The following is a 455,103-nucleotide window of genomic DNA, read 5'->3' on the forward strand; positions in this document are numbered from 1 at the left end:
TTCGCATAAATTTCGTCATGCAGACGATCGTTACTGATCGCCGTCAGCATGACGTTGTCCGCACTTAAGGCCAGCGCGGGCAGGCTGGGGCGTTCGGTTTCAAAGCGGTTGATCATGCTGGCGGCAAAGTGCTGAGCATTGGCGGATGACGCACCATTACCACAGCTCAGTATTTTGTTACCGTTGAGAAGTGACTGCACCATTGTCATTGCTGCACGCGAAATGGCATCGGGTAACGCCTCTGCAGCAGCGATTTGAGTTTGAATACTTTCGGTAAAACACGCTTTAATTCTTTCCTGCACACGACCACCTGGTTCTAAACGTCTGCATTAAAGGCATTCGGCAACCATTCAAGCGCCGTGCCGGTAATGGCAATGATGTCGAAACGGCAATTCACTGTTTCAAAACTGCCGCCGCGTTGCGCCAGCCACAGAGAGGCGGCACGCAGCAGCTTGTGTTGTTTCTGTCGGGTAATACTGGCCAGACTGCCGCCGAAGCGTGCGTTACGCCGGTAACGCACTTCGACGAACACCCAACACTGGTTGTCTCGCATTATCAGGTCTAGTTCCCCTGCGCGATAGTAAACATTGCTGGCGACCCATGTTAACCCCGCCCGCTCAAGATAGCGGCGGGCGAGTTGTTCGTGCTCGGCACCCGTACGGCGGCGGTTTAGCTGGCCGGTACGATGTTGCCCTGGCGATACTGGTTCCATGTCAACTTCCTGTTGATCACACAATCAGCGGTGGCGCTCAGCTTGCCGGTATTGCCGTCGAGCGAGAAGCCCGGCACCTGACGCATCTGGTTAAAGTGGTTAGCCAGCGTCCACGCATCAATCCCCATTGCGTACAGACGCACCAGCGAGTAATCGTTATTGAACGACTTCGCGGCCTGCTGCATCAACGCCGGATTTGCGCCGGAAAGCAGGGGGATATCGCTGAACTGCAGCCCTTCCATTTCCAGACGGAAATCCGGCCCTGCGCCCGCCTGCGCGCTGCGCGAACTGGCGTAGAGCGCAACGTTGCTGCGGCTACCGGTGCGCATGCTGATCATCGGTTTGATCAGTTGCAGTTCATCCTGAGTCGAGACGATATAAGCGGCATCAATGGCTCCGCCACTGCTGGCGGCCGGGGCGCTGGTTTGCGGTGCCGGAATGTTCAGGCCCGCAACGGAAACGCTTTGCGGCTGAGAAGACGAGGGCATAACCACGGGCGTACCGCTCATGCTGATGCCTGCACCGCTATTGATGCCCTGCTTGAGTTCTGAAACAGAACCAAAGCGCTGCTGGAGCACGGTGCCGCCGCCCAGTGACTGCCACTCTTTCGTAAAGGCCGCCGTTACGCGATCGCCCAAGCCGTTGCGAGGTACTAACAGCAGCGGCTGGCGTTTGCCCTGGTCCCAGATATGATGCGCCGCATCGCGCGCTTCATCTTCAGGCGACAGCGCAAAATAGCACATATTCGGATGGTTCTGGATTTGCTCTGGCTCGTTCAGCGCCAGGACATTCAGCGGTGTCTGGCTGTTCGCGACCGTTTCAACGTTGTTTTTCAACAGCGGTCCAACAACGAGCGTGGCACCATCCTGTTGGGCCTGCTGCATCACCTGCGCGATGGGTTGACTGCTGGTGTCGTACACCTTCACCTGCGCATTGCTAGCGGGTTCGGCGGCCGGCTGTTGCTGAGGCTGCTGTTGCGTCGTTGCCGGTTGCTGCGCCGTGCCGCTCTGCTGCGCAGCCGCCGGGTTAGCTGACGGGCTGACGACCGCATTCGCATCCGCAGGCTGCTGCTGATTTATCGCGATAGGATCCTGGGCGCTGCCCGGCATCGCCTGAGGCGCGGTAGCGAGGGTGCCGTTCTTCGCGTCGTTAAAGCCTTTCTGGATAGCGCTGGCGAACATCTGAGCCTGACCGTTCAGCGGCAGCAGCAGCGCGATAGTGCTGGTGGACGCTTTGGTAAAGTTTTGCACCTGGCTCAACTGGGTCGGTAAGGTTTTTGCAGCAGGGTTATCGGGATAGCGCGTCTGCCAGTCTTTAATGGCTGACTTCAGCATGTTGGCATCCTGCGCGTTGGCATGCCACGCCGTGAGCAGATCCAGCCAGCCCTGCAGAATGTTTTCGTCGGCATTGATCACCAGCGAATTCATATCCTGCTGCGACAGCTGGGTCAGCGCCTGCCAGGTGGCATCGATATTCTGCTGGCGTTCATCGCCTTTCAGCAACGGCTCCTGAGCAATATAGGCGCGGAGCAGGGCCAGCGAAGTTTTACCCTGTGCGCTGGCAATCTGTAAACCGTAGTAGCGCGCCAGCTGATCCTGAGACAGCTCGCTGGTTTTCACCTGACTCAATATCGGTTGGGCATCGGCAATCTTTTGCTGAGCAACCAGAGACTGGGCTTTCAGCAGCAGTAATTCTTGCTGCTGTTTATCAGAAAGCTGATTAGGCAGTTCGCCGATCGCCTGAGCAGCCTGCGGATATTTTCCTTCTTTCAACAGGGCGCGGATTGCGAGTAATTGCCAGTCGGTCTTGCTATCATCGCTGCTTTGCTGCACCTGCTGCAGATAGTAGGCGGAATTATTAGTAACGGGTGCCTGGATGTCTACGGACTGGCTTTTCGGGCCCTGGCCACTACACGCGGCTAAAATCAGACCAGCAAGAAGGACAGGCACAAAGCGTCCTGCTTTATGACGAACGATTTTTGAAGGAAGCATACTGTATCCAGTGATGTTTTTTTCAAGATGCTCAATATTAAATCGGCAATTCGGATGAAACAATGAAACAACTCGATCGGGCAGACATTTCCGCCAGCACGCTCTACATCGTGCCAACCCCAATAGGTAATTTGGCTGACATTACCCAGCGGGCGCTAGCGGTACTTTCCAGCGTCGATCTGGTCGCAGCGGAAGATACACGTCATACCGGACTGTTGCTACAACATTTCGCCATCAATGCGCGACTCTTCGCACTTCATGACCACAACGAACAGCAGAAAGCAGAAATCCTGCTAACCAGGCTGCAACAGGGAGAAAGCATAGCTCTGGTTTCTGATGCTGGCACGCCATTGATCAACGATCCGGGTTATCACCTGGTTCGCCGCTGCCGTGAGGCCGGTATTCGCATCGTTCCTTTACCGGGTGCCTGCGCAGCGATAACAGCATTAAGCGCAGCGGGATTGCCGTCTGATCGTTTCTGTTACGAAGGATTTCTACCCGCCAAAACAAAGGCGCGGTGTGATGCGCTTCGGGCGCTGGCCGAGGAGCCGCGTACCTTAATCTTTTACGAATCCACGCACCGTTTGCTGGACAGCCTGCAGGATATGGTCACGGAGCTGGGGGCTGGCCGTTACGTCGTGCTGGCGCGCGAATTAACCAAAACCTGGGAAAACCTGAATGGCGCACCGGTGGGGGAACTCCTGGCCTGGGTGAAAGAGGATGAAAATCGCCGTAAAGGTGAGATGGTGCTCATCGTTGAAGGCCATCATCCTGACGAAGAGGCATTACCCGCAGATGCACTGCGCACGCTGGCGTTGTTGCAGCAGGAACTGCCGTTGAAAAAGGCGGCGGCGCTCACGGCTGAGATACACGGTGTGAAAAAGAATGCGCTCTATAAACATGCGCTTGAGCAGCAGGCCTGAGCCTGTTGAGTTGCCTGCGCGCCGGGCGTGACAGCGCGGGCTAAACCCTCTATAATGCGCGCCGAAGCTGACCAGACAGTCGCCGCTTCGTCGTCGTCCTTCTCTGAAGGAGACGGGCGGAGGGGAGGAAAGTCCGGGCTCCATAGGGCAGGGTGCCAGGTAACGCCTGGGGGGGAAACCCACGACCAGTGCAACAGAGAGCAAACCGCCGATGGCCCAGTAATGGGATCAGGTAAGGGTGAAAGGGTGCGGTAAGAGCGCACCGCGCGGCTGGTAACAGTCCGTGGCACGGTAAACTCCACCCGGAGCAAGGCCAAATAGGGGTTCACATGGTACGGCCCGTACTGAACCCGGGTAGGCTGCTTGAGCCAGTGAGCGATTGCTGGCCTAGATGAATGACTGTCCACGACAGAACCCGGCTTATCGGTCAGTTTCGACTTCTTAATGCAAACCCCGCGCAAGCGGGGTTTTTGCTTTATGGCGCGGCAAAGCAGGCGTCGCTGCCGCCACCAGACGCGGGGGATATCGGCAAGCAGGCCACGGCTCCTTGCTGACGCGGGCTGACCAGCGCGATGAAGGGCGTTGCCCGATACCGTTGTAAAACAATGTGGCGTTAGCCGGTCAGGGCGCTTCTGCGCTGGCGACCCTGAGAGGAAACGCGATTCACTCTCCTGATCTGGCAAGAAAAATGGGCCGCGTTGCCAGAGGCTTTGTTTCTCAGGCAAATCCCATCCATTTTCTTTCCAATGCAATATAGGCTCATCCGATGTGTCAGATGATGGCTTGCCATCTGTTTGGGAGGCAACGGTTTCTCTCGTCTATAGTTGAAGGCAGCTTGCCACACGTCATTATTTTACGTTTTGCCCAATTGGGCGCGAATTCATTGAATGAAGATTAAAAAAACAGGTGGATCATGGTTACAAGAAGGACTTTACTGACTTATTCCGGGGCGTTTGCTGCCTTATCTGCATTAGGCATTTCTCCCGGCGCTATCGCAGCAGGCGTTCTCAAGTTAGGTAACAGCGAAGCATTTAACTTTGAAACCTTGATTGCCCAGGCCAAAGCCCTGGCAGCCAAACCCTATGAAAAACCCACCTCATTCGACCCGTCATTGTTATCCAACATAACCTATGACGCCTACATGAAAACCGTCTACAAGCCGGACTATGCGCTGTTTAAAAATGCCGGACGGTTTCCTGTTACCTTTTTCATGGTAAACGGTTTACACCGTATGCCGGTGAAAATGCACGTCGTGGAAAATAACGCCGCGCGTGAAATTATTCAAAATATTGACTACTTCACCACGACGGATAAAAACGTTACGTTGCCGGCGCTGAAAGGTAACGTATTCTCAGGTTTCAGAGTGCTGGCCAGCCAGGACACGCTAAAAACCAATCCACAAAATGACTGGATATCTTTTATGGGCGCGTCTTATTTCCGCGCCATCGGCGAGCTGGGTCAGTTTGGTTTATCCGCGCGCGGTATTGCGCTGAATACCGTTCAGCCGGGTGTCGATGAAGAGTTCCCTGACTTTACGGATTTCTGGTTTGAAGCGCCGAAAGACGACAGCAAACATCTCACGGTCTATGCGCTACTCAACGGGCCGAGTATCACGGGCGCCTACAAATTTATCCTGAAGCGCGGCAAAGGGGTTATACAGGATGTCGAATGTACGCTTTTCCTGCGTAAGGACATTCAGCGTTTCGGTATCGCGCCTCTGACCTCCATGTACTGGTTCTCAAAAACGGTTAAAGGAGCGGCGACAGACTGGCGCCCGGAAGTGCATGACTCCGATGGTCTGGCGATGTGGACCGGCAGCGGCGAACATATCTGGCGGCCGTTGAACAACCCATTACGCGTGGTCACATCCAGTTTTCATGATGAGAACCCACGCGGCTTTGGTTTACTGCAGAAAGATCGGGATTTCGACAGCTATCTGGACGCTGCGCACTACGAGAAACGTCCCGATCTGTGGGTGGAACCGCGAGGGGAATGGGGCAAAGGCTCAGTTCAACTGATGGAAATCCCGACTGACGATGAAATCTACGACAATATCGTCGCCATGTGGGTACCGGATGCGCCAGCGAAAGCGGGCGATCAGCATCATTTCCATTATCGTCTGCACTGGCTGGCCGATGAGCCCTATCCTTCTCCTCTGGCGCGTTGCGGGGCAACACGACTGGGGCGGGGCGGTGTGCCGGGTTCCGATCGTCCGCATGACAGCCGTAAGTTTGCCGTCGAGTTCCGTGGCGATGTGCTTAATCATCTGCCGTCAGGCGTTTCCCCCGAAGCCGTGCTTTCTGCATCGCGTGGTACTTTTGAGAACGTGCTCGTGTCTAAATTGCCGGACGATTCAGGCAACTGGCTGGCGCAGTTTGATTTGGTCGCCGGCGAAGGCGATCCGGTAGAGCTTAAGCTCTATTTGAAAGCACAAGACAAGTTGGTGTCGGAAACCTGGTGCTACCAGTACCATCCGTTCAACTCCCCTGCGAAGCCCTGGCCCGTCGCGTGCGAAACGAAATAATTTTTAAATAACGCCCATTGAACAGATGGGCGTTAATCTTTTAACGCGACTCATCGGCAAACGTCGCGCATTGAAATGTTATTGGATGCGTTATCTTCAGCGTTTCAGGGATAATAATGACCCTCCCCCTTTCCCGGCTAAGCCCGTCTTAAATAGCATGATTGTCTTCCCTTATCCTTGTTCTGTTAACGGCTGTTTCATCGCTCTGCTTTTTTCGGCGAAATATTCTTAAGTGAAAAAAAGATATTTTATTGATCTGCACAAAGTCAGTATAAATAAAAGCATTGGTTCTCATAAGAAAAGAGTGAAGTGTGAGAAACAGCACAATCCCATTTTTTTATGATGATTAAGATTCGTAGCGGATAAAGGCGACGTAAAGGAATGACATCATGCACAGGTATACGCAACGACGAACGCCCCGGCTAACACTGTATCAGAGCACTGTTCGCCCCCTATTAACGAATCGCTTTAACCCCGTCTCTTCTGCAAGAATACGTTTTATCCCTTCCGTCAGTAATACAGTTTCTTCCACACAATACGCTGTTTTATCGCCATCCTTTTCCTATCCTCTCGCTGCCCGTTTCTTTTTAAATCAACTGCGTAAGCTCATGCTGTTACAGCATGCTGCGAAGCGAAAACGGTAAGTTTATTACTTTTTTTCAGCTTTTATACGATCGCATTTCTCTTCGGGGAATTTTGCTGAATAAACCCTGCCTGGAAAAGGAGTCGATATGAATATCCATAAAAATCTTCCCGTTAGCCTTGATGAAATTTATGCTGCCAGAGAGAGACTAACAGGGAAAGTTTATAAAACCGGCATGCCACGTTCAAACTATCTCAGCGAGCGCTGCGACGGAGAAATATTCCTTAAATTTGAAAATATGCAGCGAACGGGTTCTTTTAAGATTCGTGGTGCATTCAATAAAATGAGCTCACTGACGGAGAAAGAAAAACGTCAGGGCGTTGTCGCCTGCTCAGCGGGTAACCATGCGCAGGGCGTTTCACTGTCGTGCGCCATGCTGCATATTGACGGCAAAGTGGTCATGCCTGCGGGTGCGCCAAAATCCAAAGAAGCGGCGACGCGCGATTACTCCGCGGAGGTGGTCATTTATGGTGAAAACTTTAATGACACGCTAACCAAAGTGGAAGACATTGTGGCCAGCGAAGGCCGCATATTTATCCCGCCTTATGATGATGTGAAAATCATTGCCGGACAGGGCACCATCGGTCTGGAAATTCTTGAGGATCTCTTTGATGTCGATAACGTCATCGTTCCCGTAGGCGGCGGCGGGCTCATTGCCGGGATTGCCACGGCGATCAAGTCCATTAATCCCACGATTACCGTCATCGGCGTGCAGTCTGAAAACGTTCACGGTATGGCAGCCTCCTTTTTTGCTGATACCATTACGCGCCATCGTCTTACCGGCACCCTTGCGGACGGCTGCGATGTCGCCCGTCCGGGCGATCTCACCTTCGCGATTGTGAGAGAATTGGTCGATGAGATGGTGTTAGTGAGTGAAGACGACATTCGTAAAAGTATGATTGCATTGATTCAGCGAAACAAAGTGGTCACAGAAGGTGCCGGCGCGCTGGCATGCGCCGCGTTACTGAGCGGCAAAGTCGACCACTACATTCAGGGGCGGAAAACGGTGTGCATTATCTCAGGCGGCAATATTGATTTGTCCCGGGTTTCCCAGATTACGGGTTTTGCTGACGCATAAAGGATAAGTTATGAGTAATTCTGAAAATATTCTCGACCAGGAAAAAACCTCAACCTGGCGTAAGTCCGATACAACATGGACACTCGGACTGTTTGGCACGGCCATTGGCGCCGGCGTGCTTTTCTTTCCCATTCGGGCCGGTTACGGTGGGCTGATCCCTATCTTGATCATGCTGGTGCTGGCCTGGCCCATCGCGTTTTACTGCCATCGGGCACTGGCTCGCCTTTGCCTGTCCGGCAGTGACGTATCGGGCAATATTACCGAAACGGTAGAAGAGCATTTCGGAAAAACGGGCGGGGTGGTCATTACTTTTCTCTACTTTTTCGCGATTTGCCCGCTGCTCTGGATTTATGGCGTCACCATCACCAATACCTTCATGGCGTTCTGGCAATATCAGCTACTGCTGCCGGCCCTCAATCGCGGTGTGGTGGCGCTGTTGCTGCTGCTGTTGATGGCTTTTGTGATCTGGTTTGGTAAAGACCTGATGGTAAAGGTGATGAGCTGGCTGGTGTTTCCGTTTATCGCCAGCCTGGTGCTGATTTCACTGTCGTTAATCCCCTACTGGAATTCCGCTGTAATCGACCAGGTCAACCTGAGCGACATCGCCCTGACCGGGCACGATGGCATTCTGGTTACCGTGTGGTTAGGCATTTCTATTATGGTGTTCTCATTCAATTTTTCGCCGATTGTTTCTTCTTTTGTGGTGTCAAAGCGGGAAGAATACGAGCCGGAAATGGGCCGGACCTATACCGAAAACAAGTGCAGCCAGATCATCTCCCGCGCCAGCATACTGATGGTGGCGGTAGTGATGTTCTTTGCCTTTAGCTGTCTGTTTACCTTATCACCGCAGGATATGGCGGACGCGAAGGCTCAAAATATCCCTGTGCTCTCCTACCTGGCGAATCACTTTTCCGCCCTGTCGGGTGAGAAGTCCACCTTCTCTACGGTACTGGAATACAGCGCCTCGGTGATTGCTCTGGTCGCTATCTTCAAATCCTTCTTTGGGCACTATCTGGGCACGCTGGAAGGGTTAAACGGATTGATTATCAAATTTCGCTATAAGGGCGATAAAGACGCTGTGTCCAGCCGTAAGCTGAATACGCTGAGCATGGTCTTTATTATGGGCTCGACCTGGCTGGTAGCTTACCTTAACCCCAATATTCTCGACCTGATTGAGGCGATGGGCGCGCCGATTATCGCCTCGCTGCTCTGCCTGTTACCCATGTATGCCATCAGCAAAGTCCCTGCACTGGCAAAATACAAAGGCCGGGCTGACAACGTTTTTGTCAGCGCGATTGGCTTACTCACCATTTTAAATATCGCTTATAAGTTTTTCTGACCGTCATTCAGCCCTGTTTGACCTGACGTATGCTGTTAGCCAGCGCACGTCAGGTCTTTTCACATCCAATTCAACGCGGTGTTCTATTGTTAACCGCGACCGTGCGGCGCATCCCAGTCAAAGGCCGGTCCGACAGAGATCACCCCGTGCGGGTTGATGGTTTTATGACTGCAGTAGTAGTGGTGACGAATGTGAGGCAGGTTTACTGTGTCGGCGATACCCGGCATCTGGTAAATGTCGCGCAGGAAACCGCTCAGGTTCAGATAGTCGCTGATACGGTGGCGATCGCATTTAAAATGGGTGACGTAAACCGGATCAAAGCGCACCAGCGTGGTCCATAAGCGTAAATCGGCCTCGGTTAACCTGTCGCCAGCCAGATAGCGATGCTGACCCAAGATCTGCTCTACCCGCGACAGTGAGTGGAACAGGGCGGTTACGGCTTCATCGTAAGCGGACTGAGAGGTGGCAAAACCGGCTTTGTACACGCCGTTGTTAATGGTGTCGTAAATCCAGCCATTGAGCGCATCAATCTTCTCTCGCAGGTCAGCCGGATAGTAATCCCCCGCCCGCGCCCCGACTGCATCGAACGCGCTGTTAAACATGCGAATAATATCGGCAGACTCATTGCTAACAATGGTGTTCTGCTGTTTGTCCCATAACACGGGCACGGTGACACGCCCGCTGTAGTCGGCATCTGCATGGAGATAGAGCTGATAAAGAAATTCATTTTGGTGCAGTTTATCGCCAGTTGCATCCGGAAAACTGTCATCAAACGTCCAGCCGTTTTCCAGCATCAGCGGATGCACCACCGAGACATCAATCATGCTGTCCAGACCTTTAAGCTGACGCATCAGCAGGGTGCGGTGCGCCCACGGGCAGGCAAGCGACACGTAGAGGTGATAGCGATCGCGTTCTGCCGTAAATCCGGCTTTGCCGCTCAGTCCTGCGCTACCGTCGGGCGTAACCCAGTTACGCCATGCGGATTCCGAGCGCTTAAAGCGCCCACCGGTTGATTTCGTGTCATACCAGGTGTCATGCCAGACACCATCAATTAGCTGACCCATCTTGTCTCCCGTACAAACGATAAAAAGAATATTTCCGACTTTAACCATAGGCGGTTATGGATAACTTCGACAGCGCACCACGTGCGTTGCCAAACATTTTGCCCACCCGCATAAATGCGCGCTATACGGCGAACGGGCCAGAGGCGTAATCGGGCTAAGAATGCCTTATCATGGGGCTGTCTACGGCCTGTAACGGACAAGCCGTCCATCACGCCCGTCCCGCAGGATCAGGCGAAAAAAAGATGAAGGAAAGCGGAATGAAAGCGGTACTCTTTGGTTATCACGAAATGGCCTGTACCGGCCTGAAGGCGTTAATGGATGCCGGATTCACGGTTAGTGCCCTGTTTACCCATGCAGATCCCGCGTCCGGCGCGCAGTTTTACGGCTCCGTCGCCCGCCTGGCTGAGCGCCACAACATCCCGGTTTTTATCACCGAGGATGTCAATACCGCCGAATGGCAAGCCCGCATAGCCAGCCTTGAGGCAGATTATCTGTTCTGCTTCTCTTACCGTCAGGTTCTCAGCGAAGCCATCCTCTCCTCTGTTAAAAAAGGGGCCTATAACGTGCATGCCGCCTTGCTGCCGGCTTATCGGGGCCGTGCCCATCTCAATTGGGTAATTATTAAAGGCGAGACGCAAACCGGTGTGACCCTGCACCGCATGATTAAACGTCCTGATGCCGGCCCGATTCTGGCGCAGAAGGCCGTTGAAATTCATCCACAGGACAATGCCCTGGCACTGCATACCCGACTGGTTGCGACCACGGCGCAAATGCTACCGACCTGGCTTGATGCGCTGGTGGCGGGCGAGCTTACCGAAACCCCTCAGGACGAGCGTGCAGCAAGCTGTTTTGGCAGCCGTAAGCCGGAAGATGGCCAAATTCACTGGCAGGCGCCCGCCCGCGATATCCATAACCTTGTCCGGGCGCTGGCGTTTCCCTGGCCCGGCGCTTTTACATTGGCAGACTCACAGCGATTTACCGTCTGGCAAACCCGCGTTATTGATGCGCGTAAAGCCAGCCAGCCGGGTGAAGTTGTTTCAGTTACACCGCTGGTTATTGGCTGTGGGCAGGGACAACTTGAAATTCTGCAGGGGCAGTCTGCGGGCGGCGAATCTGTCACGGGCACGACGCTGGCAGGCCAGCTCGGGCTGATTGTCGGGCAGCATCTGGCGCGCTGAGGGCGGCAGATGCATCCTTACCCAGTAAGCGCGTCAGCCAAGCGCCATACCTGAAAGATAGCCGACTGATGCAGACAGCGTCATCGCCAGCAGGCTCCAGAAGCAAATGCGCGTGACGCTTTTCCTGACCGGCGCATCACCGGCTTTGGCCGCCGTCGCGCCCAGAAGCGTCAATGCCAGGAGCGCCGAGACCGCAATGGCGGGCAAGGCGAAGGGGCCGGTGATCAGCATGGCAACGGCGAAGGGTAAAATACTGCCTGAGGCAAAGCTGACCGCAGAAAACAGAGCGGCCTGAAGGGGTTTGGCACTGCTGAAATCGGTGATGCCCAGCTCATCTCTGGCATGAGCGGCTAAGGCATCATGGGCCATCAACTGTTCTGCGACCTGACGAGCCAGCTCGGGCGACAGGCCACGCGCCCTGTATATGGCTGACAGCTCCACCGTTTCAGCCGCAAAATCGGCCTCGAGTTCAGCTTTCTCCTGCCGCAGAGAAGCTTTTTCAGTATCTGACTGCGAGGACACCGAGACGTATTCTCCCGTCGCCATCGACATTGCGCCTCCAACAATACCTGCCAGCCCGGCGAGCAAAACATTGTGATGACTGCTGCTGGCAGAAACGACGCCGGCCAGCAGGCTGGCGGTCGAAACGATGCCATCATTCGCGCCCAATACGGCAGCCCGTAGCCATCCGGCGTGTTCAATTTTATGCGATTCACTATGTAGCATCGGGTCTTCCAGTGATAAGCGATTCGTTTAATCAGGAGGGCGACAGCCTGCATGCGTGCCCTTTGCTATTTTTCATAGCGGGATAGCAGGATATGAAGCACGCCCATCGCGCCATGGCTGTAAAAATAAATCTCTACAAAGGTGGTCAGGAATTTATGCCAGTGCAATACCCTACGCGTCAAATCAGGCGTGGCGAGCGACGTACTGTTAAATAAAAACCATAGCCCACCAGAACAAGCGACGGCGATCAACGCGATAACCCCCAGGCCCTGCACCGTCGCGGCTATGCCACCGCCATGTGCCTGTGGGAGTTTCAGGCCGGTCAGCTGTACGATATCGTTTCGAATACCCCGAAAATCCAGCGTGAACCAGGCGAAGTACCAGCGAAAACCTCGCTGAACCAGCATCCAGATGAGCATGATAACGCCTGCAGCGATCAGCAACAGTCCTGAGAGTATATGTAGCCAGGTTATCAGCGTCTCCAGGCTGTGCTCACCGAGCGCTTCACGTGCGGTGAAATTGGAATTGATGATCTGCGAAAGGATCAGCACGGCGACCAAAAGATGAAGCCGTCGAAAAAAGGATGCATCGTGATGGGGAAGCCACTGACCATAAGATACTTTCATAGCGTTGCCAAAAAGAAGAGGGACGGAACGCTATATTTCCATGACTAGATTAGGCTTACCTTAAGCACCGGGTGGGCCTGGGGCTCTACGGGATGGTAGGACATGATCGCTTCAAACCGCCCGGCAAAGGATTTTGCTCATAAAAGCAAAACGCACCGGCAGAAAGCAACCGGTGCGTCAGAAAAGCGGTGTAGTCAGGCGTCAGTTAGCGCGCCAGAGCACCCTGAGGTTTTTTGCTGATCAGGCGATCGATACTGTACGCACCCGGACCTACCAGACCTAACACCAGGAAACCACCAGCGATAGACAGGTTCTTCATGAACATCAGCTGGTTCACGCCCTCGGCGAAGTTACTGTGAAACAGAAACGCGGTCAGAATCGTAAAGCCAGCGGTAAACAGCGCGGTAAAACGGGTCAGGAAGCCAAACATGATGGCCAGGCCGCCGCCAAACTCCAGCAGAATAACCAGCGGCAGCATGAAGCCGGGCACGCCCATGGCTTCCATATAGTGCTGAGTGCCAGCGTAACCGGTGATTTTGCCCCAGCCTGCAGTAATAAACAGGATAGTCATCAGGATACGGGCGGCTAACAAACCACTGTCTTCGAATTTTTTCATCATCTACTCCAACGCTAAAAGTTTGCAAGGCAGCGATGCCCGCGGTGAATATTCCCGTTAACTGCATGGTTGCAATTGGCCGGGCTGATAGCTGGAGATGATAGTCGCGAGAAGTGACAGTTGTAAGCGATATAAACTGTCGATGTTATTCAGTAAAACTGAAAAAAGAAAAAGCCAGTCGCACTGGACTGGCTTTGGGGATTCAACGCGGGGGAAGGGCTGATTTAACCATGCGCCAGGTACTCCAAAGGCCAAAGCCCCGTTTCGCCCAGCGTAGCAGGCGATTAGGACTGCGAATGGAATAGATAGCTAATGCACTACTGCCAATGGCCAGATAGCGTTTCAGACTCAAAAACGTAAACCAGCCACGATCGTAGGGCGCGGTGATCTCCAGCCAGCTACGCCGCGCGGCACTCAGGTCCAGACGCTGCTGCTGAACCTGTTTTAGCAGTTCATCGATACGCGCTTCACGCTCGCGGCGGCTCATTACCGGTTATCCTCAAGCAGATCACGATCGTTCGCCAGTTCCTTGCGCGTGTGGCGCAGCAGGGTTGACTGACGTGATTTACGCAATGTCCATAGCCCAAAGATCAACGCCAGCAAGAACAGCACGCCAGTGGTGATGGCAATAGCCATTAAACGGTACTGCGCATCAACTGCCCAGATAATCAGCACCATCAGGCTCATCAGGCCAAAAGCCGTGAAGAGCATGGTCAGGCCAAGCATCAACAGCATCTGGATGATATTGGCCTTCTCTTCTTCCAGCTCTACCACTGCAAGACGAACGCGTGTTTCGACCATACCAACCAGCGTGGTGACGATACGCTGACCAATATTGATGACCCCTTTGGCCGGTCCGTGGTTCTGCTGTGAATCCGTCATGATTAACGACGCGAGATCAGCATACCGATGGCAACGCCGATGGCGGCACCGATACCCACGCCATGCCATGGATTATCACGCACATAACCATCTGCTTTCTGCGCCGCTTCGCGCGTAGTCGCCGCCAGGCGCTCACCCGATTCACCTAAACGCTCACGAGAGCTGTCCAGCGCAACGCGCGCTTTGTGACGGAGCTTATCCAGTTCACCTTTGGACTTTTCAGTCCCGCTGCTCAGGACTTCTTCCAGCGTATCCGCCAGGTTTTTCAATTCAGCACGCAAATATTCCGATGATGTGTCTTTAGACATAAAATACTCCTTTAACATCAGTAGATTGAATCCGATTAATAGGGCTCCGCCTGTAACTTCTTAAGCTCCTGGCGTGCTTCTTCCAGCTTGCGTTCGCGTTTTGCAATCTTGTCCTTGTCATGACCTTCGTCGCGCTCTTCCTTGAGTTCGCGCTCACGCTCAGCCACTTTCTCTTTCTGAGCGTTGATTTTTTCCAGATGCGAGGCTTTAAGCTTTTTATCAGTACATCCCGCGCGCACCTCGGTAAGAGCGCGCTCCAGACCGTTCACACGGCGCTGATTGTTGTGCTTCTGAGCCATCTCGATTTCACGCTGAATGTCCTGCTCTTTTTGCTGACACAGCGACTGTGCCGCCATCAGGGAGCCTGAAAGAGAAAACAGCGTGATTCCCAGTAGTAACGTATGTTTCATTCGGCTTTGTACCTTCCATTGTTGCCTGACTTAATTCAGCGCACTGCAAGAACCCTCCGCAGTGCGCTGATAACGCGCCTTAGTTTAAGCATAGACATCAGGTGGAAAAAGTCCAAAGATCACCGATATACAGAGAAACGCTTAGCACAGCCTGAAAGTGCGCTAAGCGTTTAAGAAGGGCGACGAATTAAGCAAGTGAAAGGTGAGCCGCCTGGTCGTGTTGCGCGACGATAAACCCGTCCGGCAGCAATCGACGCAGAACTTTCTGCGCGGCGAGGCTTTGCTCTTCGTTGTCAAAATGAATAATCAACGCATCCCCTGAGGGCGTGATGCTTTTGATTCGAATACCCTGGGCGCTCAGCTGCTGATAGAGATAGAAGCCATCGGGCATCGGCGCACCCGCGTGCGAAACGCGAATCTGCACCACGTTTTCATGGCGCATCAGGCTGGGCATCATGCTGACCGCTACCAGCGCAAATGCCCCGCCAATTAACCAGGGAAGCCAGCGTTTAGGAAAAGCGTGTAAAGGTTTCATGAGCCCTCACCACGCTGGTTCGCGCGGCGTTTACGCCACAGCACAATCAGCGAGCCCACCAGCCCAATCACCAGCAACACCAGCGGCAGCATCATCAGGAAAAACATCAGTTCATCTTCGTAGCGGCGGAAGATCGGCGTTTTGCCTAAGGCAAAGCCCAGAACCGTGAGGATGACGACCCACAGAAAGCCACTCATCCAGTTAAAAAACTGGAAACGAGCGTTGCTTAAACCGGAAAGGCCCGCAATTGTAGGCAGCAGCGTACGCACGAAAGCAATGAAACGGCCAATGAGCAGTGCCGATAAGCCGTGACGGTGAAACAGATTATGTGCACGCTGATGATAGCGGGCAGGAAGGTGTGATAGCCAGTTTTGCACCGTCGGCGTGTTCCCCAGCCAGCGGCCCTGAATATAGCTCACCCAGCAACCCAGGCTGGCGCCGGTGGTGAGGACCAGAATGGTCAGCGGAAAACTCATGGTTCCTTTGGCAATCAGCACGCCCACCAGAATCAGCAGGCTGTCACCCGGCAGGAAAGCGGCAGGCAATAAGCCGTTTTCCAGAAAAAGGATCATGAATAAGACGCCGTAAATTGCCCACACCAGTGTTGGATCGGAAAGCGTTTCATAATCCTGTTGCCACAAGGCATGCAGCAGCGCTTGCAAAATTTCCATCAATCATTCCCGAACATCATCGTTGAACATGTCCCACAGGGACCTCAGCGCAGACTGACATTTTTTATCGATTCTGAGAGCGTAGTCTGAGCAAGCGTTTCTGGATCCTTCCAGAACTGATTGTTAAATCAGCGATTTGATAAGCCCTTATCGCAAAAGGTAAGAAAAGGATGATAACTGTAACAAAAATCAAGCTTCGGAGACAGAACTACTCCTAAACGAACAGGAGTTTTACCCTCTGTATCTCGATGTAAAAAGGAGTTTTACATGTCCTGACACTATTGCAGATTAACTGACTGTTTTTCGGTCAAATTAACGCTGAATCGTATCTGCATCCGGAAGGACAACTGGATTTTCACTGAACATGTAGCGGTCAACATTGAACTCAAAATCGTCGGCGGTGGCGTTAAATAACATCTGCTTAGTATTTTCGAGATGTTGCCACATTGCCAGCTTACTGGCGGCGGGATCTTTGCGGATTAATGCTTTAAGAATCTGATCGTGATCGTCGCACCAGCTTACGATACTGCGCTGATCGATATGCTCATGCAGCTTAAGCCAGTAAGGGTTGTGTAAACGGTGCAGCCACATCTTCTCGACAATCGCGGCCAGGGCGCTGTTTTGCGTCGACTGAGCAATACGAACGTGAAACCTCATATCCCATTCAGAGTCCCTGAAATGGTCCTCCTGTCGCGCTTTCTCCTGAATCGCCATTAAATCGACAATATCCTGGCGTGTCACCTGGGTTGCCGCGAACTCGGCAACGTTACTTTCAATAAGCTGGCGCGCCTGCAACAGTTCAAACGGGCCAAAGGCGGCAAACTCTAGCTGGCTGCTGCTTTCGGTGACCCGGTTTTGCTGCTGGCTGGAAATCACGTGAATGCCCGAGCCTTTACGCACCTCAACGTAGCCTTCAACCTCCAGCATGATGATGGCTTCGCGCACCACCGTGCGGCTGACTTCCATTTCTTCAGCGATCAGGCGCTCTGCGGGCAGTTTCTCTCCCACCTGGTAAACCCCGTTTTCAATGCGGCGTTTTAACTCGCTGGCCAGCTGTTGATAAAGTCGACGAGATTCAGTGAGGTCCATGAGGCAATCCAAAGTAACGAGCAGATAAGTTGTTATACCACTTTGCGGCAAGAGAAGAAAAGGGCTGGCACGGGCCAGCCCTCAGGATTAGCTACGTATCGGCGCAGCCTGAGAAGGGGAAGGGGCGGTCTGCAGTTCAGAAATGGGTTTATTTTTTAACACTGTCCAGATCACCACGGCACCGAGCAAGTCGAACACGGCCAGGGCGGCAAACAGTGGGCTAAAGCCTAATGTATCGGCCAGCGCACCGACGACCAGCGCAAACAGGGTGCTGGCTGTCCAGGCCGCCATCCCGGTCAGGCCGTTCGCCGTGGCAACTTCGTTACGGCCAAACACATCGGAAGACAGGGTAATCAACGCACCAGACAGCGCCTGGTGGGCAAAGCCGCCTACGCACAGCAGCGCAATAGCAATATAAGGGCTGGTAAATAAACCAATGGTGCCCGGGCCGATCATTAAGATCGCGCCCATGGTGACCACCATCTTACGTGACACAATCAGGTTGACCCCAAACCAGCGCTGAAACAGCGGGGGCAAGTAACCGCCCAGGATACAACCGAAGTCGGCAAACAGCATGGGCATCCAGGCGAACAGCGCGATCTCTTTCAGGTTAAAGCCGTAAACTTTAAACATAAACAGCGGAATCCAGGCGTTGAACGTTCCCCATGCCGGTTCAGCCAGAAAGCGTGGCAGGGCGATGCCCCAGAACTGGCGATTGCGCAGGATCTGCAGGGCCGACATTTTGGTGGTGTTGCCGGTTTGATGCTGCAGCTCCTGACCCGAAATAATGTAGTGGCGCTCTTCGTCACTCAGCTTTTTCTGCTGCTTGGGATGCTTATAAAACACCAGCCAGCATAGCGCCCAAATCATGCTCAGTACGCCCGCGATAATAAAGGCCATCTGCCAGCTGTGCGCAACAATCGCCCAGACCACCAGGGGAGGTGCCAGCATCGCGCCGATTGAGGAGCCGACGTTGAAATAGCCCACCGCTACCGAGCGTTCTTTCGCCGGAAACCATTCGCTACTGGCTTTTAGCCCGGCAGGGATCATCGCTGCTTCTGCGGCACCCACTGCGCCGCGCGCCAGGGCCAGACCGCCCCAGCTTCCCGCCAGCGCCGTCGCGGCGCAAAAGATCGCCCACAGCACAGCAAACACCGCGTAGCCCACTTTGGTGCCCAGTAAGTCAAGAACGTAACCTGCGACAGGCTGCATGACGGTGTAGCAGGCAGAGTATGCCGCCACAATATAGGAGTACTGCTGGGTGGTGATATGCAGTTCGGTTTGTAGCGTCGGGGCTGCCACGGCAATCGTGTTACGCGTCAGATAGCCGAGTACCGTACCCAGGGTAACCAGGCCAATCATATACCAGCGTAATCCTTTGATCTTACGCATTCTGTACCTCTTCCAGTTGTTTGCGCGGTCTTACCGCTGTTGTTATCTGGAGCGGGACATCTCGTGATACAGCTCTGCTCACGCCCGCCGGCCCTGCACCAGCGACCGTTATCTGCCTTGCCTTGTGTAAGAAAGTTGTTACCTTGCGGTAAAGCGAGAGCCTAACTTGTTATACAACTTTAAAAGTTGAAAGCCATCACAAAAACCCGCAATAGCTTGTGGGATACTGCAAACAGACGAGAACACAGCCAGTTAGCGCGCTGCGGGCGACAATAAGGTCCATATGGGATCTGATCATCTTGCTTAAATGTGACCTGAGTCGTAAAAAAACCTGCAGTCAGCCAAAATTGGTATGATAACTTTGAGCCATTCAGGGGTCATCCCATAAGGAAGCTTTTTATGTCGCGTTTCATGACCGAGGATTTTTTGCTGGACACTGAGTTCGCCCGTCGTCTCTATCACGACTACGCCAAAGACCAGCCTGTCTACGATTATCACTGCCATTTACCGCCGCAGCAGATTGCTGAAAACTATCGTTTTGCCAACCTTTACGATATCTGGCTGAAAGGCGATCACTATAAGTGGCGGGCGATGCGGGCTAACGGTGTGGCAGAGGCGCTGTGCACCGGCGACGCCAGCGATCGGGATAAATTCAATGCCTGGGCGCGCACCGTGCCGCAAACCATTGGCAATCCGCTTTACCACTGGACGCATCTGGAGCTGCGCCGTCCCTTCGGCATTACCGGCGTGCTGCTGTCCGAAAAAACGGCTGATGAGATCTGGCAGCGTTGCAATGATTTACTGGCGCAGGACGATTTCACCGCGCGCGGCATCATGCAGCAGATGAACGTTAAGATGGTCGGGACCACCGACGATCCGCTGGACGATCTGACGCATCACCGCGTACTGGCTGAAGACAACAGCTTCAAGGTGAAGGTGTTGCCAAGCTGGCGTCCGGATAAAGCCTTTAATATCGAAGCCGACACCTTCCTGCCGTGGATTGAAAAACTGGAAAGCCTGACCGATATCAGCGTGCAGCGCTTTGATGATTTACGTCAGGCGCTGAGCAAACGTCTGGATCACTTTGCGGCACACGGCTGCAAGATTTCCGACCATGCGCTGGACGTCGTATGTTATGCCGATGCCGATGAAACCACGCTGGACAGCATTCTGGCGCATCGTCGCGGAGGCGCAAAGCCGGATGCCCAGGCTATCGCCCAGTTTAAAACCGCAGTGCTGGTATGGCTCGGGGGGGAATATGCTCGTCGCGGATGGGTGCAGCAGTACCATATCGGCGCGCTGCGCAATACTAACCAACGCCAGTTCCAACTTCTGGGCGCAGATGTAGGCTTTGACTCCATCAACGATCAGCCCGTCGCCGAGCCGCTGGCCCGCTTACTCGGTGCGCAAAACCTCAATAACGCCTTGCCTAAAACCGTCCTCTATTGTCTGAATCCGCGGGATAATGAAGTGCTGGCGACCATGGCCGGAAATTTCCAGGGCGAAGGCCAGGCCGGGAAAATGCAGTTTGGTTCCGCCTGGTGGTTTAACGATCAGCTGGACGGCATGCAGCGCCAGATGACGCAGCTGGCGCAAATTGGCCTGCTGAGCCGCTTCGTCGGGATGTTAACCGACAGCCGCAGCTTCCTTTCTTATACCCGTCATGAATATTTCCGTCGGCTGCTGTGCCAGATGATTGGCCGCTGGGTCGAACAGGGCGAAGCACCCGCAGACGAAGCGCTGTTGGGCCAGATGGTACAAAACATTTGCTTCAACAATGCCCGTGACTATTTTGGCATTGAGCTGGGAGCCTGACCATGAAGCGGCTAAACCGCCACGACTTTCCCGGCGCGGTCTACCACGATCGCGTGATTCAGTTCGGTGAAGGTAACTTTCTGCGTGCCTTTATCGACTGGCAGCTTGACTGGCTCAATGAAGATCAGGGCACAGACGCCGGTGTGGTGGTGGTCAGGCCGCGTAATCGCGACGTCAGCGACAATCTGAATCAGCAGGACGGTCTGTATACCACGCTGATCCGCGGGCTGAACGCGCAAGGCGAACAGGTGAGCGAAAGCCGCCTGATCCGCAGCCTTAACCGTGAGATTCAGCCTTACCAGCAGTTTGACGATTTTATGGCGCTGGCACGTCAGCCTGCTATGCGGTTCGTTTTCTCCAATACCACCGAAGCCGGCATCGCGTTTACCGAAACGGATCGCTTGGACGATCGGCCTGCATCCAGCTTTCCGGGCAAGCTGACGCAACTGCTGTGGGCGCGTTACCAGCATTTCGACGGTGATAAAGAGAAAGGCTGGCTCATCGTGCCCTGTGAGCTGGTCGATCACAATGGCGATATGCTGCGTGAACATGTGCTGCGCTATGCCGATCTCTGGCAACTGCCCAGGGAATTTCAACGCTGGGTTGATACGCGCTGCGCATTCTATAACACGCTGGTGGATCGCATTGTAACCGGCTTCCCGTCCGAGAGCGCCACGCTTGAAACCCAACTGGGCTATCAGGACCGTTTTCTGGTGGCCGGTGAAGTTTATTATCAATTTGTTCTTCAGGGGCCAGCTGCGCTGTTTGACGAACTGAAGCTTGCCGCACTGGCGCCGCATGTCCGTCACGTTGACGATATCGCCCCGTACAAAGCGCAAAAAGTCGCGATTCTGAACGGCGCTCACACGGCCATGGTGCCGGTTGCGTATCTGGCGGGGCTGGAGAGCGTAGGAGAGGCGATGGACGATGAGCAAATCTCGGCGTACGTGGATGCGCTGCTGCGCAAAGAGATTATTCCCACGCTGGATTTGCCCGCTGATGAGCTTAATGCTTTTGCCGATGCGGTACTGCGTCGCTTCCGCAATCCGTTTATTCGCCATGCACTGCTTTCCATCGCCCTGAACGGCATGACCAAGTTCCGTACGCGCTTGCTACAACCTTTGCTGATGTCGCATGCGAAAACAGGGCAGTGGCCACAGCACCTGACGTTTGCGCTGGCAGCCCTGATTGCGTTTTATCGCGGAGAATCGGCGGATAAAAGCTGGCCTCTGCAGGATGAGCCGCACTGGCTGGAACGCTACTCAGAGGGCTGGGCCGCCGTGGCAGCAGAGCAGATCTCTCCTTTAGCGTTGGTCAGTCGCGTATTAAGTGATGCCGAGCACTGGGGACAAGATTTAACACAGCAACCCGGCCTGGCCGAAACGGTCAGCCAGCACCTGCAACGCATCCTCGCGCACGGTATGCGTGACGCGCTGAGCCAACGGAGATAACCATGCAAGACGCCATAAAAATTCATCCGCAGGACAATGTTGCCGTGGCGTTGCATGATATGGAAGCCAACACCACGATTGAACTCGCCGCCCAGCCCGTCACGCTGATTCAGGACGTGGGACGGGGGCACAAGTTTGCCTTGCGCGCCATCGGCAAGGACGAGTTGATCATAAAATATGGGTTGCCGATTGCGCATGCGACTCAGGTCGTTGGCGCAGGAGAGCTGATTCATTCCCACAATGCCCGCACCAATCTTAGCGACCTGGATCACTATGAATATCAGCCCGACCAGATTGCGTCAGCCACCCAGCCGGGCGACCGTGAGGTACAACTTTACCGTCGTGCCAATGGTGAGGTCGGCATTCGCAACGAGCTGTGGATCTTACCCACCGTCGGCTGCGTGAATGGCATTGCGCGACAGATTTTACAGCGCTTTCTGAAGGAGACGCAGGATGCCGCCGGTACAGACGGCGCTTTTCTGTTTAGTCACACCTTTGGCTGTTCACAGCTAGGCCAGGATCATGACAACACCCGCACCATGCTACAAAACATGGTGCGCCATCCCAATGCCGGCGCGGTATTAGTGATAGGCCTGGGCTGTGAGAACAACCAGGTGGATGTGTTTCGTGAAACTCTGGGCGCGTTTGAAAGCGATCGCGTTGAGTTTATGGTGTGCCAGCAGCACGACGATGAAGTGGAAGCCGGACTGGAACGGCTGCACGCACTCTATGAAAAAATGCGTCACGATCGCCGCTCGCCCGGCAAACTCAGCGAGCTCAAGTTCGGCCTGGAATGTGGCGGGTCCGATGGCTTCTCGGGCATTACGGCGAATCCGCTGCTGGGGCGCTTCTCCGATCAGATGATCGCCAACGGCGGTACCACGGTACTGACGGAAGTGCCGGAGATGTTTGGGGCCGAACGGATTCTGATGGGCCGTTGCCGGGATCGGGCTACCTTCGACAAAACCGTGTCGATGATTAACGACTTCAAACAGTACTTTATCGATCATCATCAGCCCATCTATGAAAACCCGTCACCGGGTAATAAAGCAGGCGGTATTACCACGCTGGAAGAGAAGTCACTCGGCTGCACACAAAAGGCGGGGCAAAGTCAGGTGGTGGACGTGCTCAAGTATGGTGAACGTCTGACAACGCCGGGCCTTAACTTGCTCAGTGCGCCGGGGAACGATGCGGTGGCGACCAGTGCGCTGGCCGGTGCGGGCTGCCATATGGTGCTGTTCAGCACCGGGCGCGGCACGCCGTACGGCGGATTTGTCCCTACGGTCAAGCTGGCCACCAACACGCCGCTGGCCGAAAAGAAACCGCACTGGATTGATTTCAACGCCGGAAGGCTGGTCGAAGGCATGAGCATGGACGCGCTGTTAGCCGACTTTGTTGACACCATCGTGGCGATTGCCAACGGGCAATTAACCAACAATGAAAAGAATGATTTCCGTGAGCTGGCTATTTTTAAAAGCGGCGTGACGCTGTAAACGCAAGGGCGGCATGTCTGCTGCCCTTTTTCACTGTGTTTCCTTACCCTGCCGTTAAGGCTTAGTCAGCTTCTTCTTGTCGTTCTTGTGATTCACCCAGGCGTTGATCATCAGGGTTGAGGCAAGAATCGCGCCCACGACGCCCAGCGATATCGCCACCGGGATATGGTAAATATCGACAATCAGCATCTTGATACCGATAAACACCAACACGACAGCCAGGCCGTATTTCAGCATTGAGAAGCGTTCCGCGACGTTAGACAGCAGGAAGTACATGGCGCGCAGGCCCAGAATCGCAAACAGGTTTGAGGTCAGAACGATAAAGGGATCGGTGGTGACGGCAAAGATGGCCGGGATACTGTCGACGGCAAAGATCACATCACTTAATTCGACCATGATCAGTACCAGCAGCAGCGGTGTCGCAAACAGTACGCCGTTCTTGCGGGTAAAGAATTTCTCCCCTTCCAGCGTGTCGGTCATGCGCAGGTGTTTACGCAACCAGCGCACCACCGGTTTGTCGCCCACCGCCGCATCATCCTCTTTCGCCATCGCCATTTTGATACCGGTAAACAGCAGGAAGGCACCGAAGATATACAGGATCCAGCTAAACTGCGTGACCAGCCAGCTACCCGCGAAGATCATGATGGTACGCAGCACGATAGCGCCCAGTACACCGTAGATCAGCACACGACGTTGCAGGTTGGCAGGAACAGAGAAGTAGCTGAACAGCATCATCCAGACGAAAACGTTATCGACCGCGAGGGATTTTTCCAGCACGTAGCCGGTCAGGAAAGCCAGCGTCTGACTGGTGGCGACTTCGCGTCCGGCGGTGCCGTCCAGATACCACCAAAATGCAGCACTGAACAGGAGCGAGACGGAAACCCAAATCAGCGACCAGACCGCAGCCTGTTTAAAGGACATGGTTTGCGAACCGCGACGACCCTGTAAGAACAGGTCAATCGCCAGCATGATAACTACTACAACCGCAAAACTGCCCCAGAGGAGTGGCGTACCTACAGTTTGCATAATCGTATCCTGTCTGAAAAATAAAAAAACGGCTGAAGTCAGAAGACGTCAGCCGCTTATTCAGTGTAAGCAAACCTCGCCTTCCGGCAAGGTCTCACTTACAACTCAGGAATTGATTCTGGGTTGCCTGATGACCGGATGCGTGCGCAACGTAGTGACGATCAATCAGCTTACAAGTTACTCCCCTTTGCAAGCGGGTAAGTTACGTGGCTGGCGCTCAGGAATCAATCATTGCCAGTCATATTTTGAAATATTTACATTCAGGATGCATCGGCCGGAAAAACGACGCCCGTCTGACGTCGGATCTCGGTGAGTAATCCGGCCACGCAACGAGAAACCGCCAGCGCCGGATGGCTGACATGGCGCTGTTCAACCAGCCGCACAAAGGTCTCTGCTTCATACAACATGCTGTTGATATGCTGCGGCTGGGTTAACGCCTGTTTATCCCCTTCACGCGGGATAAAGGTCACTGACTGGCACTCAGCGATGCGGTTTATCACCAGCGATCCCGCCTCACCCTGAATTTCACTGGCCAGCACGGAGTCACTGACCTTGGAGTGCACAATCGTGACATCAAACTCACCATAATTGAGGATCACCGTGCCGTGCGCATCGACGCCGCTTTCCAGCAGGGTGGCGGAGGCGTTAACCTGCTGCGGCTCGCCCCATAGCGTGACGGCCAGCGCCAGGCAATAGTAACCGATATCCATGATGGAGCCGTTGGACCAGCGGGGATCGAAAGTATTAGGCCGCTCGCCATTCAGGTAACGCGGATAACGAGAGGAATACTGGCAATAGTTCAGCAGCGCCTTGCGCAGTGTGCCAGTCTTTGCCAGCCCCTGTTGCAGTTGAATAAAGTTCGGTAAGCTGGCGGTTTTAAAGGCTTCAAACAGCACGACCTGATGCCGGAAGGCGCAGGCGATCATCGCCTCAGCTTCCTGCAGATTCGAGGCCAGCGGCTTTTCGCAAATCACGTGTTTACCCTGCGACATAAACAGCATGGCCTGCTGACAGTGCAGGGCGTTGGGGCTGGCGATATACACGGCATCGATTTCAGGATGGGCGGCCATGGCCTCCAGCGACGTAAAAAGCTGGTCGCAGGGATAATCATGACGGAATGCCTCTGCCTGCTGCAGAGTGCGCGAATAGACGGCACAGAGCGTCATCTTGCCGGTTTCATGTGCCGCTTCAATAAACTGACGCGTAATCCAGTTGGTTCCCACAATGGCAAAGCGAATCACAGTTAGCCTCCTGCACAGATAAAAACGCAGAGTAGCATCTGAAACCGGGCAGGCAACGCCAGACGTTGATCCTGAGATCTCCATTCCAATAATATGTCTCGATAACGCACGTTAAGCACAAGACGGGGAGCGCAGGTGAAAGGAAGTAAACATGCACTAAACTGGACCACATTGCTTATCGCCATCCCGGTTGGCTGTGCGGCGTCGTTAGTTACCTTGTTATTTCGTGAAACGATCGAGTTTATCAATCAGTTGCTGTTTGGCCGCAGCAACGACATTACCGAATCTCTGCATCTCTGGCCCTGGATATTCTGGCCGGTTCTGGTCGGTGTCGGCGGACTGCTGGCGGGATTCTTCCTGCGCTATGCGGTGGCAATCGAGCAGCAGCAAACCGTAAAAACAGATTATCTGGAAGTCATCAACGCGCGCCTTGATGTCGTGCCCACCAAAACCTCGCTCTTCCGGGCACTGTCGTCGATAGCCAGTATTGGCAGCGGCGCGTCAATCGGTAAAGAAGGCCCAATGGTTCAGCTTGCCGCCCTGTGCGGCAGCATCATTGGGCGCGTGTTGCCCGGCGCGTTGCAGTTAAAAAACAGTGACGTCGTCGCCATGGCCGCCGCCGCCGGTCTTTCGTCGGTTTATCATGCGCCGCTGGCGTCGGCTATCTTCGTGGCGGAAATTGCTTTTGGCATGTCGGCTTTACAACGGCTGATTCCGCTGGTGGTGTCGTCCGCTGTGGCGGTTATGACCATGTGGACGTTAGGCTTTCGTAATGCGCTGTATCCGCTGGCCGATGTCAGCTTCACGATGGATAGTTACAGCCTGCTGATTACCATCCTGATCGGTTTACTGTCTGGTCTGGCCGGCTTACTCCTTATTCGGCTGATTGCGCGCGCTAAAACGCTGTTCAGTCGGGTCAAGTCCTTGCCGTTGCGCCTTGGGGCAGGGGGATTTGCCGTGGGCCTGCTTGCGCTCATCTCAACCGATATCCTCGGGAATGGCTACGAGGTGATTGTGAAGGTGATGGCGGGTCATTATCTGCTGTCCGGGTTACTGCTGCTACTGGTGTTAAAAACCCTGGCGACTACTCTTTCCGTGGGATCCAATGCGGTGGGCGGGCTGTTTACGCCGTCCCTGCTCATTGGCGCGCTGCTGGGCATGGTCATTGCACTCGGCGGCGTGGCGCTGCATCTTCCGCTAGATAACGTTTTGCTGTTCGCCGCCGTAGGCATGGCGGCGGTGCTGGCTGCCGTGAGTCAGGCTCCCCTGATGGCGATGCTGATGGTGCTGGAAATGACGCTCAACAGTAGCTTGCTGTTCCCGGTCATGATCGCTTCCGTGCTGGCGACAATGGTGGTTTATCGCCTGCAAATGGCAAGTACCTATCCGGTCGTGACTCACCACTTCAACCGCTCTGAAGCCAAATATGACTTCGATAATATGCGCATCAGCGAGCTGATTATTCCGGGCGCGGCGCTCCAGCCTGAAGCGTCGGTGGGCGAAGCGCTGGCGGTGAGTTCGCTTAAGCGCGAACGCTATGTTTACGTGATCAACGCGGAAGGTGCATTCCTGGGCGTGGTCTCGATTCATGAGATATCACGCAGGGTGCTGGCACAGGAGATTAATCTGGACTCGCCGGTGCAGTGCGTGATGGATCAGGATTTCCCGGTCGCCTATCAGAATCAAAGCCTACGGGAAGGGTGGGAAGCCTTTGCGGCCGTGACGCTGGAGCGCCTGCCGGTGCTGAATAACCCGCAGGAGCGGCGTTTCCTGGGGGCGCTCACCAAAACCAGCCTGATTCAGCAAGCGCAGCAGTTTCTCTAAGCTGCGTTGCCCCGCATCGCCTGTTCCGTCATCCACAGGCGCGCATCGAATTCGAGCTGGTGGTAGTCCGGCTCCATATGGCAGCACAGCTGATAGAACGCCTTGTCGTGGTTTTTCTCTTTCAGGTGTGCCAGCTCATGCACCACGATCATGCGTAAAAAGGGTTCGGGCGCCTGGCGGAAAAACGTCGAAATACGGATCTCGGCTTTGGCCTTCAGGTTGCCGCCCTGCACGCGGGAGATGGCGGTGTGCAAACCCAGCGCATGCTTCATCACCTTAATCTTGTTGTCCCATACCACCTTATTGATCGGCGGAGCATTTCGCATGTAGCGGTTTTTCAGCGCCAGTGTGAAGTCGTACAGCGCCTTATCACTCACTCTGTCATGCATATCAGGATAGCGCTGTTGCAGCACCGGGCCTAAACGCTGGCGATCGATAAGGGTCTGCACCTGCTCAAGGATGGACTCAGGATAACCCTGAAGATAGATAAGTGAGGACATTAGAGATTCCCGGCGAAAGACAGTATACTGCGCCCCCTTTTTGGGGCGAAAATCAACCAAAGTGTACCACGCCGGAGAATTCATGAGCCAACTTGAACTGAACGATCGCGCACTAACCCTGCATCGTTTCCCGCAGATGCGTGACGAGAGTCCGTTACAAGCCTGGGATGCCGCTGATGAATATCTGTTGCAGCAAAGCCTGCCATCGGGTCCGGCGTTGATTTTTAACGACAGTTTCGGGGCGTTAACCTGCGCGCTGCATTCGCGTCCGGTGTGGCATATTAGTGATTCCTGGCTGAGCCAGCAGGCAACGCGCCAGAACCTGCGCCTGAATGCGCTGGATGACAGCGACGTCCATTTCCTCGACAGCCTCTCTGACTTACCGGCGGCGCCCGCACTGGTGTTGATTAAAGTTCCTAAAACGCTGGCCCTGCTGGAGCAGCAACTGCGTGCGGTGCGTCAGGTGATTACCCCGGAAACCGTAGTGCTGGCGGCGGGGCGTGCGAAAGAGATTCATACCTCCACGCTGCAACTGTTTGAACAGATCATTGGTGAAACCAAAACCTCGCTGGCCGTAAAAAAAGCGCGGGTGATATACAGTCAGTTCACCCAACCCGCGCTGCGTGAAAAAGCGCCAACGCAGGTCTGGCCGCTGGACGGAACGCCTTACCAGATTCACAACCATGCCAACGTGTTTTCCCGATCTTCTCTGGATATCGGTGCGCGCTTGTTCATGCAGCATCTGCCGGAAAATATTGAGGGCGAAATCGTCGATCTGGGCTGTGGCAATGGCGTTATCGGGCTGATGGCGCTGGCGCAGAATCCTGAGGCAGAGGTGCATTTCCTTGATGAGTCTTATATGGCAGTGGCCTCCAGCCGGTTAAACGTTGAGGTCAACCGCCCAGACGATCTGTCGCGCTGCCAGTTCCGGGTCAACAACGTGCTTAGTGGCTATCCATCCGATACCTTGCATGCCGTGCTCTGTAATCCACCCTTCCACCAGCAGCACGCGGTCACCGACCACCTGGCCTGGCAGATGTTCCGCGATGCGAAACGCTGCCTGCAATATGGTGGAGAACTGCGCATCGTTGGCAACCGCCACCTTGATTATCACCACAAGCTGAAAAAGCTGTTCGGTAACTGTACGCTGGTGGCCTCCAACAAAAAATTTGTGGTGCTGCGCGCCGTAAAAATGCGTTAACTAAAGCGTTAACGCCAGTGCGGTGGCCTGGGCGATTGCCCGACGGGCATCCAGCTCTTGCGCCACATCGGCCCCGCCAATTACCTGCACCGGTTTGCCGTTTGCCCGCAATGCCGCTTCCAGTTCGCGTTGCGGCTCCTGACCGGCGCAGATAATCACATTATCAACCGGCAGGACAAGCGGTTCGCCGTCGCGTTTGATATGTAGTCCTTCATCATCAATCGCCAGATACGTAATCCCGCCCCACATTTCAACGCCGCGTGACTGCAGGCTGCTGCGGTGGATCCAGCCGGTGGTTTTCGCCAGCGTTGCGCCGGGCTTGCCCGCCTTACGCTGAAGCAGCCAGATTTGGCGAGGGGATCGCAGCGGCGCGGGGGCGATCAGACCTCCGCGCTGCGTCAGGCTGTGATCGATGCCCCATTCACGATAAAAGTCGTCCACCGTTTCGGTCTGATGCGGTTGAGAAAGGTATTCTGCCGTATCAAACCCGATCCCGCCTGCGCCAATGATCGCCACGCGCGGCCCAACCGGACGTTTATCCGCCAGCACATCCAGATAGCTCAGCACGCTGGGATGATCGATACCGGGAATCTCTGGCGTGCGGGGTTTAATGCCGGTTGCCAGGATAACCTCATCGACGTCAGCCAGCATAGCGGCGCTGACCCGGCAACCTGTTTTAATGACCACGCCTGCCGCAGGTAAACGATGACGAAAATAGCGCAGGGTTTCGCTGAACTCTTCTTTGCCAGGGATCTGACGGGCGATATTAAACTGCCCGCCGATGTCTGGCGCGGCATCATAAAGTGTTACCTGATGCCCCCGTTCTGCCGCCTGCAACGCAAACGCCATGCCCGCCGGTCCGGCGCCGACCACGGCCAGCCGTTTAGCTGCGCGCGTCGGCGTAACGGGCATCAGGGATTCATGGCAGGCGCGGGGGTTAACCAGGCAGGAGGTCACATGACCGGCAAAAATCTGGTCCAGACAGGCCTGATTACAGGCGATACAGGTGTTGATGCTGTTGTCATCCCCCCGCTGCGCCTTGCTGACAAAGGCAGCATCGGCCAGAAAAGGTCGCGCCATCGACACCATGTCTGCACAGCCATCCTGTAATAGCTGTTCGGCCACCTGTGGGTGGTTGATTCGGTTAGTCGCTACCACCGGCACCGCGACGTGCTGACGCAAACGGCGCGTGACCCAGGCAAAGGCGGCGCGGGGTACGCAGGTGGCAATGGTTGGAATTCGCGCCTCATGCCAGCCAATGCCGGTATTAAACAGCGTCACACCGCAGCGTTCCAGCTCGCTGGCCAGCTGCAGCGTCTCTTCTAACGTGCTGCCGTGGTGAATTAAATCCAGCATCGACAGCCGGAAGATAATAATAAAGCGCTCGCCAGTGACCTGACGCACCGCGCGGGTAATCGCCAGGGCAAATTGCATGCGCCCGGTAAAATCACCGCCCCAACGATCCTGGCGCTGGTTGGTGTGCTGCACCAGAAACTGGTTAATCAGATAACCTTCGGAACCCATGATTTCCACACCATCGTAGCCCGCCTTCTGGGCGAGCCGGGCACAGTGGGCGAAATCGGCAATGGTCTGTTCAACCTCGGCATCGCTCAGTTCACGCGGAGTAAAGCGATTGATGGGGGCCTGTATCGCAGAGGGGGCAACCAGACCGCGCTGAAAGCTGTAGCGGCCCGTATGCAATATCTGCAGGGCGATTTTCCCCTCATGCTGATGCACCGCGGCGGTAATCTGTCGGTGCCAGTCACACTGTGCGTCGTCATTCAGTACGGCACCGTGTTCGGCGGTCACGCCTTGGGGATTCGGTGACACGCCGCCTGTGACGATCAGCGCCACGCCTTCCCGTGCCCGCTCGCCGTAGAATGCCGCCAGCCTGGCCGCGCCATCTTCACGCTCTTCAAGGCCCGTATGCATTGACCCCATCAGAAAACGGTTTCTGAGCTGAGTAAAGCCCAGATCGAGCGGGGTGAATAAAGCAGGATAGTGGGAGGGCAGCGCTGTCATAATCACTCACAGATAAAGTGGTCGGATGAGTTAGCTTCAACCATTTCTATGTTAAAAAAAAGTGAAATGGCATCAGGGTGTGAGAAACATCATAAAAGCGTCACTACCCGGCGCGGCAGCCCGCCCCTTAAACACGCCGCAAAAGAGCAGACTCAGTGGAATTCAGCGGCGGCGAATCCAGGAATAGCGCGAACGATAGCCGCTGCCGTGATGGGTATTGAAGCGGTAGCTGGAGCCAGATTCGGTGGCGCAGTAGGTACACAGAGGAATCAGGTCGATTTGTGCTGAAGGTATGCCTGTATTGACCAGCATCTGCTTAGCCAACTGCGGTAAATCGAACCAGATGCCTGCCTGGGTGGCAACGGCCTGGGGGCGCAGTGCGTACGGATTACGAGGCTGCTGCTCGTGATAGCGCAGCGGCAGGGGGATACCTGGCAACCGCTCAATATCTGCCAGGCGTTGCCGATCAAGCTCAAAACAGCAGGGCGCCAGCGCCGGGCCAATCGCCACGGTCAGGCTCTGGGGCGTTGCGCCGCGTTCACAGAGTTGCTCCACGGCGCGGTACAGCACCCCGGCCAGCGTGCCCTGCAGGCCGGCATGCACGGCGGCCACCTGTTTCTCTTGCCGGTCGGCAAACAATACGGGTAAACAATCGGCCGTGTAAACGGCGACGGGGCGATGACCGGTGGCAATCACGCCATCTGCATCACAGCTTTTAGGGGGGAGATTATGGATATCGGTGACGACCACGGCGCTGTGGCGCTGATGACCATAGGCCGCATCCTCGGGCGGCGGCTCACCTGCGGGCTGAAAAGCGTAATCGACCCAGTCGAGTGCATCAAGTAATGGCGAACGCGGCATGGCGGACATCCTCTTCTCCTGTCAGGTCAGCGTGCAATCTGCTGCCCTCAGCTTACGTTAACTGCTACATTTTTGAAGCGTTACCCACTCAAATCTTTCACACCTTAGGATGAAACGATGAAAAATTCAGTGAATGTCGCGCTGTCAGCCATGGTTGTGCTGGCGCTGGCGGGCTGTGCGCAACCTGCCCGGCAGCAGGCACAGCAGCAACTGGGGCAGCAATCGGTGCTGGCGTTAGACTGGTTCCAGCAGTCCGGCGAATATCAGGCGCTCAGCTGGCAGGCATTTAACAGCGCCCGTCTGGCCTTTGATCAATCGGCTTCGCTGACCGGCAAGCCTAAAGCGGTCATCGTCGATTTAGATGAAACCATGCTCGATAACAGCGCCTACAGTGCCTGGCAGGCAAAAAACGGACAGCCTTTCAGCGATAAGACCTGGTCAGCCTGGACCCAGGCGCGTCAGGCCAGAGCCGTTCCCGGCGCGGTGGAGTTTGCCCGTTATGTCAATAGCCATGGCGGCACCGTATTCTATGTCTCCAACCGCGATCAGAAAGATTACGCTGCGACGGTGGCTAACCTTGAACAGCTTGGTTTTAGCGGCGTGAGCGAAAAAACGGTGAGCCTGAAAACGGACTCATCAAACAAACAGGCACGTTTCGATGCAATCAAAAATGCGGGCTACAACGTGGTGTTGTATATCGGTGACAACCTGAACGATTTTGGTGGGGCAACCTGGCATCAGGGGAATGCACAGCGCCAGGCGTTTGTTGAGCGTAACCATGCACAGTTTGGTACACAGTTCATTGTGTTGCCGAACCCGCTCTACGGCGACTGGGAGAGCGGGATGGCCGAGAATTACAATAAACTGACGCCTGAACAGCAGCTCTCCGTCCGTGAAGCGCGCCTGAGGGCCTGGAACGGTAAATAATGTGTCAATACAGAGAGCCTGCAATGAGTAGGCTCTTTTTACATCGCTGTGGGCATTTACTTACTGTCGTCACTATTCTCATGCAAATTAAATTAACCATCTCTTGCTTTAATATTCCCTTTAACAAAGTTCATTTAACTGCCTAATTCGAATAAAGGCGGTGGATTGTGCTATTCATAAATTCTGCATTTAAGAGTAATCCTGGTCTGATGCGCGACCTCTGTTTTTTTTCATTCTCGCCCGGAAAGCGTTTTGTATTTATTTGTCAGTTTTGCTTTTCCTGATAAATATTTAACTAAATGATTTTAATGATAAATAATTAAAGTAACTAGATATCTCAGTGGTATGACCTCTTAATTTTATTTACGTAACCATGACGTTTGTTGAATAAGTGCTTACATAAAACGCCCTGTTTTTCTGGGCTGAAATATTCCGTGTGCATTGATAATGATAAGCAGCTATAACCTTTTAATGTGATGAGCTTCAGGTTTCGTAACCCATTCGCGGATATTAAGTGAGCGGGTTCACTCCGTGGTCAGCCAGAACGTCCTGTTCCCGGTCGTAGAGAGAAGATGATTGTGACGACACTTAAACCCTTATTAGCGAAAAATCGCAGTTGGGCACTTCAGCGCCGCCAGCGTAACCCCGCCTATTTTGAAAAATCCTTATATCAGCAAAAACCGCACTCATTATGGATAGGCTGTTCAGACAGTCGGGTACCGGCGGAGGTATTAACGGGATCGCATCCCGGTGAACTGTTTGTTCACCGTAATATCGCCAATATGGTCGTGGCAGAGGACGATAACCTGCTTAGCGTGCTGCAATATGCCGTTTTTTACCTTGGGGTAAAGCGAATCGTGCTGAGCGGTCACTACGGCTGCGGAGGCGTTCAGGCGGCCTTATCCCTGCCCGACAGCCCGCTGGCCACTGAGGATTCGGCACTGGCACGGCGTATTACTTTTCTGCGGCGTGGGTTAGCGAGTCATCTTCACAGCGAAGCCACGCAGGAGACGGAAAGCGAGAAACTGAATCGTCTGGTTGAGGCCAATGTTTTGGTGCAGTTTGCCAATCTGGTGGCGGCCGAACCGGTACGGCAGGCCTGGCAGTCTGGTCAGGAACTGGACGTGTTTGGCTGTGTTTACGACCTGCAATCGGGTCATCTTAAAGAGTTGATTCAGCAATCTGCAGAGGAGTCTTCACCATGAATCTGGATACATTACGCCGCGATGTGCCGGCAGGGCTGGTTGTGTTTCTGGTCGCACTGCCGCTCTGCCTGGGCATCGCACAGGCCAGCGGACTGCCGCCGTTTGCCGGTTTATTGACGGGGGTGATTGGCGGGATACTCGTGACCTCCCTGAGCCCTTCACGTTTTGCGGTCAGCGGACCGGCCGCGGGCCTGGTGACCATCGTCGTGGCCTCTATGGCGACGCTGGGCAGCTTCTCCGCGTTTCTGACCGCCCTGATTATCGCCGGGGTGCTGCAATGTCTGTTTGGCCTGTTACGCGCCGGGCGTTTCATCGCCCTGGTGCCCGGCAGCGTCATCAAGGGCATGCTGGCGGCGATTGGGTTGCTGCTGATTATGCAGCAGATACCGGTCGCGCTGGGCGCGGGCGGCAGCGTGAAGTTAGTGTCGCTGGTCAACGGGGAAATGACATTCTCGCTGTCCGCCCTGCTGGTTTCTTTAGTGGGCTTGTTCATTCTGTTTGTATGGACAACCGGACCCATTAAACGAATCAAGGCACTGGCATGGATACCTGGCCCCTTGTTCGCCGTGCTGTTTGGCTGTGTGGTGACCGTTGCAGGCGCGCGACTGTTCCCTGAACTCACCGGTGCCTTACCGCGCATTTCACTGCCCGCTTTTGACAGCGTTTCCGCGATGATGGCGGAGCTGGAAACCCCGGACTGGATGGCATGGAAAAATCCACAGGTCTGGGTCGTGGCCCTGACCCTGGCGCTGGTGGCGAGTCTGGAAACGTTGTTAAGCCAGGAAGCCCTGAAAAAGCTGCGGCCGCAAACCCCAGCGCCGTCACCCAACAGAGAAATGTTTGCCCAGGGCATAGGTAACCTGACGGCCGGCTTCCTTGGTGCCATGCCCATTACGGCGGTGATCGTCCGGAGTTCGGCTAACGTCAACGCTGGCGCACAAACTAAACTGTCCATTTTGCTGCATGGCGTCATGCTGCTGATTTGCGGAATGTGGTTCAGTGAAATGCTGAATGCTATCCCGCTCGCCAGCCTCGCGGCGGTGCTGCTGTACACCGGCTACAAGCTGGCCGCACCTCGTCTGTTTATTGAGCAGTTCCGCATGGGCGCGCAACAGTACGTACCGTTCCTGGCCACGATTATCGGGATTATTACGCTGGGGATGCTGGTCGGTATCGGTATCGGTATTGCCACCCAGATCCTTTACAGCATCTACAAGAGCCACCGTAACGCATTGCAGCTTACACGTTATGACGACCACTACGTTTTACGTTTCCAGCAAAATCTGACGTTTATGCACAATCCTAAACTGCAGGGGCTGCTTGATAAAATACCCGAAAATAGCGTGGTAATCGTCGATAACGATAATGCAGAATACATCGATCCGGACGTCAAAGCCGTCCTGAAGGATTTTGGTGAGAATGCGGATAAGCGGGGAATCCGTCTGAGTCAATGGCCGGTGGCGGTGAAATAACCGTTCAGACCAAAACAGTCAGACAAAACGTGAAAAATCGGATATCTCGGATATCCGATTTTTTTATTTGTAAGACATAATGGATGGGGATCTCTGCCTGCATGCTTATACCCAGTAACGGGCTTCAAATCGCTTACGTTCGTTCATTTAAGGGTGCTTTTCTTTGAATGGCGCAGACAAGATTCAGGGTTAAATAATCATAACGCCATATACCCCGTAAGCGGCGTGATGGTAAGCCTCTTTGTGACAAGGTCCAGACGTATGCGCGTTAAGCTGTTTGAAGAGCACAATGCTAAAAAAAGTGCCCTCTGGCTGTTTATGATTACTCTGATGTTCTGTTTTGTCGGCGGACATCTGCGTATTCCCCATGACTTATCCCTGTTCTGGCCGGTTAACGCCTTTATTGCCGGTATGATGCTGCGCTATCCCTTTCTTCATCGCACCCGTTTTTATCTTGTTTGTTTCAGCGCCATGGTATTTAACGACGCGGTGTTTTCAGGCTGGGCCTTACCGGCGTTCACACTGAACGTTGCCAATATTCTGTTTATCCTGATTTGCGTCGTGGTGATGGGGCGGCAGTATCAGCACGACTCCAGCAGCGAGCGTATCGCTAACGCCATGCGCATTTTTCCGGCTTGCCTGCTGGCGGCGTTCGGTTGCGCCACCTGGGGCGGCCTGGCGCAGGTCGGCAGCATAAATGCCGAATTTGCCGACGCGTGGATGAACTGGTTCAGCGAGCAGTTTTCGACCGGACTCATGCTGCTGCCGTTTCTGTTGACCTCAAGCTGGCGCGTGAGGATTTCAGCCCGGCGGCTGCAAATGGGCAAAATTGTCCCGTTAATTGCCGTCGTGCTGTCACTGGTCGCCGGGGCGTTAATGGGCGGGGCAGGCAGCCTTACCTTACCGGTGCCAGCCCTAATCTGGTGTGCCATCGTGTTGCCTGTGCCGCTGACCAGCCTGATCACCCTGATAACCGGGATTAGCCAAATTATTTTGGTTTCTCACGGTGTGATGAATATTCAGGGCGATAACAGTCTGCTGCCCATCAGCCATCTGACCTCAGCGCGCCTCGGCGTAGCCACGATCGCTCTGAGTCCGTTAATTGTGGCAGTAAGCATGGATGCGATTCGCCAGCTCAATGAACGTCTGGCGCTACGTGCGGACTACGATTTTCTGACCCAGCTCCTGTCGCGTTCGGGGCTGTATGAACATCTCCGCAATGAAGCCTGTTCTGAGCAACGCCAGGTTGGGGTGATCCTGCTGGATGTGGACTACTTTAAATCGGTCAATGACAATTTTGGCCATGATGCGGGCGACAGGGTACTGGAGGAGATCGCGCGGCGCATTTCGCCGCTGGTGGGCAACCACGGCCATATCTGCCGGTTTGGCGGAGAGGAGTTTGTGATTGTGCAGTTCGACCTCTCGCCGGAAATGATTTATTCACTGGCTGAAGGCATTCGTCAGAGCATCGTTAAAGAGAAATTCTTACTGCATGGCAACGCGGTCACCGTCACCGTCAGCCTGGGGCTGGCATACGGCCAGGCGCAACCCGGTGTGGAGTGGGCCGAAACGGTTAATCGTTTGATCTCTGCCGCGGATAAAAACCTTTATATCTCTAAGCGAAACGGCCGTAATCAGACCTCACCCGGCAATGCGCGCAGTGAGATGACCAGCGACGTTGCCTGAGCAGGCCGCTGGCGGCGATTAATTAACGCTGGTTTTGAGCGACGCGTTCTGTTGATGACGTTCCAGTGCCAGCTCAATCAGGCGGGTAATCAGATCCTGATAGCTCAGACCTGCCGCCTGCCAAAGCTTAGGATACATGCTGATGTTGGTGAAGCCGGGTAACGTATTCACCTCATTCACGATAATCTCACCGTCTTCGGTATAGAACACGTCAACACGGGCCAGACCAAAACAGGACAGCGCGGTGAAGGCGGTGAGCGCCACCTCACGAATCGCCTCATCGACAGCCGCAGGAATGTCCGCCGGAATCACCGTGTGTGCGCCGGTTTCGCTAATGTACTTGGTGTCATAGGAATAAAAGGCATCGCTCACCACGACTTCGCCGCAGGGGCTGGCCTCTGGGTAATCGTTGCCCAGCACGGCGCACTCGATCTCGCGACCTTTAATCCCTTTTTCAATTAAAACCTTATTGTCAAACCTAAACGCCAGCTCCAGCGCCGCACGAAACGCTGCAGCGGTGGTGACCTTACTGACGCCAACGGACGATCCCTGATTCGCTGGCTTGATAAAAAGCGGGAGTCCAAAGCGTGCGATAACGGCTTCGATGTCCAGATTGTTCATCTGCGCCTGCGTCACGCTCAGCCAGGGGGCAACCTTTAAACCGGCATCCCGCAGCAGGCGTTTTGTGACGTCTTTATCCATGCTGACGGCAGAGCCCAGCACGTCCGAGCCAACGAAGGGGAGCGAAGCCATGCGCAGCAAACCCTGCAGGGAACCGTCTTCGCCTTGCGTGCCGTGAACCACGGGAAAAATCACGTCGAGCTGCGACAGCGGATGGGCGTCCTTTCGGTCAATGATCTGGTTTTGGGGGTCGCCGGGGATGAGTGCGACCTGTTTTGCCGTGCGGTTTAAGGCAATCAGCGACGGATTTTCCGCATTCAGCAGAAAGTTTGAGGCATCATTAAGATGCCACTGGCCTTGCTTATCAATCCCCAGCAGCACAACCTCAAACCGGGTTTTATCAATCGCATCAACAATATTCTTAGCCGACTGCAATGACACTTCATGCTCAGAAGATTTGCCACCGAACACGATGCCAACTCGCTGTTTTTTCATCGAACCTTATCCACGTACAGGCAAATAAATACCCTACCACAGGCGTGACGATAAAAGACAGACAGACGCGCTTAACGCATCGCCCTCAGAGGCGGTGGCTAGCAGTCGGTAATTTTTTCATTACCAGAGACGGAGGGAAGCGATTTTTGAGGAACGCTTTTCAGAAACTCTTTTGACTCCTCATCCACCAGCCGGGTCAGCGTTAACTGCTCCTGAAATTTGGTCAGCAGAAGCTCCGCATCGGATTTAATCAGGCCGTCAGAGGACTCCAGAACCGTATTTATGGCCTGACTGATCGCTGAAATCAGCTCTTCGACACCGCCGCTTTTGCCCACGGTCAGCGTCAACGCGCTGAGCAACAGCGATTGCGCTTCTGTCTGAGCAACCAGTTCTTTCGTTTCAGCATCCATTTTTGAAATTTTGGCCAGCATGCTAAGAACAGCGCTTTTCATCATGGTCTTCCTCAGAGTCTGTGTAGGTGTTGAACATTATTAGCGCAGAGAAAAGCACAGGCAACCGTGCCGTGATCGGATGATTCCGCTTATCACGAAAGGCTTTGCGCCGCCGCCAGAGGCGTTATCCGGCAGGAATGCCTGGCAAGGGTAAACCCAAAAACGCCCGGGTAACCGCTGGCCCAGATTACACCTTCACGGCGCCTAAATGCTGCACAACGTAAAAAAAAGAGTATCAGGCTGCTTTTACAGCAATGCGTAACGTCATTCAGTATGAAAGACAAGTAAACAGGCGTTTATTCTCGCGTTTGTCTGGCGCTGCGGCGGTTAAAATTTGACTAACTCATCCTCAGCGCAACCCAATATGTATCGCAGAAAAATACATCTACGAACGCTCCTTACCGCGTTATCCATTGGAAGCGTCATACTGACTTCAGGTCTGCTGTTGGGCGCGCTGTTTATTTTTCAAAAGAGCAATATTGAAGAGTCGCTGTTAGACAGTAACATCGCCTACGCGCGCAAGCTGGCGGATACGACCGATCATTACCTGACCATTGCTCAGCGCGAACTGGCCTGGAGTGCTAATCAGATCACCGATCTCAACGATCTGAACAGGCTGCATCGCGAAACCACGCGTTTACTGCAGCAGTCCGGCTTTTTTAATTCGGTCGCTGTTGTTGACCGTCATGCCGTTATCGCTTCCGTTTCGCCTGAAAGCCTCAGCCTCGTGGGCGTGAAAGTAGACACTCCGCAGACAGAGCAGGCTATTACGTTCCGTAAGCCCTTTATTTCCTCGCCTTTCAACTCCCCTTCAGGCAATTACGTCGTGCTGCTGTCACAGCCCCTGTTTGCAGCGGATGGACGTTATCTTGGTTTTATCTGTGGAACCATCTACCTGAAGAAACAGAGCATGTTGAGTGATGTGCTGAGCCAGCATTATTACGGGGATGGCACCTCGGTGAGTATTGTCAGTGATGACGGCTCCGTTATTTTCAGTCACGATCCAGCCCAGGTTGGCAAACGCATGGCGCTAAGCCCACAGTTGCAAAAGCGGCTGGCCTCAACCACGAGTGGTCAGTTAATGATTCAGGAGGAGGGCAAAAAATACCTCATCGGTTATGCCAGCTTGCAAAAAACCGACTGGAATATTTTTATGTCAGGCACCTCAGAAACCGTGGGTAGCCTGATGGCGCACACGGCCAGGAGCGCGTTCTGGTTTATCCTCGGTGTTATCGTGCTCACCGCAACCTGTATGGCCTTTCTGGCGACGCGCATCTCTTATCCGCTGGAAAAACTGGCCGGAATGGTGCGCGATGGTGGTAGCGATGCCAGCCCGGAGCTGCTCTCATCGGTTAACACCTGGTATAACGAAGCGGACAGGTTGAGAGAGGCGGTTCAGCAGCATCGTCGGGCGGTCGCCGGACACGTTGCCGACCTGAATGATAAAGCCATGACCGATCCGCTGACCGGACTGAATAACCGGCGCGGCTTTTATATTCAGGCGGCGCAGCACAGCGAAGAGCCTGTGCAAAGCGCCATCGCTATTGATATCGATCACTTCAAAAAGATCAACGATCGCTACGGGCATGATGCGGGAGACGAGGTTCTGGTAAGCCTGGCAGGGTTGTTGCGTAAGCGATGCCGCACACTGGATGTGATAAGCCGTTTTGGGGGGGAGGAGTTTATTTTGCTGCTTCCCGGTACGGCACTGAACGACGCGGCCGCGATGGCGGAACGCATCCGTGAAGCCGTCAGCAAAACGTCATTTCCGTTTATCAGTGCGATGACTGTCTCTCTCGGCGTCGCGACGCTAAGTGAAACGGAGGACAAAGACGCCCTGTTAAGACGGGCAGACGAAGCGTTGTATGCGGCCAAAGGGGATGGCCGTAACCGGGTGATGATAAGCCACGAGGGCGCGATCTCTCGCTATCCTGCCGGATAAGCCTGCGCGCCGTGTATCAGCACATCTCACGCAGTTTCCAGTGCAGCCAGTGATCCAGTTCACTGTCTGCCAGCGGCCGGGAGTAGAAAAAGCCCTGCGCCTGGTCACAACCATATTCTGTTAATGCCTCGACGGTATCGACGCATTCTACGCCTTCAGCCAGCACGACATAATCCAGCTCTTTCAGCATGGCGATGATGTTGCGGGCGATGATGCGTGACGCCGTATCTGACGACAGCTCACTGATCAACGATCTGTCCAGTTTAATCACGTCCAGCGGCATACGGCGAAGATAGCTGATATTGCTGTAGCCGGTGCCAAAATCATCAAGAGAAATACCGAAGCCGCGCAGTTTAAGCATTTCAAGTCCGCGCATGGCGGAAGGGCTTTCCACAATGCGCTCTGTTTCCAGGCACTCAATTCCCAACAGCGACGTGGGAAGTTTCGCCTTTAACATTCTCTCTTCCAGCACGTCCGCGAAGCCATCAATCGAGAAATCACGCTCACTAACGTTAATCGTGATCGGCAACTGGATACAGCTATTGCGCAGACGTTTCAGGCGCGTAATCACGTTGTCTATGACCCAGGTGGTCAGGCTCGTGAGTATCTCTGTCTGCTCGGCCAGCGGAATAAATGAGGCAGGGGAGAGTTCACCGTGTACGGGATGGCGCCAGCGAATCAGAGCCTCCAGCCCAATAGGCTTGCCGCTTTGTAAGCAAATTTTGGGTTGGTAAACCAAATACAGGCCGCTATTTTCCCGCAACGCCCTCGCCAGATCGTTTACCAGGGTGAAGTCCTGGGTACGTTTGTTGTCGGTGGCCTCGCTAAAGCGTAAAGAGGGCAATCCCCGATCGATGGCTTCATGCAAGGCACTGACTGCCTGACGCAGCGTTTCGTGAGGGGGGAAAATGCCGGAGACAAAATCGACTTCACCGGTGTGCGTACTCAGCCCCACCGAGAGGCCTTCACCCAAATCCGCACTGATGCCCGCCATCTGGCAGGCCACCCAGTTAGCACTGATGCGGCTGTCCGCCCGGGTCAGCACGGCAAAACGTCCAGTCGCCACGGTGTAAAGAATATCGCTGGGTGCAGGACGCAGGCGTAAAGGCAGCAGTGTCGCAACATCTTTAAGCAGGCTTTCGACCGGGGCCATGCCCATTGAACGGGCCAGTTCATAGGCACGGGGCATATCTATACAGTCAATCAGGACCAGGCGACGCAGCGTGGTGTCACCGGCAGCCGCCAGATAATGCATGTCGCGGATCAGGCGCTGACGATTTGGCAGATTCGTCACCGGATCGATAAATCCTGCAGAATGCCACGCTTCCAGAAATGACATCACCAGTGATGACAGCAGTGTCAGCGTCGTGATTTGTGCCGGGGTGAAAGGATGCGGCTGAATATCGGTCACACACAGCGTGCCCAGATTAATGCCATCGCGGTTTTTAAGCGGTACGCCCGCATAAAAACGAATAAAGGGGGCACCAATGATCAGCGGATGTGCCGCGAACCGGCTGTCCAGAAACGTGTCTGGCACCACCACCGCAGCATCGCTGTCTACCGCGTAGCGGCAAAGGGAGTCCTCGCGGGAGGAGCGCTCCAGCTTGAAGTTGTGTGAGGCACGAATGTACTGGAATTCGTCATCAATGACCGAAATAAAGCTTCCGGGAATATTCAGCGCCTGACTGGCAAGCCTGACGAATTTTCTCAGCACATCATCCCGACTTTCATCGGGGTAGCGAAGGGCCTCAAGGGCACGCGTGCGGCGTTCATGATCGCCGTCGAGATTCATAAGCATGTGTGTCCTCCGCTCCGGATTGCTCACGGCGCGAAATTAAAAAGAAAAAATGTCGAATAAAAACACCGGAATGAGGCCGGACTCGGCGAAAGGAAAATAAAAAATAGTTTTTTTCTCGGTAAATAATAGGCGCGTTCTGGTTTTATGTCTCTTTTTATTTTCTTTAATGAATTTATTAGTTATCAACGATGCATACATTTAATCATATTTCGGTCTTTATTTTTTCAATAACGCTGCCACAATACTCAGACAAGAGTAGCGCGCTATTGTTTTGCTCGCAACTATTAGCCGTGAATATTTTATTTGAGCTTTTTTTGCCGCCACACCGGGGAAATACCATGAATATCCTAAAAAATTTTACAATCAGACGCGTTGTCCTCTGGATCCTTATCGCTGCCGTCATAATTATCGCACTAGCCGGCGCATATGGATCGTTCATCATCAATGAAATCGGCCATCAGGCCAGCCGCAGTAACAGCCTGACTCAGCAGCTGGTTTTTCTTAATCGCGCCAGCTTGCAGGTGCAGGCTAACGCAACGGCTACGCATGCAGACATCGCCGCCCAGGCACCGGCAGAGGCTGACTGGCAGCGGTATCGTACCGCACTCACCAGCGTGCCTCAGGATTATCCCGCAGCGGCTCAGGAACGGCTCTCGGCACTTGAACAGCAGCTTTCCGCTAATCAGGCACCGCTGCGCAATGAGCATCAGAAGCTGGTCGATCTCTTTCTGGTGACGCTGGCCGCCGTCACCGCGCTGCTGCTCTTTTGCGACCGTTATCTGGTGGTGCACCTGGTGCGACCGGTCGCGAAACTGCGCGCTCACTTCCGCGTGATTGCCGAAGGTGATCTGACCCGTGAACCCGAAGATCTTGGCAGGAATTGTGTCGGGCAAATGGTTCCTTTATTGAAAGAAATGCAACAAAGTTTGTTAAATACCGTTCTGGCTATTCGCGATAACGCCTCTGTTTTGAACTTTGAAGCGGGGGATATTGCGAAAGGGAATGCTGACCTGTCGAACCGAACGGCCACCCAGGCTGCGGCGCTGGAGGAGACGGCTGCCAGCATGGAGCAACTGACGGCCACCGTTCGGCACAATGCTGAAAACAGTCGTGAAGCGCGTGAGCTGGCAGGTATAACAGCCCAGACAACGCAGAAAGGCGAGCAGCTGGTTAAAACAGTAGTGACCGCGATGACGGGACTTGCCGTGGGGGCTGAAAAAATCCGCCAGTTTACTGCCACCATTAATGGCATCGCGTTCCAGACCAACATTTTGGCCCTCAACGCCGCGGTTGAGGCCGCACGTGCCGGGGAACAGGGGCGTGGCTTTGCGGTTGTTGCCAGCGAAGTTCGGTCGCTGGCCCAGCGCAGTGCTGAAGCGGCGAAAGAGATAGAAGGACTGATTGCGGACACGGTCGCGCGCATTGGTGAAGGGCGCGGAGCAGCCGACAGCGCCGGCAGCACGATGGAAGAGGTCCTGCAGAGCGTGAGCAGCGTTAACGAGCTGATTAGCCAGATAGCGCTGGCATCCGAAGAGCAAAGCAAGGGCCTTTCTCAGGTGACGATCGCCGTTGCCGAGATTGACCGTGTGACGCAGCAAAACAGCACGCTGGTTCATAAGATATCGGCTTCAGCAGAGAGCATGAATAATCAGACGGAAACGCTGACCAGCGTGATCACGCGGTTTACGCTACCCGCGACGTCCCCCGCTCAGTTTTCCCCAGTCACGCCAGCACCGGCGAAGCGTCACATCGTCTCTGCACCGACCAAAGATGATGATGCGTGGGTCGCGTTTGGCCGTTAATTCGTGCCTGTCTCATAAGATATTAAGGGACTGGGAACAACCTGATACCTTATAAACGCGCTAACCTGCCGCGATGCCTTTTAAAACCCCGTATTGGATGCGGGGTTTTTTGTTTGCATTAAATAGAGCATTCCGTGATAAATATTTACTTACATAATAACAACACAGAATAAAAACCAAAATTTTGAGCCAGTTAAATATAAAGGCGTTTCGCTTAATCAAAATAAGCCGGGCTGAACTGACCCTCCTTTTAGAGATAAATAATCCCTACAGACGAGCTGCCCCCTGTTTGACATTTCAACAGATAAGATTAAAAATCCTTATGAAATGTGTGCTGCAACGGTTGCAGACAGATGTGTCAGCGGACACCGAAGGGATCGGCTGACGACCTGTTACCCTACTTTATCCACAGGGAGCCTGGTTTGGGAAATTCAATCGTCCGACGGCCCGTTACCGTCCAGAATAACGTGCGTGAACTGCGGATTGCCGCTGGCCTGTCGCAGGAAGGGGCTGCCGAACGCTTCGACCTGAGTCTGCGGGCATGGCAAACCAAAGAGGCCACCGCCAAGGTCGCCCTGTTGAGTCAGGGTGAGTATGAGCTTCTGCTGCTGCTTGCAGGGCGCCATCCCCATTACGAACTGGTGCCGCAACAGAAAAAATGACGATTTTTACCCTTTGAAAGTGTAAACACGGTTTTAGCTATGAAGTTCGCTCCTGAACGGACGATAATTGCAACATCGGGCACTATGTAAGAGTAGATGTCGTTATCAGTACAGGTTTCTGATCTCAGACATTATGCTGTACAGGCGGACCTATGTTGCGGCTTCAGGTTGATGTGTAGTGCGTTACCTGGTTCTGTCTGATTGCAGGCGTCCTCTTTTTACTGTGAGATGCCCGGCCACAGTATATGACCTCAGGAGGACAAACTCTGAAGCACTCAACTGAAAGCGGCTGTGAAGTCGCACGCTTGCGTGCGCTTGCCCAGTACCATCTGATGGATACGCCGCCCAATGAAGCCTTTGATCGACTGACTATTCTGGCGGCCAGACTGTTCAGCGTGCCGGTCGCATTTGTGTCGCTGATAGATGAAAAACGGCAGTTTTTTAAGTCGCGTTATGGTTTGCAAATCACAGAAACCTCGCGAAGCGTCGCGTTCTGCCACCACACGCTCGAAAGTGACGATATCCTTTGCGTTCCCAATGCGCTCGACGATCCCCGTTTCGCAAACAGCCCGCTGGTGCAGGGTTATCCTTTTATCCGGTTCTATGCGGGTGTGCCGCTGATTACGCCGGACGGGCATCGCATTGGTACGCTCTGTCTGACCGATAATCATCCACGCCCCGCGATGAGTACGACCGACCGTCAGAATCTGACCGATCTTGCCGCACTGGTCATGGATCGCATGGAAGTTCATCGTATCGAGGTGCTGCGTCATGCCAGTCAGCAGCGCCTCGAAGCCATCTCGATAACCTCGCCCGATGCCATTATCTGTACGGATTTGAACCGGGGGATTACCTTCTGGAACCCTGCAGCGACCAACATGTTTGGCTATGATGCTGAAGAGATGGCGGGTAAATACGTTGCCGGACTCATTCCGGAGCGCTGCCAGACGGATTACCGCAATGAGCTTGAGCGCCTTGAACATGAAGAGGCGGCTATCTCAGCGCCGCGTACCTTGCAGATCTGGGGCAAGCGGTGCAATGGGGAAGAGTTTCCGGCGGAAGTCTCTTTTTCCGGCTGGCGGGAGGGCATTGAGCGTTACATCGGTATGATCATTCGGGATGTGACGCTTCGTTACGAGAGCGAAGCCCGTCTGTGCGAGTTGGCCTCACTGGACATGCTGACACGGCTTGCCAGCCGAAGCGCCTTCATGACGCAGCTCAGCAAACTCACTGAATCAGGCGTACCTTATACGCTGCTGATGACAGATTTAGACAGTTTCAAAGACGTTAACGATACCCGCGGTCATGCGGCTGGTGATGCATTGCTTTGCCATGTGGCTGAGCAAATCCGCGCTGTCTGCACTCAGGCTATCGCCGCCGCTCGTCTGGGGGGCGATGAGTTTATCGTTTTACTGCCCTGCGGTAGCGATGAGGCGATGAAGATTGCCCAGCAACTCACCGCCGCGATTCAGACGCCTTTTCATTACATGGATTCGACTATAGCGGTCGGTGCCAGCACCGGGGTGGCCAGTTTTCCCCATCACGCGACGGATACCTCATCGGTGATGTCAGCAGCCGATCTGGCGTTGTACCGGGCTAAGGCAAGCGGCAAAGGCCAGTCAGTGCTGTTTAAGTCTGAGTTTCGTGAGGCGGAACTGGGGCGGCGTCGGTTTGAACGTGAGCTGGAAGCCGCCGTTCGCCAGCAGCAGTTTGTTCTGCATTATCAACCGCGGTTTGATGCCCAGAATGGCGAGTTAATCGGCTGTGAAGCCCTGGTACGCTGGATGCATCCGGCGAGGGGCCTGCTGTTTCCCGCTGATTTCATCGATATGCTGATTAAAAGCCCTTTGTCCATTACTCTGGGGACGTGGATTGTTCAGTCTGCCGTCAGTCAGGTTAAGCAGTGGCGTGCGCAAAATCTGTCCCTGCGGGTCAGTATTAACCTGTTTCCGCGCCAGCTAATGGAGGCTGGCCTTGAAGAGGTGATCCGTCAGTGTGCCGGCGATGACGCAGGTTTTATCGACCTGGAAGTGGACGAACCCTTGCTGACCAATACTGTGGACATCAAATCGCAGGTTTTAGAAGCCATTCAGGCGACGGGAGCATTATTGATCGTTGATCACTTTGGCCGAAGCCTTGCCTCAATGAGCCTGTTACAACATCGCTGCGTCGCGGGGCTTAAGATTGATAAATCACTGACTCTGCAACTGGAGAAGAGCAACAAAACCCGGCTGTTAATCAACGCTATCGCGTCACTGGCTAAAAATATGGGGATTACGGTGGCCGCCGAGGGCATTGAGAACGACGCACAGCACGCGTTGATTTGCGCGGCTGAATGCGACGTTTTGCAGGGCAATCAGACGGGCTCTCCGGTCAGCGCACCCCGGTTTGAACAACTCTATCTCCGTTGAATTAAGCCTTCGCCGTGTTCCCGTCAGGGATAGCGTTTCACTGTGCCTGGCAAACCCCGCCAGGCACTTATTGACCCTACGCATGACAAAAAAACGGCACCGCAAGGGTGCCGAAGTAAGCAACATGTGGTCAGGACAATCATTGTGATAATCAACTCACATTACCCTTATCGGCTCGCCAGGCAGAACATGGAACCGGCCCGATAAGACTTTGCAAAAATGTGATATGAAGCTTAATTCTTACTGTCAGACGGCACTTATCAGCAAAAAATTAGAGACGTATTTCAGCTTTAGAAAAAATTTGTCCGATTTCGACTGGCGACAATTCAGATGGTGAACTAATTTAAAAACGCTGTTTGGAAGTCATTTAGGATTTCCCTGAGAACTCCGGCCCGACCCTTTAACGAGGTGCGGGCATTTTTTTTGTCGGCGTCAGGGGGTTTGCATTTTGTCGTAAAGCGTAAGGGGGGAGCTCGCCCTCCGTAGCGCATCTGAAAACCGCTACTCGCACTGTGCTATACAGCAGAGCGCAGCGAGGGAGAGACGGATTCCGACGTGATGTTACGTAGAGGGCGGTGTTGGGTTTGACGTGCTCATTGATGGAAGCACGGTTTAGCAGGTGTTATTGACTGAATAGCATGGCCAGTAGTTCACGATAATGCAAAGCGTCTTCCTCACGGGTGGCTTTTTCAAGACAGCCGATGAGCTTAAGACAGATGATCCGTCGACTGACGGGCTTATTCTCGTGAAGTATTTCAACCGCTATCCTGCCCAGCGTTTCGAGCTGGTGGGGATGATCAATCTGGCTGAAATAGTGGGCCAGACTGCTGGTTTTCCCCGAAGGTGGTAAACCGTTCTGGCGCATAGTGTTCCCTTGAGCGAAGTAGGAAGAGTTGTGCGCAAGTTAACCGATCCTGGGGGCTGCTGTACAGCAGTATTACCGATCGTGCCCTAACAAAAATCTGTGCCGTTTGGCTTACTTTTTCTGGGCCCGGTGTGACAATGCCTGCACGCCGCTGAGAAACACGAATACCGGCATACCCGCGCATATTTGTTTTTCAAACTCACCGCGAAACCTGCCTGATTTTTTGAACGTTGCAGGAGGGGGAAATTGGGCTGGTCACCTCGTCGGGAAATGTTATCCGCAATAAATCCTGTCTTCTGCATCAGTAAAAAAACAACACTGCATTGAGTGTGGTTTTATAGGTTGTGATAAGCGGGCGCTTAAAAAGTGACAAGTGAAATTATCAGATGAAAATCATAAAATAAGGCAGGTTATAGGGTTAAATGCTGCGCAGATTGCCTCTTTAAAGATGTCGAGACGTTAATGACCACCGACCCGCAAGCCTTGCAGCGTCAGGCCTGGTTCGACCATTTTCAGCCAGGCTGCGCTTTAAGAATAGTCTTTTACAGGATTTTAGTAAGTAAATTAACCCACAAAATGATTGTTTTTCATCAGGTTAAAAAAAGCATTTAAAATATAAGATATTCGCACCTGTAAAATATTGTTCTGATGGCCAGGAAATATTTTTGTCATCTGGCCTCGGGTCACTAAAATAGCTTATGTAGAAACGATGTAATTTATAAAGCAGGAGGATACAGTGTTATTTCATGACGATGAGAAAGAGCACGTCATTCTTGGTGAAGCCGTGGTCAGCCTGGCTCTCGGTGAGAAAGAAATAAGTTTTGATACGCTCATCACAGAGCTCAACCAGATGGCCGAAGAGGAAACCTGTGACAACAGACTGGCAGAGATTTTTGCTGCCCGTAGCTGGCTGAAACAGTTCAGGCAGTCGCATGCCCGTCCCAATGCGAGTCTGAGGTGGCTTATGTTGGCGAACCAGAATGAAAACGCGAAGCGCAATGATGATGTCATCCGATTCCGTTCGGATGAGGACGATGACAGATAGCTTCGCTGCCAGAGACTTGTACAAGGTTCACCTTGCGACATGAAAAAGGAATGTCTAAGACAGTCTTTGCCTGTTAAAGAGTGGGTAACGTTCTAAAGGTTAAGAATCTGATACTCACGCAAGTAATTGTTATACAGGGCATAGCACTTTATGCACAATTCTCAGCGCAGGGAATAAACGGAATTCCTGTACAATTTTCCAGATGTTGTATAAGTTTAGTGGACAAGGCTTGGTTATAGTTCACTCAATTTCACATCTGGGGGTTTAGCATGCATCAGAACGAAACCACTACAAATACCGTCCATGACATTGCGCGCTACTTCGGCAATGACACGCAGCCTTCTGAAAAAGAGACGCTGGGTCAGGTCATTCTTGAGATCCTGCATGCAGGTAAAAGCCTTAACCGTAAGGCCATTTGCAGCGCGCTGATCCGTCGCCTTAGCCAGTCGACCGGGCCTCAAGAAGAGCAGCATTACCAGAAACTTATCGGCATGCTTTTTGACCGCTGAGATTCGTGCCGCGTTGCGTTAAAGGGTAATAACGTCTCGCAGCATCAATCTGATCGGCCAAATTAGCAGGTCATTAGAAGCCTGAGCGTTTGAGGCTGGTTTGCCCGGTTGTATGGGCACAATGTCATCAGAGGTGCGGGTATGCTGAAAGACAAACTTGAGAAACTGACTGAGCACATCATGGGCGAGGCGGTGATTGCGCTACTGGACAGCAATGACAGAATCAGCGGTGCGACCCTGGCTAACAGGCTAAAGTCTATGCTCAGAGATGAAACGGATGCCGGGCGGCAAGAGGCCATTGAAAAGGTGCTTGCTGAAGTGCAGAGCGAGTTTGCCTCCGCGCGTGATCCCGTTGATTCTGCGGCGCTTGCATTCGGTCAAAGCGTCCCGGACAACAGTCGCAAGCATTAAGGCTCGTCTCACGCCTTTTCAAAAAACTTTTTTACTATGCGTAGTGCAATCATCACTACCCAGGACAGACACGTCTGTATTTCTGCCCGCTTCGCGGCATTACCACGTGTCCACTAAATTGACATTGATTAAGAAGAGCATCATGCAGAACACCATCGACACTCAGCAAAGCACGACCGAAGCGGAAATTATGCGCCTCTTTCGCGGTGCGGGCGATAAACTTGAGGCTGAAAGTGCAGTGCTGGATGCAGTGATCCGTAATATTGTCATTCAGGGACAAAAAGTGACCAGCAAGGCCATTATTATCAATCTGATTGCCGAGCTGGAGAGTACAGAAGATGTTGTACAGCTGGATGTATTGCGGAGTTGCCTTGAGATTGTGGTCGGCCGCACGTGCTCTCAGGAAGAACAGGCATAAGGGCAAAAAACCGGGTTCTGTTCTGAGGCGTTAGCAGGCCTGGCGATATAAGGTAACACCCGGCAGCGAGCTGAGTGACTGTCTCTCAGTGGAGCTGTCTGGAGAGCAAACGGATGGCTTCCTCGCAGGCTCGCTTTTCACCTTTATCGGAACTTTGCTGGCTGAAGTGGTGCAACGAACTGAGTATGTCCTGCAGGTGTATTTCCCCATCTGGCCTGAGCAGATGGGTAACTATCCTGCCAATCAGGGTATAGATATCTTCAGTGGCGGTCTCGTCGCTCATGGGGCGGTTATCCGCCAGAGCAGTGGCTTCTGGATTATTACTGTCATTGTTTCGATATTATAAATTGTCGTTCAGACGGTAGACCACTCACAACGCGTAAACGGAATGTCCAGCCGTGTTGCTCAATACTTAGTGAAGCTGATGAAGATTTGCCGGATGAGGTTCAACCCCGTTGTTCTCGGCCGGATGTAACAGCATTTCGGCGCGTATCTCATCCATCGCCCGCAAAGCCGCTCTGAGCCGGGTTTCATCCCGCTCGATGTCCAGAAACTGTTGCAGCCTCTCAAGGAGAATGCTCCACGAGATAGCCGCATCCTCATTCAGTAGCTGCGTCACCATCTCACCGATGATGATGTCCGTCATTTTTTCGTCAAAAACGTTGTTCATATTCTCCCCGAATGGCGATTCTGAGACTGGAAGGTTAGCACAGCTTAGCCCAACGGGTAGGTGCTCTGTATCAAAATGAGAATGCACCGATGGACCGCAACAACCCCAGCCTTCGGACATTAGCAGAGTGCAGTTGACCGCTTACTGTTTTTTTACGGCGAACAGAATAAGTTTCTTTCGGTAATCATTCAATTAATCATCCGTGTGATTTCGCTGTTTTTCTGGTCGAAAGTTGCCTGGCTAACGCCGGACATGAGGGATTATAACGGCCACTGCGCCAGCCAAAGGCTGACGGCAGTGGCAAAAGGAGAAGATTAAGCGGTGCGGAACACAGAGACCATGTCGCGCAGATCGCTCGCACGTTTTGCCAGCTCGTCAGCAGAAGACGCCGACTGTTCAACCAGCACGGCGTTTTGCTGCGTGACCTGGTCCATCTGATTAACCGCAATATTTATCTGGCTTACGCCGCTGCTTTGCTCTTCAGAGGATGAGGAGATATCGCGAATCAACTGAGATGTCTGTTCAATTGCTTCGACGCTCTGTTTTACTTTACTGCCGGCATCCTGCGCCAACATTAAGCCCTCATTCGAATGCCCAACAGACTGCTCAATCAGGCCCTTAATTTCTTTCGCTGCGCTGGCCGAACGCTGGGCCAGCGCCCGGACTTCAGCGGCAACCACGGCAAAACCTTTGCCCGTCTCGCCCGCACGCGCTGCTTCCACGGCCGCATTCAGCGCCAGAATATTCGTCTGGAAGGCGATGCTGTCAATAACGGAGGTGATTTCTTCGATTTGCCCCGAACTGCTGCGAATTTTTTGCATAGTAGTCATTACAGAAGTCATCGCTTCGCCGCTCTTCAGCGCTGCGTTAGTGGCTGAAACCGCCATATCTGATGCGTAGCGCGTGTTGTCAGCATTCTGCTTGATGATTGAAGAGAGCTGCTCCATGCTGGCCGCGGTTTCCGCCAGTGAGGCCGCTTGTTCTTCAGTTCGGGAAGAGAGGTCGTTATTCCCCATCGCAATCTCTTCAGAGGAGTTTGCGATGGTTGACGCATTGTTTTTAATATTCGATACCAGAAGCGCAAGACGTTGCTGCATTTGCGAGAGCGCATTGAGCAACTCAGCAATTTCATTTTTACCTGACACGGTAATCGTCGTCGTTAAATCACCGGCGGCCACTTTACTGGCAAGTAAAACCGCTTCTTTTACCGGACGGGTAACGGACCGGCTGATCATCACCGCCACACATACGGCCAGCAAGGCCACGGCGATCAGTGAAGCCAGCAATATATATTGTGAACGACGACGTTGGTCGATTTGGTCGTTCAGTGTTTTTCCCAGCTGCAGGCTGAGTTTCATGCCAAGATCGTTATAAGTGTTAATAGCCTGGGTGAAGTCTTTTACATATTCAACAGGGGTAATTTGAACACGTTTTGTAATAAAGACATCTTCAGCCAGTTTAAGGACGCTGGCGGAACGTTGGAAGGCATCATTCGCCAGCGCGGTAAATTCAGATTTGAGATCCGGCTCTACGGCAAACGCTTTATTTAACACATTACTGAATTTTTCCAGCGCCGCATTACCCCCTTCAATCTGGTACTCCATCGTGCCGCGTGAAGAATCGGATGCGTTGTCACCCGCGGCAATCACAGAGGTACCGCTGGCTCTGATGCGTCCAAGCGTCTCGGTCAGTTCAGGTAACCGACCATAGATACTCATGATAAGTTGATACGTATTGAGGTCCGCGTCCAAAGAAAGACCATATAAATCAAGAATGTCCTGGTTGGTGTCCAGTAAGTTCTGAATCAGCAGCGCGTGATGCGAAAGGCTGGTAGCCAGCGTCAATTTACCCGATGCAACATCTTGCTGAAGCTGAGACCAGGCGGCTTTGACGCCGTTGAAGCGCTGGGTCGGCTGCGCACTGGCATCATACTGGCGTAATTCTGCGGCAATAGTATCTGTCAGGGTATCTATCTGAGAGGCAAGTGCCAGGCGCGGCGCATTATCAGGTTTATTCAATGAAATGGCGATTGCACTTTCAGCCCGGTGACGCTGAATCAGGTTAAGCAACGTCAGGATATCTTTTTCGACCGGTACGCCCTGCAGCTCTTGTTTCTTCGCATCAATAGCCTGATTACCCGTCTGGATAAATAAATAGGTGGGAAAGACAAATAATACCAACGCGAAAATCCCCAGGATCAGGAATTTAGTCGGCAGACTACTGTTATTGAGAATGTTTTTCATTTATTGAATTCCAGGTGAAATGGTGTTTTTTGATGAATGCCATCAAATATTATTCGTGTAATTTATTTATAATAATCTTTGTTAAATTTCTATTTATCAAGGCCTTGCGCGTGACTCTTGGTCACTATGTGTCTGTTGAAATGCGCAGGGGAAAATCTACTTTCCATAGTAGAGGAGATTATAGAATGTGGTGTGTTATTTTCCACGTTAGAAATGCACAATATTTTCTTTTGGATCCGGTTAAGCCAAATTAATATTTTTTCGATAACCTCAGGCTAATCATAAATAGGTATGTCCGGGGTTGTGATAAATGAAAACCTTTTCATTTATTAAAAAATATAAAAATAGTAAAGTTTTTAAAAAATGTGCCGATAATATCCCCGTTTAATTATTCTGTGTGTTTTAAAAAAGCGCCCTTGTCGGGATGCTGGCATGCGCATGCATAAAAATTAAAGTGATAACGCTCAACGCTACTCCATTTCTCTCGCGCAGCGCTAATTATGAATGGCGGCAGTCTGGCTCCTGTTATCTCACCCGCAAACCCAAACCCAAACCCAAACCCAAACCTCAACCCAAACCCAAACCTCAACCCAAACCTCAATCCAAACCTCAATCCAAACCTCAATCCAAACCTCAATCCGAATCCAAACCTCAATCCGAATCCAAACCTCAATCCAAACCTCAATCCAAACCCAAATCCAAATCCAAATCCAAACCTCAATCCAAACCTCAATCCAAACCCAAATCCAAATCCAAATCCAAACCGTCATCGCTACCGGTTTCGTTGCCATGATAGCAGCGGTGATCGTCAGGCACAGCCAGTGACTTATCCTTTCGTTATCCTGTCCGTTGCACAAACCCACTCCCTGGACAGTCTGCGGGTCTTCCTGACCGGACAATCGCGGCTGACAGCAAAAATCCATAGCGTTAAGCCCATCAATCAGCAGAGTATGCCGCAGCAACGACGTTTTATATTATTTTTCTTAATCGAAAAGGAAGCATGGAATATTTTTTAATAAATGGTTGGTTGGTGATATTTATTTTTTCATGGCGCAATAGAATATAAAGTCGCATTCGTCAAATTATTAAATGAAATTATTATAATAACATAATTATCAATGCCTTACATTATTATAACTATTATTTATGATTTTTTTACTGTGGTTTTTATTATTTCAACCGATACCTGTTTCCTAACATAAACAGGAGTCCCCATGAAAATCTCTACGCGTCTCACTATCAGCTTTGGCCTGTTGATTACGTTATTCATTATCTGCACCTCGGTGGCCTATAACGGCCTGAATAATGCCCGTAATGGCATGGACAACGCCGTCAATGTCAAAATGAAGAAATACCGTCTGGGGATGGAAATGTACGGCGGGTTACGTGATATGGCCGTCATCGTTCGTAACCTTGCCCTGCTGACCGAAGCCGACCAGATGCAGAAGGAATGGCAGCGTATTGTCACGCAAAAAGCCCGTTATATTGAAAACCGCGAACGGCTTGCTGCCATGGTCGCCGAAGATTCAACCCCGCAGGCCCGGGAAGCCTTCGACAAGATCGTCAGCAGCGAAGGCCCCGTTCTGGCCGTGCTGGATCAGGCAGGGCAGTTAGGCCTGCAAAATAAACAGCAAGAAGCGATAAACTACCTGATAAAAACGGTCAGGCCGCTGCAGGGCCAGTTGCTGGAGGCCCTCAAGGAAATGACGAACATTCAAATGGAAGACAGTGAGCGGTCGGTTGAAAACACCAGTCAAAACGTTCACAGAGCAACCACAATCTTAATGATTCTGGCCTCGCTTTCCGTGGCGATTTCAATTGCGGCGGGCTTTATCATTACCCGAGTATTGATGCGCCAACTGGGCGGGGAACCGGCCCAGGCCCAGGCACTGTCTGCGGCCATCGCCAGCGGCGACCTCACAGCGCCGGCCATACTCCGCCACAACGATTCCAGCAGCCTGCTTGCCTCGCTGGCTAACATGCAGTCCAGCCTGCGAAGTCTGGTTACGCAAATCAAAGAATCGGCAGGTTCGGTCGCCTCCGCCTCAGACGAGATCGCCCAGGGCAATACTGAGCTGTCATCACGCACTGAACAGCAGGCCGCAGCCCTGCAGGAAACGGCGGCCAGTATGGAACAGTTGACCGCGACGGTGAAAAGTAATACTGCCAGTGCTCAGCATACCGCCACCGTTGCCAGAGAGGCTGCAACCCTGGCACGCACTGGTGAGTCAGAGGTGCAGTTGATGTCTCACACCATGAATGAAATCGCATCCAGTGCTACCAAGGTTCGTGACATCACCGGCGTGATTGAAAGTATCGCGTTCCAGACAAACATCCTGGCGTTGAACGCCGCTGTCGAAGCGGCGCGGGCGGGTGAAGACGGACGCGGATTTGCCGTTGTTGCCGGCGAGGTCAGAACGCTGGCGCAGCGAAGCGCCACCGCAGCGAAAGAGATTAAAGAACTTATTGAACGTGCCGTAGAGCAGGTGGACAGCGGCGTGCACGTCGCGGCCGGTACGGGTGAAAGCATCTTAAAAGTCGTGGGCATGGTGAACGAACTGGCGGGCGCAATGGATGAGATTTCGATGGCGTCCTCGGAGCAGATGCAGGGCATTTCTCAGGTCAGCATTGCGGTCAGCCAGATGGACGGGGTCACCCAGAATAACGCGGCACTCGTCGAAGAGTCTTCGTCTGCTTCGCAGTCCCTGTCTGAACAGGCACATTCATTACGCGGTATGGTTGAGGCATTCAGAGTGTAACGACGCGCCGAAGCGATGCGTCACGCCTGGCTGACCGTTCATTTATGCGGTCAGTCAGGCTATATGCGCCTGCGGCACGCAATGTTATAAAATCAATAAACAGCAGTTTTACAAGCGCTTATTGAGGATTTCTCCCGCCGCTGGCCGGGAGTGCCTGGGCTGTAAGGCAAATTCAGGCTTCCAGTGCGGGTGATTTTTTGTGTAGAGTAGTCAGCTGAACAGGGCGTTGCCTGAGATGACCCGGCAATGTTACTGCAGTGCCTTGCTGCAGCCAGCCCATGCTGATAAGGAGTTTTTAACCGTCATGCGTATCACGCCACCCTGAGTTTTATCCCTTCCCTGTCGTCCCGATCCCATTCGGACGCACCTCATTGACATCCCGTCTGTGGATGTGACGCTTTCTGTCTGAAATCTGCCCTTTTGGGCGAACTGCATTCAAAATTTGAGAAAATACTATGTTGCTGTCCTCGACGAGTAAGGACTGGCTGGGTAACGTCCGTGGTGACGTGCTGGCTGGTATTGTTGTCGCGCTCGCGCTGATTCCTGAAGCGATCGCTTTTTCTGCCATCGCGGGTGTCGATCCTCAAGTGGGTCTTTACTCCGCCTTCTGTATTCCGGTTGTCATGGCTTTTTTTGGTGGGCGTCCGGCGATGATTTCCTCATCCACCGGCGCGATGGCGTTGCTAATGGTGACGCTGGTCAAAACGCACGGGATGCAGTATCTGCTTGCCGCATCGTTGCTCACCGGCGTACTTCAGGTCATTGCGGGTTACTGTAAACTCGGCAACCTGATGCGCTATGTGTCGCGTTCGGTGGTCACGGGATTCGTTAATGCGCTGGCCATTCTGATTTTCCTGGCGCAGTTGCCTGAACTCACTCATGTCACCTGGCATGTTTATGCGCTCACCGCCGCCGGCCTGGCGATTATTTATCTTTATCCACTGTTCGACAAAACACTGCCGTCACCGCTGATCTGCATTGTGATTCTGACGGCGGTTTCATTGTTTCTGCACCTGGATGTGCGAACCGTGGGCGATATGGGCAAACTGCCTGACAGCCTGCCCATTTTTCTGCTTCCCGACGTGCCTTTGAACATGGACACCTTGTTGATCATTTTGCCTTACTCCGCAGGTCTGGCCGTGGTTGGCTTGCTGGAGTCGATGATGACGGCGACCATTATTGATGACATGACGGACACCGCGAGCGACAAAAACCGCGAATGTAAGGGGCAGGGCATTGCCAACATCTGTACCTCCTTCATCGGCGGAATGGCAGGCTGCGCGATGATTGGTCAGTCGGTGATCAATGTAAAATCAGGCGGTCGTGGACGGCTTTCCACACTCATGGCGGGTATCACGTTGCTGGTGATGGTGGTGTTTCTGCGCCAGTGGGTATCTCAGATTCCCATGGCGGCACTGGTCGCGGTCATGATAATGGTTTCGATAGGTACCTTCTCCTGGCGTTCGGTGGCGACGTTACGCACCCATCCTCTCTCAAGCAGCGTCGTCATGATAGCTACCGTCCTGGTCGTGGTTTTTACCCATAATCTTGCCTTTGGCGTCATCGTGGGCGTGCTGATTGCTGCATTAAATTTTGCCACCAAAATGGCACGCTTAATGGCGGTCAGTTCCACGCGATCAGGCGATTGTCGCCATTACGCCGTTACCGGGCAGGTATTTTTCGCCTCCGCCGATCGCTTTGTCCGCAGCTTTGACGTTCAGGAGGATCTGGAAAAGGTGGTGATTGACGTAACCCATGCCCATTTCTGGGACATCACGTCTGTTAACGCGCTTGATCGGGTGGTGGTTAAATTCCGTCGGACAGGGGCGGATGTCGAGATTCGTGGCATGAACGAGGCGACAAAAACCGTTGTCGATCGTTTTGGCGTACATGACAAACCCGAAGAAGTTGAAAAAGTCTTTGGCGGACATTAACCGCATCGGGCCTGATGTTCAGGCCCGCTCTTTCTGTCACGCCGCGACACACTGGAGTTTGCACGAATGGAACCGGGTTAGCAGCATTGCAGGTGCACTGTTCACTATTATGGTCATATCGACGCCATGGTTTGGTATTTCTCTACCGGAACAAGGCAGATATAACGGTAATGACCGAGCATCTGGATCACCTAGCGAAGCCGGGAGTCAACGTGCTGACCCAAAGACAAAAGGCATTAATTCATCTTTTAGCTTCTCAGGGCGAATGGCGCTCGGCAACAGATATTGCCCGGACGCTGAAGGTTTCAGCCAGTACGCTGCGCCGCGATGTGGATTCCGTTAATCACTATTTCGCCGACAAGGAGAGCCGAATCCTCAGCAAACCCGGGTTGGGATTGTTGCTGGAAAATGGCGTCGCCTTACCCGTGGATCTGCATGGGGAAGAGGTAAAAGGTTTGTTGAAAAATAAAAGGCTGGTCGCCATCACAACAGACTTGCTTACCTGTTCTCCATCACCGCTCACGCTGAGCGCATTGGCGGAAAAATATTTTATCAGCCGCTCTTCCATCGTGGCAGATTTACGAAAAATTGAGGTCTGGTTAACGCCTTTTTCACTGCGCATTGCGCGTAGCCATAGCGGAACCTGTATCACCGGCAGCGACCGGGATATTCGTCTGGCGCTGAAAGAGATTATTACCTTCAGCGTGATGAGTGGTTACCCTGTCGCCGACAGCCGCATCGATCGTTTTTCGCGCGTTCAGCTGGTGGCGGAGTTTGGCAGCGACAATGTGGCCTGCTGCATTAATCTGATCACCTACATTGAAGAGGCGCTGCACTGCGCCATTAGCGAGCCCTATTATACCAACCTGTTTTCCCATCTGCTGGTGACGATTAAAAGAGCGCTTAACGGCACGCCACCCGCGCCAGCGGAGTCGGACATGGCAGGTTACAACAATCACGAATGGTCAGTCGCCCGGCAAGCGGTCAGATGGCTGGAGGAAAATTACGCGGTCTCCTTCGCGCCCGTTGAGGTTCACTATATTTATCAATACCTCATCTCGTCGGGTCGGCATCCGTTTAGCGCCGGTTTTCCCTCTCCATCGCACTACGACGAAGACGCCGTGAACTACGCCACGACCTTAATCACCCGGCTTTCTTCGTTATTAAGACAGAATATTGGCAGCGACAGCGTGCTGCTTAACGCGTTGGTGTCACATGTGAAGCCCATGCTTAATCGGCTGGCCTACCGCATTGTTATTCACAACCCGTTGCTGGACGAGATACGTAAAGAATTTGCCGCGGTATTTAACGTCGTCAAACAGGCCGTGTTGCACCTTAATCAGCAGTGGGGGCTTCCGACAGCGTCGGATGATGAGATTGCCTATCTGACTATTTACATTCAGAACGCGTTAGAAAAGTGTCATGCAACTAAACGCGTCATGCTGGTGTGCTCCAGCGGCATTGGTACATCTCAGCTGCTTTCCAGCCGAATCAGCCGGGCCTTTCCCGAATGGGAGATCGTGGATATTGTGCCGGGTGCCCGCCTGAACGAAGCCATTAAGAAAGTCAGGTGCGATTTAATTATCTCCACGATCAGACTGGAGGAGACTGAACATCCTGTGGCCTATGTTTCTGCCCTGTTTTCAAACAGAGATGTTTTGCGGGTGATGGAGTGCCTTAATAAAGAAGATAATGCTAACGGAGTAACGGATGCATAATAAAATTGTTGTGGCCGATCTGTTAAGTCAGACCTGTGTTTTTATGAATCTAAATGCAAAAAATAAAGATGAGGTTATTGAGAAATTAACGCAAAGCTTGTGTGAATTAAATATTATCAGCAACAAAGAAGGTTTTATTCATGACGTCATGCTGCGCGAAGCATTAGGTTCTACCGGCTTCGAAAATCAGATAGCGATCCCGCATGGAAAATCGCAGTGGGTGAACGAAACCCGGATCGCGGTAGCCAAACTGGCGTCCCCCGTGGAATGGGAAACCATGGACGATTCGCCGGTCAGCCTCGTGATTCTGTTTGCGGTTAAAGAAGCCGACAGCGGCGCGGGACATATAAAACTACTGGCAAAAATTTCAATTGCCCTTGGCGATGATGAAGTCGTTGAGGCATTACTAAACGCAGAGACAAAAGAGGCCTTATTTAATTTATTAGTCAATAACACCCAGGAGTAAGCCTTTCACCGGGAGGAAAAATGAATATTATTGCGATTACCGCCTGTCCCACAGGCGTAGCACACACTTATCTGGCGGAAGCCAATTTAAAAAAGAGCGCAGAGAAAAAAGGCATAACGATCCTTGTTGAAACACAGGGTGCCGTTGAAAGTGACTATATTTTCACTGAAGAGGATATTAAACGTGCTGATATCGTGCTTATTGCCGCGGATAAAAAGATTGATTGCTCCCGCTTTATCGGCAAAAGCATGATTACCGTGTCCGTTACCCGAGCCGCGAGAGATGCCGCTGGATTACTGGACGACATTTTGTCCGGGGCCTTAACCGGCGAAATCTGTTCCGCCTCACCAGAAGACGTAACCTTGCAGGGCAGAGACAAAGACAAAAAAGCGGCGCTGTCGAGCATCTATGTGCATCTGATTACCGGCGTCAACCTGATGATCCCCTTTGTCGTGGCTGGCGGGATATTAATTGCCCTCAGTTTTTCTTTTGGGATCACTGCCGCCACGCCAGGCGATCCCCTCTATAACCCCATTGCAAAGATGCTGTCCGATATTGGTGGCGGTGCCGCTTTTGCGTTAATGCTGCCGATTCTTTCACTGGGCATCAGCAAGTCGATTAGTGGCAATATGGGGATTGTGTCGGGCGCGGTGGGCGGCATGTTAGCCATTCATACCGGATCGGGTTTTCTTGGCGCCTTACTGGCGGGCTTTATGGCGGGCTACATCACGCTGCTCGTGGTGAAGTACATCAACTTACCCAAGGCCATTGCCGGACTTAAACCCATTCTGATTGTGCCACTGTTAAGCGTGTTCCTGACCGGTGCGCTGATGATTCTGGTCGTCGGCCAGCCCATTAAGCTTCTGTTACAGAGCCTGACTACCTTCCTGACGGATATGGGAAATGCCAACGCTGCTATCTTCGGATTGCTTATCGGAATGATGGTGGCTTTCGATATGGGCGGGCCGCTTAACAAAACCGTCTGTATGTTCGCGATTGGATTGATGTCGACCGGAATCTACGAACCCATCGCAGCATGCATGGCTGCGGGAATGGTTCCTCCCTTGGGCATTGCCCTTGCCACCACCCTTTTTAAAAAGAAATTCAGCGTTCAGGAGCGCGAAACCGGCAAGGTCACCTACGTGCTCGGCCTCTCTTTTATCACTGAGGGGGCCATTCCGTATGCCGTGGCGGACCCGCTTCGCGTCATTCCCGCCATTGTGGCGGGCTCGGGACTGGCTGGCGCACTGTCAATGATGCTCGGCTGTGCTTCCCGCGCACCGCATGGCGGGATCTTCGTTATGTTCATACCGAACGTCATTACCCATGTCTCAGCCTACCTGTTTGCCATTCTCGCCGGTGCGCTGTTTACCGCACTGATCCTCAGAGTGATTAAAAAAGATCATCCGCAACATTTACCGCAGGAGTGAATTATGTTGATAAATATGAAGGCGTTACTGAAGGTGGCGCAGGAGAATCAGTTCGGCGTCGGTGCCTTCAACATCGCCTCCGCTGAGTTTGCCCGGCTGGTCATTGAGGTGGCGGAATCCCTGCAATCTCCCGTCATCCTGGAAGTGCATCCCGATGAGCACGCTTTCGTCGGCGACAGTTTCATCGCCTATCTCAGGGAGCTGGCGGTTAACGCTTCCGTGCCGGTGGTGATTCATCAGGATCACGGCCAGACGCTGGCGCATATTTTAACCGCCATCCGCACCGGCTATACCTCGGTCATGATCGATGCCTCAGGCTTGCCATTTGAAGAGAATATTGCGCTGACGCGTGAAATCACCGCCATTGCCCACAAGGTTAACGTCTCGGTAGAAGCCGAACTGGGAACGATTGGCGTGGCAGAGGGGAGCGCGGAAGGGGGGCACAGTGAAATTCTCTACACCGATCCCGACCAGGCGGAGCGGTTTGCCAGAGAAACCGGAGTGGATACGCTTGCCGTGGCCATCGGCACGTCGCATGGTTTGTATCCTGCGGGTAAACAGCCTGTACTGGATATTGACCGTCTCAAAGCCATCAGACAGCGGCTGACAATTCCGCTGGTTCTGCACGGCGGCTCGGGCAACAAAGACAGCGAGGTCGCGGAGTCGATTAAGTATGGCGTAGGGAAAATCAATATCTCCAGCGATATGAAGAAGGCGTTTTATGTCGCGCTGCAGGAAGAATTGCAGTCAAACGGACATGAACCCAGCGCACTCTACGTGCGCCCGATGGCGGCGGCGAAAGCCGTTGTCGAGCACAAGATGCGGCTTTTCTCTTCAGCGGGGAAGGCCGGACTGTATTAAGCGTTAACGCTGGCGGTAACGGGCGAGCCACAATTAAACCTGTATCGACCGGGGAGCCAACCTCAGCGATCAGCAAGCCGCTTTAGTGGGAACCCCTTGCCGCTAAGAGCGGAGCGGGCGGCCTGAGGCAGGCGGCCCGCGTTGTACCGCATTCTGTTAGTGACGCTGAGGCCGTTATAAGGCGTTGCCGTGCGCACGACGCCGGTTTATTGAATCGTCAGAACCACGCGGCCAATCAGCCTGATATCATCAATCCCGCAATCAAACGCTACGCCTATGCCGCTGACGTGCACCTTCCTGACCGGAATGCGCGTTAGCGTCCTGACGCTGGCGGTTCCTTCAATTTCGACCAACCAGACGCCGTCATGCATATCTTCAAAATCGGTATCGATGATGTACTGGGTGGTTTCCGCCAACAGTAAGAAAGCACTGCGCGGTTCCTGTTTCAATGGCGCGTATAACGCTTTATCCAGCATCACATAACCCGCTTCCTCGATTTTGCCGCTGATTAGCTTTTTTCTAATCAGTGTGGGCGTGTCGGGTTTGCTTTCAGAGAATTTTGAGCCTTTGCCTGTGATCAACCATTGCAGGTCTGCGCCCGTTTCCATCACGCACTGTAAAACGATATCTGAAGGAAAAACATCACGTTTATAGCGTGCAGACAGGCTACTTGCTGCAATTCCAAGGTGATCTGCAAGCTGCATTTTCATGGTAAAGCCGTAGGCATCGACAACGCGATCCAGAGCTTCTGCGCTCGAGTTCGGAAATTTGAAATTAGTATAAACGCTCATTTTTATTGACACTTAGATTTAGTCTAAGTATCCTCCAGTTTAAGTTAGCCTTTGAATGATGCAACAGGGTGCGGCTTTATCTGATAACTCAGGATTTTGCCTGATGAGGCTCATTTTTACAATCATCAAGCCAGAACCTTATTGTCGCAATGAGATGCAGGGCTAATGCAGTCAGCGCACGTGGAGAGGCGCGTAAAAGCGCGCTTTCAGGGTCGAAAGCGCTCTCAGGCCGCGGCTGGCGTAGCAACGCGCCCTGTCCGGGGCAATCTGGGGGGAAACCGTCTGCGCACCTGCCGTTTCGCTTAATGCTTAACGAGCGTCATGGATGAGACAGGCGCGAATCCGCCGCCAGTAAAACGTCACTGTAATAACAATGAGGGTATTGATTCGTCAAAACCCGCTGCAACGTTTATCGGAGGAGCCTATGAACCGCACCGTCCAGGTCATCAGTCAGTCATCTGCCGGGCCACGTTTCACCGCAGAGCAAGACTGCCACAGCGAAAAAATGACGTTTGATGCGTTTCGACAGCACTGGCGCTTGCTGCGCGATCACAATCGAAACCCATCACTTCGCTATTTTAATCGTCAAAATGATGACTTTAAATTTTGCGTATTAACCCTGGCTAACCGCGACTGCCCGGGCATGTTCAGGCTGGAAGACATTGGCAGGCCTTTCCGGTTTTTTGACCAGGCGCGCCGTGAGCACATCATTTTAGCAATGAATAAGCTGGCCCGCTGGGGAAACATGTTGCCGCGTCAGTTCTCAACGGCTGACTGCTTTCTGCCTGAATAAATAAATCACCCCTGAAGTGATGACGTAAACCCGTCGGGCATGCCTTTGCCCAAAATCTGGAGAGAAATGATGAATACCGAGACACATCCAATGAACGACGCCATGGCCTTTACCCTCAATAAACTGCTCGATAATGAGCGTAAAGCCTGTGCGCTGGCCGTGGCGAAGCGGCTGAGTGCGATGGCAGCGCACATTACGCGGCAGACGCTAAACGGCATCGAAGCAGCAGAGCTGTTGCGATCTGAAGCTGAGCGTTATGAAAACGAATCAGGTGAGATGCGCTAATGGCAGATGCAATCGATATTGCGCAGCAGCGCAGCGAGGAAATCCTGGCGCAAAATATCGCGCAGGTTACGCAACGTCCTGTGGCGATCGGCGCCTCGCTCTGTGAAGAGTGCGACGCACCGATTCCTGAAGCGCGCCGTCGTGCGCTGCAGGGCGTGACCCGCTGCCTCTCCTGTCAGGAGTTGAGCGAGCTGAGAGCACGTCTTCACTACGGGAATACGCGATGATGTCGTTCGCTTACCCGTGGAATGCCCCGCGGCTGGCGATAGCCAGCCCGTATCTGACCCATGACCAGCAGCAGCACCGTCATCGACAGATTGCGGCGTGGTTGCACGGACAGAAAATTCTTCGTGCCCAGCCCAGCATTGTCCAGATGGACGTGAAGCGTCGTCTTGCCAGTCTGGAACAGCAGCAGGGAACAGCCCGGGCCAATGCCTACTTAGCAAAAACCTTTGTTGAGCGCACATTGCCACGTGTTGACGCTGTTAATCGACGTTATCAACTGCATGATATGCGCACGGGCGTTGTCGCACAGCTGACCCGCAGCATGTCCTGCCCGCAGGGGGCAGCCAGAGCCGCCGGCACGCTGTGGGAACTGATGAAACGCTTTAACCGCCTTGCGGATATGTCCCGTGCCGACACTGATGTGCTGGCAGGGGATATCGCGCATTTTATTCACGCGGAGCTGGTGCAACTGCACACTCACGCCCAAACCGATACGGACTACCGTTATACCCACAGACTGTATATGACCGCGGCGGTGATCACCCGTGAGCTGGGTCAGACGCCGCCTTTATGGGAAACCGTCAGCGCCCGCGTATTCTGCCCTGAAGCGGTGACCTCGGCCATTCTGCGTATGCAGGCGGAAAAATGGTGGAAAGGCCAGCTGCGTCGTATCAGTGCCTTCTGGCGTGAACATCTGCATATCGCCCTGGCGAACGTCAATAAAACGCATTCCCCTTATGCCAGCCTTATGGCCGTAGCGGAATGGCGTGAGCAACGCCGACGTACCCGTGATTTCCTCCAGGGAATGGATCTGGAGGATGAAGAGGGCAACCGCATCAGCCTGATTGAAAAATACGACGGCAGCGTAGCCAATCCGGCTATTCGTCGTGCTGAACTGATGACGCGTATTCGTGGCTTCGAAACCATCTGTCAGGATATGGGCTTTCGGGCCTGCTTCTACACGTTAACCGCGCCGTCACGCTATCACGCGACCTTGCAGAGTGGTCACCGTAACGCTAAATGGACGGGGGCCAGCCCGGCTGAAACACAGCACTATCTCTGCTCACTCTGGCAAAAAGTGCGGGCCAAACTGCATCGTGAAAAGATCAGCATTTTTGGTTTACGGGTTGCGGAGCCGCATCATGATGGCACGCCCCACTGGCATCTGCTGATGTTTATGCGCCCTGAAGACGTTAACCGCGTAGACGAGATCCTGCGCCATTACGCCTGCCAGCAGGACAGTGAGGAACTGAACAGCGCAAAGGCACGTAAAGCCCGTTTTCACGTCGAAGCGATCGATCCGGCGAAAGGCAGCGCGACCGGCTATGTTGCCAAATATGTTTCTAAAAACATTGACGGCTATGCGCTAGAGGGCGAGCGGGATAACGAGAGCGGTAAACCGCTAAGAGAGACGGCGATGGCGGTGTCGGCATGGGCAGCACGCTGGCACATCCGCCAGTTTCAGTTTATTGGAGGTGCGCCCGTAACAGTTTATCGCGAACTTCGCCGTATGGCGGACACCGAAACCGCGCATGGCCTGAGCGTGGAATTCGCCGCGGTGCACGATGCGGCAGATGCCGGTCAATGGGCCGACTACATCAATGCCCAGGGCGGCCCGTTCGTTAAACGCGACGCGCTTGCGGTGCGCACCTGGTACCAGCCCGCGGAAAACTGTAATGCATTTGGTGAGGAAATCCAGTCAATTAAAGGCGTTTACGCCACTGCCGTTGGTGCTGATACGCCAGTCCTGACGCGGTTAAAGCTATGGAAGCTGGTGCCCAAACGTGCTGAAGATGCGGGCGACGAAAAAAGCCAGTCCGCTTCGTTGTCTTGGAGTTCTGTTAATAACTGTACGGACCCCGTAAGCCGTTTTTATGCCAGAAGTGAGGTCTCTGACGATCTGCGCACAGATCCGTGGCGCAGAGGTCACGAAGGCGAAAGGGCTTCCAGGTTTATCTGCCGGGCTTCGCCTTTACGCATTCCTGGCCCTGTTTCAGGCTACGACAGAGGCGATGCTTCTCCTGCAGCCCAGCCAACGGTGAGGATTTCTTTTTCGCCCTGACGTGACGAAAAGACGGAGTGAAAACCTGCTGTTTTGGATGGGTAAATGAAGAAAATCTATTGATTTTTCTTACGCTTCTGGCGTAAGTGTGCCTTCACCTGTCTGGCAGGCAGTACAACAAAAGTTGATGCCTATCAACATGATATAATTTTTTACGAACTATCTTAAAACGCTTCCACAGTTAACGAATGCTATGATACTGTATGTATGTACAGTATTTATTTGGGGGAGGGAATTGTGGGAAATGAATTACATGAGCGAGTCATGCTTGAACGCGTCGAACTTATCGCCAGGCTTACCAGTGAAGGAGCCTGCCGGGAGCGTGACAGGGAAATCGCGTTAAATTTGATCGCTGAAATCGCTGCGAACTACACCCTTTCCGATAACCACTTTTCTGTTGTCTTTGCGGCGACGCCTTTAAAAAAATCATGATGGCGACGCATTCACTGTGACATCAGGACGGTTGTCCGTTGCCTGAGCCATCTTAACGGATGAGAGGGTTCAGGCGCGGGCAACAGCAAAACCGCGCCAGTGCGTTTTATCGCTGACATTGCGTCATGACCGACCGAAAACGCCGGGCATCTGCTGCCTGCAGGCGTTTGCAGCAACCCCTGTTCGCCAGGCGTAGTCTTCCCCCACCTTTACTGAATAACGTTATCCCGGCCGCTTTCCTGTCAGCGTTCGCGGCAATCTTTTGGTTACTGCCCCTTTCCTGTTGCTGGCTTACGACCTCTCCCGGTCGTCGCTGTGAAAGCAAATACGCTCACGTCATCCCAGCGCTTTCGCGACCCTTCCATCGGCGCCCGCATTCAGGGTGTAAGCCTCTGCCCGCCCAGCCTTGAGCGGACGGCCTTGCGTTGAGCAAGCGCCTGCTGAGGCACACACTACTTCTGACAAGCGGCAGGCACAGCAATCTCTGGATCGCTCTGCGCGAAGGCCAATGCACATCGCGTATCCGGGTTATCCGGATTCGGCTTCAGGGCGGTTTGGTGGCCCGACGGTGCAATTCTCTGAACCGATTTCTGTTGGCCAACGGGGCCTTTATTGCCTGTCACCACGACAGCGGATGTTCTCAACTTATCGCCTACTCGACCATGGCTTTTACGCTCATAAGGGGCCAATCAATGCTGATTTACGCACAACAGGAAGAAACCGTTGATGAGATCTGCTGGCGTTACTACGGACGCACGCAGCAGGCGGTTGAACAGGTTTATGCCGCCAATCCTGGCCTGGCAGAACAAGGCCCAACATTACCGCACGGATGCAGAGTGGTGTTACCGGAGCTGCCTCAGGCGGCCACGGGTGAAACCCTCAATCTGTGGGATTAGCGCCAATGGAAAAAATCAGTTCTCTGATTAATTACCTCATCGGGATCGTCCTGATGTGGTTTGGACGTCACACACCGCAGGATATCGCCTTTATGGTTGGCTCTGGCGTCGCCGTTTTGACCATGTGCACCAACGTTGCGACGTTTTTTATCAACTGGCACTACCGTCGCAAAACTTACGAGCTACAGCAGCGCAACTTACAGGGGCTTAACTTTGAGCCAGACCGCTAAACGTTGCGCCGTGGCGGCCGTACTGGCCCTGGCCGCGTTGCTACCGCAAATCAACATGCTGAAAACCTCTGAAGCCGGCCTGAAGCTGATTGCCGATGCAGAAGGTTGCCGCACCTCGCCCTATCAGTGCAGCGCCGGCGTCTGGACCAACGGCATTGGTCACACGCAAGGTGTTACCCCGACCAGTGTGGTGAACGAGCGTCAGGCCGCGGTAAACCTGGTTTACGACGTGATGCGCGTTGAACGCGGGATCGACCAGTGCATGCCACGTGAAATGCCGTACCAGGTTTATGACGCGGTGGTGTCATTCGGTTTTAACGTTGGCGTGCACGCCGCCTGTCAATCAACCCTGGCGGGATTGATCAACAGCGGCCGCTGGCACGATGCCTGCCTGCAGCTTAAGCGCTGGGTATATGTCAAAGGCACCTACAACCCGGGCCTGGATAACCGTCGCCAGCGCGAAATGGCGTGGTGTTTAAAAGGAGCGGCATGATGCGACTGGTTGCACTGGCGATCGCCATTTTGCTTATTGCCCTGGGCTTAACCGGCTGGCGCCTTAGCGTGATGACTCATCAACGGGATGAGGCACAGCGCAGGGTGAGTACGCTGACGGCTGACGTCAGCAGCCGGGACAAGGCGCTGGCCCAACTCGATGCGGATATCCAGGCTAGCCGAAAACGCGAGGCGGCGCTGCGGCTGCTTCAGAACCAGGCCAGCGCGCAGGCGCTCCATCGTGAAACCATTATCAGAAGAGAAACCGATGCCAATCCCGCTTTACGTGCCTGGAGCGCTGCTGCTTTGCCTGCTGACGTTATCCGGCTGCACAGCCGTCCGGCCTTCAGCAATGCCCGAGATTATCTGGACTGGTTGTCCACGCGTGACAAGTTGCCCCATTCCGGAAAACAACCTGCAGACGCAGGGTGATTTGGCGGCGGATAACCGCCAGTTAGAGGCTGCGCTCGCATCGTGCGGGTTGCAGATTGAGATGATTAAAGCGTGCCAGGAGCAGCATGATGTTGAAAGCGACCCAACTACGCCAGGTGCTGATAAACAGCGTTCCGCTGCTTCAGCAAAATCCTGACAACCTGACGATAGCGATTCAGTCCGGAAACCTGGTTTCCACGCTGGCCAGCTCGCTGTCGTTTGAATACCACTTCCAGCTGGCCGTCACGATTACTGACTACGCAGAGGATATCGATCTGATCATGGTTCCCCTGCTGACATGGCTCCGGGAAAACCAGCCCGACATCATGGTTTCGGATGAGAAACGTCGCACCGGCTTTACCTTCACCCTTGAGGCAACCGGCGATGGGCGCAGTAAGGTGAATATCACTCTGCAACTGACCGAACGCGTCTGGGTTGAGCAGCAGAACGGCGCATTACACATCACGCATCTGCCAGAACCGGCTATGCCGGAAAATGTTGAGCGCCCCTGGCAGTTGTACATCAAAGGCAAGCTGGTCAGCGAATGGAAAACATAGCGATAACCCTTATTCGCTGACGCGCTGTTTAGCCATCCCTGGGTAAACGGCATTCGATTGCCGCTTTTCTCCTGCAACGAGAAACTAATGCCATGAACGAGCAAATATTAGAAATCAAGCGCTTGCTGCGCAACATGGTCCGCATTGGCACCGTTGCCGCCATCAATCTGGAGGCGGGAACCTGCCGGGTAAAAACCGGCGATAACACCACTGACTGGCTGCACTGGCTAAGTGCCCGGGCGGGAAGAACCCGTTCATGGAATGCGCCGTCGCCAGGCGAGCAGGTGCTGATCATAAGCCTGGGCGGTGAGCTGAACAGCGGCTTCGTGTTACCCGGCGTGTTCTCTGACGCCAGCCCGGCGCCCTCGGCCTCTGCCGATGCGCTGCACTACTCTTTTCCCGATGGTGCGGTCATTGAATACGAGCCTGCAACCGGCGCGCTGAAAGCCGAAGGGATTCAGACGGCGACGATCAAGGCGGCTGTCAAAATCCTGCTGGATACGCCAGAAGTGGAGTGCACCACGTTACTGAAAACCGCCACGCTGGAAGTGACCCAGGGCGGCACCATGAAGGGCGATGTGTCGCACAGCGGCGGCAGCTTCGCCTCCAATGGCAAAGTGCTGCATACGCACCAGCATCCGGGCGACAGCGGTGGCACCACAGGAGCACCATTATGACAACAGCACGCTACACCGGCATGAGCCGCGAAACAGGCGTAACCCTCGTTGAGCTGGAGCATATCCGCCAGTCCGTCCGTGACATTCTGACGACGCCGCTGGGATCGCGGGTGATGCGCCGTAACTACGGTTCACTGTTGTCGGCGCTAATCGACCAGCCGCAGAACGACAGGTTGCGCCTGCAAATCATGTCAGCCTGTTATATGGCGATCCTGCAGTGGGAGCCGCGCATCAGCCTGACTGCCATTAATTTTGAATCTGCGTTTGACGGCGGGATGGTGGTGGAAATCACCGGCAACCGTGCGGACACCGCGCAGGATTTTTCGTTAACCGTCCCTGTGAGTTGAATCATGCCTACTATCGACCTGAGCCAGCTGCCTGCGCCAAACGTGGTGGAAACGCTGGACTATGAAACGCTGCTTGCCGAACGCAAAGCCACTTTGATTTCGCTCTATCCTGCAGACGAGCAGGCATCGGTTGCCCGGGTTCTGGCGCTGGAGTCCGACCCGCTGGTGAAACTCCTGCAGGAGAACGCCTACCGGGAAGTCATTCTGCGTCAGCGCATCAACGAGGCGGCCAAGGCGGTGATGGTGGCCTGGGCCAGCGGCAGCGATCTGGATCAACTGGGCGCCAACAACGGCGTGACGCGGCTGGTGCTGACGCCGGCGGATACCAGCGCTACGCCGCCCGTTGAGGCGGTAATGGAGCGGGATGAAGACTTCCGTGCCCGCATTGCCGCCGCGTTTGAAGGGCTGAGTGTTGCGGGGCCGTCCGGTGCTTACGAATTTCATGCTCGCAGCGCCGATGGCCGCGTAGCCGATGCTTCGGCTATCAGTCCCTCTCCCGCCAGCGTCACGATTACCGTGCTGTCCCGCGAAGGCAACGGTGCGGCGGGCAGCGACCTGCTGGCGATCGTGAATGCCGCGCTAAATGACGAAGATGTCCGTCCGGTTGCTGACCGGGTTACCGTCCAGTCGGCTCAGATTGTGGATTACCGCGTTGACGCCACGCTGTATTTGTATCCCGGTCCCGAGGCGGAGCCCATCCGTGCCGCATCCGAGGCGAAGCTCAAGGCATTTGTCAACACCCAGGCTCGTTTAGGCCGCGATATTCGCAAGTCTGCGCTGTATGCCGCGCTACATGTAGAAGGTGTACAGCGCGTCGAACTGGCCCAGCCGGTGGCCGATGTGGTGCTGGATAAAACCCAGGCGGCGTTCTGCACCGGCTACCAGATCACGGTAGGAGGTTCCGATGAGTAAACGCCTGCTGCCAACGGGTTCATCAGCCCTGGAAGTTGCCGCGGCTGAAGCCTGCGCAGCGCTGGAATCCATTCCTGTTCCTTTGCGCCAGTTATGGAATTCGCAGACCTGTCCGGTGGAGCTACTGCCTTACCTGGCCTGGGCCTGGTCGGTGGATCGTTGGGATTCGGGCTGGAGCGAAAGCACGAAACGCAGCGTGGTTGCTGCATCGGAATATATCCATAAACACAAAGGGACGATTGGCTCTCTGCGCCGTGTGGTGGAGCCACTGGGCTACCTGATTCGCATTAAGGAATGGTGGCAAACCAATGAAGCGCCCGGCACCTTTCGCCTTGATGTCGGCGTACTGGAAACCGGTATTACCGAAGCGATGTACAACGAGCTGGAGCGGCTGATTGCCGATGCCAAGCCGGTGAGTCGCCACCTGACTGGGTTATCCATCAACCTGGACAGCACCGGCACCGTTCCTGTTGCGGCCGCCAGTTACAGTGGCGATGAGCTTACTGTTTACCCCTATACACCTGAAGTTATCACCGCAGGCGGTTCCGGTTACACCGGCGCAGCGGTCCATCTTATTGACCTGACGGAAGTGAGAGCATGACAACGAAATATTTTGCCCTACTGACCAATCAGGGCGCGGCAAAGCTGGCCAATGCCGCGGCCCTGGGAACCCAACTGCAGATTACCCAGATGGCGGTGGGTGACGGCGGCGGTGTTTTGCCTACGCCCGATCCTGCGCAGACCAAACTGGTGGGCGAAAAGCGCCGTGCCGCGCTGAATTCGCTGAAGGTGGATGCCGCGAACAGCAGCCAGATTATCGCTGAACAGATTATCCCTGAAGGCGAAGGCGGCTTCTGGATCCGTGAGATTGGCCTGTATGACGCCGACGGCGTGCTGATTGCCGTCGCGAACTGCGCGGAAACCTACAAGCCGCAACTGCAGGAGGGCAGCGGTCGTACTCAGACCGTGCGCATGATCCTGATCGTGAACAGCACCAGTGCCGTCACGTTAAAAATTGACCCTTCGGTTGTGCTCGCCACGCGCCAGTATGTAGATGACAAAGTCATCGAGGTGAAAGCCTACACCGACGATGTGATGAAGAAGCACGTTGATGCGGCCAATCCCCATAGTCAGTATCTGCAAACGGCTAAAGCGCTGGCAGAAATTAAAGACGCGGGGCTGGTGGCGGAGGTTCTTAAAAACCTCGGTTTGGGAGAAGGCTCCGCTTTGCCGGTTGGGGTGCCTGTTCCGTGGCCGTCTGAAATACCACCATCAGGCTGGTTAACCTGTAATGGTGACGCTTTTAGTGCAACTGATTTCCCGCTGCTGGCGAAAGCTTATCCATCGCTTAGATTACCGGATTTGCGTGGGGAGTTTATTCGTGGTTGGGATGCTGGGCGTGGTGTCGATATCAGCAGAGGAATTTTAACATCGCAGCAGTCAACGACCCTAAGAACCGCGATGCTTGATTACTATAACCAAGACGCAACGGGGGCGAATGGTGTAGTCGGTTTAGGATTCAAAAATGAAGATTCATTATTTGATATGCAGCAATATGATTTCAAAATGCCAGATGGAACTAATCCAAATAATTATGAAGGCGCGATCTCAGACAATGGTTTGAATGCAACCATTATTACCACTATAAAATCTGGAATATCGAAAGGTATAAGTGTCAGACCACGTAACTTAGCATTCAATTATATAGTTAGGGCTAAGTAATGACTTATTCACTCCTGCTTCAGCATTCTGATTGAGACAGCACAGGCTGTATGAGTAACTGGTGGAAATATTAAACCTTAATGTAAGATATCTGGGGGCATTGAAAAGATGTTTTGAAAATCATCAATGGCACTATCTCGAACTGAAAGATTGTACTTTTGTTTTGTGACATTAACGATGGTAAAGCGAAATTATTAGCTTGGATGGCATATGCGAATTCAGTAGCCGCCGAAGTATCGACGGCTACTAGCATATACCATCTTTTGATGCTTAGATTGATGTCGAAAAAATTGCTGGGGTAAATAAATTTAATGCCTCTGGCATTTATTTATGGCTAATTTTAATCGCCCCGCCCTATGAAATAAGGAGGTCAACCTTTTTATAGGGAAAACCCTAGCCAGTTTATATTTTGAAAAAGATATATTATTTATTGATATAAGGTAGCCAGGTTTTCGAGTCGGGGAACCCCCCTTGGAAAATATAAATTTATAATGGAGAGAGATTCTTGTATATGTGGAGTCTAAATAATTTAAAAAGAGAATCGATCGCTATATTTACCTCTCCAGATAATGAAGGGACGATTCTAAATAAAGTGATTTAACAGATAGCGACCTTCGCTATCTGTCATTCCAAAGAAAAACTGAAATTATTCCGGTTTTTGCGGCCATAACACTTCAGGTGCTGTCGATACATCGACGGCTCTAACTGAAGCTTTATACATCATCCATGCTGAAAGTCTTTCCTTGTCACTATCGCTTATATCCCCAAGTAAAAGTTCAATCTTCCAGTCCGATATTATTTTATCAATGCCATTCAAAATCTCTTCTCGATATTTCTCTGCACTTATTTTATCGGCCTCACGTTTAAGCAATATATCCTCAACCCACTTCTCACCATCCCATTTACAGAAGTCTGAAGCTGGAACTATTGAAGTGGTATTGGTCGGATAATCACCCAATTCAGTTATAATAAATGGCTTTGCTGTTTCAATGTCATAAACAGTTTCACCACGATGATCGTTGATATACTCCCACGCAGAAAGGTCTTTAGTTCTACAAACCACCATGCCCTCTTTTTTCTCTAAAGGAGCATCGATACACGAATTAGCAGGAAGGCCTACTCCTTTAGCAAGAATTTCAGTGATGGTTGAAAGGTATTCACGTGAAACACCATCATAATTACAAACGCTAATTTCCCCAGCTTTAATAGCGACGAAATCTTTATCTAACTGAGCTTTTAACATTACGCAGCCCTCAAAATATAATTGAATGCAATATTGCGTGGTCTGGTTTCATTGCCACCAGTTTTCTCCATGAAAATGTACGTCCAGGCCCGTAAACCACTTACATTATTTGCCTCAGCGTTTTCGTTATTTTCATCCGTGTATGCGATTATCCGGTCCGTAGGTGTACCATATTCGTTTACAAATCTGTGGTTATGGGACTTAAACATATCTTCTTGGGATGAAAGCAAGTTGCGCGAGCTATCCACACCTCGACCATCATCCCAACCACGAATAAATTCGCCGCGTAAGTCCGGCAATTTCAACCCTGGATAAAGTACAGCCAGTTTAGGGTAGGTTGTACTGGAGAATGAAGCACCATTAGCTTTGACAAAAACCATTCCAGCCATTGATGCAAACAGCTCATTGGGCATTTTTGAATGCGGCCATGCAAAAGGAGAACCGATGAGTGGAGCACCTTCTCCCAAACCGAGGTTTATACGATGATTCAGGTTTCTACATAAGCAAAGCTACGGATGCCATAATGACTAAAGCCCGCAATAGCGGGCTTTAGTCATTATGGTTGTATTGGCCATTCAATATCTGGCGTTTTACTGAGATCAATTCGACTCAGCGCAACACGGTAACGTTTCCATTCATCCAGATGTATGATTTCAGTGTTAGTTGCGATACCAATATCAACAGCATCCTGCAACGGTGCTATCGTCCGGCTGGCCAGATCCATTTCAGTATTCAGTCGGCTGCTTGCAATAAAAATGCTTTCTTCCGCTTTAGTAATCGGCGCGGAAAAAACACCATCGCGCCAGATATCATTCACGTTAGGCTGTTGATCCATTGTGCTGATATCCATCCATATCAGCGATGGGTGATAGAGTTCTTTAGGCTCTATGCTAAGTGAAATAATTTCCGCAACGCGTTCTTCTTCAAGACGAACATAGGTTTTCATTAAGAATACTCCTCAACATAAATCACACCGTGAGATCCAAAATTTCCAATAAAGGGATTTTCGCGAATGCTGCCCCCACCGCCCGTACCGAAAGACATTTGACGGCTGAGCGCTGCGCCTTCCACGCTACGAATAGCACCGCCCCAATAACTCACGCCACCATCACCCGAGCCGCCGCGGTAGACATTATTGTTGTCAGATATAACGCCTGGCGCATCACTACCGTCCCCACCCTGGATATTAATGTCGCCGCCAACTGCTATTCCTCCTCGACCTCCATCTGAGCCCATTGCCGGTGTGCCGCCATTGGCTGCTGTAATAATCCCATTAAAGGTGCTGCTTGTAGCCGAAGAGGTATCGTCCCCTCCACGTCCGACGACACCTGTATAGGTTTTAGTGTCGTCAATATCCAGCCATGCGATAGCCGTCGCGCCCGCACCACCACCCGCACCCCGGGATCTATAATTTGAACCCCAGCCTAGAAAGCCGTAACCACGAGCGCCGCCGCCAGTGAGCGTGATTTTGATTCGTTTGGTGCCAGACGTGGGTTTGTAGTTCACCGTGCCGGGTAGGGAAAATATTTGTTGGCTTATAAAACGCCCCGAAAACCGTTCAGTCAAACCGAGGTTTTGATGAAACAAACCCCTGGCCCGCCTCACCTGCACAATGGCAAACTCCTCACCTTTTACCGGAGGAAAAACGATGCTGATTGGCTATGTCAGGGTGTCAACAAATGACCAAAACACCGATTTGCAACGGAATGCGCTGCAGAGCGCAAATTGTGAACAGATTTTTGAGGATAAAATCAGCGGTAAGACCAGTGAACGGCCTGGTTTAAAGCGGGCGCTGCGGACGTTAAAAGAGGGCGATACTTTGGTGGTATGGAAGCTCGATCGACTGGGCCGCAGCATGCGTCACCTGGTCATGCTCACCGAGGAGCTGCGCGAACGCGGGGTAAACTTTCGTAGCCTCACGGACAGCATCGATACCAGCACACCGATGGGCCGTTTTTTCTTTCATGTGATGGGCGCACTGGCGGAGATGGAGCGCGAATTGATTGTCGAGCGAACGCGTGCCGGCCTGACCGCTGCGCGTGAGAAAGGACGCATTGGTGGCCGCCGGCGCATTATGACGCCGGAAGTCGTTGCCAGAGCGGAACGGATGATGGCGAATGGCGCCACGCTTCATCAGGTTGCACTCGTATTAGATGTTTCAACCAAAACCATTTATCGTTATATTCCAGCGCCAAAACAGCACCATTTACGCGGTTCTTCTTACTGAACGATCAGCAAACCGCAATCGCATGCATCCTTTTCACTGACCTGACACTCTGAGCACACCCACAACACGGAGTGCTACAGATGTCTGATTTTCATCACGGTGTCCGCGTCGTCGAAGTCAATGACGGTACACGCACCATTTCAACAGTTTCAACCGCCATTGTTGGCATGATCTGCACCGCAGAAGATGCTGATGCAACGGCATTTCCTCTTAATACACCTGTTCTGCTGACCAACGTGCAGGCAGCTATCGGTAAAGCCGGCACCAAAGGCACGTTAGCAGCCGCGCTGCAGGCGATTGCTGACCAGGCGAAGCCGGTAACCGTCGTGGTTCGCGTAGCAGAAGGCGCGAGCCAGGCTGAAACCACCTCTAACCTGATTGGCTCGACGGATGCGAACGGTAAATACACCGGCATGAAGGCGCTGCTCAGCGCGCAAACGCAGCTGGGTGTTAAACCGCGCATTCTTGGCGTGCCGGGTCTGGATTCGCTGGAAGTGGCGACAGCGCTGGCCAGCATTGCCCAGCAGCTGCGTGGCTTTGCCTACGTCTCTGCCTGGAACAGCAAAACCATCTCTGACGCCATGAAGTACCGCGAAAACTTCAGCCAGCGCGAGCTGATGGTGATCTGGCCAGATTTTATTGCCTGGAATACGGCAACCAATAAATCTGAAATGGCTTATGCCACCGCACGTGCGCTGGGCCTGCGCGCCAAAATTGACAACGACACCGGCTGGCATAAAACCCTGTCTAACGTGGGCGTCAATGGCGTGACGGGTATCTCTGCAGATGTTTTCTGGGATCTGCAACAGACCGGCACCGATGCCGATCTGCTGAACGAAAAGTGTGTGACCACGCTGATTCGCAAGGACGGTTTCCGTTTCTGGGGCAACCGCACCTGCAGTGACGATCCACTTTTTGCCTTTGAAAACTACACCCGTTCAGCACAGGTGCTGGCCGATACCATGGCGGAAGCGCACATGTGGGCCAACGACAAACCGCTGACGCCAGTACTGGTACGCGAAATCATCGCCGGTATCAATGCCAAGTTCCGTGAGCTGGTCAGTGCCGGCTACCTGCTAGGCGCCAACTGCTGGTACGACGAAAGCGCCAACGATAAAGAGAGCCTGAAAGCGGGCAAACTGTTTATCGATTACGACTACACGCCGGTGCCGCCGCTGGAAGATCTGACCCTGCGTCAGCGCATCACCGATACCTATCTGGCGAACTTCGCCGCATCCGTAAACAGCTAAGGAGCCGGATAAATGGCACTGCCACGTAAACTCAAGGGGTTGAACCTCTTCAACGATTCAAACAGCTATCAGGGCATCGTCACCGCAGTTACGCTGCCGAAGCTGTCACGCAAGCTGGATACCTACCGCGCCGGCGGTATGAACGGTGCGGCATTCATTGATAACGGCCTGGACGATGCGGCACTCGATATGGAGTGGACGCTGGGCGGGATGGATGAGCTGGTATTAAGCCAGTGGGGCGCGATGGCGAACGTACCGTTGCGTTTCACCGGTTCTTATCAGCGTGATGACACCGGCGAAGAAATCGCCGTGGAAATCGAAGTACGCGGTAAGCACCAGTCCTTTGACTTCGGTGAAGCCAAACAGGGCGAAAACACCGAAACCAAAATCACCAGTAAAAACACCTATTTCAAACTGACCTGGAATGGCAAAGAGCTGATTGAAATCGACACCGTCAACATGGTGGAGAAGGTCAACGGCGTCGATCGTCTGGAACAGCGCCGTAAAAACCTCGGCCTGGTGTAATAACAACGGCCGGCGCGTCCAGCGCTGGCCTCTCTTGATTGGGATGGAGAAAAAATGGAACAGCTTGATAAGCCAGAACTGAAAGAAAACCTGGTGGTGCTGGAAAGCCCGATTTCACGTGGTGATGTGGTGATCGCCCAGGTTGAGCTGGTCAAACCGACCGCCGGCGCGCTGCGCGGTGTGCGGCTGGCTGACCTGGCCTCGTCCGATGTGGATGCCCTGTTGATGGTGCTGCCCCGCATCACCATGCCATCGCTGACCAAAGCAGAGTGCAATGCACTGGACCCGGTTGACCTGATTGCCCTGGGCGGCAAGGTGATTGGTTTTTTGTCAGCGAAATCGGCCGCGTAAGCTGGCCCCGCGATCTGACGGTCAATGACCTGATGGCCGATATTGCCAGCGTTTTTCACTGGCCACCCTCAGAAATGTATCCCATGTCGCTGGAAGAGTTACTCGACTGGCGGCATAGAGTGATGATCCGCAGTGGAGTAACCTCAGATGAGTAACACGCTCAAGCTGCAAGTGCTGCTGGAAGCGGTTGATCGGGCTACGCGCCCGTTCAATGCCGTACGTAAAGAAACCGAAAAGCTGTCTGCGGATATCCAGGAAACGCAGGATCGCCTGGACGAGCTCAATGCCAAATCCGCGCAGATTGAAGGGTTCCGTGAAACCCGCAAAGAACTGACGCTGACCCAACAAAATCTTAAAAATACCCGGGCAGAAGCAGCGGCACTTGCCATTCAACTTAAAAACACTCAAAACCCTACCGCGGAACAAACCCAGGCGCTGGATAAGCTGCGTCAGTCGGCTAACGCGCTGCAGCAAAAAAACCTTCAACTGCGTCAGTCAGTACAGGATCAGCGCCAGTCCCTGAACGAGGCGGGAATTTCCACGCGCCGGTTGAGCAGCGAGCGCCAGAAGCTAAATCAACAAACAGAGCGCACGACATCCACCCTCAATGCGCAGGGTGAGTCCATGAATCTGCTAAATCAGCGTCAGGACAAACTCAACCGCACCCGTGAACGTTACCGTGCGGGCATGGCGCTGGCAGATAACGTACAAAGCGCCAGTTCGAAAGCCAAAGACTTTGTCGAGAAGGGTCGCAAAGTTATCGATTATCTGTCACCTGCAAATGAGGTTGTGCAAGCCCGCGCGGCGATTACGCAATCGGGTGGCTCATCGGGTGAGGCAAAAGCTGCAGCACCGGCAGTAGCTAACCTTGCAAACGCGACGCAACGTAGCATGCAAGAAAGCGCGTCTTTGGTGCTCAATATTAAAAACGCGTTCGGCATTGCAGATGACCAGGTTGGTCAGTTAGGCGACGTGCTCTCATCGACCTTTGCCAATAAAACAACCGATTTTGCCGCACTTAAGACGGCGATGGTCGCCGTAGGGCCAGCCGCGAAGGACGCCGGTGTAAGCGTTGGCCAGACTGCGGCCATGATGGGCGTGCTGGCGGAAAACGGTATAACGGGCAGCCAGGCAGGCGCCGGCGCCAGTGCGATGTTAACGCACGTTCAGGCGCCTGATGCCAGCGCAGACAGCGCGCTTAAAGCGTTGAATGTGCAAACCGCTGACGACCAGGGCAACAGTCAGCCCATTTTCGCGGTGCTCAGCCAGGTGCAGGCGGCGTTTGAGAAAAACAAGCTCGACGCTGCCCAGCAGGCCACTTATCTGCAGGCAATATTTGGTGAACAGGGCGCCGCACCTGCCGCAGCATTGATGAAGGGCGCGGCCAGTGGCCGGCTGGATCAGCTCTCTCAGGCGCCCGCTGCCCAGCCGCCTGCAGCAGATGCCTCTGTGGATACTAACCTGCAAGCTATCAGTCAGGACGGCTTATCCGTTCAGTCCGTTCTGACCGGCGTCATGAATATCAATCCTCAACTTTCTGACAGCCTGCTGACGCTGGCGGCCGGTGGGCTGACCTTGGTGGATTCCCTGGCCAGCGTCGGGAACATTGCCTGGCCGGTCATTAGCGGGCTGAGCACCATTATGGCGGGCGTGGAGCTGCTGGGCGGTGCATTTGCCATCATCGGCGGCGCCATTACGGCCACGCTGGGAGCGATCACGCTGCCGGTGGTGGTGCTTGGTGCCGCTATCGCGGCGGGGGCCATGCTGGTTTATCAGTACTGGGAACCGATTAGCGCCTTTATCAGCGGCATCGCTCAGGGCTTCAGTGCGGCGATGGGGCCGATAAGCGACGCGTTCGCGCCGCTGAAGCCGGTATTTGAGTGGTTCAGCAATAAAGTGTCCGAGCTGGGAGCCTGGTTCTCAAAGCTGCTGGAACCCGTGAAGTTTTCTCAACAGGAACTGGCCTCGGCAGGTGAGATGGGACAGCGCTTCGGCAATATGCTGGCGACGGCACTCAAATTACCCGGTGAAGCCCTGAATCAGCTGCGAGGCGGCATTGACTGGGTGCTGGGCAAGCTTGGCATCATCGATGAGAAATCTGACAAGGTGAAAGACAAGCTGCCTCCGCCCAAAATGCGTGAGCAGGATGAAGAGGATGAGGATAACGCGGATGCCCGTCCGGCCGCATCGCGCGCCAGCCTGAACAGCACGCTCAATCAGCCTTTGCCCTCGGTTAACAATTCAAACGTGGATAACCGTCAGCACACGGTCACCAACAATATCTATGCGACAGGTGAGCCTCAGGCGATTGGACAGGCCGTTGCGCAGTATTCCACTGCATCGCTATGGTCCACGTCTGACCATAGCTATAACTCCATGTTTAGTCTGGATTAATTAACCATGATGATGATATTAGGCATGATGCCGTTTGTACGGCAAACCCTTCCCTTCGACAATTTACAGCATGACATTACCTATCGCTGGGCAAAAAACAGCCGCGTGGGGCGTCGTGAGTCGACCCAGTTTTTGGGCGGCGGCGACGATAAAATCAAGCTGTCTGGCGAGCTCCGGCCTGAAATCACCGGCGGCAATGTCACGCTGCTGGCGCTGAAGGCCATGGCCGATGAAGGGCTGGCGTGGCCGCTGATTGGCGGCAATGGCATTATTTACGGCATGTTTGTTGTGACGGATTTCTCGGCCACGCATACGGAGTTCTACAGCGACGGCAGCGCGCGCAAGATAGGCTTTACCCTCAACCTGCTGCGGGTAGACGATTCACTAACCAGTATGTTCGGGGACTTAAAAAGGCAGGCGGAAGAACTGCAAAACCGGGCCAGCGACGCAGCGCAACGGGTCGGCTCTGTTATCAAAAGCGCCACCTCTGCGCTGAATGGAGGGCGCTGAGATGAGCGATATCGTCCCGATTCCAGTGCCCCTGCGCGTCGCGCCTACGCCGGACTTTACTATCAAAATTGAGACGAAAGATAAAACGGAAGATATTCGCCCACGGCTGATTTCTCTGAAGTTGACGGACAACCGCGGCCTGGAGGTCGATCAGCTGGACCTGGTACTCGACGACAGTGACGGCCAGTTGGTCATGCCGCCCTTTGGCGCGAAAATAGTCTTAGAGATAGGCTGGAAGGGGCAGCCGCTTGCAGATAAAGGCTCCTACATCATTGATCAGGTCACCTACCAGGGCGCGCCGGACACGATAACGGTGGTCGCCCGAAGCGCCGATTTTAGCGGTTCGCTCGATGTTAAAATCACTGATTCGTATCCAGACATGACGGTTGGCGAGGTTGTGGAGAAAATCGCAAAACGTAACGGACTTACCTCCGACGTGCGGCCGGAGATAGCCAAAAAAAAGATTAAGCATATCGATCAGACGCAGGAAACGGACGGCACGTTCATTACCCGGCTGGCTATGCTGGTTGGCGCGGTGGCGGCAATAAAAGATAAGACGCTGCTGTTCTTTGCCCCCGGGAAGGGCGTGACCGTGAGCGGACAGCCGATTCCACTTCTGAATCTGAACCGACAGGATGGCGATAAGTATGAGTACAAATTGTTTAAGCGCGACGATTACAGTGGCGTTGAAGCAAAATGGTACGATCAGAAAAAGGCGCAGCAGAAAGGGATAACCGTCAACACGATACCGCCAGCAACACCGGCGGTGAACCCTGTCCATCCGGCGGCCAAAAATATCCCCACAATCGGGCAACAAGACCCGGGAAAAACCTATGTTTTTGGCAGCAATAAGAAGCTGTTCGTACTGAATACGCATTTCAGTAGCCAGGAGGAAGCAGAGGAGGCGGCTAAAGCGAAGTGGCAGGAACTGCAACGCAACCGGGCTACGTTGAAGATCCTACTGGCACTGGGCGCTGCAAAGCTGATTCCTGAAACGCCGGTCAAAGCCCAGGGCTTTAAATCGGTCATCGATAATCAAAAATGGCTGATTACCAATATCGTGCATACCCTCGATAAAAGTGGATTTACCACCTTGTTGAACCTGGAGCTGATGGTTGAAAACGTGGATTACGTCTTAGTGGAAAAACAGGTTGATTAGATTAAGTCTAATTTAAGTTGCTTTTTGTTTAGTCTTTGGCTAATGTTGTCGTATGCCAGAGAGGAGAACCACCATGATGCATTGCCCAAAATGTCAGACCGCCGCCCATACGAAAAGCAGTCGCTACGTTTCGAAAGAGACGAAAGAACGTTATCACCAGTGCCAGAACATTAACTGCAGTTGTACCTTTAAAACCCTGGAGAGCGTGTCCGGGATTATCGTCGAACCGGCGCAGATCAATACGGTGCCGATGATGGCAAAAGGCAGCAATAACCCCTCACCGCAGCTGCTGTAAGCCCAACCCGCGAAAGCGGGTTTTTTTATGGCTGCGGCCTGGATAGGATCGCTGAGAGATGAGGCTGAAGGCCAGCGAGCCGTTGACGTTTAAGGGGGCGACAGCGCCCTCTGGGAGTTCTGTTAATAACTGTACGGCGGGGAGGGCGCGCGGACCCTTGGGGACAATGGCAATAACTGTACGGGAATGAAAAGATTTCAGAAGTGTCAGCACGACAAAATATATGTCCAGTGAATGGAGATGAATCGTGGCGGTATTTTCGGCAGAAGAAACTCAGGGTTATAAAGCATTTTGGCACTGAGTGTGAGTCAACAGTGATATTTTAAATTTTGCATGCGAATTCCCTTCTTCCCTGCGGAAGAAGGGAAGGGTCCAAAATCAGTGAACGATATGTGTAAATTTGCTCTCAATCATCACCAGCCCCGACTCTGTTCGCACAAAGCGAGGCGCGGTTAAGTCATCAGCCATGATGTTAACCATCTGGAATAACAAGCCTGTGATATGTTTTTGCAAGTCTGCCGGGGCCTGCTGATTCAGCAATACTAACGTTAACGCGCTGCAATATTGCCGCATCTCTTCCGAGTCTATCAAATCCTTGGTGCGACAGGCTTTGTCATCACCTTTCTCCAGCGTGAGGCGTTTAATCAGGTGTTCTGGCAGTGGCTTGTCTAACAGAACTTTCAAGACTTCTAGTGCAGCCAGCAGACGACCGCACAGCGCCATGCGATCTACAATATCGTTACATTCCACCAGGGCATCGACATAGCGCACGCACGTATCCAGCACCTGAAAGAGATCGTGCGTGGTGCCGAGCGGCGTTTTCAAGAGGTTTGAGATCGCAGATCCGATAACTGGCTGAATGTCCACGATTTGATGATGAGCGGTTGTGTTACTATCGGTGTTAGCCATAGCGTTGTTTCCTAAAGAGTGAACGTTGTGGTTAGACGCTCCGGTATGTGTTGCATCACTGCCGGGGCGTTGCTCTCATAAAAGGCCTCATGTTAGTGTGGTCTTTTAAAGGATTAAAATGAGGGAATAGGTCAATACATGTCAATCATAATGCGTGAAAAAAAACCAAAAGGTCGAGGCAAGTCCCCACAATTTCAAATGCGCATTGATCCCGCCTTGAAAAAACAGCTCGATGCTGTTGCAACTGAAGAAGGAATTAGTCTGGCAAACTGGTTGAAGAATCTGGCGAGGGAGGCATTAAAGGCAAGGGGAATTGAGCCGAAGGGGTGAGATTAATTTGTATATAAATTAGTTAATTATTATCAAGTTAGGTTTACAATGTGACGTTTTTTAGTCATTATATTTTACATGCATATTGTTCCATTCGTGGTAGTGGTACAAGTATATGTATGTTTTTTACAAACGAAAATTTATTAATAAGCCATCAAAGCAGTCGTTTGGAGATACGATGCTTATCATGGCGATTTTAATTACGTGAACGCAAATGAAAAAATTTGCGTGCGATATATATCGTGGCGATAGCCAGAACGATAGATAAAACACCCATAAAAATCATGACTGACAATAGCGGGTTTATAAGGCCACCGAAGCTAGTCATAAAGCCTAACCACGAAAGATGCTCAGAAGAGAGTGTACGCAGAATGATCTCGGGAATAACCAAAAAGTAAGTAATAATCGTAATAGCATAAATCAGCACTTTTCTTTTTTTACTCATCTTGAGCCTTGCCCTACGCGGGGTTGTTGATCAATCATAATGAATGGATGATACAACAAAGGCGCATAGAATGTCACAAAGCTATTTTCAGCTACAGATGCAGTCAAAAAAGCAACTGGCTATATCGCTCACAAATTCTCTCAGGAGTGTTCATGATAACTTGATTTCAACTATTAATGGAGTCAAAACGGGCGGGCAGCGCCTTATAAACTACGGTTCATGCTTAGTGCCTGACGAGTATTACCGTAGCACTTGTAGGGATATGATAAGAGAGGATGAGCGCCTCCTCTTGGCTGTAGGGGAGATTTACCGCAGACAGGATGTTGCTGCTGATATGGTATCAATATATTTTAAGAAAACTCTCAATAAGATTGACAACAACAAAACAGACGAGATTGCTTCATTCTTGCATCAAAAAATGGGTTTAATTGCCAACAAGGCTGCGAGTAAAGTTAGCAAAATGGCTTTAGCTCTAACTATTACAAAGTTTATAGTTAGCTCAGGTGATTTTAAAGAAACGCATATCAGCATGGTTAACAAATTTGCGTCATGGTTTATTACCGGAACGACTTTATATTCAAAAGCTCAACTATCGGCTTTAGCAGCGAATAATTTGAAGTTCAAAGATCCAGAGTATTATCAGTTGCTATACAAAGAAAATCTTGAAATGCTATATTATACGATTGAACCCTACATGACTAAAATTATCTATCAAATAAATTCTGGTGACAATAATCCAGAGAAAATAGCTGATGCATTGCATGAGATATTAAATAAATGAAGAGTTTTTTTTTATGGTTGCTTCAATCATTTTTTTATCTTGTACCAATTATAATTAGTTTTGTTGGAGCATATATCATTGTAAGATTTGTAACGTTTTACCCAATGATTTTTGTTCTCGCTTGGATCGTTATAGTTGCTTATGTATATATACGATACAGTAAGTGGGTGTGATTCTAAATAAATTATAAATTTCTAATCTGTATGTTAATTCAAACACTATAATGTAATTTTTTTGTTCGATATATTTTTTTAAAATTAAATCTTTAAGTGCCTTACCAAAAGGCACAATAAAATACCGATAATCGGTAAAATATGTCTCCCTTAATGTTGGATAGAGCGGTCAAAAAATTGTGACTCCCAAGTTTAAATGAATTAAATCAGTAAGTTGCTGATTTTTTTCTTAAGGCCGATTAGTGATTAAAATTGGCACATAGGGTTGCGCTCTGCTGCCATTTTTAGATGTTCTTTGTAAACTCATGTTATCGGCATTTTAACTTGAGTTAAAACTCCAATAAAACCAATCAAAGTAAATGAGGGTTAAATGGAAAAGCTAAGTGACATGGAAGAGTTAATTGAGAGCATAGTAGATATTAATATGAAAAGTTATATGGGAGAAGCATTAACTTGCTTCATGCTGCGGGGCTTACGAGCAAGTTACAATGCTTGAGGAACTAAAAAAAATTGCAGTGGCTCTAAGATATAAAACTATCCATTTCCATTATAGCGATTAAAATAGTCTTTTTCTTTTTGGCTAAACTCATCATCTTCATTCAGTAATTTCAGCATGGCCTCTTTTTCTGCATTTTTCTTACGCCTGATTATAATAGCTGCTTTTAACTCTGATAATGCAACATCAAAATCACGAAGAGAAATAGCCGATAAAAGAGCAATGAAAAGTAATGCGATAGATAAAGAACCCAAGTAACGGGAGTAAGTAGCATCATCTTTTAGTATGTTAAATAGTACTATGACTGCACCGCTACATATATAATAAATCACCCATAGCCATATTTTTTTAATGAATAAAGATGTTTTTATGCTTAATCTACTAGTTTCAATAGAGTCTAGCCCGTCATTATCTATAATTTTCTCAAATTTACCTTTTAAAAACCATGCATATGTCACTAAAGGAGTCAAAAGCCCCCCGCTGACTACTAACTGGAACCAACCATTCAGATGTTCAATTCTACTCGGCTTCGAAAAAAAACAAAAAGAGCCAAGTAAAATAATCAAAAACAAAACAGTCCTGATTATATTACTGAGCTTTAGCATCTAGTTCGCCTAACCGTATCTGCTCTGTCAACCACTCATGAATCTTCATATACAATTCCTCAGGATCAGCTATACCATTAGTGAATTTAAGTTTTATTTTTTTGCTAATAACTAAACTATTACCCTTTATTTTTCCAACTTTATCAAGTGTTAATTCTACATCATCTGGATGGCTATGTCTAAGAGCTTGACTGATGTTATTGATTAACTCTTGTGATGTTTTTTTTGCTTTGTAATTATAACTAATCTCAACAGAAACATTAATGTTGCCTTTGTCTATAGCATCTCCTGAAAAAACTTCATCAGTAAGGCCATAATTCTCACGCTCTCTATCAGTGAACAAAGCTTTAATGATGTCTAGCCCCATTCCTTTTGGTTTTACTTTAACGTGGTTTGCTCTAATCGCTTCTGTTGTTACTATAGTTCGTGCTGTATCAATGGGGACGCCATCTATGAAATCAACCAAAGGCGTACCAATTTTTACTTTTTTTGTATTGTTTTTAATTATTTTATCTCTTTGATTTTTAGGTAGTTCAGCATTGAGCATTACTGAACCTTTAGTTATGACTCCTGCTGCTTTTAATAACCAAGTAATATATTTTTCAAGTTCTCTTGTCCGAAGTATTGATGATTGAATTACAACAACATGATTTTTTAAAAATGCCATATGCATAATTGAATCTAAAAATTCACGTCTTAAACCATCTTCTGTTACTGGTGGTGCTATTTGGTCAATGGATAGAAAAGATGCGTTCTCATCAATGGTGATAATGTTTTTATTTGCTCCATCGCTATAACGAACCAGTTCATTGAAAAGTAGATTCCACCTTTCAATTTTATTATTCATGAAGTGGCGAGCCTGTTGGACGTCGCCATCCTCACCGTCATGGCTATCCACGCTAACAATCTGGTATCGCTGTTTTACTGAAGAAAGCCTGCTTAGCGCTACAGCCACCATCTCCTGAAGAGTCTGATCTACATTTTCGCCAATAACTTTAGCAATGCGGTAATGGAGAGTTTTATCTTTATATTCGATAACGGGTTCTTTGCATATTGTATTTTTCTTAGCCATGCGTAAAATCCTTGTATTTCAACAAAGCAAGTCTGAATTAAGAAGGTCATTATTTTCTAAGTACATTACTACATATTGAAAAAATCGCAACTAATCTGCTCTTTAGGACACATCAAGAATGTTCTCTGCTAATTTTGAAGCAGCGAAATACGAAGTGAGTAAAATCAGTAAGTTACTGATTTTTTTATTTTCTTCAGGCCGAGTAGTGATGAAAAGTGCTACACAGCGTTGAGCTCTGCTGCCATTTTGCTGCCAATCTTGGCGATGACTGATTTTCAACATAAGTTCGGCGTATGCATGATAACTTACAAAAAGTGAAAATGTCTGTTGAATGAACATTATAGCGAAATTTAAATTCAATAATTTACGTTCAAATAGTTAAAACTACTAAAAGATATTTTTATTTATAAATTTCCTGTATTAATGTGATTTTTATAAATACTATGCTTATAGCTTATCATAATTTAAAGGGAGATTTAATTGTGAAGACTTGTTTTGTCGTTATGGCTATCGGGGATCAAACTCACAATGGAAAACTTATTACTGCTGCCGAACTAAGAGATAGATATAATGGTTTGATCAGGGAGTCAATTGAAAGTATTTCTGAAGAAATAAAAGTTGTGCGCGCTGATGATATATCAAACTCCGGTTCGATAACCTCTGAGATTTTCAAAAAATTAATGTTATCGGACTACGTTGTTGTTGATTTGACATACCCTAACCCTAATGTTTTCTATGAGTTGGGTCTTAGGCATGCAATAAGAAATAAAACAATTCTTATTAAAGAGAAGGGAAGTATTAACGCACCATTCGATATTGCCGGGTTAAGGTATATAGAATATCAAGATACAGGATCCGGTTTAAAACAACTAAAGAGTGAGCTTTCAAAAGTTTTTTCTGTTTACGATAATAATCCAAGCCATTTGGATAGCGACTTTTTATCATTGGCTCTTTCAATGGGTATGTGTTTTCAAAAAATTTCACAAAATCCTAAGAGAGATGCGAAGAAAAAGGCAATGCAGGCTATATTGAAAAATAAAGGACTAATAGCTGCGGTTAGTAGCCCAGAAGAAAAAAAATTAGCTGAATTACTCGCTAACGCTGAAAATTTGGATGAAATTATTGATGGGCTTGTCGATTCTGGGGAGTTGGATGAGTAGTTACCATATGATCCAATGGTCTGTTCAATAAGGAGTACAAGTGGATAGATTTGAGCAAAAACTTGAAGAAATGAACTTCATTCTGAAAAAACATAATCTAGGCTTAATCTATGATGTTAAAAATGATAGGGGGAATGGGCTGTTATTACCTTTTTTTTGCATGTTCATGGATTCTGTTAATCAAGTTAGATTAGATTTTTGTATAACCACAGAATTGAGTATTAGATGCGGTATTATCCATCATGAAAAGTTAGTTTTCATGTCTTACGGTACGTTCGATAGGCTGTGTAAGTTATCTGAGCTTATTGCTAGGTCTGGTGTGATTACAGTCAGAGATATGCCTTTAAATTTTCATGATCTTCATTTTGTTGCTAACCCATTTGTAGGTTTTAATAATGAAGAGCGTGAGGAAAATGAATTGGAATCTCATTTCTTTATGTTTATTCTTGAATGTCTGATGCTCTTCATTGTCAGCCATGAAGTAGGTCATTTTGTTAATAATCATGGTAATCGTGAAACTTTACGTGATTTCGATGGAATATTCGATGATGTTTTAGGACATAGAGAGATTTCTGAAGCAGAGTTAATAGCGAGCCATGCCCGTGAATTAGTTGCTGACTGCTTCGCTCTTAATATTGTCAGAAATCATATTGAGTCTGTTTTTGACCGAAAATCCGATTACCTTAATAATTTGTTGCCAGTTTTTGATGGTGAGAAAGGTGGGGTGTTACTATCTTTATTAATTATCATGAGCTATTTTAAACTTACGGATGGGCTATTCCCCCATGAGCACTTTAAATCAACACATCCATCAACGGGGGCCCGAGTCCGGTTTATTCTTTCTTGTTATGTTGAGTCATTGGTGAGTGATGAACAGATAGAAGAGTTTACTCCTTATTATAATATTCTTATGATGCAATTGAATTCGATATTTGAATTGCTAGGTTATGATTCCGAAAATACATGGTTAAAAAGCACAACCTCTCCCGAAATGACTGAATGGTTTGATAAGGTTTATATTGAGTACCCAAATTGGAAGGCCAATTAACTTTTGGTGTTTAACTAAACGGAATTAAGTGGATTAAGTAGAGTAGCTTCAGACAAATAGTCTGGCGCAAAATGCGCATATCTCATTTTAAGTCTTCTGCCTCACGCCATCGTGCGCCAGTTGCCAGGCAGATTTTCAGAATGGTAGTTAAATCTTTAGATCGGCTGTTCTCACATTCGGCGAGGAAGGTTCTGATTTCTTCAATGGTGAGATACGCCATTTCCGATTCGCTGATTTTAAACTCGCGCACGTTCTCTAACGGGTTTGGTGCGGTCCATTCATTTAACCGCCATAGCTCATTAAGCATCGCCTGGAAGTACGCCAGCTCTAAATTTACTGTGCGAGGCGTAACTATTTTTACTCGGTTGGGGCGAGTAATTTTGCCGCTTAATCGCTGCTCACGATAAGACGCAAAAATTTTCGCGTTAAACTCGGTTGCGAGTGGATTCCCCATCGCCTCGCATGCGAACGCTATAGTGGTTCGTCGCTTCTCGCCGTCCGCCAACGTGATGCAGTGCGTGTTGAAACACAACTCAACCAGCTCAATTACCCGCCGCTTATCTGCTTTTTCTCCCAGCCAGGGCTTATCTTGAGCCTGTTCTTTTACGAACTTCTCATAGGAGTGTGCTTCGCCCTTCATCGCAAACTGGCGGCGAATCATTTTGCCGTCTCGGCCGTTTGAGAAGATCTATATCTGGTATTTTACGACCAATGACGAATTCTGAAAACAAAAAAGCCACCCTTGCGAGGTGGCTTAACTGAATGCTTTTCATCACTAAATCTGGTGGCCCCTGCTGGGTTTGAACCAGCGACCAAGCGATTATGAGTCGCCTGCTCTAACCACTGAGCTAAGGGGCCAATGGAGCGGGGATTATAAAGTATCTGTCCGAGGCAATCCAGCGTTGTTCGGCTGGTTGCTGAAATAAGCAGCAATGTTTTACTTGCTGATAACTATGATAAAACAGACAAAAACCTCTGGTTGACAGGCGGCGACATAACCGGCGCGGTTATCCTTAATTGTCTTTCCCTGCTTAACAGTGAAAAAAGCCAACCCAAACCACGACGCTGCCCGCTAAATGCGCTTTAATCAGTGACAGACGATGACAAACAAGGACCCTTTGCGTGAGCGACAGTGAGGCGCGCAGGCGCAAAGCCAGGAGGCAACATGAGCGAACACAACATCACCGATATCATTGCACCGGACCTGAACGTGCTGTTTTGCGGCATCAATCCCGGCCAGTCAACCGCGCACACCGGCTATCACTTTGCGCATCCGGGTAACCGCTTCTGGAAGGTGATTTATCTGGCAGGGTTTACCGAGCAGCAGCTGAAGCCGGAAGAGGAGCAGCGCTTACTGGAGACCGGATGCGGTATCACGATGCTGGTTGAGCGTCCGACCATTCAGGCGAATGAACTGGGTGGTGATGAGCTTCGCGATGGCGGTCAGCGGCTGATGGATAAGGTGATACGTTATCAACCTGCTGCGCTGGCTATCCTGGGTAAGGATGCCTTTAAACGCGCGTTTCGGCAGAGCAAGGTGGAGTGGGGCGAGCAGCCGATTTACATGGGGAAAACCCATGTCTGGGTGCTGCCGAATCCCAGCGGACTGAATCGGGCATCACTGGAAGAGATGGTGGCGATGTATCGTCAGATGTACGATGCGCTACAGGCACAAGGTTAAAGGTCAGGCGTGAAAAGTGGGGAAGGGCGGCAGATATAAAAAACCCCGGCGAACCGGGGTTTTAACTGACTTAGTCGTCGAGGAAGCTACGCAGCACTTCCGAGCGGCTCGGATGGCGCAGTTTACGCAGGGCTTTCGCTTCAATCTGACGGATACGCTCACGAGTAACGTCAAACTGTTTGCCTACTTCTTCTAACGTGTGGTCGGTGTTCATATCGATGCCGAAACGCATGCGCAGCACTTTGGCTTCACGGGCGGTCAGGCCAGCCAGCACGTCATGGGTGGCAGAACGCAGGCTCTCAGAGGTGGCAGAGTCCAGCGGCAGCTCCAGCGTGGTGTCTTCGATAAAATCACCCAGATGTGAATCTTCATCATCACCAATCGGCGTCTCCATAGAGATAGGCTCTTTGGCAATCTTCAGCACCTTGCGGATCTTATCTTCAGGCATCAACATGCGCTCAGCCAGTTCTTCTGGCGTCGGCTCGCGGCCCATCTCCTGCAGCATCTGGCGCGAGATACGGTTGAGTTTGTTGATGGTCTCAATCATATGCACCGGAATACGGATGGTACGCGCCTGGTCAGCGATAGAACGGGTAATCGCCTGACGAATCCACCATGTGGCATAAGTTGAGAACTTATAGCCGCGACGGTATTCGAACTTATCAACCGCTTTCATCAGACCGATGTTACCTTCCTGAATCAGATCCAGGAACTGCAGACCACGGTTGGTGTATTTCTTCGCGATTGAAATGACCAGACGCAGGTTAGCTTCAACCATCTCTTTCTTCGCGCGGCGGGCTTTCGCTTCACCGATCGACATACGACGGTTGATGTCTTTAACCTGCTCGATGGTCAGGCCGGTTTCTTCTTCAATCTGGGCCAGTTTCTGCAGAGAACGCATCACGTCATCCTGCACGTCCAGCAGTTTTTCAGACCACGGCTTGTTCATGGCCAGTGCGGCTTTGAACCAGCTCTCGTTAGTCTCGTTACCGGTGAACAGCGTAATGAAGTTTTTCTTCGGCATTTTGCACACTTCAATACACAGCTTCATGATCAAACGTTCCTGAGTACGGACACGCTCCATCATTTCACGCATGTTGTTCACGAGGTAGTCGAACTGCTTCGGTACCAGGCGGAACTGCTTAAAGACGTCAGACAGGTTCTGGATCTCGGCAACCGAGGCAGCATGGCTGCGTCCTTTGCTTTTGATCACGTCACGCGTGGTTTCGTACTGCGTGCGCAGGTCAGAGAACTTCTCGCGCGCCAGTTCTGGATCGATAGAGTTATCGTCGTCAGAGCTGTCGTCATCGCTCTCTTCGTCGTCATCTTCGTCGTCGTTACGATCGGCTTCAGACAGCTCAGAACCCACGTGAGTGGCGGTCGGTGCCAGGTCTTCTTCAGCGTTAGGATCAACAAAGCCAGTGATTAAATCTGACAGGCGCGACTCGCCTGCTTCAACGCGATCGTACTGATCCAGCAGGTAGGTAATGGCTTCCGGGTATTCAGCAACGGAACACTGAACCTGGTTAATACCGTCTTCGATACGCTTCGCGATGTCGATTTCGCCTTCGCGGGTCAGCAGTTCAACGGTACCCATTTCACGCATGTACATGCGAACCGGGTCAGTGGTGCGGCCAATTTCAGATTCAACGCTGGATAATACCTGAGCGGCAGCTTCCGCGGCATCTTCGTCAGTATCGGAGCTGTTTTCATTCAGCATCAGATCGTCGGCGTCCGGGGCTTCTTCAACCACCTGGATGCCCATGTCGTTAATCATCTGGATGATGTCTTCGATCTGATCGGAGTCGACGATATCTTCCGGCAGATGGTCATTGACCTCAGCATAGGTCAGATAGCCTTGCTCCTTACCACGGGTGACAAGAAGCTTGAGCTGTGACTGCGGGTTTTGCTCCATAAGACGGTATCCACACTTCTGTTAATTAGATTGGTGTTGGTCGGCAGCGTGCCAACAATAACAGTGAAGGCATTTATTCTCGCCGCTGCCTTCGTCGCGGCCTGGGCTTTGCCCATCAGTAATCGGCACTTAAGCCGCAAATTTTATGTCGGGCCTGGCTTACTCGCCATTTTTGCCGCTGCCAAGTGCTCGTCATCCTCACGTACATCAGTACGCTCCGGTGACTGCGCGCTTTCAGCGACAAAACTTGCTTCGACGCCGACGGCCCGAGGGCGGAAGCTGGCTTACTCGCCATTTTTGCCGCTGCTAAGTGCTCGTCATCCTCACGTACATCAGTACGCTCCGGTGACTGCGCGCTTTCAGCGACAAAACTTGCTTCGACGCCGACGGCCCGAGGGCGGAAGCTGGCTTACTCGCCATTTTTGCCGCTGCTAAGTGCTCGTCATCCTCACGTACATCAGTACGCTCCGGTGACTGCGCGCTTTCAGCGACAAAACTTGCTTCGACGCCGACGGCCCGAAGGCGGAAGCCGGCTTACTGGCCATTTTTGCCGCTGCCAAGTGCTCGTCATCCTCACGTACATTAGTACGCGCCGGTGACTGCGCGCCAACAGAAACAAAACGTGCTTCGCCCCTCAATTTTTCAGCATGCCGCTTCGCTTAGGGAAAGCCGCAGGCCGGATAATGCGTTACTTTTTCGCGAAGGCCTGGCTCAGCGCCCAGAGCTCGCGTCGCTCGTCGGTACTGAGCCCGTGCGTACGTTCACGCGCAATCAGGAACTCCAGTCGCTCTTCCAACGCCGAGTCATAAACGCTGGCAAGGGAGTCCTGAAATACCGCCTCGCTTTCCTCATCCACTATCATGTGGTTCCAGACGGCCAGTGTTTCAAGCGTCTGGCTAAAATTTGTTCCGCGATATAACTCTAGTAGCTGACCGGTGGTCAATCCAGGATTCTCATTACAGCGCGTCACTAATTCAATAAATAACGGTAAACCGGCAATTTTCGACTCGGCAAGCCCGTCCAGTGACGGCACCAGGGTTGCCAGCTGCGGATTCTGAATCAGCAGCGCCACTAAAACGCGCATCGTGGTGCGTTTAAGCGGTGGGGCGACCGGTGCGCTTCCGCCCGGGGCCTGCTTTGGCATCAGCTTTTCAAGCTGAGAGTCATCCAGAATACCTAACTTGTTACCCAGCGCCTGGCGCATATAGATACGCAGTGTTTCACCGGGAATCTGTGTGATCAGCGGCAACGCCAACGTACTTAAACGTGCTTTACCGTCGCGAGAGCTCAAATCTACCTGAGGTAGCAGGCTGTCGAACAGAAACGAAGAGAGCGGCATCGCCTGCTCCATCCTCGCCTCAAATGCGGCTTTACCCTCCTGGCGAACCAGCGTATCCGGGTCTTCGCCGTCGGGTAGAAACATAAAGCGTAGTTGACGACCGTCATTCATGTAAGGCAATGCGGTTTCAAGTGCACGCCATGCTGCCTCACGTCCAGCCCGATCGCCGTCATAACAGCAGATCACGTTGTCCGTGCTGCGAAACAGCAGCTGAATATGTTCAGCCGTGGTTGATGTCCCCAGTGACGCAACCGCGTAATCCACGCCAAATTGCGCCAGGGCAACCACATCCATATAGCCTTCCACCACTAACAGGCGTTTAGGTTCAGGATGATTTTTTAACGCTTCATACAGGCCATAGAGCTGACGGCCTTTATGAAAAACCGGCGTTTCCGGTGAGTTCAGATACTTAGGCGTATCATTACCCAGCACGCGGCCACCAAAACCGATGACGCGGCCTCGCTTATCGCGAATCGGGAACATCACGCGCTCGCGAAAGCGGTCATAAACCCGGCCTTTGTCGTTACTGACCAGCATCCCCGCTTCCATCAACGATTCACGATCTTCAGGCTGCTTGCCGAAGCGTTTCAGGACGTTGTCCCAACCGGCGGGCGCATAGCCAATCGAAAAATGGTTGATGATGTCGGCGCTCAGACCACGATGTTCAAGATAATCGCGTGCTGACTGGGCGCTGGACTGCTGCAAACTCTGCTGATAAAAACCGTTCAGGTTCTCCATCAGCTGGTACAGGCTCTGGCGCTGATGGCGTTCCATCTGGCTTGGCCCATTGCCCGCTTCGTAAGGTACGTCTAAACCATGGGAAGTGGCTAACTCTTCAATACTTTCAACAAACTCAAGACGATCATAGTTCATCAGAAAGTCGATTGCGTTACCGTGAGCGCCGCAACCAAAGCAGTGATAAAACTGCTTTTCGCCATTTACGGTAAAAGAGGGCGTTTTCTCATTATGGAAAGGACAACACGCATGATAATTTTTTCCCTGCTTTTTCAGCTTAACGCGGGCATCGATTAACTCCACGATGTCCGTGCGGGCAAGTAAGTCATTGATAAATACGCGTGGAATACGTCCTGCCATAAGCCCCGTTTTTTCAGCTCATAAACGACAACAAGCCGCGCTTCCTTTCGGAAAGCACGGCCTTTTACTTGACTCGGTCTGCGTTTATCACGCTGTGGAGGCGAACCTCCGGGAAATTAGTACAGACGAGTGCGGCGTGCGTTTTCGCGAGCCAGTTTTTTGGCATGACGCTTAACTGCAGATGCTTTAGCGCGCTTACGTTCGGTCGTTGGTTTTTCATAGAACTCACGACGACGAACTTCAGCCAGAACGCCTGCTTTCTCGCAGGAACGCTTAAAGCGACGCAGTGCTACGTCGAACGGCTCGTTTTCACGTACTTTAATTACCGGCATGTAACTCTCACCTCAATAAAATTCGGTTTTGCTGCTGACTGCGGCGCCAGCACATTTCAAAATGGTGCAGCATTTTACTCCAACTCGCGTCGGCTTGTAAAGCACCATGGATAATTTAGAACCAACAGGAGCGTTTGCCTGTGCGGCTGCCGGTTTTTTCCAGGGGCGGGAGTATAGCGCACTCTTTAGGCAGCAGAAAATGACTTTTTGCGTGGATTGCATCCTCTTTTCGTGCAAGGGCTATGCTAAACTGCGCGCCGCAAGAATGAGGTGAAGCAATGCGAATTCTGGGTATTGAAACATCGTGCGATGAAACCGGCATCGCAATCTATGATGACGAGGCTGGCCTGGTGGCTAACCAACTGTACAGCCAGGTAAAACTGCATGCCGATTACGGCGGCGTGGTGCCGGAACTGGCATCGCGCGATCACGTGCGTAAAACGGTGCCGCTGATCCAGGCGGCCCTGAAGCAGGCCAACCTGGCACCGCAGCAAATTGATGCGGTCGCCTATACGGCCGGACCGGGCCTGGTGGGCGCGTTGCTGGTGGGCGCAACGGTTGGACGCGCGCTGGCCTTTGCGTGGAAGGTACCTGCGGTGCCGGTTCACCATATGGAAGGTCATCTGCTGGCACCGATGCTGGAAGAGAATCCGCCCGCGTTCCCGTTTGTCGCATTGCTGGTTTCAGGCGGTCACACGCAGTTAATCAGCGTCACCGGTATTGGCGAATACACACTGCTGGGCGAGTCGATTGACGATGCCGCAGGTGAAGCCTTCGATAAAACCGCCAAACTGCTGGGGCTGGATTATCCTGGCGGCCCGATGCTGTCGAAAATGGCGCAGCAGGGCACCGCCGGGCGGTTCACCTTCCCGCGCCCGATGACGGATCGTCCGGGGCTGGATTTTAGTTTCTCAGGCCTGAAAACCTTTGCCGCGAATACCATTCGTGGCAATGACGATGACGCGCAAACCCGCGCCGATATCGCCCGGGCGTTTGAAGATGCGGTTGTCGATACGCTGGCGATTAAATGCAAACGCGCGCTGGATCATACGGGTTTTAAACGTCTGGTCATTGCGGGCGGCGTCAGTGCTAACCGCACCCTGCGTGAACAGATGGCCGTGATGATGCAAAAGCGGGGCGGTGAGGTGTTCTATGCCCGTCCTGAATTTTGTACCGATAACGGGGCCATGATTGCCTACGCGGGCATGGTGCGCCTTAAAGGCGGCACGCGGGGAGAACTGGGCGTGAGCGTCAGGCCGCGCTGGCCCTTGTCGGAACTGCCCGCCATCTGAGATTAAAAAAGCCGGTTAACCGGCTTTTTTTACGCTTACTTTTTCTTTTTTCGCTTCCAGATTTTGCTTTCCTGACCGCGCCACAGGCGCTGAATGTTGTCATGATGACGCAGTAAAATCAGGCAGGAGAGCATGGAAACCGGAAACGTAAACTGTGGCTTAAACCACCAGACATAAAAAGGCGCGATAAGCGCGCTGACAATCGCGCCAAGCGATGAGTAGCCGCTCAGCAGCACGGTCAGCAGCCACGTTCCCGTCATGAGTCCGGTCAGGTCCCAGCCAATGGGAGCGATTGCACCAAACGCCGTCGCCACGCCTTTCCCGCCACGAAAGCGAAAAAACACCGGATAAATATGGCCCAGACAGGCAGCAATGGCGGTTAAGCCCAGATAAAGCGGGGGCACATGAAACAGATAGGCCAGCCACACGGGCAGCATACCTTTCACAATATCGAACACCAGCACAGACGCAGCCGCCAGTTTGCCGCCGATACGCAGTACGTTGGTTGCGCCCGGGTTGCCTGAACCGTGGGTGCGGGGATCGGGTAAACCGGCGAGTTTGCAAACCAGAATCGCACTGGAAATTGAACCGCACAGATACGCGAAAATAATCATACCAAGCGCGAAAGCACTCATAACACCGTCCCGTTTCCTTTGGGGTCGTTTTGATCACGTCTACCATGGATAATACGCACAATCTGCCGGAAGTGGTATCCGGCGCGACCAAAAACAGAGAGCATCATCATGGATATCGTCTTTATAGAACAACTCACCGTCTTCACCACGATAGGGGTTTACGACTGGGAGCAGGGAATTCAGCAGAAGCTGGTGATCGATGTAGAAATGGCGTGGGATAACCGTCAGGCCGCCGCCAGCGACGATGTGAAAGACTGCCTGAGCTATGCCGATGTCTCAGAAGCGATTCTGTCGCATCTGACGGGACAGCGTTTTGCGTTGGTGGAGCGCGTAGCGGAAGAAATTGCGGATCTGTTGATGAACCGTTTCAATTCACCTGGCGTGCGCATCAGGGTAGCAAAACCGGGCGCGGTGGCTCAGGCAGCGCAGGTTGGCGTGCGAATTGAGCGCGGGACTATTCCTAAATAGTTACGATGTGATTGCCATCACAATGAAACCAAACCAAATTACTGTTTGTCTCAGCACGTGCCGTTTCGTTACGACAGACTAAACGGCAGTTGAGCTTAAGGTTTTACTCAGACTTAAGCAGATAAGATTTAAGGCGATAGCGCAACAGCTAGCGCCTTTTTCATGGTTTTAAAACGGACAGAGGGAATACATTGATGGCAGATCTTCATCAGCTGTGGGTAGCTGCAATCCTGGGCGTGGTAGAAGGGTTAACCGAGTTCTTACCGGTCTCTTCTACCGGGCACATGATTATAGTGGGGCACCTGCTGGGCTTTGAGGGCGACAAAGCAGAAACCTTTGAAGTGGTCATTCAGTTAGGTTCCATTCTTGCCGTCGTCGTGATGTTCTGGCGGCGTTTGTTTGGATTGATCGGCATTCACTTTGGTGAAGTGAAACATGAAGGTGTCGGGACAGGTCGGTTAACCCTGATCCATATCCTGTTGGGCATGATCCCTGCGGTGGTGGTTGGTCTGGCGCTGCACGATCAGATTAAAACGTTGTTTAATCCGATTAACGTGATGTATGCGCTGGTGGTCGGGGGCTTACTGCTGCTGGCAGCGGAATTCCTGAAACCGAAACAGCCAAAATCACCAGGTATTGATGATATCACCTATCGTCAGGCGTTTATGATTGGCTGCTTCCAGTGTCTGGCGCTGTGGCCGGGCTTCTCGCGTTCGGGCGCCACCATTTCAGGTGGGATGCTGATGGGCGTGAGCCGCTATGCCGCATCCGAGTTCTCGTTTATCCTGGCCGTACCGATGATGATCGGGGCGACAGGGCTGGATATCTATAAAAGCCTCGGCTTCCTGACGATGGCCGACTTCCCGATGTTTGCGGTGGGCTTTATCACCGCATTCGTTGTCGCGTTGCTGGCCATCAAAGTGTTCCTGGAGCTGATCAAACGCATCTCTTTCGTGTCATTTGCCATCTACCGCTTTATCGTGGCGGGCGCGGTGTACATGATTTTCATGTAAGCCACAGGGTAACGCGGTCGGGCGACTGGCCGCGTTACGCTAAGCCCTGTTCGACAGCCTCAATACGACGTCGCGTGAGCTCTTCCCGCACCTCTATCCCTTTAAATCCCGCCTCCACGACCGCCTTAGATGACACGGCCTGAGCCAGGGCAAACGCACGTCGCAGGTAGTTGCCCTGGGGATAAGGCATGTTGGCAAGGCCACCGCGTCCGCGGGCATCCGCTTCGCTGCACAGCGCCAGTTGGTTAACCCGCTCGGGTTTGCGCCAGGCGTCAAGGCGGTCAAATAAGCCAATCAACGCGTCGGCAGGGCGCTGCTCAATGGTATGCATCATGTCGTGAAACTCCGTGACCAGCAGCGCCAGATCACGGATCGCATTCGGCACGCGTAGCCGTTGACACAGCGCGGCGACCAGCGGAACGCCTGCCGGGCCATGTCCGTGATGGCTGGGCCATTTTTCAACCGGCGTTAGGGCTTTACCGACATCGTGAAACAGCGTCGCAAAGCGCACGTCAATCGCTTCCGACAGGCCAGCAGACAGGGTTAACGCCATCAGCGTGTGAACCCCGGTATCAATTTCCGGGTGCCATCGGGCGGGCGCCGGCACGCCGAACAGGTTATCGATTTCCGGAAACAGCCCCTGCAATGCGCCGCAGTCGCGCAGTACCTGGAAGTAAACCTGGGGATTATGGGAGGACAGGGCTTTTTCGGTCTCTTTCCAGACGCGTTCGGCCGTGAGATCGGCCAGCTCGCCGCTCTCTGCCATTTGTCGCATCAGCGCCTGCGTTTCGTCGGCAATACGAAAATTAAGGTGGGCGAAGCGCGCGGCAAAACGCGCGACGCGCAGGACGCGCAGGGGATCTTCACTAAAGGCATCGGAAACGTGGCGCAGCTGCCGGTCGGCAATATCCTGCTGTCCGTGGTAGGGATCGTAAAGCTCGCCTTGATCGTCGCGGGCAATGGCGTTAATCGTCAAATCGCGGCGCTGTAAATCCTGCTCCAGCGTGACGTCTGGCGCCGACCAGGTCGTGAACCCGGTGTAGCCTTTGCCGTTCTTCCGTTCGGTACGCGCCAGCGCATACTCTTCCCGGCTGTTGGGATGCAGAAACACGGGGAAGTCGCGGCCGACCTGCTGGTAGCCTTGTTCCAGCATGGCTTCCGGGGTCGCGCCTACCACAACCCAGTCTTTGTCTTTAACCGGCAACTTCAACAGCGCATCGCGCACTGCACCGCCAACAAGAAACGTCTTCACGCACAACTCCAGAGATAAATAAGTGATCTGCGCGTCTGTGGGCTTCCGGCACCTGAATCCAGACGGGCACAAACTCTATTGTTGCACAAATTCGACATATTGCAGACAGGCCAAAAGGGGCATCTTACGATCCCCTGATAGCGAGCGGTGGTAAAACTAGTTCATCCAGCGATCGTTTTTCTTACGGCGCGGCACCATGTGCGGCAACAGTAGCCCCAGCAGCAGGCCGACGCCTAGCACGCCGCCACCATACATAAACCACTGCATGATGATCGTACGCTGTTTGTCATCCAACTGAACGTTAGCGGCGCTGACTTTCTTCTGCGCCACGATCAGTTCGTTTTTCAGCTTCTGATTTTGCTCTTTTAAGCCGTTGATCACGCTGTCGCTGCTGGCCACTTTGTTCTGCATTTCGGCGGTGCGCTGATTCCAGCTGTTATCAATATTGGCTAACTTGGCGGTCAGGTCTTTAACCTGTTGTTCCAGCTGCGGTACCCGGGTGCGCAGGCTGGGATTTTCACTCAGCTGCGACAGGGGGATCCAGACGGTGCGGCCTTCGGCATCGCGTACCTGGCCATATTTGGTGGCATCATTGGTCTGCAGCAGCTGTACCTGTTCACCCGCATTCAGCTTGCCCAGCAGGCGAAACTGGTCGCCGGGACCGCTACGAACCCAGGTGGATAATTCGTCAGAAACGTAACGTTTTTCATCGGCGTGAGCAGGTGCAAGGGTGCTGAGGGCCAGCAAAGTGATTCCAGCGATTGTGATTTTTTTCATTAGATTTCGTTTTGCTTAAAAATTAAAGATAATTTACCGGCACAGTCTGTAGAGGCTTCGCGTAAATCTGAATGAGAACTATCCTGGTCTCATGACAGTGCGAAAAGGGTAGCGAAAGCACAAAGAAAGCAGAGACAGTCCGGCTTCTGTGCATTACTCTTCGCCTGAAAACCCTAACCTTCAGCTCAGTGGATGCAGCAGAAGATAACCTTAAACAGGCAGGGAATATATCCTTAAGTGCCAGCGGCGTTAGTGAATAAAAAAATATGACCATCGAAATCGAACTTAAGTTCATTGCTAAACCCAATGCTGCCGGGAAACTGGCAGAACGGCTGGCGGCGTTTCCGCATCAGCACCAGGCTGCCCGTCAGCTGACCAATATCTATTTTGAAACCGACGATAATCAGTTACGTCGTTGGAATATGGGATTGCGCATTCGGGGCGTTGATCAACGCTACGAAATGACGCTGAAAACCGCCGGCAAAACGCTGGGTGGGCTACATCAGCGCGGTGAATACAACGTTGACCTCACTGAGCCAACGCTGGACATCAGCCGTCTGCCCGCAGACATCTGGCCGGAAGGAACGGATGTGGCAGCGCTACAGCAGCGTCTGCAGCCGCTGTTCAGTACCCATTTTGAACGAGAGATCTGGGTAGTCACGGCGGGCAGTAGTGAAATAGAAATTGCCTGCGATCGGGGCGACGTGACGGCGGGGGAGTTGAGCGAACCTCTGTCAGAGGTTGAGCTTGAGCTAAAAGGTGGCCAGCGCAGCGAGTTGCTGACCTTTGCTCAGCAGTTAGTGGCCGTGGGCGACCTGCGGATGGGCAGCCTGAGCAAGGCGGCGCGCGGCTATCAGTTAGCCAAAGGTAATCCCTCGCGTGAGGTAACCGCCTTTCCGCTGTTAAAAGCCGGGGCGAAAGCCACGGTGGAAGAGGGCATGGCAGCGGCCATGGCGGCAGGTCTTCACCACTGGCAATATCATGAAGAAGTGTGGCTGCGTGGCAATAAGCGCGCCAGAGAAGCGGTTCGTGAGGCGCTGGATGTTCTGCGTCAGGCGTTTGCGCTGTTTGGGGCGGTAGTCCCGCGCAAGGCCAGTAGCGAGCTGCGTCAGAAGCTGACCACGCTGGAAGAAACGCTGCTAAATGAAGATGTCGATGCCGACAGCTTCTGTTTTTCGGCTCTCTCGGTAGAGGCCCAGTTAGCACTTACTCACTGGTTAGCCGAGGCGCACTGGCGGCAGTGGATTGATGAAAAGGGGCAAACCAAGCTCAACGGTTCCTTTAAACGCTTTGGCGATATCATGCTGGGCCGCATCAATGCCGATCTGAAAGAAACCTTCAGCACCGTCCATCAGGTGAATGAGTATCAGGACAAGGCCACGCGCCTGGATCGACAGCTGCTGGTGGTGCATTTGCTGGCGGGCGCTTACTCGCCGGATGCCGTTCACGACTGGCTGGCGCCGTGGCAGCAGCTGCAGCGCGCAATCAGGGAACAGCAGCACGCCAGCCTGGACTGGTTAACGGCGCAGGCGATGAAACAGTCACCCTTTTGGTTAACCAGCGGTTCGCCACGTTAAGTCATACAGCACGCTATCAGGGAGAGAACATGTTGCCATCCTTACCCACCGTATTGCGCACCCAGGCCGCGCGGGCAGTTGAACAGCTCGGTCTTGCGGATACCGCTCTCAGCGAGGCGCAGCTTGCCGGTCTGGCCTTCAGCGACTTTGTGCTGGATAACCTGCAGCAGAATCCGCACTGGTGGCAGGAGATTGCCGCACAGTCGCCCGAGGCCGACGAGTGGCAGCAGTATACGCAGTGGCTGGGCAGAGACATGGCGGCGGTGGACAGTGAAGCCAGCCTGATGCGCGTGCTGCGCCTGTTTCGCCGTCGCATGCTGGTTCGCATTGCCTGGATGCAGTGCTTGCAGCTTGCCACGACAGAGCAGACGCTGCAGCAGCTGAGCGTATTAGCCGAGGTGCTGATCGACGCCGCGCGCCACTGGGTTTATCAGGACTGCTGTCGCGAATTCGGCACGCCCTGCAATGCCGCGGGTGAACCACAGCCGCTGCTGATCCTCGGAATGGGCAAGCTGGGCGGTGGCGAGCTGAATTTCTCCTCCGATATCGATCTGATTTTTGCCTGGCCGGAAAACGGCACCACGCGCGGCGGTCGCCGCGAACTCGACAATGCGCAGTTTTTTACCCGCATGGGCCAGCGCCTGATCAAAGTACTCGATCAGCCCACGGCCGACGGCTTTGTTTACCGGGTCGATATGCGCCTGCGCCCGTTTGGCGACAGCGGGCCGCTGGTCATGAGTTTTGCCGCCCTGGAAGATTATTACCAGGAGCAGGGCCGCGACTGGGAGCGCTACGCCATGGTGAAGGCGCGGCTGATGGGCGATGAGCAGGATCGCTGGAGCCAGGAACTGCAGCAGATGCTGCGGCCCTTTGTTTATCGCCGCTACATCGATTTCAGCGTCATCCAGTCGTTACGCAATATGAAAGCGATGATCGCGCGTGAAGTGCGTCGCCGTGGGCTGAAAAACAACATCAAGCTGGGCGCGGGCGGGATTCGCGAAACAGAATTTATCGTGCAGGTTTTTCAGTTGATTCGTGGCGGACGTGAGCGCTCGCTTCAGCTCCGGGCCTTGATACCTACGCTGTCTGCTATTGAATCTCTGGCCTTACTGCCACCCGAGCAGGTTGCGGCATTGCGCGCGGCTTATCTGTTTCTGCGTCGGCTGGAAAACCTGTTGCAAAGTCTGGCGGACGAACAAACGCAAACGCTGCCGGAAGAGGCGTTACCCCGCGCCCGGCTGGCGTGGGCGATGGGCTGTGATGACTGGGCTGCGCTGAGCGCCCGGCTGGAAACGCATATGGCCGCCGTGCGTGCCATCTTCGATGAGTTAATCGGTGAGGATACGCCGGATGTGGGCGATCGCCCCGAACTGGCCGACTTTAACATGCTGTGGCACGACAGCCTGGAGGACACTGAGCTGGCCCCGCTGGTGCCACAACTGGATACCACGCAGTGTCATGCTCTTAATCAGGCGCTGGAAGCGTTTCGCCAGGATATCGGTCACCGCACTATCGGCCCGCGCGGCCGTCAGGCGCTGGATCAGCTGATGCCTCAACTGCTGAGTGAAGTCTGTTCACGCAGCGATGCCGCGGTGACCTTCAGTCGCCTGGCGCCGTTGCTGCTGAGCGTTCTGACCCGCAGTACCTACCTTGAGCTGCTCACCGAGTATCACGGCGCGTTGCGTCACCTGATTCGTCTTTGCGCAGCCTCACCGATGGTGGCCAGCCAGCTGGCACGTTATCCGCTGTTACTGGATGAGCTGCTTGATCCCGCCACGCTCTATCAGCCAACCGCTACGGATGCCTACCGGGATGAGCTGCGTCAGTACCTGATGCGCATTCCTGCGGATGATGAAGAGCAGCAGCTTGAAGCATTACGCCAGTTTAAACAGGCACAGTTATTACGCATTGCGGCGGCGGATATTGCGGGCACGTTGCCGGTGATGAAAGTGAGCGATCACTTAACCTGGCTGGCCGAGGCCATTATCGAATCGGTGGTGCAGCAGGCATGGAATATGATGGTGCAGCGCTATGGCCGACCGTCGCACCTTGTGCATGAACACGAACGGGGCTTCACGGTATTGGGCTATGGCAAGCTGGGCGGATGGGAACTGGGCTACAGCTCCGATCTCGATCTGGTTTTCCTGCACGACTGCCCGATGGAAGCCGTCACGCAGGGCGAGCGCAGCATAGACGGACGGCAGTTTTACCTGCGGCTGGCGCAGCGCATCATGCATCTGTTCAGCACCCGTACGTCGTCCGGCATTTTGTACGAAGTGGATGCGCGACTGCGGCCTTCGGGCGCGGCTGGCATGCTGGTCAGTACTTTTGAAGCCTTCGACGATTATCAGCGCAACGAAGCCTGGACGTGGGAGCATCAGGCGCTGGTCCGCGCCCGCGTGGTGTTCGGTGAGCCCGATCTGAGCGCGCGTTTTAGCGCCATTCGCCGTGCGATCCTCTGTCTGCCGCGCGATGCGGCAGCGTTGCAAACGGAAGTCAGAGAGATGCGTGAAAAAATGCGCGCGCACCTGAGCAACAAGCACAAGGGCCGCTGGGAGATCAAAACGGACGAAGGCGGCATTACGGATATTGAATTCATCGCCCAGTACCTGGTGCTGCGCTACGCGGCGGAGCAGCCCGACCTGACGCGCTGGTCAGACAATGTGCGGATTTTTGAACGGATGGCAATCCACCACAAAATGTCTGACGAGGAAGCGGCAGCGCTCACGCATGCTTATGTCACGCTGCGCGATGCGCTGCATCATCTGGCGCTTCAGGAGCAGCCCGGGCATGTTGAACCTGACGCCTTTGCGCAGGAAAAAGAGTCGGTGAACACCAGCTGGCAGCGATGGCTACAGTCACCACACTCTCTCACGGCGTGATGCTGATAGCACCTGTCGCAACTGTGTTATCATCCGCGCACTATTTTGAATGCAGTCTGGAGTGTCTGGAATGAAAGTTACTCTGCCCGCGTTCGGCCAGGCCTCGGTGCTGGTCGTTGGCGATGTCATGTTGGATCGTTACTGGTACGGCCCCACCAGCCGTATTTCGCCTGAAGCGCCGGTGCCGGTGGTCAAGGTGGAAACCGTTGAAGAACGCCCAGGCGGCGCCGCTAACGTGGCAATGAACATTGCTGCGCTGGGGGCGGGTTCCCGTCTGATCGGACTGACCGGGGAAGACGATGCGGCTCAGGTACTGAGTAAAACGCTGAAGGATGTTCGTGTTGACTGCGATTTTGTCACCTTAAAAAGCCATCCCACCATTACCAAACTGCGTGTCCTCTCTCGCAACCAACAGCTCATCCGTCTGGACTTCGAAGAGGGATTTGAGCAGGTGGACGCCGCCCCGATGCACGAAAAAATGCGCCAGTCACTGTCCCGTAGCGGTGCGGTGGTGCTGTCGGATTACGGCAAAGGCGCACTGGACAGCGTTCAGCAGATGATCGCGCTGGCACGCGAGGCGAATGTACCGGTGCTGATCGATCCGAAAGGCACGGATTTTGCGCGCTACCGCGGGGCGACGCTGATGACGCCCAACCTGTCTGAGTTCGAAGCCGTGGTGGGCAAATGCAAGACAGAGAATGAGATTGTGGAACGTGGCATGAAGCTGATCGCCGACTGCGACCTTTCCGCCCTGCTGGTCACGCGGTCTGAAAACGGCATGTCGCTGCTGCAGCCGGGTAAAGCGCCCCTGCATTTGCCGACCCAGGCGCAAGAAGTGTTTGACGTGACCGGCGCCGGGGATACCGTCATTGGCGTGCTGGCCGCTGCTTTAGCCGCAGGGGATTCGCTGGAAGAAGCCTGTTTTCTGGCTAACGCCGCTGCAGGCGTGGTGGTTGGGAAGTTGGGGACATCAACCGTCAGCATCGTGGAGCTGGAAAACGCCATTCGTGCGCGTCCAGAGCGCGGTTTTGGCATCATGACTGAATCCGAGCTGAAAGAGGCCGTCGCCATGGCGCGTCAGCGCGGCGAAAAAGTGGTGATGACCAACGGCGTCTTCGACATTCTGCATGCCGGCCATGTTTCCTACCTTGCCAACGCGCGCAAGCTGGGCGATCGCCTGATTGTCGCGGTAAACAGCGATGCGTCCACCAAACGCCTCAAAGGCGACAGCCGTCCGGTGAACCCGCAGGAAAACCGTATGATCGTGCTGGGTGCGCTGGAAGCGGTAGACTGGGTCGTGCTGTTTGAAGAAGACACGCCACAGCGCTTAATCGCCAGCGTATTGCCCGATCTGTTGGTAAAAGGCGGGGATTACAAACCGGAAGATATCGCGGGCTGCCAGGAAGTCTGGGCCAATGGCGGTGACGTGCGGGTGCTGAACTTTGAAGATGGCATCTCGACCACCAATATCATCAAAACCATTCGCGGCGACTGAGTCATGGCGGCGGGAGCCCGGGCTCCCGCCCGCCCTTTATTTAGCCGGTTTGTCAGCAGGATGTGCGGCTGGCACGATGGCCGGTGCCGGGCCAGGTGTGCTGGTGGCAGCGGGCGCGGCAGACGCTGAACTCTTGCTTTCCAGCTGAGCGAGACGCTGTTCCAGCGCCGCCAGTTTTTCACGCGTACGCAGTAAAACCTGAGTCTGGACATCAAACTCTTCACGGTTGACCAGATCCATGCGGGTCATTTGTGCCTGCAGCGTCTGCCGGATTTTCTTCTCGACATCATCGCCAAATTCACGAACTCCCTTCGGCAGCGCGTCATGAACCTGACGGGCCATTTGTTCAATTTTTTTCGTGTCGATCATGATGGTTTCCTGGTTACGGGTTGCTATGGCAGCATTGTACCAACGCTAGAGTCACTTAAGTGTAATGCCTGAATTGAAAAGGTTAAACCTGAAATCCTTAGCGCAAAAAATGCTAAAGCAATAATGGCTTTGTGGATTGCCGCCCCGAATAGGAAGCGTTATAGTTAAAACGCTTATTCTCAGGGCGGGGCGAAATTCCCCACCGGCGGTAAATCAGCCCAGGCTGACAGCCCGCGAGCGCTTCACTATGATGGTGAAGGTCAGCAGATCCGGTGAAATTCCGGGGCCGACGGTTAAAGTCCGGATGGGAGAGGGTAACGACATCTGTCAGGCATTATGTCTGTTTTGCGTCATTGCTACGTCTATACGGCGTCACTCCTAAGCTTGCCCTGATTCTGGTAACCCAATACATTTAAAAGGTTTTATTACCATGAATCAGACTCTACTTTCTGAATTTGGCACGCCGAAACAGCGTGTAGAACGTGCTATCGCTGCACTCCGTGAAGGACGCGGTGTGATGGTGCTCGACGATGAAGATCGTGAAAACGAAGGCGATATGATTTTCGCTGCCGAAACCATGACCGTCGAGCAGATGGCTCTCACTATTCGCCACGGCAGCGGTATCGTGTGTCTCTGCCTGACCGAAGAACGCCGCCAGCAGCTGGCATTACCGATGATGGTGGAAAACAACACCAGCGCCTATGGCACAGGGTTTACCGTGACCATCGAAGCGGCGAAGGGCGTCACCACCGGCGTATCCGCGCAGGATCGCATCACTACCATTCGCACGGCGATTGCCGATAACGCCAAACCCGAAGATCTGAACCGTCCGGGCCACGTTTTTCCCCTGCGTGCCCATGATGGTGGTGTTCTGACCCGCGGCGGTCATACTGAAGCGACCATCGATCTGGTCACGCTGGCGGGCTTTAAACCTGCAGGCGTCCTGTGTGAACTGACCAACGACGACGGCTCTATGGCGCATGCGCCTGAAGTGATCCTGTTCGCGAAACAGCATGCGATGCCGGTCGTGACGATCGAAGATCTGGTTGCCTATCGTCGCGAGCACGAAACGCGTCAGGCCAGCTAACCGGCTTACTGTCAGGCCAGAAATACTGGCCTGATTGCTTCACTTCTTCCCCCATCCTTCCTGCTTATCTGACTCATCTTTTTCGTTCAAATTTCCTGACAGAGAACATCATGCTTATCCGCGTGATAACCCCTGCAAACAGCGTATCGTAGTGCTCATAGAGTGAACACATTAAGGATCGCTATGAGCCAGTTACGTATGCCAGCACTGTTTTTGGGACACGGCAGCCCGATGAATGCGTTAGAAGAAAACCGTTACACCGAAGCCTGGCGTAAAGCCGGTGCCACGCTGCCACGACCGCGGGCCATCCTGGCCATTTCGGCTCACTGGTATACCCAGGGAACGGCGGTCACAGCGATGGAAAACCCGCGTACCATTCATGACTTTGGCGGTTTTCCGCAGGCGCTTTTTGATACCCGCTATCCCGCGCCGGGTTCGCCTGAACTGGCAAATGAAATTGCTGAGATTTTATCGCCCGTGCCGGTTCATCAGGATCATGCATGGGGATTCGATCACGGCTCGTGGGGCGTGCTGATTAAAATGTATCCTGAGGCGGATATTCCGGTAGTCCAGCTTAGTATCGACAGCGGTAAGCCTGCGGCCTGGCATTTTGAGATAGGCAAAAAGCTGTCTGCCTTGCGCGATCGCGGTGTCATGATCGTCGCCAGCGGCAATGTGGTACACAACCTGCGTAAGGTTCTGTGGGGCGGCGGAAACGCTTATGACTGGGCGACCGGATTCAACAACTATGTGCGCGATAATCTGGCGGTTGACGCCGGAGCAGATTCCCATCCGTTGGTGAATTTTATGCAGCATCCGGATGCGGCGTTATCCAATCCCACGCCGGAGCACTTCCTGCCGTTGCTGTACGTGCTGGGGTCCCGTCAGCCAGGTGAGGCCGTAACCGTACCTGTTGAAGGTATGGAAATGGGCGCAATCAGTATGCTGTCGGTACAGGTCGGCTAGAGAGAAACCAGGCCAGCGTGCTGGCCTGGAGGAAAGCGCTACTCGATAAACGCGTGCGGATAGAAACGCGAAAGATCCTGGGTGATCAGGTCGCGATCTTCGCGCAGGCCGATGCCCGCAGGCTGATCGTCAATCAACCAGCTACCAATCAGGGTATAGCTGTCGCCAAATTTCGGCAGCGGATGGAACTGCTGGACGATCATGCCTTCTTCGCCGTAAGGACCGTCCACACGGGCGATCTCTTTGCCGTTTTCCACAATACGAATGTTGGCCCCTTCGCGCGAGAACAGTGGCTTAACTACGTATTTCTCCATCGGTGGCACATCGTCTTCGGCAAACCAGGCGGGCAACAGGTTAGGGTGATTGGGGAACATCTCCCACAGCAGCGGCAGCAACGCTTTGTTTGACAGGATGCTCTTCCATGCCGGCTCCAGCCAGCGTACGCCCGCATCGGCCAGCTTGGTAGAAAACATCTCGCGCAGCATGAATTCCCACGGATAAAGCTTGAACAGATTACTGATGACCTGATCCTGGGCGTCAGTAAACTGGCCCTTTTCCCCCAGCCCTATCTCATCAATGTAGAGAAATTCGCTCGGCAGTCCGGCTTCCGTGGCACAGTCCTGCAAGTATTGCACCGTCCCACGATCTTCATCGGTATCACGACAGCAGGCGAAATGCAGCCAGTTAAACCCCTGTTGCTGATGAAGCACCGTAAAGCGTTCAATGAGTTTCTCTTGCAGGCTGTTGAATTGATCGCTGCCCTGCGGCAGCTGACCGGCATTGAGCTGGTCTTCGAGCCACAGCCACTGGAAAAACGCCGCCTCATACAGCGACGTAGGCGTGTCGGCGTTGTTCTCCAGCAGTTTGGCATCGCTTTTGCCGTCCCATGCGAGGTCGAGGCGCGAATAAAGCGAGGGCTGACGCTGTTGCCATGAATCACGCACGAAGTCCCAGGTATGCTTAGGAATGCGAAATTTGGTGAGCAGCGCTTCACTGTTCACCACTTTTTCCACGACCTGCAGGCACATCTGATGAAGCTCGGCGGTGACGTCCTCAAGATAATCAATCTGCGCCAGCGTGAACTGATAGTAAGCCTCTTCACACCAGTAGGGCTCACCGTGCATGGTGTGAAAACGAAAACCAAACTCCGTGGCTTTTTCCCGCCAGCCCGGGCGCTCTGAAATCGCGATGCGTTGCATAAGCGGGGTTAGCCTCCCAGCGAACGGCTGGAGGTGCCGGACGCGCTGCTGCTACGCTGCATGCTGTTTTGCTTCGCGACCGTTTCACCAAAGCCACCCCGCGTAATCGTTGAGGTGGTGGTCGGTTTAGGCGCCATGGCGGTTTTAGGAACCGTCATGGTTTTACCAGAGGTGGCGTTACCATAATTACGGCCGGACGCATCAACGAACTGACCGTTAGCCGGGCTGTTTGGCGTTTTGGGTGAGAACAGCGGCTGCTGCGCAAAACCCGCGCCGCCGCCCATCATGCGGCCCATCATATAGCCCGCCATCAGCGGCATCCAGAAGCTGCCGCTTTGCTGCGACTCGGCATTAGTGCTGCCCACGCCAGCCTGTGCAGGCGCCTGCTGACACTGGTTTTCACCAAATTCTGCCACGCAGTCTTCACGTGTGGCGTATTTCGGTGCGGTACGTTCCGCTTCCTTTTTGGCGTTGTTAAACGCGGTGGTGCATTGCGCACTCTGGCCGGGATTGGCTTTCGTACAATCATCGGCGTTCTGATAGAGCGAGACGGTTTCGTCGTTTTGTTCACAGCCTGCCAGCATAAATACCGCTGAAACAGCGATAGCAACAGGCGTTAAGTGTCTTGCTTGCCAGCTCTTACGAAAGGCGGCATAGCGGATCGTTTTAGTCCGTTTCATTATAAATATCCTGTGCCCAAAGGTAGCGCATAGAATAGGGGATGAGTGGCGAGAAATGAAGCTAACGGCCAGGCAGGACGGGGATCTTTACTTAGTTATACGTTTTTAAGAGAAGCGGGCCGCAAAGCGGCCCGCAGGGCGATCAGTTAGCGAAAGGGTTACGGCTGCTTTTATGGGCGGCCGGGCGCACCGGCGCCGTCGCGGTTTCAGAAGAACTCGCGATGTGATCTTCACCCAGTACCTGCTGAACGTTCTGGGGCTGAACGGTTTCCGGTGAGGTGGAGATCTCTTTGCCTAACTGGCTGTTGAGAATGCCCAGACTCTGCTCGTTCAGCGTGCCCAGCGCATAGCTGATATTTAGCTGATTAATCAGATAGCTGTAACGTGCATCGGACAACTGCTGTTTCGCGTTATACAGGGTTGAGGTGGCGTTCAACACGTCAACGATGGTACGCGTACCGACCTGATAACCGGCTTCCATGGCGTCTAATGAACTCTGCGCAGAGACCACGGCTTGCTTGTACGCCGCAATGCTGCTCGCGGACGCATTCACGTTGTTGTAAGAAGAACGTACCGTCTGAACCGCAGAGCGGTGAGCCGCCTCCAGCTGTTCGCTGGCGCTGACAAAGTTATATTGCGCCTGCTTCACCTGTGAGGTCACGCTGCCACCGCTGTAAAGCGGAAGCGTGAAGCTCAGGCCGACTTTACTGTTTCCTGTAATCGAGTCTGTTGAGTTTGCACTCTGTTCAGCGCGGCTTCCGCCGTATTTGCTGTTAGACAGACCGGTAGACGCGGTCAGATCGAGCGTTGGCAGGTGGCCTGATTCCGCAGAGCGGATCTGTTCACGAGCTAAATCCTGATTCAGACGGGCAGAAAGCAGATTAAGGTTACGGCTTTCTGCCTGCTTGAGCAGCGCGTTAACGTTATCAGGTTTGGTGGTTTTAAAGCGATCGATGTTCAGTGAGGCCAGTGCCAGATAGTCCATGCCGGTGATCTGACGCAGAGACTCCACCGAGTTATCCAGATTGTTACGCGCCGTGACTTCATTGGCCAGCACGCTGTCATACTGGGCGCGGGCGTTCTGCACGTCGGTAATGGCCACCAGGCCCACGTTAAAGCGCTGAGTGGTTTGATCCAGCTCGCGGTAGATGGACATCTTCTGTGCTTCGACGTAAGAAAGCGTATCAATGGCTTTCAGCACGTTGAAATAGGCCGTCGCGGTATTCAGAATCAAATCCTGCTGAGCAACCTGATAGGTGACGTCCTGAATACCTGCGGTTTTTTCCTGCAGGGTCAGCGCGCGCCATTTTGACATGTCGAAAATGGTTTGCGTCAATTGCAGTGTGCCACTGGTCGTGTTGGAATGAATACCGCTACTATCACGATAGCCATTTGCATAGCTGTAATCTGCACCCAAACCCAGTTGTGGTAATAAAGGGCTGCGCGCTTCGTTGATTTTCTCAAACGCAGCATCGCGAGTGGCAGCGGAGCTCCGCAGGTCCGGGTTGCTTAAACGCGCTTGTTGGTAAACCTGAAGCAGGTTTTCTGCCTGACTGGCGACGCTGAAACCGCCCAGGCTCAGCCCAATAAATAATGGGAGCAGTTTTTTCATTTGCATTCCTTTTGTTGCAGCAAATCGCAATGATAGTGCCGCCGGTAAGCCAAAAATTATCGCAGATTCTAGCAGAGGGCAACTGTGAGATAAGGTGGCTGAACGTGCCATATTTGCGTGTTTCAGGTAAATAACTCTGTAATGACTGTTTAGATAGTGCCCGGGCTTGTGTTTTATCTGTGTCATCCCAATCTGCAAAAGGAACCAAACGATGAAGGACAATAAAACATCACCTGTGACTTTCACAAAAAATGATGTAGAAATTATTGCACGTGAAACGGCCTACGACGGTTTTTTTTCCATCGTTCGCTACCGTTTTCGCCATCGTCTGTTTAAAGGCGGCATGAGCGGAGAAGTGACGCGTGAAGTTTTTGAGCGCGGCCATGCTGCCGTCCTGCTACCTTATGATCCCATCCGTGATGAAGTGGTGCTGATTGAGCAGATCCGCATTCCGGCCTTCGACTGCAGCCCCACGCCCTGGCTGCTGGAAATGATTGCGGGCATTATTGAACCCGGTGAAACTCCGGAACAGGTGGGACGCCGTGAAGCATCAGAAGAAGCCGGTCTGACCGTTGGCCGGGTGAAGCCCGTGTTGAACTATCTTGCCAGCCCGGGCGGCACCAGCGAACGTTTATCAGTTATGGTGGGAGAAGTGGATGCCGGCCTGGCAACAGGATGCCATGGCCTGGAGGAAGAGAATGAGGATATTCTTGTGCATGTCGTAAGCCGTGAACAGGCTTACCACTGGGTGGAACAGGGGATTATTGATAACGCGGCATCTGTCATCGCCTTGCAATGGCTGGCACTGCACCATAAAGAACTTCGAGAAGAGTGGACGCAAAAATGAAACAGCGCTATATCCCTGATTTCCCCGAGATGATGCGGCTGTGCGAAACCAATTTCGCCCAGTTACGCCGTCTGCTCCCGCGCGATGACGAGGCAGGCGCATCGGTTAGCTATCAGGTGAGCGGCGCCCGCTATCAGTTAACAATCGAAGAATCAACACGTTACACTACTCTGGTTGAAATTCGCCAGACGGCACCGGCGGTGAGTTACTGGAGCCTGCCTTCCATGTCTGTCAGGCTGTATCATGACGCCATGGTCGCTGAAGTGTGTTCAACACAGCAGATCTATCGGTTTAAAGCGCGTTATGATTACCCGAATAAAAAGATGAATCAGCGTGATGAAAAGCATCAAATCAATCAGTTCCTCGCTGACTGGTTACGCTACTGTCTGACGCATGGCGCCATGGCAGTACCGGCTTGCTGATACGTATAATGCATTGAACGGCGTAGAGACGAAGGAAACGCTTTGGATAGCCTGCTAACTCTTCCTGCGGCAACAGAATCTGGGGTGCGGATTCTGCAAGTGACGGACACGCATTTGTTCGCAGGAAAACACGAATCGCTGCTGGGAGTGAATACCTGGTCGAGTTATGACGCCGTGCTGGACGCGATCATCGCACAACAGCGCGACTATGATCTCATTGTGGCCACCGGCGATCTCTCTCAGGATCACTCGGTCGAAGCCTATCAGCATTTTGTTGAGGGCATTTCGCGCCTGCCAAAACCCTGTGTCTGGCTGCCGGGTAATCATGATTTCCAGCCCGCAATGGTGGATACGCTGGCCAGGGCCGGCATCAACGCGCATAAGCATGTGCTGGTGGGCGAACACTGGCAGGTCGTGCTGCTGGACAGTCAGGTCTTCGGCGTGCCTCATGGCATGTTAAGCGACTATCAGCTCGACTGGCTTGATAACGCCCTCGCGCGCTTTCCCCTGCGTCATACGCTGGTGCTGCTGCACCACCATCCGCTTGCTTCAGGCTGCACCTGGCTTGATCAACACAGTTTGCGCAATCCCCATCAGCTTGATGCCGTGTTACAGCACTATCCGCTGGCAAAGACACTGGTGTGCGGCCATATCCATCAGGAAATGGATGTGGCGTGGCACGGTCGCCGCGTGCTGGCCACGCCTTCCACCTGCGTGCAGTTCAAACCGCACTGCACCAGCTTTACCATTGATACCCTTGCGCCAGGCTGGCGCTGGTTTACGCTGCACAATGACGGTCAGCTTGATACAGAAGTGAACCGGCTCAGCACTCAGGCGTTTTGCCCCGATCTTGATGCCGAAGGATACTGACGGATGAAGGCGCTGCTTTACCTGCACGGCTTTAACAGCTCCCCGCGCTCAGCGAAAGCGACGCTGTTCAAACAGTGGCTGAGTCACAATCATCCCGACATAGAGATGATTGTGCCGCAGCTTCCCACTTTTCCGGCCGAGGCCGCGGCGATGCTGGAAGACATCGTGTTAAGTCACAGCGGGCGTGAAATGGGCCTGGTGGGCTCCTCGCTGGGCGGTTACTACGCGACGTGGCTGTCCCAGTGCTTTATGTTGCCTGCAGTGGTCGTCAACCCTGCCGTGCGGCCGTTCGAGTTGCTGGTGGATTTTTTAGGGGAGAATCAGAATCCCTACACCGGTCAGCAATATGTGTTAGAGTCTCGCCACATTTACGATCTGAAAGTGATGCAGATTGAACCGCTGGAAGCACCTGATTTGTTGTGGTTGCTGCAACAAACCGGCGATGAAGTGCTCGATTACCGCCAGGCGCTCGACTACTACAGCGCGTGCCGTCATACGGTGGAAGAGGGCGGAAATCATGCATTTACTGGATTCGAACGCCATTTCCCGCAAATTCTGGACTTTCTGGGCCTGAATCACGCTTGAGTAACGCGGAAATCGCAACCATTTTCTTCTTCTAATCAGACAGTTACCATGAGTCAATCAAGCTATAATGCGGGTGACATTGAGGTCCTGACTGGCCTTGAGCCGGTTCGCCGTCGCCCGGGAATGTATACCGATACGACGCGCCCTAACCACTTGGGTCAGGAAGTGATTGATAACAGTGTCGATGAGGCACTGGCGGGCCATGCCAGGCGCGTAGAAGTGATTTTACATGCCGATCAGTCGTTAGAAGTGACTGACGACGGACGCGGCATGCCGGTGGATATCCATCCGGAAGAAGGCGTCCCGGCCGTTGAGCTCATCCTGTGCCGGCTGCACGCGGGGGGGAAATTCTCTAATAAAAACTACCAGTTTTCCGGTGGCCTGCACGGCGTCGGCATTTCGGTGGTCAATGCCCTCTCTAAGCGTGTTGAAGTCAACGTGCGACGTAATGGTGAGATCTACAGTATCGCCTTCGAAAACGGTGAAAAAGTGCAGGATCTGACCGTCACGGGCACGGTTGCGAAGCGCAACACCGGCACCAGCGTCCATTTCTGGCCGGATGAGCACTTCTTTGACAGCCCGCGCTTCTCGGTGTCCCGCTTATCACACCTGCTTAAGGCGAAAGCCGTGCTGTGTCCAGGGGTGGAAATTGTCTTCAAAGACAAGCTGAACAATACCGAACAGCGCTGGTGCTACGAAGATGGTCTGACAGATTACCTGTGCGAAGCCGTCAACGGCCTGCCAACCCTGCCAGAGAAGCCCTTCGTCGGAACCTTTGCCGGTGATATCGAAGCGGTGGACTGGGCATTACTGTGGCTGCCGGAAGGCGGTGAGCTGCTGACCGAAAGCTATGTGAACCTGATTCCCACCATGCAGGGCGGTACCCATGTCAACGGTCTGCGTCAGGGATTGCTGGATGCCATGCGTGAGTTTTGTGAATACCGCAATATTCTGCCGCGCGGCGTCAAACTGTCCGCAGAGGATATCTGGGATCGCTGCGCCTATGTGCTGTCAGTAAAAATGCAGGATCCGCAGTTTGCAGGCCAGACAAAAGAGCGTTTATCCTCGCGCCAGTGCGCCGCCTTTGTGTCTGCCGTAGTAAAAGATGCCTTTAGCCTGTGGCTGAATCAGAACGTGCAGGCGGCAGAACAGCTGGCGGAGCTGGCGATCTCCAGCGCCCAGCGCCGTATGCGCGCAGCCAAAAAAGTGGTGCGTAAAAAACTGACCAGCGGCCCGGCACTACCGGGTAAGCTGGCAGATTGCACCGCGCAGGATCTGAATAAAACCGAACTCTTCCTGGTGGAAGGGGATTCGGCGGGCGGATCGGCGAAGCAGGCGCGCGATCGCGAATATCAGGCGATCATGCCGCTTAAAGGTAAGATCCTCAATACGTGGGAAGTCTCGTCCGATGAAGTGCTGGCCTCGCAGGAGGTGCACGATATTTCGGTGGCGATCGGTATCGATCCCGATAGCGAAGATCTCTCACAGCTGCGCTACGGCAAAATCTGTATCCTTGCTGATGCGGACTCGGATGGGCTGCACATCGCCACATTGCTGTGTGCGCTGTTTGTGAAGCACTTCCGCACCCTGGTAAAAAATGGCCACGTCTATGTCGCCATGCCGCCGCTGTATCGCATCGATCTGGGCAAAGAAGTGTATTACGCGCTGGATGAAGACGAGAAAGAGGGCGTACTGGAGCAGCTGAAGCGCAAGAAGGGCAAGCCAAACGTGCAGCGCTTTAAAGGGCTGGGTGAAATGAATCCGCTGCAGCTGCGCGAAACCACGCTCGATCCCAACACGCGCCGTCTGGTGCAGCTCACCGTCAGTGACGATGACATTGAACAGACTTTGCGGGTAATGGATATGCTGCTGGCGAAAAAGCGATCCGAAGATCGTCGTAACTGGCTGCAGGAAAAAGGCGATAAAGCGGATATTGAAGTGTAATCCGCAGCCTGATGGAAAAAGCCCCTGAACGGGGCTTTTTTTGTGCGTGTTCCGCCAGGATTATTTACCCGGCTCCAGCACCAGAATTTTCACGTCAGTCACATAGTCTTTAATCGCCGTACGATGGGCTTCCATATGCGGCATCTGCTGATGCTGATCAAGATGGCGCAGGGTTTCCCACTGCTCCAGCATAAAAATCGAATCAGGTGAATTGTGTTTCCAGGGCACCTGCGCCTGGTGATCGACCAGAGGGCTGTACTGATGGCAGCCTTCTTCTTCCAGCACGGTAGGGATCACCTGGTGAAACGCATCCAGTACTTTCTGGCGACAGCCTGGCTTAACACAAATTTCAGCAACGACGGTTAACATTCACGTTTCCTCTTTCTGGGTGAACATCTATTTAAGCAAAAATCTCGCGGAGGTGCGTGCGATAACGTGCAATATCACGTGGAACATCCGGCTGTTTCATCACGTCGTTGCAGATAAAGGTCGGCAATGCTTCCATGCCCAGGAACTGATTCGCCTTATGGAAATGCAGATAAAGTCCGTCAACGCCCACGCCTTCAAAGAACTGCTCAGGGTCGGTAAAGGCCTCCAGTGGTGCGTTCCAGGTCAGGGACAGCATATATTTTTTGCCCTGAATCAGTCCGCCTGAACCATATTTTTTTGCGCCGTCGGCACGGGTGCGGCCATCGCTGGCATACAGCTTACCGTGGCCGTCGGTGAAAACCTCATCGATGTAACGTTTCACGGTCCAGGGTTCACCCATCCACCAGCCCGGCATTTGATAAATCACCACGTCGCTGTCGAGATATTTTTGCACCTCATCGGCCACAACATACGCGTGGTCGGCAACGGTGATCGTGACCTCATGGCCCAGATCACGCAGCTGGCTGGCGGCCACCTCGGTCAGCGTATGATTCAGCTCGCCTTTCGAATGGGCGAAGGTTTTACCGCCATCGATAATTAAAATGTTACTCATTAAGCTTGTCTCCCGTATGCGTCAATGGGGGGTAGCTTAGGCCGCGATGCGCGGGAGAAAAATGCGAGAATGATCACAACACTTTTGCGAATAGCGCAATAACCCCCGAGGTTATGTCACCATACCAGCGCAAACTCACTGCCGAAAAAAATACAATGATGAAAAAAACACTCGTAATCACGTTACTGCTGGTGGCTGGCGGCGCGCAGGCCCAGTCGCGTCTGGACAGCGTTCTTAACACCAAAACTCTGAAAGTCTGTACTACCGGGGACTACAAACCTTACAGCTTCCTGAAACCGGATGGCAGCTATGAAGGGCTGGATATCAGCATGGCTGAATCCCTGGCCGCGTCACTGGGGGCGAAGGTGCAATGGGTACCCACCACCTGGAAAACCCTGATGCAGGACTTTATCGCGAAGCAGTGCGATATCGCCTTGGGTGGCGTATCGGTCACGCTGAAGCGCCAGCAAACGGCCTGGTTTGCGCAGCCGTTAGGCGTGGACGGTAAAATTCCGCTGGTGCGATGCGCCGATAAGGCGAAGTACCAGACGGTCGAACAGATGAACCAGCCCAGCGTGCGTCTGGTTGAGCCAGCAGGGGGCACGAACGAGGCGTTTGTTCACAGCCACTTACCTCAGGCTGCGTTAACGCTGTTTCACGATAATGTGACCATCTTCCAGCAGCTGGTGGACAATAAAGCCGATGTGATGATCACCGATGCCTCAGAGGCGCTGTATCAGCAAAAACGCTTTCCTTCCCTGTGTGCGCTCAACCCGGATAAACCGCTGCAGTACGGTGAAAAAGCTTACATGATTCCGCGTGATGATATGAGCTGGAAGCAGTATGTCGATCAGTGGCTGCACCTGAGCACCGCGACCGGGGAATATGCGCAGATCGCCCAGCAGTGGATGGGTGTGATGAAGTAAGGCGAAAGCAGGGGGTTTACCTGATGTGTTAACGCCGGGCTTCAAAACTGCAGATAGCCGTCCGAAATGGCGCACATGCGTCACTGTGCCCACCGTCACGGGAGCGGAACAGACAATTCGCAGCGCTGAGCAGAGCGAGGAAGCCAGAATTTGCCCGCAGGACGCGGGCAAAAAGCGGAGCCGGTACAGGAAGTACCGTCTCCGCTGGTTCGTCAGGCTGACGAACGCCGCGAAGGCACCGCGTTAGCGGCGCGAGGACGTCAGATCCGATACCGTGGCGGTGGGAACCGCACGGAACACCAACCACACATTTTTACCCTTCAGTACTCAATACAGCGAGGCTTTTCCCAGTCCGCCAAACAAGTTCATTTTGTAGCGAATGACCGCCTTGGCCGCCTCAATCGCTTCAGGATAAATCACGTTTGGATCCCACCAGGTTTCGCGGGTTAAGACTTCGCGCACCTTCTGGAAATAGGCATATTTCATATCGCTGGAAATATTGATTTTACCCACGCCCAGCGTAACCGCCTCCGCCACTTCGGCATCGGGATTCGCCGAACCGCCGTGCAAGACCAGCGGAATGGACACGCGCTGAGAGATATCCCGCAGAATATGCATTTGCAGTTCGGGCTTCATATCTTTGGGATAGATACCGTGCGCCGTGCCTATTGCTACCGCTAAGGTATCCACGCCGGTGCGCTGCACAAAGTCTTCCGCCTGCGCGGGATCGGTGTAAATCACTTTACTGACGCCGCCCTCTACCGAGGTGCCGGTATCGCCAATAGTCCCCAGTTCGCCCTCGACAGATACGCCCACCGCGTGCGCCAGCTTCACTACCTCTTTAGTCAGCGCCACGTTTTCTTCATAGGGCAGCAGCGAGCCGTCAATCATGACCGATGTAAAGCCACACTGAATAGCGCGCAGCACGTGGGCAACCGAAGCACCATGATCCAGATGCAGGGTAAAGGGCACGGTACTTTTCAGGGTGCGCTCCCGAACATAGCCAAAAAACGCATCCGTCACGAACGCCAGTTCGCTGGGGTGAATAGAGATAATGGCCGGAGTTTGTGTGGCTTCGGCTTCTTCCACCACCGCGCGGATAAAACAGCTGTCGGCCACGTTAAATGCGCCTATAGCAAAGCGGTGTTGGCGGGTGGGGCTTAACATCTCTTTCATTGAAATCAACATGTTAAATCTTCCTCAGCTTGTTTTACGACAAAGGGATGCCCTGCGCTGACGTTCAGAGACGCGCACCGGGTTACAGCAGAAAAAAATCAGATCTGATTAGCGGAGCCGGAACAGCTCAGATAGTCATGTACGACTTCGCAGCAGGCGGCCTCCATCAGCGCCAGCAGATCAGGCAGCTCAGCAGCGGGATGCTGCTTAAGCGCCTGATGGAGCGCCTGCTTGCCTGCATCAAAGACCGCCGCGCCAACGTTAATCTTGGCGACGCCGTGCTGACTGACGCGTCGAATATCGTCGGCTGGCGTGCCGCTGCCGCCGTGCAGCGCCAGGGGAACCGGCGAAACCCCATGCAGCGCAGCCAGACGCTGAAAGTCGATTTGCGGTTTGACGCCAGCGGGATAGAGCCCGTGCGCGGTCCCAACCGACACCGCTAACAGATCGATGCCCGTTTGTTGCAGAAAGGGCACCACGTCCGCCACCTGGGTCATTTTCACCGCAGCGTCTGCCAGCGCATAGGTTGGGGCATCGGCGATATGCCCCAGTTCGCCCTCCACACAAACCCCGGCGGTATGCGCCATCTCGACCACTTTTGCCGTCTGGCGAATATTTTCTGCCAGCGGCTCGGAGGAGGCATCGATCATCAGTCCGGTAAACCCGGCCCGAAAGGCCTGTCCAATCAGCGGAAAGGCTTTTCCGTGGTCAAGCGCCAGCGCGATCGGCACGCTGGCATTCGCTGCCAGCGCCTGAACCAACGGCACGGCGACAGCGGGCGGGAAATGGCGGCTGTGCCCCTGATAAACATTCAGGATCAGGGGCGCGCGTTGCTCCTCCGCCGCCTTCACTGCCGCACGTGCGCTCTCCAGATTGAAACAGTTGATGGCCAGTACCGCATACTGGTTACGGGCAGCCCGTGCGATCAGGTCGTTCATTGCCGCGTACATACGCACTCCTTATTCCAGTGTGAATTTAATGTCGTCGTCACGAACGCTGTGATCTTCCACGTCGTCAAACTCTTCGTCGGCTTCGGTCACCGGCTTTTTCAGCAGCGATAGCATCACGCCACAGATCGTGCTGCCGATACCGAGCGCCAGGCAGAACAGCCAGGGTTTGGTGAAGAGAGGCACCACGAACATGCCGCCGTGAGGCACGGGCGCTTCGACGCCCCAGACCATAATCAGCCCGCCGGCGACGGCGGAAGCCACCACACAGCTGCCGACGACACGAAGCAGATCGCGGGCAGCAATCGGGATCACACCTTCAGTGATCATGCAGATCCCCATGGGAAAGGCCGCCTTCAGCGCCTCTTTTTCCGCGCGGGTGTACTTATGGCGGGTTAACAGCCAGGAAAGGGTGATACCAAAGGGCGGGATCATCGAACCGACAAATTTGACCGCTTCCGGTCCGTAAATACCGTCGACCAGCATGCCATCCGCGAACAGCGACATGGTTTTATTGACCGGCCCGCCAAAGTCGAAGGTGGCCATCGCCCCCAGAATGGCGCCCATAACGAACTTCGAACCGCCCTGCATGGATTCCAACAGCGCAATCAGCGCCTTCTGCAACCAGACGATGGGCTGGCCGATGAAGGTCATCATCAAAAGCCCGGCGATAATGGTGCTCAGCACCGGTAACACCATGATCGGCATCAGGCCCTGCATCGACTGCGGCAGCCGAATGCTGCGGCGCAACAGAATCACCGTATAACCCACCAGGAAGCCGCCAAGGATGCCGCCGATAAAACCCGTGCCGATCTGGCCGCAGATAAAGCCCACGATTAAGCCAGGCGCAAAGCCCGGCCTGTCGGCAATCGAGTAGGCGATGGCGGCGCTAATCAACGGCACGATCAATCCCATGCCCCAGCCGCCCATCTGGTTCAGCATCCAGGCAATCGTGCCGGGATGTTTGCCTACGTCCGGACCACCGATGACCTGGCCCAGCGCGATACAGATCCCGGCGGCGACAATCAGCGGGATCATCCAGGAGATCCCCGTCAACAGATGACCTTTGATCTCCTGTCCGTACTGTCTTTTGTTATCGTTCATTGTGGATCTCCTCAGGCACGCGCCAGTGAATCCGCCACTTTTTCCAGAAACTTAATCGGCGACTTGATCACCACTTCAGTTTTCACCCTGACGATCGGTTTGCCGCGAAAGCGTTCCTCACCGTTGATCTTGACATCCACCGCCAGAATGACGACATCGGCGGCGGCGATGGTTTCCGTATCGAGGGCGTTTTCAGTACCAATGGTGCCCTGCGTTTCCACGTGGATGGTGTGACCAAGGGCATGGGCTCCCTTGATCAGTTTTTCGCGCGCAATGTAGGTATGCGCGATACCCGCCGTGCAGGCGGCAACACAGACAATGTTCATGGTCTACCTCGGACGTGTAGGATTAACAGAGGTCGGTTTCGGCGTACTGACTGAACAGCCGAATGATTTCGCTGGGGTCGTTTTCCACCAGCAACTGCGCAATCACCTCATCATCGGCCAGCGCACTGGCCACCTGGGACAGCAGGCGAATATGGGGGGTATTTTGATCTTCAAGGCGAACGGCAAACAGGATGATGCAGCGCACCTGGCTGCCATCCAGCGTTTCCCAGGGAATATCCTGCTGGCTGCGCCCAATAGCTAACGTGGTCTGTTTCACGGCTGACGATTTCCCGTGGGGAATGGCAATGTGATTTTCAAACCCTGTCGAACCCTCTGCCTCGCGTAGCCAGACATCCTTGATAAAGGCCTGTTTATCGCTAATCGCACCGTCACTGAACAGCAAATCGGTCAGTTCAATGATGGCCTCCTCTTTACTGCTGGCTTGCAGGTTGAGATTGACGCGGCGTGGCGTAAGAATGCGAGAAATATCCATCAGTCAGACCTCATTCAGTTAATGTTCTGCCAGGGCGCTGTTAACGGCCTTCGGCAGTTGGCTGCCAATCATGGCGTCAGTCACACGGCGAATATCGTCGTCATTGAAAAACGCGGTCACATACACGGTAGGAAACAGCGAGGTGTCGAGGTGAATAGTCGAGATCACCAGATCAACCGGCTCCTGTTGGCAAAAATCGCCGAGGTTACTGGCCGAAATGACGCCCGCAATAATCCAGTCCGGGAACGCGCGCAGAATACGGCTCTTCAGGAGATGCGAGGTGCCGACGCCGCTGGAACAGACCAGCAAAATGCGTTTATGGGCGATTTGCCGTTCCAGCGCGGCCTGAAAATGGACACATAAATAGCCCACTTCGTCGTCCGCAATCGACCCGTAATGAAAACGCGCGGCGGTAAGCTGCATGGCCCGCTGAGTCAGCGTAAAAATTTCACTCAGCTCCGTTTTAATATCATCGAGCAATGGATTACGAATGCTAATATGATATTTCAGCCGGTTAAGTAATGGCTTAATATGGAAAAGTAAACCTTCAAATAATAAAGGATCGGCAGTGAGGTCCTGTTGAATAAGTTCTGAGAAGCAGCGAATTAATTCAACCGTAATATTACGCGAGGCTTCATTCGATAATTGATATTGCGGCAACATATCGCTGCCGCGTTCTTCAACCACAATGCCCGACGAAATAATGTACTGATAAATAAATCCGACTTCATCCGCCGGCACTGACTGGTCTAAACGTTGTTCAACCTGTCGCACCATCTGACGGGCAATCTTCAGAATGCGATTATCCATTTCCTGAGCGCTCAGCGCTAAGGGCAGAGATAAAGCCTTACCCTGCGACATGCGGTGGATCATAATCAGGATGTGGGTGGACAGATTGATGTAGTACGCATCGCTCAGTGGATAGCCAAGCTGCTGCTCCATCTGCTGCAGTAAGGTCTGCACAAACGCCACATCCTCCTCGCCAAAATAGTGGATCAGCGCCTGGTAACTGCCCGGGTCCAGCCGCGGTAGCGCCGTGTTACTGCCACCGTTATGCTGCATAACATCGTTAATCAGCGATACCATCGCCTGACGTAATGCCTGCTCACTGCCTTCGACATGCGTACCGCTCTGACTTCTGACCAGCGCCAGCGCCAGCGGTTGTAGCCACTCTTCAATGACCTTTAAATCGTTGACGATAGAAGCGTGACTAATGAAATAGCGTTCAGATAACTTACTGATGGAGGTTTCACGCGGCGCATCCCTCAGCAGCTGTGACAGAATTTTCACCCGGCGTGCATTGTTGCTTAAACCTTCAGACCAGTTCTCTTCACTGGCCAGATGCTGCTGTAATCGCAGGCGTTGCGCGATATCCTCGGTTTGCAGTATCACGCTGCGACCGGGCAGCTTGATCAGCTGTGCCTGCCAGGCGCCCAGCCAGATTTCCAGGCTTTGCAAATCGCGATAAATACTTTTTTCAGAAACGGTTAACTGCTGGGCTAATTGCGTTAAAGCCAGCGGCGTACCCGCCTGCAGCAGTAATTTCAGTAACCGGTGTTGTCGTGAAGTCAGATTCTGCATTCAGTCACCTGTCTATTATTTCGTTAGCGGTGCTTAAGTGGCAATTCGTTAAATCCAACCTGGAAAAAAATAAAAGTGTGTAACAGCGTTAAAATTGAATGTAGGGCGTGGAAGGCGAATCAACAATACTAAATGTTGTCCCCGAAACGGGACAGGATTAATACGCTATAACGTCGCCGGTAATTAATTGCGAGCGCGGTCACAAACTATTAGAAATAAGACATTCGGCATTTTGTCCTGAGGCGGATTTTCGGCGATCGGTCAACCGGGAAAAAACCCCAGGCCTGACTGCGTCTGGCCTGTGACTAACACCCACGAATAAGGTACTATCCTCGCCAAACAACCGCCGGGTGATCCGCCGTTGCGGGTCACGATGTGAGGATGAGGACTTAATGAGCGAATTGACGCAGGATGGTGCAGAGCGTCTTGCCCTGCATACGTTTACTGAGAATGCGTACTTAAATTACTCCATGTACGTCATCATGGACCGCGCGCTGCCTTATATTGGCGACGGTTTAAAGCCCGTGCAGCGCCGCATTGTCTATGCCATGTCAGAGCTGGGGCTGAACGCCACCGCCAAATTTAAAAAATCCGCCCGTACCGTCGGTGACGTGCTGGGTAAATACCATCCTCATGGCGACAGTGCCTGCTATGAAGCCATGGTACTGATGGCACAGCCGTTCTCCTACCGCTATCCGCTGGTCGATGGCCAGGGAAACTGGGGCGCGCCGGACGATCCTAAATCTTTCGCCGCCATGCGTTATACCGAGTCGCGCCTGTCGAAGTATGCCGAAGTGCTGCTGGGCGAGCTGGGGCAGGGCACGGCTGACTGGGTGCCGAACTTTGACGGCACGATGCAGGAGCCCAAGATGCTGCCGGCGCGGCTGCCGAACATCCTGCTGAACGGCACCACCGGCATTGCGGTGGGCATGGCAACGGATATTCCGCCGCACAACCTGCGTGAAGTGGCGCAGGCCGCTATCGCCCTGATTGACGATCCGAAAACCAGCCTGGATGCGCTGCTGGAAATCGTGCAGGGCCCGGATTTCCCGACTGAAGCCGAGATCATCACGCCTCGTGACGAGATTCGCAAAATCTATCAGAACGGACGCGGTTCGGTGCGTCAGCGCGCGGTGTGGAAAAAAGAAGACGGCGAAGTGGTGATCACCGCGCTGCCGCATCAGGTATCCGGTGCGCGCGTGCTGGAGCAGATCGCCAACCAGATGCGCAACAAAAAGCTGCCGATGGTAGAGGATCTTCGTGACGAATCCGATCACGAAAACCCCACCCGGCTGGTGATCGTGCCGCGATCCAATCGCGTCGATCTTGAGCAGGTCATGAACCACCTGTTCGCCACCACCGATCTGGAAAAAAGCTACCGCATCAACCTCAATATGATCGGCCTGGATAACCGTCCGGCGGTGAAAAACCTGCTGGAGATCCTGTCTGAATGGTTAGTGTTCCGTCGTGACACCGTGCGCCGCCGTCTGAACTACCGTTTAGATCGCGTGCTGCGCCGTTTGCATATCCTTGACGGTTTGCTGGTGGCGTTCCTCAATATTGATGAAGTGATTCATATCATCCGTACCGAGGACGAGCCGAAACCGGTACTGATGTCGCGCTTTGACATTAGCGAAACCCAGGCTGAAGCGATCCTTGAACTCAAGCTGCGTCATTTGGCCAAGCTGGAAGAGATGAAGATTCGCGGCGAGCAGAGCGAGCTGGAAAAAGAGCGCGATCAGCTGCAGGCGATTCTGGCGTCCGAACGCAAAATGAATACGCTGCTGAAAAAAGAGCTGCAGGCAGACAGCAACAATTTTGGCGACGACCGCCGTTCACCGCTGCGTGAGCGTGAAGAAGCGAAAGCGCTGAGTGAAACCGAGCTGGTGCCGTCCGAGCCTGTCACCATTGTGCTGTCGCAGATGGGCTGGGTGCGCAGCGCTAAAGGACATGACATCGACCCGGCAGGGCTGAGCTACAAAGCGGGCGACAGCTATCTGGCGGCGGCGCGCGGCAAGAGTAACCAACCTGTGGCCTTTATCGATTCCACCGGACGCAGCTATACGCTGGATCCCACCTCGCTGCCGTCGGCACGCGGGCAGGGCGAGCCGCTGACCGGTAAGCTGACGCCACCGCCGGGTGCCGTTATGGAGCAGGTGCTGATGGAGCCGGAAGAGCAGCGTTTGCTGATGGCGTCTGATGCCGGATACGGTTTCATCTGTACCTTCAACGATCTGATTTCGCGCAACCGTGCGGGTAAAGCGCTGCTGACGCTGCCTGAAAATGCCCGCGTGATGACGCCCATGGCTGTCCATCACGAAGATGACATGCTGCTGGCCATTACGCAGGCGGGCAGGATGTTGATGTTCCCGGTCGGCGAACTGCCGCAGATGTCGAAGGGCAAGGGCAACAAGATTATCTCGATTCCGTCTGCGGATGCCGCGTCGGGAGCGGATAAACTGGCCTGGCTGATGATCCTGCCACCGGGCAGTGCGATTACGCTGCACGTGGGCAAACGCAAGCTGCTGTTACGCAGTGAAGAGTTGCAGAAGTTCCGTGCCGATCGCGGCCGTCGTGGCACACTGCTGCCGCGCGGCCTGCAAAAAATTGATCGGGTCGAACTGGATGCGCCGGCACGTCCCGGCAGCGCGGACAGCGACGCGTAATTCACCCGGCTGGCCCCGGCCAGCCGTGTCACATTGAGGAAAATATGTTACTGATATTACGCACTATTATCGTAGTGATTTATTCAATATTGCTGAGTTTTTTTGGCTGTATCTGGTGCCTGTTCTCGCCACGTAATCCGCGCCACGTTGCGACCTTTGGTCACCTGTTTGGCAAATTATCGACGCTGTTTGGGCTTAAAGTTGAGCTTCGTCGGCCCGAAGGCGCGGATAACTACGGCAACGCGATTTACATCGCTAACCACCAGAACAACTACGATATGGTCACCGCAGCCAAGATTGTGCAGCCAACAACGGTCACCGTCGGTAAAAAAAGCCTGTTGTGGATACCTTTTTTTGGTCAGCTTTACTGGCTGACCGGCAACCTGCTGATCGATCGTGACAACCGCGCCAAAGCACACGGGACGATCGGTGAGCTGGTGGATCAGTTTAATAAAAAACGCATCTCCTTCTGGATGTTCCCGGAGGGCACGCGTAGCCGTGGTCGTGGGTTGTTACCCTTTAAAACCGGGGCATTTCATGCCGCCGTTGCCGCAGGCGTGCCGATCATTCCAATTGTAGTATCGAATACTCACGGCAAGATTAACCTCAACCGCCTGAAAAACGGACTGGTGATTGTGGAAATGCTGCCGCCGGTGGACGTGAAACAATTTGAATCCTCTTCGGTGCGCAAGCTGGCGACTCACTGCCGGGAATTGATGGCGGCCAAGCTGGAAGAGCTGAACGCCGAAGTCGAAGAACGCGAAAAAAACGGTAAAATCTAACCGATAAGCCCTTTATCGGACTATTCTGCATGGATGCCCCACGGCGAGTCAGCATGACGTTGCTCGCCGTGCACGCAGCACAGCAATGACAGCAATAAAAACAGAGTTGGCGGTTCAGCGCCACGCGTAAAAGGTCTGAAATTCAATGTCTTTCAGCAGACGTCAGTTTATCCAGCTTTCTGCCGGTGCGGCGCTCAGTGCCGCGCTTGTACCTCATGCGGCGCGTGCCGCTTCTGCGGGCGGTGATACGCCCCTGCCTGTCCCGCCGCTACTGGAATCTCGCCGCGGTCAGCCGCTGTTTCTGACCCTGCAGCGCAGCCACTGGTCGTTTAACGGCGATAACAATAAAGTCCCGGTCTGGGGCATCAACGGCATGTACCTCGGCCCCACGGTGCGCGTGTACAGCGGTGATGATGTCAAACTGATTTACAGCAACCGCCTCAATGAACCCGTTTCAATGACGGTCAGTGGCCTGCAGGTGCCGGGCGCACTGATGGGCGGCGCGCCGCGCATGATGTCAGCCGGGGTCGACTGGGCGCCGGTTTTACCGATTCGCCAGAGTGCCGCGACCTGCTGGTATCACGCCAACACGCCAAATCGCATGGCCCCGCACGTGTACAATGGCCTGGCGGGCATGTGGCTGATTGAGGATGACATCAGCAAGCAGCTACCTTTGCCGAAACATTATGGCGTGGATGATTTCCCCCTGATTATTCAGGATAAACGGCTGGATAACTTTGCCACGCCGGTTTATGACCCACCGGGCGACGGCGGTTTTCTCGGCGATACGCTGCTGGTTAACGGTGTGCGTAACCCTTTTGTCGAGGTATCACGTGGCTGGGTCCGTCTGCGGTTGCTTAACGCCTCCAATGCGCGGCGTTATGAACTGAGCCTCAGTGACAACCGGCCCTTCACGGTGATTGCCAGCGATCAGGGCTTTCTGCCGTCACCCGTCGCCGTACAGCGCTTAACTCTGGCGCCGGGCGAACGGCGTGAAGTCTTAGTGGATATGTCGCAAGGGGATGAAGTCTCCATCACGGCAGGCACGGCGGCGGGCATTATGGATCGTTTGCGCGGTTTCTTTGAGCCCTCCACAATCCTGACCTCAACGCTGGTGCTTACGCTGCGGCCTACCGGCCTGCTGCCGCTGGTGACGGATAACCTGCCGATGCGTTTGCTAGCCGATCAGATTCTGGATGGCGCCTCGGTGCGCACGCGTGAGTTCCGCATTGGCGACAGCCTGCCGGGCATCAATGGTGCCGTCTGGGATATGAACCGCATTGATTCTACCGCACAGCAGGGCACGTTCGAACGCTGGATTATTCGCGCCGATCGTCCGCAATCTTTCCACATCCAGGGCGTCATGTTCCTGATTAAGAGCGTAAACGGCGCTCAGCCCATGGGCGAAGATCGCGGCTGGAAGGACACGGTCTGGGTGGACGGAGACGTAGAGCTTCTGGTGAGCTTTACGCAAAGTTCTTCTGAGCATTTTCCGTTTGTCTATCACAGCCAGACGCTGGAACTGGCGGATCGCGGCACGGCAGGTCAGCTGCTGACGCAACCTACGCTGTCTTAGCGGCACACGTGCTTCAACAGGGCAGGAGAGCCTCTCCTGCCCGTGCCCTTCGGAGATTAAAACCGAAGAAGCTGCAGCATCAGTTGGGGCATCTGGTTGGCCTGAGCCAGCATCGCTACGCCGGCCTGCTGTAAAATCTGCGCCTGTGACAGCGCCGATACTTCTGTCGCGTAATCAACATCCTCTATCCGGCTCCGTGCGGCAGTGAGATTGGTTACCATGCTCCCCAGGTTGGCGATAGCGGACTGAAAGCGGTTCTGGTCTGCCCCCATCATGCTGCGTTGCGTGTCAACGAACTGAATCGCCCGGTCAATATCAGTCAGAGGCGAGTTCCCCGTCGCTGTCCCGTTCGCTCCGCCAGTCACTGCGCCTTTCAGAACGTCAAAACCCTCTGCGGCAACCGTACGTGCGGCCCCGTTAACGGTGTCACCTGATGTCATCTGCCGGACGTTGAGCGTGGTGCCGGTTGTTCCCGCTTTTAGCAGGTTGTACCGGTCACTCGAGTCAATATCGATGCTGATGGTTTCACCGTCTTCCGCACCGACCTGAAAGCGATACTCGGACGCACCCGATCCGGTATTCAGCACCTTAATGCCATTGAAATCCGTTTGCGCCGTAATGCGGTTAATTTCCTCCATTCGCTGGTTCACTTCGGTCTGAATCGAGTCGATATCCGCAGCGGAGTTGCTTCCATTTTGTGCCTGTACCGTCAGGTCGCGTATACGTTGCAGGTTGTTATTTATTTCATCGAGCGCGCCCTCAGCGGTTTGTGACAGCGAAATACCCTCACCGGCGTTTCGGGTGGCAACCGTCATTCCGTTGATCCTTGAGGTCAGACGGTTAGCTATCGCCATCCCGGCAGCATCATCTTTAGCGCTGTTAATGCGGAGTCCGGAAGAGAGGCGTTCAATGGCCGTCGACATCGCGTTTTGCGAAAGGAAAAGGTCATTCTGAACGATCAATGACAGGATATTGGTATTGATAACCGACATGACAGGCTCCTGGGTTGATAACGTTACGCTTTACTTCACTGCGCCTTAATGCCGCGATCCCTTGAACGGGGGCGGGCAGGCAGCAGAGCCAGGCTAAAAGATCATAACGTTAATCATTATCACCCCGGTTATCAGACCGGCACAGTCAGTCAGCCCGGCGGTGTGTTGCAAAGCGTGTCGCGCTAACAGGGAACGGGGCCACCAGCAGGCTAAGCCCGTTTTTAAACGGCACAGATAACCGTATTGCTGGCGGATAAGGCAAGGTTTTAGAGGGGGGATTTGACTTAACGAGGCGCAGGATGTGGCGATGTGCTGGCGAGCCGCTCATCTTGTGCCGGAGAAGACGAATGCGTCTGACGCAGGCTGATCATCAATGATGTCCTTTGACACAGATTTTAAAAAATCTTAAAACTCCCCGTTCCCGCGCAGCCATAAAAAAAAAGCCTCCCCCAGCCGGGAGAGGCGATGCGTACCCACTCTCTTGTTAAGTCGAGGCAGGCGACGGTCAGCCGTTGAACGTATCCGGGTCAGGACCCAGGCGATTACCGCTGTCCAGCTTCGCAATCTCGCTCATTTCTGTCTTATCCAGACGGAAATCAAACACCTTGAAATTTTCTTCAATGCGCGCAGGCGTGACGGATTTAGGGATCACCACCAAGCCGCTGTCCAGGTGCCAGCGGATGACGATTTGCGCCGGGGTTTTACCGTATTTTTTCGCCAGCGATTTGATGATGTCCTGATCGAATACGCCTTCACCGCCCTGGGCCAGCGGACTCCAGGATTCAGTCTGAATCTGGTGCATGGCGTTCCAGGCATGGAGCGTGCGCTGTTGCAGCATGGGATGCAGCTCGATCTGGTTGATGACCGGAGTCACGCCCGTCTCTTCCAGCAGCCGCTTCAGGTGCGGCTGATTAAAGTTGCACACGCCGATGCTCTTCACTAGGCCCTGCTGCTGCAGTGCGATCATGTGTTTCCAGGCTTCAACGTAGTGATCATTCTCTGGACACGGCCAGTGCATCAGATAGAGGTCAACCTGATCCAGCTTGAGTTTTTCCAGGCTGGTTTCCAGCGCCTGCTGAACGTTTTGCTGGTCGCTGTTCCACAGCTTGGTCGTGACAAAGATATCGTCACGCGCGACCTCCGTTTCCTGTAGCGCCTGACCTATGGCTTCTTCATTTTTATACGCGGCGGCGGTATCAATTGAGCGATAGCCGACCTCCAGCGCTTTCAGCACGGCATGACGCGCATCTTCGACGCTGGCTTGCCACACGCCAAGTCCCAGTTGCGGCATCATGTTACCATCGTGCAGTTTGATAATGGGTTGGTCTGCCATAACATGCTCCTTACATTTGCAGTAAACCAGTGAATCCTCGCTGTGCTTAAGTCTAGCTAACAATTTTCAGGCTGCCTGTGAACCGCACAGGATAACCCTGCCTGATCCTGTAAACTTCTTGCCTGATTCTCCATTTTGCTGGCGAATTAACCAGGCGCGCGGCAAACTGCTGTTTTATTTTCTGGAGTGATTATGCCTCACGACGCATTGTGCCAACGTCTGGCTCAGCAGGTGGTCACGCTGATGACACATGGCCGTCACCAGCGCTGTCCGGTAGAAAACGTTTCTCTGATCTACGCCGATCAGTATCGTCCGCGCACGCCCATCATGTATCAGCCGGGCATCGTCATTCTGTTTCAGGGCGGTAAAACCGGCTATCTCGGCAGTACGGTTTTTCAGTACGACGCCACAAAATATTTAATGCTGACCGTGCCCTTGCCGGTCGAATGCGAAACCTGGGCCTCACCGGAGCAGCCGTTGGCCGGAATGTGTTTACGCGTGGACACGGCCAGTCTGCAGGATCTGCTGATGGATATAGGTGACGACGAAGGGTTTCAGCCACAGCCGCTCACCTCCGGTATTCACTCCGGCTGGTTAACCGAGCCCATGTTGTGTGCCGCAGAACGCCTGCTGGATGTGATGACGCAGCCGCGCGATGCGCGCGTGCTGGGGCCGCATATTGTGCGGGAGATTATTTATTACGTGCTGACCGGGCCGATAGGCGGCGCGCTGCTCTCGCTGGTGAGTCGGCAGACGCAGTTCAGCCAGATCGCCCGCGCGCTGCGCCGCATTGAGAATCACTATGCCGATAACCTCAGCGTGGATGCGCTGGCGGCGGAAGTGAACATGAGCGTGTCGGCGTTTCACCATAACTTTAAGGCCGTCACGCAGACGTCGCCGTTACAGTACCTTAAACGTTATCGTCTGCATCAGGCGCGGTTGCTGATGTTGCACGATGGCCTGAAAGCCAGCGTGGCGGCCGTGCGGGTTGGCTATGAAAGTCCGTCGCAATTTTCGCGTGAGTTTAAACGCTATTTTGGCGTGACGCCGGGAGAGGAAGTGAATCGGGTGCGCCAGACGGTGGCCGAACCGCCCGCCTGACGCTACCCGCTGTCAGGCGTGTTTCTGGCGACGTTTTTTCCAGATCACGATGACGCTGCCGACCAGGCCGACCACCAGTAGCACCATCGGCAGTATCATCAGGATCGCCATGACCTGATCTTCATGACGTTTGATAAAGGGCACCTGGCTGATACCGTAACCCAGCGTGACCACGATGCCGACCCAGAGCAGGCCGCTGAGCCAGTTAAACAGCTGGAAACGGGCATTAGACAGTCCGGAAATGCCCGCCATGGTAGGCAACAGGGTACGAATAAACGCCAGGAAGCGGCCAACCAGAAGCGCCATCAGACCATGGCGGTTGAACATATTCCAGGCGCGTTGATGATATTGCGCCGGCAGCTGCATCAGCCAGCTCTTCACCAGCTTCGTGTTGCCCAGCCAGCGCCCCTGCAGATAACTCAGCCAGCAGCCCAGACTGGCGGCGACCGTGAGTATCACCAGCGTCGGGAAAAAGTCCATCACGCCTTTAGCCACCATGGCACCGGCCAGTAGCAAGAGGCTGTCGCCAGGCAAAAAAGAGGCAGGTAACAAACCATTTTCCAGGAATAGCGTCATAAACATTACGCTGTAAACGATCCAGACCACTTCTGGATTGGCCAGCGCGGCAAAGTCCTGATGCCAAAGCGCGTGCACAATCTCGTGTAAAACACCCATTAGCTATCCCATTACGTCAAAATGAAACTCAATTGTTCTGTTCAGACCTGGCTGACCTCTTACTTCCCACCACAGCATTGCGCGGTGAAGGGGTAAAATGTTGCGGTTCTTCTGCTGACTGAACACTTTTTTATAGATCGAATGTTAACAGCTAACCAGCCATGACCGGGTGTAATATCACGACGGTCGGCGCCTGGTTTATATCATGTTTACTATTTTAGCGCGTCAGGCGATCAAAGCCTGCCTCAAGATCGACCAGCAGGTCATCGACATGCTCAAGACCAATGTGGAGCCGTATCAGCGTCCCCTCAAAGTCAACGCCACCGGCCGGGCGAATGGCCGCTAACTCTTCGGGCTGGTTGGCTAAAATCAGTGACTCATATCCACCCCAGGAATAAGCCATGCTGAAGTGATGAAAATGGTCGAGATAATTCGCCAGCTGTTCACGGCTCAGTTTTTGCTGCAGCACGAATGAAAATAAACCGCTGCTGCCGGTGAAGTCACGCTGCCAGAATGCATGCCCGCGGCACGAGGGCAGCGCCGGATGGTTAACCCGCGCCACTTCAGGGCGGGCAGAAAGCCACTCTGCTACCTGCAGCGCACTCTCTTCATGCTGGCGCAGGCGCACGCCCAGCGTACGTAAGCCACGGCTTGCCATGTAAGCCGTATCGGCATCCACCATCTGGCCCATCAGGTAGCTGTTTTCGCGCAGTTGATCCCAGCAGCGGGCGTTGGCGACAGCGGTGCCAATCATGGCGTCACTGTGGCCGATCAGGTATTTCGTTCCAGCCTGTATAGAAATATCCACGCCCAGGGCCAGCGGGCTGAACAGCACGCCTGCCGCCCAGGTGTTGTCGATCATAATGATGGCGTCTGGCGCTTTAGCGCGTATCGCCGCAACGATAGCCGGCACGTCCTGCACTTCCATGGTGATGGAGGCAGGAGATTCCAGGAAAACCACGCGGGTATTAGGCTGAACCAGCGCGGCGATGTCGTGGCCAATACAGTGATCAAACCAGGTGGTCGAGACCTGGAGCTTGCTGAGTATTTTTGTGCAGAAGTCCTGAGTCGGTTCGTAAACGGCGCCGCTCATTAAAATGTGGTCGCCCGCTTCGACAAACGCGAGGATGGCATTGGAGACGGCTGCTGCGCCGCAAGGATAGAGAACACAGCCCGCGCCGCCCTCCAGCTCCGTCATGGCATCCTGCAAGGCGAAATGCGTCAGGGTGCCGCGACGGCCGTAAAACAGTTCGCCTTTCGCGCGCCCTGCGGTGGCCCGTTTTTTCTCTGCAACGCTATCGAAAACCAGTGAAGAGGCTCGCTGAATGACCGCATTCACCGAGCCTTGGGTATAACGCTTGTTGCGTCCAGCGCTGACGAGGGTGGTATCAATTTTTTTCGTGGTCATAACTCTCTACTTTGCCGCTTGCAACTCAGCCTTCACGTTACCACGAATTTTGTAGCGACGTTGAGGGGCAAAACAGATTATTGACGCAGCAGCAGGGAGATTTCCCGGGCCGCCTCCTGCAGCAGCGGCAAATGGTGCTGGCGCAGCGTATCGGCAGAAACCTGCCCGGCATGCACGCCCACGTTGAGCGCGGCCACTATTCGGCCCCCCGGCGCGCTGAGCGGCACGGCGAGAGATCGCAGCCCGATTTCCAGTTCCTGATCGTTAATGGCGTAGCCCTGCTGCCTGACGCGCGCCAGTTCTTCACGCAGCGCGCTGCTGCTTACCAGCGTATGACTGGTATAACGCAGCTGAGTCAAGCGCGCCAGGTAATCGTTAAGCGGTTCACTGGCCAGGCCGCTTAACAGCACTCTTCCCATGGAGGTGGTGCTGGCAGGCAGGCGGCTGCCGATGTGCAGGTCAATCGTCATAATGCGCGATGCCGACGCACGGGCGATGTAGAGAATGTCGTCCCCGTCCAGTACCGCCATCGAACAGGACTCGTTCAGCGTCTGGCTGAGCTGACGCAAAACCGGCTGCGAGGCGCTGGCAAGCGGCGTTGCGCCTAACCAGTTGTGGCCGAGAGAGAGCACGCGCGGACGCAGTTCAAAGTTTTTGCCATCCTCCGCATACACAAACCCCAGCTTGCTCAGCGTATACAGACAGCGCCGCACGGCCGCACGGGGAATGCCCGTACGCTGACTGATTTGCGACACGGACATCAGGCGGCGCTGTGGCGTAAACGCCTGTAGCACTTCCAGTCCCCGCGCCAGGGAGGCCATAAAATTGGGATCGCCTTTCCAGGGATCGCTGTTACCGCGCAGTCGTTGTTGTTCATCCGTCATGGTTTTCTCCTGTCAGTGGCTTGATGCGCGCACGCCTGTGTGCGCGATCACAATGTCCTGTTTTATCCCGTCAGTGACCGATAATCGCACACTATTTCGATTATCGGTATTGTTTGCTGTCACAGAGCGATCTACTTTTTGGCTATTCACGACAAGCCGGCCTGTGCCGGGCGAAAGGAAGAGCAGATGATCGATAAAAGTGTGGCAACGCTGGCAGAGGCCGTTGCGGTGATACCGGACGGGGCCAGCATCATGATTGGCGGATTTGGACCCGCAGGCCAGCCCCTGGAGCTGATTGATGCGCTGATTGACCATGGCGTGCGTGGGCTGACGGTGATCAGCAACAACGCGGGCAACGGCGAAAGTGGCCTGGCCGCGCTGCTGAAGGCCGGCTGTGTTGAGAAGATGATTTGCTCTTTTCCCCGCCAGGTCGATTCCTGGGTGTTCGACGAACGCTATCGCCGGGGAGAAATTGCACTGGAGCTGGTGCCGCAGGGCAACCTTGCCGCCAGAATGCAGGCGGCAGGGAGCGGGCTGGGGGGGATTTTCACGCCAACCGCCTTTGGTACACCGCTGGCGGAGGGCAAAGAAACCCGTGAAATCGACGGTCGTCATTACGTATTTGAAAAGCCGCTCAAGGCTGATTTTGCCCTGATCAAAGCGCATCGGGGCGACCGCTGGGGCAACCTTGTTTACCGCAAAGCGGCACGAAATTTTGGTCCGGTGATGGCGATGGCCGCTACGACCACGATTGCGCAGGTGGCAGAACTGGTGCCGCTCGGCCAGCTCGATCCTGAAAACGTCGTCACGCCGGGCATTTTTGTGCAGCGGCTGGTGGCCGTGGCTAATCCCGCAACCCTGACCCTTTCCGCCTGAGGAGTAGGCTATGCAAAAACTCACCCGAGACCAACTGGCACAGCGCGTGGCGCGCGATATTCCTGAGGGCGCCTACGTCAATCTGGGCATCGGCCTGCCCACCCGCATTGCCAACTATCTGCCTGCAGATAAAGAGATTTTCCTGCACAGCGAGAATGGGCTCCTCGGCATGGGGCCCGCTCCCGTCGCCGGAGAGGAGGATCCGGAGCTGATCAACGCCGGGAAAGAGCAGGTAACGCTGCTGCCCGGCGGCTGTTTTTTCCACCACGGCGACTCGTTTGCCATGATGCGCGGCGGGCATCTGGATATCTGCGTAATGGGGGCCTATCAGGTGTCTGTCGGCGGCGATCTGGCTAACTGGAGCACCGGGGCGCAAGACGCGATTCCTGCCGTAGGCGGGGCGATGGATCTCGCCATCGGCGCGCGCAAAGTCTATGTGATGATGGATTACCTGACCAAAAAAGGGGAGTGCAAGCTGGTCAAACAGTGCAGCTATCCGCTTACCGGTCTGGGCTGCGTCAGTCGTCTCTATACCGATATGGCCGTGATCGATATTACCCCACAGGGCCCGCTGGTGGTGGAGTGCTGCCCCGGGCTGAGTTTTGATGCGCTGCAGGCGTTAACGCCGGTGCGTTTATTGCAACCTGAACTGGCTACCGCCTGAGGAGAAGCTGATGCAACAGGCGTTTATCTGCGATGCACTCCGTACGCCCTTTGGCCGTTACGCGGGCGCGCTTGCCAGCCTGCGTGCTGACGATCTGGCTGCTTTACCCTTAGCGGCGCTGTTAGCCCGCCAGCCGGCTTCGGTGGCGCAGGCTATTGACGATGTGATTTACGGCTGCGCAAATCAGGCGGGAGAAGACAACCGTAACGTGGCGCGCATGGCGCTGTTACTGGCCGGGCTGCCGTCCAGCGTGCCGGGCACCACGCTCAACCGTTTGTGCGGCTCGGGGCTGGATGCCATCGGCACGGCGGCCCGGGCGATCAAATGCGGTGAGGCCGAAATAATGATAGCGGGCGGCGTGGAGAGCATGTCGCGCGCGCCCTTTGTGACCGGCAAAGCAGACAGTGCGTTTAGCCGTTCCCTGAAAATGGAAGACACGACGATGGGATGGCGCTTCATCAACCCGCAGATGCGCGCCCGCTTTGGTGTCGAAACCATGCCGGAAACGGCAGAAAACGTAGCGCGTGATTTCGCTATCAGCCGCGCCGATCAGGATGCTTTTGCCCTACGTAGTCAGTTGCGTACCGCCCGGGCGCAGGAAATGGGGCTGTTTAGTGACGAACTGATGGCGGTGAGCATCCCGCAGCGCAAAGGCGAAGCCCTGAACGTCACCTGTGACGAGCATCCGCGCAGCACCTCGCTGGCGGCGCTGGCGGGCTTAAAAGGCGTGGTCAGCCCGGACGGCAGCGTGACGGCGGGTAACGCATCGGGCATTAACGATGGAGCCTGCGCCTTGCTGCTGGCGAGCGAGAACGCGGCGGCAGAACATGGACTCACGCCGCTGGTGCGGGTGGTGGCGATGGCGGCCTGTGGCGTGGAGCCGCGCATTATGGGCTATGGTCCGGTGCCTGCCGTGCGTAAAGTGCTGGCTCAAAGTGGCCTGACGCTGGCGCAAATGGACGTGATCGAATTAAATGAGGCTTTCGCTGCCCAAGCGCTGGCGGTGACGCGCGCACTGGGACTGGCCGATGATGCTGCCTATGTGAATCCCAACGGCGGCGCGATTGCGCTGGGACATCCGCTGGGCGCGTCAGGCGGCAGGCTGGCCATGACCGCAGCGTATCAGCTGCGGCGCACGGGCGGCCGTTACGCGCTGTGCACCATGTGCGTGGGCGTGGGGCAAGGCATCGCACTCATTCTGGAACGGGTATAACCAATGTCTCTTTACCGCGCCATGTTTATGGCCTCTCCCCTTGACGACTGCTTTAGCGATACGGCGTTGTTACAGGGAATGCTGGATTTCGAAGCCGGGCTGGCACAGGCGCTGGCCACGGCAGGCGTGATCGATCACGCCGCCGCTCACTGTATTCAGGCCTGTTGCCAGGCGCAGGCGATCGATACGGCGGCGCTGACGCAGGCGGCGGGCCTGGCGGGCAACCTGGCGATTCCGCTGGTTAAACAGCTCACTGCCGTGGTTGCGGCGGCGTCGCCCGAGGCCGCGCGCTATGTGCACTGGGGCGCAACCAGTCAGGATGCGATCGACAGCGGACTGATGCTGCAACTGCGCACCGCGCTTAACGACACGGCTTCGCTGCTGGATCGGCTGATTGCCGCCCTGACGATTCAGTGCGAGCGGCACAGCACGACGCTGATGGTCGGCCGGACCTGGCTGCAGCACGCGCTGCCGGTGACGTTAGGCCTGAAGCTGGCGGGCACGCTGGATGCGCTGGTGCGTTTTCGTGCGCGACTGAAGGCCATGCGGCCGCGGGTGCTGGTGCTGCAGTTTGGCGGGGCGGCGGGCACGCTGGCGTCCCTGGGGGAAAAGGGCGAACGCGTCGAGCAGGCGTTGTCTGATGTGCTGGCGCTGCCGCGAAGCGCTACGCCCTGGCATGCGCAGCGCGACAGAATCACCGAACTGGCGGGCTGGTATGCCGGTCTTACCGGTACGCTGGGCAAGCTGGCCCGGGACATGTCGCTTCTGATGCAGAGCGAAGTCGGCGAAGTCAGTGAACCCCTGGCGCCGGGGCGCGGGGGATCTTCTACCATGCCGCACAAACGGAACCCGGTGCTCTGCGCGGCGATTCTCAGCGCGGCCAACCGGGTGCCGGCCCTGATGTCAGGTCTGTATGCCGGTCAGGTTCAGGAGCACGAGCGTGCGCTGGGCGGCTGGCAGGCCGAGTGGCAGAGCCTGCCGCAGCTGATTATGCTCAGCGGCGCGGCGCTGGTGCACAGCACAGAACTGATCGACGGACTGGAAGTCCATGAAGAAGCCATGCAACGCAATCTCGGCCTGACACAGGGGCTCATCATGGCGGAAGCGGTCACGCTGGCGCTGGCAGACGCGCTGGGACGGCAGCAGGCCCATCATCATATTGAACAGTGCTGCCGTCGGGCGCTGGCGACGCAGCAGCGTTTGCTGACCGTCCTGTGCGCGGATGAAACCGTTGCCTCGCACCTGAGTCGGCCCGAACTGGAGAGGCTGCTCGATCCGGCGAACGCCACGGGCAGCGCGTCACGCTTTATTCACCAGGTTTTAGCGGCTGCGAGGGCCACATGATGTTGCATTACGTACTTGAGGGGCCAGACGATGCCCCGGTGATTTTATTCAGTAACTCCTTAGGCACAACGTCCGAGATGTGGCAGCCGCAGCGTGATGCGCTGATAGGGACGTATCGCCTTTTGCGTTACGACGTTCCCGGCCACGGTGCTTCGGCACCGAACGGACAAACCCGCTCGCTGGAACAGCTGGGGATAGCGGTCCTGTCGCTGCTGGACCAACTGGGCATCGACAGGGTGCACTTCTGCGGCATTTCAATGGGCGGGCTGACCGGACTCTGGCTGGCGCGTTTTCATCCGCAACGCCTGATCACGCTCACGATCGCCAACAGCGCGGCAAAGATCGGCGAGTCGGCCGCCTGGCGAGAGCGGGCCGCGCAGGCTCGTCAGTACGGCATGGCTGCCATTGCAGAGGGCGCGGCGGCACGCTGGTTTACCCCGGCCTTCTGTGAACGTGCGCCTGCGACGGTAAACCATCTGGTATCCCAGCTCAGCGCCTGTGACGCCGACAGCTACGCTGACTGTTGTGAAGCCCTGGCGACAGCCGATTTGCGCCACGAACTGGCGGCGATTTCGTTACCCGTGCTGGTGATTGCCGGGCGTGACGACAGGGTTACGACCCTGGCCGATGCAGACAGCATGGTTGAACAGATCCCGGGTGCGCAGCGTGTCGTGCTGCCCGCCTCGCACTTGTCCAGCGTCGAGGTCTGGCTGGCGTTTAACCGCGCGCTGCAGCCTTTTATTGACGCACAGCTGACCCAGCAGCAGCGCTACCAGCAGGGCATGACCGTACGCCGGGCGGTGCTCGGCGACGCCCACGTTGAGCGGACGCTCGAAAACCTGTCGCCGCTGAATGATGAGTTTCAGAACTTTATCAGCCGCTACGCCTGGGGCGAGATTTGGACCCGGCCCGGCCTGACTCGCCACACGCGCAGCCTGATCACCATCGGCATGCTGATTGCGCTCAACCGCGAAGCGGAGCTGAAAATGCACCTGCGGGCCGCGTTCAATAACGGCGTCAGCCGGGATGAAATCAAAGAGTTGCTGATGCATGCTGCGCTCTACTGCGGCCTGCCAGCATCCAACGCCGCGTTCCATCTGGCGCAGAGCGTTTTCGATGAGCAGGACAGCGCCCAGTAAACTGCGCTGTCAGACAGGCACGTCCAGCACCCGTTGCCGCAAGGCCGCCACCAGCTGCAGCTGCTCGGGTGGTGGCGCGTGCTGCTGGCGGGTCAGGATGCCGACCGCCTCAGCCATCCCCTGGCTGGGAAGCGGCAACGTGCGTAGCTGGTTGCTGGTCAGGTCGTCGCGCACCGCGCCGTAGGGCACCAGCCAGACGTAGCCGTGGCTCAGCGTCAGACGGCGGGCCAGCGTGGTTGACAGGGTTTCCACTGCGCCATCCGGTAATCTCAGGCCATGGCTGGTCATCAGCGATTCGGCATTCTGGCGCGGCACCGTGCCGCGTGGAGACAGGATCAGCGGCCAGCTCAGGGCTTCAGCCAGCGTTACGCCAGCATGCAGCAGAGGATGATGTGGGGCCACAACCAGACGCAGGGTTTCCAGATACAGCAGCTCGAAGTTCAGGCCATCCATCAATACGGGTTCAGCCATGCGCCCAATCCCCAGCGCCATCTGCCCTGATTTTATCCCCATCAGCAACGCATCATTCGCCAGCGTGCTGACCTGAATGCGCCAGCCCGGATAGTGCTGCTGCAGGCCGGCTAATACCGGCGCCACCACGCTGACAATGGCGGTAGGCAGTGCGCCAATATGCATCGGTCCGGGCTGCGGCGCACTGCCGGGACGCATCACCTGGTCCACAATATTCAGCGCATCAAGAATACGGATGGCATCGTGCAGGAATCGCGTGCCGCTGGCGGTGAGTTCCGTCCCCTGGCGGCTGCGCAGCAACAGCGGCTCACCGGCAAGGTATTCGAGTTCGTTGAGGGTCTTGGACAGGGCGGGCTGGGTAATCCCCAGATGGAGCGCGGCGCGCCCCAGCGTCCCCTGCTGTGCAGTGGCCACAAAAGCGTGAAGATGGCGCACGCGCACGCGCTGACTAAACCGGGAAACCCTATCCATGACTCATGTTATGAATTTGCCGCCGAAGCGGCAAGGACATTGTCGTGGGCATATTAAGGTTCAGACATCGAAGAACACGGTTTCGTTTTCACCCTGCAGCCAGATATCGAACCGGTAGACTGTCTCGTCGCCGCGCTGTTCACGCCGCGCCAGCAAGGTGCGACGTCGCTTCTCCCATTCGATCACATTTAGCACAGGATCGGCGTCATTTGCCGCCTGCTCATCGGCGAAGTAGAGCCGGGTGTTCAGTCCGATGTTAATGCCGCGCGCCACAATCCACAGGTTAAGATGCGGCGCCATGGGGCGACCGTCGCGCCCGGTCACGCTACCGGGTTTGATCGTTTTGATACGCCAGATCCCGCTGTCGAAGTCGGAGCAGGTCCGTCCCCAGCCACGAAACGCCGGGTCCAGCGGCTTATCGTGCTGCCGATCGGCGGGATGGTTGTAACGCCCTTCGGCATTCGCCTGCCACACTTCAATCAGCACGTCGCGCAACGGCGTACCGGAACCGTCGTAAACGCAGCCTTCTACCACAATGCGCTCGCCGCGCGTTTCCGGCTGGGTCAGCACCTCACTGAAGTTGTTTTCAAAAATGTCGAAGCCCGCCGCATGGGGCGCCAGACCAATGTGCACATAAGGTCCGGCGGTTTGTGACGCCGTTTCGGCAAGATAGCGTTTCATGATGCCGCCCCCTGAGTGCGGTTTTCGAACCAGGTTGCGCGGTGCCCGCGCAGGACCAGGTCAAAGCGGTAGGCCAGGCAGTCCAGTGGCACGGCAGAGTGGGTATCCAGCTCGGCAATCAGCGTGCGCACGGCCGCTTCGCTGCCGACTGACTGAACAATGGGACAGCGGCCGATCAGCGGATCGCCCTCGAAATACATCTGGGTAATCAGGCGCTGGGCAAAGGCTTCGCCAGAGAGTGAGAAATGAATATGCGCCGGACGCCAGTCACTCACCTGATTCCGCCACGGGTAAGGACCGGGCTTAATGGTGCGGAAGCAGTAGTAGCCGTTATCGTCGGTCAGCATGCGACCGCACCCGCCAAAGTTTGGATCGATGGGCGCAAGATACTGATCTTTTTTGTGACGATAGCGCCCCCCGGCATTGGCCTGCCATACCTCAACCAGCGCGTTGCGCACCGGCTGACCAAATGCATCCCGCACGTAGCCATGCACAATAATCCGTTCGCCGATGGGTAAACCCTCTTTGGCGTAATTGAGGATAAGGTCACTGTCTCGTGGTCCGAGCTCCTGCTGGGTGAACACCGGTGCCGTGATTTCGGATAGCGAATTCTGCAAAGAAATCAGCGCGTTGCGTGGCGAGCGCAGCAGACTTGTTTTATACAAAGGCGCAAGCGCCGGTGGGTGATCACGATAGTCACGATGAACCAGTTCGCGGGCGGGCCAGTCATTTTTCATCCAGGCATCCTTATTATTTTCGGTACAGAGCGGGAAGTGTAGGAAGCGCAACTTGTAAAAGAAAAGTGAAAAATCGTCGGCTTTGTCATAACCAAAAATCATGACCAGTTACACATTGACGAAATGTTCCAACTGGTTCATAACAATTGCCAATCTCCGTTAGCAGAATGCCTCGCTGCTGACCGGCTGCTTTAAGGTCACCCCGTGACCGTTTATCAGGAGGCAACAATGAAACGTTCTGTCGCAACGGTCTCGGTATCGGGCACGCTGCCGGAAAAACTGCGAGCAATTGCCGCCGCAGGCTTCGATGGCGTTGAAATTTTCGATAACGATCTGGTCTATTATCCCGGCTCACCCGTGGAAATCCGCCAGCTGTGTGAAGCCCTCGGGCTGGAAATCTTGCTGTTTCAACCTTTTCGCGACTTCGAAGGCGGCCCCCGTGACAGGCTGGCGCAAAACCTGGCGCGCGCGGCGCGCAAGTTTGAGGTCATGCAACAGCTGGGCTGTCAGCGGATGCTGGTCTGCAGCAATGTCTCACCCGACTGCAGTGACGACTTCGCCACACAGGTCAGTGATCTCACCGCTCTGGCAGAGCTGGCGGCTGAGCACGGTATTACTCTCGGTTATGAGGCGCTGGCCTGGGGACGACACGTCAGCCTGTGGCGCGACGCCTGGGCCCGCGTCAAGGCCGTCAACCATCCCGCGCTGGGGATCGTGCTCGACAGTTTTCATATTCTGTCGCGCGGCGACAGCCTGGACGGGCTGGAAGCGGTCCCGACGGAGAAAATTGTGTTCGTACAGCTGGCGGATGCACCGCTGCTAAAAATGGATGTGCTGTCGTGGAGTCGCCACTTCCGCTGTTTTCCCGGCCAGGGCGAATTCAATCTGACTCAGTTTATGACGCAACTGTCGGCGCATGGCTACCGGGATGCCTGGTCGCTGGAAATTTTCAACGATGGATTCCGCGCCTCGCCGGTGGTGCCTACCGCGCAGGATGGTTACCGATCGCTGCTGTGGCTGGAGGAGCAAACCCGTGACTGGCTGGTCGGACAGCCGCTGCTGCCGAGCGCGCTGGCCTCCCTGGCCGGGGAAGGGCTGTTCCACTCTGCGCCCCAGCCGCCGCTGTTGTCGCTGGAGTTCATTGAGTTTGCCGTCAGCCACAATGATGCTTTTGCACTCGGACAGTGGCTGACGCAGCTTGGCCTGGTTCATGCGGGCGATCATCGCTCCAAGCAGGTGTCGCTGTATCGTAACGGCAAGGTGCATGTGATTCTGAATGCGCAGCCGGAGAGCCAGGCCAGCGGGTATTATCATCAGCACGGTATTTCGCTGTGTGCGGTGGCCTGGCGGGTTCGCGGGGTCGATAAGCTGATCACGCGCGCGCAGGATTACGGTTACGCCATCTGGCAGGGGGAAACCGGCCCCAACGAACGCCAGATCCCGGCGTTATGTGCGCCTGACGGCAGCCTGATTTATCTGGTGGAAGATGAGCCTGCCGGTCAAGACGGCTACCACAGCGACTTCCACTTAACGCACCGCGCCGCGCCCCAGCCTGCGATGCAGACCATCGACCATCTGGCGATTGCCCTGCCGGATGATACGCGCGATAACTGGATTATGTTCCTGCGTAGCGTGCCGGGTTTTGTGCAGGATACCGAGTGGGAACTGCCCGATCCGCTGGGGCTGGTGCGTAGCCGCGTGCTGCGAAGCCCCAACGATGCGATTCGCCTGCCGCTAAACATGTCGGTCAGTCGGGAAACCCAGATAGCCCGCGCTTTAACGACCTATCAGGGCGCAGGTTTGCAGCACGTCGCCTTTGGCTGTGACGATCTGTTCAGTGCGGTAAAGGCCGCGCGCGAACGTGGGCTGAAAACCTTGCACATTCCCGATAACTATTATCAGGACCTGATGGCGCGTTTCGATCTTGACGCCGATTTTCTGGCGCAGCTCCAGCGTTACGATGTGCTGTACGATCGGGACGAACAGGGCGGGGAGCTGCTGCACGTCTATACGCTTCCCTATGAAAAGGGCCGCTTCTTCTTTGAGCTGCTGGAACGACGTGGCGGCTATCGTGGCTTTGGCGCGGCCAATGCTCCCGTGCGGCTGACCGCCATGCGGTAAGACGTTGATGGGCCAGTTTCGCTGGCCCGCTATCCTGCTCAGACCGCTTCTCTGCCTGTTCTCGCCCGCTCAAATCCGCCCGATCCCGCTCACAATCCTTTGCCGATAACGGAACCCATGCTGCCAAAAAAATTGTCTTTTTTAACAATCTGTTAACGCAGATTTGGCGTTTAATTCGCGCATAATCGTGCGATAAACGCACAAAATTTCGATTATCGCCGTTTAACGCATTACAGCGCCTGCATATAGTAACCCCACATTACGTATTTCACCGGAGAGTCACCGTGGCGGAAAGCAAAGCAATTGATGTTCGGGCGTTAATCGACAGCCGCCCGCTGGGGATGTGGCAAAAAATGGTGGTGCTGTTTGGCTTCTGCATCATCGCCCTCGATGGGTTTGATATTGCCATCATGGGGTTCATTGCACCTGAACTGAAAGCGGACTGGGGCATCACCAATCGCGAACTGGGGCTGATCATCAGCGCTGCCCTGGTGGGGCTGGCGCTGGGCGCAATGCTCTCCGGCCCGCTGTCAGACAGGCTGGGTCGCAAAGTCGTGATTATTAACAGCGTGTTCTTTTTTGGCGCCTGGACGCTGATAACCGCCTTTTCGCAAAATATGGAACAGATGATCCTGTTCCGTTTTCTGACCGGTCTGGGATTAGGCGCGGCGATGCCCAACGTGGGCACGCTGGTGGCCGAGTTTGCTCCTGCCAGACGACGGGCATTCCTTATCACCGTGGTGTTTTGTGGCTTCACGTTTGGCGCAGCGCTGGGTGGCTTTGCCGCCTCCTGGCTGATGCCGCACTTCGGCTGGCATTCTGTCCTGATGCTGGGCGGGATCCTGCCAATGCTGTTCGTGCCGTTACTGCTCTGGGCGCTGCCGGAATCGGTGTGCTTTTTAGTGGTAAGGCGTGCCGCCAGCAAAAAAATTCACCGTATTCTGGCTAAGCTGGCACCGGATCTGGATCTGCAGCAGTGCAGCGTCGAACTGCCGCCGGTCAGCAAGGCCAGGGCGCAGCCGGTAAAAGTCGTACTTAACGACCAGTACCGGTTTGGCAGCCTGATGCTGTGGGGCGCCTATTTTACCGCACTGTTTTTATTCTATACCCTGGGCAGTTGGCTCCCCATGCTGATCAAGGATAACGGTTTTGACGTGGTGCAGGCCGCCATTATCACGGCTCTGTTCCAGGCGGGTGGAACCTGCGGTTCGCTGTTTTCGGGCTGGCTGATGGACAGGATTGAATCGCACCGGGCGCTGTCGATGATTTACGGCGCGGGCGCGCTGTTCACGGTGGGGATGGGATTTTCGCTGGCGCACCCGGTGCTGCTGGGCGGTTGCGCCATGATGATCGGCTTCTGCATCGGTGGCGCTAACACGGGAATGAATGCGCTTTCGGCCAGCTTTTATCCCACCGAGGCGCGTGCAACGGGCTCCAGCTGGATGCACGGCGTAGGGCGCATCGGGGCCATTCTCAGCGCGCTGGTGGGGGCAGAGATGCTGGCGCTGGGCTGGGGGTTCGCCACTATTTTCGCCGTGCTGGCCATCCCGGCCCTGTTAACGGTGGCGATGATAACGGCCAAGGGGCGCAGTCAGCAGCGCCAGGCGGGCGAAAGAAGCACGCCTTCCCGCTGGGGGATAAGCCCTGGCGATATCCGCTAATCACCCGCCACTGGGCCAGGCTTTGTGGACGTGTCGCCTGCTCAGGGCTGACAGCCCGGGGATGCCGCCAGCGGGTTCTGCGGCGGCGTGATCAACGGAGGAGCGGCGTTGTAGTGCGGAGTGGTACAGGGCGGTAACGATTGCGCCTGCGGCGACCTGAGCAAGGCATCCGGTGAAAACAGAGAGGGCTCTGCCGGGCTGACATGGATGGCTGAGTCTGATTCGGGAGCCGCACGGAACGGCGGGCGCACGTTGCGCCTTCTCGTTTTATCCGACTGATGACCGTAGTGAAAACGCTTTAGTCTGCCCGGCGGCGCCGCATTGCGTGAGGCGTGGATAAAACGAATCAGGGCCACGCTGCGCAACTGGCGACTGAAACACTTCACGATGCCGGATGAGGGTTTATCTGACTCATAACAGCGCCTGAAAAAGTGCAGGGTGATCAGCGTGTTGGTCGCCGCATAACAGGCACCAGAGCAGGATGAGATCATGTTTGAACCCGGCAGCAGCAGCGACACAAATAATAAGCAGCGGGATAGCCACAGCAGCATCGTCCGGTCTGGCGTCGTGATGGGGAGCGGTGACGAGCCGTCTGCAGAACGGGCGGGCGCAGTAAGCGGCCCTGTGGCGTCAGCGCGATGGCCGTCAGGACCAGGCAATATCGAAGCGTGCGCAGCGCGTGATGCGTGATCTTGCGCGCGTGCACGGTTAAAGCCTATACGGCGATCCCGTAATAAGCGCTGCTGTCGTTTCCGACGTAAAAGTGACGTTAGGCTGGTTATGATTGTGTTGCTCATAGGCTGTTTATCGTTATGTTTGCGCACCCACCGTTCGCAGAGGCTAACCGCTGCGCCCGAAAGCGATTTTTCACATACTCGCTTCTCTGACAATCAAAATGCCGATTTATGCTGACTCTCGTGTAATTAATTGGCCCGATAATAAAATACGCTGCCTTGGGCGCTCAGGGTCTTGTAGCTGACGCAGGATAAGCTCAGCCGCCTGGCGGCCGGTTTCTTCACTGGCGGAGGAAACATAGGTAAAAGAGGGCGAGGTGAGGTTCACGTGCAGCATGTCCTCAAAGCCCATCAGAGCGACCTGTTGGGTCAGAAACACGTCTTTACCCACGGTGCGACCGGTGTGATGAATACCTGACATCGCCCCGATTATCGCATCCGGAGAGTGACAGAGCAGCGCGGTAATGGTGTTGTTTTGCTCCAGTAACTGACGCGTGGCAAAGGCGGCTGAGTGGGTATCGTCACGGCAGGATGGCGTAAATCCTTCCCTTACGGCCAGCCCGTGTTGAGTCAGGGCGCTGCGAAACCCCAGTAAGCGCTGCTGACGGATCAGGTCCCCTTCAATTCCCCCAATATAGGCAATATTGCGGTGACCGCGTTCAATCAGATAGCGGGTCGCCAGGTGGGCGGCCTGGTGGTTGTCACGCATGACCAGATTACACTTCTCCGCCAGCAGCGACTGGGACACCACCACCAGGGGTAAAGGGCAGTGGAGAAGCTGCGACGGCAGGCTGGCATTTCGTCTGTCTGACGCCAGGCAGACAACGCCAGCGACGCCCTGCTGTTTAAAGGAGAGCAGGCAGCGCGTCAGCGATTCGCCGTCGTCAGTGGGCTGCCCCAAAAACACCATATAGCCCTGCTTTTCCAGCTGCTGCACAAGGCTTGCCATGACCTTCACGGAGAAACTGTCGCTGAAATCACGCAGAATCAGACCGATAAGGTTAGAGGTGCTGGCGCGCAGGTTGGCGGCTGCCACATTCTGAACGTAGTCGAGCGCATCAATGGCGGCGTGAACTTTCCTGATGGTGGCATCGGATATTTTTCCTTTTTGACGCAGCACCAGCGAGACGGTCGAAACCGACACGCCGGCGTGTTTAGCCACATCAGTAATGCTGACTCTCTTCAAACCTGCTCCCTGAAATTCATCTGCTCAGCCTGCTATCGCCTTGCCCGCCATTGTCAGAAAGCCAGGCCTGCATCAGCCTGTCATCCCGGACAGCGTCTGGGCAATAAATTGCGCTCTGGCGCCAAAAATAATTTGTATACCGTTATCGCCGACAAAAACCACGCCGCGTGCGCCAAGATTATTCAGCCCTTCACGGTCAACGTCATGGCTGTTGACGACTTCAAGCCGTAAGCGCGTGATACAGGCGCCCACCGAGCGGATGTTTTTCTCACCTCCCAGCAGGACGATGATTTCGCTAGCCAGCTCTGCATCGGTTTTGTCATCGGTCGTCGCCGTGACGTCCGTTCGTCCCGGTGTTTTTACATTAAACCGACGAATAACGAAGCGGAAGGTGAAATAGTAAATCAATGCCATCGGTACGCCCACGATAACCGCGCTGAGATAGTGAGTCTGGTAACCGTTGAGCGAGGGCACAATGCCAAAGCTAATGTAGTCAATCAATCCGGCGGAAAAAGATTTAGCGATATGGGCATGCAGTAAATACATGGTCATATAGGCCAGGCCCGCCATGATGGCATTAAAGACATAAAGCAGGGGTGCGACAAAGATAAAGGTAAACTCCACTGGCTCGGTGATGCCGGTCAAAAAGCAGGTCAACGCCGCTGAAAACAGGATACCGAACGCGATCTTTTTATTCCTGGTATGGGCTTCGTGGTACATCGCCAGACAGGCGGCAGGCAGGGCGAAAAGCATAAGCGGATACTCACCTTGCATAAACTTGCCCGCATTTTGGTAGCCGTTGCTGCTAAAGGATTTCACGCCTTCCTCCAGCATTTTGAACCAGATGGTTTGATCGCCATGAATCACCTGGCCGGTTTTGGTGACGTAATCACCGAAGGAGTACCAGAACGAGGGATACCAGATGTGGTGCAGGCCAAGCGGGATCAGGGCGCGCTCCACCAGCCCAAAAATAAAGGTGGAGGCCGCCTGATTATCGCCGTTGACGATCACCGAAAGTGCATCGATGCCCGCCTGAATATGTTGCCAGACATAGGGCATCAGCAGGCCGAGCAGAAAGGATAAAAATGCCGTCGCAATGGCAACAAAACGCTTACCCGAGAAGAAACCCAGGAACTCAGGGAGCTGCAGGGTATGGAAGCGGTTGTAGCACCAGGCAGCGAGAATGCCGCAGATAAGGCCGCCGAATACGCCCATCTGTAGCGTCGGAATGCCGACGACCATGGCATATTTTCCTCCCTGGGCCGCCATTTCCGGAGTGATATGCAGCATGGTGCCAATGGTGATGTTGGTGACAAAGACGGAAACCGCGGCGGAAAGTGCGGCTATCCCGGATTCGGCGGCCAGTCCCACAGCTGAGCCAATCGCAAACAGCATCGGCAGGTTATCAAAAATCACCCCTCCGGCGTTCATCATCAGCGGTAACTCGAACTTATTACCAAATGCCAGGAGTAAGCCAGCGGCAGGCAGCAACGAAATAGGCAACATGAGCGCCCGACCAATCATTGATAACTTCGATAACGATTTAACCAACCCTGATAGCAGTGTCATACCGAGTTTTCCCGATGTTGCGCCCCTATTGGCGTTTTTATTGTAAGTAGAACGTTTTAGTAGAACGTTCTACTTATCCTGCTGTAGGCGGTTTTTAGCTGCAACATAATTTTCACATTCATCGAAACGAAAAAGTTATTTTATGAGAGTGATCGCTAATTAACCGTTTAAGGGCGGGATGCCGCCAGCAGGGGCGAAACGATCGACGCCAGGCATCTCGTCAGGATTGGACTAGAGAAACGGCAAGGCAGACGCGGCGTATTCAGGTGCTGGCTCACCGTCGTCAGTGGCTGCAAGATTGTAAATACTAATGAGAACCACTATCAATTCGATTGTTTTTTGCTATCATCGGCACTTCATTCCGCACCCATGTAGTAGATGAAGTTGGAGAAGCAGCGTGGTAGCCAGTGACTTAATGCAAGCAGACCTTTCCGTATGGGGCATGTACCAGCATGCCGATATCGTGGTAAAGGTGGTCATGATTGGTCTGTTATTGGCCTCGGTCGTGACCTGGGCAATTTTCTTCGGTAAATATGCTGAGCTGAGCGCGGCCAAACGTCGCCTCAAGCGCGAGCAGCTGGCGTTAGGTGAAGCCCGCAACCTGAATGATGCCTCGCGCGCTGCCCAGCAGTTCAAAACCGCCAGCCACAGCGCGGTACTTCTTAACGATGCGCAAAATGAGCTGGAACTTTCTGCTGGCGTTGAAGATACCGCCGGGATCAAAGAGCGTACCGCTTTCCGTCTTGAACGTCGGGTGGCTGCCTTCTGCCGTCACGCGGGCCGCGGTAACGGTTTCCTGGCCACGATTGGTTCGGTCGCGCCGTTTGTCGGCCTGTTCGGCACCGTCTGGGGCATCATGAACAGCTTCATTGGTATCGCCAAAACGCAAACCACGAATCTTGCCGTGGTTGCCCCCGGCATTGCCGAAGCCTTGCTGGCTACCGCTATTGGCCTGGTCGCCGCCATTCCGGCCGTGGTGATCTACAACGTGTTTGCCCGCATGATCGCCAACTACAAAGCCTCGCTGGGCGATGTGGCCGCGCAAATCATGCTGCTGCAAAGCCGCGATATCGACCTGGGAAACCTGGCCCAGCCTGACGTTAACCGCCCGGCAGCCGCACAAAAACTGCGTCTGGGGTAAGCGTTATGGCGATGCGATTAAACGACCAGGCCGAAACAGATGGCGAAATGCACGAAATCAACGTCACGCCGTTTATCGACGTGATGCTGGTGTTGTTGATCATCTTTATGGTTGCAGCGCCGCTGGCGACCGTTGATGTCCGTGTTAACCTTCCGGCTTCCACCAGTGCGCCCCAACCGCGTCCGGAAAAACCGGTTTACCTTTCGATCAAAGCCGACAAGCAGTTGTACGTGGGTAACGAGGTGGTGAATAAAGCGTCGTTGATCAACGTGCTGACCCAGCAGACGGAAGGCAACAAGGACACCACGATCTTCTTCCAGGCGGACAAGTCTGTCGATTATGAAACCCTGATGAGCGTGATGGACGAACTGCGCACGGCCGGGTATTTAAAAATTGGCTTGATGGGAATGGAAACGGTCAAGAAATAGCGATTGGAGCCGGTCGGGCTTTCCCGCTCAACGCTCAACGCATTCAGCCAACATTCGGGGCCTTCAGGCGTGGTAAACGCGCCTCGTCAATACCGCTATCAGGGCTAAAAAGCGCGCATTCCGCCGCGCTTTTTTTATGTCTGTTTTCACAGAATCTTCTTCTGCTCATTCCGCCTGATAACAGGCAAAGATGCTGCTGTAACTCTCCTGTTAATTTCTTGTTACGGAAACTTATAGACTTGTAAACTGCAATGGTGATCGGCGTCACATTAATCTGGCTTGTCGCAGGCTAAAACGGATAAAAAACCAAGGAAGCCGTGATGAACCCGAGTGAAACTTTACAAAAGCCGCCTGCCAGCGCGGCCAGAACCATTTTCAACGTTACCAGTGGTAACTTCCTTGAGATGTACGATTTCATGGTGTTTGGCTACTACGCCACGGCCATCGCCAAAACCTTCTTTCCCGGTGACGATCCGTTCTCTTCCCTGATGCTGACGTTGATGACCTTCGGTGCGGGCTTCCTGATGCGTCCGCTGGGGGCCATTATTCTGGGGGCTTACATCGACCACCATGGTCGTCGCAAAGGGCTGCTGTTAACGCTTGGCCTGATGGCGCTGGGCACGCTCACGATTGCACTGGTACCGGGTTATGCCACGCTGGGCGCGGCGGCACCGGTTCTGATTCTGCTGGGGCGTTTGCTGCAGGGCTTTTCAGCCGGTGTGGAACTGGGTGGCGTGTCGGTCTATCTGGCCGAAGTCGCACCGAAAGGCCGCAAAGGCTTCTTTGTCAGCTGGCAATCCGGAAGTCAGCAGATTGCGGTGATATTCGCTGCGCTGCTGGGACTGGGCCTGAACCATCTGCTTTCTCATGATGACGTCACCGAGTGGGGCTGGCGCATTCCCTTCGTGGTGGGCTGCCTGATCGTGCCCTTCCTGTTTTATATCCGCCGTATGCTGGAAGAAACCGAAGCCTTCAGTCAGCGTAAACACCACCCGGCCATGACCGAAATTATGCGTTCGGTGGCCAGCAACTGGGCGCTGGTGCTGGCAGGTATGCTGATGGTCGTCACTACCACCGTGATGTTCTATATGATTACCGCCTTTACGCCCACCTTCGGCAAAACGGTGTTGATGATGAGCGACACCCAGGCGTTTATGGTGACGCTGTTTGTCGGGATTTCGAACCTGTTCTGGCTACCGGTGATGGGCGCGCTCTCCGATCGCATTGGTCGTCGCCCGCTGCTGCTGACGTTTACCGTGCTGATGATTGCCACCGCCTGGCCGGTGCTGCACTGGATGGTGGGCTCGCCCAGCTTCGCGCATCTGGTCGAGGCGGAATTATGGCTCTCCTTTCTCTACGCAAGCTATAACGGCGCCATGGTGGTTTATCTGGCGGAAATTATGCCAGCGGAAGTGCGCGCCGCGGGCTTCTCTATGGCCTACAGCCTGGCAACGGCGCTGTTTGGCGGCTTTACGCCAGCAGTATCCAGCTATCTGATTCACGCCACAGGTGACAAGGCGATGCCGGGCGTGTGGCTGACCTTTGCGGCCGTCTGTGGCCTGTTTGGTACGCTGCTCATTGGTCGCATGGTTAAGCAGTATCGCGCTCGTCACGGCAGCACGCCGGTCAGCACATCCCTTTAAAACGCAATATCCACCACCACGCTGTCGCTGTAGTTTCCCGCAGGCGGCGTGTTTTGCGTGGTGAGGACGCGCGCAGTGTAGTTATAGCTGCGCGTCAGTCCATCGGTGCTGACGGTATTGGCCGCCGCACTGCCCACCCGTTCTGTGCCACTCGGCCCCCAGCGATCGCTACTGGTTCCTTTATAGATTTCATAACTCAAACGGTTGGTCCCGCTTGCCATATTCCGCACGCTGCCTGAGGCGTTGTTGCCATTGCTTAAGCCCACGGTATAGGTGCTGCCTTTACTGCATAACACACTGATGGTTTGCGAAATTGCCCCAAAGCTGGCGACCAGCGGCGCGCTGCCAAAGCTAATGTTGGGGGCGGTAATTGCTGTACAGTCATTGCTCAGAACGACGGTCACGGTAATGGGGATCACGCCGCTGCCGGTCTGCGGGGTCAGACAAGCGCCCAGGGCGGAAACAGAGGTGCAGATGTTATAGGTGACGGTCATGTTCAGGGTGAGCGTATAGCTGCCCGCCGCCACGGTTTGCCCGGCGACGGTGCGTAAATACACCGGAATCGCGAAGTTCAGGCTGCCGAGTAATCCCGCCAGGTTGATCAATGTGGCCGAGTTATACACAAAAGCCGATCCGCCAATGGTCAGCTCATTGGCGCAGGCGCTGTCGGTACACAGCCGCACCGGAATATTGTCGCTACCGGTATCGCCGCTTCGCTTGAGCGTGCCGCGCGTGCCGTTGGTGTTGCTGGCGCTGGTCAGCTGAAACGTAATCTGATTATTACTCAGCAGAGTCAGGGCCGTGCCTGATCCGCAGTTAACGTTAGCGTTGGTGGAGGTCGTGCTGACGCTGGTATTGGCAACAAACGTGGTTTGTGTGCCAAAGCTGGCGCTGGACGCGGGAAGGGTACAGGCGGCATAGCCCAGCGAGGGTAGCAGCAGCAGGCAAAGCAGCATCAGGTTTTTCATGGTGTTATTCCGGCTGTCGCGTTTTCGGGGTTGGGTACCGGTGCGCCGTCGGGCAGCGGCGGCAGGGGACAGGTCAGCGGACCGTAGGTTTTCAATGCCTGCGGCTGGCCACCCGCCAGAGTCAGTTCGGTTTTACAGGTTCGGCCGTCAGGCGCGATGACCTTAATTGGGTTGTGTTCGCTGAGATCGTCCAGCCAGGCGATACCGTCCCAGCCAACGTAGCCCGTTGCCTGGCCGGGACGGATCACCTGGCTGGATACCGGCAACGGCTGGTTATGGCTGTCATACAGAATCACGCTGGCGGCGCGTAAACGCTCAACCGGAAAATTCAGCAAAAATCCACTCTGGCGCTTCACGGCAAAACGCTGCTCGACTTTGGGCGTGGTCATGTCGGCGGGCAGGTCGAGCGTATCGATATCGTATTTGGCCGCGTAATAGCTGCTGATGGAGGGCACCAGCAGATAGCCCTTGCTGTCGGTACGTCCCATCGACTGGTTTTCATAGCGGACATTGACGTCCGGGTAGTTGGTTTTCACCACCACAAAGGCATCATTGATCGTGTTTGCGGCAAAGACCTGGTTATCCATTAACACCAGCGCGCCGGATAAATCTGCCCACTGCGTAGTGTTGCCATCATCCCCGTAGAATCCGCCAGATGTATCGATTTTATTGTTACGGTAGCGCAGGCTGCCCTGCCGGTAATCACCGCTATTCCCGCCCTGGTTGGCCCAGGAGGCGTCCCAGGCAAAACCGCCGTCGCTGGGCATGGCGCGGGACAGATAAGCCCGTTGATTGTGTCGACCTTGCTGATCGCGCTCAACGCTCAGTGAGGCATTGCTGTTTTCACCAAACGGAATGACCAGCGAGACGGCGCCGCTCCATTCGCCCTGTTGCCTGTCACGGCTGGCGGAAACGTACAGGCTGGCATTGCCCCACAGGTTTTTACTCCAGGAGAGGTTCCACAGGGTGGTGCGCTGGTTATCGCCGCCGGAAATATCAATATAGGCTGCACCCAGGCTGCCATAACGGTTGAGCGATATGCTGGCGCTGTACTGCGCCGTTCGCCGCGCCAGGCTGTAACGGTAATCCGAACCGCCGTTGCGCTGGTTGCTCAGCAGGGCCAGATTACCAAAGCCGGCATTGCGCATCTGGTGCTGCGTACCCAGGCTAAAGCGACTGTTGTTGTACTGATAGCCCCAGCTGTACTGCGCGCCAGACTGCCCGTCCATTTGACTCTGCGCGGCTGCGCCGTTGATCACGCCCCAACTGCCCACTTTAAACTGCGCGCCTGCTCCGCCCATGCCCAGGTGGTTACTGCCCTCCCCATGGGTTTCCAGGGTAAGCCAGTCTGTCATGCCATAGCGCCATGAGCCGCTCATCGCCGCTGCACCGTAATCCGCGTTTTTAATGCCGTAGTTTTGCCGCATCGCACCGGCGGAAAAGGCGTAATCGGACAGGCCAGGCTTAAGCAGATTACTGGAAACATAAAACGGCAGCGTGGTGACCACCTGACGCCCGACGGCATCCGTGGTGGTAATCACCGCGTTGCCCGCGCCGTTTACAAAGGGCACGTTCGTGAGCGACCAGGGACCGGGCTGAACGTTGGCCTGAGTGGAGCGGTAGCCGTTAACAAACAGATCGACCGTTGAGGGCACCGCCGCCTGACCGGAAAACGCGGGCAGGGGATAGGTCACCAGATCCGGACGTACGCTGAAGTCCCGCGCAACCTGAATGCCGCCAAGCCGGACGCTGCTGGTCCATGCCAGCGCATCGGTCGTGAGGTCGCCGACCCGCCAGCTCAGGATGGCGTTTTCGTTTTCATTGCTCCACCAGGTGTCGTAGCGGATATAGCCATCATCCTGGTAGCGATTTTGTCCTTCCAGCTGCTGTTGCCAGACGCCGTTGCTGGAGATGTGTCCGGCATCACCAAACAGGCGCAGTTCGTTCCAGGCCGCCAGACGTGTACCCGCAACGTCGGTGCGCGTGGCGTAGAGATCGTAATTTATCAGCGCCCCAGGGCTGACGCGTCCGGGAAAGCGCGGTCCGGTGTTGCTCTCACCAATCGTCTGTTCGGGCAGCCAGCCGGGCGGTACCGTCAGCAGCAGGCGCTGGCGACGATCGTCATAGTCCACTTTCACCTCTGCGAGCTGATTAACATCAACCTGTTGTTGTCCCTGATACTTTTCCGGCGGGATCCCCGCACGCTGCAGATCGCCTGCCCGCACCAGAAAGTGACCGTTTTGTTGCTCTACCGGCACGATATCGCCCCGTGCCTGCTGATTCACCACCAGCTCTAACATGTAGCGCTGACCGGCGGCGCTGTTGTCCACGGCGGGCGGCGGCGGGAGCGACGTAAAGGTTTCAGCCCAGACAGAACCGGGTGTCAGGCAGCACAGCCCCGCGATAGCCAGCGCAACGGGATGCGGCGAAAACGACATCATTACACTTTACTGAGCCGCAGCGCTGCGCCACTGCCCGTGGTTGGTTTCTGCGCGCAGTTCACCGCTGACCGCGGCTCTCAGAGGAAAACGCTGGGTGCTGTTAGCCAGCACATAACCGTAAAGTCCGTTTCCGAGTCGCTGACCGCCCACGTTGACATTACTGAGACGTGCGTGGCCGTTACCGCGATTAGTCAGCTCCAGATAACGCTGACCGCCAGTGTTGACCTGGCGCCAGCTCAGTACAGATTTGGCGTCATCGCGAACCAGTCCGTTGCCGTAGACAAACAGGGGAACTGAATAGCGCATCTGAAAATTCAGTCCGGCCTGATTATCGCCGACCGACCGTGGGGTGGGGATCTCATCCAGCACGACGCGGTAGGCCATCTCTTTTCCTGCCACGGGCGGAACTTGTTTAATCAGGCGAACGAGCTGCTTTTGCCCGGGTTCGATGCGTATCAGCGGCGGGCTGGCGACAACCTGCTGCTGGGTCTGATACTGCTCCTGATTGTGCGTCTGCTGCCAGGCGAAGATGCGCACCTGCATCAGGGTGGTGCTGCTGCCACGGTTTTCCAGCCACAGCTCGCTGGCTTTTTCCTCCGGGTTAATCGCCGGATCGATGGGCCAAATCATGACGGAGTTAGCGCCCTGAGCCTGAGGCAACAGCAGAAATGTGAACAGAAAAAACAGGGCGCGCAGGGATGGCATGGTAAAGCTCCTTTGTCCTTTTATCACCAGGTCAGCGTGACGCTGAGGGTGTCCGAATAAACCCCGGCGCGCGTCGGGCCGGGTAACTGCAGCGAGCCATATATTGGTAACGTGATGTTATTCGCATTGCTGTAGCTCAACGGCACTGCCGTGTTCACCGGAATCGGCGTGGTACGTGCAGCATTGCTGTAGAGGTAATAGGGAACCGTGTTGGTGTTGTTAGCCAGCTTCAGATTACGGGTCGAGGTATAGTTACTGCCGCCATTGATGGTCATGCTCAGCGTGGTGCCCGGTGTGCAGGCAAGGTTAATCGTGGAACTTTGTACATAGCTGGCGCTAACGCTGTTCGTGGCCAGCCCCGACTGGGTACCAAAATTAAGCGTGCCAAAGATCCCCGTATTCGTGCCTGAGACCACGCAACCCGCAACGATTGACGCTGACACCTGGAATGTGGTGGAGCTGGTCGTGATGCCCCACCCATTACCACTCACCCACAGCAGCAGCCCGCCAACGGTGACCGAAACAGGTGACCACTTTGCCGTCATCTGTAGCTACTCAAACACGAGCACTCAATAGTTCACGGCGACGTTAATCGTATCGGTGTAAGTCCCGGCCGGTATCACAGGGTTAAAACCGCCGCCCACGACGCGCCCGTAGATGGCGTAATTGGTACCAAGCGTCGGATCGGTGGTGCCGCTGGGGGCAATATTGGTGTTATTTGCGATGGCGGTGCTAAAGGAGGCGTCGCTATAGAGGGTATAAGCGATACCCTGGGTATTATCCGCCCCCAGCACCAGGTAGCGTGGAGCGGATGACACGGTGCCGTAGACGGTTCCCGGTGCCGCATTGCTGCTGGTCACCTGGACGTTAAAGGTTTGACCGGTTGTGCAGCGCACGTAGATACCGTTACCCGCCGCGCCCACTAAGGTGGCATTCAGGGTATCGAAGGTCGCGGCACTGCTGCCAAAGTTTAACGAACCGAAATTTACGCCAGTGGTGGCGGACTGCCCGTTCACCAGACAACCCGTGGTTAATGTTAGCGTCGCGTTAATCGCACCCGTGGTGGTGGCAGCAAACGTCGCGGAAGGCAGCGCCGTAGTCAACCCGACAACGAACAGAAAAAGCTTGAATTTCATAACCATTCCTTACCGATTATTGAGGATCAGTGCTTTTTCACCTGATGGCGTAATACAGAAAAACCAGAAAAATTAGAATCTTGCTGTAAGTTATTAGCATCCTGCCAGCGTTTTGACGATAACCGCGTCATCGGGTTGATCGTTTTATATTAGTTTTTTTTACTATACATCAGCTTATGCGCTGTGGCGAAACTCCGCGTAAAAATTTTTATTATTTTGTTACATCAGCCCCCTTCATCTGCCTCGCCCGTTAATGCATGAAAATAAAAAAGGCGAAACTGCCGGCCCTCTATCCCACTTTCGGTTTCGATGATATGTTTTCGCACCGGTCTGAAACGCTCACCGAAACGCTTCGGTTACGGGCGAACGTCAAGGATAATATTGGGGTGTTTTCGCCTGTTAACTTTTTGAAAAAGTCTCGTTTTTAGGTGGCTCTATGTCACTGAGACGCATGGGCGGATAGCGGAGAAGGGAAAGCGGCACCCCAGCCGTCCGGGCAAAATCGCGCTGCATGACTATCATGTATTTTGCCTGTAAAGAGGATTGATTGATCCTGACGCTCGGAAGCATCGATATCTTCTATTAAAAAAGCCTAAGTTAGTATTTTTCTGCGCCGATAAACGGTAAACAAGGCAAAAGATCTTTTTCAACTCCATTATTACAGCTGCGTATTCGGCGCTGTTCGGAAAACCCTATGTTAGTGGCCTCTTATAACGCATTTATTGTCGTCATTTCGGTATTGGTGGCGATGCTGGCTTCATTTACTGCGCTGGATATGGCGGGACGCGTGGCAACCTCAACCGGTAAAGTGGCGCTCGTATGGCTGCTTGGCGGCGGCTTTGCCATGGGCATCGGCATCTGGGCAATGCACTTCATCGGCATGCTGTCTATGGATCTGGACATGATGATGAGTTACGACGCCCGGCTGACGGCACTGTCTGCCGGTATTGCGGTGTGCGCCTCAATATTCGCGCTGTGGCTGGTCTGTCACGGGGAGTTGCCTCTGCCGCGCTTAGCCGGCGGAGCCATCGTGCTGGGCTCCGGCATTGTAGCCATGCACTATACCGGCATGGCCGCGCTGATGCTGTCGCAGGGGATCGTCTGGAACTGGGGCTGGGTGCTGATATCGGTGATCATTGCGCTGGCTGCCTCCGTTGCCGCACTGTGGCTGGCATTTAAACTACGGGAAGGGCATGAGGGACGCGTCGCGACTCTGCGAGTGTGCGCCTCGGTGGTGATGGGCGCCGCGATTGCCGGCATGCACTACACCGGCATGATGGCGGCTGAATTCCCTGCGGGCAGCCATAGCATGGACGCTGGCGTTAACAGCAACTGGTTAGCCATGGTTGTGACCGTGGTGACCCTTGCCATTCTCGGCATTACGCTACTGGTTTCCATGCTGGATGCGCGTATGCAGGCCCGAACGTCGATCCTGGCCAGTTCGCTGGCGGAAGCCAATCGTGAGCTGGCACAGCTGGCGCTGCACGATAACCTGACCCGACTGCCCAACCGTATCCTGTTGGAAGATCGTCTTGAACAGGCCATTAACAAAGCCAACCGGGAGTGCAGTCAGTTTGCCCTGATGTTCATGGATCTTGATGGGTTTAAAGCGGTAAACGATGCTTTTGGTCACCATATTGGCGACAGTCTGCTGATCAGCGTGACGGAAAGGATGAGTGAGCAGATGAAAGGCTACTACACCCTGGCGCGGCTGGGTGGCGATGAGTTTGTTCTGCTGATTGAAATTACCGAACCGAACGATGCGGCAGCGGTGGCCGATCAACTGGTGAAAGCCGTCGATCGCCCGTTCTCCATTTCCCGTTACGATCTGGTGGTGTCGTTAAGCATTGGTATCGTGGTGTATCCCGGCGATGGCGAGGATGAACGCGAGCTAATGTTTAATGCCGATGCTGCGATGTATCACACTAAAAACAACGGTCGAAACGGTTACACCTTCTTCCAGCCGTCCATGAATATCCTGGCGCAGAGCCAGCTACAGCTTAATAACGACCTGTGGCATGCGCTGGATAACGATGAGCTGCGCCTGTATTACCAGCCAAAATTCTGTGCCCCGCATGGCCCGATTCTGGGCTTCGAGGCGCTGCTGCGCTGGCAGCATCCAAGGCACGGCTTACTGTCGCCGGACTGCTTTCTGCCGATGGCGGAAAAAACCGGCATGATAGTCAATATTGGTAACTGGGTAATTAATGAGGCCTGCCGCCAACTGCACCAGTGGCACCTGCAGGGCCATCCTGAGTGGTCGGTGGCGGTAAACCTGTCCGCGATGCAGTTTGAGCAGAGTAACCTGGTCGATACCGTTAAGCAGGCGCTGGCGCTGCACCATATTCCGGCCGCGCAGTTAACGCTGGAGGTGACCGAAACCACCGCCATGCGCAATCCTGACGATAGTGTGCGCATTCTGACCGAACTCACCGAACTGGGCGTCAAAGCGTCGATCGATGACTTTGGTACTGGCTATTCCAGCCTGCTGTATCTCAAACGTCTGCCGGCCAGCGAGCTGAAAATCGATCGGGCCTTCGTGAACGAACTTCAGCATCAGTCAGAAGATGCCACCATTGTGTCGGCGATCGTTGCGCTGGCGCAGTCACTGCATTTAAAAGTGGTAGCCGAAGGCGTCGAAACGCCTGAACAGCAGGCGTTTCTTACCGATCTTGGCTGCAACACTCTGCAGGGATATCTGCTCGGTCGCCCCCTTCCACCGGAGCGGATTGAAGAGATGGACGTGTTTGCCCGCGCAGAAACAGACAAACCCGCTGAACTGGAGTGTTAGCGCCACGGCTTTTTTTGTTACAGATGTTCAACATGCTAAAGTGACGCCTCAGCATCAGGAGCAACATGCCGTGGCGAAATATCAGCGATTAATGGACGACATTCAGCAGCAAATAGAAGCCGGTATCTGGCCCCCAGGCACCCGACTGCCTTCGCTGCGCCAGCAGGTCGCCCGGCAGGGGGTGAGCCTGATGACCGTGCTGCATGCCTATGAATTGCTGGAAAGTCAGGGATGGATCGTCTCGCGTCCGCAGTCCGGCTATTACGTGGCGCCGCGGGCGCTGGCGGCCGCGCCGCTCAGCGTGGCCATTAGCGAGCGGGTAGATATCAACGACTTTGTCTTCGACATCCTGCAGGCCACGCGCGATCCGGCCATCGTGCCGTTTGGTTCAGCGTTTCCCGATCCGGCTTTGTTTCCCCAGCGCCTGCTTATGCGCTCGCTGGCGAACGTTTCCCACCAGCTGACGCCTACCGATGCGTTACATAACCTGCCGCCTGGCAATGCGACGCTGCGCCAGCTGCTGGCCCAGCGCTACGCCCGCCAGGGCATGACCTTATCGCCCGATGAAATCGTCATCACCAGCGGTGCGCTGGAGGCGCTGAACCTCAGTCTGCAGTCCCTGACCGAACCCGGCGACTATGTCGTGATTGAGCAGCCCAGCTTTTATGGCGCACTCCAGGCGATTGAACGGCTTAAGCTCAAGGCGCTGGCTATTCCGAGCGATGCCCAGAACGGCATTGATTTACAGCAGCTTGAGGATGCGCTTCAGCGCTGGCCGGTGAAGGCCTGCTGGCTGATGACGACCCTGCAAAATCCGTTAGGCGTTACCTTGACGCCCGCGCGTAAACAGCAGCTGGTGGCGTTACTGGCCCGTCATCAGGTGCCGCTTATTGAAGACGATGTGTACGCAGAGCTGTGGGACGAACGCGCACCGCCCCTGCCGGCCAAAGCCTGGGACCGCGAGGGCAACGTGCTGCACTGTGGATCATTTTCAAAATCACTGGTGGCGGGATTTCGGGTGGGTTGGGTGGCGGCAGGTCAGCATGCACAGCGCATCCAACGTCTGCAACTGATGAGCACGCTTTCTACCAGCGCACCGATGCAGCTGGCGCTGGCCGATTTTCTGGCAACCCGCCGCTACGATAATCATCTGAAACGGCTGCGGCAAAGTCTGGTCAAGCGCCAGCAGCTGGCCCGCCAGGCACTGATAAAGGTTCTGCCTGCGCAGTCAACGGTGAGTGACGCGGCGGGGGGATATTTTTTGTGGGTCACGCTGCCGGACAGCATCAACACCACGCAGCTTTACCAGCGGGCGCTGGCGAAAGGCATCAGTATTGCGCCGGGGCAGATGTTTGCTGCAGGTGAACAGTTCAGCCACTGTTTCCGGCTCAATACCGCCTGGCCCTGGGATTCACGGGCCGAGGCGGCAGTCGTTACGCTGGGTGAAATTATGGCGGAAATGGCCGGCGATTAAACCTGCGCGGCCTGGCGATGTCCCCATGTCAGGTAGTAAACGTCGTAAAAGTCCACTTCGCCTTTCTGTTTCAGCAAACGATCAATCCCTGTTTTCACGCGCTCTGGCGCATCTGGTAAAGACATAATGCGCGAGACCGCCTGTTCAGGCACCGGCTGCACGTAATACCATTCGCCGTTGTAGCAAACCCGCAGGTCCAGCGCATCGATATCTTCGAAGCGGTATTTGGGATTGATGTCCAGCAACATCAGAAAGCTCATCACCAGCACAAAAGCGGTGGCAAACCAAAACGCCGGCCAGCCCAGCATCTCAGTGGAAAAAATCAGAGCCACGCACAGGCCGTAGCACAGGTACATCACCGCCCACAGCCCGGGATGCTTTTTCAAAAAAGAGAAGCTGAAACGCGGCAGGTTATCGCGGCGTTCTTCACGGTTGAGCGTATTAATTTCGTCGATCAAGATCTGTTTAATGGCGTCCATCGTTCCCCTCACTTTCAACTGATAGCAATTAGAACAGATAACAGTCAAGCCGTTCAGACACAGATGACGCCATTTTTTATATAACAGTTTCGCTTTCACGCACGGACTGTGCCGCCACGATGTTCAGGGCGCGCGGTGCCAACTGGGTGAAATAGTCGACAGCAGGCCGCAACAGTGCCTCATCGGGATTAAAAGCTGGATGATGCAGGCCAAACGCGCTGGCACTGCCGATATTCACAAAGGCGCCCGGTACCTGCTGCAGATAAAAAGCAAAATCTTCCCCGCCCATCAGCGGCGTTGCAGCCTCTTCCGCGCAATAGCCGCTTTGGGCGGCCTGGTCCAGCGCAACCTCTGCCCATTCTGGCGTATTGATCAGGGCAGGCGGCCCTGCTATCCACTCCAGTTCTGCCCGCGCGCCGAAGCCTGCTGCGAGGCCCTGAATCAGCGTGGTCATACGCTCAGGTATCTGCTGACGTAGCGCTGCATTATGGGTGCGGACCGTGCCTTCCAGCTCTACCTGCTGCGGGAGGACATTCCAGGTGTTCCCCGCCGTAAAACGCGTGACGCTCAAAACGACTGTGTCCAGAGCGCTAAACACCCGCGCAGGCAGCGTCTGTAGGGCGGTGACGATGTGGCTTGCAATGACGATAGCGTCAATCCCCTCCTGAGGCCGTGCGGCATGGGCGCCCTTGCCGTGCACCCGAATCGTAAAGCGGTCAACGTTGGCGTAAAACGCGCCTGGCCGGGTTCGCAGCGTGCCCAGCGGCAAATCGGGCGCGTTATGCATGCCGAAGATGGCCTTTACGCCGTTCAGCGCGCCTGCGGCAAGCAGCTGGCTGGCCCCTTCAAACGTCTCTTCTGCGGGCTGAAAAAGAAGCCGCACGCGGCCCGGCAGCGTGGCTTCGCGTTGCTTAAGCTGATGTGCCACGCCGAGCATCACCGCGGTATGAATATCGTGCCCGCAGGCGTGCATTACGCCTGACCGCTGGGATTGCCAGGGTACGTTCACCCCTTCATCGATGGGAAGGGCATCAATGTCGGCGCGAAAGGCGATCAACGGTTCTCCCTGGCCGATTTCCGCCACCACGCCGGTCTTCAACGGCAGGGGCAGCAAACGAATGTCACCCTGCTTTAACCAGCGTGTAATACGTTCCGTGGTGGCAAACTCCTGATGAGAGAGTTCGGGATGCTGGTGCAATTCCCGACGCCACTGCACCAGCTGTTCCGTTAATAATGACGTCATGAGTCTCCTTATTTAAACAGGCCAACGCCTTATCTGAGGCTGCTGACGGGTGATTAAAGATGATTCGGTTGCCAGGGGTAATCGCGTAATAACGTCGGGGCGTTTTCATGGGTAAATAAAACCGGCACACCGGCAGGTTGATTATTATCTCGCGACACATGATGGCGGGGGGATAACGCGCTGTCAGAGGCTGAGCCCGCCCGCGCCGTCTGCGCTTTTACTGCGCTGTGCTGGCAGTCTGAACCCTGTTTACCTGAAAAGAGACGGTGTAATAACATGCTGAATTTTGCCATGCTTTTTTTGCCCTGAGATCGTGAGTTTGATGAATCATCATCAGGCGAGATCTTTCGCGGATAAAATAAGGAATTAATCAAAGCTTAGTTAAAATACGCAAATGGTGATTGAGCGATTTTTTACTCTTCTCCGCGATCATGTTTTACGCGCGGAAATAATAATCTCCTCGGTTGATTACTTTATTATTTAAATTCTATTGCCGTTTTTTAACTTCATATTCTCATATTTATTGTTTTACGAAATATATCCTCATCGCCACACTGGCCCATAACGGAAATGAGTGAGGACAGGTGAATGGCATATCAGTTAAGTCTGTTAGACAAAGCCCCCGTAGCGGAAGGTGAAACACCGGCGGCGTCGCTCCAGCGCACGTTGCAGCTGGCGAAACAGGCTGAAAAATGGGGCTATCACCGCTTTTGGCTGGCTGAACACCACAATATTGAGCAGCTGGCGAGCCCGTCACCTGAGGTGTTGATCGCCTGGCTGGTGGCGCAAACTCAACATATTCGTATCGGCTCTGGCGGGGTGATGCTGCAGCACTACAGCCCCTACAAAGTGGCAGAAAACTTTAATTTACTGGCGTCGCTGGCGCCGGGAAGGATCGATCTGGGCATCGGTAAAGCACCGGGAGGCCTGCCGCTTTCAACTCGGGCACTGCAGCTTGGGGTCCATCAGGACGAAAAGGGCAGTTTTGACGAACAGCTTACGCAACTGGACAGCTGGCTGAAGCCTGAGACAGGACCGCGGGACGAGGACGAAGCCGTGCGCGCGACGCCGTTACCGGCCCGTCCGGCACAGCGTTTTCTGTTAGGCGGGAGCGAAGAGAGTGCACGGCTGGCGGCCCGGCTGGGCTGGCAGTTCGTGTTTGCCGCGCATATCAACGGCGATCGTCAGCTTCTGGCGCGATCTCTGCGGGCCTATTCACAACAGGCTCAGGGCAAACGGGCGCTGGTGGCGGTGCAGGTGGTCGTAGCTGACTCGCCCGCCGAGGCCGAGCTGCTGGTGGCCGATCTCAGGCATTTTCACGTGCAGGTCAAAAACGGGCCAGGCGTGAACGTCGCCAGCCTGGAACAGGCGGAGCGTTATGTTCGTCAGGGCGGCTTTACGGACTACCTGATTGAGCCTCGTACGCCGTCCCTGTTGAAAGGCACCGCTTCACAGGTCCACGCCCAACTGGAGGCCCTGCAGCGCAACTTCAGCATTGACGAGTTTGTTATCGACACGCCGATTGCCGATCCCCGCGCGCGTTACCGATCGCTGGAGCTACTGGCCACCCATCAGTGGGTCGCCGCCTGAGCACGATGTGTTAGCCGAGGTAAACCATGAGTCTGAACGAAGCACAGTTAATTGAATGGCGACGTGAATTACATACCTGGCCTGAACTCTCCGGCCAGGAGTTTGCGACGACCGCGCGGTTACGCCAGTGGCTTCAGAATGCCGGCATTCGCTTGCTGGATTATCCACTGGAAACCGGCGTGGTCGCGGAAATCGGCAGCGGTGAAAACCTGATTGCACTGCGTGCCGATATTGATGCGCTGCCTATCCACGAGGCCAGCGGCGTCAGTTTTCACTCTCGCCAGCCGGGAGTCATGCACGCCTGCGGCCACGATTTACACAGTGCCGTGATGCTTGGGGCGGCGCTCGAACTGCAGGCTCAGCAACATCAGCTTCGTGGACGGGTGCGTATTTTATTTCAGCCAGCCGAAGAGATTGCGTGCGGTGCCAGGCAGTTTATTCAGGCTGGCGTGCTGGATCAGGTACAGGCCATTTTTGGCATGCATAACGAGCCAGGCTTGCCGAGCGGGACCTTCGCCACGCGTGGCGGGGCGTTTTATGCCAATGCCGACAAGTTTGTTATCCACGTGACAGGTAAGGGCGCGCACGCTGCGCATCCCGAGCAGGGCGTTGATGCCATCGTGGTCGCCAGCCAGATCATTCAGGCACTGCAGGCGCTGACCAGTCGCAGCTTTAATGCGCTCGATAGCCTGGTACTCAGTATCACCCGCGTTGACGGCGGCAAGACCTGGAACGTGCTGCCGGAAACGGTGGAGTTTGGCGGTACGGCCCGCACCCACGATCTGCAACTACGGGCGGAACTGGAAAAACGTGTTCGCACGCTGGTGGAGAACATCGCCCTGGCGAATGGCGCTCAGGCCAGTCTGCACTGGCATGCCGGACCGCCCGTACTGGTTAACGACGCGAACTGGGCGCAGTTCAGCAGTGAGGTGGCTCGCCAGGTAGGCTATCAGGTTCAGACTGCCGATCTACACCTGGGTGGGGAAGATTTCGCCTTCTACCTCCAGCAGGTGCCGGGCGCGTTTGTCAGCATTGGCAGCGCCAGCGACTTTGGCCTGCATCATGCCGGTTTCACCCCCGACGAATCTTCGATAGCGCCTGCCGCTCACTATTTTGCGCAACTCGCCCGGCAGGCATTGCACCATCTTCACGACCGATGTCGTGAACCCGCCCTGAATTGATTTCAACCGCCTGAAGTGCCTGTGTGGCTGTCCCGGACAGCTGCCTGGCATCCTGATGCACAAAAGAGAGCACATCATGACCACAAGACAGCTTCGACTGGGTACCATTCTGCATGGCGCCTCTGGAAACATGTCGGCCTGGCGCCACCCGGCAGCCCAGGCAGATGCCAGCATTAACCTTGACTACGCGAAAAAAATCGCGCGTAAAGCGGAGCAGGGCAAACTGGATTTTCTGTTTGTCGCCGACGGCTTATTTATCAACGAAAAATCGATTCCCCACTTTCTGAACCGGTTCGAACCCTTAACGCTGCTGTCGGCTCTGGCTGGCGTCACCGAACATCTGGGGCTGGTAGGCACCGTCTCCACCTCATATAGCGAGCCCTTTACCGTGGCGCGCCAGTTCGCCAGCCTGGATCACCTGAGCGGCGGACGTGCGGGCTGGAACGTGGTCACTTCTCCGCTGGAAGGGTCGGCGAAGAACTTTTCTCGCCAGCAGCACCCGGAACATGCCTTGCGTTACCGTATTGCCGACGAATATCTGCAGGTGGTGAAAGGGCTGTGGGATTCATGGGAACAGGATGCCTTTGTTCGCAATAAAGAGAGTGGTCAGTTTTTCGATCCCGCGAAGCTGCACACGCTTAACCATCATGGCGACTTCTTTCAGGTGCAGGGACCGCTCAATATTTCCCGCACGCCGCAGGGCCGACCGGTCATTTTTCAGGCAGGTGCCTCGGAGGACGGCAAAAAGCTGGCGGCGCGTCATGCCGATGCCATTTTTACGCATCAGCCAACGCGAGAAGAAGCTCAGGCTTTTTACCGGGATGTTAAAGCGCAATTGGTGAAAAACGGCCGTCAGCCACAGGATCTGCATATTTTTCAGGGCGTAAGCGTGATTGTCGGCAGAGATGCAGAGGAGGTGGAGCAGCAATATCAAACCACCGCCGCGCTGGTTTCCATCCAGGATGCGCTCAACTATCTCGGTCGCTTCTTCGACCATCATGATTTTTCACAGTATCCACTCGATGCGCCTTTTCCCGATCTCGGTGAAATCGGCCAGAACAGTTTCCGCAGTACCACCGACGAGATTAAACGCAAAGCCCGCGAGCAGGGGCACACGCTGCGTCAGGCGGCGCTGGAAGCGGCCACGCCACGTCCGCTGTTTCATGGCACACCGGAGCTGGTCGCCGACGGCCTGCAACTGTGGTTTGAAAGCCAGGCGGCAGACGGTTTCATCATCAACGGCGGTACGCCTGATACCTTTGAGCGTTTTGTTGACCAGGTGGTGCCCGTCTTGCAGGCGCGCGGGTTAGCGCGACGTGACTACCCGGGCCGAACGCTGCGTGACAGCTTTGCCTTGCCACAGCCGGTTAATCAATTCACCTCACAATAAGAGCCTTTGCTATGCATAAAACGAGTTTTATCGCCTTGCTGATGCTTAGCGTCAGCGGTGGCAGCCTGGCGGAAAGCACCAGTGTCGCCGTAAATGGCCAGCGCGTCAGTCTTGAGGCCAACAAAGCCCCGATCCACACGCTGAAAAATGCCAGCGCGGTGGCGCAGCTGCCCGCCAACTATCATTTTGCCGTACCGGGCGCGTTGACCGTGGCGGTAGCGGCGCTGAATTCCCCGCCGCTCACTGTTTTTTCGGATGACAATAAAACGCTGCTGGGTAGCGAAGTCGATATCGCCAGGCTGGTGGCCGACAGCCTGGGGCTGAGGCTCAACGTGGTGCCGGCCTCCTGGGAAGACTGGCCGCTCGGCGTGGCCTCGGGAAAATATGATGCCGCCATTACCAACATCACCGTGACGAAGGCGCGCAAAGAGAAGTTTGATTTTGCGACCTACCGTAAAGACTCGCTGGGGTTTTACGTCAAAACCAGCAGCCCAATCCAGTCGCTGACTAAAGCCGAGGATATTGCCGGACTGCGCATCATTGTGGGTTCTGGAACCAATCAGGAGGCGATTTTACTCGCCTGGGATAAAGAAAATCAGGCCAGGGGCCTTAAGCCTTTCACGCCGATTTACACCAAAGATGACGCCGCCCAGACGCTGGCGCTGCAGGCCGGACGAGCGGATGCGTACTTTGGCCCTAACGTGATCGGTGCCTGGAAAGCCGCGCTCAACGGCAAAACCCGCCTGGTCGGCAGCGTTGATGGGGGCTGGCCGAAAGCCGCGCACATTGCCGTCACGGTAAAAAAAGGCAGTGGGTTAGCTGAACCGATCAGCACCGCCCTGAACGGCGTCATTCAAAATGGTGACTATCAGAAGGTGCTGGATCGCTGGGGCGAGGGCGTTGAACGCATCGACCATTCCGAGATTAATCCACCGGGTCTGGGTGACTAAGGAGCGCATGATGAGTGAACTGCAATTCCGCGAGCTGTCACCGGATGCGCCGGAGCTGGTGCCCATCCTGACCGGTTTATTCGGTGAATATGCGGCCCGCTATGGCGATTATTTCAGCCGCCATCAGGAACAGGAGCAGGCCGAATGGTATCTGCCGCCGCACGGCTTATTTATTGTGCTGGAGCGCGACGGCGAGATTATCGCCATGGGCGCGTATAAACCTTACGACGCGCACACGGCAGAGCTGAAGCGCATCTGGACGCGTGGCGACCTGCGCCGTCAGGGGCTGGCGCTGGTGGTGCTAAAAGAGCTGGAGCGACGGGCGCTGCGCGCCGGTTATCAGCGCCTGTTTCTGACCACCGGTTTCCGCCAGCCCGAGGCGGTGCGCTTATATACCGGCCACGGCTATGAGCCGCAGTTCGATCTGAGTGGCGATCTGGAGCGTTTCGGACAGCCACCGCACGATGGACGCTTACGCTTCATCAAAGTCATCGACGTGCACAGCGTTGCGCAGGCAAGTTAAGGAGCGAGCATGCGTCATCAACAACAACTTCATGTGGTGCCTGCCCGCTATCCCGCCCGCACCCTGGGCGCCGTGGTAGCGCTGTTTATCCTGGCGGGCGTGGTGCAGTCGGTAGCGTTTAATCCACGCTGGGAATGGGGCGTGTTTGCCCGCTGGTTCTTTGATCCGGTAATTTTACATGGCCTGGGGCAAACGCTGCTGTTGACCCTGCTGGGCACGGTGTTCAGCCTGCTGTTCGGTGGCGTACTGGCGCTGGCGCGGCTCTCGTCGTCCCGGCTGTTAAGCAGCCTGGCATGGGGATACATCTGGCTGTTTCGATCGCTGCCGCTGATCGTGGTGCTGATCATTCTCTACAACTTCTCCTATCTCTACGACACGCTCTCTCTTGGCGTGCCTTTTACCTCGCTGTCATGGGGCCATTTTCAGACCATCAATGTGCTGGGCCAGTTTCCCGCGGCGGTGATTGGTCTGACGCTGGTACAGGCAGCCTACAGTGCAGAGATCATTCGCGGCGGCTTTCTGGGTGTCGATCATGGTCAGGTGGAAGCGGCTTCCGCCCTCGGGCTGTCCGCGTCGCGTCGCACCTTTCGCATCATTCTGCCTCAGGCGTTACGCACCATTATTCCGACGGCATTTAACGAGATTATCAGCCTCTCGAAGGGCACGGCGATGGTCTATGTGCTGGCGATGCCGGAACTGTTTTACACCATCCAGATGATCTACAACCGCAACCAGGAAGTGATCCCGTTACTGATGGTCGGCGCGGCCTGGTATCTGATTATCACCACCGTCCTGTCAGTGATTCAGCACAGCGTTGAGCGCTGGCTGGCTCGCAGCGTCAGCCGTGAACCCCAACCGTCGCGCTGGCGACAATGGCGCACTCGCGTCGCACCGCTTAATCCTGTTGAGGAGATCGGCCATGTCCGAAGCCATTGATTACCATTTATCCCCTACCACCGGAGCCATCAGCATTACCGGCGTCAGCAAACGTTTCGGCAGGCTCAAGGCGCTGGACAACGTCTCGCTGGATCTGGCACCCGGTTCCGTTACGGTGATTCTGGGGCCATCAGGATCGGGAAAATCGACGCTGCTGCGCACCATTAACCACCTGGAACGCGTGGATGAAGGGTTTATCCAGATTGACGGCGATTACATTGGTTATCAGCGTCGGGGTGACAGGCTATATGAGCTGAAGGAGCGGGCGATTCTGCGTCAGCGCATTAACGTGGGCTATGTCTTTCAGAACTTCAATCTGTTTCCCCATCTTACGGTACTGCAAAATTTAATCGAAGCGCCCATCGCGCACCGTCAGCTCTCGAAGCGTGAAGCGATAATCCGTGCCGGTGAGCTACTGGATATCGTCGGCCTGCGTCATAAGGCCGATGCGTGGCCCCGGCATCTCTCTGGCGGGCAGCAGCAGCGCATTGCCATTGCCCGGGCTTTGATGCTGCAACCCCGGGTGATGCTGTTTGATGAGCCAACCTCGGCGCTGGATCCGGAACTGGTCGGCGAAGTGCTGGACGTGATAAAAAAGCTGGCCCGATCGGGCACCACGCTGGTCATCGTGACACACGAAGTGGGATTTGCCCGCGAGGTAGCTGACAACGTGGTGTTTATGGTGGACGGAAAAATTGTCGAGCAGGGCAGCAGTAGCCAGGTGTTAAACCACCCACGACATGAGAGAACGCGCCGCTTTCTGGCGCGCGTACTCTAAGGGGCCAGAATGAGATATGCCTGTGTGACGCTGTGCGCGCTGCTGGTGAGCGGCGCGGTTTTTGCCGAGGAAAAACCGGATGTCGCCCGAAATGAACAGCCGATTCACGCGCCGGTGAACCCTGAGGCGGTTAAAAAAATTCCGGCGGATTTTCATTTTGTTGAGCCCGGCACGTTAACGGTAGCGACTTCAGCCACTCACTCACCGCCGCTGGCGCTGCTGGCGGCGGATAACGTGACCCGCATTGGCAGCGATCCGGATATTGCCCGCCTGCTGGCGGACAGCCTCGGGCTGAAACTTAAACTGGTACCGGCTTCTTGGGAGGACTGGCCGCTGGGGATCAGTGCCGGGCGCTATGACGTGGCCATGTTTAATATCGCGGTGACCGAAGAGCGGAAAAAGAAGTTTGATTTTGCGACCTATCGGGCCGATAACCACGCCTTTGCCGTCAAGGCGGACAGTCCGATCAGCGCGATAACTTCTCCGCCAGACGTGGCGGGCAAACGCATCATCGTGGCCTCCGGCACCAATCAGGAACGTATTTTACTCAGTTGGGACGCACAGAACCGGGCGAAAGGATTGCCACCGGTCACGCCGATTTACCTGACCGACGATGCCTCGGCCACGCTGTATCTGCTTTCAGGGCGGGCAGATGCGATGTTTGGTCCGCACGCCGTGGCGGCCTGGAAGGTGGCGTCACGCGGCCAGACGAAATTAGTCGGCGAGGGGCCCTACCGCGCCTGGGTAGCGGTGACCACGAAAAAAGGCAATGGCCTGGCCGCGGCGCTGCAAACCGCGCTGGATGGCACTATTGCCGGCGGGCAGTATCGCCAGGTGTTACAACGCTGGGGCGAGCAGGATGAGGCGATTACCCATTCGATGGTTAATCCACCCGGGATTATTTACTGAGTAAAACGAGCCAGCCAGGCGCTTCCGTTAAGGCCCATGAACGTGCACCGACCCGTCAGCTCTGGCGGGTTTTTTTATTTCCTTGCAACAGCCCGCGCAGCAGATCGGGGCGGTGTCATCGGCCCGTCATTTTCTGGCGGTATTGGTCTTCATCTTCGCGCTGACGGCGGCAAAAAAGCGGGCGGTTCAGCGGGCAACGATGGCCGCCGCACCGTTTACAGATTAATCCTACCAGATAAAAAAGACTTAGCGGGTTAAGGAGATATTGTTAACAACTAATTTGGCTTTGGTTAGCGAGTTAGAGTGATTATGTAAATTGTGATGTATAGCGCACATTCCAACCCTGCGACCTTTGTCACACTAAAGAAAAAAAGGAGACATTGTATGACTGCCCAAACTTCCAGTCTGATGTTGCTGATGTCTTTCGCAGCAGGCACATTTTCAGCTGGGGCATCAAATAACCCACAACATTTGATGTTCGCCAGCCCGTCTGCCGGCGTACCAAACAATCCGCTGCCGCTGATTATCTGGCCACGCGTGGTGCCGGAGGACGAAGAGAATATCGCCACCTGGTTCGAGGAAACCTTTGAAAAAAATGGCTGGCCGCCTGACTGGCGCGATCAGTTGTTTCCCTATATGCACTACCATCCTAATACGCATGAGCTTCTTGGCGTCGCTGAAGGCTGGGCGGAAGTGCTGTTTGGGGGCGACAGTGGCCGCATGATTACCCTGCGGGCAGGGGATGCCGTGCTGATCCCTGCGGGTGTCGGGCATCGACAGGTTTCCGCCAGCGAAGATTTCCTGGCGGTAGGTGCCTATCCTGAAGGGCTGAAGCCTGAAATTCTGCGCGATGAAATCGGCCAGCTCAAACTGTCCCAGGAAAAAGTGAAAAAAGTCCCGTTGCCAAAACGGGATCCCTTTACGGGTAAAGCGGGTGCGATGACCGAGATCTGGACCCCGGTTGCCGCCATGATGCACAACCCGTAGCGCGCACAGGGACCGGCTGCCCAAAAGGGATGAAGACGTGGCTGCAGAGGTTTGGCAGCGGCAACCGGCCCCGCTGCCTCCTACTGAGAGGCGGCCAGGAGACGTTAGCGCCTTTATAGCAACCAGTATTAAGATTTTTCATATCCCGGCGCCGCACCGAGCCGGCGAAATATCCTGTCTTATCCTGCTGTTTTTCCTGATGAAAACCTGTTTAGGCGCTCATGTGCCGCTGACCGCGCCAACAAATTTGCCTGCCGACCTGCCGTAATTCATAAAAGTGCAAACAATGCGACTTACTTTCGCTGTATCTCCGGGACAGGCACGAAAGGTTAACTATGTTTTCAGTCGATCAGGTCATTGAACGTTTCTGGCCGAACCAGCGTCCTGCCAACTGGCAGAAACGGATATTGAAGTGGATTCTACGTGAAGATGAATTCCAGCGCTTTGCCGCGCGCTATCCCCACCTGAAAGGGCTGGATATGGTCGAGCAGGTACTGGAACATCTTGACGTCCGTTGCGAACTCAGCGAACGCGATTTGGAGCAGATCCCATCGCACGGACCGGTGGTGATCGTGGCGAACCATCCACTGGGTACCATCGACGGCATGGCGTTACTGCATGCGATATCTCAGGTTCGCCGCGACGTGAAAATCGTGGCGAACCGGCTAATTATGCTGCTGGAACCTCTCAACAGCCTGATGTTACCCGTCGACAATATCGGTAACCGCACCAACCGCCAGCAGCTGCAGCACATGCAACAGCACCTGAGCAATCAGGGCGTCCTGATTATCTTCCCGGCGGGCGAAGTGTCCCGCCTGACCAGCGCCGGCGTGCGCGATCGCGAATGGCATCACAGCTTTCTGCGCCTGGCCGCGAAAGCGCGCGCGCCGCTGGTACCGGTGCATGTCGAAGGTCGAAACAGCTCACTGTTCTATGCCACCGCGAAAGTCGCACCGTCCGTGGCGATGCTGATGCTGGTGCGTGAAATGTTTAAACAACGCGGGATGCGCATCAAACTGCGTATCGGCGCGCAGATCCCCTTCGCGCACTGGCACGATGGCCATACGCCCGGCAAAGAGCTGGCAAAGCGCGTGCGAAAACATGTTTACCGCCTGGGGCAGGGCAAAAAAGGGCTCTTCCAGACAGAATCCGCCATCGCGCTGGCGGAAGATCGTGCCGAACTGAAAAAGGCTCTGCTGCAAAGCGAGTTGCTGGGCAATACGCCTGACGGCAAGAAGATCTATCTGTGGCGGCGTAACGGGGCGACCTGGGTGCCGATACTGCGTGAACTGGGACGGCTGCGTGAGATTGCCTTTCGTGCAGTCGGTGAGGGCAGCGGTCGCCGACGGGATCTCGACAGCTACGATGATGACTACTATCACCTGATTCTGTGGGACGACGCAGAGCTGGAAATCGTGGGGGCTTACCGGTTTATCCCCGGTGGCGAACAGCTGGAACGACGCGGCATGGAAGGCCTCTACAGTCACAGCCTGTTCCATTACGACGAACGCATGATCCCTATTCTTCGTCAGGGCATTGAACTGGGCCGCAGCTTTATTCAGCCCGCCTACTGGGGTAAACGCGGGCTGGACTATCTCTGGCTTGGCATCGGGGCTTACGTGGCCAGATATCCTGAGGTGCGCTATCTGTTCGGACCGGTTTCCATCTCTGGCACTATGCCGCTGGCGGCGCGCGATTTGCTGGTCGCGTTCTATCGGATCTATTTCCCAACGGACTTTCCGCTGGCGACCTCGCGCTGTCCTTATCCGGCCTCTCTGCCTGCCGTACTGGCCCAGTTTAGCGGCAATGATTACAAAGAGGATCTTCAGCGGCTGAAACAGCTGCTCAGTAACCTCGGCGTCGCCATCCCCACGCTCTACAAACAGTATTGCGAAGTCTATGAGCCAGGCGGGGTGCAGTTTATTGATTTCGGCAGCGACCCGGACTTCAACAACTGTATTGATGGGCTGGTTTTGGCGGATTTAACCAAAATCAAGCCATCGCGCTACGAGCGCTACGTGGCGGTCCATCTGCCGAAGTAGCCCGGTGTCACGGTCCTGTCATCAAACTGTCGTAACGTCTTGCACAAAACGTACACGGCAAAGGCGACATCAACATGGCCGCAATTTCACTCTCCGGGCTGAATAAAGCCTTCGCGGCGCAGCCGGTCCTTGAGGCGGTCTCGCTGGAGATCCAGCAGGGTGAGTTTATCGCCGTGCTGGGCCCCTCCGGCTGCGGCAAAACGACCTTACTCAGGTTAATCGCCGGATTTGAAACGCTGGATCGCGGCGAGATCTGGGTGGACGACACGTTGTTTGCCTCCCCGGATTTTCATCTGCCTCCCGAAAACCGCGATCTTGGCGTGGTGTTTCAAAACTACGCGCTGTGGCCGCATATGACGGTGGCTGAAAACGTAGGCTATAGCCTGAAAGTCAGCGGCGTAAACCGTGCCGATCGGGAAGAACGTATCCGGCAGGCCCTGGCGCTGGTCGACCTGCTGGCCTTTGCCGATCGCCGCCCGGCCGATCTGTCCGGCGGTCAGCGTCAACGCGTAGCCCTGGCCCGCTGCCTGGTGGCAAAGCCTCGGCTGGTCCTGCTTGACGAACCTCTGGCTAACCTTGACGTGCATTTGCGTGCCGCCATGGAAGAGGAGTTTCGCCGTTTTCACCGTCACAGCGGGGCCACCTTAATTTATATCACCCACGATCAGCGCGAAGCGATGGCGCTCGCCGATCGCGTTGTGGTGCTGAATGCGGGGCAGGTCATGCAGTTTGCTTCACCACAAACCCTGTGGCGTGAGCCCGCTAATGAGATGGTCGCCACCTTTATTGATGAGGGGCGCGTGCTGCCGGTAAAAGAGATTGAACCGACAGGCCAGGGCCAGGCATCGGTGATGCTGTTTGGTACACGGATGCGGTTGCGCTGTGCCGCGCATCAGACAGCCTTGCCGCAGGGTAAAGCCAGCTTTCATCGGGCCAGTTTTCGCCTGGCGGCTGACGAAACCGGCCATTTCACCGCCAGGGTTGAACGCCTGATTTACCGCGGCGGACATTACGATATCCATCTGTCTCCACAGGCAGAGCCTGAGGTTTCCATCACGCTGGCCCTTGACGATGTCTCTGCTCTCAGGGTTAACGACACCGTAAATATTGCCGTGACTGACGGCTGGATTCTTCCCGCATAAAGGACTTCAGACAGTATGAAAAAACTCATGCTTACCTCGGTTACATCTCTGCTCTTCACGGCTGCGCTGGCAGGCCCCACGCTGGCACAGGCGGCAGATAAGCCTTCCGGCACGCTGGTGGTCTACACCTCGCAGGCACCGGAAATTGCGCAGCAAACTATGGACGCGTTCAAAGCGGCCTATCCCGGTATTCAGGTGGAATGGACGCGCAACGGCACCACGCAGTTAATGAACGTGCTGCACACGGAAATGATGAGCGGCAAGGTGAAGCCCGACGTGCTGTTGGTTGCCGACGCCATCAACCTTGGCGCACTGAAGAAAGAGAAGCAGCTCTATGCGTATCAGGATGCGCCCGTCGATCACCTGAAACCCGCCTTTTATGACCGGGATAAAACCTTTTTTGGCACCAAAATTATCGCCACCGTGATTGCCTACAACACGCAGCGCGCTAAACCCGTTAACAGCTGGAAAGCCCTGCTAAACGCGGACAACAAAGGGCAAATAGCCATGCCCAGTCCGCTTTACTCCGGGGCTGCCTTGTATAAGCTGCACACGGATATCACGACGCCTGACATCGGCTGGAACTTCTATAAACAGCTGGCGGCGCTGGGCATCGCGCCGCAGGGCGGTAACGGACCTGCGTTAAAAGCCGTAGCGAGTGGACTGGATAAATATGGTGTGATTACCGATGCCGACATTATCCGGGCCAAAAAGCAGGGATCGCCCATCGACCTGGTCTATCCCGAAGAGGGCGTGTCTTACGTCACGGAACCCGTCGCCATTATGAAATCGGTGCATAACCTGCCTGCCGCGAAAGCCTTTGTGGATTTTCTGCTGTCAGAGCCGGGACAGAAACTGGTGGTTCAGCAGGGTAACCGGCCGGTCGATGACCGCATTGCCGCGCCTGAAGGCTTTGTTCCGGTAGACCAGATCAAACTGCTGACCCCGGACGTGGAGAAGGCGGTGGCCGATGATGCGCAGGTGCGGGAACAGTTTACCGCGCTGTTCGGTGGCTGAGAATGAGCGTGCTGAGTAACGACTGTCAGCCTCGCCGGGTGCATCGCACACGCTGGCGTTTTCGCGCTGAACCTTGGGTGCTAGGGCTGCTGGTGCTGACGATCGGGCTGCTGTCCGTGGCGCCTTTTACCCGGCTGATCTGGACAGCGATAGCCCCGCAGGGCGTACCGGATTTGACACGGCTGACGCAGCTGTTGATCAGCCGCCGGGTACTCAGCGCCACGTTAACGACCTTAAGCATCGGGCTGAGCGCCACCCTGTTGTCGCTGTTGCTTGGCACGCTCGCCGCCTGGCTGGTTGCGCTGAGCGATATGCGCGCTAAAGCAGCCTGGGTCTTCGCCTTTATCTTACCCCTGATGATTCCGCCACAGGTGACTGCACTTGCCTGGCTGCAGGCGCTGGCGCCAGGCAGCCTGCTGGCATCGCTGTTTCAGCTGCTGGGTTTACCCTGGTTCGCGCCGGGTGAACAACCGCTCTATTCATGGGGCGGAATCGTGCTGCTGCTGGGCCTGCACAATGCGCCGCTGGTGTTCCTGACGGTGCGTGCCGGGTTTCGCCGTTTACCGGCAGAACTGGTGGAAGCCGCGCAGATTAGCGGCGCTTCGCACGGGCAAATCCTGCGCACCATTATTTTACCGCTGGCGCGTCCCGCCATCTTCGCGGGCGCAGCGCTGGCATTTGTGGCAAGCGTGGGTAATTTTGGTATTCAGGCGATGCTGGGCATTCCGGCACGCCTGCCGACCTTAATTACGCTGGTCTATCAGCAACTTAACGCCATTGGCCCCGGTGCGCTGCCGGATACGGCCGTCTATTCTTTGCTGATTGCGCTGATCACCTTAACCGGCATGATGCTGAGCGGCTGGCTGGGCGGACGGCGTGATGTTCGCGTGAGTGGCTCGCCGCGCCCGTTTCAGCAACCGCTTAACGGCGCGCGGCTGCCCACGGAGGTGATGGCCTGGCTGTGGATGGCGGCTACGCTCATCATGCCGGTCAGCGCGCTGCTGACCAGTGCGCTGACGCGCGGCTTTGGTCAGGCCTTGACGTGGCAGACCCTGACGCTGGAAAACTTTTATCAGGCGCTGTGGGGCTATCCCGCAATACGCCATGCTTTCGCGACCAGCCTGTGGCTCACCTCGCTGGCGACGCTGATGCTCACGGTCATGGCGCTGTTTCTGGCTTTCTTCCTGAGCTGGCGACGCACGCGACTGGTGCGCGGCCTGTGGTTTGCCAGCGAGCTGACTTATGCGCTGCCCGGTATCGTGACAGGTGTGGCGGCAATCCTGTTTTTTCTGCCGCCGCTTCCTCTGCTGGCGGTCTCGATTTACGGCACGGTCTGGATCATTCTCGCCGCCTATCTGTCCAACTTCCTGGCCTTAGTCTTGCGCCCCACGCTGGCGGGCTTCGCACAAATTGACCCCTCGCTGGATGAGGCCGCGCGTCTGTGTGGAGCGGGGTTTCTGCGCCGCATGGGCGATATTTTACTGCCGCTGGCGGCGCCGTCTGCGCTGGCGGGAAGCCTGTTGGTCTTTCTGACCGCGCTGAACGAAATTCAGGTCTCGGTGCTGCTGGTGACCTCCGATACGCAAACCCTTGGGCCAACCATTATCTTTCTTGATGAGGGCGGCTCTGCACCGCTGGCTGCCGCCGTAGGATGCCTGATGATTCTGGTTGTTCTGACCTTGATGTTGCTGGCGACGCGCCTGACGCGCGCGCTGCCGCAGGGAGTATTGCCATGGCAAGCCTGACCGTGGTGAGCGGCGTGGGGGGAAAGTTGCCCGCCGCTTTCCTGCTTGAGATTCAGGGATACCGCCTGTTGTGGGATCTGGGCGCGGGGCCGGAGCCCGGCGTAAGGCCGGATTTAACGGTCACGGGGCACGTCGATGCCATCTGTCTGACCCATTCTGATGGAGACCATACAGGTGCACTCGACAGCTGGCAGGCGTTGGGATCGCCGCCGGTTTACGCCACGGAGCTGACCTGGCAGCAGTTGGGAGAGTGCCCAGTACCTGGGCGATCGCGGCACGCATTGCCCTTACGCGGGCAGTGCGCGGTTGGCCCGCTTAATCTGTTTACCGGCCGGAGCGGCCACTCACCAGGATCCGTCTGGTTTCACCTGCCGGTCGCGGGCGGCATCACCTATATGGGCGACTGGAGTCGCGAATCACTGCTGCTGCCTTTTGACCGACCACCACGGGCGCGCTGGTTGATTACCGATGCCTCTTACGGCGACCGTCATCAGCGGCTTAATCAGCAGGTTGACGCGCTGATACAGGCTGCCCGCCACGGGGCGGTGGTCACGGCGCCGTTGCACGGCAGAGGCCCGGAGATGGCACTGCGGCTACGAGCAAAAGGGTTGCCGGTGGTGCTGTGCCCGCAGGTGCGGGAAGACGTGTCACAGCTGCTGGCGCAAAATGCGCTGCCGGCCGCCACGGCGCTGGCGTTGCTGCCGTTGCTGCGTGAGCCGACGCCTGCGCAATGGCGACCTGACAGCGTTATCGTCGCGGCCGATGCGGTGGCGGACAGCGGCCTGGCCGCCTTGCTGAGCCAGCGGCCCGAGTTCAACCTGATTTTTAGCAGTCATGTCGCTCGCGGCACGCGGGCCTTCGCGATGCTACAAAACGGCTCAGCGCAGTGGTTGCCCTGGAATGTCCATCCCCCGCTGGACGATCAACTGGCGTTGATCAAACACAGCGGAGCGGACCAGGTCATTCCCGCTTTTGTCGAGCCGGCATTGTGCCAGCAGTTAATCGCCCGCGCGTCTGCCACGCTCAGCTGGCAGCGTCACTTTACGCTGTCATCCCGCTGGGAAAGCTTTGCCTGATCGCATTAGCTGTAAAGCCCGTGCTGCTGCACCGGCGCATGACCCGGATTATCCCGGATGCGGCGTACCGAGTCGCGTACCACCAGCTTGCCGTTCAGCAGCAGATTACCGGGCGGCAGGTTTGGATCTAAACGCAGCGCCTGAAGCATTTTGACGGCGGCCTCGCCCAGCTCGTCTCGCGGAACCTGAACCGAGGTTAACGGGATCTCCTGCACGGTGGCCAGGTTGAAACCATCCATGCTCATCACGGACACATCTTCCGGCACCCGCAGGCCTGCTTGCTGTAACGCCTGCACCGTTCCGGCGGCAATATAATCGCCACTCGCCAGAATCGCCGTAGGGCGCTGCGCCTGCGGGCAGCGACGCAAATAGTCGCCCAGACAGGCGCTGGCTTCGCTGCTGCTAAAACTGTTGAGCGTAATCAGGTGCTGGCGGCTGTCGAAGCGCAGATTCATGGCATGCCAGGCATCGCGTACACCCTGAAGCCGCTGCTCCATGGTGTAACGCCGAAGGCAGTGCAGCGACAGAATTTGCCGATGGCCCTGTTCAAACAGATAGCGCGCGGAAAACTCGCCAATAAGCTGATGATCCGGCGACACCGAGGGCAGGCGCATTCGGCGGTCGCGGGCGTTGATCAGCACGCAGGGTTTGTTCATTTCGGCCGCCAACTGATGAATGTGTTCATCGTCGATACCGATCAACAGCGCGGCTTCCGTCTGCTGCATCTTGTCGATAAACAGCGCGGCATCACTTTCCACTTCTTCCAGCGGGCAGTAGCGCAACCGCACATCGTGCGGTTTAACGGCTTCGCTGATCCCCTGGATCACCTTGTAATAAAAGATATCCGTGCGGATATCGAATGCCCGCGGTGGCGCAAATACCATCAGGTCATTAAGCAACAGCCGACCATGCTGAAGATTATCCAGTACGCCTTGCTGTTGGGCGATGCGTAACACTTTCTCGCGCGTGGCGGCGCGAATATTGGCTTTCCCGGCAAGGACGCGCGAAACCGTGCTGATCGACACGCCGCTCAGGGCGGCAATTTCGCTCACTTTTAAGCTTTGCTTCATTCTGTGATCGCCCTCAAATCTGCAAATGAAAAAATTTTCATAAGGTGCTGAATCGTGTCCCTGCTGGTCTGCAAGGGCATTTTTATTATTTCCCGATAGTGCCATGAAAAGGGTTGCAAAAAATGGGCTGTACCCACGTTTTCGGCTTTTTTAAGGTCGGATCAGATAAACAGGCTCGCTGCGCGGCAACGCGTCAATCACTGGCTACAGGAGTTTCATCATGAGTCTCGACTCGACCACCCGCACTCACGCGTCGTCGCGCCCGCTGCGGATGATTAAAAATTTGCGCTGGTGGATGCTGGGCATGTTCCTGCTGGGCGTCACGGTGAATTACATCACCCGTAACTCACTGGGGATTCTGGCACCGGAACTGAAAAGCACTCTGAATATGACCACGGAGCAGTATTCCTGGGTCGTGGCGGCTTTCCAACTGGCCTATACGCTGTTTCAGCCTGTGTGCGGCTGGTTAATCGATGTTATCGGTTTGAAAGTGGGCTTTTTGATCTGCGCCGTTATCTGGTCTGTCACCTGTCTGCTGCACGCCGGGGCAGGAAGCTGGCTGCATCTGGCGCTGTTACGTTTTGTGATGGGTGCATCAGAGGCGGCAGCCACGCCCGCGAATGCCAAGGCCATTGGGGAGTGGTTTCCGAAAAAGGAGCGGCCGGTAGCGGCAGGCTGGGCGGGCGTTGGCTTTTCCGTCGGCGCGATGCTGGCTCCGCCCATTATTTATATCGCGCATATCTCGTTTGGCTGGCAGGGCGCATTCCTGCTCACCGGCGGGCTGGGTTTGATCTGGGTGGCGCTCTGGTGGTGGGGCTATCACTCGCCTGAACGCCATCCGCGCCTCTCGGATGAGGAGCGGGCGTTTATTACCCAGGACAACGAAGTCATCGGCGAAAAGCTGCCGTTTTTCACTGCGATGAAAGTGATTGGGAAAGAGAAGAAGTTTTACGGAATCGCTATTCCGGCTTTTTTAGCCGAGCCCGCCTGGGCGGTCCTGAGCTTCTGGGTGCCGCTCTACCTGGCCAATGAACGCGGCATGGATCTGAAGCAGATCGTGATGTTCGCCTGGCTGCCGTTCCTGGCCGCTGACTTCGGCAGCGTCGCCAGCGGTTACCTGACAAAACTCTACGTGCGCTGGTTTGGCTGCTCCCGCGTGAACTCCATCGTCGCCAGTTCCGTCACCGGGGCCGCGCTGATGATCTCGCTGGCACTGATGACGCTGGTTAAAGATCCCTATCTTGCCATTGCCCTGATCTCCATCGGCGGTTTCGGCCACCAGGTGATTTCCTGCATGTTGAGCGCGCTGGTGGTTGAGCGTTTTGATCGCCGCCAGATGGCGACGGTCAACGGCATGCGCGGGTCCTGCGCCTGGATAGCCAGCTTTATTTTTTCACTGATTATCGGCGTTACCGCCGACACCATTGGCTTCAATCCCTTGTTTATTGCCATGGGCTTTTTTGATCTGATTGGCGCGGTTTTTCTGGTGATGTTTATTGCCGAACGCCGCCAACGTACTGCTAAACAGTGAGGGTAATCTCATGAAAACACTTAAGACATGGACGCTACATCAACAAACGCCGCATTTTGTCGAACTGAAAGTCGAGCAGCGTCACTTTTTACGGATTTACGTATTAGAAAACGGCCTGATGCGCGTGCTGCTGAAACGCGACGGGGAACTGGCGCTGAACCGCACCTGGAGCATTGCCCCGCAGGAGGATGTGCCTTGGGAGGGGCGCGACCGCGAATCGCTGGAAGGTTTTACGCTGCCCGCCTTTACCCTGCAACAGGAGGCGCAACAAATCCGTCTGGCCACGGATCGACTGCGGGTTACCGTGCATTATCCCCTTTGCCTCAGTTGGGAACATTTTGACGGCACCGACTGGCAGCCGCTGGCGGTCGATCGCCATACCGGGGCTTACCTGCTGAACATGCATGGCGATGGCGTGGAACATTATCAGCGTCGTCAGCCGCAGGACCGGGTTTACGGCCTGGGTGAAAAGAGCGGCGATCTCAACCGGGTCAATCGCCGTTTCGAAATGCGCAATCTGGATGCGATGGGCTATAACGCTGCCAGTACCGATCCGCTCTACAAACATATTCCTTTCACGCTGACCCAGCGTGACGGCGTCAGCTTCGGGCTGTTTTACGATAACCTCACCAGCAGCTGGCTGGACCTGGGGAATGAGTTAGATAATTATCATCTGCCTTATCGCCGTTACCGCGCAGAGGCGGGCGATCTGGATTACTACATGATGCTGGGCCCGACGCTGCTGGAGGTGACCAAGGCGTTTGTTCGCCTCACCGGCCGGACGCTCTTTCAACCGAAGTGGAGCCTGGGCTACAGCGGCTCCACAATGCACTACACGGATGCGCCTGATGCGCAGCAACAGCTCCTGTCCTTTATTCAACTGTGCCGCGAGCATGAGATTCCCTGCGATTCGTTTCAACTGTCGTCGGGCTACACCTCCATCAATAACAAGCGCTACGTGTTCAACTGGAACTATGACAAGGTGCCGAATCCCAATGCCATGAGCGCCGCTTTCCATCAGGCCGGGATGAAGCTGGCGGCCAACATCAAGCCTTGCCTGTTACAGGATCATCCACGTTATAAAGAAGTGGCGGATCAGGGGCTGTTTATCCGCGATTCGGAACAGGATCGGCCTGAGCGTTCCGTATTCTGGGATGATGAAGGCTCGCATCTGGATTTCACCCATCCCCAAACGGTGGCGTGGTGGCAGCAAAACGTCACTGAGCAGTTGCTGAAAAAAGGGATCGATTCGACCTGGAACGATAATAACGAATATGAAGTCTGGGACGGCGAAGCACGCTGCTATGGCTTTGGCCAACCCATTGCGATTAAGCACATCCGACCGGTGATGCCGCTGCTGATGATGCGCGCCTCGATGGAGGCTCAGCAGCGCTTTGCCCCGGAAAAAAGGCCGTACCTGATTTCCCGTTCAGGCTGCGCAGGCATGCAGCGCTATGTGCAGACGTGGAGCGGGGATAACCGGACAAACTGGCAAACCCTGCGCTACAACATCCGTATGGGGTTGGGAATGAGTCTGTCGGGCCTGTTTAACGTCGGGCACGATGTGGGCGGGTTTGCCGGCGATAAACCGGATGCGGAGCTGTTTGTGCGCTGGGTACAGAATGGCGTGATGCATCCCCGTTTTACTATTCATTCATGGAATGACGATCACACCGTCAACGAGCCCTGGATGTATCCGGAAGCCACATCAATGATTCGTGAGGCTATTCGCCTGCGTTATCGCCTGATGCCGTATCTGTATACGCTGGCCTGGCAGGCCAGCGAGCAGGATGAGCCAATGCTGCGGCCAACCTTCCTCGATCACGAGCACGATCCGCGCACCTATGACGAGTGCGATGATTTCATGCTGGGGCGAGATTTGCTGGTGGCAAGCGTGGTTGAGCAGGGCGCCCGTCAGCGCCAGGTCTATCTGCCAGATAACGCCCACGGCTGGTATGACTGGCACAGCGGTAGCTGGCTGGCGGGGGGCCAGTCGGTAATGCTGGATGCGCCGCTGGATCGTCTGCCGTTACTGATCCGTGCCGGTGCTGCAATTCCACTGGGAGAGTGTGAAAGTACCACCGATGCGCAGCGTGATAACGTACGGGAACTGCAGCTGTGGCCTGCGCCGGGCAATGCGACCACCTCCGGCGAACTGTTTGACGACGACGGAGAAACGCATGGCTGGCAGAAGGGCAATGCGCTTTGGCTGAGCTGGACGTTAACCAGCAGCGCGTCACGGTTGGAGCTGAGCATTGAAAAGCGGGGAGATTATCAGCCAGCGTGGCGTGATATGGCGATTAGCTTACCGCCGGGCGAGAAGCGTCCGTTGTGGGTCAACGGGGAAATGACAACCTGTTACCGACTGGCGTAACCCAGAGCGCAAATCACACTACCGGCCCACCTGCGTGGGCCGGTTTATTTTAGGCGGAGTGGGTTTCGGTGCTCATGCGTCCAAGGTCTTTATCGACCAGGAACAGACCGTTACCGCTATCGCCAACCATCGCCAGTTTATCCAGCACGGTTTTAAACAGCTTCTCTTCTTCATGCTGTTCTGCAACATACCACTGCAGGAAGTTGAAGGTTGAATAGTCCTGCGTTGTCATCGCTGAGTGCGCCAGTTCATTGATTTTACTGGTAATCAGCTTCTCGTGATCCAGCGCCTGAATCAGCACTTCATTCAGTGAATTGTAGGCAACGGGCGGTGCAGCAATGCTGCCCAGCACCGGCATAGCACCGGTATCGCTCAGATAGTCGAACAGGCGCTGCATGTGTTCCATCTCTTCACGCGAATGCATTTTCAGGAAGGACGCTGCGCCCTCATAGCCTTTATCGCTGCACCACGCACTCATTTGTAAATAGAGATTGGCGGAGAAAAATTCGAGGTTCAGCTGGTCGTTTAAACGTCCAGTCATTTCAGCAGTCAGCATGGCCGCGTCCTTTGAGTGTTAATAAATTAGTGGTGAATTATGCAACAGGCTGGTAACGAATGGGAAGCCTTTTATTGAAAAATTTGCAATTTATCTGGTTGATTTAAAAAGAATTATTTCAACTATTGAATGCGAGCGATTATCATTGTGGTCAGCTTTTCGGGTCGCCAGTTGTCACTCCGTAAGCCGGTGCGCCTGGCTTCCGTGCGGCTTCCTTTACCGGCAGGTCAGGCTGGATGCGGCCTGGCAGGAAGGCAAGGGTGACCCGGCGATGAACCGGCTGCAGCGCATGCGCAAGAAATGCCTGACCAGAGATTTGTGAGGCAAGGCGTGAAGGTGAATCTTATGCGGGTTCATCGCGAAGAAATCGCATAAACTTTTCGTGAAATGCCACCGTTAACCCTCAGGGTGAATATGCAATCTGTCAAAAGCCATGCTGAATTTTACGACGTCCAGTTTTCAAAAGAAGATTTCACCGGTCTGACGATCGCTGAAACGCATTTTGAAGACTGCGAATTCAATAACGCCAACTTTACCTCTGCGGTGTTTTCGGCCTGCAAGTTCATCAACTGTGTGTTTAATCACTGCAATATGAGCCTGCTGAACCCATCCAATAGCCGCTTCTTTGGCGTTCACTTCAATGAGTGCAAGCTGACCGGCATTGACTGGACGACAGCCTACTGGCCCGATTTTTATCTGGACCACGAACTGCATTTTCAGAAATGTATTCTGGCCAGCGGCTCTTTTTTTGGGCTGCGGTTGCAGGGCTTAAAAATGGAGGCATGCAAACTGACAGAGGTGGATTTCAGGGAGTGCGATTTAACCGGCGCAACGCTCACCGAATCGGACCTGACGGGCAGTTTATTCAATCACACCGTGCTACGTGGCGCAGATCTCACAGAATCCTGGAATTACGCCATCAATATCTTCCATAACACGGTCGATAAAGCCAAATTTTCTCGCCTGGAAGCGGTTTGTTTGCTGGAAAGTCTGGGCATCGAACTCGTCGATTAGTCGAGGCCTGAGGAGTAGCAGCCCCCGCGAATACGCTTTATGGGGCAGGTTTCGTTCGGGGTAACGCCTGGCCACCCTGACGTACTACCGGCGCGGCGGCCTGCCGTTTCTGACTGACGCCACTTTCTCTTCCGTACGCTGTAGGCCAATAGCACAAAATATTGTATGCTATGCCGCCTTAAAGTTGACCAGGTAACCGGAAGCACGCCAATGTAACTTTGCGCTCACCCCGCGACGACATAAAGTCGCATTTGGCACCGTTTATCCGCCGGTAAGGTTCTGCCGGCCACCGTGATTTATCTGCCGCGCCTGTTAGCGCGTGGCTACGTTGAGAAGAATTCACTCATGTCTAATCCCTTTTTAGAAGAGGTGGCACGCCGCCGCACCTTCGCGATTATCTCGCACCCGGATGCCGGTAAAACCACAATTACCGAAAAAGTCCTGCTGTTCGGACAGGCGATCCAGACCGCCGGTACGGTAAAAGGCCGCGGCTCCAACCAGCATGCGAAGTCTGACTGGATGGAGATGGAAAAGCAGCGTGGTATTTCAATCACGACGTCAGTTATGCAGTTTCCCTATCGTGACAGCCTGGTAAACCTGCTGGATACGCCGGGGCACGAAGACTTCTCTGAAGATACCTATCGTACGCTGACCGCCGTTGACTGCTGCCTGATGGTGATCGACGCAGCGAAAGGCGTTGAAGATCGTACCCGTAAGCTGATGGAAGTGACGCGCCTGCGCGATACGCCGATCCTGACCTTTATGAACAAACTCGACCGTGACATCCGCGATCCGATGGAACTGCTGGATGAAGTGGAAAGCGAGTTAAAAATCGCCTGTGCGCCCATCACCTGGCCAATAGGCTGCGGTAAGTTGTTTAAAGGGGTTTATCACCTTTATAACGATGAAACTTATCTCTATCAGACCGGTAAAGGGCACACCATCCAGGAAGTGCGCATCGTTAAAGGCCTGAACAACCTGGACCTCGACGCGGCCGTCGGCGAAGAGCTGGCCGCACAGCTGCGTGAAGAGCTGGAGCTGGTGCAGGGCGCCTCGCACGAATTCGAAAAAGAGGCTTTCCTTAGCGGTCAACTCTCTCCGGTGTTCTTTGGTACTGCGCTGGGTAACTTTGGCGTTGATCATATGCTGGATGGCCTTGTGGAGTGGGCGCCGCGCCCCATGCCGCGCCAGACCGATACCCGCCAGGTTGAGGCAAAAGAAGAGAAATTTACCGGTTTCGTGTTCAAGATTCAGGCTAACATGGATCCCAAGCACCGTGACCGCGTGGCGTTTATGCGCGTGGTATCAGGCCGTTACGAAAAAGGCATGAAGCTGCGCCAGGTGCGCACTGGCAAAGACGTCGTGATTTCTGATGCGTTAACCTTTATGGCGGGCGACCGTTCGCACGTAGAAGAAGCCTATCCGGGCGATATCATCGGCTTGCACAACCACGGCACGATTCAGATCGGCGACACCTTTACCCAGGGTGAGAACATGAAGTTCACCGGTATTCCGAACTTCGCGCCAGAACTGTTCCGCCGTATTCGCCTGCGCGATCCGCTGAAGCAAAAGCAACTGCTGAAAGGGCTGGTCCAGCTGTCGGAAGAGGGCGCGGTTCAGGTGTTCCGTCCGGTTCACAATAACGACCTGATTGTAGGAGCTGTTGGTGTCCTGCAGTTTGACGTGGTCGTCGCGCGTCTGAAAAGCGAATACAACGTTGAAGCCATCTATGAGGCGATTAACGTTTCTACGGCACGTTGGGTCGAGTGCAGCGATGCCAAAAAGTTCGAAGATTTCCAGCGTAAAAATGAGGTGAACCTCGCGCTGGATGGCGGTGATAACCTGACCTATATCGCTCCCACCATGGTGAATCTGAATATTACTCAGGAACGCTATCCTGATGTGACATTCCGTAAAACCCGCGAGCACTAATTCGTGCTTTCAGGGCCATTCCAGCACGGAATGGCCCTGTTTCAACGGATACAGAACCCTCCTAAAACGCGCCTTTTCCTCTCTTTTGACGCACGATCAACCAGTTACCCGAGCAAAACTCTAAATCCCGACTATGATTATTTCATCGGACGGTTTAAGAGACTTATTCTCCCCGCGTCCAGTGCCGCAGCAGCACTGTTTGCTGCTCTTGCGCCCACAGTTTTGGGCGAGTTAACAGATAGAAGGATGATATCGATGCACACAACTAAGATTACTAAAACATTGATGGCTGCGATGATCGGTACTGCTCTGCTGAGCGGAAGCGCATTTGCAGAGGAATCCGCGTCTCAGAAAGCCTCACAAACGGCTGACAGCGCTGGTGCAAAAATTGACAGCTCAATGAAGAAAGTGGGCGGCTTTATGGATGACAGCGCCGTGACGGCTAAAGCAAAAGCGGCCCTGGTTGATGACGACTCCATCAAAAGCACCGACATTTCTGTCAAAACCCATCAGGGCGTTGTTACCCTGAGCGGCTTCGTGACCTCACAAGACCAGGCTGAGAAAGCCGTGGCCGTGGTGAAAAAAGTTGAAGGCGTTAAATCAGTCAGCGACAAGCTGCACGTGAAAGACGCGAAAAAACAGTCAATGAAAGGTTATGCCGGTGACGCTGCCACAACCAGCGAAATTAAAGCTAAGCTATTAGCAGATGACATGGTTCCTTCACGTAACGTGAAAGTGGAAACCACCGACGGTGTGGTTCAGCTTTCAGGTGAAGTGGCGAATCAGGCACAGTCTGACCGTGCCGAAAGCATCGCTAAAGCTATCGAAGGCGTAAAAAGTGTTAAAAATGACCTGAAGGTCAAGTCTTAACACGACCCGGTGCGGCTTCTTCCGGAAGCCGCACTGATAAAAATACCCATCGTGGGATGAAACAAGCAGTTCAATATTAAAATGGTTAAGGAGAGGCTTATGTTTCGTTGGGGCATTATTTTTCTGGTGATCGCACTGATCGCTGCTGCATTAGGTTTTGGTGGCCTTGCCGGTACCGCAGCCTGGGCAGCTAAAGTCGTATTCGTGGTGGGTATTATTCTGTTCCTCATCAGCTTGTTCACTGGCCGTAAAAAGCTATAGCGATGACCCAGACTGTTTGATGCTGGCGTAGTCAGCATCAAACGGAGACCAGTTATTTGTGCGAATGTTATTGTGAGGCAAAGGATGCTTCATATTCGCAACGATGTGTTAAACGGCGCAACGCCAATAGCACAATTTATGGACAACGTAGCTGGTTCTCCGTGCTAGTATCCTTTCACAATTCTAATCCCTGCATTCCCTACATTTGCCTATCGGGAACCCAATCTGAGGTCGGTACATTGGGTATACGTATTCCCGTGACGCTTGGGGCGATTGAACCCCTTGCTCTCACACCTTTTAAAGCCAGGAAAATCGCCTTAGTGTGCGAGGGTGGCGGTCAACGCGGCATCTTCACCGCCGGCGTATTAGATGAGTTTCAGCGGGCTAAATTCAACCCTTTCCAGCTTTTGCTTGGCACGTCGGCCGGGGCACAGAATCTGTCCGCCTTTGTCTGCGCGCAGCCGGGCTACGCGCGCCGGGTGATCACCCGCTATACGACCAGTAAGCAGTTTTTCGATCCGCTGCGTTTCTTACGCGGCGGCAATCTTATCGATCTCGACTGGTTAATCGACATCACCCGAAGCGAATTCCCCCTGGCGATGAGCAGTGCCGAAACCCTGTTTTCCAGCGGGCGCGAATTCTATATGTGTGCCTGCCGCAGTGATGACTATGCGCCCAGTTATTTTGCGCCCACCAGTGATAACTGGCTGGAAATTATTAAAGCTTCCAGTGCGATTCCGGGCTTTTATCGCCTGGGAGTGGATCTGGAAGGCATCAGCTATCTGGACGGTGGTGTCAGTGATGCTATACCCGTGCGTGAGGCGGCCAAACGTGGCGCAGATACGATCGTGGTGATCCGTACCGTGCCCTCTCAGATGTTCGATACGCCACGCTGGATAACGCGTATGGAACGCTGGTTCAGCGGCGGTGCGCTGCAGCCGATGCTCACTATCCTGCATCATCATGAGCAGACCTATCGGGAAACGCAGCAGTTTATTGAGTCACCGCCAGGGGATTTACGCATCATTGAAATTTTCCCACCGCGCGTGCTGGCCAGTAACGCGTTAGGCAGCCGGATCGCCTCGCTTAACCAGGATTACCACCTGGGACGCCGCTGTGGCCGCTATTTTATGGCCACGCTGGGCCAGTGGCTGAGCGATGCCGAGCCGCAAACGGGGCTGGATATTGTCACGCCTGCCGCGCCGGTGGCGAATGAACCCAACAGTGGGGCGATCGTTACGCCGCTGGCGGGCAATGACGACGCCTGGAATGAAGGCTCGCTGGCATGAGGTTTGTGGATACCCATTGCCACTTTGATTTTCCGCCCTTCGTCGGGCAGGCGGTGGAAAGTCTTGCCCGGGCCGCCCAGTCCGGCGTTGAAAAAATTATCGTGCCCTCGGTAGACGCGGGACGCTTTGCAACGGTCTGCCAGCTGGCTCACGCGCATCCCGCCCTTTATGCTGCGCTGGGGCTGCATCCGATTGTTATTGAACATCATCAGGAATCGCATCTTAGCGAGCTGGAAGCCCGGTTGATAAAGCCGCCCGCTAAGCTGGTAGCGTTAGGTGAGATCGGCCTGGATCTTTATCGGGACGAGCCGCAGTTCGACAAGCAGAAACATTTTCTGGATGCGCAGCTGAAGCTGGCTAAACGTTACGATCTGCCGGTGATCCTGCACTCGCGTCGAACGCACGATCAGCTGGCGCTGCATCTGCGCCGTCACGATCTCTCGCGCCGTGGCGTGGTTCATGGTTTTGCCGGTAGCCTGCAGCAGGCCCAGGCTTTTATCAAACTTGGCTATGCGATTGGCGTAGGCGGCACCATTACCTATCCGCGCGCCAGTAAAACCCGACAGACCATCGCACAGTTACCGCTTTCATCCTTGTTGCTGGAAACGGATGCCCCCGATATGCCGCTGAACGGTTTTCAGGGCCAGCCCAATCGACCAGAGCGCGCTTTTCAGGTGTGGCAGGTGCTGTGTGAGCTGCGTGAAGAAGCGCCAGAGGTCATTGCCGATGCGCTATGGCACAACAGCCACAGACTTTTTCGCCTTTCCTGATGTCGCCCGTTTACCCTTTTTCTCACAAAATGTTATAATAGTAACATTCCCGTCGTGGGCTTATATGGGCTTCACTTCGCCTGATTTCGTGACTGAATCAACTTTAATTTGAAATATTGCAGTTGTTTCATATTTCGATGTGACGAATGGCACATATTCACCGGCTCCGAATTGTTATTATTATCACATACGGGTGGATAATAATTCACCCCTTGTCCTGGAGATTGTTATGACTGATATCAAACAGCAGGCTCTACGCGCGCTGAAACTGATGGATTTAACCACCCTGAATGAAGATGACACCGATGAGAAAGTGATCGCACTCTGTCACCAGGCGAAATCCCCGGTGGGCAATACCGCCGCCATCTGCATTTATCCGCGTTTTATTCCCATTGCTCGCAAAACGCTGCGTGAGCAGGGCACGCCGGACGTGCGTATTGCCACCGTCACCAACTTCCCCCACGGCAATGACGACATCGAGATCGCACTGGCTGAAACCCGTGCCGCTATCGCCTACGGTGCTGACGAAGTGGACGTGGTTTTCCCTTATCGCGCGCTGATGGCTGGCAATACTCAGGTGGGCTTTGATCTGGTTAAAGCCTGCAAAACAGCCTGTGCGGAAGCGGATGTACTGCTGAAAGTGATTATTGAAACCGGTGAGCTGAAGCAGGAAGCGCTGATCCGTCAGGCCTCTGAAATTGCCATTGATGCCGGAGCGGACTTTATCAAAACCTCAACCGGTAAAGTGCCCGTGAATGCAACGCCCGAAGTGGCACAGATCATGATGAGCGTGATCCGCGATAAAGGTGTGAAAGCGCAGGTTGGCTTTAAACCGGCTGGCGGCGTGCGTACCGCTGAAGATGCCGCCATCTATCTGCAACTGGCTGAAGATACGCTGGGTGCCGACTGGGCTGACGCACGGCACTTCCGTTTTGGCGCTTCCAGCCTGCTGGCAAACCTGCTGAACACCCTTGGACACAGCAGCGATACCCGTCAGTCAGGCTACTGATATCTCCGGGCGGCATCTTACCGCCTTTTCTCCTCTTTCCCTGACGTAAGGGGGCGACTTTGTACCTTGCACAAGAAATCATTCGAAAAAAACGTGACGGCCACGCGCTGAGTGAAGACGAGATTCGTTTCTTCATTAACGGCGTGCGTGATAACAGCGTTTCGGAAGGACAAATTGCCGCGCTGGCAATGACCATTTATTTTCACGATATGTCGCTGCCGGAGCGGGTTGCTCTGACGATGGCGATGCGTGACTCAGGCACCGTGCTGAACTGGAAATCCCTGAATCTGAACGGGCCGGTGGTCGATAAGCACTCCACCGGCGGCGTCGGCGATGTCACCTCGTTGATGCTGGGGCCGATGGTGGCCGCCTGTGGCGGCTATATCCCGATGATCTCAGGTCGCGGGCTGGGGCACACCGGCGGCACCCTGGACAAGCTGGAAGCGATTCCCGGGTTTGACATTTTCCCCAGTGATGACCACTTTCGCCAGACCATAAAGCAGGTTGGCGTGGCAATTATTGGCCAAACCAACTCCTTGGCTCCGGCGGACAAACGCTTTTACGCCACGCGCGACATCACGGCCACCGTGGATTCGATTCCGCTGATCACCGCCTCGATTCTGGCGAAAAAGCTGGCCGAAGGGCTGGATGCGCTGGTGATGGATGTCAAAGTCGGCTCCGGGGCATTTATGCCCACGTATGAAGCCTCTGAAAATCTGGCGCAGGCCATTGTTGGCGTCGCCAACGGCGCGGGCTGTCGCACCACGGCGCTGTTAACGGATATGAACCAGGTGCTGGCCTCCACGGCCGGTAACGCGCTGGAAGTGCGCGAAGCAGTGCGCTTCCTGACCGGTGCGCAGCGTAACCCGCGCCTGCTGGAAGTCACTTTGGCGCTGTGCAGCGAAATGCTGATCTCCGGCAAACTGGCGGAAAATGAGGCTGAGGCGCGCGAAAAACTCATGACTGTGCTGGATAACGGCAAGGCCGCAGAGGTGTTTGCCCGCATGGTGGCGGCGCAGAAGGGCCCGACCGATTTTGTTGAGCGCTACGACAGCTATTTACCTGCGCCAACGATGAGCAAAGCGGTTTTTGCCGACCGGGCAGGCTGTGTTACCCATATGGATACCCGCGCGCTGGGCATGGCGGTGGTGGCGATGGGCGGTGGACGCCAGCGCGCCAGTGATGCCATCGATTACAGCGTGGGCCTGAGCGACATGATCACCCTGGGCGAGCAGGTGGATGCTTCACGTCCGCTGGCGGTCATCCATGCCAGCAGTGAAGCGCACTGGCAACAGGCCGCTGCCGCCGTAAAAGCCGCGATTACCTTGGGTGAACGCGCCCCGGCAGCCACGCCTGTCGTGTATCGCCGCGTCACTGAGGCAGGCTGACGCAGGGAACCCCTTTATACCGTCCCGGATTCAGGTATACTGATCTGATCGCTTTTTTTTGACTTGTCGCGCGCTTTTGGCGCAGGAGACTGGCATGAAACGTGCTTTTATTATGGTGCTGGATTCGTTTGGAATCGGCGCTAGCAAAGATGCCGATAAATTCGGTGATGCAGGTTCAGATACGTTAGGTCATATCGCAGAAGCCTGCTTTAACGGTCAGGCGGATAAGGGCCGTAAAGGGCCGCTGCACTTACCTAATCTGACCGCGCTGGGCCTGGGCAAAGCGGCTGAGCTGTCTACTGGTCGTTTTCCTGCGGGGCTGGATCCTGAGGCGAAGATCACGGGCGCCTATGCTTACGCCAGTGAGCTTTCATCGGGCAAAGATACGCCGTCAGGCCACTGGGAAATCGCCGGCGTGCCTGTTCTGTTTGACTGGGGATACTTCAGCGATAAGCAGAACAGCTTCCCGCAGGCGCTGCTGGACAAGCTGGTGGAACGCGCCGGTTTACCCGGCTATCTCGGCAACTGCCACTCATCCGGTACGGTAATCCTCGACCAGTTGGGCGAAGAGCACATGCACTCTGGCAAGCCGATTTTCTACACCTCGGCGGACTCCGTATTCCAGATCGCCTGCCACGAAGAAACCTTCGGGCTGGAGCGGTTGTATGAACTTTGTGAAATTGCGCGCGAAGAGCTGACCGAAGGCGGCTACAACATTGGTCGCGTGATTGCCCGGCCGTTTGTGGGCGACAAAGCAGGCAGCTTCGAGCGCACCGGCAACCGTCACGATCTGGCCGTTGAGCCGCCATCGCCGACCATGCTGAAGAAGCTGGTGGACGAGAAGGGCGGTCATGTGATTTCGGTTGGTAAAATTGCCGATATCTATGCTGAGCAGGGCATCACTAAAAAAGTGAAAGCCACCGGTCTGGACGCGCTGTTTGATGCGACCATTCAGGAAATGAAAACTGCGCCGGATCAAGCGATTGTGTTCACCAACTTTGTCGACTTCGATTCCACCTGGGGCCATCGCCGCGACGTTGCGGGTTATGCGGGCGGCCTGGAGCTGTTTGACCGCCGTTTGCCAGAGCTCATGGAACTGGTCAAAGAGGATGATATTTTGATCCTCACCGCCGACCACGGCTGTGACCCGACCTGGGAAGGCACGGAACACACACGCGAGCATATTCCGATCCTGATTTACGGACCGAAGGTTGAGCCGGGGTCGCTGGGCTATCGCGACACCTTTGCCGATATCGGCCAGACGATCGCGCACTATTTTGACCTGTCCCCCATGGACTACGGCAAGAACATGCTGTAAAAACAGCGAAATTTTTAAAAAGGATAGAGAATTATGGCAACTCCTCACATTAATGCAGAAATGGGTGATTTCGCAGACGTCGTACTGATGCCGGGCGATCCGCTGCGTGCGAAGCACATTGCAGAAACCTTTCTGGAAGATGCCGTTGAGGTGAACAACGTGCGCGGCATGCTGGGCTATACCGGCACTTATAAAGGCCGCAAAATCTCCGTCATGGGCCACGGCATGGGCATTCCCTCCTGCTCCATTTACGCCAAAGAGCTGATCACCGAGTTCGGCGTGAAGAAAATCATCCGCGTGGGTTCCTGTGGTGCCGTGCGTCCCGACGTGAAACTGCGTGATATCGTGATCGGCATGGGCGCATCGACCGATTCCAAAGTGAATCGTATGCGTTTCAAGGATCACGATTTTGCCGCGATTGCGGATTTCGATATGGTGCGCAACGCTGTCGATGCGGCCAAAAATCTGGGTGTTGACGCGCGCGTAGGGAATATCTTCTCTGCCGACCTGTTCTACACGCCCGATCCGCAGATGTTTGACGTAATTGAGAAGTACGGCATTCTCGGTGTGGAAATGGAAGCCGCCGGCATTTACGGCGTGGCTGCTGAATTTGGGGCGAAAGCGCTGACGATCTGCACCGTGTCCGATCATATCCGTACCCATGAGCAGACGACTGCCGCAGAGCGCCAGACAACCTTTAATGACATGATTAAGATTGCGCTGGAATCTGTGCTGCTGGGCGATTAATCTCCACGCTCATTGATGCTCTTGCTCACCCGGCAGCGCGACGTTGCCGGGTGAGCGCGTCAGAAGATTTACGCTTCCCGCTCATTTCGCAACATTCTCATCAAATGACACACTTTTCATCAGGCTTGTGCATCTTGCTACTGGCAAGGACCGCTTATGCCACTATCATGAAGCCGAACAATAAATAACAACATGCCAGACTGAAAATACCTGCCTGATGAATTTTCGAAATTTCGACGCTGAAGAGAAGTTGTTTGTACGCCGTGCCGCCATGGCATTTGTGCTGGTCTGCATCTGCTTCACCATCCTGGGTTTAAACCTGTATCGCCTGCAGGTACGCGATCACAGCTATTACCAGACGCGCTCAAACCAAAACGATATCAAAATGATCCCTATCGCGCCCACGCGCGGGCTGATTTTCGACCGTAACGGGATTCCGCTGGTGCGCAATGTGACCTGGTACGACATCACTATCACCCCGTATAAAGTGGACGATATGAAGGACGTGCTGCGCCAGCTCACGCCGCTTATCGATCTGACACCGGACGACATTACGCGTTTTCAGCACGATCTCCGGCAGAACAGCCGCTACAAACCGGTTATCCTCAAAGAGGAACTTACCGACGAAGAGGTGGCGCGCTTTTCAGTCAACCAGTTCCGGTTTACCGGCGTCAGCATTGATACCTATCAGGACAGGGAATATCCCTATGGGGCCGATCTGGCGCATGTTGTTGGCTACGTCTCTAAAATCAATGATAACGACTATAAGCGGCTGAATGCCGAAGGCATTGCTGAAAACTACGCGGCTGACCACAACATTGGTAAGCAGGGGATTGAAGGCTATTACGAATCCCTGCTGCACGGTAAGCCTGGCTATCAGGAAGTGGAAGTGGATAACCATGGCCGCATTGTCCGGGTGCTGAAAGAAGTGCCGCCGGTAGCAGGCAAGAACATCACCCTGACGCTGGACCTGCATCTGCAACAGTATGCGGAAAGCCTGCTGGCCGGACAGCGTGCCGCGTTACTGGTGGAAGATCCCCATGACGGATCCGTGCTGGCGATGGTTTCCAGCCCCAGCTACGATCCCAACCCTTTTGTGAAGGGCATCAGCTATAAAGCCTACAAGACGCTGCTGCAGGATAAAAACCTGCCGCTGATTAACCGTGTCACCCAGGGCCTGTATCCCCCGGCCTCCACCGTCAAACCCTATATGGCGATGTCTGCCCTGTTAACCCATGTGATTACGCCGCAAACCACCTTTTTTGGCGGCCCAACATGGACGCTGCCGGGCACCGACCGTCGCTACCGTGACTGGAAAAAAAGCGGCCACGGCACGCTCGATGTCACCAAAGCGATCGAAGAGTCTGCAGATACCTTCTTCTATCAGGTGGCCTTTATGATGGGCATCGATCGCATTCACACCATGCTCAGCAAATTTGGTTACGGCCGCTCCACAGGCATCGATCTGAACGAAGAGTACAGCGGCCTGCTACCCAGCCGCGACTGGAAAATGAAAGTCCATAAAAAGCCCTGGTATCAGGGGGACACGGTGTCGGTGGGGATCGGTCAGGGCTACTGGATTGCGACCCCGATTCAGATGGTGAAGGCGCTGGTAACCTTGATTAATAATGGACGGGTGATTACGCCGCACTTACTGGAAAAATCCCAGCTCGGCACCCGGGTTCAGCTCTATCAGCCTAAGCTGCCACAGGCGCAGATTGGCGATCCGAATTCTCCCTACTGGTCATTAGTGCGCCACGCTATGTTTGGCATGGCCAACGCACCGAACGGCACGGGCTATAAATATTTCCATACCGCGCCTTACGGCATTGCAGCGAAAAGTGGGACATCTCAGGTGTTCAGCCTGAAAGAAAACCAGACCTACAACGCCAAAATGATTCCGGTACGGCTGCGCGATCATACGTTTTATACCGCCTTCGCACCCTTCAGCGCTCCCAAAGTTGCGGTGGCGTTGATTCTGGAAAACGGCGGAAGTGAAGGCGTGGTTGCCGCGCCGGTGATGCGCAAGCTGCTTGACCATATCTTCCTGCCGCCGACCACCCCGCCGCCCGTTGAGGTGGCACAGCACCAGGCAGGCTAGCGGAAGAATACCCGGTTACGCCCGTGCTTTTTGGCATCGTACAGCGCGGCATCTGCCTGCGTGTAAAGCGTTTCGAACCGGGTGCCTGCTGCGCCCCAGCTGACGCCGAGGCTGGCCGTGACCAGCCGCTCCGGCAGCGCATTTAACGGCGAGGCGTTCAGCGAGGCGAGAATGGCTCCGGCGACGATAACCGCATCGCCCAGCCAGGTATTGGGCAGCATGATGGTGAACTCTTCACCGCCGATTCGACCGATGCTGGCGATGGCAGGCGTATTACGCTGAATACGTTGTACCAGTTCGCAAATCACCTTATCCCCGACGGGATGACCGTATTCATCATTGATGCGTTTAAAGAAGTCGATATCAAGAATGATTAAGGCCGCCGGCGCCTGGTCCAGCGTATCGCTGATGCGTTGAATAATCGCGCTGCGGTTCCAGACATCCGTCAGGGGATCGTGCGTGGCTTTGTACTCCAGTTCCGTTGCCAGCTCGTTCAGTTGCTCATTTACCCGGTTCAGCTCACGCTCTGCCCGATCGCTGCGTGAGATTAACCGATAGGTTTCACGCATCAGTCGCTGGTAGTGCCCGTTGAGCTGTAGCAGCGCCTGCCGATACTCTTCAGCCTGCAGGCTATGCTGCGCCGCGACATGGCTGGCCTGATTGAGTGCCTGGGTTTCTTCCAGAAACAGCTCATTGAGGTGCGTCATTGGCGCTGTTCCGCATGCAGCTTCACGGTTAACGCGGTGAAATCCAGAGACAGCTCTTCGCCAAACTCTTCTGACACGTCATCTTCGGCATCGTAAAACCAGTTCAGTACGATCGTGCAGCCGCTCTGCGCGAGCCTGTTGAACTGATCAAACAGCCCAAACAGCATCTTGGTGCTTGAGCTGTTGAAATAGCTCAGGTCGATATTCACCTCTGCCGCTTGGCTGGCCTGAGGCTGCCAGCTTTCCAGCGCGCTTTGCAGCGGACGGTAAAAGGCGGCGGCATTCTCTGGCCAGGATTCTCCCCGCAGGGAGAATCGGTGGGCCACAAAGTCAAACTCTACGGCGGGCGTACATTCAGTGGCGGTAAGTTGAATGATTTGCATAGGGGCTTCTTCAGTCATGGCAGATAGTGGCCTTAAGCCAAAAGGCAGAGAGCTCGCTGGCCTCCAGTGGCTGGAAACAATACTCCAGCGGTTCACTGACGTCGCGCGCCAGGGTAAGCAAGCCGATATTGGCGCCTTTGCTCCAGACCGGACTCTCAGCGCGTAACCGGTTTCGGTAAGCTTGTTTAATTTCATCCGCATTCATCACGCGGAGCGAATCCAGATCCCCGCGCAGTTGATGAGTGGCGTCGCTGCCGACCAGGTTTGCGCTTTCCAGATAGTAGCGACCGTCATCGTAACGCAGGCTCAATGAACCAAAGCGATACAGCTGATCGTTATGACTCAGCGCCCGGCTGTCCTGCGAGTAACGCAGAATGTTTTGCGCAATCTCGACAAAGCTGGAGAACAGCCGCCGCCTGACTTTTTGTGACCGCTCGTGATTCTCCAGAAACAGTTTGACCACTTCGCCCATCGCCGTGATGTTCTGCGGTGAAAAAAAGCCGGTATACTGCAATGCAATAAGGCCGGACTGCGATTCGGTATTAAAGGGCAGACCCCGTAGTGACTCGTTTTTCATTTTCTTCCCGGTGCAGTCAATAGCGAAAGCCAAACCAGGTGACGTCATCGCGTCGCGCCTGATTACCTTGCCAGCTTAAATAGTCTTGCTGAAACGCCAGCGATAACTCCGCCATAGGCAAATGCTGATAGCGCATCAGCAGAGACTGAATACGCTTATTGCCAAACATGATATTCCGTTCGCCACCTGGTTGATCGGTGACGCCATCCGTGAGGACAAACAGCATGTCGCCTGGATTAAACGCCAGGCTCTGTTCAGGCCAGTGATAGTCTTCCGGCGTATCGGTATAGCCGACGCGGACGCGATCCTGACTGAGCGAGATAATTTCATTGCTGATGTTGCTGAGCATAAATGCCTGGGTTCGGGCGCTGGCCCAGCGCAGCTGATGCAGCCCGGTATCAACTGACATCACGATGGCATCGCAGCCATCGTTAGAGAGTGAGGTTTGCTGGGAGGCGTTCAGCTGGCCCAGGGTTTGTTTAATATGGTGATTAAGGGCATGCAGGATGCTGGCAGGTGCCTGCAGATCGGCCTCGCGCAGCGCGTTTTCCAGTGCCGACTGCAAAATCACCGTCATAAAAGCGCCGGGAATCCCGTGGCCCGTGCAGTCGGCGATGACCGCCAGCCAGCCATTGTCATGGCGGTGAAAAGCGTAGTAATCGCCGCCCACGCCGTCTCGGGGCTGCCAGTACAAACACCAGTCGTCGAGCAGGGAGGCAATCAGCTGGTTGGACCGATCCAGCATCGCGTCCTGAATGACCCGCGCGTAATCAATGCTTTGTAAAATTTGCTGATGCTGGCGCGCCTGTAAATCGGAGACGCGGCGAATCAGATCGATCCCTAAACCAATGCCGATATAGTGCCCGTTCTCCGTCAGGATAAACCCATCGGCGACGGACTTATCCCCGTTGGCCACGACCTGCTGCGCAACGCTTTCCAGCGTATTTTCCACGTCAATCACCAGCGGGAACTTATCCATAAAGGCAATGCAGCTCTTGCGGTCATAGAGTTCGGGAAAGAAAGGGCGCGCCATCTGCGATAAAAAGATGTGGCGGTTGATCATGCCGAACGGCTTGCCGTTTTCCACTACGGGCAACCCGATCAGATCTTTGTGTTCGGCAAAGAGTGCCATGACGGCACGGTTATCTGTCTCCGGACTGACGAAAGGGACCTCAATGCATAACACCCGCGCGTCATAGCGGCTTGAGGCGGAAACCACAGTATTCACAGAGGCGGGTAACTGCATGATGCGGCTCTTGATTGTCCAGGAATAATCTTAGAGTAATGAGCGCAGATGACGGATTTATGGCAAAAAAACGGTTGGGAAAAAGAGGGCCGATAAATCGCAGTTAAAGCAAAATAGCAGCGAAAAATAGCCTGCCAGAGGGCGTTCTGCAGCGCGAAAATCCGGCGGTTGATTGGGCGGATTGCTAAATTTTCGCCCGTTCCCCTTCTGGTTGATGGAAAACCCGTCAGTTGATTTCATTTTTGTGAAAAGCGTTTGACGCTGGGGCCTGCTTAAGGTTTAATGCGCCCCGTTGCCCGAATAGCTCAGTCGGTAGAGCAGGGGATTGAAAATCCCCGTGTCCCTGGTTCGATTCCGGGTTCGGGCACCACAAATTTGAAACCCTCGCTTCGGCGGGGGTTTTTGCGTTTGGGGGCTTTAACGCTGTGATGTTGTTGAGGTAAGGTTGATTTACGCGATCGTAATGTTCTGGTTTACGGTTTCGATGGTCGGCATTTTCACTATGTGATGCTGAAAGCATATGGGCGGGGATGGCACAGAGGCGCATTTCGTCATTGCCTTGCACAACACGCAGCTTCGCCGTGTGCGAGCTGATGAGATACCGCAGAAGCGAATTATTCCCTGGATAACCAAGCAGGCTAAACAGCAACAGGAAGCTGTATGATGAAACGTACATTATTTTTAGGCATCTTATATCCTGCGTTCGCATTCTCATACACTCCCGGTTTTATGACACCCGAAGTGGAATGCCTCAATGACAATACGATTCCTTTCATAAGCACAAAAATTCCAGCAAAAAAAATCGTCGACGACGCATACATAAAATGCAAGCCAGAACTGGATGCCTGGTCAAAATCTCGTGAAATGCTTCCTAAAGAAATCAGAGAAAGGCAATATAAAGAGTTTCATGATTTCTATATAAGAATGATCGAGAAAAGACGGGCATATGGCGCTAAAAATAGTGCGTGATTTGTCCCCGTTGATTAACATACCGCGATGTCAGTAATGCCTTCATCACATAAATCTTACTTCATTGAAATGGTATGAAGTAAGGTAGCAGAGAGGAAAATAATTTAAGTAGTTGAAAAGTTACGTGTAGAAAATGAAACGTGATATTCCCTGAATGGGGCTGATGGAAATAGACTAAACTAGTTATTAATTATTTTAACTCGTCACATGGATGCACAAATAGTTATGAATTGCATTGAAAAAGTAAAATAAAGAGTGGATGTTAAGAATGCTTTCATAATGTTTATAGCCATGTCAAACCTCTCAAAATTTAACTTGTAAGACTTAGCTTGCTCGTACAATTCAATCATCTGATAATTACCGAATGCTAACGCTGTCAGATCCAGCGCTTCGGAAAAAAAAAGCCTGCAATCGAAACACAGATGAGTAAGCAGAAAAAGCGGCGAAGTTTAGTCGAGAATGGTGTAGTGTATTCAAAGTTGATGTTGCGATTTATTATGGCTGGAGAGACTAAATTTAAAAATCTACGACACTGAGACAGGTGGGTGAGTATTTCATATGAATTAATTTTCCTTAGGGTAATAATTAAATATTTGTAGGGGCTCATAAATTAATTTTACTAACAAGACTCTCTACTATATATGGATTTGGCTTTTTGCTTGAGATTTACTTATTGAGTTCGAGATTGGTTTTAAATTATCTTTTTTAAGAGGGTTAATATAAAAAAGAAATGAGATAATAAAAAATATTTAGCCATTTTTGTACATTTCTATTGCTTAAAATATATTTATCGGCCATGTTTTCTAAACATTTACTATTGGTTTTAAGTATCCCAGATTTATTTACACACACTTTTGAGATTTCCAGTTTCTTAGCCATCAGCCGGTATTCTTCCGGCGTCATGTTATTCAGGGATTAATGAGGCCGCTCGCTGTTGTATTCCGTCAAACTGCGCTCTGTGATTTCCCGTGCTTCATTCAGCGTTCTTAACAGATAAAAATCTAGTATCCCTGTCCGGTATGTCCGGTTAAAACTCTCGATAAACGCATTCTGCGCCGGCTTTCCCGGCTTGATAAATTCCAGCAACACACTATGTTCTTCGGCCCATTGCGCCAGTGCGAGTGATACCCGTTCTGGCACGTTATCCATACGCATCTTCCGCGGATAGCCGCGGTTTGCCATTATCCTGTCCAGCACTATCACGACGCGTTGCGCCGGGATATTCAGGTCAATTTCTATCGCCAGCGCTTAACGTTTAAAATCATCCACCATATTGAATGTCCGGAAGCGTCAGCCACATACCAACTCATCATGCATAAAATCTATCGACCAGCTCTGATTAAGTGCTTCCGGCGTCGTCAGCGGAGCCGGATTGAGCACCGGCAGACGTTGTTGCTTTCCCTTACGACGAAAATTCAGTTTCAGCAGGCAGTAAATCCGGTGAACGCGTTTATGGTTCCACCTATTGCCCTGCCTGCGCAGCAATTGGAACAGCTTCTTAAAGCCGTATCGCGGATAGCGCTCCGCTAGTTCAGTCAGCGTCTGGATCACCGGCTCATCGCGACGGGTATCGAGCTGGTAAAAACAGACCGTCCAGCTCTGCGATAATGTCCTGCATGCCTGACGTACGCTAATCGAAAACATCGCTTTCACACAGCTGACGAACTTACGCTTTATCGCTGATTTAAAGCTTTTTATCAATGACGTCTTTTAACGCGCGGTTTTCCAGACTCAGGTCGGCAAGCATCTGTTTGATCGGTGGTTTTCGTCCTCAGGATCCTTCATTTTTTTGATATCAGAGGCTTCCATGCCGTCATACTCCGCTTTCCGGTTATAATATGAAGCCTCAGATACTCCCGCTTCGCGGCAGACATCTTTGACGGTACGTCCGGCTACAACAGACTTGAGAACGGTGACGATCTGGTGCCCGGTAAATCGGGCTTTACGCATGGTGATCTCCTCAGGGACATAATCAGTATGTCGGAAGATCTCTAGAAGTGAATGGTTCGTTTTGACGGGATACTTACAGCTGTATGGCGGCGTAATCCCCAAAAACAGGTGCTGGTTCATTCGGACCAGGGTAGTCAGTACACAAGCTATGAGTGGCAATCGTTCCTGAAATCACACAGCCTTGAGGGCAGCATGAGCCGTCGCGGTAACTGCCACGATAATGCGGTTGCAGAAAGCTTTTTCCAGTTGCTGAAACGCGAACGGATAAAGAAAAAGATCTACGGAACGCGGGAAGAAGCCCGCAGTGATATTTTTGATTACATCGAAATGTTTTATAACAGTATGCGTCGGCATGGTTTGAGCGATCAGATGTCACCGACAGAATATGAAAACCAGTATTATCAACGACTCGGAAGTGTCTAGATTATCCGTGGCGATTCATAGTGATAAACTTGTTAAAAAAACTTTAAAGAATATTAAAGCCAATCTTATTAATTTCTCTATACTTGTGCTTATTATAGTCACTTCTTATTTCTTGAGAGATTTTTTTTAATTTTTAGATGTTATATTCAAACCCAGAAAAATAATCAGTTAAAATAAAAAACCTCTCCACATCAACTTTATACTCGCCTTCACTAAATATGACTTTCATTATATAAGTAGAGTCATCAAATTTATAAAGAGTGAAGTCCTATGGATTAATTGCAACTTTTACTGCACTCATTATAAATCCTCACCTGTCTAAAGCCATTTAGCTATGTAATCTTTACTTTTAACCATACCCTCTTTATTAACTACTGCTTCGAGATCACTTTGGGGTAATTTTACTCTACGTATCCATTATTCGTCAGCACTGTAGTAGTCAACTAAAACTGGCAACCGCATAAGCATTTATCTCTGGCAGCTGAAACATTGGCTGGTTGTTGAGACAACAATAATAATGCCGTTAAAGCGAAATAACTCCAACCTAAATTCCCCCCTTCGGCTCAATGCCCCTTACCTTAAGCTCTTTCCGCAGTACCCGCTTTATCCACGTCGCCAGGTTGACGTCACCATCCTCACACGCCTGTTCTTCGAGCTGCGTCCGAAACTCGTGAGAAAGTCGGATTTGGTACTGATTTGTTTTGGTCTTTTCCTTAGAGATTGTCATCCCATCATCCTTGTTATGAGAGAGGTACACACTTCAATGACTGGGCATGATGCAACAAAAAGAGTGAAGCCCGGTCATGCTGAAATCGAACCGAGTTGCTGACCACACCGTAAAGATGAACCATGCGCCATAACGTGTAAATGATTAAGGTTGCCATGACGAACAGCGGAAATCTGACATGGATGACAAAAATGGGAATCTCTTTCCAAAAACATGCTGTCTGTTCATCACGATGATAAAATCCGTCAGGTGCACAACCCTGTGCACCTGTCCTCTCACGTCACCCGCTTCTGGCTTCGCAGCAGCGCCAGGCCGCTCAGCACCGACATCGCCATCAGGTAATAGCCGGGAGCCAGGCTGGTGCCGGTGGCGGTGATCAACAGCGTGCAGATCAGCGGCGCAAATCCGCCAAATACCGTCACCGCGATGTTATAGCTGATCGCCATGCCGCTGGCGCGCGTGCCCATAGGAAACAGATCGGCCATGACCGAGGGTACCGTGGAGAAGTAAATCGACTTGAGCAACGCCATCCAGCAGACCAGCACGATCAGCGTGGTGGGCGTGGTGTGATTCACCACCAGCTTAAAGGCAGGGTAGATGGTGACAATCAGTAAAATCAGCGATCCCCACATCAGCGGAACCCGGCCCACGCGCTCTGCCCACAGGCCCATAATCGGCGTCACCACGGTCAGGATCACCCCCGCCAGCAAGGTGGCGGTAAAGGCCACAGAGCCGGGCAGGTGGAGATTGCGGGTGGCGTAGGTCGGCACATAGTTGAGCATGTAGTTAACCGCCGTAGAGATCACCATCAGGCCAATCGCCAGCAGCATCAGCTCTTTCTGACGACCAAACAGGCGCTTAAGCGGGGCGACTTCAGGCTGCCGGGTGGCGAAGCTGGCAGGTTCATGTACGTGGCGGCGAATATAGATCCCCAGCGGGCCGATCAGCAGACCAAAGGCAAAAGGAATGCGCCAGCCCCAGTCCTGGATCTCGCTTTCCGTCAGGATTTTCGTTAATCCCAGACCAAACGCGGAGGCCATCAGGGTACTTGCCCCTTGCGTGGCGAACTGCCAGCTGGCGATAAAGGCTTTGCGCTCGGGAAAATGCTCGACCAGAAACGCCGTCGAGCTACCAAATTCGCCACCGGCAGAGAAGCCTTGTATCAGACGCGCCAGCAGAATCAACAAGGGCGCAGCCAGACCAATGTGTTCGTAGCCCGGCATAAACGTAATGATGGCACCGCCCAGCATCATCAGATTGATGGAGAGCAGTAGCGCTTTTTTACGCCCGTGGCGATCGGCATAGTTACCCAACACAATCGCGCCCAGCGGACGGATCAGGAAAGAGACACCGAAACTGCCGAAGGTCAGCAGCATAGAAACGGACGGATCGCTGGTCGGGAAAAACGCATGGGCAATATAGCTGGCAAAAAAGCCGTAAACCGCAATATCAAACCACTCCAGCGCGTTACCGATGCAAGTGGCGAAAAGGGTTTTATGCAGGCTGGGTTTATTCGCGTGCAGCGGTGCAGCGGTGTTGAGCGTGCTCATGCGGCACCTCCGGCATGTTGACGGTGCTTCGCCACCAGTTCGCGGCCTTGCTCGCCTAAGTCCCATAACAGTCGGGTCATGATTTGCAGACCTTCACGCGCAATCGACTTCAGCATATGTTCGTTCACGCCGTGTTGGCCGCAGGCGGGATAGGAGTGCGGCACCCACAATGTGGGCAGGCCGAGGATGTCGGAAAACACCTCGTTGGGCAGCGAACCGCCCAGGTTGGGCAGCAGAGCCGGTTTCTTACCGCTGGTTTCGGCGATGCTGGCCAGCACCCAGTCGACCAGCGGATCGGTGGGATCAAGGCGGGTTGCCGGCGATCCGCGCAGGAACTCGACCTTCACATAGCCAAAGCCGTGCTGCGTCAGATGTTCGCTGACGTGCTGCGCCAGCTTTTCCCAGTCGGTGCCCACCACAAAGCGCAACTGACAGACGGCCGTTGCCTCACCTGGAATGGCGTTCATCGGGCGCGCAGGATTGCCGGTCAGGAAGGCCAGCACTTCAAGCGTATTCCAGCCGTACAGGCGTTCCGTTGGCGTTAATGCGGGTTCGCCCCAGTTCGGATCGATCTCGGGATCGCCCGGCATCCCGCCAACGTTGATCTGGCTGAGAATGTCACGTACCTGCGGCGTCAGTGAATCAGGCTTCAGTGCTTCCACCTGAAGTACGCCCTGTGCGTTAACCAGCGCGGCAATGGCGTTGGCCAGTTGCGTGCCGGGATTGCTCAGCAAACCGCCCCAGTTGCCAGAGTGATAGGCGTTGTCACGGGCCGTCACCGTCAGGCGGAAATTCGCGGCACCGCGCGATCCCAGAAACAGAGTAGGTTGCACCGCATTCAGGCGCGGGCCATCCGAGGCGATAAACAGATCGGCTTTCAGCAGATCGCCGTGCTGCCGGCACAGCTGCGCCAGGCCGGGTGAGCTGATCTCTTCGCCCATCTCAAACAGCAGCTTGCAGTTGAAGCCCAGACGTCCGCCGCGTGCGAGAAACACCTGTTCCAGCGCGGCCAGATTCACGCAGTGCTGACCTTTATTATCTGCGCTGCCACGGGCGTACCAGCGATCGCCCTCTTCAACGAGCTGCCAGGGCATTAATCCTTCACGCCAGTTTTCGTCATCGCCGAACACTACATCGCCATGGCCGTAACTCAGCAGCGTAGGGAGCGCAGGATCTTCGATGCGCACCGCCACCAGAAAAGGACGATGGGCCGCTTCGGCGTTTTCGATGAAGTGGAGGGTGAAACCCAACGCACTTAGCTGTGGGCCGATTTCGTCGTGTAAATAGTGGTGTAATTCACTGTCGCGATCCTGGCGCTGGCTCTCGGTTCGCTGCGAAACGCGGCGCGCCAGAACCCGCTGAAATTCCCCACTGTCGAACCAGGCGGTGGCCTGGTCTACCGCTTGTTGGGCTGTCATGTTTGCTCGTCTTTTATTCGTATTATGGTTTTCCCATCATTTCCGAAACGCTGCTTTGCCACAATTATCAATTTATCGAGTAAGATTTGCTTTTAAAGCAAAGCTGCCTGCCCGTTTTCGAGGCATGCACCAGCAAAAGGCGTTCGCATGATCAGTAATGAAATCCGCTATTTTCTTGCCGTCGCCAATGCCGGATCGCTCAGTGCGGCAAGCGAGCAGCTGTTTATTGCGGTATCGGCGATCAGTCGTCAAATTCAGCGGCTGGAGGCGCAGGTGGGCGTGCCGCTGTTTGATCGCCACGCGCGCGGCATGGTGCTGAATGAAGCCGGGGAAATTTTTGCCCATCACGTGCGCAAAAATATGCTGGATATGGAATACGCGCTGGCGGAAATCAAAGGACTAAAAGCAGTACGCCGCACCCTGATTCGGCTGGTCTGTACCGATGGCCTGGCCTTCACGTTGCTGCCCCGCATGATCGCCGCATTTCGGGAGAATAATCCCGGCATCCTTTTTGAGATCAAGGTCGCCAGCCCACAGGGCGTATCAGAACTGATACGTAATGGCGACTGCGACCTGGCGCTGCAGTTCAGCCTGCACGCTGAGCACGGGGTTGAGATCCTCGGTTCCTGGCCTGCACCGGTGCTGTTAGTCATGCATCAGGGTCATCCACTGGCCAGCGCGCCGCAGGTAACGCTCAGCGATATCAGCCACTATCCACTGGCACTGCCGCAGCAAAACACCACGGTACGACAGCTGTTCGAGCTGGCAAGCCATATGAGCGGCAATCTGATTGAACCGGTCGTGACCTGCGACAATTTCTCAACCCTGTTCCAGTTCCTGCTGCATACGCCATTAGCCGTCACCATTTGCAGTGCGTTCAGCGTGATACAGGAAGCCGAAGCGCACGGACTGGTTTTGCGATCCGTCGGCATCGATCAATTAAGCCAGCGCAATCTGCAGTTGCAGGTGCCTTCCGGCCGGCCGCGTAGTGCCGCGCTGGAGGTATTTCTAGCGTTTGCGCGGCAGCAACTGAACGCGCTGGACGAGTCGCTGACCATACAACCCGACCGTTAGCCCGATAATAATCAACAGCAGAGCAAGCATTTTTTGCGGTGAGATATGCTCGCCGAATATCATCATGGAACCTAAAATCCCGAAGACCGGCACCAGTAGTGAAAGCGGTGCGACTGTGGAAACCGGATACTGCTTGAGTAACGAATTCCATATCCAGTAGCCGAAAAGTGTATTGGGATAGACCTGGAACAAAACAGACAACAACGCGCGGTTGTCCATGTGGCTAAACATCTCTGTAAAGCCGCTGCTACCGTTAACCAGCCAGTCCAGGCCAAAAAGCGGTAGCGGCGAAAATGCGCTCGACCATACCAGAAAGGCGAATACCTGTTTTGTGCCTGCCTTTTTAATAATGATGTTGGCGACGCTCCAGGCAAGCGCACCGGCCATGACCAGCAGCATACCGCTCAGTGTAACCGAGCCATCCGTTACAAAAACAATGCTCAGTAAACCGGCACAGGCGATAACAAAACCGGTGATTTGATAGCGACTGAGGCGCTCCCGGAATATCAGGCTGCCCAGCAATAAGGTAAAAAAAGCGCTGAACTGCAGCGCAAGCGATGCTATCCCGGCAGACAAGCCTGTTTTGATTCCCAGATTGACCAGCCCCCACAAGCCGATGCCAAAAATCAGGCCGTAACCGATGAGGTAACGCCACGGCACATCGGGCTTTTTGATAAAAAAAAGGGCAGGTAGGGCACTCAGCGTGAAGCGAATGGCTGCCAGTATGAAGGGATCGATAGTGTGCAGGCCAAGTTTAATGACGGAAAAGTTTACGCCCCAGATTGCGGTAACCAGGATGGCGAGCAGAAGGTGTGGGTATTTCATGATTAACGGGATCCTGACCAGATAAGAAAGGCACACGCGCTGACCGAGGCACCGGCAAGGCAGACGGCCTGCCATCCCCAGTAGGCATACAGTTGCGTTGCAATGAGGGCGCCTGCTGCGCTGCCCAGCGAATAAAAACACATATAAGCACCGACCAGACGGCTTGCTGCTGCGGGTCTGGCTGCAATGATGAGGCTCTGACTGGAGACATGAACGGCCTGCACCGCAAAGTCCAGCGCGATGATGCCTGCCACCAGCCAGCACAAAGAGTTTTCGACATATGCGACAGGCAGCCATGAGAACACCAATAGTGCCAGTGCTAACCCTGTTGTGCGTTGGGCAAATCCTCTGTCAGCCCACTTGCCCGCGCGTGATGCCGCGAGCACGCCAGCCATTCCGGCTAAGCCAAACATACCTGTCTGGGTATGTGTCAGGGAAAGTGCCGTAAGTGGCATTACCATGGTTGTCCACAGCATGCTGAAAGCCGCGAAGATCAGGAGCGCAATCATCCCACGTTTTCGCAGTTGAGGTTCCGTGATAAACAACCGAAAAACCGACTTCAGCAGGGAGAGGTAACTGGGCCTGCAGGGCCGTGGCGGGGGCGATGGCATCACTTTCCAGACGAAACAGGTAATCAGCAACATCAGGCAGGCAGAGGTGAGATAAACAGCCCGCCAGCCGGCGATATCGGCAATGGCGCCTGAGATAAAACGGGATAACAGGATGCCTGTAACAATTCCGCTGGTCAGGGTGCCAATCACCTGGCCTCGTTTTTGTGGTGTCGCCAGTCTCGCTGCCCACGCTACGATAAGCTGCACCACCACGGCCATCAGGCCAATAACCATCACGGCGCAGAGCAGGACCGTGACACTACGTGATAACCCCGCCATAACTAACGCCATAACGGAGAATAACAACTGCGTCATCACTACGCGTTTAGGGTTCATCCAGTCCCCGAGCGGCACCAGAAAAAGCAAGCCGATGGCATAGCCCGCCTGTGTGGCAGTAACTATGCTGCCGATCATAGCGGGCGAGACTTTCAGGCTTGTCGCCATCGACTGGAGTAACGGTTGCGCAGAATACACATTGGCTACCGCCAGTGCACAGGTCAATGAAAATAGCATCGTCATCCCTGAACTCAGCGCAGTGACACTGGTCGATGCGATTTTCGTTCCGTCATTGCGACACGTACTTGCCTTACCTGCCATAAGGTGCCTTTATTCTGGTTTCTTTTTAAAACTAGGTTGCTTATAGAAGTAACAAGAGTGGTTTTTTTTTGCAACTGTTAAATGCGGGGATTAAGCTTACATCAGTAGACAGACTGACAGGGAGAACACCCATGGCAAAACAGGAATCGCTAAGAACCAGCGAATGTCCCGTTGCGCGGACGCTGGAATCGATTGGTGAGCGCTGGTGCATGATGATTATCCGCGAGGCATTTGATGATGTGCGGAGATTCAGCGAGTTTCAAAAAAACCTGGGGCTTGCCAAAAACATCCTGGCTTCGCGCCTGAAACATCTGGTCGATATCGGCGTGTTCGACATTTTGCCAGCATCGGATGGCAGCGCCTACAGGGAATACGTCCTGACGGAAAAGGGGCGTTCCGTTTTCCCCATTGTTGTGGCGATGCGGCAATGGGGAGAGCGTTATATGTTTGAACAAGGGGAAACCTATTCTGTTCTGCTTGATAACGAACAGGGTAAGCCGGTTCAGTTTTTGGATGTGCGCTCCTCTCAGGGAAACAAACTGCAACCGGGCGACTGCCACCGCAGGCGCGTCGTTTCTGATAAAACCGCCGGGTGAATTGCTGAAATACCCGCAGTAAAAGGATGCAAAGCGCCTGAAGGTTATGGCGCAGCCTTCGATGGCTAACAGCTCGCTTACAAGGCGGCTATACCGCGCCGTGGTCACACCATGATATCTCTCGTTAGATAGTGTAAAGGACGTAAAAGGCTGTAAACAGGCGCGTTTTTTACCTGTGACACGCTTATCATTCCTGCTATGCGTTACTGTCACTCTGACGGTCATATGCCGATATAACAGAGAGCGGTGCACATACTGACCTGAACATTCATCTGCAAAGGAGAACCACCATGGATTCTTTCTTTCCTGAGGATGTCATTGATACCCTCAGTAAAACGTTCTGGCAGCGCGTCAGTGCGATGAAAGGGCTTATCGAACGTCACCAGAGTTTTCGCCTGCTGTGGTTTGGCGAGGCGCTGAAGCGTAACCGTAACTGGAAGGGCATCACTGCCGAACAGGCCGTTAATCGGGCGATTAGCGAAAGTCATGGGCTGCCGCTGTCCGACGTTAAAAAAATGACGATTGCCCAGAAGTGGGTGGCGCTGGTGCCGGTGAGAAAAGCGCTTTATTCCCGCCCGGATGGCAAAGCGTTTCAGTGGCTGGTGGAAAAGAAACTGGACGAGCTTGATCGTCCTTGTCGCTTTTCGGCCTAACGGCTTTCCCCTAAATGAGTCCGTAGGGGGAACACCGATGCTTAGCACAGCGCCTGACGGTAATTAATAACGCCCCGGATATCAGCCTGTCTCTGTATCCGGGGCGGTTATACTGCATGACGGCTCAGATGGTGGCGCAAAAGGTGATCAATCTTCGTCATGCCCCGCGCAGCGTTGAGATGACGGTTTACTTACTGGAACGCGATCATCCACGGGGCATCGTCAGATAACATTGAGCACTATCATCCCTTAAACGTCCTCATTACGGCACAGGCGATTACCAACTCTTAAGCGCCTGTGCCGTTAGCGGCTTTTTGAAACGAAAACGGCATGGTTGGCCGTATGGCGATTTTCATCATCAAGCCAGCCCTTAAGATCATGCTCGATCTGCTCCAGGCTTCTGTTACGGGTTTCCGGCACGCATTTGATGCCAAAAATGGCACCAAAGAGTCCAATGGCGGCGAAAATAAAGAACGTACTCGCCAGACCAACCCAGGCAAGAAGAAGAGGGAAGAAAAGAGAGATCAGGAAGTTCGCTATCCACATGGCGAATAGGCACCGCCCATAAAGATGCCACGCAGTCGCGTCGGAAATATCTCTGACAATAACAACCATGTCACGGCTGATAAGGCACCCTGCTGGAAACTGAGAAACATCAGCATGCCCGCCAGTACCCTATAAGCCCGTAGCGCATCTGGCTGACCATTAACCGTTTCAGGCAGCAGATAGCTCACCGTACCGATAAAGATTAGGCAGGCGGTGCAACCAAACTGTCCCGTCATCACCATGGTTCGGCGACCCACTTTACCCAGCATCCAGATCCCAACGAACGTCATCAAGACGGACACCACGCCATTGGCGATGGTGGCAAAAAGCGCGGCGTTATCCGACATACCGACTGACTTCAGCACGGTGGGGGCATAATACATAATGGTGTTAACGCCGGTTAGCTGCTGGATGGCTGCTCTCCACTAATAACCTAACCCGCGATAGTCAGGTACTGGCCTGACACCGGTAAAAGATTCATACCTGACTGTCGCTGTCCTCGCAGGGTGCTTAAGGGCATTTAAATGAAATTTCCATTTCATCAGGGATGCATTTTTTCACGTGAACCTGCCGATTCTTGTCAGGAAAAGAATAATGAATAGTTAATTGTTAATTAAGAGAAATAGTGGATTTTATTCTTTATTTTTTGCGTTGTTTAACCGGGTGTTAACGTATTTGCGAGTGTCATCAAAGAACTTTATTTTCCCTTTAACATAAAATGAAATAAATATTTTCATTATCCCATTGGGTTCGCTTGATGTTACCGGGTTCAGGAGAGTCGCATGACCATCGCCGCAGAACGTTTTTGTATTAACAGAAAGATCGCCCCCTCGCTGAGCATTGAAGCCTTCTTCAGGTTGGTGAACGGTTTAGGGTTGAATAAGGTGGAACTTCGTAACGATTTGCCCAGCGGTAACGTGATGGACAACCTGAGTGCTGCCCAGGTTTGCGCACTGGCTGAACGCTATGGCATTGACATTTTTACCATAAATGCCGTTTATCCCTTCAATCAGCGTACGGAACAGGTTCGCCAACTGACCGAATCCTTGCTGGCCGATGCGAAAGCGGTGGGGGCGCGTTCGCTGGTGCTTTGTCCCCTGAACGACGGCTCGTCGGTTGCGCCAGAGGTAACATTAAACGCACTGCGCGATTTGGCACCGCTGTTCGCGACCTACGGAATAACCGGACTGGTTGAGCCACTCGGCTTCCCACAAAGCTCGCTGCGTTCGGCAGCGCAGGCGCAGAAGCTTATTCGCGATGCCCATGTTCCCTTTAAATTATTAATCGACACCTTCCATCATCATCTCTATCCCGATGCTGACGCCGAATTCAGTCAGGTGGATATCGCCCAAATTGGTCTGGTTCACCTGTCGGGCGTGGAGGACAAACGTCCGCGTGAAAGCCTGACAGATGCCGAGCGCATAATGTTAACGCCGGAAGATCGCCTGTTCACCTGTCGCCAGGTTAAACAGCTTGAAGAACGAGGCTATAAAGGCATTTATGCCTTTGAACCTTTTGCGTCAGAACTGGCGGACTGGGATGAGAACAAGATTCAGCATGAAATTAAAAACAGCATCCAACTGATTCAACATTCCTTGAAGTAAAGCGCCTCGCCTGTGAGGTTTAACCTGCTCATCTATCGATGATATCTCATGCATATTCGGTTCGCAGAAACAGCATTATGAGGAACAGCCAACAGTGAGTCGAAGTAAACGCGCCCAGGCTTCGTTGATGCACTTACGGGCAATTATGCCCGTAAGTGTGATTCATCATCTGTCCGCTCTGAGAGACGACAAATTTCCCGGCAGAGAGGCAGGATGTTTTACTCTGTCGCTATCGGCGTAGCATTTTCGTCAATCTTCGTATCGCCCTGAATCGCCTGGATGCGTTTTTCCACCGCATTCACCTGCTCGCTGTTATGCAGCAAGGTATAGGTCAGATCGAAGGTTGCACTCGCGCCCTGTGCCAGCTGTTTCACGCGTTTCTGTTCTCGTTCAATGGTCACCGGATAGGCATAGTTGGTGCCGGGCTCAATCCCGGTGACATAGCCTTGTTTCAGCGTATCGGTATTTTTCCACAGGGTCAGCAGCGGCAGCTGTTGGGTATCAAACTGGATAGAGGCACCTTTGTTTCCGGCTTTATTCACTACGGCGGCGAGGGTCTGATGATCCTTGTCAGACAGCGGCTTGATGTTAAACACCATTTCATCGAAGTCTTTTGTCGGGCCCTGATAAGTTTGCCAGTTTTTCAAACCGGCTTTGGCATAGTCATTAAACGGACTGATTTGCGACATCGGGGCGAGAAACCGTGCGCCTTCTTCCAGAATTGGCGTGCTAAAGTTGCTGTGATAGATAATCTCGTAATCGTGTGGGTAATCGGAATGGTTAGTCAGCACGTCATGCAGGCTGAACTGATTGCTGCCCGGTACATAGCGCAATTCCGTCCACGTCTGGAGATCGGCTTTCTTGAAGGTGCTCTCTTTGATCAAACCGCGGATGCGGATTTCGTGCGGGGCCGCATCCGCCACCTCGACTTCAAGCTGTGAGACCGGCGTGTTACCAGCTTTGCCGTGCAGCGTATAGATGCGGCCTTTGTCGTTAACAGGATGGCCGGTCCATTCATAGCCGCAGCGCACCATCATCTCGTTGAACCCTTCCAGCCAGCCCAGGCCATTGCGACTTTCAAGGTTGATAAAAGCGGGATTCACCACCTCTTTAACCGGTGAATCCCAGCCCAGTCGGGTGCCAAAGCCTTCCACGCGGAGCAGGTTCATTCCCCGGGTGGGAACGAGCGTGATGGTCAGGCCATCCTGACTACGAATCTCCAGGATCTTACTGCCTTCCTGCTTACCGCCGTGCAACACTTTCTGCTCAATGCTGAACGGCTTGCCCTGGAATTTCAGCTCGCTGCTGTTAACCTGCCAGTTTCCTTTGTCTGTGCCTTGTTCAGCACTCGTCAGCACCCAGGTTTTGGCAGACGCAGAACCAGAAATCATCACGGCTAATACCGTCAGTGCGAGTTTTGTCTTCATCATTTACCCCTTTAGCTGAATCGTTTTTTCAATCATCAGAGGAATTTACTGATTCGGACGTAACGGAAACGTGATTTTCCTCACCTGCTGGAAAATGAGGAAGGATTAAGCGTGTTAGTGGGATGTTGCTCACATTTAAAATGCTTTTTAATGGTGTTAAGTCATCTTTTTATCGGCAGTAGTCAAAAATCTGTAAACGATTCAGCCACGATGGATAGGTAAGGCTTTTTTCGTAAAACCAGGATGTATAAGGGAAGCGCGAAGAAAGGGCCTCGCGCATTTCCCGCAGGGCAGATTCACGACAGGTAAAACTGGCGCTTAAAAGCAAACATATCATTCAGCAGGCAGTACTCGGGATTGCCGAGCGTGATAACCGGCGCGCGTTGGGCAATCATGGTCTTCCAGTTTGCCAGTGAATGTCGCCAGGCGGCATCTTCGTCGTCGGTTAACGGCGCAACCTGATATCCCAGCGTAATATGAAACTGGTAACGATCGTGGCCCGGCTCGTGAATGCCGGTGACTTCAGACAGGCGATCGCGCAACTGGCGCAAGCGCTTCTCTGTATCTGCATCGGCCGTTAACAGGCGCAGCGTTAACGGGGTTTCATGCGCAGAGGGCGCCTCCGGATTAACGCGCATGCGGTATGGCGCGGCATCTTCACCCAGCTTAAACGACCGCAGGCGCTCAGCCAGGATCCGATCGCACTCTTCCATAGGCATATCAAGAGCCAACCCAGCAGGCCATAGGGGATAGCGTCTTTCCTTGTCGTTGGCACCGCCGAAAACGGTCATATGATAACTGGAGGGAGGCAGCGCGGTGACCTTTCGTGACCAGCTTTCACCGGGTAACTCACGATAGACATCAAGCAGGGCATCGAAGGGTTCCGAGCCTTCACCTTGCTGCGGCAGATGGCAAATAATCGTGTTTCCCCTAAACGGCAGAACCCGGCCGTCCGCGGCAAACTTACGGCCCACGTCGTTAGAGCGGTGTTCCGCACCGATAGCGCGGGCGGCGGCCATACCGCCTAGAGTGGCAATCGTACCTTTCAACAGCATTCTCCGTGTTGTCATCGTCCTACCTCAGTATTGAGCAGATTCCGGCAAAATCATTAATGGGTTCCTCGCCTGTGCGATCTTGCACGGGCATGTAGAGAGGACGTCTTCTCTGTCTGGCCGGGATGTCACAGGACAGCAGAAGCCTGATGCAATGATGAGGGGGCGATAACACACCTGCGCGGGAGCACAGATCCCGGCATCATCGTGCTGGTTAATCAAGGGGACGCGCATCTCAATCGGCCATCCTGGCGAATGTCTGTGACTAAAAGATGAAGGGAGAGTGTGATGTCCAGAAGAGGAACCGCGCGCCGGCGTTCTTGGCCGGGTTGGGTGCATTCAGCCTGCGGGACGCAACCTAATCGGCGGGGCGCAGTGGATCGTATTTGTCCTGTTAGCCAGGGCAAGAAGAAGCCAGCGTATTCAGCGCTGGCATGACTTTCCCACGTCTATACATTGAGCCGATGAATAACCGTCACGAATTCATTCACCCCGCGATTAATCTCCTGAAAACTGCGCGAGAGGTTGCTGATTTTGTCATTCTCGGCGGTAAGAAAGCGTTTAATTTCTTCAAGTTGCTGGGTCATGTTTTCAATAAGGGTGGTATTTTCTTCCACCACTCTGGTGATTTTAAGCGTCGCCTGCGATGTCGAGGCCGCCAGTCGCCGGACCTCCTCGGCCACCACGGCAAATCCACGCCCCGCTTCGCCTGCACGTGCCGCCTCAATCGCGGCGTTTAACGCCAGAATATTGGTTTGCCCGGCGATGGCGTTGATCGTCGAGACGATTTCTTTAATATCCATCGAAGAATGATTGAGCTTATCGCCAATTTCTGCTGCCGCACTGACCTGTGACGACATCGATTCCGCATTGCGGATGGTTTCACCCAGTACATCATTCGCATTAAAGGTGATCTGAGACGTCTCTTCCGACGTTGTGACGGCAATGTCAGCAACCCGTTTAGCATTCTCGACACGTTCGGTAATATCAGATGCCAGTTTGATGACCTTATAAACGTGCTCAGCATCATCTTTTATAGGGTTGTAACTGGCTTCCAGCCAGACGCGTTTGCCTGAGGCGGTGACCCGCTCAAAACGTCCAGTAAAAGCCCGGCCTTGCTGGATCTTTTGCCAAAAATCAGGGTGCTCTTTATAAAATTCATCATAGCAAAACATACGATGATGTTTGCCCTTGAGGCCATCAAGCGGGTAGCCCATTAATTTCAGAAAATTGTTATTGGCATCAACAACCTCGCCCTGCGGGGTGAACTCGATCATGGCCATAGAGTTATTTAGGGCGGTGATAATGGCTTCTTTATGCTTCAACGCTTCATGTTTATTAGTAATGTCGTTGGCGATTTTGATGACTTTTTTTACCGCGCCGTGACGATCCTTCACAGGGAAATACGTCGCGCTTAAATACAGCCGGCTGTGATTTTTGCGAAAGCGCTCAAAAATGCCGCTAAAGGAGTGACCGGCGCCCAGGGTTTGCCAGAAATGCGCGTAGTCGCTGGAGCGCACGACGTTATCATCGCAGAACAGGCGATGGTGCTGACCCGCAATCTCGTTGAGCGTGTAACCCGTCAGTTCAAGAAAGGGCTCGTTTGCCGTAATGATGCTGCCGTCAGGCGTAAATTCAATCCAGCCAATGTTGGCTTTGATCGCCTGCGTGTTGGTCTGGTCATCTGCGGACCCCCATGAAGCGCTACCGGGCATAAAACGTGTCAGGGCAAACATAACGCTCTCCATCTTTTTCAGATAAAAGGGACAAACGATTTTGGCCTGTGTCGGGGAATTTGCTGCCTGTGAAAAGTAAAGCGTCCGGCGCGGGTCGTCTTAGATTATCGGCACTGATGAATTCATATTTAGAAATAGATTAAAAAAAGTGATGGTTATCACAGTGGCAGGCAAAGCGATCCAGTGCGGTATAAGCACGCGGACTTTCTTGCCTGGCGTGCAGCCCGAAGATGAGATGGTGGTGTAAAATACGCGAGCAGCAGTAATTTAGCGGGTTCCCTCGCCATGTTTGCTGTTCTGACTGAAAAAACGGCAGGGGCAGCGGACGGCCTGTTTCAGGACGGAAGTCATTAAAAATTGCCAGCACATCGGAGTAATTGTTAATCATAACTTGTTGAATGATGACAAAAAACATTGGGGACGTTTTTGTTATCCAAATGAATCGGGGGATGATTCGATTGACAGGCGTTCGTTCAGCTGGACTGATTTCACTTCGGGCAACCCAACTGCGTTTTTATCATCGGCTTAAGCGAAGGCGTTCTGCGTAAGACAAAGAAATACCTGAGGAGCGCAGCGCAAGGTGATAGCGTCCGCTCCCCTTTCTCAGACGGACAGCAAAAGATACCGGCGATAGCGCAATCCCCCAGTACCGGCCTCTGCCGGGCTGACATGCAGGCGGCGAGATTAAAATACTGGCGCGTAGAGGGCGGATAGTGGCAGGGGCTGACGAGCCAAACAATCATGCGCCAGCGGGTGGGGCGCTGGCGTGGCGATGACATCTCAGGCGGTGTCGCCAATGTCAGCCTGCAACATCGCCTGTGCCGTCACACATTCAGTCGATGGATCACCGTAACGCATTCGTTCACACCGCTGAAAATTTCCTGAATACTGTCTGAGAGATGAATCATCTTGTCGTTTTCCGTCGTGAGAAAACTGTTGATGCCATCAAGCTGCTGATGCATGTCGCCGATAAGACTGGCATTTTCTTCAACTACCTTACTGATTTTCTGCGTTGCCTGAGAGGTGGAGGCGGCAAGACGTCTGACTTCTTCCGCGACTACCGCAAACCCACGTCCCGCTTCGCCCGCGCGTGCAGCCTCAATGGCGGCGTTCAGCGCCAGAATATTGGTTTGTCCGGCAATGTTGTGAATCGTGGAGACAATCTCTTTGATGTCTTTGGCCGAATAATTCAGTTTGTCGCTGATCTCCGCAGCGGCTGTTACCTGAGAGGCCATGGATTCTGCATTTCGCACCGTTTGGCTCAGAACCTCATTGGTATTCGCGGTGAGATGCGACGTTTTTTCAGAGGTATTCATGGCAATATCCGCAACCTCCTGCGCCGTGACGACACGTTGGGTGATATCCGAAGCCAGCTTAATCACTTTATAAATGTGCCCCGCAGCATCTTTAACCGGGTTGTAGTTGGCCTCAAGCCAGACACGTTTTCCTGATGCCGTTACCCTTTCAAAACGCCCGGTGAACGCGCGTCCATGTTGAATTTTCTGCCAAAAATCAGGGTTTTCTTTGTAAAAGGTATCAAAACAGAATATACGGTGGTGTTTACCCTGAATCGCCGCAAGATCGTATTCCATCAGCGTCAGAAAGTTTTTATTGGCGTTGAGGATCTCGCCCTGCGGGGTAAATTCGATCATCGCCATGGAGTTGTTCAACGCAGTAATAATCGCTTCTTTATGCGTCAGCTCTTCGTGCCGGTCAGTGATGTCATTGGCGATTTTGATGATTTTCTTCACGGTGCCGTGTTTGTCTTTCACGGGGAAATAGTTGGCGCTTAAGTAGAGCAGACTTTTATTTTTTCTGTAGCGTTCAAAGATGCCGCTGAAAGACTGACCTGATGCCAGGGTTGCCCAGAATTCGGCATATTCACGAGAGCGCACAAAGTCTGGCTTACAGAACATACGATGATGCTGGCCGGTAATTTCACTGAGCTGGTAGCCCGTGACCGCCAGGAAGACCGGGTTGGCCGTAAGAATGATGCCCTCGGGCGTAAATTCAATCCAGCCGCTACAGGCTTTGATCGCCTGTACGTTACTCCGATCGTCGGAGACATTCAGCGGGGTTTTGCCCGGTTTAAAACGCGTAAAGGAAAACATAGCACTCTCCATTTATAGCCGTAAAAAGGTCAAAGAGTTGACCACGTAGTGGAGAGACAGCGACCTGTTTACAGGGAGGTCGATCGGCTCGGGTCCACTAACGTTATCGGCATCGCGCGTGTCATATTTAGGTCACATTATGGACACAATTAAAGTCTGGTGAGGTGCATCACGCTATTCACAAAGGGCATGCGGTGACGTCAACAATGCGCATGCCCCTCAGCGTAGGTTTCGCTCTCAACACTGTCAGTGTCGGGGAGCGGATGGTGCTGCAATGAAGCGGCCTGAAGCCGCGTTATGACGGGTTATCCGGTATTGCACTGCGCAAAAATTCAGGGATGGCAGGGCGACCGTTTTCCAGACAGGTGCCGGTGAAAACCGCCTCGGCATAAACGACATTATTCACCAGAATTTGTTGGATGAAGTTAACGCGGTTGCGTTTTTCATTGGCCGCCAGTGTACAGGTCACCTGCATCTCATCACCTTTCTTCAGGCTCTTTTTGAAGCGCAGGGTGTACTCCAGCAGCATATGAATACGACCCGCGGTAAACTCTTCTTCGAGATCGACACCAAGGTGCTCTTTCATAAAAGCGTGACGTGTCCATTCCATATAAAACGGATAGTAGAGTCCGTCCACCACGCCCTGAAAATCGATGTGCTTTTCGTCAACCTGATACGTTTTCGTAAACATAATAGCGCCAGTAGTGAGTGAGGTTATGCTCACTTTAGTGATCATTGGCGCTTTGTGAAATGCTTTTTATTGGGGATGCGCGGGGACCGCGTACGGTGATATATCATGCTGTAACATGGCCGGGCCAGCGAGGCGCTGGCCCGGGTGAGGCGATAAAACGCGGTTATCGGAAGAAAAGCGCGTCAGTTATCGGAAAGCCGGCGTCGCGAGAGTGCCGCTTCTTTCGGTGCGGAAAATAGACACTGCGTTGCGCAGCATTACGGTTTGTTCCAGCATGCCCTGCGCGGCGGAGGAAACCTGCTGAACGAGCGCGGCGTTCTGCTGGGTAACCTGATCCATCTGGCTAACGGCAATGCTGACCTGACCGATACCATTGCTCTGCTCATCCGATGCGATGGTGATTTCGCCCATAATGGTCGTTACGCCCTGCACCGATTTCACGATCTCCTCCATCGTATTACCGGCTTCTCTTGCCAGGCCTGAGCCTTTCGCCACATGCTCGACCGACTGTGTGATCAAATCTTTGATCTCTTTGGCCGCGGTTGAACTGCGTAAGGCCAACGAACGCACCTCACCGGCGACGACCGCAAATCCGCGTCCACCTTCGCCCGCTCTTGCGGCTTCAACGGCGGCGTTAAGTGCCAGGATATTGGTCTGGAATGCAATGCCTTCAATGACTGAAATGATTTCGGCAACTTTGCCCGAGCTTTCTGAAATAGAGCGCATGGTTTCCACCACCTGCTTCACGACATCCCCGCCCTGAATCGCCACATGTGATGTAGTGTCGGCCTGAGTATTCGCGTGACGTGCGTTGTCAGTATTCTGACGAACGGTGGCGGTAAGTTCTTCCATGCTGGCAGCCGTTTGTTCAAGCGCGGCAGCCTGCTCTTCTGTGCGCTGAGCCAGATCGATATTGCCCTGCGCGATTTCGTTGGCTGAATTGTTGATCAGCTCCGCAGACGACTGAATGCCGCTGACGATGGTGACCAACTGCTGACGCATGGCTTCAAGCGACGCCATCAGGCTGCCCTGGCCTTTAAGCGGAACAGCAATGTCCACGGTCAGGTTACCCTGCGCAATCATTCCGGCAATATCGGCCGCCGCTTTTGGCTCGCCGCCCAGTGCGCGGATAATGCTGCGCGTAATAATCGTACCCAGAATAATCGAAAGCAGAATCGTAATAATACCGGCCAGGCTCAGCGTCATTTTGGTGGCAAAGGCCAGGCTGTTCACCTCTTCAGAGCGTTTAGTTAACAGCGTGGCTTCCGCATTGTTGAATTCAGCGGCAAGGGCGCGATAGCGATCCATAAATGCCTTATCACGGCCCTCCTGAAAGAAATGCGTCAGCGTTTCCAGCGGTTGTTTGCCGCTGTTTACATCCCGGCGCAAGGCGATCAGTTGATCGTCCACAGCCTGAACACTGTTATGCAGTTCAAGCAGCGAGGTCAGCCTTTGCTGCTGCTCGGCATTATCCGCCGTCATGCTGCGAAGCTGATTGTACTTCTGATCGAAAGCGGTTTTACCAGCGTTAAACGGTGCCAGGAAATTGTCATTGCCTGAAACAACAAACCCACGCACGCCCGTCTCCATATTCACCATATCGGTCAGCATACTGTCGCTGACGCTCATGACCTGATAACTGTGGATGTTCCAGGTGTTGGCCTGACGCAGTTTAAGAAAATTGGCGATCGACAAGCTGCTGCCAATCAGCGAAACAATAACGATGATGCCGAACGCGAAGGCGATTTTACGGCCGGTTGTGATTTTCATGTTTTTCCCCGATAAGTGATCTTATTATTTTTGTGATAAAAGCCATTACATTTCGTTTATCGGCAAAGAAGAGTGGCAGTTTATAACCGCACCTCCTTTTTTTATAAAACCTGTCCTTAAGGTTAGCCGCAGATAATTACCTTGGTTATCTATAGAAAGGATACGATGCCGTGGGGATAACATAACAGTATGTTACGAGCAGTCACGTGACTTTTAGCCGTTCCATAAGCACGTGGCAAAACAGCTTAATAAAGAGAAAGCAATTTCGCTTTGCGGAGGTGAAGGGATTCAAAACGCTAATGCAGAAAAAAACATGGAGAAAGTTGCTAATGGATATGTATAAAAAATGTCGCTTTCATTCGAAATAATGAAAGCGACAGAGCAGTTAAATAACGTCGTTTTTATTAACTGCGATGATTAGCCTTTACTCCCTGTCTGCGCATGAGCGCCCGTTTGGGTGTGGTGCACAGTTGGGCTCACAGGAAGCTCAGAATAGGTTTGAGTATCATAAATTACCCCTTCTTCAGCGGATTTCAGCAACATACCTGCCTGATAGTATTTGTCCTGTTTCATCATGGCGAGTGCGCTGGAAACATCGTTTTCAGTCTGCTGCAACGGCATCAGTTCCTGCGTTTCGGTAACGGCAACGCCTGCCAGTTTCAGCGCATCAAGCGCGCCCTGTTTATCACCCGCTTTGATATGCTGGTTGGCCTGATCGATAGCATCATTTTTCTGTTTCGAAAACTGATAATCTTCTGAAACGGAGACGTCTGAACCGATACGAATATAGTTATCGCCATTCATGGGGGCTTTCTTGTCGTAGCGAATATATTTGGTCCAGTCCACGCTATTATCTTTCAGGTAGGTTTCTGCCTGGGTGGCCAGCGCTTTTGCCTGTTGCGTCTGACCGTTAAATAACGCGTTGCGAGAAAGCTGAATATCATTCATCGCCTGGGCCGCCTGCGCGGATACGACTTCGTTATTTAACGTGTGGCTGTCTTTAAAAGATTCAGCGGCAGCGGCTCCACCAGTAAACACTAATACGGCTACAATCATTGAGCTAACAATCATCTTTTTCATGATATTAATCCTCTGTATGTATGCATCCGAAAGGTGCTAACGTCATTAATTACATAAAGCGTGCCTTATTACGGGTAATAAATATTTCCGGAAAAATCATAGACAGTGATTGTCAGATGAATATCGCCGTCTGGGTTTTGCTACTGTGGAAATGATTATCCAGAACAGCATTACTGACACAGAAACGATCGGGAGCGGCGCTGTCTGAGGCGTAATCTTTTACAGGGCAGTTGCTGCCGCGCAGTTGGGTAAAAAACATATCGCCTGAAAAGCATGCTTCGGTAAGGTGTACATCCTGCTGTGACGGGTTTTCACACTGGCTGCCGTGAAAAGAAAGGGTCATTAACCGGGCCATAATTTATCTCCTTGATGTCGTGCTGACGTCTTTAATTAACACCCGAAAGATATTTAAGTGTGATTATGAGTTTGCAGAAAAATGTCATCGTTACATTTTTCATCTTTATTTTTCATTAAAAGTCATTGAGTTAGATGAATGAGTTTGTAACAGGTCCTCCGTTCTTTAAGAAACCTGAGTTTTCTATAGAAGAAAACGTACAGGCTGACATCAGGTTGAATTTTCATCATCCTGTTAACGGGAAAATAAGGCGGGTAACGACAGAGGAAACACACTGTCTTTTTCCCCTTAAGATTTTGTCGTGTGCTGGCCCGGTGGCCGTTAAGCGTGGGAAATCCTGTGTGTGTGGATTTTATCCGCGTCTCGTCTTCTTTTGAGTAGGCTGCTTTACACAACGTCTGGCACTGGCAAAATAGTCATTTCCCTTTCCAGTAATCGCTATGTCTGAAGAAGCTCTGCGGCAGCAAATCGCGAATTTAAAAAAGCACAATGCGCGATTAAAGCGTATTGCGCACGATGCCCGTAATAAATTAAGCGCCGCACTGGACGGAACAGGACTGTGCTTGTGGCAGCTGGATATTCCCAGCGGCAAACTGGTCATTTTTAACCGACGCTGGGGATCGATGCTGGGTTTTCAGCCCAAAGAAGTCGGTGCGCATTTCGACGTATGGAAATCCTGCCTGCATCCGGACGATGCCAGCGACGTATTGAAGGCTTTCTACGATCATATTAACGGAAAGGCACCTTTCTATGAGGCGTTGCACCGCATGGTGGGCAAAACGGGCAAGATCACCTGGGTACTGGATCGCGGTCGGGTCAGCGAATGGGACGAGCAGGGAAGGCCCTCCAAAGTAACGGGCACCCATATCGATATGACCAAAGAGAAACAGTACGAAGAGCAGCTGGCGACACTGGCGATGCATGATCCTCTTACGCAGTTAACTAACCGCCATGCATTACTCACCCATTTTCGCGATATGAAAACGGAAGCCGTGTTTTGCATTGCCTTTATTGATTTAGATAATTTCAAACACGTCAACGATACGCTGGGGCATCGCAGCGGCGACGACGTTCTGATTCAGCTCAGCCAGCGCTTTATCGCCGCCTGTCCGTCTAATGTCATTATTGGCCGACTGGGCGGAGATGAATTTGTTTTGTTGATCCCTTTCGCCTTGTCCCATCCGCTCACAGATAAACTCACACAAGCCTGTCTTGAAGCTGCCCTGCAGCCCTTCGAACTGGCTAACGGTACAGCGTCCATTGGCGCTTCGATTGGTGTGGTTCAGGTTAACAGCCCCGAGAACTTTGACAGCGCGCTCGCCCGGGCCGATGAGGCCATGTACAGCATCAAAAAAAATGGCAAATGTGGCGTCGCCCTGTCACACGGGGAAGGCTTATAAGGACGCTTCCCGCGACTGGAACATTTTTCGCCCTCTGCCAGGCTTATGTGGTATCACCATTCTGCCAGCGCTGTCGCGGCAACATGAGCGGCGGAGGCCTGAGGCGTAATGACTTCCACCTGGAGCGAGGCACGCATGAGTCTGTTTAAAAGCAAAGATGGATATAATCTCTATTACAAAGACTGGGGTAAAGGTCAGCCAGTATTGTTTAGTCATGGCTGGCCGTTGGATGCGGACATGTGGGACAGTCAGCTCAATTTTCTTGCAGAACGCGGCTACCGCGCCATCGCCTTTGACCGACGTGGCTTTGGGCGTTCCGATCAGCCCTGGGACGGTTACGATTACGACACCTTTGCTGACGACATTCATTGCCTGATTGAACATCTGCAACTCAGAGACGTGACCCTGATTGGCTTCTCAATGGGCGGCGGGGATGTGTCACGCTACATCGGCAAATACGGGACAGATAAGGTTAAAAAGCTGGTGCTGCTGGGGGCGGTAACGCCGATTTTCGGCCAGACTGACGATCATCCCGAAGGTGTCGAGAAATCGGTCTTTGACGGCATTAAACAGGGATTGTTGAAAGATCGCGCGCAGTTTATCAACGAGTTTGCTGCGCCGTTTTATGGCACCAATGCCGGTCAGCAGGTTTCAGAAGGCGTGCTCACGCAGACCTTAAACATCGCTTTACTGGCATCGCTTAAAGCAACGCTGGACTGTGTTACCGCGTTTGCCGAAACAGATTTCCGCGCAGATCTGGGGAAAGTGGATGTGCCAGCCTTAATTATTCACGGCAGTCATGACCAGATAGTGCCTTTTGAAGCCACGGGCAAGCTGGCACATGCGCTGATACCGGGTTCGGAACTTAAGATCTATGACAATGGCCCACATGGTTTTGCCGTCACGCATCAGGACCAACTCAATCAGGATTTACTGACGTTTTTACAACAGTAACGGAACAGAATAATCTGAAAGCAACGCCCGTCAGGGCGTTTTTTTTATTCCTCAACGCTTCGCTTATTTAAAACACCTTTTTTACCTTCTTCTCTTTTATTTTTCATGACCATTTTACTAATTGATGCTTTTTTGATTATTTAATAATCTGCTTTTAACAGAAACATCGATAATTAACGAATTTACCGCTTCGCTTATTTTCAGATGATGGAAGTGTGATGTTGTTGAATTTGCTTTATCAGGCGTGGTTAAAAAGAACATTTATTGATCATATTGACGACGTTCCGTGATGCTGATCCGATTTACCGCTTCGCTTATAAAGAAAAACGGGGTGGACTTTTTAATGAATCGATCGATTAATAGGGGCGGGAAGAGTGGCTGTCACAGGGCTGACATGATCGCCATTCTCGTTAAGTTTCTTGTTTAGATAGTTTCGTTACTAAAGAATTAAAGGGATGAGCCGCAAAATGGTTTTGTCTGGCAACCCACGCCAGCGCTCAGCGTTTATGCTTGATAAGGTGATTTTTATGGCTACATTTAATTCTGTAGCCTTTAAGGTAATGCAGCTTTAACTGTGCCAGTTGAATAATGAAATTTGAGGAGAATACAGAATGACGCAATATCGTGGTGGCGCGGGTAATTTCGCCGCAGATAAAGAGCGCGCGGCAGAGGCCGGGCGTAAAGGCGGGCAGAACAGCGGTGGGAACTTTAAGAATGACCCGCAGCGAGCGATCGAAGCAGGCCGCAAAGGAGGTAAAGTAAGCCGTCGTAGTTAATCATTTACTTACAATGACTTGCTATTATCTTTGGCGGTTTAAAAAAGGGAAATACGTTCAGTACGCTTCTGTCTTCCCGTCTGACCTGTTGTGAAAACACGCTCTGGTGTGAGGTCGCAAGAATCTTACCGGAAAGAACGCCCCCTTTCCGGTGTCTTTTTCAGCGCTCCGCTGACATCAAAAAATAAATATAAAAAAATGGAACCTCAATCCAATGGGCGGAATGGGCATTATTTTCCTTGGGTGCTAAGTTGTACGCGGATGGGAATATTCGTACAGATTTGGCTGAATTTAAACAGATCCTCATTTTTAATAAATTTAAATTAAAAAAGATAAATCACTGGTAATGAAAGAAAAAAATGCATTTTTAATGCCACTTATGTTGTCAGGTTTTGCAAAGTTAAACACTATTCCCGCCAACTCCACTAAGGTTATATAAAGTGCGATTGACTGAAGCGGCGCTGAAACCTCGGTGCTGCTGTTTAATTAATGAGGCTCTTTTCATGACTGTTAAAACGTTAAATGATCTTTTCATCCACGACCTGTCAGATGTTTACAGTGCAGAAAAACAGATTGCCCGGGCTCTGCCAAAAATGGCGCGCGCTGCCAGTGATGAAAACCTGGTTGCTGCGTTTAATCAGCACCTTGAAGAGACACGCGGGCAAATTGAGCGTCTGGATGAATTAGTTGAGGCCACGCCCGAGGTAAAAATTAAACGTATGAAATGTCATGCGCTGGAAGGGCTGGCGGAAGAAGCACAGGAAATTATCGAGTCGGTAGAAAAGGGAGAGGTACGCGATCAGGGATTGATCGGAGCGGCGCAAAAAGTTGAGCATTATGAAATCGCGACCTACGGTACCCTGCAGGCGCTGGCACTCAAGCTAGGCTACACCAAAGCGGCGAAGCTGCTGGCACTGACGCTTGAGGAAGAAAAACAAACCGATGTAAAACTCACCACGCTTGCTCAGGCAATCAGCACGGTTGAAGGAGCAGCAAAATGACCACGGCGATTGAAAACTATCATGACTGGCTACGCGATGCGCATGCCATGGAGAAGCAGGCCGAGAGCATGCTGAGCAAAATGTCGGGCCGCCTTGAGCACTACCCGGCACTGGAACAACGCCTGGCACAGCATCTGGAAGAAACCAAACATCAGCTTCAGCTGCTTGAGCAGCTGCTGGATCGTCACGGCATTGACCACTCCATCATGAAAGACGTGATGGGAAAAATGGCGGCAATGGGGCAGGCGATCGGCGGTATGTTCACCTCTGATGAAGTCGTGAAAGGGGCGATGAGCGGCTATGTGTTCGAGAACGCAGAGATCGCCAGCTATACCAGCCTGATTGCGGCAGCAGAACAGGTCGGTGACAGTGAAGGTGTCAGAGTGCTGAGCGAAATTCGCAATCAGGAGATTGCGATGGCTGAATGGCTGTTCCAGCATCTGCCTGAGGTGACGCAACAGTTCCTGCAGCGCTCCGCGCAGCCGGGCGTTGAAGCGAAGAAATAATGCGTTTGCGGTGCCGCAGGCGGTAAAAAGCCGGGAAATGTTCCCGGCTTTTTTACGTGCTTCTGGGGCGGTTAGTCAGCCATTAAATGACCGTACATCGCCATCAGGCGACGCGTTACGCCGTTTGTCCAGCCGAAGCCGTCCTGTAACGGATATTCGCCACCGCCGCCCGGGCGGGCACGATCGCCGCTGATATCGTACTTTTCTACCAGCTTATGGTGCAACTGGTAGAAATTGTTCACCGTGGTCAGCCAGTTAACGGCAATCTCGTTCGCCAGCGACTCTTCCCCATAGTTGTTTAAGCCCACAACGGCCATCCACTGCATGGGCGCCCAACCGTTCGGTTTATCCCACTGTTCACCGCTTTCCACCATTGAGGTCAGCAGGCCGCCGTTGCTGAGCAGCAGGTGGCGCAGGGCGATAGCTTGCAGGTGGGCCTGATAGGGCGTTGCCAGCCCGACAAACAGCGGCACGACGGCGGCGGCGGTAAAGGCACCGAAGCGCGCACGGCGCCAGTCATAATCGCGAAAGACTCCTGCCGTGCTGTCCCACAGGTAACGGGTAATCGCCCGCTTACGCGCCTCGGCCTTTTTCTGCCAGGCCAGCGCAGTCAGCTCTTCACCTTTAGCATGCGAGAGCGTGGCTATCATCAACTCAAGCTTGTACAACAGCGCATTGAGATCGATAGGGATAAATTGTGTCGTGCGAATACTGGCCAGGCGTTTTGGGTTACGCAGCCAGCGTGACGAGTAATCCCATCCCGATGCCGCCCCTGCGCGCAGATCGCGGTAAACTTCGCTTGCCGGACGTTTTGAATGACGCGCCGTTTCCACATCTTCAATCCAGGATTCGTCGCGCGGCGTATCGCGGTCGTCCCAGTAGCGGTTCAGCAGCGAGCCGTCAGGCATTCTGACCACATGGCGGTAAGCCTGGTTTGGCATCAGCGAGCCCGCGCCATCCATCCAGAACTGATACTCTTTCATCAGTTGCTCCAGATAGCGCTGAGAGCCCTGCACACCATCTTCTTCGAACAGCTCAACCATCAGGGCGAACACCGGCGGCTGTGAGCGGCTGAGGTAATAGGTACGGTTGCCGTTTGGGACATGGCCGTAGTTATCGATCAGCCATGCGAAGTTGTCCGCCATATGGCGCAGCAGGTCGTCGCGGCCCGACTCCGCCAAACCAAGCATGGTGAAGTAAGAGTCCCAGTAGTAGGTTTCACCGAAGCGACCGCCCGGTACGACATAGGGTTTGGGCAACGGCAGCAGCGATGAGTGCGGCATATGCTGCTGCGGCATTTTGGTCAGCACCGGCCACAGATCGTCAATATGCTCGTTGAGCGTCTTGTCGGGATTCGAGACGTAAAAGCTTTCATTAATGCCCGGCATATAAAAATGCTCAGCAACAAAACGCGACAGGTCGAACTCCTTGCTGCGCTTTTGACGACGATAGCGCATCAGCACATCCAGAGGATCGTACTTAGGCGAGCAGTCGGGGAAAGTTTTACTGTCCTCGAAAATGCCTGACATCTGGACGGCTTCGAACAGCTCAAGGTAGCGATCGGCAGGCGTCAGCGCATCCGGAGCCGGTAAGCCTTCAATCAGCTCCGGCTCGGGTTCAGAATCTTGCATGCGGTCCAGCTTTAGTTCATGGGGATCGTATTGATACTCAACTTCCGCCCCGGCACGATTCTCTTCGAATGCATTGAGTTGCTGGCGATAAGTATTAATAACGGCCTCCTGAGCGAACGGGGTTGCACAAAGAAGGAATTATAGACCTCTCGCAGGCAGGAACAACAATGCAGATTGTCTATGAACGTAATAAAAATTGTCTATTAATCGTATGCATTGAATAAAACACAGTCAATTCAACTAAATATGGCGGGTTTAGCCGTAAATGCATTTCAGATGAATCTCTTAGGTAACAACGAAATAAATTTTAATCTACCCGGAGGGTAATGTTTATGACGCAGGTGAAGGTGATAATACACAAAAATGTCACGATGGAGCACAATGGCGTGAACAAGACCGCGAAGGACAATTTAGCGTGAAACCTTATACCTTACAGCGTCTCACTGACCGGGATATGGCGGCATTTCGGACTATCAGGCTTGACGGGCTCAAGCGTCATCCCGCTGCCTTTGGCGCAGATTATGACACTGAGCGTCATCAGCCTGACGCGTTTTTTGCGGCAAGGCTACGTGAAAACTGCGTGCTGGCAGGAGCAGACGATCGGGGCCGGTTGGGCGGCATCATCGGTGTGCGCTTTAATGCCGCGCTGAAACAGCGCCATTACGCCACGATCTGGGGAATGTATCTGTGCCCGGAATGGCGTGGAAGCGGGCTGGCAAAGGCGTTACTCACGGCCGCGATAGCCGAAGCCGGTGAATGCTGCTGCCTGAAGCTCGCCGTGAGCACCACCAATACGGCGGCCGTCCGGCTTTACCGCTCGGCAGGGTTTCAGACTTATGGCACGGATGTGGCCGCGCTTTATGTCAACGGCGTTTATCACGATACCTTGCTGATGCGGCTGGACAAAGAACCCGAACGCTGAGCAATAAGCCTTACGTGCTTCTTCACCCGTAGAACTAACGGGCGACGTAAAGTGTGCGTCAGCTCAGGCTGATGTTGAACAGGCGCTGAAGGGCCAGTTTGCCGCTGTCTGTCACAACCAGTTCCCGGTATCCCGGCGCCTGAACCAGCCAGTGCTTTTGCAACAGAAAGCGTAACAAGGCGGCACCCACTTCGCCTCCCGCATGGAAGCGTCTTTCACTCCAGTCCAGGCAGGGACAGCAGGCTTTTCGCCGGGAGCGGGGCGCAAGCGCAATCCCTGCATTTGCGAAATTAGCTGTGCCATGTGGCGTCAGCGCCGTGCCGTCCTCACATATCCAGCCTTCCAGTTGCAGAAAATCATAGATGGCTACGGCAATTTCGCCGGCCAGATGATCGTAGCAGGTTCGGGCTCGCCTCAGACGGTTTGGCGTCGTGGTTTTAAGCGGGGCGTCGGGCCTTACCGAAACGCCCATTAGATTTTCCAGCAGGCTGGCAACCTCGCGACCGGCCAGGCTGTAATAACGATGCCTTCCCTGCACCACACAGACGAGCAGGCCCGTCTCAAGCAGCTTATTCAAATGGCCACTGGCGGTTGACGGGGCGATATCGGCCACCACGCTCAACTCAGTGGCGGTCCAGGCCCGGCCATCCATCAATGCACAAAGCATGTGCATTCTGGAGGCATCTGCCATCGCCGAGGCGACCACAGACATGCTGATCTCCAGCGAGGGCTGATTATCCTGATGATGGCGGGAAGGGATCAGTTTCATTCTGTCGCGCATGTCCATTGACGGGTCAGGTTGCCAGCCCGCAAATCGTCATCTGTGAGCAGGATGAGGCGGTTACTGTGATCGCTGTACTGAACGCATATATTAATGCCGTTTTGCGCAATAATCCGCGCAATTTCGCCCAGCTCCCCCGGCCGCGCCTGTGCCAGCTTTCTGATGAGTGGCTTTTTAACGTCCCTGACGTCAAAACCGGCCTGCGACAATACCTGTTGGGCTTTGGGGCCATCTTCAACAAGGAAGTGGGCATGGCTCTCCTGGGGCGTAGAAAACACACCGCCCCCTTCCAGACCAATGCCATGCTGGCCGAGAAGCGTGCCAAAGGCGGCAAGCGCGCCTGGCGTGTTGCTGAATACGACATGAATATCAAACATGATGACGTCCCTCTGGCCCTGAATAGTCGCGCATCACCTGAGCAACGCGTATCCGGTAATGTGAAAAAATATGGCTTTTACCTTCTTCCTGCGCTGACTGATGTTCTCTGTTTTCTCGCCAGTTTTTTACCGCACTCTCATCTTCCCACCAGGAGAGCGATAAGATCTTTCCGGGCGTGCTCAGGCTCTGGAACCTTTCAATCTGGATAAACCCCGGTAATTCAGCCAGCCCGGGCGACAACTCAGCCGCCAGCGCAAGATAGCGTTGTTGCGCTGCGGGTAAGGCTTCTGCTTCAAAAAGAACAGCAATCATTTTAGATCTCCATGAGTAAGCATGCGGGCAGTTTACGCGCGGCAGAATGCGATGCTTCGGCGTGTACCGAACAATGGCGTGCTCCATGTGGAGAAGGGCAGGGCGAGAAGAGAGAAGGGACGTGCGCCTGGCAGAGTAAAACCCGACAGGGGAGAAATCCGCCGTTGCCTGCCGGCGACTCTGCTCCGGTAAACAACGGCGCGATCGCAGGGCAAAACGCCTGCGATTCGGCTGATCTTATCCTTGTACCAGCGTGGTGCGAATCACGTCCTGGTAAGGCGTGGTTGGACGACCAATAAGCTGGCTCAGCGCGCGGGAATCATCGAACAGACCGCCCTGAGACGCGCCGACATCAGAGTCCGCCAGTAAGTCCGCCAACGGCGCCGGTAAGCCTGCGCCTTTCAGCGCCGCCGCAAAGTCTGCCTGCGGCAGGTTAACGTAATCAACCTGCTCACCGCTTTGCGCGGCAATCTCAGCGGCAAATTCAGCCAGGGTGTAGCTGTGATCGCCTGCCAGTTCGTAGACCTTCCCTGCCTGATCGTCACGAACCATCACTTCAGCCGCCGCATCGGCATAGTCCTGACGCGCAGCAGACGAAATCCGTCCTTCGCCCGCCGCACCAATGAACGCATGATGTGCCAGAGCAGGTGCGATGCTCGCTGCATAGTTTTCCGTGTACCAGCCGTTGCGCAGCAAGGCATAAGGCACACCTGACGCCGCCAGCATGGCTTCGGTTGCGCGGTGCTCGATCCCGAGCGAAAGCGGAGAGGTATCCGCATGCAGCAGGCTGGTATAGGCAATAAATTTCACACCTGCGGACCTGGCGGCCTCAATAACGGCTCTGTGTTGAGGTTCACGCTGGCCGACTTCGCTTCCCGAAATGAGCAGCAATTTTTCGACCCCTGCAAAGGCGTCCGCTAACGTCTCAGGTTTATTGTAATCCGCCTCACGCACGTTAACGCCCAATGCGGCAATATCCGCCGCTTTAGCAGGCGTGCGTACGGTGGCAACAATCTTGTCTGCCGCAACTTTTTTGCTCAATGCATCAATGACTAAACGGCCCAGTTGGCCAGTGGCACCCGTAACAGCGATCATGAGGTTACTCCTTAAGATGACAGTTGGTAAAAGGCAGCCTAAGCGATAAACTAACTTTTAGTAAGTACTTACAGAATTGTTAGCATGGGGTGAAAGCGTTAAATGTCTGAAAAACTGAGCGAAAAATTTAGCCGGGGCGAGTTGCTCAATGTTAACTGTCCGTCACGCGACCTGTTAAAGCGTATCACCAGTCGCTGGAGCGTGCTGATCCTGCTTGCGCTTAAAGATAAAACGCTGCGATTTAGCGAACTCCGTCGTGCGGTGGGGGGCGTCAGTGAACGTATGCTGGCCCAGAGCCTGCGCTATCTGGAAGAGGACGGCTTTGTGCAACGTATAGCCTATGATGTCGTGCCGCCGCATGTGGAATACCGCCTGACGCCGCTGGGGCGTGAAGTCGGGGAGCAGGTCGTAGGGCTGGCAGACTGGTTAGAAGAGAATCTTGAGCGCATCCTGTCTCACCGCGAAAAGGACACTGCCGCTGAATAGCCTGTTGATCCTGACGGGCGAGCGCCTGCCGGGACGAAGCGACGTTCCCTGACCAGACGATGCCCGCTAACGAATGCGCAACGCTTAGTGGAGATAAACCGTCGGCCTTATCTGCAACCTGGCGATGATATCCCGTAGCTTTTAACATCATTTTTACTACTGCGATTATTTTGACAAGGCTGCACCCGTAAATAATGGCACTGCCAGTTAATGAACACCGGGTCATTTACATGTTCGATATTTTTTTAACATAAATAGCAAACTAATCCAGGCCGCCTGCGGCGGATAAACGCTTTTTTACAGTTCATTAAATATGTCCCAATCTGAAAAATAACCTCAGAAGGGGTAGATAAGATAAATACCCTGCTAACGATATAAAAAAACACATAATTTCAGTGTGGGATGTGCATTTTAGCCCGAGGCAGGTGCGCGGAGTTGCGCTGAATAACAGCTAAAAACAGCGGGTTGCGCGTTTTTTCGTGCTAAGCCTGTCTGGACAGGAGCTCACTTTTTTATCCCCTAATTTAATAACAATAATGTCACAAAGCTACGCTGTAATTAACCTTTCCTCGTTGTTTTTTAAATAAAAGATCTTTCAACAAAAAAATGATCTAAATCAAAAAATACTGTTATAGTTTTTACTTATCCAATTGTCTCTGTTTCACCAAGGCGAAGCGTTTTACATTCGCCATGGAATTTTTCTGTGCAATGGAATGACGTTCTTTGTACATAAGTTGTTAATTATAAGTAACTATACGGTGTTCTATGTGGCAAAGAGGTAAGCAATGTTTGGATTAGATGCCTTTCATCTCGCCAGGATCCAGTTCGCATTTACTGTTTCCTTCCATATTATCTTTCCAGCCATCACGATCGGCCTGGCCAGTTTTCTGGCCGTGCTGGAGGGAATGTGGCTCAAAACGCGTAATCAAACCTATCGCGATCTCTATCATTTCTGGTCAAAAATATTTGCTGTCAACTTCGGCATGGGCGTGGTGTCCGGGCTGGTGATGGCGTATCAGTTTGGCACCAACTGGAGTGGCTTTTCCCAGTTCGCGGGCAGTATTACCGGCCCCTTGCTGACCTATGAAGTCTTAACGGCGTTCTTCCTGGAAGCCGGTTTTCTGGGCGTCATGTTATTTGGCTGGAACCGCGTCGGTCCGGGCCTGCACTACTTTGCGACCTGCATGGTGGCGCTCGGCACGTTGATTTCGACGTTCTGGATCCTCTCGTCAAACAGCTGGATGCAAACCCCGCAGGGCTACCTTATTCAGAACGGCGTTGTCGTGCCGGAAGACTGGTTTAAAATTGTCTTTAACCCCTCTTTCCCTTATCGCCTGCTGCATATGTCTGTAGCGGCCTTCCTGGCCAGCGCCTTCTTTGTCGGCTCCTCCGCCGCCTGGCATTTACTTAAAGGCAACGACAATCCCGCCATTCGTAAGATGTTTTCGATGGCGCTGTGGATGGCCCTGATTGTCGCACCCGTTCAGGCAATGATTGGGGATGCGCACGGGCTTAATACCCTGGAGCACCAGCCGGCAAAAATTGCGGCGATTGAAGGCCACTGGGAAAACCCGCCGGGTGAGGCAACACCGCTCATCCTGTTTGGGCTGCCGGATATGGAGGAGGAGCGCACCAAATACGCGCTGGAGATTCCTTACCTGGGCAGCCTCATCCTGACGCACAGCCTGGATAAGCAGGTGCCGGCGCTGAAATCCTTCCCGAAGGAAGATCGTCCAAACTCAACCATCATCTTCTGGTCATTCCGCGTGATGGTGGCGCTGGGGCTACTGATGATTACGCTGGGCGTGGTCAGCTTGTGGTTGCGCTATAAAGGTCGCCTGTATCAGTCACGTCCCTTCCTGTGGTTTGCCTTGCTGATGGGCCCTTCCGGCCTGATTGCCATTTTAGCAGGGTGGTTCACCACCGAGATTGGCCGTCAGCCCTGGGTGGTTTATGGCGTGCAGCGCACTATTGATGCGGTGTCACCGCATGGTGAAATGCACATGAGTATCAGCCTGCTCGCCTTTATCCTGGTTTACTCCTCCGTATTCGGTGTGGGTTATCACTATATGATGCGGTTGATTAAGCAAGGTCCGGTCACGGGCGAAGGCGATATTGTTGAAACGGGTGGTCCCGGCCAGATTAAAACGCCAGCACGTCCGCTCTCTGCTGCCACTCACAAGAATGAGGAGCGTTGAGATGGTTGATTACTCAGTTATCTGGTTCGCGATTATTGTCTTTGCTGTTCTGATGTATATCGTGATGGACGGTTTCGACCTGGGCATCGGCCTGCTGTTTCCCTTTAATAAGGATGCAGGCGAGCGCGACATGATGGTGAATACCGTTGCGCCGGTCTGGGATGGTAATGAAACCTGGCTGGTGCTCGGCGGTGCGGGCCTGTATGGCGCTTTCCCACTGGCCTATGCGGTGATTGCGGATGCGCTTTCCATTCCGCTTACCGCGATGCTTATTGGGCTGATATTTCGCGGCGTGGCATTTGAGTTCCGCTTCAAGGCCGTGGAGCATCACCGGGCGTTCTGGGACAAGTCGTTTATCGCCGGTTCGCTACTGGCAACCTTCAGCCAGGGGGTTGCGGTGGGTGCCATGCTGGATGGCATTCCGGTATCAGGTCGTAGCTTCGCCGGGTCCACACTGGACTGGCTGGCGCCGTTCCCGCTGTTCTGCGGCGTAGGATTAGTGGTGGCCTATGCACTTCTGGGCTGTACCTGGCTCATTATGAAAACCGAGCATGAGCTGCATCGCAAGATGTCCGCTCTGGCAACGCCATTGCTTATCGCACTGCTGGTGATTATCGGCGTGATCAGCATCTGGACGCCGTTTACGCATGAGAGTATTTCGCACCGCTGGTTCAGCATGCCGAATCTGTTCTGGTTCCTGCCGGTGCCAGTCCTGGTCGTGCTGAGTGCCTGGGGGCTGAGAAGGGCGATCAAGCGTGAGGCGCACTATTCGCCTTTCCTTCTCACGTTAGCGCTGATTTTCCTGGGCTTCTCAGGTCTGGGTATCAGTATCTGGCCGAATATTATTCCGCCATCGGTATCGATCTGGCAGGCGGCGTCACCGCCTCAGAGCCAGGCCTTTATGCTGGTGGGTAGCCTGCTGATTATCCCGATGATCCTGGGCTACACCTTCTGGAGCTACTACGTGTTCCGCGGAAAAATTAAAGCAGACGAAGGATACCATTGATATGCAAACCCAGGTCGACAGCAAAGAACGTCAGAATGAAACCCGGTCGCCGTGGTGGAAACGTGTGCTGTGGCTGGTGGTCATCTATGGGGCAAGTGTGCTGGCGCTCGGTGTGGTGGCCACGCTGTTCAGAATGATGATGACCGCCGCCGGTATGCGAAGCCACTGAGGATTTCTTCTCCGTACGTTTCTTAACCGTAGTACGCGCGCTTTACGCCAGGCTGCACTCTGCCTGTCTACTCAGCCAGCCTTCGGGCTGGCTTTTTAAATAGTAACCCAGGCAATTAATGCGCTTTTTGCCTTTCCACCCTCTCGTTTACCCGGTGCTTCATTACAATCCCTAAGGCTTTTTGTTACTCTTTTATGACGAATTTCCCTTCTGTTTTCTGTTCATACATCAATGCTAAGTCAAACCATAAAAAAACAGCATATTAATGATTTAGTCGACTGGATTGAGGCCAATCTCACCAACGACATCAATATCGACCAGATTACCCTCAAGTCTGGCTACTCCAAATGGCATATGCAGCGTCTGTTTAAAGAGATGACCGGGCAAACCCTGGCGGCCTATACCCGAAAACGACGCCTGACTCTCGCCGCCATGGCGCTGCGGCTGACCCGGATGCCGTTGATTGATGTTGCGGTGCGCTTCGGCTTCGAAAATCAGCAGAATTTTAACCGGGTCTTTAAAAACCACTTTATGATGACGCCAGGCGCCTTCCGTCGCCACAGAGTCTTACCTGTGCGCCATTTTCACGGCCGCATTGCGCAGCGCGCGCCAGTCAAGCAGGCGGTGCTGGTTATACGTGAAGAAGCCCTTCAGCTACAGGGTGAGACACTGGAGTGGGAGTGCCGCTATGGCGACTATATAAGCGACCGCCATCATCGCGTTGCTGAGCAGGTGCGCCAGGTTGTTCGCGCCCGTCACGGGGCTGCGCAGGGCTGGCTGGGGTTCCAGTACGGGCCGGGAAACGGCTCTGTCGAGCAGCAGCATATTAGCCTTTTTCGTGGCCTGGAAGCACAGCAAACGGCTGATGCACATTCCGCCCTGCCGGTTCGTACCATTGCGCCAGGCCTCTACGCCAGCCTCGCGTGGAGCGGGTCGCCGGACCAGCTCACGCGCTTCATCGCAGACATTTATTATCTGCATTTGCCCAAGCTGGGCGTAGCCTGTCGGCCGGGGATGGATTTACTGTGTCTGGACTTGGCCCGAAGCACGCAGGACAGAATCGAAGGCGTATTTTTCATCCCGGTGACCCAGGGCTGAATGCACATAACGTGCGCCATAATGTGATAAAGCGCACGATTTTATAAGCGGATTAGCTGTGCAGGCGTAAAATTCTTCCTGAAGCTCACAGAGGCGCCATTACCACGGCTTTTATTTCTCAGGGCTGGAATATTCACCTGCTTTCTACGCCTTATCAGGCTAAAACACATGATTAAAATCTCTCAGATATCAGCGATGCTGCTGGCTATCGCGCTGTGTGCGGCCCCAACGTTGGCTGCCGCACAACTGACCGATCCTGCCAATGTGCCCACAGGGTTACATCCTGGATCGCAGGGGACGCATAGCGAGATACTCGGTGACAGCTCCCTGCCGCAAGGCAGTGGACAAAACCCGGCGCGGTAACCACGTTATTACCGCTATCCCCTTAAAAGGCGCCTGAGCGCCTTTTTCGTTTTCTGTGCTTCCTTCCTTTTTGTCCGCGTTTTTTCACAACGTATCGCATTTTTCGTCATTGTTCTTAAGATATATCATGGCTATTCTTAGCGGGTTTATATGAGAATGATTTCTATTTACTTAAGCGGCGCGAAAACAGCTTCTTTGCATGCAGCCGCGTTTACGGAGAGTCCTCGTGCCTACATCTTATTCCCGCCGCTTACCTGAACGCGTGCGTAACGAACTGCGCTTCCGCGCTATCCACGTCGCCGAGAAAACCCGAATTGCCGGGACGTTTTGGCGCATTGTCTTCACGGGCGACGATCTGAAGGGGTTTCATTCTCCCGGTTTTGACGATCACATTAAGGTCTTCTTTCCCCCTGCTGACGGCGCGCCGCTGGCACTGCCGACGATCAACGATGACGGTATTCAGTGGCAAGGCGGATTGCGCCCTGTCGCGCGCGACTATACGCCGCTGGCGTTTGATGGTGCGTCATCGCTGACGCTGGATTTTTATATCCACGACAGCGGTGTTGCCAGCGACTGGGCATCCCAGGCACAGCCGGGTGACAGACTGATCATTGGTGGGCCGCGTGGCTCTCTGCTGGTGCCAACGGATTATGCTTTTCAGCTTTACGTCTGTGACGAAACCGGGTTGCCTGCTTTCAGGCGGCGTAGCAGTAGTGTGGAGGCTCAGGCGCTGCATCTGTTTGCCTGTGCTGATGAGGTGACCGGACAAGCCTACCTGGGCGATACCGGCAATGCCTCTGTTAACTGGCTTGGCAGCGGCAAGATGACGCTGGCGGATTTACCACATTTGACGGCCGCGCTGGACAGGATCGCGATTCCGCAGCACGACGCTTTTATCTGGCTGACCGGAGAAGGGCAGTTCGTAAAACAGCTGTGTGACTATTTCACCACACAGCGCGGGGTTGACGCTGACCTGGTGCGCGCCGTGGCCTACTGGCATCAAAAACCCGCTGCCGTTCGTTAACTGAATTTAAGTGACCTGCCGTTGATTGAATTTCGCCTGATGGCCCACTACCATCAGGCTCTTTCCACTGACTCAGGCAGATAATGAAAATGGATTCGGCACGTTCAGGGCAAGATAACCGCGATGCGCCCTGCAGTGGACGGCGCAAGCGCCGTGAGAAAATGCTGGATGCCAGCGAGATCCGTCTGCTGATGCTGCATTTTATCTCGCAGCGCGCCACACATGGCTATGAGCTGATTAAATGCATTGAAGACCTGTCAAAGGGCGAGTATTCGCCCAGTCCAGGCATCATTTACCCGAATCTGACATGGCTGGAGGAGATGGGGGCTATTCACATCAGTGACCCTCAGGCTGCACGTAAGGCTTACGTGCTCACCGAAACGGGGCAGGCCATGCTAAAGCACGATGCACAGCCGCTGTCAGGTCTCATCGACCGGTTATCGTCTTTGGCAGTGCTGGTCAACAACCGCAGCATTCCTGAAATTGAGCAGGCGATCGATCATTTTAAAACTGCCCTGAACACGCGTCTGGCGCAGCAGGACATTACCGATGAAACCCGGCAAACAATCGTCGCTGCTCTGATGACTGCGGCAGAGGATATCAGCCGCAGTTAATCTGACGTGGACGATCAGCTGTCGTCCGATCGGTTTTTATCGATATGCCCTAGCGAACGCTCCGGAAAACAAATATCCCTTACCCGCTGCTTGAGTGCCTGAGCATCCGGGAATCCGCCATCGCGCTTGCGCTCCCACAGCAGATGTTCATCCAGGGTGATTTCAAATACGCCGCTGGTGCCGGGACGCAACGTCACGCTGGCGAGATCCTGTGCGAAGGTCTGTAACAGTTCCTGTGCCATCCACGCGGAGCGCAGCAGCCAGTTACATTGGGTACAATAGTGAATGACGACCACGGGTTTTTGCATCTTTCCCTCTCTTTATCATTAATTAACGCTCAGGCCAGCAGGGGCCGCAAGCATGCCGGCCGGGCTTTTCGCATGGGTTTTCTGTTTTCTTTATACGTTGCTAACCCTGACGCGAATCCTCACCCGTGGCAGACAGCAGCGCAAACCTTACCGCATCGCTGGCCGAAACGGTACCGGTGTGCCCCTGCGTTTATTCTGATAAAACATCAAATTAGCGGAGCCGGAACCGACAGCGAAGGTGCCGGGGTAAGGCTGCCTGACGTGAGTGGGAAGCCCTGAAAAAACAGATGGCGGTAAGTCAGGAAGCCCTCTGTAAGATGCCTCGGGACGCTCGGGACGCTCGGGACGCTCGGGATGCTCGGGATGCTCAGGATGCTCAGGTAAGCCCGTGAGCCAGGCTTGTCAGCAGTAATGCGAGCCTGCGGGCGGGGAAGATAGCCCGCCCGTAGGCTCAGTCTGGATGAGCCGGGCATTGCCAGCAGGTTAAGTTATCGCCCGCTGGCAGCACTTTCCCGGCAGCCAGAAGTGGTAAGGGAAGGGGCGAGCGGGGCAATTCAGGAACTAAGCGAATGACTGATGCGCCCGCCTTCGTCGCCCCTGGCGGAAGGCGAACGTTAAGCGCAGTCAACCACCAGACGGCCCCGAACTTTGCCATCCAGCAGATCCTGTGCGCCCTGGTGCACGTCACGCAATGGAATGACCGTTGTTATCTGGTTCAGTAACGCGTCATCCAGAAGCTGCCCCAGCCGCTGCCAGGCCTGCTGGCGCAGCGGTTTAGGGCACATCACGCTGTCTACGCCAGCCAGTGTCACACCGCGCAGAATGAAGGGCGCGACACTACCGGGCAGATCCAGGCCTTGTGCCATACCACAGGCCGCGACCACGCCGTCACGCTGGGTGCCGGCCAGCACGTTGCTCAGCGTATGGCTACCGACGCTGTCGATGGCGGCGGCCCAGCGCTCTTTCCCGAGGGGTTTACCCGGTTGAGCCAGCTCGTCGCGATCTATCACTTCGGCTGCGCCCAGGGTGGTTTTTAAATAGTCTTCATCGCTGGCTCGCCCGCTGGAGGCGATGACGTTATAGCCCAGTTTTGCCAGCAGAGAGACGCTGAAGCTGCCAACGCCTCCGCTGGCCCCGGTCACCAAAACCGGGCCGCTGGCAGGCGTAATGCCTTGTTTTTCGAGTGCCAGCACGCACAGCATGGCGGTAAAGCCCGCCGTTCCGATGGCCATGGTATTCAACGGAGTTAGCGTTTCAGGCACGGCTACCAGCCAGTCGCCAGGCACGCTGGCTTTCTGAGCCAGCCCGCCCCAGTGTTTTTCCCCGACGCCCCAGCCGGTGAGCAGCGCCGCATCGCCTTGTTTCCAGTCGGGATGGCGACTTGCTGTGACCCGTCCCACAAAGTCAATGCCCGGCACCATTGGAAACTGGCGCACAATCGGCCCTTTATTGCAGATGGCCAGCGCGTCTTTGTAGTTGAGGGTGGAATAGCTGACGTCGAGGGTGACGTCTTCATCGGGTAATTGTGTTTCGGAGAGTTCTTTTAGCTGAGAGCGGTAACCTTGTTCGTCCTTATCAATGACCATTGCCTTAAACATGTATCCTCCGTCAGGCGTAAGAATAATCAGGCAAGTTTACGCCCGATGCGTCGATTAGGGTAGGGCACTGGCCCGACAAGTGCGAGGCTTGCCGCAAACCTGAGGCATTTCAGTGGCGATTTCAGTGGCAATGTAGGAGCGACTGCCAGCGTGCTGAAAAATGCATAATTGCGCATAAATAACAGAAACTTAAGCGGTTATTCATAGGTTTATTTTTATAAGTTTTTGATATTTAATGGTTTTATATTTTTCATTTATTGACCTGATATTTAAAGTTGTCGGGTTGTTCCTGCGGATAAAAAATGACATTATGACGGCCACTTTTTTCTCGCCACCGCCCGATAACAGAGGACGCTGCCATGTCCGGTTCAATGTGCAACTGCACGTGTCCCCACTCGCCTGAATTCGCGCGCGATCTGTTCTTCGTCATGTCAGTCATGTCAGTTACACACACATCGTTCACTATGCGGTGAGGCCAACCGGGCCGCTGCTGTTGGACATGAGTAAGGACTACTCTTTACTGATGTCTATCGGTTTATCGCGTCAGACATTATTCGCCGGGGAAATTTCCCCATTGCCGTGCCTCAGGCACCCACTCCCTGACTGTTAGGGATTTGTGTTATGACACCACTGAAAATTGCTGCCAGCGCTGCTGTTGCGCCTAACCTGACCTTGAATACTGCGCGCGACGTGGTCACGCTGGATAATACTGATTTTACCGATGTGGCGGCTGTTGTCGTCTCGCTGGCTGATACGCGCAGTGGCGTGCTGGCGTTGTTACGCCACACGGGTTTTAATTTACCGGTGTTCGTTGCTAATGCCTTTGAAGAAGAGGTGATGCACCTGCCCGGCGTGACCGGCGAACTGAATGGCGAGCCGCAGGACTGGGTAGCGCTGGAAGCGGCGGCTCAGGCTTATGAAGCCGCGCTGCTGCCCCCGTTTTTTGAAACGCTGACCCGCTATGTTGATATGCAGAACAGCACCTTTGCCTGTCCGGGCCATCAGGGCGGCGCATTTTTCAAAAAGCACCCAGCGGGTAAGCAATTTTTTGATTTCTATGGCGAGAACGTTTTTCGTTCGGACATGTGTAACGCTGACGTCAAGCTGGGCGACCTGCTGATTCACGAGGGGTCGGCTAAGCATGCGCAAAAGTTTGCCGCCAAAGTGTTTAACGCGGATAAAACCTACTTTGTGTTAAATGGCACGTCAAGCGCGAACAAAGTGGTCACCAATGCGTTGCTGACGCGCGGTGATTTAGTGCTTTTTGACCGCAATAATCACAAGTCCAACCATCATGGTGCGCTGATTCAGGCGGGCGCGACGCCGGTTTACCTTGAAGCGGCCCGTAATCCGTTTGGCTTCATCGGCGGCATTGATGCGCACTGTTTCGATGATGGCTACCTGCGCGAACAGATCAAGAAAGTGGCGCCTGAAAGGGCTAACGAGGCGCGTCCCTTCCGGCTGGCGATTATCCAGTTGGGCACCTACGACGGCACGGTATACAACGCGCGGCAGGTGGTGGATCGCATTGGGCATCTGTGTGACTACATTCTGTTTGACTCGGCCTGGCTGGGCTATGAGCAGTTTATTCCGCTGATGGAAGGCTGTTCTCCACTGACGCTGGAGTTGAACGAAAACGATCCCGGCATTTTTGTTACCCAGTCAGTGCACAAGCAGCTGGCGGGCTTTTCGCAGACCTCCCAGATCCACAAGAAAGATAACCATATTCGTGGGCAAAAGCGTTTCTGCCCGCATAAGCGCCTGAATAATGCGTTCATGCTGCACGCTTCAACCAGCCCGTTCTATCCGCTGTTTGCCGCGCTAGATATTAACGCCAAAATGCATCAGGGCGAGGCGGGACGCCGCATGTGGGATGAGTGCGTGATGCTGGGGATCGAGGCACGTAAAGCGATCTTTGATCGTTGTGACATGATCCTGCCTTTCGTGCCGGAAAGGGTAAACGGCCAGCGCTGGCAGGATGCACCAACGGAAGCGATCGCTCGCGATCTGCAGTATTTTAGCTTTGAACCCAACGCTAAATGGCACGGTTTCGCCGGATACGATCGCGATCAGTACCGTGTCGATCCCTGCAAGCTGTTGCTGACCACGCCAGGCATTGACGCAGCCAGCGGTGAATATGCTGAGTTTGGCATCCCGGCGACCATTCTGGCGAATTACCTGCGTGAAAACGGCATCGTGCCGGAAAAATGCGATCTCAATTCTATTCTGTTCCTGCTGACTCCAGCCGAAAGTCCGGAAAAAATGGCGATGCTGGTGGCGATGCTGGCGCAGTTCGAGCAGCATGTAAAAGACGATACGCTGCTGGCCGAAGTGTTGCCGACGCTGTACCGCAAAAACGCTAAACGCTATGCGGGTTATACCTTGCGCCGTCTGTGTCAGGAGATGCACGACCTGTACGTAAGCTATAACGTAAAAGACCTGCAGCGCATGATGTTCCGCGAGCAGGGGCTGCCGCAGGTTAAGGTGAACCCACAGGATGCGCATCAGGCTTACATTCGTGGCGAAGTCGAACTGGTACCTATTGCAACGGCAGAAGGTCGCATCGCGGCGGAAGGCGCTCTGCCTTATCCACCGGGCGTCCTTTGTGTGGTTCCGGGCGAAACATGGGGCGGGGCGGTACAGCGCTATTTTCTGGCACTGGAAGCGGGCATCAATCAACTGCCCGGTTTTTCGCCGGAGCTGCAAGGGGTTTACACCGAGGAAGGCGCTGACGGACGTAAGTATCTGGTAGCGAATATGATGGTGCAATGAGTTTGAGTTATGCCTGGGCGGCGGCTTATTACCAGGATTTCGGCGGATGGCCTGTCATCAGGCTCTGAGAAGGTTTCGCTCGCCAGGCGGCAGGGAGTTTCAGTTTGCCCCTGCGGGCGACCGACAAGGGGCCGCCAGCCGCCGCGGCCCCTTGACCCCGGGCTCCCGTCCTGCCCACCCGCCGCTGCGCGGTCCCTTCGCTGCTTCAGGATTTCTGCCGGACCGCCAGGACGCGCCATCCCTGGCGCGGCCCGGCTCTCGCCGACGTCCTGTCGGCTCATCCGGAAATCCCTCATCCGCTCAGCGGTCGGGAAGGCCGCCCAAAACCCCCGCTTCGATATCTGTAGTAAAACAAACCGCGTTGCCGCTTCAGATGCAGGAAAAGCCTTCTGGCTCATTACGGTTCATCTGTTTCTGTTTCTTCAGGCTTTCCAGTCTTCAGTTCTGATCGCACATGTTAACAACAGGCGAAGCCAGTCTTCCGGGAAAACATTCGATCTTACAGGCGTGGGTTTTCAGGAGGCATCCGGAGCGCTGAGGAAAGAATGGAGGCCAGGGCGGAGCGGCATGGATGCCGCGCAGAGGACGGCTGCGCCAGGGAAGGCGCATCCGGCCGGCCCGTCAGGCCGCAGTGAGTGACGAAGGAACAGCGACGGCTGCCGGGCGCCGGGATTGTTAAGGGGCTGGCGTAAGCCCCTTAACACGTCCGCCTGCACGGGCAGGCTGAAACTGCCCATCGCCTGGCGGGCGGAACCTTCTCAGAGCCAGAGGACAGAACCCCATCGCCTGGCGGGCGGAACCTTATCAGAGGCAGAGGACAGAACCCCATCGCCTGGCGGGCAAAAACCTCTCTGCGCCAGCAATCCCCCGCCAGGGGAAACCCTTCGCCATCAATACCGATGGTAGCTCCGCTGCGCCGAGCTCACCTTATACAAATAACGCCGCGATTCCGCAGACGGATGCTGTTTAGACAGCGTCTGATAAACCTGACTGGGTGACATGCCGTTAATGATAGTGACCGCACGATCCTTATCGCTGGAGAACACGCGCAGCACGCTGCCTGCACCGCCGTTATAGGCGGTAATGACCGCGTAGCGACGCGACAGCGGATCCTGAATGCCTGCCAGATAGCTGCGCTGCAGCAATGACAGGTAAGCCGTACCGGCATCAATGTTGTTCTCGGGATCCAGCAGGTAGCTGCGGCTTGGTTTGCCCCATTTACCCTTCATACGGAATACATCGACGCCCGCGGTATGCTGTACCACCTGCATTAAACCCAGTGCGTCAGAATGGCTGACGGCGTAGGGGTTAAAACTGGATTCGGTCTGCATAATCGCGAGGATCAGAGACGCATCAACACCATATTGCTCAGCAGCCTTGCGCACCATCGGCAGATATTTATGCGCACGCTTATCAAGATGGTTCGGCACCATCGGGATGGTGACCGAGTAGATTACATGCAGACCAGAATTGCGACGCTGCAATTTATTCGCAATCAAATAGTCCGCAAACGCCTGAGCGCGGCCCTGCCAGCGGATAGCTTGTCCGGTGTTGTCCAGCACCTGTCCGTAAAGCAGCGGTTCTTTACTGATTTGGATATCGTTGACATCAGAATAAAGATCGACATTGCCCGGATCGTCGCCGATCAGCAAGGTGGTCACGATCGCCTGACGCAGGCTGGCAGCGGGATCGGTACCGGAAATGGTCTCAATCGTGATGTTACCGCTTTCAAAGTTGATATGGCTGCGGGTGTAATAGTTGTCGGTGTATTTGACGTAGTCTTTCGGTCCGGCAATCAGAACCTCATTGATACCCCAGATGTTCTCAATGTTATGGGCGAACTGCCCCATCAGGATGTCAAATCCGTTGGTGTCCTTCACCCACTCTTCTGAATAGGTCGGGTTCTTTTTGCCGGAACAGGAAACTAAAAGGGGTGCAATCACCAGCAGGGCTATCAGCTTTTTATTCATCTAAAATACATGCCTGACCTGGAAAACGGCCCCAGTACTGAGGCCAAAAAAAGTTATGCTTCGGGTGGCGTATAGCCTTCAATATGAACGTCTTTGCCTTCGAACAGGAAGTTAATCATTTCCTTTTCCAGCACTTTGCGATCTTCGGGGTTCATCATGTTGAGTTTTTTCTCGTTGATCAGCATCGTCTGCTTAGCCATCCATTGCTGCCAGGCTTCTTTCGAGATTTCATTGTAAATGCGTTTTCCCAGATCGCCAGGGTAGAGTTGGAAATCTTGCCCTTCAGCATCACGTTGTAAAAAAGTACAAAAAATAGTGCGGCTCATTATTCTTCCTCGTTAATCTCACAGCTGCCTAAAGGCAACTGCTGGGGATGGCGCAGTTCGTGCAAAAGACGCTCTACAGGTGCGGCTAATCCCACAGGCGGCGGCAGCGTTAAGTTATACCAGAGACCGCCAGCTTCATCCATTAATGCCCCGGCAGAAGGCCATGACAGCCACATTGGGACAATATCCAGATGGAAATGGCTAAAGGTATGACGAAATGCCGTAAGCTGCTGGGGTTTGGCGTGAATGCCGCGCGCATGCAGCCAGTCGGTCATCGCCTCTTCACTGGTGAATTGCGGGAAGCAAAATAAACCGCCCCACAGGCCCACCGGCGGACGCTGCTCCAGCCAGACCTTGTCGCCATGTTGCATCATCAAAAACCAACCGCTGCGTTCCGGCAACGTCTGCTTCGGCTTTTTACCCGGATAGCTGGCCCAGCTGTTGTTAGCCCTTGCTTCGCATCCGCTGTTGAGCGGGCAGATGTCGCATTTTGGTCTGGATCGCGTGCACACCATGGCACCCAGATCCATCATCGCCTGGTTAAACTGGCTGACGCCTTGAGCAGGCGTGACCTCTTCGCTGATTTGCCAGAGCCGCTTTTCCACATCCTTCTTACCCGGCCAGCCGCCTACCGCGTAGCAACGCGCTAAAACCCGTTTAACGTTGCCATCGAGAATAGGGAAATGCAGACCCAGCGACAGAGATAAAATCGCGCCAGCGGTGGATCGGCCAACGCCGGGTAAAGCGGCGACCTCATCATAGTGGCGGGGAAACTCACCGCCATGAAGGTCCACCACCTGTTTTGCCGCTTTATGCAGGTTGCGCGCACGGGCGTAATAGCCCAGACCGGTCCAGAGATGCAGCACCTCATCCAGGGGCGCGGCGGCCAGATCGCTGACGTCAGGAAACCGCGCCATGAAGCGCTCAAAATAGGGGATAACCGTGGCAACCTGAGTTTGCTGCAACATGACTTCGGACAGCCACACCTTGTAGGGTGTTTTTTCCAGCTGCCACGGCAGGGTTTTGCGGCCAAAGCGCTGATACCAGTCCAGCACCTGTTGCGCGAACTGCGGGGCTTGCATCATAAAAAGGATATTTCCGTGATTACGCGATATTCGGGCAGGAATTCCAGCATAAGCGCCAGTGAGAGTAAACCGGAAGATTGAAAAGGCCTGTTTCATACCGGCCTGTCTGTCCCGTGCGGCAGCGTCGTGCCGGGCCTGACAATATCAGGAGCCGCCGGGAGACAGTAGCAGGCCAGACGATGTGAATCCGGCCCGCGACATCTTTCACAGAAGCCCGCAAAGGGCTTTTACTGGTCAGACGTTGATCTTGTCTTGCATCCTGAGCGGGAGGGTTTCTGGCTCTTGCGGTTTACGGTATTTATCGAGCAGATGGATCTGGATTTTCCGCAGCATATCGCCGTTCAGCTTATAGAAGCGGAAATAGAGCAGTAGCGTCAGCATAAAAAACACAGCCGGCAGCGCAATCATAATAAATTGCATGCCTACAAGGGTTTCCTGCGACTGTACGATATTGGGCATATAGCCAATCATGCCCAGCACCACGGCGATAAAGAAAGCGGCAAAGGCGGAGCCGCCTTTCACCACCATCGTCTGCACTGAATAGGCGATGCTCTCGCAGCGCACGTACAGCTTGTATTCGCCGTAATCAACGGTGTCCGCCACCATAATGACCTGGAGCACCCAGAAAAGCGCGGTACCGGTGTTTAACAGGATGCCGGCCACCACAATCAGCAGCGTTGAGTGATAGCCTGCCAGTGCCATAGCGAACAGCACGCCACAGCTCAGTATCGGCAGCGCGGACGCGCCCGCCCACAGAATGCGGCGCGACAGGATGTTTACCAGTTTCGGGAACAGGATTAACGTGACGAGGTTTGCCGCGCCTGCATAAGAGAGGTAGTAGGGAAACAGCCCGGCATCGCCGATGACGTAGGTGAAATAGTAAATGGCAAAGCCGGTAATGATGTTAGCCGCGATGTTGTAAGCCAGCGCCATTCCCAGCAGGCAGGAAAGCTGATCGTTACGGTAAATGAGGGCAACAATGGCTTTTAGCCCCAGGCGGTCACTGCCTGAGGTTTCGTCGCGGGTGGACGAATAGACTTCATGCACGTTTCGCAGCGTGACTAACATGGAGACGATAAAAAAGGCGATTAACACCAGGGTAAACATCTGGAAGCCTAAGCCACGATTGTCGCCGCCAACATAACTGACAAAGGGCAGGGCCAGGCCTGCGGTAACAAACCCGGCAAGGCTGGCGAAAAAGCGTGGCCAGGGAACCAGCTGTTCACGTTCGCGCTTGTCCAGCGTGATGGTAGGCACCAGCGACCAGAACGGAATATCCATAATGGTGTAGGTCATGCCCCACAAGATATACGTCACACAGACATAAATAACCTGCGTGGTGCCTTCAAACAGATGGGCGCTAAACAACAGGAACAGCACCAGCGAGTTTGCCAGCGTGCCTGCAAAAATCCAGGGTTTGAATTTCCCCCAGCGCGATCGCGTGGCATTTACGATCCAGCCCATGATCGGATCGTTTATTGCGTCCCAGATCCTGGCCACTAAAAACAGCGTACCGACGAGGCCAACCGACAAACCTACCACGTCGGTGTAGTAATACATCAGGTACATATAAACAATGCCAATAGCAAAATCTTTCCCAAATGCGCCGAATCCATAGCTGAGTTTTGTCGTTATTGAAATGCTCATCGGGTACCGGGACGCTGTTGCCAGCGCCCGCCTTCTGTTAAGGAATAGAGCCGCAGCCGGACAGCACGCCCGGAGACACAGGCATTATTTGTGCAGCCAGGCGGGCAGCCAGTCCCCGTGTTCGGCGATCAGCTCATCCACCAGCGCATAAATCTCCTCGATGCCCAGCACCGCCGCCGTATGGGGATCCAGCATGGCCGCGTGGTAAACCCGCTCAGGGTTTTCGGTCAGGATGGCTTCGGTCAGCAGCGTCTGCACGTTGATATTGGTTTGCATCATGGCTGCCAGATGTGAGGGCAGGGTTCCCACCTTCGTAGGCTGAATCCCGTTGGCGTCCACCAGGCAGGCGACCTCAACACAGCATCCCTGCGGCAGGTTGTCGATTAATGCATCGTTACGCACGTTGCCGTAAATCACGGCCGGTTCACCTGTCCAGATGGCATTCATAATGGCGCTGGCATATTCGCGCGAGGGTTTGCTTTCAATACGCTCAGCGCGCTTGTAATGTTCAAGCTCGGTACGCCAGTTATCCAGCTGCTCGACGCAGCGTTTGGGATACTCATCCAGCGGGATCTGGTAGCGCGCAATCAGATCCTCTCGTCCTGGCTTGATAAACCAGGGCGTATATTCTGCAAAATGTTCTGAAGACTCGGTGACGAAATAGCCCAGTTTTTTGAACATCTCATAGCGCACAATGTTGGGACAGCGCGTATTGCCATGCATGTTGGGTTTCGGTACCTGCCCGGCGTCAAAAGCGGCAAGCAGTTCCGGGTAGAGATTCACGTAAGCCCCGTCTGCAGTTTTTCGCTCCAGCTCCAGGTAAAAGGCCATGTGGTTGATGCCGGCAGAGCGGTAACGTAAATCGGCCGGGTTAAGATTGAGATCGTAAGCCAGCTCTTCCGCCGTTCCCTGAACGGAATGGCACAGGCCAACCTGTTTGATATGCGGATAACGCGCGTACATCGCCCAGGTGTTCATCGCCATGGGGTTAACGTAATTAAGCATGGTGGCATCAGGACATACTGCCGTCATGTCTTCACAAATCTGCCAGAGGTGCGGGATGGTGCGCAGCGCGCGCATGATGCCGCCCGGGCCAAGCGTGTCGGCGATTGTCTGCTCAAGACCGTAACGCTTACACACCGCAAAATCAGTGAGGGTACAGGGTTCATAGCCGCCTATCTGAAACGCGACCACAACAAAATCGGCAGCCGCTAATGCCGCTTTCTGGTCGGTGTGGCAGGTGATTCTTCCGGCCGCCCCAGCCGAACTCATCAGCTTACTGACCACGGTAAAGGACTCTTCAAGCCGGGTCGCATCAATATCCATCAACGCGATATGGGCGGATTTCAGCGCATCGCGGTGAAAGACATCGCCAAGGATATTTTTGACGAAAATAGTGGAACCCGCGCCAATAAAGGTAATTTTGGGTGCAGACATCAGGACGCTCCATTGCAAGGTTGGATAACGCCAGAATGTCACGCCATTCATCGAGAAACTTCCGCCTTACGGAACGAGCATTCCCGAAAACTCAGATCTGATGCTGGCGGCGAGCAGATCTGAGTTTTCGGGACAAATTTGCACGGAAAGAAGAGTATCTGGTGTGATGACAGGCGAAAACGTCATGCTGACCGCGCATTTCTCGCCTCTGAGACTGGCCTGAGCCGTTCAGATATGGCAGGGTTCTGATAATTCAGGAGAGGGAATGATGATTATGCAGCCTGTCGTACCACTTCCGCCCGACCCGCATATGTGCAGCAGCGATGAAAAGCAGACCCGCAGCCCGCTGTCGCTCTATTCTGAATATCAGCGCATGGATATCGAACTGCGTCCGCCGCTGGCCATGACCACCAGCCACTGGCACGGTCAGGTTGAGGTGAATGTGCCGTTTGACGGTGACGTGGAGTACCTCATTAATAACGAGGTCGTTCAGATCAAGCAGGGTTACATCACCCTGTTTTGGGCCTGTACGCCACATCAACTCACCCGTCCCGGACGCTGCCAGAACATGGCTATTCTGAACCTGCCGATGCATCTGTTTTTGTCCTGGCCGCTCGACAGGGAGTTAATCAATCATGTTACCCACGGCATGGTGATTAAATCTGTGGCGAAGCAGCAGCTCAGCGCGTTTGAAGTGCAGCGCTGGCAGCAGGAGCTGAACAGTCCCGACGAACAGATTCGCCAGCTTGCCGTTGATGAGATTGGTCTGATGCTTAAGCGCTTTAGTCTGTCGGGATGGCAGCCGGTGCTGGTGAACAAAACGTCGCGCACGCACAAGAACAGCGTTTCGCGCCATGCTCAGTTTTATGTCAGCCAGATGCTGGAGTTTATCGCAGATAACTACGATCAGGCTTTAACCATCAATGACGTGGCCGAACACGTTAAACTCAATGCGAATTATGCGATGGGCATTTTTCAGCGCGTGATGCAGCTGACGCTAAAACAGTACATCACGGCCATGCGGATCAATCATGTCAGGGCGCTCCTGAGCGATACCGATATCACCGTTCTGGATGTGGCGCTGACGGCCGGTTTCCGCTCCAGCAGCCGTTTTTACAGCACGTTTGCCAGGTATGTTGGCATGTCTCCTCAGCAGTACCGCAAGCTGAGCCAGCAGCGGCGGCAGACAATGTCTTTATAAGTTTCCGATAGCGTTGGCCGTCTTTGCCTGCAGGCTGGCATCATAACAAGGAAATTTTTGCGGTTTACTCTACACTCAGGCAGGAAATTGCGCTTCAGGGCACGCAGGAATAAAGCAGAACGTGGCAAAGGCTTGCTTCTGCTTTTGAACTTTGCATAATGCCCGTTTCCCAGAACAGGCAAACCAGCAGGCTTCAACATGATTAATGATGTCATCACCCCGGAATTTGATGAGAATGGACGCCCGTTGCGTCGGATTCGCAGTTTTGTGCGCCGCCAGGGCCGCTTAACCAAAGGCCAGCAGTTGGCGCTGGATAACTACTGGCCAGAGATGGGTGTTGAATATCAGCCTGATCCCGTAGATTTGCCCGCGCTGTTTGGCCGCGAAGCCCCGGTAACGCTGGAGATCGGCTTTGGCATGGGGGCCTCGCTGGTGACCATGGCGCAAAACACTCCCCACCAAAACTTCCTGGGAATTGAAGTGCACGCGCCAGGCGTAGGTGCCTGCCTGGCCTCGGCGAAAGAAGCCGACGTCAGCAATCTGCGCGTGATGTGCCATGATGCGGTTGAAGTGCTGGAAAAGATGATCCCTGATAACTCACTGCGCATGGTTCAGCTGTTCTTTCCCGATCCGTGGCACAAAGCCCGTCACAATAAACGCCGTATCGTGCAGGTGCCTTTCGCCGAGTTGGTGATGCGTAAGCTCAAGCTGGGTGGCGTATTCCATATGGCAACCGACTGGGAAGCTTATGCAGAACATATGCTTGAGGTCATGAGCAGCATCGCAGGTTATCGTAACCTGTCTGAAGACAGCACCTATGTGCCGCGTCCTGAAACGCGTCCATTGACAAAATTTGAGCAGCGCGGGCAGCGTTTAGGCCATGGCGTATGGGATTTAATGTTTGAGAGGGTGAAATAATGGCCACACAACGCAGCCGCCGTTTACGTAAAAAATTACATATCGATGAATTCCAGGAACTGGGCTTTTCCGTGGCCTGGCGTTTTCCTGAAGGCACGTCTGAAAGTGACATCGACGAAACCCTGAACCAGTTCATCAACGAAGCGATCGATCCTAATGGTCTGGCTTACGATGGCAGCGGTTACCTGGCGTGGGAAGGGCTGATTTGCCTGCAGCAAACCGGTAAATGCACCGATGAGCATCGTGAACTCGTGCGCAAGTGGCTGGAAGACCGCAAGCTGCAGGATGTGAAAGTTACCGAACTCTTTGACGTCTGGTGGGACTAAGTTACCAGCAGTGTCGCTTTCACACCCAGACAGGGAGATTGTATGATTCGTAACGCGCTGGTCGCCGGCCTTTTACTGGCGGCAACGCAGGCCCAGGCTGCCTGGGAGTGCAGTGTCAAACCGCAGGATGATGTTGTGATTACGCCACAAAGCGTGCAGGTGGTGGGCGCAAATGGCAATCTGCAGATATCGACGCTAGGGGATGTGCAGTTCAACGGTCAGAAGATGGCCCTGAACGCCGCTAACCGTCAGAAGGCGATTGATTATCAAAATGCCTTACGCCGCGATCTTCCCTGGATCGATAACGGAGCAACATCCCGTCTGGAGAAAGGGCGTGCCGCGCTGGATAACATCATTACTCAGCAGGTTGGCGAATCCAGCCGGTTACATAGCCGACTGGCTACGCTGAATACGCAGTTAAAAACCCAGATGAACCGTATTATTGAGCATCGCAGCGATGGTTTAACCTTCCATCATCAGGCGATCGATCAGGTGCGTGCCGATGGTCAACAGCTGGTTAATCAGGCGATGGGCGGTATTCTGCAGGACAGCATCAATGAGATGGGCAGCAAGGCGATGTCCAACGGTGGCGGTAGCGGTTTGCAGGGCTTGATGGGCAATCTTGGCGGCCTGCAAAACGCCATTCAGAGCGAGTGGAACAATCAGGAAGCCGATTTCCAGCAGTTTGGCAAAGCGGTTTGTAACCGGGTGATTTCGCTTGAGAATGACCGTAAAGCCCTGGTCGGTTCGCTGAAATAGTGCTTTTCAGACGGCCTGCGCCGCCTGGTCGTCTGCCTTTCATCCTGAACGTCACGCCGCCACGGGCTGGCGTTTTTCTGCTTTAGCACGTTGTTGAAAAAAGGGGCTGGAGTCAGCCCCTGATGCCTGTCAATCGTTGTTGGCCTCTTTGACGACCGTTTTGCTACGGGCGACATAGTTATAGATAACCAGCAGGGCAAAAATTCCAGTGATCACCATGGTAATGGTCCCTTTATCAAGGAATCTGGCCATATTCCCCAACAGAATCCCCGTGACGCCGAAGTCGGTGTCTGAGAAGGTGGTATTCGTCAGACCGATGGCGCCCAGGACAGGCAATAAGGCGACCGGGAGGAAGGTAATCAGAATACCGTGGGCAAAGGCACCTAACATGGCCCCGCGTTTCCCGCCGGTAGCATTACCAAAAACGCCTGCGGTTGCGCCGCAGAAAAAGTGCGGTACCACGCCAGGCAGAATTAATATCCAGTGCAGCTGTCCCAGAATAAACAGCCCGACCAGGCCGCCGATAAAGCTGGAAATAAAACCGACCAGAACGGCGTTAGGCGCATAGGGGAACACAATCGGGCAGTCGAGTGCCGGACGCGCGCTTGGCACCAACTTCTCTGAAAACCCGGTAAACGCCGGCACAATTTCGGCCAGAATCAAACGCACGCCCTGGAGGATAATAAAAACACCGGCAGCGAAGGTAATGGCCTGCACAAAGGAGTACACCAGATAGTTTTGCCCGTGGCTGAACTGACTCTCCACGTATTCTCTGCCTGCCGAAATGGACAAAATAAAATAGATGACCATCATCGTCAGGGAAATAGAGATGGTGCTGTCACGCAAAAAACTCAGGTTTTTTGGCATGTTCATCTCTTCGGTGGATTTAGAACCTTTGCCCACCAAAGAACCTATCCAGCCCGACAGGACATAGCCAACCGTACCGGTGTGCGCCAGCGCGACCTGATCGTGCCCAATGATTTTACGCATGTAGGGCTGCGCCAGTGCCGGGAAAAAGGCCATTAACATGCCCAGCGTCAGCGAGCCGGTATAGATAAGCTGCACGCCCTCGAAACCCGCCACCGAGAGAATAATCGCGATCATGCAGGCCATATAAAAAGTGACATGACCAGAGAGGTAGATATATTTCAGACGCGTAAAGCGGGCGACGGTAATATTGGCCACCATGCCGAAGGCCATAATCAGCGTCGTGGGCGCACCATACTTCGCCAGGGCGATGGAAACCATCGCCTCGTTATTGGGAATAATGCCCTGGACGTTGAACGCGTGTTTGAAAATATCCCCCAGCGGCGTCAGCGATCCCACTAACACAGTGGCACCGCCTGCCAGTACTAAAAAACCCAGGATGGTTTTTACCGTACCCTTTATCACATCCGGCAGCGGTTTACGTTGCGCTATCAGACCGAACATGGCGACCAGCCCGACCAGAATAGAGGGGACTTTCAGCACGTCGACAACTACCAGTAAAAGGTTTTGTATAAACATAATAACCTCAGCGGTAAGTGTTCTTTTTTAAGTGGGTGACAGGGTTATTTATTGAAGTAGTCGCGAATTTTCTGCTCAACTTCCTTCAGGTCGATAATGTTATTGATAATGATGACTTTTTCCGGTGGCAGGTTAGCGCTGTAGGCGATGTCTTTCGCCATCACGAACACATCCGCCACGTCTGGCGTGACCGAACCGAGATCGGCGTGTTCAACGTCTGCCGTCATATCCATCGCTTTAAGCACTTTTTTGATGTTCATTTCCATCATGAAGCTGCTTCCCAGGCCTGAACCACAAACTGCCATAATTTTCATAAAAACCTCTTTTAATTTTAACGAGTTAACGGGATATGCTGTATGCTAACAACAGGGCACAGAGTGCGTGTTGGCTTTGTGCCTGATAAACGCGTTCCATCACGTCGTCATCGGTAAGCACCTCAGCCAGCTGGGAGATCATCTCAATGTGGCTGTTGCTGTCAGGGGCGGAGAACATAAAAAGGATATCGACAGGATCATTCTCTCCTGCATCAAAGGTGACCGGGTTAGCCAGCTTGACTACGGATAATCCCAACTTTTTGGCACCCTGCTCAGGGCGGGCATGCGGCATGGCAATGCGCGGCGCAATAACGAAGTAGGGACCGGTTTCCTGTTTGAGGCGGATGATGGTGTCAATGTAATCCTGTGAAATCGCCCCCTCATTAAGAAGAGGATCGCCCGCGACCTGAATCGCGGCTTTCCAGTCGGATACGCGCTCAATATATTGAATTTTTTCAGCATTCAGCCATTGGGTCAGATTCGGCATACAATGTCCTGGATAAAAGGTTAGGCAAAAAAGTCAGCCAGCTGGCTTCCAGAATTCATCAAGCTGTACAGTCATCTTTCTCTGTTTATCCCTGCGGCTTTGCCTTTTTTATTTCATCTGACAAAACCACTCACGGCTGAGGGGTAAACGTAAATGACATTAACTTACTCTAAAACAAGATATTAATTTAAGTCGCACTCGTCAGTTCTGACAATTTGCTGTTGCAAAAACCGGCTTGTACGTATAGACATGTTTAAGCTGTCTAGTCATCTTGATGATGCACCTCGACCTGTACAGATACAATATGCAAGAATCATTTCTGGCGGGGCGCGTGGGGTTTGAGTGCAAAATCGTTAGCTGGATCACATCTGGATCTTTGCTCACGGGCACGTCGTGACGAAAACCGGGCCTGCAGGGTTTGCTGTAGGGCACCGCAGGCACGGGCACACTATTCGGGAATATGCTGATGTTCGATGGCATTACAGAGAAGCAAAAAGAGGTAGTCGACTATATCCTGACAAAGATCATGCAGGATGGACTGCTGCCGGGCGATAAGCTGGACACGGAAATCGCGATTGCTAAGAACATTGGTATTACCCGGGCGACGGTGCGGGAAGCCACTCGCATTCTTATTGAGCAACAGCGTATTTATCGGGTGAAAGGCTCCGGGCTGTTCGTGGGGTCCATCGGCAAGAGTAATCACTCAGGCCGGTTTCATGCGCTTTCCCCGTTTGATTATCAGGCACACAAAAAAGGGCATAAAGCGGTCAGAAAGGTGCTGACTGCCAGCATCATTAAAGTGCCCGGGCCGGATATGGCGCAGGCTTTACGCATCAAGAACAGTGACCAGATTTACAAAATTGTTCGTCTGATGTGTTTTGATGACATCCCCGTTGCGCTGGAATATATCCACCTGCCTGTCAGCCTGTTTAGCAGCATGGAGTTTGGACGACTGGAGATCTCAAAATATTCGTACATTGAACAGATCACCGGCAAGAAAATTCAGCGTCGCGATCAGCAACTGAATGCCATCAATGTTACCGATGGTGAGCAGCTCAGACTATTGAATTTTAATGCGAATGAGGCGGCGCTGGAGATCAACGAAACCGTCTATCTGGATGATGGTATGCCCTGTGAGGTCAACATCGCCATTATAAATACGAAGCTGTTACAACTGAGACAGAATACCGAACGCGGTTGATGTTCGCGCAAACGGCCCGGTCGCTTTAGTGATGCTTCCGGGCCAGAATGCACTAGGCTTCCGCTAAAAACAGCTCCAGCAACGAGTTCAGAAACAGTTTCCCTTTCTCTGTAATCTGCCAGTGTTCCGGCGATTCAGTGATGTAACCTGCGGCAATGGCTTCGTCGAGCTGTGGGCGAATCAGCGTTTCATGCAGCCCGGTATAGCGGCTAAAGTCTGCACGCGGCGCCGCCTCCAGCAGACGAAAACGGTTCATGAAGAACTCAAAAGGCTTATCCTCGTCTGCAACGTCGTACTGCTTATCGAGATAATTGCCCTTCATAAAACCACGCGGATGGCGCACTTTTACGGTACGGACAATACGGCCATCTGGCTGAGTCAGTTTGCCATGCGCACCACAACCAATGCCCAGATAATCGCCAAAGCGCCAGTAGTTCAGGTTGTGCTCACAGCGGTAGCCCGGTTTAGCATAGGCCGAGGTTTCGTATTGCTCATAACCTGCCGCAGTCAGCAACTGGTGGCCCTGCTCAAAAATATCCCATAGCGCATCATCATCCGGTAGGGTTGGCGGGCGAGAGCCAAAGAGCGTATTGGGCTCAATCGTCAGCTGATACCAGGAGAGATGCGGCGGGTTGAGCGCAATCGCCTGGCGCAAATCATCCAGCGCCTCGGCCAGCGACTGATCGGGCAGGCCGTGCATCAGGTCAAGGTTGAAGCTGCGCAGCCCTAAACCCTGTGCCAGTGCTGCGGCACGCTTCGCTTCTTCCGGTCCGTGAATACGGCCCAGACGTTCCAGTTTCTGCGGGCTGAAGCTCTGGACACCAATCGAGATTCGGTTAATACCGGCGCGTTGATAGGAGCTGAAGCGATCCGCTTCCACCGTGCCCGGATTGGCTTCCATCGTGACTTCAGCATCGGCTGTCAGCGTCAGCCGCTCGCGTACGCCATCCATCAACATCTGCATGGCGCTGCTGCTTAACAGGCTTGGCGTCCCGCCGCCAATAAAGATCGTGCGAACCTCACGACCCTGAATCAGCGGCAGGTCGTGTTCAAGATCGCGCAGCAGGTGCTGCACATACTCAACGTGCGGCACCTCATCCTTTAATGCGTGAGAATTAAAATCGCAGTAGGGGCATTTCTGTACACACCAGGGAATGTGGATGTACAAACTCAGAGGCGGTAAATCAGGCATTACGCATCGCTTCCAGTAACAGCGTCAATGCTTTACCACGATGAGAGACTTTTCCTTTCTCTGCCTTAGTCAGTTCGGCTGCAGTTTTACCCAGTGTCGGAACCCAGAACACCGGATCGTAACCAAAGCCACCTTCACCGGCTGCCGTTCGGGTAATTTCCCCTTCCCAGGCACCGTGGAAGACCAGCGGCGTTGGGTCGGCAGCATGACGTAGATAAACCAGCACGCAGTGAAACTGCGCCTGACGTTGTCCGTCAGGCGTGTTTTCCAGAGCCTGAAGCAGCTTTTCCAGATTCTGCTGGTCGCTGGCGTCTTCACCAGCATAGCGGGCTGAGTAAATCCCGGGCGCGCCACCCAGCGCATTCACGGCCAGGCCAGAGTCATCTGCGATAGCCGGCAGGCCGGTCACCTGCGCGGCATGGCGCGCTTTCAGGATGGCATTTTCAATAAAGGTCAGGCCGGTTTCCTCGGCGGATTCCACGCCAAGTTCGGTTTGCGCCACGACATCCAGACCAAAGTCAGCGAGCAGATCCGCCAGCTCACGTACTTTGCCGGGATTGCCGGTGGCAAGAACAACTTTTTGCATAACAGTTCCAGTTTGATTCATTTACAGCAAATACCAGAGACCCGGGAACAGATCCATGCCAAGGAAATTCAGGGCATACAGCACCAGAATCACGATCATGGCTGAGAAGTCGATGCCGCCCATGGCAGGAAGAATACGACGAATCGGCGCCATTAACGGCTCGGTCAACTGAATCAGCACATAGTCCATCGGGCCGCGGCCCTGACTGATCCAGCTCATCAGGGAGCGAATGATAATGACCCAGAACACCAGATAACCTGCAGATTTCAACAGCGACAGCAGGCCAACCAGCAAATTCGTGGGATCGACAGAGAACACGCCGACCTGAATCAGCAGCAGAAGGGGATATTTAAGCGTTGTCAGCACAAAGGCCAACAGCAGGGAGGCCGTATCAATCGGACCCAGAGCCGGAAGGATACGACGCAGGGGTTTTACAATCGGCTGAGTAATCTTCACGACAAACTGCGCAAGCGGGTTATAAAAATCACAACGTGACCACTGCATCCAGATGCGCAGCAGCAGCACCATGACGTAGAGATCGATTAGCGTTTTTACTAAAAACGTCATTGTTAACATGAAGTTCCTCAATTATTGTTGTGAAGGTTGTGTGTAATCTCGCGCGCCAAAAATGGCGGTGCCAATGCGCACCATCGTACTGCCAGCGGCAATTGCCGCCTCCATGTCATCGCTCATCCCAAGGGAAAGCGTATCAACGTCGCTATACTGCTGTTTAAGCTGGTCAAAAGCATCCGCCATTTGCTGGCATACCGCCAGCTGTCGCTGATAATCTTCTTCGGGTGCCGGAATCGCCATCAGCCCGCGCAAACGCAAACGCGGCATTGTCAGGATGTCCTGAGCCAGTCCGGCAACCGCCTCCAGCATGATGCCAGATTTGCTGTTTTCATCACTGATATTTACCTGGATTAAGACATTGAGCGGCGGCAGATGTTCAGGCCGCTGATCGTTAAGACGCTGTGCGATCTTCTGACGATCGACCGTATGACACCAGGCAAAGTGTTCAGCGACCAGGCGGCTTTTATTGGACTGCAGCGGGCCAATGAAGTGCCAGGTCAAGGCAGGATGTGAGGTCAGTGACTGAATCTTTTCAACCCCTTCCTGAACGTAATTCTCACCAAAATCGATCTGTCCCGCCGCTGCGGCTTCTTCGACCGCGCTCGCAGGCTTTGTTTTGCTCACTGCAAGTAGCGTAATTTCTTCTGGCGACCGGCCGCAACGGGTTGCAGCAGCAGCGATTCGCTGACGGACTTGCTGTAAGTTGTGCTGGATTGAAGTCATAGTCTGGAGATCAAAATGGATTTGGATGAATTAGTGGAGCTTAGTGTAAAGCATAACGCCGCCGATCTGCACCTTTGTAACGGACATTCGCCGTACTGGCGCCGTCAGGGCGGGCTTGAAACGCTGCCCGGCCAGCCCATCCTGCCATCCGACTGGATGGCGCGATTTACCTCGTCATGGCTGGACAGCGAACAGCAGCAGGTGCTGAAGCGAGAAGGGCAGTTGGATTTCGCCTTAACACTGGTTAACGGGCAGCGCCTGCGCGCGAACCTGTTTATGCAGCGCAACGGGCTGTCTCTGGCGCTGCGTATTATTGCCAGCCGCTGCCCTTCGCTTGCGGATTTACGCCTTCCGCAGGTCGTGCCCACCTTGCTGAACAAACAGGACGGGCTGATTTTGATTACCGGCGCGACCGGTAGCGGTAAATCCACCACGCTCGCCGCCATGGTCGATGCCATCAACCGGCAGCAGGCCCGTCATATTCTCACGCTGGAAGATCCCATTGAGTTTATTCATCACAGCCAGCAGTCCCTGATTCAACAGCGCGAAGTGGGGCTGCATTGCCGCTCGTTTAGTCTGGGCCTGAAAGCGGCCTTACGCGAAGATCCCGATGTGATTATGCTGGGAGAATTACGCGACAGCGATACCATTCGCCAGGCATTAACCGCGGCAGAAACCGGACATCTGGTGCTGGCGACGTTGCATACGCGCGGCGCAGTCCAGGCGGTGGATCGGCTGGTGGATGTGTTCCCTGCAGATGAAAAGGCGCTGATACGCACCCAGCTGGCGGGCAGTCTGAAAGCCGTTATTGCGCAGCAGCTGGTTTCAGCCACAGATGAGACACGCGTGGGGCTGTTTGAGGTGCTGATTGCCACCAGCGCGGTGGTCAATCTGATTCGGGAAGGCAAAATGCATCAGATTCCCGCTATTTTGCAAACCGGCGCGCAGGCCGGAATGCAAACCTTTGAGCAGAGTCGGTTAGCCCGTCAGGCCGAAGGGGTGATTCATTAATGGGTTTCAAACCAGTCCTGCAGGATAATCGCCGCTGACTGGGAATCGACTGAACCTTTATTCAGGGCACGATAGCCACCCCGTTCAAACAAACCAGCGCGCGCTTCAACGGTGCTGAGGCGCTCATCCTGTAGCTCAACACGAATACCAAAACGGCCATGCAGGCGATTCGCAAACTTACGGGCGCGGGCTGTTAAAGGCTGCTCGGTGCCGTCCATGTTCAGTGGCAAACCCACCACAACAAAGTCGGGCTGCCACTCTTTAAGCAGCTTTTCAATTTGCAGCCAGTCTGGCGTCCCGTCCTGCGCCTTAATCGCGCTTAACGGACGGGCGCTGCCCGTCAGCTGCTGACCAACCGCAACGCCGATGCTTTTGGTGCCGAAGTCAAAACCTAACAACGTTTGTGTATTCATCAGGCGTGACCTGCATCGCTGGCCATGTTGTGAATATCAATGCCCATACTGCGCGCGGCTTCACGCCAGCGCTCGGCGATGGGCGTCTGGAACAAAATATTACTGTTAGCCGGTGTGGTCAGCCAGGCGTTCTCCATCAGCTCATTTTCAAGCTGGTCTTTTTCCCAGGCACAATAACCCAGCGCGACCAGCACATGATCGGGCTGTGAGGCTGTACCGATCGCTTCCAGCACGTCACGTGAGGTGGTAATCACGGTGTTGTCTGACACCCGAATGCTGGAAGTAAAGGTGCGCTGTGCCGAGTGCAGGATAAAGCCCCGATCTTCCGCCAGCGGACCACCGCTGAACACCGGCTTATCAAGATTGATAGCCGGATCGCGGTTATCTTCGGCGATCTTGAGCTTTTTCAGAATGCCTTCAACCGTTAGGTTTTCCATCGGCTTATTGATAATCAGCCCCATTGCCCCTTCTCCGTTATGCTCACAAACGTAGACGACAGAACGTTTAAAAAAGGGATCTTGCAACGATGGCATGGCAATTAAAAAGTGATGCTGTAAATTCATTCTCACATGCTTTACCAAAGATAACCGGTGCGTGATTGCTGCACCGGTGTTGGGTTGATCACGGAGCATGGCCCCAGCGTTATGCTCAGCTCAGGCGCTTCTCAATGGCGTCCATCAGCATACCGGTGATGGAGACAGGGAAGGCGGCCTCAATTTCACGAATGCATGTTGGGCTGGTCACGTTAACTTCAGTCAGTCTATCACCAATAATGTCGAGGCCCACAAAAATCAGGCCTTTGGCCTTCAGTGTTGGACCGACGCGGCGGGCGATTTCCCAGTCACTTTCGCTTAGGGGGCGCGCTTCACCGCGTCCGCCAGCCGCCAGGTTTCCGCGGGTTTCTCCCCCCTGTGGAATACGCGCCAGACAATAAGGAACCGGTTCGCCATCCACCACCAGCACGCGCTTATCACCGTCTTTGATAGCCGGCAGGTAGTTTTGCGCCATGCAGTAACGGCTTTCATGTTCAGTCAGGGTTTCAGCGATAACGCCGAAATTCGGATCGTCCTGCTTCACACGGAAAATAGAGGCGCCGCCCATGCCGTCCAGCGGTTTCATGATGACGTCGCCATGCTCTTGCCAGAACGCCCGCAGCTGTTGCTTAGAACGCGTGACCAGGGTGTCCGGTGTGAATTCAGCAAACCAGGCGGTATACAGTTTTTCGTTACAGTCGCGCAGGCTTTGCGGCTTGTTGACGATCAGCGTGCCCTGCTCTTCAGCCCGTTCCAGGATGTAGGTACAGTAGATAAACTCGGTGTCAAACGGCGGGTCTTTACGCATCAATACGACGTTGAGATCGGCCAGTTTAATCTGCTGCTCACTGCCAAACTGATACCAACTTTCGGCATTCTGTTCCACGCTAAGCAGGCGAGTGCGGGCGTAAGCCACACCACCGCGCAGGGAGAGATCGTTCATCTCCATGTAGTGGATTTCGTAACCCCGGCGCTGTGCTTCCAGCAGCATTGCAAAGCTGGAGTCTTTTTTAATGTTGATGGATGAGATTGGGTCCATCACGATGCCAAGCTTGATCATTATTATCTCCTGAAGGAGGCGGCGGTTACCGTCTCGTTTCGTTCGGGCAAAAAGGGGCTGAGCAGTCAGAACGCGATGTTGATTACAGGCGTCCCAGTGGAGCTAAAAGTATCGCTTAACCCAGGTCACCAAACCTCACCTGAAGTGCCGTAATGGCAGTCAGGGCCGTTGTTTCGGTACGTAAAACCCGTGGGCCAAGCAGAATATCGGTAAAACCGTGCTGCGCCGTCATGGCAATTTCGTCAGCTGAAAGCCCGCCTTCCGGACCAATCAGCAGGCGAACGCGCTCAACCGGCTGAGGCAATGTGTTGATGCTATGGCTGGCGCGCGGGTGCAGGTTCAGTTTTAACCCACTTTCCGCTTCACTGCACCAGGCTTCCAGTGCCATGGCCGGACGGATTTCGGGTACCCGGTTACGACCACACTGCTCGCAGGCGGCAACAGCAATCTTTTGCCACTGCTGAATTTTTTTTGCCAGGCGTTCGGCATCCAGTTTGACACCACAGCGTTCAGAAAACAGCGGCGTAATAACATTAACGCCCAGTTCGATTGATTTCTGGATGGTAAATTCCATTTTTTCGCCGCGAGACATGACCTGACCGAGATGCAGATGGAGGGGCGACTCGCGATCGTCTTCCTGACTTGCCGTGATGGATACTTTTACACGTTTTTTATCAACATGCGTGATTTCTGCAGCGAAAGTCAGATTACTGCCATCAAAGAGTTCTACATGCTGTCCGCTGGTCATACGCAGCACGCGACCAACATGACCGGACGCGTCTTCATCAAGCGTGATTTCACTGCCAACATGAACAGGCTGTGAGTGATAAATGCGAGGTATGCGCATAATGTCCCTGAGAGCTAAACGCCGCGAGGTTGACGCGGCGGGGCTGTGAAACAGTTAGTTTAGGGCAGGGATTTTAACGCGTGCAAGCCTCAAGCACATAAGGATTATGATTCCCCTGTACGCGAGCGATGCGCTGGTCGCGCTCGCATTCCCATTTGCTGACCGGATAGAGCTTGTTCCAGGCTGTAAATAACTGCGTTTGCTGACGTGACAGACGCAGATGATACTGGTCGCGCATATAGAAGTAAGTCCGGGCGATCGCGCCACGGGCCCGTTCGGGCGGCTGCGCCTGCTTGTTTTTAAAATCAATCTGCATGCTGCACTGACCGTACTGTTTATCCGTACCGTTCCACTGACTGTAGGCATAGTTACCGCGATCGCCATTCACTTCACCGATTGCCGGCTGCAGATTATGCAGGTCGGTTTCGATACGGCGATAGTCGGCATCTTTGCTGCAATTTTTGCGGCCGCCGTTCTGCCAGCACTGACGTTGATGGCCGAACTCCCAGGCGGGCATCACGTGTTCCCACTCGATACGTGCGGCGCGGTGGGCATTTTTGCGCGGCTGGTAGCCACAGCTGTTCAGATCAGGCTCCCCCTTTTTGCCGTGCCAGGTAATTTTACAGCCACAGTAAAAGCTGCCGGGCGCATCGTCATTAATCTCTGCGGCGTAGGCTTTTGCCTGTTGAAAATTATTTTGATGATAGTTGTTGAGGTTTAGGGCCTGGCTGTTAAAAGACGCGAGTAACAGTGCAGTCGTGATGAGAAATTTGCGAGACATGTTCCAGTTTTACCCCTGGTCCTTAAAAGGGCGGCAGGGTAACAGAATGCCTGCTCAGGCGGAATGAGGATCCGCTCAGGAAAGGGGAAAAACCTCGGCTTTCAATAGGCTACCGCAGTGAACGCAGCGGTACTCGCTTTCGCCGCGAACGACACGATTATGGCGCCTCACGGTAAGCTGGTGCTGTTGACACTGGCAGCGATAAGCAAAGGTGCGGCTGCGCACCGACTCGACCTCAAACTGATGGGTGCGCCGCGCCGGCACGCCCAGCACAGTCTCCATCATCCATTTCCACTCTTTGCCATGCGGTGCAACGCGGCCGAAGGTTTTCCACACCAGCAAATGGGCCAGCTCATGGGGAACGACTTCATCAATAAAGGCCTGCTGATTTTCCATCAGCAGGACAGGATTCAGGCGGATTTCCCATTTTTCCAGCCAGGCCGTTCCGGCAGCCGTGCCGCGCTGCTGATAAACCAGCCTGGGTTCGGGATAATGTTGTTCGAGCTTTTCATTTGCCCGTTCGAGCCCACTACGCAGGGCGCGCATAACGGCTTGTTGTAGGGCAATGGGAAGACGGGATGTTTTCATGGCGCTCAGCATAAGCGGCAGCGGCGTGGAACTCAACTCAACAGCAATATCGGTCCTGCAAAAAAGTCGTACCCGCCGAACCCGACGGGCAGACATGACATTATTTTAATGGAACTGCCTTATTGTCTGAGCCAGTTGCTGCGCCTGATCCTCAAGTGAGCTGGACGCCGCTGACATCTGCTGAACCAGCGCAGCGTTTTGCTGGGTCGTGCCATCCATTTCATTGACCGCGATGGTCACCTGCGCAATACCGCGGGCTTGCTCATCGGATGCAGCAACGATTTCACCAATGATGCGCTGCACTGATGAAACGGCATTTGTCATCTCATGCATGGTTTTGCCTGCATCGTTGACCAGCACAACGCCATTTTCAACCCGAACAACTGATTCCTCAATCAGGGCGGAAATATCTTTCACGGCGCTGGTTGTCCGCTGCGCGAGATTCCGGACTTCGGCGGCTACGACCGCAAAGCCGCGCCCCTGTTCGCCTGCGCGTGCAGCTTCAACAGCAGCATTAAGTGCCAGAATGTTGGTCTGAAACGCGATGCTGTTAATCAGCGTGGTGATATCACCGATTTTCTTTGAACTTTCATCAATCTGCGCCATGGTAGTGACCACCTGATCGACCAGGGTTTCCCCCCGGCTGGCGATGCGCGTGGCATTTTCAGTCAGGCTCGTTGCCTGCTGTGCATTATCCGCGTTCATGCGGATAGCTGCACTAATCTGCTCCATGCTCGCGGCAGTTTCTTCCAGTGCCGCAGCCTGTTCCTCGGTGCGTGAGGCGAGGTTGAGGTTTGCACCGGCAATTTCGCCCGCTCCCTGCTGGACCGAGGTGCTGGCGTCTTTGATTTGTCTCACAATGCTCTGCAACTGTGTCTGCATGGTGTTGAGGGCATAAAACAGGCTGCTGCTGTCGCCTGGCGCAACCTGAATGCCATTGTTTAACTGACCTTCAGCAACGGCCAGCGCAATGCGCGCCGCCTCTTCGGGTTCACCGCCAAGATGACGCATCACTTTACGGTTGAATAACAGACCCAGCACGGCCCCCACGGAAAGGATACTGACAATCATCAGCGCAATAGCCCAGTAAAGCTGCTTGTCAGCCGCCGCCATTACCTGGCTGACGGGTGCCACAATCCCTACATACCAGGGTTTCGTGTTGTTGCCCACGCTTATCGGGTACCAGGTGTACATGGCATTTTCTTTCAGTACGGGATCGTACTGTTCTGTCACTGCCGTACGGTAGCTGTTGCTGTTTCCCTGCCATTTTTTGCCGGCTTCACCTGCATTGGGGGAGGAAATCACGTTGCCGCTGTTCGAAAGCAGCAGCGCGTAGCCGGTTTCGTGCCAGGGTTTGATCTGGTTTACTTTTTTCTGGATGGCGGAAAGCAGGATATCGGAACTGACAACCAGCTTCAGTTTGTCATTGACCATAACAGGGGTAGCCACCGAGGTTAACCACTCTGGTTTTGCGCCATCATAAGCGAAGCTGTAAGGCTCAATCAGGGTGTCCTTTTGCGTTTCTTTCGGCAGTAAATAGTAATTACCGGCCCCCGGCTGCAGAAAGTCCAGTGCCGGATTCATTTTGTAGCGCCCGTCTTTGTCCCGGTCAACATACCAGGCATAGCGACCACCCGGTGGCGTTCCCTGCGGCCCGACAAAGGCACTGTCACGGCCATCAAAGGCATCGGGTTCAAACACTACGGTCATCGACACAAAGTCAGGGTTTTTATTCAATGCATATTCCATCAGCTTGTCGGCAACTTTACGATCATTTATCCCTGCTGCAGGCAGGGCAGCAAGGCTTTGCCCCAGGTTTTGAGCGGCATCCAATGCATGCGTCAGTTCCTGCTGAATTTGCCCGGCGTGACTAGCAGCAATTTGCTGCAGGTAGTTAGCGGCAAGAGATTTTTGTTCTTTCGAGGACTGCCAACTGAGTAATCCGATGGTCGCAGTAAACCCCACGACGATCGTCATTCCGCCTGCCAGCAGCATCTGAGCACGGGTGCTCATCGTCTTTTTAGGGCTGGTATTGTTCATGCTATTTCCTGGTCAACGCGAAGTCTGAAAAAAGCTTTTTATAATGAAAACGTCAGGTAATTTATCGGCGTATATTTTTTCGACTTTAATGAAAGAAAAGCGAAGCGGGGAGGTGCAAGCCAGTAACGGCAAGGTCTGAGCGTTGAAACGGTAGGATATTTTTCGTTGTCAGTTGTGGGTAAAGCGGCAAAAGAAAAGCCAGTCAGCTTACCTTGACTGGCTCTAGGGGACATATTGAGGAGGGCTTACTGACCGATATCGCGCAGCTTTTTACCTGCCATCAGATTACGTTCAATGTGCTCCAGCGAAACGTTTTTGGTTTCGGGAATCAACATCACCGTCAGGACGATGAAGAAGACGTTGAGCAGGCCGTAGACCCAGAAGGTCGGCGCATTGCCCAGCGTATTCAGCATGGTCAGGAAGGTTGCGCCGACAATCATGTTGGCGATCCAGTTCGTGGTGGTTGAAACAGTGATACCGAAATCGCGTCCTTTCAGAGGCTGAATTTCAGAACACAGAACCCAGATCAGCGGACCGGCTGACATGGCAAAGCCCACGATAAACATCAGCAGCATGCCAATGGCAAAGTACTGCGCACCTTGTGAATGAATGCCCATATGCAGCATGGTGCCAAGAACGCCCATACCGGCTGCCATCACCAGGAAGCCCAGAATCAAGGTAGGCTTACGGCCCCAGCGATCCACCAGACCGATAGCAATAAAGGTTGCCAGTACGTTAACCAGGCCGACAATCACCGTTCCCCACATCTGCTGGGTGGTATTCGCGAAACCCGCAATCTCAAAAATCTTCGGTGCGTAATACATGATGACGTTCATGCCGGTAAACTGTTGCATCACCTGCAGCAGAATGCCCAGGTACACCGCACGACGGAAGTGGCTGCTGCTGGTAAATAATCCCCAGCCTGACTGTTTGATCTTTAGGCTTTCACGGATCTCATCCAGCTCGCGCTTCGCCTGCTCACTGGTATCACGCAGGCGATCCAGTACGCGTTGCGCATCACGGAAGTTTCCTTTCGCCGCCAGCCAGCGTGGGCTGTTTGGCAGGAAGAACACGCCGATCAGCAGCAGCAGGGCAGGAATGGTGATCACGCCCAGCATCCAGCGCCAGTTACCTGTGAAGCTGAACGCGGTATCGGAAAGGTACGCACCCAGAATACCGATGGTAATCATCAACTGATAAAGCGAGATCATACTGCCGCGGATTTTTTCAGGCGCAATCTCAGAAAGATAGAGCGGCGCAGTGTAAGAGGCGATACCGACCGCCAGGCCTAACAGCACGCGTGCGCTGATCAGCATTTCTGGGTTAGGTGCCATGGCTGACCACAGTGAGCCAATAACAAACAGGATCGCACCAGCCATCAGGCTTTTTTTACGCCCCAGACGCGATGACATCCAGCCGCTGCCGATAGCACCGATGGCCGCCCCGAACATCATTGAGCTGACAATCCACTCCTGTTGGTGTGCCGTAACGTTAAAGTCCTTCGCGATAAAGGGCAGTGCACCGGCGATAACGCCGATATCCAACCCAAACAGCAGGCCTGCAAGGGCTGCCAGAAAGCAGACAAATAAGGTCATTGCCTTATTTGAGGTTCTGCTTTTATGTGAATTGCCAGGCATGGTTGCCTCCAAAATTATCCATCATTGTTGTTATCGATGTTAAAAAACCTTATCTGGGCAAAAAGTGAGCCCGATCACATTGATGTAATCGCTTACACTTGCTGAAACCCTGAAATCCAGCATTTATAACCCAGAAAGGTCAAGTAACCAGTGAGGTATAGCACCCTCGAAGTTTCTGACAATGCCCTGTTTAACGCCTATCAGATGACGCTGAAAATAACGCATTTTAGGAAGAATAACTACGGCGATAAATTCCTAAATAGCCGATATCTAAAGCGTTTCAAATTGTAAGCGTTAACACATTAGCTGAGCACAGGCTGAGAGAAAGTGTAGCTGAGTTAAAAAAATGTGCAGGTGGGGGAAACTGAAGGCCCGAGAGGAATAAAAAGAAAAAAAAAGCCCCGCCGCGAGGCAGGACTTTTTGAGACGTTTTCAGGCTTACAGGCTTACAGGCTTACAGGCCCGCAGCCTCACGCAACTGTTCTGCTTTGTCAGTTTTTTCCCAAGGGAAATGTTCGCGACCAAAGTGGCCATAGGCAGCGGTTTCTTTATAGATCGGATGCAGCAGATCCAGCATCTGAATCAGGCCGTAAGGACGCAGATCGAAGAACTCGCGCACCAGTAAGGTCAGCTGTTCAGTAGACACTTTCTCAGTGCCAAAGGTCTCGACCATGATGGAGGTCGGCTCGGCAACACCGATGGCGTAGGAAACCTGAATCTCACAACGATCGGCCAGACCCGCTGCCACAATGTTTTTCGCAACATAGCGGGCGGCATAGGCGGCTGAACGGTCAACTTTTGACGGGTCTTTGCCTGAGAAGGCGCCACCGCCGTGACGTGCCATACCGCCGTAGGTATCAACAATGATTTTGCGACCGGTCAGGCCACAGTCACCCATTGGGCCACCAATAACAAAACGGCCCGTTGGGTTGATGTGATATTTGGTGGATGCGCTCAGCCACTCGGCAGGCAGGACGGGCTTGATGATTTCTTCCATCACCGCTTCCTGCAGATCTTTTTGTGAGATCGCTTCGCTGTGCTGAGTTGACAGAACGACCGCATCAATACCGACGATTTTGCCGTCGTCGTACTGGAAGGTCACCTGGCTTTTGGCATCCGGACGCAGCCATGGCAGCGTGCCGTTCTTACGCACTTCGGCCTGACGCTGAACCAGACGATGCGCATAGGTCACCGGGGCTGGCATCAGAACATCCGTTTCGTTTGTCGCATAGCCAAACATCAAACCCTGATCGCCCGCACCCTGTTCCAGCGGATCGCTGCGGTCAACGCCCTGGTTGATATCCTGAGACTGTTTGCCAATTGCGCTTAATACTGCGCAGGAGTTGGCATCAAAGCCCATATCGGAATGAACATAGCCGATTTCACGTACGGTATTACGAGTGATTTCTTCAATATCAACCCAGGCGCTGGTGGTGATCTCACCGCCAACCAGAACCATACCGGTTTTAACGTACGTTTCGCAGGCCACGCGCGCTTTGGGATCCTGTTCCAGGATCGCATCAAGCACAGCATCAGAAATCTGGTCGGCGATTTTATCAGGATGTCCTTCGGATACGGACTCGGATGTAAAAAGATGTTTAGCCATTATGTTCTTTACCTTACCAATGGTTTGAATTCGACTGCATAGCGCAAGTGAGTATTAGCTGACTTAACGCCCCTTAAGGCAAAGCCGTGAGCAGTCAGGTAGTGTCAGCACGCAGGCCAACTCCGCCTGGATATTAACCTGTTTAGATGGAAAACCATCTGGACGTCTATTTTAGGTTACGCGGTGAGCGAATTACCAGCCCTTTTTGATGTTGCACTGTTAACTTTACGCGCAGCAGTGGAAAATCCTGCTGACAGCGCGTGCATTAAGCAAATAATCTCTTTGCTTTTTTTAGGCGCAAAATGTATAAAACGCCGCTGCGTTCTCAGCAGCAAAAAGGATGACGCGCTTACCGCGTCGCGCCCGTCAGACAGCTGTCTGGCTTTCACCCAGGTGGTTTTCCACATGTCCAGGACATGTGCGGAGGTGATACGAGTAATGAGCCTTATCTTCTCTCTCCCGGCCTTTTCGCGTGCTGGCACGGCGCTGGCGTTATCCTGTTTCCCGTCCTTATTTCTCTTCTGCCGACATTTTATTGGTTTCGGTAATTATCCCGACACAAGCGCTGGTTAACCTCTGACGCGATAGCGGTTTATATCGTCCAGGCGGTGAGCGTCGTGAATTATTCGCGGCCCTTTTGTACCTGACGCGGCTGAGTGTTTTACACTTAACACTACAGTGATGCATCGTGCAGGTTCGCAACGCAGACAGAGCATGACGTAATATGTGGCAACGAATTTCCAGACTCCCGACCTTCAAGTCGGTTTACATTATTATCTTTCAACGGAAAATTGAGGTTCGCGATGTCTGACGGCATGAAGAATATCAAGGGTTCGTCAGCTGGCGAACAAGGTGCACTCCGCTCAATGCAGGAGGTGGCGATGAACGATCAGGACGCCAGCCTGATGCTGCGGACCTACAACATTGCCTGGTGGGGCAATAACTACTATGACGTCAATGAACTGGGTCATATTAGCGTCTGCCCCGATCCGGATCGTCCGGATGTGCGTGTCGATCTGGCTAAGCTGGTTAAGGAACGCGAGGCCCAGGGCCAACGTCTGCCCGCGCTGTTCTGCTTCCCTCAGATTCTTCAGCATCGCCTGCGCTCAATAAACGCTGCTTTTAAACGCGCACGTGAGTCTTACGGTTATACCGGTGATTACTTCCTGGTGTATCCCATCAAGGTGAACCAGCATAAGCGCGTCATCGAATCCCTGGTCAATTCTGGCGAACCGCTGGGTCTGGAAGCCGGTTCAAAAGCCGAACTGATGGCGGTACTGGCCCATGCCGGTCAGACCCGTTCGGTTATTGTATGTAATGGTTACAAAGATCGTGAATATATTCGTCTGGCGCTGATTGGCGAGAAGATAGGGCACAAGGTTTATCTGGTTCTGGAGAAGATGACCGAAGTGCGCATGGTGCTGGAAGAAGCCGAGCGCCTGAATGTGGTGCCGCGTCTGGGCATTCGTGCACGTCTCGCTTCACAGGGTTCTGGTAAGTGGCAGTCGAGCGGCGGCGAAAAATCTAAATTTGGCCTGTCAGCAACGCAGGTACTCAAGCTGGTTGAAATCATGCGTGAAGCGGGTCGGATCGACAGCCTGCAGCTGCTGCATTTCCATTTGGGATCGCAGATGTCTAACATTCGCGATATCGCTACCGGGGTGCGTGAGTCTGCGCGCTTCTATGTGGAACTGGCAAAACTCGGCGTCAACATTAAGTGCTTTGACGTTGGCGGCGGCCTGGGCGTTGACTATGAAGGTACCCGTTCGCAGTCCGACTGTTCGGTCAATTACGGACTGAATGAATATGCCAATAACGTGATCTGGGGAATTGGCGCAGCCTGTGACGAGCATGGACTTGAGCACCCAACGGTGATTACCGAATCCGGCCGCGCAGTCACAGCTCACCACACGGTGCTGGTATCTAACATCATCGGCGTTGAGCGTAACGAATTCAGTAAGCCAGAAGCGCCAGAGATTGAGGATGCCCCGCGTCCTATCCTGAGCATGTGGGAAACCTGGCAGGAGATGCACGAGCCGGACACGCGTCGTTCGCTGCGTGAATGGCTGCACGACAGCCAGATGGACCTGTTTGATATCCATACAGGCTACTCATCCGGTACCTACAGCCTGAAGCAGCGCGCCTGGGCAGAACAGCTTTATCTGAGCATCTGTCACTACATTCAGCAGCATCTTGATCCCAGCAACCGCGCGCACCGTCCGATCATCGACGAGTTGCAGGAGCGCATGGCGGACAAGATCTACGTTAACTTCTCGCTGTTCCAGTCCATGCCGGATGCATGGGGCATCGATCAGCTGTTCCCTGTGCTGCCGCTGGAAGGCCTGAATAAAAAACCGGAACGTCGTGCCGTGCTGCTGGACATCACCTGTGACTCTGACGGTACCATCGATCACTATGTTGATGGTGACGGTATTGCCACAACCATGCCGATGCCGGAGTACGACGTGGACAACCCACCGATGCTTGGCTTCTTTATGGTCGGCGCCTATCAGGAAATCCTGGGTAACATGCATAACCTGTTTGGTGACACCGAAGCGGTTGACGTGTTTGCCTTCCAGAATGGCGAGGTGGAGGTTCAACTGTCGGATGAGGGCGATACCGTGGCCGACATGCTGCAGTATGTTCAGCTCGATCCGAACGAACTGATGACGCTGTTCCGTAAGCAGATTCAGACCTCTGAACTGGATGACGAACTGCGTGAGCAGTTCCTGCAGGAGTTCGAAAGCGGTCTGTATGGCTACACCTATTTAGAAGACGAATAAAGCCCCGCGAAGCGCTTGCAGCGGGTCGGGACATTGTTGATAATCGGCAGCAACCCATCCCTTCCTCGTCGGGCCTAACGACGCGGAGGGGATTTTTTTTATCTCAACCTTCATGGTGCGCGGCCCAGGCCCGCCTCATGCACAGACAGAGGACGACTTATGTACAATACCCTCGGCAATCAGTACGACAATTCACTGGTTTCTAACGCCTTTGGTTTTATGCGTTTTCCGGTTAATTTCCAGCCTTACGACAGCGACGCAGAGTGGGTGATCACCGGGGTGCCCTTTGACGCCGCGACCTCAGGCCGTCCGGGCAGCCGTCTTGGCCCTGGCGCTATCCGCCAGATTTCGACCAATCTCGCCTGGGAAGGCTGCCGCTGGCCGTGGGAGTTTGACCTGCGTCAGCGCCTGAACGTGGTGGACTGCGGCGATCTGGTTTACGCCTTTGGTGATTCACAGGATCTGTCTGACAAGCTGCAGGCCCACGCAGAGAAACTGCTGGCGAACGGCAAACGCATGATGACCTTTGGTGGCGATCACTACGTCACGCTTCCCCTGCTGCGCGCGCATGCGAAGCACTTTGGTAAAATGGCGCTGGTACACTTTGACGCCCATACCGATACCTACTCTAATGGTCCAACGTTTGACCATGGCACCATGTTCTTTACCGCACCGAAAGAGGGGCTCATCGATCCTCAGCACTCGGTGCAAATCGGTATTCGTACCGAATTCGACAAAAGCCTGGGCTTTAACGTGCTGGATGCTGCTCAGGTTAACGACCGCAGCGTGGACGATCTTCTGGCGGAAATTAAGCGCACCGTCGGCGACCTGCCAGTTTATCTGACATTTGATATCGACTGTCTGGATCCTGCGCATGCGCCGGGCACCGGTACGCCGGTCATTGGCGGTTTAACCACAGATAAAGCCACTAAACTGATTCGTGGTTTACAGGGCATGAATATCGTGGGGATGGATCTGGTGGAAGTCGCGCCGGGTTACGATCACGCCGATCTGACGGCACTTGCCGCCGCTACGCTGGCGCTGGACATGTTGCACGTTCAGGCAGCGAATAAAGGCTGATGCGACAGAGGGATAACTTCAGGGTTATCCCTCTGATTCTGACTTACTTGCCGTCTGCGGCGATGCGATCGCGAATATGCTGCGCACGCGCTTCGGAGTCAGGATGCGAGTCAAACATTGAGCTTTGACGGCCCTGTTCCAGTTTTGCCAGTTTTTCAAAGCTGGTTGCCAGCCCGACCGGATCAATACCGCGCTTTTTCAGCAGGTTGTATGAGTAGTCATCAGCCTGAGTCTCCTGCGTCTGCGAGAACTGGGCATTTACTAATTTTTCACCCATATCACCCAACTGCGACTGTGACAGCGAACCAATAATACCGCCAGCCGATGCCGCCGCGGTGCGTGCTGCCGTTGTGGTGAAGGCGACCTGCATCGCTTTGCGCGTATGACCCAGCGCAACGTGGCCCATTTCATGGCCCAGTACCGCCTCGACTTCATTGTCGGTCATCATATCCATCAGTCCGCTGTAAACGCGGATGCAGCCATTGGCCATTGCCCAGGCGTTAACGTCTTTGGTCTGGTAAACCTTGTAGTTAGCCGGGATACCATTGATGTTGTCGCCCAGTGCCGCAGCGATTTTATTCAGCCGTTGCTGGTACTCGCTGTCAGCTGGCGCGACCTGATTTTCTTTGTCCATTTGGGCGCAGGACTGATCGCTAAGCTGCTTAACCTGAGCATCGCTCAACGTGTAAGCCTGAAATGCCTGTGCGCCGGATTGCAGCAGACCATTACTATTTACACCCTCACAGCCGCTAAGCAGCGCAACCAGGCCCAGAGCCAGTGCCATTTTATGAATTTTCATTCTGTCGTCCCATAAGTAACAAGATAAAAAACAAACACCTGAATCCGTACAAGGTGATTTAACCAACAGGTTATAGTTCGTGATAAACCTTTTTGCTAGCAGACATGACTGGAAAAGCCAGACGAAGCGGGAACATTTAGCGTTTTACGACATTACTTTTGCCCCGTTTTTCATGTACATTGTGGTGAAACTTTTCCCCGTGATTTGCCCGATAGCTGATTAATTACAACAGGTTAAGGCGAAAATCATTAATCCGAACTGGAGTAGAAGATGCCCTCTCGTAAAGATCTTGCCAACGCCATTCGCGCGTTAAGTATGGACGCAGTGCAAAAAGCTAAATCGGGACATCCGGGTGCCCCGATGGGCATGGCGGATATCGCCGAAGTCTTGTGGCGCGGCTATCTCAATCATAACCCAACCAACCCACACTGGGCCGATCGCGACCGTTTTGTTCTGTCCAATGGTCACGGTTCGATGCTGATTTACAGCCTGCTGCACCTTACCGGCTACGATTTACCGATTAGCGAGCTGGAAAACTTCCGTCAGTTGCATTCTAAAACGCCGGGGCACCCTGAATATGGCTATACCGTGGGCGTGGAAACCACGACCGGTCCGCTGGGGCAGGGCATCGCTAACGCCGTAGGTTTTGCCATTGCGGAGCGCACGCTGGCAGCACAGTTCAACCGTCCGGGCCATGAGATCGTAGATCATAATACCTGGGTCTTTATGGGCGACGGCTGCATGATGGAAGGCATCTCACACGAAGTGTGCTCGCTGGCGGGTACGCTGAAGCTGGGCAAGCTGGTGGCATTTTATGATGACAATGGTATCTCCATTGATGGTCATGTTGACGGCTGGTTCACCGATGACACCGCGAAGCGCTTCGAAGCTTACGGCTGGCATGTGGTGCGCGGCGTTGACGGTCACGATGCCGACGCCATCGCGAAAGCCATTGAAGAAGCGAAAGCGGTGAGCGACAAGCCGTCACTGCTGATGTGCAAAACTGTGATCGGTTTTGGTTCACCGAATAAAGCGGGTACCCACGACTCACACGGCGCACCGCTGGGCGATGACGAGATTGCGCTCACCCGCAAACAGTTAGGCTGGGACTATCCGCCTTTCGTTATTCCTTCAGACATTTATGCTGAGTGGGATGCTAAGGAAGTAGGCAAGGCGAAAGAGGATGCGTGGAACACGAAATTCGCGGCCTATGCCAGCGCCTTCCCTGAGCTGGCTGCAGAATTTACGCGCCGCATGAGCAACGAACTGCCGGCTAACTGGCAGCAGGAATCGCAGAAGTTTATCGAGCAGTTACAGGCTAACCCGGCGAAAATCGCCAGCCGTAAAGCCTCACAAAATGCGATCGAAGCCTTTGGTAAAATCCTGCCAGAATATCTGGGCGGTTCGGCTGATCTGGCACCCAGTAACCTCACCATCTGGTCTGGCTCTAAGCCCATCAATGAAGACGCTGCCGGCAACTATATTCACTACGGCGTGCGTGAATTCGGTATGACCGCGATTGCCAACGGTCTGGCGCTGCATGGCGGCTTCCTGCCTTATACCGCGACCTTCCTGATGTTTGTTGAGTATGCACGTAACGCCGCCCGTATGGCCGCGCTGATGAAAATCCGTCAAATTATGGTTTATACCCACGACTCTATTGGCCTGGGCGAAGATGGCCCGACGCACCAGCCGGTAGAGCAGATGGCGAGCCTGCGTACCACACCAAACATGAGCCTGTGGCGTCCGTGTGATCAGGTGGAATCAGCAGTGGCCTGGAAATATGCGATTGAGCGTAAAGATGGTCCAAGCGCACTGATCTTCTCTCGTCAGAATCTGGCGCAGCAGGATCGTACCGCAGAGCAGCTGGCAAACGTGGCCCGCGGCGGTTATGTGCTGAAAGACAGCGCGGGCACGCCAGAGCTGATTCTGATCGCCACCGGTTCAGAAGTTGAACTGGCTGTGGCTGCGTATCAGAAACTGACCGATGAAGGCCGTAAGGTTCGCGTGGTTTCCATGCCATCAACGGATGCGTTCGACAAGCAGTCTGCAGAGTATCGTGAATCTGTCCTGCCGAAGGCCGTTGCCGCTCGCGTTGCTATTGAAGCCGGTATTGCAGACTATTGGTTCAAATATACCGGCCTGAACGGCGCTATCGTCGGCATGACCACCTTTGGTGAGTCAGCGCCTGCTGAGAAGCTGTTTGAAGTCTTCGGCTTCACGGTAGACAACGTAGTAGCGAAAGCAAAAGCGTTGCTGGCCTGACAGAAGGGCGCAGGCGAGTGAAGGCTCGCCTGAACCCAGATGAAAGGGGGCGCAGTTTGCCCCCTTATCGACAAAATTATTCCTGTAGTAATAGCGATTTTTTGCGTAATTTTGTGATGTAGATCCAAAAATACGCAGTCCGCTTGATCGCAATCATTCCCGTTATTCCTTCCTTCTATTATCCTAGCTGAACCGTTTCAGTTGAGGCTGCTTTGCCTGCGGTCGGGCTAAGAATCTCCTGTACAAAATGCAGTGAAACGCTCAGGCTATCTGCACCTTTTTTTCAGTCTGGTTTGGCAGGAGAAAGATGACCATTCGGGTAGCGATAAACGGCTTTGGTCGCATTGGGCGCAACGTGTTGCGTGCACTGTATGAAACGGGCCGCCGCGCGGAGATCACAGTGGTGGCAGTTAACGAACTGGCTGAGGCTGCGGGCATGGCGCACCTGCTAAAGTACGATACCAGTCATGGGCGTTTCGCGCTGGATGTGCGTCAGGAGCGGGATCAGCTGTGGGTCGGAGACGATATTATCCGTATTCTGCATCGTGCCGGACTGGACGAACTGCCCTGGGGCGAGCTTAACGTTGACGTGGTGCTGGACTGCACAGGCGTTTACGGTTCCCGTGATGACGGCGAAGCCCATCTGCGTGCAGGAGCGAAGAAAGTGCTGTTTTCCCATCCAGGGGGGAACGATCTTGATGCAACCGTGGTGTACGGCGTTAACGAGCAGGAACTGAAACAAACGGACTGTATTGTCTCTAATGCATCCTGTACCACTAACTGCATTATTCCGGTGATCAAGCTACTGGATGACGCTTTTGGTATCGAGTCGGGGACGGTAACGACTATCCATTCGGCGATGCACGATCAGCAGGTGATTGACGCCTACCACAGCGATCTGCGCCGTACGCGTGCGGCCAGTCAGTCTATCATCCCGGTGGATACCCGGTTGGCGGCAGGCATTGCGCGTATTTTTCCGAAATTTAACGATCGCTTCGAAGCCATCGCGGTTCGCGTACCGACGATCAACGTGACGGCCATTGATCTCAGCGTTTCCGTGCGCCAGCCCGTTCGGGCCTGTGAGGTTAACGCCTTGTTGCAAAGCGCGGCAGAAGGGGCATTTCGTGGTATAGTTGACTATACAGAATTGCCGTTAGTCTCAGTAGATTTCAACCATGATCCGCACAGTGCCATTGTGGACGGTACACAAACGCGGGTCAGCGGTCAGCATCTGATCAAAACCCTGGTCTGGTGTGACAACGAATGGGGCTTTGCTAACCGAATGCTCGACACAACGTTAGCGATGGCCGCAAGCGGTTTCAGGTAAGACGCGGTTTGCGTCTGGCAAAACTTATGAGAATCAACGAGAGGGTTCACCATGTCCGTAATTAAGATGACCGATCTGGATCTTGCTGGCAAACGCGTTTTAATTCGCGCCGATCTCAACGTACCAGTGAAAGAAGGGAAAGTGACGTCAGATGCACGTATTCGTGCTTCACTGCCAACTATCGAAGCGGCGTTGAAACAGGGCGCCAAAGTGATGGTTACCTCTCACCTGGGTCGTCCGACCGAAGGTGAATACAACGAAGAATTCTCACTGCTGCCAGTAGTGAACTACCTGAAAGAGAAACTGAACGGTACTCAGGTTACCCTGGCGAAAGACTACCTCGACGGCGTCGATATCGGCGCGGGCGAACTGGTCGTACTGGAAAACGTTCGCTTCAATAAAGGCGAAAAGAAAGACGACGAAGCGCTGTCTAAGAAATACGCTGCGCTGTGCGACGTCTTTGTTATGGATGCTTTTGGTACCGCGCACCGCGCCCAGGCATCCACGCATGGCGTTGGCAAATTTGCCCCTGTCGCCTGTGCTGGCCCGCTGCTGTCAGCTGAGCTGGAAGCGCTGGGTAAAGTGATGAAGAACCCTGAGCGCCCGCTGGTGGCTGTGGTCGGTGGTTCTAAGGTTTCAACCAAATTTGACGTGCTGCAGTCGCTGGTGAAGATTGCCGATACCGTGATTGTTGGCGGCGGCATCGCCAACACCTTTGTCGCTATCGACAACAACGTGGGCAAATCGCTGTATGAGCCAGACTTCGTTGACGCGGCCAAAGGCCTGCGCGATCAGTACGGCATTCCTGTTCCAACCGATTCACGTGTTGGCACGGAATTCTCTGAAACTGCCCCGGCAACCGTGAAAAAGGTTTCGGAAGTCGCAGATAACGAAGAGATTATGGACTTCGGTGATGAAACCGCTCAGGCCATGGCGACCATCCTGAAGAATGCCAAAACCATTCTGTGGAACGGCCCGGTGGGCGTGTTTGAATTCCCGAACTTCCGCAAAGGCACCGAGATTGTGGCTAACGCCATTGCAGACAGCGAAGCATTCTCAGTGGCGGGCGGCGGTGATACGCTGGCGGCTATCGACCTGTTCGGTATCGAAGACAAAATCTCCTACATCTCTACCGGCGGCGGTGCCTTCCTGGAGTTCGTGGAAGGCAAAAAACTGCCTGCCGTAGCCATGCTGGAAGAGCGTGCGAAGCAGTAATCCTTTGGGGGCGGTGCCCTACGGCATCGCCTGAAAACTCGCCCGAAACCGGGCGTTTAAATCGCTGTCCCCGTATCGGGGATAACCGGTCACGAAACAGGACACAATCATGTCTAAAATTTTTGATTTCGTAAAACCCGGCGTTGTCACTGGTGATGACGTTCAGAAGATCTTCAAAGTAGCGAAAGAGAACAAGTTCGCTCTGCCTGCGGTCAACTGCGTCGGCACCGACTCCATTAACGCTGTACTGGAAGCCGCGGCGAAAGTAAAAGCGCCGGTTATCGTACAGTTCTCCAACGGTGGTGCTGCATTCATCGCCGGTAAAGGTTTTAAAACAGACAAGCCACAGGGCGCAGCGATTTTCGGTGCCATCTCTGGCGCACACCACGTGCATCTGATGGCTGAGCAGTACGGCGTGCCGGTTATCCTGCATACCGACCACTGCGCCAAGAAACTGCTGCCGTGGATCGACGGTCTGCTGGACGCGGGCGAAGAGCACTTCAAGAAAACCGGTAAGCCGCTGTTCTCTTCTCACATGATCGACCTGTCCGAAGAGTCACTGGAAGAAAACATCGAAATCAGCAGCAAATACCTGGCGCGCATGGCGAAAATCGACATGACCCTGGAAATCGAGCTGGGCTGCACCGGTGGTGAAGAAGATGGCGTAGATAACAGCCATATGGATGCTTCAGCGCTTTACACTCAGCCAGAAGACGTAAACTACGCGTACGAAAAACTGAATGCGATCAGCCCGCGCTTCACCATTGCGGCCTCTTTCGGTAACGTGCACGGCGTTTACAAGCCAGGCAACGTTAAACTGACCCCAACCATTCTGCGTGATTCACAGAAATATGTCTGTGAAAAACACGGTCTGCCGCACAACGCGCTGGATTTCGTATTCCACGGTGGTTCAGGTTCATCTGCTGCAGAAATCGAAGAGTCTATCAGCTACGGCGTGATCAAGATGAATATCGATACCGATACTCAATGGGCAACCTGGGACGGCATCCTGCAGTACTACAAAAAGAACGAAGGCTATCTTCAGGCGCAGCTGGGTAACCCAGAAGGCGCAGACAAGCCTAACAAGAAATACTATGACCCACGTGTATGGCTGCGCTCTGCCCAGGCATCCATGGTGGTGCGTCTGGAGCAGGCGTTCAAAGAACTCAACGCCGTTGACGTTCTGTAAGCATCACGCTGCTGGCGTCTGAGTTCGAGAGAACGGCAGACGAACGACTCAGTCCCGATCGTCCGATCGGGACTTTTTTTTATCCTTTCTGCTCACGCTCAGTTTCATTTCTTTTTGTCGGGCGACACATTCTGACGTGCTGTCACAACCTCACTGCAGCGCGCGCTGTATCCTGTGTGTGGCTTAACAGGTGAGGGCAATCGTATGGCCGTCAAACGCATTGTGGCGAATATTCGGGCCGGAAATATGGAAGAAGCAGAACGCTTCTACGGTGACATTCTCGATCTGAAACTGGCGATGGATCACGGATGGATCATGACCTGGGCCGCGGATAACACGATGGTGCCGCAGGTCAGTATTGCGCGGGAAGGCGGCGCCGGCACAGCTGTTCCGGATTTATCCATTGAGGTTGATAATCTTGATGAGGTGTATCAACGCGTTGTCGCTGCGAGGCTGCCGGTCGACTATGCGCTTACAGAAGAAGCGTGGGGCGTGCGTCGTTTTTATGTCCGTGATCCGTTTGGCAGGCTGATTAATATACTCAGCCATGTGCCCTGAACAAACATCGTGCGCGGATCCTGGCGTGCTGATGCGTAAGTGTGCAAAACCGCCTTCCCGTATCACTCAGTTTGGCGTCTGGCTAAATAATTGATTACCCTTAGCCATTGGGTGTCGGATTACATCTGGCAGTTTTTTGTCTTTCCCCACAGGGGAACTATCGACAGGGCTTACAAATGGAAGACTTGAATGTTGTTAATGGCATTAACAGTGCCGGTGGCTGGCTGGTACACAACCAGGCGCTGATTCTGAGTTATGCCGTCAATATCGTCGCGGCAATTGCCATTATCATTGTCGGCATGATCATTGCCAGGGTGATTTCTAACACGGTTAATCGCCTGCTGCTCGCGCGCCATATTGACGCCACCGTAGCCGATTTCCTTTCCGCCCTGGTGCGCTATGGCGTTATCGCCTTCACGGTCATTGCTGCGCTGGGTCGTGTCGGCGTGCAGACGGCATCGGTTATCGCCGTGCTGGGTGCCGCCGGTCTGGCAGTAGGTTTAGCCCTGCAAGGCTCGCTCTCCAATCTGGCGGCTGGCGTCCTCCTGGTCACCTTCCGTCCTTTCCGCACCGGTGAGTTTGTCGATTTGGGCGGCGTAATGGGCACCGTGCTCAATGTGCAAATTTTCTCGACCACCCTGAAATCTGCCGATGGCAAAATCGTTGTGGTGCCAAATGGTAAAATCATCAGTGGCAATATCATCAACTTCTCGCGCGAACCAGTGCGCCGGAATGAATTCATTATCGGCGTTGCCTACGAAGCCGATGTGGATGAGGTGATTGCCCTGTTGCGCGGCGTCGTTGAGGCCGATCAGCGCGTACTGAAAGAACGTGGCATCCAGATTGGCCTGAATGAATTAGGGGCGTCATCGCTTAACTTCGTGGTGCGTTGCTGGAGTAACAGCAGCGATCTGCAGGACGTTTACTGGGACTTACTGAAAAACTTTAAACGTGCGCTGGACAGCAAAGGTATTGGCATCCCTTATCCACAAATGGATGTGCACCTGCACCAGGTTCAACAACCTGAAAGCGAGACGACCGCAACGCAGTAATGTTAATGGGCGGCAGCGGTCGCCCATTAATTTTGTTAATAGCAGATTAATTTTTTCAATTTCCGCTAATCAGACTCGCTCTTTATAATCCCTGCATCTCACCGATGTAAGGAATGTCATCCAGTGTTAACCATTTACTTTCAAGGGCTTGCTCTTGGGGCGGCGCTTATCCTGCCGTTAGGCCCACAAAACGCCTTCGTGCTGAACCAGGGGGTAAAGCGCCAGTATCATTTGATGACTGCGGCGCTTTGTGCGTTAAGCGATATCGCATTGATCTGTGCGGGCATTTTTGGCGGCAGTGCGCTCCTGAATCAGTCTCCCTTACTGCTGATGCTGATTACTTGTGCCGGGGTTGCCTTTTTGCTCTGGTTCGGTTGGGGAGCCTTACGCACGGCACTTAGCCGTAACATTGAACTGGCATCGGCTAGCCACGCAACGCAGAGCAGAAAACGAATTATCGCGACGATGTTGGCAGTGACCTGGCTGAATCCGCATGTTTATCTTGATACCTTTGTTGTGCTGGGAAGCCTGGGCGGGCAGTTACCCGGAACGGTTGCGCGACAATGGTTTGCGCTGGGGACCATCAGCGCCTCGGTGCTGTGGTTTTTCGGTCTGGCGCTGCTGGCGGCCTGGCTTGCGCCTCTACTGCAAACGGCGCGCGCTCAACGCATCATTAACCTGCTGGTCGGTGCGGTCATGTGGTTTATTGCGTTTCAGCTTGCCCGGCAGGTCATCACGGGATTTTGAGTAAAAGCTATACGAAAACGGGTTATTGAGGCCAGTCTGCCGAACTTTTGCCATAATCTTCACTCCAAACAACGCGTAATATGATGCGCTTGTGGGCTTCATGTACTGGGAGCCATCGAACTGACCTTTTCAAGGAGGACTTTCATGAAACTGAAAGCATTGGCGCTTGCCGCGATGATGAGTGCAGGGGCATTGCCTTTGAGCGTACAGGCTGACGAACTGCCGAACGGACCCCATGTTGTTACGTCAGGTAAGGCAACTGTAGATGCCCGCCCGGATATCGCGACGCTGTCAATTGTGGTGAATGTCTCATCGAAAGATGCCGCAGAGGCAAAAAAGCAGGTCGATAGCCGCGTAGCGCAATATTTTGATTTCCTGCAAAAAAACGGTATTGAGAAAAAGGATATCGAAGCCGCGAATCTGACGACGCAGCCAGAATATGATTACACCAAAGACGGTAAGTCACAGCTCAAAGGCTACCGTGCGGTGCGTCAGGTTCAGGTCACCGTACGTCAGCTGGACAAACTTAACGATCTGCTTGATGGGGCGCTGAAGTCAGGTCTGAATGAAGTGCGTAGCGTTGAACTGGGCGTCGCTAATCCTGAAAGCTACAAGCAGCAGGCACGTCAGGCCGCAATCAAAAATGCGACCCAACAGGCGGCTGAACTGGCTGAAGGTTTTAATGCCAAACTGGGCCCGATCTACAGCATTCGTTATCAGGTGGCAAACTATCAGCCAATGCCAATGAACCGCATGTTTAAAGCCGCGGCTGTGGCAGATACTTCTGCACAGGAAACCTACGATCAGCAAAGCATCAACTTTGATGACCAGGTGGATGTGGTTTTTGAGATGAAACCAAATACGGCACAGTAAGCCTTTATTGGTATTGTGGTTAAGCCATCAGGGGCAATTTTTGCCAGGCGGTCCTCGCGCCGCTGACGCGGTTCCTTCACATCGCTCATCAACCTGACGGACCGGCGCAGACGGCACATCCCTGTGCCGGCTGCGCCTTTTACCCGCATCCTTGCGGGTAAATCCTGGTTGATTCCCTCTGCTCAGCGCTGCGTATTGCCTTCTAAAAAATGCCCCTGACGGCCATTAACGCCGTGCCGCTTTCACAAGTGCACCTTCTCACCGCAACGCCCAAATTTTGCTGCGGCAAAGGGCGATTATTCCGCCGTATCCTGACGTAGCACCCGATGGCCATGCGCAATCAGCGCATCCGTTACCCGACGCATCAGGCGGCTTTCAGGTGCAAAGCGGTGCCAGTACAGCATCCGACGTTGATACAGCCCCGGCGTGAGATCGATTAGCTCGCCACTCGCCAGTTCGCGTTCAATCTGCAGATGAGGGATCATACAGCAGGTCGAGCCCTGCCGGGCCATCTGCACAAACGCTTCAGACGAGTTGACGATGTGGCAGGGAACGCTACCCGGTGATAAATCAAAATTCTGCTGCAAAAAGGCCTGATGCATATCATCCAGGTGATCAAATGCCACGGCTGGCGCTTTAAGCAGGGCGGAACGCGTTACACCATTGGGGAAAAAGCGCTCTGCAAAATCCTTTGACGCCACAAACAAATAATCCAGCGCACCCAGTTGATCCACCAGACAGCTGGGTAGCGGCTGCGGTTGAATACTGACTGCGCCAACCACTTCGCCTCGTCTCAGACGCTCTTGAGTGCGGGTTTCATCCTCAACCTGAAGGTTCAGGCGCACAGGCGAATCGGCCAGTACGTCTTTTAATGCCGGTAACAGCCACGTTGCCAGACTGTCGGCGTTGACCGCCAGCGACAGCAGTAGCGGCGTGGTGCCGCTGTTCTCATCGCCCAGCCACTCTTCCTCCAGTAACTCAACCTGGTGCAGAAGTGCGAGCAGCTTTTGCCCCTGTTCAGTGGGACGAGGCGGTACCGTACGAACTAATAACGGCTGACCAAACAGATTTTCCAACTGTTTAATGCGTTGCGAGACGGCAGACTGCGTAATGCAAAGTTTTTGTGCGGCACGTTCAAATCCGCGTTCACGTATCACTGCGTCCAGCGCCTGAAGCGTTCTGTAGTCCGGGCGTTTCATTATTTTTCTCTCTCCTTCAGGATGGACGTTACTATGCCACAAATATTCCAACGGAAATGTCAGCGATATTTTTGTGGGCTGGCTTCCAAAGCATTAAATCCGCCCAATGCATCCGAGCATTTTCAGCAAGCCTTGCTTTATACTACGCGCATTTCCTTATCGCACAGGTTCTAAACATATCATGACCCAGGATGAACTGAAAAAAGCTGTTGGTTGGGCCGCACTGGATTATGTGCAGCCCGGTACTGTCGTTGGCGTCGGTACGGGTTCTACGGCCGCTCACTTTATTGATGCGCTCGGCAGCATTAAACATCAGATTGAGGGGGCCGTATCCAGTTCCGAAGCGTCGACGCAAAAGCTAAAAAGCCTGGGCATTCAGGTGTTTGATTTGAACGAGATTGATGATCTGGCCATTTATGTCGACGGTGCCGATGAAATTAACCCACAAATGCAGATGATCAAAGGGGGCGGTGCTGCCTTAACTCGCGAGAAAATCGTCGCGGCGGTCGCCAAAAAGTTTATCTGTATCGCCGACGCATCCAAAGAAGTGGACGTGCTTGGACGCTTCCCGTTGCCGGTTGAAGTTATCCCGATGGCGCGAAGCTATGTCGCGCGTGAACTGGTGAAGCTGGGCGGTTTGCCGGAATATCGTCAGAATGTGGTGACCGACAACGGTAATATCATTCTTGATGTGCACAACCTGCGTATTCTCGATCCCATCGAGCTGGAAAAAACGATTAATGCCCTGCCTGGCGTTGTCACCGTGGGGCTGTTCGCCACGCGTGGCGCAGATGTCGCATTGATTGGCGGACCTGACGGTGTCAAAACCCTCAAAAAATAAAGCACCGGGCGCACAACAGGGCGCCCGCTTTTTTTGATTTAAAAAAACTTTTCTCACCAGGCTGAAATTTGGTGACTTATGTCACATAACCGTCATCGGCAGCGGGTTCGTTCTTCTTGATGCGGCCAACCCACGATTTTGTCTGGCAAAGTACGTCCTCTGAGCCCTGCCATGCTGGCGGTCAGGCAATCGTTTGTATTGCCGCAGGCGATTTTTTTGATATTTTGACAGACGGCTGACTGCGTTCAGTCCTCGTTGAATTCTGAATAGGGTTGGGAAATGGCAAAGGTATCACTGGAAAAAGACAAAATTAAGTTCCTGCTGGTGGAAGGTGTCCATCAGAGCGCGCTGGAAAATCTTCGTGCTGCAGGTTACACCAATATTGAATTCCACAAAGGCGCACTGGATGCCGAGGCGTTAAAAGCTTCCGCTCGCGATGCGCATTTTATCGGTATCCGTTCCCGTTCCCAACTGACCGAAGAGATTTTTGCCGCTGCAGAAAAACTGGTAGCGGTGGGCTGTTTCTGTATCGGAACGAATCAGGTTGATTTAAATGCCGCAGCGAAACGCGGTATCCCGGTTTTTAACGCACCTTTCTCAAATACGCGCTCTGTGGCCGAGCTAGTTATTGGCGAGATGCTGCTGATGCTGCGCGGTGTTCCGGAAGCGAATGCCAAAGCGCACCGTGGTATCTGGAATAAAATCGCCAAAGGCTCTTTTGAAGCGCGCGGTAAAAAGCTGGGTATCATTGGCTATGGCCATATCGGTATGCAACTGGGCGTGCTGGCAGAAAGTCTGGGCATGCACGTTTACTTCTATGACATCGAAAACAAGCTGCCGTTGGGCAACGCATCACAGGTTCGTAGCCTGACGCAGCTGCTAAATATGAGTGACGTTGTCAGCCTGCATGTCCCGGAAACCGCCTCTACGCAAAATATGATTTCTGCCAATGAGCTGGCGCAGATGAAGCCTGGCGGCCTGCTGATAAACGCCTCACGCGGCACCGTGGTAGATATTCCTGCACTGTGCGAAGCGCTGGCCAGCAAGCAGGTTGGTGGCGCTGCGATTGATGTGTTCCCTGTAGAGCCGGCGACCAACAGCGATCCGTTTGTTTCCCCACTGAGCGAATTCGACAACGTTATCCTGACGCCGCACATCGGGGGATCGACGGAAGAAGCGCAGGAGAATATCGGGATTGAAGTCGCGGGCAAGCTGGCGAAATATTCGGATAACGGTTCAACGCTGTCCGCCGTCAATTTCCCGGAAGTGTCATTGCCGATGCACGGCATTAGCGCCAGTCGTCTGCTGCATATTCACGAAAACCGTCCGGGCGTTCTCACCGCGATCAACCAGATTTTCGCTGAACAAGGCATCAACATTGCCGCTCAGTACCTGCAAACCTCTCCGATGATGGGTTATGTGGTCATCGACATTGATGCTGAGCACGAACTGGCAGAGAAAGCTCTGCAGCTGATGAAGGCGATTCCGGGAACGATTCGCGCCCGCCTGCTTTATTGATCCCACGCTGTCACCTACCCGGGCACACAAGCATGCCCGGGTTTATTCATCCCATAGCCACAGTTTTGATGGCGTCAGCACGGCCGGCAAAGGAATGTCCCACGCCGCTGTAGGCAGCGCGTCAACCCGCTGACAGTCATGAGCGATACCCACCGGTAAAAACCCATGCTGTTTCCAGTTCTGTAAGGTGCGATCGTAGAAGCCGCCCCCCATTCCTAAACGCTGTCCGGCGCGATCAAACGCCACCAGCGGTACCATCATTACGTCCAGTTCATCCAGCGTGATCAGATGGCGGATATCCAGCGGGGGTTCGGGAATGCGCAGTTTATTTTGGATTAACTGTGTTTCTGGCGTATAGCGCAGAAAAAGCAGATGGCCCGCTGCGAAGGGGTGCAGAACCGGCAGGTAAACCCGTTTGTTTTGCTGCCACAGCCTGGCGATAAGCGGTCGTGTATTGATTTCGCCATCAACAGACAAAAACAGTGCCACGTTGTTGGCATCGGCCAGTGGTGCAAAGTTGATCGCATGTTGGGCGAGTTGTTCGGCTGCCGCATGTTGCTGCTCAGCGCTCAGAGCGCGACGTAGGTGGCGAACGTGCTGACGGATGTCCTGACGCAGTACTAAAGAGGGTGCTGACATGGTGTCCCCCAGACAAAGTCGCTTAAGCGACGCATTATATCATGCCTGGTGGGAGGTAATGCAGTACGACCAGAAAGGAGATCTCCGAGATGCCGCCGTAGGCTGTAACCCTTGAACCCTTGGTTCAAGGTGAACATGCCGTCGCAACCATCAGGCTTCTCGGACGGACCGAGCATGCTCACAGGTTGCGGAGCGTCACATTCTGTTGGTATGAAATATCGGCTCAGGGGACTGGCCCACTTGCAAACATCTCAGAGAAAATTGACTTCACCGTTAGTGTAGCACACTGACCATGAAGTGTTATTCGAACTTCGCATCCTGGCGGTCGGTTATGCGACCTTGCTCAACTAAAGCCTGTTCAATGGTCTGCTGTAACATACGGATTCGTTGTTCCATGTTAGCAGCATAGTCACGCGTCTTACCTTTCTCTTGTGCCAGTTCATGGCAAATGTTTAACGCGGCAATGAACACCAGTTGCTCTGTATTTGTGACTCTAGTGCGAACTTTTAAATCTTGCAACCGTTGATTGAGATCTTCTGCTGCCGCGTTCAGCGCATCTTGCTGTTCAGGCGGACAATTCACTCTCAAAGAACGACCAAAAATTTGTAAATCTACCGGTTGTGCAGACATGCCACCTTCCTGACTGATTACCTGGCTCGCCATTCCCCTTAGCCTTCAATGGCCTGGGAGGCGGGCAACTATATAGACCTGAGAAATAAGATACAACCCCTTTTCTGGAAACCTTGAGGCAGCTAGTGGTAGCATACCACGAACTCTTACAGCCAACGACGATGAAAAATGATGTCTTCACAGAACGCAACCCCCGATTACAACGCGCTGGCGGCGGCGCTCTCACAGCATGGCGTGGGCATGACGCCTGCGGAAATGCACGGCTTACTCAGCGGCATCTTATGTGGCGGTAACGCGGATAACAGTTGGAAAACGCTGGTCCACGATCTTGCGAACGAAGGCATGGCTTTTTCGCAGACGCTGTCCCTGCCACTGCAGTCTTTGCATGAAAGCATTGCGACTGCGCTAGAGGACGATGGCTTCCTTTTTCAACTGATGCTGCCCGCCGATGATGACATTACGGTGTTTGATCGCGCTGATGCACTGGCGGGCTGGGTAAACCATTTTTTACTTGGTCTGGGCGTAACTCAGCCTAAACTGGATAAGGTCACCGGTGAAACGGGCGAGGCCATTGACGATCTGCGCACGATTGCTCAGTTGGGCTACGACGAAGACGAAGATCAGGAAGAATTAGAGCAGTCGCTGGAAGAGGTGATTGAGTACGTTCGTGTTGCAGCACTACTTTGCCACGACACTTTCACTCGTCCGCAACCGACTGCGCCAGAAGTACAAAAGCCAACGCTACACTAAGCCAGCTATCTGAGTTTAACAGGGAGTGCAGACATGATTTCACTGGAAAATTTTCAGCAGCGCCGTCAGGCGCTGCTGGCGAAAATGGTTCCGGGCAGCGCAGCGTTAATTTTTGCCGCGCCTGAAGTAACGCGCAGTAATGATAGCGAATATCCGTTTCGTCAGAACAGCGACTTCTGGTACTTCACGGGGTTCAACGAGCCTCAGGCGTTACTGGTGCTGATTAAAAGTGATGAGAACCACAATCACAGTGTGCTGTTTAATCGTGTTCGCGACCTGACTGCAGAAATCTGGTTTGGCCGCCGTCTGGGACAGGATGCGGCGCCCGCTAAGCTCGGCGTGGATCGGGCCCTGCCCTGGAACGATATTGGTGAACAACTCCACCTGCTGCTGAACGGCCTGGATGAGGTTTACCACGCGCAGGGCCAATATGCTGAAGCCGATAAACTGGTGTTCGGTGCGCTGGATAAACTGCGGCAGGGTTTTCGCCAGAATCTCAGCGCGCCTGCCAGCCTGACAGACTGGCGTCCCTGGGTGCATGAGATGCGCCTGTTCAAAAGTCCGGAAGAGATTGCCATTCTGCGCCGTGCGGGTGAGATCAGTGCGCTGGCGCATACGCGCGCAATGCAGGCCTGCCGTCCGGGACTGTACGAATATCATCTGGAAGGGGAAATTCATCATGAATTTAACCGCCACGGTGCGCGATTCCCGTCTTACAACACGATTGTGGGTTCCGGCGAAAACGGCTGCATTCTGCACTACACCGAAAACGAGTGTGAGATGCAGGACGGTGATCTGGTGCTTATCGATGCCGGATGTGAATGGCAGGGCTATGCGGGTGACATTACCCGGACGTTCCCGGTTAACGGTAAATTCACTCAGCCGCAGCGGGCGGTGTACAACATCGTACTCAAATCACTGGAAACGGCACTGTCCCGATTCCGCCCTGGCGTTAGCATCCGCGAGGTTAATGATGACGTCGTGCGCATTATGGTCACTGGACTGGTTGAGTTGGGGATAATGCAGGGCGAGGTAGATACGCTGATCGCTGAAGATGCCCATCGTAAATTCTTTATGCATGGTCTGGGCCACTGGTTGGGTCTGGATGTCCACGATGTGGGGCACTACGGCACACCAAGCCGCGATCGTATCCTGGAGCCGGGCATGGTTATCACCGTCGAACCGGGGTTGTATATCGCGCCCGATGCTGACGTCCCTGTGGAATACCGCGGTATCGGCATCCGCATCGAGGATGACATTGTGATTACCGAAACCGGTATTGAGAACCTCACCGACAGCGTCGTGAAAGATCCTGATGCAATTGAAGCGCTGATGGCGGCGGCACGCGCGTTATGACCATTCTTATCGCCGGTGGAGGAATGACTGGCGCCACACTGGCGCTGGCCATCGCGCACCTGACACAGGGTAAACTGCCCGTGACGCTGATTGAAAGCAGCGAGCCTGGCAGCCGTGCGCATCCAGGCTATGACGGCCGGGCGATTGCGCTGTCTGCCGGAACCTGCCAGCAGCTTGCTGATATCAATCTCTGGCAGCGGATTTCCCCCTGTGCCACACCGATTACCACTATTCACGTATCTGATCGCGGCCATGCCGGTTTCGTGTCACTCGCCGCCAGCGATTATGCGATTCCCGCGCTGGGGCAGGTGGTTGAATTATTCGACGTAGGGCAAAGCCTGTTCACACAGTTAAAACAGGCACCCGGCGTCACACTGCGCTGTCCCGCGCGCGTCACTCAGGTGGCCCGAACCCAGGAAAGCGTGCGGGTCACGCTTGATAATGATGAACAGCTGGAAGGCGACGTGCTGGTAGCCGCTGATGGCACCCGTTCAGCCGTTGCGGCCGCCTGCGGCATGCAGTGGCACACCGATCCCTATCAGCAGTTAGCGCTTATTGCCAACGTCACCAGTGAACTTCCCCATCAGGGCCGGGCTTTTGAACGCTTTACCGAGTTTGGCCCGTTGGCGCTGTTGCCAATGTCAGATAATCGCCTCTCGCTGGTGTGGTGCCATCCGCTGGATCAGCGCCCGCAGGTCGAAAGCTGGAGTGACGAGGCGTTTCTCAGCCAGCTTCAGCGCGCGTTTGGCTGGCGACTGGGCAAATTTATCCATACCGGTAAGCGTGACGTTTATCCGTTAGCGCTGCAGCAGGCCGATTCGGTGGTTTCCCATCGCGTCGTTACGGTTGGTAACGCGGCACAGACGCTGCATCCTATTGCCGGTCAGGGGTTCAATCTTGGCCTGCGTGACGTGATGTCGCTTGCAGAAACCCTGGCAACCGCGCACCGACAGCAGCAGGATCCCGGCAGCTATGCGGTCCTGCAACATTACCGCCAACGTCGCCAGCAGGATCGGGCCATTACCGTGGGCATCACTGATGGCCTGGTGCGTATGTTTGCCAACCGCCATGCGCCGCTGGTCGTCGGGCGCAACCTTGGCCTGCTGGCAATGGATCACCTGCCATGGCTGAGAAATCTTCTGGCCGAGCGTACGCTCGGCTGGGTTAAGCGTTAACTGAGAGGCACTGATGCAAACTTACGATGTAGTGGTCGCCGGTGGCGGTATGGTGGGTCTGGCAGTAGCCTGCGGTCTGCAAGGGAGCGGATTACGCATTGCCGTGCTGGAGCAGTCTGCCGGGCCGCAATTTGATGCAGGCGCATCGCCGTCCGTACGCGTATCCGCAATTAACGCGGCCAGTGAACGTCTTTTGCAGAAGCTGGACGTCTGGTCAACGATTCTGTCGCTCCGTGCCAGCCCTTATCAGGCAATGGAGGTCTGGGATCGCGACAGCTTCGGTGCGATCGCATTTGACGGTGAGCAGCAGGGCCTGACGCATCTTGGGCACATCATCGAAAACCCTGTGATCCACAGCGCCTTATGGCAGCGCGCCAGCCAGTGCAGTGATGTTACGCTGCTGCCTGCTTCCCAACTGCAGCAGGTGGCCTTTGGCGATAATGAAGCCTTTATTACGCTGCAGGATGGCAGCATGATGAGTGCGCGGCTAATGGTGGCGGCGGACGGGGCCAACTCCTGGTTGCGTAACAAAGCCGATATTCCCCTGACGTTCTGGGATTACGATCATCATGCGCTGGTCGGGAATATTCGCACGGCGCTGCCACACGACGGCGTAGCGCGCCAGGTTTTTCACGGCGATGGCATTCTGGCTTTCCTGCCGATGCAGGATCCCCATCTTTGTTCTATCGTCTGGTCTCTTTCTCCTCAGGAAGCCAGCCGTCTCGAAACCATGCCGGAGGCGCTGTTTAATCAACAACTGTCGGTCGCGTTCGATATGCGCCTGGGGCTGTGCCAGCTGGAAGGCGAGCGAAAGTGTTTCCCGCTTACGGCACGCTATGCACGTAACTTTGCCGCTCACCGGCTGGCGCTGGTGGGCGATGCGGCACATACCATTCATCCGCTTGCAGGACAGGGCGTCAACCTGGGTTTCATGGATGCTGCTGAGCTGATTGGCGAAATCCGCCGCCTGCACCAGCAGGGCAAAGATATCGGCGAGCACCTTTATCTGCGCCGCTACGAGCGCAGTCGCAAACACAGCGCTGCCATGATGCTTGCCGGAATGCAGTGTTTTCGTGAACTGTTTGCAGGCAATCATCCAGCCAAAAAGCTGTTTCGCGATCTGGGCCTGAAACTGGCTGATAACCTGCCGGGCGTGAAGCCGGTAATGCTGCGTCAGGCCATGGGCCTGAACGATATGCCAGCATGGCTGCGGTAACGCCGCTCACCCGCAAAAAGCCAGCATAATTGCTGGCTTTTTTTATGCTCACCCTCCGCTGCACCGTAAAAATGCAGGGCTGCACTCTGACTGCGCATCGTTTGATTTATTCTAATTTTGCGTGAAGTTTCGCATTACTTTTTTTTATCCATAGCTGTTTTCGACCCGCTATTTTTTTAACATCCTGCTGGACTACGCGCATAAATTTGCTGTGAATAAATCACTATGGCGTATTTATTGCGTGGTTAATCACAAAATTATAGTTTTTTATCCTGATTAACCCGGGGCCTGGTTAGGCTGTGCCACGTCTTTCGACCTCGCTTTGCTTATGGTTAATCGCCTGATTCGGTGGTAACGTCAAGGCAAAGAGAACGTTTGCGTCGGCTACATGGCGCGTGGTTTCAAACTCACTCGTTTCTGCACAGGATAGTTATGACTCAGCACACACCTTTGTTTGAACAGCACCAGGCAAATGGCGCGCGGATGGTGGATTTCCACGGTTGGATGATGCCGTTGCACTATGGCTCTCAGATGGATGAGCATCATGCCGTGCGCAGCGACGCGGGCATGTTCGATGTTTCGCACATGACCATTGTGGATTTAAAAGGTGAGCGCACGCGCGAGTTTTTGCGCTTCCTGCTGGCAAACGACGTCGCCAAACTGACTCAGCCGGGCAAAGCCCTGTATACCGGCATGCTGAATGCTTCCGCTGGCGTAATTGACGATTTAATTGTTTATTTTATGGACGAGACGTTTTTTCGTCTGGTGGTCAACTCCGCGACGCGTGAAAAAGATCTGGCCTGGATCGGCGAGCATGCACAGGGTTACGGCGTCGCGTTAACAGAACGTGACGATCTCGCACTCATTGCTGTACAGGGCCCGCAGGCACACCAAAAAGCCCAAACCTTATTCAGTGACGCACAGCGCCAGGCTGTACAGGGCATGAAGCCATTCTTCGGCGTGCAGGCCGGTGAACTGTTCATTGCCACAACCGGTTATACCGGCGAAGCGGGCTATGAAATTGCGCTGCCTGCCGCCGATGCTGTCGGATTCTGGCAGCGTTTGTTGAGTGCGGGCGTCAAACCCGCCGGGCTGGGCGCACGCGACACCTTGCGTCTGGAAGCGGGTATGAATCTTTACGGTCAGGAAATGGACGAGAGCGTATCGCCGCTGGCGGCCAATATGGGCTGGACCATTAGCTGGGAACCTGGCGACCGCCACTTTATCGGACGTGAAGCGCTGGAAAGCCAGCGAGAAAAGGGCACTGAAAAACTGGTTGGGCTGATCCTCACGGAAAAAGGCGTTCTGCGTAACGGGTTGCCGGTGCGTTTTACCGATCAGCAGGGTCAGTTGCAGCAGGGGGTGATCACCAGCGGTTCCTTCTCACCGACGTTGGGTTACAGCATTGCACTGGCCCGCGTGCCGGCAGGGATTGGGGAAAACGCGATTGTTGAGATCCGTAACCGTGAAATGCCTGTGAAAGTCACTAAACCAATTTTCGTTCGCGCCGGAAAACCGGTTGCGCAGTAAAACATAATTACAGGAGAAAGGGCGATGAGCAATGTGCCAGTGGAGTTGAAGTACCGCGACAGTCACGAATGGCTGCGCAAAAACGCGGACGGTACCTATACCGTTGGTATCACCGAACATGCGCAGGAGTTGCTCGGCGATATGGTGTTTGTTGACCTGCCTGAGGTCGGTGCCACTTTCTCTGCCGGAGAAGAGTGCGCAGTTGCGGAATCGGTCAAAGCCGCTTCAGACATTTACGCGCCCATCAGCGGTGAAATCGTTGCCGTCAACGACGCCCTTAACGATTCCCCTGAACAGGTTAACAGCGAGCCTTATGACGGCGGCTGGTTATTCCAGATTAAGGCCAGCGATGAGTCAGAAATCGACTCGCTGCTGGATGCGGATGCTTATAAAGCCTCCATTGACGAGTAATCGTCGTGCGGCCTCAAACTGAGGCCGCAGATATCTGACTTGCATTCTCTGTTCCCCAGCCCGATTCAGGATTTACAGCTCATGACTCAGACTCTCAGCCAGCTTGAACACAACGGTGCCTTCATTGAGCGCCATATTGGTCCGTCGCCAGAACAACAGGCCGTCATGCTGGAGGCGATCGGTGCCAGCTCTCTGGCGTCGTTGATTGGTTCTATCGTTCCCGCCGACATTCAGTTGCCAGGCCCGCCAGCGGTGGGCGATGCCGCAACTGAACAACAGGCGCTGGCTGAGTTGAAGGCCATTGCCGGGCAAAACCTGCTTTATAAATCCTGGATCGGCATGGGATACAGCGCGGTGATTACGCCGCCGGTGATTTTGCGAAATATGCTGGAGAACCCCGGCTGGTACACGGCGTATACGCCGTATCAGCCAGAAGTGTCGCAGGGACGGCTTGAAGCCCTGCTTAACTTCCAGCAGGTTACGATCGATTTGACCGGCATGGACATTGCCTCCGCTTCTCTGCTGGATGAAGCGACCGCCGCCGCAGAAGCAATGGCGATGTCAAAACGCATCAGCAAACTGAAAAACGCGACCCGGTTCTTTATCGCTGACGATATTCATCCGCAAACGCTGGACGTCGTGCGTACCCGTGCCGAAACCTTTGGCTTTGAACTGATTATCGACAGCCCGGCCAAAGCACTGGATCACGACAACCTGTTTGGTGTGCTGCTACAGCAGGTGGGCACCACGGGAGAAGTACACGACTACACCCACCTGATTAGCGAGCTGAAAGCACGCAAGGTGGTTGTCAGCGTCGCTGCCGACTTTATGGCGCTGGTGCTGCTGACATCTCCGGGCAAACAAGGCGCGGATATCGTGTTCGGTTCGGCCCAACGCTTTGGTGTGCCAATGGGTTATGGTGGCCCGCATGCTGCCTTCTTCGCCAGCCGCGACGAACATAAGCGTTCAATGCCTGGCCGCATTATCGGCGTTTCCCGCGATGCCGCAGGCAACACCGCCTTGCGCATGGCGATGCAAACCCGTGAGCAGCATATCCGTCGCGAAAAAGCGAACTCCAATATCTGTACTTCTCAGGTGCTGCTGGCCAATATCGCCGGGCTGTATGCCGTGTTCCACGGGCCGGTCGGGCTGAAACGTATTGCGTCGCGTATCCACCGCTTTACCGATATTCTGGCTGCCGGACTGCAGCGTGGCGGGCTTAAACTGCGTCATAGCCATTGGTTTGACACACTAACGGTAGAGGTTGCGGATAAAGCGGGTGTACTCAACCGTGCGCTGAGCTTCGGTGTGAACCTGCGTAGCGACATTCTCAATGCAGTCGGTATCACGCTGGATGAAACCACGCGCCGTGAAGACATTGCTACGCTGTTCGCTATTTTGCTGGGGGATGAGCACGGTCAGGATATCGATCGGCTCGACAGCCTGGTTACGGCCGACAACCCGTCCATTCCGGCCGCGCAGCAGCGTGAAAGCGAGATTCTGACGCATCCGGTTTTTAACCGTCATCACAGCGAAACTGAGATGATGCGCTATATGCACAGCCTGGAGAAAAAAGATCTGGCGCTGAATCAGGCCATGATTCCGTTGGGTTCCTGCACCATGAAACTCAATGCCGCCGCCGAGATGATCCCCATCACCTGGCCTGAATTTGCCGAACTGCATCCGTTCTGCCCGGCTGAACAGGCTGGCGGCTACCTGCAAATGATTGGGCAGCTTTCACAGTGGCTGGTTCAACTGACCGGTTACGATGCACTCTGCATGCAGCCTAACTCGGGTGCGCAGGGTGAATATGCCGGTCTGTTAGCGATTCGTCGTTATCACGAAAGCCGCGGTGAGGGTGAACGGCATCTCTGCCTGATCCCCAGCTCGGCGCACGGTACTAATCCGGCTTCGGCTCAGATGGCGGGCATGGATGTCGTGGTGGTCGCCTGTGACAAGCAGGGCAACATCGATCTGGGCGACCTGCGTGAAAAAGCGGCTCAGGCTGGCGATAAGCTGTCATGCATTATGGTGACCTATCCGTCTACCCACGGCGTTTACGAGGAAACTATTCGCGAGGTGTGCCAGATTGTGCATCAGTTCGGCGGCCAGGTTTATCTTGATGGCGCCAACATGAACGCGCAGGTAGGCATTACCACGCCGGGCTACATCGGCGCAGACGTTTCGCACCTTAACCTACATAAAACCTTCTGCATCCCGCACGGCGGAGGTGGGCCGGGAATGGGACCGATCGGCGTAAAAGCCCATCTGGCCCCGTTTGTGCCGGGCCACAGCGTTGTTCAAATTGACGGCATGCTGACGCAGCAGGGCGCAGTTTCCGCTGCGCCATTTGGCAGCGCATCTATTTTGCCTATCAGCTGGATGTATATCCGTATGATGGGGGCAGAAGGGTTGAAGCAGGCCAGTTCGGTCGCGATCCTTAACGCTAACTATATTGCCAGTCGGCTAAAATCGGCCTATCCCATCCTGTATGCAGGGCGCGACGGCCGCGTAGCGCACGAATGTATTCTTGATATTCGTCCGTTAAAAGAGCAAACCGGTATCAGTGAACTGGATATCGCGAAACGCCTCATCGACTACGGTTTCCATGCGCCCACCATGTCGTTCCCGGTCGCCGGAACACTCATGGTCGAACCGACAGAATCAGAAGGCAAAATTGAACTGGACCGCTTTATTGATGCCATGCTGGCGATTCGCATGGAAATCGGCCGGGTGGAAACGGGTGAGTGGTCACTTGAGGATAACCCGCTGGTTAACGCGCCTCATACACAAATGGAAGTCATCGGAGAATGGTCTCATTCCTACAGTCGTGAACTGGCCGTGTTCCCTGCAGGCAGCCACAATAAATACTGGCCAACGGTGAAGCGCCTTGACGATGTCTTTGGCGATCGTAACCTGTTCTGTTCGTGTGTCCCGATGAGCGATTATGCGTAAGTCAGCTTAACGCGTTTAGTTATGAGGGCCGATTTCCGGCCCTTTTTTTATGGAGGTTTGTATGCAGCTCGCACTCGTTACCGGCGGCAGTCGCGGCATTGGTCGCGCGACGTCCCTCTTACTGGCATCCCGAGGCTACCGGGTGGCGGTCAATTTCCGTTCACGTGCCAGTGAAGCCCATCAGGTTGTAGATGAGATTGTACGTAACGGCGGTGAGGCCTTTAGCGTTCAGGCCGATATCAGCGATGAAACACAGGTGATGTCGCTGTTTCAACGGCTGGATCAGGAAGATCTGCCGCTCACGCTGCTGGTGAATAACGCCGGCATTCTGTTCCAACAATGTCGCCTTGAGCAACTGGATGCCTCGCGTATTCAGCAGGTTTTTGCCACGAACGTGCTTGGCGCATTTCTTTGCTGTCGTGAAGCCGTCCGGCGCATGGGCACCCATCATGGCGGTCAGGGCGGCAGCATCGTCAATGTCTCGTCTGCAGCTGCCCGTACGGGGTCGCCAAACGAATATGTCGACTATGCGGCATCGAAAGGCGCAATGGACACGATGACCAAAGGCCTGTCGCTGGAAGTGGCCCAGCAGGGAATTCGGGTCAATGGCGTACGTCCGGGGATGATCTACACCGAGATGCATGCGGACGGAGGCGAGCCGGGTAGAGTCGACCGGCTGGCCAGCGGCATACCAATGGGGCGCGGCGGCTATGCCGAAGAAATTGCAGAAGCCGTTGTCTGGTTAGCCAGCGATGCCGCTTCTTACATTACGGGCAGCATTATCGATGCCGCCGGCGGGCGCTAGAATGATGCCGCAGCAGGGCGCTGCGGCAAACGACTTACAGCTTTTCACCATTGCTGGCGATGACCTGTTGATACCAGGCAAAACTCTTTTTCCTGGAGCGCGAGAAGTCTCCGCTGCCGTCATCGTTTTTATTCACGTGAATAAAACCGTAACGCTTGTTGTACTGACCGGTAGTGAAAGACACGCAGTCGATACAGCCCCAGGGCGTGTACCCCATGAGATCCACCCCGTCATGAATGACGGCTTTTTTCATCTCTTCAATATGCGCGGCCAGATAATCAATGCGGTAATCATCCTCTATCACGCCCTGCGCATTCGGTTTGTCGATGGCGCCAAAACCGTTTTCAACAATAAACAGGGGTTTCTGATAGCGTTCATACACATCATTAAGAACATACCGCAGACCAACAGGATCGATCTGCCAGCCCCAGTCTGAGGCTTTAACGTGCGGATTTTTCACCGTGCCTTCGAAGCCGGTAATAGGATCATCAACGCCACTGGCGCGGGTCTGAACGGCTGTACTCATGTAATAACTGAAGCCCACATAATCGGCACAGCCATTGCGCAGGGTTTCAGCGTCTTCAGGCTCCATGTCGATATGATAGCCTTTGCGCGCCCACTCTTTCAGGGCGTAAGCCGGGTAGTAACCGCGCATCTGCACGTCGCTAAAGACATAGCGTTGATGCATCGCTTCCTGAGCGAGCATGACGTCATCCGGATGGCAGGAGAAGGGGTAAACCGGCACCATGGCGATCATGCAGCCAATCTTAAACTCCGGGTTGATCTCGTGGCCCAGCTTCACGACTTTGGCGCTGGCAACAAACTGATGATGCATGACCTGATACATCGCCTGTTCAGGTTTTTCATGTTCCGTGAAAATAACGCCTGAGCAGCAGTAACCAAACAGCGGATATTGCCAGTTACGCTGGTTGTTAATTTCGTTAAAGGTCATCCAGTATTTCACTTTATTCTTATAACGCTTCAGCACAACTTCACTAAAGCGCACAAAGAAATCGACAACCTTACGATTGTGCCAGCCACCGTATTCTTTTACCAGGTGATAGGGCATTTCAAAATGGGAGAGAGTAATAACCGGCTCAATACCGTATTTAAGCAATTCATCAAACAGGTCGTCATAGAATTGCAGGCCGGCTTCATTGGGTTGCGGTTCATCGCCGTTAGGGAAAATACGGGTCCAGGCAATTGAGGTACGGAAGCATTTAAATCCCATCTCAGCAAACAGCGCGATATCCTGTTTGTAATGAGAATAAAATTCAACAGCCTGATGATTTGGATAGAATTTTCCTGGCTGGACGCCGTCGGTGATGACGCGGTCCACGCCATGAGCGCCGCCGGTCAGTACATCAGCAATACTGATGCCCTTACCGCCCTGATCCCAGCCGCCCTCTACCTGATGAGCCGCGACCGCGCCGCCCCACAGAAACGTTTTTGGTAAGCTCATTATGCACTCTCCCCTGAGGATTAAATTGGGGTGAGTGTAGCAAAGCACTTAATAATGTCACGCTATAACACCGCCACGAAAAAGGGATTTGTTACAGCTAAAAAACGCTTTGTTTTATTTACCCAGTTGCCGACCCAGTGACTCGATAATATACATGACAGGCACCTGGGTCGTAATATCGCTCTGGTCGGGCATACGTATCACCGGTACATGATAGGACACCGTAAAGTCGCTCATTTTTGCCAGCGAGCAGGTTTCACTATTCGTGATGGCGATGATTTTACACTGATTCAGGTTGAACTGACTGGCGATGCGCAGCACCTCTTCCGTTTCGCCGGAGACAGAAAGAATAATGGCCAGGGCATTTTCATATAAACTCGGACTGATCGGATAATAGGGATCGTCGATCGCGTGGCTGAATTTGCCTACGTTCGAAAAAAAACGTGCCCCGTATTTCCCCAAGCTGCCCGATGTGCCGACACCAATAAAAAACACCCGCTCAGCCTGATTAATCATCCCCACAGCCCGATGTATGACCTGCTCAAACTCATCATTATTGATGCTTTTAAAAAAACTCAGCATATCTGCGATGCCGGAGACAGGCAGCGCAGGCGCGGTTTGTTCCCTGGCCAGACGCAGTCGGATACGGAATTCTGACCATCCTTCACACTGCATCTTGCGACAGAAGCGTAATACCGTCGTGGTCGATACCGCAGCCTGTTCAGCCAGCTCGCGAATGGTCATGTAACTGACGCTGTCACGATGTTTGATAATGTACTGATAAACCTGCATTTCAAGATCGTTCAGGGTAGCAAGATCGTGATGCGAGAACATGGAAAAGCTCACCCGGCAATTAACTGGCCCGCATTTTAACAGAATTCGAAGGGGAGGTGACCGCAATAATTATTTTAAGCTTACACTTGTACACCGAAAGTTTTTCTGGGTAATCTGTTGGACGATAAATCTGCAGTTGTTATCACTTTCAGGCAGGAATGTTATGAGTCACAAAAGTTTGCCGACGCAGGGTTATCCATTGGCAGAGGAAATTGCCAACAGTATTAGTCATGGACTGGGTTGTCTGTTCGGCATTGTAGGGTTAATGCTGCTGCTCGATAAGGCATCGGTCATGAATGCCGGGCTGACCGCCATTGTCAGCTCCAGCCTCTATGGCGGCAGTATGATTCTGCTGTTTCTGGCCTCAACGCTTTACCACGCCGTCAGCCACCCACGTGCGAAGCGCGTACTGAAAAAAGTGGATCACTGCGCAATCTACCTGTTAATTGCTGGCACCTACACGCCGTTTCTGATGGTCGGTCTGCAGTCGCCTCTCGCCTATGGGCTGATGGCGGTCATATGGGGCCTGGCACTGTTGGGCATTATTTTTAAGCTGACGATTGCCGAACGCTTTAAGGTACTGTCGCTGGTGACCTATCTCTGCATGGGATGGTTGTCGCTGATTGTGGTCTATCAGCTGGCGATGAAACTGTCGGCGGGGGGCATCTGGCTGCTGGCGTCGGGGGGCATTATCTATTCCCTGGGCGTGATTTTTTATGTCGCGCGTCGGGTGCCGTTTAACCATGCTATCTGGCACGCGTTTGTTTTAGGCGGTTGTGTTTGCCATTTCTGCGCCATCTACTTCTACGTTATGTAACGTCACAGGGCGGGACGTGGTCCCGCCCCTGAACTCAGCTTTCTTCCAGCGAGTAAGGCAAGGGCTGAATCATCAGCTTACCGCCTTCATCGCCTTCAACCCGTAATACGCTATCCGACTCCAGATCGTTGTTCATGACCACCTGCACCCAGATGACGCCGTCGTCCAGTTGCACCGCAGCAAGAACGGTGCCCGTGCGACGCCAGCGCTCGCCCATCTGCAGCTCCAGGGAATCGTTGGCGGCGGGCAGGTGGCTGGCTTGTCCTGACAGCCAGTAGAGCGCCCGTTTATTCGCGCCCCGGTATTTGGCTCTGGCCACCATCTCCTGGCCGGTATAGCAGCCCTTTTTAAAGCTAATCGCGTCCAGCGCCTGCATGTTTGCGGCCTGGGGAATAAACTGCGCGCTGGTGGCTGCGTCAATAACCGGAATTCCGGCTTCGATGTCCAGGGCCAGCCACTGGGTGCTGTCATTGAACTGCGCATCGTCTGCCAGCGTCTGCTTCAGGGCATCGGCCTGGGCGGGCGACGTGACCAGCAGAAAGCGTTCTGCTGGATGGGCAAACCACAGCAGCGTGGTGTCGCCCTGCTGTACCACCGGGGTGGTGCTGTCAGGCAGCGTGTCAAAAACATTGGCCAGCGCCGCACGGGCCTGGAAACCCGCCACGCCCAGCAGTGCGACATCGTCATCCGCGGTCAGGGTAACTTTAGAAAATACGGCGTATTTTTTTAACTCCGGCAGCTGAGTGTCTCGCAACTCACGACGCACCAAATAGGCATAACCCTCAGCGCGATGAAACAGGCGCAGGTTGCTCCACATCTTGCCTTTGGCGTCACAGTGGGCGGCAGGCAGGTGATGAGAGGCATCCAGTGCCGCCACATCCAGGGTCAACTGGCCTTGTAAATAGGACGTGCTGTCAGGGCCGACCACGGCAACCAGTGCCCAGGCATCCAGAGACATTAACGTGAGCGGCAGACGTGATGAGGCCGCAGGTTGGCGTGGGGGAAGCGTAAATGTTGGCATCGATAAATCCTGAGTCTGAAGGTTCATCCGAAACAATGTCTTCAATGGTAAAAGAGCACACTGGCAATGCAACCTGTTTACTAAAGAGGGCGCACAAAACGCGTGCCGATGTGTAAAAAAAGCCTGAGTCTGCGGCGCGTTGCACAGGGTCGGTTTGTGAACCTGCAGCCAGCAGTAATCCAGGGTAAACTAGCTGCCACGATGTGAAATGTGGAAACGAATGCATGGATATTCATAATAAATCGCGCGTTCAATGGGCCTGCCGTCGTGGCATGCTGGAACTGGATGTCGCTATTATGCCGTTCTTTAAGTACGAATATGACACGTTAAATGATACCGATAAGCAGGTGTTTATCGCACTGCTGAAAAGTGACGATCCCGATCTTTTCAACTGGATGATGAACCACGGTGAGCCTGCCGATCCCGAGCTGAAACGCATGGTGAAGCTGATTCAGCAGCGTAATCGTGAACGCGGTCCGGTGGCAATGTAAACTTCATCCCTCTTTGCGCGCACGCCTGATCCTCGCACTGACGCTGTCAGTAACGATAGCAGGCGTTGGCATCATGGAACTGCCTGCGGCAGAGTGGATGATAAAGCCCGGGCTGGTCGTGGTGGTGCTGTGGGAAGGATGGAAACAGGATCGCCGCTTGCGTCAACGGCATGGACGGTTACGGCGCGACAGCAATCGTGAGTGGCACTGGCAGGGAGAAGACTGGCAAACGCAGCAGCCGTTGTACTGGTTGCCAGGCGCGGTGTTGCTGGTCGCACGAAACCGCAAGGGCAAGACCTTACGGCTCTGGCTGATGCAGGACAACATGCAGCCAGAGGCGTGGCGCGCCTTGCGGTCATGCTGTTTCAGCGAAACCGCAAGGCGCTAAATAGCGTGCCCGGAACAGCGCATCACGAGAAAGCGTGCCGATTTCAGAACACGCTTTTCCAGGTCAGGCTTTCCAAATACAGTCGTATCGACGGCGCGTCCTTTGCCAGGATTTCAGGATTGCGTTTTAGCGCGCGGCTTAAAGCCGCTCGGCGGTTTCTGTCAGAATCTGCTCGCACCACTGCTCAACGCGCTCATCCGTGGCTTCAAACTGATTGACGTCATCCAGCGCCAGTCCGACAAATTGCTTGCCGTCGGCACTCAGCGGTTTGGGGCTGGTAAAGTCATAGCCGTCCAGCGGCCAGTAGCCCACAAACTGCACCCCCATCGGCTGGAGCAGTTCATGCAGCATGCCTAAAGCATCCAGAAACCACTCACCGTAGCCAATCTGGTCGCCCATGCCGTACAGCGCCACGATCTTGTTGCGCAAATTGAGCGTCGGCAACTGGGGCCAGATAGCTTCCCAGTCCTCCTGCAGCTCGCCAAAGTCCCAGGTGGGAATCCCCAAAATCAACAGATCATAGTCTTCCATCAGACGCGGATCGTCATCTTTCACGTTGTGCAACGTCACCAGCTCGTCGCCAATAAAATCCCGAATTTTCTCCGCTACGATTTCGGTGTAACAGGTACTGGAACCGTAAAAAAGACCTATTTTCATTTTATCTCTTTAAAATTAAGTGTTTTCATTAAAATCATGAGCTTAAATACCTAATGAACACTAATAAGCATTAATGACTGTTATCCTTTGTCGCCACTTTGTCGCCATTTCTGATCATTTCTACAGGGTTGAATTTGATGGCTGTTTCTAGGTGCTCTGGCGCAAAGTGCGCGTACCTCATGGTCATACTTATATCGTGATGACCGAGGATTTTTTGTAACACCAAAATGTTGCCGCCGTTCATCATAAAGTGTGCAGAAAAAGAGTGCCTTAGAACGTGAGTCATTTGTCCCTTGGGTAACTCAATCCCTGCATTTTTGATGGCTCTCAGAAAGTTGTAGTGACAATCACCAAAGAGATTTTCTTGCTTGATACTGCTCAACTCTTTGTAAAAATCTTTTGTAATGGGAACGGTGCGATTTCTTTTACTCTTGGTATTGGTAAAGGTGATTTTATTGGGGCTGAGCTGAGATTTGCGAAGGTTCTGCGCTTCACTCCAGCGAGCGCCTGTAGAAAGACAAACGCGCACAATCCTATTTAAATCAGGCTCTGATTCCGTGATAAGCAGAAGGCTAGATATTTGTTCACTATCAAGCCATGCCATTTCACGTTCTGTGGTTGTCAGCTTTCTAAGTTTTTCAAGAGGATTAGGGGCTGACCACTCCCCCAGGCGGACAAGTTCACTGAACATGGAATTCATGTGAGCCTGATCCATATTCAGAGTTGTGTTTGAGGCTGCGTAAGGAAACCGCTTATCAAGGTAAATTTCACCTGAAAGCCTTTTTTTTCTGTAGTGAGCAAAGTCATTGGCTGAAAAATCCAACGCTCTCGGGTTCCCTAGTGCGTTGATTATGAGTTTCAATTTTCTGAAAACCATTAGGCCGGAACTGAGGGATTGGCCGTGCAGGTCATACCATAGTTCAGCCAATTCAAGCAGAGACCTTTTATCTGTTTTCTCAATAATCCAGGGGCGATTAGCAACCTCATTCATCAGGAATTGCTCATAAGAAACAGCTTCCCCTTTCGTGGGGAAAGTCTTCCTGATTCTTTTTTTATCACGGCCTTGTGGATAGCATTCACATAGCCATTTACCTGATGACAGTTTCCTGACGCTCATTGTTAGCCTTTGTGCATGACCAGAGAAACATAGGCCATGAATTCAACATCAGATACGTGGCAGTCGAAGCTACCAGCCTCATTTGTGATCCTTACCTTTTGCTGAGGCAGCCGCATTACATCCCTGATTGAAGCTGTACCATCGATCTTAATTAGCCACATACCGTCACAGATTTCCGCATTATCCTGATCGACTAAGTAGCGGCCTGCTCCTACAAACAGGATGGCAGGTGAATTCAGGTGAGTTGGATAGAGTGCCTCATCAAAGAAAAGCATATCCCCGGCGCTCAACTCCCCATCTTGCAGAATGAAACTGGAGACTTTTTTTGCTTCTTTGTTTTCATTTGCGAACTTTGGGCCGCTGCCGAATGACAGCCATTCAACATTGATGCCAGTTTCGATAGAGGCCTGTATCACCCAATCGGCAGGAAAAATGTCTCGCATGTACCTTGATGCCATAGTGCTTTTAGACACGCCGAGCTTGTCGCATAAGGCTTGCCGCGTCTTGAAGCCGTAAGCCTCAAGGAGACGATGCACAACTTGCTGACCGCCAGTATTAAAGTTCATAGTTCTCTTTTGGGTTCAAATTGTTTTGACAAGTACCCATTTAGGATCTAAATTGACCTCGAGGTGCGAATTCGGGTTCTCATTAGGTCTAATTAGGCTTAATTAGAAATTATTAGGCAAACATTGTGAGTATTGCATGATGCAAAACAACATTTCAATCACGCTCTTGGTTCCCCACATGACTAAGGAGCGCTACAGCGAAGCAACCGGACTCGACTTAGCAACCATTGATGTGATGCTGAACGATGGCCGCCTTTCTCCTTTTCGTCATCGCCTTGCTAAAGAGGGCAAGCGTGAAAAAGTTCTCATCAACTTGGTTGCTCTTAGCGCTGATGCGATCCGTTCTTATGAGGAATCACAAGCAAGCGCTGCGAAAGTCTCCAAATCCATTCAGCGAAACTCGCTAAAAAGTACTCAATAACATTATCGAACAGGGAAGGGTGATTACATGTTTGATTTTCGAGTATCCACACATAACCACTTTGACGAGGCCTGCCGCCGGTTTGCCCTGTCTCACAACATAAAAGAAATGGCACAGGCTGCAGGAATGAACGTACAGACTCTGCGCAACAAGCTAAACCCTGAACAGCCGCACGAGTTGACCGTTAAAGAAATGCTCTCGCTTACTGACCTGACCGAAGATGCAACTTTAGTGGATGGAGCACTGGCACAGCTACAGTGTTTGCCTTGTGTACCGGTGAACGAACACGCCGAAGAAAAGCTGACAGCCTATGTATTAAAGGCAACGGCTGAAGTGGGGCAACTGGCAGCCGGTGCGATGCGTCACGATGCGTTGAGCACCTCTTGCCGCCGTAACCTGATGCAAAGCGTTAATACCGGCATTCGCTGTCTTAGCCTCGCAGCAATAGCAGTACAGGCCCGCATTCATTCTAATCCTACGATGGCCTCCACCGTTGACGCTATCAGCGGACTCGGCGCATCTATTGGCCTGAGCTGAGGGACTGATAATGATTTCTCTGGCATCACGTCTTAAGCGTCAAAGCCCGTCAGTAGCTTACGGCAACGGCTGGATCATGGGTGAGAACGGCAAACCCTGGCATCCATGCAACATCCAAAAGCAACTGCTGCAGGGGCTGACCAGCAAACGCAAACCCGCCGGTTTCATGGCGCGTTTATTCAGGGGGTAACATGCAGCGAGTAACAGGTAACACAACCGCACAGCAAGGCCCGGCATCTTTTGCCAAAACTCATTCAACGGGCAATCGTGCTGATGCTGTTAACAAAATGTCGTTTGATGAGTTTCGGAAAAGCTGGCGGCAGCAGCGTGACAATAACGCTAACCCGTCACTGCGTTATTTCAACCATCAGAATGACGAGTTTAAATTTTGCGTGTTAACCCTGGCTAACCGCGAAAATCCTAAAACATTTTCACAGGAGGAAATCGGAAAGCCGTTTGAATACTTCGACGAATACCGCCGCGAATTAATCATCATGGCAATGAACAAAATGGCGCGCTGGGGAAAAATATTACCCCGACAGTTTTCTACCGCAGACTGTTTTTTACCTGAGTAAATAAGACTCAAAAAATTAATGGCGTAAACCCGCCGGGCATTCTTTTGCCCTGAATCTGGAGATTTAAAAATGAGAAATACCGAAACCCGTAATTTTGAAGCCGACGCAGACGCGCTAAATGCACTGCTGAGCAAGGCTAAAAACGAGCAGCGCAGTGATGATGCGCTGGCCGTGTCAGTCCGCATTGCGGCGCTGATCATTCATTTCCGTAAAAACGAAATGACCGCGCCGGAAATCATTGAGCTGCTGGGTAAAGAGGCAGAGCGTTTTGAGCATCAGGCACGGGAGCTGCACTAATGGCCGATTCAATGGATTTAGTCCAGGCACGCGTTGAGGAAGAACTGCAGCGCAATCTCGCTAACGCACGTCGCCAGCCCGCCGGGGCTGGTGAGTTCTTTTGCGAGGCTTGCGATGAGGCGATACCGGAAGCCCGCCGCCGCGCCGTCCAGGGCGTCACCCACTGCGTTACCTGCCAGCAAATCAACGAGCTGAAAAGCGCCCATTACAAAGGCGGTGCCGTATGAGTACGATCCTCAAGTGGGCGGGCAACAAAACCCGCCTCATGCCTGAGCTGCTTAATCATCTGCCGCAGGGGCTGCGCCTCGTCGAGCCGTTCGCCGGTTCCTGCGCGGTGATGATGGCAACGGATTACCCGGCTTATTTGGTGGCTGACGTTAATCCCGACCTGATTAATCTTTACCGCCAGATTAAAGACCACACCCGCCCCTTTATTGTGGTGGCGCTGAGCCTGTTTACCCAAAACAAAAGGGCAGAGGAATATTACCGCATTCGCGAAGCGTTTAATCATGACCCGGCTTTACCTCTGCTTGAGCGCGCCGCACATTTCCTCTACCTGAACCGCCACGGCTACCGTGGCCTTTGTCGTTATAACCGTAAGAGTGAATTTAATATCCCTTACGGAAACTATTCTGAACCTTATTTCCCCCTGGAAGAAATTGAAACTTTCGCAGCCAAAGCCCACCGTGCAACGTTTGTCTGTGCGGATTTTCGCGAGACGCTGAGCATGATTCAGACCGGCGACGTCGTTTACTGCGATCCGCCCTATGACGGCACGTTTAGCGACTACCACGCAGGCGGATTTGATAAGGCCGCGCAGCAGGACTTAGCCAGCATGTTAACCAGCGTGTCAGAGCGCTGCCCGGTCATCGCTTCAAACAGCGATACCGACTTTACGCGCACGCTTTTTAATGCCTACGAGCTGACCAGCGTCAGGGCTGCCCGCGCGGTTGGCGTGGCCGCAGGTGACGGCAAAAGCGCGGCAGAAATTATCGCCGTTCGTCGTCCTGCCGCTGTCTGGGTTGGGGTGGATATGGCTGCAGATGAGGCGGCCATATGACCGCCTATTACAACGAGTTTGATCCTTTTGCAGCGCAGTGGCTGCGTAAACTTATTGATGCTGGCCTGATTGCGCCCGGCGTCGTTGATGACCGGAGTATTACAGATGTCACACCATCAGATCTCAAAGGCTTCACTCAGTGCCATTTCTTCGCAGGTGTTGGCGGATGGAGCTACGCGCTTCGGCTCTCCTCCGTGCCAGACTCTTTCCCTTGCTGGACAGGTTCACCACCCTGCCAGCCATTCAGCACCGCCGGAAAGCAACTCGGCCAGCTTGATGAGCGACACCTTGCCCCAACCTTTATGCGCCTCGTTGCACAGTGCCGCCCTGCAGTTCTGTTTGGCGAACAGGTTGCAGCGGCAATTGGCAAGCACTGGCTCGATGATTTATGCCTTGAGCTGGAAAATGAAAACTACACCTGCGGGGCGGCCGTATTGCCAGCGTGTAGCGTCGGCGCACCGCACAAGAGAGATCGACTTTTCTTTGGAGCCGCACTCATGGACCACGCCAGCAGCATCGGACGGCACGCGCGGCGGCACAGGGATAACAACGGGCATGACGGGCAGCAGCCTGCCGCAGCTGGTAAAAATGGCAGCATGGCCCACCACTGCGACGGTGGACTACAAAGGCAGCGGGAAAACGGTGATTCGCAAGGATGGCAGGGATCGGACATTTGCCAGGCTGGATTATGCAACCGAGCAGGGCCTTTCACCGTGGCCCAGCCCGTGCGCTCAGAACGGGACTGTAAACGGCTATCGGGATCCGCAGAAGGTCATTGCAAGGAAAGCTGCGGGGCGCCAGCAGAACTTACAGGATGTTGTGATCCTTGCAATGGGGCCAATAAGGATGACCGCTTCTGGTCAAATGCTGACTGGCTCGGATGCAGGGATGGAAAGTTCCGGCCAGTTGAATCCGGCACATTCCCGCTGGCTAATGGGATTCCCGCCAGAGTGGGACGCCTGCGCGGTTACGGTAACGCGATAGTCCCGCAGGTTGCTGCTGAGTTCATTACCGCATTTATGGCGGCATCGGTTGAGGTGCTCGCATGATTGAGCAGTATGCTTACCCGTGGAATGCGCCACGGGAAGCCATCGCCAGCCCTTATCCCACCTATGAGGAAATGCACAGCCGCAGTCAGATGATTGCGGCTTTAGTGCGTGCGCAGGAGCTGCTTGAGCAACAGCCGACGCTGATCCAGATTGACGTTAAGCGTCGCGTCAATGAGCTGGAAAAATCACAGGGCATTGCCCGCGCCAATGCGTACTTAACGAAAACTTTCGTCGAGCGCACATTGCCGCGTGTTGAATGCGTTAATGAGCAGTACCGGGTTAAGACTATGGACGCCAGCACCTTTAACCTGTTGACGCAGAATGCCCCTAAAGAGAATGGCGCGGCGCTTGCCGGCGGCCAGCTGTGGGAGCTGATGAGGCGCTTTAACCGCCTGGCTGATATGTCGCGTGCCGATGTGGATTTGCTGGCCGGTGATATTGCCAGTTTCATTCTGGCCGAGCTGTTGCAGGCACACGCGCAGGCAGCTGATGAGTCAGATTATAAATACACGCACCGCGTCTACATGACAGCGGCGGCCATCACCCGTGAATTTAATCAGACGCCGCCACTGTGGGATAAGGTGACGTCCCGTTTCTTTGATCCCGAAGAAGTCACACCCGCCGTGCTGCGTATGCAGACAGAAAAATGGTGGACAGGCCGACTGCGCCGCGTGGCAGCCTCATGGCGGGAACACCTGCAGATTGCCCTGGCTAACGTAAGCAAAAAACACACGCCTTACGCCAGCAGAATGACCGTTTCAGAATGGCGGGAGCAGAAACGCCGCACCCGTGAGTTTTTAAAGGGCATGGAACTGGAAGACGAGGACGGCAACCGTATCAGCCTGATTGAAAAATACGACGGCAGCGTGGCTAATCCGGCCATCCGTCGCTGTGAGCTGATGACCCGCATTCGCGGCTTTGAAAATATCTGTAATGAGCTGGGCTATGTCGGCGAGTTTTACACGCTGACCGCGCCGTCACGCTATCACGCCACAATCAAAACCGGCCATCGCAACCGCAAGTGGAATGGTGCCAGCCCCGCAGACACGCAGCGTTACCTTTGCAGCGTCTGGCAGCGCATCCGCGCAAAGCTGCACCGTGATGACATTCGAATCTTTGGCATTCGCGTTGCCGAACCTCACCACGACGCAACGCCACACTGGCACATGCTGATGTTTATGCGTCCCGAAGATGCGGATCAGGTGCGCCAGACAATCCGTGACTATGCCTTTCAGCAGGACAGCAACGAGCTGACCACGGATGAAGCCCGTAAGGCGCGCTTTCATGCCGAGGCTATCGATCCGGATAAGGGCAGCGCTACGGGCTATGTGGCTAAATACATTTCCAAGAATATCGACGGTTACGCGCTGGATGGCGAGCTGGACGACGAAAGCGGCAAAGAGCTGAAAGAAACCGCACCCGCCGTTTCTGCATGGGCGGCCCGCTGGCACATCCGACAGTTTCAGTTTATCGGCGGTGCGCCGGTCACGGTATACCGAGAGCTGCGCCGCATGGATGACACCGAAACCGCCCACGGCCTCAGCGTGGAGTTTGCCGCTGCGCATGACGCGGCAGACGTGGGTGACTGGGCGGCATACGTTAACGCGCAGGGCGGCCCGTTCGTGCGTCGTGATGAGCTGGCCGTGCGCACATGGTATCAGTCGGGCGATGAGCTGAATGAATATGGTGAGGAAACCGTGCGTATTAAGGGCGTCTACGCAACTGAGGTTGGCGCAGACACTCCGATTTTAACCCGTCTGGCACAGTGGAAGATTGTTCCGAAACGTGCCGTTGATTTTGATTTTGACCTGCAGGGCGCGCCCGCGCCCTCTCGGAGTTCTGTCAATAACTGTACGGGGCGTTTGAGATCTGAGGATTCAAACCCGCCGGAAAGTGTGGAAGAAATCGATCTTAAAAGGATGAGCCGTAAAGAACGGCGACGGCTGCTGGCCCGACTGAGGGGTGAAAAACCAGATAAAAAACACTTAGTGCTGAGGCGGCCAGACAAAATCGAGACAGCGTGCGACAACGTGATCGGTCAGGTCAGAGATTTAAGCGGCGAAACTATCAGTCGCGGTCTGGCCGTGCGCCTGATAGGTGGCACACAGACAGAAATCGCAGGAAAAATGTTCCGCAGCACCTGCTACGGCGACTTAGTGCGGCCATTTAGGAATAAAGATGACAATTCACGCAAAGACGAAATACTTAGACGTTTCAATAGCCTTGCTGAAAGGTCTAAGGCGGCCAACTTGCATAAAGCGTAAAGCGAAGCGCACAAAAAGTAAGGCAGAAAGTAAAAAAACATTTCACTTTCGGATTTCCCTAATATACTGTGTTTATGTACAGTTGTTTGAAAGGGAGTAAAAGTTATGCAGGATTATTTTTTTGAGTCTTTGAAATTGCAACGTATTGATTTGTTTCTTAAATTGGTTGCATCAAGTGATTGCAGTGAAGATGAAAAGAGTCTGGCGATCCAGTGGGTGTCTGAACTGACCGACGAGCTAATGAAAAAGGTCAGGAGTCACGAATACGCCCGTTCGATTGAAGTTTCAGAGTAAGAAAGGGGGGAGGGGATGCGCATTGAAATCATGATCGACAAACAGCAAAAGGTCAGCCAGGAAACTATTGAGGCGCTTGAGTCAGAAATCATAAAAAATCTACAACCTCAGTATCCAAAAATGGCTATCCGAATCCGCAAAGGCAGTGCGAGCGGCGTTGAGCTGTCAGGCTTAAAGCTGGATGAAGATAAAAAAAGCGTAATGGAAATTTTACAAGCCGTCTGGGAAGAAGACAGCTGGCAGCACTGATAACCGCGCCAGCGTCAAAAACTGGGTTTTGGCGCTGGCGAGGTTGAACAACGAGCCGTGCGAGGTGTTAAAGACTTTTCAATTCCAACGTTAGAGCTTCAAGTTAATAGCTTAATTTTAGGTTGAATTTTAATCAATCATAGTCAACTTAACCTCGATGCTAGCGAGAAAGGATGCTACAATCACGCCGGATTTTGAGGAGGGCTAATTTTGATAAAAGTGGTGGATCTTTTTTGTGGAGCAGGTGGATTAACTCATGGCTTACAGCAGGCTGGCTTAAATGTCGTTGCTGGGTATGATATTGATGCCACGTGCCGTTATGCCTATGAAAAAAACAATAAAGCATTATTTGTACAAAAAAGCGTCACAGATCTTGACGAATTTGAAATATCAAAACATTTTCATGGAGCTGAAGTCAAAGTCTTAGCAGGTTGTGCACCTTGCCAGCCTTTTTCAAGCTATACCAACAGTGCCAAGCAAGGTGTTGTTCGTACGGAAGACAAAAGATGGTCGCTTTTATATAGTTTCGCAAAACAAATTGCTATAACTAAACCTGATATAGTAACAATGGAAAATGTTCCATTGTTGGTAAAGCACCAAGTTTTCATGGATTTTGTCGAAACCCTAAAATCTGATAACTATTATGTTTGGTTTGGTGTCGTATATTGTCCAGATTATGGTATGGCACAAACAAGATCTCGGTTAGTCTTACTTGCTTCAAAATTAGGTGAAATCAAGTTACTTCCTCCAACTCATAATAAGAATAGTTATGTAACGCTTAAGGATGTAATAGGTGGCTTACCAGCTATAAAGGCTGGTGAGACTTATAAATCTGATCCGCTACATTGTTCATCGAGCTTAAGTGAAATTAATATAAAAAGAATTAAGGCTTCTAAGCCAGGCGGAACGTGGAAAGATTGGCCTTCCAACTTGAGGGCTAAATGCCATCAAAAGGAATCTGGATCGACATTTACTGCAGTATATGGGCGAATGAGTTGGGATAAGTTAGGTTCAACGATAACAACTCAGTGCACTGGATTTGGCAATGGTCGGTTTGGTCATCCTGAGCAGGATAGAGCTATTAGTTTAAGGGAAGCCGCATTGTTGCAATCATTCCCTGTTGACTACGATTTTTGGCCAGCAGAATTGAAAGTTGAAATGAAAAGCGTTGCAAGACTAATCGGAAATGCGGTACCAGTTAGATTAGGTGAAGTAGTAGGCCAAAGCATTTTGGCCCACTTAAGTCAGTATAAATAAATTTAAGGCGGTTATGCCGCCTTAATACTATATCCCTTCTACGATTTTCATTATGCGCGCTGCGTCGTTTTTCTTGTTTTGATATTCTGAATAGGCCTGTTTAGATTGCGTAATTAAATCGCTATAGGTCAATACCTTTCCGTTGATTGAAAGAAGTTGCATATTAACAAAATGTTGGTCTATGGCTCCGTAGCCTGATCCTAAAAGAAAAATCACATCTATATGTGGGATTTTACCACCAGGGCAAGACTGTGGATTATTAACAAACCATTGACTAGTAGCCTCAACATATTTTCGACCTTGTATAACAAGTGTCGTTATTTCTGGCTTAACCTTTGGTCTTTTCATTTCAATGATTACGTGCTTACCTGATATGGTCTTGTAAGCAATATCAATACGAGCACCACTTGTAGCTTCGGGATTTATTTGTTTGAGTTCATTTGTTAACGTTTGTTCCATTACTGTAGTGCCGGTAACTCTTTCCCATGATGGGTCTAAAAGCCAAAGATGGTCATATAGATATGTTTGCACCGCTCTCTCGAGTTCGTTTTCGTTAGTGATTTTTTGGAACTTTTCGATAACCTTGAGTCTTTGGGATGTTATTTCATAAAACATACTAGCTTCAATATCATTTACAGAAGCAAAGACCTCTTTGAAACTTTCTGAATTTAAATCGCTGATCTTATCAAGAGCGTCAAGATTATCTTGAATTCTTAGCCTTTCAAAAGCAAGCACTGTATTTTTTAAAACCGTTTTACGAGCAGCATCTTGTGTTTCTTCATTTCCTGAAAATCTAAATGTATTCACTTTACCCAAGAGTTTTTCAGCACTTTCTCTTTCTTGCTTACCCAGTGATTCAAGCCATTCTTTAACAGCAGGCGAGGTTTTTTTAACATCATCTACACCTTTAGCTCTTCGCCAGTTATCCCAGTCCTTGTCAATACGACTAAGAGTGCGCTCTAGAAAACCTTTGAGCACCGGATAACGAGGGTCATTCTGTTGAAGTTTTTGGCGAGAAGAAGTCGCCATATCAGGTTGCTCATTGTCATCTAAAAAATCAGCAACAATTTCACCTACTAGGTAGTTTGTGAAAACCTTAGCGCTTCCAAACTCAAGTAGAATATCTTCTTCAAATACTCGGCCATTAGAAATCACGGTTATTGTGTTGTTCGAGATTTCTGGGTCTTTTTTTAATTGAGATGGTTTTTCAACACTTCCGATATAACCAGTGATTTTGTAATCTTTGCCAGCAAAGCTAATTGAGTCATCTAAAATATTCCTCTGAATAAGGTTAGTACACGATCTTACTCGTGAATCATCGGACTTACCAAACTCCCATAAGAACTCTAAATCTGACAAAAAATCTCTATCTTCAGGTGAAATTTCAGTTCCATTTATTCTTACTTGGAAGTCATGATTTGGTCCAATGATGCTAAAACGTCTTGCAATTCTCTTTCTGAGGTAGGTTTGAGTTCTTTCTATTGATTTTTTTAAGTCTAGTAATTTAATGGTTGTCCCTGTTTGAAAGCCAGCAGGAACATCAATTGATGTTGCAACATAGTTATTTGCACTGCGTATGCACTTTTGTAATTCTTCGACGTCAACCTCAAAAGCTTGGGGTTCTTCGCCAACTTTATGTGATATAACCTGAATTTTACTGGCAAGTGAAAACATTGCTAACTTGCCGATTCCTTTTCTTCCCATGACCTGTCTACTTAATTTGTCACTTTTTGAACGGCCATGCTCTCTACGCGCGTATCCAACTTTTAGAAATTTATTAACGATATCATCCCGAGACATTCCATGTCCGTCATCACATATAATTACCTCTCCTTTTTCAACGTCCAAAGTAATATCAACATTCTTCGCATCAGCATCCCATGCATTAGAAATTATTTCTGTCAAAACTGCAGGGGTATTTGAATACAAACTCATTCCAAGATGATTCAATACGTTTAGGTCAATTTTTATCTCAAAATTAGACATGGGAATTCCTTGCTTTGTGGTTTCACCGTCATTGTGTTAGGAAACATTAACGTATTGAATGAAAGGCAAGCAAGGAATTTGTATCTGGACAGGAACAAAAGGTTATGCAGGAGAGTGCATGTCTATGCTGCATGAATTCGCATGATCCCAAAAGGATCGTTTATCCTCTGGCCCGCCAATACTGGCGGGCTTTTTTGTATGTCATGCAGGTGCATGAAAACCACTACATAAAGCGCGCAGGCGTGGCGGGGCTACGAGCGCGCGCCACGACGTTTAGGCCATCACCATTCGCCCCGATTTCCGCCCCGCCGCCGCGAGATGGGGTTTCAGCTGCCCCCCTGCGACGGGTAAGGGCACAGGTGCGACATGATGCGTTACAGGCGCAATGGCAGGGTGCTGGAAATTCAAAGCCGTTGCGGTTAAAGTTTAATCATGTTGGTAACTGCTGGGTGTGGGTATGGATACAACCGAACAACTTAACGGAACGTATTTTTATGGCGGACTTTCGAACCTGTCTGCCGGTGAGCTTTTTTTCTGGATTATGGTTGATGTAACAGCTGAGCATTTTACGGGGGCAAAGGATGTTATAGCCGGAGCTGCGGTTTATGCAGGTAGTAACCAGATTGCAGTCAGAGGTAAACCCGGTGACGCAACGCCAGGCACAAGCTATGCGTCTCAATATTCACGAAGGTTACTGAAAAATATTCATCTGCCTTTCAGACTGCCAACGTTCATTCATTCGCCAGTGCCCGGTAACCCGTTAAGAATTAAGATGTTGATGACTCACAAGCTGGCAACTTTTACGGGCCGTGCAATACCCGTTTTAGGCTGGGTAGTTCTGGCCGCTGATGTGGCGCAGATAAGCTACGAGGCAACAGTAAGATATAACCGAATTGTCAGTAAAGAGGACAGGTTATGGTAAGGGACGAAACAGAAAAAGCCGTGTTTGATCTCGTTGAGACTTACAACGCACCGAGCATATTTACCTTTAAGCGGTATAAGTTAAAGCACGACACTGACCTTAACGAAGATTTTAGAATGGACCCGATAGACGCTTATGATTTAATTCAAGAGTTTGCTGATAAGTTTTCCATCAATCCAGGTGAAATAAATTTCGGACGTTATTTTCCGGCAGATAACGGCAAAGCGGAAAAGCCGCTGACTATTCAGCTGCTGATTGATTCAGCGCGCGCCGGACAATGGGTGGATAAATAAAAAAAAGCGCCCGCAGGCGCTTTGTCTTTAACGTATATCAGTTGCCATCTTCCAGATCGAGGTTGTAAGGCAAAAACCTGATAACCTCCTGGCCGAGCCAGTCATTTAATTCTTTCATGCGTGCCTGTAACGGGATGAGTTCATTACGCACAAATACGCGGCTGGCCTTTTCAATATCCCCGAACCCGCCTGTATTGTTAGGGATTATCCCCATCAGCTGCGGCGGCACGCGATGCACGGCCAGCATGTCATCGCGTGACACGTTTTTGATATTCAGAAACTCATCTTTGGCCGCCACCTCTGACAGCGGGATGATCTGAATGCCGTCTTTCTTCCCGTTCGGACTGTACATAAACAGGTTGCGGAAATTACCAGGCCCTTTTGCGCTTTTCATGGCGCTGCGGATGTTGTCAACGTCCTGCTGGCTCTGCGCCGGGTCGGTCATGTACATGATAAAGCCCGCATGACTGCCGTTAATATAATACTTGCGGCGGAACAGGGTTGCCGACTCATTCAGCAGCGCGGACGGGACAGCCGACAGGTAGCCCGGCACGCCGTAGATTTCCTGATTAATGTCCGGCTCCATCAGGTGAAACACGCTGCCCTTTGTAAACTCATACGGCTCGGTATTAAGTCCGTAGTGCGCATACCAGTAGGTGTCCAGGTCAAGCCCGCGCCGCGTGTATTTGGCAAGGGATGGCTCAAGCTTCAGCGTGCTGCCGAGGCGGCTGGTGCGTTTCTCCAGGTACGCGTTGGCAAAGACCAGGTAATCCATCGCAAAGCGGGTAAAAGCCTGCTGGCTCAAAAGCGGGTGCGGGATAAAGGTACTCGCCAGAATGTTGCATTTCACGCTGATGGGTGAGCTGTGATGCACGGCGGCGCGGAACGTGCGCGCCAGCCCGTCAACGCTTACGGGCGGTTCATACCAGCGGTCATTGATGACGCATTCCACGTAGTCCAGCAGTTCGCGCCGGTCGAGTACCGGGATCGGGTCGCCAAACGTAAACGCCTCCGAAGTGGCTGTGCTGGTCATCTGTTCCGGCTGCTGCACGGGCTGCGTGCGCGTGCGGTTTCTGCGTCTGCTCATTAATACATCTCCACAATGTTCTGCGTGTGTGCCGCCTGTCCCTGCAGCGGCTCATTTGCTAGCGCGTGCATGGTCGCCCAGGCTAAATCGCCGTGGCTGACTTCCTCGCTGCGGCTGGTTTCATAGGTAGGACGGTTGCCGCTGGCCGTGGTGGCCTTGCGGATGGACATAAACGACTGCGCGATATCGAGATGGCTGGCGTCAAACTCCATTCGCCCGCTGCTGATGGTGTCGTAGGCTTTTAAGACCAGGGCATTTTTCACCGTCGGGTTATAAACAAACTCTTTTACCTGCGGGAAGAAGGCTTTCACGTTCTCATAGACGCCCAGGCCGACGCCGGTCGAGTCGATGCCGATATAGGTCACGTTGTACTGCTGCGTAAGGGTTTTAATGGCATCAGCCTGCGCGCGGAAATCCATCCCTCGCCACTGGTGACGCTCAAGTATGCGGAACTTACCGCCCGGCACAGCTGGCGGGGCAATCACCACGCAGCCCGCGCTGTCGCCGTTCTGTGTGCCTTTCGCCGGATCGTACCCAATCCAGACCTCTTTCCAGCCGAACGGGCGCAGCGCCAGCGCTTCGAAGTCGTCCCACACTTCCCAGCTGTCCACCATGCATTTCTGCAGCATGGCAAGCTGGAACACCGAGGCGAGGTCATCCATAAACACGCACATCAGCAGGTTTTGATAGTCTTCAGGGCTGTAGCGTGTTCGCAGCTGCTCCAGATCGAACAGGTCACAGCCGCCGCGCACGGCATCCTCGACGGTCACTATCTGGCGGAACTGGCCGTCGGCACACAGGCGGCCGGCGGCAAGCGACGCGTGACTTAAATCAATATCAACCCTGTCGGCTTTGGCGCGGCCCTTATTGAACTGTGCGCCAGACCAGAACGGATAGGCGCTGTGCGTGAGGCTGGAAGGCGTGGAAAAGTAGGTTTCGCGCCATTTTTTGTGCAGCGCCATGCCGGAGGCGACTTTCTGCAGTTCCTGAAATTTCGGTATCCAGAAATATTCGTCCAGGTACAGGTTGCCGTGATAACTCTGCGCGGTGCGGGCGTTGGTGCCGAGGAAGTACAGGCACGCGCCGTTAGCCAGCGTCATCGGGTCGCCTTTCAGGTCTACGTCGGCCTCGCGGGCAAACTCCACAATGTACTGCTTGAATACGTGCGCCTGCGCCTTACTGGCCGACAGAAAAATCTGGTTGCGCCCGGTGGTGAGCGCATCGATCAGCGCCTCACGGGCAAAAAAGAACGTCGCCCCGATCTGGCGCGATTTCAGCAGGTTGCGGACGGCGTATTTATTGCCCGCTTCCCACCACTGACGCTGGTAGCCGAACATCGTGCTGTGAAAGATGTCCTGCAGCTTTTCGATCTGCGCATCGCTGAATACGTTTTTTTCAGGCGGTTTGCGCGGGCCTCTGTTACGGTTTTCGACGTTGGGGTTTAAATCTGCCTCATTGCCGCCGTTGTTAAATTTCCCGATGCGCGCATGGCGCTCTGACTGCCGGGCCAGCAGGTCAATTTCTTTGTAGTCCTTTCCTTCCTTCACCTCTTTCATGACCAGCTGACAGTAGCGCGCGGCGGTGGTGAGCTGCATCTGGTCAAGCGGGCCATAGTCGCCCCACCTGTCGCGCTTCTTCCAGCTGTGAACGGTTGCGGGTTTCTCTCCCAGCATTTCAGCAATGCGGGCGATGCGGTATCCCTGAAAGTACAGCAGCAAAGCCTGTCTGCGGGGATCGAGGTCTGCGGGGGCGATTGTCGTTGTCATGGCCCCAAAATACGGCCCGCCCGTTTCCTTTTCCGCCGCCCGTGATTGTGTGAATTACGGTACAACGTCGCCGCGTTGTTTCAGGCCCCCCGTCGCCGCAAACATAGGGACTCACAGAGTTTTTATCTAACCGGAGCCTGGACAATGGCAAAGAAAGCAAAGCGTTTCCGCATCGGGGTGGAAGGTGCCACCACGGACGGACGCACCATCGAACGCAGCTGGCTGGAGCAGATGGCGGCCAATTACGATCCGGCTGTCTACACCGCCGTGATCAACATGGAGCACATCAAGGGTTACACGCCTGACAGCGCGTTTCGTCGTTTCGGTGTGGTCGATGCGCTGGACACCGAAGAAATCAGCGACGGCCTGCTGAAAGGCAAGCTGGGCCTGTACGCGGTGATTAACCCGACGGATGAGCTGGTCACGATGACCGGCAACATGCAGAAGCTTTTCACCTCAATGGAGATTCGCCCGGAGTTCGCCGACACCGGCGAGGCGTATCTGATTGGCCTCGCCGTGACCGACGATCCGGCCAGCCTCGGCACCGAAATGCTGCAGTTCAGCGCCAGTGCGGGCGCTAATCCGCTGGCAAACCGCAAACAGCATCCTGACAACCTGTTTACCGCCGCCACCGAAACCGTGATCGAGTTTGAGGACGTGGCCGACGAAAAACCGTCCCTTTTCAGCCGCGTATCCGCGCTTTTCAGCAACAAACAGAAATCGGATGACGCACGTTTCAGCGATGTTCACCAGGCCGTCGAGCTGGTCGCCACCGAGCAGCAGGCATTCAGCCAGCGCATCGAAACCGCCCTGAGCGAACAGGCCAGCAGCCTGCAGGCGCATTTCACCGAAGCGCTGAGCGCAGAAGCTGCAGCGCGTGAGCAGCTGCAGGCGGATTTCAGCCAGCTGCAGGAACAGCTGAGCCGTGAAGACGGGCGGCAGGACTCCCGTCCGCGCACTCCCGGTAACGGCAACGGCAGCAGCCAGGACGTGCGCACCGACTGCTGATGCAGTTGCGGCAAACCCCATTAACGAACAGAGAAAACGAAACGATGAAAAACAGCACCCGTTTTAAGTTAAACGCCTACATGTCGGTACTGGCGGAAATCAACAAAATCAACCTGTCGGCCCTCAACAGCAAATTTACCGTTGAGCCGTCCGTTGCGCAGACGCTGGAAACCAAAATTCAGGAGTCATCAGAGTTTCTGACGCGCATCAACATTGTGCCGGTGTCTGAGCAGAGCGGCGAACGTCTGGGGCTGGGTATCGGCAGCACGATTGCGGGTACAACCGACACCACGCAGAAAGAGCGCGAGCCTACCGATCCGACCTATATCGACGGCGAAGGCTATAAGTGCACGCAGACCAACTTTGACACGGCGCTGCCTTATCAGAAGCTGGACATGTGGGCGAAGTTTGCCGACTTTCAGGTACGCATCCGCGACATGATTGTGAAACGCCAGGCGCTTGACCGCATCATGATCGGGTTTAACGGCCTCAAGCGTGAGAAAACCTCTAACCGCACACAGAACCCGCTGCTGCAGGACGTGAACATCGGCTGGCTGGAAAAAATCCGCCAGGAGAAACCGTCGCAGGTGGTCGGCCAGCACATCGACAGCAACGGAAAAGTTATCGCCGATAAAATTACCATTGGCAAAACGGGCCTTTTCCGCAATCTGGATGCCGTGGTAATGGGTGCCGTAACGGAAAAAATCGCCGTGCAGTATCAGGATGACACCGAGCTGGTTGTGCTCTGCGGTCGCCAGCTGCTGGCCGACAAGTATTTCCCGATCGTCAATAAAGACCAGCCCAACACCGAAGCGCTGGCCGCTGATTTGATTATCAGCCAGAAGCGCATCGGCGGCCTGCCTGCGGTACGTGCACCGTTCTTCCCTGCAGACGCAATGCTGATTACGCGCCTTGATAACCTGTCGATTTATGTTCAGGACGACACGCGCCGCCGCTCCATCATCGACAACCCGAAACGGGATCGCGTTGAAAACCTTGAATCGGTCAACGAGGCGTATGTGGTCGAGGACTACGACTGCACCTGCCTGATTGAAAACATCGAAATGCTGGAGCAGGAGCCAGAGCCGGAAAAAGAGGCGACAAGCAAAAGTAAGGAAGAACTGGCCGAAATCGTTGGCATGGCAGTCAGCATTATTAAGTCCATGAGCGAATCGGGTACGGCGCAGGCGCAGGCTGAATCTGGCGCCAGCACCGGCACCGGCAACGCAGGAGCGTAAACCGTGACCAATCCTTTCCGCGCACACACGCGCTTCATTCAGGGACAGGAGGCCGCCCGCACGGGCGGCAATGGCCGCCATGCGAAAGGCTATGACCTGATGCTGCTGCAGTTGAACGAAGACCGCCGCCACCTCAAGGGCATTCAGTCCACCGTCACCAAAGCGCAGGTAAAAATTGAGGTGCTGCCGAAGTATGCCGCCTGGGTAGAGGGCGTGTTGAGCGCCGACGGGGGGCAGCAGGACGACGTGATCATGTACGTCATGCTGTGGCGTATCGATGCCGGTGATTATGCCGGTGCGCTGACCATTGGCCGCCATGCGCTTAAACACGGCTGGGTGATGCCGGTCGGCAAGCGCAACACGGCGACGGTTCTGACTGAGGAAATGGCCGACGCCGCAAAGGCCGCCATGCTGGCCGGAACCTCATTTGATGCTGACCTGCTGCTGCAGACGCTGGATGCAGTGGACGGGGAAGACATGCCGGATCAGTCGCGTGCCCGTCTGCACAAATCCATCGGCTGGGTGCAGACCGAAAGCAACCCGGTATCCGCGCTGAATCACCTTAAGCACGCCCTGCAACTGGATGAAAAGTGCGGGGTGAAAAAAGACATTGAGCAGCTGGAGCGGAAACTCCGCTAAGACAGCTGATAACCGAACGTGCCCACGCGCGGGGCGGCACGGGGTGGCGACAGGCAGCGCCGCATCAAAACCCCGTCCACCGCCCACCTATTCAGGAGTAGTAAGGATGCAGTTTACAGCGCCAGAGCAGTCACCGGTTGCGCCGGTCATTATCCCCAACAATTCATTCTGGCCGGATCTGGATTTGGCTAAGTTTCGCAGCGCGATGCGCGTTGACGGCACCGTGACGCCGGAGCGGCTCAAGCAGGTGGTGCTGACCGCCATGTCAGAGGTAAACGCCGAGCTTTACCCGTGGCGGGAACGGCAGGAGGTGGCCGGTTACAACGGGCTGGGTGACGTACCGGCTGAGCAGCTGGCCGGAAAGAGCGTGCGCCTGCACCACTATGAAAACGCCGTCTGGTGCTGGACGCGTGCGGTACTTAACGAAAGATACAGCGACTTTGACGCCACCGCATCCGGCGCGAAGCGCGGCGCGACACTGGACGATGCCAGCGGCGATTTATGGCGCGATGCGCGCTGGGCCATCAGCCGCGTGCAGGATCTGCCGCATATTACCGTCGAGCTTATCTGATGAAAGTGCGTGCGCAGCAGTATGACACGGTGGACGCACTGTGCTGGCGTCACTACGGGCGCACGCAGGGGCTGTCTGAGCTGGTGCTACAGGCCAATCCGGGGCTGGCGGAACACGGCCCCACCTTACCCCACGGTTTAGAGGTCGAGCTGCCGGACGTTGCGCCCGCAGCCACGGCGCAGACCGTGCAGCTATGGGACTGAATCATGTGGGAAAGAATCAGCACGTTTATCACCTGGTCGATGGCCGTGTTTATGGCCTGGCTGGGCGACTTATCGGTTAAGGACGTTTCAACGTGGGCCGGGCTGATTATCGGCCTCGGCATGGCGCTAATCAGCTGGTACTACAAGCACAAAACCTACCAGTTACTGGCAAGCGGGCGCATCACACGGGAGGATTATGAATCTGCAAACCGTTAAACGCTGCGCCGTGGGCGCGGTGCTGGCCATCGCTGCAACACTGCCGGGCTTTCAGCAGTTGCACACCTCGGTTGGGGGACTGAAACTGATTGCCGATTACGAGGGCTGCCGCCTTAAGCCATACCTGTGCGATGCGGGCGTGTGGACTGACGGGATCGGCAACACGCGGGGCGTGGTGCCCGGCAAAAGCATTACCGAGCGACAGGCCGCCGGGACGTTCATCACCAACGTGTTACGCGTTGAGGCGGCACTGGCGCGCTGCGTGGCGGTCACCATGCCGCAGCAGGTTTATGACGCGCTGGTGTCGCTGGCTTTTAACGTCGGCACCGGCAACGTGTGCGGTTCAACGATGGTGAAACTCATCAGGGCCAGCCGGTGGCGCGATGCCTGCTATCAGCTGCCGCGATGGGTGTACGTGAAAGGCGTATTTAATCCGGGGCTGGATAACCGGCGCGGGCGCGAGCTGAGCTGGTGCCTGAAAGGGGCGTCAGCATGATGCGCGCCGTTGTGGTGACCTGCTTTGTCGTGCTGCTGGTGACTGCCGGGCTGCTGTCGTGGCAGCTGCACAGCGCAAACAGAACTATCGGCACGCAGGCGGCAGAGCTGGCCGCTAAAGATAAAAAACTGAGCCAGAAAAACAGCCAGCTGATGGCGGTCAACATCATGGCGCAGAGCCGCAACCTTGCACAGACGCAGCTGTATGCGGCGGCTGAGAAAAACAACGCACTGCTGCGCCAGCGGCAGCTCCAGATTGAGGATTTGAAACGTGAAAATGACGCCCTTCGCCGCTGGTCTGATACCCCTCTGCCTGATGCTGCTGTCCGGCTGCGCCAGCGACCGGCCATCACCGGAGGTGAATCTTACCGTCAGTGGCTGTCCCAAAATAACCCGGTGCCAGCTGGGGCCGTCAGCGGCGCGCACTAACGGTGATTTGCTGGCCCTGCTGGATGAGACAGAAACCGCCTGGGCAGTCTGCGCCGACAAGGTGGACACCATAGTAACCTGCCAGGATAAAGACGATGAACAAGCCGCAGTCCTTACGCGAAGCCCTGAATAGCGCTGTTGCCTACCTGCAGGAGAACCCCGACAGGCTGCACCTCTTTGTTGACAGAGGTGCGCTGGTTGCCACCAGTGCCGCGTCCGTGTCGTGGGAATACCGTTATACGCTTAACGTCATCATTACGGACTTCACCGGCGATCAAAACCTGCTGATGGCGGCGGTAATGTACTGGCTGCGCACCAACCAGCCCGATGCACTGCAGAACCCCAGTGAGCGCGAACAGCTTTGCACGTTTGAGGTGGACATTCTCGGCAACGGTGCCTGTGACATCAGCATTAATTTAAAGCTGACAGAACGGGTTATCGCCGAGGAGGTTAACGGCGTGACCGAAGTCAGAGCCGTGCCGGAGCCGGGCAACCCTTTTGAAACGGATGAAGTCTGGACGGTGAACCGTGGATAATCTGCACGAGGTTGACGCCTGGCTTGATGTGCTGCTGGTAAAGCTGGAACCGGCAGAGCGCAAAAAGATGCTGCGCGAGGTGGCGCGCGACGTGCGTCGGATTCAGCAGGCCAACATGACGGCGCAGCGTGCGCCAGACGGCAGCGCATGGGAACCGCGACGCGTATCAGCCAGGACAAAGCCGGGACGTATTAAGCGGAAAATGTTTGTAAAGCTGAAAACCGCAAAGTACCTCAAGACAAAGGCAACCGGCGACAGTGCTGAGGTGGCTTTTGTGCCTGCCGTGCAGCGGCTGGCCCGTGTACACCATTACGGCCTGCGTGACCGTGTGAGCAAACGCGGTATTACGGTGAAATACGCTGAGCGACCACTGCTGGGTTTAAACGGAGAAGCGGAAACCACGATCAGCGATATTCTTTTTCGCTGGCTGGCTACTTAGTGTTCTCGTTTTTATCTATGAAAGCATTAACCTTTGTCGTCAAATTTTCAATATTTGTAATCATTATGCTTACTTCGTTCTCACTAGGTTCGTAGGAGGCGTGTGCGGTTTTATGTCTTATTGTGTCTCTGTCTTTTTTTACATTTTGCCATTCCAATGGCGCAATTTCTGGGACTGACTTGGAATAAAACTCACTAAATAACTTCTTGCAGCGATCTTCAAATCCTTTGGTGGATGACAGTCTTCTTTTAATATCATCAGGCGAAAAGGATTTTTTGCTCATTGCTTTTTCGAGTTTAATTCTTATGAAGCTCTCGATGGATGCTGATGCTTCAAGTGTGGCAGACCTAAACATGCTTTTAGTTTTTAGGTGCTTTGCTCTCATGAGAAGTAATGATGATTTGTTAACGGCATCTTCCTGAAAAAGAATATTCCTGAATTCGTTAGTTTGAGTCTCATCATGTATAAACAAAGGCGAACGAAATAAGGGGGGGATTAATCCAGCAACCGGTATAAGACTAATTGTTTGATTGTCGCAAAGAAGCTGAACCAAAACACCGTTAGTTAAGCCAGAAGCAACCTGATAAAGAGAAACTTCCTCAGTGAAGAGGTCGTTGAAATGTATACTATAGACTCTTATGAAATGATTCACTACGTCAATGCACGACATGGCTTGCGAAGCTGGAAAGGCAGTTTCGGCAGTTTTTTTGATGCTTATTGTTTCCCTTATTTTTTCAAGTGCTTCTTCATTTAAACGTTCAAAAGCTTTCTCTCCATCTTCTTTAGAGGGGTAGTCGTCATCGCCTGTGAATGTTGATGATCGAATGAAGTCAATAACTTCCTCTCTTGTTGGCTCTAAAAGCTGAGTGATTTCATATGCCGTATAAAAACTTAAAATAGTTCTGGTTTTTATCAATGAGTCAGTTTCTTTCAGGTGAGGGATTAAATTTTCTTTAGTCTCTATAGCACTAGTGAATTGGACTGAGTTAATCATGGTGGTTAAAGCATAGAAATTATTGTTGACGCCTATTCTAATGGTGACGCCATCGTATAAAAAATCATAAAAACCATCTTTTAAATTCATCACATAGGGTAACTCAATAAAATGTCTGGCCGAAAAAATCATATATGCTTCACTCAATTCCATTGTAAGAATAACCACACAATGCCATAAAGATGAAAAAAAATCCTCAACAGCAATGATGTGAGGATGAACGAAAAACTTACCGAAATCATGCGCCTCATCACCAACCTGATCCGCACCGGCACCGTGTCCGACGTTGATCCGGTTAACTGGCTGTGCCGGGTGAAAACGGGCGATCTTGAAACCAACTGGATTAACTGGCTCACTCTGCGCGCCGGTAACACGCGCACATGGTGGCAGCCCACCGTTGGCGAACAGGTCATGTTGCTGAGCATGGGCGGCAACCTTGAAACCGCCTTTGCGCTGCCCGCGATTTATTCCGATACATTCCCGCCGCCGGATTATTCAGAGAACGGCAGCACCACGCAGTTCAGCGACGGTGGTCTTTTTCAGTACGAACCGGCAACCGGCCAGTTGCTGATAAAGAACATCAAAAGCCTGCGTATAGAAGCGACGGACGGAATTCATCTGCTGACCGAGGCTTTCGGCGTTGATGCCAGCCTGACGACCTTCAACAGCGACGCGGCCATTAACGGCGCAGTGACGCAGGGCGGGGGGGCGATGAGTTCTAACGGCGTCGTGGTGCATACCCATAAACACGGCGGCGTTAAGTTCGGCACTGACACATCAGGAGGCCCGGCGTGATGTATCTCGGCATGAACCGCGACACAGGCAAAGCGCTGACCGATATCGATCACATTCGTCAGAGCGTCAGCGACATTCTTTTGACGCCGGAAGGCAGCCGCCTGGCGCGTCGTGAATACGGCTCCATGCTTTCCGCGCTCATCGACCAGCCGCAGAACAGCGTCACCCGTATGCAGGTCATGGCGGCAACCTACACCGCGCTGAGCCGCTGGGAGCCGCGCATACGGCTGATATCAGTGAATTTCACAACGGCCTATGACGGCTCAATGGCCGTTGAGATAAACGCACAGCGTGCCGACGGCTCGCCGCTGGCAATGACCATCCCAACGGGGGTAAACCGTGGCAGTGATTGACTTATCGCAGCTTCCCGCGCCGGAAGTCATTGAGGTGCCGGACTTTGAAACGCTGCTGGCCGAACGTAAAGAAAACCTGATTGCGCTGTATCCGGCTGACGAGCAGGACGCCATGCGCAGCGTGCTGGCGCTGGAATCCGATCCGCTGGTCAAGTGCCTGCAGGAAAACGTCTACCGCGAAATCCTCTTACGCCAGCGCATCAACGAGGCGGCGCAGGCCGTTATGGTGGCCTATGCGCTCGGCACCGATCTGGACCAGCTGGCGGCCAACAACAACGTTAAGCGCCTGACCATCACCCCGGCCAACCCTGACGCCGTGCCGCCGGTTGCCGCAGTCATGGAGTCTGACGATGATTTACGCCTGCGCGTGCCGGGGGCATTTGAGGGGCTGAGCGTGGCCGGGCCGACGGCGGCGTATGAGTTTTACGCCAAAAGTGCCGACGGGCGCGTATCCGACGTGTCGGCAACGAGTCCGGCCCCGGCACAAGTGCTGATTACCGTACTGAGCCGGGACAACAGCGGGGCGGCAACGGACGATTTACTGAATGCAGTGAACGCCGCGTTAAACGCCGAAACCGTGCGCCCGGTGGCTGACCGCGTGACGGTGCAGGCCGCCGCGATATTTGATTATCAGGTAAAAGCCACGCTGCACCTGTTTGACGGCGTGGCCGCAGGCCCATGCCTGGAGGCGGCGCAGGCCGCAATGGCCGCCTACCTTGCCGACCAGAAAAAACTGGGCCGCAGCGTGCGGCGCGAGTCTTACGGGGCGGTGTTGCGCGTGGCGGGGGTGGACTGGGTGGACATCACCGAACCGGCGCAGGACATCATTCTCAACCGCACGCAGGCGGGCAACTGCACGGCGGTGGCCGTCACGGTTGCCAGCGATAACGGGGGTAAATGATGAGTCAGAGCCTGTTACCGCCTGCTTCCTCAGCGCTTGAGCGCAGGCTGGCAGAGGCGTGCAGCGGCATCAGCGGGCTGGACGTTCCGCTGCGCGACCTGTGGAACCCTGCCACCTGCCCGGCGCGGTTTTTGCCATATCTCGCCTGGTCATTTTCGGTAGATCGCTGGGACGAGGCCTGGGCGGAAAGCGTCAAGCGGCGCGTGGTGATGGATGCGTTTTACATCCATCAGCACAAGGGCACCATCAGCGCCGTGCGTCGCGTGGTGGAGCCGTTCGGCTTCCTGATCCGCGTGCTGGAATGGTGGAAAACCGGCGAAGCGCCCGGCACGTTTCGCCTGGATATTGGCGTACAGGACCAGGGGATTACCGAGGAAACCTATTCAGAGCTTGAGCGGCTTATCAGTGATGCCAAGCCCTGCAGCCGTCATCTGCTGGGGATGTCGATAAACCTGCAGGTCACGGGCGAAACCCGCATTGCGGCGGGCAGCTACGACGGCGACGCGATGACCGTTTACCCCTACACCCCCGAAAACATTTCCGTCAGCGGCGGGCTTTACAGCGGCGCGGCGGTTCACGTTACTGACATGATGGAAATCAGACCATGAGCCAGAAATATTACGCCATAGTGACCAATCTCGGCGCGGCGAAGATTGCCAACGCCGCCGCGCTCGGCACAAAACTGAACATCACGCAGATGGCCGTGGGCGACGGGGGCGGCACGTTGCCAACGCCCAACGCCAGCCAGACAAAGCTTGCTGGCGAGAAGCGCCGCGCGGCCATCAACACGCTGAGCGTCGATCCGGCCAACGCCAGCCAGGTGATTGCCGAGCAGGTCATTCCTGAAACCGAGGGCGGTTTCTGGATCAGGGAAATGGGCCTGTTTGACGCAGACGGCACGCTGATTGCCGTATGCAATACGCCGGAAACCTACAAGCCCGCGCTGCAGGAGGGCAGCGGGCGCACGCAGACCGTGCGCATGATCCTGATCGTGAACAGCACTGACGCCATTACGCTTAAGATTGACCCGTCGGTGGTTCTGGCGACGCGCCAGTATGTTGACAACGCGGTGGTAGAGGTAAAAGCCTACAGCGACAAGGGTATGAAAGAGCACCTGAACGACAGGGACCCGCATAAACAGTATCTTCGAACAGACGGGCGAATCGAGTACACCGGCACCGGCAGCAACCTTCATGCCACTGACGACCGCAGGAAAGTCCACCTGTACGTTAACAGTGACGGCACCTGGGGCGTATGGGATGACGTCAATAACCGGCCGCTGCCGCTCACCACTGCCAACGGGGGGACCGGTGACGGGCTGGAAGGCACCATTTTGCCTGTGGGTGTTCCCGTTCCTTATCCGCTGGCAACCCCTCCCGTGGGCTGGGTGCAGTGTCGCGGCCAGACGTTTACCGCACAGCAGTATCCGAAGCTGGCAAAAATTTACACAAATCTCATCATCCCCGATCTGCGTGGCGAGTTTATTCGCGGCTGGGACGATGACAGGAAGGCGGACACGGACCGTGTTCTGCTGAGCTTTCAGGCTGATGCGTTCCGCGCTCACACTCACGATCTCCAGATGAACGGAAGCTTTGGTCAGCAGTACTGGACGCCATCAGGCGGTGATAACTCATCTTACGATACGGTCATCACAACCGGCAGCACGGGCGGAAATGAAACCCGCCCGCGCAACGTGGCATTCAACTACATCATGAGGGGCTTCTGATGGCCGATGAAAAGCAGTACATTCAGCTTAATGACGAGGGGTTTGCGCCGGAGTCTGGCTGGGTTAAATCATTTAACTGTGGAGAGGCCGGGGAGCTTATCGGACCGGTTGATCAGTGGGTAGCCATTGGCACCGGCGTGGCCGCGCAGTCTACCACCACCCCGCCGCCCGCAACGAAGAAAGGCCAGGTGGCGGTATTAAGTCAGGGCAAATGGAGTGTCGTGCCTGACCATCGCGGCGAAACGGTGTATTCGACCAGAGATCAGAGCGCCTCCTCGATCACCCTGCTGGGCGATTATCCGGCAGGCACAACACCGCTCAGGCCCGGCACAAAATACGATAAGTGGGACGGGCAGAAGTGGGTGACGGATACTGATGCAAAACATAATGGTGATGTGGCCGATGCGGAAAAGCAGAAGCGGGTATTGCTGACCGAAGCCAACACGTTTACCGGCCCGTGGCAGATACAACTGATGCTGGGTATTATCACGGACGCCGACAAAGCCTCACTGACAGCCTGGATGAAGTATTATCAGCAGATCCAGGCTACCGACACAGCCAGCGCGCCGGACATCAGCTGGCCGGAAAAGCCCGCGTCATAATCAGAGGCCCGTTTCGGGCCTTTTTCCTTTGTGTCATTCGCCAGACAATGGCCGCAGGGTGCGCCCGCGCTTCATCCCTTACACCATAGCGGAACCCCTTAACCGGAGATCCGTTACATGGCACAGGACTATCATCACGGCGTGCGCGTTATTGAAGTTAACGAAGGCACCCGAACCATTACCACCGTCAGCACGGCCATCATCGGGATGGTCTGCACCGGCGACGACGCCGACGCGGCAACGTTCCCGCTTAACCGCCCCGTTTTACTCACCGACATTGTGACCGCCAGCGGCAAGGCGGGCAAAACCGGCACGCTTGCCGCATCGCTCGACGCCATCGCCGACCAGGCGAAACCGCTGGTTGTGGTGGTGCGCGTTAAACAGGGCGAAACCGAGGCGGAAACCTCGGCCAACATCATCGGCGGCGTGACCGATGACGGGATGCGCACCGGCATTCAGGCCCTGCTTGCCGCGCAGACCGTTTGTGGCGTAAAGCCGCGCATCCTCGGCGTGCCGGGGCATGACACCAAGGCCGTGGCAACCGCGCTGCTGAGCGTGGCGCAGAGCCTGAAAGCCTTTGCGTATATTGCGGCATACGGCTGCAAAACCGTGTCCGAGGTCATTGCCTACCGCGCCAATTTCAGTCAGCGCGAAGGGATGCTCATCTGGCCTGACTTCATCAGTTTTGACACCGTGCTGAAAGCCGATGCGACGGCGTATGCCACCGCCCGCGCGCTCGGCCTGCGCGCAAAAATTGACGAAACAACCGGCTGGCACAAGTCCCTGTCAAACGTCGGCGTCAATGGCGTCACCGGCATTTCTAAAGACGTGTCGTGGGATTTGCAGGACCCGGCAACCGATGCGGGCCTGCTGAACCAGAACGACGTCACCACGCTGATCCGTAAAGACGGCTTCCGATTCTGGGGTTCGCGCTGCCTGAGTGATGACCCGCTCTTTCAGTTTGAAACCTACACCCGCACGGCGCAGGTGCTGGCCGACACGATGGCCGAGGCGCAGATGTGGGCCGTTGACGGGCCGCTGAATCCGTCGCTTGCCCGCGACATCATTGAAGGCATCAACGCAAAGCTGCGCAGCCTGGTGAATCAGGGCTATCTCATCGGCGCCAGCTGCTGGCTGGATGAGTCGGTGAACACCAAAGAGACGCTCAAGGCCGGGCAGTTGTTTATCGACTACGACTACACGCCGGTGCCGCCGCTGGAAAACCTGATGCTGCGCCAGCGCATCACAGACCAGTACCTGGTCAACTTCGCCGCCAGCGTTAAAGCATAAGGAGCTGAACACATGGCCTTACCCCGTAAGTTAAAACACCTGAACCTGTTCAACGCAGGCAACAACTGGCAGGGGCTGGTTGAGTCCCTGACGCTGCCAAAGCTGACCCGCAAGTTTGAGAAGTATCGCGGCGGCGGCATGGCCGGTGCTGTCGATATTGATATGGGCCTGGACGATGGCGCGCTGGATACGGAATTTACCGTCGGCGGCACTGAGGCGCTGCTGTTTAAACAGCTGGGCGCGGAAACAGTAGACGCGGTGCAGCTGCGCTTTACCGGCTCAATCCAGCGTGACGACACCGGCGAGGTGCAGGCGGTGGAGCTGGTCACGCGCGGGCGCTACAAGGAGCTGGATTCCGGCGAGTGGAAAACCGGTGACGCCAATACGACCAAGGTTTCCGCGACCAACAGCTACGCCAAGCTGACGATTAACGGCGAAGTGCTGTTTGAGGTGGATCTGGTCAACATGGTTCACATCGTGGACGGCAAAGACATGATGGAAAAGCACCGCAGCGCGCTGGGCCTGTAATCACGGCGGCAGGCGCTGGCCTGCTGCTTTTATCAATTTTATTCAGTGGATTAAAAACATGAGCGAAATCATCAGCGAAAAAACCGTCACCCTGGACACCCCAATCAAGCGCGGTAAAACAGAAATCAAAACCATTGTTCTGCGCAAACCTCAGTCCGGCGCGCTGCGCGGCGTGCGTCTGCAGGCCTTAATGGAAATGGACGTTAACGCGGTGATGGCCGTCCTGCCGCGCGTGTCAACGCCTGCGCTGACGGCACAGGAAATCAACGAAATGGACCCCGCCGATCTGGTGGCGCTGTCAGTGGAGGTGATCACTTTTTTGTTACCGAAGTCGGCGACGTCGGGTTTCCTGACGGCCTGACGGTTGACGATCTGGTGGCAGACATCGCCACCGTGTTTCACTGGCCGCCGCCGGTCATGTTCGCGGAGTCGCTGGCGGACGTGCTGATGTGGCGGCACAAAGCGATCCTGCGTAACGGAGCCGGTGACGATGAGTGACAGAGACCTGCGCCTGCAGGTGGTACTTAAGGCGGTAGACAAAATCACCCGTCCTTTTCGCAGTGCGCGCGACGGCTCCAGGGAGCTGTCCGCCGCCCTCAAAGCCAGCAAAGACAGCCTGAAAAGCCTGAACGATCAGGCCGGGCGCATTGACGGCTTTCGCAAAACGCGCCAGCAGCTTGCCATCACTGAGAAAAATCTCGCCTCTGCCCGGCAGGAGGCCGCCAAGCTGGCGACGCAGTTTGCCGCCACCAACCGCCCCACGGCGCAGCAGTCCCGCTTGCTTGAGCAGGCAAAAAACCGTGTTAATGACCTGCAGCAGAGCTACAACGGCCTGCTGCGCTCGGTACAGCAGCAGCGCGGTGCGCTGACCGCCGCCGGTATCGACACCAAACAGCTGAGCGCGGCACAGCGCCGACTGAAAACCGACGCCAGCGCAGCGAGTGACGCCATTGAGCGCCAGCAGCGTGAGCTTAAAAAGCTGGGCGAGCGCCAGGCAAAAATGCGCGCCGTGCGTGAGCGCTACGGCAAAACGCTGGAGGCCCGCGACAGGGTGGCCGGGGCAGGGGCGACAGCCACGGCGGCAGGGATGGCAATGGGTGTGCCGTTTGCGGCGGCTATCAAAGCCTCGGCGGATATGGAAGACGCCATGAAGGGCGTGGCAAAGCAGGTCAACGGCCTGCGCGATGACAAGGGCAACCGCACCGCGCAGTTTTATGACATGCAGGCCGCCATCAAGGCCGCCAGTGAGCAACTGCCGATGGAGCACGGCGCGGTTGACTATGCCGCGCTGGTTGAGGGCGGCGCGCGCATGGGCGTCACCAACCAGAATGATTCCTACGCCGACCAGAAGCGCGATTTACTGGCCTTTGCCACCACGGCGGCCAAGGCGTCAACGGCGTTTGAGCTGCCCGCCGACCAGCTGGCCGAGGGGCTGGGTAAAATCAGCCAGCTTTACAAGATACCGACCCGCAATATTGAGCAGCTGGGTGATGCGCTGAACTATTTAGACGATAACGCCATGTCCAAGGGCGCGGATATTATCGACGTGCTGCAGCGCATGGGCGGCAACGCCGACAGGCTGGACTTTCGCAAGGCGGCGGCGCTGGGTTCAACGTTCCTGTCACTCGGTGCCACCTCTGAGATTGCGGCAAGTTCGGCTAACGCAATGGTGCGCGAACTGTCGATTGCCACCATGCAGGGCAAGCGCTTTCAGGAAGGGATGACGCTGCTTAAGCTGGACCCCAAAAAGATTGAAAAGCAGATGACCACGGACGCGATGGGGACCATCATCAGCGTGCTGGAGAAGGTCAAAAAGCTGCCGGAAAACAAACGCCTGTCTGCGCTGACGATGATATTCGGCAAGGAGTTTGGCAAGGATGCGGCGAAACTTGCCAACAACCTGCCGGAGCTGCGCCGACAGCTGGCCCTGACGCAGGGCGATGCGGCCAGAGGCTCAATGCAGAAAGAGTCTGACATCAATAAAGATTCCCTGTCCGCACAGTGGCTGTTGTCAAAAACCGGACTCAATAACGCCATGAGCGGGTTAGGTGATACGCTGCGCCAGCCGCTCATGGACATCATGGGGCTGATTAAAAAGGTCACCAACGGCGCAGCGCAGTGGATAGAGAGAAACAAGGCGCTGGCTGGCGCGCTGGTGAAAGTCGGCGCGGCGGTGTCTGCCATTGTTATCGGGCTGGGAACGTTAGCCATCGGCTTTGCGGCCATTGTCGGGCCGATGGCGGTCATCAGGCTGAGCATGGCAACGCTGGGCTTTAAGGGCGCGGGCGCATTCGGGATGACAGGTAAGGCGTTGCGTATCGTCGGCAGCGGCGTTATCTGGCTGGGCCGCCTGATGTTTGCCAACCCGATACTGGCCGTTATTGGCCTTATCGCTATGGGGGCAATTTACATCTGGCGTAACTGGGACACCCTCGGGCCGAAGTTTGCGGCACTCTGGCAGCGGGTGACAGATAACACCTCGGCAGCGTGGGAGGCCATCAAAGGCAAAATAGCCGATGCGTGGACGTGGGTTAAATCCCTGTTCACGGATGGCGCGCTGCAGGGCGTCATCAGCAGAGGCTGGGACGCGATACGCGACGGCATCGCCGGGGCATGGCAAAGCATCAAGGCAGCTGTGTCGCAGAAGTGGGATGAGCTGGTTAACTCGGCCAGCACGCTGCCGGAGCGGTTTAAAGAAGCGGGCAGCAACATGATAAGCGCACTCCTTGACGGCATCACGGCCAAATGGGACGCGCTTAAGGCCAGACTGTCATCCATGACGGATTTGCTGCCGGGATTCATGAAGCCCTCGGCAGATAAGGGCGGCGCGACACCGGTCAACCCGTTAAGTCCGTCATCCCCGACGGGCTTTGCCGGACTCTATGACAATGGCGGCTACATTCCCGCCGGTCAGTATGGCATTGCGGGCGAGAACGGGCCGGAGCTGGTCAACGGCCCGGCGCGCATTACCAGCCGTCGCCGCACTGCCGCACTGGCCGCGTCGGCAGCGCTGGCGCTGGGCATGGCCGCTGCACCTGCCGCCGCGCGCCCGCTGCACCCGATGAGCCTGCCCGCGCAGGCATACCAGAGTAAAGCGCCGCGCGCACAGGCCGCGCCGCCGGTTGCCGCACCGCAAATCAATGCATCATTCACCATCGTTCAGCAGCCGGGGGAAAGTCAGGACGATCTGGTTGATAAGGTGATGCGCAGGCTTAAGGCTGAGCAGCGGCAGGCTGAGGCCCGCGCGCGCAGTTCGTATCGTGATCGAGGAGGGTACGACGAATGATGATGACGCTGGGGCTGTTCGTTTTCATGCTGGAAACGGTGCCTTACCAGGAGCTGCAGCTGCAGCGCAGCTGGCGGTTCCCGTCCAACAACCGCGTGGGCTTTCGCCCGTCGCTGCAGTTTGCCGGGCCGGACACCGACACGCTGACGCTTTCCGGCGTGCTGCTGCCGGAGCTGACCGGCGGCAGGCTGTCGCTGTATGCGCTGGAGCAGATTGCGGAGCTGGGGCGGGCGTGGCCGCTCATTGAGGGCAGCGGCACCATTTACGGCATGTACGTGATTGAGAGCCTGAGCCAGACCAAGGCCGAGTTTTTCAGTAACGGCGCGTGCAGGCGCATTGAATTCACGCTCACGCTTAAGCGTGCAGATGAATCGCTGGGCGAAATGTTCGGCAGCCTGAGCGGCCAGCTTGACGCCATGAAAAGCGCGGCGGCAGGCGTGGCCGGTAAAGTTACTGCAGCAGCGGGAGGGCTTTTCTGATGATGCAGGCAGAAAGCTGGGTAAAAGGGGCAGCCAGCGCCCCGGCGTTTCGGCTGACGATGGCAGGTGCAGACGTCACGCAGGCCATACAAAAGCGGCTCATCAGCCTGACGCTGACCGATAACCGGGGCTTTGAGGCTGACCAGCTGGACATTGAGCTGGATGACGCGGACGGCCTGCTGCAGCTGCCGCGCCGTGGCGTGGTGCTGAAGCTGGCGCTGGGCTGGGAAGGGGAGCCGCTTATCAGCAAGGGCAGTTATACGGTTGATGAGATTGAGCACAGCGGAACGCCCGACCGGCTGACGCTTCGCGCCCGCAGCGCCGATTTCCGCCAGACACTGAACACCAAACGCGAAAAGTCGTGGCACAAAACCACGGTTGGCGAAATTACCAAAGCGATTGCGGAAAAGCACAAGCTGGATTTAGCGCTGGGCGCCGACGTTGAGAAAATGGCAATCGACCACATCGACCAGACCAACGAATCCGACGCCAGTTTTCTGATGCGTGTTGCCCGCCAGTGCGGTGCGCTGGCCTGCGTCAAGGACGGCAAACTGCTGTTTATCCGGCAGGGGCAGGGCAAAAACACCAGCGGCAAGGCGCTGCCGGTCATCACCATTCAGCGCCGCGATGGCGACAGTCACCGCTTTACCCTGGCTGACCGTGACGCCTACACCGGCGTGATTGCCAGCTGGCTGCACACGCGCGAGCCAGCGAAAAAGCCACAAACGAAGGTCAAGAGACGCCGCAAAACCACGGCGAAGAAAAAAGAGCCGGAAGCGAAACAGGGTGATTATCTCGTTGGCACCGATGAGAACGTTCTGGTTTTAAGCCGCACCTATGCCAACCGGTCAAATGCAGAGCGGGCGGCAAAAATGCAGTGGGAACGGCTGCAGCGCGGCGTTGCGACCTTCTCGATCCAGCTGGCGCGCGGGCGCGCTGAGCTTTACACCGAAATGCCGGTAAAGGTGACGGGGTTTAAGAAACAGATTGATGAGGGCGAATGGATCATTACCACGCTGACGCACAGCCTGAGCGCCGACAGTGGCTACACGACGAGCATTGAGCTGGAAGTGAAAATTGATTCATTGCAAATGGAATAAACATTTAACTAAAGGTTTCAATTGAAATATAATCAATCAGAAAGTTCGTAAATGAGTTTTAATGCGAGGTGTCAAAGATGATGAATTGTCCTTTATGTGGGAATGCGGCGCACACTCGCAGCAGCTTCCAGGTGTCAAAGAACACAAAGGAACGCTATAACCAGTGCCAGAATATCAACTGCAGTTGTACTTTTAAGTCTCATGAGACGGTAACTGACATAATTATGACACCCGGCCAAGTAGTTAGTGTGCCCCCTCACCCTGATCGAGGCGCGCAACAAGTGCTATGGATGTAAAAAAACCCGCTTAGGCGGGATTTTTTTTGTGAGAATTGATAAATTTCTGCCGCCACTTTGTCGCCATTTACATGAGTGTTAATTTATAACTATTTGATAATTAATGGTTAAATAAATATAGTTGGATAAAGACCTATTTTCATGCAGATAGTGCTCTGTTAATCCTGACTTTGGCGTAATTGTATCAGAAGCAGGGTTGAATCAGGCATAATGAGCACGATTTCATACTGAACGGTGGGGAAAACGTGCAAGATAGTGAACTGACAGAACAGTTTCTTGATGCGCTGTGGATCGAGCGCAATCTGGCGCAAAATACCCTGTCCTCCTATCGGCAGGATCTGCAAACTCTCACCGGCTGGCTGGCGCATCACGGCTTAACGCTGACAACCCTGAGCGCGCCCGATCTGCAACAGTTTCTCGCGGAGAGACTGGAAGGCGGCTATAAAGCCTCCAGCTCTGCACGCCTGCTCAGCGCCATGCGCCGTCTGTTTCAGTATTTGTACCGCGAAAAGATGCGCACTGACGATCCCAGCGCGATGCTGGCCGCGCCCAAGCTGCCCCAGCGGTTGCCAAAAGATCTGAGCGAGGCGCAGGTGGATCGCCTGCTGCAGGCACCCGATGTTAACGTGCCGCTTGAACTGCGCGATAAAGCCATGCTGGAATTGTTATATGCCACCGGCTTACGGGTTTCGGAACTGGTGGGACTGACCCTGAATGACGTCAGCCTGCGCCAGGGCGTGGTGCGCGTGATCGGTAAAGGCAATAAAGAGCGGCTGGTGCCATTAGGTGAAGAGGCGGTTCACTGGCTGGAATACTATATGGAGCACGGGCGGCCGTGGTTGCTCAATGGGCAGACGCTGGACGTGTTTTTCCCCAGTAACCGTGCCCAGCAGATGACGCGGCAAACCTTCTGGCATCGTATCAAGCATTACGCCCTGCTGGCGGGCATTGATAGCGAAAAGCTTTCTCCCCATGTGTTGCGCCATGCTTTCGCCACGCATTTGCTGAACCATGGGGCTGACCTACGTGTCGTACAGATGTTACTGGGGCACAGCGACCTCTCAACGACGCAGATTTATACGCATGTCGCCACGGAACGTCTGCGACTGTTACATCAACAGCATCATCCGCGCGCATAGCTGGCGGAGAGTAAGGAAAACAATGAACAAACATGTTGCCATGCTGGCGCTGCTGGCCAGCGCTTTTTCCGGTTTGACCCACGCTGATGACAGCGCCATTCAGCTTTCCCTGAAGAAACTGGGTTTGCACCAGGCTGAGATCCAACCTGCACCGCTGCCGGGTTTTAAAACCGTGCTCACCGAAAGCGGCGTGCTGTACGTTACCGATGATGGTAAACACATGATCCAGGGGCCGCTTTACGATGTCAGCGGTGCTCAGCCGGTCAACGTGACGAACGCGCTGCTGGATAAAAAAGTTGAGGCGCTGGTTCCGGAAATGATCGTGTATAAAGCGCCCAAAGAGCAGCATGTGGTGACAGTGTTTACGGATATCACCTGTGGCTACTGCCACAAACTGCACGAACAAATGGCTGACTACAACGCGCTGGGCATCACCGTTCGCTATCTGGCTTTCCCACGTGAAGGCATGAACGGCAAAGTTGCCAGCGCCATGAAGGCCGTGTGGTGCAGCGCCGATCGCAACAAAGCCTTTGATGAGGCGATGAAAGGCGATGTGCCGAAGATGGATGCGCCAGCCTCCTGCACGATTGATATCGGCAAGCAGTACCAGCTTGGCGTACTGTTTGGTATCCAGGGCACGCCGGCGATTCTGACTGATAGTGGCATGATGATCCCCGGCTATCAAAGTCCACAGGAGCTCAGGCAGGTACTGGATAATCAAAAGCGTGGTGGTTAAGGCGTGGTAAAGCACGAAGTCGAGTTACGTCGCCGTGAAGCGGTAGCCGATTTGCCGGGGTTACCGGCAGATTTACCGCCGCTCCTGCGTCGGCTTTATCTGCAACGTGGCGTCACCAACGCCGCCGAGCTCGAAAGGGGCGCGAAAAACCTGCTCCCTTTCAGTGCACTGAGCGGCATAGACAAGGCCGTTAACCTGCTTCATCAGGCGCTGCTGGATGGCCGCTGCATTATGGTCGTCGGGGATTTCGACGCTGACGGTGCCACCAGTACCGCCCTGACGGTGCTGGCGCTACGCAGCATGGGATGTAGCAACGTGCAGTACCTGGTGCCCAATCGTTTCGAAGATGGCTACGGCCTGAGTCCGGAAGTGGTTGAGCAGGCCCGCGCGCGCGGTGCAGAGATGATTCTGACCGTCGATAACGGCATTTCGTCCCATGCGGGTGTGGCGCTTGCGCATCAGCACGGCATTGCGGTGTTGGTGACCGACCACCACTTACCGGGCGAAACGCTGCCTGACGCCGATGCTATCGTTAATCCCAACCTGCCTGACTGTCATTTCCCCTCTCGTTCGCTGGCGGGCGTGGGCGTCGCTTTCTATCTGATGATGGCCCTGCGCGCCCATTTGCGCACTCAGGGCTGGTTTGGCGTCACGCGGTCAGAACCCAATCTGGCCGACCTGCTCGATCTGGTGGCGTTGGGCACGGTGGCAGATGTGGTGCCGCTGGATGCCAACAACCGCATTTTAGTGTGGCAGGGCCTGAGTCGTATTCGGGCCGGAAAGTGCCGTCCGGGCATCAAGGCCCTGCTGGAAATCGCCAACCGCGATGCCCGACAGTTGGCCGCCAGCGACCTGGGTTTTGCCCTGGGGCCCCGGCTTAACGCTGCCGGTCGGCTGGACGATATGTCTGTCGGCGTGGCGCTGTTACTGACCGACGATCTCAGCCAGTCGCGCATGTTAGCCAGCGAACTGGATGCGCTTAACCAGATGCGCAAAGAGATTGAGCAGGGGATGCAGAGCGAGGCACTGGCGTTATGCCAAAAGCTGGAGAACGAGCAAACCGATTTGCCGCTGGGGCTGGCCTTTTATCATCCTGAGTGGCATCAGGGCGTGGTCGGGATTCTGGCTTCCCGCCTGAAAGAGCGTTTTCATCGCCCGGTTATTGCCTTCGCACCGGCCGGTGATGGCATGCTGAAGGGATCGGGACGATCGATTGCCGGTCTGCATCTGCGCGATGCGCTGGAGCGTCTTGATACGTTGCATCCTGGCCTGATGCAGAAGTTTGGTGGTCACGCGATGGCCGCCGGACTGTCGCTGGAAGAGGCCCGCTACGACGAGTTTCGTCAGCGTTTTGCGGACCTGGTGGGCGAATGGCTGGCCGGCGAAGCGTTGCAGGGCGTCATCTGGTCGGACGGTGCCCTGCAGCCCGCTGAATTTTCTCTTCAGACGGCGGAAGTGCTGCGTGATGCCGGCCCATGGGGCCAGTCTTTCCCTGAGCCCGCTTTCGACGGCCGGTTCAGGCTACTGCAGCAGCGCCTCGTTGGTGAACGTCACCTGAAGGTCATGGTTGAACCTCTGGAAGGCGGACCGCTGATCGACGGTATCGCGTTCAACGTGGATACCACGTTGTGGCCTGACAGCAGCGTGCGCCAGGTCGAACTGGCCTATCGGCTTGATATCAATGAGTATCGCGGCAATCGCTCCGTCCAACTGATCATTGAACATCTCTGGCCGCTCAGTTAGCCAGCGGTGACGGCGGGGCCTCACATTCCCGCCGTTGCCAGTTTAACCTTGCCACGCCCGCGTCGGCAGAGCCAGTCCAGCTGGCTCAACGAAAGATTAACCTCTGCGCATTTTCTCAACGCTACAAACCGCCGTCGGTTTCGGGTAAACTCGCAGGTTAAATTTCTTATTCCATCGAACGTAAAAAAGACGCTAAACACATGTTTGAAATCAACCCGGTCAAATACCGTATTCAGGACCTCAGCGAACGCAGCGACGTTCTTCGGGGGTATCTTTGACTACGATGCTAAGAAAGAACGCCTTGAGGAAGTAAACGCCGAGCTGGAACAGCCCGACGTCTGGAACGAGCCTGAACGCGCTCAGGCACTGGGCAAAGAACGCTCCTCCCTGGAAGCCATCGTGGATACGTTCGATCAGATGAGCCAGGGGCTGGAAGATGTGCAGGGGCTGCTTGATCTGGCGGTAGAAGCCGATGACGAAGAAACCTTCAACGAAGCGGTCGCCGAGCTGGACGCGCTGGAAGGCAAGCTCGGCGAGCTAGAGTTCCGCCGTATGTTCTCTGGCGAGTACGACAGCGCCGACTGTTACATCGATCTGCAGGCCGGTTCGGGTGGAACAGAAGCGCAGGACTGGGCCAGCATGCTGATGCGCATGTATCTGCGTTGGGCAGAAGCCAAAGGGTTCAAAACAGAAATTATTGAAGAGTCAGAAGGTGAAGTCGCGGGCATTAAGTCGGTGACGATTCGCGTGTCTGGCGATTACGCGTTTGGCTGGCTCCGCACCGAAACCGGCGTACATCGTCTGGTACGTAAGAGTCCATTTGACTCCGGTGGTCGCCGCCATACCTCCTTCAGTTCAGCCTTTATCTATCCGGAAGTGGATGACGATATTGATATCGACATCAACCCGGCTGACCTGCGTATTGATGTGTACCGCGCCTCTGGTGCAGGTGGTCAGCACGTTAACCGTACGGAATCGGCGGTGCGTATTACCCACGTTCCAACCGGTACGGTCACCCAGTGTCAAAACGATCGCTCTCAGCACAAAAACAAAGATCAGGCGATGAAGCAGATGAAGGCGAAGCTGTACGAGCTTGAAATGCAGAAAAAAAATGCCGAGAAGCAGATGCTGGAAGACAACAAGTCTGACATTGGCTGGGGCAGCCAGATCCGTTCTTATGTTCTGGACGACTCACGTATTAAAGATCTGCGTACCGGCGTGGAAACGCGCAACACGCAGGCGGTGCTGGATGGCGATCTGGACCGTTTCATTGAAGCAAGTTTAAAAGCAGGGCTATAAGGAACCGACATGTCTGAACAACAACCGCAGAGCGCTGACGTCGCACTTGAGTTAAATAACGAACTGAAAACGCGTCGCGAGAAGCTGAGCGTGCTGCGTGAAAACGGCGTGGCGTTTCCTAACGATTTTCGTCGTGATACCACCTCCGATCGGCTGCATGCCAGCTATGACGAGAAGAGTAACGAAGAGCTGGAAGACTTAGGCATTGAGGTCAGCGTGGCTGGCCGTATGATGACGCGCCGTATCATGGGCAAGGCGTCTTTCATTACCCTGCAGGACGTGGGCGGCCGCATTCAGCTGTACGTGGCACGTGACGATCTGGCCGAAGGTATCTACAACGAGCAATTCAAAAAGTGGGACCTGGGCGATATCCTCGGCGCACGCGGTAGGCTGTTCAAAACCAAAACCGGCGAATTGTCGATTCACTGCTCAGAGCTGCGCTTGTTAACGAAAGCCCTGCGCCCGCTGCCAGACAAATTTCACGGTCTGGCCGATCAGGAAACGCGCTATCGTCAGCGCTATCTTGATCTGATCGCCAACGATGAATCACGCAACACCTTCAAAATCCGTTCGCAGATCATGGCCGGCATTCGTCAGTTCATGGTTGGACGCGATTTTATGGAAGTGGAAACGCCAATGATGCAGGTGATCCCGGGCGGCGCTTCAGCGCGTCCGTTTATCACGCATCACAACGCGCTGGATATCGATATGTATCTGCGTATTGCGCCAGAGCTGTATCTGAAACGCCTGGTGGTGGGCGGTTTCGATCGCGTGTTCGAGATCAACCGTAACTTCCGCAACGAGGGGATTTCGCCTCGTCACAACCCAGAGTTCACCATGATGGAACTCTATATGGCTTATGCGGATTACAAAGATCTGATTGAACTGACCGAAAGCCTGTTCCGTACGCTGGCGCAGGATATCCTGGGCTGCACGGTTGTGCCTTACGGTGAGCAGGAATTCGATTTTGGTAAGCCGTTTGAAAAACTCACCATGCGTGAAGCGATCAAGAAGTACCGTCCGGAAACCGATCTGGCCGATCTTGACGATTTCGACAAAGCGGTGGCGATTGCTCAGACCATTGGCATCAAAGTCGAGAAAAGCTGGGGCTTAGGGCGCGTAGTGACCGAAATTTTTGAAGAAACCGCTGAAGCACATCTGATTCAGCCAACCTTCATTACCGAGTATCCGGCTGAAGTGTCGCCGCTGGCCCGTCGCAACGACGAAAATCCTGAGATCACCGATCGCTTTGAGTTCTTTATTGGCGGACGTGAAATCGGCAACGGTTTCTCTGAGCTTAACGATGCGCAGGATCAGGCTGAGCGTTTCCTGCAGCAGGTGAATGCGAAAGATGCGGGCGATGATGAAGCGATGTTCTACGACGAGGATTATGTCACCGCCCTGGAACATGGTTTACCGCCAACGGCAGGCTTAGGCATTGGTATTGACCGCATGGTCATGCTGTTTACCAACAGCCACACCATCCGCGACGTAATTCTGTTCCCGGCGTTGCGCCCAGGCTCAAAGTAATTATCAGATGCTGGTTAAAGGCCGGGTGATTCCGGCCTTTTTTATTTCTGCTCTGCAACCCGCCACGGCATGTGCGCTTGAGTAATCCCGTCCCCTCTGCCAGGCTGAACATCTCAACCTGGAGCCACCATTATGAAGCCACGTCCTGACTGTATTCTTCACTGGCAAGCGCTGGAAGGCGAAGACAACGAACATTATTCCGATAGCGATGAGCTGATGTCCATTGGTACACCACTGGCGAAACTGTCTGGATTAACCCGGCTGGGCATTCATCATGAAAGGTTGCCGCCCGGACGCCGCATGTCTTATCCCCATGCGGAAAGTGCGGAAGAGGAGTTTATCTTCGTGCTGGAAGGTTATCCACACGCGTGGATCAATGGCGAATTGTATCCGCTGTCACCGGGAGAGGCCGTGGCGTTTCCGGCCGGTACCGGCATTTGTCACACCTTTATCAATAACAGCGACGCCGACGCGCGCTTTCTGGTGATCGGCGAGGTCAGCAAAGCGGAGAACCGCATTACCTATCCGCTAAACCGCGACTACGAAGCCACGCGCGAAGACAAGTGGCTTAACCCACCGCAACAGCAGATGGGCACACATCCCGGACTGCCGGACGAAAAGCCTTAAGATTTCACAGCATTATCCAGCCAGGTCTGGAAGCGTGAGTAGGGCACATAGAGCGCCACATCTTTATACAGCGTTTTTCCGCTCTTGTTGTCGTTGATGCGCTGGCTGTAACCCACAATCACGCCTGCCAGCGTGTCGTCAGATGCATTATAAACCGCGCCCCCTGACATGCCCTTAACCACGCCCGCATTGGCGGCCACGACAACGCAGTTCGCTTTGTTCCAGTCATTTGCCAGCGTGGTGTTCACCAGGTTTTTCCCGGTAGAGCTCACGGGCATTGCAGAGATGAAGCTGTAGCCGTAAAGATTCACTTTGTCGCCAATATGGCTGTTACGGAAGGACGGTGGCAGGTTGGCTTCGCTGTTCTTGTGGTACACGACCGCGAGATCGCACTCAGGATGCCAGGCTTTCACGCGGTAAAGCGAATATTTTGCGACGTGGGCGGCCGTGAGGCTGTAGTCAGGGGTAAGGGGAATAGTCGTGCCCAGCGTGCCCAGCCCCAGCACGGTGGGAATGCCTGTTACGGTCATATCCACGCGCTTCTCTGCTTCTCTGCTGTATTCATAATGGCCGACTGAGCAGCCTGTAAGACTGATTACCATCAAAACGATAAGCCGTTGCATTTTCTCTCTCCGCGTCAGTTGGACTGCATTTCATCTGGCGATTCATAAGAGCTATATCGGCAACGCTAATACTTTATTGATAACTAAAATCGGTATTAGCAAAAAAACGGCTACTTCGCTGGCAACCTTTATCATCGTCCGGTGCGTTACGCGGCGGCATCCTCGCTAACTGTATGTTTAATAAGCCTGGTTGATGCGTATGTCAATTATTGCCATACACGCAATAGATTGTTGTTGTTATGTGAGTATCAGATGACAGGTAGCTATGCTGTAATACGTAGTGTGATATAGATCATAAATTATAGCTCGTTTATCAGGATGCATGCGTCATCCGTCTCGTTGTAATTATTATTTTTGGGAGAGTGTTATGCCTGTTGCATTGCTTGCACTGGCGCTGAGTGCGTTCGCTATCGGAACCACTGAGTTTGTGATCATGGGCCTGTTGCCGGAGGTCGCAAACGATTTGCGCGTGTCCATTCCGTCCGCAGGTTGGTTAATTAGCGGCTATGCATTAGGCGTAGCAATCGGTGCACCGATCATGGCGCTGTTAACGGCGAAGTTGCCCCGTAAAAAAACGCTGATTCTGTTGATGGTAATTTTTATCATCGGCAATCTGCTGTGTGCTCTGGCCTACAGCTATAACCTGCTGATGCTGGCACGGGTGATTACCGCCCTCTGTCACGGGGCTTTCTTTGGGATTGGATCGGTGGTCGCGGCCAGTCTGGTTTCCGCCGATCGTCAGGCTTCTGCCGTGGCGTTGATGTTTACCGGTCTGACGCTGGCCAATGTATTAGGCGTGCCGTTGGGAACCTGGTTTGGTCAGCTGTTTGGCTGGCGTGCGACATTCTGGGGCGTTTCGGCTATCGGCGTACTGGCCTTCATTGCCTTAATCACCAGCCTGCCGGGAAATAAGAATGAGAAGCCGGTCGATCTGGCGAGCGAAATCAGCGCGCTGGCCAACGGCAAACTGTGGCTGTCATTACTGATGACAGTCTGTTTTGCTGCCGCCATGTTTGCCCTGTTTAGCTACATAGCACCGCTGCTGCTGCAGGTTACCGGCATCAGCGATCGTGGCGTGAGCTGGACGTTGTTTCTGATTGGCGCGGGCCTGACCGTGGGCAATATTCTGGGGGGCAAAATGGCCGACCGCAAAGTCTCCCTGAGCCTGATAGGCAGTTTTTCGCTGATTACGCTGTTCTCACTGCTGTTTAGCTGGACCAGCCACGCGCTCTGGCTGGCGGAGATCACCTTGTTCCTGTGGGCAATGGCAACCTTTGCCACGGTTCCCGGCCTGCAGATCAATGTGGTGCGTCACGGTAAAGAGGCACCTAATCTGGTTTCCACCCTGAATATTTCTGCCTTTAACGTTGGCAATGCGCTTGGCGCGTGGGTGGGCGGCGCGGTGATTGCGCGCGGCTATGGACTGACCGCGGTTCCTGTTGCCGCCGCCGCGCTGGCGGCGGTTGGACTGATGGTTTGCTTGATCACCTTCCGCAAATCCGGCGGTGCTGCGGCCCGGGTGCATGCCTAAGCGAGTCTGTCCGCAATCTGCTCAGGAAAACGGGCCACCTGTTGCTGCAGGTGGTTCACAAACGCCTCTACCAGCGCGGATGCCGGCCGATGCTGCGGCCTGACGAGGCTAACGGTAAAAGGCACAGCGACGCTAAAAGGGCGCATCACCACACCGCTGTCGGCGTAATCCAGCGCCGTCAGCGGATTCACCACTGAGATCCCCACTCCGGCCTGCACCATCGCGCACACGGACGCCGCGCTGTGGGTTTCCATCACCATCCTGCGTGTCACACCTTGCTCATGAAACAGTGCGTCGAGCAGCTGGCGGTAGCTGTCCGTGCGCGACAGGCTGACATAGTTCTCACCGGCGAAGTCCTGCGGCGTCAGCAAGGCGCGCTGCGCCAGGCGATGGTGCTGCGGTAACACGCACACTTCATCGCAGGTCAGCAGAGCCTGGCGATCGGTCCCGGCGGGGGCGTGCTGCGTTTCCGTAATGCCCAGATCGTAACGCTGAGCCGACAACCACTCTTCCAGTAATGGGGATTCCTGCGGAATAATGTTCAGACTGACATCAGGGTAGCGCTGCAAAAAGGTCTGGCAGACGGGCGGCAGCAGTGACTGGGAAAAAACCGGCAGGCAGGCGATAGAGAGCTCACCCTGGCGAAACTGGCGTAATCCCTCTGCGGCATCAATGATGCGATCCAGCCCATACCATGAGCGCTGCACTTCTTCGAACAGCCGTAAGCCCTGTACGGTAGGCTGTAAGCGGCCGCGCACGCGCTCAAACAGCGTCAGACTCAGCTGCCGTTCCAGTCGCGCCAGCTCGCGGCTGACGGTAGGCTGGGACGTCTGCAGCAGAGTCGCAGCCTGCGTGAGGTTTCCGCTGGTCATAACAGCATGAAAAATCTCGATATGCCGCCAGTTGATTTTTGCCATGCATCATTCCATATCATTTTTGCATAGATGCTATTAAAACAGATATTTTTCGGCATGGCACGATTCTGGCTTAATGGTTTTATTGCCACAGGAGAACCCCATGCCTCGTCCACTTAATACCACCGAAACCGCCCTGAACGTCGATAATTTACTGCCGCTGGCACGTCAGTACAGCGGCCCGTTCTGGGCTTATGATGCGCAGGTTATCCAACAGCGTATTGCTCAACTCCACGCATTTGATGTGGTGCGCTTTGCGCAAAAAGCCTGTTCTAACACCCACATTCTGCGCCTGATGCATTCTGCGGGCGTTAAGGTTGATTCGGTTTCCCTGGGCGAAATTGAGCGTGCGCTGGTGGCCGGCTTTCAGCCCGACAGTGACGAAATCGTATTCACTGCCGATGTCCTGGATAACCCTACGCTTGCCAGGATTGCAGAGCTTAAGGTGCCGGTTAACGCCGGATCCGTGGATATGCTGCATCAACTGGGTGCCGTTTCGCCAGGACATGCCGTCTGGCTGCGCATTAACCCCGGCTTTGGTCACGGGCACAGCCAAAAAACCAATACCGGTGGCGAAAACAGTAAGCACGGCATCTGGCCCAGCGATTTGCCCGCTGCTCAGGCGGCTATCGAACAATATGGACTGCGCCTGATCGGCATTCATATGCATATCGGTTCAGGCGTGGACTATGCGCACCTGCAGCAGGTCTGCGATGCCATGGTGGATTTGGTCGTGGAATTTGGCCAGGATCTTGAGGCTATCTCTGCCGGAGGCGGTTTATCCATTCCCTATCACTACGGGGAAGAGGCGATCGATACCGATCACTATTTTGGCCTGTGGGACGCGGCACGCCAGCGCGTGGCGAACCATCTGGGCCATGCCGTGAAGCTGGAAATCGAACCCGGCCGTTTCCTGGTCGCGGAGTCAGGCGTGCTGGTCTCTCAGGTTCGGGCAGTAAAAGAGATGGGCAGCCGTCACTTTGTGCTGGTGGATGCAGGCTTCAGTGATCTGATGCGCCCCTCCATGTACGGCAGCTACCATCATATCTCTGTGATGGCGGGCGATAACCGGGCGATCGATGAACAGGCAACGATCGACAGCGTAGTTGCAGGCCCTCTGTGCGAGTCGGGCGATGTTTTCACCCAGCTTGAAGGTGGCAAGGTGGAAACCCGGGCTATTCCGGCCGCGAAAGTCGGGGATTATCTGGTGTTTCACGACACCGGCGCTTACGGCGCATCGATGTCCTCAAACTACAACAGCCGCCCACTGATTCCTGAGATCCTGTTTGAAAACGGCGAGCCGAGAGAAATCCGCCGCGCGCAGCGCATTGAAGATCTGCTGGCGCTGGAATGAGGCTACTGCGCCTGTTGAAAGACGATGACGGACAGGCCAGCCGTGCCACCGCACGGCTGGTCGTGCCCGTCAGGGGGCTGGATAGGTGTAACGGCGATGGATCGCTTCGAGTTCTTCCAGAACCTCATTGCTGAGCGTCACGTTGGCGCTGTCGATATTGATCTTTAACTGATCCAGCGTGGTTGCGCCCAGCAGGGTGCTGGACACAAAAGGTTGCTGACGAACAAACGCCAGTGCCATTTGTGAAGGATCAAGCTGATGTTTTTGGGCCAGCGCCACATATTCCGCCACCGCCAGCTGAGACTGCTCACCGCTGTAGCGGGTAAAGCGGCTAAACAGGGTATTACGTGCACCCGCGGGCTGCGCGCCATTCAGGTATTTACCGCTCAACGTACCAAACGCCAGGCAGGAATAGGCCAGCAGCTCCACGCCTTCATGCTGGCTGATTTCCGCCAGGCCCACTTCAAAACTGCGATTTAGCAGGCTGTAGGGGTTTTGAATAGAGACGATACGCGGCAGTTCATGCTTTTCTGCCAGCTGCAGATAACGCATGACGCCCCACGGCGTTTCATTCGACACGCCGATATAGCGGATCTTACCTGCCCGCACCTGCTCAGCCAGAGCCTCCAGCGTTTCTAACAGCGTGACAGGGACGCTGTTCTCACTGTACTGATAGCCCAGCTTGCCAAAGAAGTTGGTTTGACGCTGCGGCCAGTGAAGCTGATACAGATCGATGTAGTCGGTGTTTAAACGTTTCAGGCTGGCATCCAGCGCCTCGCGAATATTTTTGCGATCCAGCGCCATATTAGGGCGAATCGACGCATCGTTGCCGCGCGTTGGGCCGGCAACTTTACTGGCAAGAACGATTTTGTCCCGGCTACCGGTCTTTTTTAACCAACTGCCAATATATTTTTCGGTCAGCCCCTGAGTTTCGGGCCGCGGGGGAACAGGATACATCTCGGCAGTATCAATCAGGTTGATGCCCGAACTGAGGGCTAAATCCAGTTGAGCGTGGGCGTCGGCTTCGCTGTTTTGCTCACCAAACGTCATGGTGCCCAATCCAAGCTGGCTCACTTCCAGCGAGCTATGGGGGATACGGTGATAGTGCATTGCCGGCTTCCTTTTCTGTAGGGATAAGTAATATGACTTCAGGGACTATAGCGCGAGGCGTAGCGGCTAAGAAAGGGGGATAACAGAGAGAAATAGCCTGCCGACGCGGGGGAGGGGCGACAGGCCGATACTTTTCGCATCTAACGTTCAATAATGGTAGAAACGTCGTCACTGTTGATCTGCACCGTATGGCCTGACTGATCGGTGTATTGCACTAGCCCCGTTTCTTTATCAATGCTCGGTTTCCCTTCGGTCATAATCATCCGGCCATCTTTTGTTGCCATAACATAATTGGAACTGCATCCACCCAATGTCACCGCAGCAACGGCCAATAATACAATTTTACTCAGCCCTTTCATTATGCTCATCCTCACGAATCGTCCACTGCAAAAAGTGTAGTAATAAATCCTTTTACCGATTGGGTTAATCGTATCAATCTGAAAATAACCGGGCGGCGCGGAGCCGCCCTTGACAACATTAGTGCGTTTTTTTCTTACTGCGCATCAGGTTAAGGCACTCAACGGCCATCGAGAAGAACATAGCAAAATAAATGTAACCTTTTGGTACATGCACCGCGAAACTTTCCAGGATCAGGGTAAAACCCACCAAAATCAGGAACGAGAGAGCCAGCATTTTGACCGACGGATGACGATCAACGAACTCACCAATACTGCGGGCAGCGACCATCATCATTAATACCGCAATCACCACTGCCGCCATCATAATAAACAAATGGTCGGAGAGGCCCACGGCCGTAATAACGGAGTCGAGACTAAAAATGATGTCGAGCAACATGATTTGAACAATGGCACCCATGAACGAGTGAACGTTGGTTTTGTGCTCGGCTTCTTCGCCTTCTATCGTTTCATGAATCTCCATGCTGGACTTCCACAGCAAGAATAATCCACCAAACAACAGGATGAGATCGCGTGCTGAAAAAGCATGATCCATGAGGGTAAACAATGGGTTGGTCAGTCTTGCGACCCAGGCAATAGAGGCCAGTAACCCCAGACGCATCAGCATTGCGCCCATCAAACCGATGCGGCGTGCGCGGGCTTGCTGATGTTTGGGGAGTTTTGCCACCACTAACGACAGAAAGATAATGTTATCAATGCCCAGAACCACTTCCAGAATGGTCAGGGTGCCCAGCGCCAGCCAGGCGTTGGGATCGGTAATCCACTCGAACATACCTGCACTCATATCCTAAACGAAAATTAAACAAAGATTATACGCACCAAATTTGTCTAACTCACATTTAAATACCGCCAGGGACGCGAGAATAAGGCTGTCAGACCAGAAAATGGCGTGCCAGAAGCGGGCCTGTAAAACTTTTCTTGAGATAAAACCCGCGTGGCAGCGTCATGATGGGCTGTCCGCGATCGCCGATCCCTTCCGTTAAGGCTTTGCTGTTTGCTGCTTTGGGGCGAATCTGCAGCCAGGCACCGTGACGGGCGGTGATGCGTTCTACCTGACCCAGTACGATCATATCCATCAACTCCTCCCAGTCCTGGCGCAGCATCTCATCTTCCTGCGCGTCGGGGCTCCACAGCAGCGGCGCGCCAACCCGACGTTCGCCTAACGGGATGTCACGCTCGCCCTCTACCGGCATCCACAGGACGCGCGCCAGCTTATGGCGGACATGGCTTTTTTGCCAGGTGACGCCGCTGTTTCCGGTGAGGGGCGCAACGCAAACAAATGTTGTTTCCAGCGGCTTGCCATAGCGATCGACAGGGATCGTTTTTAGTTCAATTCCCAGGTGTGCGAAATCCTGTTCTGCTTTACTGCCCGCACTGGCGCCCAGATGCCATTCCAGCAGCATCCCGACCCAGCCTTTATCCCGTTTCAGGTTGGCCGGTATCGGAATGCCTGCCTGGTCGGCCAGGGTTTGCAGCGTTAAACCTGCCAGTGACTGGGCGCGCGATAACAGTGTTGACTCATCTTCAGGTGGCCCGGGAAGGAATGTCATGTGAATAACTCATAATGATTAATAATTAAGCAGCCTGCGGCAGCCTCAGGTTTTCCACAGGAAAGAACGCGGTATAACTCACATAATAACATGAAACATAGTACTTTTTTTTACAGCGAAATTGGCAGGCTCCAACTCATGTCGCAGGTTATCCCAACTTGCTATCAACAATGAACAGGATCTCAAGCCCAGTTATCCACAGAAAAATGGGATAACCCCGTCTCAGGTTGCCTACTGGTTCCATTTACAGCCTTGACTTTGCTGTTTTTCAACAAAAATTAAGCCGTTTGATGCAAGCTTGAGCCGATCGCTGTGGATAAAAAGCATTGTGGTGGATCTTTAGCCAATTGTCAGCACGAAGGAATTATCCGCCCCCTTTCCGGCAGGGTAAAAGGCAGCAGAGTAAAAAAATAGTCTTATATTTCAAGAGTAAATCGTGGTCTTGTTTTTGGCACCTTCAGATTCATCCTGGTACGTTATTCAGTTAACTCCCGTGTTCTGCACAAAGCTATCCACAGAAAACGTGAATAAGATCTCTCTTTTTACGGACTTTTGTTTATAACTTCGCATGAGTCTGTGAGTTATCCCGACATTACGCCCCTAAGCGCCCGCAAATCCAGTGGTTTACCGCCTGTAAGGAGTGTGAAACAATCAGACCATTCAATTTTAGCTTTTGAGGTAGTCCGGTGATCGATGATGATGGCTACCGCCCGAATGTTGGTATCGTAATTTGTAACAGGCAGGGGCAAGTGTTATGGGCCAGGCGCTTTGGACAGCACTCCTGGCAATTTCCTCAGGGAGGCATCAATCCCGGTGAAACCGCGGAACAGGCGATGTATCGCGAACTGTTCGAAGAAGTCGGGTTACACCGTAAAGATGTTCGAATACTTGCATCTACCCGTAACTGGTTGCGCTACAAGTTGCCAAAACGTTTGGTGCGTTGGGACACAAAACCGGTTTGTATTGGTCAGAAACAAAAGTGGTTTCTTCTGCAGTTGATGTGTAATGACGCAGACATTAATGTGCAGCACAGCAGCACGCCGGAATTCGACGGCTGGCGGTGGGTAAGCTTTTGGTATCCGGTCCGTCAGGTTGTCTCTTTTAAGCGCGATGTTTATCGTCGGGTGATGAAAGAATTCGCTGGCGTAGTGATGTCCATGCAGGAGAGTGCGGTGCAGCGAAATCATCCTGCCCATCGACGTAAAAGAGGATAGGCCACGCCCTTTATGCTCACTCAGTTGCGAGAAATTGTTGAAAAGGTGGCGAGTGCGCCACGTCTGAATGAAGCACTCGACATTCTGGTTAATGAGATCTGCCTGGCGATGGAAACGGAAGTCTGTTCCGTCTACCTCGCCGATCACGAACGTCGCTGTTATTACCTGATGGCGACACGCGGTTTGAAAAAACCGCGTGGGCTAACGGTCAAGCTGGCGTTTGATGAAGGTATTGTCGGTCTGGTGGGGCGACTCGCTGAGCCGATTAACCTTGCCGATGCGCAGAGCCATCCCAGCTTTAAGTACATTCCTTCAGTAAAGGAAGAGCGCTATCGCTCTTTCCTTGGCGTGCCTATTATCAGCCGCCGCCAGCTTATGGGCGTGCTGGTGGTTCAGCAGCGTGAACATCGGCAGTTCGACGAAAGTGAAGAGTCGTTTCTCGTTACCCTGGCCACGCAGCTGGCTGCCTTACTGTCACAATCGCAACTGAGTCAGTTGTTTGGTCAGTATCGTCTGGCACGCATTCGGGCCATTGCTGCCGCCCCAGGCGTTGCCGTCGCGCCGGGCTGGGTAGACGAAACCCAGCCCTTACTCGATCAGGTTTCTGCCGCCTCAACGCTGGATCCGCAGCGTGAACGCGAGCGTTTGTCACTGGCCATGACCGAAGCCGCCAGTGAATTCCGTCGCTTCAGTAAACGCTTTACCGCCAGCGCGCAAAAAGAGAGCGCGGCGATCTTCGATCTCTACTCGCACCTGTTAACGGACGCACGCCTGAAAAAGGATCTTTTCGCGGAGATCGAGCGGGGATCCGTTGCCGAGTGGGCGGTCAAAACCGTCATTGAAAAGTTTGCCGCCCAGTTTGCCAGCCTGACGGACAGCTATCTGAAAGAGCGCGCCGGCGATCTGCGGGTGTTGGGTCAACGTTTGCTGTTCCATCTCGATGATTCTCTGGTGGGCGTGAACGCCTGGCCTGAGCGTTTCGTGCTGGTGGCAGACGAACTCACCGCCACAACGCTGGCGGAAATTCCGCACGAGCGGCTGGCAGGGATTGTGGTACGCGACGGCGCGGCGAACTCCCATGCGGCCATTTTGACCCGGGCGATGGGCATTCCGACCGTCATGGGCGCGGACATTCAACCCAGTCAGTTAAACAAACGTTTGCTGATTGTCGATGGCTATCGCGGTGAACTGCTGATCGATCCTGAACCGGTTCTGGTGCAGGAGTACCAGCGGCTAATCAGTGAAGAAAATGCCCTCAGCAAAATGGCTGAAGGCGGCGTGGACAGGCCGGGCGAGCTGCGTAGCGGTCAACGTATACAGGTTATGCTGAACGCGGGGCTGAGCCCGGAGCATGAGCAAACGCTGGGCAGCTGGGTTGATGGCATTGGCCTTTACCGCACTGAAATTCCCTTTATGCTGCAAAGCGGTTTTCCATCGGAAGAAGAGCAGGTTGCTCAGTATCAGGGCATGCTGCAGCTGTTCCACGAAAAGCCGGTGACGCTGCGCACGCTGGATATCGGGGCAGATAAGCAACTGCCTTACATGCCAATCAGTGAAGAGAATCCTTGCCTGGGCTGGCGGGGCATTCGTCTCACGCTCGACCAACCCGAGATTTTTATGGTGCAGGTGCGCGCCATGCTGCGTGCTAACGCCGCGTCAGGTAATTTGAGCATTTTGTTGCCGATGATCAGCCATATCGATGAGATCGACGAAGCCAAGCGGCTCATTCAGCGTGCCGGGACAGAAGTGGAAGAGATGCTCGGCTATACCATTCCGACGCCGCGCATCGGGATTATGATTGAAGTGCCTTCTATGCTGTTTATGATCCCGCACCTGGCGTCGCGCGTCGATTTCGTGTCTGTCGGAACCAATGACCTGACGCAGTATTTACTGGCGGTAGATCGTAACAATACCCGCGTGGCGAACCTGTATGATTCGCTGCATCCGGCTATGCTGCGTGCGCTACAGGCAATTTCCATTGAAGCCCATTTGGCGAATCTGGAATTATGCTTGTGTGGTGAAATGGCGGGCGATCCGATGTGTGTGGCGCTATTGATAGGGATGGGGTATCACCATCTCAGCATGAACGGGAAGAATGTCTCACGCGTGAAATATCTGCTGCGTCATCTGGATTACGAAGAAGTCCAGAAACTCAGTACTCAGGCGCTCAAAGCCTATTCAGCGTCAGATGTGCGTCAGCTGGTCTCGGCGTTTATGGAAGAGCGCGGCCTGGGCGGCCTGATTCGCGGCGGTCGTTAACCCAGGTTACATTTCTGCGGCTACTCAGAAAACTGGCTGTGCTATGATGCCCAGCCCTAATTTATGTGCATCACGTCCCCTTTTCAGGGCTGAAAATAAACGGTGAATGATGAATAACGGCTATATCGCATTTCCGCAGTTCGATCCGGTAATCTTCTCGATCGGACCGCTTTCGCTTCACTGGTACGGATTGATGTATCTGGTGGGTTTTGTTTTCGCCATGTGGCTGGCGGTGCGTCGGGCCAACAAGCCAGGCAGCGGCTGGAAAAAAGAGGAAGTAGAGAACCTGCTTTACGCGGGCTTCCTGGGCGTTTTCCTGGGTGGTCGAATTGGTTATGTGCTGTTTTATAACCTGCCGCTGTTTCTCGATAATCCGCTTTACCTGTTTAAAGTCTGGGATGGCGGTATGTCATTCCACGGCGGGCTGATTGGCGTGATCCTGGTGATGCTGATATTTGCGCGTCGCACCAAACGTAATTTCTTTCAGGTCTCTGATTTTATTGCGCCGCTTATTCCGTTTGGCCTGGGCGCTGGTCGCCTGGGTAATTTTATCAATGGTGAACTCTGGGGCCGTGTCGATCCCAATTTCCGTTTCGCCATGCTGTTCCCCGGCTCGCGCAGCGAAGATATCGCGCTGGCGGCCAACAACCCACAATATCAGGCCTTACTGAACACCTATGGCGTGCTGCCGCGTCATCCTTCACAGCTGTACGAGCTGTTTCTTGAAGGCATCGTGCTGTTCATTATCCTGAACCTGTTTATTCGTAAACCTCGCCCGATGGGCAGCGTCTCTGGCCTGTTCCTGATTGGCTACGGCACATTCCGCATTATTGTTGAATTCTTCCGTCAGCCAGACGCACAGCTTGGTTTGCTCACCGGTGGACTGAGCATGGGGCAACTCCTGTCGATCCCAATGATTATTGCCGGTGTGATTATGATGATTTGGGCGTATCGCCGTCGCCCGCAGCAACAACTTCACGAGGAAAAATGAAACAGTATCTGGACTTAATGCGCTACGTGCTGAACGAAGGCACACCAAAATCTGACCGTACCGGTACAGGCACGCTTTCAATTTTTGGTCACCAGATGCGTTTTAATCTGCAGGATGGTTTTCCGCTGGTCACCACAAAAAAGTGCCACCTGCGCTCCATCATTCATGAACTGCTGTGGTTTCTGCAAGGCGATACCAATATCGGTTACCTGAAAGAAAACAACGTCTCAATCTGGGATGAGTGGGCGGACGAGCAGGGTAATCTTGGGCCAGTCTACGGCAAGCAGTGGCGCAGCTGGGGCACGGCAAGCGGTCAGGAAATTGATCAAATCACCAAGGTGATTGAACAACTGAAACGCGATCCGGATTCCCGCCGCATTATTGTGTCAGCCTGGAACGTCGGCGAGCTGGATGAGATGGCGCTGGCACCGTGCCATGCGTTTTTCCAGTTCTATGTTGCGGACGGTAAACTCTCCTGTCAGCTTTATCAGCGTTCTTGCGATATCTTCCTGGGGCTGCCGTTTAATATCGCCAGCTATGCGTTGCTGGTGCATATGGTGGCACAGCAGTGCGATCTGGACGTGGGTGATTTTGTCTGGACCGGGGGCGATACGCACCTTTACAGCAACCATCTGGAGCAGGCCCATCTGCAGCTGACACGTGAGCCGCGACCGCTGCCGACGCTTGTCATCAAGCGCAAACCTGCTTCGTTGTTCGATTATCGCTTCGACGATTTCGAGATTGAAGGTTACGATCCGCATCCGGCGATTAAAGCCCCGGTTGCCGTCTGACGGTTTCCTGATACTAAGCCCCGGTATGACTTTGCATACCGGGGCTTTTTTTATCTTTCCGCCCGGCGCTTTGCGGCGATGATCTCAAACGATGCTTCAAACACGGCATGCAGCTGAAATAGTCTGCAGCGCCGCTTCCCGTTCCCGCTTTTACACATTGCCATCCCGCCCGCCAGATCGCACGCTGTTGCCATGAAAAGACCAACATCAAAAGGGTTTACGCTGGCAGAGCTACTGTTTGTCATGGTGATTGTCGGCATTCTCAGCGCGTTTGCCACGCAGGGCTGGCAGCGCTGGCAGCAGCGTCAGCAACTGCGTGACAGCGCTCGCCAGCTGCAATTTTTTTTGCTCAGCGTACGGGCGCAGGCCAACTGGCAAAACCGCGACTTTGTGTTATGGGCGCGAACCATGCAGCCCTGGTGCTTAGGTGTTGGCGATGCGCCGGTAAACGGCTGTGATCCCGCCCGACGCCTGCATTTTATTGCGCCGCACACGGGCGTGACCTTGCAGCCGCTGCGCGGTGAGCCAGGCTTTTACGGACGGCGCAACGTGGCCAGAGCGGGCAGCATTGAGCTGGTCAATCCAGCGGGACGAATCCGGCTGATCATCTCGTCACGGGCGCGGATTCGCCTGTGCTCCTCAGAGGAAGCAGGCTGCGAATGAAAGTGGCCGGATTTAGCCTGCTGGAAATGCTGATTGCGATGGCCATCAGTGCGGTACTGATGGTGGGCGCAGGGCGCTTTATGCCGCTGCTGTTGGGGGAAAATCTCCGTCTGCAACAGCGGGTGCAATTGCAAACGGAGCTGCAGCAGATGTTGTCTACACTGGAAAAAGCCGTGCGACGGGCAGGCTATTGCCAGGGAGAATGTGGCCGTGAAGGATTAACAATAACCGGGAGCTGCCTGCTTATCCGCTTTGATGAGAACAGCAACGGTCGCTGGGAAGATATCAGCCAAGGTGAAAGCGACTATTACGGCTACCGGCTGCGGCAAAAGCAGCTGGAGATGCAGCGCGGTGTGGATAACTGCAATGGCAGTGGCTGGGAGCGCTTGTCCGACCCCGCGTTTCTCTCTGTGGAAGCCTTTGAACTGCAGCGGGAAGGCCAGCGGGTCAGGATAATGCTGCAGGGGCGAACGGGTCAGCAGGAGGAAACAGTGGTGCGCTGGGTAGAGGGCATGAATTTGTGAAGGCGCAGGGCAACAGCGCGCTGGGGATGGTGTTAATCATCATGCTGACAGGCGGCATAACGCTACACGCCAGCCGCGACATGCTGACGCAGGGGATGCGCGGGGTTGCCGATGAGCAGCGTTTCATTCAGGGATTCTGGCAGGCGCAGTCGGCGCTGCAGTGGGGGCTGACCTTACAGTGGCCCGAGCAGCCGCCGTTATTCTGCCAACAGGAGAACCGGTATGGCTGGCAGAGCTGCCTGCAAAGAACCGCAGATGACAAAGGATTACTTAAAGGTGAAGACCGCACTGGCGAGATGGCCCTGTGGCGCTGGGTACGGGTGCAGGGCAGCACCATTCACCCTTTGCCGCAGGGCTGGATTGACTACTGCCCGCTGGCCGCGTCAGAGCAATGTTTCTGACGCGCGTGGGTTCAGCCTGCCGGAAGCCCTGTTTGCCCTGCTACTGATGGCTGTGAGCACCAGCGCTCTGCTTCAGTATCACCGGGTGTTGACGCTGGGTTTCAGTCAGCAGTGGCAGCAACGAGAAGCCTGGCGCGTTGCAGAGCAGCGACTGCTTGGCCACGAGGTGCCAGGCTGGCAATCCCGTTTCGAGAAAACACAAGGTCCGGGAGGCTGTGTGCTGGAAAAAGCCGAGGTAAGCGGGCCGCATCAACGTCACGCCAGCCTGATGCGTTTAACCTGTTAAGCGGTTAGGGCATTATGCTTACCCGCCTTTTGGTAGGCTTGAAATGCGATACGCGGTAGAGTGAGTATCCTCTGAGGTCGCTATGCCGTTTTGATTTTCCACAGGAGTTTTCATGTTTCACGTTTATCACTCTAATCAGCTTGATCTGCTCAAAAGCCTGGCAGCCAGAGTGATTAAACTGGATCCGCTTGACGATCCTTTTGCCTCAGAAATGGTGCTGGTACAAAGTCCGGGCATGGCGCAATGGTTACAGATGGAGCTGGCGCACACCTTTGGCATTGCGGCGAATATTGAATTTCCGCTACCGGCCAGTTTTATCTGGGAAATGTTTGTTCGCGTACTGCCGGACATTCCGGTCGAGAGCGCTTTTAGCAAAGCCAGCATGAGCTGGAAGCTGATGCACCGTTTACCCTCGCTGCTGCTACAGGATGAGTTTGCCTCACTGCGTCATTACCTGAGCGATGATGGTGACAAGCGCAAACTGTTTCAGCTCAGTGCCCGCGTCGCTGACCTGTTTGACCAGTATCTGGTTTATCGCGCCGACTGGCTGAACAGCTGGGAGCGGGGTCAGCACATCGACGGCCTGGGCGATGCCCAGATTTGGCAGGCGGCGCTATGGCGTGACTTAGTGAATTACACCGAGGAGCTGGGCCAGCCTAAATGGCACCGTGCCAACCTCTATGCGCGCTTTATCCATACGCTGGAGCAGACGCAGACCCCACCAGCCAACCTGCCCGAACGGGTTTTTATTTGCGGCATATCAGCGCTTCCGCCGGTCTACCTTCAGGCGTTACAGGCGCTGGGGCGACATATCGATATCTATCTGCTGTTCACGAATCCCTGCCGCGACTACTGGGGCGACATTCAGGATTATGCTTTTCTGGCGAAGTTACAAAGTCGTCAGCGTCGCCGCCACGATCGGGAGGAGTATCGTGGATTGTTTAGCGATGTGGCGCGTGCGCCTGCGCTGTTCAGTGACGAAGGCGAGCAGCAGCTCACGAACCCGCTCCTGGCTTCCTGGGGCAAGCTGGGGCGCGATAACCTTTACCTGCTCAGCCAGATGGATCTTAACAGCGAAATTGACGCCTTTGTCGATGTAGAGGAAGACAACCTGCTGCACAGCATGCAGCACGATCTTCTCAATCTGCAGGACAAGGCCGTGATCGGTCTGACGGCCGACGAACTGGCCTACAGTGGGCAAAAGCGTTGTCTGGATCCAGCGGATCGTTCCATCGCCATACAGGTTTGCCACAGTGCCCAACGCGAAGTGGAAGTGTTGCAGGATCATTTACTGGCGCGGATGGAGGCGGATCCCGGACTAAAAGCACGCGATATCATTGTCATGGTCGCCGATATTGACGCCTATGCGCCCTTTATTCAGGCCGTGTTTGCTAATGCTCCGGCCGAACGTTATCTGCCATTTGCCATCTCTGACCGCCGTGCCAGTCAGGCGCATCCGGCGATTGTGGCTTTTCTGCATTTACTGGCGCTGCCCGACAGCCGTTTCGTCTCCGAAGATGTGCTGGCGCTGCTGGACGTGCCCGCCTTAGCGAACCACTTCTCGATTGACGAAAGCGGGCTGCGTTTACTGCGGCGCTGGGTGAGCGAATCGGGCGTACGCTGGGGGCTGGATGATGCCAGCGTTGAGGCACTGGCCCTGCCGGTTACCGGTCAGCATACCTGGCGCTTTGGGCTGCAACGCATGCTGCTTGGCTATGCGATGGAAAGCCAGCATGGCGACTGGCAGGGCATCCTGCCCTACGATGAGTCAAGTGGACTGGTGGCCGAACTGGCAGGTCATCTGGCTGAGCTGCTGTCGCGGCTCAACCACTGGCGTCAGGTGCTGTCCGAACCGCGCCCGCTGGAAGCGTGGCTGCCTTTGTGCCGCGAGCTGCTCAATGCATTCTTTACGGCCGATCCCGAAACTGAAGCTGCACTGCTGCTGGTGGAAGAGCAGTGGAAGGCGTTGATTGAATACGGCATGGACGCACGCTTCGATGAGCCCATTCCGGTGGTGTTGCTGCGCGACGATCTGCGCGGCCGACTGGACCAGCAGCGTATCAGTCAGCGTTTTCTCGCCGGACAAATCAACTTTTGTACCCTGATGCCAATGCGTTCCATCCCGTTTAGCGTCGTGTGTTTACTGGGGATGAACGATGGCGTTTATCCGCGTACCCTGGCGCCGCTGGGATTTGACCTGATGCAACAGCAGTCGCGTAAAGGGGACCGTAGCCGCCGTGATGACGACCGTTACCTGTTTCTGGAGGCCCTGATCTCCGCGCAGCAACAGCTCTATATCAGCTATATCGGACGCGCGATACAGGACAATACCGAACGTTATCCGTCCGTGCTGGTCACAGAATTACTGGAATATATTGGGCAAAGTTTTTATCTGCCAGGCGATGAAGACCAGGATCTGGACGAGAGCGCGCGCCGGGTCAGGGCGCATCTGGAACACTTACACAGCCGGATGCCGTTCGCGCCCGAGAACTTTCAGCCCGCGTCGGCAGCCCACAGTTTTGCCCGCGAATGGCTTCCCGCCGCGCGGGGTACGGGTCAGCCCCAGCCCGATTTCGTTCAGCCCCTGCTCACGCCGCCCGTAGAGACATTAGCCCTTGAACAGTTCCTGCGATTCTGGCGTCATCCCGTGCGGGCCTGGTTTCAGCAACGCCTGGGCGTGAGTTTCTGGCTTGAAGAAAATGAACTCCCCGACAGCGAACCCTTTGCGCTGGATAGCCTGGAGCGTTACCAGATTAATGCCCAACTGCTGAATGCACTGGTAACAGGCGAGGACACCGATCGTCTTTATGCCCATCACCGCGCTGCCGGAAACTTACCTTATGGCGCGTTTGGTGAACTGTTCTGGCAGGCTCAGCGTGAAGAGATGCATGAGGTGGCGGCAGACGTCACCTCTCAACGTAGCGAAGGGGAAAGCTGGGAAATCAATCTGGATCTGGACGGCGTCAGCCTGTCCGGCTGGCTGACTCAGGTGCAGAGTGACGGGCTACTGCGCTGGCGGCCAGGCGTGCTGAATATCAATGATGGTTTATTACTGTGGCTCGAACATTTAGTTTATTGTGCACTGGGCGGTAACGGCAGAAGCCGCATGTTTGGCCGCCAGCAGAGCTACTGGTGCTTCCACGCCGTTGCGCCGGATGACGCCACGGCCCAGTTAGCGCGCTACATGCAAGGTTATCTGCAAGGAATGCGCGAACCCTTGATGCTCCTGACTAAAAGCGGGGGCGCCTGGATCAGCACCTGTTTTGATAAGAAAAGCCATCAGTTCCTCAGTGATGAGGCCACGCAGCTCAAAGCCCGCAACAATTTGCTGGCGGCCTGGGTGGGGGGTTATCAGCAGGAGGGCGAGGGAAGCGATCCCTATTTGCAGCGGCTGTGCAGAGTACTGGACGAATCCCAGCTACAGCGCATAACCGAGGCGGCGGCGTGCTGGTACTCACCGGTGCTGCAGGCCCATCAGGACGATCGGTAAGTCACACCTTTGCAGGTGATGAGAACACCAACGAACGTTTGTTGTATTTTCAGCCGCCAATGCGCTGGCAAGGCGGCTTTTGGGTAACGTAAGAGGTTTACATGCGCACACATGCACGCTTGATCCTGGCCATTCTGTTCAGCCTGGTGGCGTTTACGGTTCAGGCCGAAACGGGCCAGGGCTGGCAGCCCGTTAACAGTACCATCGGTAAAAGCGAACAGGATCCGCGTCAGTATCAGGCTATTACGCTGGATAATGGCATGACCGTGCTGCTGGTGTCAGACAAGGATGCTCCTAAATCGCTGGCGGCTTTAACCCTGCCGATTGGTTCACTGGACGATCCTGCGCAACAGGCTGGCCTGGCACATTATCTTGAGCACATGGTGCTGATGGGCTCAACGCGTTATCCGGAACCTGACAGCCTGGCGGACTTCCTCAAAAAGCATGGTGGCAGCCACAATGCCAGCACGGCGTCCTACCGCACCGCTTTTTACCTTGAAGTGGAAAACGATGCCCTTGCGCCTGCCGTCGATCGCCTGGCCGACGCCATTGCGGCACCGTTACTGGATCCGGTCAATGCCGATCGGGAACGTCATGCGGTCAATGCTGAGCTGACAATGGCGCGCGCGCGCGACGCTTTGCGCATGGGGCAGGTGGGGGCCGAGACGATCAATCCGGCCCATCCGGCAGCGCACTTCTATGGGGGCAATCTTGAAACCCTGCGAGATAAACCCGACAGTAACCTGCATCAGGCGCTGCTGGACTTTTACCACAGCCACTATTCTGCCAACCTGATGAAGGCCGTTATCTACAGCAACCAGTCCCTGGCGCAGATGGCCGCCATTGCGGCAGACACCTTTGGTCGGGTGGCTAACCACAATGCCAGCGTTCCGATGATTAACGAGCCTGTTGTCACCGAGGCGCAGCAGGGTATTCTTATTCATTATGTGCCTGCACAACCCCGTAAACAGCTCAAAATTGAGTTCCGCATTCCGAATAACAGCGATCGCTTCCGTAGTAAAACGGACACGCTCATCGGCTATTTAATTGGCAACCGTAGCTCCAATACGCTGGCTGACTGGCTGCAAAAACAGGGGCTGGCCGATGGCGTTAGCGCCGGAGCCGATCCGGTTACCGAGCGCAACAGCGGCATCTTTACGATCAGCGTCTCACTCACCGATAAAGGCCTCGCCCAACGCGACGACGTCGTGGCGGCCGTCTTTAGCTACATTGCCATGCTGCGCGAAAAAGGCATCGATCGTCGCTACTTCGACGAAGTTTCACATGTTCTGGCGCTGGATTTCCGTTATCCCTCCATTACCCGCAACATGGACTACATCGAGTGGCTGGCCGATACGATGCTGCGGGTACCGGTAGAGCATACGCTGGATGCCCCTTATCTTGCCGACCGCTACGATGCCGGGGCGATTCAGGCCCGTCTGGAAGAGATGACGCCGCAGAAGGCGCGCATCTGGTATATCAGCCCGCAGGAGCCGCACAACAGGCTGGCCTATTTCGTCAATGCGCCCTATCAGGTAGATAAAATTAGCGCTCAGACTTTTGCGCAGTGGCAGCAGCGCGGGCGCGGGATTCAGCTCGCGATGCCGGTGCTGAATCCCTATATTCCCGATGATTTTACGCTGGTTTCTGCCGCAGAGAAGACCTATCGCCATCCGGTAAAGTTGGATAACGATTTCGGGATGCGCATTTACTGGATGCCAAGCCAGTTCTATGCGAATGAGCCCAAAGCCAGCATTACCGTGGCGTTGCGAAACCAGCAGGCCATCAGCGATGCGCGCCAGCAGGTGCTGTTTGGTCTGAATGACTATCTGGCCAGCCTGGCGCTGGATGAGTTGAGCTCACAGGCCTCCATTGGCGGTATCAGCTTTTCGACCAGTGAGAACGATGGTCTGGTCTTTAACGCCAGTGGCTTTACGCAACGTCTGCCCGCCTTGCTTAAACAGCTGGTGGATCGTTATCGCACCTTCCAGCCCAGTGAGTCGCAGCTGGAGCAGGCTAAATCCTGGTACCTGGAGCGACTGGACGCGGCCGAAAAAGGCAAAGCCTTTGAGCAGGCTATTCAGCCAATGCAGCTCCTGTCGCAGCTGCCTTATACTCAGCGAGAAACACGCCGCAAACTGGTGAGCGGCATTACGCTGGATGAGGTGGTGGCTTACCGCGATGCGTTAATAAAAAATGCCACGCCGGAGATGATGGCGGTTGGCAACCTCAGCGCCGACAGCGTCACGCAGTTGGGACGCGATCTGAAACAGCAGATGCAGTGCAAAGGGACTCACTACTGGCACAGCAACTACCTCAGCGTTGAAAAGCCGTTAAAGGCGAATCTGGAGCAGCACGGCAGCAGCACAGACTCTGCGCTGGCCGCGCTCTATATTCCTTTAGGCTATGACGAATACCAGAGCATGGCCAACAGCGCGATGCTCAGCCAGATCGTGCAGCCATGGTTTTACAATCAGCTACGGACGGAAGAGCAACTGGGCTATGCCGTCTTTGCCTTCCGGATGCCGGTGGGACGTCAGTGGGGAATTGGTTTTCTGTTGCAGAGTAACAGCAAGCAGCCCGCCTATCTGATGCAGCGCTATCAGGCATTTTATCCCCAGGCTGAGCAGCGTCTGCGTACGATGAGCCAGGCCGATTTTACGCAGTATCAGCAGGCGATGCTCAACGATCTCAGACAGCGTCCACAAACGCTGAACGAAGAAGCCGATCGTTTCAGCCGCGATTTCGATCGCCAGAACAACGATTTCGATACCCGGCAAAAGCTGATAGAGCAGGTCCAGCTGCTTACGCCTGCCGGCCTGGCCGATTTCTTTCATCAGGCCGTGATGCAGAAAAAAGGCATGGCCATGACGTCGCAGATCGCCGGAAGCGGCGAGCGTAAAATCGAATTTGCCCCGCTGCCTGGCTGGAGAACCTGGCAGGAAATCGCCAAACTGCAGCAGTCGCTGCCGGTAAAGAGTGAAACCCAATGATGCAGTCAAGACCCGAGTCGCTTAACCCGTTAACGCTGCCGCTGAGCGGCGAGCGGTTAATTGAGGCGTCAGCGGGGACCGGTAAAACCTTTACGATCGGCCTGCTCTATTTACGTCTGCTATTAGGGCTGGGCGGCGAGAACGCCTGGCGCAGGCCGCTGTCCGTCGAAGAGATTCTGGTGGTGACCTTTACCGAAGCCGCTACGGCTGAACTGCGCGGTCGTATCCGTGACAATATCCATCAGCTACGTCTGGCCTGCGTGCGTGGTAAAAGCCATAACCCCATGCACCAACAGCTGATGGAGCAGATCGCCGATCTGCCCCAGGCCGCGTCACAACTGCTGGCGGCCGAGCGACAAATGGATGAGGCGGCAATTTTTACCATCCACGGCTTTTGTCAGCGCATGCTTAACCTGAACGCTTTTGAATCGGGCATGCTGTTCGAGCAGGAGCTGATTGAAAACGAACAAACGTTGCTCCGACAGGCCACGGCCGATTTCTGGCGTCGCCAGTGTTATCCCCTGTCGCTGGATGTGGCCAGAGTCATTGCGGCGGAGTGGAGCGGGCCGGACAGCTTACTGACCACGCTGCGGCCCTGGCTGCAGGGGGAGTCACCGACGCTCAGGCGCCCACCTCGCCCAGAGGAAACGCTGGCCTCCCGCCATGCGGCCAATCTTGAGCGAATTAACGCCCTTAAGCAGCAGTGGCAGGCTGCCAGCGCCGATGTGGAAGGGCTCATTAGCGCGTCTGGTGTTGATAAGCGCAGTTATAGCAGTAAGCACTTACCTAACTGGGTGGCTAAAGTCACCCAGTGGGCACAGAGCGAAACGCTTGATTATCAACTGCCCAAAGAGCTGGAGCGCTTTGGACAGCAGGTGCTGCACGAGAAGACCAAAAAGGGCGAGGCACCGCAGCATGCATTGTTTGATGCGGTAGATCGCTTTCTGGCCGAACCGCTGACGTTGCGAGACGTCATTATCTGGCAGGCCCTGACCGAGGTCCGCGAGGCGGTCCAGCGCGAAAAGCGTCAGCGCGCACTACTGGGCTTTGATGACCTGTTGAGCCGTCTGGATGAGGCGCTTCAACAGCCGGGCGGGGCACTGCTGGCGGAAACGATTCGCGGGCGCTTCCCGGTCGCGCTGATTGATGAATTCCAGGATACCGATCCGCAGCAGTATCGTATCTTTCGTACGCTGTATCTGCATCAGCCAGAGCTGGCCCTGCTACTCATTGGTGACCCCAAGCAGGCGATTTATGCCTTCCGCGGTGCGGATATCTTTACCTATCTGCGCGCCCGTAGTGAAGTTAGTGCTCACTACACATTAGATACTAACTGGCGCTCCTCGCCTGGCATGGTGGACAGCGTTAACCGGCTGTTTTCACAGGTTGATTCGCCGTTTCTGTTCTCTTCCATTCCTTTTCTCCCGGTCAGTCCGGCTGCGCCTAATCAGGCCCTGAAGCTGATTTATCAGCAGCAACCGCAGCCCGCGCTGCGCTTCTGGCTTCAGCCGGGTGAAGGTGTGGGAGTAAGTGATTACCAACAATTTATGGCGCAGCAGTGTGCTGCGGATATCAGCCGCTGGCTGGTAGCCGGACAGCAGGGGCAGGCGCTGATTGGTAAAGGCGATGCCCTGCAGCCGGTTAAGGCATCGGACATTACCGTGCTGGTGCGCAGCCGTAACGAGGCCAGCCTGATCCGCGATGCGCTAAACAGCCTGTCGATTCCCTCCGTTTATCTTTCCAGCCGCGACAGCGTTTACACCACGCCGGAAGCGCGCGAACTGTTATGGCTCCTGCAGGCGGTTCAGTCACCTGAACAGGAGCGATTGCTGCGCAGCGCGCTGGCGACGTCCATCTTTGCTATTGATGCCGCCGAACTGGACGCGCTGGCGCAGAACGAACGCCACTGGGATGCACTGGTGGAGCAGTTCGTCAGCTGGCAGCAAATCTGGCATCAGCGCGGCGTTTTACCCATGCTGCGCGACGTGATGATCACGCGGCAACTGGCCGAAAATATGCTGGCATCAGACAATGGCGAACGGCGCTTAACCGATCTGATGCACCTGGGTGAACTCCTGCAGGAAGCGGCGGTTCAGCTCGACAGCACCCATGCGCTGGTGCGTTTTCTGGCGCAGCAAATTGCCCGTCCCGATAGCCAGGCCGCCAGTCAGCAACTGCGTCTTGAAAGCGATCGTCATCTGGTGCAAATCGTCACCATTCATAAGTCGAAAGGATTGCAGTATCCCCTGGTCTGGCTGCCCTTTGCCGCCGGATTCCGCGAGTCCGCCAGTGCGCTGTATCACGATCGTGAAAGCTTTGCTGCGATGCTGGACGTGCAGGGGGATGAGTACAGCCTGACGCTGGCAGAAGAGGAGCGCCTGGCAGAGGATTTACGCCTGCTCTACGTGGCTCTGACCCGTTCGGTTCACCACTGCAGCGTAGGTATTGCACCGCTGATTAAGGGCGCGCGTAAAAAAGCGGGTGAAAGCGACTTGCACAAAAGCGCGCTCGGTTTCCTGGTGCAGCGCGGCGAAATCGCCGATGCCGCGCAGCTCAGTCAGCATCTGCAGGCGCTTGAGGGCGCGGGAATTGAGGTTATCAGCAGCGCGCTCCAGCCCGGGGCGATCTGGCATGAAGGCCAGGGCAGCAACGATGCGCTGAGCAGTCGGGAAATGACGCGAGCGCTGGCCGACAGCTGGCGCGTCACCAGTTATTCGGGTTTGCAGCAGCACGGTAGCTCACCGCTGCTGGACGCCTTGCCTAAATTTGATATCGACGCCGCAGGCGAAACGGCAGACGAAGAGGATACCCTGTTGACGCCGCACCATTTTCCGCGCGGTGCGGCACCCGGGACGTTTCTCCACGGATTGTTTGAATCAATCGATTTCACCGAACCGCCAGAGGCGCTGTGGCTGGAAGATCAGCTCCAGCAAAACGGGTATTCACTCAGTTGGCTCCCGGTCATTCAGCAGTGGATTGCGCGCGTCCTGACAACGCCGCTTAACAAGGAAGGCGTAACGCTGGCCAGTATTAACAGCCGCGACCGGCTGATTGAAATGGAATTTTATCTCCCGATCAATAACCTGCTGACCGCGACCGATCTGGATGCGCTGGTACGCCGGTACGATCCGCTGTCGCAGCGCGGTCCGGCACTGGATTTCCGCCAGGTGAAAGGCATGTTGAAAGGGTTCATTGATTTGGTGTTCCGCTGGCAGGGAAAATACTATCTGCTGGATTATAAATCGAACTGGCTGGGGGAAAGTCATGCCGCATACACGCCCGAGGCGATGGAGCAGGCGATGATCGACCACCGCTACGATCTGCAATACCAGCTGTATACCCTGGCGCTGCACCGTTATCTCCAGCATCGTCTGGCAGGCTATGACTACCAACAGCATTTCGGCGGCGTCTTTTACCTGTTTCTGCGTGGCGTCGATGGCAGCCCGGCCGACAACGGCATTTTCGCCACCCGACCCGACCCGGCGTTTATTGATGAAATGGACAGGCTGTTTGGCAATACAGAGGAAATGTTATGAGTGATATAAACGCCTTACTGCTCCAGGCAGTCGAAAAGCGTTTACTGCGTCCTCTGGATATACAGTTTGCCCGCTTGATTGCGGATGACGCCCAGCCTTTTCTGCTGCTGGCAGCGGCCTGCGTCAGTGCCGATGCCGGAGAAGGTCACGTCTGTCTGCCGCTGGCTAATCTGAGCGAGGCCGGACTCTTTGCGGGGCGTCAGCCGGCCCTGGCCCAGGCACTGTGGCAGGCCGCAGGCGCGCCGGACGATGTGCATGCTGCACTGGCGGGCTGGTCAGCAATCAGTGATGGCAGTGCCGTCACCCCGCTGGTGCTGAGCCATGAGCGTTTGTATCTGCATCGCTTGTGGCAGAGCGAAGGGCAGGTTGCGCGCTTTTTTTCGTTGCAGCCCGACGAAGGAACATTTGATGCGCACCGGGCCAGCGAGGTACTGACCAGCCTGTTTGGCAGCCGTCCAGACGACTGGCAAAAGATTGCCGCAGCCGTGGCGCTGACGCGAAAAACCGCCGTGATTTCAGGTGGGCCGGGAACCGGTAAAACCACCACGGTGGCAAAGCTGCTGGCTGCGCTAATCCGATTGAATACGGTGCCGCTGCGCATACAGCTGGCGGCGCCCACGGGCAAAGCCGCGGCCCGTTTAACGGAGTCGCTGGGTAAAGCTCTGCAGGGACTGGCCGTGAGCGAGGAAGAGCGCGCCCGGTTCCCTGCGGAAGCGACGACGCTGCACCGCCTGCTGGGTGCACAACCGGACACGCAGCGTCTGCGCTATCACGCGGGCAATCTGTTGCATCTGGATGTGCTGGTGGTCGATGAGGCCTCAATGGTCGACCTGAGCATGATGGCAAAACTGATCTCTGCCTTGCCACAGCATGCGCGCGTGGTCTTTCTGGGCGATCGCGATCAGCTGGCTTCGGTGGAGGCGGGCGCCGTGCTGGGGGATATTTGCCGCTGCAGCGAAACAGGATTTAGCCCGTCACGGGCTGCACAGCTGACGGCCCTGACCGGCTGCACGCTCACAGGCGACGATGTTGAGGCCGCGCCAGCCGTTCGCGACAGCATTTGCCTGCTGCGACAGAGCTATCGTTTTGATGAAAAGTCCGGAATAGGTCAGCTGGCACGGGCGGTGAACCAGGGCGATGCGCGCCAGATGAGCGCGATTTTTGCCGCCGGACACCAGGATGTTTCTTTTCAGCCGCTGAACGACGGCGACGCTTATCAGGCTATGCTGGACGAGGTAGCGCGGGGTTATAGCGACTATCTGCATGCCGTTCAGCATCAGGCTACGCCAGAGCAGGTTATTGACGCATTCAGCCGTTATCAGCTGTTGTGTGCCCTGCGTGAAGGGCCCTTTGGCGTGCACGGGCTGAATCAGCGCATTGAGCAACGCCTGATGCAGCTGCAGCGCATCAGACGTCCTGCGTTGGGCAGCCGCTGGTATGCGGGAAGGCCGGTAATGATCACCCGTAATGACAGCGCACTGGGGCTGTTTAACGGCGATATCGGTATTACTCTGCGCGATGAGGAAGGCCAGCTCAGAGTCTTTTTTCCGTTGCCAGACGGCAGCGTGAAAGCGATTCAGCCCAGCCGTTTGCCGTCTCATGAAACCGCCTGGGTTATGACGGTACACAAGTCGCAGGGATCGGAGTTTGACCATACCGCGCTGGTCATGCCGACCCAGTTTCTGCCGGTGCTGACCCGCGAGCTGGTTTATACCGCAATTACGCGTGCGCGCAGTCAACTGACGCTTTACAGCGATCGTGCAATATTTGACCGCGCCGTACAGCTGCAAACGCAGCGGCGAAGCGGGCTGGTGGAAAGGTTAGGGACGGCCGGGCAGGCGTAACAGCAAGGGCGGCATGGCTGCCGCCCGGTGACTGTCAGGTTAAATCCGCCATCAGCACCTTTGAGCGGCGCTGATAGTTGTACATCTCTTTCTTACTTTCTGGCAGCGACTCAATATCCACCGGCGTAAAACCGCGCTCCTGAAACCAGTGAATACTGCGCGTAGTCAGCACGAACAGTTTTTCCAGCCCCATTTGCCGAGCCTGTAGCGCGACGCGCTGCAACAGCAACTCGCCACGCGATGAACTGCGATAGTCCGGATGCACTGCGACGCAGGCCATTTCCCCAATCTTTTCATCCATAAACGGATAAAGCGCGGCACAGGCGATGGTCAGGTTATCGCGCTGGATGATGGTGAATTTATCGATCTCCATTTCCAGTTGCTCACGTGAGCGACGCACCAGAATGCCTTGCTGCTCCAGCGGGCGAATCAGCTCCAGAATACCGCCGATGTCGTTGATGGTGGCACGGCGGATCTGCTCGGCCGACTCCATCACAATCTGCGTCCCGATGCCGTCGCGCGAGAACAACTCCTGCAGCAGCGCACCGTCTTCCTGGTAGCTGATGAGATGGCTGCGGCGCACGCCACTGCGGCAGGCTTTTACCGCGCCCCGTAAAAAACGCACGGTGCCTGAAAGAAAATCGCCTTCGCTTTCCATTTCATCGATACGCGCCTGCGCATCGTTAGGAAAGAGCTCCGAGACAATATTGCCTTCACGATCGATCACGCCTTGTTCAGAACAGAAGCCAATCATCTTTTCGGCCTTGAGCTTAATGGCGAGCTGGGTGGCAACCTCTTCAGACGTCAGGTTAAAGCTTTCACCCGTCACCGACACCGCCACCGGGCCAAGCAGCACAATGGCATCGTTATCCAACTGACGATGAATGGCCTCTTCATCAATACGACGAATGCGTCCACTGTGGCAGTAATCCACCCCGTCATCCACGCCGAGCGGTTGAGCAATAATGAAGTTACCGCTCACCACGTTAATGTGCGCGCCCTGCAAAGGTGTGTTGTTCAGGCTCATTGAGAGCCGGGCCGTGATATCCAGCTGCAGCCGGCCTGCGGCCTGTTTGACGAGTTCCAGCGACTGAGCATCGGTCACACGGGTATATTTGTGGTAAGCCGGTTCCAGCTGATGTGCCGCCAGGCTGGCATCAATCTGTGGGCGCGCGCCATACACCACGACCAGACGGATACCGAGGCTATGCAGCAAGCCGATATCATTGACAATACTGGAGAAATTCTCATGCTCAATGGCTTCACCGCCGAGCATGATGACGAATGTCTTATCCCGATGCGCATTGATATAGGGAACGGTGTGGCGAAAACCCTGAACCAGTTCGGTACTACGTTCCTTCACGGCTAACCCTCAGTGAATGTTTATTCGTATTTTGTGTATTTTTATGCCTTTAGCCATCGTTTTGCAAGCGCTAATCCTGACGATAATTTACGTTTTTTTTGGTGCCAAAGCCGCTAACAGCCTGCATTATTTGGGGTTTCCGGGGTGACATTGCCTGCAGGATTGGATAAAGTTTTCGCCGCCATTTTATTTGGCTGCCGTTTTTTTAAACACTATATAACAGCTGGAGTGGCATGTCGGAAGGTAATCCCCTGGTTTCACGTAGACGATTATTAAAAGGTACAGGGGCGCTGTTACTGCTCAGCGTCAGCGGTGTGAGTATGGCCGCGACCAGCCATATTTTAGCGGTCCGCATCTGGCCCTCTTCCACTTACTCGCGTATGACGCTGGAGTCTAACGTCGCGCTTAAGTACAAGCAGTTTGCCCTGACGAACCCTGACCGCCTGGTCATTGATATCGATGGCTTGCATCTTAACTCAGTCCTTAAGGGCGTGAATCAGCACGTGCGTGTTGACGATCCTTTTATTAAAAGCGCCAGAGTGGGGCAGTTTGATGCCAATACCGTGCGCGTCGTACTGGAACTGAAACGCAACGTGTCCCCTAAAATCTTCAGCCTTGACCCGGTGTCCACGATCAAACACCGACTGGTGGTCGATCTCTATCCCAGCCAGGATAGCGTTGAAGATGATCCGCTTCTGGCATTACTTAAAGATTACAATCAGGGCGATCTGGAAAAAAATGAGGCCGTTCAGGCGCCTCTGCCCGGTAAAGCGGGACGCGATCGCCCGATCATCATCATGATCGATCCCGGGCATGGCGGTGAAGATCCCGGTGCCCACGGTAAACATAAAACACGTGAAAAGGATATCGTGCTGAAGATTGGCCGTCGGCTGAAAACCTTGATCGAAAAAGAGCACAACATGAAGGCTTACATGACCCGCAACGAGGATGTGTTTATTCCTCTGCGGGTGCGGGTTGCTAAAGCACGCAAGCAACGTGCCGACCTGTTTGTCTCAATTCATGCCGATGCGTTCACCAGCCGGGCCGCGCGCGGTTCTTCCGTGTTTGCGCTGTCCACCAGCGGCGCGACCTCTGCGGCGGCGCGTTTCCTGGCGCAAACCCAGAACGAAGCCGATCAGATTGGCGGCGTCAGCATGAGTGGAGATCGCTATCTGGATCACACCATGTTTGATATGGTGCAGCGCCAGACGATCCATGACAGCCTGAAGTTTGGTAAAGAAGTCTTGCACCGCATGGGGCGCATCAATCACCTGCACAAACGCACTGTGGATCAGGCCGGTTTTGCCGTGCTTAAGGCACCAGATATTCCCTCTATCCTGGTGGAAACGGCCTTTATCAGTAATGTTGAAGAAGAGCGTAAGTTGCGCACCACGCGCTATCAGCATCAGGTGGCAGAGGCGATACTGGAAGGAATCAAAGCCTATTTTAAAAGCGGTGTCGCACTGGCTCATCGCTGAGTAACCCTCAGGAAAACGGCCGCTGGCGCATTTTCCTGGCCTGCTGAGACACCAGGACCGGAAAGCGATTCCGCGCGGCTTCAGGATCAGGCCGCGCAGGTTGGCCTGCTGTTCAGAGGCCGCCGGGTGCTCAGCGCCCCTTTGCCAGATAACGGGCCATTTCGTCTTCCGGCACCATTCCGCCGCCCGTTGCCCAGACCAGATGTGTCGCCTGACCTAACTGCGCCGCGGTAAAACCGTGCATTTGCAGGTAAGCTGTGGCACTGCAGACGCGCTGGGGGCCAGCCATACCGGCAAGGGCCGAGGGCTCCAGCCGCAGGTCTTCTTCCTGCGCCAGCCAGCTCAGCATGTCGTACAGGCTTTGATCGTCAAGCGTATAGAGCCCGTCCAGCAGGCGCTGCATGGCCCGGCCAACGAAGCCGGAAGCGCGTCCGACCGCCAGTCCATCGGCTGCCGTGATATTGTCGATGCCGATGTCCTGTACCGAAATACCCTCGTGCAAACCCGTGCAGATGCCCAGCAACATGCAGGGAGAGTGGGTGGGTTCAGCGAACAGGCAGTGAACGTGTTCACCAAAAGCCAGCTTCAGACCAAAGGCGACGCCGCCGGGCCCACCGCCCACGCCGCAGGGTAAATACACAAATAACGGATGATGGCGGTCAACCACGCGGCCCTGCTGTTCAAACTGAGCCTTCAGGTGCTGCCCGGCAACGGCATAACCTAAAAACAGGGTGCGGGAGTTTTCATCGTCGATAAAGAAACAGTCCGGGTCGGACTCTGCCGCTTTACGTCCTTGCTCTACCGCTACGCCATAATCCTGTTGATACTCAATTACCGTGACGCCGTGACTGCGTAGTTTGGCTTTCTTCCATTCGCGGGCGTCCGCCGACATATGCACGGTAACTTTAAAGCCAAGACGGGCGCTGATGATGCCAATCGACAGGCCAAGATTGCCGGTTGAGCCCACGGCAATACTGTACCGGTTAAAAAATTGCCTGAACGAAGGCGAGAGTAGCCTGCTGTAATCCTCTTCCCGGGTCAGTAAACCTGCATCCAGTGCCAGTTTCTCGGCATGGGTCAGCACTTCATAAATCCCACCACGCGCTTTGATTGAGCCAGAAATTGGCAGGTGGCTGTCTTTCTTCAATAGCAGCGTACCCGCAATGTGTTGTCCGTATTCTCTTTGTAGCCGCGCCTGCATCGCCGGTATGGCTACGAGCTCCGACTCAATAATTCCTCCCGTGGCGGCCGTTTCAGGAAAGGCCTGTGCCAGAAAAGGTGCAAACCGCTTCAGACGTGCATGTGCCTCTTCAACATCCTGGGCCGTCAGGCCAACATGGGGTAAGGCTTCTGCGACGGTGGTCGTGGCGGGATTAAACCAGGTGGTTTCATTGAGCGCAATTAAATCCGCGACCTGCGGAAACTGAGTGGTCAGTGTAGCAATATTGTGGTTATTCATAGCAGACCTTGTGATGTCCGAATGAATTATCAAAACAGAAATATAGCGGCAAGAGCAATAGCTGCGGCCTGAACAGGGTTCTGTCTGAGTGGCAAAACGCGATAACAGCTTAAAAAGAGGGAGAGAAGGAGAGTTGACTACGCTGGCGGTTGAGCGAATTTCAGAAACAAAAAAACACCCTTTCAGGTGTTTAAAGTGGTTGCGGGGGCCGGATTTGAACCGACGACCTTCGGGTTATGAGCCCGACGAGCTACCAGGCTGCTCCACCCCGCGTCCGATTGCGCATAGCGACTTTCACATTGTCTCTTCTGTATGAGCAAAATCACAGAAGAATTGGTTGCGGGGGCCGGATTTGAACCGACGACCTTCGGGTTATGAGCCCGACGAGCTACCAGGCTGCTCCACCCCGCGTCCGATTGCGCATAGCGACTTTCACATTGTCTCTTCTGTATGAGCAAAATCACAGAAGAATTGGTTGCGGGGGCCGGATTTGAACCGACGACCTTCGGGTTATGAGCCCGACGAGCTACCAGGCTGCTCCACCCCGCGTCCGTGGATGCGCACTATACTCCGCACGATGATTGTTGCAACCCCTTTTTGCCCTAAAAGGCTAAATTTGCTGTTAATTGATGAAGGATTCCTCCATTTGGTGATTTATTGCGCCGATATCCGTTATGACGAAACAGGATGGATTTCATTCTGATGACGGCTTTGCTATCGTCGCGTGGCGAACAGTTATAAAAAGAGATGAAGATGAAAGGACGTTGGGCGAAGTACGCACTTACTGGCGCATTTTTAGCGCTGCTGGCTGGCTGTAGCGGTAAGCCAACCGATCGGGGTCAGCAATATAAAGACGGCAAACTGGATCAGCCCCTTGCGCTGGTCAATCAACCTAATGCTAAAGGCCGCCCGGTTAACGGCCGGGACTTTGGTGAACAGGTCAGGCAGATTCAGTCTGCCTCCTCTGGCCTGTTTCTCCGTAACAACAGTACTTACAGTGCGGTAGAAAACTGGCTGATAGCCGGCGGCGATACGCGCCAGCTGCGCCAGTTTGGTCTGGACGCGTTTCAGATGGAAGGCACAGACAATTACGGCAACGTGCAGTTCACCGGGTACTACACGCCAGTCGTTGAGGCACGTTACACCCGTCAGGGTGAGTTCCAGTATCCCATTTACCGGATGCCGCCACGTAAGCGCGGACAAAAGCTGCCAAGCCGTGCTTCTATATATAGTGGTGGGTTGGACGATCGCTATGTGATTGCCTGGAGTAATTCACTCATCGATAACTTTATTATGGACGTACAGGGGAGCGGCTACGTTGATTTTGGCGACGGGCGTCCAATGCGCTTTTTTGGTTATGGCGGAAAAAACGGCTGCGGCTATCATAGCATCGGTAAAGAGCTGATCGATCGTGGCGAAGTGAAGCGAGAAGACATGTCCATGCAGGCGATTCGCCAGTGGGCTGAGGAGCATTCTCCGCAGGAAGTGCGTGCGCTGTTAGAAACCAACCCTTCATTTGTGTTTTTCAAACCTGAAGACTATGTGCCGGTGCGCGGTGCCAGCGCTGTACCTTTGGTGGCGAAAGCTTCTGTGGCATCAGACCGCTCACTGATTCCTGCCGGAACGGTGTTGCTGGCAGAAGTGCCGCAGTTAAATGAAAAAGGGAAATTTAACGGTAAATATGAGATGCGAATGATGGTGGCGCTGGATGTTGGCGGTGCCATCAAAGGCCAGCACTTCGACATTTATCAGGGCGTGGGCCCGGATGCCGCTCATCTTGCCGGTTTCTATAACCATTATGGACGCGTATGGGTGCTTAAATCTGCCCCTGGCGCCGGTCAGCCGCTGTTCAGCAATGCGCAGGGCGGCAACAACGGCACCCTGTTGTTGGGTGCTAACTAATTTTTGATGTGGCGGGCGTTCTGGCCCGCACTCTGTAACAGGTTTGACTATGAAAGTGTTAAACGATGCCTGGCACCAGCGCTTTGGTGGCACGGCACGTCTTTATGGCCAGCAGGCTCTGCAGCGGTTTGCGGATGCGCATTTCTGCGTCATTGGGATTGGTGGCGTAGGTTCCTGGGCTGCAGAGGCATTGGTACGCACCGGTATCGGCAGGATTACCCTGATCGATATGGACGATGTCTGCATCACCAATACCAATCGTCAGATACATGCGATCCATGGCAACGTGGGTAAAGCCAAGACGGAAGTCATGGCGGATCGCCTGCGCGCCATTAATCCTGATTGTGAAGTGGTGTGCATTGATGATTTTATTACGCCGGAAAACACGGCGACCCTGCTGACGGGCGATATCGATTACGTGATTGATGCCATTGATAGCGTGCGGCCCAAAGCCGCGCTGATTGCCTGGTGTCGGCGCAACAAGATCCCGCTGGTCACTACCGGTGGCGCAGGCGGCCAGATCGATCCGACACAAATTCAGGTCACCGATTTAGCCAAAACGATCCAGGATCCGCTTGCGGCCAAACTGCGCGAGCGCCTTAAACAGTTTGGTGTCGTGAAGAACAGCAAAGGCAAGCTGGGCATCGACTGCGTATTTTCTACTGAGGCGCTGGTTTATCCGCAGGCGGATGGCACGGTTTGCGCCTCACGCAGTACGGCAGAAGGGCCGAAAAGAATGGACTGCGAATCCGGGTTTGGCGCGGCAACGATGGTGACGGCCACCTTCGGCTTTGTTGCGGTATCCCATGCCCTGAAGAAGTTTCTGGCGCGCGCGGCGCGCCAGGCTTAACCCTGATACCGTTGGGCACTCTGCCGCACGGCGTCAGCCAGCGCTTTCAGGCCACTGCTGCGTGATGCGCTAAGCTGAGCGCGCAGGCCCAGCGCCTCAAACAGATCGAGCGGATCGGACGCCAGCAACTGAGCTGGCGTCTTGCCTTCAACGGCGGTTAGCAACACGGCCAGCAGACCGCGCACGATACGACCTTCGCTGTCTCCATAGAAGTGCAGGGTACCCTTCTCCCCCAGTTGGCTGCCGAACCAGACGCGGTTTTCGCAGCCGCTCAGTTCGATATCCGCTGTTTTTAACGCGTCAGGCAACCCGGGTAACTGCCGTCCCAGTAAAATCAGCTGCCGGTAGCGATCTTCCCACTGATGAAAGCGGGAGAAGGTAGCCTGTAAATCAGCCGTGGTGATTTCAGCGCCGAATGGGTGAGGCGCTAACAGCGGTGTGTTCATTATTAAAACTCCGATAAGAGATCGATGGCGCTGCGCATGGCGCGCAGCAGGGCATCGACATCCTGAAGATTATTATAAGGTGCAAACGAAACGCGCAGCGTGCCGTCAACGCCTAATGCCGCCATCAATGGCTGAGCGCAATGCTGACCCGCCCGCAGGGCGATACCGTGCTCGGCCAGAAGCGTCACGATGTCGCTGTGATGAATGCCTTGAATGTCGAAGGCCAGCAGGCTGGCACTGCCACAGCGGAAGCTACGAAAGCCGGGCAGTTCAGCCAGTTGCTCCTCGGCCAGGCTGGCAAGCTGCTGGCTCCACATCTCGGCTTTGCGCATATCCAACTGCTTCAGCCAGCCGAGCGCGGCGCTTAACCCGGTAACGCCAGCAACGTTGGGTGTGCCCGCCTCGAAACGCCAGGGAACGGGCTGCGGCGTAAAGCCGGTAAAATCGACCTGTGTCAGCATCTTTCCGCCGCCCTGTAAGGGAAGCATCTCTTCCAGCTGTTCCGCTTTTCCGTACAGCACGCCAATGCCCATTGGCCCGTAGAGCTTGTGGCCGGAAAAAGCATAAAAATCAATATCCAGCGCCTGCACATCCGGTGGGCAATGCACCACGCCCTGAGCGCCATCCACCATGACTTTTGCGCCTGCTGCGTGGGCCAGCGCAATGGCCTGCGCTAGATCGGGACAGCCGCCGGTCACGTTAGACATCTGCCCGACCGCCAGCAGCCGGGTCCGGTTGTTAATCAGCGCAGGCAGCAGTGAGATATCCGGCAGGCGATCGGCACCAATCGGCCATTTCACCACCCGCGCGCCGCTGGCCTGCGCAACCATCAGCCAGGGCACTAGATTCGCATGATGTTCTGCCTCACTGACAATTATCTCATCGCCAGGCTGTAAACGCGGCGCTAACCAGCCATGCGCCACCAGGTTTATCGCATCAGTGGTGCCGCGCGTCCATACGACCTGGCGATCGCTGGCGGCATTCAGCCAGTGTGCCACCATGCTACGCGCCTGTTCGTACTGCTCCGTTAACTGGCGGGCAGCAGCAAACTGGCTCCGGTGAACGGTGCCAGCGCTCAGGCTGTAGAATTGCTGCGTCGCGTCTATCACCGTCTGCGGTTTCAGCATGGTGGCGGCACTGTCAAGATAGACACCGGCATCGTTTAGCGCAGGAAACTGCTGACGAAATGAAGAAGGGTTGAAGGCGCTCATACGTGGCTCACAGGTTGTTAATTTTCAGGTCCAGGCTGAAAGATGGCTGTCTGTCTGGCAAAGCTGGAAAAGCGGGTTATGCTGAGTATTGCAAGGTATAAACTTAACCCGCATGGCGAGACGACCTACTTACAGTCGATCGCACTTGACCGTTTCTTTGGTCAGCGTAACGCGGGGGGTTTGGTGCAATCAATCTGCAAGGAGATAGAAGATGAAAAAACTCGCCGCAATGCTGGCCATTTGTACAATGGCCTTTACCCTGGCTGCCTGTTCAAGCAACTACGTGATGCATACCAATGATGGACGCACTATCGTCGCTGAAGGCAAACCAAAGGTCGATACTGACACCGGTATGATCAGCTATAAAGATGCGAATGGCAATGAGCAGCAGATTAACCGTTCAGATGTGAAAGAAATGGTTGAAATGAAGTAATAAGCCCATAAAAAAAGCACCGCAATTTGCGGTGCTACTCAATATCACAATGGACAGACAGGGTAAATCTACAGGAATTAAAAAAGCTTGATCTGTAAAGGTCAGACCAAAATTGCAAACACAACATCACGACCACAAGCCAAAAGCTTTCAGAAAATCTGCGAACTCACTCACAAATCTAAAAACTTTTCGTTCCGGCTCAGGAAGTAGCGCAACTATAGGTATTTGCTGGAGCTTCATCAACGGACAATTTATAATGTCTCGGATTATAAATTCTAATACGTAAAGCCTTTGTATTAGTTCGCGTATTTTTTGCCAGGCTGGCTATGGATAACCATGTCAAAACGTCTTCCTCCCCTTAATGCACTGCGGGTTTTCGATGCCGCAGCACGCCATTTAAGCTTTACCAAAGCGGCTGAAGAGCTGTTTGTCACCCAGGCTGCCGTCAGCCATCAGATCAAATCACTGGAAGATTTTCTGGGATTAAAGCTGTTCAGGCGGAGGAATCGTTCGCTTTTGCTCACGGAAGAGGGGCAAAGCTACTATCTGGACATTAAAGAAATCTTCTCTGCCCTGAATGAAGCCACGCGCAAGCTGCAGGCACGCAGTGCCAAAGGCGCGCTCACGGTCAGTTTACTGCCGAGTTTTGCCATTCAATGGCTCGTGCCGCGCCTCTCCAGCTTTAATCTGGCTTATCCGGGAATCGATGTCCGTATCCAGGCCGTTGACCGCGATGAGGAGAAACTGGCCGACGATGTGGACGTGGCGATTTTCTATGGTCGGGGCAACTGGCCTGGCTTACGGGTGGAAAAACTCTACGCAGAATACCTGCTGCCGGTCTGTTCTCCGGCGTTGATGACCGGGGAAAATCCGCTTAAAACCCCTATGGATCTTGCTCGCTTTACTCTACTGCATGATGCGTCGCGTCGTGACTGGCAATCCTATATTCGCCAGCTCGGCGTTCAGCATATCAACGTTCAACAGGGCCCCATCTTCAGTCACAGCGCCATGGTGTTGCAGGCGGCGATTCATGGTCAGGGCGTGGCATTGGCCAATAACGTTATGGCGCAGAGCGAAATCGAAGCGGGGCGGTTGATTTGTCCGTTTAATGACGTTTTAGTGAGCAAAAATGCTTTTTATCTGGTTTGTCATGACAGCCAGGCAGAACTGGGTAAAATAGCCGCCTTTCGACAGTGGATCCTCGCTAAAGCGGCAACCGAACAAGAAAAATTCCGCTTTCGTTATGATCAGTAACTTTTTGATTTTTTTGCAGGGACCTGCAAACGCACCTTGAGGATAGATTGATGTCCAGACGTGCCATGTTTATTTTTGCGGCCATCAGCGGCTTTTTCCTGGTGGCATTTGGTGCTTTTGGTGCTCACGTGTTGAACAAAACGCTGGGAGCCACTGAAATGGCCTGGATTCACACCGGGCTGGAATATCAGGCTTACCATACGCTGGCTGTACTGGGGCTGGGTGCGGCAATGCTGTATCGCTGTAACATCTGGTTTTACTGGAGCAGTGCGTCTATGGCGCTGGGAACCGTATTATTTAGCGGCAGCCTCTATTCACTGGCGCTGTCGCATTTAACGTTTTTTGTATTTATCACGCCAGTCGGAGGCGTATTCTTCCTCGTCGGCTGGCTATTGATGTTGATTGGCGCACTGCGTCTTAAAACCAAGGCAGAACGCCATGAATAAAGTTTTACTGTATTGCCGCTCCGGCTTTGAAAAAGAGTGTGCGGCAGAGATTAGTGCGAAAGCCGCAGAGCGTAACGTCTACGGCTTTCCACGGGTAAAAGAAGAGGCCGGTTATGTGCTGTTTGAATGCTATCAGCAGCCCGATGCGGAAAGGCTGATTCGGGAACTGCCATTTGAAACCCTGATTTTCGCCCGCCAGATGCTGGTTGTCGGCGAGCTGCTGCGTGACTTGCCCCAGGACGATCGTATTTCGCCGATCGTTGGCATGTTGAGCGGTGTGGTCGAGAAAGGCGGCGAGCTGCGTGTTGAGGTGCCTGACACCAATGAAGCAAAAGAGCTCACCAAATTCTGCCGCAAGTTTACCGTTCCCCTGCGTGCCAGCCTGCGTGAGAGCAAAATTCTGCTTAATTACGAGAGCCCAAAACGCCCGGTCGTGCACGTGTTCTTTATTGCTCCCGGTACCTGTTACGTGGGCTATTCGCTGCCAGAAAACAATTCCCCCTTTTATATGGGCATTCCGCGTCTTAAGTTTCCCTCTGATGCGCCAAGCCGTTCAACGCTTAAGCTGGAAGAGGCTTTCCACGTTTTTGTGCCCGTCGACGAGTGGGATGAGCGGTTAGCCAGCGGCATGTATGCGGTGGATCTGGGCGCCTGCCCTGGCGGCTGGACGTATCAGCTGGTACAGCGCAGCATGATGGTCTACGCCGTGGATAACGGCCCCATGGCACCGAGTCTGATGGATACCGGACAGGTCTTTCACGAACGCGAAGACGGTTTCCGCTTCCGCCCACCGCGCACCAATATCAGCTGGCTGGTCTGCGACATGGTGGAAAAACCGGCTCGCGTGGCCAATCTGATGGCGGACTGGCTGGTGAATGGCTGGTGTCGTGAGGCCATTTTCAACCTGAAGCTGCCCATGAAGAAGCGGTATGAAGAAGTCACGCAGAATCTGGCCATGATCGAGCAGCGCCTCACGGAAAATGGCATTAATGCGCAAATTCGTGCACGCCAGCTCTACCACGATCGTGAAGAAGTAACGGTGCATATTCGTCGTATCTGGGCCGCGGTCGGTGGCCGTCGCGACGAGCGCTAATCGAACCGATCGGGCGCGATGGTGCCCGATCGGTTGACCATGCTAGTCACCGCTGTAACGCAGTAAATTCAGATTTCCTTCCAGCACCAAATCCTGTTTCAGCCGGGCGACGTCGCGGCTGATGAACGCCATCTCTTGCCCTGTCTGCAGTTTATTGCGCCATTTGGTGGGGACCTGATCCAACTGTTGGTAAAGCGATTCCAGTGAGCCAAACTGCTGCAGCAGTTCCCGGGCGCTTTTGGGGCCGATGCCCGCGATACCCGGGATTTTACTGCTGCTGATGCCGCATAATCCCCAGTAGTCGGGCAGCATAGTGGGCGCAACGCCAAACTCCGTTTCAATAAACGGCAAATCCAGCCAGCGCTTCTGAAAATAATCGCGGATGCGAATGTCCGGCGCCAGTAGCTGACAGTAGCCTTTGTCGGTGGAAACGATAGTGGCCTGATGGCCCGCCCGCGCCATTTTTACCGCCAGCGTGGCCGCCAGATCGTCGGCTTCATCCTGTTCGGCAATCCAGCAGCTCACGCCCACGGCCCGAAACGCCGCCTGCAAAGCGGGCATTTCAGCCTGCAAATCTTCCGGCATGGGCGGGCGACCGCTTTTATAGTCGGGCAGCAGCTGATGCCGCCATCCCTGATGGCGCGCTTCACCGTCAAACACGGCCACAACGTGAGAAGGACGCGTGTGGCCGAGAAGCTGGCGCAATGCCGCCACGCAGCCGTCCACACAGGGAGAGCCTTGAACGGCGTGAAGGCGGCGAATGAGATTGAGTGCATCAACAATAAGTAAGTGATGTGACATAAGGTAAGGGCAGCCCAGCGGCTGCCTCCTGATTTACTTAATGATTTCGTAGCACGGGATATAGGCAGTACCTGGCAGTTTCATACGCTGCTGCGCCACAAAGCCCTGTAGCAGTTCATCCATGCGGTGCATGATGTCGGCATCACCGTGCAGTTTATAAGGGCCTTTTTCCCGGATCTCACGGATGCCCATCTCTTTAACGTTACCTGCCACAATGCCCGAGAACGCCCGGCGCAGGTCGGCTGCCAGTTTTTCCGGCGGCTGGTTAGTGTAGAGATTGAGATTGGCCATATTTTCATGCGTTGGCATAAAGGGCACCTGCAAATCCTGCGCGATGCGGATAGACCAGTTAAAGCTGTAGGCATCACCCGTTTCGCGGCGGTGTTCTTTCACCTGCGGCATCGCTTTTCTCATCAGGCGGGCCACCTCGGCGGCATCATCAATAATGATCTGATAATGCTTACGTGCCTGCTCCCCGAGCGTGCTGACAATAAAGTCATCCAGCACACGGAAATAGTCGGCGCTTTCCTTCGGCCCGGTCAGAATGAGCGGCAGAACCTGATGCTCATTTTGCGGATTCATCAGAATGCCCAGCAGGTAAAGAAACTCCTCTGCCGTCCCCACGCCGCCAGGGAAAATAATGATGCCATGTGCAATGCGTACAAAGGCTTCCAGACGTTTTTCGATGTCCGGCATGATGATCAGTTCGTTCACCAGCGGGTTAGGCGGTTCAGCCGCGATAATCGACGGCTCGGTTAAACCGATAAAGCGGCTGTCGCGGTAGCGTTGCTGTGCATGGCCTACCGCCGCCCCCTTCATGGGCGCTTCCATCACGCCCGGGCCACAGCCGGTACAAATATTCAGTTCACGCAGGCCCAACTGCGTACCGACGTTACGACAGTACTGGTATTCCACCGCGTTAATCGAGTGGCCGCCCCAACAGACAACGGTATTGGGATATTCGCCCACGTGTAATGCCCGGGCATTACGCAGAATAGAAAACACGGTGTTGGTAATCATGACCGAATCGTTGTCTTCTGCGCAGGGTAACCGGCCGGAACTGGCTAACTGGCCGTTAACAAACAGGATATCGCGCAGCACGGCAAACAGGTTAGCCTGCAGTGAACGAATAATATGGCCGTCAACAAAGGCCTCTTCGGGGGGATTGATCAGTTCAAGCTTGATGCCGCGCTCGCGGCGCAGCACGTTAATATCGAAGTTCTCAAAGCGGGACAGGAGCTCGTGGCTGCTGTCAGTCTGGCTGCCAGAATTGAGCACGGCGAGCGAGCAGTTACGGAAAAGTTGATATAAATCGCTGCTGGCTGTGCGCTTCAGCATATCTACTTCCAGTTGGGAGAGCAGATCCATAGAGCCAAGAGGGCTGACATGTGTAATCAAATGAACTCCTTTGCACCCGCTGGGGTGATGGCTGACACTGCAAATGCAGTGACGAAAATCCCTGGTTGGCAATCCACTGTATGCCGCCTTGCCCAGAGTAGCCTTGTCGGCAGGGCTGACTCAAGTGGAACGCTATAGTTGACCGGCAGCCTGAGAAATACCTCGCAAACTACTGACGAACCAGACGAGAATGACCCGGCGTAAAGGGCACATTACTGCGCCATGGATTAATATCCAGTCCGCCCCGACGCGTATAGCGCGCGTAAACGGTGAGCTGTTCGGGCTGACAAAAACGCATCAGGTCATTGAAGATACGCTCAACGCACTGTTCATGAAACTCATTATGTTGACGAAATGAAATGATGTAGCGCAGCAGCGCTTCGCGATCGAGCCGTGGGCCCTTATAGCGAATCATCACCGAGCCCCAGTCAGGCTGATTCGTGATCAGACAGTTGGACTTCAGCAGGTGACTGACCAGCGTTTCTTCCACCTGTTCCTCACCGGCTGCGTCAATCAGATAATCGGCATTAAAGGCATAATCTTCAATTTCGATATCCTGCTCATCTATGCAGTAGCCTGCAAAGTGTCCCACAGGTTGACCTTCAATTTCATTCAACCGAAACAGCGCGACGCGCACCTCGCCTTCGGCACAGACACGCAGATCCTGCTCCAGCGTCTGGCGCACCTCGCCCCAGTCTGCGAACCGCGTCTGGTTAAAGCTGTTAAGATAGAGTTTGAAACTCTTGGACTCGATAAGATTACGACTGTGGGCGTCCAGCACCACTTCGCCAACCGCCACCTGCGGAACGCCTTTGCTGTTGAGCCAGGAGAGTTCATACAGCGTCCAGATATCGCCTCCGGTAAAAGGCAGGTTATCAGGATAAAGGCCGAGTGGTTCGCGGTTCATGCTGCGCGGAACGGCCTGTAATAAGCTGTTGTCATAGCGATCGTGATAAGCTGTGGGCTTGCCAAGCGTCAGGTTGCTGAGCGCCGGATCCGGCTGATAAGAAGACATAACGGTTACCACTGAGGTCATCAAAGTGAGTAAGTGTAACCTATCAGAAGTGAGAATTTGAATGATGCAGCAAACGGCTGAAGCGTTAACTGATTTTACCACCCGATACTGTCTGCACTGGCAGCAGAATAATGGCCATGCACCGGCCAGTAGCGATCTTTATGGCGTTCCTTCACCCTGCCTGATTGAAAATCGTGGCGAGCGGGCGCTGTGGCAACCGCAGCCCTTTAGCCTGCCGCCGTCTCTGGATGCCGTTGAACGCGCGCTGGATATCCAGCTCCAGCCGCAGATTACCGCATTTTATACCCACCAGTTCGCGGGAGACATGCGCGCCACTCACGACCAAATCAGGTTAACGCTTCTGCAGGTCTGGAGCGAAGAGGATTTTGTCCGACTGCAGGAAAATCTGATTGGTCATTTAGTGATGCAGCGCCGGCTGAAGCAGGCGCCGACGCTGTTTATCGCGACAACGGATTCCGAAGAAAACATTATCTCGCTCTGTAACCTGAGCGGACATGTCATTCTCGAAACCCCAGGGCGCAAACATCGCCAGACGCTGGCACCTGATATCCCATCATTTCTTAATGATTTACAACCGCTTAGTGACTAGTTGCAGATATCCGCTATCGGCGGTGTGAGAGATCTCTTACAAGCTCTGTGAGAGATCGCTCTATCCTTCACGCAGTGATCATTTCGGAAAGATGTAAAAATATTGTAAATCATTAACTTATTAGCTGCGCTGATGAGCGCTTTTCATAAGATATCGTTATAAGGCGTTTTACCACCTTGTGCTCTGAGTAATTTCTGACGAGAATATCACTCGCGGACAGGATGTCCTGGACAACAGGAGCCGTCAGGATGACGGTAGCCAGGAGGCCGGAGCGTAACGGAGTTTACGTCACAAGGAAGGCTTCAGGATGAAGCAGGACACTCTGGATTGAGTTAAAGGACACCTCCAGGACGGAGAATGAGAGCCCCTCAGAAGAGGTGGCGGGCCTGGATGCTAAGGATTTGTCAGGATGATGCGCGAATGGAATTCGCACGGGAAAAGTTGTCACGGATGAGCAGGGAGCACTAACGTAGCGGGAAAGCTGCAAACGAACCGGGAGCACTGTTTAATACAGTGCTCCCTTTTTTTATGCCTGCGGGTTATGCTTGCCGCCCATTTTTATCCGGTCAGAGGTGAAGCATGATGCTGGAACACTTAATTTTGCAACGACTCGAACAGGTCGAAGCGATAATGCGCGAGCACGATCTCTGGCAGTCTGTTGCGCCAGACGATCACGCGTTCACCAGCCAGCAACCTTTCTTCCTTGATACGCTTCAGCCGCTGGAATGGTTACAGTGGGTGCTGATACCGCGCGTTCAGGCCATCATTGGTGCCGGGCAGCCGTTGCCGAAGAACGTCGCGATCGCCCCCTATTTTGAAGTGGCGTTAACGCCCGGGCAGCCCGGTCGTGCCCTGCTGGTGTTGACGTTAAAGCAGCTGGATGCCCTTCTGGAGGATGAGTCTGCCTGATGTTAGAGATCATTTATCAGGATGCGTGGCTGGTGGCGGTGAACAAACCCGCCGGTTGGCTGGTCCACCGTAGCTGGCTTGATCGCCATGAAACGCAGTTTGTCATGCAGACGGTACGCGACCAGATAGGCCAGCATGTTTTCACGGCGCACCGGCTTGATCGCCCCACATCGGGCGTTCTGCTAATGGGCCTGTCCAGTGAGGTGGGCCGCCTGCTTTCCCAGCAGTTTGAGCATCATCAGATGGAGAAGACCTATCATGCCGTGGTGCGCGGCTGGCTGGAAGGCCGCGATCGGCTGGATTATCCGCTTGTCGAAGAGCTGGATAAAATTGCCGACAAATTTGTCAGCGACCCCCGCGCGCCTCAGCCTGCGGTGACCGATTACGCCTCACTGGCAACCGTAGAGATGCCGGTCGCAGTGAGTCGTTATCCCACTGCGCGTTACAGCCTGATTGAGCTCAAACCCAAAACCGGACGCAAGCATCAGCTGCGTCGGCATATGTCTCATCTTCGCCATCCCATTATCGGCGATTCGGCCCATGGCGATTTGCGTCAGAATCGGGGGGCGGCTGCACACTTTGGCGCAAATCGTTTAATGTTGCATGCCAGCAGCTTGTCGCTCAGCCACCCGGTGACGGGAGAACCCCTGGTTATTCGCGCCGGACTTGATCTTGTCTGGCAACGGGTGATGGATCAGTTTGGCTGGCAGGCCTGTATGCCGGATGTGCCACGGGTTGAGTTTATGGCTGGCTCAGGTCAGGATAGCGGGACGGAATAAAGGGGAAAAGAAATGGCGAAAATTGGTATTTTTGTAGGCACCGTTTATGGCAATGCATTACTGGTTGCAGAAGAAGCAGAACCGGCATTGCAGCAGCAAGGCCATGACGTGAAGATTTTTGAAGATCCTACGTTAGCCGAATGGCAAAACTATGCGAATGATGTCGCCTTAGTGATTACATCAACCACCGGTCAGGGCGATTTCCCGGATACTATTTCTGGCCTGTTCCATGACGTGCAGGACAAACTGGGCCACCAGCCAGGGCTGCGCTACGGCGTTATTGCCTTGGGCGACAGCAGCTACGAGAATTTCTGCGGTGCGGGTAAGCGCTTTGATGCCCTGTTACAGGAGCACCAGGCTAAACGGGTAGGTGAGGTTCTGCTGGTTGATGCCACGGAACATCCAGAACCTGAATCCGTCACCACGCCGTGGGTTGAGCAGTGGGGCAAGCAGCTCTGATAAGATCAAGGCTGCTATGCTGTTCCGCTGCCGTCCGGATTACACCGGCGGCAGCGGTGTTACGATAACAGGATTCTGCGTACAGCGCGTTCCGTCATTGCCCTGCGCGCCCCCGTTTCTCAGGTTATCGGCGCGGGATTAAATACGGCCAGCTGATTACGAATTCCCCAGCGATCTGACCAGGTTTGCTTTCTGCCACTGGCAATGTCCAGTATCAATTCAAACAACCGCCAGCCAACCTGCTCAATGGTTTCCTCGCCTGTTGCAATCGTGCCAGCATTGATGTCCATCAGGTCATGCCAGCGCTCGGCCAGCGCGTTACGGGTAGCCATTTTTATCACCGGGATTGCCGCCAGGCCATACGGGGTTCCTCTGCCGGTGGTAAAGACCTCCAGGGTGATACCTGAGGCGAGCTGCTGCGTGCCGCACACAAAATCGCTGGCGGGCGTCGCGGCAAAAATCAGTCCACGTCGTGTCGGACGCTGTCCGGGCGACAGAACCTCCACAATCGGGCTTCGGCCTGATTTGGCAATGGAACCCAGGGCTTTTTCCACCACGTTTGCCAGCCCACCTTTCTTGTTGCCCGGTGAGGGATTGGCGCTGCGATCGGTTTTGCCTTGATCAAGGTAGCGGTCATACCATGCCATCTCTTCAATCAGCCGCTGACCCACTTCCTGATTGATCACGCGCGGTGTCAGTAAGTGAATGGCATCGCGCACCTCGGTGACCTCAGAGAACATAACGGTCGCGCCGCTGCGCACCAGCAGGTCGGAAGCAAAGCCCACCGCGGGATTCGCCGTCACGCCAGAAAAAGCATCACTGCCGCCGCACTGCATGCCCACGACCAGTTCCGAGGCAGGGCAGGTTTCACGCTGGCGCTGGTTAAGCCGTTTCAGATGGCGCTCTGCGACCTGGAGGATCTCATCCACCATGGCGCCAAAGCCCACCAGCTTCTCATCCTGCAAACGCACAATATCCTCCTCATCCAGCGAGATGGGCTGCACGTCGGGCGTACCGGTCAACAAGCGCTCAGGTTGTAATTTTTCACAACCCAGACTGACTACCATGATCTCCCCGCCAAAATTCGCGTTAAGGGCCAGGTTGTGGACGGAACGGATAGGAATAACCGCCGCAGGCGCGTTGATTGCCACGCCGCAGCCGTAGAGATGATTTAGCGCAACCACGCCGTCCACATTGGGATAACGGGGCAGCAAATCACGCTCTATCATTTGCACCACATAATCCACCACGCCCGCCACGCAGTGAACGCTGGTGGTAATGCCCAACAGGTTACGGGTGCCCACGCTGCCGTCAGCGTTGCGATAGCCCTCGAAGGTATAACCTTCAAGCGGCGGTAAGTCAGGCGGCACGTTATTCGCCAGGGGCAAACTCTGCAAATCCGGTGCGTCCGGAAGCGCAATGAGTGACTCATCGATCCAACTGCCTTGGGCAATATCACGAACGGCAAGGCCAATAATTTCACCATAGCGCAACACAGGCTGACCCTGAGGAATGGCAACCAACGCCACCTTATGCCCCTGCGGTACATGTTCGGTTAGTGTTAATCCATCTTTAAACGTGGTGCCCGCAGTCAGCCCCTGGCTGTTTACCACAATCGCAACGTTATCGTTTTCGTGAACTTTAATGTAAAGCGGCTGCTCTTTTGAAATGGGGTTCATCGCTCACCTTCCAGTGCGTAGCGCCTTGCTGGTACGGCGCATTCATTATGAGACGTCAGGTGTCACAGGTTCGGTATTTGCCACCGTCAGTATAAGAAGGTGTTACCGCCTGCACATTGTGCAATTGACCTATATTCGGCTGAGAGATGACGCGGTTTTATTATCTTTTTACTAAATCAAGTGAAGATTCTCACAAAGCCGCTTATCAACGCCTGTTTGGGCGTGCTTATTGTGACTTTTTACAAATAACGTGAAACGTCCCGCAGCAGTTTATGCATTAGCCCAAAAAATCATCGTTCATTCACCTTATTCCAGGGTGATGTTCCAATGCCTCACCCAAACCCGCTTCCTATACTGATTTCCGTTTTCCCGATCAGGTTATTCGTCACGACGCATTATCGGTTTGCCATTAAAAAAAATCGCCGTGTTTAACCTACATCTCTCTGATACCCAACGCGATGTGTATGCAGTCAGAGCGAATGTAGCTTTCGCTATATTTCAGGAGTGCATCATGAGTAGTTATCACCAGACAACGGAGGCGGTACAAAAACGGACGAACGCGCGTTACTGGATAGTGGTCATGCTATTTATTGTGACCTCATTCAACTACGGTGACCGCGCCACGTTGTCTATCGCGGGTTCGGCCATGGCAAAAGAAATTGGCCTCGATCCCGTGGGGATGGGGTTTATCTTCTCTGCTTTTTCATGGGCCTATGTCATTGGGCAAATCCCCGGTGGCTGGCTGTTGGATCGCTTTGGTTCTAAGCGCGTCTATTTCTGGAGTATCTTTCTTTGGTCGTTGTTTACCCTGCTGCAGGGGTTCGTGGACGTGTTCAGCGGCTACACCATCGTCATGGCGCTGTTTATGCTGCGCTTTATGGTCGGGCTGGCGGAAGCCCCTTCATTCCCGGGTAACAGCCGTATTGTGGCAGCCTGGTTTCCGGCTCAGGAGCGCGGCACTGCCGTGGCGATTTTCAACTCCGCACAATACTTCGCGACGGTAATTTTCGCGCCCATCATGGGCTGGTTGACCTCCGCGGTGGGCTGGGCGCACGTGTTCTGGTTTATGGGAGGGCTGGGCATTATTTTGAGCTTTATCTGGCTCAAAGTGATTTACGATCCCTGCGATCATCCCGGCGTGAACAAAGCGGAGCTGGACTACATGGCGGAGGGCGGCGCGCTGATCAATATGGATCAGAAAAGCGAGAAGCAAAAAGTCAGCTTCAGTGATAAGTGGTTCCAGATCAAGCAACTGCTGCAGTCGCGCATGATGATCGGTGTCTACATTGGCCAGTACTGCATCAACGCTCTGACCTACTTCTTTATCACCTGGTTTCCGGTTTATCTGGTGCAGGCAAGGGGCATGTCGATCCTTAAAGCGGGCTTTGTCGCCTCGGTGCCTGCGCTGTGCGGCTTTATCGGTGGCGTGCTCGGCGGGGTGATCTCTGACTGGCTGATGCGCAAAACCGGCTCACTCAATATCGCCCGTAAAACACCGATTGTGCTCGGCATGTTGCTCTCGACGTCCATGGTGGTCTGTAACTATGTCGAGACGGACTGGGTCGTGGTGCTGTTCATGGCAACCGCCTTCTTTGGTAAAGGGATTGGCGCGCTGGGATGGGCAGTCATGGCGGACACCGCACCGAAAGAGATTAGCGGCCTGAGCGGCGGTCTGTTCAATATGTTCGGTAATGCATCCGGCATTATTACCCCCATCGCGATCGGCTACATCATTGCCTCTACCGGTTCTTATAACGGCGCGCTGGTTTATGTCGGTATCCACGCGTTCGTTGCCGTACTCAGCTACCTGGTGCTGGTGGATAACATCAAGCGCATTGAGCTGAAAACACGCTAAGGAGCCTGCATGAATACGCAATCGACGCCCGTTATTACGACTATGCAGGTGGTCCCTGTGGCTGGCTACGACAGTATGCTGCTCAACATTGGCGGGGCACACAATGCCCGCTTCACGCGCAATATCGTGATCCTGACCGACAGTGCAGGACACACCGGGCTGGGTGAAGCACCGGGGGGCGAAACCCTCTATCAGACCTTAGTCGAGGCCGCGCCGCAGGTGATCGGTCAGCAGGTCGCCCGTATGAACCGGCTGGTGCAGAAGATTCATCAGGGGAATCAGTCCGCCGATTTCGAGACTTTTGGCAAAGGGGCCTGGACCTTTGAGCTGCGCGTCAACGCGGTCGCGGCACTGGAAGCCGCACTGCTGGACCTTCTGGGACAATGCCTGGGCGTGCCGGTCGCCGAACTGCTTGGACCGGGTAAGCAGCGCGATGAGGTGACGGTTTTAGGCTACCTGTTCTACTTAGGCGATCGCCGTAAAACCGATTTGCCTTATCTGACGGGTGAGAAGGCGCAGCATGACTGGTATCACCTGCGCCATCAGGAAGCGCTGAATAGCGAGTCGGTTGTCCGGCTGGCCGAGGCGGCGCAGGATAAATACGGTTTCAAAGATTTCAAACTCAAGGGCGGAGTGCTGCCGGGCGAACAGGAGATCGCCACCGCGCAGGCGCTGAAAAAGCGCTTCCCCGAGGCGCGCATCACCGTCGATCCTAACGGCGCGTGGTGGCTGGACGAGGCGATCGGATTCTGTAAGGGCATGCAGGATGTCCTGACCTATGCAGAAGATCCCTGTGGCGCCGAGCAGGGTTATTCAGGGCGCGAGGTGATGGCCGAGTTTCGTCGTGCGACCGGATTACCGGTCGCCACCAACATGATCGCCACCAACTGGCGTGAAATGAACCATGCGCTGATGCTCAATGCTGTCGATATCCCACTGGCCGATCCGCACTTCTGGACGATGAGCGGCGCCGTTCGTGTCGCGCAACTGTGCGATGAATGGGGCTTAACGTGGGGCTGCCACTCGAATAACCACTTTGATATTTCTCTCGCGATGTTCACCCACGTCGGTGCCGCCGCGCCCGGTAATCCCACCGCCATAGATACGCACTGGATCTGGCAGGAGGGCGATCAACGCCTGACAAAAGAGCCGCTGCAGATCCGTCAGGGCAAAATCACGGTGCCAGATGCGCCTGGCCTGGGTATTGAACTGGATTGGGAACGACTCCGCCTGGCAAACGAACACTACAAATCACTGCCGGCGGGCGGACGTAATGACGCCACAGCCATGCAGTACTTGCTACCAGGCTGGACATTTGACCGTAAACGGCCGGCCTTTGGCCGGGCCTCTGCTTAAGGGATAACAGATGAATACCACACCAAAAATTACCGCCATGCAGGTCATCCCGGTTGCCGGCTATGACAGCATGTTACTGAACCTGAGCGGCGCACATTCGCCTTTTTTCACCCGCAATATCGTGATCATTGAAGACAACGCAGGCCATACTGGCGTAGGTGAAATTCCCGGTGGCGAAAAGATTCGTCAAACCCTGGAAGAGGCTGCCGCGCTGGTGGTGGGCAAAACGATTGGCGAATATAAAAACATCCTGAGCCAGGTTCGCGCCACCTTTGCCGATCGCGATGCCGCTGGGCGAGGTAATCAGACCTTTGATCTTCGCACCACCATTCACGTGGTCACCGGCATCGAAGCCTCACTGCTGGATCTGCTGGGGCAGCATCTGGGCGTCAATGTCGCCTCGCTATTGGGCGACGGACAGCAGCGCGACAAAGTCGAAATGCTGGGTTATCTGTTCTACGTTGGCGATCGCAACAAGACCTCGCTGGCCTACCAGCATCAGGACAACGATACCTGCGACTGGTATCGCCTGCGCCATCAGGAAGCGCTCACGCCGGATGCCGTGGTGCGGCTGGCCGAAGCGGCCTATGAAAAATACGGGTTCAACGATTTTAAACTTAAAGGCGGCGTGCTGAGCGGCAGTGATGAGGCAGAAGCGATTACTGCACTCGCGAAGCGCTTCCCCCAGGCGCGCGTCACTATCGATCCCAACGGTGCCTGGTCGCTTGACGAAGCCATTACGCTAGGTAAGCAGCTTAAAAACGTCCTCGCCTATGCAGAAGATCCCTGTGGCGCAGAGCAGGGCTATTCGGGGCGTGAAGTGATGGCCGAGTTCCGGCGCGCTACCGGTCTGCCGACGGCGACGAATATGATCGCCACTGACTGGCGTCAAATGGGCCACACGTTGTCATTACAGTCGGTGGATATCCCACTGGCCGATCCGCACTTCTGGACGATGCAGGGTTCCGTGCGCGTGGCGCAAATGTGCCACGCGTTTGGCCTGACGTGGGGTTCGCACTCCAACAACCATTTCGATATTTCACTGGCGATGTTCACCCATGTTGCCGCTGCCGCACCGGGCAAGATCACCGCTATTGATACCCACTGGATCTGGCAGGAAGGCAATCAACGACTGACGAAAACGCCTTTCCAGATTGAAGGCGGCATGGTCGCAGTGCCGCAGGCACCGGGCCTGGGCATTGAACTGGATATGGACCAGGTCATGCAGGCTAACGCGCTGTATCAAAAGCATGGCCTTGGCGCACGTGATGATGCTCAGGCCATGCAGTTCCTGATCCCACAGTGGACGTTTGATAACAAGCGTCCGTGCCTGGTGCGTTAACTTTTTTGGGCTTCCTTCAGGAAGCCCGTTCCACAGGAGTCAAATCATGAGTAATACAGCCTGGCCAAATGAATTCCGTCGCCGCCTGCTGGCAGGTGAAACCCTGATCGGCAGTTGGTGCGCCCTGGCAAGTCCTGTTTCGACCGAGGTGTTAGGGCTGGCCGGATTTGACTGGTTAGTTCTGGATGGCGAGCACGCACCGAACGATATCACCACGTTTGTTCCCCAGCTAATGGCGCTGAAGGGCAGCCGCAGCGCGCCGGTGGTGCGTCCACCCTGTAATGAACCGGTCATCATTAAGCGCCTGCTGGATATTGGTTTTAATAACATCCTTGTTCCCTTCGTCGAGAACGAAGACGAAGCCAGACGTGCAGTTGCCTCCACGCGCTATCCGCCTGCCGGAATTCGCGGCGTGTCGGTTTCCCATCGCAGCAACATGTACGGCACGGTGCCGAATTATAACGCCACCATCAACGACAACATTTCGGTGCTGGTCCAAATAGAAACCCAGCAGGCTGTCGACAACATTGACGCCATCGCCGCCGTTGACGGCGTGGACGGCATTTTTGTCGGGCCGGGCGATCTCTCTGCCGCACTCGGCTATCTCGGGCAGCCGGCCCATCCGGAGGTGTTAACGGTCATCAAACACATCTTTGAGCGGGCAAAAGCGGCCAACAAGCCCAGCGGCATTCTGGCACCGGTGGAAGCCGATGCCCGTCGCTATCTCGAATGGGGCGCAACCTTTGTTGCCGTTGGCAGCGATCTCGGTGTTTTCCGCAGTGCCACGCAGGCGTTGTGCGACAAATTTAAAAAGTAATCATCCAGGAGAAACGACATGAAAATTGGCTTTATTGGCCTGGGCATCATGGGCAAACCAATGAGTAAAAACCTGCTGAAAGCCGGTTATTCACTGGTGGTACGCGATCATAATGCAGAAAGCGAAGCCGAGCTGGTGCAGCTGGGGGCGACCACAGCGGCGAATGCCAAAGAACTGGCGCAACAGTGCGATGTGGTGATCACCATGGTGCCAAATTCCCCACAGGTGAAAGAGGTTTGCCTGGGCGAAAACGGCATTATCGATGGCGCGAAACCGGGCCTGATTGTGATCGATATGAGCTCCATTGCGCCGCTGGCGAGCCGTGAAGTCCACGATGCGCTGGCAGCAAAGCAGATTCACATGCTGGATGCGCCGGTGAGCGGCGGCGAGCCCAAAGCGATTGAGGGGACGTTATCCGTGATGGTGGGCGGCGATAAAGCCGTGTTTGACCAGTGCTACGACATCATGAAAGCCATGGCGGGATCGGTGGTTCATACCGGCGATATCGGCGCAGGTAACGTGACGAAGCTGGCAAATCAGGTCATTGTAGCGCTAAATATTGCCGCCATGTCTGAAGCCTTGTCGCTGGCGACCAAAGCGGGCGTCAGTCCGGAACTGGTGTATCAGGCGATTCGTGGCGGTCTGGCGGGCAGCACCGTGCTGGATGCCAAAGCGCCCATGGTGATGGACCGCAACTTTAAGCCGGGTTTCCGCATTGATTTACATATCAAGGATCTGGCTAACGCGCTGGATACCTCGCACAGCCTTGGTGCGCACCTGCCGCTGACGGCGGCCGTGATGGAAATGATGCAGGCGTTGCGTAATGACGGACAGGGGAGTGCCGACCACAGCGCGCTGGCCTGCTATTATGAGAAATTAGCAAAGGTTGAGATCTCTCGCTAATGCCTTGCCCGGCTTCTGTGGAGGCCGGGCCGATTTCACGCTCTGATCGTTAATTAATACCGCCTGGATTGCCTATGAAAATCGTAATCGCACCGGATTCATATAAAGAAAGTCTTTCGGCCCTGGAAGTGGCATCGGCAATCGAAGCGGGGTTCCGTGAGGTTTTTCCCGATGCCCATTATGTGAAAATACCGGTTGCTGATGGTGGTGAAGGCACGGTGGAAGCCATGGTGGCTGCGACCCAGGGAAAGTGGGTCAGGTTAAAGGTCACCGGTCCGCTGGGTGAACCTGTCGAGGCGTTTTACGGCCTGTCGGGTAATGAAGATACCGCCTATATCGAGATGGCGGCGGCCAGCGGCCTGGAGCTGGTACCGGCAGCGCAGCGGGATCCCCTGATCACCACCTCGTTTGGGACTGGGGAGCTAATTAAAAACGCGCTGGATAAAGGCGTCCGACACATCATTATCGGTATCGGTGGCAGCGCCACCAATGACGGTGGTGCTGGCATGATGCAGGCGCTGGGCGCTCGCTTGCTGGATAAACAGGGCGAGCAAATTGGTCGGGGAGGTGGCGCATTGCCTGACCTGGCAAGCATTGACGTTACCGGACTGGACCCGCGCATTCGGCAGTGCCGCGTTGAAGTGGCCTGCGATGTAACCAATACGCTGACGGGCGATCACGGTGCCTCTGCGGTGTTTGGCCCCCAGAAAGGCGCGACGCCAGAACGGGTTGAGCAACTGGATCGAGCCCTGACACATTACGCTGCGCTTATTCAGCGCGATTTGGGTATTGATGTGCTGCAGATCAGCGGTGGCGGCGCTGCCGGTGGCATGGGGGCTGCGCTGCACGCGTTTTGTCAGGCGGAATTACGCCGTGGGATTGAGATTGTGACGGAAGCGCTGGGCCTGGAGGAGCAGGTAAAAGATGCCGATCTGGTCATTACCGGCGAGGGACGAATCGACAGCCAGAGCATCAAGGGCAAGGTGCCGATTGGTGTGGCAAAGGTCGCTAAGCGTTTTAATATTCCCGTGATAGGCATTGCCGGTAGCCTGACTGACGATGTCGGTGTGGTGCATCAGCATGGCCTGGATGCCGTATTTAGCGTGCTTTACCGTATTTGCTCGCTGGATGAGGCGCTAAAAGGGGCAGAAAACAATGTCCGTCTCACCGCGCGCAATGTGGCTGCCACAATGAAAATCGCCGGGTTCCACTAAGCGTATTTACGGCCCTTCACCTGACAGGGCCGTTTGTTCTTTCGCAGTATGCCCGGCTAAGGCATGGAGAGGATGCGCCGTGCCTGTCTGGCGACGTTCTCCATTTCATCCTGAAGCTCCAGCAGTTCCGGCTCCAGCGCTTCGATATCGCTTGCCTGATGAAGCTCTTTCTCAAGCTTACGGCACAGTTGTTTCATCCGCGGGACGCCGCTGTAGCTGGCGCTGCCGTGAAGTTTATGAATGATCTCACGCAGGGAGGTCGCGTCGTTGTCGGCGATAAACTGCGCCATTTTACCGTGCACTTCCGGCAGGAATGCCAACAGCATTCGGAGTAAATCCCGCGCCAGATCCGGCTTATTCGCTGCCTGGCGTAATGCCAGCTTCCAGTCCAGCGTGGGTAATATTGGGGGGATCTCGGGCGCCGTGGTGCTCGGGCTGGGCATATAGCGGGCCAGGACCTGAGCGAGCTTGTTTTCATCAATAGGCTTGGCCAGGTAGTCGTTCATGCCGGCCCGGATAAGATGTTCGCGTTCACCGTCAATAGCGTGGGCGGTGACGGCGACTATCGGGGTGGTTGCGTGGTTGGGCAGCGTGCGGATGATCTCGCTGGCCCGAATGCCATCAATATCGGGCATTTGTATATCCATTAAGATCACGTCCAGCACTTGCCTGTGGGCCACACGGATGGCCTGCTCCGCATTATTGCACAGTACGATGTGTTGAACCTGCTCTTCCAGCAGCGCCCCAATCAGCTTGAGGTTAGCGGGATTGTCGTCCACGGCCATCACGGTCAGCGGCAGACGCGGTGAGGCCGATAGTTCGCTGCTGTGACGGGCATGCAGCTCCAGCAGCATCGGCAACAGGCGCGTCTGCGAGACGGGTTTTGCGATGCAGCCATCAATGCCACGCACTTTCAGCTCATCGGCCAGTAACATCATCGGACTCGGCAGCGCCATAATGACCTGGTCGGCGCGCTCCAAAAGCGTATGGATCAGCCTGTCCTCAAGCACCTGCGGCTGGCTGGCGTTGACCGGCATGGCCATTAACACAATGGGATAGCGCGACTGGCTCAGACCCTCCAGGGTTAAACTGTGCTCAACCTGCAACGGCGTGGCACCTAAAATCTCTACCACCGCGCTGGCGACGTCGGGGTTCGCCTCCACATAGGCCATGCGCGTGTTCGACAGTGCATCCAGCACTCGAGGCATACTCGGTGCATTGGGATTGAGGTCCAGTTTAACGCGCACCCAAAAGGTGGAGCCGTGGTTCTGACGGCTGACGAAGGTGATCTCCCCGTTCATTTCCCTTACCAGTTTTTGGGTAATGACCAGGCCCAGCCCCGATCCTCCGTGGCGGCGGGAAATGCTGGCATCCGCCTGGCGAAAGGCCTGAAACAGCTGGGCCTGCTGCTCTTCAGAAATGCCAATGCCTGTGTCGCGAACCTGAATCTCCAGTTCAACATGCGTCGCCGTAATCGTGTGCTGTTCTACCCGTAAATTGATGGTCCCTTTTTCGGTAAATTTAATCGCGTTGCCCATCAGGTTGATCAGGATCTGCTGCAGGCGGAGCGCATCGCCAATCACGTTGTCCGGCACGCTGTTATCGCAGACCACGGTCAACTCCAGCCCCTTCTCATGGGCGGATGGGGCCAGCAAAACCAGGGTTTCATCCAGGGTGGCGCGCAACGGAAAGGGAATGGACTCCAGCATCAGCTTGCCGGCTTCCAGTCTGGAAAAATCAAGCACGTCATTAATGATGGACAGGAGATTGTTGGCCGAGCGCTCAATGGTCAGCATGTAGTCGCGCTGCGTGGTGCGCAGCGGCGTTTTCAACATCTGACGGGTAAAGCCCAGCACGCCATTAAGCGGCGTACGCAACTCATGCGACATATTTGCCAGAAATTCGGATTTGATACGGGCGGCTTCCTGCGCGCGCTTTTTGGCCAGATCCAGCTCGACGTTCTGAATCTCCAACTGCTCCAGCGTTTCCCGCAGGTCCCATGTGGCCTGATCGATATTGTGCTGCATCTCTTCGTGATAGGCGGTGAGCGACATCGCCATCGCGTTGATACCGTTTTTCAGGATACTCAATTCACCCAGCATATGGCCTTCAACCCGGCTGTCCAGTTGTCCACGACGAATTCGGTCAACGGTGCTAACCATATTACGAATAGGGCCGGTGACGTCCCGCATCAGGCGATAGGCAAACAGCATGGCAATACACAGGCAGAACAGCAGCATCAGGGTAGCAATAAAAACTTCCCGATATTGCTGTAAGCGCACGGATTGCAGATCCAGCTCTATCGCCACATAGCCCAACGGGTTACCTGCGGGTTTGGCATCCTGACCCGGCAGCTCATCCACGGCGTAACGTTCAGAGATAATCGGCTTGCGTAAGATCAGCAGGTTGCCACTGCCTTCAACGGACACATCCTCAGGCAGCGCGCGAATAGCCTGCTTGCTTTCCAGACTCAGGTTTTGGTGATTATTAGAGGTGACATAAAGCTGATTATTATCGTCGAAAACGGAGATGGCGCGCACGATCCCGGAATGGCGGCGATGCAGTAAACTGACCAGTTCACGCAGCGCGTCACGATTGTGCCATGTCATGCTGTATTCGGTAGAAACCGCCAGCGGTTCGATGATATTGGCCCCGGCATCGATGACCTGGCGCTGCAGCTCATTATAACGATGCACGACAAAAAATGAGCTGAGCAGTAACCCAACCATCAACGTTGGAGCCAAAATTAAAATCATCATTCGCGCCCGCAGGCTGTATTTGGTCATAATAGTCGCCTGCTGTCCGGCATGAACGTCCCTGTGCATCTGCTGAACCTTGTGCACATCGAATCTTAAAGAGAAAGAACCACACTATGGCGCAATTTTACTCCGCAAAACAGCGTGTGACGACCCAACAACGGATCACCGTCACCATTGAAGACCTCGACCCGTTTGGTCAGGGCGTTGCCCGCTACAAGGGCAAAACCCTGTTTGTCTCGGGCGCGCTGCCCGGAGAGCAGGCCGAGGTCACCCTGCTGGAGGATAAACGCCAGTATGCCAGAGCGAAAGCGGTGCGCCTGCTTAACCACAGTCCTTCACGGGTTGCGCCGCGCTGTCCCCATTTTAGCCGCTGTGGCGGTTGTCAGCAGCAGCATGCCGACGAGGCGTTACAACAGCAAAGTAAATCACGTGCGCTGGCACGGATGTTGACCCAGGCAGCGAACCAGCCGGTGGCGGTTGATGAGATCATTGCCGGACCGGCCTGGGGCTACCGTCGCCGCGTCAGGCTTGGCCTGCAGTGGCAGAACAAAACACAGCAGTTGCTGATGGGGTTTCGCCAGGCGGCCACCAACGATCTCGTCGATATCCAGCAGTGCCCCATCATGGTGCCCCAGCTTGAAGCGCTGATTATTCCGCTGCGCAATTGTCTCACTATGCTTAATGCTGTCAAACGCTTAGGTCATGTTGAGCTGGTGCTGGCTGACAACGGCCCGGTGCTGTTATTGCGCCATCTCGATGCATTAAGTACCGATGATATTGCAAAACTGGAACGTTTTTCGCATCAGCACCAACTGATGCTGTTTCTGGATGATGGAAGCGAGACGCTGCGCGCATCTGGCGATCGGCAGCCGTTTTATCATTCTCACCAGCTTGAGCTAATCTTCAGTCCAAAGGATTTTATTCAGGTCAACGATACGGTGAATCAGCAGATGGTGGCGAAGGCCATTGCGTGGCTGGATTTGCAACCTGAAGATCGGGTGCTGGATCTGTTTTGCGGCATGGGAAACTTTACGCTTCCTGTAGGAAAATCGGTACAAAGTGCCGTGGGTGTGGAGGGCGTTGCAGCATTAGTGCAGCAGGCAGAGTATAATGCTGACGTGAATGCGCTAAAAAACGTCAAATTCTTCCAGCATAATCTGGAAGAAGATGTTTCGCGCCAGCCCTGGGCTATGCAGGGATTTAACAAGGTATTACTCGATCCGGCTCGCGCTGGGGCGGCAGGTGTCATGGCACATGTCGTCAAATTATCGCCAGAATGCGTGGTCTATGTTTCGTGTAATCCTGTGACACTCGCACGTGACAGTGAAACATTGCTGTCAGCGGGTTACCAATTGGAAAGGGTCGCGATGCTGGATATGTTTCCTCATACCCGTCATCTCGAATCCATGGTGCTGTTCAGAAAAAAAATATAAGTGTCCGGCAGGGGCGCTGTGCAGGAGAGGATATGGTTGCGGTCAGAAGTGCGCATTTAAATACGGAAGGGGAGTTTGCCCTTGACCAGTGGATCGCCAGTCTTGGCGTTGCTAACCCGCATTCCTGTGATCGCCTTGCTGAAACCTGGCGCTATTGTGAAGCGCAGACTCAGGGGCATCCTCACCAGTCGCTGCTGCTGTGGCGCGGCATCGAGATGGTGGAAATTCTCTCGATGCTCAGCATGGATATCGAAAGCCTGTGCGCCGCATTGATTTTCCCGCTCGCGAATGACGAAGTGGTCAGCGAAGAAGAGCTGGAAAAAACCGTCGGTCCGGGCATCGTTTCGCTGGTGCACGGGGTCCGCGATATGGACGCCATTCGTCAGCTGAAAGCCATTCATAACGATTCAATGGCTTCTGAGCAGGTGGATAATGTCCGCCGTATGTTGCTCGCCATGGTGGAAGATTTTCGCTGCGTGGTGCTGAAGTTGGCTGAGCGCATCATGAACCTGCGCGAAGTTAAAGACGCGCCGGAAGATGAACGCGTACTGGCGGCGAAAGAGAGCACCAATATTTATGCCCCGCTGGCGAACCGCCTGGGCATCGGTCAGCTTAAGTGGGAGCTGGAAGATTACTGCTTCCGCTACCTGCATCCCGACGAGTACAAGCGCATTGCTAAGCTGCTGCACGAGCGCCGCATCGACCGTGAGCAGTACATCGATAACTTTGTCGATAATCTGCGCAAAGAGATGGCAAAAGAGGGCGTGCGGGCCGAAGTGTACGGCCGTCCTAAACATATCTACAGCATCTGGCGCAAGATGCAGAAGAAGTCGCTGGCGTTTGATGAGCTATTTGATGTTCGCGCGGTGCGTATTGTCGCCGAGCGACTGCAGGACTGCTACGGCGCGCTGGGCACGGTGCACACGCTGTATCGCCACCTGCCCAACGAGTTCGACGACTATGTCGCCAACCCCAAACCTAACGGCTATCAGTCTATTCATACCGTGGTTCTGGGGCCCGAGGGCAAAACCGTCGAGATCCAGATCCGTACCCGCCAGATGCATGAGGACGCTGAGCTGGGCGTCGCCGCGCACTGGAAATACAAAGAAGGGCCGTCGTCCAGCCATGCGCGCGGCGCGGCAGGTCACGAAGAGCGCATTGCCTGGCTACGTAAGCTGATCTCATGGCAGGAAGAGATGGCGGATTCCGGCGAGCTGCTGGAAGAGGTGCGCAGCCAGGTATTTGACGACCGCGTCTATGTCTTTACGCCAAAAGGGGACGTGGTCGATTTGCCGGCAGGTTCTACCCCGCTGGATTTCGCTTACCACATTCACAGCGATATCGGTCACCGCTGCATCGGTGCCAAGATTGGTGGCCGCATTGTGCCCTTCACCTATCAGCTGCAGATGGGCGATCAGGTGGAAGTCATCACCCAAAAACAGCCGAATCCGAGTCGTGACTGGCTGAACCCTAACCTGGGGTTCATCACCACCAGCCGAGGCCGCGCCAAGATTCATAACTGGTTCCGCAAGCAGGATCGCGATAAAAACATTCTTGCCGGTCGTCAGATTCTGGATAACGAGCTGAATCAGATGGATATCAGCCTGCGTGAAGCCGAGAAACTGCTGCTGCCGCGCTATAACGTTACCTCGCTGGACGAGTTGCTGGCTGCCATCGGCGGGGGGGACATTCGCCTTCATCAGATGGTGAATTTCCTGCAGGCGAAGCTCAATAAGCCGACGGCGGAAGAGCAGGATCGTGAAGCCCTGCGCCAGCTCACACAAAAATCGCATGCGCCAACGTCACGCAAAGAGAGCGGCCGTGTGGTCGTGGAAGGCGTGGGCAACCTGATGCACCATATTGCACGCTGCTGTCAGCCGATTCCGGGTGACGACATCGTGGGTTTTATCACGCACGGACGGGGCATTTCGATTCACCGCGCCGATTGCGACCAGCTGTCTGAGCTGATTTCCACCGCGCCCGAGCGCATTGTGGATGCCGTATGGGGCGAAAGCTACTCCAGCGGCTACTCGCTGGTCGTAAGGGTGACGGCCAACGATCGTAGCGGGCTGTTACGCGATATCACCACCATCCTCGCGAATGAGAAGGTTAACGTCCTGGGCGTTTCAAGCCGCAGCGATACCAAAAAACAGCTCGCCACCATTGATATGGATATCGAGATTTATAACCACCAGGTCCTGGGACGCGTGCTGTCTCGCCTGAATCAGGTGCCTGACATTATCGATGCCCGCCGCCTGCACTAATCGTCCGTTATCAGGCGCATGTCTTGACCGACGTGCGCCTGGCTGCTTTTATCACCGCTGTTATGCCAACTGAACACCTGAAGGATTTCCCTATGACGTCAATTGATCGCCTGCTGGGCATTATGAAAACCCTGCGCGATCCGCAGCAGGGTTGCCCGTGGGATCGCGAGCAGACCTTTGCCACTATCGCGCCTTACACGCTGGAAGAAACCTATGAAGTGCTGGACGCCATCCAGCGCGAGGACTTCGACGATCTGCGGGGGGAGCTGGGCGATTTGCTGTTTCAGGTGGTGTTTTATGCCCAGATGGCCCAGGAGCAGGGGCGTTTTAATTTTGATGATATCTGCCATGCAATAAGTGACAAGCTGGAACGCCGCCATCCACACATTTTTGCGGACGGCACGGCAGAGAACAGCGCAGACGTGTTAAAAAACTGGGAAGCGATTAAAAGCGCCGAACGGGCAGAAAAAGCGCAGCACTCCGCGCTGGACGATATTCCCAAAGCCCTGCCAGCCCTGATGCGCGCCCATAAAATTCAGAAACGATGCCACAACGTGGGCTTCGACTGGAGCACACTGGGGCCGGTGGTCGATAAGGTGCATGAAGAGATTGACGAAGTCATGCATGAAGCGCAGCAAAGCGTTATCGATCCTCAAAAGCTGGAAGAAGAGATTGGCGATCTCCTGTTTGCGACCGTTAACCTCTCTCGTCATTTGGGCAGCAAGGCCGAAACGGCGCTGCAGAAAGCCAACGACAAGTTTGAGCGACGTTTCCGCGCGGTAGAAGCTATTATCAGCGCGCAGGGCCTGACAATGCCGGGGGCGACGCTGGAACAGATGGAGGCCGCCTGGCAGCAGGTAAAGGCAACGGAAAAAAGCTGATTATTCCTGCACCGCGCATAAAGTGTGCGCTCGAGCTTACTCGATTCAGCCTGACGTCAGATTTGTGACGCAGGTCAAAATTTTGTTTACCGCTATCCGCTATGTTACCCGCAGCAATGCTTTGGGAGAGGGATGTGATTCATCAATTGTGGCTGATAGCGGTTTCCAGTATACTGTTTTCCCGTCCTGGTTATTCCACCGTCTTTAAACCTAAACTCTCAGGTTCAGCATGACAACGAATTATATTTTTGTGACCGGCGGGGTCGTATCCTCTCTGGGTAAAGGCATTGCCGCAGCCTCCCTCGCAGCCATTCTCGAAGCGCGTGGTCTGAATGTGACCATCATGAAACTGGATCCGTACATCAACGTCGATCCGGGTACCATGAGCCCTACTCAGCATGGTGAAGTGTTTGTCACCGATGATGGTGCCGAAACCGATCTGGATTTGGGTCACTACGAGCGCTTCATCCGCACTAAAATGTCGCGCCGCAACAACTTCACCACGGGCCGTATCTACTCAGAAGTCCTGCGCAAAGAGCGTCGCGGTGACTACCTTGGCGCCACTATTCAGGTCATCCCTCATATCACGAATGCGATCAAAGAGCGCATTCTTGAAGGCGGTGAAGGTCACGATGTGGTGCTGGTCGAAATCGGCGGTACGGTTGGTGATATCGAATCCCTGCCGTTCCTGGAAGCGATTCGTCAGATGGCGGTGGATGTGGGCCGCGAGCATACGATGTATATGCACCTGACGCTGGTGCCTTACATGGCCGCCGCAGGCGAGGTGAAAACCAAGCCGACGCAGCACTCGGTCAAAGAGCTGCTCTCCATCGGTATTCAGCCTGACGTGCTCATTTGCCGGTCCGATCGTGCGGTGCCAGCCAATGAGCGTGGCAAAATTGCCCTGTTCTGTAACGTGCCGGAAAAAGCCGTTATCTCGCTGAAAGACGTCGATTCAATTTATAAAATTCCTGGCATGTTGAAATCACAGGGCCTGGACGACTACATCTGTAAGCGTTTCAACCTGAACGCCCCGGAAGCCAATCTGGCCGAGTGGGAGCAGGTGATTTATGAAGAAGCCAATCCGGGCGGCGAAGTCACCATTGGCATGGTGGGCAAATATGTCGAGCTGCCGGATGCCTATAAATCCGTTATTGAAGCGCTGAAGCACGGCGGTCTGAAAAATCGTGTGACCGTAAACATCAAGCTGATCGACTCACAGGACGTTGAAACCCGTGGTGTCGAATTGCTGAAAGATTTGGATGCCATTCTGATCCCTGGTGGCTTTGGCTACCGTGGTGTAGAAGGCAAGCTGATGACGGCGAAATACGCGCGTGAAAACAACGTGCCTTATCTCGGCATCTGCCTCGGCATGCAGGTCGCACTGATGGAGTTCGCCCGTAACGTCGCCGGAATGGAAGGCGCTAACTCCACTGAATTTGTGCCAGACTGTAAGTATCCGGTGGTGGCACTGATCACCGAATGGCGTGACGAAGAAGGCAACGTGGAAGTGCGTACTGAACAGAGCGATCTGGGTGGCACCATGCGCCTGGGCAGCCAGCAGTGCCAGCTGAATCCGGAAAGTAAGGTTCGCCAGCTGTACGGTTCTGACACCATTGTTGAGCGCCATCGTCACCGCTATGAAGTGAACAACATGCTGCTGAAGCAAATTGAGGCAGCGGGTTTACGCGTGGCAGGTCGTTCAGGTGACGATCAGTTGGTTGAGATCATTGAGATCCCCAATCATCCATGGTTTATTGCTTGCCAGTTCCACCCTGAGTTCACATCGACGCCTCGCGATGGTCATCCGTTGTTTGCGGGTTTTGTGAAAGCAGCACATGAGCATCAGAAGCGTTTAGCGAAATAAGTTTAACGAACAACGCGCGAACTTTTCGCGCGTTCTTTGTCTTAGGATTGACTAACTTGTACTGAGGAAAATCGTAATGGCCAAAATCGTAAAAGTCATCGGTCGCGAAATTATCGACTCACGTGGCAACCCAACTGTTGAAGCAGAAGTTCACCTGGAAGGTGGTTTCGTTGGTCTGGCTGCGGCACCGTCAGGTGCATCTACCGGTTCTCGTGAAGCACTGGAACTGCGTGACGGTGACAAATCCCGTTTCCTGGGCAAAGGCGTAACCAAAGCCGTTGCTGCGGTTAACGGCCCGATTGCTGAAGCGGTAAAAGGCAAAGACGCGAAAGATCAGGCGAACATCGATAAAATCATGATCGACCTGGACGGTACTGAGAACAAATCTAACTTCGGTGCTAACGCCATTCTGGCTGTTTCCCTGGCAGCAGCGAAAGCCGCAGCGGCCTCTAAAGGTCAGGCGCTGTATGAGCACATCGCTGAGCTGAACGGCACCCCGGGCAAATACTCTATGCCACTGCCAATGATGAACATCATCAACGGCGGCGAACATGCAGACAACAACGTCGACATTCAGGAATTCATGATTCAGCCGGTTGGCGCTTCAAACGTTAAAGAAGCGATCCGTATGGGTTCTGAAGTGTTCCACAACCTGGCAAAAGTGCTGAAAAGCAAAGGCATGAGCACGGCGGTGGGTGACGAAGGTGGCTATGCGCCAAACCTGGGTTCTAACGCCGAAGCGCTGGCCGTTATCGCTGAAGCGGTAAAAGCAGCCGGTTACGAGCTGGGTAAAGACATCACCCTGGCCATGGACTGTGCGGCTTCTGAATTCTACAAAGATGGCAAATACGTTCTGGCCGGTGAAGGCGGTAAAGCGTTTACCTCAGAAGAGTTCACCCACTTCCTGGAAGATCTGACTAAACAGTATCCGATCGTTTCTATCGAAGATGGCCTGGACGAGTCTGACTGGGATGGCTTCGCCTACCAGACCAAAGTGCTGGGCGACAAAATCCAGCTGGTGGGCGACGACCTGTTCGTAACCAACACCAAAATCCTGAAAGAAGGTATCGAGAAAGGCATCGCTAACTCTATCCTGATCAAATTCAACCAGATCGGTTCACTGACCGAAACCCTGGCTGCAATTAAAATGGCGAAAGATGCAGGCTATACCGCTGTGATCTCTCACCGCTCAGGCGAAACTGAAGATGCGACCATCGCTGACCTGGCGGTCGGTACAGCTGCGGGCCAGATCAAAACCGGTTCAATGAGCCGTTCTGACCGTGTTGCTAAGTACAACCAGCTGATCCGTATCGAAGAAGCGCTGGGTTCAAAAGCCCCCTTCAACGGTCTGAAAGAAGTTAAAGGTCAGTAAGTTTACTGCCGTCTGACTTCTGATCATAACCCGCCCACGTGGCGGGTTTTTTTATGCCCGGACCTTATGCAGCTTCCGCCATCTTTTTGCGCGACGTCTATGCTGTTTACATCCGTTCTTAATAAAACCCACCGACACTGAATAACGAGCAAGGTGCGCCGGGCTGACCTCGCACCTTACCGCTGGCCTGAAGCACGCGCTTCAGGTTCATATTTCTGACAGGCAGAAGGGGGAAACGCATGAGACTGGCTTCTTATAACGTGGAAAACCTGTTCGATCGCGCCAGAGCAATGAACCAAAACGAATGGCGTGAGGGCAAACCGACGCTGGAAAAATTCGCCCAACTGAATGCACTGCTGGGGCAGGTGGAATACAGCGATGCGACTAAGAAGCAAATGGTGGAATTGATGGAGGCGCTGGGGCTGCAAAAGTCAGATACCGGCCCCTTTGTTATCCTGCGGCGTAACCGGGGCAAGCTGTTGACCCGCCCCACAGACAACAGCGGAATAAAGATTATTGCCGCAGGACGCGCCGACTGGGTCGGTTCGCTGGAACTGCGGCGTGCGCCGGTAGATGAAATAGCTATGGGATTAACAGCGCAGGTCATGATTGACCTCAAGGCAGATATTTTGACCGTTGTTGAGGCAGAAAGCCGGCCCGCTTTACTGGAATTTAATAACGCCATGCTGCCTGCGCGCCAGGGAACGCCTTTTGATCATGTCATGGTGATTGACGGCAACGATGAGCGGGGCATTGATGTTGGCCTGATGACAGGAGCAGGCTTCGCAATCGACACCATTCGCAGCCACGTTGATGATAAGGATAAGCAGGGCGACCTGATTTTCTCGCGCGACTGTCCCGAATTTGCGATTCCGCTACCCGATGGACAAACCCTGCACGTGCTGGTTAACCATTTTAAAAGCAAAGGCTACGGTGCCAAAACGCTTTCCGACGCCCGCCGTAAACTGCAGGCCGAACGGGTGAAGGCAATTTATCAGCAGCGAATTAAAGAGGGACAAACGCTGATTGCTATCACCGGAGACTTTAACGATACGCCGGACAGCGAGGCGCTGGCACCTCTGCTGAAAGAAACCGATCTGAAAGATATCTTCACCCATGAAAAATTTGATAACGGCGGCTATCCAGGAACCTGGGGCGGCTGCAGCGCCAGTAATAAAATTGACTACATTTTACTGTCCCCCGCGCTGTGGAAAAAAGTGGAAAAGGGCGGCGTATGGCGCAAAGGGATGTGGCCAGGCGTGAGCCCGGTAAAATGGGAAACCTATCCCGAACTGAAAAAAGAGGTGAATGCCGCCTCGGATCATGCGGCAGTCTGGGTGGACCTGAAGATCTAGTCCGAGGTATAGACGGCACAGGTCGCGGCGCTGACCGCAGCCTGTGCAGCCACAGCATTACAGCGACTGAATGATGCGTTTCAGTAAACGAATGCGCGGTTCAATGCTGTTCAGTTCCATATATTCAGACGGGCTATGAAAATTTGCGCCGATGGGGCCAAACCCATCCAGTGAGGGCGTGCCCACTGCGGCGGTATGGTTGGCATCTGAGCCCCCGCCTACAGCCTGCCAGCTAATCTCAATGTCTTCTGTTTGCCCGGCTTGCTCGACGATCTGCATTAGCGCTTCTGTTTTAGCATCTGGCGTCATGGCAGGCGTGTAAGCCTGCTGGGTAACCTGCGTCGTTACGCCGGGCTCCGCCTCAGAATGCGCAAGGGCTTTCATCGCCATGTTGACCCGCTCAAACTCAGCGTTAAGCTGAAAGCGCACGTCTACGATCATCTCTGCGTGGTCTGGCACAATATTTGCCGCGTCCCCGCCTGAGATCACGCCGGTGTTTACCGTTGTGCCCTGTGCGGGATCGGCCAGGTTCGCAACGGCAATGACGCTGTACGCCAGTACGTTGATGGCTGAACGGCCTTTATCGGGATCGTTGCCCGAATGCGCAGCAACGCCGCTAAAATTCAGCCGATACCGCGCCATGCCTTTCCGTGATCTGCCCTTCATCAGCCAGTACGCGGGTTAATGATGCGCCAACATCCGTGCTTTGCAGACTCCCAATCATGGCCAGCCCGGTTGAGCCTGGGATCCCCATCAGAGGCCGCAGTAGCGGGGTAAGTAGCTTACGGGCTGCACGAAGTGCGCCGTAGTGCTCAAGCACGTTGATCATGCCTAATGCAAACATAACAGCAGGGATCAAGCCAAATGCGAACAGGAACCCATCCATTGCCCCATAACCGCCTTTTCCCCGAAAGGCGCTTTGCGCGACATCCAGGGTGTCGGTTTGAAGACTGACACCGGATACCACTTTTCCGAATGCCCCGTTTAATGTGGTGAAGTCAAACACGCCATACCACTCTTTTCCGCCAGGCAGACCGGAGAAAAACACCATGGCAAACAGCAAGGCCAGGTAAGCGCCCGGTCCGACCTTAAGCGGTTCGGATTGAGAAGAGTCAGTCATCGTTTATTTCCTTACATCTTTGGCGACAAAAGGCGATGCTAAAAGTGGGATGTAAGCGGAGGAATGATGACGATCAATTTGCAGGACAAAGAGCCAGCAACGGGCCAAATAGTGCTAATCAGCTCACAATAATCAGTGAAATTCGCCTCTGGATAAACGCAAAAATCCGGCTTGCCTTAGACAGAGTCAGCCACGCCGCATCACCTGACATGATCTCAACCCGGAGTTCTGCGATAATCGCGTTTTGCTAAAACCACAGAGACCATTATGCAGTACCCGATTAACGAAATGTTCCAGACGCTGCAAGGCGAAGGTTATTACACCGGCGTGCCGGCTATTTTCATCCGCTTACAGGGATGTCCGGTAGGATGCAGTTGGTGTGACACCAAACACACCTGGGAAAAACAGGCGGATCGGGAAACATCATTAGGCGATATTCTGGTCAAAACGGTGGAAAGCGATGCCTGGGGCAACGCCGATACGGCGACGCTGCTCAGCAGCATCGCGCAACAGGGCTGGACGGCCCGCCATGTGGTGATCACTGGCGGCGAACCGGCCATTTACGATTTACGCCCGCTGACCGCATCGCTGGAGGCGGCAGGATTTCAATGCCAGATTGAGACCAGCGGAACCCATGAAATCCACTGTTCCGAACAAACCTGGGTTACCGTTTCACCCAAGGTAAATATGCGCGGCGGATACGACGTGCTGGCTCAGGCCCTGAGCCGTGCGGATGAAATCAAACATCCGGTTGCCCGGCAACGTGATGTGGAGGCGTTAGACGACCTGCTGGCTGGCATTCAGGACAGCAAAGCTCGAATCATTGCGCTGCAGCCAATTAGCCGCAAAGATGAGGCGACAAAACTTTGTATTGAGACCTGTATTGCGCGCAACTGGCGCCTGTCGATGCAGACACATAAATATCTGAACATCGCCTGATAAGACTCAGGCGGCCTCTCGCCGCCTGACCGTTATTGCTTCGCTTTCCAGGCCTCAAAAGCCTGTTTGATCTCCGCTTTGGCCGCGCTGGCGTCTTCGAATCCCTTCAGCTCCACGTTTTTACGCCCTTCCGGCAGCGCTTTATAGACGCGAAAGAACGCTTCCAGCCGCTGCTGTTCCAGCTTTGGCAGATCGGCGACCGTCTGAATCGCATCATAGGTCGGATCGACTTTGCTGGCCGGAACCGCCACGATTTTGTCATCCACTTCGCCACCGTCGATCATTTTCAGTACGCCAATCGGGCGCAGTTTAATTAATGTCCCGGGCGCAAGTGGGGCGCGGGTGTAGAAGATCACATCCAGCGGATCGTTATCGCCGCCCAGCGATTGCGTCAGCGAACCGTAGTTTGCCGGATAAGCGACCGGCATCGACTGAAAACGATCGGCAACGATAAAACCGGTTTTCGCATCGGTTTCATATTTGATGATTCCGCCTGCGGGAATTTCCGTCACGGCATAGAATTCGTCGGGCAGTGAGTCGGGTTGTGGAAAGCTTAGGATGTTTTCCGCCTGAACGGCGGCAGAGGCGGTGATAAAGAAGAGACAAGCAAAAAGCGGTTTTACCAGGTTCATTGTTGATTCTCTTGATCTTTAATGAAGGAGAGAACAGCCTGGTGGGGAAAGATGACAGAAGGATGACGTCAGACAGAGGAGGAGAGTTCAGCTGATGTCGCGCAGGAGAGGCGGCAGCAGGCCGATCAACAGGTCAGTAAGCGGGTGACCGGCTGCGCTGCCGTACAGAGCAGATTAACCGCGATAGGTGCAGCCTGCAGTACAGGTTTCTTTGATCATCACCGCGCTCAGCAGCGGCAGGCGAGGCTTCATGTGATCCCAAATCCATTTTGCCAGGACTTCGCTGGTGGGATTCTCCAGTCCGGGGATCTCATTAAGATAGTAGTGATCGAGCCTGTCATAGAGGGGTTTAAACGCCGCTTTCAGCTCAGCAAAATCCATGACCCAGCCGGTATGCGCATCCACTTCACCGGTAATTTCCAGACGAACAAGGAATGAGTGACCGTGCAGACGGCCGCATTTGTGTCCTGCCGGCACATTGGGTAAATAGTGTGCGGCTTCGAACTGGAACTCTTTAAATAACGTGGTAGACATAATCGCTCTCAGGCATTAAAAACGGCTGAATTCTACCTGAAAGGCCAGTTTTTCGCATCTGCTAAGCGCCGTGAAACGACGATTAAGCCAGAATAGTAAAAGGATTCGCGCGCCTTTCCCAAAATGCGCTCAGCCATGGCCCGGATCGTCAGCCGGAAGCCGCGCCACGATAGCTTCCGCTATGCCGTAATCCTCAATCAGCAGCCGTTGCTGCTCTGAACGTGACAGCGGCGTAAAGGTTTCCTTTCCCTCAGGGTCCCTGATAACCCGTTCTCCCTTCACGATTCCGGTGATGCTCCCGGCGCTGGCGCGGCGAATCAGCAAGGCACCGTCAAAGCGGCTGCTATGTCGGCTCTGTTGATGACGTGACTGAAACGCGTCAACGGGGAGGTCGGTAGTCAGAATTTTGCAGTCGATCCCTGCCCGACCCAGCGGTTTCCAGTGTATGTACCAACTGCCGTCTCGCTCATAAACGCGCGTGCCCCAGACGGGATGGGGATTCAGCCTGGCTTCCAGCGGGAGCGGATGGCCATGGAGCAGCGTGCTGTCAACCACCCGCGTGCCTGCATCCATGTTAACAAACAGCATGCCATGACCGGGGGAACCTGCGGGCGCCGGACGTGAGGACAGCATGATGGAAAGGCCAAACTGCACGTTAAATCCCACGTGTATCAGCAGGGCATGCAGCGCGCCATGGCCCGCCCAGCAGGTGCCGCCTGTGCCATAGGTTAACCAGTGAGTGAAAAAGTCGGTTGCCGTGCTGCCGGGCAAGGGGAGGGCGCTGTCGTGGTCAGTCATCAGACGGCGGCGAAGATTATCAAAGGGTACCGACTGGCACCAGGCGCGATATATCTCACTCAGTCCGATCTCATCAGGAGCGGGAGGCGCGCTAAACCCCAGTTTTTGCAGAATCTGCTCCGCCATTGCTTGCGGTAACGCGGTGATAATGCCTGGCACCTGTCGTCGCTCCTGGTCGTTTTCCTGTTGTTAACCCAGCAATTTGCCGCGATCACCCGTCGTAAAGTCCAGTGCGCGCCGTGATTACCTGAGTGTGTTAACCCTCAATATTCTTACCACTTTTAACGATTAATTTTATCTGAAAAACCATTTAGTCATTTTGGTTATTTGATATGTCGAAGGCGTATTTAATCGTTAATATAGCAGCCTGTACCCTTTCTTCTCTTCCGCTACTATTCGGTCCGGACTTCTGCTACTGGAATTTTTATCGCGATGACGACTCAGGCACCAGGCTCAATGCTTCCGCTCTCTCCGGAGCAACTTGCTCGTTTACAGGCAGCAACGACAGATTTTTCCACCACTCAGATGGCCTGGCTCTCTGGCTATTTCTGGGGCATGGTCAATCAAACGCCAGGCCAGGCGGTTGCCAGCGCGCCTGCGCAGGCTGAAACCCCGGCGATTACGCTGCTCTCTGCCTCACAAACCGGCAATGCCCGCCGGGTAGCCGAGCAGTTACGCGATGACCTGCAGGCGGCAAAACTGACCGTGAATCTGGTCAACGCGGGCGACTTTAAATTTAAGCAGATTGGCCAGGAAAAAATTCTGATTGTCGTGACCTCGACGCAGGGCGAAGGCGAACCACCGGAAGAGGCCGTTGCGCTGCATAAATTCCTGATGTCTAAGAAAGCGCCCAAAATGGACGGCGCGGCCTTTGCCGTGTTTGGTCTGGGCGATACCTCCTATGAATTCTTCAGCAAAGCGGGCAAAGATTTTGACAGCCGCCTGGCCGAGCTGGGTGCAGAACGACTGCTGGATCGGGTTGATGCGGATGTTGAATATGCCGAGCAGGCCAGCGCCTGGCGCGCGGCAATTACTGCTGCACTGAAAGAACGCGTACCGGCAGCGTCACCGGCCCAGAGTGCGGCAACCGTCGCCGGCAGCGTGAACGAAGTCTTCACCAGCCCTTACACTAAAGAGCAGCCGCTTAGTGCCAGCCTGGCGGTGAACCAGAAAATTACCGGGCGCGATTCGGACAAAGATGTGCGTCATATCGAGATCGACCTGGGCGATTCAGGGTTACGCTACCAGCCTGGTGATGCGCTGGGCGTCTGGTATGAGAATGACGCCGCGCTGGTTAACGAGCTGCTTGAACTGGTGTGGCTAAAAGGCGATGAGCCGGTTGAGGTGCAGGGCCAGACGTTACCGCTGGCAGAGGCGTTGCAGAAACATTTTGAGTTAACGGTCAATACGGCGCAAATCGTGGCGCAATATGCGAGCTTAGCGCGTAACGACGAACTGCTGTCACTGGTGGATGATAAAGCCAAACTGCAGCAGTATGCGCAACGCTATCCGATTGTTGATATGGTTCGTCTGGCACCAGCCCAACTGAGCGCAGAACAGTTATCCGGCTTGCTGCGTCCGTTAACGCCGCGTCTTTACTCTATCGCTTCGTCTCAGGCCGAAACCGATACCGAAGTACATATCACCGTGGGGGCCGTGCGCTTTGATATTGAAGGGCGCCCGCGCGGCGGCGGCGCTTCCACCTGGCTGGCGGATCGCATTGAAGAAGACGGTGAGGTGCGCGTGTTTATCGAACACAACGATAATTTTCGCCTGCCCGCCAACCCGGATGCACCGGTCATTATGATTGGGCCTGGCACCGGTATTGCGCCGTTCCGCGCCTTTATGCAGCAGCGCGAGAACGACGGCGCCAGCGGTAAAAACTGGCTATTCTTTGGCAATCCACACTTTACTGACGATTTCCTGTATCAGGTGGAATGGCAGAAATACGTGAAAGATGGCCTGTTAACGAATATCGATCTGGCCTGGTCGCGCGATCAGGCCGAGAAAATTTACGTACAAGATAAAATCCGCGCTAAGGGTGCGGAGGTGTGGAGCTGGTTACAGGAAGGCGCGCACCTTTACGTCTGCGGCGACGCCAATCGTATGGCAAAAGACGTTGAGCAGGCATTACTGGATGTGGTGGTCGAACACGGCGCTATGGATCGTGAAACGGCTGACGAATTTTTAAGTGAGCTGCGCATTGAGCGCCGTTATCAGCGAGACGTTTACTAATGACTGAAAAATACCCTGGCCCGCTGGTGGTTGAAGGCAAACTCACCGACGCTGAGCGTTTAAAAAAAGAGAGCAACTACCTGCGCGGTACCATCCTTGAGGACCTCGACGAGGGCCTGACCGGTGGTTTCAGCGGCGATAACTTCCTGCTGATCCGTTTTCACGGCATGTATCAGCAGGATGACCGCGATATTCGTGCTGAACGTGCGGAGCAAAAACTTGAGCCTCGCCATGCGATGATGCTGCGCTGTCGTCTGCCGGGCGGGATCATTACGCCCACACAGTGGCTGGCGATTGATAAATTTGCTACCGATAAAACCCTTTACGGCAGCATCCGTTTGACCAACCGTCAGACTTTCCAGTTTCACGGCATTCTGAAGAAGAACGTGAAGCCGACGCACCAGATGCTGCACGAAGTGGGGCTGGATGCGCTGGCGACCGCGAATGACGTTAACCGTAACGTCCTCTGCACCTCAAACCCAGTGGAGTCTGAGTTGCATCAGGAAGCCTATGAGTGGGCCAAAAAGCTGTCGGAGCATCTGCTGCCGCAAACCCGCGCTTATGCCGAGATCTGGTGGGATCAGGAAAAAGTGGCCACCACCGACGAAGAGCCGATCCTGGGCCAGACCTACCTGCCGCGTAAGTTTAAAACCACGGTGGTGATTCCGCCGCATAACGATGTTGATCTGCACGCTAACGATCTGAACTTTATCGCGATTGCGGAAAACGGCAAGCTGGTGGGCTTTAACCTGCTGGTGGGCGGCGGCCTGTCTATCGAGCACGGTAATAAAGCCACCTACGCGCGTACCGCCAGCGAATTTGGCTACTTCCCGGTCGATAAGATCCTGGATGTGGCAGCAGCGGTAGTGACGACCCAGCGCGACTGGGGCAACCGTACCGATCGTAAAAACGCCAAAACCAAATACACGCTGGAACGCGTAGGCGTAGAGACGTTTAAGGCGGAAGTCGAGAAGCGCGCCGGTGTCACGTTTGCACCGACACGTCCTTACGAATTCACCACCCGTGGCGATCGCATTGGCTGGATCAAGGGCATTGATAACAAGTGGCATCTGACGCTGTTCATCGAAAACGGTCGTCTGCTGGATTATCCGGGACGTCCGCTGAAAAGCGGCGTGGCGGAAATCGCCAAAATCCATCAGGGCGATTTCCGTCTGACCGCCAACCAGAACCTGATTGTGGCAGGCGTGCCGGAAAGCCAAAAAGCGCAGATTGAAGCGATTGCCCACGAACACGGCCTGATGGAAAACGTGACGGCCCAGCGGGAAAACTCGATGGCCTGCGTGGCGTTTCCAACCTGTCCGCTGGCGATGGCGGAGGCTGAACGTTTTCTGCCGTCTTTCGTGACGAAAGTCGAAGAGATCATGCACAGCCATGGCGTAGGCGAAGAGCACATAGTGTTACGCGTTACCGGTTGTCCGAACGGCTGTGGCCGTGCCATGCTGGCAGAAGTGGGCCTGGTGGGGAAAGCGCCGGGCCGTTACAACCTGCATATCGGGGGTAACCGCATCGGAACGCGCATTCCACGTATGTATCGCGAAAATATTACTGAAAGTGAAATTCTCGCCACACTTGATGAGCTGGTAGGTCGCTGGGCGAAAGAGCGCGAGGCCGCAGAAGGCTTTGGTGACTTCGTGATTCGGGCTGGCATTGTTACGCCGGTATTGGATCCTGCGCGCGACTTCTGGCAGGAGGCAAAATGAGTATCGATCTTGCAGCACTGAATGAGATGTCGAAGGTCCAGCGCGCGATGGCGTTGGCGGCAACCAACGCCCAACTGGAAAAAGCCACGGCTGAAGAGCGTGTAAGCTGGGCACTGGAAAATCTGCCGGGGGCTTACGTGCTCTCGTCCAGCTTTGGCATTCAGGCTGCGGTATCGCTGCATCTGGTGACGCGCGTACAACCGGATATTCCGGTCATCCTCACCGATACCGGTTATCTGTTTCCGGAAACCTACCGCTTTATTGATGAACTGGCTGACCAGCTTAACCTTAACCTGCAGGTGTTCCGGGCGGAAACCTCGCCAGCGTGGCAGGAAGCCCGCTACGGCAAGCTGTGGGAGCAAGGGGTAGAGGGCATTGAACAGTACAACCAGATCAACAAAGTTGAGCCGATGAATCGGGCGCTGGAAACCCTGGGCGCCCAAACCTGGTTTGCGGGCCTGCGACGCGATCAGTCAGGCAGCCGCGCCACATTGCCGGTACTGGGCGTGCAGCGCGGCGTGTTTAAAGTGCTGCCGATTATTGACTGGGATAACCGCCAGATTCATCAGTATCTGCAAACCCACAACCTGAAATACCATCCGCTGTGGGAGGAAGGCTATCTGTCTGTCGGAGATACGCACACCACGCGCAAGTGGGAGCCGGGGATGGCAGAAGAAGAAACGCGTTTCTTTGGCCTGAAACGTGAGTGCGGCCTGCACGAAGGCTAACTGACGCGCTTAGTTCTGGTAACGGGCGATCCTCTGGGGTCGCCCGTTTTGCTATGGCCTCCGTCATCGCCTCAGGGGAAGGATGTCGGCTGCGATCAAAACGCCGTCTCGACGCTGTCCACCACCCGGTATTCATCATCCACTAAGGGAAGATAACGCCATTTATCAAATGCCGTGCACGGATGAGAAATACCGCATCCGACCCAGTCTCCCGGCATCAGCGATTCATCGTCAGGCACGCGTAAATAGGCGTGCTGATCGTTAACCTCACTGATGTGCAGATGCGTGCCGGTTCGTGGCGCGGTGCCATCCGGCTGGCGAATCCACAAAGGCACGGGCAAATCCTGATCGAAGGGCACGTCCCGTCTGCCGAAATCCAGCAGCGCCAGACCAGATTCAGGGCGGGAAAGCACGCGCCCCCAGATTTCCAGGGCCGCTTCAAAATGGTGGTCAGCACCGGGCTGAGAAAAAGGCGCTATACGCGAATAGAGCCCGCTGTCGTGTGCCATGTAGGCACCCGAGCGAATCAAAGGCTGAACCGGCAGCGGCAAAACGGCCTGGGTAAAACAGGCTGTCACCACATCAAACCACGCCCCCCCGCCTGCGCTGAGCAGAATCGTCTTGCTGTGGAACAGCTGGCGTTCAGCCAGCATTCTGGCGCAGTCCAGCATAACGTTGCAGTAGTGCTGAATTAACGCCACGCCAGCCGCATCCCGCCCGGCACCCAGCGCGCCTTCATAGCCTGCGATACCTACAAGATGAAGATGGCGACTTTGGGCGATGCGCTCAGCAATCGCCAGCACCTCCTCTTCGGTTCTGCATCCTGTTCTGCCGCCGGGAATCGACACTTCAATCAAGACCGCAATGGCCGTGTCGCCCAGGTTTTGCTCCAGCAGCGTAACGCCCGCCAGGGAGTCAACGTAACAGAGAAAGCCGTGGTCAGGATGCCGACGCTGCCATTCACCAATCCAGCGAATTCCGCCAGGATCGACACATTCGTTTGCCAGAAACACGTTGCGGATACCGAAATGGCGCAGGGCGCGCACCTGAGCAGGTGTTGCTGCGCTAATCCCCCACGCGCCGCCCTGGGTCACGGCCCGGCGTAAGACTGCCGGTGCCATTGAGGTTTTGCCATGTGCTGCCAGCATGACGCCTTTCTCCTGGCAAAACGCTGCTAACTGCCGCAGGTTGTTTTCCAGAGCGGACTGTTTCATTACCATGACGGGCGAAAAGACATCTTCACTACTCAGCACGGCGGTGCCGACCTTAAGGGGAGCATCGCCCTCACCGGCAACCGATTTAAAGCGGGGCGACGGCTGCGCAGTGTCCAGCTTCGCGTCTGCGATCAGCGGAAAATGTAAAGACATGACGGCTCCTTAGTGCTCAAGCACGCGTGACAGAAACTGTTGCGTGCGCGGATTCTGCGGATGAACAAAAATGTCGTCCGGCTTACCCTGCTCAGCAATCACGCCCTGATCCATAAAAACAACGCGATCGGCTGTTTTCCGGGCAAACCCCATTTCGTGGGTTACCACCACCATTGTCATGCCCTCGCGCGCCAGCCCGCGCATCACTTCCATTACTTCACCGACTAATTCAGGATCGAGAGCGGACGTGGCTTCATCAAAGAACATGATTTTTGGCTGCACCGCCAGGGCGCGCGCAATGGCCACACGTTGTTGCTGTCCCCCGGAGAGCTGAGAAGGATAGTGATCGGCACGGTCAGCCAGTCCAACGCGCTCCAGCGCTGCCATCCCGCGCGAATTCGCCTCGGCCACAGACAGTTTCTGCGCTTTTATCAGCGCCAGGGTGACATTGCCGAGGGCGGTTTTATGAGGAAACAGGTTGAACTGTTGGAACACCATCCCCACCTGACCACAAATATCACGATTGCGTTTTGGGTCGTGCAGCGGAACGTCGTTAACCCAAATTTCGCCGCCGTCGGCCTTTTCCAGACCACTCATGATCCGTAGTACGGTACTTTTACCGGAACCGGATGCGCCGATCAGCACCAGCACCTCTCCGGGCGAGACATCAAGGCTGATCTCTTTCAGAACTTGCGTAGCGCCAAATGACTTCGTAATCCGGCTCAGAGTAATGGCTGCATTTTTCATGATAACGAGTTCCTGGTTTGCTGATGCTGGACCCAGCGGGAAAGCGGAAAACAGATAACGAAATAGAGCAGGGCAACCAGACCATAAACCACTACGGGCTGTCCGATGCGATCGACGATGGCCTGGCCCTGATGCATCAGTTCCGACATGCCTATCATGCTGACGATAGAGGTATCTTTAATCAGCGACAGATACTGACCCACCAGCGGCGGCAATACGATGCCGCGAGTTTGCGGCAGAATCACGCTGGTGAAAGTTTGCCGCCTGGAGAGCCCAAGGATCCACGAAACTTCCCACTGTCCTTTCGGCACGGCTTCAATCCCGCCACGAAAAATCTCGGCAATGTAAGCGCCCTGATAAATGCTCAGGCCCAAAATGCCTGCGGCAAACAGGTTGATGTCATACCCGAAATAGGCCACGCCAAAGTAAATAAACATCAGCGTGATAAGCACGGGCGTGCCGCGAAACAGCTCGGTATAGATCACGGCAATTTGCCGGGCGACAGGGATGCGGCTGGTACGCAAAATCGCGGCCAGTAAACCCAGCAACGTGCTGCCCGCAATGGCAGCGACCGACAGCAATAACGTAATCACCAGACCGCGCCACAGGAGCGGCAGACTGCTGAGGATCAATTCGCTCATTGGGCTGGCTCCCGTTTAATCGTATGGGAAAACATTCTTTTCGCCTGCGTCCAGATGGGCCGTTTGACCGAGACAACCAGCGGCGGCATAAACAGTCGGCGTCCCGCGACATTGCCCAGCCAGGAAAACAGGTTACTGAGAAACAGATAGACCAGCGCGACGACGCTGAATGTCTGAATGTAGAGCAGCGTACGCGCATTGATGACCGTTGCGGTTCCCGTCAACTCCGGTAGCGCAATGGCTGACAGCAGTGAGGTGCCCAACAGTAGCTGAATCAGGTTGTTAATAATCGCGGGCCAGACGGCGCGCGCGGCCTGTGGCATGACCACGTTTAAAAATCGCTGGCGACGACTAATGCCAAGAATCCAGGCGGCTTCCAACTGACCTTTGGGGACGGACTGAATACCGGCGCGAAAAACCTCAGCCAGATAGGCACCGACGTTAATCCCCAGCGCCAGCACGCCCGCGGTAAAGGCGCTCATGGTAATGCCCAGCGAGGGAAGCCCGAAAAAGACGATAAAAATCTGCAGCAACACGGGCGTGTTACGAATAAATTCAACGTAGCCGTGGCTCAACCAGCGCAAAGGCGCAAAAGTCGCAGATTTCGCCAGCGCGGCCAGCAGTCCCAGTACCAGCGCCAGCATAAAAGCCAGCAACGTCACCTGAAGCGTTAACCAGGTCGCGGCGAGAAAGGTATCGGCATATTGCCAGAGTGTCAGCCATTGGTAGCGCATAGAAAGCCTCCTCAGGAGGACACAGGCGTGACCTGCGTCCTCTTCTGTCAGAACTGCGGATTCAGCGGATAGCGAGGCTTACTGCCAAACCATTTTTGGTAGAGCTGAGCGTTCTCACCTGATGCGTTAATTTCAAACAGGAATTCGTTGAGATAGTTCGTCCACACCTGATCGCCTTGCTTGACGCCGAACGCGTTGTATTCCAGCGGAACCAGGGCTTCATTAGTGACTTCCAGTGTTGGGTCGAGTTTGGCCTGATAGGCGAGGAAGTTATTATCTTCAATCATGGCATCTGCCTGACCCTGCTTCACGGCCAGAATTGCTGCCTGAGAGGAATCATATTCCTGGATCTTTACATCGATCCCCATGCTGCGAACTTCGTCGCCGTTGGTCGAGCCTTTGACCGTCGCGATAGTTTTTCCTGCCATGTCGTGGGCCGATTTGATTCCGCTTACTTTGCGAACCAGCATCGCTTCACTGGCCACCACGTAAGGCTGAGTAAAACCAATCTCTTTGGCGCGCTCCAGGTTGCGGGTGAAATTACAGAACACGACATCCACTTTATTGGTTTGCAGATTAGGAATGCGGTTAGCGCTGGTGGTGTTCACCATTTCGAGCTTTACCCCCATCGCTTTTGCCAGGGCTTTGGCCAGATCCACATCGTAACCGTCGGGATTACCGGCTTTATCGTAAAAACCGAAGGGCGCAAAGCTCAGGCAGTCACCCACCCGCAACGTGCCACGCTGAAGCACGGTTTGCAGCGTGGATGCCGGTGCGGCACCTGCGGTTTCATTTTTATTGTCCGTTGGCGTACAACCGGCCAGTGCCACCACGGTGAACAGGGCAGGCAGGAACCGGGTGAATACATTTTGCTGGAAAGTGGTATTCATATTTCTGCTCTCAAATAAAAGAGGGATATCACCAACATTATTAAATAATGTGGAGAGACGTTTTTTAATTATCACTTTTATACCGAATGCGTTTATTTCTGGCCGGGGAGATAAGAATCAGCTTTTATTTCCGTTCGGCATTAAAACACGTCATATCGACTTCGACTTTGCAATCCACAACCAGGTCCTGCACGCTGCAAATACGGGCGGGCGGGTTATCATGAAAAAGCTCACTAAACACTTTATTAAATGAGCTGAAGTAACGTGCATCCGTCAGGACCGCCGTCACATGCACAACATCCTGAATCCGATAGCCTGCTTCCTGCATAATGGTCAGACAGTTGTCGAAGGCCAGGCGCGTCTGCTCAATGATGCCGCCTTCAACGACCTCGCCGCCTTTCATTGGCGTCTGCCCGGAGATATACAGCCAGCCGTCGGCTTCTACCGCACGGGCAAAAGGCAGCTTTTGTCCTCCGGTACCGACACCGCCCTCTGTGCCATAGCGCTTGATTGTCATGCTTGTGCCCTTAGAATCATTCCTGTAGCTTGTCTGATATACCGGAATTAAATCTGCAATACCGGATAGGTCGAGATTTGCACAATGTTATTTCTTTTGCAATAGCCTGATCAGGGATTATTTTGATGCTTTACAACTGGCTTCACGAATATTTGTCATTAATGATAAGTTTTTTAAATAAATGGTGATGAAGAGCTCTTTTTATCATTATTGAGTGCGCTCTTTTGGTGCCCTGATAAATAGCATGTCGCGAAAAAAAGAAAAGGCGGGATAGCGTGCGCGACCGTAGGTAAAACAAAGTGGGCTGTGTATGATGTATTACATCAACCTTAACGTGACGATCCCGGCAGGAGAATAAGGGTATGCAGGAAGATAAACCCGCCAGAGCACGTGGCGTGGACCGTGTGATCGCGATTTTTCGTCAGTTACACGTTGCCCGCCAGCCCATGGCGATGCGTGAACTGATCGAGGCGACGGGCGCGCCCCGCTCAAGCGTGTATGAACTGGTTAATCTGTTGAGTGAGGCGGGGCTGGTCGAAATTGATTCGGAAGGCAGTATCTATTTTGGTCGTGAAATGCACTATTACGGTGCGGATTATATGGCGCACAATCCCCTGATCCGTCGTGCCCATCAGTTAATGATCGAGATGGTTGCTGAGCATGGTGAAACCGTGCAGCTGTGTATGCTGGAAGGCAATAAATACACGGTGGTTCTGTCAGAGAGCAATGCCCATCCGTTCAAGATAACCTCCGATATCGGCGTTAAAATCCCGATTCCCTGGACAGCCACCGGCCGCTTGCTGCTGAGTAACTGGAGCGATGAGGCGATTTTGGCCCTGATCCCGGAAGAGGATTACCAGCTGGCGAACGGGAAGGTGCTGGATAAGCAGGACTTTCTGGCTGACATTCACCGGGCCGGGCATCTTGGCTACTCCATGACGGAAGGGCTGTCAGAGAGCTTTACCTGCTGTATGGCTGCGCCTATTCGCGCCCGCAACGATCTGGCGGTGGCGGCCATCTGTTTTATGGTAAGCCGGGATACACCAGAAGCGCGGCGTCAGATGCTGCTGAAAACCTTAATTAACGCGGGTCAGAAGCTGTCTGACTTTACCTGAGCCGACGGGCAAGTTGAAAGCAGCGCCGCGTGGGGAAACGAGGCGCCCGGCGCTGTTGGCTCAGGGGCTACAGGTCTTTCAGCCCCGCAAACGCATCGGCTGTGCGCGTCACGTTGACCTTTGTGACCTCATAATGGGCCACGGCGACAAAGGGATCTTCCGCCAGAATCGTATCCAGCCGGGCGCGATCCATGTCTCTTACCATGATCATGCCGCCCGTGCGGGGATCTTTGCGGCCGGCAGCAATAAACTCACCGTTGTCAAAATAGCGATCCAGCCACGTTATATGGGGTGCCAGCAGGGCTTCCACTTCCTCGATGGGCCGAAAATAACTCAGGTAAATGACATACATCGTCTGTCCTCACACTTTGGGGTTGGTTAACTCGCTCAGCAATGGCAGCAGCACTTTAACGCTGTCATGGGTACGAAGACCAATCCGGCCGGGTAGCCAGTGATCTAAAAAATCCAGATTATCGCGATCGGTCTGATGCCAGGTCGTGCCATCCGGGAAATGCCGGGAACGGGTGCGTTGCTGTTCACCATCCTTGCTGCCCAGGTTCCAGTTTCGCGCAGTGACATCAAGCAAAGGGAATCCTGCCGCGTCGAAAGGATTGATGCCCTGAAAATCAGTGCTCTTCATCTGACGACTGACGGCAGAAATGCCATAGCGGCGAGCCAGCAGTAAGGCGCGTTCGCTGGTCTGTTTACGCACGGCGCGCGGCGTGTTGATGCCGCTGTTGAAATAAAGGTGGTCGCCCGTAATCAGGCTGTTGAGATCGATCACCAGCAGCGTATTTTTTTTCTCTTTCTCACTCATGCGTGCCACATAGTCTTCCATGCCGTGCAACTGTGATTCGCTGGCGCTGAGCGCGACAAAGCGCACGCCATAATGGAGCGGTTTATGACTCATCTGCCGGGCCAGTTCCAGCATCACGCCAAGCCCGGATGCATTGTCATCAACGCCTTGCAAACGCAATCCGCCTACGCTGCGCGCGGTTTCACTGCGGGTGAGCGGAATCCAGGTATCCAGGCTGGCGACAACCAGGATTTCCTGGGGCGCACTGCCTTCACGCGCGGCAATAACCGATGTAGCGGTAAGCTTATGCCAGCGCGAGGTGCCGTCATTTTCATGCCAGCTGTAGCCGGTATTAAACTGCCGGGTATTAGTTTCAAAACCGAGTTGGGTAAACTGCTGCTGCAGATAGTCGGCCGCCATCAGTTCAGCCGGGCTTCCGCTCATGCGGCCGGGAAAATAGGTGGCAATATGACGAACCTGTTGCTCAGCAAAGTGCCCGGTGAGGTCGGTCACGGCCTGAGCGCTAAAAATAATGCAGCCGCCAAGCAGTACGGCCAGGCGGAGAAAGGCAGACATGTCGGGTTCCTTGTGGATCATTCCGTAAAAGAGGGCCATATTTTTTTGTGCCTAGTATGAAACTGTGACGGTGATTACACAATTTGAATCGTCCGGAAAGCCTCATAAGATCATTCGCTAAGCACATTTTGTTCTGAGCTTTTGCCGAGCGTTATTCCATTCGGTAACATCTCATTCCAATTCGTAATTTCATCTCAATAAACCTGTGAACGTATAGTCGCGATAACGCTTCGTAACAACACTAGGGTTAACGTGGATTATTTGCCTCTTTTTGCCGATCTCGCAGGTCGACCCGTACTGGTCGTCGGCGGCGGAGATATCGCGGCGCGCAAGATTGAGCTGCTGCGTCGGGCCGGGGCGCGCATTCAAATCGCCTCACGCGAACTCTGCCCCGAGTTACAGGCTTTGCTGGATGAACAGCAGCTTGAATGGCTGGCCACGTCCTTTGAACCCGCTCAGCTCGACAAGGTCTTTCTGGTCATTGCCGCTACCGATGACAATGCGCTGAATGCGCAGGTCTATGACGAAGCGAATGCCCGCCACAAGCTGGTAAACGTGGTAGACGATCAGCCTAAATGCAGCTTTATTTTCCCCTCTATTGTTGATCGTTCGCCACTGGTCGTGGCGATCTCCTCCAGTGGCACCGCGCCGGTGCTGGCCCGCATGCTGCGCGAGAAACTCGAAACGCTGCTGCCATCCCATCTGGGCCAAATGGCCGAGCTGGCGGGTCAGTGGCGTGACAAAGTCAAAGCTCGCTTCAGCCGTATGTCCGATCGCCGTCGTTACTGGGAAAGAATATTTAATGGCCGTTTTGCCAGTCAGATGGCGACGGGCGACGTTACGGCCGCTAAACAGACGCTGGATAGCGAACTGGGCGATCAGCCGCCCCGACAGGGCGAAATTATTCTGGTTGGCGCGGGGCCTGGCGACAGCGGCCTGTTAACCCTGCGCGGACTGCAGGTGATGCAGCTGGCGGATGTGGTGCTCTACGATCATCTCGTCAGCGATGAGGTGCTCGATCTGGTCCGGCGCGATGCCGATCGTATCTGCGTAGGCAAGCGTGCCAGCGCCCATCTCCTGCCGCAGGACGAAATTAACCAGTTGATGGTGCAGCTGGCGCAGAAAGGCAAACGTGTGGTGCGCCTTAAAGGCGGCGATCCCTTTATTTTTGGCCGCGGCGGCGAAGAGTTGCAGGCGGCGCAGCAAGCGGGCATTCCATTCCAGGTCGTGCCTGGCGTAACGGCCGCCGCAGGGGCTACCGCCTATGCCGGCATTCCGCTGACGCACCGTGATTACGCACAAAGCGTGCTGTTTATCACCGGACACTGCCGTCCGGATGGCGATGATATTGACTGGCCATCCCTCGCGCGTGCCCGTCAGACGCTGGCGATCTACATGGGCGCTGTCAAGGCGGCTCACATCAGCCAGCAGCTTATTCTTCATGGGCGCGCCGCCTCAACACCGGTTGCGGTGATTGGGCGCGGTACCCGGCCGGATCAACAGGTATTGACCGGCACACTCGAACATCTGGAGACGCTGGCAGCGTCAGCGCCTTCCCCGGCCCTGCTGGTGATTGGGGAAGTGGTTAATTTACACGGGCAACTGGCCTGGTTTCAGCATTCGGCACAGCAGGGGGCTCGCGAGTCCGCCGTTGTCAATCTGGCTTGAGAGGAAAAACGATGGACCAAAAACGACTCACTCATCTGCGCCAACTGGAGGCGGAGAGCATCCATATTATCCGCGAAGTGGCAGCCGAATTCGGCAATCCGGTCATGATGTATTCCATCGGCAAGGATTCCTCTGTCATGCTGCATCTGGCGCGTAAGGCCTTCTACCCAGGCACGTTGCCGTTCCCGTTGCTGCACGTGGACACCGGCTGGAAATTTCGCGAGATGTATGAATTCCGCGACCGCACCGTCAAAGCGATGGGCGCGGAGCTGTTGGTACATCGCAATCCCGAAGGGGTGGCGATGGGGATCAATCCCTTTGTGCATGGCAGTGCCAAGCACACCGACATTATGAAAACCGAAGGCCTGAAGCAGGCGCTGAATAAGTACGGCTTTGATGCGGCCTTCGGCGGCGCCCGTCGGGATGAAGAGAAGTCACGTGCCAAAGAGCGTATTTACTCGTTCCGTGACCGTTTTCACCGCTGGGACCCAAAAAATCAGCGCCCGGAACTGTGGCACAACTATAACGGCCAGATTAACAAAGGCGAGAGCATCCGTGTTTTCCCGCTGTCTAACTGGACCGAGCTGGATATCTGGCAATACATCTTCCTGGAAAACATTGAGATCGTGCCGCTTTATCTGGCCGCGCCGCGTCCTGTACTGGAACGTGATGGCATGTTGATGATGATCGATGACGATCGTATTAACCTCCAGCCAGGTGAAGTGATCAAACAGCGCATGGTTCGTTTCCGTACCCTTGGGTGCTGGCCGTTGACCGGTGCGGTGGAATCTGAAGCGCAAACCTTGCCTGAGATTATTGAAGAGATGCTGGTTTCCACCACCAGCGAGCGTCAGGGCCGTGTGATTGACCGCGATCAGTCCGGTTCGATGGAACTGAAAAAACGTCAGGGTTATTTCTAAGGAGACGCCAGATGAATACCGTAATTGCACAACAGATTGCCGAACAGGGCGGCGTTGAAGCCTGGCTGACCGCACAACAACATAAAAGCCTGCTGCGTTTTCTGACCTGCGGCAGCGTCGATGACGGCAAAAGTACGCTGATTGGCCGCTTGCTGCATGACACGCGTCAGATCTATGAAGATCAGCTGTCTTCATTACAAAGCGACAGCAAACGTCACGGCACCCAGGGCGAGAAACTGGATCTGGCGCTGCTGGTCGATGGCTTACAGGCCGAGCGCGAGCAGGGGATTACCATTGATGTCGCCTATCGCTATTTCTCCACCGAAAAACGTAAGTTCATCATCGCCGACACGCCAGGCCATGAGCAGTACACCCGCAATATGGCAACGGGCGCATCAACCTGTGACCTGGCGATCCTGCTGATCGACGCCCGCAAAGGCGTACTGGATCAGACGCGTCGCCACAGCTTTATTTCGACGCTGCTGGGCATCAAGCATCTGGTTGTGGCGATAAACAAAATGGATCTGGTGGATTACCAGCAGTCTGTGTTTGAGCAGATCAAGCAGGATTACCTCGATTTTGCCGGCCAGTTGCCTGAAGACCTGGATATTCGCTTTGTGCCGATGTCGGCGCTGGAAGGCGAAAACGTCGCCTCACAGAGCCAGAGCATGCCGTGGTACAGCGGCCCGACGTTACTCGACGTTCTGGAAACCGTGGAGTTAAACGCGGTGGTGGATCACCAGCCGATGCGTTTCCCGGTGCAGTATGTTAATCGTCCCAATCTCGACTTCCGCGGTTATGCCGGTACGCTGGCCTCTGGCGTGGTGAAAGTGGGACAGCGCGTTAAAGTCCTGCCTTCAGGCGTGGAGTCCACCATTGCCCGCATTGTGACCTTTGACGGCGATCTGCAGGAAGCGGGAGCGGGCGAGGCCATTACGCTGGTCCTGAACGACGAAATCGATATCAGCCGTGGCGACCTGTTAGTGGACGCCAGCGCCGAGCTGCGCGCCGTTCAGTCCGCCACCGTCGATGTGGTGTGGATGGCTGAGCAGCCGCTTCAGGCCGGGCAGAGCTACGATGTAAAAATCGCCGGTAAGAAAGCCCGTGGACGAGTGGAAAAGGTCATTCACCAGGTTGAGATTAATTCACTGGAGAAACGGCAGGTGGACAATCTGCCGCTGAACGGGATTGGCCTTGCTGAGTTTACGTTTGATGAGCCGCTGGTGCTTGACAGCTATCAGCAAAATCCCGTAACCGGCGGCATGATCATTATTGACCGTCTGAGTAACGTCACCGTAGGCGCGGGGCTGATTCATGAGCCACTGAACGATCGGCCGCAGCACAACGGCGAGTTCAGCGCGTTCGAACTCGAGCTTAATGCACTGGTCCGTCGCCACTTCCCGCACTGGAATGCGCGCGATCTGCTGGGCGGTCAGTAATGGCCCAACACGATGAAAACGTAGTATGGCATGACCATCCGGTTACGCAGCAGGCACGCGAACAGCAACATGGCCATCAGGGCGTGGTACTGTGGTTTACCGGCCTTTCGGGGTCCGGTAAATCCACCGTTGCGGGGGCGCTGGAGCAGGCGCTACACCGCATCGGTGTCAGCACCTATCTGCTGGACGGCGATAATGTCCGTCACGGGTTGTGTCGCGATCTGGGCTTTAGCGATGAACATCGTAAAGAGAATATCCGCCGTGTAGGCGAGGTAGCCAAACTGATGGTGGATGCCGGTTTGGTCGTCCTTACCGCCTTTATCTCACCGCACCGTGCCGAGCGCCAGATGGTGCGCGATCTGCTGGACAGCGACCGGTTTATCGAGGTTTTTGTCGACACGCCGCTGGCAGTGTGTGAAGCGCGCGATCCTAAAGGGTTGTACAAAAAAGCCCGTGCAGGCGAGTTACAGAATTTCACCGGAATAGACAGCGTTTATGAAGCGCCGGACCAGCCAGAAATCTGGCTTAACGGGGAACAATTGGTTACAAAACTGACGGCCCAATTGTTAGATCTGCTGCGTCAGCGCGATATTATCAGTTCCTGAACAGACAGCGGCAAAGCGCCTTTCGTTTTGCCGCCTTCGCGTTGACAGGATATTTATGCAGAACATTACTCCCATGCTGGCACGCAAAGACCACCGTACACCGGATGAGCCTCGTTCCGTCCTTCCTGGAGGCGTCATTGGCTTTATCTGTTACTGGTGCGCGCTTGCCATACCTTTCCTGTTGTACGGCTCCAGCACGCTGTTTTTCTTCCTCTACACGTGGCCCTTTTTCCTGGCCCTGTTTCCCGTTTCCGTTCTCACAGGAATGGTATTGAATACCTGGCTCCGTGGGCAACTGCTCTGGACCGTTCTGATCTGCGTTGCTGCGGTGGCCTGTCAGTTCTGGTTACTGTTCCTGTTTCTGTCCCGCTGGTAAGGACACTGATGTCCAAACGCAGCAGCAGGTTACAAAAGTTTTCCTGCTTTGCGTCCGATCTTTTCCTCCCTTTTTTGTCTGCCTAAACGGCATTGCACGCCATTTTTACTGCCAGTGTGGAGTCCTGGGTAAAGTTATGGGATGATTGGGCCGTTTTTAGGGGGCGGGATGGGAAAACTGACGTTACTGCTGTTGGTGCTGTTGGGTTGGCTGCAATATTCATTGTGGCTGGGTAAGAACGGCATCCATGACTTTACGCGCGTCAACGATGACGTTGCGGTACAAAAGGCGAATAACGCCAAATTGAAAATGCGCAACGATCAACTCTTTGCTGAAATTGACGATCTCAATGGCGGCTCTGAAGCGATTGAGGAACGCGCACGCAGCGAATTAGGCATGATTAAGCCTGGTGAAACCTTCTATCGTCTGGTCCCTGACCAGAACAAACGCAACGCGCAACAAGCCGCGCAAAACCAACAACGATAAAACATGAACAATCGGTCCCACTCTGCGGATGTGATTGCCGTTGTGCCCGCTGCCGGTATCGGCAGCCGCATGCAGGCAACCTGCCCTAAACAGTATCTGACGATTGGTCAGCACACCCTTCTGGAACACAGCATTGCCCGTCTGTTTTCCCATCCAGCTGTCTCGCAGGTTATCGTCGCGTTAAGCCCAGACGATCGGCACTTTGCTGCTTTGCCTCTGGCAGACGATCCGCGCGTGATTTGCGTCACCGGGGGCGATACTCGCGCGGAGTCGGTTCTGGCCGGCCTGCAGGCAGCTCAGGGTGCCAGCTGGGTGCTGGTTCACGATGCGGCACGGCCTTGCCTGCATCCTGACGACCTGGATCGTCTGCTGCAGTTGCGGGAAACCAGCAAAACGGGCGGCATTCTGGCGGCGCCCGTGTGTGACACCATGAAACGCGGCGAGCCTGGTCAGGCGGCGATTGCGCACACTGTCGATCGCGACAACCTGTGGCACGCTTTAACCCCGCAATTTTTCCCCCGGGCCTTACTGACGGCCAGCTTGATGCGAGCCTTGAACGAAGGGGCGACCATTACCGACGAAGCCTCGGCGCTGGAGTACTGCGGTTATCATCCTGAGCTGGTAACAGGCCGTAGCGACAACATCAAAGTTACCCGCCCGGAAGACTTAGCCCTGGCGGCTTTTTATCTCAGTCAGATTCAGTCAAAGGAGAGCACATAATGCGTATCGGTCACGGTTTTGACGTTCACGCCTTCGGTGGAGAAGGTCCGCTGGTGATTGGCGGTGTGCGAATCCCATTTGAGTATGGCTTTATTGCCCATTCCGATGGTGATGTGGCGCTGCATGCGCTCACCGATGCGCTGTTGGGCGCGGTGGCCATGGGCGATATTGGCAAGCTGTTCCCGGACACCGATCCGGCGTTCAAAGGCGCGGACAGCCGCGGGCTGTTGCGTGAAGCATGGCGTCGCATTGAGGCCAAAGGCTACTGCATTGGCAACGTCGATGTCACGCTGATTGCCCAGGCACCTAAAATGCTGCCGCACGTGCCGCAAATGCGCATTAACATTGCCGAAGATCTGGGCTGCCACATGGACCAGGTTAACGTTAAAGCCACCACCACCGAGAAACTCGGTTTTACCGGTCGGGGTGAAGGTATTGCCTGTGAAGCGGTGGCCTTACTGTTGAAAGTAGAACCGGCATGACGCTGCACTACCTGCAGGGTACGCCAAAGGCGACAGGCGTGATTAAAGCGACACCGGAAGATTTCGTGGTCGTGGAAGATTTGGGTTATCAGCCGGATGGCGAGGGTGAGCACGTGCTGGTGCGCATTCGCAAAAGCGGCGCCAATACCCGTTTTGTTGCCGAAGCCCTGGCGAAGTTTATGAAGGTCAGCGTACGCGACCTGAGCTATGCGGGCATGAAAGATCGCCACGCGGTTACGGAACAGACGCTTTGCTTTCGCGTCCCCGGCAATTCCATGCCCGTTCTGGCGGGGTTTGCGCTGGACGGCGTTGACATACTTGAGGTGGTGCGCCATAAGCGCAAGCTGCGCATCGGTGCCCTGGCGGGAAATGCATTCCGGCTGGTGATCCGGCAGGTCAGCCATCGTGAGGAAACAGAGGCGCGGCTGGTTAGCATCCGTGATAACGGCGTGCCCAACTATTTTGGCGAACAACGCTTTGGCCGCAACGGCAATAACCTGGTGACGGCGGCTAAGTTAGCGCGGAACGAGATTCAGATACGCGATCGCAGCAAGCGCGGACTGATGCTCTCGGCGGCGCGCAGTGCGCTGTTCAATCAGGTGACCAGCATGCGTTTAGCGCAGCAGGGCGGATTAACCCAGGTTATGAACGGGGATGCACTGCAGCTTACCGGTCGCGGCAGCTGGTTCGTTGCCCAGCCGGAAGAGCTGGCCGAGCTGCAGACGCGTGTTAATCAGCATGCGCTTCGCATTACGGCACCGTTGCCGGGGCAGGGCGAGCCCGGCCCTCAGGCGGATGCGCTGGCTTTTGAACAGCAGTGCCTGGCCGATGCCGGTGAGCTGCGCGGTCTGCTTGAGCGTGAGCGCGTGGATGCCGGGCGCCGGGCGATGCTGGTGGTTCCGCGCGACCTGCGCTGGCGCTGGCAGGATGAGGCCACGCTGGAGATGCAATTCTGGCTGCCCGCAGGCAGCTTTGCCACCAGCGTTGTCCGGGAGTTGCTCAACAGCACCGAGTTACTTGATATGCCTGACGAATAAGCCACGACGTCGCCTGTGTATCAGAACCGGCCTCGTCGTCAGGCTGCCAACGAGCCGCGTAGGCGGCCCGTTGGCATGGCAGTGTGCGTATTTCACTGTTCCAGATGCTTTAACATCGTAGCGACCTTGCTCTTTTCCTGCCCGTTCGTTTGATTTTCGCCTACCACTTCCTCTCGCTCACCGCTAGAATGCAAAAGTCGCTGTCCACTCTTAACTTGTTGCCATGCCTCAAAACAGGTCCATATAACGGCGGCCCGGTTGAACAGAAAAGGTCAGAATTAAATGCGGATATTGCTCAGCAACGATGATGGCATCCACGCGCCTGGTATTCAGACGCTGGCAAAGGCTTTGCGTCAATTTGCCGAGGTGCAGGTTGTGGCACCGGATCGTAATCGCAGTGGTGCCTCTAACTCATTGACGCTGGAAACCCCGTTGCGCACCTTTACCCATGACAATGGGGATATTGCCGTGCAAATGGGTACGCCCACCGATTGCGTTTATTTGGGCGTGAATGCGCTTATGCAGCCCCGGCCAGACATCGTGGTGTCAGGCATTAATGCCGGCCCCAATTTGGGGGATGATGTGATCTATTCCGGTACGGTAGCGGCCGCAATGGAGGGCCGCCATCTGGGATTGCCCGCCGTGGCGGTATCGCTAAATGGCCAGCTGCACTATGACACTGCCGCGGCAGTGACCTGTGCCATTCTTAAAGCGCTGACGCAACAACCGCTGCGCACCGGACGCATCTTAAATATCAACGTGCCCGATTTGCCTCTGGCTAAAATAAAGGGCATTCGCGTCACGCGCTGCGGTAGCCGTCATCCGGCCGATCGGGTGATTGCGCAAACCGACCCTCGTGGTAATCCGCTGTACTGGATTGGACCGCCCGGTGAAAAACTGGATGCGGGCCCTGAGACTGACTTTGCCGCCGTGGATGAGGGTTATGTGTCAGTGACTGCATTGCACGTCGATCTGACTGCGCATAATGCGCAGGCTGTTCTCAGCACCTGGCTGGCCAACGCTGAGGTACACCTGGCATGGTAAGTCGGCGTATTGAGACATTGCTGTCACAGCTGCGTCAACAGGGCATTAAAGATGAGCACCTGTTAAAAGCCATTGCCGATGTCCCGCGCGAACGCTTTATTGATGAAGCCTTCGAGCACAAAGCCTGGGACAACATGGCGCTGCCCATCGGGTCCGGTCAAACCATCTCGCAGCCCTATATGGTGGCACGCATGACCGCGTTGCTGGCGCTGACAGAGCACGCGCGCGTGCTGGAGATTGGCACCGGTTCCGGCTACCAGACCGCCATCCTCGCCCACCTGGTTGAACACGTTTACTCGGTCGAGCGCATTAAAGGCCTGCAGTGGCAGGCCAAACGGCGCCTGAAACAGCTTGATTTACACAATGTTTCAACCCGACACGGCGATGGCTGGCAGGGTTGGCCGTCTCGTGGCCCTTTTGATGCCATTATCGTTACCGCGGCACCGCCTGAAATTCCGATTGCGCTGATAGCGCAACTGGCGGAAGGCGGCATTATGGTGCTGCCCGTAGGTGAGGAGCAGCAGGTGTTAAAGCGTCTGCGCCGCCGCGGCAATGAGATTACAGAAGAAACCATTGAGCCGGTCCGTTTCGTTCCCTTAGTTCAGGGCGATCTGGCCTGACTGCCTTGTTAGCATTTCTTCATAACTGTTTCATGGAATCAGGTAGTTGATATTGCTACTATCCAGTTCATTCAACGAAAATCCAGCGTTTAACGTGCCGCACAGTGTATTGTGCTGGTGAGACGAGTAAGTCAGTTTTTTAAAGGTTGCCACCACGGGGGATTAATGAGCACGGGAAGCACAATTTTTCAGTTACGCCGTCTGGCGGCGCTTTCACTGGTGAGTTTTTGGCTGGCAGGCTGTAGTTCAGGCGATAATACTCAGGCGCCGATAAGCAATATCGGCGACAGCAACAGCGTTAATGACAACAGTAATATGGCTGGCTCTGGTACTGCGCCAGCCACCGGCGGCGTGCCCTCTGTGCCACCGCAGGGCGGAATGTTAAGCCGTAGTACACCTTTACCGCAGAACAATTCGGGAATCATTAGTGCCAATAATAATAATGTGCAAACTGAAAATGGCCGGATTGTGTACAACAGAAGTTATCAGAATATTCCTAAAGGTAGCTATTCTGGCCAGACCTACACCGTAAAACGTGGGGATACCTTGTTCTATATCGCCTGGATTACGGGCAATGACTTCCGCGATTTAGCGCAGCGCAACAACGTTCAGGCCCCTTACAGCCTGAATGTGGGACAGACGCTACAGGTTGACAACGGCTCGGGTCAGCCCATTACCGGTGGCAACGCCATCACCGCTGCAGATGCAACGCAAAGCGGCGTTGTGAGTGCACCACAAATAAAACAGGCCCCTGTTGCACAGCAGCCTGTTATTACGTATTCTGATGATTCGGGTGAATCGAGTGGCAGCAAATTGTTGCCTTCGAAGGGAGCAAATGTTGCAACGACAACAGCTCCAGCCGTTACCGCACCACCTACGGTTAGCAGTACAACTAACAGTTCAACCCCTGTGGGAAGCTGGCGTTGGCCAACTGAAGGTAAGATCATCGATAACTTCTCTGCCGCCGAGGGTGGCAATAAAGGCATCGATATCGCAGGTTCGCGCGGACAGCCAATTGTAGCCACTGCTTCAGGAAGGGTGGTTTACGCAGGCAATGCGCTTCGTGGTTACGGTAATTTAATCATCATTAAACACAATGATGATTACCTGAGTGCCTACGCCCATAACGATACAATGCTGGTCCGGGAACAACAGGAAGTTAAGGCTGGGCAAAAGATCGCTACCATGGGTAGCACCGGAACCAGTTCAGTTAGATTACACTTTGAAATTCGTTACAAGGGGAAATCCGTAAACCCGTTGCGTTATTTGCCGCAGCGATAATCCGGCAGAGTCCTCAGGAATCTGCCCTGGAATCACGGGTAGGAGCCACTTATGAGCCAGAATACGCTGAAAGTAAACGAGTTACATGAGAACGCGGAATTCGAAGAGAATGGAGCAGAGATTTTTGATGAGAAGGCACTCGTTGAAAATGAATCTGGCGACAATGATGTAGCAGAAGAGGAGTTGCTGGCGCAGGGTGCGACGCAACGTGTACTTGATGCTACTCAACTCTATCTTGGGGAGATTGGCTATTCTCCATTGCTGACGGCAGAGGAAGAAGTTCTCTTTGCTCGCCGCGCATTACGAGGTGATATTCCTTCTCGTCGCCGCATGATCGAAAGTAACTTACGCCTGGTGGTTAAGATTGCCCGACGTTACAGCAATCGCGGTCTGGCTCTGCTGGACCTGATTGAAGAAGGTAACCTCGGCCTGATCCGCGCCGTTGAAAAGTTTGATCCAGAACGTGGATTCCGCTTCTCAACGTATGCCACCTGGTGGATTCGTCAGACCATTGAACGGGCAATCATGAACCAGACCCGTACAATTCGTTTGCCAATCCATATTGTTAAAGAACTGAACGTTTATCTGCGTACTGCGCGTGAACTTTCTCACAAGCTTGACCATGAGCCGAGTGCGGAAGAAATTGCAGAACAACTGGATAAACCGGTTGATGACGTTAGTCGTATGTTGCGTCTCAACGAACGCATTACCTCAGTTGATACTCCACTGGGAGGAGATTCTGAGAAAGCGCTGCTGGATATTCTGGCCGATGAAAAAGACAACGGCCCAGAAGACACTACGCAAGATGACGATATGAAACAGAGTATCGTTAAATGGTTGTTCGAACTGAACGCTAAGCAGCGCGAAGTGTTGGCTCGTCGTTTCGGTCTGTTGGGCTATGAAGCGGCAACGCTCGAAGATGTTGGCCGTGAAATCGGTTTAACCCGCGAGCGTGTTCGCCAGATTCAGGTTGAAGGTTTGCGCCGTCTGCGTGAAATCCTGCAGGGTCAGGGCCTCAGCATTGAAGCACTGTTCCGCGAATAAGCCGTCACAGAGCACATCAACAGAAAGCGATGGTTAACCCCATCGCTTTTTTTTATCTGCGTGTTATGCCTCTGCCCGCAGGGCAAAATACTCGCCTGACAAAAAACAGGGCCGACGGGCCGCATCTTTTGTCAGGCACAATGTTACATCCTCCGGAAAACCGCGCTGTATCAGTTCTGCTGCTGACGAACAGTGAAACAGCGCCGTGAAATCCTGCAACTGATGAGCGTGCCAGGCTGCGACAGCGGTCTGTGCTTCCGGTGACAGCGAGTTTCGCTCAAGTGCGGCAATGATCCCCCCGGCAACCACATAGTCCTCAATACAGGGGCGAAGGCTCCCGTCCGGCCAACGCTCGCCGCAAGGGACAATCAAAAGACGTTTAAAGGGGCGGCAGGCCTCGGCGGTGGCAGTGAGGTTTCTCAGACAGCCTGTCAGCACGGGCACGCCCCACTCTCGTGCCCGGAAGCAGGTTGCGGAGCCATTAGGGGAAGGCAGTACCAACTTTTCACCAGGGCGAACGCTGAGCAACGTTCGGGGCGACAGGCTGTAGCCTTCGCCACCGAATCGCCTGTCGCTGTTCGCCGCGACAGCACCGACGGACTGCGCATAATGGACGACAGTCTGATCTTTCCAGGGATAGGGATACACGCGTGCCCCGTTCTCCACCGCAAGACTGACGCAGGTGGAAAAGGACATCACATCCACTATCACAATGGCATCCACATTGCCGGCAAGATGATCCAGTGCGGCGATGCCCCATTCGAGACGAATTGCAAACGCGTCCTGACTGTACCAGTGCATAAGCTGTTCCTGAAGTGTGAGGATAACAGGAAGGCGCAACCCGCTAAGTTACCCCTGCCTGCGCAATAACTTTTGCAGCCGTCTTTGCTGCCAACGGCGGATCGCTTCCTTGAAAATAAACAGGCGTAATGCTCTGACCACGAGTAAGGCTCCCCAAATAGCAGCGACCCAAAGTGACCAGCGCTCATTCGGCGAGGTAAAGTGGTTGAGGACGAACAGCAGTGTGCACACTACCACGGCGCTAAACAGAGAACGGTAAAACCGACTCTCGGCAGCAAGCTGCAGGCGGGCATCTGAAATGTAGCTGTCCAACGCTTCGCCGTTCTCCGCTGATGCCTCGCTGGTCAGGTCGGTGATTTTACACGCAAAGACGGCCGCCAGCGCACTCAACGTTTCCAGACTGGGTGGATCACCGTTTTCAATGCGTTGTACGGTTCGGGTGCTGAGTCCGGCCATTTCGGCCAGTTGCTCCTGTGACCAGGCGCGGGCAAGACGATATTCTCTGACTTTATTCAGGTTACGCATAGTGCAGTCTCCGAAAGAGTAAACAATCGGTAAGCAGCATCCCCGGTTAGCGTCGTCAGGAACACGATCGCAGCACGACAGGCACACGACAGCAGTATGACACCGCTTTAACGGCCGGTCATAGCGTAAAGCAGTAACAGAAAAATGCGCCAGCAGAATGGGAAACGCGGGCGCAAGAGAAGGTGGACGCGCAGTCAGTTTCCGCCCAGTCAAGGGCGGCAGTGATCAGACCAGCGATTTAAGTCGATAGATCCAGTCCAGCGCCTGTCGCGGTGTCAGCGTATCGGGATCCAGTGCCTCAAGTGCTTCCACGGCAGGGGAGGTTTCTTCTACCAACAGCGGCAACTGCGAGCCGTCAATGTTTGACGTCGCGGACTGACTGGAAACCGTTTCGAGCTCTTTCAGCTTATTGCGCGCCCGTTTAATGACCTCTTTGGGCACGCCCGCGAGCGCAGCTACGGCCAGTCCGTAGCTTTTACTGGCAGCCCCGTCTTGCACGCTATGCATGAACGCAATCGTATCGCCGTGTTCAACTGCATCCAGGTGAACGTTAACCACGCCTTCCAGTTTTTCAGGCAGGGTCGTCAGTTCAAAGTAGTGCGTTGCAAACAGGGTCATCGCTTTAATACGGTTAGCCAGATTTTCCGCACAGGCCCAGGCCAGCGATAAACCGTCATACGTCGAGGTGCCGCGGCCGATTTCATCCATCAGGACCAGGCTGTTTTCTGTCGCGTTGTGCAGAATATTGGCCGTCTCGGTCATTTCAACCATAAAGGTCGAACGCCCGGAGGCCAGATCATCTGCCGCGCCCACACGGGTGAAGATACGATCCAGTGGACCAATGACCACCTCTTCGGCAGGAACGAAGCTGCCAATCCAGGCCATCAGGGCGATTAATGCCGCCTGGCGCATGTAGGTACTTTTACCGCCCATATTCGGACCGGTGATGATCAACATGCGGCGTTGTGGGGCCAGAGAGAGCGGGTTCGCGATAAAAGGTTCTTTCAGGACCTGCTCCACTACCGGATGGCGGCCGGCGGTAATTTTAATCCCGGGCTTGTCGTGCAGCGTGGGACGGCAGTAGTTAAGTGTCCAGGCACGTTCTGCGAGGTTACTCAGGACATCCAGTTCGGCCAGCGCCGCCGCACTGAGCTGCAGCGCTTCAAGATGCGGCAACAGCTGGTCAAACAGGCCTTCATACAGGCTTTTCTCCAGCGCCAGCGCTTTGCCCTTAGAGGTAAGGACTTTATCTTCGTACTCTTTCAGCTCTGGAATGATGTAGCGCTCTGCGTTCTTCAACGTCTGACGGCGAACATAGTGGATAGGCACCTGATGGCTCTGGCCACGGCTGACCTGAATGTAGTAGCCGTGAACGCCGTTAAAGCCCACTTTCAGGCTGTCCAGACCGAGCTTTTCGCGTTCGCGAACTTCCAGTCGATCCAGATAATCTGTTGCGCCATCGGCGAGTGCTCGCCACTCATCAAGCTCGGCGTTATAACCGGGCGCAATAACGCCACCATCCCTGATTAATACCGGGGGGGATTCGACAACGGCCTGCTCAAGCAGAGTGCGCAGTTCGCTAAACTCGCCCATCTGTGCACGCAGCGTTTTCAACTGGGCGGATTCGGCGTTTGCCAGCAGATCGTTGAGTTCCGGCAACTGCTGAAAGGCATGGCGCATGCGCGCCAGATCACGCGGGCGCGCCGTTCGCAGCGCCAGTCGGGCCAGAATACGCTCTAAATCACCGACCTGGCGCAGAAAGGGTTGCAGCACATCGCTGAGCGGTTGCAGCTCTGCAATTGATGCCTGTCGTTTCGCGATGATACTACTGTCACGCAGCGGCATATGCAGCCAGCGCTTTAGCATCCGGCTTCCCATTGGCGTGACGGTTTTATCCAGCACGGCGGCCAGCGTGTTCTCTGTTCCGCCCGCAAGATTTTGCGTAATTTCAAGGTTACGGCGCGTGGCCGCATCCATAATGATGCTGTCCTGCTGACGCTCCATGCTAAGAGAGCGGATATGGGGCAGGCTGGTTCGTTGGGTATCTTTCACATACTGCAGCAGACAGCCGGCGGCGCGCAGACCCAGGTGCGCCTGCTCAACACCAAAACCGTTTAAGTCTCGTGTGCCAAACTGCATGTTGAGCTGCTGACGCGCCGTGTCGATTTCAAACTCCCAAAGCGGACGGCGACGTAAACCGCGACGCTGATCGATAAGCGCCATCGCAGCAAAATCTTCCGGATAAAGTAGCTCGGCAGGATTCGTTCGCTGCAGTTCTGCCGCCATCGTTTCCTGATCGGCAGGTTCACTCAGGCGAAAACGGCCTGAGCTGATATCCAGCGTGGCATAACCATAGCCGCGCGCCCCCTGAACAATTGCCGCCAGCAGGTTATCCTGGCGTTCCTGTAACAGGGCTTCATCGCTGATGGTGCCCGGGGTAACAATACGCACGACTTTGCGTTCCACCGGGCCTTTACTCAGCGCAGGGTCGCCAATTTGCTCACAGATGGCGACTGATTCACCGAGTTGTACCAGCCGGGCTAAATAGTTTTCGACGGCGTGATGGGGCACACCGGCCATGGGAATCGGCTCGCCTGCCGAGGCACCGCGTTTGGTTAAGGAAATGTCTAACAGCTGAGAGGCACGTTTGGCATCGTCATAAAACAGCTCGTAGAAATCGCCCATGCGATAAAACAGCAGGATATCCGGATGCTCAGCCTTGAGGCGTAAATATTGCTGCATCATTGGCGTGTGCGTACTCAAGTCCATGTGCGCTGTTTTGTTCATCTCATTCTTACTCAAGGTTGACTCTTCCTTTTCCCGTCACGGTTTTCGCTGGGTTAAACAAGGGTGATAGGCAGCGACCATCATGCTGCATATGCCGCGCGGAAATAGTACCATTTTACGGCTCCTGCATCATCCGGCTTACCGCAGCGGGTAACGAAGTTAGCAAAGCCGGGTCGCCAACTGAATGATTTTTTTGATGAGAGAGAAAGCAGTAGAGGCATTTCACAAAACAGCCGGTTTGATTGTTAAAAAAAGTGTTTTTTTTACGATCTCGTTTGTATGTATCCGCGTTGAACGATTAACATTAAAATCCCTGGTCTGGCCTGTTATATGGATATCTGATGCGTTTTAAGCTTGCTTACCTTCCGCTTTTTGCCCTGCTTGCTGCCTGTAGCAGTAAGCCACACTCTTCGCAGCCGCCCGCCGAACTGGTTGCGCCTAAAGGTGGCTTTTTGCTGGAGCCGTCTCATGCTGTTCAGCCGATGTTTGGTGACTTCGCCAGCAATCCTGTTGCGGAACAGTTCATCGACAAAATGGTGGCGAAACACGGCTTCGACCGTGAGCAACTGCACGCCATTATTGGCCAGGCTAAGCGGCTGGACTACGTCCTGCGTTTAATGGATCGTCAGGCACCGTCCTATACACCGCCGAGTGGGCCTAACGGCGCATGGATTCGCTATCGCAATAAATTTATCACACCGGATAACGTGCAAAATGGCGTCGCGTTCTGGAATCAATATCAGGATGCACTGCAGCGTGCGCAGCAGGTCTACGGCGTTCCGCCTGAGATTATTGTTGGCATTATCGGCGTGGAAACGCGCTGGGGCCGCATCATGGGGAAAACCCGCATTCTGGACGCGCTGGCAACGCTCTCATTTGATTACCCGCGCCGTGCTGCTTACTTTAGCGGTGAGCTGGAGACCTTCCTGCTCATGGCGCGTGATGAGAAGGACGATCCGCTCGATCTTAAAGGCTCCTTTGCGGGCGCGATGGGCTACGGTCAGTTCATGCCATCGTCCTACAAAGCTTATGCGGTAGATTTTAACGGTGACGGCCATATCAATTTGTGGGATCCCGTCGATGCGATAGGCAGTGTCGCACACTATTTCCAGCAGAACGGCTGGCGTCCGGGTGAAAATGTTGCCGTGCCAGCCAGTGGTCAGGCACCCATGCTCGAAAACGGTTTCAAAACCCGTTACAACGTCAGCACGCTGGCAGCATCGGGGCTTTCTCCACAGGGTTCGCTGGATGGCCATGACGAGGTCAGCCTGCTCCGTCTGGATCTCGGCACCAGCTACCAGTACTGGTACGGCTTGCCTAACTTCTATGCCATTACCCGCTACAACAACAGCACGCATTACGCGATGACCGTGTGGCAACTGGGAGAGGCGGTCAGCAAGGCGCGTCAGGGATCGCTGTTTTAAAACTACCCTTAGCAACTGTAAGGATATATGATGACGGCCCTTTATTCTGTGCCGTCCTCATTTTCTGGAGCCGTTATGTCTTTACCTGCTTGCCCTGTTTGCCATGCCGATTACACCTGGCAAGATGCTGAAAATCTTAACTGTCCGTCCTGTGGTCATATCTGGACTCAGGCTGAAGGGGATGACAGCGGTCAGGATTTGATCGTTCGTGATGCAAACGGCAATTTACTCGCCGATGGCGACAGCGTCACGGTCGTTAAAGATCTGAAGGTCAAAGGCAGTTCGTCTGTGCTGAAAATAGGCACCCGGGTTAAGAGCATCCGGCTGGTTGAAGGCGATCACAATATTGATTGCAAGATCGACGGATTTGGTCCGATGAAGCTCAAATCTGAGTTTGTGAAAAAGAACTGATTCTGCCGGGCGCCTGCTCGCTGCGCCCGATCTTATTCCTGTCAGCCCGACCGGGCTTTTCCCTTATAAAGACCTCCTGCCCGTTTGCGTGCCGCTGACATATTTTGCTGTTGGTCGGGCACTTTATGTTTATTTATACGTCTCATCTTCTGTGAATCTTTAACCCCTGAGAGGAGATGCAATATGCAAGACTGGGATCCCGCGCTGTATCGTAAATTTGAGGCAGAAAGAACGCGGCCTGCGCATGAATTACTGGCACGAATTGAGGTTGAAGATGTCCGGTTCGTTACCGATCTGGGCTGTGGCCCCGGGAACAGCACCGAACTGCTTTACGATGCCTGGCCGCAGGCGCAGGTGATCGGGCTTGACAGTTCTGCCGCCATGCTCGCGCAGGCGCGGGAACGTTTGCCTCAGTGCCAGTTTATTCAGGCGGATATCGGCAACTGGACAACCGACATCCCGCAGCAGGTCATTTATGCCAACGCGTCGCTGCAATGGCTTGGCGATCATCCCACCCTGTTACCACGGTTAGTCAGTCAACTGGCACCTGCCGGTGCGCTGGCGGTTCAGATGCCCGATAACCTGGAAGAACCTTCGCATCAGTTAATGCGTGAGGTCGCGGCATCCGGCCCCTGGCGCGACAAGATCAGCGCGCAGGCGGCGGAACGCAAAAAATTACCCTCAACTGAACACTATTATGACGTGCTGACAAAGGCAGGCTGCGCGGTTGATATCTGGCGAACCACCTACTATCACGTTATGGACGATGCGCAGGCTATCATCCACTGGTTAAAGGCCACCGGGCTGCGTCCTTTCCTTGCGCCGCTGGACGTCTCTGAGCAGGAACAGTTTCTGGCTGCTTATCATCAGTGTCTTATTACCGGCTATCCCGCCCGTCAGGATGGCAAGGTACTCTTAGCTTTCCCCCGGCTTTTCATGGTGGCGACACGCAACGGCTAAACTGGAGCGTAACGCGCAATTTGTTGACTAAGCGCCCCTGAGTGCTTGAAAAAGCGCAGAGCATGCACCATGTTCACTCAACGGCGACAGGGAGCGAAAAATGAATGACCAGCAGTTGCACGCACTGAGTGCGCAGACAGGTGAGGCGCTTAAACAGCGTAACGCTACCGTAACTTGTGCAGAATCCTGCACGGGCGGCTGGATAGCAAAAGTGTTTACTGACGTGAGCGGAAGCTCTGCCTGGTTCGAACGGGGCTTTGTCACCTACAGTAACGATGCCAAACAAGAACTGGTCGGTGTCAGCGCGGCGTCACTGGCGCAATATGGCGCCGTCAGCGAGGCGGTAGTGCGTGAAATGGCCCTTGGGGCACAGCAGCGGGCGCGCGCCGATTACGCTATTTCCGTTAGCGGTATTGCCGGCCCGGATGGTGGCAGTGAAGACAAACCGGTAGGCACCGTCTGGTTTGGCTTTGCGGCGCCGGGTGGCGTGGTCATGGCTTTTCGTCAGCAGTTTGATGGCGATCGCGATGCCGTGCGCCGTCAGTCAGTTGGCTGGGCACTCCAGACGTTATCCCGTCAATTTCTGCAAAATTAAACTTGATACTGTATGACTATACAGTATAATTACCCGCAACAGAAAGTGCACAGGCACCATGCGTGCGTGTTTACCCGGCATGATTAGGAGTAGAAATGGCAATTGATGAAAACAAACAGAAGGCTTTAGCTGCCGCGCTCGGCCAGATTGAGAAGCAATTTGGTAAAGGCTCCATCATGCGCTTGGGTGAAGACCGCTCAATGGATGTGGAAACCATTTCAACGGGTTCTCTGTCACTGGATATCGCATTAGGTGCGGGTGGTTTACCGATGGGGCGTATCGTTGAGATCTACGGCCCAGAGGCCTCAGGTAAAACGACACTGACACTTCAGGTTATTGCCGCCGCGCAGCGTAAGGGCAAAACCTGTGCCTTTATCGATGCCGAGCACGCACTGGATCCCATCTATGCTAAGAAACTGGGCGTAGATATCGACAATCTGCTGTGTTCACAGCCGGATACCGGTGAGCAGGCCCTGGAAATTTGTGATGCGCTGGCCCGCTCTGGTGCCGTTGACGTCATTATCGTTGACTCCGTAGCTGCACTGACGCCAAAAGCCGAAATCGAAGGTGAAATCGGTGACTCACATATGGGCCTGGCGGCACGTATGATGAGCCAGGCAATGCGTAAGCTGGCGGGTAACCTGAAGCAGTCAAATACGCTGCTGATCTTCATCAACCAGATTCGTATGAAGATTGGTGTGATGTTCGGTAACCCGGAAACCACTACCGGTGGTAACGCGCTGAAGTTCTACGCTTCTGTTCGCCTTGATATTCGCCGTATCGGTGCGATTAAAGAGGGTGACAACGTGGTGGGTAGTGAAACGCGCGTTAAAGTCGTTAAGAACAAAATTGCAGCACCATTTAAACAGGCTGAGTTCCAGATCATGTACGGCGAAGGCATTAACACCTTCGGTGAGCTGGTGGATCTTGGCGTGAAGCACAAGCTGATTGAAAAAGCCGGTGCATGGTACAGCTATAAAGGCGATAAGATCGGTCAGGGCAAGGCAAACGCGGGCAACTTCCTCAAAGAAAATGCCGCGGTGGCCGACGAGCTTGATATCAAACTGCGTGAAATGCTGCTTAACGGTGGCGATCAAAACATCGCGGCGGACGTTGCAGGCAACGACGTTGAGAAGGCGGCGAGCGAAGCCAACGAAGATTATTAAAGCCTGAAGCAGGAGCGGATTTTCCGCTCCTGTTTTACATTAACGCCTCACGTGCCTTTCCTCTGTTCCTGTCTCCCGCCATACTCTCCCTCCGTTCGTAAAAGGTGCGCAGTATGTCTGAACAATCTCAGCCACAAGTCATCTCATTTTCACGCCTGCTGGATCGTGCGATGCGCCTGCTGGGCCAGCGTGACCACAGCCGCGAAGAGCTTAAACAAAAGCTCCAGCTGTCCGCTCAGCGTAGCGCGTGGATGAAACAAAAAGATCCTGAAATCATTACGCCCGAGCTAATGGAAAAGGTGCTGAACTGGTGTGGTGAAAACGGCTGGTTAAATGACGAGCGCTTTACCGCACGATTTATTCAGAGCCGAAGCCGCAAGGGATTTGGTTCACAGCGTATCAGGCTGGAGCTGGCACAAAAGGGCATCAGCCGTGATGCGATCGATCTCGCCATGGAAGAAACCGATATTGACTGGTCGGCCTGTGCGGCTGAACTCGCCGAGAAAAAATTTGGTCACCCATTGCCGACAGAATGGAAAGAAAAAGCCAAAGTGCAGCGCTTTTTGCATGCCAAAGGCTTTCTGAGCGAGGATATTCAGCAGGTTTTCAGAAATTTTGATGACTAAAAGTCGATGTGATTTTACTTCCCTCCGAAGAATATTTATCTTACCCCTTTTGGTTCCTTATGCTTGCTGCCGTAACGATGCGGTACGCCTGATAAAGAAGGACCTTTCGTTAGCGTGATTCCAGGATATATATGAGCAAGAGCACTGCTGAGATCCGTCAAGCGTTTCTCGACTTTTTCAATAGTAAGGGACATCAGGTTGTAGCAAGCAGCTCCCTGGTACCAAACAACGATCCGACGTTGCTGTTTACCAACGCCGGAATGAACCAGTTCAAAGAT

439 protein-coding genes, 5 tRNA genes, 2 other RNA genes, 6 pseudogenes and 1 riboswitch (2 of these 453 only partly in view) are annotated in these 455,103 nt (G+C 54.3%); of the genes and pseudogenes, 278 read left to right on the plus strand and 174 right to left on the minus strand.

Translation table 11 applies throughout. The features are described from left to right. The 3 genes in view from diaA to NXS97_RS15740 are tightly spaced (at most 14 nt apart) and all read right to left on the minus strand, a layout consistent with a single transcriptional unit that may run on beyond the window. Positions 1–302, minus strand: the 5' portion of a protein-coding gene (diaA, locus tag NXS97_RS15730; protein WP_013027345.1) for a DnaA initiator-associating protein DiaA. Its footprint begins 286 nt before the window's first position; the window shows 302 of its 588 coding nt (coding positions 1–302); it begins with the start codon at positions 300–302; its stop codon lies beyond the left edge, outside the window. A 14-nt stretch (positions 303–316) separates the two neighbouring features. Further along, positions 317–712, minus strand: a complete 396-nt coding sequence (locus NXS97_RS15735) for a YraN family protein (RefSeq protein WP_014604928.1) — start codon at positions 710–712, stop codon at positions 317–319. Next, entirely contained in the window at positions 670–2,703 is a 2,034-nt protein-coding gene (locus tag NXS97_RS15740) for a penicillin-binding protein activator (protein WP_072139071.1), read from the minus strand. Before NXS97_RS15740 ends, NXS97_RS15735 begins: the two co-directional genes overlap by 43 nt. A 62-nt stretch (positions 2,704–2,765) precedes the next feature. On the opposite strand from NXS97_RS15740, the gene rsmI reads away from it, so the two are divergent. The 5 genes from rsmI (at position 2,766) to tdcC (ending at position 9,210) form a co-directional block, all read left to right on the plus strand. Further along, positions 2,766–3,626, plus strand: a complete 861-nt coding sequence (gene rsmI / locus NXS97_RS15745; protein WP_014594693.1) for a 16S rRNA (cytidine(1402)-2'-O)-methyltransferase — start codon at positions 2,766–2,768, stop codon at positions 3,624–3,626. 63 nt (positions 3,627–3,689) lie between these two features. Continuing rightward, an RNA gene (gene rnpB, locus NXS97_RS15750) (RNase P RNA component class A) lies at positions 3,690–4,065 on the plus strand. A gap of 474 nt (positions 4,066–4,539) precedes the next feature. Continuing rightward, positions 4,540–6,150, plus strand: coding sequence for a glucan biosynthesis protein (locus NXS97_RS15755; RefSeq protein ID WP_112900631.1), 1,611 nt, complete (start codon positions 4,540–4,542; stop codon positions 6,148–6,150). A gap of 731 nt (positions 6,151–6,881) precedes the next feature. Beyond that, positions 6,882–7,871 carry a bifunctional threonine ammonia-lyase/L-serine ammonia-lyase TdcB gene (gene tdcB, locus NXS97_RS15760; RefSeq protein ID WP_112900632.1) on the plus strand — a complete coding sequence of 330 codons (990 nt, stop codon included), beginning with the start codon at positions 6,882–6,884 and terminating at the stop codon, positions 7,869–7,871. Positions 7,872–7,881: 10 nt separating this feature from the next. Beyond that, on the plus strand, positions 7,882–9,210 hold the full coding sequence (gene tdcC, locus NXS97_RS15765) for a threonine/serine transporter TdcC (protein WP_024471124.1): 1,329 nt from the start codon (positions 7,882–7,884) through the stop codon (positions 9,208–9,210). Between the two features lie 89 nt (positions 9,211–9,299). On the opposite strand, the gene NXS97_RS15770 is transcribed toward tdcC, so the two are convergent. Then, a complete protein-coding gene (locus tag NXS97_RS15770) occupies positions 9,300–10,274 on the minus strand; it encodes a glutathione S-transferase family protein (protein ID WP_014604930.1) in 975 nt (324 codons plus the stop codon). A gap of 257 nt (positions 10,275–10,531) precedes the next feature. Here NXS97_RS15770 and NXS97_RS15775 point away from each other — a divergent pair, with 257 nt between their 5' ends. Then, positions 10,532–11,452, plus strand: a complete 921-nt coding sequence (locus NXS97_RS15775; RefSeq protein ID WP_015699449.1) for a formyltransferase family protein — start codon at positions 10,532–10,534, stop codon at positions 11,450–11,452. Positions 11,453–11,485: 33 nt separating this feature from the next. Here NXS97_RS15775 and NXS97_RS15780 read toward each other — a convergent pair whose 3' ends face one another. The 11 genes from NXS97_RS15780 to NXS97_RS15830 form a co-directional block, all read right to left on the minus strand. Then, positions 11,486–12,178, minus strand: a complete 693-nt coding sequence (locus tag NXS97_RS15780; RefSeq protein ID WP_013027336.1) for a VIT family protein — start codon at positions 12,176–12,178, stop codon at positions 11,486–11,488. A gap of 65 nt (positions 12,179–12,243) precedes the next feature. Continuing rightward, positions 12,244–12,804, minus strand: coding sequence for a cytochrome b/b6 domain-containing protein (locus NXS97_RS15785; RefSeq protein ID WP_072137233.1), 561 nt, complete (start codon positions 12,802–12,804; stop codon positions 12,244–12,246). A gap of 205 nt (positions 12,805–13,009) precedes the next feature. Continuing rightward, positions 13,010–13,420, minus strand: a complete 411-nt coding sequence (locus NXS97_RS15790) for a DoxX family protein (RefSeq protein WP_024471122.1) — start codon at positions 13,418–13,420, stop codon at positions 13,010–13,012. Positions 13,421–13,622: 202 nt separating this feature from the next. Next, positions 13,623–13,907, minus strand: a complete 285-nt coding sequence (locus NXS97_RS15795) for a YqjK-like family protein (RefSeq protein ID WP_013027333.1) — start codon at positions 13,905–13,907, stop codon at positions 13,623–13,625. Further along, on the minus strand, positions 13,907–14,302 hold the full coding sequence (locus tag NXS97_RS15800; RefSeq protein WP_013027332.1) for a phage holin family protein: 396 nt from the start codon (positions 14,300–14,302) through the stop codon (positions 13,907–13,909). The genes NXS97_RS15795 and NXS97_RS15800 overlap by 1 nt, the downstream gene beginning before the upstream one ends. Before the next feature lie 2 nt (positions 14,303–14,304). After that, positions 14,305–14,610: a YqjD family protein gene (locus NXS97_RS15805; protein ID WP_014604934.1), complete on the minus strand. Its 306-nt coding sequence runs from the start codon at positions 14,608–14,610 to the stop codon at positions 14,305–14,307. 35 nt (positions 14,611–14,645) lie between these two features. After that, positions 14,646–15,020 (minus strand): DUF1090 domain-containing protein, encoded by a 375-nt coding sequence (locus NXS97_RS15810; protein ID WP_013027330.1) that lies wholly within the window; start codon positions 15,018–15,020, stop codon positions 14,646–14,648. A 187-nt stretch (positions 15,021–15,207) separates the two neighbouring features. Continuing rightward, on the minus strand, positions 15,208–15,555 hold the full coding sequence (gene mzrA, locus NXS97_RS15815) for an EnvZ/OmpR regulon moderator MzrA (RefSeq protein WP_013027329.1): 348 nt from the start codon (positions 15,553–15,555) through the stop codon (positions 15,208–15,210). Continuing rightward, positions 15,552–16,226 carry a DedA family protein gene (locus NXS97_RS15820; RefSeq protein WP_014594688.1) on the minus strand — a complete coding sequence of 225 codons (675 nt, stop codon included), beginning with the start codon at positions 16,224–16,226 and terminating at the stop codon, positions 15,552–15,554. The genes mzrA and NXS97_RS15820 overlap by 4 nt, the downstream gene beginning before the upstream one ends. A 312-nt stretch (positions 16,227–16,538) precedes the next feature. Beyond that, positions 16,539–17,315, minus strand: a complete 777-nt coding sequence (exuR, locus tag NXS97_RS15825) for a transcriptional regulator ExuR (RefSeq protein WP_014594687.1) — start codon at positions 17,313–17,315, stop codon at positions 16,539–16,541. Positions 17,316–17,402: 87 nt separating this feature from the next. Next, positions 17,403–18,707 carry an MFS transporter gene (locus NXS97_RS15830; protein WP_013027326.1) on the minus strand — a complete coding sequence of 435 codons (1,305 nt, stop codon included), beginning with the start codon at positions 18,705–18,707 and terminating at the stop codon, positions 17,403–17,405. Between the two features lie 399 nt (positions 18,708–19,106). On the opposite strand from NXS97_RS15830, the gene uxaC reads away from it, so the two are divergent. From uxaC to NXS97_RS15845, 3 genes are read left to right on the plus strand one after another with little or no spacing between them, the layout of a single operon-like run. Then, positions 19,107–20,522, plus strand: coding sequence for a glucuronate isomerase (gene uxaC / locus NXS97_RS15835; RefSeq protein ID WP_022622429.1), 1,416 nt, complete (start codon positions 19,107–19,109; stop codon positions 20,520–20,522). A 2-nt stretch (positions 20,523–20,524) separates the two neighbouring features. Beyond that, the gene (locus NXS97_RS15840; RefSeq protein WP_116220075.1) at positions 20,525–21,973 is read left to right on the plus strand and encodes a tagaturonate reductase; all 1,449 of its coding nucleotides are present in this window, start codon (positions 20,525–20,527) and stop codon (positions 21,971–21,973) included. Between the two features lie 2 nt (positions 21,974–21,975). Further along, entirely contained in the window at positions 21,976–23,466 is a 1,491-nt protein-coding gene (locus NXS97_RS15845) for a UxaA family hydrolase (RefSeq protein WP_116220074.1), read from the plus strand. Positions 23,467–23,520: 54 nt separating this feature from the next. Here the strand turns inward: NXS97_RS15845 and NXS97_RS15850 are convergent, their stop codons facing one another. Beyond that, on the minus strand, positions 23,521–24,492 hold the full coding sequence (locus NXS97_RS15850) for a TerC family protein (RefSeq protein WP_116220073.1): 972 nt from the start codon (positions 24,490–24,492) through the stop codon (positions 23,521–23,523). A gap of 260 nt (positions 24,493–24,752) precedes the next feature. Next, positions 24,753–25,733: a Gfo/Idh/MocA family protein gene (locus NXS97_RS15855; protein WP_015699456.1), complete on the minus strand. Its 981-nt coding sequence runs from the start codon at positions 25,731–25,733 to the stop codon at positions 24,753–24,755. Between the two features lie 135 nt (positions 25,734–25,868). On the opposite strand from NXS97_RS15855, the gene NXS97_RS15860 reads away from it, so the two are divergent. Next, positions 25,869–27,557 carry a chloride channel protein gene (locus NXS97_RS15860; protein WP_013027320.1) on the plus strand — a complete coding sequence of 563 codons (1,689 nt, stop codon included), beginning with the start codon at positions 25,869–25,871 and terminating at the stop codon, positions 27,555–27,557. Here NXS97_RS15860 and NXS97_RS15865 read toward each other — a convergent pair. After that, complete coding sequence (locus NXS97_RS15865) at positions 27,554–28,057, minus strand: M48 family metallopeptidase (RefSeq protein WP_014604939.1); 504 nt, start codon at positions 28,055–28,057, stop codon at positions 27,554–27,556. The two genes, NXS97_RS15860 and NXS97_RS15865, sit on opposite strands and share 4 nt — an antisense overlap. A gap of 82 nt (positions 28,058–28,139) precedes the next feature. Here NXS97_RS15865 and rlmG point away from each other — a divergent pair, with 82 nt between their 5' ends. After that, a complete protein-coding gene (gene rlmG / locus NXS97_RS15870; RefSeq protein WP_014594681.1) occupies positions 28,140–29,258 on the plus strand; it encodes a 23S rRNA (guanine(1835)-N(2))-methyltransferase RlmG in 1,119 nt (372 codons plus the stop codon). On the opposite strand, the gene NXS97_RS15875 is transcribed toward rlmG, so the two are convergent. Together NXS97_RS15875 and NXS97_RS15880 are read right to left on the minus strand one after the other, a co-directional pair. Then, entirely contained in the window at positions 29,259–31,280 is a 2,022-nt protein-coding gene (locus tag NXS97_RS15875; RefSeq protein WP_116220072.1) for an NADPH-dependent 2,4-dienoyl-CoA reductase, read from the minus strand. A 162-nt stretch (positions 31,281–31,442) separates the two neighbouring features. Beyond that, positions 31,443–32,150, minus strand: a complete 708-nt coding sequence (locus NXS97_RS15880; RefSeq protein WP_104932952.1) for a polyphenol oxidase family protein — start codon at positions 32,148–32,150, stop codon at positions 31,443–31,445. Between the two features lie 108 nt (positions 32,151–32,258). On the opposite strand from NXS97_RS15880, the gene NXS97_RS15885 reads away from it, so the two are divergent. The 4 genes from NXS97_RS15885 to NXS97_RS15900 all read left to right on the plus strand — a co-directional run bounded on the left by NXS97_RS15885 (position 32,259) and on the right by NXS97_RS15900 (position 37,431). Then, positions 32,259–33,068, plus strand: a complete 810-nt coding sequence (locus tag NXS97_RS15885; RefSeq protein ID WP_013027315.1) for a 5'-nucleotidase, lipoprotein e(P4) family — start codon at positions 32,259–32,261, stop codon at positions 33,066–33,068. A gap of 572 nt (positions 33,069–33,640) precedes the next feature. After that, on the plus strand, positions 33,641–34,273 hold the full coding sequence (locus NXS97_RS15890) for a carbonic anhydrase (RefSeq protein ID WP_014594678.1): 633 nt from the start codon (positions 33,641–33,643) through the stop codon (positions 34,271–34,273). Continuing rightward, positions 34,270–35,745 (plus strand): SulP family inorganic anion transporter, encoded by a 1,476-nt coding sequence (locus NXS97_RS15895; RefSeq protein ID WP_013027313.1) that lies wholly within the window; start codon positions 34,270–34,272, stop codon positions 35,743–35,745. Before NXS97_RS15890 ends, NXS97_RS15895 begins: the two co-directional genes overlap by 4 nt. A gap of 261 nt (positions 35,746–36,006) precedes the next feature. Beyond that, the gene (locus tag NXS97_RS15900) at positions 36,007–37,431 is read left to right on the plus strand and encodes a GGDEF domain-containing protein (RefSeq protein ID WP_028715831.1); all 1,425 of its coding nucleotides are present in this window, start codon (positions 36,007–36,009) and stop codon (positions 37,429–37,431) included. Positions 37,432–37,449: 18 nt separating this feature from the next. Here NXS97_RS15900 and ddlA read toward each other — a convergent pair whose 3' ends face one another. Both ddlA and iraP read right to left on the minus strand, forming a co-directional pair. Next, positions 37,450–38,547 (minus strand): D-alanine--D-alanine ligase, encoded by a 1,098-nt coding sequence (gene ddlA / locus NXS97_RS15905; RefSeq protein ID WP_042677133.1) that lies wholly within the window; start codon positions 38,545–38,547, stop codon positions 37,450–37,452. A gap of 98 nt (positions 38,548–38,645) precedes the next feature. Continuing rightward, the gene (gene iraP / locus NXS97_RS15910) at positions 38,646–38,999 is read right to left on the minus strand and encodes an anti-adapter protein IraP (protein ID WP_022622436.1); all 354 of its coding nucleotides are present in this window, start codon (positions 38,997–38,999) and stop codon (positions 38,646–38,648) included. Between the two features lie 364 nt (positions 39,000–39,363). On the opposite strand from iraP, the gene NXS97_RS15915 reads away from it, so the two are divergent. Beyond that, the gene (locus NXS97_RS15915; RefSeq protein WP_014604944.1) at positions 39,364–40,941 is read left to right on the plus strand and encodes a diguanylate cyclase; all 1,578 of its coding nucleotides are present in this window, start codon (positions 39,364–39,366) and stop codon (positions 40,939–40,941) included. Positions 40,942–40,957: 16 nt separating this feature from the next. On the opposite strand, the gene NXS97_RS15920 is transcribed toward NXS97_RS15915, so the two are convergent. Then, positions 40,958–42,739 (minus strand): GGDEF and EAL domain-containing protein, encoded by a 1,782-nt coding sequence (locus NXS97_RS15920; protein WP_014594673.1) that lies wholly within the window; start codon positions 42,737–42,739, stop codon positions 40,958–40,960. A gap of 338 nt (positions 42,740–43,077) precedes the next feature. On the opposite strand from NXS97_RS15920, the gene NXS97_RS15925 reads away from it, so the two are divergent. From NXS97_RS15925 to NXS97_RS15935, 3 genes are all read left to right on the plus strand, one after another. Continuing rightward, on the plus strand, positions 43,078–44,541 hold the full coding sequence (locus NXS97_RS15925) for a methyl-accepting chemotaxis protein (protein WP_116220071.1): 1,464 nt from the start codon (positions 43,078–43,080) through the stop codon (positions 44,539–44,541). A gap of 422 nt (positions 44,542–44,963) precedes the next feature. Further along, positions 44,964–45,203 (plus strand): hypothetical protein, encoded by a 240-nt coding sequence (locus tag NXS97_RS15930; protein WP_014604946.1) that lies wholly within the window; start codon positions 44,964–44,966, stop codon positions 45,201–45,203. A gap of 245 nt (positions 45,204–45,448) precedes the next feature. After that, positions 45,449–47,614: an EAL domain-containing protein gene (locus NXS97_RS15935; protein WP_116220070.1), complete on the plus strand. Its 2,166-nt coding sequence runs from the start codon at positions 45,449–45,451 to the stop codon at positions 47,612–47,614. A gap of 622 nt (positions 47,615–48,236) precedes the next feature. On the opposite strand, the gene NXS97_RS15940 is transcribed toward NXS97_RS15935, so the two are convergent. Continuing rightward, on the minus strand, positions 48,237–48,479 hold the full coding sequence (locus NXS97_RS15940) for a biofilm development regulator YmgB/AriR family protein (protein ID WP_013027304.1): 243 nt from the start codon (positions 48,477–48,479) through the stop codon (positions 48,237–48,239). 736 nt (positions 48,480–49,215) lie between these two features. Here NXS97_RS15940 and NXS97_RS15945 point away from each other — a divergent pair. The 4 genes from NXS97_RS15945 to NXS97_RS15960 all read left to right on the plus strand — a co-directional run bounded on the left by NXS97_RS15945 (position 49,216) and on the right by NXS97_RS15960 (position 50,862). After that, positions 49,216–49,524, plus strand: coding sequence for a hypothetical protein (locus NXS97_RS15945; protein WP_013027303.1), 309 nt, complete (start codon positions 49,216–49,218; stop codon positions 49,522–49,524). A gap of 269 nt (positions 49,525–49,793) precedes the next feature. After that, a complete protein-coding gene (gene ycgZ, locus NXS97_RS15950) occupies positions 49,794–50,033 on the plus strand; it encodes a regulatory protein YcgZ (protein WP_013027302.1) in 240 nt (79 codons plus the stop codon). A gap of 141 nt (positions 50,034–50,174) precedes the next feature. Continuing rightward, the gene (locus NXS97_RS15955) at positions 50,175–50,444 is read left to right on the plus strand and encodes a hypothetical protein (protein ID WP_014604949.1); all 270 of its coding nucleotides are present in this window, start codon (positions 50,175–50,177) and stop codon (positions 50,442–50,444) included. Between the two features lie 142 nt (positions 50,445–50,586). Next, positions 50,587–50,862, plus strand: coding sequence for a biofilm development regulator YmgB/AriR family protein (locus tag NXS97_RS15960; protein ID WP_014604950.1), 276 nt, complete (start codon positions 50,587–50,589; stop codon positions 50,860–50,862). Positions 50,863–50,947: 85 nt separating this feature from the next. On the opposite strand, the gene NXS97_RS15965 is transcribed toward NXS97_RS15960, so the two are convergent. From NXS97_RS15965 to NXS97_RS15975, 3 genes are all read right to left on the minus strand, one after another. Continuing rightward, complete coding sequence (locus tag NXS97_RS15965) at positions 50,948–51,145, minus strand: hypothetical protein (RefSeq protein WP_071785155.1); 198 nt, start codon at positions 51,143–51,145, stop codon at positions 50,948–50,950. 129 nt (positions 51,146–51,274) lie between these two features. Further along, complete coding sequence (locus NXS97_RS15970) at positions 51,275–51,532, minus strand: hypothetical protein (protein ID WP_015699470.1); 258 nt, start codon at positions 51,530–51,532, stop codon at positions 51,275–51,277. A 314-nt stretch (positions 51,533–51,846) separates the two neighbouring features. Next, a complete protein-coding gene (locus tag NXS97_RS15975) occupies positions 51,847–53,775 on the minus strand; it encodes a methyl-accepting chemotaxis protein (RefSeq protein WP_105077173.1) in 1,929 nt (642 codons plus the stop codon). A 500-nt stretch (positions 53,776–54,275) separates the two neighbouring features. Here NXS97_RS15975 and NXS97_RS15980 point away from each other — a divergent pair, with 500 nt between their 5' ends. The 7 genes from NXS97_RS15980 (at position 54,276) to NXS97_RS16010 (ending at position 62,943) form a co-directional block, all read left to right on the plus strand. Beyond that, the gene (locus tag NXS97_RS15980; protein ID WP_246874135.1) at positions 54,276–54,791 is read left to right on the plus strand and encodes a hypothetical protein; all 516 of its coding nucleotides are present in this window, start codon (positions 54,276–54,278) and stop codon (positions 54,789–54,791) included. A 198-nt stretch (positions 54,792–54,989) separates the two neighbouring features. Further along, positions 54,990–56,534 (plus strand): methyl-accepting chemotaxis protein, encoded by a 1,545-nt coding sequence (locus NXS97_RS15985; protein ID WP_116220068.1) that lies wholly within the window; start codon positions 54,990–54,992, stop codon positions 56,532–56,534. A 455-nt stretch (positions 56,535–56,989) separates the two neighbouring features. After that, the gene (locus tag NXS97_RS15990) at positions 56,990–58,468 is read left to right on the plus strand and encodes a SulP family inorganic anion transporter (protein WP_116220067.1); all 1,479 of its coding nucleotides are present in this window, start codon (positions 56,990–56,992) and stop codon (positions 58,466–58,468) included. 170 nt (positions 58,469–58,638) lie between these two features. Next, positions 58,639–60,186 carry a transcription antiterminator gene (locus NXS97_RS15995; RefSeq protein WP_044035388.1) on the plus strand — a complete coding sequence of 516 codons (1,548 nt, stop codon included), beginning with the start codon at positions 58,639–58,641 and terminating at the stop codon, positions 60,184–60,186. After that, the gene (locus tag NXS97_RS16000; RefSeq protein ID WP_014594664.1) at positions 60,179–60,652 is read left to right on the plus strand and encodes a PTS sugar transporter subunit IIA; all 474 of its coding nucleotides are present in this window, start codon (positions 60,179–60,181) and stop codon (positions 60,650–60,652) included. The genes NXS97_RS15995 and NXS97_RS16000 overlap by 8 nt, the downstream gene beginning before the upstream one ends. Positions 60,653–60,672: 20 nt before the next feature. Beyond that, positions 60,673–62,082, plus strand: coding sequence for a PTS fructose transporter subunit IIC (locus NXS97_RS16005; protein WP_013027293.1), 1,410 nt, complete (start codon positions 60,673–60,675; stop codon positions 62,080–62,082). 3 nt (positions 62,083–62,085) lie between these two features. Next, positions 62,086–62,943, plus strand: coding sequence for a ketose-bisphosphate aldolase (locus NXS97_RS16010; protein WP_014594662.1), 858 nt, complete (start codon positions 62,086–62,088; stop codon positions 62,941–62,943). 206 nt (positions 62,944–63,149) lie between these two features. Here the strand turns inward: NXS97_RS16010 and NXS97_RS16015 are convergent, their stop codons facing one another. Beyond that, positions 63,150–63,734 (minus strand): phage repressor protein, encoded by a 585-nt coding sequence (locus tag NXS97_RS16015; protein WP_014594661.1) that lies wholly within the window; start codon positions 63,732–63,734, stop codon positions 63,150–63,152. Positions 63,735–64,158: 424 nt separating this feature from the next. Here NXS97_RS16015 and NXS97_RS16020 point away from each other — a divergent pair, with 424 nt between their 5' ends. The 16 genes from NXS97_RS16020 (at position 64,159) to NXS97_RS16095 (ending at position 73,796) form a co-directional block, all read left to right on the plus strand. After that, the gene (locus NXS97_RS16020) at positions 64,159–64,527 is read left to right on the plus strand and encodes a hypothetical protein (protein ID WP_116220066.1); all 369 of its coding nucleotides are present in this window, start codon (positions 64,159–64,161) and stop codon (positions 64,525–64,527) included. A 66-nt stretch (positions 64,528–64,593) separates the two neighbouring features. After that, positions 64,594–64,812 (plus strand): DUF2732 family protein, encoded by a 219-nt coding sequence (locus NXS97_RS16025; RefSeq protein ID WP_014604959.1) that lies wholly within the window; start codon positions 64,594–64,596, stop codon positions 64,810–64,812. Further along, a complete protein-coding gene (locus NXS97_RS16030; protein WP_014594660.1) occupies positions 64,812–65,039 on the plus strand; it encodes a TraR/DksA C4-type zinc finger protein in 228 nt (75 codons plus the stop codon). Before NXS97_RS16025 ends, NXS97_RS16030 begins: the two co-directional genes overlap by 1 nt. Further along, entirely contained in the window at positions 65,036–67,099 is a 2,064-nt protein-coding gene (locus NXS97_RS16035; RefSeq protein ID WP_116220065.1) for a replication endonuclease, read from the plus strand. Before NXS97_RS16030 ends, NXS97_RS16035 begins: the two co-directional genes overlap by 4 nt. A 264-nt stretch (positions 67,100–67,363) precedes the next feature. Next, entirely contained in the window at positions 67,364–67,531 is a 168-nt protein-coding gene (locus tag NXS97_RS16040) for a hypothetical protein (protein ID WP_227008678.1), read from the plus strand. A 692-nt stretch (positions 67,532–68,223) separates the two neighbouring features. Then, entirely contained in the window at positions 68,224–68,427 is a 204-nt protein-coding gene (locus NXS97_RS16045; RefSeq protein WP_014604961.1) for a tail protein X, read from the plus strand. Positions 68,428–68,432: 5 nt separating this feature from the next. Further along, the gene (locus NXS97_RS16050; protein WP_014604962.1) at positions 68,433–68,657 is read left to right on the plus strand and encodes an HP1 family phage holin; all 225 of its coding nucleotides are present in this window, start codon (positions 68,433–68,435) and stop codon (positions 68,655–68,657) included. Further along, positions 68,641–69,150, plus strand: coding sequence for a lysozyme (locus tag NXS97_RS16055; protein ID WP_014594657.1), 510 nt, complete (start codon positions 68,641–68,643; stop codon positions 69,148–69,150). Before NXS97_RS16050 ends, NXS97_RS16055 begins: the two co-directional genes overlap by 17 nt. Beyond that, positions 69,147–69,581 (plus strand): Rz-like lysis system protein LysB, encoded by a 435-nt coding sequence (gene lysB, locus NXS97_RS16060; RefSeq protein ID WP_015699480.1) that lies wholly within the window; start codon positions 69,147–69,149, stop codon positions 69,579–69,581. The genes NXS97_RS16055 and lysB (NXS97_RS16060) overlap by 4 nt, the downstream gene beginning before the upstream one ends. Continuing rightward, positions 69,463–69,738 carry an Rz1-like lysis system protein LysC gene (gene lysC / locus NXS97_RS16065; RefSeq protein WP_227008744.1) on the plus strand — a complete coding sequence of 92 codons (276 nt, stop codon included), beginning with the start codon at positions 69,463–69,465 and terminating at the stop codon, positions 69,736–69,738. Before lysB (NXS97_RS16060) ends, lysC (NXS97_RS16065) begins: the two co-directional genes overlap by 119 nt. Next, the gene (locus NXS97_RS16070) at positions 69,668–70,138 is read left to right on the plus strand and encodes a phage tail protein (RefSeq protein WP_014594656.1); all 471 of its coding nucleotides are present in this window, start codon (positions 69,668–69,670) and stop codon (positions 70,136–70,138) included. The genes lysC (NXS97_RS16065) and NXS97_RS16070 overlap by 71 nt, the downstream gene beginning before the upstream one ends. A gap of 92 nt (positions 70,139–70,230) precedes the next feature. Continuing rightward, positions 70,231–70,815, plus strand: a complete 585-nt coding sequence (locus NXS97_RS16075) for a phage baseplate assembly protein V (RefSeq protein WP_013027279.1) — start codon at positions 70,231–70,233, stop codon at positions 70,813–70,815. Then, positions 70,812–71,162: a GPW/gp25 family protein gene (locus NXS97_RS16080; protein ID WP_013027278.1), complete on the plus strand. Its 351-nt coding sequence runs from the start codon at positions 70,812–70,814 to the stop codon at positions 71,160–71,162. Before NXS97_RS16075 ends, NXS97_RS16080 begins: the two co-directional genes overlap by 4 nt. Positions 71,163–71,165: 3 nt before the next feature. Then, the gene (locus tag NXS97_RS16085) at positions 71,166–72,074 is read left to right on the plus strand and encodes a baseplate assembly protein (RefSeq protein WP_014594655.1); all 909 of its coding nucleotides are present in this window, start codon (positions 71,166–71,168) and stop codon (positions 72,072–72,074) included. Next, positions 72,067–72,675 carry a phage tail protein I gene (locus tag NXS97_RS16090; protein ID WP_014594654.1) on the plus strand — a complete coding sequence of 203 codons (609 nt, stop codon included), beginning with the start codon at positions 72,067–72,069 and terminating at the stop codon, positions 72,673–72,675. The genes NXS97_RS16085 and NXS97_RS16090 overlap by 8 nt, the downstream gene beginning before the upstream one ends. Then, entirely contained in the window at positions 72,672–73,796 is a 1,125-nt protein-coding gene (locus tag NXS97_RS16095; protein WP_116220064.1) for a phage tail protein, read from the plus strand. Before NXS97_RS16090 ends, NXS97_RS16095 begins: the two co-directional genes overlap by 4 nt. Before the next feature lie 646 nt (positions 73,797–74,442). Here the strand turns inward: NXS97_RS16095 and NXS97_RS16100 are convergent. From NXS97_RS16100 to NXS97_RS16115, 4 genes are all read right to left on the minus strand, one after another. Next, on the minus strand, positions 74,443–75,039 hold the full coding sequence (locus NXS97_RS16100) for a tail fiber assembly protein (RefSeq protein ID WP_116220063.1): 597 nt from the start codon (positions 75,037–75,039) through the stop codon (positions 74,443–74,445). After that, complete coding sequence (locus NXS97_RS16105; protein ID WP_116220062.1) at positions 75,039–75,452, minus strand: phage tail protein; 414 nt, start codon at positions 75,450–75,452, stop codon at positions 75,039–75,041. Before NXS97_RS16105 ends, NXS97_RS16100 begins: the two co-directional genes overlap by 1 nt. A 143-nt stretch (positions 75,453–75,595) precedes the next feature. Beyond that, positions 75,596–75,985, minus strand: a complete 390-nt coding sequence (locus NXS97_RS16110) for a tail fiber assembly protein (protein WP_110145139.1) — start codon at positions 75,983–75,985, stop codon at positions 75,596–75,598. Further along, positions 75,985–76,626, minus strand: coding sequence for a hypothetical protein (locus NXS97_RS16115; protein WP_146742120.1), 642 nt, complete (start codon positions 76,624–76,626; stop codon positions 75,985–75,987). The genes NXS97_RS16110 and NXS97_RS16115 overlap by 1 nt, the downstream gene beginning before the upstream one ends. A gap of 61 nt (positions 76,627–76,687) precedes the next feature. Here NXS97_RS16115 and NXS97_RS16120 point away from each other — a divergent pair, with 61 nt between their 5' ends. The 9 genes from NXS97_RS16120 to NXS97_RS16160 all read left to right on the plus strand — a co-directional run bounded on the left by NXS97_RS16120 (position 76,688) and on the right by NXS97_RS16160 (position 83,750). Next, positions 76,688–77,266, plus strand: a complete 579-nt coding sequence (locus NXS97_RS16120; RefSeq protein ID WP_022623189.1) for a recombinase family protein — start codon at positions 76,688–76,690, stop codon at positions 77,264–77,266. Positions 77,267–77,346: 80 nt separating this feature from the next. After that, entirely contained in the window at positions 77,347–78,516 is a 1,170-nt protein-coding gene (locus NXS97_RS16125) for a phage tail sheath protein (RefSeq protein WP_014594650.1), read from the plus strand. A gap of 12 nt (positions 78,517–78,528) precedes the next feature. After that, entirely contained in the window at positions 78,529–79,041 is a 513-nt protein-coding gene (locus NXS97_RS16130; RefSeq protein WP_013027271.1) for a phage major tail tube protein, read from the plus strand. A gap of 54 nt (positions 79,042–79,095) precedes the next feature. Continuing rightward, the gene (locus NXS97_RS16135; RefSeq protein ID WP_013027270.1) at positions 79,096–79,392 is read left to right on the plus strand and encodes a phage tail assembly protein; all 297 of its coding nucleotides are present in this window, start codon (positions 79,096–79,098) and stop codon (positions 79,390–79,392) included. Between the two features lie 32 nt (positions 79,393–79,424). Then, positions 79,425–79,547: a GpE family phage tail protein gene (locus NXS97_RS16140; protein WP_013027268.1), complete on the plus strand. Its 123-nt coding sequence runs from the start codon at positions 79,425–79,427 to the stop codon at positions 79,545–79,547. Continuing rightward, positions 79,540–81,786: a phage tail tape measure protein gene (locus NXS97_RS16145; RefSeq protein ID WP_116220061.1), complete on the plus strand. Its 2,247-nt coding sequence runs from the start codon at positions 79,540–79,542 to the stop codon at positions 81,784–81,786. Before NXS97_RS16140 ends, NXS97_RS16145 begins: the two co-directional genes overlap by 8 nt. 6 nt (positions 81,787–81,792) lie before the next feature. Further along, complete coding sequence (locus NXS97_RS16150) at positions 81,793–82,296, plus strand: phage tail protein (protein ID WP_116220060.1); 504 nt, start codon at positions 81,793–81,795, stop codon at positions 82,294–82,296. 1 nt (position 82,297) lies between these two features. After that, positions 82,298–83,455, plus strand: a complete 1,158-nt coding sequence (locus NXS97_RS16155; RefSeq protein ID WP_116220059.1) for a contractile injection system protein, VgrG/Pvc8 family — start codon at positions 82,298–82,300, stop codon at positions 83,453–83,455. Positions 83,456–83,528: 73 nt separating this feature from the next. Further along, the gene (locus tag NXS97_RS16160; protein ID WP_014604972.1) at positions 83,529–83,750 is read left to right on the plus strand and encodes an ogr/Delta-like zinc finger family protein; all 222 of its coding nucleotides are present in this window, start codon (positions 83,529–83,531) and stop codon (positions 83,748–83,750) included. A 378-nt stretch (positions 83,751–84,128) separates the two neighbouring features. Here the strand turns inward: NXS97_RS16160 and NXS97_RS16165 are convergent, their stop codons facing one another. Beyond that, positions 84,129–84,659: a hypothetical protein gene (locus NXS97_RS16165; RefSeq protein WP_024471093.1), complete on the minus strand. Its 531-nt coding sequence runs from the start codon at positions 84,657–84,659 to the stop codon at positions 84,129–84,131. Between the two features lie 138 nt (positions 84,660–84,797). On the opposite strand from NXS97_RS16165, the gene NXS97_RS16170 reads away from it, so the two are divergent. Continuing rightward, complete coding sequence (locus tag NXS97_RS16170) at positions 84,798–84,989, plus strand: toxin-antitoxin system HicB family antitoxin (protein ID WP_029569169.1); 192 nt, start codon at positions 84,798–84,800, stop codon at positions 84,987–84,989. Positions 84,990–85,185: 196 nt separating this feature from the next. Here the strand turns inward: NXS97_RS16170 and NXS97_RS16175 are convergent, their stop codons facing one another. Further along, positions 85,186–85,434, minus strand: a complete 249-nt coding sequence (locus NXS97_RS16175) for a hypothetical protein (RefSeq protein ID WP_116220058.1) — start codon at positions 85,432–85,434, stop codon at positions 85,186–85,188. A 70-nt stretch (positions 85,435–85,504) separates the two neighbouring features. Here NXS97_RS16175 and NXS97_RS16180 point away from each other — a divergent pair, with 70 nt between their 5' ends. Continuing rightward, entirely contained in the window at positions 85,505–86,215 is a 711-nt protein-coding gene (locus tag NXS97_RS16180; RefSeq protein WP_181901436.1) for a hypothetical protein, read from the plus strand. A 707-nt stretch (positions 86,216–86,922) separates the two neighbouring features. Here the strand turns inward: NXS97_RS16180 and NXS97_RS16185 are convergent. After that, on the minus strand, positions 86,923–87,450 hold the full coding sequence (locus NXS97_RS16185; protein WP_147301589.1) for a hypothetical protein: 528 nt from the start codon (positions 87,448–87,450) through the stop codon (positions 86,923–86,925). 22 nt (positions 87,451–87,472) lie between these two features. Then, positions 87,473–88,561: a hypothetical protein gene (locus NXS97_RS16190; RefSeq protein WP_116220056.1), complete on the minus strand. Its 1,089-nt coding sequence runs from the start codon at positions 88,559–88,561 to the stop codon at positions 87,473–87,475. Positions 88,562–89,004: 443 nt separating this feature from the next. On the opposite strand from NXS97_RS16190, the gene NXS97_RS16195 reads away from it, so the two are divergent. Together NXS97_RS16195 and NXS97_RS16200 are read left to right on the plus strand one after the other, a co-directional pair. Next, positions 89,005–89,721 (plus strand): nucleotide-binding protein, encoded by a 717-nt coding sequence (locus NXS97_RS16195; protein WP_259232402.1) that lies wholly within the window; start codon positions 89,005–89,007, stop codon positions 89,719–89,721. Positions 89,722–89,761: 40 nt separating this feature from the next. Next, a complete protein-coding gene (locus NXS97_RS16200; protein ID WP_116220054.1) occupies positions 89,762–90,769 on the plus strand; it encodes a hypothetical protein in 1,008 nt (335 codons plus the stop codon). An 85-nt stretch (positions 90,770–90,854) separates the two neighbouring features. Here NXS97_RS16200 and NXS97_RS16205 read toward each other — a convergent pair. Beyond that, positions 90,855–91,457: pseudogene (locus NXS97_RS16205) on the minus strand (site-specific integrase); the annotation flags it as partial. Between the two features lie 94 nt (positions 91,458–91,551). Then, positions 91,552–91,627: transfer RNA gene (locus NXS97_RS16210), tRNA-Ile, on the minus strand. A 307-nt stretch (positions 91,628–91,934) separates the two neighbouring features. Between NXS97_RS16210 and mug the strand changes: the two genes are divergently transcribed. Beyond that, the gene (gene mug, locus NXS97_RS16215) at positions 91,935–92,450 is read left to right on the plus strand and encodes a G/U mismatch-specific DNA glycosylase (protein ID WP_029570675.1); all 516 of its coding nucleotides are present in this window, start codon (positions 91,935–91,937) and stop codon (positions 92,448–92,450) included. A 70-nt stretch (positions 92,451–92,520) separates the two neighbouring features. Here mug and rpoD read toward each other — a convergent pair whose 3' ends face one another. The 3 genes from rpoD to rpsU all read right to left on the minus strand — a co-directional run bounded on the left by rpoD (position 92,521) and on the right by rpsU (position 97,131). After that, positions 92,521–94,365, minus strand: coding sequence for an RNA polymerase sigma factor RpoD (rpoD, locus tag NXS97_RS16220; RefSeq protein WP_013027259.1), 1,845 nt, complete (start codon positions 94,363–94,365; stop codon positions 92,521–92,523). A gap of 688 nt (positions 94,366–95,053) precedes the next feature. Next, positions 95,054–96,799: a DNA primase gene (dnaG, locus tag NXS97_RS16225; protein WP_029570674.1), complete on the minus strand. Its 1,746-nt coding sequence runs from the start codon at positions 96,797–96,799 to the stop codon at positions 95,054–95,056. A 116-nt stretch (positions 96,800–96,915) separates the two neighbouring features. Further along, the gene (rpsU, locus tag NXS97_RS16230; protein ID WP_001144069.1) at positions 96,916–97,131 is read right to left on the minus strand and encodes a 30S ribosomal protein S21; all 216 of its coding nucleotides are present in this window, start codon (positions 97,129–97,131) and stop codon (positions 96,916–96,918) included. A gap of 278 nt (positions 97,132–97,409) precedes the next feature. Here rpsU and tsaD point away from each other — a divergent pair, with 278 nt between their 5' ends. Further along, entirely contained in the window at positions 97,410–98,423 is a 1,014-nt protein-coding gene (gene tsaD, locus NXS97_RS16235) for a tRNA (adenosine(37)-N6)-threonylcarbamoyltransferase complex transferase subunit TsaD (protein WP_013027257.1), read from the plus strand. 35 nt (positions 98,424–98,458) lie between these two features. Here the strand turns inward: tsaD and plsY are convergent, their stop codons facing one another. Further along, positions 98,459–99,058 (minus strand): glycerol-3-phosphate 1-O-acyltransferase PlsY, encoded by a 600-nt coding sequence (gene plsY, locus NXS97_RS16240; protein WP_013027256.1) that lies wholly within the window; start codon positions 99,056–99,058, stop codon positions 98,459–98,461. A 108-nt stretch (positions 99,059–99,166) separates the two neighbouring features. On the opposite strand from plsY, the gene folB reads away from it, so the two are divergent. Further along, positions 99,167–99,526, plus strand: coding sequence for a bifunctional dihydroneopterin aldolase/7,8-dihydroneopterin epimerase (folB, locus tag NXS97_RS16245; protein ID WP_013027255.1), 360 nt, complete (start codon positions 99,167–99,169; stop codon positions 99,524–99,526). A gap of 194 nt (positions 99,527–99,720) precedes the next feature. Continuing rightward, positions 99,721–100,539: an undecaprenyl-diphosphate phosphatase gene (gene bacA / locus NXS97_RS16250; protein WP_014594643.1), complete on the plus strand. Its 819-nt coding sequence runs from the start codon at positions 99,721–99,723 to the stop codon at positions 100,537–100,539. 34 nt (positions 100,540–100,573) lie between these two features. Here the strand turns inward: bacA and NXS97_RS16255 are convergent, their stop codons facing one another. Both NXS97_RS16255 and NXS97_RS16260 read right to left on the minus strand, forming a co-directional pair. Then, positions 100,574–101,791 carry a multifunctional CCA addition/repair protein gene (locus tag NXS97_RS16255; RefSeq protein WP_105080645.1) on the minus strand — a complete coding sequence of 406 codons (1,218 nt, stop codon included), beginning with the start codon at positions 101,789–101,791 and terminating at the stop codon, positions 100,574–100,576. Positions 101,792–101,947: 156 nt separating this feature from the next. Beyond that, a complete protein-coding gene (locus NXS97_RS16260) occupies positions 101,948–102,568 on the minus strand; it encodes a TIGR04211 family SH3 domain-containing protein (RefSeq protein WP_014605025.1) in 621 nt (206 codons plus the stop codon). Between the two features lie 266 nt (positions 102,569–102,834). On the opposite strand from NXS97_RS16260, the gene NXS97_RS16265 reads away from it, so the two are divergent. From NXS97_RS16265 to hldE, 3 genes are all read left to right on the plus strand, one after another. Continuing rightward, positions 102,835–104,145, plus strand: coding sequence for an inorganic triphosphatase (locus NXS97_RS16265; protein WP_116220053.1), 1,311 nt, complete (start codon positions 102,835–102,837; stop codon positions 104,143–104,145). Positions 104,146–104,174: 29 nt separating this feature from the next. Next, complete coding sequence (glnE, locus tag NXS97_RS16270; protein WP_116220052.1) at positions 104,175–107,027, plus strand: bifunctional [glutamate--ammonia ligase]-adenylyl-L-tyrosine phosphorylase/[glutamate--ammonia-ligase] adenylyltransferase; 2,853 nt, start codon at positions 104,175–104,177, stop codon at positions 107,025–107,027. A gap of 70 nt (positions 107,028–107,097) precedes the next feature. Further along, a complete protein-coding gene (gene hldE / locus NXS97_RS16275; RefSeq protein ID WP_116220051.1) occupies positions 107,098–108,522 on the plus strand; it encodes a bifunctional D-glycero-beta-D-manno-heptose-7-phosphate kinase/D-glycero-beta-D-manno-heptose 1-phosphate adenylyltransferase HldE in 1,425 nt (474 codons plus the stop codon). A gap of 36 nt (positions 108,523–108,558) precedes the next feature. Here hldE and NXS97_RS16280 read toward each other — a convergent pair whose 3' ends face one another. After that, complete coding sequence (locus NXS97_RS16280; RefSeq protein WP_013027248.1) at positions 108,559–108,891, minus strand: ubiquinone biosynthesis accessory factor UbiK; 333 nt, start codon at positions 108,889–108,891, stop codon at positions 108,559–108,561. Positions 108,892–109,062: 171 nt separating this feature from the next. Continuing rightward, positions 109,063–109,211, plus strand: a riboswitch (FMN riboswitch). A gap of 110 nt (positions 109,212–109,321) precedes the next feature. Between NXS97_RS16280 and ribB the strand changes: the two genes are divergently transcribed. Both ribB and ygiD read left to right on the plus strand, forming a co-directional pair. Further along, a complete protein-coding gene (ribB, locus tag NXS97_RS16285; RefSeq protein WP_013027247.1) occupies positions 109,322–109,978 on the plus strand; it encodes a 3,4-dihydroxy-2-butanone-4-phosphate synthase in 657 nt (218 codons plus the stop codon). Positions 109,979–110,161: 183 nt separating this feature from the next. Then, positions 110,162–110,944: a 4,5-DOPA dioxygenase extradiol gene (ygiD, locus tag NXS97_RS16290; protein ID WP_116220050.1), complete on the plus strand. Its 783-nt coding sequence runs from the start codon at positions 110,162–110,164 to the stop codon at positions 110,942–110,944. A gap of 38 nt (positions 110,945–110,982) precedes the next feature. Here ygiD and NXS97_RS16295 read toward each other — a convergent pair whose 3' ends face one another. The 3 genes from NXS97_RS16295 to tolC all read right to left on the minus strand — a co-directional run bounded on the left by NXS97_RS16295 (position 110,983) and on the right by tolC (position 114,435). Beyond that, on the minus strand, positions 110,983–112,143 hold the full coding sequence (locus NXS97_RS16295; protein ID WP_014594637.1) for a glutathionylspermidine synthase family protein: 1,161 nt from the start codon (positions 112,141–112,143) through the stop codon (positions 110,983–110,985). 8 nt (positions 112,144–112,151) lie between these two features. Continuing rightward, positions 112,152–112,823, minus strand: a complete 672-nt coding sequence (locus NXS97_RS16300; RefSeq protein ID WP_013027244.1) for a DUF1190 family protein — start codon at positions 112,821–112,823, stop codon at positions 112,152–112,154. A gap of 142 nt (positions 112,824–112,965) precedes the next feature. Continuing rightward, the gene (gene tolC, locus NXS97_RS16305; protein ID WP_024471050.1) at positions 112,966–114,435 is read right to left on the minus strand and encodes an outer membrane channel protein TolC; all 1,470 of its coding nucleotides are present in this window, start codon (positions 114,433–114,435) and stop codon (positions 112,966–112,968) included. A 211-nt stretch (positions 114,436–114,646) separates the two neighbouring features. Here tolC and nudF point away from each other — a divergent pair, with 211 nt between their 5' ends. Genes nudF through parE form a run of 5 tightly spaced genes read left to right on the plus strand, consistent with a single transcriptional unit; the run spans position 114,647 to position 119,103 of the window. Beyond that, on the plus strand, positions 114,647–115,282 hold the full coding sequence (gene nudF, locus NXS97_RS16310; protein WP_013027242.1) for an ADP-ribose diphosphatase: 636 nt from the start codon (positions 114,647–114,649) through the stop codon (positions 115,280–115,282). Further along, on the plus strand, positions 115,279–115,704 hold the full coding sequence (locus tag NXS97_RS16315; RefSeq protein ID WP_014605031.1) for a DUF1249 family protein: 426 nt from the start codon (positions 115,279–115,281) through the stop codon (positions 115,702–115,704). Before nudF ends, NXS97_RS16315 begins: the two co-directional genes overlap by 4 nt. A 42-nt stretch (positions 115,705–115,746) precedes the next feature. Continuing rightward, on the plus strand, positions 115,747–116,574 hold the full coding sequence (gene cpdA / locus NXS97_RS16320) for a 3',5'-cyclic-AMP phosphodiesterase (RefSeq protein ID WP_014605032.1): 828 nt from the start codon (positions 115,747–115,749) through the stop codon (positions 116,572–116,574). 3 nt (positions 116,575–116,577) lie between these two features. Then, positions 116,578–117,159, plus strand: coding sequence for an esterase YqiA (gene yqiA, locus NXS97_RS16325; protein ID WP_013027239.1), 582 nt, complete (start codon positions 116,578–116,580; stop codon positions 117,157–117,159). Positions 117,160–117,207: 48 nt separating this feature from the next. Beyond that, positions 117,208–119,103 carry a DNA topoisomerase IV subunit B gene (gene parE / locus NXS97_RS16330; RefSeq protein WP_014594634.1) on the plus strand — a complete coding sequence of 632 codons (1,896 nt, stop codon included), beginning with the start codon at positions 117,208–117,210 and terminating at the stop codon, positions 119,101–119,103. A gap of 60 nt (positions 119,104–119,163) precedes the next feature. On the opposite strand, the gene NXS97_RS16335 is transcribed toward parE, so the two are convergent. Continuing rightward, positions 119,164–119,472 (minus strand): putative quinol monooxygenase, encoded by a 309-nt coding sequence (locus tag NXS97_RS16335; RefSeq protein WP_013027237.1) that lies wholly within the window; start codon positions 119,470–119,472, stop codon positions 119,164–119,166. A 31-nt stretch (positions 119,473–119,503) separates the two neighbouring features. Further along, positions 119,504–120,085 carry an NAD(P)H-dependent oxidoreductase gene (locus NXS97_RS16340; RefSeq protein WP_015699497.1) on the minus strand — a complete coding sequence of 194 codons (582 nt, stop codon included), beginning with the start codon at positions 120,083–120,085 and terminating at the stop codon, positions 119,504–119,506. A gap of 113 nt (positions 120,086–120,198) precedes the next feature. Here NXS97_RS16340 and NXS97_RS16345 point away from each other — a divergent pair, with 113 nt between their 5' ends. Beyond that, positions 120,199–121,011 carry a transporter substrate-binding domain-containing protein gene (locus NXS97_RS16345; protein ID WP_013027235.1) on the plus strand — a complete coding sequence of 271 codons (813 nt, stop codon included), beginning with the start codon at positions 120,199–120,201 and terminating at the stop codon, positions 121,009–121,011. 327 nt (positions 121,012–121,338) lie between these two features. Here NXS97_RS16345 and NXS97_RS16350 read toward each other — a convergent pair whose 3' ends face one another. The 6 genes from NXS97_RS16350 to NXS97_RS16375 form a co-directional block, all read right to left on the minus strand. Continuing rightward, entirely contained in the window at positions 121,339–122,199 is an 861-nt protein-coding gene (locus NXS97_RS16350) for a ketose-bisphosphate aldolase (protein WP_014605034.1), read from the minus strand. 86 nt (positions 122,200–122,285) lie between these two features. Beyond that, a complete protein-coding gene (locus NXS97_RS16355; RefSeq protein ID WP_028715807.1) occupies positions 122,286–123,137 on the minus strand; it encodes a class II fructose-bisphosphate aldolase in 852 nt (283 codons plus the stop codon). Positions 123,138–123,146: 9 nt separating this feature from the next. Then, the gene (locus tag NXS97_RS16360; RefSeq protein WP_013027233.1) at positions 123,147–124,238 is read right to left on the minus strand and encodes a PTS fructose transporter subunit IIC; all 1,092 of its coding nucleotides are present in this window, start codon (positions 124,236–124,238) and stop codon (positions 123,147–123,149) included. Positions 124,239–124,249: 11 nt separating this feature from the next. Next, the gene (locus tag NXS97_RS16365; RefSeq protein WP_013027232.1) at positions 124,250–124,564 is read right to left on the minus strand and encodes a PTS fructose transporter subunit IIB; all 315 of its coding nucleotides are present in this window, start codon (positions 124,562–124,564) and stop codon (positions 124,250–124,252) included. A 22-nt stretch (positions 124,565–124,586) separates the two neighbouring features. Next, on the minus strand, positions 124,587–125,057 hold the full coding sequence (locus NXS97_RS16370) for a PTS sugar transporter subunit IIA (RefSeq protein ID WP_014594631.1): 471 nt from the start codon (positions 125,055–125,057) through the stop codon (positions 124,587–124,589). A gap of 18 nt (positions 125,058–125,075) precedes the next feature. Then, positions 125,076–126,638 (minus strand): transcription antiterminator, encoded by a 1,563-nt coding sequence (locus NXS97_RS16375; protein ID WP_014594630.1) that lies wholly within the window; start codon positions 126,636–126,638, stop codon positions 125,076–125,078. 392 nt (positions 126,639–127,030) lie between these two features. Between NXS97_RS16375 and parC the strand changes: the two genes are divergently transcribed. The 3 genes from parC to ftsP all read left to right on the plus strand — a co-directional run bounded on the left by parC (position 127,031) and on the right by ftsP (position 131,662). Further along, the gene (gene parC, locus NXS97_RS16380) at positions 127,031–129,304 is read left to right on the plus strand and encodes a DNA topoisomerase IV subunit A (protein WP_014605037.1); all 2,274 of its coding nucleotides are present in this window, start codon (positions 127,031–127,033) and stop codon (positions 129,302–129,304) included. A gap of 44 nt (positions 129,305–129,348) precedes the next feature. Continuing rightward, positions 129,349–130,086 (plus strand): 1-acylglycerol-3-phosphate O-acyltransferase, encoded by a 738-nt coding sequence (locus NXS97_RS16385; protein ID WP_014594628.1) that lies wholly within the window; start codon positions 129,349–129,351, stop codon positions 130,084–130,086. A gap of 145 nt (positions 130,087–130,231) precedes the next feature. After that, the gene (gene ftsP, locus NXS97_RS16390) at positions 130,232–131,662 is read left to right on the plus strand and encodes a cell division protein FtsP (RefSeq protein WP_013027227.1); all 1,431 of its coding nucleotides are present in this window, start codon (positions 130,232–130,234) and stop codon (positions 131,660–131,662) included. Positions 131,663–131,718: 56 nt separating this feature from the next. Here the strand turns inward: ftsP and NXS97_RS16395 are convergent, their stop codons facing one another. After that, the gene (locus tag NXS97_RS16395; RefSeq protein WP_014594627.1) at positions 131,719–132,654 is read right to left on the minus strand and encodes a flagellin; all 936 of its coding nucleotides are present in this window, start codon (positions 132,652–132,654) and stop codon (positions 131,719–131,721) included. 505 nt (positions 132,655–133,159) lie between these two features. Continuing rightward, positions 133,160–133,987, minus strand: coding sequence for a 2,5-didehydrogluconate reductase DkgA (gene dkgA / locus NXS97_RS16400; protein WP_014594626.1), 828 nt, complete (start codon positions 133,985–133,987; stop codon positions 133,160–133,162). Positions 133,988–134,179: 192 nt separating this feature from the next. Between dkgA and NXS97_RS16405 the strand changes: the two genes are divergently transcribed. Continuing rightward, a complete protein-coding gene (locus NXS97_RS16405; RefSeq protein ID WP_014605038.1) occupies positions 134,180–135,088 on the plus strand; it encodes an AraC family transcriptional regulator in 909 nt (302 codons plus the stop codon). A 12-nt stretch (positions 135,089–135,100) separates the two neighbouring features. On the opposite strand, the gene NXS97_RS16410 is transcribed toward NXS97_RS16405, so the two are convergent. The 3 genes from NXS97_RS16410 to NXS97_RS16420 all read right to left on the minus strand — a co-directional run bounded on the left by NXS97_RS16410 (position 135,101) and on the right by NXS97_RS16420 (position 138,055). Next, on the minus strand, positions 135,101–135,763 hold the full coding sequence (locus tag NXS97_RS16410; protein WP_013027223.1) for a DedA family protein: 663 nt from the start codon (positions 135,761–135,763) through the stop codon (positions 135,101–135,103). A gap of 217 nt (positions 135,764–135,980) precedes the next feature. After that, positions 135,981–137,171, minus strand: coding sequence for a cystathionine beta-lyase (gene metC, locus NXS97_RS16415; RefSeq protein ID WP_105082410.1), 1,191 nt, complete (start codon positions 137,169–137,171; stop codon positions 135,981–135,983). 77 nt (positions 137,172–137,248) lie between these two features. Next, positions 137,249–138,055, minus strand: coding sequence for an IclR family transcriptional regulator C-terminal domain-containing protein (locus NXS97_RS16420; protein ID WP_013027221.1), 807 nt, complete (start codon positions 138,053–138,055; stop codon positions 137,249–137,251). A gap of 186 nt (positions 138,056–138,241) precedes the next feature. Here NXS97_RS16420 and NXS97_RS16425 point away from each other — a divergent pair, with 186 nt between their 5' ends. The 6 genes and pseudogenes from NXS97_RS16425 (at position 138,242) to pcaC (ending at position 143,291) form a co-directional block, all read left to right on the plus strand. Next, entirely contained in the window at positions 138,242–138,931 is a 690-nt protein-coding gene (locus NXS97_RS16425; protein ID WP_112900442.1) for a 3-oxoacid CoA-transferase subunit A, read from the plus strand. 10 nt (positions 138,932–138,941) lie between these two features. Then, positions 138,942–139,595: a 3-oxoacid CoA-transferase subunit B gene (locus NXS97_RS16430; protein ID WP_013027219.1), complete on the plus strand. Its 654-nt coding sequence runs from the start codon at positions 138,942–138,944 to the stop codon at positions 139,593–139,595. Positions 139,596–139,605: 10 nt separating this feature from the next. Further along, on the plus strand, positions 139,606–140,808 hold the full coding sequence (gene pcaF, locus NXS97_RS16435) for a 3-oxoadipyl-CoA thiolase (RefSeq protein ID WP_116220049.1): 1,203 nt from the start codon (positions 139,606–139,608) through the stop codon (positions 140,806–140,808). 3 nt (positions 140,809–140,811) lie between these two features. Continuing rightward, a complete protein-coding gene (locus tag NXS97_RS16440) occupies positions 140,812–142,152 on the plus strand; it encodes a 3-carboxy-cis,cis-muconate cycloisomerase (RefSeq protein ID WP_112900440.1) in 1,341 nt (446 codons plus the stop codon). Next, positions 142,149–142,904 (plus strand): annotated as a pseudogene (gene pcaD, locus NXS97_RS16445) (3-oxoadipate enol-lactonase); the annotation flags it as partial. The gene NXS97_RS16440 and the pseudogene pcaD, both read left to right, overlap by 4 nt. Then, a complete protein-coding gene (gene pcaC, locus NXS97_RS16450) occupies positions 142,905–143,291 on the plus strand; it encodes a 4-carboxymuconolactone decarboxylase (RefSeq protein WP_210497953.1) in 387 nt (128 codons plus the stop codon). It begins immediately after the preceding pseudogene. A gap of 9 nt (positions 143,292–143,300) precedes the next feature. Here the strand turns inward: pcaC and NXS97_RS16455 are convergent, their stop codons facing one another. The 3 genes from NXS97_RS16455 to pcaH are packed head-to-tail and all read right to left on the minus strand — an operon-like array spanning position 143,301 to position 145,651. Beyond that, positions 143,301–144,233: a LysR substrate-binding domain-containing protein gene (locus NXS97_RS16455; RefSeq protein ID WP_013027215.1), complete on the minus strand. Its 933-nt coding sequence runs from the start codon at positions 144,231–144,233 to the stop codon at positions 143,301–143,303. 60 nt (positions 144,234–144,293) lie between these two features. After that, positions 144,294–144,914, minus strand: coding sequence for a protocatechuate 3,4-dioxygenase subunit alpha (gene pcaG / locus NXS97_RS16460; protein ID WP_112900438.1), 621 nt, complete (start codon positions 144,912–144,914; stop codon positions 144,294–144,296). Next, positions 144,911–145,651, minus strand: a complete 741-nt coding sequence (gene pcaH, locus NXS97_RS16465; protein ID WP_024471045.1) for a protocatechuate 3,4-dioxygenase subunit beta — start codon at positions 145,649–145,651, stop codon at positions 144,911–144,913. Before pcaH ends, pcaG begins: the two co-directional genes overlap by 4 nt. A gap of 228 nt (positions 145,652–145,879) precedes the next feature. On the opposite strand from pcaH, the gene NXS97_RS16470 reads away from it, so the two are divergent. Then, positions 145,880–147,772, plus strand: coding sequence for a bifunctional sugar phosphate isomerase/epimerase/4-hydroxyphenylpyruvate dioxygenase family protein (locus NXS97_RS16470; protein WP_019104837.1), 1,893 nt, complete (start codon positions 145,880–145,882; stop codon positions 147,770–147,772). Between the two features lie 284 nt (positions 147,773–148,056). Next, on the plus strand, positions 148,057–149,433 hold the full coding sequence (locus NXS97_RS16475) for an aromatic acid/H+ symport family MFS transporter (protein WP_019104836.1): 1,377 nt from the start codon (positions 148,057–148,059) through the stop codon (positions 149,431–149,433). A gap of 41 nt (positions 149,434–149,474) precedes the next feature. On the opposite strand, the gene NXS97_RS16480 is transcribed toward NXS97_RS16475, so the two are convergent. Then, positions 149,475–149,924: a hypothetical protein gene (locus NXS97_RS16480; protein ID WP_246872259.1), complete on the minus strand. Its 450-nt coding sequence runs from the start codon at positions 149,922–149,924 to the stop codon at positions 149,475–149,477. Between NXS97_RS16480 and NXS97_RS16485 the strand changes: the two genes are divergently transcribed. Continuing rightward, on the plus strand, positions 149,923–150,123 hold the full coding sequence (locus NXS97_RS16485; protein ID WP_246871001.1) for a hypothetical protein: 201 nt from the start codon (positions 149,923–149,925) through the stop codon (positions 150,121–150,123). The two genes, NXS97_RS16480 and NXS97_RS16485, sit on opposite strands and share 2 nt — an antisense overlap. Before the next feature lie 213 nt (positions 150,124–150,336). Here NXS97_RS16485 and malI read toward each other — a convergent pair whose 3' ends face one another. Next, entirely contained in the window at positions 150,337–151,353 is a 1,017-nt protein-coding gene (gene malI, locus NXS97_RS16490) for a Mal regulon transcriptional regulator MalI (RefSeq protein ID WP_013027209.1), read from the minus strand. A 72-nt stretch (positions 151,354–151,425) separates the two neighbouring features. After that, positions 151,426–152,922 (minus strand): PTS transporter subunit EIIC, encoded by a 1,497-nt coding sequence (locus tag NXS97_RS16495; RefSeq protein ID WP_013027208.1) that lies wholly within the window; start codon positions 152,920–152,922, stop codon positions 151,426–151,428. Between the two features lie 415 nt (positions 152,923–153,337). Here NXS97_RS16495 and exbB point away from each other — a divergent pair, with 415 nt between their 5' ends. From exbB to NXS97_RS16510, 3 genes are all read left to right on the plus strand, one after another. Next, positions 153,338–154,063: a tol-pal system-associated acyl-CoA thioesterase gene (gene exbB / locus NXS97_RS16500; RefSeq protein WP_181416444.1), complete on the plus strand. Its 726-nt coding sequence runs from the start codon at positions 153,338–153,340 to the stop codon at positions 154,061–154,063. Between the two features lie 5 nt (positions 154,064–154,068). After that, the gene (gene exbD / locus NXS97_RS16505; protein WP_013027206.1) at positions 154,069–154,491 is read left to right on the plus strand and encodes a TonB system transport protein ExbD; all 423 of its coding nucleotides are present in this window, start codon (positions 154,069–154,071) and stop codon (positions 154,489–154,491) included. Positions 154,492–154,811: 320 nt separating this feature from the next. Continuing rightward, complete coding sequence (locus tag NXS97_RS16510) at positions 154,812–156,134, plus strand: MFS transporter (RefSeq protein WP_014594614.1); 1,323 nt, start codon at positions 154,812–154,814, stop codon at positions 156,132–156,134. Here the strand turns inward: NXS97_RS16510 and NXS97_RS16515 are convergent. Genes NXS97_RS16515 through NXS97_RS16535 form a run of 5 tightly spaced genes read right to left on the minus strand, consistent with a single transcriptional unit; the run spans position 156,131 to position 161,384 of the window. After that, a complete protein-coding gene (locus NXS97_RS16515) occupies positions 156,131–157,102 on the minus strand; it encodes a spore coat U domain-containing protein (protein ID WP_014605046.1) in 972 nt (323 codons plus the stop codon). The genes NXS97_RS16510 and NXS97_RS16515 overlap by 4 nt on opposite strands. Beyond that, positions 157,099–159,543, minus strand: coding sequence for a fimbria/pilus outer membrane usher protein (locus NXS97_RS16520; protein WP_014605047.1), 2,445 nt, complete (start codon positions 159,541–159,543; stop codon positions 157,099–157,101). The genes NXS97_RS16515 and NXS97_RS16520 overlap by 4 nt, the downstream gene beginning before the upstream one ends. 6 nt (positions 159,544–159,549) lie before the next feature. Continuing rightward, positions 159,550–160,248, minus strand: coding sequence for a molecular chaperone (locus tag NXS97_RS16525; protein ID WP_019104830.1), 699 nt, complete (start codon positions 160,246–160,248; stop codon positions 159,550–159,552). A gap of 23 nt (positions 160,249–160,271) precedes the next feature. Continuing rightward, positions 160,272–160,793, minus strand: coding sequence for a spore coat U domain-containing protein (locus tag NXS97_RS16530; protein ID WP_013027201.1), 522 nt, complete (start codon positions 160,791–160,793; stop codon positions 160,272–160,274). 24 nt (positions 160,794–160,817) lie between these two features. Then, positions 160,818–161,384: a spore coat protein U domain-containing protein gene (locus tag NXS97_RS16535; RefSeq protein WP_014594610.1), complete on the minus strand. Its 567-nt coding sequence runs from the start codon at positions 161,382–161,384 to the stop codon at positions 160,818–160,820. Between the two features lie 694 nt (positions 161,385–162,078). Here NXS97_RS16535 and NXS97_RS16540 point away from each other — a divergent pair. Further along, positions 162,079–164,175: a bifunctional diguanylate cyclase/phosphodiesterase gene (locus NXS97_RS16540; protein ID WP_014605048.1), complete on the plus strand. Its 2,097-nt coding sequence runs from the start codon at positions 162,079–162,081 to the stop codon at positions 164,173–164,175. 70 nt (positions 164,176–164,245) lie between these two features. Beyond that, positions 164,246–165,649: a PLP-dependent aminotransferase family protein gene (locus tag NXS97_RS16545; RefSeq protein ID WP_116220088.1), complete on the plus strand. Its 1,404-nt coding sequence runs from the start codon at positions 164,246–164,248 to the stop codon at positions 165,647–165,649. Here NXS97_RS16545 and NXS97_RS16550 read toward each other — a convergent pair. From NXS97_RS16550 to NXS97_RS16560, 3 genes are all read right to left on the minus strand, one after another. Continuing rightward, positions 165,646–166,128 carry a YlaC family protein gene (locus NXS97_RS16550; protein WP_014594608.1) on the minus strand — a complete coding sequence of 161 codons (483 nt, stop codon included), beginning with the start codon at positions 166,126–166,128 and terminating at the stop codon, positions 165,646–165,648. The genes NXS97_RS16545 and NXS97_RS16550 overlap by 4 nt on opposite strands. A 76-nt stretch (positions 166,129–166,204) precedes the next feature. After that, a complete protein-coding gene (locus NXS97_RS16555) occupies positions 166,205–167,371 on the minus strand; it encodes an amidohydrolase (RefSeq protein WP_013027197.1) in 1,167 nt (388 codons plus the stop codon). A gap of 53 nt (positions 167,372–167,424) precedes the next feature. Beyond that, positions 167,425–167,664: a hypothetical protein gene (locus tag NXS97_RS16560; protein WP_022623165.1), complete on the minus strand. Its 240-nt coding sequence runs from the start codon at positions 167,662–167,664 to the stop codon at positions 167,425–167,427. Between the two features lie 295 nt (positions 167,665–167,959). On the opposite strand from NXS97_RS16560, the gene NXS97_RS16565 reads away from it, so the two are divergent. The 14 genes from NXS97_RS16565 (at position 167,960) to NXS97_RS16630 (ending at position 183,637) form a co-directional block, all read left to right on the plus strand. Beyond that, positions 167,960–168,961 (plus strand): LLM class flavin-dependent oxidoreductase, encoded by a 1,002-nt coding sequence (locus tag NXS97_RS16565; RefSeq protein ID WP_013027195.1) that lies wholly within the window; start codon positions 167,960–167,962, stop codon positions 168,959–168,961. A 26-nt stretch (positions 168,962–168,987) separates the two neighbouring features. After that, entirely contained in the window at positions 168,988–170,142 is a 1,155-nt protein-coding gene (locus NXS97_RS16570) for an amidohydrolase (protein WP_014605053.1), read from the plus strand. 76 nt (positions 170,143–170,218) lie between these two features. Then, a complete protein-coding gene (locus NXS97_RS16575) occupies positions 170,219–171,532 on the plus strand; it encodes an LLM class flavin-dependent oxidoreductase (protein WP_033775233.1) in 1,314 nt (437 codons plus the stop codon). Between the two features lie 11 nt (positions 171,533–171,543). Further along, entirely contained in the window at positions 171,544–172,482 is a 939-nt protein-coding gene (locus NXS97_RS16580) for an ABC transporter substrate-binding protein (protein ID WP_116220046.1), read from the plus strand. Positions 172,483–172,492: 10 nt separating this feature from the next. Then, positions 172,493–173,005, plus strand: a complete 513-nt coding sequence (locus NXS97_RS16585; protein ID WP_014605056.1) for a GNAT family N-acetyltransferase — start codon at positions 172,493–172,495, stop codon at positions 173,003–173,005. Positions 173,006–173,014: 9 nt separating this feature from the next. Further along, the gene (locus tag NXS97_RS16590) at positions 173,015–173,941 is read left to right on the plus strand and encodes an amino acid ABC transporter permease (RefSeq protein ID WP_116220045.1); all 927 of its coding nucleotides are present in this window, start codon (positions 173,015–173,017) and stop codon (positions 173,939–173,941) included. After that, positions 173,925–174,719: an amino acid ABC transporter ATP-binding protein gene (locus NXS97_RS16595; RefSeq protein WP_014605057.1), complete on the plus strand. Its 795-nt coding sequence runs from the start codon at positions 173,925–173,927 to the stop codon at positions 174,717–174,719. The genes NXS97_RS16590 and NXS97_RS16595 overlap by 17 nt, the downstream gene beginning before the upstream one ends. A gap of 9 nt (positions 174,720–174,728) precedes the next feature. Next, entirely contained in the window at positions 174,729–175,628 is a 900-nt protein-coding gene (locus tag NXS97_RS16600) for an ABC transporter substrate-binding protein (protein WP_014594600.1), read from the plus strand. A 384-nt stretch (positions 175,629–176,012) separates the two neighbouring features. Continuing rightward, entirely contained in the window at positions 176,013–176,615 is a 603-nt protein-coding gene (locus NXS97_RS16605; RefSeq protein ID WP_013027187.1) for a cupin domain-containing protein, read from the plus strand. A 335-nt stretch (positions 176,616–176,950) separates the two neighbouring features. Further along, positions 176,951–178,657: a lysophospholipid acyltransferase family protein gene (locus NXS97_RS16610; protein ID WP_013027186.1), complete on the plus strand. Its 1,707-nt coding sequence runs from the start codon at positions 176,951–176,953 to the stop codon at positions 178,655–178,657. A gap of 74 nt (positions 178,658–178,731) precedes the next feature. Then, complete coding sequence (locus NXS97_RS16615) at positions 178,732–179,799, plus strand: ABC transporter ATP-binding protein (RefSeq protein WP_014594597.1); 1,068 nt, start codon at positions 178,732–178,734, stop codon at positions 179,797–179,799. Between the two features lie 15 nt (positions 179,800–179,814). Next, on the plus strand, positions 179,815–180,816 hold the full coding sequence (locus NXS97_RS16620; protein ID WP_029570653.1) for an ABC transporter substrate-binding protein: 1,002 nt from the start codon (positions 179,815–179,817) through the stop codon (positions 180,814–180,816). Positions 180,817–180,818: 2 nt separating this feature from the next. After that, on the plus strand, positions 180,819–182,561 hold the full coding sequence (locus NXS97_RS16625) for an iron ABC transporter permease (protein WP_112900436.1): 1,743 nt from the start codon (positions 180,819–180,821) through the stop codon (positions 182,559–182,561). Beyond that, positions 182,549–183,637: an MBL fold metallo-hydrolase gene (locus NXS97_RS16630; protein ID WP_112900435.1), complete on the plus strand. Its 1,089-nt coding sequence runs from the start codon at positions 182,549–182,551 to the stop codon at positions 183,635–183,637. The genes NXS97_RS16625 and NXS97_RS16630 overlap by 13 nt, the downstream gene beginning before the upstream one ends. Positions 183,638–183,642: 5 nt before the next feature. On the opposite strand, the gene NXS97_RS16635 is transcribed toward NXS97_RS16630, so the two are convergent. After that, entirely contained in the window at positions 183,643–184,707 is a 1,065-nt protein-coding gene (locus tag NXS97_RS16635; RefSeq protein WP_105088603.1) for a LacI family DNA-binding transcriptional regulator, read from the minus strand. Positions 184,708–184,927: 220 nt separating this feature from the next. Between NXS97_RS16635 and NXS97_RS16640 the strand changes: the two genes are divergently transcribed. Then, a complete protein-coding gene (locus NXS97_RS16640) occupies positions 184,928–186,238 on the plus strand; it encodes an MFS transporter (RefSeq protein ID WP_013027180.1) in 1,311 nt (436 codons plus the stop codon). 10 nt (positions 186,239–186,248) lie between these two features. After that, on the plus strand, positions 186,249–188,612 hold the full coding sequence (locus NXS97_RS16645) for a TIM-barrel domain-containing protein (RefSeq protein WP_015699527.1): 2,364 nt from the start codon (positions 186,249–186,251) through the stop codon (positions 188,610–188,612). Between the two features lie 49 nt (positions 188,613–188,661). Here NXS97_RS16645 and ftnA read toward each other — a convergent pair whose 3' ends face one another. After that, positions 188,662–189,168, minus strand: coding sequence for a non-heme ferritin (ftnA, locus tag NXS97_RS16650; RefSeq protein ID WP_013027178.1), 507 nt, complete (start codon positions 189,166–189,168; stop codon positions 188,662–188,664). Between the two features lie 414 nt (positions 189,169–189,582). On the opposite strand from ftnA, the gene NXS97_RS16655 reads away from it, so the two are divergent. From NXS97_RS16655 to mrdA, 11 genes are all read left to right on the plus strand, one after another. Next, positions 189,583–190,182 (plus strand): pentapeptide repeat-containing protein, encoded by a 600-nt coding sequence (locus NXS97_RS16655; protein WP_014605062.1) that lies wholly within the window; start codon positions 189,583–189,585, stop codon positions 190,180–190,182. A 345-nt stretch (positions 190,183–190,527) separates the two neighbouring features. Then, positions 190,528–192,114 (plus strand): peptide chain release factor 3, encoded by a 1,587-nt coding sequence (gene prfC, locus NXS97_RS16660; protein WP_072139058.1) that lies wholly within the window; start codon positions 190,528–190,530, stop codon positions 192,112–192,114. A gap of 255 nt (positions 192,115–192,369) precedes the next feature. After that, positions 192,370–192,984 carry a molecular chaperone OsmY gene (gene osmY, locus NXS97_RS16665; protein ID WP_014605063.1) on the plus strand — a complete coding sequence of 205 codons (615 nt, stop codon included), beginning with the start codon at positions 192,370–192,372 and terminating at the stop codon, positions 192,982–192,984. Between the two features lie 99 nt (positions 192,985–193,083). Then, positions 193,084–193,245 (plus strand): DUF1328 domain-containing protein, encoded by a 162-nt coding sequence (locus NXS97_RS16670; RefSeq protein WP_003848537.1) that lies wholly within the window; start codon positions 193,084–193,086, stop codon positions 193,243–193,245. Positions 193,246–193,484: 239 nt separating this feature from the next. After that, positions 193,485–194,534, plus strand: a complete 1,050-nt coding sequence (locus NXS97_RS16675) for a patatin family protein (RefSeq protein ID WP_014605064.1) — start codon at positions 193,485–193,487, stop codon at positions 194,532–194,534. Continuing rightward, on the plus strand, positions 194,531–195,304 hold the full coding sequence (locus NXS97_RS16680; RefSeq protein WP_112900434.1) for a TatD family hydrolase: 774 nt from the start codon (positions 194,531–194,533) through the stop codon (positions 195,302–195,304). The genes NXS97_RS16675 and NXS97_RS16680 overlap by 4 nt, the downstream gene beginning before the upstream one ends. 229 nt (positions 195,305–195,533) lie before the next feature. Further along, positions 195,534–196,313: a deoxyribose-phosphate aldolase gene (deoC, locus tag NXS97_RS16685; RefSeq protein WP_014605066.1), complete on the plus strand. Its 780-nt coding sequence runs from the start codon at positions 195,534–195,536 to the stop codon at positions 196,311–196,313. 59 nt (positions 196,314–196,372) lie between these two features. After that, entirely contained in the window at positions 196,373–197,701 is a 1,329-nt protein-coding gene (gene deoA / locus NXS97_RS16690) for a thymidine phosphorylase (RefSeq protein ID WP_014605067.1), read from the plus strand. Positions 197,702–197,795: 94 nt separating this feature from the next. Next, a complete protein-coding gene (gene deoB, locus NXS97_RS16695; protein ID WP_014605068.1) occupies positions 197,796–199,019 on the plus strand; it encodes a phosphopentomutase in 1,224 nt (407 codons plus the stop codon). Between the two features lie 33 nt (positions 199,020–199,052). Next, positions 199,053–199,766 carry a purine-nucleoside phosphorylase gene (deoD, locus tag NXS97_RS16700; RefSeq protein ID WP_112900433.1) on the plus strand — a complete coding sequence of 238 codons (714 nt, stop codon included), beginning with the start codon at positions 199,053–199,055 and terminating at the stop codon, positions 199,764–199,766. A gap of 217 nt (positions 199,767–199,983) precedes the next feature. After that, entirely contained in the window at positions 199,984–201,867 is a 1,884-nt protein-coding gene (gene mrdA, locus NXS97_RS16705) for a penicillin-binding protein 2 (RefSeq protein ID WP_015699534.1), read from the plus strand. Here mrdA and NXS97_RS16710 read toward each other — a convergent pair. The 4 genes from NXS97_RS16710 to NXS97_RS16725 are packed head-to-tail and all read right to left on the minus strand — an operon-like array spanning position 201,864 to position 204,780. Continuing rightward, the gene (locus NXS97_RS16710) at positions 201,864–202,574 is read right to left on the minus strand and encodes a GGDEF domain-containing protein (protein WP_013027166.1); all 711 of its coding nucleotides are present in this window, start codon (positions 202,572–202,574) and stop codon (positions 201,864–201,866) included. The two genes, mrdA and NXS97_RS16710, sit on opposite strands and share 4 nt — an antisense overlap. Next, a complete protein-coding gene (locus NXS97_RS16715; RefSeq protein ID WP_202631168.1) occupies positions 202,571–202,957 on the minus strand; it encodes a DUF1987 domain-containing protein in 387 nt (128 codons plus the stop codon). Before NXS97_RS16715 ends, NXS97_RS16710 begins: the two co-directional genes overlap by 4 nt. A gap of 10 nt (positions 202,958–202,967) precedes the next feature. Beyond that, on the minus strand, positions 202,968–203,534 hold the full coding sequence (locus NXS97_RS16720) for a SiaB family protein kinase (RefSeq protein ID WP_014605071.1): 567 nt from the start codon (positions 203,532–203,534) through the stop codon (positions 202,968–202,970). A gap of 16 nt (positions 203,535–203,550) precedes the next feature. Next, positions 203,551–204,780 carry a SpoIIE family protein phosphatase gene (locus NXS97_RS16725; protein WP_116220043.1) on the minus strand — a complete coding sequence of 410 codons (1,230 nt, stop codon included), beginning with the start codon at positions 204,778–204,780 and terminating at the stop codon, positions 203,551–203,553. A gap of 294 nt (positions 204,781–205,074) precedes the next feature. Between NXS97_RS16725 and NXS97_RS16730 the strand changes: the two genes are divergently transcribed. Both NXS97_RS16730 and NXS97_RS16735 read left to right on the plus strand, forming a co-directional pair. Continuing rightward, a tRNA-Phe gene (locus NXS97_RS16730) sits at positions 205,075–205,150 on the plus strand. Positions 205,151–205,440: 290 nt separating this feature from the next. Further along, complete coding sequence (locus NXS97_RS16735) at positions 205,441–205,749, plus strand: hypothetical protein (RefSeq protein ID WP_112900432.1); 309 nt, start codon at positions 205,441–205,443, stop codon at positions 205,747–205,749. 918 nt (positions 205,750–206,667) lie between these two features. Here the strand turns inward: NXS97_RS16735 and NXS97_RS16740 are convergent. Continuing rightward, positions 206,668–207,699 (minus strand): annotated as a pseudogene (locus NXS97_RS16740) (IS3 family transposase); the annotation flags it as partial. A 63-nt stretch (positions 207,700–207,762) separates the two neighbouring features. Here NXS97_RS16740 and NXS97_RS16745 point away from each other — a divergent pair. Next, positions 207,763–208,122: pseudogene (locus NXS97_RS16745) on the plus strand (IS3 family transposase); the annotation flags it as partial. A 544-nt stretch (positions 208,123–208,666) separates the two neighbouring features. Here the strand turns inward: NXS97_RS16745 and NXS97_RS16750 are convergent. The 3 genes from NXS97_RS16750 to NXS97_RS16760 all read right to left on the minus strand — a co-directional run bounded on the left by NXS97_RS16750 (position 208,667) and on the right by NXS97_RS16760 (position 211,817). Beyond that, positions 208,667–208,849, minus strand: a complete 183-nt coding sequence (locus tag NXS97_RS16750) for a hypothetical protein (protein WP_028715787.1) — start codon at positions 208,847–208,849, stop codon at positions 208,667–208,669. Positions 208,850–209,124: 275 nt separating this feature from the next. Further along, complete coding sequence (locus NXS97_RS16755; RefSeq protein ID WP_029569130.1) at positions 209,125–210,399, minus strand: MFS transporter; 1,275 nt, start codon at positions 210,397–210,399, stop codon at positions 209,125–209,127. After that, on the minus strand, positions 210,396–211,817 hold the full coding sequence (locus tag NXS97_RS16760) for a M20 family metallopeptidase (RefSeq protein WP_022623150.1): 1,422 nt from the start codon (positions 211,815–211,817) through the stop codon (positions 210,396–210,398). Before NXS97_RS16760 ends, NXS97_RS16755 begins: the two co-directional genes overlap by 4 nt. Positions 211,818–211,964: 147 nt before the next feature. Between NXS97_RS16760 and NXS97_RS16765 the strand changes: the two genes are divergently transcribed. Beyond that, positions 211,965–212,891: a LysR family transcriptional regulator gene (locus tag NXS97_RS16765; RefSeq protein ID WP_013027144.1), complete on the plus strand. Its 927-nt coding sequence runs from the start codon at positions 211,965–211,967 to the stop codon at positions 212,889–212,891. Here the strand turns inward: NXS97_RS16765 and NXS97_RS16770 are convergent. Together NXS97_RS16770 and NXS97_RS16775 are read right to left on the minus strand one after the other, a co-directional pair. Beyond that, entirely contained in the window at positions 212,826–213,716 is an 891-nt protein-coding gene (locus tag NXS97_RS16770) for an EamA family transporter (protein ID WP_014605084.1), read from the minus strand. The genes NXS97_RS16765 and NXS97_RS16770 overlap by 66 nt on opposite strands. A 2-nt stretch (positions 213,717–213,718) precedes the next feature. Continuing rightward, entirely contained in the window at positions 213,719–214,846 is a 1,128-nt protein-coding gene (locus tag NXS97_RS16775) for an MFS transporter (RefSeq protein ID WP_167310103.1), read from the minus strand. A 209-nt stretch (positions 214,847–215,055) separates the two neighbouring features. Here NXS97_RS16775 and NXS97_RS16780 point away from each other — a divergent pair, with 209 nt between their 5' ends. Both NXS97_RS16780 and NXS97_RS16785 read left to right on the plus strand, forming a co-directional pair. After that, positions 215,056–215,520 carry a helix-turn-helix domain-containing protein gene (locus tag NXS97_RS16780; RefSeq protein WP_014594538.1) on the plus strand — a complete coding sequence of 155 codons (465 nt, stop codon included), beginning with the start codon at positions 215,056–215,058 and terminating at the stop codon, positions 215,518–215,520. Between the two features lie 290 nt (positions 215,521–215,810). Beyond that, positions 215,811–216,173 (plus strand): hypothetical protein, encoded by a 363-nt coding sequence (locus NXS97_RS16785; RefSeq protein WP_013027140.1) that lies wholly within the window; start codon positions 215,811–215,813, stop codon positions 216,171–216,173. 303 nt (positions 216,174–216,476) lie between these two features. On the opposite strand, the pseudogene NXS97_RS16790 reads toward NXS97_RS16785, so the two are convergent. Then, positions 216,477–217,138 (minus strand): annotated as a pseudogene (locus tag NXS97_RS16790) (MFS transporter); the annotation flags it as partial. Between the two features lie 363 nt (positions 217,139–217,501). Here NXS97_RS16790 and NXS97_RS16795 point away from each other — a divergent pair. Further along, entirely contained in the window at positions 217,502–218,323 is an 822-nt protein-coding gene (locus NXS97_RS16795; RefSeq protein WP_112900431.1) for a TIM barrel protein, read from the plus strand. A 218-nt stretch (positions 218,324–218,541) separates the two neighbouring features. On the opposite strand, the gene NXS97_RS16800 is transcribed toward NXS97_RS16795, so the two are convergent. The 6 genes from NXS97_RS16800 to NXS97_RS16825 form a co-directional block, all read right to left on the minus strand. Continuing rightward, positions 218,542–219,750: an aldose 1-epimerase family protein gene (locus NXS97_RS16800; RefSeq protein ID WP_112900430.1), complete on the minus strand. Its 1,209-nt coding sequence runs from the start codon at positions 219,748–219,750 to the stop codon at positions 218,542–218,544. Between the two features lie 296 nt (positions 219,751–220,046). Further along, entirely contained in the window at positions 220,047–220,820 is a 774-nt protein-coding gene (locus tag NXS97_RS16805) for a DUF1868 domain-containing protein (RefSeq protein WP_112900429.1), read from the minus strand. A 431-nt stretch (positions 220,821–221,251) separates the two neighbouring features. Continuing rightward, on the minus strand, positions 221,252–222,538 hold the full coding sequence (locus tag NXS97_RS16810) for a PAS domain-containing methyl-accepting chemotaxis protein (protein ID WP_014605089.1): 1,287 nt from the start codon (positions 222,536–222,538) through the stop codon (positions 221,252–221,254). Positions 222,539–222,677: 139 nt separating this feature from the next. Beyond that, complete coding sequence (locus NXS97_RS16815; protein WP_240758733.1) at positions 222,678–222,953, minus strand: hypothetical protein; 276 nt, start codon at positions 222,951–222,953, stop codon at positions 222,678–222,680. A gap of 409 nt (positions 222,954–223,362) precedes the next feature. After that, entirely contained in the window at positions 223,363–224,649 is a 1,287-nt protein-coding gene (locus tag NXS97_RS16820) for a PAS domain-containing methyl-accepting chemotaxis protein (protein WP_019104783.1), read from the minus strand. Between the two features lie 295 nt (positions 224,650–224,944). Then, positions 224,945–225,340, minus strand: coding sequence for a thioesterase family protein (locus tag NXS97_RS16825; protein WP_019104782.1), 396 nt, complete (start codon positions 225,338–225,340; stop codon positions 224,945–224,947). 1 nt (position 225,341) lies between these two features. Between NXS97_RS16825 and NXS97_RS23335 the strand changes: the two genes are divergently transcribed. Beyond that, a complete protein-coding gene (locus tag NXS97_RS23335; RefSeq protein WP_353938860.1) occupies positions 225,342–225,398 on the plus strand; it encodes a hypothetical protein in 57 nt (18 codons plus the stop codon). A gap of 128 nt (positions 225,399–225,526) precedes the next feature. On the opposite strand, the gene NXS97_RS16830 is transcribed toward NXS97_RS23335, so the two are convergent. The 3 genes from NXS97_RS16830 to NXS97_RS16840 all read right to left on the minus strand — a co-directional run bounded on the left by NXS97_RS16830 (position 225,527) and on the right by NXS97_RS16840 (position 228,545). Beyond that, positions 225,527–227,110, minus strand: a complete 1,584-nt coding sequence (locus NXS97_RS16830; RefSeq protein ID WP_019104781.1) for a methyl-accepting chemotaxis protein — start codon at positions 227,108–227,110, stop codon at positions 225,527–225,529. A 417-nt stretch (positions 227,111–227,527) separates the two neighbouring features. Continuing rightward, positions 227,528–228,190, minus strand: a complete 663-nt coding sequence (locus NXS97_RS16835) for a YfdX family protein (protein ID WP_029570640.1) — start codon at positions 228,188–228,190, stop codon at positions 227,528–227,530. Between the two features lie 112 nt (positions 228,191–228,302). Next, positions 228,303–228,545 carry a hypothetical protein gene (locus tag NXS97_RS16840; RefSeq protein WP_013027129.1) on the minus strand — a complete coding sequence of 81 codons (243 nt, stop codon included), beginning with the start codon at positions 228,543–228,545 and terminating at the stop codon, positions 228,303–228,305. A 440-nt stretch (positions 228,546–228,985) separates the two neighbouring features. Here NXS97_RS16840 and NXS97_RS16845 point away from each other — a divergent pair, with 440 nt between their 5' ends. From NXS97_RS16845 to NXS97_RS16865, 5 genes are all read left to right on the plus strand, one after another. After that, the gene (locus tag NXS97_RS16845) at positions 228,986–229,945 is read left to right on the plus strand and encodes a sensor domain-containing diguanylate cyclase (RefSeq protein ID WP_013027128.1); all 960 of its coding nucleotides are present in this window, start codon (positions 228,986–228,988) and stop codon (positions 229,943–229,945) included. A gap of 135 nt (positions 229,946–230,080) precedes the next feature. After that, a complete protein-coding gene (locus NXS97_RS16850) occupies positions 230,081–230,899 on the plus strand; it encodes an alpha/beta fold hydrolase (RefSeq protein ID WP_014605095.1) in 819 nt (272 codons plus the stop codon). Positions 230,900–231,510: 611 nt separating this feature from the next. Beyond that, positions 231,511–231,675 carry a general stress protein gene (locus NXS97_RS16855; RefSeq protein WP_006118264.1) on the plus strand — a complete coding sequence of 55 codons (165 nt, stop codon included), beginning with the start codon at positions 231,511–231,513 and terminating at the stop codon, positions 231,673–231,675. A gap of 503 nt (positions 231,676–232,178) precedes the next feature. Continuing rightward, positions 232,179–232,676 (plus strand): ferritin-like domain-containing protein, encoded by a 498-nt coding sequence (locus tag NXS97_RS16860; protein WP_014594535.1) that lies wholly within the window; start codon positions 232,179–232,181, stop codon positions 232,674–232,676. Further along, complete coding sequence (locus tag NXS97_RS16865; RefSeq protein WP_013027125.1) at positions 232,673–233,182, plus strand: ferritin-like domain-containing protein; 510 nt, start codon at positions 232,673–232,675, stop codon at positions 233,180–233,182. The genes NXS97_RS16860 and NXS97_RS16865 overlap by 4 nt, the downstream gene beginning before the upstream one ends. 71 nt (positions 233,183–233,253) lie before the next feature. On the opposite strand, the gene NXS97_RS16870 is transcribed toward NXS97_RS16865, so the two are convergent. After that, a complete protein-coding gene (locus tag NXS97_RS16870) occupies positions 233,254–234,912 on the minus strand; it encodes an alpha,alpha-trehalase (protein WP_071785178.1) in 1,659 nt (552 codons plus the stop codon). Positions 234,913–235,228: 316 nt separating this feature from the next. Here NXS97_RS16870 and NXS97_RS16875 point away from each other — a divergent pair, with 316 nt between their 5' ends. Further along, complete coding sequence (locus NXS97_RS16875) at positions 235,229–235,735, plus strand: GNAT family N-acetyltransferase (RefSeq protein ID WP_072139029.1); 507 nt, start codon at positions 235,229–235,231, stop codon at positions 235,733–235,735. 58 nt (positions 235,736–235,793) lie between these two features. Here the strand turns inward: NXS97_RS16875 and NXS97_RS16880 are convergent, their stop codons facing one another. The 4 genes from NXS97_RS16880 to NXS97_RS16895 form a co-directional block, all read right to left on the minus strand. After that, the gene (locus NXS97_RS16880; RefSeq protein WP_072138285.1) at positions 235,794–236,522 is read right to left on the minus strand and encodes a helix-turn-helix transcriptional regulator; all 729 of its coding nucleotides are present in this window, start codon (positions 236,520–236,522) and stop codon (positions 235,794–235,796) included. Continuing rightward, entirely contained in the window at positions 236,501–236,893 is a 393-nt protein-coding gene (locus NXS97_RS16885) for an amino acid-binding protein (RefSeq protein WP_015699567.1), read from the minus strand. The genes NXS97_RS16880 and NXS97_RS16885 overlap by 22 nt, the downstream gene beginning before the upstream one ends. Then, the gene (locus NXS97_RS16890) at positions 236,886–237,206 is read right to left on the minus strand and encodes an antibiotic biosynthesis monooxygenase (RefSeq protein ID WP_015699568.1); all 321 of its coding nucleotides are present in this window, start codon (positions 237,204–237,206) and stop codon (positions 236,886–236,888) included. The genes NXS97_RS16885 and NXS97_RS16890 overlap by 8 nt, the downstream gene beginning before the upstream one ends. Positions 237,207–237,443: 237 nt before the next feature. Continuing rightward, positions 237,444–238,301 carry an SDR family oxidoreductase gene (locus NXS97_RS16895; protein ID WP_014605100.1) on the minus strand — a complete coding sequence of 286 codons (858 nt, stop codon included), beginning with the start codon at positions 238,299–238,301 and terminating at the stop codon, positions 237,444–237,446. A 102-nt stretch (positions 238,302–238,403) separates the two neighbouring features. On the opposite strand from NXS97_RS16895, the gene NXS97_RS16900 reads away from it, so the two are divergent. The 8 genes from NXS97_RS16900 (at position 238,404) to NXS97_RS16935 (ending at position 245,259) form a co-directional block, all read left to right on the plus strand. Next, positions 238,404–238,787 (plus strand): helix-turn-helix domain-containing protein, encoded by a 384-nt coding sequence (locus NXS97_RS16900; RefSeq protein ID WP_014594531.1) that lies wholly within the window; start codon positions 238,404–238,406, stop codon positions 238,785–238,787. Between the two features lie 785 nt (positions 238,788–239,572). Then, the gene (locus NXS97_RS16905) at positions 239,573–240,985 is read left to right on the plus strand and encodes a cytochrome ubiquinol oxidase subunit I (protein ID WP_014594530.1); all 1,413 of its coding nucleotides are present in this window, start codon (positions 239,573–239,575) and stop codon (positions 240,983–240,985) included. Position 240,986: 1 nt separating this feature from the next. Then, a complete protein-coding gene (cydB, locus tag NXS97_RS16910) occupies positions 240,987–241,991 on the plus strand; it encodes a cytochrome d ubiquinol oxidase subunit II (RefSeq protein ID WP_105077279.1) in 1,005 nt (334 codons plus the stop codon). Between the two features lies 1 nt (position 241,992). After that, positions 241,993–242,160: a DUF2474 domain-containing protein gene (locus NXS97_RS16915; protein ID WP_013027115.1), complete on the plus strand. Its 168-nt coding sequence runs from the start codon at positions 241,993–241,995 to the stop codon at positions 242,158–242,160. A gap of 231 nt (positions 242,161–242,391) precedes the next feature. Next, positions 242,392–243,258 (plus strand): helix-turn-helix domain-containing protein, encoded by an 867-nt coding sequence (locus tag NXS97_RS16920; protein WP_013027114.1) that lies wholly within the window; start codon positions 242,392–242,394, stop codon positions 243,256–243,258. 168 nt (positions 243,259–243,426) lie between these two features. After that, on the plus strand, positions 243,427–243,621 hold the full coding sequence (locus NXS97_RS16925; protein ID WP_015699569.1) for a hypothetical protein: 195 nt from the start codon (positions 243,427–243,429) through the stop codon (positions 243,619–243,621). Positions 243,622–243,820: 199 nt separating this feature from the next. Then, complete coding sequence (locus tag NXS97_RS16930) at positions 243,821–244,645, plus strand: siderophore-interacting protein (protein ID WP_013027113.1); 825 nt, start codon at positions 243,821–243,823, stop codon at positions 244,643–244,645. 83 nt (positions 244,646–244,728) lie between these two features. After that, positions 244,729–245,259 carry a PadR family transcriptional regulator gene (locus tag NXS97_RS16935; protein ID WP_013027112.1) on the plus strand — a complete coding sequence of 177 codons (531 nt, stop codon included), beginning with the start codon at positions 244,729–244,731 and terminating at the stop codon, positions 245,257–245,259. A gap of 14 nt (positions 245,260–245,273) precedes the next feature. Here NXS97_RS16935 and NXS97_RS16940 read toward each other — a convergent pair whose 3' ends face one another. Both NXS97_RS16940 and NXS97_RS16945 read right to left on the minus strand, forming a co-directional pair. Beyond that, positions 245,274–245,567 carry a SelT/SelW/SelH family protein gene (locus tag NXS97_RS16940; protein ID WP_105082399.1) on the minus strand — a complete coding sequence of 98 codons (294 nt, stop codon included), beginning with the start codon at positions 245,565–245,567 and terminating at the stop codon, positions 245,274–245,276. 614 nt (positions 245,568–246,181) lie between these two features. Beyond that, positions 246,182–247,165: an MDR family oxidoreductase gene (locus tag NXS97_RS16945; protein ID WP_014594526.1), complete on the minus strand. Its 984-nt coding sequence runs from the start codon at positions 247,163–247,165 to the stop codon at positions 246,182–246,184. Between the two features lie 621 nt (positions 247,166–247,786). Between NXS97_RS16945 and NXS97_RS16950 the strand changes: the two genes are divergently transcribed. Continuing rightward, entirely contained in the window at positions 247,787–249,937 is a 2,151-nt protein-coding gene (locus NXS97_RS16950; protein WP_014594525.1) for an ornithine decarboxylase, read from the plus strand. A gap of 890 nt (positions 249,938–250,827) precedes the next feature. On the opposite strand, the gene mltC is transcribed toward NXS97_RS16950, so the two are convergent. From mltC to NXS97_RS16975, 5 genes are all read right to left on the minus strand, one after another. Continuing rightward, entirely contained in the window at positions 250,828–251,907 is a 1,080-nt protein-coding gene (gene mltC / locus NXS97_RS16955) for a membrane-bound lytic murein transglycosylase MltC (protein ID WP_013027108.1), read from the minus strand. 53 nt (positions 251,908–251,960) lie between these two features. Continuing rightward, complete coding sequence (locus tag NXS97_RS16960) at positions 251,961–252,233, minus strand: oxidative damage protection protein (protein WP_013027107.1); 273 nt, start codon at positions 252,231–252,233, stop codon at positions 251,961–251,963. Next, positions 252,233–253,318, minus strand: a complete 1,086-nt coding sequence (mutY, locus tag NXS97_RS16965) for an A/G-specific adenine glycosylase (RefSeq protein ID WP_014605105.1) — start codon at positions 253,316–253,318, stop codon at positions 252,233–252,235. The genes NXS97_RS16960 and mutY overlap by 1 nt, the downstream gene beginning before the upstream one ends. Positions 253,319–253,552: 234 nt before the next feature. Then, on the minus strand, positions 253,553–254,965 hold the full coding sequence (melB, locus tag NXS97_RS16970) for a melibiose:sodium transporter MelB (protein WP_013027105.1): 1,413 nt from the start codon (positions 254,963–254,965) through the stop codon (positions 253,553–253,555). An 84-nt stretch (positions 254,966–255,049) separates the two neighbouring features. Further along, positions 255,050–256,405 carry an alpha-glucosidase/alpha-galactosidase gene (locus NXS97_RS16975; protein ID WP_116220087.1) on the minus strand — a complete coding sequence of 452 codons (1,356 nt, stop codon included), beginning with the start codon at positions 256,403–256,405 and terminating at the stop codon, positions 255,050–255,052. A 265-nt stretch (positions 256,406–256,670) separates the two neighbouring features. Between NXS97_RS16975 and melR the strand changes: the two genes are divergently transcribed. The 4 genes from melR to NXS97_RS16995 all read left to right on the plus strand — a co-directional run bounded on the left by melR (position 256,671) and on the right by NXS97_RS16995 (position 259,606). Beyond that, positions 256,671–257,603: a transcriptional regulator MelR gene (melR, locus tag NXS97_RS16980; RefSeq protein ID WP_029569116.1), complete on the plus strand. Its 933-nt coding sequence runs from the start codon at positions 256,671–256,673 to the stop codon at positions 257,601–257,603. 198 nt (positions 257,604–257,801) lie between these two features. Beyond that, on the plus strand, positions 257,802–258,521 hold the full coding sequence (gene trmB / locus NXS97_RS16985; protein WP_013027102.1) for a tRNA (guanosine(46)-N7)-methyltransferase TrmB: 720 nt from the start codon (positions 257,802–257,804) through the stop codon (positions 258,519–258,521). Continuing rightward, positions 258,521–258,847 (plus strand): YggL family protein, encoded by a 327-nt coding sequence (locus NXS97_RS16990; protein WP_013027101.1) that lies wholly within the window; start codon positions 258,521–258,523, stop codon positions 258,845–258,847. The genes trmB and NXS97_RS16990 overlap by 1 nt, the downstream gene beginning before the upstream one ends. 42 nt (positions 258,848–258,889) lie before the next feature. Further along, positions 258,890–259,606 (plus strand): DUF2884 domain-containing protein, encoded by a 717-nt coding sequence (locus NXS97_RS16995; protein ID WP_064374254.1) that lies wholly within the window; start codon positions 258,890–258,892, stop codon positions 259,604–259,606. A 129-nt stretch (positions 259,607–259,735) separates the two neighbouring features. Here the strand turns inward: NXS97_RS16995 and NXS97_RS17000 are convergent, their stop codons facing one another. From NXS97_RS17000 to NXS97_RS17010, 3 genes are read right to left on the minus strand one after another with little or no spacing between them, the layout of a single operon-like run. Beyond that, on the minus strand, positions 259,736–261,112 hold the full coding sequence (locus tag NXS97_RS17000; RefSeq protein ID WP_013027099.1) for a PTS ascorbate transporter subunit IIC: 1,377 nt from the start codon (positions 261,110–261,112) through the stop codon (positions 259,736–259,738). Positions 261,113–261,156: 44 nt separating this feature from the next. Further along, a complete protein-coding gene (locus NXS97_RS17005) occupies positions 261,157–261,426 on the minus strand; it encodes a PTS sugar transporter subunit IIB (RefSeq protein WP_013027097.1) in 270 nt (89 codons plus the stop codon). A 25-nt stretch (positions 261,427–261,451) separates the two neighbouring features. Next, positions 261,452–261,913: a PTS sugar transporter subunit IIA gene (locus tag NXS97_RS17010; RefSeq protein WP_112900425.1), complete on the minus strand. Its 462-nt coding sequence runs from the start codon at positions 261,911–261,913 to the stop codon at positions 261,452–261,454. 466 nt (positions 261,914–262,379) lie between these two features. Here NXS97_RS17010 and NXS97_RS17015 point away from each other — a divergent pair, with 466 nt between their 5' ends. Further along, positions 262,380–263,114, plus strand: a complete 735-nt coding sequence (locus NXS97_RS17015; RefSeq protein ID WP_015699576.1) for a GntR family transcriptional regulator — start codon at positions 262,380–262,382, stop codon at positions 263,112–263,114. Between the two features lie 52 nt (positions 263,115–263,166). On the opposite strand, the gene hemW is transcribed toward NXS97_RS17015, so the two are convergent. Genes hemW through NXS97_RS17035 form a run of 4 tightly spaced genes read right to left on the minus strand, consistent with a single transcriptional unit; the run spans position 263,167 to position 266,188 of the window. Further along, on the minus strand, positions 263,167–264,306 hold the full coding sequence (gene hemW, locus NXS97_RS17020) for a radical SAM family heme chaperone HemW (RefSeq protein ID WP_112900424.1): 1,140 nt from the start codon (positions 264,304–264,306) through the stop codon (positions 263,167–263,169). Then, complete coding sequence (locus NXS97_RS17025; RefSeq protein ID WP_112900423.1) at positions 264,299–264,892, minus strand: XTP/dITP diphosphatase; 594 nt, start codon at positions 264,890–264,892, stop codon at positions 264,299–264,301. The genes hemW and NXS97_RS17025 overlap by 8 nt, the downstream gene beginning before the upstream one ends. A gap of 21 nt (positions 264,893–264,913) precedes the next feature. Next, positions 264,914–265,468, minus strand: a complete 555-nt coding sequence (locus tag NXS97_RS17030; RefSeq protein ID WP_014594515.1) for a YggT family protein — start codon at positions 265,466–265,468, stop codon at positions 264,914–264,916. A gap of 12 nt (positions 265,469–265,480) precedes the next feature. Continuing rightward, entirely contained in the window at positions 265,481–266,188 is a 708-nt protein-coding gene (locus NXS97_RS17035) for a YggS family pyridoxal phosphate-dependent enzyme (RefSeq protein WP_013027091.1), read from the minus strand. A gap of 15 nt (positions 266,189–266,203) precedes the next feature. On the opposite strand from NXS97_RS17035, the gene NXS97_RS17040 reads away from it, so the two are divergent. Then, positions 266,204–267,199, plus strand: a complete 996-nt coding sequence (locus NXS97_RS17040) for a type IV pilus twitching motility protein PilT (RefSeq protein WP_014605113.1) — start codon at positions 266,204–266,206, stop codon at positions 267,197–267,199. Here the strand turns inward: NXS97_RS17040 and ruvX are convergent. The 9 genes from ruvX to metK form a co-directional block, all read right to left on the minus strand. Beyond that, positions 267,196–267,612, minus strand: coding sequence for a Holliday junction resolvase RuvX (ruvX, locus tag NXS97_RS17045; RefSeq protein WP_013027089.1), 417 nt, complete (start codon positions 267,610–267,612; stop codon positions 267,196–267,198). The genes NXS97_RS17040 and ruvX overlap by 4 nt on opposite strands. After that, on the minus strand, positions 267,612–268,175 hold the full coding sequence (locus NXS97_RS17050; protein ID WP_112900422.1) for a YqgE/AlgH family protein: 564 nt from the start codon (positions 268,173–268,175) through the stop codon (positions 267,612–267,614). The genes ruvX and NXS97_RS17050 overlap by 1 nt, the downstream gene beginning before the upstream one ends. 85 nt (positions 268,176–268,260) lie before the next feature. After that, positions 268,261–269,205: a glutathione synthase gene (gene gshB, locus NXS97_RS17055; RefSeq protein ID WP_013027087.1), complete on the minus strand. Its 945-nt coding sequence runs from the start codon at positions 269,203–269,205 to the stop codon at positions 268,261–268,263. 115 nt (positions 269,206–269,320) lie between these two features. Continuing rightward, positions 269,321–270,052, minus strand: coding sequence for a 16S rRNA (uracil(1498)-N(3))-methyltransferase (rsmE, locus tag NXS97_RS17060; protein ID WP_014594512.1), 732 nt, complete (start codon positions 270,050–270,052; stop codon positions 269,321–269,323). 73 nt (positions 270,053–270,125) lie between these two features. Then, positions 270,126–270,833: a deoxyribonuclease I gene (endA, locus tag NXS97_RS17065; protein WP_014594511.1), complete on the minus strand. Its 708-nt coding sequence runs from the start codon at positions 270,831–270,833 to the stop codon at positions 270,126–270,128. A 75-nt stretch (positions 270,834–270,908) separates the two neighbouring features. After that, the gene (locus NXS97_RS17070; protein WP_042677525.1) at positions 270,909–271,421 is read right to left on the minus strand and encodes a SprT family zinc-dependent metalloprotease; all 513 of its coding nucleotides are present in this window, start codon (positions 271,419–271,421) and stop codon (positions 270,909–270,911) included. Between the two features lie 105 nt (positions 271,422–271,526). Then, positions 271,527–273,461 (minus strand): methyl-accepting chemotaxis protein, encoded by a 1,935-nt coding sequence (locus NXS97_RS17075; protein WP_112900421.1) that lies wholly within the window; start codon positions 273,459–273,461, stop codon positions 271,527–271,529. A gap of 245 nt (positions 273,462–273,706) precedes the next feature. Next, entirely contained in the window at positions 273,707–275,098 is a 1,392-nt protein-coding gene (locus NXS97_RS17080; RefSeq protein ID WP_014594508.1) for a sugar porter family MFS transporter, read from the minus strand. 454 nt (positions 275,099–275,552) lie between these two features. Next, positions 275,553–276,704, minus strand: coding sequence for a methionine adenosyltransferase (gene metK / locus NXS97_RS17085; RefSeq protein ID WP_013027081.1), 1,152 nt, complete (start codon positions 276,702–276,704; stop codon positions 275,553–275,555). Positions 276,705–277,507: 803 nt separating this feature from the next. On the opposite strand from metK, the gene speA reads away from it, so the two are divergent. Both speA and speB read left to right on the plus strand, forming a co-directional pair. After that, positions 277,508–279,487 carry a biosynthetic arginine decarboxylase gene (gene speA / locus NXS97_RS17090; RefSeq protein ID WP_014594507.1) on the plus strand — a complete coding sequence of 660 codons (1,980 nt, stop codon included), beginning with the start codon at positions 277,508–277,510 and terminating at the stop codon, positions 279,485–279,487. A 159-nt stretch (positions 279,488–279,646) separates the two neighbouring features. After that, positions 279,647–280,567, plus strand: a complete 921-nt coding sequence (gene speB, locus NXS97_RS17095) for an agmatinase (RefSeq protein WP_013027079.1) — start codon at positions 279,647–279,649, stop codon at positions 280,565–280,567. Positions 280,568–280,610: 43 nt separating this feature from the next. Here the strand turns inward: speB and NXS97_RS17100 are convergent, their stop codons facing one another. Further along, a complete protein-coding gene (locus NXS97_RS17100) occupies positions 280,611–281,366 on the minus strand; it encodes a M48 family metallopeptidase (RefSeq protein ID WP_015699583.1) in 756 nt (251 codons plus the stop codon). Between the two features lie 270 nt (positions 281,367–281,636). Here NXS97_RS17100 and tkt point away from each other — a divergent pair, with 270 nt between their 5' ends. The 8 genes from tkt to NXS97_RS17140 all read left to right on the plus strand — a co-directional run bounded on the left by tkt (position 281,637) and on the right by NXS97_RS17140 (position 290,592). Further along, complete coding sequence (tkt, locus tag NXS97_RS17105) at positions 281,637–283,631, plus strand: transketolase (RefSeq protein WP_013027077.1); 1,995 nt, start codon at positions 281,637–281,639, stop codon at positions 283,629–283,631. 307 nt (positions 283,632–283,938) lie between these two features. Beyond that, a complete protein-coding gene (epd, locus tag NXS97_RS17110; protein WP_013027076.1) occupies positions 283,939–284,958 on the plus strand; it encodes an erythrose-4-phosphate dehydrogenase in 1,020 nt (339 codons plus the stop codon). A 51-nt stretch (positions 284,959–285,009) separates the two neighbouring features. Next, positions 285,010–286,173, plus strand: a complete 1,164-nt coding sequence (pgk, locus tag NXS97_RS17115) for a phosphoglycerate kinase (protein ID WP_013027075.1) — start codon at positions 285,010–285,012, stop codon at positions 286,171–286,173. Positions 286,174–286,282: 109 nt separating this feature from the next. After that, positions 286,283–287,362 carry a class II fructose-bisphosphate aldolase gene (fbaA, locus tag NXS97_RS17120; RefSeq protein ID WP_013027074.1) on the plus strand — a complete coding sequence of 360 codons (1,080 nt, stop codon included), beginning with the start codon at positions 286,283–286,285 and terminating at the stop codon, positions 287,360–287,362. Between the two features lie 204 nt (positions 287,363–287,566). Then, positions 287,567–287,920: a VOC family protein gene (locus NXS97_RS17125; protein WP_015699585.1), complete on the plus strand. Its 354-nt coding sequence runs from the start codon at positions 287,567–287,569 to the stop codon at positions 287,918–287,920. Between the two features lie 176 nt (positions 287,921–288,096). Then, positions 288,097–288,972: a small-conductance mechanosensitive channel MscS gene (gene mscS, locus NXS97_RS17130; RefSeq protein WP_014594505.1), complete on the plus strand. Its 876-nt coding sequence runs from the start codon at positions 288,097–288,099 to the stop codon at positions 288,970–288,972. 123 nt (positions 288,973–289,095) lie between these two features. Further along, the gene (gene argO, locus NXS97_RS17135) at positions 289,096–289,719 is read left to right on the plus strand and encodes an arginine exporter ArgO (RefSeq protein ID WP_116220041.1); all 624 of its coding nucleotides are present in this window, start codon (positions 289,096–289,098) and stop codon (positions 289,717–289,719) included. A gap of 144 nt (positions 289,720–289,863) precedes the next feature. Continuing rightward, positions 289,864–290,592 (plus strand): oxidative stress defense protein, encoded by a 729-nt coding sequence (locus NXS97_RS17140; RefSeq protein WP_013027070.1) that lies wholly within the window; start codon positions 289,864–289,866, stop codon positions 290,590–290,592. 296 nt (positions 290,593–290,888) lie between these two features. Here NXS97_RS17140 and NXS97_RS17145 read toward each other — a convergent pair whose 3' ends face one another. Further along, on the minus strand, positions 290,889–291,791 hold the full coding sequence (locus NXS97_RS17145) for a LysR family transcriptional regulator ArgP (protein WP_014594503.1): 903 nt from the start codon (positions 291,789–291,791) through the stop codon (positions 290,889–290,891). A 181-nt stretch (positions 291,792–291,972) separates the two neighbouring features. Between NXS97_RS17145 and rpiA the strand changes: the two genes are divergently transcribed. Both rpiA and serA read left to right on the plus strand, forming a co-directional pair. Further along, positions 291,973–292,632 (plus strand): ribose-5-phosphate isomerase RpiA, encoded by a 660-nt coding sequence (gene rpiA, locus NXS97_RS17150; RefSeq protein WP_014605122.1) that lies wholly within the window; start codon positions 291,973–291,975, stop codon positions 292,630–292,632. A gap of 279 nt (positions 292,633–292,911) precedes the next feature. After that, positions 292,912–294,150 (plus strand): phosphoglycerate dehydrogenase, encoded by a 1,239-nt coding sequence (gene serA, locus NXS97_RS17155; RefSeq protein ID WP_013027067.1) that lies wholly within the window; start codon positions 292,912–292,914, stop codon positions 294,148–294,150. 42 nt (positions 294,151–294,192) lie between these two features. On the opposite strand, the gene NXS97_RS17160 is transcribed toward serA, so the two are convergent. From NXS97_RS17160 to zapA, 3 genes are all read right to left on the minus strand, one after another. Next, positions 294,193–294,789, minus strand: coding sequence for a 5-formyltetrahydrofolate cyclo-ligase (locus NXS97_RS17160; RefSeq protein WP_013027066.1), 597 nt, complete (start codon positions 294,787–294,789; stop codon positions 294,193–294,195). Positions 294,790–294,866: 77 nt separating this feature from the next. Beyond that, a non-coding RNA gene (gene ssrS, locus NXS97_RS17165) (6S RNA) lies at positions 294,867–295,050 on the minus strand. Between the two features lie 39 nt (positions 295,051–295,089). Next, positions 295,090–295,419, minus strand: a complete 330-nt coding sequence (zapA, locus tag NXS97_RS17170) for a cell division protein ZapA (protein WP_015699590.1) — start codon at positions 295,417–295,419, stop codon at positions 295,090–295,092. Between the two features lie 171 nt (positions 295,420–295,590). On the opposite strand from zapA, the gene NXS97_RS17175 reads away from it, so the two are divergent. From NXS97_RS17175 to NXS97_RS17210, 8 genes are all read left to right on the plus strand, one after another. Next, positions 295,591–296,169 carry a YecA family protein gene (locus NXS97_RS17175; RefSeq protein ID WP_024471434.1) on the plus strand — a complete coding sequence of 193 codons (579 nt, stop codon included), beginning with the start codon at positions 295,591–295,593 and terminating at the stop codon, positions 296,167–296,169. A gap of 33 nt (positions 296,170–296,202) precedes the next feature. Next, entirely contained in the window at positions 296,203–297,525 is a 1,323-nt protein-coding gene (gene pepP, locus NXS97_RS17180) for a Xaa-Pro aminopeptidase (protein ID WP_014605123.1), read from the plus strand. Beyond that, on the plus strand, positions 297,522–298,700 hold the full coding sequence (gene ubiH, locus NXS97_RS17185; RefSeq protein WP_112900418.1) for a 2-octaprenyl-6-methoxyphenyl hydroxylase: 1,179 nt from the start codon (positions 297,522–297,524) through the stop codon (positions 298,698–298,700). The genes pepP and ubiH overlap by 4 nt, the downstream gene beginning before the upstream one ends. Before the next feature lie 13 nt (positions 298,701–298,713). Then, the gene (ubiI, locus tag NXS97_RS17190) at positions 298,714–299,916 is read left to right on the plus strand and encodes an FAD-dependent 2-octaprenylphenol hydroxylase (protein WP_112900417.1); all 1,203 of its coding nucleotides are present in this window, start codon (positions 298,714–298,716) and stop codon (positions 299,914–299,916) included. Positions 299,917–300,348: 432 nt separating this feature from the next. Continuing rightward, on the plus strand, positions 300,349–301,446 hold the full coding sequence (gcvT, locus tag NXS97_RS17195) for a glycine cleavage system aminomethyltransferase GcvT (RefSeq protein ID WP_112900416.1): 1,098 nt from the start codon (positions 300,349–300,351) through the stop codon (positions 301,444–301,446). Between the two features lie 24 nt (positions 301,447–301,470). Continuing rightward, positions 301,471–301,857: a glycine cleavage system protein GcvH gene (gene gcvH / locus NXS97_RS17200; RefSeq protein WP_014594498.1), complete on the plus strand. Its 387-nt coding sequence runs from the start codon at positions 301,471–301,473 to the stop codon at positions 301,855–301,857. 81 nt (positions 301,858–301,938) lie between these two features. Continuing rightward, complete coding sequence (gene gcvP, locus NXS97_RS17205) at positions 301,939–304,812, plus strand: aminomethyl-transferring glycine dehydrogenase (RefSeq protein ID WP_078829022.1); 2,874 nt, start codon at positions 301,939–301,941, stop codon at positions 304,810–304,812. A 61-nt stretch (positions 304,813–304,873) separates the two neighbouring features. After that, on the plus strand, positions 304,874–305,617 hold the full coding sequence (locus NXS97_RS17210) for an SDR family oxidoreductase (protein WP_015699595.1): 744 nt from the start codon (positions 304,874–304,876) through the stop codon (positions 305,615–305,617). A gap of 34 nt (positions 305,618–305,651) precedes the next feature. Here NXS97_RS17210 and NXS97_RS17215 read toward each other — a convergent pair whose 3' ends face one another. Both NXS97_RS17215 and NXS97_RS17220 read right to left on the minus strand, forming a co-directional pair. Next, positions 305,652–307,079, minus strand: coding sequence for a 6-phospho-beta-glucosidase (locus NXS97_RS17215; protein ID WP_014594496.1), 1,428 nt, complete (start codon positions 307,077–307,079; stop codon positions 305,652–305,654). Positions 307,080–307,193: 114 nt separating this feature from the next. Further along, positions 307,194–307,913 (minus strand): MurR/RpiR family transcriptional regulator, encoded by a 720-nt coding sequence (locus NXS97_RS17220; protein WP_014594495.1) that lies wholly within the window; start codon positions 307,911–307,913, stop codon positions 307,194–307,196. 163 nt (positions 307,914–308,076) lie between these two features. Between NXS97_RS17220 and NXS97_RS17225 the strand changes: the two genes are divergently transcribed. Further along, entirely contained in the window at positions 308,077–308,730 is a 654-nt protein-coding gene (locus NXS97_RS17225) for a hemolysin III family protein (protein ID WP_014605129.1), read from the plus strand. Between the two features lie 34 nt (positions 308,731–308,764). Here NXS97_RS17225 and ygfZ read toward each other — a convergent pair whose 3' ends face one another. Further along, positions 308,765–309,751 carry a tRNA-modifying protein YgfZ gene (ygfZ, locus tag NXS97_RS17230; protein WP_112900415.1) on the minus strand — a complete coding sequence of 329 codons (987 nt, stop codon included), beginning with the start codon at positions 309,749–309,751 and terminating at the stop codon, positions 308,765–308,767. 224 nt (positions 309,752–309,975) lie between these two features. On the opposite strand from ygfZ, the gene sdhE reads away from it, so the two are divergent. Continuing rightward, positions 309,976–310,242, plus strand: a complete 267-nt coding sequence (sdhE, locus tag NXS97_RS17235; RefSeq protein WP_014605131.1) for an FAD assembly factor SdhE — start codon at positions 309,976–309,978, stop codon at positions 310,240–310,242. Then, positions 310,217–310,630, plus strand: a complete 414-nt coding sequence (locus tag NXS97_RS17240) for a protein YgfX (RefSeq protein WP_014594491.1) — start codon at positions 310,217–310,219, stop codon at positions 310,628–310,630. The genes sdhE and NXS97_RS17240 overlap by 26 nt, the downstream gene beginning before the upstream one ends. A gap of 138 nt (positions 310,631–310,768) precedes the next feature. Here the strand turns inward: NXS97_RS17240 and fldB are convergent, their stop codons facing one another. The 3 genes from fldB to NXS97_RS17255 form a co-directional block, all read right to left on the minus strand. Then, positions 310,769–311,287 (minus strand): flavodoxin FldB, encoded by a 519-nt coding sequence (fldB, locus tag NXS97_RS17245; RefSeq protein ID WP_013027050.1) that lies wholly within the window; start codon positions 311,285–311,287, stop codon positions 310,769–310,771. Positions 311,288–311,357: 70 nt separating this feature from the next. After that, complete coding sequence (locus NXS97_RS17250) at positions 311,358–312,404, minus strand: tyrosine-type recombinase/integrase (protein ID WP_259232465.1); 1,047 nt, start codon at positions 312,402–312,404, stop codon at positions 311,358–311,360. 2 nt (positions 312,405–312,406) lie between these two features. After that, positions 312,407–312,970: a phage repressor protein CI gene (locus NXS97_RS17255; RefSeq protein WP_259232470.1), complete on the minus strand. Its 564-nt coding sequence runs from the start codon at positions 312,968–312,970 to the stop codon at positions 312,407–312,409. A gap of 136 nt (positions 312,971–313,106) precedes the next feature. Between NXS97_RS17255 and NXS97_RS17260 the strand changes: the two genes are divergently transcribed. The 12 genes from NXS97_RS17260 (at position 313,107) to NXS97_RS17315 (ending at position 320,973) form a co-directional block, all read left to right on the plus strand. Next, positions 313,107–313,391, plus strand: a complete 285-nt coding sequence (locus NXS97_RS17260; RefSeq protein ID WP_013027047.1) for a hypothetical protein — start codon at positions 313,107–313,109, stop codon at positions 313,389–313,391. Positions 313,392–313,418: 27 nt separating this feature from the next. After that, entirely contained in the window at positions 313,419–313,928 is a 510-nt protein-coding gene (locus NXS97_RS17265) for a phage regulatory CII family protein (RefSeq protein ID WP_259232471.1), read from the plus strand. 10 nt (positions 313,929–313,938) lie between these two features. Beyond that, on the plus strand, positions 313,939–314,118 hold the full coding sequence (locus tag NXS97_RS17270; RefSeq protein WP_029570557.1) for a phage filamentation protein Fil family protein: 180 nt from the start codon (positions 313,939–313,941) through the stop codon (positions 314,116–314,118). 1 nt (position 314,119) lies between these two features. Then, positions 314,120–314,503 (plus strand): hypothetical protein, encoded by a 384-nt coding sequence (locus tag NXS97_RS17275; RefSeq protein ID WP_088900479.1) that lies wholly within the window; start codon positions 314,120–314,122, stop codon positions 314,501–314,503. A gap of 69 nt (positions 314,504–314,572) precedes the next feature. Beyond that, positions 314,573–314,800 (plus strand): DUF2732 domain-containing protein, encoded by a 228-nt coding sequence (locus NXS97_RS17280; RefSeq protein ID WP_259232473.1) that lies wholly within the window; start codon positions 314,573–314,575, stop codon positions 314,798–314,800. After that, positions 314,800–315,027, plus strand: a complete 228-nt coding sequence (locus tag NXS97_RS17285) for a TraR/DksA family transcriptional regulator (RefSeq protein ID WP_105082951.1) — start codon at positions 314,800–314,802, stop codon at positions 315,025–315,027. Before NXS97_RS17280 ends, NXS97_RS17285 begins: the two co-directional genes overlap by 1 nt. Further along, entirely contained in the window at positions 315,024–315,860 is an 837-nt protein-coding gene (locus tag NXS97_RS17290; RefSeq protein WP_259232477.1) for a DNA adenine methylase, read from the plus strand. Before NXS97_RS17285 ends, NXS97_RS17290 begins: the two co-directional genes overlap by 4 nt. Beyond that, positions 315,857–316,909 (plus strand): DNA cytosine methyltransferase, encoded by a 1,053-nt coding sequence (locus NXS97_RS17295; protein ID WP_259232478.1) that lies wholly within the window; start codon positions 315,857–315,859, stop codon positions 316,907–316,909. The genes NXS97_RS17290 and NXS97_RS17295 overlap by 4 nt, the downstream gene beginning before the upstream one ends. After that, positions 316,906–319,173, plus strand: coding sequence for a replication endonuclease (locus NXS97_RS17300; protein WP_259232480.1), 2,268 nt, complete (start codon positions 316,906–316,908; stop codon positions 319,171–319,173). The genes NXS97_RS17295 and NXS97_RS17300 overlap by 4 nt, the downstream gene beginning before the upstream one ends. A 105-nt stretch (positions 319,174–319,278) precedes the next feature. Next, a complete protein-coding gene (locus NXS97_RS17305; RefSeq protein WP_024471080.1) occupies positions 319,279–319,467 on the plus strand; it encodes a hypothetical protein in 189 nt (62 codons plus the stop codon). Positions 319,468–319,482: 15 nt separating this feature from the next. Further along, a complete protein-coding gene (locus NXS97_RS17310; RefSeq protein WP_259232481.1) occupies positions 319,483–319,716 on the plus strand; it encodes a DinI family protein in 234 nt (77 codons plus the stop codon). A gap of 210 nt (positions 319,717–319,926) precedes the next feature. Further along, on the plus strand, positions 319,927–320,973 hold the full coding sequence (locus NXS97_RS17315) for a DNA cytosine methyltransferase (protein WP_259232482.1): 1,047 nt from the start codon (positions 319,927–319,929) through the stop codon (positions 320,971–320,973). Between the two features lie 27 nt (positions 320,974–321,000). Here the strand turns inward: NXS97_RS17315 and NXS97_RS17320 are convergent, their stop codons facing one another. Then, a complete protein-coding gene (locus tag NXS97_RS17320; RefSeq protein WP_259232484.1) occupies positions 321,001–322,959 on the minus strand; it encodes an ATP-binding protein in 1,959 nt (652 codons plus the stop codon). 457 nt (positions 322,960–323,416) lie between these two features. Here NXS97_RS17320 and NXS97_RS17325 point away from each other — a divergent pair, with 457 nt between their 5' ends. Both NXS97_RS17325 and NXS97_RS17330 read left to right on the plus strand, forming a co-directional pair. After that, on the plus strand, positions 323,417–323,881 hold the full coding sequence (locus NXS97_RS17325; protein ID WP_110957504.1) for an STM2901 family protein: 465 nt from the start codon (positions 323,417–323,419) through the stop codon (positions 323,879–323,881). After that, positions 323,875–324,174 carry a DUF1493 family protein gene (locus NXS97_RS17330; RefSeq protein WP_259232487.1) on the plus strand — a complete coding sequence of 100 codons (300 nt, stop codon included), beginning with the start codon at positions 323,875–323,877 and terminating at the stop codon, positions 324,172–324,174. Before NXS97_RS17325 ends, NXS97_RS17330 begins: the two co-directional genes overlap by 7 nt. 37 nt (positions 324,175–324,211) lie before the next feature. Here the strand turns inward: NXS97_RS17330 and NXS97_RS17335 are convergent, their stop codons facing one another. Both NXS97_RS17335 and NXS97_RS17340 read right to left on the minus strand, forming a co-directional pair. After that, entirely contained in the window at positions 324,212–325,261 is a 1,050-nt protein-coding gene (locus NXS97_RS17335) for a phage portal protein (RefSeq protein ID WP_259232490.1), read from the minus strand. Next, positions 325,261–327,027, minus strand: a complete 1,767-nt coding sequence (locus NXS97_RS17340) for a terminase ATPase subunit family protein (RefSeq protein WP_259232491.1) — start codon at positions 327,025–327,027, stop codon at positions 325,261–325,263. Before NXS97_RS17340 ends, NXS97_RS17335 begins: the two co-directional genes overlap by 1 nt. A 144-nt stretch (positions 327,028–327,171) precedes the next feature. Here NXS97_RS17340 and NXS97_RS17345 point away from each other — a divergent pair, with 144 nt between their 5' ends. The 11 genes from NXS97_RS17345 (at position 327,172) to NXS97_RS17395 (ending at position 332,801) form a co-directional block, all read left to right on the plus strand. Continuing rightward, complete coding sequence (locus NXS97_RS17345) at positions 327,172–328,035, plus strand: GPO family capsid scaffolding protein (protein ID WP_259232492.1); 864 nt, start codon at positions 327,172–327,174, stop codon at positions 328,033–328,035. 44 nt (positions 328,036–328,079) lie between these two features. Then, positions 328,080–329,273: a phage major capsid protein, P2 family gene (locus NXS97_RS17350; RefSeq protein ID WP_259232493.1), complete on the plus strand. Its 1,194-nt coding sequence runs from the start codon at positions 328,080–328,082 to the stop codon at positions 329,271–329,273. 3 nt (positions 329,274–329,276) lie between these two features. Next, entirely contained in the window at positions 329,277–329,912 is a 636-nt protein-coding gene (gene gpM, locus NXS97_RS17355; RefSeq protein WP_259232494.1) for a phage terminase small subunit, read from the plus strand. A 106-nt stretch (positions 329,913–330,018) separates the two neighbouring features. Then, the gene (locus NXS97_RS17360; protein WP_259232496.1) at positions 330,019–330,483 is read left to right on the plus strand and encodes a head completion/stabilization protein; all 465 of its coding nucleotides are present in this window, start codon (positions 330,019–330,021) and stop codon (positions 330,481–330,483) included. Further along, positions 330,483–330,686: a tail protein X gene (locus NXS97_RS17365; RefSeq protein ID WP_024471068.1), complete on the plus strand. Its 204-nt coding sequence runs from the start codon at positions 330,483–330,485 to the stop codon at positions 330,684–330,686. The genes NXS97_RS17360 and NXS97_RS17365 overlap by 1 nt, the downstream gene beginning before the upstream one ends. 3 nt (positions 330,687–330,689) lie before the next feature. Next, complete coding sequence (locus tag NXS97_RS17370; protein ID WP_241533396.1) at positions 330,690–330,902, plus strand: phage holin family protein; 213 nt, start codon at positions 330,690–330,692, stop codon at positions 330,900–330,902. Continuing rightward, entirely contained in the window at positions 330,883–331,398 is a 516-nt protein-coding gene (locus NXS97_RS17375) for a lysozyme (protein WP_259232501.1), read from the plus strand. The genes NXS97_RS17370 and NXS97_RS17375 overlap by 20 nt, the downstream gene beginning before the upstream one ends. Then, on the plus strand, positions 331,395–331,826 hold the full coding sequence (gene lysB, locus NXS97_RS17380) for an Rz-like lysis system protein LysB (RefSeq protein ID WP_259232503.1): 432 nt from the start codon (positions 331,395–331,397) through the stop codon (positions 331,824–331,826). The genes NXS97_RS17375 and lysB (NXS97_RS17380) overlap by 4 nt, the downstream gene beginning before the upstream one ends. Further along, positions 331,714–331,959, plus strand: a complete 246-nt coding sequence (lysC, locus tag NXS97_RS17385; RefSeq protein ID WP_259232504.1) for an Rz1-like lysis system protein LysC — start codon at positions 331,714–331,716, stop codon at positions 331,957–331,959. Before lysB (NXS97_RS17380) ends, lysC (NXS97_RS17385) begins: the two co-directional genes overlap by 113 nt. Next, entirely contained in the window at positions 331,922–332,362 is a 441-nt protein-coding gene (locus tag NXS97_RS17390) for a phage tail protein (RefSeq protein WP_259232505.1), read from the plus strand. The genes lysC (NXS97_RS17385) and NXS97_RS17390 overlap by 38 nt, the downstream gene beginning before the upstream one ends. Further along, positions 332,355–332,801, plus strand: a complete 447-nt coding sequence (locus tag NXS97_RS17395; RefSeq protein WP_259232506.1) for a phage virion morphogenesis protein — start codon at positions 332,355–332,357, stop codon at positions 332,799–332,801. Before NXS97_RS17390 ends, NXS97_RS17395 begins: the two co-directional genes overlap by 8 nt. On the opposite strand, the gene NXS97_RS17400 is transcribed toward NXS97_RS17395, so the two are convergent. Further along, complete coding sequence (locus NXS97_RS17400) at positions 332,794–333,948, minus strand: hypothetical protein (RefSeq protein WP_259232507.1); 1,155 nt, start codon at positions 333,946–333,948, stop codon at positions 332,794–332,796. The two genes, NXS97_RS17395 and NXS97_RS17400, sit on opposite strands and share 8 nt — an antisense overlap. A gap of 63 nt (positions 333,949–334,011) precedes the next feature. Between NXS97_RS17400 and NXS97_RS17405 the strand changes: the two genes are divergently transcribed. The 20 genes from NXS97_RS17405 (at position 334,012) to NXS97_RS17500 (ending at position 352,225) form a co-directional block, all read left to right on the plus strand. Next, positions 334,012–334,590 (plus strand): phage baseplate assembly protein V, encoded by a 579-nt coding sequence (locus tag NXS97_RS17405; protein WP_259232508.1) that lies wholly within the window; start codon positions 334,012–334,014, stop codon positions 334,588–334,590. After that, positions 334,590–334,943, plus strand: coding sequence for a GPW/gp25 family protein (locus NXS97_RS17410; protein ID WP_116198124.1), 354 nt, complete (start codon positions 334,590–334,592; stop codon positions 334,941–334,943). Before NXS97_RS17405 ends, NXS97_RS17410 begins: the two co-directional genes overlap by 1 nt. Next, entirely contained in the window at positions 334,930–335,844 is a 915-nt protein-coding gene (locus tag NXS97_RS17415) for a baseplate J/gp47 family protein (RefSeq protein ID WP_259232509.1), read from the plus strand. Before NXS97_RS17410 ends, NXS97_RS17415 begins: the two co-directional genes overlap by 14 nt. After that, the gene (locus tag NXS97_RS17420) at positions 335,841–336,452 is read left to right on the plus strand and encodes a phage tail protein I (RefSeq protein ID WP_259232511.1); all 612 of its coding nucleotides are present in this window, start codon (positions 335,841–335,843) and stop codon (positions 336,450–336,452) included. Before NXS97_RS17415 ends, NXS97_RS17420 begins: the two co-directional genes overlap by 4 nt. After that, positions 336,449–337,570 carry a phage tail protein gene (locus NXS97_RS17425; RefSeq protein WP_259232513.1) on the plus strand — a complete coding sequence of 374 codons (1,122 nt, stop codon included), beginning with the start codon at positions 336,449–336,451 and terminating at the stop codon, positions 337,568–337,570. Before NXS97_RS17420 ends, NXS97_RS17425 begins: the two co-directional genes overlap by 4 nt. Continuing rightward, entirely contained in the window at positions 337,570–338,172 is a 603-nt protein-coding gene (locus NXS97_RS17430; protein WP_259232514.1) for a tail fiber assembly protein, read from the plus strand. The genes NXS97_RS17425 and NXS97_RS17430 overlap by 1 nt, the downstream gene beginning before the upstream one ends. A 117-nt stretch (positions 338,173–338,289) precedes the next feature. Further along, the gene (locus tag NXS97_RS17435) at positions 338,290–339,462 is read left to right on the plus strand and encodes a phage tail sheath protein (protein ID WP_259232515.1); all 1,173 of its coding nucleotides are present in this window, start codon (positions 338,290–338,292) and stop codon (positions 339,460–339,462) included. Between the two features lie 12 nt (positions 339,463–339,474). Then, the gene (locus NXS97_RS17440; RefSeq protein ID WP_259232516.1) at positions 339,475–339,990 is read left to right on the plus strand and encodes a phage major tail tube protein; all 516 of its coding nucleotides are present in this window, start codon (positions 339,475–339,477) and stop codon (positions 339,988–339,990) included. A gap of 58 nt (positions 339,991–340,048) precedes the next feature. After that, a complete protein-coding gene (locus NXS97_RS17445; protein ID WP_259232517.1) occupies positions 340,049–340,351 on the plus strand; it encodes a phage tail assembly protein in 303 nt (100 codons plus the stop codon). A 14-nt stretch (positions 340,352–340,365) separates the two neighbouring features. Further along, positions 340,366–340,488: a GpE family phage tail protein gene (locus NXS97_RS17450; protein ID WP_013027006.1), complete on the plus strand. Its 123-nt coding sequence runs from the start codon at positions 340,366–340,368 to the stop codon at positions 340,486–340,488. Further along, positions 340,481–343,276: a phage tail tape measure protein gene (locus NXS97_RS17455; protein WP_259232518.1), complete on the plus strand. Its 2,796-nt coding sequence runs from the start codon at positions 340,481–340,483 to the stop codon at positions 343,274–343,276. The genes NXS97_RS17450 and NXS97_RS17455 overlap by 8 nt, the downstream gene beginning before the upstream one ends. Next, a complete protein-coding gene (locus NXS97_RS17460) occupies positions 343,273–343,755 on the plus strand; it encodes a phage tail protein (protein WP_033739843.1) in 483 nt (160 codons plus the stop codon). The genes NXS97_RS17455 and NXS97_RS17460 overlap by 4 nt, the downstream gene beginning before the upstream one ends. Then, positions 343,755–344,855, plus strand: coding sequence for a phage late control D family protein (locus NXS97_RS17465; RefSeq protein ID WP_259232519.1), 1,101 nt, complete (start codon positions 343,755–343,757; stop codon positions 344,853–344,855). Before NXS97_RS17460 ends, NXS97_RS17465 begins: the two co-directional genes overlap by 1 nt. Before the next feature lie 77 nt (positions 344,856–344,932). Then, a complete protein-coding gene (locus NXS97_RS17470) occupies positions 344,933–345,151 on the plus strand; it encodes an ogr/Delta-like zinc finger family protein (RefSeq protein WP_259232521.1) in 219 nt (72 codons plus the stop codon). A 245-nt stretch (positions 345,152–345,396) separates the two neighbouring features. Then, positions 345,397–346,290 (plus strand): site-specific tyrosine recombinase XerD, encoded by an 894-nt coding sequence (xerD, locus tag NXS97_RS17475; RefSeq protein ID WP_015699600.1) that lies wholly within the window; start codon positions 345,397–345,399, stop codon positions 346,288–346,290. A 22-nt stretch (positions 346,291–346,312) separates the two neighbouring features. Beyond that, positions 346,313–347,026: a bifunctional protein-disulfide isomerase/oxidoreductase DsbC gene (gene dsbC, locus NXS97_RS17480; RefSeq protein ID WP_259232526.1), complete on the plus strand. Its 714-nt coding sequence runs from the start codon at positions 346,313–346,315 to the stop codon at positions 347,024–347,026. Positions 347,027–347,029: 3 nt separating this feature from the next. Then, positions 347,030–348,769, plus strand: coding sequence for a single-stranded-DNA-specific exonuclease RecJ (gene recJ, locus NXS97_RS17485; RefSeq protein ID WP_013027000.1), 1,740 nt, complete (start codon positions 347,030–347,032; stop codon positions 348,767–348,769). A gap of 200 nt (positions 348,770–348,969) precedes the next feature. Continuing rightward, positions 348,970–350,068, plus strand: a protein-coding gene (gene prfB / locus NXS97_RS17490) for a peptide chain release factor 2 (RefSeq protein ID WP_104933680.1) whose coding sequence is annotated in 2 segments (ribosomal slippage) — positions 348,970–349,044 and positions 349,046–350,068 — 1,098 coding nt in all. Because the reading frame shifts where the segments join, the coding sequence is not laid out codon by codon here. A gap of 9 nt (positions 350,069–350,077) precedes the next feature. After that, positions 350,078–351,598, plus strand: coding sequence for a lysine--tRNA ligase (gene lysS / locus NXS97_RS17495; RefSeq protein WP_116220040.1), 1,521 nt, complete (start codon positions 350,078–350,080; stop codon positions 351,596–351,598). Positions 351,599–351,730: 132 nt separating this feature from the next. Further along, complete coding sequence (locus NXS97_RS17500; protein WP_014594486.1) at positions 351,731–352,225, plus strand: cupin domain-containing protein; 495 nt, start codon at positions 351,731–351,733, stop codon at positions 352,223–352,225. Here the strand turns inward: NXS97_RS17500 and NXS97_RS17505 are convergent. Then, positions 352,222–352,848: a hypothetical protein gene (locus tag NXS97_RS17505; protein ID WP_013026996.1), complete on the minus strand. Its 627-nt coding sequence runs from the start codon at positions 352,846–352,848 to the stop codon at positions 352,222–352,224. The two genes, NXS97_RS17500 and NXS97_RS17505, sit on opposite strands and share 4 nt — an antisense overlap. Positions 352,849–353,215: 367 nt before the next feature. Between NXS97_RS17505 and NXS97_RS17510 the strand changes: the two genes are divergently transcribed. Further along, the gene (locus NXS97_RS17510) at positions 353,216–354,379 is read left to right on the plus strand and encodes an MFS transporter (RefSeq protein WP_015699602.1); all 1,164 of its coding nucleotides are present in this window, start codon (positions 353,216–353,218) and stop codon (positions 354,377–354,379) included. Here NXS97_RS17510 and NXS97_RS17515 read toward each other — a convergent pair. Continuing rightward, positions 354,376–355,296: a LysR family transcriptional regulator gene (locus NXS97_RS17515; RefSeq protein ID WP_013026994.1), complete on the minus strand. Its 921-nt coding sequence runs from the start codon at positions 355,294–355,296 to the stop codon at positions 354,376–354,378. The genes NXS97_RS17510 and NXS97_RS17515 overlap by 4 nt on opposite strands. Positions 355,297–355,396: 100 nt before the next feature. Between NXS97_RS17515 and lysA the strand changes: the two genes are divergently transcribed. Then, complete coding sequence (gene lysA, locus NXS97_RS17520; RefSeq protein WP_029569108.1) at positions 355,397–356,647, plus strand: diaminopimelate decarboxylase; 1,251 nt, start codon at positions 355,397–355,399, stop codon at positions 356,645–356,647. Between the two features lie 69 nt (positions 356,648–356,716). Here lysA and NXS97_RS17525 read toward each other — a convergent pair whose 3' ends face one another. The 4 genes from NXS97_RS17525 to mutH all read right to left on the minus strand — a co-directional run bounded on the left by NXS97_RS17525 (position 356,717) and on the right by mutH (position 359,723). After that, positions 356,717–357,757: an NADP(H)-dependent aldo-keto reductase gene (locus tag NXS97_RS17525; protein ID WP_013026992.1), complete on the minus strand. Its 1,041-nt coding sequence runs from the start codon at positions 357,755–357,757 to the stop codon at positions 356,717–356,719. A gap of 140 nt (positions 357,758–357,897) precedes the next feature. After that, complete coding sequence (locus tag NXS97_RS17530) at positions 357,898–358,116, minus strand: YgdI/YgdR family lipoprotein (protein WP_014594481.1); 219 nt, start codon at positions 358,114–358,116, stop codon at positions 357,898–357,900. Positions 358,117–358,234: 118 nt separating this feature from the next. Further along, the gene (locus NXS97_RS17535) at positions 358,235–358,945 is read right to left on the minus strand and encodes a TerC family protein (RefSeq protein ID WP_014605139.1); all 711 of its coding nucleotides are present in this window, start codon (positions 358,943–358,945) and stop codon (positions 358,235–358,237) included. 100 nt (positions 358,946–359,045) lie between these two features. Continuing rightward, positions 359,046–359,723 carry a DNA mismatch repair endonuclease MutH gene (mutH, locus tag NXS97_RS17540; protein WP_116220039.1) on the minus strand — a complete coding sequence of 226 codons (678 nt, stop codon included), beginning with the start codon at positions 359,721–359,723 and terminating at the stop codon, positions 359,046–359,048. A 686-nt stretch (positions 359,724–360,409) separates the two neighbouring features. Between mutH and rppH the strand changes: the two genes are divergently transcribed. The 12 genes from rppH to recD all read left to right on the plus strand — a co-directional run bounded on the left by rppH (position 360,410) and on the right by recD (position 378,715). Continuing rightward, on the plus strand, positions 360,410–360,937 hold the full coding sequence (gene rppH / locus NXS97_RS17545) for an RNA pyrophosphohydrolase (protein ID WP_013026988.1): 528 nt from the start codon (positions 360,410–360,412) through the stop codon (positions 360,935–360,937). A 12-nt stretch (positions 360,938–360,949) separates the two neighbouring features. Continuing rightward, entirely contained in the window at positions 360,950–363,196 is a 2,247-nt protein-coding gene (ptsP, locus tag NXS97_RS17550; protein ID WP_013026987.1) for a phosphoenolpyruvate--protein phosphotransferase, read from the plus strand. 109 nt (positions 363,197–363,305) lie between these two features. Then, the gene (gene lgt, locus NXS97_RS17555) at positions 363,306–364,187 is read left to right on the plus strand and encodes a prolipoprotein diacylglyceryl transferase (protein ID WP_024471441.1); all 882 of its coding nucleotides are present in this window, start codon (positions 363,306–363,308) and stop codon (positions 364,185–364,187) included. Further along, positions 364,184–364,978 carry a thymidylate synthase gene (thyA, locus tag NXS97_RS17560; RefSeq protein WP_015699606.1) on the plus strand — a complete coding sequence of 265 codons (795 nt, stop codon included), beginning with the start codon at positions 364,184–364,186 and terminating at the stop codon, positions 364,976–364,978. Before lgt ends, thyA begins: the two co-directional genes overlap by 4 nt. Before the next feature lie 192 nt (positions 364,979–365,170). Next, positions 365,171–365,641 carry a prepilin peptidase-dependent protein gene (locus tag NXS97_RS17565; RefSeq protein WP_013026984.1) on the plus strand — a complete coding sequence of 157 codons (471 nt, stop codon included), beginning with the start codon at positions 365,171–365,173 and terminating at the stop codon, positions 365,639–365,641. Next, the gene (locus tag NXS97_RS17570; protein ID WP_015699607.1) at positions 365,638–366,165 is read left to right on the plus strand and encodes a prepilin peptidase-dependent protein; all 528 of its coding nucleotides are present in this window, start codon (positions 365,638–365,640) and stop codon (positions 366,163–366,165) included. Before NXS97_RS17565 ends, NXS97_RS17570 begins: the two co-directional genes overlap by 4 nt. Then, positions 366,162–366,566, plus strand: coding sequence for a DUF2509 family protein (locus tag NXS97_RS17575; RefSeq protein WP_028715744.1), 405 nt, complete (start codon positions 366,162–366,164; stop codon positions 366,564–366,566). The genes NXS97_RS17570 and NXS97_RS17575 overlap by 4 nt, the downstream gene beginning before the upstream one ends. Further along, the gene (locus tag NXS97_RS17580; RefSeq protein ID WP_019104747.1) at positions 366,526–366,852 is read left to right on the plus strand and encodes a prepilin-type N-terminal cleavage/methylation domain-containing protein; all 327 of its coding nucleotides are present in this window, start codon (positions 366,526–366,528) and stop codon (positions 366,850–366,852) included. Before NXS97_RS17575 ends, NXS97_RS17580 begins: the two co-directional genes overlap by 41 nt. Before the next feature lie 112 nt (positions 366,853–366,964). Further along, positions 366,965–370,342, plus strand: a complete 3,378-nt coding sequence (gene recC / locus NXS97_RS17585; RefSeq protein WP_116220038.1) for an exodeoxyribonuclease V subunit gamma — start codon at positions 366,965–366,967, stop codon at positions 370,340–370,342. 101 nt (positions 370,343–370,443) lie between these two features. Further along, positions 370,444–373,335 carry a pitrilysin gene (gene ptrA / locus NXS97_RS17590; RefSeq protein WP_116220037.1) on the plus strand — a complete coding sequence of 964 codons (2,892 nt, stop codon included), beginning with the start codon at positions 370,444–370,446 and terminating at the stop codon, positions 373,333–373,335. After that, positions 373,332–376,871, plus strand: coding sequence for an exodeoxyribonuclease V subunit beta (gene recB / locus NXS97_RS17595; protein ID WP_013026978.1), 3,540 nt, complete (start codon positions 373,332–373,334; stop codon positions 376,869–376,871). Before ptrA ends, recB begins: the two co-directional genes overlap by 4 nt. Next, positions 376,868–378,715, plus strand: coding sequence for an exodeoxyribonuclease V subunit alpha (gene recD / locus NXS97_RS17600; protein WP_072404614.1), 1,848 nt, complete (start codon positions 376,868–376,870; stop codon positions 378,713–378,715). The genes recB and recD overlap by 4 nt, the downstream gene beginning before the upstream one ends. A gap of 34 nt (positions 378,716–378,749) precedes the next feature. On the opposite strand, the gene argA is transcribed toward recD, so the two are convergent. Continuing rightward, positions 378,750–380,078, minus strand: coding sequence for an amino-acid N-acetyltransferase (argA, locus tag NXS97_RS17605; RefSeq protein WP_028723270.1), 1,329 nt, complete (start codon positions 380,076–380,078; stop codon positions 378,750–378,752). A gap of 233 nt (positions 380,079–380,311) precedes the next feature. Between argA and amiC the strand changes: the two genes are divergently transcribed. Then, the gene (gene amiC, locus NXS97_RS17610; protein WP_013026975.1) at positions 380,312–381,556 is read left to right on the plus strand and encodes an N-acetylmuramoyl-L-alanine amidase AmiC; all 1,245 of its coding nucleotides are present in this window, start codon (positions 380,312–380,314) and stop codon (positions 381,554–381,556) included. A 130-nt stretch (positions 381,557–381,686) separates the two neighbouring features. Here the strand turns inward: amiC and dsdA are convergent, their stop codons facing one another. The 4 genes from dsdA to NXS97_RS17630 all read right to left on the minus strand — a co-directional run bounded on the left by dsdA (position 381,687) and on the right by NXS97_RS17630 (position 383,564). Beyond that, positions 381,687–383,015 carry a D-serine ammonia-lyase gene (gene dsdA, locus NXS97_RS17615; RefSeq protein WP_116220036.1) on the minus strand — a complete coding sequence of 443 codons (1,329 nt, stop codon included), beginning with the start codon at positions 383,013–383,015 and terminating at the stop codon, positions 381,687–381,689. Between the two features lie 196 nt (positions 383,016–383,211). Beyond that, positions 383,212–383,288 (minus strand) — tRNA-Met (locus tag NXS97_RS17620). A 61-nt stretch (positions 383,289–383,349) separates the two neighbouring features. Next, a tRNA-Met gene (locus NXS97_RS17625) sits at positions 383,350–383,426 on the minus strand. A gap of 61 nt (positions 383,427–383,487) precedes the next feature. Continuing rightward, a tRNA-Met gene (locus tag NXS97_RS17630) sits at positions 383,488–383,564 on the minus strand. Between the two features lie 204 nt (positions 383,565–383,768). Between NXS97_RS17630 and mltA the strand changes: the two genes are divergently transcribed. Both mltA and tcdA read left to right on the plus strand, forming a co-directional pair. Beyond that, positions 383,769–384,917 (plus strand): murein transglycosylase A, encoded by a 1,149-nt coding sequence (gene mltA, locus NXS97_RS17635; RefSeq protein WP_259232532.1) that lies wholly within the window; start codon positions 383,769–383,771, stop codon positions 384,915–384,917. Positions 384,918–384,966: 49 nt separating this feature from the next. Further along, the gene (tcdA, locus tag NXS97_RS17640) at positions 384,967–385,767 is read left to right on the plus strand and encodes a tRNA cyclic N6-threonylcarbamoyladenosine(37) synthase TcdA (RefSeq protein WP_014594469.1); all 801 of its coding nucleotides are present in this window, start codon (positions 384,967–384,969) and stop codon (positions 385,765–385,767) included. On the opposite strand, the gene csdE is transcribed toward tcdA, so the two are convergent. Beyond that, a complete protein-coding gene (gene csdE / locus NXS97_RS17645; RefSeq protein WP_014594468.1) occupies positions 385,764–386,213 on the minus strand; it encodes a cysteine desulfurase sulfur acceptor subunit CsdE in 450 nt (149 codons plus the stop codon). The two genes, tcdA and csdE, sit on opposite strands and share 4 nt — an antisense overlap. Positions 386,214–386,215: 2 nt before the next feature. Continuing rightward, the gene (gene csdA, locus NXS97_RS17650; protein WP_116220035.1) at positions 386,216–387,424 is read right to left on the minus strand and encodes a cysteine desulfurase CsdA; all 1,209 of its coding nucleotides are present in this window, start codon (positions 387,422–387,424) and stop codon (positions 386,216–386,218) included. A gap of 211 nt (positions 387,425–387,635) precedes the next feature. Here csdA and NXS97_RS17655 point away from each other — a divergent pair, with 211 nt between their 5' ends. The 4 genes from NXS97_RS17655 to rlmM all read left to right on the plus strand — a co-directional run bounded on the left by NXS97_RS17655 (position 387,636) and on the right by rlmM (position 390,650). Continuing rightward, positions 387,636–387,857 carry a YgdI/YgdR family lipoprotein gene (locus NXS97_RS17655; protein WP_013026969.1) on the plus strand — a complete coding sequence of 74 codons (222 nt, stop codon included), beginning with the start codon at positions 387,636–387,638 and terminating at the stop codon, positions 387,855–387,857. Positions 387,858–388,193: 336 nt separating this feature from the next. Next, positions 388,194–389,111, plus strand: a complete 918-nt coding sequence (locus NXS97_RS17660) for a transcriptional regulator GcvA (RefSeq protein WP_014594466.1) — start codon at positions 388,194–388,196, stop codon at positions 389,109–389,111. A gap of 50 nt (positions 389,112–389,161) precedes the next feature. Then, positions 389,162–389,557: a DUF423 domain-containing protein gene (locus tag NXS97_RS17665; protein ID WP_028715736.1), complete on the plus strand. Its 396-nt coding sequence runs from the start codon at positions 389,162–389,164 to the stop codon at positions 389,555–389,557. After that, positions 389,550–390,650: a 23S rRNA (cytidine(2498)-2'-O)-methyltransferase RlmM gene (gene rlmM / locus NXS97_RS17670; RefSeq protein WP_028715735.1), complete on the plus strand. Its 1,101-nt coding sequence runs from the start codon at positions 389,550–389,552 to the stop codon at positions 390,648–390,650. The genes NXS97_RS17665 and rlmM overlap by 8 nt, the downstream gene beginning before the upstream one ends. Positions 390,651–390,692: 42 nt before the next feature. Here the strand turns inward: rlmM and xni are convergent, their stop codons facing one another. The 3 genes from xni to queF all read right to left on the minus strand — a co-directional run bounded on the left by xni (position 390,693) and on the right by queF (position 393,864). Then, positions 390,693–391,451 (minus strand): flap endonuclease Xni, encoded by a 759-nt coding sequence (xni, locus tag NXS97_RS17675; protein WP_028715734.1) that lies wholly within the window; start codon positions 391,449–391,451, stop codon positions 390,693–390,695. Between the two features lie 33 nt (positions 391,452–391,484). After that, entirely contained in the window at positions 391,485–392,849 is a 1,365-nt protein-coding gene (gene ppnN, locus NXS97_RS17680) for a nucleotide 5'-monophosphate nucleosidase PpnN (protein ID WP_014605152.1), read from the minus strand. Positions 392,850–393,018: 169 nt separating this feature from the next. Beyond that, entirely contained in the window at positions 393,019–393,864 is an 846-nt protein-coding gene (gene queF / locus NXS97_RS17685) for an NADPH-dependent 7-cyano-7-deazaguanine reductase QueF (protein WP_072138264.1), read from the minus strand. A gap of 61 nt (positions 393,865–393,925) precedes the next feature. Here queF and syd point away from each other — a divergent pair, with 61 nt between their 5' ends. The 4 genes from syd to NXS97_RS17705 all read left to right on the plus strand — a co-directional run bounded on the left by syd (position 393,926) and on the right by NXS97_RS17705 (position 396,621). Further along, a complete protein-coding gene (gene syd, locus NXS97_RS17690) occupies positions 393,926–394,474 on the plus strand; it encodes a SecY-interacting protein (protein WP_042677904.1) in 549 nt (182 codons plus the stop codon). Between the two features lie 579 nt (positions 394,475–395,053). Beyond that, positions 395,054–395,383 carry a YqcC family protein gene (locus NXS97_RS17695; protein WP_116220034.1) on the plus strand — a complete coding sequence of 110 codons (330 nt, stop codon included), beginning with the start codon at positions 395,054–395,056 and terminating at the stop codon, positions 395,381–395,383. Next, a complete protein-coding gene (truC, locus tag NXS97_RS17700) occupies positions 395,383–396,162 on the plus strand; it encodes a tRNA pseudouridine(65) synthase TruC (RefSeq protein ID WP_014594461.1) in 780 nt (259 codons plus the stop codon). The genes NXS97_RS17695 and truC overlap by 1 nt, the downstream gene beginning before the upstream one ends. Before the next feature lie 12 nt (positions 396,163–396,174). Beyond that, positions 396,175–396,621: a flavodoxin gene (locus NXS97_RS17705; RefSeq protein WP_015699618.1), complete on the plus strand. Its 447-nt coding sequence runs from the start codon at positions 396,175–396,177 to the stop codon at positions 396,619–396,621. A 119-nt stretch (positions 396,622–396,740) separates the two neighbouring features. Here the strand turns inward: NXS97_RS17705 and garD are convergent, their stop codons facing one another. Then, positions 396,741–398,300, minus strand: coding sequence for a galactarate dehydratase (garD, locus tag NXS97_RS17710; protein ID WP_259232544.1), 1,560 nt, complete (start codon positions 398,298–398,300; stop codon positions 396,741–396,743). 511 nt (positions 398,301–398,811) lie between these two features. Here garD and NXS97_RS17715 point away from each other — a divergent pair. The 6 genes from NXS97_RS17715 (at position 398,812) to NXS97_RS17740 (ending at position 405,787) form a co-directional block, all read left to right on the plus strand. Continuing rightward, positions 398,812–400,155 carry an MFS transporter gene (locus NXS97_RS17715; RefSeq protein WP_014594458.1) on the plus strand — a complete coding sequence of 448 codons (1,344 nt, stop codon included), beginning with the start codon at positions 398,812–398,814 and terminating at the stop codon, positions 400,153–400,155. A 9-nt stretch (positions 400,156–400,164) separates the two neighbouring features. Further along, on the plus strand, positions 400,165–401,511 hold the full coding sequence (locus NXS97_RS17720; RefSeq protein WP_013026956.1) for an enolase C-terminal domain-like protein: 1,347 nt from the start codon (positions 400,165–400,167) through the stop codon (positions 401,509–401,511). A gap of 10 nt (positions 401,512–401,521) precedes the next feature. Further along, positions 401,522–402,853: a glucarate dehydratase gene (gudD, locus tag NXS97_RS17725; RefSeq protein ID WP_024471447.1), complete on the plus strand. Its 1,332-nt coding sequence runs from the start codon at positions 401,522–401,524 to the stop codon at positions 402,851–402,853. Positions 402,854–402,899: 46 nt separating this feature from the next. After that, positions 402,900–403,670 (plus strand): 2-dehydro-3-deoxyglucarate aldolase, encoded by a 771-nt coding sequence (gene garL / locus NXS97_RS17730; RefSeq protein WP_019104734.1) that lies wholly within the window; start codon positions 402,900–402,902, stop codon positions 403,668–403,670. A gap of 18 nt (positions 403,671–403,688) precedes the next feature. Then, positions 403,689–404,573 (plus strand): 2-hydroxy-3-oxopropionate reductase, encoded by an 885-nt coding sequence (gene garR / locus NXS97_RS17735; RefSeq protein WP_028715731.1) that lies wholly within the window; start codon positions 403,689–403,691, stop codon positions 404,571–404,573. A 74-nt stretch (positions 404,574–404,647) separates the two neighbouring features. After that, positions 404,648–405,787: a glycerate kinase gene (locus NXS97_RS17740; protein WP_028715730.1), complete on the plus strand. Its 1,140-nt coding sequence runs from the start codon at positions 404,648–404,650 to the stop codon at positions 405,785–405,787. Positions 405,788–405,843: 56 nt separating this feature from the next. Here NXS97_RS17740 and barA read toward each other — a convergent pair whose 3' ends face one another. Then, on the minus strand, positions 405,844–408,573 hold the full coding sequence (gene barA, locus NXS97_RS17745; RefSeq protein WP_026020900.1) for a two-component sensor histidine kinase BarA: 2,730 nt from the start codon (positions 408,571–408,573) through the stop codon (positions 405,844–405,846). Positions 408,574–408,659: 86 nt separating this feature from the next. On the opposite strand from barA, the gene rlmD reads away from it, so the two are divergent. From rlmD to NXS97_RS17775, 6 genes are all read left to right on the plus strand, one after another. Then, a complete protein-coding gene (gene rlmD / locus NXS97_RS17750; protein ID WP_029570605.1) occupies positions 408,660–409,979 on the plus strand; it encodes a 23S rRNA (uracil(1939)-C(5))-methyltransferase RlmD in 1,320 nt (439 codons plus the stop codon). Between the two features lie 32 nt (positions 409,980–410,011). Beyond that, entirely contained in the window at positions 410,012–412,243 is a 2,232-nt protein-coding gene (relA, locus tag NXS97_RS17755) for a GTP diphosphokinase (protein ID WP_013026949.1), read from the plus strand. Positions 412,244–412,335: 92 nt separating this feature from the next. Further along, positions 412,336–413,124 (plus strand): nucleoside triphosphate pyrophosphohydrolase, encoded by a 789-nt coding sequence (gene mazG, locus NXS97_RS17760; RefSeq protein ID WP_028715728.1) that lies wholly within the window; start codon positions 412,336–412,338, stop codon positions 413,122–413,124. 229 nt (positions 413,125–413,353) lie between these two features. Then, positions 413,354–414,991 carry a glutamine hydrolyzing CTP synthase gene (gene pyrG / locus NXS97_RS17765; RefSeq protein WP_013026947.1) on the plus strand — a complete coding sequence of 546 codons (1,638 nt, stop codon included), beginning with the start codon at positions 413,354–413,356 and terminating at the stop codon, positions 414,989–414,991. Positions 414,992–415,067: 76 nt separating this feature from the next. Then, complete coding sequence (gene eno, locus NXS97_RS17770; protein WP_013026946.1) at positions 415,068–416,363, plus strand: phosphopyruvate hydratase; 1,296 nt, start codon at positions 415,068–415,070, stop codon at positions 416,361–416,363. Positions 416,364–416,602: 239 nt separating this feature from the next. Continuing rightward, on the plus strand, positions 416,603–417,718 hold the full coding sequence (locus NXS97_RS17775) for an endonuclease/exonuclease/phosphatase family protein (protein ID WP_116197781.1): 1,116 nt from the start codon (positions 416,603–416,605) through the stop codon (positions 417,716–417,718). A 57-nt stretch (positions 417,719–417,775) separates the two neighbouring features. Here NXS97_RS17775 and NXS97_RS17780 read toward each other — a convergent pair whose 3' ends face one another. Next, positions 417,776–418,384: a M20/M25/M40 family metallo-hydrolase gene (locus NXS97_RS17780; RefSeq protein ID WP_405037087.1), complete on the minus strand. Its 609-nt coding sequence runs from the start codon at positions 418,382–418,384 to the stop codon at positions 417,776–417,778. Beyond that, a pseudogene (locus tag NXS97_RS17785) lies at positions 418,338–418,838 on the minus strand (nucleoside recognition domain-containing protein); the annotation flags it as partial. The gene NXS97_RS17780 and the pseudogene NXS97_RS17785, both read right to left, overlap by 47 nt. Before the next feature lie 267 nt (positions 418,839–419,105). On the opposite strand from NXS97_RS17785, the gene queE reads away from it, so the two are divergent. Next, positions 419,106–419,777: a 7-carboxy-7-deazaguanine synthase QueE gene (queE, locus tag NXS97_RS17790; RefSeq protein ID WP_014594445.1), complete on the plus strand. Its 672-nt coding sequence runs from the start codon at positions 419,106–419,108 to the stop codon at positions 419,775–419,777. Between the two features lie 32 nt (positions 419,778–419,809). Here the strand turns inward: queE and NXS97_RS17795 are convergent, their stop codons facing one another. From NXS97_RS17795 to NXS97_RS17805, 3 genes are all read right to left on the minus strand, one after another. Then, complete coding sequence (locus tag NXS97_RS17795) at positions 419,810–420,409, minus strand: inorganic diphosphatase (protein ID WP_013026940.1); 600 nt, start codon at positions 420,407–420,409, stop codon at positions 419,810–419,812. Positions 420,410–420,583: 174 nt separating this feature from the next. Further along, complete coding sequence (queD, locus tag NXS97_RS17800; protein ID WP_013026939.1) at positions 420,584–420,943, minus strand: 6-carboxytetrahydropterin synthase QueD; 360 nt, start codon at positions 420,941–420,943, stop codon at positions 420,584–420,586. Between the two features lie 129 nt (positions 420,944–421,072). Further along, positions 421,073–421,900 carry an arylamine N-acetyltransferase gene (locus NXS97_RS17805; RefSeq protein WP_028715726.1) on the minus strand — a complete coding sequence of 276 codons (828 nt, stop codon included), beginning with the start codon at positions 421,898–421,900 and terminating at the stop codon, positions 421,073–421,075. 273 nt (positions 421,901–422,173) lie between these two features. Between NXS97_RS17805 and cysJ the strand changes: the two genes are divergently transcribed. The 3 genes from cysJ to NXS97_RS17820 are packed head-to-tail and all read left to right on the plus strand — an operon-like array spanning position 422,174 to position 426,425. Then, complete coding sequence (gene cysJ, locus NXS97_RS17810; RefSeq protein ID WP_028715725.1) at positions 422,174–423,976, plus strand: NADPH-dependent assimilatory sulfite reductase flavoprotein subunit; 1,803 nt, start codon at positions 422,174–422,176, stop codon at positions 423,974–423,976. After that, positions 423,976–425,697, plus strand: coding sequence for an assimilatory sulfite reductase (NADPH) hemoprotein subunit (gene cysI / locus NXS97_RS17815; protein ID WP_022623099.1), 1,722 nt, complete (start codon positions 423,976–423,978; stop codon positions 425,695–425,697). The genes cysJ and cysI overlap by 1 nt, the downstream gene beginning before the upstream one ends. After that, positions 425,694–426,425 carry a phosphoadenylyl-sulfate reductase gene (locus tag NXS97_RS17820; RefSeq protein ID WP_014594441.1) on the plus strand — a complete coding sequence of 244 codons (732 nt, stop codon included), beginning with the start codon at positions 425,694–425,696 and terminating at the stop codon, positions 426,423–426,425. Before cysI ends, NXS97_RS17820 begins: the two co-directional genes overlap by 4 nt. Before the next feature lie 95 nt (positions 426,426–426,520). Here the strand turns inward: NXS97_RS17820 and NXS97_RS17825 are convergent, their stop codons facing one another. The 6 genes from NXS97_RS17825 to NXS97_RS17850 all read right to left on the minus strand — a co-directional run bounded on the left by NXS97_RS17825 (position 426,521) and on the right by NXS97_RS17850 (position 431,321). Continuing rightward, on the minus strand, positions 426,521–427,792 hold the full coding sequence (locus tag NXS97_RS17825) for an alanine racemase (protein ID WP_028715724.1): 1,272 nt from the start codon (positions 427,790–427,792) through the stop codon (positions 426,521–426,523). A gap of 9 nt (positions 427,793–427,801) precedes the next feature. After that, positions 427,802–428,539 (minus strand): amino acid ABC transporter ATP-binding protein, encoded by a 738-nt coding sequence (locus tag NXS97_RS17830; protein WP_013026933.1) that lies wholly within the window; start codon positions 428,537–428,539, stop codon positions 427,802–427,804. Beyond that, on the minus strand, positions 428,536–429,180 hold the full coding sequence (locus tag NXS97_RS17835) for an amino acid ABC transporter permease (protein ID WP_013026932.1): 645 nt from the start codon (positions 429,178–429,180) through the stop codon (positions 428,536–428,538). The genes NXS97_RS17830 and NXS97_RS17835 overlap by 4 nt, the downstream gene beginning before the upstream one ends. Beyond that, positions 429,177–429,914 carry an amino acid ABC transporter permease gene (locus tag NXS97_RS17840; protein WP_013026931.1) on the minus strand — a complete coding sequence of 246 codons (738 nt, stop codon included), beginning with the start codon at positions 429,912–429,914 and terminating at the stop codon, positions 429,177–429,179. The genes NXS97_RS17835 and NXS97_RS17840 overlap by 4 nt, the downstream gene beginning before the upstream one ends. 47 nt (positions 429,915–429,961) lie before the next feature. Then, the gene (locus tag NXS97_RS17845; RefSeq protein ID WP_013026930.1) at positions 429,962–430,804 is read right to left on the minus strand and encodes a transporter substrate-binding domain-containing protein; all 843 of its coding nucleotides are present in this window, start codon (positions 430,802–430,804) and stop codon (positions 429,962–429,964) included. A gap of 124 nt (positions 430,805–430,928) precedes the next feature. Beyond that, positions 430,929–431,321 (minus strand): RidA family protein, encoded by a 393-nt coding sequence (locus tag NXS97_RS17850; RefSeq protein WP_013026929.1) that lies wholly within the window; start codon positions 431,319–431,321, stop codon positions 430,929–430,931. Positions 431,322–431,683: 362 nt separating this feature from the next. Between NXS97_RS17850 and NXS97_RS17855 the strand changes: the two genes are divergently transcribed. Beyond that, positions 431,684–432,436 carry an IclR family transcriptional regulator gene (locus NXS97_RS17855; RefSeq protein WP_013026928.1) on the plus strand — a complete coding sequence of 251 codons (753 nt, stop codon included), beginning with the start codon at positions 431,684–431,686 and terminating at the stop codon, positions 432,434–432,436. 67 nt (positions 432,437–432,503) lie between these two features. Here NXS97_RS17855 and NXS97_RS17860 read toward each other — a convergent pair whose 3' ends face one another. Together NXS97_RS17860 and NXS97_RS17865 are read right to left on the minus strand one after the other, a co-directional pair. Then, positions 432,504–432,788, minus strand: coding sequence for a YciI family protein (locus NXS97_RS17860; protein ID WP_013026927.1), 285 nt, complete (start codon positions 432,786–432,788; stop codon positions 432,504–432,506). A gap of 9 nt (positions 432,789–432,797) precedes the next feature. Then, positions 432,798–433,808 carry an aminopeptidase gene (locus NXS97_RS17865; protein WP_014605170.1) on the minus strand — a complete coding sequence of 337 codons (1,011 nt, stop codon included), beginning with the start codon at positions 433,806–433,808 and terminating at the stop codon, positions 432,798–432,800. Positions 433,809–434,060: 252 nt separating this feature from the next. Here NXS97_RS17865 and cysG point away from each other — a divergent pair, with 252 nt between their 5' ends. The 13 genes from cysG (at position 434,061) to rpoS (ending at position 445,530) form a co-directional block, all read left to right on the plus strand. Continuing rightward, positions 434,061–435,476, plus strand: coding sequence for a siroheme synthase CysG (gene cysG, locus NXS97_RS17870; RefSeq protein ID WP_013026925.1), 1,416 nt, complete (start codon positions 434,061–434,063; stop codon positions 435,474–435,476). Positions 435,477–435,487: 11 nt separating this feature from the next. Next, the gene (cysD, locus tag NXS97_RS17875) at positions 435,488–436,396 is read left to right on the plus strand and encodes a sulfate adenylyltransferase subunit CysD (protein ID WP_006120739.1); all 909 of its coding nucleotides are present in this window, start codon (positions 435,488–435,490) and stop codon (positions 436,394–436,396) included. An 11-nt stretch (positions 436,397–436,407) separates the two neighbouring features. Next, on the plus strand, positions 436,408–437,835 hold the full coding sequence (gene cysN / locus NXS97_RS17880) for a sulfate adenylyltransferase subunit CysN (RefSeq protein ID WP_013026923.1): 1,428 nt from the start codon (positions 436,408–436,410) through the stop codon (positions 437,833–437,835). Continuing rightward, positions 437,835–438,440 (plus strand): adenylyl-sulfate kinase, encoded by a 606-nt coding sequence (cysC, locus tag NXS97_RS17885; protein WP_014594432.1) that lies wholly within the window; start codon positions 437,835–437,837, stop codon positions 438,438–438,440. The genes cysN and cysC overlap by 1 nt, the downstream gene beginning before the upstream one ends. Positions 438,441–438,495: 55 nt before the next feature. Further along, positions 438,496–438,816 (plus strand): DUF3561 family protein, encoded by a 321-nt coding sequence (locus NXS97_RS17890; RefSeq protein WP_013026921.1) that lies wholly within the window; start codon positions 438,496–438,498, stop codon positions 438,814–438,816. 168 nt (positions 438,817–438,984) lie between these two features. Next, entirely contained in the window at positions 438,985–439,302 is a 318-nt protein-coding gene (ftsB, locus tag NXS97_RS17895; RefSeq protein WP_024471451.1) for a cell division protein FtsB, read from the plus strand. A 3-nt stretch (positions 439,303–439,305) separates the two neighbouring features. Continuing rightward, on the plus strand, positions 439,306–440,022 hold the full coding sequence (ispD, locus tag NXS97_RS17900) for a 2-C-methyl-D-erythritol 4-phosphate cytidylyltransferase (protein ID WP_014594431.1): 717 nt from the start codon (positions 439,306–439,308) through the stop codon (positions 440,020–440,022). Then, positions 440,022–440,504, plus strand: coding sequence for a 2-C-methyl-D-erythritol 2,4-cyclodiphosphate synthase (ispF, locus tag NXS97_RS17905; protein ID WP_013026918.1), 483 nt, complete (start codon positions 440,022–440,024; stop codon positions 440,502–440,504). Before ispD ends, ispF begins: the two co-directional genes overlap by 1 nt. After that, positions 440,501–441,541 carry a tRNA pseudouridine(13) synthase TruD gene (truD, locus tag NXS97_RS17910; protein WP_013026917.1) on the plus strand — a complete coding sequence of 347 codons (1,041 nt, stop codon included), beginning with the start codon at positions 440,501–440,503 and terminating at the stop codon, positions 441,539–441,541. The genes ispF and truD overlap by 4 nt, the downstream gene beginning before the upstream one ends. Positions 441,542–441,823: 282 nt before the next feature. Then, on the plus strand, positions 441,824–442,585 hold the full coding sequence (surE, locus tag NXS97_RS17915; protein WP_105091904.1) for a 5'/3'-nucleotidase SurE: 762 nt from the start codon (positions 441,824–441,826) through the stop codon (positions 442,583–442,585). After that, positions 442,579–443,205: a protein-L-isoaspartate(D-aspartate) O-methyltransferase gene (locus NXS97_RS17920; RefSeq protein WP_014605172.1), complete on the plus strand. Its 627-nt coding sequence runs from the start codon at positions 442,579–442,581 to the stop codon at positions 443,203–443,205. Before surE ends, NXS97_RS17920 begins: the two co-directional genes overlap by 7 nt. Before the next feature lie 165 nt (positions 443,206–443,370). After that, positions 443,371–444,486, plus strand: a complete 1,116-nt coding sequence (gene nlpD / locus NXS97_RS17925; protein WP_013026914.1) for a murein hydrolase activator NlpD — start codon at positions 443,371–443,373, stop codon at positions 444,484–444,486. 51 nt (positions 444,487–444,537) lie between these two features. Further along, positions 444,538–445,530, plus strand: a complete 993-nt coding sequence (gene rpoS, locus NXS97_RS17930) for an RNA polymerase sigma factor RpoS (protein WP_013026913.1) — start codon at positions 444,538–444,540, stop codon at positions 445,528–445,530. A gap of 63 nt (positions 445,531–445,593) precedes the next feature. On the opposite strand, the gene NXS97_RS17935 is transcribed toward rpoS, so the two are convergent. From NXS97_RS17935 to mutS, 3 genes are all read right to left on the minus strand, one after another. Continuing rightward, the gene (locus tag NXS97_RS17935; protein WP_105077309.1) at positions 445,594–446,331 is read right to left on the minus strand and encodes a 2-phosphosulfolactate phosphatase; all 738 of its coding nucleotides are present in this window, start codon (positions 446,329–446,331) and stop codon (positions 445,594–445,596) included. Positions 446,332–446,379: 48 nt separating this feature from the next. Then, complete coding sequence (locus tag NXS97_RS17940) at positions 446,380–446,856, minus strand: helix-turn-helix domain-containing protein (RefSeq protein WP_014594427.1); 477 nt, start codon at positions 446,854–446,856, stop codon at positions 446,380–446,382. A 225-nt stretch (positions 446,857–447,081) separates the two neighbouring features. Then, positions 447,082–449,643: a DNA mismatch repair protein MutS gene (gene mutS / locus NXS97_RS17945; RefSeq protein WP_014605174.1), complete on the minus strand. Its 2,562-nt coding sequence runs from the start codon at positions 449,641–449,643 to the stop codon at positions 447,082–447,084. Positions 449,644–449,984: 341 nt separating this feature from the next. On the opposite strand from mutS, the gene mltB reads away from it, so the two are divergent. From mltB to alaS, 7 genes are all read left to right on the plus strand, one after another. Next, a complete protein-coding gene (mltB, locus tag NXS97_RS17950) occupies positions 449,985–451,067 on the plus strand; it encodes a lytic murein transglycosylase B (protein ID WP_013026909.1) in 1,083 nt (360 codons plus the stop codon). Between the two features lie 75 nt (positions 451,068–451,142). Continuing rightward, positions 451,143–451,478 carry a zinc ribbon domain-containing protein YjdM gene (locus tag NXS97_RS17955; RefSeq protein ID WP_014605175.1) on the plus strand — a complete coding sequence of 112 codons (336 nt, stop codon included), beginning with the start codon at positions 451,143–451,145 and terminating at the stop codon, positions 451,476–451,478. A gap of 183 nt (positions 451,479–451,661) precedes the next feature. Further along, positions 451,662–452,438, plus strand: coding sequence for a trans-aconitate 2-methyltransferase (gene tam, locus NXS97_RS17960; RefSeq protein WP_014594424.1), 777 nt, complete (start codon positions 451,662–451,664; stop codon positions 452,436–452,438). 100 nt (positions 452,439–452,538) lie between these two features. Continuing rightward, complete coding sequence (pncC, locus tag NXS97_RS17965) at positions 452,539–453,033, plus strand: nicotinamide-nucleotide amidase (protein ID WP_013026906.1); 495 nt, start codon at positions 452,539–452,541, stop codon at positions 453,031–453,033. 95 nt (positions 453,034–453,128) lie between these two features. Beyond that, positions 453,129–454,199: a recombinase RecA gene (gene recA / locus NXS97_RS17970; protein ID WP_014594423.1), complete on the plus strand. Its 1,071-nt coding sequence runs from the start codon at positions 453,129–453,131 to the stop codon at positions 454,197–454,199. A gap of 113 nt (positions 454,200–454,312) precedes the next feature. Beyond that, positions 454,313–454,825 carry a regulatory protein RecX gene (locus NXS97_RS17975; RefSeq protein WP_014594422.1) on the plus strand — a complete coding sequence of 171 codons (513 nt, stop codon included), beginning with the start codon at positions 454,313–454,315 and terminating at the stop codon, positions 454,823–454,825. 131 nt (positions 454,826–454,956) lie between these two features. Then, a protein-coding gene (gene alaS / locus NXS97_RS17980) for an alanine--tRNA ligase (protein ID WP_116220033.1) crosses the window boundary here: on the plus strand, positions 454,957–455,103 show its 5' portion. It continues 2,481 nt past the right edge of the window; 147 of the gene's 2,628 nt are visible here — the first part of the coding sequence; its start codon is at positions 454,957–454,959; the stop codon falls past the right edge of the window.

The sequence above is a fragment of the Pantoea sp. B623 genome, from assembly GCF_024814475.1.
GTDB classification, from domain to species: Bacteria; Pseudomonadota; Gammaproteobacteria; order Enterobacterales; family Enterobacteriaceae; genus Pantoea; species Pantoea ananatis.

What these genes read in the sequence shown, in the direction of transcription:
- NXS97_RS16560 (WP_022623165.1), bottom strand. Translation starts at nt 167,664, where the DNA reads ATGGCAAAATTCAGCATGTTATTACACCGTCTCTTTTCAGGTAAACAG.
- NXS97_RS16780 (WP_014594538.1), top strand. Translation starts at nt 215,056, where the DNA reads ATGGCAAAACAGGAATCGCTAAGAACCAGCGAATGTCCCGTTGCGCGG.
- NXS97_RS17280 (WP_259232473.1), top strand. Translation starts at nt 314,573, where the DNA reads ATGAGAAATACCGAAACCCGTAATTTTGAAGCCGACGCAGACGCGCTA.
- NXS97_RS16540 (WP_014605048.1), top strand. Translation starts at nt 162,079, where the DNA reads ATGTTAGTGGCCTCTTATAACGCATTTATTGTCGTCATTTCGGTATTG.
- NXS97_RS16045 (WP_014604961.1), top strand. Translation starts at nt 68,224, where the DNA reads ATGCTGATTTACGCACAACAGGAAGAAACCGTTGATGAGATCTGCTGG.
- mltC (WP_013027108.1), bottom strand. Translation starts at nt 251,907, where the DNA reads ATGAATAAAAAGCTGATAGCCCTGCTGGTGATTGCACCCCTTTTAGTT.
- NXS97_RS16470 (WP_019104837.1), top strand. Translation starts at nt 145,880, where the DNA reads ATGAAACGTTCTGTCGCAACGGTCTCGGTATCGGGCACGCTGCCGGAA.
- NXS97_RS16805 (WP_112900429.1), bottom strand. Translation starts at nt 220,820, where the DNA reads ATGACAACACGGAGAATGCTGTTGAAAGGTACGATTGCCACTCTAGGC.
- amiC (WP_013026975.1), top strand. Translation starts at nt 380,312, where the DNA reads ATGTCGGAAGGTAATCCCCTGGTTTCACGTAGACGATTATTAAAAGGT.
- NXS97_RS15790 (WP_024471122.1), bottom strand. Translation starts at nt 13,420, where the DNA reads ATGAAAAAATTCGAAGACAGTGGTTTGTTAGCCGCCCGTATCCTGATG.
- NXS97_RS17015 (WP_015699576.1), top strand. Translation starts at nt 262,380, where the DNA reads ATGTTCGATGGCATTACAGAGAAGCAAAAAGAGGTAGTCGACTATATC.
- ftsB (WP_024471451.1), top strand. Translation starts at nt 438,985, where the DNA reads ATGGGAAAACTGACGTTACTGCTGTTGGTGCTGTTGGGTTGGCTGCAA.
- NXS97_RS16160 (WP_014604972.1), top strand. Translation starts at nt 83,529, where the DNA reads ATGATGCATTGCCCAAAATGTCAGACCGCCGCCCATACGAAAAGCAGT.
- NXS97_RS16855 (WP_006118264.1), top strand. Translation starts at nt 231,511, where the DNA reads ATGACGCAATATCGTGGTGGCGCGGGTAATTTCGCCGCAGATAAAGAG.
- NXS97_RS16570 (WP_014605053.1), top strand. Translation starts at nt 168,988, where the DNA reads ATGAGTCTGAACGAAGCACAGTTAATTGAATGGCGACGTGAATTACAT.
- NXS97_RS17035 (WP_013027091.1), bottom strand. Translation starts at nt 266,188, where the DNA reads ATGACTTCAATCCAGCACAACTTACAGCAAGTCCGTCAGCGAATCGCT.
- NXS97_RS15820 (WP_014594688.1), bottom strand. Translation starts at nt 16,226, where the DNA reads ATGGAAATTTTGCAAGCGCTGCTGCATGCCTTGTGGCAACAGGATTAT.
- NXS97_RS17310 (WP_259232481.1), top strand. Translation starts at nt 319,483, where the DNA reads ATGCGCATTGAAATCATGATCGACAAACAGCAAAAGGTCAGCCAGGAA.
- NXS97_RS16940 (WP_105082399.1), bottom strand. Translation starts at nt 245,567, where the DNA reads ATGCAAAAACCCGTGGTCGTCATTCACTATTGTACCCAATGTAACTGG.
- NXS97_RS17175 (WP_024471434.1), top strand. Translation starts at nt 295,591, where the DNA reads ATGTCTTCACAGAACGCAACCCCCGATTACAACGCGCTGGCGGCGGCG.
- NXS97_RS16385 (WP_014594628.1), top strand. Translation starts at nt 129,349, where the DNA reads ATGTTACTGATATTACGCACTATTATCGTAGTGATTTATTCAATATTG.
- NXS97_RS17305 (WP_024471080.1), top strand. Translation starts at nt 319,279, where the DNA reads ATGCAGGATTATTTTTTTGAGTCTTTGAAATTGCAACGTATTGATTTG.
- dsdA (WP_116220036.1), bottom strand. Translation starts at nt 383,015, where the DNA reads ATGAATAACCACAATATTGCTACACTGACCACTCAGTTTCCGCAGGTC.
- lysB (WP_259232503.1), top strand. Translation starts at nt 331,395, where the DNA reads ATGATGCGCGCCGTTGTGGTGACCTGCTTTGTCGTGCTGCTGGTGACT.
- osmY (WP_014605063.1), top strand. Translation starts at nt 192,370, where the DNA reads ATGCACACAACTAAGATTACTAAAACATTGATGGCTGCGATGATCGGT.
- NXS97_RS15985 (WP_116220068.1), top strand. Translation starts at nt 54,990, where the DNA reads ATGAAAATCTCTACGCGTCTCACTATCAGCTTTGGCCTGTTGATTACG.
- NXS97_RS17070 (WP_042677525.1), bottom strand. Translation starts at nt 271,421, where the DNA reads ATGAAAACATCCCGTCTTCCCATTGCCCTACAACAAGCCGTTATGCGC.
- ispD (WP_014594431.1), top strand. Translation starts at nt 439,306, where the DNA reads ATGAACAATCGGTCCCACTCTGCGGATGTGATTGCCGTTGTGCCCGCT.
- rsmI (WP_014594693.1), top strand. Translation starts at nt 2,766, where the DNA reads ATGAAACAACTCGATCGGGCAGACATTTCCGCCAGCACGCTCTACATC.
- cysJ (WP_028715725.1), top strand. Translation starts at nt 422,174, where the DNA reads ATGACGACTCAGGCACCAGGCTCAATGCTTCCGCTCTCTCCGGAGCAA.
- NXS97_RS16900 (WP_014594531.1), top strand. Translation starts at nt 238,404, where the DNA reads ATGTCTGAAAAACTGAGCGAAAAATTTAGCCGGGGCGAGTTGCTCAAT.
- NXS97_RS16095 (WP_116220064.1), top strand. Translation starts at nt 72,672, where the DNA reads ATGACAACGAAATATTTTGCCCTACTGACCAATCAGGGCGCGGCAAAG.
- NXS97_RS16770 (WP_014605084.1), bottom strand. Translation starts at nt 213,716, where the DNA reads ATGAAATACCCACACCTTCTGCTCGCCATCCTGGTTACCGCAATCTGG.
- metK (WP_013027081.1), bottom strand. Translation starts at nt 276,704, where the DNA reads ATGGCTAAACATCTTTTTACATCCGAGTCCGTATCCGAAGGACATCCT.
- NXS97_RS16720 (WP_014605071.1), bottom strand. Translation starts at nt 203,534, where the DNA reads ATGAAAAACGAGTCACTACGGGGTCTGCCCTTTAATACCGAATCGCAG.
- trmB (WP_013027102.1), top strand. Translation starts at nt 257,802, where the DNA reads ATGATTAATGATGTCATCACCCCGGAATTTGATGAGAATGGACGCCCG.
- deoD (WP_112900433.1), top strand. Translation starts at nt 199,053, where the DNA reads ATGGCAACTCCTCACATTAATGCAGAAATGGGTGATTTCGCAGACGTC.
- NXS97_RS17845 (WP_013026930.1), bottom strand. Translation starts at nt 430,804, where the DNA reads ATGAATACCACTTTCCAGCAAAATGTATTCACCCGGTTCCTGCCTGCC.
- NXS97_RS17455 (WP_259232518.1), top strand. Translation starts at nt 340,481, where the DNA reads ATGAGTGACAGAGACCTGCGCCTGCAGGTGGTACTTAAGGCGGTAGAC.
- lgt (WP_024471441.1), top strand. Translation starts at nt 363,306, where the DNA reads ATGAATAACGGCTATATCGCATTTCCGCAGTTCGATCCGGTAATCTTC.
- dsbC (WP_259232526.1), top strand. Translation starts at nt 346,313, where the DNA reads ATGAACAAACATGTTGCCATGCTGGCGCTGCTGGCCAGCGCTTTTTCC.
- NXS97_RS16265 (WP_116220053.1), top strand. Translation starts at nt 102,835, where the DNA reads ATGACCATCGAAATCGAACTTAAGTTCATTGCTAAACCCAATGCTGCC.
- NXS97_RS16335 (WP_013027237.1), bottom strand. Translation starts at nt 119,472, where the DNA reads ATGTTAACCGTCGTTGCTGAAATTTGTGTTAAGCCAGGCTGTCGCCAG.
- NXS97_RS15800 (WP_013027332.1), bottom strand. Translation starts at nt 14,302, where the DNA reads ATGACGGATTCACAGCAGAACCACGGACCGGCCAAAGGGGTCATCAAT.
- NXS97_RS16110 (WP_110145139.1), bottom strand. Translation starts at nt 75,985, where the DNA reads ATGAAAACCTATGTTCGTCTTGAAGAAGAACGCGTTGCGGAAATTATT.
- xni (WP_028715734.1), bottom strand. Translation starts at nt 391,451, where the DNA reads ATGTCACATCACTTACTTATTGTTGATGCACTCAATCTCATTCGCCGC.
- parE (WP_014594634.1), top strand. Translation starts at nt 117,208, where the DNA reads ATGAGTCAATCAAGCTATAATGCGGGTGACATTGAGGTCCTGACTGGC.
- NXS97_RS15900 (WP_028715831.1), top strand. Translation starts at nt 36,007, where the DNA reads ATGCGCGTTAAGCTGTTTGAAGAGCACAATGCTAAAAAAAGTGCCCTC.
- NXS97_RS16090 (WP_014594654.1), top strand. Translation starts at nt 72,067, where the DNA reads ATGAGTAAACGCCTGCTGCCAACGGGTTCATCAGCCCTGGAAGTTGCC.
- mrdA (WP_015699534.1), top strand. Translation starts at nt 199,984, where the DNA reads ATGAATTTTCGAAATTTCGACGCTGAAGAGAAGTTGTTTGTACGCCGT.
- NXS97_RS17940 (WP_014594427.1), bottom strand. Translation starts at nt 446,856, where the DNA reads ATGCGTAACCTGAATAAAGTCAGAGAATATCGTCTTGCCCGCGCCTGG.
- NXS97_RS16280 (WP_013027248.1), bottom strand. Translation starts at nt 108,891, where the DNA reads ATGATCGACACGAAAAAAATTGAACAAATGGCCCGTCAGGTTCATGAC.
- NXS97_RS16340 (WP_015699497.1), bottom strand. Translation starts at nt 120,085, where the DNA reads ATGAGTAACATTTTAATTATCGATGGCGGTAAAACCTTCGCCCATTCG.
- NXS97_RS16625 (WP_112900436.1), top strand. Translation starts at nt 180,819, where the DNA reads ATGAGCGTGCTGAGTAACGACTGTCAGCCTCGCCGGGTGCATCGCACA.
- eno (WP_013026946.1), top strand. Translation starts at nt 415,068, where the DNA reads ATGGCCAAAATCGTAAAAGTCATCGGTCGCGAAATTATCGACTCACGT.
- NXS97_RS15885 (WP_013027315.1), top strand. Translation starts at nt 32,259, where the DNA reads ATGAAAAATTCAGTGAATGTCGCGCTGTCAGCCATGGTTGTGCTGGCG.
- NXS97_RS17530 (WP_014594481.1), bottom strand. Translation starts at nt 358,116, where the DNA reads ATGAAAGGGCTGAGTAAAATTGTATTATTGGCCGTTGCTGCGGTGACA.
- tolC (WP_024471050.1), bottom strand. Translation starts at nt 114,435, where the DNA reads ATGAAAAAACTGCTCCCATTATTTATTGGGCTGAGCCTGGGCGGTTTC.
- NXS97_RS15915 (WP_014604944.1), top strand. Translation starts at nt 39,364, where the DNA reads ATGTATCGCAGAAAAATACATCTACGAACGCTCCTTACCGCGTTATCC.
- NXS97_RS16510 (WP_014594614.1), top strand. Translation starts at nt 154,812, where the DNA reads ATGAACCCGAGTGAAACTTTACAAAAGCCGCCTGCCAGCGCGGCCAGA.
- NXS97_RS16425 (WP_112900442.1), top strand. Translation starts at nt 138,242, where the DNA reads ATGATCGATAAAAGTGTGGCAACGCTGGCAGAGGCCGTTGCGGTGATA.
- lysS (WP_116220040.1), top strand. Translation starts at nt 350,078, where the DNA reads ATGTCTGAACAACAACCGCAGAGCGCTGACGTCGCACTTGAGTTAAAT.
- NXS97_RS16895 (WP_014605100.1), bottom strand. Translation starts at nt 238,301, where the DNA reads ATGATCGCTGTTACGGGTGCCACTGGCCAACTGGGCCGTTTAGTCATT.
- NXS97_RS16925 (WP_015699569.1), top strand. Translation starts at nt 243,427, where the DNA reads ATGATTAAAATCTCTCAGATATCAGCGATGCTGCTGGCTATCGCGCTG.
- gudD (WP_024471447.1), top strand. Translation starts at nt 401,522, where the DNA reads ATGAATACCACACCAAAAATTACCGCCATGCAGGTCATCCCGGTTGCC.
- NXS97_RS16365 (WP_013027232.1), bottom strand. Translation starts at nt 124,564, where the DNA reads ATGAACATTGTCTGTGTTGCCGCCTGCACGGCGGGTATCGCGCATACC.
- NXS97_RS16795 (WP_112900431.1), top strand. Translation starts at nt 217,502, where the DNA reads ATGACCATCGCCGCAGAACGTTTTTGTATTAACAGAAAGATCGCCCCC.
- NXS97_RS17820 (WP_014594441.1), top strand. Translation starts at nt 425,694, where the DNA reads ATGAGTATCGATCTTGCAGCACTGAATGAGATGTCGAAGGTCCAGCGC.
- mscS (WP_014594505.1), top strand. Translation starts at nt 288,097, where the DNA reads ATGGAAGACTTGAATGTTGTTAATGGCATTAACAGTGCCGGTGGCTGG.
- NXS97_RS17260 (WP_013027047.1), top strand. Translation starts at nt 313,107, where the DNA reads ATGATGCAAAACAACATTTCAATCACGCTCTTGGTTCCCCACATGACT.
- NXS97_RS17435 (WP_259232515.1), top strand. Translation starts at nt 338,290, where the DNA reads ATGGCACAGGACTATCATCACGGCGTGCGCGTTATTGAAGTTAACGAA.
- NXS97_RS16395 (WP_014594627.1), bottom strand. Translation starts at nt 132,654, where the DNA reads ATGTCGGTTATCAATACCAATATCCTGTCATTGATCGTTCAGAATGAC.
- NXS97_RS17840 (WP_013026931.1), bottom strand. Translation starts at nt 429,914, where the DNA reads ATGCGCTACCAATGGCTGACACTCTGGCAATATGCCGATACCTTTCTC.
- NXS97_RS16005 (WP_013027293.1), top strand. Translation starts at nt 60,673, where the DNA reads ATGAATATTATTGCGATTACCGCCTGTCCCACAGGCGTAGCACACACT.
- NXS97_RS17345 (WP_259232492.1), top strand. Translation starts at nt 327,172, where the DNA reads ATGGCAAAGAAAGCAAAGCGTTTCCGCATCGGGGTGGAAGGTGCCACC.
- NXS97_RS16680 (WP_112900434.1), top strand. Translation starts at nt 194,531, where the DNA reads ATGAGGTTTGTGGATACCCATTGCCACTTTGATTTTCCGCCCTTCGTC.
- NXS97_RS17975 (WP_014594422.1), top strand. Translation starts at nt 454,313, where the DNA reads ATGTCTGAACAATCTCAGCCACAAGTCATCTCATTTTCACGCCTGCTG.
- NXS97_RS16765 (WP_013027144.1), top strand. Translation starts at nt 211,965, where the DNA reads ATGATCAGTAATGAAATCCGCTATTTTCTTGCCGTCGCCAATGCCGGA.
- NXS97_RS16150 (WP_116220060.1), top strand. Translation starts at nt 81,793, where the DNA reads ATGATGATGATATTAGGCATGATGCCGTTTGTACGGCAAACCCTTCCC.
- NXS97_RS17955 (WP_014605175.1), top strand. Translation starts at nt 451,143, where the DNA reads ATGTCTTTACCTGCTTGCCCTGTTTGCCATGCCGATTACACCTGGCAA.
- NXS97_RS17050 (WP_112900422.1), bottom strand. Translation starts at nt 268,175, where the DNA reads ATGAATTTACAGCATCACTTTTTAATTGCCATGCCATCGTTGCAAGAT.
- nlpD (WP_013026914.1), top strand. Translation starts at nt 443,371, where the DNA reads ATGAGCACGGGAAGCACAATTTTTCAGTTACGCCGTCTGGCGGCGCTT.
- syd (WP_042677904.1), top strand. Translation starts at nt 393,926, where the DNA reads ATGATGCAGCAAACGGCTGAAGCGTTAACTGATTTTACCACCCGATAC.
- NXS97_RS15970 (WP_015699470.1), bottom strand. Translation starts at nt 51,532, where the DNA reads ATGAACAACGTTTTTGACGAAAAAATGACGGACATCATCATCGGTGAG.
- NXS97_RS16140 (WP_013027268.1), top strand. Translation starts at nt 79,425, where the DNA reads ATGGCCGATATTGCCAGCGTTTTTCACTGGCCACCCTCAGAAATGTAT.
- NXS97_RS16350 (WP_014605034.1), bottom strand. Translation starts at nt 122,199, where the DNA reads ATGTTGATTTCAATGAAAGAGATGTTAAGCCCCACCCGCCAACACCGC.
- NXS97_RS17100 (WP_015699583.1), bottom strand. Translation starts at nt 281,366, where the DNA reads ATGAAAATTCATAAAATGGCACTGGCTCTGGGCCTGGTTGCGCTGCTT.
- NXS97_RS17215 (WP_014594496.1), bottom strand. Translation starts at nt 307,079, where the DNA reads ATGAGCTTACCAAAAACGTTTCTGTGGGGCGGCGCGGTCGCGGCTCAT.
- NXS97_RS16785 (WP_013027140.1), top strand. Translation starts at nt 215,811, where the DNA reads ATGGATTCTTTCTTTCCTGAGGATGTCATTGATACCCTCAGTAAAACG.
- NXS97_RS16750 (WP_028715787.1), bottom strand. Translation starts at nt 208,849, where the DNA reads ATGACAATCTCTAAGGAAAAGACCAAAACAAATCAGTACCAAATCCGA.
- NXS97_RS17125 (WP_015699585.1), top strand. Translation starts at nt 287,567, where the DNA reads ATGGCCGTCAAACGCATTGTGGCGAATATTCGGGCCGGAAATATGGAA.
- pgk (WP_013027075.1), top strand. Translation starts at nt 285,010, where the DNA reads ATGTCCGTAATTAAGATGACCGATCTGGATCTTGCTGGCAAACGCGTT.
- sdhE (WP_014605131.1), top strand. Translation starts at nt 309,976, where the DNA reads ATGGATATTCATAATAAATCGCGCGTTCAATGGGCCTGCCGTCGTGGC.
- queD (WP_013026939.1), bottom strand. Translation starts at nt 420,943, where the DNA reads ATGTCTACCACGTTATTTAAAGAGTTCCAGTTCGAAGCCGCACACTAT.
- NXS97_RS17370 (WP_241533396.1), top strand. Translation starts at nt 330,690, where the DNA reads ATGTGGGAAAGAATCAGCACGTTTATCACCTGGTCGATGGCCGTGTTT.
- ptrA (WP_116220037.1), top strand. Translation starts at nt 370,444, where the DNA reads ATGCGCACACATGCACGCTTGATCCTGGCCATTCTGTTCAGCCTGGTG.
- NXS97_RS15880 (WP_104932952.1), bottom strand. Translation starts at nt 32,150, where the DNA reads ATGTCCGCCATGCCGCGTTCGCCATTACTTGATGCACTCGACTGGGTC.
- NXS97_RS16520 (WP_014605047.1), bottom strand. Translation starts at nt 159,543, where the DNA reads ATGATGTCGTTTTCGCCGCATCCCGTTGCGCTGGCTATCGCGGGGCTG.
- cysI (WP_022623099.1), top strand. Translation starts at nt 423,976, where the DNA reads ATGACTGAAAAATACCCTGGCCCGCTGGTGGTTGAAGGCAAACTCACC.
- NXS97_RS16300 (WP_013027244.1), bottom strand. Translation starts at nt 112,823, where the DNA reads ATGAAACGGACTAAAACGATCCGCTATGCCGCCTTTCGTAAGAGCTGG.
- ftnA (WP_013027178.1), bottom strand. Translation starts at nt 189,168, where the DNA reads ATGCTGACTGCTGAAATGACTGGACGTTTAAACGACCAGCTGAACCTC.
- NXS97_RS17780 (WP_405037087.1), bottom strand. Translation starts at nt 418,384, where the DNA reads ATGAAGGGCAGATCACGGAAAGGCATGGCGCGGTATCGGCTGAATTTT.
- pncC (WP_013026906.1), top strand. Translation starts at nt 452,539, where the DNA reads ATGAATGACCAGCAGTTGCACGCACTGAGTGCGCAGACAGGTGAGGCG.
- rpiA (WP_014605122.1), top strand. Translation starts at nt 291,973, where the DNA reads ATGACCCAGGATGAACTGAAAAAAGCTGTTGGTTGGGCCGCACTGGAT.
- NXS97_RS16180 (WP_181901436.1), top strand. Translation starts at nt 85,505, where the DNA reads ATGTCACAAAGCTATTTTCAGCTACAGATGCAGTCAAAAAAGCAACTG.
- NXS97_RS16850 (WP_014605095.1), top strand. Translation starts at nt 230,081, where the DNA reads ATGAGTCTGTTTAAAAGCAAAGATGGATATAATCTCTATTACAAAGAC.
- NXS97_RS16885 (WP_015699567.1), bottom strand. Translation starts at nt 236,893, where the DNA reads ATGTTTGATATTCATGTCGTATTCAGCAACACGCCAGGCGCGCTTGCC.
- NXS97_RS17460 (WP_033739843.1), top strand. Translation starts at nt 343,273, where the DNA reads ATGATGATGACGCTGGGGCTGTTCGTTTTCATGCTGGAAACGGTGCCT.
- NXS97_RS16565 (WP_013027195.1), top strand. Translation starts at nt 167,960, where the DNA reads ATGGCATATCAGTTAAGTCTGTTAGACAAAGCCCCCGTAGCGGAAGGT.
- NXS97_RS16020 (WP_116220066.1), top strand. Translation starts at nt 64,159, where the DNA reads ATGAACCGCACCGTCCAGGTCATCAGTCAGTCATCTGCCGGGCCACGT.
- rlmD (WP_029570605.1), top strand. Translation starts at nt 408,660, where the DNA reads ATGGCGCAATTTTACTCCGCAAAACAGCGTGTGACGACCCAACAACGG.
- serA (WP_013027067.1), top strand. Translation starts at nt 292,912, where the DNA reads ATGGCAAAGGTATCACTGGAAAAAGACAAAATTAAGTTCCTGCTGGTG.
- lysB (WP_015699480.1), top strand. Translation starts at nt 69,147, where the DNA reads ATGATGCGACTGGTTGCACTGGCGATCGCCATTTTGCTTATTGCCCTG.
- NXS97_RS16620 (WP_029570653.1), top strand. Translation starts at nt 179,815, where the DNA reads ATGAAAAAACTCATGCTTACCTCGGTTACATCTCTGCTCTTCACGGCT.
- NXS97_RS17270 (WP_029570557.1), top strand. Translation starts at nt 313,939, where the DNA reads ATGATTTCTCTGGCATCACGTCTTAAGCGTCAAAGCCCGTCAGTAGCT.
- NXS97_RS17265 (WP_259232471.1), top strand. Translation starts at nt 313,419, where the DNA reads ATGTTTGATTTTCGAGTATCCACACATAACCACTTTGACGAGGCCTGC.
- hldE (WP_116220051.1), top strand. Translation starts at nt 107,098, where the DNA reads ATGAAAGTTACTCTGCCCGCGTTCGGCCAGGCCTCGGTGCTGGTCGTT.
- NXS97_RS16825 (WP_019104782.1), bottom strand. Translation starts at nt 225,340, where the DNA reads ATGTTTACGAAAACGTATCAGGTTGACGAAAAGCACATCGATTTTCAG.
- NXS97_RS16370 (WP_014594631.1), bottom strand. Translation starts at nt 125,057, where the DNA reads ATGGATATTTCTCGCATTCTTACGCCACGCCGCGTCAATCTCAACCTG.
- NXS97_RS16600 (WP_014594600.1), top strand. Translation starts at nt 174,729, where the DNA reads ATGAGATATGCCTGTGTGACGCTGTGCGCGCTGCTGGTGAGCGGCGCG.
- rlmG (WP_014594681.1), top strand. Translation starts at nt 28,140, where the DNA reads ATGAGCCAACTTGAACTGAACGATCGCGCACTAACCCTGCATCGTTTC.
- NXS97_RS17740 (WP_028715730.1), top strand. Translation starts at nt 404,648, where the DNA reads ATGAAAATCGTAATCGCACCGGATTCATATAAAGAAAGTCTTTCGGCC.
- mzrA (WP_013027329.1), bottom strand. Translation starts at nt 15,555, where the DNA reads ATGAAACCTTTACACGCTTTTCCTAAACGCTGGCTTCCCTGGTTAATT.
- NXS97_RS17935 (WP_105077309.1), bottom strand. Translation starts at nt 446,331, where the DNA reads ATGCACTGGTACAGTCAGGACGCGTTTGCAATTCGTCTCGAATGGGGC.
- NXS97_RS17375 (WP_259232501.1), top strand. Translation starts at nt 330,883, where the DNA reads ATGAATCTGCAAACCGTTAAACGCTGCGCCGTGGGCGCGGTGCTGGCC.
- NXS97_RS15925 (WP_116220071.1), top strand. Translation starts at nt 43,078, where the DNA reads ATGAATATCCTAAAAAATTTTACAATCAGACGCGTTGTCCTCTGGATC.
- NXS97_RS16105 (WP_116220062.1), bottom strand. Translation starts at nt 75,452, where the DNA reads ATGCCCAATGAGCTGTTTGCATCAATGGCTGGAATGGTTTTTGTCAAA.
- NXS97_RS17400 (WP_259232507.1), bottom strand. Translation starts at nt 333,948, where the DNA reads ATGGAATTGAGTGAAGCATATATGATTTTTTCGGCCAGACATTTTATT.
- NXS97_RS15890 (WP_014594678.1), top strand. Translation starts at nt 33,641, where the DNA reads ATGATTGTGACGACACTTAAACCCTTATTAGCGAAAAATCGCAGTTGG.
- cysC (WP_014594432.1), top strand. Translation starts at nt 437,835, where the DNA reads ATGGCCCAACACGATGAAAACGTAGTATGGCATGACCATCCGGTTACG.
- NXS97_RS16605 (WP_013027187.1), top strand. Translation starts at nt 176,013, where the DNA reads ATGACTGCCCAAACTTCCAGTCTGATGTTGCTGATGTCTTTCGCAGCA.
- NXS97_RS16670 (WP_003848537.1), top strand. Translation starts at nt 193,084, where the DNA reads ATGTTTCGTTGGGGCATTATTTTTCTGGTGATCGCACTGATCGCTGCT.
- NXS97_RS17890 (WP_013026921.1), top strand. Translation starts at nt 438,496, where the DNA reads ATGCAGAACATTACTCCCATGCTGGCACGCAAAGACCACCGTACACCG.
- NXS97_RS16865 (WP_013027125.1), top strand. Translation starts at nt 232,673, where the DNA reads ATGACCACGGCGATTGAAAACTATCATGACTGGCTACGCGATGCGCAT.
- NXS97_RS15830 (WP_013027326.1), bottom strand. Translation starts at nt 18,707, where the DNA reads ATGCGTAAGATCAAAGGATTACGCTGGTATATGATTGGCCTGGTTACC.
- NXS97_RS17565 (WP_013026984.1), top strand. Translation starts at nt 365,171, where the DNA reads ATGAAAAGACCAACATCAAAAGGGTTTACGCTGGCAGAGCTACTGTTT.
- barA (WP_026020900.1), bottom strand. Translation starts at nt 408,573, where the DNA reads ATGACCAAATACAGCCTGCGGGCGCGAATGATGATTTTAATTTTGGCT.
- NXS97_RS16755 (WP_029569130.1), bottom strand. Translation starts at nt 210,399, where the DNA reads ATGAGCACGCTCAACACCGCTGCACCGCTGCACGCGAATAAACCCAGC.
- melB (WP_013027105.1), bottom strand. Translation starts at nt 254,965, where the DNA reads ATGAGCATTTCAATAACGACAAAACTCAGCTATGGATTCGGCGCATTT.
- NXS97_RS17225 (WP_014605129.1), top strand. Translation starts at nt 308,077, where the DNA reads ATGAGTCACAAAAGTTTGCCGACGCAGGGTTATCCATTGGCAGAGGAA.
- gcvH (WP_014594498.1), top strand. Translation starts at nt 301,471, where the DNA reads ATGAGCAATGTGCCAGTGGAGTTGAAGTACCGCGACAGTCACGAATGG.
- NXS97_RS17470 (WP_259232521.1), top strand. Translation starts at nt 344,933, where the DNA reads ATGATGAATTGTCCTTTATGTGGGAATGCGGCGCACACTCGCAGCAGC.
- recC (WP_116220038.1), top strand. Translation starts at nt 366,965, where the DNA reads ATGTTTCACGTTTATCACTCTAATCAGCTTGATCTGCTCAAAAGCCTG.
- NXS97_RS16125 (WP_014594650.1), top strand. Translation starts at nt 77,347, where the DNA reads ATGTCTGATTTTCATCACGGTGTCCGCGTCGTCGAAGTCAATGACGGT.
- NXS97_RS16440 (WP_112900440.1), top strand. Translation starts at nt 140,812, where the DNA reads ATGTCTCTTTACCGCGCCATGTTTATGGCCTCTCCCCTTGACGACTGC.
- NXS97_RS16100 (WP_116220063.1), bottom strand. Translation starts at nt 75,039, where the DNA reads ATGTTAAAAGCTCAGTTAGATAAAGATTTCGTCGCTATTAAAGCTGGG.
- csdE (WP_014594468.1), bottom strand. Translation starts at nt 386,213, where the DNA reads ATGAACACACCGCTGTTAGCGCCTCACCCATTCGGCGCTGAAATCACC.
- garD (WP_259232544.1), bottom strand. Translation starts at nt 398,300, where the DNA reads ATGAACCCCATTTCAAAAGAGCAGCCGCTTTACATTAAAGTTCACGAA.
- NXS97_RS17465 (WP_259232519.1), top strand. Translation starts at nt 343,755, where the DNA reads ATGATGCAGGCAGAAAGCTGGGTAAAAGGGGCAGCCAGCGCCCCGGCG.
- NXS97_RS15895 (WP_013027313.1), top strand. Translation starts at nt 34,270, where the DNA reads ATGAATCTGGATACATTACGCCGCGATGTGCCGGCAGGGCTGGTTGTG.
- ygiD (WP_116220050.1), top strand. Translation starts at nt 110,162, where the DNA reads ATGAGCCAGTTACGTATGCCAGCACTGTTTTTGGGACACGGCAGCCCG.
- NXS97_RS17695 (WP_116220034.1), top strand. Translation starts at nt 395,054, where the DNA reads ATGATGCTGGAACACTTAATTTTGCAACGACTCGAACAGGTCGAAGCG.
- NXS97_RS16130 (WP_013027271.1), top strand. Translation starts at nt 78,529, where the DNA reads ATGGCACTGCCACGTAAACTCAAGGGGTTGAACCTCTTCAACGATTCA.
- NXS97_RS17320 (WP_259232484.1), bottom strand. Translation starts at nt 322,959, where the DNA reads ATGTCTAATTTTGAGATAAAAATTGACCTAAACGTATTGAATCATCTT.
- NXS97_RS15960 (WP_014604950.1), top strand. Translation starts at nt 50,587, where the DNA reads ATGCAGAACACCATCGACACTCAGCAAAGCACGACCGAAGCGGAAATT.
- NXS97_RS16145 (WP_116220061.1), top strand. Translation starts at nt 79,540, where the DNA reads ATGAGTAACACGCTCAAGCTGCAAGTGCTGCTGGAAGCGGTTGATCGG.
- queE (WP_014594445.1), top strand. Translation starts at nt 419,106, where the DNA reads ATGCAGTACCCGATTAACGAAATGTTCCAGACGCTGCAAGGCGAAGGT.
- NXS97_RS15735 (WP_014604928.1), bottom strand. Translation starts at nt 712, where the DNA reads ATGGAACCAGTATCGCCAGGGCAACATCGTACCGGCCAGCTAAACCGC.
- NXS97_RS15865 (WP_014604939.1), bottom strand. Translation starts at nt 28,057, where the DNA reads ATGTCCTCACTTATCTATCTTCAGGGTTATCCTGAGTCCATCCTTGAG.
- pcaH (WP_024471045.1), bottom strand. Translation starts at nt 145,651, where the DNA reads ATGAAAAATGACTGGCCCGCCCGCGAACTGGTTCATCGTGACTATCGT.
- hemW (WP_112900424.1), bottom strand. Translation starts at nt 264,306, where the DNA reads ATGCCTGATTTACCGCCTCTGAGTTTGTACATCCACATTCCCTGGTGT.
- speB (WP_013027079.1), top strand. Translation starts at nt 279,647, where the DNA reads ATGTACAATACCCTCGGCAATCAGTACGACAATTCACTGGTTTCTAAC.
- yqiA (WP_013027239.1), top strand. Translation starts at nt 116,578, where the DNA reads ATGAAGGCGCTGCTTTACCTGCACGGCTTTAACAGCTCCCCGCGCTCA.
- NXS97_RS17855 (WP_013026928.1), top strand. Translation starts at nt 431,684, where the DNA reads ATGCAGGAAGATAAACCCGCCAGAGCACGTGGCGTGGACCGTGTGATC.
- NXS97_RS16580 (WP_116220046.1), top strand. Translation starts at nt 171,544, where the DNA reads ATGCATAAAACGAGTTTTATCGCCTTGCTGATGCTTAGCGTCAGCGGT.
- NXS97_RS16800 (WP_112900430.1), bottom strand. Translation starts at nt 219,750, where the DNA reads ATGAAGACAAAACTCGCACTGACGGTATTAGCCGTGATGATTTCTGGT.
- NXS97_RS16420 (WP_013027221.1), bottom strand. Translation starts at nt 138,055, where the DNA reads ATGACGGATGAACAACAACGACTGCGCGGTAACAGCGATCCCTGGAAA.
- NXS97_RS17220 (WP_014594495.1), bottom strand. Translation starts at nt 307,913, where the DNA reads ATGTTCTCGCATCACGATCTTGCTACCCTGAACGATCTTGAAATGCAG.
- recA (WP_014594423.1), top strand. Translation starts at nt 453,129, where the DNA reads ATGGCAATTGATGAAAACAAACAGAAGGCTTTAGCTGCCGCGCTCGGC.
- NXS97_RS17525 (WP_013026992.1), bottom strand. Translation starts at nt 357,757, where the DNA reads ATGCACTATCACCGTATCCCCCATAGCTCGCTGGAAGTGAGCCAGCTT.
- NXS97_RS16590 (WP_116220045.1), top strand. Translation starts at nt 173,015, where the DNA reads ATGCGTCATCAACAACAACTTCATGTGGTGCCTGCCCGCTATCCCGCC.
- metC (WP_105082410.1), bottom strand. Translation starts at nt 137,171, where the DNA reads ATGACCACGAAAAAAATTGATACCACCCTCGTCAGCGCTGGACGCAAC.
- NXS97_RS17325 (WP_110957504.1), top strand. Translation starts at nt 323,417, where the DNA reads ATGGATACAACCGAACAACTTAACGGAACGTATTTTTATGGCGGACTT.
- fbaA (WP_013027074.1), top strand. Translation starts at nt 286,283, where the DNA reads ATGTCTAAAATTTTTGATTTCGTAAAACCCGGCGTTGTCACTGGTGAT.
- NXS97_RS17430 (WP_259232514.1), top strand. Translation starts at nt 337,570, where the DNA reads ATGGCCGATGAAAAGCAGTACATTCAGCTTAATGACGAGGGGTTTGCG.
- NXS97_RS16930 (WP_013027113.1), top strand. Translation starts at nt 243,821, where the DNA reads ATGCAGCCGCGTTTACGGAGAGTCCTCGTGCCTACATCTTATTCCCGC.
- NXS97_RS16410 (WP_013027223.1), bottom strand. Translation starts at nt 135,763, where the DNA reads ATGGGTGTTTTACACGAGATTGTGCACGCGCTTTGGCATCAGGACTTT.
- bacA (WP_014594643.1), top strand. Translation starts at nt 99,721, where the DNA reads ATGGCAGATCTTCATCAGCTGTGGGTAGCTGCAATCCTGGGCGTGGTA.
- NXS97_RS17285 (WP_105082951.1), top strand. Translation starts at nt 314,800, where the DNA reads ATGGCCGATTCAATGGATTTAGTCCAGGCACGCGTTGAGGAAGAACTG.
- ftsP (WP_013027227.1), top strand. Translation starts at nt 130,232, where the DNA reads ATGTCTTTCAGCAGACGTCAGTTTATCCAGCTTTCTGCCGGTGCGGCG.
- NXS97_RS17410 (WP_116198124.1), top strand. Translation starts at nt 334,590, where the DNA reads ATGTATCTCGGCATGAACCGCGACACAGGCAAAGCGCTGACCGATATC.
- zapA (WP_015699590.1), bottom strand. Translation starts at nt 295,419, where the DNA reads ATGTCTGCACAACCGGTAGATTTACAAATTTTTGGTCGTTCTTTGAGA.
- NXS97_RS16155 (WP_116220059.1), top strand. Translation starts at nt 82,298, where the DNA reads ATGAGCGATATCGTCCCGATTCCAGTGCCCCTGCGCGTCGCGCCTACG.
- NXS97_RS16480 (WP_246872259.1), bottom strand. Translation starts at nt 149,924, where the DNA reads ATGATCTCATCCTGCTCTGGTGCCTGTTATGCGGCGACCAACACGCTG.
- tkt (WP_013027077.1), top strand. Translation starts at nt 281,637, where the DNA reads ATGCCCTCTCGTAAAGATCTTGCCAACGCCATTCGCGCGTTAAGTATG.
- mltA (WP_259232532.1), top strand. Translation starts at nt 383,769, where the DNA reads ATGAAAGGACGTTGGGCGAAGTACGCACTTACTGGCGCATTTTTAGCG.
- NXS97_RS15805 (WP_014604934.1), bottom strand. Translation starts at nt 14,610, where the DNA reads ATGTCTAAAGACACATCATCGGAATATTTGCGTGCTGAATTGAAAAAC.
- NXS97_RS16040 (WP_227008678.1), top strand. Translation starts at nt 67,364, where the DNA reads ATGCTTGAACGCGTCGAACTTATCGCCAGGCTTACCAGTGAAGGAGCC.
- NXS97_RS17570 (WP_015699607.1), top strand. Translation starts at nt 365,638, where the DNA reads ATGAAAGTGGCCGGATTTAGCCTGCTGGAAATGCTGATTGCGATGGCC.
- NXS97_RS17860 (WP_013026927.1), bottom strand. Translation starts at nt 432,788, where the DNA reads ATGTATGTCATTTACCTGAGTTATTTTCGGCCCATCGAGGAAGTGGAA.
- NXS97_RS17290 (WP_259232477.1), top strand. Translation starts at nt 315,024, where the DNA reads ATGAGTACGATCCTCAAGTGGGCGGGCAACAAAACCCGCCTCATGCCT.
- mutH (WP_116220039.1), bottom strand. Translation starts at nt 359,723, where the DNA reads ATGACATTCCTTCCCGGGCCACCTGAAGATGAGTCAACACTGTTATCG.
- NXS97_RS17445 (WP_259232517.1), top strand. Translation starts at nt 340,049, where the DNA reads ATGAGCGAAATCATCAGCGAAAAAACCGTCACCCTGGACACCCCAATC.
- ribB (WP_013027247.1), top strand. Translation starts at nt 109,322, where the DNA reads ATGAATCAGACTCTACTTTCTGAATTTGGCACGCCGAAACAGCGTGTA.
- NXS97_RS17160 (WP_013027066.1), bottom strand. Translation starts at nt 294,789, where the DNA reads ATGTCAGCACCCTCTTTAGTACTGCGTCAGGACATCCGTCAGCACGTT.
- ubiI (WP_112900417.1), top strand. Translation starts at nt 298,714, where the DNA reads ATGCAAACTTACGATGTAGTGGTCGCCGGTGGCGGTATGGTGGGTCTG.
- NXS97_RS17275 (WP_088900479.1), top strand. Translation starts at nt 314,120, where the DNA reads ATGCAGCGAGTAACAGGTAACACAACCGCACAGCAAGGCCCGGCATCT.
- NXS97_RS17795 (WP_013026940.1), bottom strand. Translation starts at nt 420,409, where the DNA reads ATGAACCTGGTAAAACCGCTTTTTGCTTGTCTCTTCTTTATCACCGCC.
- plsY (WP_013027256.1), bottom strand. Translation starts at nt 99,058, where the DNA reads ATGAGTGCTTTCGCGCTTGGTATGATTATTTTCGCGTATCTGTGCGGT.
- NXS97_RS17010 (WP_112900425.1), bottom strand. Translation starts at nt 261,913, where the DNA reads ATGCCGAATCTGACCCAATGGCTGAATGCTGAAAAAATTCAATATATT.
- NXS97_RS16630 (WP_112900435.1), top strand. Translation starts at nt 182,549, where the DNA reads ATGGCAAGCCTGACCGTGGTGAGCGGCGTGGGGGGAAAGTTGCCCGCC.
- ygfZ (WP_112900415.1), bottom strand. Translation starts at nt 309,751, where the DNA reads ATGCCAACATTTACGCTTCCCCCACGCCAACCTGCGGCCTCATCACGT.
- NXS97_RS16655 (WP_014605062.1), top strand. Translation starts at nt 189,583, where the DNA reads ATGCAATCTGTCAAAAGCCATGCTGAATTTTACGACGTCCAGTTTTCA.
- NXS97_RS16405 (WP_014605038.1), top strand. Translation starts at nt 134,180, where the DNA reads ATGCCTCACGACGCATTGTGCCAACGTCTGGCTCAGCAGGTGGTCACG.
- NXS97_RS16485 (WP_246871001.1), top strand. Translation starts at nt 149,923, where the DNA reads ATGTTTGAACCCGGCAGCAGCAGCGACACAAATAATAAGCAGCGGGAT.
- NXS97_RS16525 (WP_019104830.1), bottom strand. Translation starts at nt 160,248, where the DNA reads ATGCCATCCCTGCGCGCCCTGTTTTTTCTGTTCACATTTCTGCTGTTG.
- rpsU (WP_001144069.1), bottom strand. Translation starts at nt 97,131, where the DNA reads ATGCCGGTAATTAAAGTACGTGAAAACGAGCCGTTCGACGTAGCACTG.
- NXS97_RS16760 (WP_022623150.1), bottom strand. Translation starts at nt 211,817, where the DNA reads ATGACAGCCCAACAAGCGGTAGACCAGGCCACCGCCTGGTTCGACAGT.
- NXS97_RS15840 (WP_116220075.1), top strand. Translation starts at nt 20,525, where the DNA reads ATGAAGCGGCTAAACCGCCACGACTTTCCCGGCGCGGTCTACCACGAT.
- deoC (WP_014605066.1), top strand. Translation starts at nt 195,534, where the DNA reads ATGACTGATATCAAACAGCAGGCTCTACGCGCGCTGAAACTGATGGAT.
- NXS97_RS17405 (WP_259232508.1), top strand. Translation starts at nt 334,012, where the DNA reads ATGAACGAAAAACTTACCGAAATCATGCGCCTCATCACCAACCTGATC.
- NXS97_RS17145 (WP_014594503.1), bottom strand. Translation starts at nt 291,791, where the DNA reads ATGAAACGCCCGGACTACAGAACGCTTCAGGCGCTGGACGCAGTGATA.
- NXS97_RS16905 (WP_014594530.1), top strand. Translation starts at nt 239,573, where the DNA reads ATGTTTGGATTAGATGCCTTTCATCTCGCCAGGATCCAGTTCGCATTT.
- NXS97_RS16880 (WP_072138285.1), bottom strand. Translation starts at nt 236,522, where the DNA reads ATGGACATGCGCGACAGAATGAAACTGATCCCTTCCCGCCATCATCAG.
- NXS97_RS16920 (WP_013027114.1), top strand. Translation starts at nt 242,392, where the DNA reads ATGCTAAGTCAAACCATAAAAAAACAGCATATTAATGATTTAGTCGAC.
- NXS97_RS16645 (WP_015699527.1), top strand. Translation starts at nt 186,249, where the DNA reads ATGAAAACACTTAAGACATGGACGCTACATCAACAAACGCCGCATTTT.
- NXS97_RS16550 (WP_014594608.1), bottom strand. Translation starts at nt 166,128, where the DNA reads ATGGACGCCATTAAACAGATCTTGATCGACGAAATTAATACGCTCAAC.
- NXS97_RS16190 (WP_116220056.1), bottom strand. Translation starts at nt 88,561, where the DNA reads ATGGCTAAGAAAAATACAATATGCAAAGAACCCGTTATCGAATATAAA.
- NXS97_RS16610 (WP_013027186.1), top strand. Translation starts at nt 176,951, where the DNA reads ATGTTTTCAGTCGATCAGGTCATTGAACGTTTCTGGCCGAACCAGCGT.
- epd (WP_013027076.1), top strand. Translation starts at nt 283,939, where the DNA reads ATGACCATTCGGGTAGCGATAAACGGCTTTGGTCGCATTGGGCGCAAC.
- NXS97_RS16640 (WP_013027180.1), top strand. Translation starts at nt 184,928, where the DNA reads ATGAGTCTCGACTCGACCACCCGCACTCACGCGTCGTCGCGCCCGCTG.
- NXS97_RS17715 (WP_014594458.1), top strand. Translation starts at nt 398,812, where the DNA reads ATGAGTAGTTATCACCAGACAACGGAGGCGGTACAAAAACGGACGAAC.
- NXS97_RS16360 (WP_013027233.1), bottom strand. Translation starts at nt 124,238, where the DNA reads ATGAACGATAACAAAAGACAGTACGGACAGGAGATCAAAGGTCATCTG.
- NXS97_RS16840 (WP_013027129.1), bottom strand. Translation starts at nt 228,545, where the DNA reads ATGGCCCGGTTAATGACCCTTTCTTTTCACGGCAGCCAGTGTGAAAAC.
- NXS97_RS16000 (WP_014594664.1), top strand. Translation starts at nt 60,179, where the DNA reads ATGCATAATAAAATTGTTGTGGCCGATCTGTTAAGTCAGACCTGTGTT.
- pcaG (WP_112900438.1), bottom strand. Translation starts at nt 144,914, where the DNA reads ATGAAACGCTATCTTGCCGAAACGGCGTCACAAACCGCCGGACCTTAT.
- mug (WP_029570675.1), top strand. Translation starts at nt 91,935, where the DNA reads ATGAGCGAACACAACATCACCGATATCATTGCACCGGACCTGAACGTG.
- NXS97_RS16295 (WP_014594637.1), bottom strand. Translation starts at nt 112,143, where the DNA reads ATGCAACGCATCGCGATTTCAGAGCGCCCGGGCTGGCGGGAAAAAGCC.
- NXS97_RS16165 (WP_024471093.1), bottom strand. Translation starts at nt 84,659, where the DNA reads ATGGCTAACACCGATAGTAACACAACCGCTCATCATCAAATCGTGGAC.
- NXS97_RS16535 (WP_014594610.1), bottom strand. Translation starts at nt 161,384, where the DNA reads ATGAAATTCAAGCTTTTTCTGTTCGTTGTCGGGTTGACTACGGCGCTG.
- NXS97_RS17425 (WP_259232513.1), top strand. Translation starts at nt 336,449, where the DNA reads ATGAGCCAGAAATATTACGCCATAGTGACCAATCTCGGCGCGGCGAAG.
- tam (WP_014594424.1), top strand. Translation starts at nt 451,662, where the DNA reads ATGCAAGACTGGGATCCCGCGCTGTATCGTAAATTTGAGGCAGAAAGA.
- NXS97_RS17825 (WP_028715724.1), bottom strand. Translation starts at nt 427,792, where the DNA reads ATGTCTTTACATTTTCCGCTGATCGCAGACGCGAAGCTGGACACTGCG.
- lysC (WP_259232504.1), top strand. Translation starts at nt 331,714, where the DNA reads ATGCTGCTGTCCGGCTGCGCCAGCGACCGGCCATCACCGGAGGTGAAT.
- NXS97_RS16120 (WP_022623189.1), top strand. Translation starts at nt 76,688, where the DNA reads ATGCTGATTGGCTATGTCAGGGTGTCAACAAATGACCAAAACACCGAT.
- NXS97_RS16915 (WP_013027115.1), top strand. Translation starts at nt 241,993, where the DNA reads ATGCAAACCCAGGTCGACAGCAAAGAACGTCAGAATGAAACCCGGTCG.
- NXS97_RS16515 (WP_014605046.1), bottom strand. Translation starts at nt 157,102, where the DNA reads ATGAAAAACCTGATGCTGCTTTGCCTGCTGCTGCTACCCTCGCTGGGC.
- NXS97_RS17340 (WP_259232491.1), bottom strand. Translation starts at nt 327,027, where the DNA reads ATGACAACGACAATCGCCCCCGCAGACCTCGATCCCCGCAGACAGGCT.
- cysN (WP_013026923.1), top strand. Translation starts at nt 436,408, where the DNA reads ATGAATACCGTAATTGCACAACAGATTGCCGAACAGGGCGGCGTTGAA.
- rpoD (WP_013027259.1), bottom strand. Translation starts at nt 94,365, where the DNA reads ATGGAGCAAAACCCGCAGTCACAGCTCAAGCTTCTTGTCACCCGTGGT.
- NXS97_RS15740 (WP_072139071.1), bottom strand. Translation starts at nt 2,703, where the DNA reads ATGCTTCCTTCAAAAATCGTTCGTCATAAAGCAGGACGCTTTGTGCCT.
- NXS97_RS17830 (WP_013026933.1), bottom strand. Translation starts at nt 428,539, where the DNA reads ATGAAAAATGCAGCCATTACTCTGAGCCGGATTACGAAGTCATTTGGC.
- NXS97_RS16080 (WP_013027278.1), top strand. Translation starts at nt 70,812, where the DNA reads ATGACAACAGCACGCTACACCGGCATGAGCCGCGAAACAGGCGTAACC.
- NXS97_RS15845 (WP_116220074.1), top strand. Translation starts at nt 21,976, where the DNA reads ATGCAAGACGCCATAAAAATTCATCCGCAGGACAATGTTGCCGTGGCG.
- speA (WP_014594507.1), top strand. Translation starts at nt 277,508, where the DNA reads ATGTCTGACGGCATGAAGAATATCAAGGGTTCGTCAGCTGGCGAACAA.
- queF (WP_072138264.1), bottom strand. Translation starts at nt 393,864, where the DNA reads ATGTCTTCTTATCAGCCGGATCCGGCGCTCAGCAACCTGACGCTTGGC.
- NXS97_RS17005 (WP_013027097.1), bottom strand. Translation starts at nt 261,426, where the DNA reads ATGAAAATTATGGCAGTTTGTGGTTCAGGCCTGGGAAGCAGCTTCATG.
- NXS97_RS17335 (WP_259232490.1), bottom strand. Translation starts at nt 325,261, where the DNA reads ATGAGCAGACGCAGAAACCGCACGCGCACGCAGCCCGTGCAGCAGCCG.
- NXS97_RS15980 (WP_246874135.1), top strand. Translation starts at nt 54,276, where the DNA reads ATGAATGGCGGCAGTCTGGCTCCTGTTATCTCACCCGCAAACCCAAAC.
- NXS97_RS16735 (WP_112900432.1), top strand. Translation starts at nt 205,441, where the DNA reads ATGATGAAACGTACATTATTTTTAGGCATCTTATATCCTGCGTTCGCA.
- ptsP (WP_013026987.1), top strand. Translation starts at nt 360,950, where the DNA reads ATGCTCACTCAGTTGCGAGAAATTGTTGAAAAGGTGGCGAGTGCGCCA.
- gcvP (WP_078829022.1), top strand. Translation starts at nt 301,939, where the DNA reads ATGACTCAGACTCTCAGCCAGCTTGAACACAACGGTGCCTTCATTGAG.
- NXS97_RS17075 (WP_112900421.1), bottom strand. Translation starts at nt 273,461, where the DNA reads ATGAACAATACCAGCCCTAAAAAGACGATGAGCACCCGTGCTCAGATG.
- NXS97_RS16075 (WP_013027279.1), top strand. Translation starts at nt 70,231, where the DNA reads ATGAACGAGCAAATATTAGAAATCAAGCGCTTGCTGCGCAACATGGTC.
- NXS97_RS17835 (WP_013026932.1), bottom strand. Translation starts at nt 429,180, where the DNA reads ATGAGCGAATTGATCCTCAGCAGTCTGCCGCTCCTGTGGCGCGGTCTG.
- NXS97_RS16950 (WP_014594525.1), top strand. Translation starts at nt 247,787, where the DNA reads ATGACACCACTGAAAATTGCTGCCAGCGCTGCTGTTGCGCCTAACCTG.
- tdcC (WP_024471124.1), top strand. Translation starts at nt 7,882, where the DNA reads ATGAGTAATTCTGAAAATATTCTCGACCAGGAAAAAACCTCAACCTGG.
- NXS97_RS16530 (WP_013027201.1), bottom strand. Translation starts at nt 160,793, where the DNA reads ATGACGGCAAAGTGGTCACCTGTTTCGGTCACCGTTGGCGGGCTGCTG.
- uxaC (WP_022622429.1), top strand. Translation starts at nt 19,107, where the DNA reads ATGTCGCGTTTCATGACCGAGGATTTTTTGCTGGACACTGAGTTCGCC.
- NXS97_RS15940 (WP_013027304.1), bottom strand. Translation starts at nt 48,479, where the DNA reads ATGCGCCAGAACGGTTTACCACCTTCGGGGAAAACCAGCAGTCTGGCC.
- NXS97_RS16010 (WP_014594662.1), top strand. Translation starts at nt 62,086, where the DNA reads ATGTTGATAAATATGAAGGCGTTACTGAAGGTGGCGCAGGAGAATCAG.
- deoB (WP_014605068.1), top strand. Translation starts at nt 197,796, where the DNA reads ATGAAACGTGCTTTTATTATGGTGCTGGATTCGTTTGGAATCGGCGCT.
- garL (WP_019104734.1), top strand. Translation starts at nt 402,900, where the DNA reads ATGAGTAATACAGCCTGGCCAAATGAATTCCGTCGCCGCCTGCTGGCA.
- NXS97_RS17300 (WP_259232480.1), top strand. Translation starts at nt 316,906, where the DNA reads ATGATTGAGCAGTATGCTTACCCGTGGAATGCGCCACGGGAAGCCATC.
- NXS97_RS15795 (WP_013027333.1), bottom strand. Translation starts at nt 13,907, where the DNA reads ATGAGCCGCCGCGAGCGTGAAGCGCGTATCGATGAACTGCTAAAACAG.
- NXS97_RS17030 (WP_014594515.1), bottom strand. Translation starts at nt 265,468, where the DNA reads ATGTTAACAATGACGTTTTTAGTAAAAACGCTAATCGATCTCTACGTC.
- NXS97_RS17295 (WP_259232478.1), top strand. Translation starts at nt 315,857, where the DNA reads ATGACCGCCTATTACAACGAGTTTGATCCTTTTGCAGCGCAGTGGCTG.
- NXS97_RS16555 (WP_013027197.1), bottom strand. Translation starts at nt 167,371, where the DNA reads ATGACGTCATTATTAACGGAACAGCTGGTGCAGTGGCGTCGGGAATTG.
- NXS97_RS16945 (WP_014594526.1), bottom strand. Translation starts at nt 247,165, where the DNA reads ATGTTTAAGGCAATGGTCATTGATAAGGACGAACAAGGTTACCGCTCT.
- NXS97_RS17080 (WP_014594508.1), bottom strand. Translation starts at nt 275,098, where the DNA reads ATGCCTGGCAATTCACATAAAAGCAGAACCTCAAATAAGGCAATGACC.
- NXS97_RS16345 (WP_013027235.1), top strand. Translation starts at nt 120,199, where the DNA reads ATGTCACCATACCAGCGCAAACTCACTGCCGAAAAAAATACAATGATG.
- mltB (WP_013026909.1), top strand. Translation starts at nt 449,985, where the DNA reads ATGCGTTTTAAGCTTGCTTACCTTCCGCTTTTTGCCCTGCTTGCTGCC.
- NXS97_RS17850 (WP_013026929.1), bottom strand. Translation starts at nt 431,321, where the DNA reads ATGACAATCAAGCGCTATGGCACAGAGGGCGGTGTCGGTACCGGAGGA.
- NXS97_RS16575 (WP_033775233.1), top strand. Translation starts at nt 170,219, where the DNA reads ATGACCACAAGACAGCTTCGACTGGGTACCATTCTGCATGGCGCCTCT.
- NXS97_RS15775 (WP_015699449.1), top strand. Translation starts at nt 10,532, where the DNA reads ATGAAAGCGGTACTCTTTGGTTATCACGAAATGGCCTGTACCGGCCTG.
- pyrG (WP_013026947.1), top strand. Translation starts at nt 413,354, where the DNA reads ATGACAACGAATTATATTTTTGTGACCGGCGGGGTCGTATCCTCTCTG.
- NXS97_RS16820 (WP_019104783.1), bottom strand. Translation starts at nt 224,649, where the DNA reads ATGTTTTCCTTTACGCGTTTTAAACCGGGCAAAACCCCGCTGAATGTC.
- NXS97_RS16725 (WP_116220043.1), bottom strand. Translation starts at nt 204,780, where the DNA reads ATGCAGTTACCCGCCTCTGTGAATACTGTGGTTTCCGCCTCAAGCCGC.
- truC (WP_014594461.1), top strand. Translation starts at nt 395,383, where the DNA reads ATGTTAGAGATCATTTATCAGGATGCGTGGCTGGTGGCGGTGAACAAA.
- NXS97_RS16025 (WP_014604959.1), top strand. Translation starts at nt 64,594, where the DNA reads ATGATGAATACCGAGACACATCCAATGAACGACGCCATGGCCTTTACC.
- exuR (WP_014594687.1), bottom strand. Translation starts at nt 17,315, where the DNA reads ATGGACCTCACTGAATCTCGTCGACTTTATCAACAGCTGGCCAGCGAG.
- NXS97_RS17255 (WP_259232470.1), bottom strand. Translation starts at nt 312,970, where the DNA reads ATGAACTTTAATACTGGCGGTCAGCAAGTTGTGCATCGTCTCCTTGAG.
- NXS97_RS16845 (WP_013027128.1), top strand. Translation starts at nt 228,986, where the DNA reads ATGTCTGAAGAAGCTCTGCGGCAGCAAATCGCGAATTTAAAAAAGCAC.
- prfC (WP_072139058.1), top strand. Translation starts at nt 190,528, where the DNA reads ATGTCTAATCCCTTTTTAGAAGAGGTGGCACGCCGCCGCACCTTCGCG.
- pcaF (WP_116220049.1), top strand. Translation starts at nt 139,606, where the DNA reads ATGCAACAGGCGTTTATCTGCGATGCACTCCGTACGCCCTTTGGCCGT.
- recB (WP_013026978.1), top strand. Translation starts at nt 373,332, where the DNA reads ATGATGCAGTCAAGACCCGAGTCGCTTAACCCGTTAACGCTGCCGCTG.
- NXS97_RS16015 (WP_014594661.1), bottom strand. Translation starts at nt 63,734, where the DNA reads ATGAGCGTTTATACTAATTTCAAATTTCCGAACTCGAGCGCAGAAGCT.
- NXS97_RS17000 (WP_013027099.1), bottom strand. Translation starts at nt 261,112, where the DNA reads ATGTTTATACAAAACCTTTTACTGGTAGTTGTCGACGTGCTGAAAGTC.
- NXS97_RS16455 (WP_013027215.1), bottom strand. Translation starts at nt 144,233, where the DNA reads ATGGATAGGGTTTCCCGGTTTAGTCAGCGCGTGCGCGTGCGCCATCTT.
- exbB (WP_181416444.1), top strand. Translation starts at nt 153,338, where the DNA reads ATGCAAGCAGACCTTTCCGTATGGGGCATGTACCAGCATGCCGATATC.
- NXS97_RS15965 (WP_071785155.1), bottom strand. Translation starts at nt 51,145, where the DNA reads ATGAGCGACGAGACCGCCACTGAAGATATCTATACCCTGATTGGCAGG.
- NXS97_RS17535 (WP_014605139.1), bottom strand. Translation starts at nt 358,945, where the DNA reads ATGTTCGAGTGGATTACCGATCCCAACGCCTGGCTGGCGCTGGGCACC.
- NXS97_RS16595 (WP_014605057.1), top strand. Translation starts at nt 173,925, where the DNA reads ATGTCCGAAGCCATTGATTACCATTTATCCCCTACCACCGGAGCCATC.
- NXS97_RS15935 (WP_116220070.1), top strand. Translation starts at nt 45,449, where the DNA reads ATGACCTCAGGAGGACAAACTCTGAAGCACTCAACTGAAAGCGGCTGT.
- gcvT (WP_112900416.1), top strand. Translation starts at nt 300,349, where the DNA reads ATGACTCAGCACACACCTTTGTTTGAACAGCACCAGGCAAATGGCGCG.
- endA (WP_014594511.1), bottom strand. Translation starts at nt 270,833, where the DNA reads ATGTCTCGCAAATTTCTCATCACGACTGCACTGTTACTCGCGTCTTTT.
- mutY (WP_014605105.1), bottom strand. Translation starts at nt 253,318, where the DNA reads ATGATGCAAGCCCCGCAGTTCGCGCAACAGGTGCTGGACTGGTATCAG.
- NXS97_RS15810 (WP_013027330.1), bottom strand. Translation starts at nt 15,020, where the DNA reads ATGAAACATACGTTACTACTGGGAATCACGCTGTTTTCTCTTTCAGGC.
- dnaG (WP_029570674.1), bottom strand. Translation starts at nt 96,799, where the DNA reads ATGGCAGGACGTATTCCACGCGTATTTATCAATGACTTACTTGCCCGC.
- NXS97_RS17505 (WP_013026996.1), bottom strand. Translation starts at nt 352,848, where the DNA reads ATGCAACGGCTTATCGTTTTGATGGTAATCAGTCTTACAGGCTGCTCA.
- ispF (WP_013026918.1), top strand. Translation starts at nt 440,022, where the DNA reads ATGCGTATCGGTCACGGTTTTGACGTTCACGCCTTCGGTGGAGAAGGT.
- NXS97_RS16315 (WP_014605031.1), top strand. Translation starts at nt 115,279, where the DNA reads ATGAAACAGCGCTATATCCCTGATTTCCCCGAGATGATGCGGCTGTGC.
- NXS97_RS15955 (WP_014604949.1), top strand. Translation starts at nt 50,175, where the DNA reads ATGCTGAAAGACAAACTTGAGAAACTGACTGAGCACATCATGGGCGAG.
- NXS97_RS16195 (WP_259232402.1), top strand. Translation starts at nt 89,005, where the DNA reads ATGCTTATAGCTTATCATAATTTAAAGGGAGATTTAATTGTGAAGACT.
- recD (WP_072404614.1), top strand. Translation starts at nt 376,868, where the DNA reads ATGAGTGATATAAACGCCTTACTGCTCCAGGCAGTCGAAAAGCGTTTA.
- pepP (WP_014605123.1), top strand. Translation starts at nt 296,203, where the DNA reads ATGATTTCACTGGAAAATTTTCAGCAGCGCCGTCAGGCGCTGCTGGCG.
- NXS97_RS17655 (WP_013026969.1), top strand. Translation starts at nt 387,636, where the DNA reads ATGAAAAAACTCGCCGCAATGCTGGCCATTTGTACAATGGCCTTTACC.
- tcdA (WP_014594469.1), top strand. Translation starts at nt 384,967, where the DNA reads ATGAAAGTGTTAAACGATGCCTGGCACCAGCGCTTTGGTGGCACGGCA.
- NXS97_RS17865 (WP_014605170.1), bottom strand. Translation starts at nt 433,808, where the DNA reads ATGTCTGCCTTTCTCCGCCTGGCCGTACTGCTTGGCGGCTGCATTATT.
- tsaD (WP_013027257.1), top strand. Translation starts at nt 97,410, where the DNA reads ATGCGAATTCTGGGTATTGAAACATCGTGCGATGAAACCGGCATCGCA.
- NXS97_RS16775 (WP_167310103.1), bottom strand. Translation starts at nt 214,846, where the DNA reads ATGACGATGCTATTTTCATTGACCTGTGCACTGGCGGTAGCCAATGTG.
- rsmE (WP_014594512.1), bottom strand. Translation starts at nt 270,052, where the DNA reads ATGCGCATACCTCGCATTTATCACTCACAGCCTGTTCATGTTGGCAGT.
- NXS97_RS16085 (WP_014594655.1), top strand. Translation starts at nt 71,166, where the DNA reads ATGCCTACTATCGACCTGAGCCAGCTGCCTGCGCCAAACGTGGTGGAA.
- NXS97_RS17390 (WP_259232505.1), top strand. Translation starts at nt 331,922, where the DNA reads ATGAACAAGCCGCAGTCCTTACGCGAAGCCCTGAATAGCGCTGTTGCC.
- tdcB (WP_112900632.1), top strand. Translation starts at nt 6,882, where the DNA reads ATGAATATCCATAAAAATCTTCCCGTTAGCCTTGATGAAATTTATGCT.
- NXS97_RS17775 (WP_116197781.1), top strand. Translation starts at nt 416,603, where the DNA reads ATGAGACTGGCTTCTTATAACGTGGAAAACCTGTTCGATCGCGCCAGA.
- relA (WP_013026949.1), top strand. Translation starts at nt 410,012, where the DNA reads ATGGTTGCGGTCAGAAGTGCGCATTTAAATACGGAAGGGGAGTTTGCC.
- NXS97_RS16815 (WP_240758733.1), bottom strand. Translation starts at nt 222,953, where the DNA reads ATGTTTTTTGTCATCATTCAACAAGTTATGATTAACAATTACTCCGAT.
- fldB (WP_013027050.1), bottom strand. Translation starts at nt 311,287, where the DNA reads ATGAAAATAGGTCTTTTTTACGGTTCCAGTACCTGTTACACCGAAATC.
- NXS97_RS16135 (WP_013027270.1), top strand. Translation starts at nt 79,096, where the DNA reads ATGGAACAGCTTGATAAGCCAGAACTGAAAGAAAACCTGGTGGTGCTG.
- NXS97_RS16960 (WP_013027107.1), bottom strand. Translation starts at nt 252,233, where the DNA reads ATGAGCCGCACTATTTTTTGTACTTTTTTACAACGTGATGCTGAAGGG.
- cydB (WP_105077279.1), top strand. Translation starts at nt 240,987, where the DNA reads ATGGTTGATTACTCAGTTATCTGGTTCGCGATTATTGTCTTTGCTGTT.
- mazG (WP_028715728.1), top strand. Translation starts at nt 412,336, where the DNA reads ATGACGTCAATTGATCGCCTGCTGGGCATTATGAAAACCCTGCGCGAT.
- NXS97_RS17330 (WP_259232487.1), top strand. Translation starts at nt 323,875, where the DNA reads ATGGTAAGGGACGAAACAGAAAAAGCCGTGTTTGATCTCGTTGAGACT.
- NXS97_RS16170 (WP_029569169.1), top strand. Translation starts at nt 84,798, where the DNA reads ATGTCAATCATAATGCGTGAAAAAAAACCAAAAGGTCGAGGCAAGTCC.
- ycgZ (WP_013027302.1), top strand. Translation starts at nt 49,794, where the DNA reads ATGCATCAGAACGAAACCACTACAAATACCGTCCATGACATTGCGCGC.
- NXS97_RS17140 (WP_013027070.1), top strand. Translation starts at nt 289,864, where the DNA reads ATGAAACTGAAAGCATTGGCGCTTGCCGCGATGATGAGTGCAGGGGCA.
- NXS97_RS17040 (WP_014605113.1), top strand. Translation starts at nt 266,204, where the DNA reads ATGGATTTGGATGAATTAGTGGAGCTTAGTGTAAAGCATAACGCCGCC.
- NXS97_RS17660 (WP_014594466.1), top strand. Translation starts at nt 388,194, where the DNA reads ATGTCAAAACGTCTTCCTCCCCTTAATGCACTGCGGGTTTTCGATGCC.
- nudF (WP_013027242.1), top strand. Translation starts at nt 114,647, where the DNA reads ATGAAGGACAATAAAACATCACCTGTGACTTTCACAAAAAATGATGTA.
- glnE (WP_116220052.1), top strand. Translation starts at nt 104,175, where the DNA reads ATGTTGCCATCCTTACCCACCGTATTGCGCACCCAGGCCGCGCGGGCA.
- NXS97_RS16430 (WP_013027219.1), top strand. Translation starts at nt 138,942, where the DNA reads ATGCAAAAACTCACCCGAGACCAACTGGCACAGCGCGTGGCGCGCGAT.
- NXS97_RS15850 (WP_116220073.1), bottom strand. Translation starts at nt 24,492, where the DNA reads ATGCAAACTGTAGGTACGCCACTCCTCTGGGGCAGTTTTGCGGTTGTA.
- NXS97_RS16030 (WP_014594660.1), top strand. Translation starts at nt 64,812, where the DNA reads ATGGCAGATGCAATCGATATTGCGCAGCAGCGCAGCGAGGAAATCCTG.
- NXS97_RS16995 (WP_064374254.1), top strand. Translation starts at nt 258,890, where the DNA reads ATGATTCGTAACGCGCTGGTCGCCGGCCTTTTACTGGCGGCAACGCAG.
- iraP (WP_022622436.1), bottom strand. Translation starts at nt 38,999, where the DNA reads ATGAAAAGCGCTGTTCTTAGCATGCTGGCCAAAATTTCAAAAATGGAT.
- NXS97_RS15920 (WP_014594673.1), bottom strand. Translation starts at nt 42,739, where the DNA reads ATGCTTATGAATCTCGACGGCGATCATGAACGCCGCACGCGTGCCCTT.
- NXS97_RS17515 (WP_013026994.1), bottom strand. Translation starts at nt 355,296, where the DNA reads ATGGCAAAAATCAACTGGCGGCATATCGAGATTTTTCATGCTGTTATG.
- NXS97_RS16050 (WP_014604962.1), top strand. Translation starts at nt 68,433, where the DNA reads ATGGAAAAAATCAGTTCTCTGATTAATTACCTCATCGGGATCGTCCTG.
- NXS97_RS15780 (WP_013027336.1), bottom strand. Translation starts at nt 12,178, where the DNA reads ATGCTACATAGTGAATCGCATAAAATTGAACACGCCGGATGGCTACGG.
- NXS97_RS16035 (WP_116220065.1), top strand. Translation starts at nt 65,036, where the DNA reads ATGATGTCGTTCGCTTACCCGTGGAATGCCCCGCGGCTGGCGATAGCC.
- rlmM (WP_028715735.1), top strand. Translation starts at nt 389,550, where the DNA reads ATGAATAAAGTTTTACTGTATTGCCGCTCCGGCTTTGAAAAAGAGTGT.
- NXS97_RS15995 (WP_044035388.1), top strand. Translation starts at nt 58,639, where the DNA reads ATGACCGAGCATCTGGATCACCTAGCGAAGCCGGGAGTCAACGTGCTG.
- NXS97_RS16260 (WP_014605025.1), bottom strand. Translation starts at nt 102,568, where the DNA reads ATGAAAAAAATCACAATCGCTGGAATCACTTTGCTGGCCCTCAGCACC.
- NXS97_RS17920 (WP_014605172.1), top strand. Translation starts at nt 442,579, where the DNA reads ATGGTAAGTCGGCGTATTGAGACATTGCTGTCACAGCTGCGTCAACAG.
- NXS97_RS17500 (WP_014594486.1), top strand. Translation starts at nt 351,731, where the DNA reads ATGAAGCCACGTCCTGACTGTATTCTTCACTGGCAAGCGCTGGAAGGC.
- NXS97_RS16715 (WP_202631168.1), bottom strand. Translation starts at nt 202,957, where the DNA reads ATGCAAATCATTCAACTTACCGCCACTGAATGTACGCCCGCCGTAGAG.
- NXS97_RS16615 (WP_014594597.1), top strand. Translation starts at nt 178,732, where the DNA reads ATGGCCGCAATTTCACTCTCCGGGCTGAATAAAGCCTTCGCGGCGCAG.
- NXS97_RS15875 (WP_116220072.1), bottom strand. Translation starts at nt 31,280, where the DNA reads ATGACAGCGCTGCCCTCCCACTATCCTGCTTTATTCACCCCGCTCGAT.
- NXS97_RS15770 (WP_014604930.1), bottom strand. Translation starts at nt 10,274, where the DNA reads ATGGGTCAGCTAATTGATGGTGTCTGGCATGACACCTGGTATGACACG.
- ddlA (WP_042677133.1), bottom strand. Translation starts at nt 38,547, where the DNA reads ATGAAAAAACAGCGAGTTGGCATCGTGTTCGGTGGCAAATCTTCTGAG.
- ruvX (WP_013027089.1), bottom strand. Translation starts at nt 267,612, where the DNA reads ATGAATACACAAACGTTGTTAGGTTTTGACTTCGGCACCAAAAGCATC.
- melR (WP_029569116.1), top strand. Translation starts at nt 256,671, where the DNA reads ATGATTATGCAGCCTGTCGTACCACTTCCGCCCGACCCGCATATGTGC.
- NXS97_RS17210 (WP_015699595.1), top strand. Translation starts at nt 304,874, where the DNA reads ATGCAGCTCGCACTCGTTACCGGCGGCAGTCGCGGCATTGGTCGCGCG.
- rpoS (WP_013026913.1), top strand. Translation starts at nt 444,538, where the DNA reads ATGAGCCAGAATACGCTGAAAGTAAACGAGTTACATGAGAACGCGGAA.
- NXS97_RS16175 (WP_116220058.1), bottom strand. Translation starts at nt 85,434, where the DNA reads ATGAGTAAAAAAAGAAAAGTGCTGATTTATGCTATTACGATTATTACT.
- NXS97_RS17025 (WP_112900423.1), bottom strand. Translation starts at nt 264,892, where the DNA reads ATGCAAAAAGTTGTTCTTGCCACCGGCAATCCCGGCAAAGTACGTGAG.
- mutS (WP_014605174.1), bottom strand. Translation starts at nt 449,643, where the DNA reads ATGAACAAAACAGCGCACATGGACTTGAGTACGCACACGCCAATGATG.
- garR (WP_028715731.1), top strand. Translation starts at nt 403,689, where the DNA reads ATGAAAATTGGCTTTATTGGCCTGGGCATCATGGGCAAACCAATGAGT.
- NXS97_RS17665 (WP_028715736.1), top strand. Translation starts at nt 389,162, where the DNA reads ATGTCCAGACGTGCCATGTTTATTTTTGCGGCCATCAGCGGCTTTTTC.
- NXS97_RS16495 (WP_013027208.1), bottom strand. Translation starts at nt 152,922, where the DNA reads ATGACACTGCTATCAGGGTTGGTTAAATCGTTATCGAAGTTATCAATG.
- NXS97_RS17360 (WP_259232496.1), top strand. Translation starts at nt 330,019, where the DNA reads ATGCAGTTTACAGCGCCAGAGCAGTCACCGGTTGCGCCGGTCATTATC.
- NXS97_RS16070 (WP_014594656.1), top strand. Translation starts at nt 69,668, where the DNA reads ATGATGTTGAAAGCGACCCAACTACGCCAGGTGCTGATAAACAGCGTT.
- NXS97_RS17350 (WP_259232493.1), top strand. Translation starts at nt 328,080, where the DNA reads ATGAAAAACAGCACCCGTTTTAAGTTAAACGCCTACATGTCGGTACTG.
- NXS97_RS17510 (WP_015699602.1), top strand. Translation starts at nt 353,216, where the DNA reads ATGCCTGTTGCATTGCTTGCACTGGCGCTGAGTGCGTTCGCTATCGGA.
- NXS97_RS17705 (WP_015699618.1), top strand. Translation starts at nt 396,175, where the DNA reads ATGGCGAAAATTGGTATTTTTGTAGGCACCGTTTATGGCAATGCATTA.
- gshB (WP_013027087.1), bottom strand. Translation starts at nt 269,205, where the DNA reads ATGATCAAGCTTGGCATCGTGATGGACCCAATCTCATCCATCAACATT.
- NXS97_RS17420 (WP_259232511.1), top strand. Translation starts at nt 335,841, where the DNA reads ATGATGAGTCAGAGCCTGTTACCGCCTGCTTCCTCAGCGCTTGAGCGC.
- exbD (WP_013027206.1), top strand. Translation starts at nt 154,069, where the DNA reads ATGGCGATGCGATTAAACGACCAGGCCGAAACAGATGGCGAAATGCAC.
- NXS97_RS15990 (WP_116220067.1), top strand. Translation starts at nt 56,990, where the DNA reads ATGTTGCTGTCCTCGACGAGTAAGGACTGGCTGGGTAACGTCCGTGGT.
- NXS97_RS16835 (WP_029570640.1), bottom strand. Translation starts at nt 228,190, where the DNA reads ATGAAAAAGATGATTGTTAGCTCAATGATTGTAGCCGTATTAGTGTTT.
- NXS97_RS15755 (WP_112900631.1), top strand. Translation starts at nt 4,540, where the DNA reads ATGGTTACAAGAAGGACTTTACTGACTTATTCCGGGGCGTTTGCTGCC.
- NXS97_RS16635 (WP_105088603.1), bottom strand. Translation starts at nt 184,707, where the DNA reads ATGAAGCAAAGCTTAAAAGTGAGCGAAATTGCCGCCCTGAGCGGCGTG.
- NXS97_RS16860 (WP_014594535.1), top strand. Translation starts at nt 232,179, where the DNA reads ATGACTGTTAAAACGTTAAATGATCTTTTCATCCACGACCTGTCAGAT.
- NXS97_RS16355 (WP_028715807.1), bottom strand. Translation starts at nt 123,137, where the DNA reads ATGTACGCGGCAATGAACGACCTGATCGCACGGGCTGCCCGTAACCAG.
- lysA (WP_029569108.1), top strand. Translation starts at nt 355,397, where the DNA reads ATGCCTCGTCCACTTAATACCACCGAAACCGCCCTGAACGTCGATAAT.
- NXS97_RS17440 (WP_259232516.1), top strand. Translation starts at nt 339,475, where the DNA reads ATGGCCTTACCCCGTAAGTTAAAACACCTGAACCTGTTCAACGCAGGC.
- parC (WP_014605037.1), top strand. Translation starts at nt 127,031, where the DNA reads ATGAGCGAATTGACGCAGGATGGTGCAGAGCGTCTTGCCCTGCATACG.
- NXS97_RS17720 (WP_013026956.1), top strand. Translation starts at nt 400,165, where the DNA reads ATGAATACGCAATCGACGCCCGTTATTACGACTATGCAGGTGGTCCCT.
- csdA (WP_116220035.1), bottom strand. Translation starts at nt 387,424, where the DNA reads ATGAGCGCCTTCAACCCTTCTTCATTTCGTCAGCAGTTTCCTGCGCTA.
- NXS97_RS16990 (WP_013027101.1), top strand. Translation starts at nt 258,521, where the DNA reads ATGGCCACACAACGCAGCCGCCGTTTACGTAAAAAATTACATATCGAT.
- surE (WP_105091904.1), top strand. Translation starts at nt 441,824, where the DNA reads ATGCGGATATTGCTCAGCAACGATGATGGCATCCACGCGCCTGGTATT.
- NXS97_RS16585 (WP_014605056.1), top strand. Translation starts at nt 172,493, where the DNA reads ATGAGTGAACTGCAATTCCGCGAGCTGTCACCGGATGCGCCGGAGCTG.
- truD (WP_013026917.1), top strand. Translation starts at nt 440,501, where the DNA reads ATGACGCTGCACTACCTGCAGGGTACGCCAAAGGCGACAGGCGTGATT.
- NXS97_RS17365 (WP_024471068.1), top strand. Translation starts at nt 330,483, where the DNA reads ATGAAAGTGCGTGCGCAGCAGTATGACACGGTGGACGCACTGTGCTGG.
- NXS97_RS16710 (WP_013027166.1), bottom strand. Translation starts at nt 202,574, where the DNA reads ATGACGCACCTCAATGAGCTGTTTCTGGAAGAAACCCAGGCACTCAAT.
- NXS97_RS16935 (WP_013027112.1), top strand. Translation starts at nt 244,729, where the DNA reads ATGAAAATGGATTCGGCACGTTCAGGGCAAGATAACCGCGATGCGCCC.
- NXS97_RS17250 (WP_259232465.1), bottom strand. Translation starts at nt 312,404, where the DNA reads ATGAGCGTCAGGAAACTGTCATCAGGTAAATGGCTATGTGAATGCTAT.
- NXS97_RS16810 (WP_014605089.1), bottom strand. Translation starts at nt 222,538, where the DNA reads ATGTTTGCCCTGACACGTTTTATGCCCGGTAGCGCTTCATGGGGGTCC.
- cysD (WP_006120739.1), top strand. Translation starts at nt 435,488, where the DNA reads ATGGACCAAAAACGACTCACTCATCTGCGCCAACTGGAGGCGGAGAGC.
- NXS97_RS16830 (WP_019104781.1), bottom strand. Translation starts at nt 227,110, where the DNA reads ATGAAAATCACAACCGGCCGTAAAATCGCCTTCGCGTTCGGCATCATC.
- NXS97_RS15785 (WP_072137233.1), bottom strand. Translation starts at nt 12,804, where the DNA reads ATGAAAGTATCTTATGGTCAGTGGCTTCCCCATCACGATGCATCCTTT.
- dkgA (WP_014594626.1), bottom strand. Translation starts at nt 133,987, where the DNA reads ATGGCAGACCAACCCATTATCAAACTGCACGATGGTAACATGATGCCG.
- NXS97_RS16890 (WP_015699568.1), bottom strand. Translation starts at nt 237,206, where the DNA reads ATGATTGCTGTTCTTTTTGAAGCAGAAGCCTTACCCGCAGCGCAACAA.
- NXS97_RS15975 (WP_105077173.1), bottom strand. Translation starts at nt 53,775, where the DNA reads ATGAAAAACATTCTCAATAACAGTAGTCTGCCGACTAAATTCCTGATC.
- ubiH (WP_112900418.1), top strand. Translation starts at nt 297,522, where the DNA reads ATGACCATTCTTATCGCCGGTGGAGGAATGACTGGCGCCACACTGGCG.
- folB (WP_013027255.1), top strand. Translation starts at nt 99,167, where the DNA reads ATGGATATCGTCTTTATAGAACAACTCACCGTCTTCACCACGATAGGG.
- thyA (WP_015699606.1), top strand. Translation starts at nt 364,184, where the DNA reads ATGAAACAGTATCTGGACTTAATGCGCTACGTGCTGAACGAAGGCACA.
- NXS97_RS16375 (WP_014594630.1), bottom strand. Translation starts at nt 126,638, where the DNA reads ATGCAGAATCTGACTTCACGACAACACCGGTTACTGAAATTACTGCTG.